The organism is Streptomyces sp. SID13726 (assembly GCF_010548375.1).
Taxonomy (GTDB): domain Bacteria; phylum Actinomycetota; class Actinomycetes; order Streptomycetales; family Streptomycetaceae; genus Streptomyces.
In genome coordinates this window covers 111,169-536,566 of sequence record NZ_JAAGLY010000007.1, presented here as the reverse complement: position 1 = coordinate 536,566, position 425,398 = coordinate 111,169, and the positions used below count along the sequence as shown (strand labels likewise).

The window sequence follows — 425,398 nt, the reverse complement described above, 5'->3', positions numbered from 1 at the left end:
CTGCTCGGTGGACGGCGCGGCAGCGGCCGGCTCGGGGGCGGGCTCGGCGACCGGCTCGGCCGCGGGGGCCGGGGCGGCGGCGGGAGCGCCGGTGCCGTCGTCGATCACGGCCAGCTCGGCGCCGACCTCGACGGTCTCGTCCTCGGCGACCTTGATGGAGGCCAGGATGCCGGCGGCGGGGGAGGGGATCTCGGTGTCGACCTTGTCGGTCGACACCTCGAGCAGCGGCTCGTCGGCCTCTACGCGCTCACCCTCGGCCTTCAGCCAGCGGGTGACAGTGCCCTCGGTGACGCTCTCGCCGAGCGCCGGAAGGGTTACGGAAACCGCCATGGTTTCGGTTGCTCCTTACGAATTGCGGAAGTCTGTGTCGTCGCTGTGAGCGGAGTCGCTTCGTCGACCGAGGGTCAGTCGTGCGAGTGGAGCGGCTTGCCGGCCAGCGCCAGGTGCGCCTCGCCGAGCGCCTCGCTCTGCGTCGGGTGAGCGTGGATGAGCTGCGCGACCTCGGCGGGCAGCGCCTCCCAGTTGTAGATCAGCTGGGCTTCGCCGACCTGCTCGCCCATGCGGTCACCGACCATGTGGACGCCGACCACGGCACCGTCCTTGACCTGGACGAGCTTGATCTCGCCCGAGGTGTTCAGGATCTTGCTCTTGCCGTTGCCCGCGAGGTTGTACTTCAGAGCGACGACCTTGTCCGCGCCGTAGATCTCCTTGGCCTTGGCCTCGGTGATGCCCACGGAGGCGACCTCGGGGTGGCAGTAGGTCACCCGCGGGACGCCGTCGTAGTCGATCGGAACGGTCTTCAGACCGGCCAGACGCTCCGCCACCAGGATGCCCTCGGCGAAGCCGACGTGCGCGAGCTGGAGCGTGGGGACCAGGTCGCCGACGGCGGAGATGGTCGGGACGTTGGTGCGCATGTACTCGTCGACCAGGACGTAGCCGCGGTCCATCGCGACGCCCTGCTCCTCGTAGCCGAGACCGGCGGAGACGGGCCCGCGGCCGACGGCCACCAGCAGCAGCTCGGCCTCGAACTCCTTGCCGTCGGCGAGGGTGACCTTGACACCGTCCTGGGTGTACTCGGCCTTCGAGAAGAAGGTGCCCAGGTTGAACTTGATGCCGCGCTTGCGGAACGCGCGCTCAAGAAGCTTGGAGGAGTTCTCGTCCTCGAGGGGGGCGAGGTGCTTGAGGCCCTCGATGATGGTGATGTCGGTCCCGAAGGACTTCCAGGCGGAGGCGAACTCGACGCCGATGACACCGCCGCCGAGGACGATCGCGGACTTCGGGACCCGGTCCAGGACGAGGGCGTGGTCCGAGGAGATGATCCGGTTGCCGTCGATCTCCAGGCCGGGCAGCGACTTCGGCACGGAGCCGGTCGCCAGCAGGATGTGGCGGCCCTGGATGCGCTGGCCGTTCACGTCGACGGAGGTGGGGGAGGAGAGCCGCCCCTCACCCTCGATGTACGTCACCTTGCGCGAGGCGACAAGACCCTGGAGGCCCTTGTACAGGCCGGCGATCACGCCGTCCTTGTACTTGTGGACCCCGGCGACGTCGATGCCCTCGAAGGTGGTCTTCACACCGAACTGCTCGCTCTCGCGGGCCTGGTCGGCGATCTCGCCCGCGTGCAGCAGGGCCTTGGTGGGGATGCACCCTCGGTGCAGGCAGGTACCGCCGACCTTGTCCTTCTCGATCAGGGCGACGTCAAGCCCCAGCTGCGCCCCGCGCAGGGCCGCGGCGTAACCGCCACTACCACCGCCGAGGATCACTAGGTCGAAAACGGTGCTGGCGTCGTTCGCCACGTCACGTCCTCCATGCATGTGCGCCGTACGCCGGTCGTCAGTGACCGCGCGGCGGCTGGTGTCCGGCCGCTCTTTCTTCGGCCCTGTGGTGGGGGCCCTGTCCTGCCGAGCCCATCTTCGCACTTGTCGGAGGTGAACGAGACGCCGGGCCGGGGTGTGAGACACCACACGCTCACATGAGAAAGGGGGGTGGGGTGAGACACGCAAGGGGCGCGGGGAACTGCACGACAAGCCACAACGGGCCCGCAGCCGCCCACGCCCCTCGGGCATCGAGCTCCTAGGCGAACATCAGCCCAGGTCACCCGAGGCCGCAAGCTCCGCCAGCCGCACCAGCGTACGCACCGCGGACCCCGTCCCGCCCTTGGGCGTGTACCCGAACGGCCCCCCGTCGTTGAACGCCGGTCCCGCGATGTCGAGGTGCGCCCAGGTGATCCCCTCGCCCACGAACTCCCGCAGGAAGAGCCCGGCGACCAGCCCGCCGCCCATCCGCTCACCCATGTTCGCGATGTCGGCGGTGGGGGAGTCCATCCCCTTGCGCAGGTGCTCGGGCAGCGGCATCGGCCAGGCAGGCTCCCCGACCTCCTCCGCGGCCTCGTACACCGCCGTGCGGAACGCGTCGTCGTTGGCCATGATCCCGAAGGTCCGGCTGCCGAGCGCCAGCATCATCGCGCCCGTCAGCGTCGCCACGTCCACGATCGCGTCCGGCTTCTCCGCCGACGCGGCCCACAGCGCGTCCGCCAGCACGAGACGGCCCTCGGCGTCGGTGTTGAGCACCTCCACCGTCTTGCCGCTGTACATGCGCAGCACGTCACCGGGGCGCGTGGCCGAACCGGAGGGCATGTTCTCGGCCAGCGCCAGCCAGCCGGTCACGTTGACCTCGAGACCCAGCCGCGCCGCCGCGACCACGGCCGCGAACACCGCCGCCGCCCCGCTCATGTCGCACTTCATCGTCTCGTTGTGGCCCGCGGGCTTCAGCGAGATACCGCCCGAGTCGTAGGTGATCCCCTTGCCGACCAGCGCGAGGTGCTTCTTCGCCTTGGACGAGGTGTACGACAGCTTCACCAGCCGCGGCCCCGACGCCGACCCCGCGCCGACGCCGAGGATGCCGCCGTAGCCGCCCTTCTCCAGGGCCTTCACGTCGAGCACCTGCACCTTGAGGCCGTGCTCCTTGCCCGCGGTCTGCACGATCGCGGCGAAGGCCTCGGGGTCGAGGTCGTTCGGCGGCATGTTGATGAGGTCGCGCGCGCGGTTGAGCTCCTCGGAAACCGCGGTGGCCCGGGCGAGTGCGGCCTTCTGCGCGGCGTCGCGGGGCTTCCCGCCGAGCAGCGCGCCCTCGGCGAGCGGCGCCTTGCCGTTCTTGGCCTTGGCGGAGCCTCCCGAGGGCGCGCTGTCCTTGTAGGTGTCGAAGGAGTACGCCCCGAGCAGCACGCCCTCGGCGACCGCGCCCACGTCGGCGGCGTCGCCCAGCGGCAGCGCGAACGCGGCCTTCTTCGTACCGGCCAGGGCACGGGCGGCGGCACCGGCGGCCTTGCGCAGCGCCTCCGGGGCGAAGGAGGAGTCCTTGTCGGGCTCGGCGCCCAGGCCCACCGCCACCACGAGCGGGGACTTGAAGCCGGCGGGCGCGGGCAGCTTCGTCACCTCGGCCTCGGCGCCGGATGCACCGAGGGTTTCCAGGACGCCGGCGAGCCGGCCGTCGTAGGCCTTGTCCACGGCCTCGGCGCCCGGTGCGACGACCGGGCCTTTCGCGCCCTTGGCCACACCGATCACGATCGCGTCGGCCCGCAGGCCGGGCGCCGCGGCGGTGCTGAGAGTGAGAGCAGTCACGGTGGTGAAATCTCGCTTCCGATGTGAAGTTCGCTGAGGTCGAGCGGGTGGGTCGACCGGGCCCGACGGCCGACCCTAGTTCCTGTCCGGAAAGGGATCCCGATCGGGGCCTTCACCCCTGTCGGCGACCACCCGGGACGAGCCTACGCTCGGGGCGGCCACCGATGACGCCTCGGTGCGCCGTGCGGCACCGGGGTCGGGAGATCATCCTTGGGACACGTCGCCGCACGCCCTGGAGCCCACCCCTTGAAACGCCCTCTCCTCCTCGTCACCCTGCTGCTCCTCGCGACGGGCTGCTCGACCGGCGCCGACACCGCCTCCGACTCCCGGTCCGGCGCGGCCCGTTGGCAGCCCCGCCCCGGCGTCGCCTGGCAGTGGCAGCTGACCGGCCGTGTCGACACGTCCGTCGACGTGCCGGTCTACGACATCGACGGCTTCGACCAGTCCAAGAAGGTGGTCTCCGCCCTGCACGCCGAGGGCCGCAAGGTCATCTGCTACCTCTCCACCGGCGCGTGGGAGGACTGGCGGCCCGACGCGAAGAAGTTCCCCGAGTCGGTGATCGGACGCGGCAACGGCTGGGACGGCGAGCGCTGGCTCGACATCCGCGCCACGGACGTGCTGGAGCCGCTGATGGCCGACCGTCTCGACATGTGCCGCGAGAAGGGCTTCGACGCGGTGGAGCCGGACAACATGGACGGCTACAAGAACCGCACGGGCTTCGAGCTGACGGCCGCGGACCAGCTCCGCTACAACCGGCTGATCGCGAGGCTGACCCACGAGCGGGGCATGTCGGTCGGCCTGAAGAACGACCTCGACCAGATCCCCGAGCTGGTCGGCGACTTCGACTTCGCGGTCAACGAGCAGTGCGCGCAGTACGACGAGTGCGCGGACATGGAGCCGTTCATCAAGGCGGACAAGGCCGTGTTCCACGTCGAGTACGAACTGCCGACCAGCCGATTCTGCGCGGACTCCCGTCCCCTGAAGCTGAGTTCGATGCTGAAGAAGTACGAACTGGGAGTCTGGCGCGAGGCCTGCTAGAGGCTCATCGAGAGGACCACCAGGGCCGTCGTCGCCGCCGTCTCCGCGAGCCCCCCGAACACGTCCCCGGTCACTCCGCCGAAGCGGCGCGTGCAGTGCCGCAGCAGAAGTTCGGCCGTTCCGACGGCGGCGGCGACCGCCAGAACCGTGCGGACGACGTCGTACGACCCGACGAGCGCCGCCGCTCCGGCCGCGCCCAGCGTCACGGCGGCGGCCACCAGCACCGCGCCCCGAACCGGGACGACCCCCGCCACCGCCGCGCCGAGTCCCTCCGGGCGGGCGGCCGGGACCCCGGTGCGGGCCGCGAGGGTCAGGGCGAGGCGCGCGGTCGTCGCCGAGACCACCGCCGCCAGCGCGCCCAGGGTCCACGAGTCGCCGTACACCTGTGACAGGGCGGCCACCTGGGCGAGCAGGACGAGGACGAGGGTGAGCACGCCGAACGGGCCGATGTCCGACTGCTTCATGATCCGCAGGGCGTCCTCGGCGGGCTTGCCGCTGCCCAGGCCGTCGGCGGTGTCGGCGAGGCCGTCCAGGTGCAGGCCCCGGGTGAGGACCGCGGGGACGGCCACCGTGGCGACCGCGGCGAGGAGTTCCGAGGTGCCCAGGAACAGCAGCAGGAGTCCCACGGCGGCCGAGAAGCCGCCCAGCACCAGGCCGACCAGGGGAGCGCACAGCATGCCGCCGCGGGCCGCCTCGCGGTCCCAGCGGGTCACCTTCACGGGGAGCACGCTGAGCGTGCCGAAGGCGAAGCGGAGGCCGTCGAGCGGGGGCGGGGTCATGGACACGTCCGCAGGGTAGCCCGGACGCCGTCACCGTCGGGCGGCCCGCCCCCGGGCCCGGGACACTGGGGGCATGGGCCACTGGCTGCAACGCAACATCGTCGAACCGGGCAAGCTGCCGCTGCTCCTCGCCCTGACCTCGTTCGTGCTCACCTTCCTGATCACGCGGGTTATCACCCGGCTCATCCGGGCGGGCAAGGGGCCCTTCGGGAACGTCAGTTCCGGCGGGGTGCACATCCACCACGTGGTGCCCGGGGTCGTGCTCACCGTCGTGGGCGGCTTCGGCGCGGTCGGGACCGGGCGGGAGGGGTTCGGCGCGGCGGTGTGCGCGGTGGTGTTCGGGATCGGCGTGGGGCTGGTGCTGGACGAGTTCGCGCTGATCCTGCACCTCGACGACGTCTACTGGACCGAGGAGGGCCGCAAGAGCGTCGAGGTCGTCGTCCTCACCGTGGCCCTGGTGGGTCTCGTGCTCGCGGGGTTCGCGCCGTTCGGCGTCAACGACCTGAGCCAGGAGGAGCGCAACGACCGCGGCGGCCTCATCACCACCGTGGTCGTCAACTTCCTCTTCGCGCTGGTCGTGCTGAGCAAGGGCAAGGCCCGGATGGCGATCTTCAGCGTGATCGTCCCCCTCGTCGGCCTCATCGGCATCGTCCGCCTGGCCCGCCCCGGCTCGCCCTGGGCCCGGCGCTTCTACCGCCGCCGCCCCCGCGCCCGGGCCCGCGCCTTCCTGCGCACCTACCGCCGCGACAGACGCTGGTCGGGCCCCCGCCGCAAATTCCAGGACCTCATCGCAGGCAAGCCCGACCCGACACCGTCACCGGCCCGCCGCTGACGCCCTGTGCCAGGGCCTACCGGGCGGCGGCCTCGCCGGTACCGCGGCGATGTCGCGGGGGTGGGCCCGACTCGATGCCCTCGCCGGCTCGCCGCTGACGCCGGGTGTCAGGGCCTGGCGGGCGGTAGCCCTGACCCTTTCTCGGCGCGGTGTTTGGAGCGTCGTCGGCGTAGTGCGGGTGGCGGGTGCACCGCGCAGGGCCGGTGCCGTGGCGATGTCGCGGGGTGGGCCCGACTCGGCGCCGTCGCCGGCTCGCCGCTGACGCCGGGTGTCACGGTCTGCCGGGCGGCAGTCCCGCCGGTGCCGTAGCGATGTCGCGGGGGTAGGCCCGACTCGATGCCCTCGATGCCCTCGATGCCCTCGATGCCCTCGCCGGCCCGCCGCTGACGCCCGGTGTCACGGCCTGGCGGGCGGTAGCCCTGACCCTCTCTCCGCGCGGTGCTTGGAGCGTCGTCGGCGTAGTGCCGAGGCGCCGCACAGGGCCAGTACCGCGGCGATCGCCGCCAGGTGCTCCTTGCCGGCGAGGTTTCCCTTGAGGAGCACCTCGACGATCATCGCCGCTGTCACGACGGCGGAGGTGATCCGGGCGCCGTAGCGCCAGCCGAGGAAGACGGCGAGGCCCACGACGGCCGCCGACGGGCCGGTGTCGACGACATGGGCGTCCGAGGCGGGCAGGCCGAGCGGGCTGTCGGGGCCCAGCCAGATGCCCACGCGCGCGTACAGCGTGCCGGCGAGGGTGGCCGCGTACGCCACGACCAGGGTGCGCCACCGGCCCAGACACAGCTCGGCGATCCCGAACACGAACAGGATCTGCACCAGCGCGCCCCACACCGGCAGGTCCAGGGCCGGCACGAACAGCGAGAGCGGGGTGCGCAGCAGGTCGAGCCAGAGCGGGTCCGCGGCCCGTACCCCGCCGACGTCCTGGACGAAGTCGTAGCCCCACGACTGGTTGTGCACGAAGTGCAGGGCCGCCGTCAGACACACCGCGCCGACGGTCATGGGGATCGCCCGCCAGCGCTCGCGCAGCAGCGGCTCGCGCACGGTGGCGTACAGCAGCCCCCACTCCGCGCGGGCCCAGCGGGCGAGCGTCTTCATCCCACGGCCCTCATCCCACAGCCTTCATCCCACGGCCCTCATCCGGCGTTCCTCATCTGTGCGTACTCAGGTGCTCCCGGCGCCGCAGCCACCTCGGCAGGCCCGGCACCTCCAGGAACCCCTCCGCGCGGGCCGAGGCGAGCCCGATGCGGGGCAGGTCCGCGCTCTTCTCGAAGAGCAGGAACCGCGGCTCCCAGATGGGCCGGTACTTGGCGTTGGCCCGGTACAGCGACTCGATCTGCCACCAGCGGGAGAAGAAGCTGAGCAGCGACCGCCACAGGCGCAGCACCGGTCCGGCGCCAAGACGTGCGCCACGTTCGAAGACCGATCTGAACATCGCGAAGTTGAGTGAGACCTGGGTGATCTGAATCTCCTGGGCCCGGTTCAGCAGCTCGATGACCATGAACTCCATGAGTCCGTTGTCGGAGTCGCGGTCCCGGCGCATCAGGTCGAGGGACAGCCCGTGCGGCCCCCACGGCACGAAGGACAGCACCGCCTTCAGCTCACCGTCGGCATCGCTGCACTCCAGCGCCACGCACCGGCCGTCCTCCGGGTCCCCGAGCCGCCCCAGCGCCATGCTGAACCCGCGCTCGGTCGCCCCGTCGCGCCAGTCGTCGGCCCGCCGTACGAGCGCGTCCATCTCCTCGGCGGGGATGTCCTCGTGGCGCCGGATCCGCACGGTGTACCCGGCCCGCTTGACCCGGTTGTAGGCCTGCCGGACGGTCCGCATGGCCCGTCCCTCCAGGGTGAACTCGGCGACCTCGACGATCGCCTCGTCACCCAGCTCCAGCGCGTCCAGGCCGTGCCGCGCGTACACCGTGCCCGCGTCCTCGCCGGCGCCCATCACCGCGGGCAGCCACCCGTGCGCCCGCGCCTCCGCGAGCCACGGCTCGATCGCCCCCGGCCACGCCTCCGGGTCGCCGATCGGATCGCCGGAGGCCAGCGACACCCCGCCGACGACCCGGTAGGTCACGGCCGCCTTCCTGGTCGGCGACCACACCACGCTCTTCTCCCGGCGCAGCGCGAAGTACCCGAGCGAGTCCCGCTCGCCGTGCTTGTCCAGCAGCTCCCGCAGGCGCCGCTCGTCGTCCTCGGTGAGCGGGTCGACGGCACGCCGGGAGCGGAACGCGGCGTAGAAGACGGCCAGGACCAGGATCGTGCTGAGCACGTTGATGACGACGTTGACCCAGTTCGGCGTCGAGATCCCGTCGAAGCGGGAGTCGTCGGCGGCCACGGAGACCAGCCGCAGCGTGCCGTACCACCACCGCTGCCCGAAGCTCGACGCCCTCGACGCCTGGTTGGTGACGGTCACCAGGAGCGCGGCGAGCAGGGAGCACACGAGCAGTCCGCCGACGGCCACGGCGGCGGCGAGCCGCGGGTTCGACCGGTCGCCCTTGGCGTAGAACTCGCGCCGCCCGACCAGCAGCGAGGCGACGAACGCGGCGGTGAGGCCCAGCGAGATCCAGTTCTGCGCGTACCGCCGGATCTCCGGGAACGCCATCGCCAGGACGAACAGCGCGAGGAAGGCCCCCGACACCACCAGGTTCAGGATCCACGCGGCCCGTTTGCGGCGCCGCATGGTGATGGCGAGGAAGACCGTGAACACCCCGGAGGCGAAGCCCGCCGTCAGCAGATACGGCGTGAAGTAGTCCTCCTGGTTGTGCCGCCGCACGTCCTGCCCCAGCGACACCCACGCGGCACTGAGGAAGTTGACGAACGCGACGACCCGCAAGTACCAGACCGCGAACCCGGCGGCCCGCCGCGAGGCGGAGGTGGACGGCCGACGGGCACCGACATTCAGGGCATCTTCCATACGGGCGATCATGCCCTTGTTCGCCGCCGTCACGGCATTCAGCCACGGCGGCGCCTCCCGGCGGTGCCCGACCGGACGAACCCGGCTACTCCTCCTTCTCGGGCTCCCCGTCCTCAAGCTTCTCGGAAGGAGCCTCGGGCTCCTCGGAAGGAGCCTCCGGCTTCTCGGGCAGTTCGGCGGCCAGCGCCGCCGCGGCCTGCACGAGCGGCAGCGCCAGCAGCCCGCCCGCGGCCTCGCCGACCGTCACCCCGTGGTCGAGCAGCGGCTCCAGGGCCATCCGGTCCAGCGCCTTCGCCTGCCCCGGCTCCCCGCTGTTCTGCCCGGCCAGCCACCAGTCCGGCGCCCGGAACGCGATCCGCTGCCCCACCAGCGCACAGGCGGCGACCACGACCCCGTCCAGCACCACGGGCAGCTTGCGCACCGCGCTCTGCAACAGGAACCCGGTGATGGCCGCGAGATCGGCCCCGCCGACCGTCGCCAGCAGCTGCAACTGGTCCCCGAGCACCGGCCGCGCCCGCCGCAGGGCGTCCCGGATCGCCGCGCACTTGCGCATCCACGCCAGGTCGTCGATCCCGGTCCCGCCCCGCCCGGTCACCACGGACGCGTCGGTCCCGCACAGCGCGGCGACCAGCACGCCCGCCGCGGTGGTCCCGCCCACGCTCACATCGCCGAGCACCACGAGGTCCGTACCGGAGTCGGCCTCCTCGTCGGCCACCGCGACCCCGGCCCGGAAGGCGGCCTCCGCCTCCTCCAGGGTGAGCGCGTCCTCGACGTCGATACGACCGCTGCCGCGCCGCACCCGGTGCCGTACGACGTCCTCCGGCAGCCCGTCCGGATCGCAGTCCAGCGCCATGTCGACGACCCGCACCGGCACACCCAGCCTGCGCGCGAGGATCGACACCGGACGGCCGCCCTCCAGGACCTCGCGCACCAGCTCCGAGGCGGTGCCCGCGGGCCGCCCCGAGACACCCTGACCGGCGATCCCGTGGTCACCGGCGAAGAGGATCACCCGCGGCCGTTCCACCGGACGTACCGGCACGGCTGACTGCGCGGCGGCCAGCCACTCACCCAGGTCGTCGAGGCGGCCCAGCGCCCCGGGCGGCACGATCTGACGCTCCCGGTGCGCCTCGGCGTCCCGGCGCACCCCGCCGTCGGGGCGCTCGATCAGATCGGTGAAGTCGTCGAGATTAAGCGAGCTCATTCGCCGAACAGTACCGGCCCTGATCGAACACGGGGGCGCCACAGGGCCATGACGTCATTGCACCCAAGATCGCGATCCCATACGTTCCGTTTTGTAGGCAATTGCCGTGCGCCCCCGGGAGAGCCCATGCCCGCACCGACCGCCCCTTCCGTACGGCGTCTTCGCTCCACCGCCCGAGCGATGCTGCCGCTGCTCCCCGAGCCGGAGAGCTGGCTGGACGTGGCGACGGGCGACGCGGACTTCCCGGAGGCGGCGCGCACGCTCTTCCCCTACACGGCCTTCGACGGCGTCGACCCCACCCCCCGCGTGCTGCACGCCCAGGCGGTCGAACGCCTGGAGGAAGGCCACGTCGGCTGTCTGACGGACCCGCAGATCACGTCCCGCCTGCGCGGCCGCTACGACGTGGTCAGCATCCTGAACCGCCCCGCCGACCCCGGGGAACTCCGAGCCGCCCTCACCGTCCTGCGCCCCGGTGGCCACCTCCTCGTGGAGTCCCCGGACGACCCCCGCCCCGCACTGGAGTCCCAGGGCTGCGCGATCGTCGCCACGACCCGCAGATCCGCCCATGTCCCGGACCGCCTGACGACCCGGCTGACCCGCACCCTGCCCGCCCTGTGCGGCGCCGCGAGGACGCTGGACCACACCATGGCCCTCCTCGTCGCCGGCACCCGCTTCGCACGGACGTACCGGGTGATCGCCCGTAAAGCCCCGTCAGTCCCGTCAGCCCCGTAGCACCAGCGCCTGCCCCGCCACCACCAGCACCACCTGCTCGCACTCGCCCGCGAACGCCGCGTTCAGCCGCCCGAGTTCGTCCCGGTACCGGCGCCCGGACGCGGTGGCCGGCACGATCCCCGAGCCCACCTCGTTGGACACGGCGACCACGGTCCGCCGCGCACCCCGTACCGCCTCCGTCAACTCCCGCACCCGCGACCGCAGTTCACGCTCGCCCCCGTCGGCCCACTCCGCGTCGTCCCACGCCCCCACGGCGTCCATCGCGTCCGTCAGCCACAGCGACAGACAGTCGATCAGCAGCGGCGCCCCGTCGTCCTTCAGCAGCGGCACCAGGTCGCACGTCTCGGCCGTACGCCACGACCCCGGCCGCCGCTCCCGGTGCGCGGAGACCCGCGAGGCCCACTCCGTGTCCCCGTTCCGCGACCCGCCGGTGGCGACGTACAGCACCTCGGGGAACGCCTCAAGGCGCCGCTCGGCCTCCACCGACTTCCCGGACCGCGCCCCGCCCAGCACCAGCGTCCGCCGCGGCACGTCCGGTACGTCCTCGTAGGCCCCGACGGCGAGACTCGTCCCGTCGGCCACGGCCCGCGCCCCCGCCGCGGCCAGCCTCCGCCGCAGCTCGGCACCCGGAGGCACGTCGTGATCGAGGTGCACGGCGACGACGTCGGTCGTCGGCCCGACCGCGCCCACGGCCCGCAGCCGGGCCAGCGCGTCCGGCCGCCGTACGACATCGGCGAGCACCATGTCGTACGACTCGACGGCCCCCTCCTCCAGCCCGGCGGGCGCGCCCCCGGGCGGCAGATACAGCACCCGCTGCCCGTCGGGCCCGGTCACGGCGTACCCGGTCCCCGGCGCGTCCATCGCCACCGCCCGCACCCGGTGTCCCGTCAGCAGCGCCAACTCCCGCCCGTCCGGCACCCGCCCCGGCTGCGGCAGCCCGGCCGGCACCTCGACGGGGGGCCCGTCATGGGGATGCGACAGCAGAACCTGCCTTACACCTGCGAGTGAATGCCCCGCCCGGGCGGCGGCGAAGACGGCACCGGGGGTGAGGTCGAGCAGCAGGGTGTCGTCGACGAGGACGGAGGTGGCGGCCCGGGAGTCCGCACCGAGCGCGACGGCACAGGCGGCGCACGGGCAGAGGGGCCGGGGGAGGCCGGCCGGGGCGCCGGTGCCGAGCAGTGTCAGTTCCACAGAACAATTCTCACCGGTCGCTGTTGATCATGCGCGCGCAGGAACGGCTTTTCGGGGGCGCGGAGGGCCGTGCGACGAGCCCCCACCGGCCCGCACCCGGCGACGCACCGCTTAGGGTGCTCTTCGTAACGGCTCAAACACGGGAGGCTCACATGGCGACATGGACCTGGCGATTCGAGAAGTCCGACGGTGCGGAGACCGAGCCCGCGGTCGAGCCGGAGGAGTTCACGACCCAGGGAGACGCCGAGTCCTGGCTCGGTGAGTACTGGAAGCCCCTTCTCGCCGGCGGCGCGGAGCAGGTGCGCCTGTTCGAGGACGCCACCGAGATCTACGGCCCGATGAGCCTGAAGGCGGCAGAGGAAGCGTGACAGGGCTGGGCGAGGGCCACCAAGGAGCCCTCGCCCACCACCCCTACTGCTCGCCCAGCGTCACGTCCACGGACTTCGAGGTACCGCCCCGCGTGAACGTCACGGACGTCTTCTGCCCCGGCCGGTCCGCCGCCAGCGCCTCGGAGAGCGAGGTGATGGTCGTGATCCCGGTGCCGCCCAGCCTGGTGATGACGTCCCCGGCCTCGATGCCGGCCTTGTCCGCCGCCCCACCGCTCTTGACCTCGACGACCGCGACCCCGGCGGCCTGGAAGCTGTCGTCGACGACCGTCCGGGCGGTGATGCCGAGCGCGGCCCGGCCCGAGTCGGTGACCTTGCCGTCCTCGATGATCTGATCGGCGACCGTCTTCACCATCGACGCGGGGATCGCGAACCCGATGCCGGGCGCCGCGCTGTCCCCGAAGTTGGGGTCGGTCGCGGCGAGCGTCGGGATGCCGATGACCTGGCCGTCGAGGTCGACGAGGGCACCGCCGCTGTTGCCCGGGTTGATGGCCGCGGACGTCTGCACCATGTTGGCGATGGTCGCCCCGGTCCCGCCCCCGCTGCGGCCCTCGCTGACGGTCCGTCCGGTCGCCGACACGATGCCCTGCGTCACGCTGGACGACAGCCCGAGCGGCGAGCCCATCGCGAGGACGATCTGCCCGACCTCGACCTTGGCGGAGTCCCCGAAGGCCGCCGCCTTCAGCCCGTCCGGCACCTTGTCCAGCTTGATGACGGCGAGATCCTGCTCCGGGTAGGAGTAGACGAGCGTCGCGGTCAGCTCGTTCTCGCTGTTCGCGGTCGTCACCTTGAAGGCCTTCCCGTCCCCGACGACATGCGCGTTGGTGACGATGTGCCCCTTGTCGTCGTACACCACCCCGGACCCCAGGTCACCGCCGGCCTGGATCTGCACGACCGACGGCAGGACGTCCCTGATCACCTTCTGGTAGTCGCTCTGGAGGTCGCTGTCGGCGGCGGGCGCGGCGGCCTGCGTGGTCGAGCCCTCCTCCCGCCCGGAGGAACCGGAACCTGAGCCGGAACACCCGGAGAGCAGGACGACGGAACACGCGAGCGCCGCCACCGGCAGCCGCAGAGCACGGGTACGAGAAGCAGTCATGCCCCGAGTCTCACTTCGGGGCGGACGCCCGGGCGTGCGCTGTTCGCCCGAACGGGCTCAGCCCCGCACCCCGCACAGATGCAGCAGCGCCGCGACCCCCCGGTACGGATCGGTCCGCCCCGCCCGCTCCTCGCAGGCCAGCAGCGTCTCCACGTCCGCCGGGATCTCGGCCCCGTCCACCGCCGTGTCCGTGAACACCCGCACGCCGTACCAGGCCTGGAGCGGGGCCCCGATGCCGGCCAGCGTCGCGGTCAGCGTGTCCAGCCGGTCGGCGCGCACGTCGAGCCCCAGCCGGTTGCGGTACGTGGTGGCGTCGAAGGCGGGCAGGGCCATGTCCCAGTCGCCGCCCAGGCCCGGCCGCATCGCCAGCGCGTCGCCATTGCGCACCAGCAGCGACAGCAGTCCGCCCGGCGCGAGCATCCGGGCCAGCCCCGCCAGCAGCGGGTCGGGCTCCTGCACGTACATGAGCACCCCGTGGCACAGCACCACGTCGAAGCTGCCCGGCAGGAAGTGCACCCCGGTGTCCCGGCCGTCGCCCTGCACCAGCCGCACCCGCTCCCGGATGCCCTCCGGCTCGGCGGCGAGCGCCTCCCGGGCCGCGGAGATCATCCTGGGGTCCTGCTCGACACCGGTCACCTGGTGCCCGGCCCGGGCCAGCCGCAGCGCCTGCGTGCCCTGGCCCATCCCCACGTCGAGCACCCGCAGCCGCTGTCCGACCGGGTACCGCCCGACTATCTGCTCGTCGAGCTGCCGGGCCACCAGCTCCTGTCGTACGACGTTCCGCAGCCCGCCCAGCCGTCCCAGCCAGGCATCTGCCGCACCCCCGGAGAAAGACGTCGTACTCAGGGCCGCTCTCCGCGCTTGACCTGCGGCTTCGGCAGCCGGAGGCGACGCATCTGGAGGGAGCGCATGAGGGCGTAGGCGACCGCGCCCTTGCGGACCTGGTCCGGGAAGCGCTCGGCGAGCAGCTTGCGCAGCCGGAAACCGGTGAGGACCGCGTCGAGCACGATGAGCACGATCACGACGAGCCACAGCAGCAGCGCGATGCTCTGCATCGAGGCCACCTGCACCACGCTCAGCACGAGGATGACCACGGCCATCGGCAGGAAGAACTCCGCCACGTTGAACCGCGAGTCGATGTAGTCGCGGGCGAACTTGCGGACCGGGCCCTTGTCGCGCGCGGGGAGGTACCGCTCGTCGCCGCCGGCCAGCGCCTGGCGCTGGCGGTCCAGCGCGCTGCGGCGCTCGTCGCGCTGGCGCTTGGCGGCCTCCTTGCGCGTCGTCGGCGTGTTGGCGACGCTGCGGCGCTGGGACTGGGCCTCACTGCGCTTGGGAGTGGGCCTGCCCTTGGGGGCCTGCGGGTCACGGGGCTGCTTGGAGTCGGTCAGCGACGCCTTGTCGGCGCCGGTGGCCTTCTCTTCCTTGGTGGCACGGCTACGGAACACAAAACCCAAGGGTAAGGGGTGTCCGGGGTTGGACCCCAGTCCGGTGGGGAACGATCCGGCAACGCCAGTCGTCATGCAGGGGGACAGACACGGGACAGAGGGGACGTCCGGTGACGGGTCGCTCACCCTGAAGGTCACCTACTCCTTACGCCGGAGCAAGGGATTGGTCAGTCGTCCTTGGGGATGAGCGCATCCGTCCCCGAACAGTGCGTCAATGGATGCAGGGCCCGTACTGTGGGTTCTGTCGCAGAGCTGGAGCTGGAAGTCCGTCAGAAGGGGGCGCGCGAAGCCCATGAGCGGTGTCATGAAGCGTATGGGGATGATCTTCCGCGCGAAGGCGAACAAGGCCCTTGACCGGGCCGAGGACCCGCGCGAAACCCTCGATTACTCGTACCAGAAGCAGCTGGAACTGCTCCAGAAGGTGCGCCGGGGCGTGGCCGACGTGGCCACCTCCCGCAAGCGCCTGGAACTCCAGCTCAACCAGCTGCAGTCGCAGTCCTCGAAGCTGGAGGACCAGGGCCGCAAGGCGCTCGCCCTCGGCCGTGAGGACCTGGCCCGCGAAGCCCTCTCCCGCCGGGCCGCGCTCCAGCAGCAGGTGACGGACCTCGAGACACAGCACTCCACGCTCCAGGGCGAGGAGGAGAAGCTCACCCTTGCGGCCCAGCGCCTCCAGGCCAAGGTGGACGCCTTCCGCACCAAGAAGGAGACCATCAAGGCCACCTACACCGCGGCCCAGGCACAGACCCGGATCGGCGAGGCCTTCTCCGGCATCTCCGAGGAGATGGGCGACGTGGGCCTGGCGATTCAGCGCGCCGAGGACAAGACGGCCCAGCTCCAGGCCCGCGCGGGCGCCATCGACGAACTCCTCGCCTCGGGCGCCCTCGACGACCAGTCCGGCATGCACAAGGACGACATCCAGGCCGAGCTGGACCGGCTCTCCGGTGGTACGGATGTAGAGCTGGAGCTTCAGCGCATGAAGGCGGAGCTGGCGGGAGGTTCCTCGGCGTCGCAGCAGGCGATCGAGGGCGGCACCGGCCAGGGCCAGTCCCAGCAGCAGCCGCAGGACACCCCACGCTTCGACAAGCAGTAGGGCCCACGCCGAGGAGGGCGACATGATCGTACGGATCATGGGGGAGGGTCAGGTGAGGCTGGCCGACGGCCACCTCGCCGACCTGAACAAACTGGACGACGACCTGCTGTCCGAGATTCAGAACGGCGACGGCCCGGGCTTCCGCCGCACCCTCCAAGCCCTCCTCGCCCGCGTCAGGGAACTCGGCGAGCCCCTTCCCGACGACTCCCTGGAGCCGTCGGAACTGATCCTCCCCTCGGAGGACGCGACCCTGGAAGAGGTCCGGGACCTGCTGAGCGACGACGGCCTGATCCCGGGGTGAGGTCGGCCACCGCCGAGCACGGCTGCTGTCGGGTGACGTCGGCCGCCGCGAGGTACGGCTGCTGTCGGGTGACGTCGGCCGTCGCGATGTACGGCTGCCGGCGGCCGGCCCCTGCCGCCTCGGCGTACGGCGATCAGCCGGTGACCGCGACCGCCCCGAAGTACGGCTACCAGCAGTTCCGGCCCGGACATTCGACCCTTACTGTTCCCACGTGAGCCGTACCACCGACCGCGCCCGGCACCACCTCAAGGCGCACCCCCTGGCCCTGGACGCCGTCCTCGCGGCGGGCGTCCTCGCCTGCATGGTGGCCGGCTCCTTCGTACAACCCCATGAGAACAACGCCGTCAGCTGGAGCATCCGCACCCCGGCCCTCCTCAGCCTCGTCCTCATGGCCCTCGGCGCCGCCGCGCTCGTCTTCCGCCGCCGCGCCCCCCTCACGGTCCTGGCCCTCACCGGCACCGTCTCCCTGATCGAGTCCGTCACCGGCGACCCCCGCGCCCCCGTCGCCATGTCCGCGGTGATCGCCCTGTTCACCGTCGCCTCCACCACCGACCGCCCCACCACCTGGCGCGTCGGCCTGCTCACCATGACCGTGCTCACCGGAGCCGCCATGCTCGCCGGCCCGCTGCCCTGGTACGCCCAGGAGAATCTCGGCATCTTCGCCTGGACCGGCATCGGCGCCACCGCCGGGGACGCCGTCCGCAGCCGCCGCGCCTTCGTCCAGGCCATCAGGGAGCGCGCCGAGAAGGCCGAGCGCACCCGTGAGGAAGAGGCCCGGAGAAGGGTCGCCGAGGAGCGCCTGCGGATCGCCCGCGACCTGCACGACGTCGTCGCCCATCACATCGCCCTGGTCAACGTCCAGGCCGGAGTCGCCGCGCACGTCATGGACAAGCGCCCCGACCAGGCCAAGGAGGCCCTCGCCCACGTCCGCGAGGCCAGCCGCTCCGCCCTCAACGAACTCCGCGCCACCGTCGGCCTGTTGAGGCAGTCCGGCGACCCCGAGGCCCCCACCGAACCGGCCCCCGGCCTGGCTCGCCTCGACGAACTCGTCGGCACCTTCCGCAGCGCGGGCCAGCACGTCGAGGTCGCCCGCGCCGACCACGGCACCACCCTCCCCGCCGCCGTCGACCTGGCCGCCTACCGGGTCATCCAGGAAGCCCTCACCAACGTCCAGAAGCACGCCGGTACGGAGGCGAAGGCCGAGGTCAGCGTCGTACGCGTCGGACCCAACGTGGAGATCACCGTCCTCGACAACGGCACCGGGGAGGACGACGACCCCGACAGCGGCGGCGGCCACGGACTCCTCGGCATGCGCGAGCGCGTCACCGCCCTGCGCGGCACCCTCACCACCGGTCCCCGCTACGGAGGCGGTTTCCGCGTCCATGCGATCCTGCCGGTGAAGACCCGCACCGCCGCAAGGGACGAACCGGGGGACCCCGTATGACGATCCGTGTCCTGCTCGCCGACGACCAGGCGCTCCTGCGCAGCGCCTTTCGCGTGCTCGTCGACTCGGAGCCGGACATGGAGGTGGTCGGCGAGGCGTCCGACGGCGCCGAGGCCGTCCGGCTGACCCGCGAGGAGCGTGCCGACGTCGTCCTCATGGACATCCGGATGCCCGGCACGGACGGTCTCGCGGCCACCCGCATGATCAGCGAGGACGCCTCCCTCGCCCATGTCCGCGTGGTCATCCTGACGACCTTCGAGGTCGACGACTACGTCGTGCAGTCCCTGCGGGCCGGCGCCTCCGGCTTCCTCGGCAAGGGCAGCGAACCCGAGGAGCTGCTGAGCGCCATCCGGGTCGCGGCCGGCGGTGAGGCCCTGCTGTCCCCGGCCGCCACCAAGGGCCTGATCGCCCGCTTCCTCGCCCAGGGCGACGCCGACGACGAGCACGACCCCGTCCGCTCCGAGCGCCTCGCCGCCCTCACCCACCGTGAGCGCGAGGTCCTCGTCCAGGTCGCCGGCGGCCACTCCAACGACGAGATCGCCGAGCGCCTGGAGGTCAGCCCGCTCACCGTGAAGACCCACGTCAACCGGGCCATGGCCAAGCTGGGCGCACGGGACCGGGCACAGCTCGTGGTGATCGCGTACGAGTCGGGGCTGGTACGTCCGAGGGTGGAGTGAGCTCAACCCTCTCGTACTGCGCCCGGAGTAGGCGCCGTATAAGGAAATGGTCCTGGGGGCTACGGATCACCTCACCCGCATGCCACAGGGTTTAAGGGCCCACTTCTGCCGCTCCAGAAGAGAGAACCCTGACCCATGTCCTGGCTGTCCCGATTCAGCCTCGCCCAACGGGCCCTCATAGGCCTGATGTCCATCATCGCGATCGTGTTCGGCGCGATCGCGATCCCGCAGCTGAAGCAGCAGCTCCTGCCCACCATCGAACTGCCGATGGTGTCGGTGATCGCGCCCTACCAGGGTGCCGCGCCCGATGTCGTGGAGAAGCAGGTCGTCGAGCCCATCGAGAACAACCTCGAGGCCGTCGACGGCATCTCCGGCGTCACCTCCACGGCCAGTGAGGGCAACGCCGTCATCATGGCGTCCTTCGACTACGGCAACGACACCAAACAGCTCGTCGCCGACGTCCAACTCGCCGTGAACCGGGCCCGGTTGCCGCAGGACGTGGACCCGCAGGTCGTGGCCGGCTCCACGGACGACATGCCGACGGTCGTCCTCGCCGTCACCTCGGACAAGGACCAGCAGGCCCTCGCGGACCAGCTGGACCGGACCGTCGTACCGGATCTGAAGAACATCGACGGCGTCGGCCAGGTGACCGTCAGCGGTGTCCGCGACCTCCAGGTCTCCGTCACCCCGGACGAGAAGAAGCTCGCGGCGGCCGGTCTGACGACCCAGTCGCTCGCCCTGGCCCTCCAGGCGGGCGGCGCGACCACCCCGGCGGGCTCCTTCGACGAGGGCGGCGCCAACCGGACCGTCCAGGTGGGCGGCGGCTTCACGTCGTTGGAGCAGATCCAGAACCTCATGCTCAAGGGCTCGGACAAGCCGGTCCGGCTCGCCGACGTGGCCACCGTGAAGCAGCAGCAGGCCCCGGCCGACTCCCTCACCCGCACCGACGGCAGGCCCAGCCTCTCCGTCGCGGTCACCATGGACCACGACGGCAGCGCGGTCGCCATCTCGGACGCGGTCGAGGGCAAGCTGTCCGAGCTGCGCAAGGACTTGGGCTCCGGCGCCACGATCACGGTCGTCAGCGACCAGGGCCCGGCGGTCTCGAAGGCCATCTCCGGCCTGACCACCGAGGGCGCGCTCGGCCTGCTCTTCGCGGTCCTGGTGATCCTGGTCTTCCTGGCGTCGGTGCGCTCGACGCTGGTGACGGCGGTCTCGATCCCGCTGTCCGTGGTCCTCGCCCTGATCGTCCTGTGGACCCGCGATCTGTCCCTCAACATGCTGACGCTGGGCGCGCTGACCATCGCCATCGGCCGGGTCGTCGACGACTCCATCGTCGTACTGGAGAACATCAAGCGGCACCTCGGCTACGGCGAGGAGCGCCAGTCGGCGATCATCAACGCCGTCCGTGAAGTGGCCGGGGCGGTCACCTCCTCGACCCTCACCACGGTCGCCGTGTTCCTGCCGATCGGCCTGGTCGGCGGCATGGTGGGCGCGCTCTTCGGAGCCTTCAGCCTCACGGTCACGGCGGCCCTGCTGGCCTCGCTGCTGGTGTCGCTGACGGTCGTCCCGGTGCTGTCGTACTGGTTCCTGCGCGCCCCGAAGGGCACTCCCGAGGACGCCGACGAGGCCCGCCGGATCGCGGAGGAGAAGGAGTCGAGGAGCAGGCTCCAGCGCTTCTACGTCCCCGTCCTGCGCTTCGCGACCAGGCGCCGGCTGACCAGCGTGCTGCTGGCCGCCGTGATCCTGATCGGCACCTTCGGCATGGCCCCGCTGCTGAAGACGAACTTCTTCGACCAGGGCGAGCAGGAAGTCCTCACCGTCAAGCAGGAGTTGAAGCCCGGCACCAGCCTGGCGGCGACCGACGTACAGGCGAAGAAGGTCGAGCAACTGCTCGCCGGGACGAAGGGCGTCAAGGACTACCAGGTCACCATCGGCTCCTCCGGCTTCATGGCGGCCTTCGGCGGCGGCACGGACACCAACCAGGCGTCCTACCAGGTCATGCTTGACGACTCGGTGAAGTACGACGAGGTCCAGGACTCCATCGAGGCGGGCCTGAAGAAGCTCGACGGCATCGGCACCACGACCGTCGCCGCCGGTGACGGCTTCGGCAGCCAGGACCTCAGCGTGGTCGTGAAGGCGGCCGACGCGGGCGTCCTGCGCGAGGCGTCCGAGCAGGTCCGAAAGACGGTGGCAGAGCTGGACGACGTCACGGACGTCACCAGCGACCTGGCGCAGAGCGTGCCGCGCATCTCGGTGAAGGCCAACGACAAGGCCGCGGCCGCGGGCTTCGACGACCAGACGCTGGGCGCCGCGGTGACCCAGGCGGTCAAGGGCACGACGGCCGGCAAGGCGATCCTGGACGACACCGAGCGGGACGTCGTCATCACGTCGGCGAAGCCGGCGGCGACCCTGGACGAGCTGAGGAACCTGCGGCTCGGCCCGGTGAAGCTGGGGGACATCGCCACCGTGCAGCTGGTGGACGGCCCGGTGTCGATGACGAGGATCGACGGCCAGCGGGCCGCCACGATCACCGCCAAGCCGACCGGCGACAACACGGGCGCGGTCAGCGCGGACCTCACGTCCAAGCTGGACGCCCTGAAGCTCCCGGAGGGCGCCACGGCCTCGATCGGCGGGGTCACCTCGGACCAGGACTCGGCGTTCAAGAACCTGGGCCTGGCCATGCTGGCGGCGATCGCGATCGTCTTCATGCTGCTGGTCGCGACCTTCCGGTCACTGGCTCAGCCACTGATCCTGCTGGTCTCGATCCCCTTCGCGGCGACGGGCGCGATCGGCCTGCTGATCGCCACCGGCACCCCGATGGGCGTCCCCGCGATGATCGGCATGCTGATGCTCATCGGCATCGTGGTGACCAACGCGATCGTGCTGATCGACCTGATCAACCAGTACCGCAAGCAGGGCTACGGCGTCGTCGAGGCCGTGATCGAGGGCGGCCGGCACCGCCTCCGCCCGATCCTGATGACGGCCCTGGCGACGATCTTCGCCCTCCTCCCGATGGCGCTGGGCGTCACCGGCGAGGGCGGATTCATCGCCCAGCCGCTCGCGGTGGTCGTGATCGGCGGTCTGATCACCTCGACCCTGCTGACGCTGCTGCTGGTCCCGACGCTGTACACGACGCTCGAACTCCGCAAGGAGCGCCGGGCGAAGAAGAAGGCGGCGAAGCGGGGCCGGATGCCCGCGCAGCCGGTACCGGCCACCGAGGAGGAGCCGGAACCGGCGGGCGTCTGACACCCTCACGGACACCCGCGTCGCACGGCGGCCGGTTCCCGGATCGAACAACGGTCCGGGAACCGGCCGTTTTGGCTTGTCTTTACGTATCCTGTGGGATCGAACTGCTTCACGGGGGAGAGGGATTCGGGCGGTGTCACTGAACAAGGACGACCCGAGGTCGGTCGGCGGGTACAAGCTGGTGGACCGGCTCGGCTCCGGAGGGATGGGGGTCGTCTACCGGGGGCGGGCCCGCTCGGGGCGCGAGGTCGCCGTCAAGGTCGTCCACGCCCAGTACGCGGCGGACGCCGTCTTCCGCACCCGGTTCCGGCAGGAGATCGAGGCCGTCCGCAAGGTGAGCGGCGCCTTCACCGCGCCGGTCGTGGACGCCGACCCGGAGGCGTCCCGGCCCTGGATGGCCACCCAGTACGTGCCCGGACGCTCCCTCGCCGAGCGGCTGAGCGAGCGGGGCCCGGTGCGCGGCGCCGAACTGCGCCAACTGGTCCTGGGACTGGTGGAGGCGCTGCGGGACATCCACCGCGCCGGGGTCGTGCACCGCGACCTCAAGCCGGCCAACGTCCTGACCGCCGAGGACGGGCCGCGCGTCATCGACTTCGGCATCTCCCGCGCGGCGGAGGACCACCCGACGCTCACCGAGACCGGCCAGATGATCGGCACCCCGCCCTTCATGTCCCCGGAACAGCTCACCGACCCCCGCAAGGTCGGCCCGGCGTCGGACGTCTTCTCCCTGGCCGCGCTGGTGGTGTACGCCGCCACCGGCCGGGGCCCCTTCGACGCGGAGAGCCCCTACCTGACGGCCTACCACGTGGTCCACGACGAGCCGGTCCTGGACGGCGTGCCCGACCTGCTCCGTGCCGTCCTGGAGCGCTGCCTCGTCAAGGAGGCCGCGGCCCGCCCCGGACTCGACGAACTCTCCCGGGAGTTCGCGCGGGCCCTGCCGGAGACCTCCGGCGCCCAGGAGACGATGCCCCTGCACCACGCCGAACTGCCGTCCCCTCCTCCCACGAAGTCCGCCGCGGACCCAGCGGCAGCCACAGCCCCCGACCGCACCCGCCCCCGCACCCGCCCCCTCCTCGCGGTCACCGGCACGATCGTCACCCTGGCCCTCGCCCTGACCGCCTACCTCCTCCTCGGCCCCGGCCAGGCGGACAGCGCCGACCGCAAGCCCTCCTCCCCGACGACCGGGCGGTGGACGGCGCTGCCGAGCGGGTGGAAGCCGTGGGGGACGACGGTGTACGCCACCGCCGCGAGCGGACTGAAGGACGGGCTCACCCTTCGGGCGGGCGGGCCGGACGCGGGCCCCGAGTGCCAGATGTACGAGGGGTCCGTCTACTGCACGGGCGACGGGGTCATGCCGGTGAGCCTCGACGGGGTCACCGGGCGGATCGACTGGCGTGCCGACGGGGTGCCGTCCCTCCCGCGCAAGAGCTCCTACACCTTCGCGCTGCTCGGGGTCGTGGACGACACGATGCTGGTCAGGCAGCAGTACCAGCCCGAGGGCGGGAACCTCACGACATCGGTGATCGCCCTCGACACGGAGACCGGGAAGCGGCGCTGGCATCGCACGGTGGACGCCGATGCCGGCTACCCGTACCTCTCCGGCGACCTCGTGATGCTCCCGAACAGCATTCGCTCCACGCTGACCGCACGTTCGGCCCGCACCGGCGCCGAGCGCTGGACGGCGCCGCTTCCCTCGGGGCTGCACTGCGCGCCCGCGGACTCCGGCGCGGACCTCCACCTGAGGTGCGTCCCGGACGCGGCGCCGAGCAGGACCATGCTGCTCGTGAGTTTCGACCGCTCCGACGGCTCGGCACGGCGCCTGACCCTGCCCGACCACGGCACCCTCGTCGGCCGGTACGACGGCCGACTGCTGTACCTCGACCCAGCCGAGGACGAGGCGGGCAAGGTGACCGCGGGCGAGGACGGCCCCTACTCCCGGATCCGGCTCGTGGACCCGGACACCGGTGCCGCCACCACGACGGCGCTGGCCAAGGAGTACGAGGGCGCCGTGACGGCCGGAGACGGGACGCTGTGGTTCGTCGGCACCTCCGGTCAGGTGACCGCCGTGTCGGTACGGACGGGCAAGCGGCTGTGGCAGACCTCGACGAGCCTGGAGAACCCGAGCAGGGCCACCTACGACCCGCGCGCCCACGTGGTCTACCTGGCCAGCGCCGGCGGCCGGGTCGCCGCCCTGGACGCGAAGAAGGGCACCTCGCTGTGGGAGACCTCGCAGCGTGCCCGGTGGGTCGACGGCTTCGAGCGGGCGCTGCCCAGGGTGCTGCTCCACAAGGGCGCCCTGGTCGTCACCACCCCGGCCGGAGATGTCTTCACCCTCGACCCCGCCCACCCCGACCGGAAGTCCGTGTCGGGGTGAGCGGATGGCACGCGGGGCCTACGGCAGGGCCAGCATCCGTTCCAGGGCCAGCTTCGCGAAGGTCTCCGTCTCCTTGTCGACCTCGATCCGGTTGACGAGCTTGCCCTCGGCCAGGGACTCCAGGGTCCAGACCAGATGGGGCAGGTCGATGCGGTTCATGGTCGAGCAGAAACAGACCGTCTTGTCGAGGAAGACGATCTCCTTGCCCTCGGGGGCGAAACGGTTCGCGAGCCGTCGTACGAGATTGAGCTCGGTGCCGATCGCCCACTTCGAGCCGGCCGGGGCCGCCTCCAGGGCCTTGATGATGTACTCGGTCGAGCCGACGTGGTCCGCGGCGGCGACGACCTCGTGCTTGCACTCGGGGTGCACCAGGACGTTCACCCCGGGGATGCGGGCGCGGACGTCCTCGACCGACTCCAGCGAGAAGCGGCCGTGCACCGAGCAGTGGCCGCGCCACAGGATCATCTTGGCGTCCCGCAGCTGCTCGGCGGTCAGACCGCCGTTCGGCTTGTGCGGGTTGTAGACGACACAGTCCTCCAGGGACATGCCGAGATCCCGGACCGCGGTGTTGCGGCCGAGGTGCTGGTCTGGGAGGAAGAGGACCTTCTCGCCGTGTTCGAAAGCCCAGTTCAGGGCCCGCTCGGCGTTCGACGAGGTGCAGATCAGGCCGCCGTGCTTGCCCGTGAACGCCTTGATGTCCGCCGAGGAGTTCATGTACGACACCGGCACGACCTGCTCGGCTATGCCGGCGTCGGTGAGCACGTCCCAGCACTCGGCGACCTGCTCGGCGGTCGCCATGTCGGCCATCGAGCAGCCGGCGGCGAGGTCGGGGAGGACCACCTTCTGGTCGTCGGAGGTGAGGATGTCCGCCGACTCGGCCATGAAGTGCACACCGCAGAACACGATGTACTCGGCCTCCGGGCGCGCGGCCGCGTCCCGGGCCAGCTTGAAGGAGTCGCCCGTGACGTCGGCGAACTGGATGACCTCGTCACGCTGGTAGTGGTGGCCGAGGACGAACACCTTCTCGCCGAGCTTCTCCTTGGCCGCGCGGGCGCGCTCGACCAGGTCGGGGTCGGAGGGCGAGGGCAGGTCGCCGGGGCACTCGACGCCCCGCTCGCTCTTCGGGTCGGCCTCACGGCCGAGCAGCAACAGGGCGAGCGGAGTCGGCTGTACGTCGAGCTCCGTGGTCTGGGCGGTGGTCACGACACGCACCCTTTCTACTTTTCGTCGAACTGACGTTATCTATCATAACCCGGTTCACGTCACTTTGACGATGGTCATTGCGTCGATGTGACGTGAATCCCGAAGCGGCATTTTCGGACGGTGACCGCATGTGCGAGCATGAAGAAGGCGCCGGAAATCCGGTGCCCGGCCCGGAATGAATCCGCGGCCTTGCCGGTTGGACCAGTCGGCAAGCAGTCTCCGTACAACCCGGGAGAGATGTAGATGTCCGTATCGGACGAGACCGGCACCGTCACCGACGGCATCATCCTGTCCGACGCCGCCGCGTCGAAGGTCAAGGCCCTGCTCGACCAGGAAGGCCGTGACGACCTGGCCCTGCGCGTCGCCGTTCAGCCCGGTGGCTGCTCCGGCCTGCGTTACCAGCTCTTCTTCGACGAGCGCTCGCTGGACGGCGACGTCGTCAAGGACTTCGGTGGCGTCAAGGTCGTCACCGACCGCATGAGCGCCCCTTACCTGGGCGGCGCGTCCATCGACTTCGTCGACACCATCGAGAAGCAGGGCTTCACGATCGACAACCCCAACGCGACCGGCTCCTGCGCCTGCGGCGACTCCTTCAGCTGAGCCCGCGGCGCCACCGGCGCGACAGAAGGCGGCGGCCCCCTCCGACAGGGCCGCCGCCTTCGCGCGTCTCCGGGACTACCGGGCCCCGGAGGTCTCCGGCAGCCGTGCCCCCGCCTTCTTCAGCGGGATCTCCTTGCCGTCCGAGCCCACGACCTTGCGGCCGTCCAGCGGGCCGTCCAGCGGCACGGTCTGCTGCATCTCCTTGGCGATCATGATGCAGACCTTGTCGCGCCAAGGCGTCTCGGTCACCTTGACCGTCACCTCACCCGAACTCTCGCTCGCCGACGCCGCGTAGTCCCCGCACACCCCGCCCGTGAAGCTCACGGTCAGCTCGTCGCCGTCGACCGAGTAGCCGTCCACCTTGACGTCCCGCGTCTTGGGCGCGGAGGTCGGCTCGTCGGAGGGCGACGTGGGACCCGCGGTCGGCACCTCGGTGGGCGCGGCGGTCGCCGAGGAGGCCAGATACTTCGGGTCGATCGCCGGATACGTCATCGTGAACGGGTCCTGCCCACCGCTCGCGCGCACCTCGAACAGCCACGACGGCACGAGCGCCTGCCGCCCGTCCACCAGATGCGACGCCAGCCCGAACACCGCCTTCTCGACCGTGAGCGTGCTCGCCGCGGGGCTCGCCGTCGACTCCCCGCAGGGCGCCTCCAGCCGGTCCTTCAGCGGTACGGGGGTGGCGCAGCCGCCGATCCCCATGCGGTGGTCGGTCCCGGGAGCCTTGTTCAGCAGGCCGAGCGTCTTCTCGGCGCTCAGCACCGGGTACGTGTCGCTCTTCACCGGCGTCTTCAACTGACCGGTGCCGCCGACCACTTCACCCTGGCCGTTCACGGTGATGCCGGTCATCCAGCCGTAGGTGGGCAGACCGCCCACGACCGGATCGGCGTTCACCACCCGGTCGGCGCCCATGACCTGGCTCGCGTCGAGTTTCGCGTCGTCCTGGCCCAACGCCTTCAGCACCGGAGCGGCGGCCTTCTCCGCGACCGCCTCGCTGACCGGGTCGCCGGTGGTGTCGGTGGAGGCGCCGGACTTGTCGGCGCACACGGTCTCGCTCCGGCAGTTGTCGATGACGGGGGAGTAGCGCTGGAAGGTCCACGCCCCCGGCGCCTGCCGGTTCACCTGAAGCCTCGGCCCCGAACCGTCCTGGCCCCCGATCAGCCAGACCTGCCCCTGCACGACCGGCTTCCCGGTGACCCCGAGCGCCCCGGCGAGCCGCGCCACCTCGGCCTCGGTGACCGGCCCCTGAGCCCGGTACACGGCCGCCGACCCGGGCCCCGCCGGAAGATCACCGGCCACGCGATAGGTCATGCCGTACGGATTCGGCTCCCCGGGCGCGATCCCGTTGTTCGTCCCGCCGCTCTCGGTGTACCCGTCGAGCGCGAGCAACGGCGGGGTGTCGTCCCCGGACGCCCCGGCCGTCGTGTCCCCGTCGGACCCACCGGAAGCGGTGGTGGCGAAGTACGCCCCGCCACCCCCGACCAGCAGCACGGCCGCGGCTACGGCGGCGACGGCGAGGGGAGAGCGGTGCCGGACGGGACGGGAAGCACCGGAGTCCGGGTCGCGGGGGACCTCGGAGTCGGGGTCGGGGTCGGGGGGAGCGTCCGAGGAGAGCTGGTCCGGGTCGGCGGCGGTGCCGGCGTCCGCGGTCGACGCGTCGACCGACTGCTCGACCGGCTCTTCGCGAGGCTTCTCGACCGACTGCTCGACCGGTTCTTCGGAGTCCGCCGAACCCTCCGGCTCGGTGACAGCGGCCTCGTCGGAGGAGCCCACGGAGTCGTCCGCGCCGGTCACTTCCCCGGCAGGCGCCTCCGCCCCCTCGGAAGCACCGGAAGTGCGGGGAGCACCGGAAGTACCGGAAGCCTCCCCGGCAAGCCCCTCCTCCGTGCCGTCGGCCCCCGAAGGGCGAGTACCGGCGTGCTCCTCCTTCGAGGTGCCGCCCGCTCCCCCCGCCCCAGGAACTTCCGCAGCGCTCCCGTCCCCGCCGCCGGAGGCCTCGTCGTTGTCGGGTCGCTCGGTGTTCACCGCATCGCTCCTTCTGCCGCGCAACTGTCCCTCGACCCTGACCCGGCCCTGTCAAAAAGGTCGGCAAAAGGGTCGTATCCCGCATCCCCTTTCCGGGGGACGGCGATGGGACGCAGCGGGGGAGCGCGCGGTTCCCTCGAACGCGCCGACGTACGCGCCCTGACTCAGTCGCCGTACTCCGACATGGCCTCCAGCAGCCGGGCGGACCCCTCCGGAACCGTCACACCGTGGATGAGCGAGGGCGAGACCGGAAGGGCGGCGATCCGGTCGGGAACCGCCCAGTGCGGAGCCATCCGGGCACAGTCGCCGCGCAGCGAGGCGAGGTCGCCGTCCAGGTCGGCCGGGGCGGGGGCGTACAGCTCAACGTTCGTCATGACGGAACCGTATGCACGCCGGAGCCCGCGAAGAAAGATCTACTATCGGGTAGTTTTACCTGCTTCCGCGCTCCGCCGACCACCCCGGAGCACCTCGCAGTCCTCTATACGGACCCGATAGCGTTAACCGTCAATACACCCTTCCTCTGGAGAGCCTCGCCGTGCGCATCGCAGTCACCGGCTCCATCGCCACCGACCACCTCATGACGTTCCCCGGCCGCTTCGCCGACCAGCTCGTCGCGGACCAGCTGCACACGGTCTCGCTCTCCTTCCTGGTCGACAACCTCGACGTCCGCCGGGGCGGCGTCGGCGCCAACATCGCCTTCGGCATGGGCCAGCTCGGCACGAACCCGATCCTCGTCGGCGCCGCGGGCTTCGACTTCGACGAGTACCGCGCCTGGCTGGACCGGCACGGCGTCGACACCGCGTCCGTCCGGATCTCCGAGACCCTGCACACGGCCCGCTTCGTGTGCACCACCGACGCCGACCACAACCAGATCGGCTCCTTCTACACGGGCGCGATGAGCGAGGCCCGCCAGATCGAGCTCAAGACGGTCGCCGACCGCGTGGACGGCCTGGACCTCGTCCTCATCGGCGCCGACGACCCCGAGGCGATGCTCCGCCACACCGAGGAGTGCCGGTCCCGCGGCATCCCGTTCGCCGCGGACTTCTCCCAGCAGATCGCCCGTATGAACGGCGACGAGATCCGCATCCTCCTCGAAGGCGCGACGTACCTCTTCTCCAACGAGTACGAGAAGGGGCTCATCGAGTCCAAGACCGGCTGGTCCGACGCGGAGATCCTGGACCGGGTGGGCCACCGTGTCACCACGCTCGGCGCGCAGGGCGTGCGGATCGAGCGGGCCGGCGAGGAGCCGATCGTCGTCGGCTGCGCGGAGGAGGAGCGCAAGGCGGACCCGACGGGGGTCGGCGACGCGTTCCGCGCGGGGTTCCTGTCGGGACTCTCCTGGGGTGTCTCGCTGGAGCGGGCGGCTCAGGTCGGCTGCATGCTGGCGACTCTCGTCATCGAGACGGTGGGGACGCAGGAGTACCGGCTGCGGAAGGGGAACTTCATGGAGCGGTTCACCAAGGCGTACGGGGATTCGGCGGCGGAGGAAGTTCAGGGGCATCTGGGCTGAGTTTCGTCTGCGGGTGCGTGGGGGCTGGTCGCGCAGTTCCCCGCGCCCCTGAAGGGCTTCAACTGGTCCGGCGTACCAAATAGGCCGTCCCCTGCTCAGCTGGTTCCGCCCCCACGTACTCCTGCTCCCGCATCTCGCACCACGCCGGGATGTCCAGCCGTGCCGCCTCGTCGTCGGACAGGACCCGGACCGTCCCGCCGATCGGCACGTCTCCGATCACCTTCGCCAGTTCGATGACCGGGATCGGGCAGCGCTTGCCGAGGGCGTCGACGACGAGGGAGTCGTCGTGCACGACGGCGGAAGGCGTCGGCGCGCCCAACTGCTCCCGCACCGCCGCCACCGCCCCCGGCAGCACCTCCAGGAAACGGTCGACGTCCCCGGAGGCCGCCCCGAACGGCAACGACACCCGCACATTCCCCTCACTCAGCACCCCCATCGCCTTCAGCACATGGCTCGGCGTCAGGGTGCTGCTCGTGCAGGACGATCCGGAGGAAACGGAGAAACCCGCCCGGTCCAGCTCGTGCAGCAGGGTCTCTCCGTCGACATAGAGACAGGAGAAGGTGACGATCCCCGGCAGCCGTCGCTCGGGATCGCCGACCACGTCCACGTCGGGGACCAGCCGCGGCACGCGCGCGCGGATCCGTGCCGTCAGCTCCCGCAGTCGTACGGCCTCTTGCGCCGCCTCGGCCCGCACGGCCCGCAGCGAGGCCGCCGCCGCGACGATCGCCGGCAGGTTCTCGAACCCGGGCGCCCGCCCCGACTCCCGCTCGTCGGCGGGCCCTTGCGCCGAGAACCGGACACCCTTCCGCACGGCGAGCAGACCGACCCCCGACGGCCCACCCCACTTGTGCGCACTGGCCGCCAATAGGGACCACTCACCCTCGACCGGCCCCCACCCGAGCGACTGCGCCGCGTCCACCAGCAACGGCACCCCGGCCTCCCGGCACCCGGCGGCCACCTCGGCCACCGGCTGCACGGTCCCCACCTCGTGGTTGGCCGACTGGAGACACGCCAGCGCGGTGTCGGGCCGCAGAGCATCGACGTACGCCTGCGGGCTCACCGCTCCCGTACGACCCACCGGAACCTCGGTCACCTCGAACAACTCCGCCGAATGGAGCACCGAGGAGTGTTCGACAGCTGACACGATCAGGTGACGCCCGACGCGCCGCCGCCCGGCGAGGGCCCCCGCCATCCCGCTGTGCACGGCCCGCGTCCCGGACGAGGTGAACACCAACTCGTCCGGACGACACCCCACGGCCTCGGCAGCCACCTCACGCGCCGCATCGAGCAGCATCCGAGCCCGCCGCCCTTCCCGATAGAGCCGGGACGGATCAGCCCACCCCTCGTCAAGGGCGGCCAACAGCGCCTGACGGGCAACGGGATGGAGCGGAGCACTGGAGGCAGCGTCAAAGTAAGACACACGCCAACGCTAACTCCCCAGGGGCGCGGGGAACTGCGCGACCAGCCACAACAGACCCGCACCCGCCAATCCAGCGAACCCCCAACTCGGTAGGCCCCCCTCCTCGCGACCCCCGGATGGGCGTCGGCTAGGGTTTGGTCCGCATAAACATCCAAACCCCTGCCCGACGCAGGGCGGCGACCGACCACCGAAGAAGGCAGGCCGCAGCCAATACGCGCGGGCGAGACTCTCGGGAAGGCGCTACGTGAGTCCCAACGGCTCCGACCGCTCGCCGCGGCGCCCGATGCGGCGGAAGCTGCTGCAGGCAATGACCGCGGGCCTGGTCCTGGCGACCGCCACCGGTTGCACATACAAGGACTTCCCCCGCCTTGGTATGCCCACCCCCACCACCGAAGAGGCTCCGAGGATCCTCTCCCTGTGGCAGGGTTCCTGGGCAGCCGCGCTGGCCACCGGCGTGCTGGTGTGGGGCCTGATCATGTGGAGCACCATCTTCCACCGGCGCAGCCGCACCAAGGTCGAGGTTCCTCCGCAGACCCGGTACAACATGCCCATCGAGGCGCTGTACACGGTGGTTCCGCTCGTCATCGTCTCGGTCCTCTTCTACTTCACGGCCCGCGACGAGTCGAAGCTGCTCAGCCTCAAGAAGCAGCCCGACGTCACCGTCAACGTGGTGGGTTACCAGTGGAGCTGGGCCTTCAACTACGTGGAACCCGTCGCGGGCTCCACGGGTGACGCGAAGACCGACAAGAACCTGGCGGCGATTCCGAACCGGTTCAAGGAGGACTTCCCGGCGAACGCCGGCGGTGTCTACGACTTCGGGACCCCGGCCACGAAGAACCCGCAGACCGGCAACCCCGGCCCGACCCTCTGGCTCCCCAAGGGCAAGACGGTCCGCTTCGTCCTCACCTCGCGTGACGTCATCCACTCCTTCTGGGTGGTGCCGTTCCTGATGAAGATGGACGTCATCCCGGGCCACACCAACTCCTTCGAGGTGACCCCCAACAAGGAGGGCACCTTCCTGGGCAAGTGCGCCGAGCTCTGCGGCGTCGATCACTCCCGGATGCTGTTCAACGTGAAGGTCGTCTCCCCGGAGCGCTACGAGCAGCACCTCAAGGACCTCGCGAAGAAGGGGCAGACCGGTTACGTTCCCGCGGGCATCGAGCAGACCGCCCACGAGAAGAACCGGGAGACGACAAACCTGTGAGCATCCTCAACGAACCCCAGGGTGCCGCGGCAGCGGAGTCCCACTACGCGGACGAGTTGCCCGTCAAGCGCAAGCAGCCCGGCAACACCGTGATCAAGTGGCTCACCACCACTGACCACAAGACCATCGGCACGCTCTATCTGGTCACGTCGTTCGCGTTCTTCTGCATCGGTGGCGTGATGGCGCTCTTCATGCGCGCCGAGCTCGCCCGCCCGGGTCTGCAGATCATGTCGAACGAGCAGTTCAACCAGGCGTTCACGATGCACGGCACGATCATGCTGCTGATGTTCGCGACGCCGCTGTTCGCCGGTTTCACGAACTGGATCATGCCGCTGCAGATCGGCGCGCCCGACGTGGCGTTCCCGCGGCTGAACATGTTCGCCTACTGGCTCTACCTGTTCGGCTCGACCATCGCGGTCGGCGGCTTCCTCACCCCGCAGGGCGCGGCCGACTTCGGCTGGTTCGCCTACTCCCCGCTGTCGGACGCGGTCCGCTCGCCGGGCATCGGCGCCGACCTGTGGATCATGGGCCTGGCCTTCTCCGGCTTCGGCACCATCCTCGGTGCGGTCAACTTCATCACCACGATCATCTGCATGCGCGCGCCCGGCATGACGATGTTCCGCATGCCGATCTTCGTGTGGAACGTGCTGCTGACGGCCGTCCTCGTCCTGCTGGCCTTCCCCGTCCTCGCGGCCGCGCTCTTCGCGCTGGAGGCGGATCGGAAGTTCGGGGCACATGTCTTCGACGCGGCCAACGGCGGAGCGTTGCTGTGGCAACACCTCTTCTGGTTCTTCGGCCACCCAGAGGTGTACATCATCGCCCTGCCGTTCTTCGGCATCATCTCCGAGGTCATCCCGGTCTTCTCCCGCAAGCCGATGTTCGGCTACATGGGCCTGGTCGCCGCGACGATCTCCATCGCCGGCCTCTCCGTGACCGTGTGGGCCCACCACATGTACGTCACCGGCGGTGTGCTGCTGCCGTTCTTCTCCTTCATGACGTTCCTCATCGCCGTACCGACCGGCGTGAAGTTCTTCAACTGGATCGGAACGATGTGGAAGGGGTCCTTGAGTTTCGAGACCCCGATGCTCTGGGCCACCGGCTTCCTGATCACCTTCACCTTCGGTGGTCTGACCGGTGTCATCCTGGCCTCGCCCCCGATGGACTTCCACGTCTCGGACTCGTACTTCGTGGTGGCGCACTTCCACTACGTCGTCTTCGGCACCGTCGTCTTCGCGATGTTCTCCGGCTTCCACTTCTGGTGGCCGAAGATGACCGGCAAGATGCTCGACGAGCGCCTCGGCAAGATCACCTTCTGGACGCTGTTCATCGGCTTCCACGGCACCTTCCTGGTCCAGCACTGGCTGGGTGCCGAGGGCATGCCCCGTCGTTACGCCGACTACCTGGCGGCCGACGGCTTCACCGCCCTGAACACGATCTCGACGATCAGCTCCTTCGTGCTCGGCCTGTCGATCCTGCCGTTCCTCTACAACGTGTGGAAGACGGCCAAGTACGGCAAGAAGGTCGAGGTCGACGACCCGTGGGGCTACGGCCGCTCGCTCGAGTGGGCGACCTCCTGCCCGCCGCCGCGCCACAACTTCCTCACCCTGCCGCGGATCCGCAGCGAATCCCCGGCCTTCGACCTGCACCACCCCGAGATCGCCGCCCTCGACCAGCTCGAGAACGCCGGTCACGGTGAGAAGGCCCTCTCCGGCAGCAAGGAGGCCGGCAAGTGAAGATCCAAGGACGGATGTTCATCTGGCTGAGCGTCTTCATCCTCGCCATCGCGATCGTCTATGGCGTGTGGTCGAAGGAGCCGGCCGGTACCACGGCGCTCTTCCTGGCCTTCGGTCTGTCCATCATGATCGGCTTCTACCTGGGCTTCACGGCCAAGCGGGTGGACGCCGGCGCGCAGGACAACAAGGAGGCCGACGTCGCGGACGACGCCGGCGAGGTCGGGTTCTTCAGCCCGCACAGCTGGCAGCCGCTCGCCCTCGGCTTCGGTGGCGCGCTGGCCTTCCTGTCGGTCGCGATCGGCTGGTGGCTGCTGTACTTCTCGGTGCCGGTCATCATGATCGGCCTGTGGGGCTGGGTCTTCGAGTACTACCACGGTGAGAACCGCACCCAGTAGCACGCGCTGAGCTCAAAGGAGCCCGGACACTCCGTCAGGAGGGTCCGGGCTCCTGCTTCTGCCGCAACACTGATCACTCGTACGAGTCACCCGGCGTGCCGGAGTTGACCGCGCTTCCTAGCGTGAAGTCATGAACCACGTACCGCGTACCCGCACCGTCGTCAGCTGCGCCCTGCTGGTGATCGCCCTCGGCGTGAGCGCCACCGCCTGCGGGTCCGACGGGAACCCGCTGTCGGCCACTCCGTTCGACGCGGCCGACCAGATCGCCTTCAACACCCCCACGGGCGACGGGAAGAAGGCCGACCCGGACAAGCCCCTTGAGGTCACCGCCGAGGACGACGACGGCCGCATCACGGACGTCACGGCCACGGACGCCATGGGCCGCCATGTGGCGGGCGAACTCTCCACCGACGGCACCCGCTGGCGCAGCACCTCTCCGCTGGCCGCAAACGCCCACTACACGGTCCGCGTGAGCACCGAGGACGAGGACGGGGCGCCCGGCCGCAAGGTCGTCGACTTCGACACCAGCAGGCCGCTCGGCAAGAAGCGGCTGAACGTCACCTTCGGCCCCAAGACCGGCACGTACGGCGTCGGCCAGCCCGTCACCGCCGAACTGGACCGGCCCGTCAAGGACAAGGCCCAGCGGGCGATCGTCGAGCGCGCCCTCCGCGTCGACTCCACACCGGCCGTCCCGGGCGCCTGGCACTGGGTGGACGACAAGGAACTGCACTACCGCCCCAAGGAGTACTGGCCCGCCCACGCCACGATCCAGGTCCGCAGCGACCTGGAGGGCGTCAAGATCGGCGACCGGCTCTGGGGCGGCAAGGCCAAGCCCGTGAAACTGACCACCGGCGACCGCATCATCGCCGTGACGGACGCCTCGTCGCACTCGATGACCGTCTACAAGAACGGCGAGGTCATCAACGAACTACCGGTCACCACGGGCAAGCCCGGCTTCGAGACCCGCAACGGCGTCAAGGTCGTACTGGGCAAGGAGTACTTCGTACGTATGCGCGGCACCAGCATCGGGATCGCCGAGGGCTCCTCGGAGTCGTACGACCTCCCGGTCTACTACGCCACCCGCGTCACCTGGAGCGGCGAGTACGTCCACGCCGCCCCCTGGTCCACCGGCTCCCAGGGCTACGAGAACGTCAGCCACGGCTGCACCGGCATGAGTACGTCCAACGCCGAGTGGTTCTTCGACACCGTCCACGAGGGTGATGTGGTCAAGGTCATCAACTCGTACGGCGACACCATGGAGCCCTTCGGCAACGGCTTCGGTGACTGGAACCTCAACTGGAAGAAATGGCGCGACGGCAGCGCCCTGGTGGCAGGCACCCCGGACGTCCCGAGCGCGGACCAGACGGCAAGGCTGCGACCCACCGCAGTGTGACTCCGTGGGCCCGCGGTCGCCCGAAGACGGAAGTCCCCGTGCTCCTAGGCGCTCAGGGCCTTCCGATCCCGCAGCAAGGAGGCCAGCGCCGAGGCGAACTCCACCGGGTCCACCGGATGGGTCACCGCGGCCTCGGCCCGGCTCCACGTCGCCAGCCACGCGTCCTGCGGCCGCCCGATCAGCAGCAGCACCGGCGGGCAGTTGAACACCTCGTCCTTGATCTGCCGGCACATCCCCATGCCCCCCATGGGCACGGCCTCGCCGTCGAGGACGCAGACATCGATCCCGCCCCGGTCCAGCTCCTTCAGCACCGCCGCAGGCGTGGCGCACTCCAGAAACTCGACCAACGGGACATCGGGAGCCGGCCGCCGGCCGGCGGCGAGCCGCACCTGCTCGCGGGTGTTGGAATCGTCGCTGTAGACCAGCACCGTGGCGGTCGGCTGCATTGTTCCTCCGTGACGTCAGCGTCGTAAGGACAGGCCCGTTGGCCCGGATGCTACTCCCTTGAACACCACGTCAACACCGGTATGGAGCAGGGAGACACTCCGAACGGCACCCCCCGGAGTGAGGGCGGGATAAGCGACCGACATAATGTCGGTCGTGGCGACAGCAACGACAGACACAACCGGGCACGCGCACCCGTCGGTCAACCGACCGAACCTCACCAGCGTCGGAACCATCATCTGGCTGAGTTCCGAGCTGATGTTCTTCGCGGCCCTCTTCGCGATGTACTTCACCCTGCGATCGGTGACGGGTCCCGACCACTGGAAGGAAATGGCGTCCAGCCTGAACTTCCCGTTCTCGGCGACGAACACCACGATCCTGGTGCTCTCCTCCCTCACCTGCCAGCTCGGCGTCTTCGCCGCCGAGCGCGGTGACGTGAAGAAGCTCCGGGGCTGGTTCATCATCACCTTCATCATGGGCGCGATCTTCATCGGCGGTCAGATCTACGAGTACACCGAGCTGGTGAAGAAGGACGGGCTCTCGCTCTCCTCCGACCCGTACGGTTCGGTGTTCTACCTGACCACCGGCTTCCACGGCATGCACGTGACGGGCGGCCTCATCGCGTTCCTGTTCGTTCTCGGGCGTACCTACGCGGCCAAGAGGTTCACCCACGAGCAGGCGACCGCGGCGATCGTCGTGTCCTATTACTGGCACTTCGTCGACGTCGTCTGGATCGGCCTCTTCGCCACGATCTACATGATCAAGTAGCCGGGCCCGCTCCCGACATCGCAAGCATCGACGCAGAAGATCCTGACACCGGGGTAATCCGTGAAAAAGCTCTCCGCACGACGACGCCACCCGCTGGCGGCGCTCGTCGTCCTACTCCTCGCGCTGGCATGCACCGGGGGGCTGTACGCCGTGTTCGCGCCCGCGAGCAAGGCGCAGGCAGATGAAACCGCCCAGTCCCTCGCCATCGACGAGGGCAAGAAGCTCTTCGCCGTAGGCTGCGCCAGTTGCCACGGCACCGGCGGTCAGGGGTCCTCCGACGGACCGAGCCTCGTGGGCGTGGGCGCCGCGGCCGTCGACTTCCAGGTCGGCACCGGCCGTATGCCCGCCCAGCAGCCTGGCGCGCAGATCCCGCGCAAGAAGGTCGTCTACACGCAGGCCGAGATCGACCAGCTGGCCGCGTACATCTCCTCGCTGGGCGCCGGACCGACGGTCCCGACCGAGGCGCAGTACGGCCCCGACGGCGCCGACATCGCCAAGGGCGGCGAGCTGTTCCGCACCAACTGCGCGCAGTGCCACAACTTCACCGGCAAGGGTGGCGCGCTGACGCACGGCAAGTTCGCGCCGACCCTCGAAGGTGTCGACCCGAAGCACATCTACGAGGCCATGCAGACCGGCCCGCAGAACATGCCGTCGTTCCCCGACACCACGCTGTCGGAGCAGAACAAGAAGGACATCATCGCGTACCTGAACGCGGTCAACGGTGACGACACCGAGAGCCCGGGCGGCCTTGAGCTGGGCGGTCTCGGCCCGGTCTCCGAGGGCCTGTTCGCCTGGATCTTCGGCCTCGGCGCGCTGATCGCGGTCGCCGTCTGGGTCGCCGCTCGGACCGCAAAGGCCAAGAAGTCATGAGTAGCCAAGACATTCCAGAAGAGAACCTGCCCGCAGAGCAGGACGCGCACGGCGCGGTAGGCGTCGCGGACGACAAGAACCCGTTCGCCGACCCCGGTCTGCCGCCCCACGAGCACCGGGTGCAGGACATCGACGAGCGGGCCGCCAGGCGGTCCGAGCGCACGGTGGCCATGCTGTTCACGGTCTCGATGCTGGCCACGGTCGGGTTCATCACCTCGTACGTGGCGATCCCGCACGACAAGGCGATCTTCGTCTTCCCGATCGGACACATCAACGCGCTGAACTTCGCGCTGGGCCTGACCCTCGGTCTCGCCCTCTTCGCGATCGGCGCGGGCGCGGTCCACTGGGCCCGCACGCTGATGTCCGACGAGGAGATCGCCGACGAGCGGCACCCGATCGAGGCGTCCCCCGAGGTCCGCGCGAAGGTCCACGCGGACTTCAAGCAGGGTGCCAAGGAGTCGGCGCTCGGCCGCCGCAAGCTGCTCCGCAACACCATGTTCGGCGCGCTGGCCCTGTTCCCGCTCTCCGGTGTCATGCTGCTGCGCGACCTCGGTCCGCTGCCCGGCACCAAGCTCCGCCACACCCTGTGGTCCAAGGGCAAGCTGCTCGTCAACATGAACACCAACGAGCCGCTGCGCCCCTCCGACGTCGCGGTCGGTTCGCTGACCTTCGCCAAGCCCGAGGGCCTGGAGGAGCACGACGAGGAGTTCCAGACCGAGATCGCCAAGGCCGCCCTGATGATCGTCCGCATCCAGCCGGACAACATCAAGGACAAGCGCGAGCTCGAGTGGTCGCACGAGGGAATCGTCGCGTACTCGAAGATCTGCACCCACGTGGGCTGCCCGATCTCCCTGTACGAACAGCAGACGCACCACGTGCTCTGCCCCTGCCACCAGTCCACCTTCGACCTCTCCGACGGTGCCCGGGTGATCTTCGGCCCCGCCGGCCACGCCCTGCCGCAGCTGCGGATCGGCGTGAACGACGAGGGCTACCTCGAAGCGCTCGGCGACTTCGAGGAGCCCGTCGGTCCTGCATTCTGGGAGCGCGGATGAGCAACAACGAGAGCGCCGCGAACAACAGCGAGCGGCGCGACAAGGCCCCCGCCGGCGAGCGCGTCGCCGACTGGGCCGACGGCCGGCTGGGGATCTACTCCCTCGCCAAGTCCAACATGCGCAAGATCTTCCCCGACCACTGGTCGTTCATGCTGGGCGAAGTGTGCATGTACAGCTTCATCATCATCATCCTGACGGGTGTGTATCTGACGCTGTTCTTCCACCCGTCGATGAACGAGGTGGAGTACCACGGCAGCTACGTCCCGCTTCAGGGTCAGCTGATGTCCGAGGCGTTCAACTCGACCATGCACATCTCCTTCGATGTGCGCGGTGGTCTGCTGATCCGGCAGATCCACCACTGGGCGGCGCTGATCTTCCTCGCCGGCATGTTCGTGCACATGATGCGGGTGTTCTTCACGGGCGCGTTCCGCAAGCCGCGTGAGGTCAACTGGCTGTTCGGCTTCCTGCTGTTCGTCCTCGGCATGTTCACCGGCTTCACCGGTTACTCGCTCCCGGACGACCTGCTCTCCGGCACCGGTGTCCGCTTCATGGAGGGCGCGATCCTGTCCGTGCCGATCGTCGGCACGTACCTGTCGTTCTTCCTGTTCGGCGGAGAGTTCCCGGGCGGCGACTTCGTGGCCCGCTTCTACTCGATCCACGTCCTGCTGCTGCCGGGCATCATGCTCGGCCTGATGGTGGCGCACCTGATCCTGGTCTTCTACCACAAGCACACGCAGTTCGCGGGCCCCGGAAAGACGAACAACAACGTCGTCGGCATGCCGCTGCTGCCGGTCTACATGGCCAAGGCCGGAGGCTTCTTCTTCCTGGTCTTCGGTGTCATCGCGGCCATCGCGGCGATCGCCTCCATCAACCCGATCTGGTCGATGGGCCCCTACCGTCCCGACCAGGTGTCCACGGGCGCCCAGCCGGACTGGTACATGGGCTTCTCCGAGGGCCTGATCCGTGTCATGCCGGGCTGGGAGATCAACTTCTGGGGTCACACGCTCGTCCTGGGTGTGTTCATCCCGCTGGTGATCTTCCCGCTGGTCCTGGTCGCGATCGCGGTCTACCCGTTCATCGAGTCCTGGGTCACCGGCGACAAGAGCGAGCACCACATCCTGGACCGGCCGCGCAACGCCCCGACGCGTACGGCGTTCGGTGTCGCGTGGATCACCTGGTACATGGTGCTGCTGATCGGTGGTGGAAACGACCTCTGGGCCACCCACTTCCACCTGTCGATCAACGCCATCACCTGGTTCGTCCGGGTCGCGTTCTTCGTCGCCCCGGTCCTCGCGTTCATCGCCACCAAGCGGATCTGCCTCGGCCTCCAGCGCCGCGACAAGGACAAGGTGCTGCACGGACGCGAGTCCGGCATCATCAAGCGCCTGCCGCACGGTGAGTTCATCGAGGTGCACGAGCCGCTCAGCCAGGAGCAGCTGCACACGCTCACGGCGCACGAGCAGTACGCCCCGGCCGCGATCGGCGCCACGGTCGACGAGAACGGCGTCGAGCGCAAGGTGAAGGGCTCCGAGAAGCTGCGCGCCAAGCTGAGCGAGGCGTACTACGGCGAGGAGTCCCAGATCGCCAAGCCGACCGTCGAGGAGTACAAGGAGATCACGAGCGGCCACGGCCACCACTGATCGCTGCCTTGTCGCTGCGCTCGCCACGCGCGGTAGTAAGGGCCCGTCCGCTTTGCCGGACGGGCCCTTTGCCGTGCGTGGGGTTCGGGTCTGGGTGCGGGTTCGGTGGGGGCGGGCGTCTTCGCGCAGTTCCCCGCGCCCCTGAGACAGCTGCGGCCCCGTCCGAACACCGGACGGGGCCCTTTGCCGTGCCCTGGGCTGGATAGGGTGGGAGCACACCCTTCTACGAGAGTTTCGCTCTCGTACGACACTCTGGAGCGGCCCCATGAGCGCTGTGACCCCCGCTGGAGGCGACATCGCGGCGGGCCGTTCCTGGCCCGAGGTGCTGAACGCGCTGTTGTACGGGCGTGACCAGAGTGCGGACGCGACGGCCTGGGCGATGGACCAGATCATGCGCGGTGAGGCGACGGACGCGCAGATCGCCGGGTTCGTGGTGGCGCTGCGGGCCAAGGGCGAGACGGTCGAGGAGATCACCGGTGTGGTGCGGGCGATGTACGAGCACGCCAACACCATCGAGGTGTCCGGCCGCACGGTCGACATCGTCGGCACCGGCGGCGACGGCGCCAAGACGGTCAACATCTCCACGATGTCGGCGCTCGTCGTGGCCGGCACCGGCGCGAAGGTCGTCAAGCACGGCAACCGCGCCGCCTCCTCGGCGTCCGGCTCCTCGGACGTCCTGGAGAGACTCGGCGTCAACCTCGACCTGACCCCGCAGCGGGTGGCCGAGGTCGCGGAGGAGGCCGGCATCACCTTCTGCTTCGCGGTGAAGTTCCACCCGGCACTGCGCCATGTGGCCGCCGCCCGCGGCCAGTTGGGCATCCGCACGGTCTTCAACGCGCTCGGCCCGCTGACCAACCCGGCCCGTGTGAAGGCCCAGGCCGTCGGTGTCGCGGACCCGCGTATCGCCCCGATGATCGCGGGCGTGCTCGCCGAGCGCGGCAACTCCTCCCTGGTCTTCCGGGGCGACGACGGCCTGGACGAGCTGACGACCACGGCCACCTCCCATGTCTGGGTCGTCCGCGACGGCAAGGTCTCCGAGGAGTCCTTCGACCCCAGGGACGTCGGCCTCGACCTGGTCCCCGTGGAGGCACTGCGCGGCGCGGACCCGTCGTACAACGCCGAGGTCGCCCACCGTCTCCTGGACGGCGAGACGGGCCCGGTCCGTGACGCCGTACTCCTGAACTCGGCGGCGGCGCTGGTGGCCCTGGACCCCGCCACCGGGTCGCTGGCCGAGCAGTTGCGGGCCGGGATGGCGAAGGCCGCGGAGTCGATCGACTCCGGGGCGGCGAAGCGGACGCTGGAGCGCTGGGTGGCCGCCAGCAACGCGTAGCGCGAGACGAGGCGCGGTCCCGTAATCCGGACACGGGTTGCGGGACCGCGATCACTTCACGTACGTTCCTGTACCAGGTCATGAGTGACAGTCATGAGGCCCCGGCCGACTGTCCGGCAACCCTCCGTCCGTGGCGGGGTGCCCCGGGTGAAGACCAGGCCGTAGGCAGCGAGGTCTGCGGCAAGCGCGGATCCCTCACGAACCAGGGATCCTGGTCGTTCGAGGAGTCTTCCGTGAGCAAGCGAATGCGATAGGGCGCCGAGCCCCGCCTCCGCACACCCCTCTCACCTTTCTCTCTTCATGCCTCACGGGAGCCCCCATGTCTGTCTCCACCGCTGCCTCCGTCCAGACCATTTGTGCCCAGCTGCCCGTTCTGGGCCGAGATGTCACCGTTCCGCTCGTCACCGGCGGCGAGGTCACCTACGCGGCGCTCGACTACGCGGCCAGCGCCCCGGCCCTCCAGCGCGTCTGGGACGACGTGGCGGCCTACGCGCCCTACTACGGCAGCGTCCACCGCGGGGCCGGCTACCTCTCCCAGCTGTCCACCGACCTCTTCGAGAACGCCCGGAAGACGGTCACCGAGTTCCTGGACTGCCGCGCCGACGACCAGCTGGTCTTCACCCGGTCCACGACCGACTCGCTCAACCTCCTCGCCGCCGCCCTCCCCGCCGACTGCCAGGTCTTCGTCTTCGAGACCGAGCACCACGCGAGCCTGCTGCCCTGGAAGGACGCCCGGGTCAGCTACCTCGACGCCCCGCGCACCCCGGGACAGGCCGTCGAGACCCTGGAGAAGGCCCTCGCCGCCCGGGACCCGCAGGGCCCGGCCCTGGTCTGCGTCACCGGCGCCTCCAACGTCACCGGCGAGCTGTGGCCGGTGCGCGAGCTGGCGGCGGCGGCCCACGCGCACGGTGCCCGGATCGTCCTGGACGCGGCCCAGCTGGCCCCGCACCACCCGGTCTCCGTGCGGGACCTCGACGTCGACTGGATCGCCTTCTCCGGTCACAAGCTCTACGCCCCCTTCGGCTCCGGAGTCCTGGCCGGCCGCGCCGACTGGCTCCAGGCGGCCGACCCCTACCTCGCGGGCGGTGGCGCCAGCCGCAAGGTCACCCGCCGCGAGGACGGGGGAGTGGACGTGGAGTGGCACGACAGCGCCGCCCGCCACGAGGCCGGTTCCCCCAACGTCATCGGCGCCTACTCCATCGCCTCCGCCTGCAAGGCCCTCACCGAGGCCGGCTTCGACACCCTGGTCGCCCGCGAGCAGTACCTGATCGAAAAGGTGAAGGCGGGCCTGGCCGAGGTCCCCGAGGTCCGCGTGCTCTCCCTCTTCGGCGACGACGCCCCCCGCGTCGGCGTGATCTCCTTCGTCGTCGAGGGCTGGAACAGCTCCCACTTCGCCGCCGCCCTCTCCGCCGAGTACGGCATCGGCGTCCGCGACGGCCTCTTCTGCGCCCACCCCCTCGTCCGCACCCTGCTGGGCAGCGACCCGCAGAGCCAGGGCGAGTGCGGCGCCCCCGAGGCCGCGCCCGGCGAGAAGTCCCTGAACGCGATCCGGGTGAGCTTCGGCGCCGGCACGCCGGACGAGCACGTGGAGCGGTTTGTGCGTGCCGTGAAGGAACTGGTCAGGGACGGCGCGAAGTGGACGTACCGCACGGAGGACGGCCGCTGCGTCCCGGCCGTCTGACGTACTGACGTCCAGCGCGCGTATACGCTCCCCCTCAGCACAGCCGTACGGAGGCAGGGGGAGCACGGGGTGCAGGAGCTGCGCGAGACGGACCCGCGGACCATCGGGCCGTACGGGGTCCTGGGCAGGCTCGGGTCGGGCGGGATGGGTGAGGTGTACCTCGCCGAGGCGCGGGGCGGGCTGCGGCTGGCCGTGAAGGTCGTACGCGCCGAGCACGCCGAGGACCGCACCTTCCGGGCCCGGTTCCGGCACGAGGTGCGGGCCGCGCAGACCGTCGGCGGGGCGGGGACGTACACCGCCCGGGTCGTGGACGCGGACACCGAGGCCGCGCGGCCCTGGATGGCCACCGAGTTCGTCGAGGGGCCCAACCTGCGGGACGCGGTGCTCGACCGGGGACCGCTGCCCGCGGACGCCGTACGACTGCTCGCGGCCGCGCTCGCCGAGGCGCTGGCCGCGATCCACGCCAAGGGGCTGGTCCACCGCGACCTCAAGCCCTCCAACATCCTGCTCGCGCCGGACGGACCCCGGGTCATCGACTTCGGGATCGTCCGGGCGCTCGAAGGCACGGCCCTGACCCGGACCGGCGTGGTCGTCGGGTCGGTCGGCTATCTCTCGCCCGAGCAGATCCGCAACGGCGCCCAGGTGGTGCCCGCCAGTGACGTCTTCTCGCTGGGCGCGGTCCTCGCGTACGCGTCCGGCGGCAAGGAGCCCTTCGGCGAGGGGCAGGATTCGGTCGTTCTGCTGCGGATCCTGACCGGGGACGTCGACCTCACCGCCGTACCGGAGGAACGACTGCCGCTGGTGGAGGCGTGTCTGCGGGACGACCCCGGCGCCCGGCCGACGCCCGCCGAGCTGGTCGCGGCCGTGGGGCACACCACGGGTTCGCTCCGTGAGGGGCTGCGGGCGGGGTGGTTCTCCGGCGGGACGCCGACCGTGGCCGTCGGCGGCGGTGCGCGCTGGGTGCCGGAACACGGGTCGGAGGAACGGCTCAGCGGGGTGGAGTACGTGGCGCCGATGACCGTCACGGACGTGCCCGCGGCCACCGTCACCGCCCCGGCTCCGCAGCCCTCGCGGCGACGGATCCTGGCGGCCTGGGTCGGCGGGGCGGGCGCGGTGGCCGGCGGCGGCCTGGCCTGGTGGCTGCTGCGGGACTCCTCGGGCGCGTCCTCCGCCGGTTCGGGTGCCGTGCAGGGCGGCCCGGCCGCGAGCGGGACGTCCGCGGCGGCCGAGGTGGGCTGGAAGTACGAGGTGGAGGGGCTCGGCGGGCGGCGCGGGCCCTGTGCCGCCGTCTCGCCCGACGGCACCCGCGTGTACGTCGGCGGCACGGACGGCTCGCTGCACGCCCTGGACCTGAACGGGCGGCTCCGGTGGCAGGCCCCGCTGGGCGCCGCCGTCATGTCCCCGCTCGCCACCGCCGACGGCGTGTACTGCCTGCTGGAGGACGACCGGGAGGGCGCCGCCGAGCTGTGCGCGCTCGGCCCGGGCGGCAAGGTCCGCTGGACGAAGGCGTTCGCGGCGAACAGTCAGTTCCTGGTGACCGCGGGCGAGCTGATCCTGGTGTCCTACGCGGACTCCTCGGGCACCGGCGGGGTGCGGGCCTACGCCCCCGACGGCAGCGTGCGCTGGTCCACGCCGACCGGGGCGGCACCGACCTCGGAGCCCATGGTGGCGGACGGGGTCGTGTACGCCGGCACCTTCGGGGACCGGGTGCAGGCCCTGGACGCCAGGACCGGCAAGCGGCTGTGGGCGGCACCGGCCGGTGCCGACGCCGGGCGGCCCGCGCTGGTCGGCGGCACGCTGATGGTCGGCTCGGGCGGCGAGCGGATGCTGCACGGCATCAGCCGCGCGGGCAAGCGGCTGTGGGACTCGGACAACAACAAGGTGTACGGCGGCCGTTACTTCACCTGTGTGCCGTTCGCCGGCATGGGCGTCACCGCGTCCGACTTCGAACTGGTCGCCCTGGCCCCCGCCGACGGATCGACCGTGTGGTCCTTCCAGTTCACCGACGACGGCAGCCAGTACAGCGACCCGACGGTCTCCGGCGACACCGTCCTCGTCCGCCGGGGCTCGACGCTCTACGGGGTCGACCGCAAGGGCGAGCAGAGCTGGCAGAAGCGGGTCGAGGGCGGCGCGTCCGTCGGCACCCAGAGCCCGGTCGTCAGGGGCGGCCGCGTGTACGTGGCGACCGCCGACGGCATCACCGTGCTGGCGCTGGACTCCTAGCCGGCGGGAGCGGTCAGCTGTCGAGGCCGATCGCGAACGCGGCCTCCAGGTCGTGCTGGGAGTATGTGCGGAACGCCACGTGGGTGTCCGTGCCCTCCACGCCCGGGATCTTGCTGATGCTGCCGGGGATGACCTCGGCGAGGTCCTCGTGCTGCTTGACCCGGACCATGGCGATCAGGTCGTACGTGCCCGTGACGGAGAAGACCTCGCTCACGGACTCCAGCGCGGCGATCCGCTCCGCGATCTCGGGGATCCGGTCCACGCTGGTCTTGATGAGGACGATCGCGGTGATCACGGCTGGTTCTCTCCCTCGGGGGCCGGAGCTGGGGCGGCCCTCACTCTAGTCGTACGGCCGAAACGCACCCAGGCGAAGACCAGGCCCAGGCCGAAGCCCACCAGGTGGGCCAGGTAGGCCACCCCCGGGCCCTCGCCGGCCTGTCCCGCGGCCAGCCATTGCAGGGCCGCCCAGAAGGGCAGGACCACCCAGGCCGGGAAGCGCAGCGGGAGGAAGAAGAGGAACGGCAGGAGACTGGTGACCCGGGCCCCGGGGAACAGGTACAGGAACGCTCCGAGGACCGCGGAGATCGCCCCCGAGGCGCCGACCAGGGACTGCTCGGAGCCGGCGTTGGCGGCCGCGTAGCCCAGCAGGGCGAGGTAGCCGCAGCAGAGGTAGAAGAGGAGGAACTGCACCCGGCCCATCCGTTCCTCGGTCATCACCCCGAAGACATAGAGGAAGAGCATGTTGCCCAGCAGGTGCACCCAGCTGCCGTGGATGAACAGCGCGGTCGCCGGGGTGAGGGCGGCACCGGGGGAGCCCTCGAACAGCTCGGCGGGAACCACGCCCCAGCGGTGGAAGTAGGCCTGCTGGGCAGCCGACAGCGCGTCACCGTGGCCGTACACCGGATTGAGCCCCGAGGCGGGCCCGACCACGAAGACCAGGCCGCACACGGCGATCAGCCCATAGGTGACCGGTGCCGCCCCCCAGACCGGCCCGCGCACGCCACCGACCGTCACCTTCCAGTTGCGGATCATGAACACAGAGCATGACGTAACGGGATGCAAGGTAGTAGACCGCCTCGCCGCCGTGGACGCCCGAGCGGTGAGTACCCGCCAGGCCGTAGGGTTACGAGCCACACGCATCGGGACGCCGGTGCGTCACTGACAATGGCTAGTAGGAAAGAGCACAGTCACGATGACGGTTCCCCTGCCGACCGCCTCGACGCGGTGGCGCTGCACCCTCTGCGGCAACCTCACGCGCTTCGACGTGACCCGTTCGTCGAAGGTCGTCGAGTACGTCCACCTCGACCTGGCCGGAGAGCCCAAGGTCGAGGAGCGCGAGGTGGTCAGTGAGACCATCGAGTCGGTGCGGTGCCGCTGGTGCAACGCCGTGGACCAGGTGGAACTAGTGGACAGGCCGGGCGCCGGCTCCTGACAGGGCCGGCCCCGCACAGTGAGTGGGGTGTGACGGATGGTGGAGACACAAGGCGGGGGGCCGGGCGACGGCGCCGCCGAGGTGCTCGACCGTCCGCTGCCCGACGGCGTGCGGCGCCGGGTCGTGCACATCGTCTCGGAGGGCTTCGGCGGGCTGACCGTCGGCGAACTCCCCGCCCAGCTGCGGCAGTACGCGCGCTTCGCCCCCAACCGGCGGGCCAAGTTCGCGGGCAACGCGATGGCCGCCGCGCTGGAGACCGACCCGCTGTTCCGGCAGCGGATCGGGGAGAAGTTCAGAGAGGTCCAGCCGGAGCTGGCCGGCGCCCTCGACTCCGGTGCACCGCCCCCGGCCGCGGACCCGCTCGATGTGGCGGCCGCGGCCTATGTGCTACGGCCCACCGGCTGGGTCAAGCTGGTCACCGCGGCCGGCGAGGAGGCCCAGCGCGCGGACGCCGAGCGGGCCGACGAGGAGAGCCGCGCCGAGCTGGAGCGGCTGCGCGAGGAGCTCGCCGCCGCCCGTGACCAGACGCGCACCGAGACCGAGCGGTTGCGCACCGAGCTGGAATCGGCCAAGAAGGAAGCCGAATCGCTTCACCGCAAGCTGCGCGCGGCACACAGTGACGTCAAGCGCGGCGAGGCGGCCCTGCGCAAGATCCAGGGCGAGATGGACACCGTACGCACCGAGGGGCAGGCCCAGGTGTCCGCCGCCGAGAGCGAGAGCCGGCGTCTGAAGGCGCGTCTCGGGGAGGCGGAGGCCGCGCTGGAGGCCACGCGCCGGGCGGCCCGTGAGGGACGCAGCGTGGAGGACATGCGGGTGCGGCTGCTGCTCGACACCGTGCTGGACGCGGCCCAGGGGCTGCGCCGGGAGCTGGCGTTGCCGCCTGTCTCCGTACGGCCCGCCGAGACCGTCGACGCGGTCGAACCGGGCCGCATGACCCCGAAGGACATCGCGGCGCGCGCCCTGTCCGAGAACGACCCGGCGATCCTGGACCAGCTGCTGGCCCTGCCTCAGGCGCACTTGGTGGTCGACGGCTACAACGTCACCAAGACCGGCTATCCCCAGATGCCGCTGGAGAAGCAGCGCCTGCGGCTGCTCGGCCAGCTCTCCCAGCTCGCCGCGCAGACCGGCGCCGAGGTCACCTGTGTCTTCGACGGGGCCGAGCTCGCCGCGCCGGTGCTGCTCGCGCCGCCGCGTGGCGTCAGGGTCCTGTTCTCCAAACCGGGCGTCACCGCCGACGAGTTGATCCGGCGGCTGGTGCGCGCGGAGCCTCCGGGCCGGCCCGTCATCGTCGCCTCGACCGACCGCGAGGTCGCCGACGGCATCGCCAAGGCGGGGGCCAGGCCGGTCGCTTCCGCGGTGCTTCTGAAGCGCCTGTCCTAAACATCAAAGCCCAGGTTTATTGTCCCAATTGGGCGTATCGTCACGCAACGTAGTGTCAAGTGAGCATCACTGCATGTGAGTTGTGTGTAAAGAATGCATGGCGTGACGAGATTTTGCTCCTGAGGATTTGAACTGATCACGGGAAGGTCACTAGGGTCTTGGCTCGAACCTCCGAGCGGGTGATCACTCAAAAGAAGGAGTTCACCTCCGTGGCGTCCCACCGTCGACCCAAGCAGCCGAGCCGCACGCGCGTGACCGTGCTCACCACCGCAGCTGCTGCCGCCGTAGCCCTCAGCGCCAACGCCGCCAACGCGGCGCCGAGCGAGAAGCCCAGCAAGGACGAGGTCAAGGCGAAGGTCGACGCGCTCTACGAGCAGGCCGAGCAGGCCACCGAGAAGCTCAACGGCGCCAAGGAGAAGCAGGAGAAGCTCCAGAAGGAGATCTCCACCATCCAGGACGACGTGGCCCGCGGCCAGGACGACCTGAACGAACTCCGGGACTCCATGGGCCTCGCGGCCGCCGCGCAGTACCGCACCGGCTCCATAGACTCCTCGCTCCAGCTCTTCCTGTCGTCGAACCCCGACGACTACCTGGACAAGGCCTCCACCGCGGACCAGCTCAGCTCCCAGCAGGTCGAGGCGCTGAAGAAGATCCAGGAGAAGCAGCGCGAGCTGGCCCAGGACCGCGCCGAGGCCTCCGAGAAGCTCAAGGACCTCTCGAGCACCCGCACCGAACTGGCCAAGCAGAAGAAGGCCGTTCAGGGCAAGCTCGCCGAGGCGCAGAAGCTCCTCAACACGCTGACCGCCGCCGAGAAGGCCTCCCTCGCCGCCGCCGACGCCCGCGCCAGCCGCTCCGCCAGTGAGCGCGTGGACCTCGGTGACTCCCCGGCGTCCTCCGCCCGGGCCCAGGCCGCCTTCAACGCCGCCCAGACCCAGCTCGGCAAGCCGTATGTCTACGGCGCCACCGGCACCGCCTCCTACGACTGCTCGGGCCTGACCTCCTGGGCCTACGCGCAGGCCGGCATCACCATCCCGCGCACCTCGCAGGCCCAGGCCAACGCCGGTACCCGGATCTACAGCATGAGCGACCTCAAGGTCGGCGACCTGGTCATCTTCTACGGCGACCTCCACCACGTCGCCCTGTACGCGGGCAACGGCCAGGTCATCCACGCGCCCCGCACCGGCACCGTCGTGCGCTACGAGTCGATCAACAACATGCCGTTCCAGTTCGGCGTGCGGATCTGAGTCACCGCGCCACACCGCCCGAACGGGCGAATCACGACAACTTCAACTGACTCCACGCCCCGCCCATGACCTGCGTCATAGGCGGGGCGTCACGTTGTGTGTCCGCGGGGGTCGTTGGATACGCCCCTGTCCCGGGGCTACTGTCGGCCGCGTTTCCCCCTCGCCGGGGAAGTCTCTGTCCGCCAGCGGAAGGAGCGCGGCTTCCCGTGGGGTCCCATCGCCGCCTTGTCCAGACGTCCGGGTTCAACCGGGGCGCCGGTGCCGCCCTGTGCGTGCTGTCCGCGGCCGCCGCCGCGCTCGGCGCCGTACCGGCGAGCGCCGCCCCGTCCGACGACACCAGGGCCGAGGTGGACCGTCTCTACGAGCAGGCCGAGCAGGCCACCGAGGCCTACAACAAGGCCGACGAGAGCGCCGACGCGCTGCGCGAGGAGGTCGGCAGCGCACAGGACGACATCGCCCGGCAGCAGGAGCGCATCAACTCCATGCGGGAGACGCTCGGTTCGCTGGCCGGCGCCCAGTACCGGTCCGGCGGCCTCGACCCGTCGCTCGCACTGCTGTTCTCCGACGACCCGGACGACTACCTCGACAAGGCCGCCGTCCTCGACCGGATCAACGCCCAGCAGGCGGATGAGCTCAAGGACCTCCAGGAGGCCATGCGCGAACTCGCCCAGGAGCGCTCCGAGGCGGCCCGCAAGCTCGGCGAGCTGGAGCGGAGCCGCAAGGCCGTCGCCTCCCACAAGCGGACCGTCGAGCACAAGCTCGCCAAGGCGCGCGAACTGCTCAACGCCCTGCCGGACGACGAACGCGCCGCCTACGACCGGGCCTCCCGCTCGGGCCGCGCCGAGATGCCCGACCTCAGCGGCGCGGTGGCGCCCTCGGGCCGGGCCGCCGCCGCGGTGGCCGCGGCCCGGTCCGCGATCGGCAAGCCGTACGTGTGGGGCGCCAACGGTCCCAACGGCTTCGACTGCTCGGGCCTGATGCAGTGGTCGTACGCGCAGGCCGGGGTCTCCCTGCCGCGCACCTCGCAGGCCCAGCGCTACGCCGGCCGCCAGGTCCCGCTCTCCCAGGCCCAGCCGGGCGACCTGGTCACCTACCGGGGCGACGCCAGCCACGTCGGCATGTACGTCGGCAACGGCCAGGTCGTCCACGCCCCCTACCCCGGGGCGCCGGTGCGCTACGACCCGGTGGGCATGATGCCGGGGGCGACGGTCACGCGGCCCTGACCGGGGGCCCGTGACCCCGTACGATCTGAAGACATGGCTGGTCGTGGGCGGGCGTCGAAGCACGGTGTCGTGGTGCTGTGCCTGCTGCTCGCCGCGCTGGTGGGCTGCGGCGGGAGACCGACGGCGGCCGACACCGCGAAGGCCGACGTCCAGCGGGTCCTGGACCGGCGGGCCGCCGCGGTCCTCGACCGGGACAGGGCGGCGGTAGCCGAGACCGGTACGGCGCGCTGGTGGGACGACCTCGACGCCGTCCCGCTCGCCTCCTGGTCCTACCGGGTCACCGGCGTGCACCGGGACGGCGCCACGGCCACCGCCGACGCCGAACTCCGCTACCAGGTCCAGGGCTACGACCAGGCCCCCGTCACCGTCGCCCGCACCCTGGACCTGTCCCTGGACGCGTCCGGCCAGTGGTACGTCGTCGCCGAGAAGCCCGCGGAGAAGGCCCCGCAGCAGCTGTGGGACCAGGGTGACGTGACCGTGGTGCGCGGGGCGCACAGTCTCGTCCTGGGGGTCGGGCAGTCCGGCGAGCGGCTGCACTCCTTCGCGGACCTGGCCGACCGCGCGGTTCCGGCGGTCTCGGACGCCTGGGGCACCGAGTGGTCCCGGCACGTCGTCGTGCTGGTGCCGAAGTCGCTGGACGGCATGGCGGGCCTGCTCGGTTCGCCCGCCTCCTCGTACCGGGGGATCGCTGCCGTCACCACCGGCGAGACCGGCGCCCCGGCGCAGGCGCCCGCGGACCGGATCATCGTCAACCCCGACGCGTACGGCCTTCTCGGCGCCCTGGGCAAGCAGGTCGTGCTCACCCACGAGACCACCCATGTCGCCACCCGCACCGACACCACCGCCGCGACCCCGCTGTGGCTGTCCGAGGGCTACGCGGACTGGGTCGGCTACCGAGGCACCGCCCGCACCCCCGCCGAGGCCGCCCCCGAACTCTCCGAGGCCGTCGCGGCAGGCGACCTGCCGGAACACCTCCCGACCGACAAACAGTTCGGCTTCGCCGGCAGCGCCACCGATCTCGCGCTGGCCTACGAGGGCGGCTGGATGGCCTGCCGCATGATCGCGGACCACTGGAGCGAGACGAAGCTCGACGCCTTCTACCGCTCGGTCGGCGCCCACAAGACCCGCCCCGGCGCGGTCGAGGAGGCCCTGCGAAAGGTACTCGACACCGACCTGAAGACCTTCACGGCGGAGTGGCGGGGGTATCTGCGGGATCAGCTGGGCTGAGCCGGCAGGTCGACGGCCCCGGCCCGGATTCAGGAAGAGGCCGGAGCCTCCTGGGTCGGGGCAGGGGTCTGATCCGGTACCGGGGGCGCGGGGGTCGGTTCAGGGGTCGTTTCGCGCCAGAGTTCGCGCATGCCGATTGCCGTGGCCAGGACCAGCAGGGTGTTGCGGATGACCAGGAGGGTGATGCCGAGGGGGGTGCTGCCGACGACCTCGGCGAACCAGATCGGGAACTCCAGGACCGTCACGAAGCTCGCCACCAGGACGAGGACGGCCGGGAGGCCCATGCGGCTGGCCCGGAAGCAGAGGGCGGCGGCGGCCAGGCCGATCAGCCACACCATGTACTGCGGGCTGATCACCCGGCTCGTGGTGGTGAACATGAGTACGGCGACCAGGGCCGCGTCGGCCGTCGTGTGGGCCTGGAAGCGGGTGGCCGTCAGGCGCCACAGCAGCAGGAGTCCGAAGGCCATACCGGTCAGCGCGAGCGCGGCCGTGCTGACGATGTTCACCCAGGGGCCCATGAACTCGACCGAGCCGTAGTTGAGCAGCACCGTGCCGTCCCAGCCGTAGTGCCGGGCGATGTGGAAGACCAGTGAGCCCAGTGACTCCACCTCGGTGCCCCGGTCCCGCTGGAAGGTCAGGAAGGCGAACGCCCCGGGCATCGCGAGGGAGAACGTCCCGGCCACCACCACGACCGTCACCGCCGCCGAGACCCAGACGCTCCGCCTGCGGATCCCGACCAGGATCAGCGCCGGCCACACCTTCAGCATGGCCCCGAAGCCCACCAGGGCCCCCGCCACCTTGGGGTGCCGGGCCGCCGCGAGCACCGCCGCGACCGCCACCGCGGTCACCATCACGTCGTAGCGCGAGTAGACGGTCGGGCCGAGCAGAGGTACGCCCACCACCCAGACCCAGGCCCCGCGCAGCCGGCGCCCGTCACGCAGCCCCGCGTACAGCAGCAGGAGGATGACGACCAGGTCCGCGGCGAAGGCCATCACGAAGAAGGCCTGCGTGTACTCCAGGAAGGGCAGCAGCGCGGGGGAGAGGATCGCGAGGGCCGCAGCGGGCGGATACTGCCAGGTCACATCGTCTTGGGGGAACGTTCCGGTGCGCAGGACGTCGTACCAGCCCTGGTAGATGACCGACACGTCACTGGTGACGTCCGGGCCGGGGAAGACGTACACCTTGAAGACCCACAGCAGGAGCAACAGCCTGGTCACGCCCCAGGTCAGCAGCAGCCCGGTCAGGGACCGCCGCACGGCCTTCGTATCCACGTGATCCCCTGTCGTTCTCTTGCGGACCTTGAGGGGAACATGATGTCCCGCTCCCCTGTGAGGGTGCCACAAACACCGTCACGGGCGGCTGTGAGGTGGGACTTCGGTAGTGTCGGCGCCGATGCACAAGACCCTGATCGTGACGAACGACTTCCCGCCCCGCCCCGGTGGCATCCAGGCGTTCCTGCACAACATGGCGCTGCGGCTCGACCCCGAGCGGCTGGTCGTCTATGCGTCCACCTGGAAGCGCGGGCGGGAGGGCGCGGAGGCCACCGCCGCCTTCGACGCCGAGCAGCCCTTCACCGTCGTACGCGATGCCACGACCATGCTGCTGCCGACGCCCGGGGCGACCCGGAGGGCCGTCGGGCTGCTGCGGGAGCACGGCTGTACGTCGGTGTGGTTCGGGGCGGCCGCGCCGCTCGGGCTGATGGCACCGGCGCTCAGGCGGGCGGGCGCCGAGCGGCTGGTGGCCACCACCCACGGGCACGAGGCCGGGTGGGCCCAACTGCCTGCCGCTCGCCAGCTGTTGGGGCGGATCGGGGAGGCCACGGACACCCTCACCTACCTCGGCGAGTACACGCGCTCGCGGATCGCCTCCGCGCTGAGCCCCGCGGCCGCCGGGCGGATGGTGCAACTGCCGCCCGGGGTCGACGAGAAGACCTTCCACCCCGGGTCCGGCGGTGACGCCGTGCGGGCGCGGCTGGGGCTGACGGACCGGCCGGTGGTCGTCTGTGTGTCGCGTCTCGTGCCGCGCAAGGGACAGGACACGCTCATCCTCGCCATGCCGCGCATCCTGGCCGCCGAGCCGGACACGGTGCTGCTGATCGTCGGCGGCGGGCCCTACGAGAAGGAGCTGCGCGGGCTCGCCCGGGAGACCGGGGTCGCCGCCTCCGTGCGCTTCACCGGGGCCGTTCCCTGGGCCGAACTGCCCGCGCACTACGGCGCCGGGGACGTCTTCGCGATGCCGTGCCGGACCCGGCGGGGCGGACTCGACGTCGAGGGGCTCGGGATCGTCTATCTGGAGGCCTCGGCGACCGGGCTCCCGGTGGTCGCGGGTGACTCCGGGGGCGCCCCCGACGCCGTGCTCGACGGCGAGACCGGCTGGGTCGTGCGGGGCGGCTCCCCGGAGGAGGCGGCCGACCGGATCGTCGTCCTCCTCGGCGACGCGGAACTGCGGAGGCGCATGGGGGAGCGGGGACGGGAGTGGGTCGAGGAGAAGTGGCGGTGGGATTTGTTGGCAGAAAAGTTGAAGACGTTGCTATAGCCGGAGGCGCATAATCCGCCGATGCTGCGCGCATGACAGCAAAACTGATGCAGCATCAGCTGACGAGACGTCAGATCCTTGGTATGGCCGCCCTCCAGACGGCGGCCACTCTCGGCTTCACCCGTGTCGGGCTCCAGTCGGCCCAGGCGGACGAGCCCGCGGCGGTCGAGTCCGCACCCGCCATCGTCGTCGGCTCCGGCTACGGCGCCTCCGTCGCCGCCCTGCGCCTCGGCCAGGCCGGCATCCGCACCCTCGTCCTGGAGATGGGCCGGCTCTGGAACACCACCGGCCCCGACGGCAAGGTCTTCTGCAACACCGCCAACCCCGACCAGCGTTCCATGTGGTTCCGCACCCGCACCGAGGCGCCGCTGGCCAGCTTCCTGTGGCTGGACGTCGTCAACAAGGACATCAGCCCCTACCCCGGCGTCCTGGACCGGGTGCACTTCGACAACATGTCCGTCTTCGTGGGCCGCGGCGTCGGCGGCGGCTCCCTGGTCAACGGCTCGATGGCGGTCACCCCGCTCCAGTCCTGGTTCGCCGAGCAGTTCCCGAGCGTCGACACCACGGAGATGTACTCCACGTACTTCCCGCGCGCCCGCGCCATGCTCGGCGTCAACACCGTCGACTCCAGCTGGTTCGAGTCGACCGAGTGGTACCGGTTCACCCGGATCTCCCGGAAGCACGCCACCAACACCGGTCTGAAGACCACGTTCGTGCCCAGCGTCTACGACTTCGGCTACATGCAGCGCGAGGCCGCCGGCACCGCCACCAAGTCCGCCCTCGGACAGGAGGTCATCTACGGCAACAACTACGGCAAGAAGAGCCTCGACAAGACCTACCTCGCCTCCGCGCTCGGCACCGGCAACGTCACCATCCACACCATGGAGAAGGTCACCGGCATCAGCCGGGCGAGCGACGGCAGTTGGGTGCTGAGCGCCGAACGCATCGACTACACCGGCGCGGTCGTCGAGACCAAGCAGTACGGCTGCACCTATCTGTTCCTCGGCGGCGGCAGCCTCGGCACCAGTGAACTCCTGCTGCGGTCACGGCAGTCGGGCACGCTCCCGGCGCTGGACGCGAGCGTCGGGGCCGGCTGGGGGCCCAACGGCAACGTGATGCTCGGGCGGGCCAACCACCTCTGGGACACCGTGGGAGCCAACCAGTCGACCATGCCGGTCATGGGCATCGACGACTGGGCCAACACCGACAACCCCGTCTTCGCCGAGATAGCGCCTCTGCCCACCGGCCTCGAACACTGGGTGAGCCTCTATCTGGCGATCACCAAGAACCCGCAGCGCGCCAAGTTCTCGTACGGCAGCGGGGGGTTGGGGCTCGACTGGAGCGGCGCGCAGAGCTCGGTCTCCTCCGGCATGGCCAAGAAGCTCTTCGACCGGATCAACTCCGCCAACTCGACCATCTACCGCTACGACCTCTTCGGCTCCCCGAGCCGGGTCTTCGCCGACGACTTCACCTACCACCCGCTGGGCGGCTGCGTGCTGGGCAAGGCCACCGACAACTACGGCCGGGTGAAGGGCTATTCGAAGCTCTACGTCACCGACGGCTCGCTGATCCCCGGCAACATCGGGGTGAACCCGTTCGTCACCATCACGGCGCTCGCCGAACGCACGATGGCGCGGGTCCTCGTGGAGGACACCGCGCCATGACGCCCCGTCAGCAGGCGTACTACTTCGCGTAGATCGCCTCGATCTCGGCCGCGTAGTCCTTCGCCACCACGTTGCGCTTGAGCTTCAGGGACGGCGTGAGGTGGCCCGACTCCTCCGTGAACTGGGAGGACAGAATGCGGAACTTCCGCACCGATTCCGCTTTCGACACCGCGGCGTTGCCGTCGTCGACCGCGGCCTGGATCGCCGCGTTCAGGTCCGCGTCCCCGGCCAGCGACGCCGCGGTGGCACCCGCCGGCTTGCCGTGTTCCTCGGCCCAACGGCCCAGGAACTCCTCGTCGATGGTGATCAGCGCGCCCACGAACGGCCGCCCGTCACCCACCACCATGCACTCACCGACCAGCGCGTGCGCGCGGATACGGTCCTCGATCACGGCCGGGGCGACGTTCTTGCCGCCCGCGGTGACGATGATCTCCTTCTTGCGGCCGGTGATCCTGAGGTAGCCGTCCTCGTCGAGGGTGCCGATGTCACCGGTGTGGAACCAGCCGTCGGTGAGCGCCTCGGCGGTCGCGGCCTCGTTGTTCCAGTACCCCTTGAACAGGTGCTCGCCGTGCAGCAGCACCTCGCCGTCGTCCGCGATCCGGATCACCGAGCCCGGCAGCGGCTGCCCGACGGTGCCGATCTTCGTGCGGTCCCAGGGGTTGAACGCCGTCGCGGCACAGGACTCGGTCAGGCCGTAGCCCTCCAGGACCGTGAAGCCGATGCCGCGGAAGAAGTGACCCAGGCGCTCGCCGAGCGGGGCGCCGCCGGAGATGGCGTACTCGCCCTTGCCGCCGAGGACCGCGCGCAGCTTGCTGTAGACGAGCTTGTCGAAGGTCTTGTACTTGATCTTCAGACCGAGGGACGGGCCCGACGGGGTGTCCAGGGCCTTGCTGTACGCGATCGCCGTGTCGGCGGCCTTGTCGAAGATCTTGCCCTTGCCGTCCGCCTGCGCCTTGGCGCGCGCCGAGTTGTAGACCTTCTCGAAGACCCGCGGGACGCCCAGGATCAGCGTCGGCCGGAAGGAGGCCAGCTCGTCGGTGAGGTGCTTGATGTCCGGGACCATGCCCAGCTTGATCGGCGCCATCATCGGCGCGATCTGCACCAGCCGGCCGAAGACGTGAGCGAGCGGCAGGAACAGCAGCACCGAGCACTCGCCCGTGCGGAACAGCGGACGCAGCCGCTCCACGATGTTGCCGCACTCGGCGAAGAAGCTGCGGTGGGTGAGCACACAGCCCTTGGGCCGGCCGGTGGTGCCGCTGGTGTACACGATGGTCGCCGGGTCGTCGGCCTTCGCCAGCGAGCTGCGCTCCTCGACGGCCGCGTCGCTGATGTCCTTGCCCGCGCGGCCCAGCTCCTCGACCCCGCCGCCCTCGATCTGCCACACGTGCTTCAGGGCGGGCAGCTGCTCGCGCACCGACTCGACGGCCGCGGTGTGTCCGTCCAGCTCCACGACACAGGCGGTCGCGCCCGAGTCGGACAGGATCCACTGGACCTGCTCCGGCGAGCTGGTCTCGTACACCGGCACGGTGACCGCGCCCGCGCTCCAGATCGCGAAGTCGAGCAGCGTCCACTCGTAGCGGGTGCGCGACATCAGGCCGACCCGGTCGCCCGGCTGGACACCGGAGGCGATGAGCCCCTTGGCGGCGGCGTGCACCTCGGCCAGGAAGGTCGTGGCCGTCACGTCCTGCCACTGACCGCCCACCTTGCGGGCGATGACGGCGACGTCGGGATGCTGCGCGGCGTTTCTCCGGACGATGTCGGTGAGATTGCCGTCCGCGGGGACCTCGTACAAAGCCGGAAGGCTGAACTCGCGCAAGACTGCTGCTCCTAATAAGGCGCCGGCGCCACGACGTTGTGTGATGCGACGGTGCGGTCCAAGGCTCGGGCAGGTACTCAGAGATTCAGTGGTTGAAATCCTGAGCACGACTGGACTGCCCGGACGTTACCCGCCGGTATGGCTTCTTCGACAGGGGGTCCCTGCGAGATGTTCGCTGCGTCACACGGATTGGGGTTCTTCAGCGCACAGTAGTCCACCTGCTTACTGACTGGCCAGTAACCGCAGGTCCGGTCGCCACTGTTCACGTATGCCGCACAGGCCTACCCTTGATCGTCATGGCACCCACACCGGCCGGAAACCGGAAGACACGCGTTCATGTGGTCAGTGACGTACACGGCAACGCCCGTGACCTGGCCAGAGCCGGCGAAGGCGCCGACGCCCTGATCTGCCTCGGTGACCTGGTGCTCTTCCTCGACTACGCCGACCACTCGCGCGGCATCTTCCCCGACCTGTTCGGGGTGGAGAACGCCGACCTGATCGTGGAACTGCGCACCGCCCGCCGCTTCGAGGAGGCGCGCGAGCTCGGCGCCCGGCTGTGGAGCGGGGTCGGCGCCGACCGGGCCTCGGTGATCGAGAAAGCGGTGCGCAAGCAGTACGCCGAGATGTTCGCGGCGTTCCCGACACCGACGTACGCGACCTACGGCAATGTCGACATGCCGCCGTTGTGGCCGGAATACGCCGGACCCGGTACGACCGTGCTCGACGGCGAGCGGGTGGAGATCGGCGGGTGGACGTTCGGCTTCGTCGGCGGTGGCCTGAGGACCCCCATGCGGACGCCGTACGAGATCAGCGACGAGGAGTACGCGGCGAAGATCGAGGCCGTCGGCGAGGTGGACGTGCTGTGCACGCACATCCCGCCGGAGGTGCCGGAGCTGGTCTACGACACCGTGGCGCGGCGGTTCGAGCGGGGGAGCCGGGCGCTGCTGGCGGCGATCCGGCGCACCCGGCCCCGGTACTCGCTGTTCGGGCACGTCCATCAGCCGCTGGCCCGGCGGATGCGGATCGGGGCGACCGAGTGCGTGAACGTGGGGCACTTCGCGGGGAGCGGGAAGCCGTGGGCGCTGGAATGGTGAGTCCCCGCGCGCGGTAGCCTTCACGCTGCACAGACGTGCGTACCCCCCTTCCTCAGCGGACCGTATCTGGAGGAGCCACGGCGATGGCGGAACACACCAGTTCGAGCATCACGATCGAAGCTGCGCCGGCCGACGTCATGGCCGTGATCGCCGACTTCGCCCGCTACCCGGACTGGACGGGTGAGGTGAAGCAGGCGGAGGTGCTGGCGACGGACGCGCAGGGGCGCGCCGAGCAGGTCCGTCTCGTCATGGACGCGGGCGCGATCAAGGACGACCAGGTTCTCGGCTACACGTGGACCGGGTCCAACGAGGTCTCCTGGACGCTGGTCAAGTCCCAGATGCTGCGGCAGCTCGACGGCTCGTACGTGCTGAAGCCGGCGGGCGCGGGGTCGACCGAGGTCACCTACCTGCTGACGGTCGACGTCAAGATCCCGATGCTGGGGATGATCAAGCGCAAGGCGGAGAAGGTCATCATCGACCGGGCGCTGGCGGGACTGAAGAAGCGGGTGGAGTCGGGGCAGTAGGGGTCGCATTTCGGGTGCGGGTGCGCTGTGGCTGGTCGCGCAGTTCCCCGCGCCCCTGGGTGGGTACAGCTGGGCATGCTCTGACTGCACTGGCCGTCCGTTACGGTTCACCCCTATGCGCACCATCCTGATCACCGGTCCCGGCGGCAGTGGACGTACCACCGTCGCCGCCGCCACCGCGGTCACCGCCGCCCGAGCAGGGACCCGCACCCTCGTCCTCAGCGCCGACCGCACCGACACCCTCGGTACCGTCCTCGGCGTGGCGACAGGCGCGACCCCCGCCCAGGTCTCCAGCGCCGACCGCACCGACACCCTCGGTACCGTCCTCGGCGTGGCGACAGGCGCGACCCCCGCCCAGGTCTCCGAGAACCTCACCGCCTGGCGCCCCGACGCCACCGCCGGATTCCGCGACGACCTCACCGGGTTCCAGGAACGCGCCTCCAACGTCCTTGACCTGCTCGGCGCCTCCCGGCTCGACCCCGAGGAGGTCACCCCCCTCCCCGGCGCCGAGGAACTCACCTTGCTCCGGGCCCTGCGCGACGCGGCGCTGTCCGAACGGCATGAGCTGCTCGTCGTCGATCTGCCGCCCGTCCCGCAGGCCCTCGCCCTCCTCTCCCTCCCGGAGGAACTGCGCCGCTACCTGCGCCGGCTCCTCCCGACGGAGCGCCAGGCCGCCGCCGGTCTGCGTCCCGTGCTCGGACGGCTGGCCGGTGTCCCCATGCCCTCGGAGTGGCTGTACGAGACGGCCGCCCGCTGGGACACCGAGCTCGGCGCGGTCGAGGCCGTGCTCGCCGACCGGGGGACCGTCGTACGGCTGGTCGCGGAACCCGGCCCCGCCGGTGCCGACGCCGTACGGTCCGCGAGCCTCGCCCTCGCCCTGCGGGGCCTGCGCCCGGACACCCTCGTCGCCAACCGCGTCGTACCGGAGGACTGGCCCGCCGGCCTCGTCGCCCAGCAGCGCAAGGCCCTGGAGGAGTGGCAGGAGCCGTACGACGTCCGGACCGTCCCGCACCTCGGCCACGACCCGCGCGGCACCGACGACCTCACCGCCCTCGCCGTCCCGGGGGCCGGCGCCGAGGTCTCCGCCGTCGCGTGGCCCGTCGCCGACCAGCTCGCCGACGACGGCGTCCTGGTGTGGCACCTCCCGCTGCCCGGCGCGATACGCGAGGAACTCGACCTGGTCCGGCGCGGCGACGAACTCGTCGTCACCGCCGGGCAGTTCCGCCGGATCGTCCCGCTGCCCTCCGCCCTGCGCCGCTGCACCGTCGCCGGTGCCGCCCTGCGCGAGGGCGAGCTGCGGATCCGGTTCGCGCCGGACCCCGATCTGTGGCCGCGCACCCCGTGAACCGGCTGCGCCCGTTCGGGTAACGTCGTAGAGACGAACCGTAGTCAGGAGTCCGTCATGAGCGAAGAGCTCCCCCCGTCCGACGCCGGTGACCGCGAGGCGCGCGACGCCGCGGACTCGCCGGACGAGGTACGGGCGACCGACGCCGACGCGTGGGCGACGGCCACGGCTGAGGACCTCGCGGCCGAGAAGGCCCGCCGCCGCGCCCAGTACGGCCCGCCCCCGGGCTCGGCCGCCGAGGAACTGCGCAAACTCGTCGACAACGTCGCGGAGAAGCTGTCCGGTCTCCAGTCCCCGCTCCTCGGGGGCGTCGCGGGTCCGGCCGCGCAACAGGTGGTCAAGCAGGTCGTCCAGCAGGCCAAGGCCGCGGTCGAGCCGGTCATCGAGCGCAACCCCGACGTCTTCGACCACCTCGCCGCCGCGGGCGGTGAACTCCTCGCCGCGTACCGCTCCGCGGTCCAGGCGCAGGAGCAGCGCTGGAGCCGCCGCGACGAGACCCTGCGCGACAAGGGCGAGGACCCCGGTCCCGGCGAGCGCATCGACTTGGACTGAAACCCCCTGACGGCAGGGCCTCGGGTACGGTTGGCCGTAGCGGGGCTCGACCGAAACTGAGGGATTCATGGGACTCACCATCGGCGTCGACATCGGCGGCACGAAGATCGCGGCCGGCGTGGTCGATGAGGAAGGCAACATCCTCTCGACCCACAAGGTGCCGACTCCGGGCACGGCCGAGGGAATCGTGGACGCCATCGCCTCGGCGGTGGAGGGCGCGCGCGCCGGGCACGAGATCGTCGGCGTGGGCATCGGTGCCGCCGGATACGTCAACCGCCAGCGCTCGGAGGTCTACTTCGCCCCCAACATCCACTGGCGCAACGAGCCGTTGAAGGAGAAGGTCGAGACCCGCGTCGGCCTTCCGGTCGTCGTGGAGAACGACGCCAACGCGGCCGCCTGGGGCGAGTACAAGTTCGGAGCGGGCAAGGGCCACCGCAACGTCATCTGCATCACGCTCGGCACCGGCCTCGGCGGCGGCATCATCATCGGCGACAAGCTGCGCCGCGGCCACTTCGGCGTCGCGGCGGAGTTCGGCCACATCCGCATGGTCCCGGACGGACTCCTGTGCGGCTGCGGCTCGCAGGGCTGCTGGGAGCAGTACGCGTCGGGGCGGGCGCTGGTGAGGTACGCCAAGCAGCGCGCCAACGCGACCCCGGAGAACGCCGAGATCCTCCTGGGCCTCGGCGACGGCTCCCCGGACGGCATCGAGGGCAAGCACATCTCCATGGCCGCCCGCCAGGGCGACCCGGTCGCCGTCGACTCCTACCGTGAACTCGCCCGCTGGGCCGGCGCGGGCCTCGCCGACCTCGCCTCCCTCTTCGACCCCTCCGCCTTCATCGTCGGCGGCGGCCTCTCCGACGAGGGCGAACTGGTCCTGGACCCGATCCGCAAGTCCTACAAGCGCTGGCTGGTCGGCGGCAACTGGCGCCCGGTCGCGGAGGTCATCGCGGCCCAACTGGGCAACGAGGCGGGGCTTGTCGGAGCGGCCGACCTGGCGAGAGAACCAGACCCGATCATGTAACGGTGATCGTATTTTTCAGGGGCGCGGGGAACTGCGCGACCAGCCACGACGAACCGGCAGTCGCCCACGATCCTCGCGCCCTGCCCCTTGGGCGTAGATTGATCCACATGGTTCCGGTCAAAGTCCTGAGCTACAACATCCGCTCCATGCGAGACGACACAGACGCCCTGGCCCGAGTCATCAAGGCCTGCTCCCCTGACCTGGTCCTCGTCCAGGAAGCCCCCCGCTTCTTCCGCTGGCGCAAGAAACTCGCAAGGCTGGCCTCGGCCTCGAACCTGGTCATCCTCACCGGCGGCGGCACAGCGGCAGGACCGGCCATCCTCTGCAACCTGCGGGCCACGGTGGAACGTACGGAGGACGTCCTCCTCCCTCTCACCCCGGGCCAGCACCGAAGGGGCTTCGCCACGGCCGTCGTCGATATCGCCGGCGCCCGCCTCGGCGTACTGAGCTGTCACCTCTCCCTGCAGAAGGACGAGCGCTACGACCAGGCAGGCGCGCTCCTCGACCGCCTCGCCGGCATGGGCGTGGAGCACGCCGTCGCGGGCGGCGACCTGAACGACCGTCCCACCGGCCGCACCTTCACCCGCCTGGCGACGAACCTCCAGGACTGCTGGGCGACCAGGCCCACCGGCGGCGAGCACACCTGGACCCACTCCGAGCCCCACCAGCGGATCGACGCGATCTTCGCCACGAAGGGCATCGAGGTGCTCGGCTGCGGGGTCCCGCTCGACCTCCCCGGCATCACGGAGACAGACCTGAGGGCGGCCACCGACCACCTTCCGGTCCTGGCCACCCTCGAAATCCCCGCCAGTTAGACGACCGCGCCCCGCCCGGGGTCCTCGTCGTCCTCGTCGTCCGCCCGCATCCGGGTCACCAGGGTGACGAAGCCGCCCAGGAACCCGCCGATCCCGACCGTGGTCAGCCACCACGTCATCTCCCAGCCGAGCAGCACCGCGACCAGCAGCAGGAGCGGGCCGCCCAGCACGCCCAGCCAGGCGAACTTCGCGGTGGTGTCGGCGGCGGGCAGCGGCGGCGGCTCCGGCGGCACGAAGTGCCCCTCGTCGTCCTCCTCGAAGTCGTCCTCGGACGGCTCCGCGGTGCTGTAGTCACGCGGCCCGACGCCGGGCGCGAAGGAGACCGAACCGCCCAGCGGCTTGGCCGGCTTGTCCTCCTTCTCGGTCTTCCGGTCGGTGTCCGTGGCCGTCGGTTCGTCGTTGGTCTCGGCCTCCAGCAGCGCGAGGTCCTCGACCGACTTGAACGGCTTGGTGCCCGGCGGATCCTTCGGCTCCTCGCCGTACCCCGCGACGATGGCCGCCCACGCGGCCTCCTCGTCGAACGGCACGCCCTGCTCCTCCGGCTCGTGGCCCTCGCGGTCTTCGCGGTCGGAGTCGTGCTCAGCCACGGGCGGCCGTCCCTTCACTGCCGATGCCGGTGGTGTGCCGGCCGATGAACGCGAGGCTCTCGTCGAAAATCCGCTCCGCGTCATGGTCCAACGTCGCCACGTGGTAGCTCTGTTCCAGCACGATCTCAGTTACGTCCGTCGAGGACACCCGGCTCAGCACGCGCGCGGAGTCGGCCGCCGGGACCACATGGTCCTGGGCGCTGCGCAGCACGAGGAGCGGCTGGGTGACCTGCGGCAGCTCGCCGTCGACCTGCCGGAAGAAGGTGCGCAGGGAGTGCGCCGCGTGCAGCGGCACCTTGTCGTACCCCAGCTCGACACTGCCCTCCTTCTTGATGTCGCTGGCGATCCCGGGGGCCGTACGGACGAAGTGACGGGCCACCGGAAGGGCGTACGGCGCGAGGCCGTGCATGCGGTTGGCCGGGTTGACGACCACGACGCCGTTGATCGCGTCCCCGTGCTTGGCGGCCAGGCGGAGGGCGAGGGTGCCGCCCATGGAGAGGCCGGCGACGAAGACGGAGGTGCAGCGCTCGCTGAGGGCGCGCAGCTCGCGGTCCACCTCGGCGTACCAGTCCTGCCAGCCGGTGAGTGCCATGTCCTGCCAGCGGGTGCCGTGGCCGGGCAGCAGCGGCAGCGAGACCGTCAGGCCGTGCTCGGCGAGGTGCTGAGCCCAGGGACGCAGCGACTGGGGGGAACCGGTGAAGCCGTGGCAGAGAAGGACACCGGCCTCCCCGCCCTCATGGCGGAACGGCTCGGCTCCGGGGAGGACCGGCACCTAGGTCTCCTGTTCATGAAAGAAGCGTGAGCAAGTCCAGGTGGGTTCACCGTACGCGACCGCACTGACACCGACCAGGGCCGTCGGGCTGTTTGACAGCGCTCCGGGTTAAGGTCTGATCGACAGACACAGGAGGCACTCGGTTGTTGTACGGCACGATGAAGGTCGCCATCGGAGGGCCGCTGAAGGTCGCCTTCAGACCCTGGGTGGAAGGCCTCGAGAACATTCCCGCCGAGGGCCCCGCCATCCTGGCGAGCAACCACCTCTCCTTCTCCGACTCCTTCTTCCTGCCCGCGGTCCTCGACCGCAAGGTCACCTTCATCGCGAAGGCCGAGTACTTCACCACGCCCGGTGTGAAGGGCCGCCTCACGGCCGCCTTCTTCAAGGGCGTCGGCCAGCTCCCGGTGGACCGCTCCGGCGCGCGCGGCGCGGGCGAGGCCGCGGTCAAGAGCGGCCTCGACGTCCTGGAGCGCGGCGAGCTGTTCGGGATCTACCCCGAGGGCACCCGCTCGCCCGACGGCCGCCTCTACCGCGGCAAGCCGGGCGGCCTCGCGCGCGTGGCGCTCGCCAGCGGCGCCCCGGTCATCCCGGTCGCCATGATCGACACCGAGAAGATCCAGCCGCCCGGCAAGGTCATGCCCAAGCTGATGCGCCCGGGCATCCGCATCGGCGAGCCCCTGGACTTCAGCCGCTACCAGGGCATGGAGCACGACCGCTTCGTGCTGCGCGCGGTGACCGACGAGGTCATGTACGAGATCATGAAGCTCTCCGGCCAGGAGTACGTCGACATCTACGCGACGGCGGCCAAGCGGCAGATCTCCGAGGCCGCCAAGGCCGAGAAGGCGGCCAAGGCCGCTGTCGCGAAGGCCGACAAGGACAAGCCCCAGCAGCCGGCGTCCTAGGATCCTGGGACACGGCAGTCGAGCCGGGGGTGGGGGAGATGGCCAAGCAGGAACGCGTCATGCGCATGTCGGTCGAGCAGCCGCTGTGGCGTGCCCTGACCGGGTACCGGGTGCTCACCATGCTGTACGCGGTGGGGCTCTTCGCCACCGAGTACGACCAGTTCGACCGGCCCGGCATCGCCATCGGCTACTACGTCGTCCTGTGCGTGTGGACGCTCGCCACGCTGCCCCGCGTCCAGAACGCGGCGGCCTGCACCAAGCGCTTCCTCGCCGTGGACCTCACCATCGCGCTCACCGGGATCGTCCTGACCCCGCTGGTCGTCAGCCAGCACCACATCGACACCGGTGGGCCGACCCTGCCGTCGATATGGACCGCCGGTTCCGTCCTGGCGTTCGCCATCAAGGGCGGCTGGCGCTGGGCCGCGCTCGCCTCCACGCCGGTCGCCGCCGCCAACCTGTTCGAGCGCGGCCACCCGGCCCGGGACACTGTCCACAACGTGATCCTCGTCTGGGTCGCCTCCATCGCCATCGGCTACGTCGTCGAGGTCGCCCGCGCCTCCGAGCGCACCCTGGCCCGCGCCCTGGAGATCGAGGCGGCGACCCGGGAGCGGGAGCGGCTGGCCCGGGACATCCACGACAGCGTCCTCCAGGTGCTCGCCATGGTGCAGCGCCGGGGCGCGGTCATGGGCGGCGAGGCGGCCGAGCTGGGCCGCATGGCCGGCGAGCAGGAGGTGGCGCTGCGCACCCTGGTCTCCGGCGGCCTGACGTCCGTGTCCCGGGTGTCGGCGGACGCGGCCCAGGGGGCGGTCGTACACGTCGTGGCGGACGAGTCGGACGACGACGGCCCGCTCGACCTGCGCGCCCTGCTCGCCCCCTACGCCTCCGCGAAGGTCTCCCTGGTCGAGCCCGGCGCCCCCGTCCCGCTGCCCCCGCCGGCCGCGCGCGAGCTGGCCGCAGCTGTCGGTGCGGCCCTGGACAACGTGAACCGGCACGCCGGTGAGCACGCGCGTGCGTGGATCCTCGTCGAGGACGAACCCGACGAGGTGATCGTGACCGTACGGGACGACGGACCCGGCATCCCCGAGGGGCGGCTCGCGCAGGCCGAGGGCGAGGGGCGGCTCGGGGTGGCCCTGTCGATCCGGGGCCGGCTGCGCGACCTCGGCGGCAGCGCCGAGCTGATCTCGCCTCCCGGTCAGGGCACGGAGGTCGAGCTGAAGGTACCGAAGGTCTCCCGGGGGAAGGCAGGACAGCGATGAGTGACCAGGGCGCGATCAAGGTGATGGTGGTCGACGACCACCCCATGTGGCGCGACGCGGTCGCCCGCGACCTCGCCGAGTCCGGCTTCGACGTGGTCGCCACGGCGGGCGACGGCGACCAGGCCGTACGCCGGGCCAAGGCCGCCGGACCCGACGTGCTGGTCCTCGACCTGAACCTGCCGGTGAAGCCCGGCGTCCAGGTCTGCAAGGAACTCGTCGGCCACAACCCGGCCCTGCGCGTCCTGGTCCTCTCCGCGAGCGGTGAGCACGCCGACGTCCTGGAGGCCGTGAAGTCCGGCGCGACCGGCTATCTGCTGAAGTCGGCGTCCACCGAGGAGCTCCTGGACGCGGTCCGCCGTACGGCCGTCGGCGACCCCGTCTTCACCCCCGGCCTCGCCGGACTCGTCCTCGGCGAGTACCGCCGCCTGGCCACCGACCCGGCGCCCACCACCGACCCCGACCAGCCCAAGGCCCCGCAGCTCACCGAGCGCGAGACCGAGGTGCTGCGGCTGGTCGCCAAGGGCCTGAGCTACAAGCAGATCGCCGAACGCCTGGTCATCTCGCACCGCACGGTCCAGAACCACGTCCAGAACACCCTCGGAAAGCTTCAACTCCACAACAGGGTCGAGCTCGTCCGGTACGCCATCGAACGGGGCCTCGACGACGAGTGAGGCGCGCGTCACACTGACCCTTCGTCAGGCACCTGCGGCGAAGGGAACTGTCCATGCGCGTCGGAGTACTGACCGGAGGCGGCGACTGCCCCGGCCTCAACGCCGTCATCCGGGCCGTCGTCCGCAAGGGCGTTCAGGAGTACGGCTATGACTTCACCGGCTTCCGGGACGGCTGGCGGGGTCCACTGGAGGACGCCGCCGTCCCCCTCGACATCCCGGCCGTGCGCGGCATCCTGCCCCGCGGCGGCACCATCCTCGGCTCCTCCCGCACCAACCCGCTCAAGCAGGAGGACGGCATCCGGCGCATCAAGGAGAACCTCGCCGCGCGGGAGGTCGAGGCGCTCATCGCGATCGGCGGCGAGGACACCCTGGGCGTGGCCGCCGAGCTGTCCGACCGGCACGGCGTGCCCTGTGTCGGCGTACCGAAGACCATCGACAACGACCTCTCCGCCACCGACTACACCTTCGGCTTCGACACCGCGGTCGGCATCGCCACCGAGGCCATCGACCGCCTCCACACCACCGCTGAGTCCCATATGCGGGTCCTGGTCTGCGAGGTGATGGGCCGTCACGCCGGCTGGATCGCCCTGCACTCCGGCCTCGCGGGCGGCGCCAACGTCATCCTCATCCCCGAGCAGCGCTTCGACGTCGACCAGGTGTGCGCCTGGATCACCTCCCGCTTCAAGGCGTCGTACGCCCCGATCGTGGTCGTCGCCGAGGGCGCCATGCCGAAGGACGGCGACGTGGTCCTCAAGGACGAGTCGCTCGACTCCTTCGGCCATGTGCGCCTGTCCGGCGTCGGCGAGTGGCTGGCCAAGCAGATCGAGAAGCGCACCGGCAAGGAGGCCCGCACGACCGTGCTCGGCCACATCCAGCGCGGCGGCACCCCCAGCGCCTTCGACCGCTGGCTCGCCACCCGCTTCGGCCTGCACGCCATCGACGCCGTCCGCGACGGAGACTTCGGCAAGATGGTCGCGCTGCGCGGCACGGACATCGTGCGGGTCCCCATCGCGGAGGCGACGGCGAAGCTCAAGACGGTGGATCCCGAGCTGTACGAGGAGGTGGGGGTGTTCTTCGGCTGACGCGGACGGGCGCCTACACGGTCGTGTTCCGCAGCTGACCGATCAGCTCCCGTACGACCGTGGCGCCGTCCAGCGTCAGGACCGACTCGGGGTGGAACTGCACGCCGGCGAACCCGGGCCCGCGTACGGCATGCACCTCGCCGTTGCCGGCCCGGCTCAACTCGACCCCGTGTGCGGCGAGTTCGGTGAGCTCCTCGTCGTCGCAGCGTGCCACGAAGCTGTTGTAGAAGCCGACCGTCTCCGGCCGCCCGAACAGATCGATCGTCACCTGCGCGCCCTGGTAGGGCACTTCCTTCCGTACGATCTCCAGGCCCAGCTCGGCCGCGATCAGCTCGTGTCCCAGACAGACCCCCAGCACTCCGTGCCGGTGCCCGCGGAGCACCTCGGCGGTCAGCTCCCGCAGGAACCGCATCTTGGGATCGTCCAGGTCGGACGGGTCACCGGGCCCGGGACCGAGCACGACCGGCCCCTCGTGCGCGAGCACCGCCTCCCGCAGCCCGGGCTCGTCGTAGCGCCGCACGCTCACCTCCAGGCCGCTCGACCGCAGCACGTGGGCGAGCATCGAGGTGAAGGTGTCCTCCCCGTCGACCACGAAGGCGTGCCCTTCGAGGTCGTACGACAGCTCCTGCATCCGCAGCCAGAACGGCGCCAGGTGGGTGCGGCGACCGTCCAGCGCGGCACGCACGCGTGGATCGTCGGCGAGACTCACGCGCGCGTGCTCCTCCGTACGGGGCCGGGACGGTCGTACGCCGAGAGCCGCCAGCACCCCCGCCGCCTTCGCGTGGGTCTCCGCGACCTCGCTCACCGGGTCCGAGCCGCGCACGAGGGTCGCGCCGACGGGCACCTTGAGGCGGCCGTCCGCGTCGATGTCCGCGGTGCGGATGAGGATGGGGGAGTCCAGGGTCTGCGCGCCGCCGGAGTCCCTGCCGAGCAGGGCGAGCGCACCGGCGTAGTAGCCGCGCCCGCCGACCTCGTGCCGTTCGATGACCCGGCAGGCGTTCTGCACGGGCGAACCGGTGACAGTCGCCGCGAACATGGTCTCCTTGAGCACCTCCCTGACATCCAGCGAGGACTTCCCGCGCAGCTCGTACTCGGTGTGCGCGAGGTGGGCCATCTCCTTGAGCCGGGGTCCGATCACCACCCCGCCCATGTCGCCGACCGTGCACATCATCTTGAGCTCCTCGTCGACGACCATCGACAGCTCCTCGATCTCCTTGCCGTCGGCGAGGAAGTCGAGCAGGTGCTCCGGGGTGGGGCCCTCGGCCGGATAGCGGTACGTCCCGCTGATCGGGTTCATGACGACGGTCCCGCCGGACATCCGGACGTGCACCTCGGGGCTCGCGCCGACCAGGGTGCGCTCCCCGGTGTGGACGACGAAGGTCCAGTACGCGCCGCGCTCGCCCTCCAGGAGCCGCCGGAACAGGGCGAGGGCGTCCGCGCGGGAGAACCCCGGGATCCCGCCCTCGTACGTCCGCCGGATCACGAAGTTCGCGCCCTCGCCGCTCCCGATCTCCTCGTGCAGGACACGCCCGACGATCTCCGCGTATTCGTCGTCGGCCACGTCGAAGGCGCCGTTCTCGACCCGGACGTCGTGGGCGGGCAGCTGCCGTAGCGCCGTGGCGAGCGGGACGGTGTACGACTCCTCGGGGGTCAGCACCGCCAACGGCGTCCCGTCGTCCCGTACGTCGAAGCCGCGTTCGCGGATCTGGCGGTAGGGCACGAGCGCCAGGCCCTCGTCGGGGAGGTCGGCGAGGCGGTCGTAGGCCGTGACGGGGCCCAGGAACACCTCGACGGTGTTCTCGTCGTGGCCGGGGGTGCGGCGGCGGAGCAGGGCGAACGGGCGGTCGTCGTCGGGCAGTCGGGTCAGGTCCATGGTTCCTCGTCCGTCTTCTGTCGATGCGGTGAGGAACGACCCCGGAAACGCCGAAGGCCGCCCCTCGGGCGGCCTTCGCGAAGTCTTGCGTACGCGCAGTCAGTGGGCCGCCGGATGAGCGGTCCACCACCAGTTCTGGGTCGAATGCGCGAACATGGGCGGCACATTACCCCATGTCCGGGGAGTGTTTCCGGTGTCTCACTTGATGGGCATGGCGCTGGAGCCATGACACGACCCCGTAATGTTGACGTCGTGACCGTGAACGCTAAGACCAGCGCGAGCGCTGGCAACACCTGGCGAGACCTGCCCGCGGCGCAGCAGCCCGAGTACCCCGACACCGAGGCTCTGCGCGCAGTCGTTGCGGACCTCGAGTCGTATCCGCCGCTCGTCTTCGCGGGCGAGTGCGACCAGCTGCGCGCCCGGATGGCGGCCGTCGCCAAGGGAGAGGCGTTCCTCCTCCAGGGCGGCGACTGCGCCGAGGCCTTCGACGCGGTGTCGGCCGACCACATTCGCAACAAGCTCAAGACGCTGCTCCAGATGGGCGCCGTGCTGACGTACGCCGCCTCCGTGCCGGTCGTGAAGGTCGGCCGGATCGCCGGCCAGTACTCCAAGCCGCGTTCCAAGGGCACCGAGACCCGCGACGGCGTGACCCTGCCGACGTACCGCGGCGACTCGGTCAACGGCTTCGCCTTCGACGAGAAGTCCCGCGTCCCGGACCCCGAGCGCCTGAAGCGGATGTACAACGCGTCCGCCTCCACGCTCAACCTGGTCCGCGCCTTCACCACCGGCGGCTACGCCGACCTGCGCCAGGTGCACGCCTGGAACCAGGACTTCGTGAAGTCGTCCCCGTCGGGCCAGCGCTACGAGCAGCTCGCGCGGGAGATCGACAGCGCGTTGAACTTCATGCGGGCCTGCGGCACCGACCCGGAGGAGTTCAAGACCGTCGAGTTCTACTCCTCGCACGAGGCGCTGCTGCTCGACTACGAATCGGCGCTGACCAGGGTCGACTCCCGCACCGGGCAGCTGTACGACGTCTCCGGGCACATGGTGTGGATCGGTGAGCGCACCCGCCAGCTGGACGGCGCGCACATCGAGTTCGCCTCGAAGATCCGCAACCCGGTCGGGATCAAGCTCGGCCCGACGACCACGGCCGAGGACGCGCTCCAGTACATCGAGCGCCTCGACCCCGACCGCGAGCCCGGCCGGCTGACCTTCATCGTCCGTATGGGCGCCGACAAGGTCCGCGACAAACTGCCCGAGCTGGTCGAGAAGGTCACCGCCTCCGGCGCGACCGTGGCCTGGGTGACCGACCCGATGCACGGCAACACCTTCGAGGCGGCCTCGGGCCACAAGACCCGCCGCTTCGACGACGTGCTCGACGAGGTCAAGGGCTTCTTCGAGGTCCACAAGGGCCTGGGCACCCACCCGGGCGGCATCCACGTCGAGCTCACCGGTGACGACGTCACCGAGTGCGTGGGCGGCGGCGACGAGATCTTCGTCGACGATCTGCACCAGCGCTACGAGACGGCCTGCGACCCGCGGCTCAACCGCAGCCAGTCCCTCGACCTGGCGTTCCTCGTGGCGGAGATGTACCGGGACCAGTGAGTCCTTGAGACGGCTGTGGGGCGTGGATCACATCAGATCCACGCCCCACTCCACTTTTGCGGCCACTCGACGCCGGGTAAGGTTAGGTTAGCCTTATCGATCCCGGCGGGAGGTGAATCCGCGTGTACGTGTGCAGCTGCTTCGGTGTGACCGAGACGCAGGTCAAGCAACACGCGGAGAACGGCGCCTGCACGCCGCGCCAGATAGCCTCCGCCTGCAAGGCGGGCACCGACTGCGGTTCCTGCGTGCGGCGCATCCAGGCTCTCCTGGGCCGGGGCGCCTGTCCGCGCCCCGCACTCGCCGAGATCACCGAACTCGCCGAGCTGGACGAGGCCGCCTAGCTCTCCGGCTGCTCGATCAGCTGCGCGATGTAGAGCGCCTCACCGAGCTTCTCCAGCAGCTCCAGCTGCGTGTCGAGGTAGTCGATGTGGTGTTCCTCGTCCTCGAGGATCGACTCGAAGATGTTCGCCGACGTGATGTCGCCCTTGGTGCGCATGACCTCGATACCGCGCTTGAGGCGGTCGATCGCCTCGACCTCGACCTGCCGGTCGGCCTCGAACATCTCCTTGACGGTCTGGCCCACGCGCACGTGGAACAGCCGCTGGTAGTTCGGCAGTCCCTCCAGGAAGAGGATGCGGTCGGTGAGCACCTCGGCGTGCTTCATCTCGTCGAACGACTCGTGCCGCGTGTACTTGGCGAGCTTCGTCCAGCCGAAGTTCTCCTGCATCTTCGCGTGCAGGAAGTACTGGTTGATCGCGGTGAGCTCGCCCGTGAGCTGCTCGTTGAGGAATTCGATGACCTCGGGGTCGCCCTGCATCGCAGAGGCTCCTTCCAGGCGGGGGGAACTGGCGGGTTGCGCCGCATCCTTGCATCGGTGAAGAAGATCGTCCAGTAAGTCTTCACTTAGTAAGTAAGGGCATGCTTAGTCCAGTTTGAGGTGAATTAGGTAGGGGTTGGTCAGGTGCATCCCCCTGGGTCTGTCAGGATGGAAGGCATGGATCAGCCGGTGGAGCGCGAGAGCGGAGAAGGGGCGCACGCCGAGCTTCCGCCGGGACAGCGACTGCAGCGCGGCTGGCCGGTCACGCACTACGGACCCGTCCCCAAGTTCCGGCCCGAGCGCTGGGAGTTCCGGGTCTTCGGTGCCACCGCCGACGGCGAGAAGCGCTGCTGGAACCACGAGGAGTTCGCGGCGCTGCCGTACGCCACCGTCGTGGGTGACCTGCACTGCGTGACGAAGTTCAGCATGCTCGGCGCCGAGTGGGGCGGCGTTCCCGCCCGCGCGATCCTGGAGATCGCCCCGCCCGCGCCCGCGGTCACCCATGTGATGGTCTGGGCCGAGTACGGCTTCAGCTCCAACCTCCGCCTCGCGGACTTCGCCTCCGACCGCGCGATCTTCGCGACCCACAAGGACGGCGAGCTGCTGACCGCGGAGCACGGCTTTCCGCTGCGCCTGGTCGTCCCCCATCTGTACGCCTGGAAGGGGCCCAAATGGGTCCGAGGCGTGGAGTACATGACCGCGGACCGCCGGGGCTTCTGGGAGGAGCGCGGCTATCACAACGTCGGCGACCCCTGGCAGGAGCAGCGGTACTCCTACCAGGAGGAGCCGGGGGACGGCCCGGAGCTGTAGGCCGTTCAGTGCGCGTGGTGCTGGTGGACCACGGCGTGCCCCTTGCCCCGGCCGATCATCCACTTGTTCACCGGCACTGTGACGACGAACGCGATGACCAGCGAGATCGCCAGTGACGCCCAGAACAGCAGGTCGGCGAGTTCCGCGTCCATCGCGTCCGGCCACAGCGCGATCACGCCGTTGTCGATCAGCTCCATGACCGCGATCGACAGCGTGTCCGCGGCCAGCGCCACCCGCAGCGCGGCCCGGAAGCCCAGGCCGGCCTTCAGGACCCCGCGCAGGGTGAGGGAGTAGCCGAAGAAGAAGGCCAGGGCGATCGCGAGGACGGTCGTGGGTGCGTTCCCCCAGCCGAGCGCGGTGCCCACGACCATGCCGAGCACCTCGCCGATGGCGCAGCCGGTGAGGCAGTGGAGGGTGGCCTGGATCGCGGTGGTCCACGCGTTTGTCCGGTGCTGCATGAGTGCCCCCAAAGTCAGGTGACGGTGCCTGCGCCTATCGGAACCATATACCCCCCGGGGGTATTCCTTCGAGAGCTATGCGTCCCGGAGTTTCTTCAGCCGCTCCACGTCCGCCGCGTGCCCCTCCTTGCCGCCGGGCGTCTCGATGACCAGCGGGACGCCCTCGGTCGCGGGGTGGGTCATCAGTGCGCGGAAGGGATCCTCGCCGATGTGGCCCGAGCCGATGTTCTCGTGACGGTCCTTGTGGGCGCCGACCACGTCCTTCGAGTCGTTGGCGTGGATCAGCTTCAGCCGGCCCTCGCCGACCGTGTCCACCAGCAGGTCCAGCGTCTGGTGCATTCCGCTCGGGCCGGTCAGGTCGTGACCGGCCGCGAAGATGTGGCAGGTGTCCAGGCAGACACCCAGCTTCGGATGGGCGTCCAGCGCCTCGAAGTACGGCCCGAAGTCCCAGGTCCGCGAGCAGAGCGAGGCGCCCTGGCCCGCGGTCGACTCCAGCAGCAGATACGGGTCGTCGTCGTGGGTCAGCTCGTCGAGCAGCGGCAGCAGATACTCGCGCACCTGCTTCAGCGCCACGGAACGGTCCCGGCCGCCGGTGGCGCTCCCGGTGTGCACGACGACACCCAGGGCGCCGATCTCCCGCCCGCGGCGCAGGGAGTGCCGCAGCGACTCCACGGACTTCTCGACCGTGGCCTCGGTGTGCGAGCCGAAGTTGATCAGGTAGGGGGCGTGGACGTACGCCGGGATCCGCTCCTCAGCACAGGCTTCACGGAACGCCTCGTCCTGCCGGGGGTTGCCGACGGGGGTGGCCCAGCCTCGGGGGTTGGCGACGAAGACCTGGACGGTCTCGGCGTTCAGGTCACGGGCGTAGGAGAGTCCCACGGAGTGCAGACCGCCGGCGACGGGGACGTGGCCGCCGATGGGATTGCGCAGAGTTGTCACGGGTCAAGCCTGCCATTGCCTGCGGCGCTGGGGCGGGGGGCCTCGGGGGGTGGGGGGAGGTGGTGGTCGGGCGGGTGCGGGTGGTGTTGTGGCTGGTCGCGCAGTTCCCCGCGCCCCTCAAAGACAGGTGGGCGCACCCCACCGACCACCGAACCCGGCGCCCCCGTGAGGCGCTTGTCAGCGGATCGTGATCGTGATCGTCGAACCCTTCGGCGCGGTGTCGCCGCCCTCCACGGACTGCTTCTTCACCGTGTCGCCGAACAGGCCCAGCAGGCCCCGGTCCTCGTCGACCTGGAAGCCCGCGCCCTCCAGCGCGGTCTTCGCGTCGTCGACGCTGTCTCCCGTGACGTCCGGGACCTCGATCATCTCGGGGCCCTTGGAGATCGTCAGCGTGACGGTGTCGCCCTCGGCGGCCTGGCTGTCGGCGGCCGGGCTCTGCTTGGCGACCTGGCCCGCGTCGTACTCCGAGTTGACCCGGACCGTGGCGATCTTCACCTTCAGGCCGGCCTCCGTGAGGTCTGCCTTCGCGTCGGACAGGTCCTCGCCCGTGACGTCCGGGACGTCGACCGGGGCGCCCTTGCTGACGGTGAGCGCGATCGCCGAGCCCGCGCGGAGCGTGGTGCCGTCCCCGGGGTCGGTGCTGATGACGAACCCCTTCGGGACGCTGTCGCTGAACTCCCGGGTGACCATGCCCGGCTCCAGCCCCTCCGTCTTGAGCCGGTCCCTCGCCCTGCCCAGCGCCCACCCGTCCACGTCGGGCACCCGCACGGTCTGCGGGCCCCTGGAGACGGTGATCGCCACGGAGTCGTTGTTCCGTATGCGGGTGCCCACCTCCGGGTCCGTGCTGATGACGGTGCCGCGCTTGACGGTGTCGCTGTAGGCGTAGCTGACCTTGCCGGTGTCCAGGCCCGCTTCGTCCAGCCGGTCGCGGGCCTGGGTCTCGCTCTTGGCCAGCAGGGCCGGGACCCGGGTGAACTGGCCGGAGTTGATGTACCAGACGCCCGCGCCCAGGCCGAGGACCAGCACGATCGCGGCGACGGCTATCGCGAGAGGGCCGCGCCGGGGACCACCGGAGCGGCGGCTGCGCGGCGGCAGCGGCGGCGGGCTCTCCAGGCGGCTGGTGCGGTGGTACGCGGGCTCGGGCTCGTCCTCGTTGACCGGAAGCGGGCGCGGCACGGTGAGCGAGCGCGGGATCACGCTCGTGCGGTTGTCGGCGCCCGCGTACTCCGCGGAGAGCGCCTGCGGCGGCACCATGTCCAGCTGGTCGGCGGTCAGCCTGCCGTGTGCCTCACGGGTCTGCGCGAGCAGCGCCACGGCGTCGTACGGGCGCAGGTCCGGGGTGCGGGCGGTGGCCGACGCGACCAGTTCGTCCAGTTCGTACGGCAGTCCCGGGACCACCGCCGAGGGCGGGGGCACGTCCTCGTGGAGGTGCTTGTAGAGGACTATCGCGGGGGACTCGCCCTCGTGCGGCTGGCTGCCGGTCAGCATCTCGTACAGGACGACACCGCACGCGTACACGTCCACGCGCGCGTCGGCGGTGCCGGGCTGGTCGATCTGTTCCGGGGAGAGGTAGGAGACGGTGCCGAGGACCGCCCCGGTGGTGCTGGTCACGGTGTTCACGGACCGCACGAGCCCGAAGTCGGCGACCTTGACCCTGCCGTCGTCCCCTATCAGGACGTTCTCCGGCTTCATGTCCCGGTGCACGAACCCGGCGCGGTGCGCGGCGCCGAGCGCGGCCAGGACCGGCTCCAGGATGTCCAGGGCGGCGCGCGGCTGCAGGGCCCCGCGCTCGCGCAGTACGTCGCGCAGGGTGCAGCCGGCGACGTACTCCATGGCGAGATAGACGTACGACCCGTCGGTGCCCTGGTCGAAGACCTGCACAACGTTGGGGTGCGCGAGCCGGGCGACGGACTTGGCCTCCCGGATGAACCGCTCGACGAAGGTCCCGTCCGCCGCGAGCGCGGGGTGCATCACCTTGAGCGCGAGCACGCGGTCCAGACGGGTGTCCAGGGCCCGGTAGACCGTGGCCATCCCGCCGACCGCGATCCGCGCGTCCACGCGATAGCGGCCGTCGAGCACCTGCCCGACCAGCGGGTCCTGAAGGGTCGTATCCACGCAGGCGAGTGTACGAGCCGACGCTGACAGTCCATCCGGTTCGGCGGACATAGGGGCGGTACTGGAGCCGACCTGTGACGGAGGTCGCACCTGCTCGTGTTCCTGATCGAACGTGCGTTCAGAACGCCGGACGCTCCGGATCCAGCACCGCCCTGCCCTCCACCGGAGACGACGCCTGGGCGAAATGCCGCCGCGGAATCCGCCCCGCCCGGTGGGCCAGCCGCCCCGCCTCCACCCCGTGCCGCATCGCGTGCGCCATCAGCTCCGGCTCCTGGGCCCGGGTCACCGCCGAGGCGAGCATCACACCCGCGCACCCCAGCTCCATCGCCAGGGCCGCGTCGGACGCCGTGCCGGCCCCCGCGTCCAGGATCACCGGCACGCGCGCGTGCTCGACGATCAGCTGGAAGTTGTGCGGGTTGCGGATGCCGAGCCCGGAGCCGATCGGGGAGCCGAGCGGCATGATCGCCGCACAGCCCGCGTCCTCCAGCTTGCGGGCCAGTACCGGGTCGTCGTTGGTGTACGGCAGCACCGTGAAGCCGTCGTCCACCAGCGTCTCCACCGCGTCCAGCAGCTCGATCGGGTCCGGCAGCAGGGTGCGCTCGTCGGCGATGACCTCCAGCTTGACCAGGTCGGTGCCGAGCGCCTCGCGCGCGAGACGGGCCGTCAGGACGGCTTCCCCGGCGGTGAAGCACCCGGCCGTGTTCGGCAGGATCCGGATGCCGAGCTTCGTGAGGACGGACAGGACCGAACCGTGCACCGAGGGGTCCACGCGCCGCATCGCGACCGTCGTCAGCTCGGTGCCGGAGGCGACCAGCGCGCGCTCCAGGACGTCCAGGCTGGGCGCCCCGCCCGTGCCCATGATCAGCCGGGACGAGAAGGCCGTACCGCCGAGGACGAAGGGATCGTCGGCCATGGTCAGCCTCCCTGGACCGCGGTGAGGACTTCCACGCGGTCTCCCTCGGAGAGGGCCGTGGCGGACCACTGCGCGCGCGGGACGACGGTTTCGTTGAGCGCGGCGGCGACGCCCGAGGGCGCCGGGGTCAGGGCTCGTACGACGAGGTCGAGGGCCGTGCCGGGGGCGAACTCCCGCGGCTCCCCGTTGACGGAGATGTTCATACCGGCTGCTCCACGCGGTTCAGGAAACGCCTCGGGGTGAACGGGCGGGCCACCTCCGGCAGTTCACCGGTCGTCAGGGCGTGCGCCAGCGCGTCCCCGGTGACCGGCGTCAGCAGCACGCCGTTGCGGTAGTGCCCGGTGGCCAGCAGGAGGCCGGGCAGGTCGGTCGGGCCGAGCAGGGGGGCGTTGTCGGGGGAGCCCGGGCGCAGTCCCGCGCGGGTCTCCGTCAGCGGCAGCTCGGTGATGCCGGGGACCAGTTCGTGCGCGTCCCGCAGCAGCTCGTAGACCCCGCCCGCGGTGACCGTCGTGTCCCAGCCCAGTTCCTCGCTGGTCGCGCCGATCACCAGCTCGCCGTTCTCGCGCGGCACCAGGTAGACGTGGCTGCCGCGCACCACGGCCCGCACGGTACGGCTCAGGAAGGGCGCGTACCGCGGCGGCACGGTCAGCCGCAGCACCTGGCCCTTCACCGGCCGCACAGGAGGCAGTACGTCCTCCGGGACCCCCTTCAGGCGGCCGCTGAGGCTTCCGCCGGCGAGCACGACCTGGTCGGCGCCCAGGTCGTCGCCGTCCGCGGTGGTGACCCCGGCGGCACGGTCCCGTACGACCCGCAGACCCTCGGCCCACGTGTGGTGGAAGACCACGCCCGCCCGCTCGCACGCGGCCAGCAACGCGCGCGTGAGGCGGCGCGGATCGACCTGGTGGTCGCCGTCCACCCGCAGCCCGCCCCGCACCCCGGGCGCGAGCATCGGCTCCAGACGCCGGCACTCCCGCCCGGACAGCCACTCCGAGTCCAGGCCCGACTGCCGCTGGAGGGCGTGCAGTTCGCGCAGGTGGGCGCGGTCGTCGGCGTCCAGGGCGACGGCGAGCGTGCCGCAGCGGCGGTAGCCGAGGTCGAGGCCGGTCAGGTCGGTGAGCTCGGCCGCGAAGCCGGGATAACGGCCGGCCGAGGCCAGGTTCAGGCCGAGCAGGGTCTGCTCGCCGTAGTGCAGTTCCGTGACGGCGGCCAGCATCCCGGCGGCCACCTGGGCGGCCCCGCCGCCCGGTTCGGGGTCCACGACGGCCGTGGCCAGACCGCGCTGCGCGGCCCGCCAGGCCGTGACCAGGCCGATGATGCCGCCCCCGACCACGAGGACGTCTGACGTACGTGAGGACATGGGCGTCCAGCCCCTCCCTTCGCCGGCATGACCCGGATCAGGTTCGTACGGTCGGAGGCCGCCAGCCTCCCTCTCAGCCCGGTGCGTCCGGGCTCCCGCGAGTGCTCTACGTTGGCCACCCTAGCCCGACGCCGGATGTCTCAGTAAGGGAGCCTCTCTCCGTGGCACGCTCGCTCGACGGTCTCGTCCTCGCCCCTGTCGCCGATCAGGCCCCAGGTCAGGTCGGTACGCGGACCCGGTTCACGTACCACGAGAATGACGGGGAGATCTGGGCCGAGTACGAGGGCGGCGACGTCGTACGCGGGCATCTCGTGGGTACCCGTGCGGGGGACCGGCTCGACTTCCGGTACGTGCAGCTCAAGCACGACGGGACCACCTCCTCGGGGCACTGCGTCTCGACGGTCGTGGAGCTGCCCGACGGCCGGGTGCGGCTGGACGAGAGCTGGGAGTGGGAGTCGCAGCAGGGCAGCGGGACGAGCGTTGTGGAGCAGGTCACGGAGCACGAGTCCTGACTGACTGATTGTCAGTTGACTATGGTGATCAGGTGAGCGAGCAGACGACGATGTCGCAGCGACGGGTGGTCGTGGTCGGCGCGGGCATGGCCGGCGTACAGACCGCGGTCGCCCTGCGGGAACAGGGCTTCCGGGGCACCGTGACGGTGATCGGCGCGGAGCCCCATCAGCCCTACGACCGCCCACCGCTGTCCAAGGCGGTCCTGCTCGGCACCGCCGAGGGCTCGGCCTTCGACGTGGACTTCGAAGCCCTCGGCCTCGAACTGCTGCTCGGCCGCGAGGCGCTGGGCGTGCGCCCCGACGCACACGAACTGGACACCGAGGCCGGGCCCGTCCCGTACGACGTCCTCGTCCTCGCCACCGGAGCCGAACCGGTCCGGCTGCCCGGGACCGAGGGCGTGCCCGGCGTGCATCTGCTGCGCACCCTGGACGACGCCGAGCGGCTGCGCCCCGTGCTCGCCCGGCAGCACGACATCGTGGTCGTCGGAGCGGGCTGGATCGGCGCCGAGTTCGCCACCGCCGCGCGCGAGGCGGGCTGCGCGGTGACGGTCGTGGAAGCCGCCGAACGGCCGCTCGCGGGCGCGCTGCCCGCCGAGGTGGCCGCGCCGATGACGTCCTGGTACGCCGACGCGGGGGCGTCTCTGCGCACGCACACGCGTGTGGCGCGCGTCGAACCCGGCGCGGTCGTCCTGGACGACGGCTCCCGGGTGGCCGCGGGCGCGGTCGTCGTCGGCATCGGCGCCCGGCCCGCCACCGCCTGGCTCGCCGGTTCGGGCATCGAACTCGGCGCGCACGGCGAGGTCGTCGCCGACGAGCGGCTGCGCACCTCCGTGCCGGACGTCTACGCGGTCGGCGACTGCGCGTCCTTCCCCTCGACGCGCTACGGCGAGCGCCTGCTGGTCCACCACTGGGACAACGCCCTCCAGGGGCCGCGCACGGTCGCCGCGAACATCCTGGGCGAGGCCCCCTCGGTCTACGACCCAGTCCCGTACTTCTGGTCCGAGCAGTTCGGCCGCTTCGTGCAGTACGTCGGCCACCACGCGTCCGCCGACACGACCCTGTGGCGCGGCGAGCCGTCCGGCCCCGCCTGGACGGTCTGCTGGCTCCGCGAGGACCGCCTGATCGCCCTCCTCGCGGTGGGCCGTCCCCGCGACCTGGCCCAGGGGCGCAGGCTCATCGAGGCGGGCGCCGTGATGGACCGGGAGCTGCTGGCGGACCCGGCGAGGCCGCTGAAGGCGGCGGTCGTGTAGGGAGCGGCACTGTTGCGGCCGGGTTCGGTTGTGTCCGGGTTTCGCTGTGTCCGGGTTCGCCGTCTCCGGGCTTCGCTGTATCCGGGTTCGGCCGAGTCCCGGGTGGCTGGTTTTTCCTTGCGGCGCCTGGGCGGTCGGCCCAGGCGACGGCACCCGGCACCCCATCTCTGTCGCCCGCCGGAGGCGTCCCGGCTTCCGACTGTCAGTGCGGGATGGCACGCTTAATCCCGTGACCGAGATTGACGCAAAGACCGATGCTCTCGTGCCTGCCTGGCTCACCCTCCCCGACATCGCGGAGCTGCTCGACGTCGAGGTGACGCGGGTGCGGCAGCTGGTCAAGGAGGGCCAGCTGATCGCCGTACGCCGTGGTGAGAACCGCGCGCTGCACGTCCCCGCCGCCTTCATCGACGAGGCCGAGCAGAAGGTCGTCAAGGGCCTGACCGGCACCTTGACGCTCCTCAGGGACGACGGCTTCTCCGACGAAGAGATGCTGGAGTGGCTCTTCACCCCCGACGAGAGCCTGCCCGGCACCCCCGCGCAGGCCCTGAGCGAGAATCGCGGCACGGAGGTGAAGCGCCGGGCCCAGGCGCTCGCCGTCTGATCCGAACAGCACCGGCGTACGGGCCGTGACCGCAGGGGCCACGACCCCGGCCCCGCACGGCCCGTACGCCACCGAACCCGGGGGAGACACACGCATGCCCGACACCGCCCGCACCCAGCTCGCCGACGCCCGCGTCTACCTCTGCACCGACGCACGGCGGCGCCAGGGCGACCTCGCCGAGTTCCTGGACGCGGTCCTGGCCGGTGGCGTCGACATCGTGCAGCTGCGGGACAAGGGCATGGAGGCGGCCGAGGAGCTGGAGCACCTGAAGGTCCTCGCCGACGCCTGCGCCCGGCACGGCAAGCTGCTCGCGGTCAACGACCGGGCCGACGTCGCCCACGCGGCCGGTGCCGACGTGCTCCACCTCGGCCAGGGCGACCTGCCCGTCCCCGCCGCCCGCGCGATCCTCGGCGACGGCGTCCTCATGGGCCGCTCCACCCACGCCGAGTCGGAGGCCGACGCGGCCGCCGTCCAGGACGGCGTGGACTACTTCTGCACCGGCCCCTGCTGGCCGACCCCCACCAAGCCCGGCCGCCACGCCCCCGGTCTCGACCTGGTCCGGTACACCGCCGCGCTCGGCACCGACCGGCCCTGGTTCGCCATCGGCGGCATCGACCTCGGCAACCTCGACGAGGTCCTGGAGGCCGGCGCCCGCCGGGTCGTGGTCGTGCGGGCGATCACCGAGGCGGACGACCCCGGCGCCGCGGCGGCGGAGTTCGCGAAGCGGCTCCGGCACACCGCGTAACCGGTTCAGGTGTCCGAGGGGTGGACAACAAGTCGACAATCCGGGCAAATTTCCCCGATCCGGTTGGGTGGCCGCCGCCCCCTGACTAACCTGCGGGTATGGCCCTCGGAACCGCATCCACCAGGACTGACCGCGCACGCACGGTGCGTGACATGCTCGCCTCGGGCAAGACGACGTACTCCTTCGAGTTCTCGGCGCCCAAGACTCCCAAGGGCGAGCGGAACCTGTGGAGCGCGTTGAGGAGGGTCGAGGCGGTCGCCCCGGACTTCGTCTCCGTGACATACGGCGCGGGCGGCTCCACCCGCGCGGGCACCGTCAAGGAGACCGAGCAGATCGTCGCGGACACCACTCTGACCCCGGTCGCCCACCTCACCGCGGTCAACCACTCCATCGCCGAACTGCGCAACATCATCGGCCAGTACGCCGACGCCGGTATCCGCAACATGCTGGCCGTGCGCGGCGACCCGCCCGGCGACCCCATGGGCGACTGGCTGGCCCACCCGCAGGGCCTGACCTACGCCGCCGAACTGGTCCGTCTCATCAAGGAGTCGGGCGACTTCTGCGTCGGCGTCGCGGCCTTCCCGGAGATGCACCCGCGCTCCGCCGACTGGGACGCGGACGTCACGCACTTCGTCGACAAGTGCCGCGCGGGCGCCGACTACGCCATCACGCAGATGTTCTTCCAGCCGGAGTCCTATCTGCGCCTGCGTGACCGAGTCGACGCCGCGGGCTGCGCGACCCCCGTCATCCCTGAGATCATGCCCGTGACCAGCGTGCGGATGCTGGAGCGCCTGCCGCAGCTCAGCAACGCGGTCATCCCCTCCGCCCTGAAAGAGCGGATCCTCACAGCCAAGGACGATCCGGCCGCTGTACGCTCGATCGGAATCGAGTTCGCCACGGAGTTCTGCGCGCGGCTGCTGGCCGAGGGAGTGCCAGGACTGCACTTCATCACGCTCAACAACTCCACGGCGACCCTGGAAATCTACGAAAACCTGGGTCTGCACCACCCACCGCAGGCCTAGACCGGCCGCACGGACATACGACACACTGCGTAGCGGTCACTGGGAGAGGGGCGTACATGGGCTGGACGGTCCTCTACATCGCGTTCGGAATCGTCGCGCTGTGGCTGCTGGGCGAAGTGCTGTTGCAGTACAAGGCGCGACTGCGCTGGCGCGTGCTCGCCTTCGCCGGCTTCCTCGGCGTGGTCGGCGGTGTGCTGATCTCGCAGGTGGTCGTCATCGGTCTGGGCGCCATCGCCTTCGCGGTCGGCCAGACCTACGTCACCCTGTCGTTCCGCCGCGGCTTCGAGCAGGGCTGGGCGGTCAACCCGCCCGCCGCCCTCGAAGGCCTGACCGGCGGCAAGAAGAGCCGCCGGGAGCGCGGCCGCGAGGAGCCCTCCCTGGAGGTCTCCGACCTGGAGCAGCCCGAGGCGGCCTACGCCGACGACGGCATGTACGACCAGGGCCGCCAGGACACCTCGGGCTACGGCCACGACGACTTCGACCGCGACGACGTCTTCACCCCGGCCCGCTCCGCCGCCCCCACGGCGGCCGAGAGCACCGCGGTCTACGAACCCCAGCCCCTGCCCGACGACACCGGCTCCTACGGCATATACAACGACGCCGCCTACGCCGGCGACCAGTCCTACCCGGGCCAGGGCCAGACCCAGGACCAGTACGCGACGGCCTCCGCCGACCAGACGTACGGCTACGACGGCTACACCGGCTACGACCAGCAGCAGTACGGCTACGACCCGGCCGGACAGCAGCAGTACGCCGCCTACTCCGACCCGTACATCGGCACCCAGACCTATGGCGCCGGGTCGTACGACACGTCCTACGGCGGTCAGCAGCAGTTCGTCCAGCAGGGCTACGACCAGTACGGCGGGACGTACGGCGGCGAGACCCCGGCCGGCGGGGTGTGGGTGCCGCAGCAGCGCACCGACGAGTACGGCGCCGAACTCCCGCCCGAGCAGCAGGGCTACTACCAGGACAACGGCCAGGGCGGCCAGGGGAACGGCCAGGGCCAGCAGGGGCACGGCTTCGACGAGCAGCAGTACCGCTTCTGATCCCGCGCGGGCGGAGCCGGGCGACCGGTCCGGGGACCGCTGGTCACGTCACTGCGAACCGCGGAACTCCGGCCCCTCCACGATCAGTCCGGCCACCAGCGCGCCCGACATCCCGGCGTGCGGAAGCCCGCCACCGGGGTGCGACCAGCCCCCGACCGTGAACAGGCCCGGTACGGCGGTGTCGTTGGCCGGGTGCAGCAGAGCGCCGTCACCGGCGGCGAGAGCCGGGGCGGGTACCGCGCCGCCTTCCGCGCCGGTCGCCTCGGTGATGTCGGCGGGAGTGCGGACCTCGCGCCACAGGATCCGGTCACGCAGGCCCGGCAGCGCGCGCTCGGCCACGGTGATCATGTCCTCGGCGCGGTCCTGCGCGGAGTGCGCCGGTACCGCCGCGGTGAGGGTGATCGCCTCATGCCCGGCGTCCGGAACCAGCGCCGGGTCGTCGGGCCGCAGCACGGTGACCGTCAGGCCCGTGGCCGCACCCGGGTCCGCCCCGAACAGACGCTCCAGCTCGGTCGCGCGGTCCCGCGCGTGCACCACCGTCCGGTGTGCCGCCCCCTCCGGGCGGGCCCCGCGCAGCGCCAGCAGGACCGTCAGCCGGCTCGCCGCCGTCCGCCCGGCCGGTACGGCGCCCTCGGCACGGACCGTCGGACGCTGAACGGCTCGGTCCAGCACCGCGGGTGCGACACCGGCGACCACGAAGTCGGCCTCCGCCACCGCCCCGTCGGACAGCTCCACCCCGGCCGCCCGGCCGTCCTTCTCCAGCACCCCGGTGACCTCGGCGCCGAAGTGGAACTCGACCCTGCGAGCCACGCACCGGTCGTACACCGCGCGCGCCAACTCCCGGATGCCGCCGCGCACATACCAGGTGCCGAAGGCGTGCTCCATGTACGGCAGGACGGACGCGCTCGCCGGGGTGACACGGGGGTCGAGGCCGTACGCGAGGGCGTGGCTCTCCAGCAGTGCCGTGAGCCGGTCGTCGCGCAGCTCCCAGGCGCCGACCTCGGCCAGGGTGCCGGCCCGGCGGGTGCGCAGGAGCTTCTTGTGGGGGACCGACGGGTAGGGCTCGCGCTCGGCCAGCACCGACCAGTCGGGCCACAGCGGCTCCTCCAGGAGCGGTCTGCGGGTACGGTCCCAGGCCTCGCGGGCCCGGACCAGGAAGTCGCCCCAGCGGGCGCCCGCGCCCTGTCCGAGGGCTTCGTCGAGCGCGGTGACCACTCCCGCGCGCGAGGCGTTCGGCAGGGACACCTCGCTGTCGTCCGCGAAGACGTGTCGCGACGACGGGTCGACCTGGACCAGCTCGACGACCGACTCCAGCGGCTCCTTGCCGGTCTTCAGGAACAGATCGCGGTAGACCGCGGGGAGCGTGAGCAGTCCCGGCCCGGTGTCGAACCCGAACCCGTCCCGCTCGAACCGGCGCACCGCACCGCCGTACGTCTCCGTACGCTCGTACACCGCCACCCGGTGCCCCGCGACGGCGAGCCGAGCGGCGGCCGCCATGGCCCCCATGCCGGCGCCGATCACCACGACTTGTCCCATGTCGGCGACTTTATCGGGCGGCACTGACAACGCGGGTAGGGGTGTGTGACCGGGCGCGGGTCCGTCGGGGCTGGTCGCGCGCACGCGGCGGAACCGCCTGTCGATACGGCCCCGCGCCTCTCAGCACGGCCCCGCGCCTCTCAGCCGGGTGGGCGGGCCGCCAGTCTTCTCTCCTCCCGGCGCTGCGCCCTTCGGCGCCGGAACCTCCTGATCCGGGAGATCAGGAAGTACAGCACCACCAGGCCCGCCACCAGCAGGACGCCCGCGACGACCGCCGCCGCCGTGGGGTGGAACATCGCGAACGTGACGATGCCGCCGACGCCGAGATCCTCGGCCAGGCTCAGGACGATGTTGCTGAAGGGCTCGGGGGAGGCGTTGACCGCCATGCGGGTGCCGGCCTTGACCGTGTGGCTGGCCAGGGCCGTCGAACCGCCCACCAGGCCCGCGACCACGTCGTTGAGCGAGCCGCTCTGGCCGGCCAGCAGGGCGCCGACCCAGGCGCCGGCCACCGGACGGACCACCGTGTGGACCGAGTCCCACGCCGAGTCGACGTACGGGATCTTGTCCGCCACCGCCTCGCACAGGAACAGCAGGCCCGCCACGACGAGGACCTCGGGGCGCTGGAGGGTCTCGGGGACGTCGTCGCTCAGCCCCGTCGCGCCGAACACGCCGAGCAGCAGCACCACCGCGTACGCGTTGACGCCGCTGGCCCAGCCGCTGGTGAACACCAAGGGGAGTACGGACACGGACGCGATCGTAACCAGTCGGCGACAGGGCGTCCTGGGGGTGAGTGCGTACGACTGAGTATCCGTACCTAGAGCGTGAGATGAGTACGCGCGCGGATGGGTTCCGACCTGCGTGAACGAGAGAGTGGAGCCACGGCGAAGGGGAAAGGCTCCGGAACCGGCGACACGGGGCGCCGGAACGGAGCATCCCCGGACCCGCTCCTTCCGTCGGCCGAGGCCGGCGGGAGCGAGGCACGGGGGAACCCGGAAAGCGGGGGAACGACCGAACGGGGGCCCAACGGGGGGCACGGGGGAAACGGGGGAAATCGGGGGAGCAAGGAAGGCGCCGGTTCGAGGTGGCCCGCGGGGGACGCGGCCACAGCGGACCGGCGCTTTCGCGTGCCGGCGTGATCGAACCGGCTTCCCGGCGATCAGCCCCGGTGGCCGCTGACCCGCCCCTGCAACAGCCGCGAGAGCGCCGCGTGTACGTCGTCCAGGGAGCGCTCGGGCTGGAAGGACTGCCAGTCCAGGGCGGCCACCAGGACCATGCCGACCAGGGCGGAGGCGGTCAGCGGGACGTCGATCTCGTCGCTGAACTCGCCGTTCTCCACGCCCTCGCGCAGCACCCCCTCCACGACCGCCACGGCCTCCTGACGGACCACCATGAGCGTGGACTGCCAGGCCCGGTTGGTGCGCCACAGCTCGGCCACGTACAGCTGGGTGAAGGCCGGGTAGCGGTCGATGAAGACCAGGCCCGCGCGGATCATCGCGTCCAGGGCGTCCACCTTGCCGCCACCCGCGCGTGCCGTCGCCTCGGACGCCTCGCGGAGAGAGGCGGTGAGCAGGCCCACGCCGTGCCGCAGCAGCTCCTCGAAGAGGACGGACTTGCTCGCGAAGTTGTAGTAGACCGTGCCCTTCGCGACCCCGGCCCGCTCGGCGATCTCGTCGACCGTGGTGGCGGAGAAGCCCTGCTCGGCGATGAGCGTGACGGCCGCCTCGTAGAGCTTCTGCCGGGTGGCCTCACGGCGTGTGCTGACGCCCGCCGCGGCGCTGCTGCTTTCCATGGCCCTGATTGTCACAGGAACCGGCGCCTCGGCGGTCCCGTTGCCGATCACAGGGTCAGCTCCGGGTGCAGCCGGTCCAGCGTCCACACCTGCCTGCGGCGCGCGGACAGGGCGGTCAGCGCGAGGGCGCCCGCGGTGAAGGCGACGAGCACCACGCACGCGTGCCACACCGGAGTGAGTCCGCCGCCCGTGATGAGCCTCCTGAGGGCCTCGACGACGTAGCTCATCGGCAGGAAGGGGTGGAGCGCGTTGAAGAAGCCCGGACTGGTCTGGACGGGGTACGTGCCGCCCGCGGACGTCAGCTGGAGCATCAGCAGGGCGAGGACGAGGATCCGGCCCGCCGCTCCGAAGCGAGCGTTCAGCCACTGGACGATCGCCGCGAAGCACGCCGTCACCAGGAACAGGAAGCCCACCGTCCCGGCCGCGTGGGCCATCCGCAGGCCGACGGCCCAGTGCAGCACCGACATCAGGGCCACCGTCTGGAGCACCCCGATCGCCACCACCGGCAGCCAGCCCGCGAGCGCGATCCGCCAGGCCGGGGCCCCTGCGGCGAGCGCGCGCCGGTTCATCGGGGTGATCAGCATGTACGCCACCATCGCGCCCACCCACAGGGACAGCGGGATGAAGTACGGGGCGAACCCGGTGCCGTAGTTCGGCGCCTTGTGCAGGTCCTTGGAGACCAGCTGGACCGGGTCGGCCATCACGTCGGTGCGCTGATCGCGGTCCTTCTTGTCGTAGTCGGGGATCTGCGAGGCGCCGTCGTGCAGCCCGTCGGAGAGCTTGCCTGAGCCGTCGGCAAGCTTGTACATGCCGCCGCTCAGATCGTCGGCCCCGCTCTTGAGCCTGCCGACGCCCTGGTCGAGCTCCTGCGCGCCGGTGCGTGCCGTGCCGAGGCCCGAGTGGAGCGTTCTGGCGCCGGCGGCGACCTTGCCCGCGCCGTCGTTCAGCCGGTTGATCTTCGCCACGGCGTCGTCGAGGTCCTCGGAGAGCCGGGGTGCCCGGTCGGCGAGTGCCTCGGCCTGCCGCTGGAGGGTGGCGAGTTGGCCGTCGAGCTTCTTCAGGTCGCCGTTCTGGTCGGCGACGAGCGCGTCGACGTCGTCGGCGACCTTCGCCACGTCGTCGGCCGCCTGCCGGGCCTTCTTCAGGTCGGCGCAGGCGGCGTCGGGCAGGACCGGGTCCGTGCAGCGCGCCTTGTGGACGGCGTCCAGGGCGTCGGCCGCGGTGTGCGCGCCCCGGGCGGCCGCCGGCGCGGTCCTCACCAGGGTGCCGAGGTTGTGCCGGACGGCCCCGGCCGAGTCGGCGACCAGCCGGGCCGTGTCGCCGATGGTCCGTTCGTTGTCCTTCAGGAAGGGGCCCACCTTGTCCGCGACCCCGTTCACCTCGGCGGCGAGGGCTCGGGTGCCGGCGGCGACCTGTCCCGCGCCGTCCGCCAGATCGCCCGAACCCGAGTCGAGCCTCGCCAGCCCGTCGCTGAGCGACCCGCTGCCCGCCTGGGCGTCCTTCAGGCCCGCGGCGAGATCCTGGGACCCCTTCTCCGCCTTGCCTATGCCGCCTTCGAGATCGTCGGCCCCGTCGGCGGCCTTCACCGTGGCGCCGTGGATGTCGGAGAAGGAGATGAAGATCCGGTCCAGGAAGGACCGCGAGGCCTTGGTGGACGCGGCCTGGCGGACCTCGGCGAAGACGGTCCGGGAGATCTGCCCGACGATGTAGTTGTTGGCGTCGTTCGTACGGACCTGGAGGGCGCCGGTCTCGGGGGAGTCGCCCGCGCTGGAGGCGATCCGGCTGCTGAAGTCGGCCGGCATGGTCAACGACAGGTAGTACGTGCCGTCCTCCACGCCCGCGCGTGCCTGCGCCCCGCTCACCTGGTGCCAGTCGAAGACCCGGCTGTCCCGCAGCCCCTCGGTGATCTCGGCGCCCGCGGTGAGCTTCCTGCCGTCGGCGGTGGCGCCCTTGTCGTCGTTCACGAGGGCGACCGGGATGCGGTCCAGGCGGCCGTACGGGTCCCAGAAGGACCACAGGTACAGGGCGCCGTAGAGCAACGGCAGCACCAGCAGCGCCACCAGGGCGGCACGCGGCAGCTTCCCCCTGCCGAAGCGACGCAGCTCAAGCGCGGCGAGTCTCGGCGAGCGCATCGGGGGTCTCCTTCCGGGGTTCGGGGCGTTCGGGGCGTTCGGGGGCGGGCTGGGTGGACACGGTCCGCTCGGAGGGCGCGGTCTGCTCGGCAGCGGGTCGCGCGGGCACTGTCTGCTCGGCGTCCGGTCGCGCGGCATCCGGCCGCGTGGACGCGGTCTGCTCGGCACCCGACCGCGTAGCCACCCGCACCACGCCCTCCGGAGCCTCGCTGCACACCGCCACCACCGTCGTGCCGGCCTCGGCGAGAGACCTGAGCAGTGCCCAGGCCTCGGCCCGCTCGGCGTCGGACAGCTTCAGGTCCAGGTCGTCCACGCCGAGCAGCCGCGGGCGGCCGATCAGCGCCAGGGCGATCGACAGCCGCAGGGCCTCCGGCCGTTCCAGATCCCGTACGGCGGTCCTGGCGCCCTTGGGCAGCGCCTCAAGGTCGAGACCGGCGGCGGTCAGGGCGGTGTCGACCCGGAGCCGCTCCTCGGCCGTACGCTCCGCGCGCGGCCGCAGCAGTGCGCGCACCGAGTCGCCGAACCGGCGCTGGAGGAGCGCCCGTTCGCGCAGGTGTTCCGCCACCGTGAGTGCCGGGTCGAGGTCGGTGACCCCGGCGACGTTCGCGGGCGCGCTGAACCGGCGTACCGCCGCGAGTTGCTTCGGCAGCAGGGCTCCGCCCAGGGTCGCCGTCCCCTCGGTGGCCTTCATCCGTCCGGTGAGCGCGAGCAGCAGGCTCGTGCGGCCGGACCCCGAAGGCCCCTCCACGGCGATCAACGCACCGGGCTCCGCGGCGAGGTCGATCCCGCGGAAAGCCCAGCCGCGGGGTCCCTTCAGCCCGAACCCCTCGGCCGTGACAGCGACTCCGTCCACGGCCACCCCCTGATCCTCTTGAAGCGGAAACTTTTTGAACTGACTGGTCAGTGCAAAAAGTAACCCGAACCTGCGATCGAAGCAAAAGCGCAGGTCAGAACGGATTGTCAGTGGCATACCTCACGATGGGCACATACGGCACTCCGTAGCGGGATGTGCCGTCAACCAGACGACAGGAGGTTCGTCATGGCCAGCTACCACGCAGCCGCCGCCCGTCGGCGCCGCGCCACCGGCCCTGCCCCCTCACTGACCGGCCCGGCGAGCGACGTGCACCCCGTGCTGCGCCGGACGACCGCCCCACCCGCCGCCCTCGACCTGCTCGCCCAGGCCCGCGCGGGCCTCGACGAGGCATCGGCGCTCGAGACACCGAACGAGCGCTATGCGACGGCCCACCTGGCCGCCCTGCGCACCGCGGCCGCCGTGCTCGCCGCGCGGGGACGCCCGGAGCCGACGTCCCGACGCCGCGCCAAGATACGGAGCGCCTGGGAAGTGCTCCCCGAGATCGCGCCCGAGCTCGCCGAGTGGAGCGCGCTGTTCGCCTCCGGGGCCCGGCGCCGGGCCCGGGCCGAGGCCGGCATCCAGGGCGCGGCCGGCCGCCGGGACGCCGACGACCTCATACGCGACGTGGCGATGTTCCTGCGCCTCGTCGAGCGGATGCTGGTCCTCCAGCCGGTCCTGCCGCAGCCGCGCCAGGACGCGGACGAGCCCGAGGCAAGCGGCCACGGCACGGACCGCGAGCGCGACTTCCCGGACGCCGGGTGACAGGGGGACGGCATGACGGGGTGAGCGGTGCGCTGCACGACGGGGGTCACCGGGTCCGCCGTACGAGATGTGCGGCGGGCGTGCCACCGGAGTGACCAGGCCGGGTACCGGAGGCAATAGGGTGGAAGGCGCCTGAAGCCTTCCTACCCGCGCCGAGGAGCCAACTGCCGTGTCGGACCCGCTGCGACCCCGCGCCTCCCTCCGTACCGCCGTGGTCTGGGACGTTCTCCAGGACGCCCTCGACCGCCGGGTCAAGGCCACGGGACGCCAGGCGCTGGACGTCCTCGACACCGGGGGCGGCAGCGGCAACTTCGCGGTGCCCGTCGCCCGCCTCGGCCACCAGGTCACCGTCGTCGACCCCAGCCCCAACGCGCTGTTCGCGCTGGAGCGCCGGGCCGCCGAGGCCGGGGTCGCCGACCGGGTCAGGGGGGTCCAGGGCGACGCCCACGGCCTCTTCGACGTGGCCGAGCGCGGTGCCTACGACGTCGTGCTGTGCCACGGCGTCCTGGAGTACGTGGACGACCCGGCCGAGGGCGTGCGCAACGTGGTGGCCGCCCTGCGCCCCGAGGGCGTCCTCAGCCTGCTCGCCGCGGGACTGGGCGGCGCCGTGCTCGCGCGGGCCCTGGCCGGCCACTTCAAGGAGGCCCGGCAGGCCCTCGACGACCCGAACGGCCGCTGGGGCGACGGTGACCCCGTCCCGCGCCGCTTCACCGCCGAACAGCTCACCGCGCTCGTCGAGGGCGCGGGCCTCACCGTCGGCGCCGTGCACGGCGTCCGCGTCTTCGCCGACCTCGTCCCCGGAGTGCTCGTGGACACCGAGCCCGGTGCCGTGGACGCCCTGCTGAAGCTGGAGGAGGCGGCGGCCGAGCTCCCCGCCTTCCACTCCGTGGCCACGCAGCTCCATGTGCTCGGTGAGACCCGAGAGGCCGCCGGGGCCTGAGCGGGCTCCTGCGCCGTAGTGCTGATCAGGTACTTGATGGCACATGGAGTACGCCACAGGCCCCCCGATCGGGCGCTCAGCGCCGTATGATCGAGGGAGACCGCCCGGCATGACGGGACGGCCGCTGGGGAATGACAAGATTCAGCGACCGGAGCGCTCATGGCGGATTCCGGTTGGCCAATTGGCGCAGAGGGGCGGGTTTCACGGGGGCGATTCCCTGCCTATCCTGAAGGGACCCCCCGAGTCGCCCCGGCGACTGCACGATGAGGAGGACGACGTGCCGCTCTCGGAGCACGAGCAGCGAATGCTCGAGCAGATGGAGCGAGCGCTGTACGCCGAAGATCCCAAGTTCGCGACAGCGCTTGAGGGAAGCGGGCTGCGTACGTACACCCGGCGACGGGTCTACCAGGCGGTCGCCGGCTTCCTCGTGGGTATCGCGCTCCTCATGGCCGGTATGGTCGCCAAGCAGGTGTGGCTCAGCGTGGTGGGCTTCCTGGTGATGCTGGGCTGTGCGGTACTCGCCGTGACCGGCTGGCGCAAGGCCCCCAAGCCGGGCGAGCAGCCCGCAGCGGGCGCCCCGCACGCCCGTCGCCAGGGACGCCAGAAGCGCTCGATGATGGACCGGATCGAGCAGCGCTGGCAGAAGCGCCGAGACGAACAGCAGGGCGGCCAGTAGCCGAATCGGCCACTCCCGCGGAGCTCTCGCTCGCACAGAACTCCTGAGGGGGTGACCCACCCGGCCGGGTGGGTCACCCCCTCACGTATGCCCTTGAAACGTATGCCCTGGAACCGAAACGCCCGCCCGCGAAACGCCTGCCCTCGGGCTGAGCTGCGGACTTGAGCCGCGGACCGAGCCGCCGCGGGGTGCCCCGCGGCGGTTTTCAGCCTTCCTGACCGGACGGCTTGCGCAGCGTCGGACGGGCCGCCGCCACCCGGGTGGCGACCCCGTTCCACCACTCCGACAGCGCCCACACCACCCGTGCGGTCGAACGGGGCGCGACCAGTGCACGCGCCCGTGTGCCGCGGCTGACCGACTCGCGCAGCCCGCCGATCACCCGGTAGACGTCCTGGGCGAGGCCCGCCGTCGGCCGGGGCCGCGGGGCGTAGAGCACCTGCTCCACGGCGTCCGCCACCCGGTGAACCGAGGCCGCGGCCGTCGGGTCGAGATGGCCGAGCCGCACGATCCGCGCCGCCGCCTTCCGCGGCGTCTGCGAGTCGTCCGGCGGGATCCCGAAGTCCCACGCCGTGTCCGTCAGCTCCTGCCAGGCCGCCAGGGCGTGCGCGGCGGCGTCCGCCTCGGTGCGGCCGTGTCCGCCCAGCCGCACCGACCGGGTGCGCAGCCGCACCAGCATCGGTGACAGCGGGATCAGGAGCACGGCCAGCCCGACGACCACCCAGAACAGCAGCTTCAGATACCACCAGGGCCCCTGTACGGCCCACCACGGGCCGTTCCCGCCCCCGCCCGCCGCGGCCGCCGGGGAGGCGCTGTCGCAGGCCTCCAGCTTCCGCAGCTGGGCCGAGCAGCTCTCGCTCGCCGAGGGCGAGGCCGACGGCTCCGTGGACGTCCCGGCGGACGGCCGCGCCACACCGGGGTCCACGCTGCCGGAGGACTCCGGGACGGTGTACGACGGCACCGTGCCCCGGGTCGGGGTGGGCTCGAAGCGGGTCCAGCCCACGCCCTCGAAGTACAGCTCGGGCCAGGCGTGGGCGTCCTTGAGCCCCACCGACACCGTGCCGTCCGCCTGCGGGGTGCCGGGCGCGAAGCCCACCGCGACCCGGGCCGGAATGCCCAGGGAGCGGGCCATCGCCGCCATGGCGAAGGAGAAGTGGACGCAGAAGCCCTGCTTGTCCCGCAGGAAGTTGGCGATCGCGTTCGGCCCGTCGCCGACCTGCACCTGGGTGTCGTACTCGAAGCCGCCGTTCACCGCGAAGTAGTCCTGGAGCGCGACCGCCTGCTCATAGGCGTTCTTCGAGCCCGCGGTGACCTCGCGCGCGGTCTTGGCCACCACCGAGGGCAGCGAGTCCGGCAGGTCGGTGTACTCGCGCTCGATGGTCGGGGGCGCCGACGGCGCCGAGGCGAGCTGCTCGGCCGTCGGTTCCACGTCCAGGCTCTTGACCTGGTAGGTCAGCCCGCGGGTGTTCTGGCCGTGGTCCCCGACGAGGGCCATGCCCTGGGGTTCGTAACGCCAGTTGCCCGCGACCTTGACACCACTGGGCGGATACGGCATCGGCAGGTAGTTCTGCTGGTACCAGTTCGCCGCCGAGATGGTGGTGTCGACCTCCGTGCGCTTGACGCCGGTACCGAGGCCGACCGGGGTGGGGAAGTCGTCCGGCACGGCCGTGATGGAGCGCTTGGAGGGCTTCCAGGTGCGGCCGTCGAAGTCGTCCAGGGAGACGATCCGCAGGTACAGGTTGGAGATGTCGTTGCTCTCGGTCCGAACGGAGAGGACCTGGCGGTCCTCGTCGACGTTCAGGTTGTCGCGCAGGGACAGCAGCGGGTTCACCGCCGAGATGGTGCCGCCGCTGCCGTTGCCCGCGCCCACTCCGGTGCCGGCCGCGTCCAGGAGGCCGCCGGTCATCGAGGGCAGGCCGAGCGGCACCACCAGGGCGATGCCCAGCGCGACCACGCCGATCCGCCGCCCGGTCCGCACCGGCGCCACCGGGCCGGACTCACCGCCCGGGGCGCGGGCCGCCCCGCCGAAGACGCGGCCCCACTGCGAGAGCCGGTCGCGCCCCTCGGCCAGGAGGAGCAGCAGATAGCCGGCGGCCGCGATCAGGAACCACAGCCAGTCGGCCCCGCCGTCGGACAGGCCCGCGGCGACGGAGTACAGCGCGAGCAGCGGCAGACCGGCCGGGGCCGCGCTGCGGAAGGTCACCGCCAGGGTGTCCACCGCGAGCCCGATGACCAGGACACCGCCCAGGACCATCAGCCGGATGCCGTCGGACTCCAGGGGCGCCGGGATCGCGTACCGCGCGATGTCGTCGCCGCCCTGTTGCAGCAGGTCCCCGAAGTGCATGAACGCGCTCGGGCCCGGGATCAGCCCGAAGAGGGCCTGGTCGCGGGCGAAGAGCAGGGTCAGGACGACCAGGGTGACGATCGCCTGGGCCGCCACGGTCAGCGGACGGGCCAGGGGTATCCGCCGGGTCCCCGCCCCCACCAGCGTCTGCACGCCGAGCAGGAAGGCGGCCTGCACGATCCAGGTGACCGGCTCGACCAGCGGCAGCAGGGAGCACGCGGCCATCAGGGTGGCCGCCCACGCGCACAGGGCCAGCCGGGCCCGCCCGCTCATCACGACGCCTCCCCGGCGCCGGCCGCGCCGACGCCCGTGCGCTCACGGTCCGCGAGCCGCCACAGCTCTTCCAGCGAGGTGCCGCGCGGCACGCCCAGTGCCGTCCAGCCGGCCTCGCGCAGCATCCGCAGCCGCTCCTCGTGCTCGTCCGCGGGGCCGGGCACATCGGTCGGTTCCCGCACCCAGCCCTCGCTGTCCAGCACGAAGGCGAGCGCGCCCCCGCTGCGCTGGCGCATCTTGGCGACCACTGTGGCCTGCTCCTCGTCGAGGTCGCCGAAGAAGGCCACCAGCAGTCCTTCGTTCCCGCTGCGCAGTACGTCGTACGCGCGCGACAGGCCGGTGCCGTCGGAGTGGTCGATCACCGCGAGGGTGTCCATCATCAGCCCGGCCGCGTCCGCGGTCTCCTGGCTGGCACCGGCGAAGCCGTCGGCGCCCTCGCCGGGCACGGAGTTTCCGGTGTCCGTCAACAGCCGTACGGAAAAGCCCCGTTCGAGCATGTGCACCAGGACGGAGGCGGCTCCCGAGACGGCCCACTCGAAGGCCGAGTCGGGGCCCGCGCCCGCGTAGGCGAGGCCCCGGGTGTCGAGCAGCACCGTGCAGCGGGCGCGCTGCGGCTGCTCCTCGCGGCGGACCATCAGCTCGCCGTAGCGCGCGGTGGAGCGCCAGTGCACCCGGCGCAGGTCGTCGCCGTAGCGGTAGCCGCGCGGGATCACGTCGTCCTCGCCGGCCAGGGCCAGCGAGCGCTGGCGTCCGTCGCCGTACCCCTTCGCCTCGCCGCTCAGCCGCACCGGCGGCAGCGCCTCCACGCGCGGGATCACGGTCAGGGTGTCGTACGACGAGAAGGACCGGGTCAGCTCGCACATCCCGAACGGGTCGGTCAGGCGCAGCTGGAGCGGGCCCAGCGGGTAGCGGCCGCGCAGGTCGGAGCGGACCCGGTAGGACACCTCGCGGCGGCCGCCCGGCTCGACCCGGTCGAGGACGAAGCGGGGGCGCGGGCCGAGGACGTAGGGCACCCGGTCCTGGAGCATCAGCAGGCCGGTGGGGAGCCGGGAGACGTTGTCCATCCGCAGATGGACGCGGGCCTCGCTGCCCGCGGGCACGCGCGCGGGGGAGAGCCGCCGGCTGCCCGCGACCCGGTAGCGGGTGCGGTAGAGCACGGTGGCGCACACCAGGGGCAGTACGGCAAGCAGCAGGCCGACCCGGAGCAGGTCGCTCTGGCCGAGGACGTAGGCGCAGATCGCCGCGGCGATGCCGGCGGCGAAGAAGGAGCGGCCCCGGGTGGTCAGGCCCGCCAGCGCGGTGCGGATCCCGCCCTTGTCGCCCCGGTCGGCCTCGGGGCCGCCGGCCGAGGGCACCCCGGTGGACATCACAGGCTCCGCGGCGGCTGCTGCGGATACGCGGGCGCGGTGCGGCCGATCCCGAGACCGCCCTGCTGGGGCGCGGCCGGGACCGGGGTGCGCTGGAGGATCTCCTGCACGACCTGCTCCGAGGTGCGCCGGTTCAGCTGGGCCTGGGCGGTGGGCAGCAGACGGTGGGCGAGGACGGCCACGGCGAGCGCCTGGACGTCGTCCGGCAGCGCGTACTCCCGGCCGCTCAGAGCGGCGGAGGCCTTGGCGGCGCGCAGCAGGTGCAGCGTCGCGCGCGGGGAGGCGCCGAGTCTGAGGTCGGGGTGGCTGCGCGTGGCGGAGACCAGGTCGACCGCGTACCGGCGGACCGGCTCGGCGACATGGACGCCGCGGACGGCCTCGATGAGCTTCACGATGTCGTGCGCGTGGGCCACCGGCTGGAGGTCCTCCAGCGGGCTCACCCCGCCGTGGACGTCGAGCATCTGGAGCTCGGCCTCCACGCTGGGGTAGCCGACCGAGACCCGGGCCATGAAGCGGTCGCGCTGGGCCTCGGGCAGCGGGTAGGTGCCCTCCATCTCGACCGGGTTCTGGGTGGCGACCACCATGAAGGGGCTGGGCAGCTCGTAGGTCTGGCCGTCGATGGTGACCTGGCGCTCCTCCATCGACTCCAGGAGCGCCGACTGGGTCTTCGGCGAGGCGCGGTTGATCTCGTCGCCGATCACGATCTGGGCGAAGATCGCGCCCGGTTTGAACTCGAAGTCCCGGCGCTGCTGGTCCCAGATCGACACGCCTGTGATGTCCGAGGGCAGCAGGTCGGGCGTGAACTGGATACGGCGCACCGAACAGTCGATGGACCGCGCCAGCGTCTTGGCCAGCATGGTCTTGCCGACGCCGGGGACATCCTCGATCAGAAGATGTCCCTCGGCGAGCAGCACGGTCAGCGAAAGCCGTACGACCTCGGGCTTCCCCTCGATCACGCCCTCCACCGAACTGCGAACCCGCTCCACGACGGCGGTCAGATCAGTGAGGCTCGCTCGATCGTCATAGGTGGTCACCCGGCCCTCCTCGGCCCGTACTTTCCGGGCCGACGCTCTGTGATGCGTAACCGGCCCACCCCGAATCACGGACACCACGCGTGAAAAGTTCCGCGCGACGCCACACCCGCATTCTTGCTGCCGTTACCGATTCGTGTCACTCGACTGTGGACAACTGGCTGCACTATGTCGGGTCTTACGGCGGTTTGGGCACCCCGAGGGCCGAAATCAACAGCGAAACGACAGCTACGGCGGCCGGTCGCACGCGATCCCCGGCGGTCCTACGCGGGGTCGATCTCGCGCAGCAGGCCCGTCTTCACGTCGAACACGAAGCCGCGGACGTCGTCGGTGTGCAGCATGAAGGGCGAGGTGCGCACCCGCTGCATGGACTGCCGTACGTCCTGGTCGACGTCCCGGAAGGCCTCCACGGCCCACGCGGGACGCTGGCCGACCTCCATCTCCAGCTCGGTGCGGAAGTCCTCGGTGATCGCCTCCAGGCCGCAGCCGGTGTGGTGGATGAGGACCACGCTGCGGGTGCCGAGCTTGCGCTGGCTGATGGTGAGCGAGCGGATCACGTCGTCGGTGACCACCCCGCCGGCGTTGCGGATGGTGTGGCAGTCGCCGAGCTCCAGGCCGAGCGCGGCGTGCAGGTCGAGACGGGCGTCCATGCAGGCCACGACGGCCACGTGCAGAACGGGGCGGGCGTCCATCCCGGGGTCGGCGAACGCGGAGGCGTACCGCTCGTTCGCGTCGACGAGGCGGTCGGTCACGGTGCCGCCGCGTATGGCGCCTTCGGATGCGGTGGTGGCGGATGCGGAAGTCGTCATACCCACGACGGTACTGGTCACCGCCGTTCCGGTCTTGTGGTGAGAAGGGAAAAAGAGCGTCATCACGTGCACTTTGTGAGCTAAGCCACATGAGTGGGGAGGGTGCGCCCGGTCGGGTGATTTCCCCCGGTCCGCGGCTTCGTCCCCGGGCCGGACCGCGACGCGCAGGCCGGTTGATTGACCGCGAGACGGCGTGGACTAAAGTGACGCGAAGCGGGAGGCGAGGCCTCCCTGCTGGACTTTCCCCCGGAGACCCCGGCGACTTTCCGGAGCTCTCCCCACGTGCGCGGCGCGTACGTACGGCTCGGCCTCCTCCCGCTCCCGGTCGGCTGACGCTTCCGGCGCCGGCAGGTCACCCTTTCATCAGCGGGCCGGGGACCCGGCGGTGCGTCCGGGCCCCGCCGGACCTGAGAGGGCCCCTTGAGCCAGAGTCGACACGTCCCGGTGATGCTCCAGCGGTGCCTGGACCTGTTGGCCCCCGCCCTCCAGGAACCGGGAGCGGTCGTCGTCGACTGCACGCTCGGCCTCGGCGGCCACAGCGAGGCCCTGCTCCAGCGCTTCCCGGAGGCCCGGCTCGTCGCCCTCGACCGCGACAAGGAGGCGCTGCGCCTGTCCGGCGAGCGGCTCGCGCCCTTCGGCGAGCGCGCCACCCTGGTCCACGCGGTCTACGACGAACTCCCGGACGTGCTCGACCGGCTGGGCATCGCGCGCGTGCAGGGCGTCCTCTTCGACCTCGGGGTCTCCTCCATGCAGCTCGACGAGGCCGACCGCGGCTTCGCCTACGCCCAGGACGCCCCGCTCGACATGCGCATGGACCAGACGACCGGCGTCAGCGCCGCCGAGGTCCTCAACACCTACCCGGCGGGCGAACTCGTCAGGATCCTGCGGGCGTACGGCGAGGAGAAGCAGGCCAAGCGGATCGTGTCCGCCGTCGTGCGCGAGCGCGACAAGGAGCCGTTCACCAACAGCGCGCGGCTCGTCGAGCTGATCCGTGACGCCCTGCCGCAGGCCGCCAAGCGCACCGGAGGCAACCCCGCCAAGCGCACCTTCCAGGCGCTGCGCATCGAGGTCAACGGCGAACTCTCCGTCCTGGAGCGGGCGATCCCGGCCGCGGTGGCGGCGCTCGCCGTGCACGGCCGGATCGCCGTGCTGTCGTACCACTCGCTGGAGGACCGGCTGGTCAAGCAGGTGTTCGCGGCCGGCGCCGCCAACACCGCCCCGCCCGGGCTGCCCGTCGTCCCCGAGCAGTACCAGCCCCGGCTCAAGCTGCTCACGCGCGGTGCCGAACTTCCCACCGAGGAAGAGATCGCCGAGAACCGGCGGGCGGCACCGGCGCGCTGCCGGGGCGCCGAGCGAATCAGGGAGTCCATCGAATGAGGCACGTAAGTGAGTTGGGGAACCGGACTCACTGGAGGGTGTGTGAGTAGGAAACCCGAACTGAAGGGGAGGGCGGCCCGTCTCGCGCGCCTCTTCCCCGGCCCGACGGGCTCCGGACAGGCGGCCCGTACCCCGTTCGTGCTCCTCGTGGTCCTGCTGCTGGGCGGCGGCCTCATCGGGCTGCTGGTGCTGAACTCCGCGCTCAGCGAAGGGTCGTTCAAGCTCGACGACCTCCAGCGGGACACGAAGAGCCTCACCGACGAGGAACAGGCGCTCCAGCGGGACATCGACGCCTACTCCGCGCCCGACGCCCTGGTGCGCCGCGCCCACGAACTCGGCATGGTGCCCGGCGGCGACCCGGCCTTCCTCGATCCCGACGGCACCGTCAAGGGCGTCCCGTCGCCCGCCTCGGGAGCCGAACCGGCCTCCGTGCGGATGCCTCTCGTCCTCGCCCCCGAGGCGATCGGCAACCAGGCCGCGCCCACGCCGACGGACAGCCCGAGCCCGGCGCCGGAGGAGAGCACCGTGCCCGCCCCCTCCGAAGTCCCGCCCTCCGCGAATCCGACCCCGACCCCCGGCAGGTGACGGAAGTGTCCGACGACTTCGGCAGGCAGCCGCCCCGCCGCCGCGTGCCCGGACCCGCGCGCCCCGAGCGCTCCGCCCGCCCCGTGGGCCGGCCGCGCCCGGGCCCCGGCGCCCGCCCGGCCCGGCGCCCCGCGGCGCCCCGGGCCGCGGCCCCCAAGACGATCCGGCTGGGCAGTCCCCGCCCCCGGCTGCGCCTGGTCGGCCTCGCGCTGACCCTGGTGCTGGCCGCCTTCGTCGTACGACTGCTCCAGGTGCAGGCCGTCGACGCGAGCACGTACGCGGCCAAGGCCGAGCAGAACCGGTACGTCGGCTACACGCTGGCCGCCGAGCGCGGCGGGATCACCGACCGGGACGGCGTGGCCCTCGCGACCAGCGAGGACGCGTACGACATCACGGCCGACCCGACGCTGTTCACCCGCAAGCAGCTGAAGGTCGACGACGGTCCCGAGCAGGCGGCCGCCCTGCTCGCCCCGATCCTGGGCCAGGACCAGGAGACGATCGTCAAGAAGCTGCGGCCGGCGGACAAGAAGCTGCGCTACGTCCTGCTCGCCAACCGGCAGACCCCGCAGGTCTGGAAGCAGATCAAGGACCTGAGGTCCGCGCTCGCGGCCAAGTCGGAGACCGACCCGGGCACGGCCAACGTCCTCGCGGGCGTGCTCTCGGTGCCGACGACCAAACGCGTGTACCCCAACGGCGACCTCGCCGCCGGGATACTGGGCTGGGTCAACGCCGACGGCAAGGGCGGCGGCGGGGTCGAGCAGCAGCTGAACAGCCTGCTGGCCGGCAAGGACGGCAAGATCCGCTACGCCCAGTCCGGCGGCCGCCAGGTGCCCACCGTGGGCTCCACCGAGACGCCCGCGGTGCCCGGCAGCGACGTCGAGCTCACCATCGACCGGGACATCCAGTGGGCCGCCCAGCAGGCCATCACCGACCAGGTGAAGGAGTCCAAGGCGGACCGCGGGTACGTGATAGTGCAGGACACCCGGACCGGACAGGTCCTGGCCATGGCCAACGCGCCCGGCTTCGACCCCAACGACCTGTCGAAGGCGAGTTCGGTGAACATGGGCAACGCGGCCCTCCAGGACGCCTACGAGCCCGGTTCCACCGCCAAGATCATGTCGATGGCCGCCGTACTGCAACAGGGCGTGGCCACCCCGCAGACGCACGTGATCGTGCCCAACCGGCTGCACCGCGGCGACCGGCTCTTCAAGGACGACATCGACCACCCGACCTGGTACCTCACGCTCAACGGCGTGCTCGCCAAGTCCAGCAACATCGGCACCATCCTGGCGACCGGCCAGCTCGGCAGGACCCAGGCGCAGGCCAACCAGGTCCTCTACTCCTATCTGCGCAAGTTCGGCCTCGGCAGCTACAGCGGCCTCGACTTCCCCGGCGAGACCCCGGGCATCCTCGCCAAGCCCGCCGACTGGTCGACCTCGCAGCAGTACACGATTCCTTTCGGCCAGGGCGTCTCCCTCAACGCGATGCAGGCCGCGTCCGTCTACTCGACGATCGCCAACGGCGGTGTCCGGATCGAACCCACGCTCGTGCGCGGCACGAAGGGACCCGACGGACGCTTCACCCCGGCCGCGAAGCCCAAGGAGACAAGGGTCGTCAGCGCCAAGACGGCCAGGACCCTCGCCCAGATGCTGGAGTCCGTCGTGGACGACCAGGAGGGCACCGGCACCAAGGCGCGCATCCCCGGCTACCGGGTCGCGGGCAAGACGGGTACGGCCAACCGCGTGGATCCGGCCACCGGCAAGTACAAGGGCTACACCTCGTCGTTCGCCGGATTCGCGCCCGCGGACAAGCCCCGGATCACCGTCTACTGCGCCATCCAGAACGCCACGAAGGGCAGTTACTTCGGCGGCCAGATCTGCGGGCCCGTCTACAAGCAGGTCATGGAGTTCGCCCTGAAGACCCTCCAGGTCCCGCCCACGGGGGCGAAGGCCGCGAAGCTGCCCGTCACCTACTCGCCCTGATCAGCGGCGCCTCACCACCTCGTCCGCACCTCGGAAAGGCCACCAGGAACCACCTCGTGACGACGATCACCTCCGACGCCGGGAACCAGGGCGCGCCCCGCCCCTCACTTCGCTCCGAAGCGGGTGCGCCCGGTACGCTCACCGCCGTGCCACACGCTGATCAGTCCCAAACCACCCAGAAGGGCGCACCCGTGACCTTTCCGGGACCGCCCCGGCCGGTCCGGGTCTCCGCAACACCCCTCGCGGAGCTCGCCGATCAGCTGGGTGCCGCCAGGCCGGAATCCGCCGCCGAGGTCACGGGCATCACCCATGACTCGCGCGCGGTACGCCCCGGCGACCTGTACGCCGCCCTCCCCGGTGCCCGGCTGCACGGCGCCGACTTCGTCACCCAGGCCGTCGGCCTCGGCGCGGTCGCGGTGCTGACCGACCCGACGGGCGCAGAGCGGGCCGCCGCGACCGGACTTCCGGTCCTGGTCGTCGACGACCCGCGCGCGGGGATGGGCGAACTGGCGGCCACGATCTACGGCCACCCGGGCCGGGACCTGCTCCAGATCGGCATCACCGGTACCAGCGGCAAGACCACCACGGCGTACCTCGTCGAGGGCGGTCTGCGCACCACCCGCAGTACCGGGCTCATCGGCACCGTCGAGATGCGCGTCGGCGACGAGCGCATCAAGTCGGAGCGCACCACCCCCGAAGCCACCGACCTCCAGGCCCTGTTCGCGGTCATGCGCGAGCGCGGTGTCGAGGCGGTCGCCATGGAGGTCTCCAGCCACGCGCTGGTCCTCGGCCGGGTCGACGGCTGTGTCTTCGACATCGGCGTCTTCACCAACCTGAGCCCGGAGCACATGGAGTTCCACTCCGACATGGAGGACTACTTCCAGGCGAAGGCCCAGTTGTTCACGCCGAAACGCAGCCGTCTCGGCGTCGTCAACCTCGATGACGAGTACGGCCGCAGGCTCGCCAAGGAAGCCACGGTCCCGGTCGTCACCTTCTCCGCCGAGGGCCACCCCGACGCCGACTGGCGTGCCGCGGACGTCCAGGTCGGCCCGATGGACTCGACGTTCACCGTGATCGGCCCCGAGGACGAGCGGATCACCGCCAGGTCGCCGCTGGCGGGCCCGTTCAACGTGGCGAACACCCTCGCCGCGATCGTCGCCCTGGCCGCCGCGGGCCTCGACCCGCAGACCGCCGCCGACGGCGTCGCCGCGGTGCCGGGCGTGCCGGGCCGGCTGGAGCGCGTGGACGCCGGACAGCCCTACCTGGCGGTCGTGGACTACGCCCACAAGACGGACGCCGTCGAATCGGTCCTGCGCGCCCTGCGCAAGGTCACCGAGGGCAAGGTGCACATCGTGCTGGGCTGCGGCGGCGACCGCGACCGGACCAAGCGCGGGCCGATGGGCGCCGCCGACGTCCTCCTCGCCGACACCGCCGTACTGACCTCCGACAACCCCCGCTCCGAGGACCCCCTCGCGATTCTCGCAACCATGCTCGAGGGCGCGGCGTCCGTGCCAGTACACGAGCGCGGCGAGGTCCAGGTCTTCGAGGACCGGGCCGCCGCGATCGCCGCAGCCGTCGCCCGAGCACGGCCCGGAGACACCGTGCTGGTCGCGGGCAAGGGCCATGAGCAGGGCCAGGACATCGCCGGGGTGGTCCGTCCCTTCGACGACCGCCAGGTGCTTCGAGAAGCCATCCAGAAGACCCAGGGATGAACTTGTGATCGCCCTCTCTCTCGCCGAGATCGCCTCAGTCGTCGGCGGGCAGACGCACGACATACCGGATCCGTCGGCGCAGGTGCACGGGCCCGTCGTCATCGACTCCCGGCAGGTGGCGGACGGCAGTCTGTTCGCCGCCTTCGTGGGAGAGCGCGTCGACGGCCACGACTACGCGGAACAGGCCGTCGGAGCGGGCGCGGTGGCCGTACTGGCCCAGCGCCCCGTCGGCGTGCCCTCGATCGTCGTCGAGGACGTCCAGACGGCTCTCGGCGCCCTCGCGCGTCATGTCGTACGACGCCTCGGCGCGACCCTCGTCGCCCTCACCGGCTCGGCCGGCAAGACCAGCACCAAGGACCTGATCGCGCAGGTGCTGCGCAGCAAGGCGCCGACGGTGTTCACACCGGGCTCGCTCAACAACGAGATCGGGCTGCCGCTCACCGCGCTCACCGCCACCGAGGAGACCCGCTTCCTCGTCCTGGAGATGGGCGCCCGCGGCATCGGGCACATCGCCTACCTCACGGATCTGACGCCCCCGAAGATCGGCCTCGTCCTCAACGTCGGCACCGCCCACATCGGCGAGTTCGGCGGCCGGGAGCAGATCGCGCAGGCCAAGGGCGAGCTCGTGGAGGCCCTCCCCGAGGACGGCACCGCGATCCTCAACGCCGACGATCCCCTCGTACGGGCCATGGCGTCCCGTACGAAGGCGAAGGTGATCCTTTTCGGAGAGTCCGGCGAAGCGGACGTACGCGCCGAGAACGTACGACTCACGGACACCGGACAGCCCGCCTTCAGGCTTCGCACACCCTCCGGTGCAAGCGAAGTGACCATGCGCCTGTACGGTGAGCACCACGTGTCGAACGCGCTCGCCGCGGCCGCCGTCGCCCATGAGCTGGGCATGTCCGCAACCGAGATCGCCACCGCGCTCTCCGAGGCGGGCTCCCTCTCCCGCTGGCGTATGGAGGTCACCGAGCGCCCGGACGGCGTGACCATCGTCAACGACGCCTACAACGCGAACCCCGAGTCCATGCGAGCGGCCTTGCGCGCGCTCGCGGCGATGGGCACGGGGCGGCGGACCTGGGCGGTGCTCGGCAAGATGGCCGAGCTCGGGGACGAGGCGCTCGCCGAGCACGACGCGGTCGGACGGCTCGCTGTCCGGCTCAATGTCGGCAAGCTCGTCGCGGTCGGGGGCAGGGAAGCGTCCTGGCTGCAACTGGGCGCATACAACGAGGGTTCGTGGGGTGAGGAGTCGGTGCACGTGTCCGACGCACAGGCGGCTGTCGACCTGCTGCGCAGCGAGTTGCGTCCGGGAGACGTCGTACTCGTGAAGGCGTCCCGGTCGGTCGGGCTGGAAAGCGTCGCCGAGGCGCTGCTCGGTGCCGAGGGTGAGGTTGCCGTCCGATGATGAAGCAGATCCTGTTCTCAGGAGTCATCGGCCTCTTCCTGACCCTGGTCGGCACCCCGCTGCTGATCAAGCTGCTCGCGCGCAAGGGTTACGGCCAGTACATCCGGGACGACGGCCCGCGCACGCACGGCAGCAAGCGCGGTACGCCGACGATGGGCGGTATCGCCTTCATCCTGGCGACGGTCGCCGCGTACTTCCTGTCGAAGATCATCACCGGCTACCCCCCGACCTACTCGGGTCTGCTGGTGCTCGGCCTGATGTGCGGCATGGGCCTGGTCGGCTTCCTCGACGACTACATCAAGATCGTCAAGCGGCGTTCGCTGGGCCTCCGGGCCAAGGCGAAGATGGCCGGCCAGCTGATCGTCGGCATCAGCTTCGCGGTGCTCGCGCTGATGTTCCCCGACGCCCACAACAACACCCCGGCTTCGACGCGGCTGTCGTTCATCACCGACTTCGGCTGGAAGATCGGCCCGATCCTCTTCGTGGTCTGGGCGCTGTTCATGATCCTCGCGATGTCGAACGGCGTGAACCTGACGGACGGTCTGGACGGCCTGGCCACCGGTGCCTCGGTGCTGGTCTTCGGCGCGTACACGTTCATCGGCGTCTGGCAGTTCCAGGAGTCCTGCGCCAACGCGCAGACCCTGACCAACCCGCACGCCTGTTACGAGGTGCGCGATCCGCTGGACCTCGCGGTCATCGCCTCCGCGCTGATGGGCGCCTGTCTCGGCTTCCTGTGGTGGAACACCTCGCCGGCCAAGATCTTCATGGGCGACACCGGTTCGCTCGCGCTCGGCGGTGTCCTCACCGGCCTCGCCATCTGCTCCCGCACCGAGCTGCTGGTCGCCATCATGGGCGGTCTGTTCGTCCTCATCACGATGTCGGTCGTCATCCAGGTCGGCTCCTTCCGGCTCACCGGGAAGCGCGTGTTCCGCATGGCACCGCTCCAGCACCACTTCGAACTCAAGGGCTGGTCCGAGGTCTTGGTCGTGGTCCGTTTCTGGATCATCCAGGGCATCTGTGTGATCGTCGGCCTGGGCCTCTTCTACGCGGGATGGGCAGCGGAAAAGTGACCTCCTCGGAGCCTCTCGACTGGCAGGGCAAGCACGTCACCGTCGCCGGACTCGGCGTCTCCGGCCTCCCGGCGGCCAAGGTGCTGCACGCGCGCGGGGCCGTCGTCACGGTCGTCAACGACGGCGACGACCCACGCGCGCGTGAGCAGGCCGCCGAGTTGGAGGCGCTGGGCGTCACCGTCCGCCTCGGTGACGGCGCCACCCTGCCCGAGGGCACCGAACTCGTCGTCACCGCCCCCGGCTGGAAGCCGGACAAGCCGCTGTTCGAGGCGGCCCGCGCGGCCGGCGTGGAGATCTGGGGCGACGTCGAACTCGCCTGGCGGCTCAGGGGACCCGACGCGGCCCCCTGGCTCGCGATCACCGGCACCAACGGCAAGACGACCACCACCCAGATGCTGGCGTCGATCCTGAAAGCCGCGGGCCTGCGCACCGCCGCCGTCGGCAACATCGGCACCTCCGTGCTGGACGCGGTGCTCGGCGAAGAGCGGTACGACGTGCTGGCCGTGGAGTTGTCGAGCTATCAGCTCCACTGGGCGCCCTCCGTGCGCGCCCACTCCGCCGCCGTCCTGAACCTCGCGCCGGACCACCTCGACTGGCACGGCTCCATGGATGCGTACGCGCGCGACAAGGGCCGTGTCTACGAGGGCAATCGGGTCGCCTGTGTCTACAACACCGCCGACAAGGCCACCGAGGACCTGGTGCGCGAGGCGGACGTCGAGGAGGGGTGCCGGGCCGTCGGTTTCACCCTCGGCGCTCCGGGGCCGTCCCAACTCGGCGTCGTGGAGGGCATCCTGGTCGACCGGGCCTTCGTGGAGGACCGGCACAAGAACGCCCAGGAGCTCGCCGAGATCTCCGACGTCAACCCGCCGGTCCCGCACAACATCGCCAACGCCCTTGCCGCGGCGGCCCTCGCACGCGCTTTCGGGGTGCCCGCGAGGGCCGTACGGGACGGTCTTCGCGACTTCACCCCGGACGCCCACCGCATCGCCCACGTGGCCGACGTGGACTCGGTCGCGTACGTCGACGACTCCAAGGCCACCAACACCCACGCGGCGGAAGCCTCGTTGGCGGCGTACGAGTCGATCGTGTGGATCGCGGGCGGGCTCGCCAAGGGCGCGACCTTCGACGAGCTGGTCGCCAAGTCGGCAAAGCGACTTCGCGGTGCCGTGCTCATCGGTCAGGACCGCGCCCTGATCCGCGAAGCCCTGGCGCGACACGCCCCGGAAGTACCCGTGGTCGACCTCGACCGGACCGACACTGGGGCGATGCTCGCGGCTGTCCAGGAGGCCTCCCGCCTCGCCGTCGCAGGTGACACGGTGCTGCTGGCCCCGGCCTGCGCCTCGATGGACATGTTCGCCAACTACAACAAGCGCGGTGACGCGTTCGCGGAGGCGGTTCGCGAACTCGGCTCCTGACCGACGTAGCGGAGGCGTTGATGCCCAGTAGCCGTACCGGCGGGCCGCCCGTACAGCGGGCGCCCCGGCGACCCGCCGTCTCCCGGCCCTCCCGCGAGAACCCCGTACAGCGGCTGTACGGCAACGCCAAGCGCGCCTGGGACCGGCCGCTGACCGCCTATTACCTGATCCTCGGCGGCAGCCTGCTGATCACCGTGCTCGGTCTGGTGATGGTCTACTCGGCCTCCCAGATCACCGCGCTCCAGATGTCGCTGCCGGGTTCCTTCTTCTTCCGCAAACAGTTCCTGGCCGCCTCCATCGGCGCCGGACTGCTGCTGCTGGCCTCCCGGATGCCGGTCAAGCTGCACCGGGCGCTCGCCTACCCGATCCTGGCGGGCGCGGTCTTCCTGATGGCCCTGGTGCAGGTGCCGGGGATAGGGATGTCGGTCAACGGCAACCAGAACTGGATCTCGCTCGGCGGCTCCTTCCAGATCCAGCCCAGCGAGTTCGGCAAGCTGGCGCTCGTGCTGTGGGCGGCCGACCTGCTGGCCCGCAAGCAGGACAAGAAGCTGCTGACCCAGTGGAAGCACATGCTGGTGCCGCTCGTGCCGGTCGCCTTCCTGTTGCTCGGGCTGATCATGCTCGGCGGCGACATGGGTACGGCGATCATCCTGACGGCGATCCTGTTCGGCCTGCTGTGGCTCGCGGGGGCGCCGACCCGGCTGTTCGTCGGGGTGCTGTCGGTCGCCGCGTTCATCGGTGTGATCCTCATCAAGACCAGCCCCAACCGCATGGCCAGGCTGGCCTGCATCGGTGCCACCGAGCCCAAGTCCGGGGCCGCCGACTGCTGGCAGGCCGTACACGGCATCTACGCCCTCGCGTCCGGCGGAATCTTCGGTTCCGGGCTCGGTGCGAGTGTGGAGAAATGGGGCCAACTCCCGGAAGCCCACACGGACTTCATCTTCGCCGTCACCGGTGAGGAACTGGGCCTCGCGGGGACGCTGTCGGTGCTCGCCCTCTTCGCGGCTCTAGGCTATGCGGGTATCCGCGTGGCCGGACGCACGGAGGACCCCTTCGTGAGGTATGCCGCGGGAGGTGTGACCACCTGGATCACCGCTCAGGCGGTGATCAACATCGGTGCGGTGCTCGGCCTGCTGCCGATCGCCGGTGTCCCGCTCCCGCTGTTCTCCTACGGAGGGTCCGCCCTGCTGCCGACCATGTTCGCCATCGGGCTGCTGATCGCGTTCGCGCGTGACGACCCCGCTGCGCGGGCGGCGCTTTCGATGCGGCAACCCCGCTTCGGCAGAAGGCGGGCGGGAGGCGCCGCGTCGGGACGGGGGCCTCGGAGATGGAACACGATGCGACGGCGTGCCTCGGTGGCGCGCTCGTCCGGAGAGCGGTGAATTTCGGTGCATGTCGTACTCGCCGGTGGGGGGACCGCCGGCCACATCGAGCCCGCGCTCGCCCTCGCGGACGCCCTGCGCAGGCAGGACCCGAGCGTGGGCATCACGGCCCTCGGCACGGAGCGGGGCCTGGAGACCAAGCTCGTCCCGCAGCGGGGCTACGAGCTGGCGCTCATCCCGGCCGTCCCGCTGCCGCGTAAGCCCACCCCCGAGCTGATCACGGTGCCGGGCCGGCTGCGCGGCACGATCAAGGCCACCGAGCAGGTCCTGGAGCGCACCAAGGCCGACGCGGTGGTCGGCTTCGGCGGCTATGTGGCGCTGCCCGGCTATCTCGCCGCCAAGCGGCTCGGTGTGCCGATCGTGATCCACGAGGCCAACGCCCGCCCCGGCCTGGCCAACAAGATCGGCTCCCGGTACGCCGCCCAGGTCGCCGTCGCCACGCCGGACAGCAAGCTGCGCAACTCCCGCTACATCGGCATCCCGCTGCGCCACACCATCGCCACCCTGGACCGGGCCGCCGCCCGTCCCGAGGCCCGGCACATGTTCGGCCTCGACCCCAACCTGCCGACCCTGCTGGTCTCCGGCGGCTCGCAGGGCGCCCGGCGCCTCAACGAGGTCGTTCAGCAGGTCGCGCCCTGGCTCCAGCAGGCCGGGATCCAGATCCTGCACGCGGTCGGTCCGAAGAACGAACTGCCGCAGGTGCAGCAGATGCCGGGGATGCCCCCCTACATCCCGGTAAGTTACCTGGACCGGATGGACCTCGCGTACGCCGCGGCCGACATGATGCTCTGCCGCGCGGGCGCGATGACCGTCGCCGAACTCTCCGCCGTCGGACTGCCGGCCGCCTACGTCCCGCTGCCCATCGGCAACGGCGAACAGCGGCTGAACGCCCAGCCGGTGGTCAAGGCCGGCGGCGGACTGCTGGTCGACGACGCGGAACTGACGCCGGACTGGGTCCGGGGCAACGTCCTGCCCGTGCTCGCCGATCCGCACCGGCTGTACGAGATGTCCCGCGCCGCCGCCGAGTTCGGCCGCCGGGACGCCGACGAGCTGCTCGTCGGCATGGTGTACGAGGCGATCGCCTCGCAGCGCCGTTAGGACCCGTGTACGAAGGGCAGGGAGCGTGGCCGGACCGACCACCGCCGAGCGCGGTGAACGCCAGCAGGAGTCGTCCGGCCCGCCTCCCGTCCGGCGGTGGAGACCGAGGGCCCTTCGACTTCGTACGATCATCATCCTGGCCGTGGTGCTCGTCCTCCTCGGGGCGGGCTCCGTCTGGCTGTTGTACGGATCCCAGTGGCTGCGCGTCGAACGCGTATCGGTCTCGGGGACCCGCGTCCTGACTCGGGATCAGGTTCTCGAAGCCGCCGACGTGCCGGTCGGATCGCCGCTGATTTCCGTCGACACCGATGCGATCGAGGCCCGACTGCGCCGGAAATTGCCCCGAATTGACGTGGTTGACGTCGTCCGTTCCTGGCCTCATGGAATCGGGCTGAAAGTGACCGAGCGGACTCCGGTTCTGCTTGTTCAAAAGGGCCGAAACTTTGTCGAAGTGGACGATGAAGGTGTCCGATTCGCCACGGTTTCCAAGGCCCCGAAAGGCGTCCCCGCACTGCAATTGACGCTCTCTCAGCCGGGTTCCCGGGCCGCGAGCCTGCGCCGCTTCGGCGAGGACCGGCTCGTGCGCGAAGCGGTCCGCGTCGCGGGTGACATTCCGGCCGCCGTCGCGCGCGTGACACGTTCCGTCAAGGTGCGTTCGTACGACGACATCTCGCTGGAGTTGAGCGACGGCCGGACCGTCGAGTGGGGGAGCAGCGAGAAGGGCGCCACCAAGGCCCGTACGCTCACCGCTCTCATGAAAGCCGCCCCCGATGCGCGGCACTTCGACGTCGGCGTTCCCACCGCCCCTGCGTCATCGGGGAGTTGACGCACATCAGCGCAGGCCAGCACCCTGGTTGGGCACTGCTACGGCTGATCACATAGGGTGAAAAGAAAAACGGGAGGTTCGGCGTGTTCGTTGAACGTGCGCCACTTGTCGACTTAGTGTCCTGTTCAGAAGACTCCAGGGAACAGACACACTGGTAACCCTAAACTTCAGCGTTAGGGTTCGGGTCGGCGCTACGGACCGTCCCATTCGGCATCAGTCGTCGGATCGCACTCACCCGCGAAGCGACGACACGTAACTCGAGGCGAGAGGCCTTCGACGTGGCAGCACCGCAGAACTACCTCGCAGTCATCAAAGTCATCGGTGTCGGCGGCGGTGGTGTCAATGCCATCAACCGGATGATCGAGGTCGGTCTCAAGGGCGTCGAGTTCATCGCCATCAACACCGACGCGCAGGCGCTGTTGATGAGCGACGCCGACGTCAAGCTCGACGTCGGCCGCGAACTGACCCGCGGACTCGGCGCCGGCGCCAACCCGGCCGTCGGCCGCAAGGCCGCCGAGGACCACCGCGAGGAGATCGAGGAGGTCCTCAAGGGGGCCGACATGGTCTTCGTGACGGCCGGCGAGGGCGGCGGCACCGGCACCGGCGGCGCACCCGTCGTGGCCAACATCGCCCGCTCGCTGGGCGCCCTCACCATCGGCGTGGTCACCCGCCCGTTCACCTTCGAGGGCCGGCGCCGCGCCAACCAGGCCGAGGACGGCATCGCGGAGCTCCGCGAAGAGGTCGACACCCTCATCGTCATCCCCAACGACCGGCTGCTGTCCATCTCGGACCGCCAGGTCTCGGTGCTCGACGCCTTCAAGTCGGCCGACCAGGTTCTGCTCTCCGGTGTCCAGGGCATCACCGACCTCATCACCACGCCCGGCCTGATCAACCTCGACTTCGCCGACGTCAAGTCGGTCATGTCCGAGGCCGGTTCGGCGCTCATGGGCATCGGCTCGGCCCGCGGCGACGACCGCGCGGTGGCCGCGGCCGAGATGGCGATCTCCTCGCCGCTCCTGGAGGCGTCCATCGACGGCGCCCGGGGCGTGCTGCTCTCCATCTCCGGCGGCTCCGACCTCGGCCTGTTCGAGATCAACGAAGCGGCCCAGCTGGTCAGCGAGGCCGCCCACCCCGAGGCCAACATCATCTTCGGCGCGGTCATCGACGACGCCCTCGGCGACGAGGTCCGCGTCACCGTGATCGCCGCCGGCTTCGACGGGGGCCAGCCGCCGACCCGCCGGGAGACGGTCATGGGTTCGTCCACGGCCTCGTCGGCCCGCCGCGAAGAGCCCACGCCGGTACGGCAGACCGAGAGCCGCCCGTCCTTCGGCTCGCTCGGCAGCGTCACGCCGAAGGAGGACCTGGAGCCCGCGCCCGAGCCGGCCGCCGACCTCCCGGTCGCCCCGCCGGTCCCGCCGTCGCGGACCTACTCCGACAGCGCGGCCGAGGAACTGGACGTGCCGGACTTCCTGAAGTGATAGGACGGCGCGAGAGCGTGAGCGGCGCGCACTTCGCCTTCACCGACCGGTGGGGCGGGGTGAGCGCCGCTCCGTATGAGGAGCTCAACCTCGGCGGCGCGGTCGGCGACGACCCCGAGGCCGTGCGGACCAACCGGGAGTCGGCGGCCAAGTCGCTCGGCCTCGCGGCCGACCGCGTGGTGTGGATGAACCAGGTGCACGGAGCCGACGTCGTGGTCGTCTCCGAGCCCTGGGGCGAGCGACCGGTCCCGGAGGTCGACGCGATCGTCACCGCCGAGCGCGGACTGGCCCTCGCCGTCCTCACCGCCGACTGCGTGCCCGTACTCCTCGCCGACCCGGTCGCCGGGATCGTCGCGGCGGCACACGCGGGCCGTCCCGGCCTGGTCGCCGGAGTCGTCCCCGCCGCGCTCCGCGCCATGACGGAACTGGGCGCCGACCCCGCCCGGACCGTCGCCCGCACCGGACCCGCCGTCTGCGGCCGGTGCTACGAAGTGCCCGAGGAGATGCGCGCCGACGTCGCCGCCGTCGAATCCGCGGCGCACGCCGAGACGAGCTGGGGCACACCCGCGGTCGACGTGGCCGCCGGAGTGCACGCGCAGCTCGACCGGCTCGGGGTGCGCGACCGGGAGCAGTCGCCGGTGTGCACGCTGGAGTCGGACGACCACTTCTCGTATCGCCGCGATCGCGCCACGGGGCGACTCGCGGGATATGTCTGGCTGGACTGATGGGGCATGACGGACCGTAAGGACGAACTCGCCGGAAACCTGGCGAAGGTGGAGGAGCGCATCGCCGCCGCGTGCATCGCGGCCGGGCGCAAGCGCGAGGAGGTGACCCTCGTCGTGGTCACCAAGACCTACCCCGCGAGCGATGTGCGGATCCTCTCGGAGCTCGGCGTGCGTCATGTCGCCGAGAACAAGGACCAGGACGCGGCGCCCAAGGCCGCCGAATGCTCGGATCTGCCCCTCAGTTGGCACTTTGTCGGCCAGTTGCAGACCAACAAGGTGCGATCCGTGGTCGGTTACGCGGATCTCGTGCAGTCCGTCGATCGTTCCAAGCTGGTGACGGCCCTCTCGAAGGAGGCCGTGAAGGTCGGGCGCGAGGTGGGATGCCTCATCCAGGTCGCGCTCGACGCCGGTTCGGGCGAGCGGGGGGAGCGGGGGGGCGTGGCGCCCGGCGGGATCGGGGAGTTGGCGGATCTCGTGGCCGGGGCTCCGGGGCTGCGGCTCGACGGACTGATGACCGTCGCTCCGCTCACCGGGGAATACGCGGGACGCGAACAGGTGGCGTTCGAGCGGTTGATGGATTTGTCGACCGACCTGCGCCGAGTCCATCCGGCTGCGAACATGGTCTCGGCAGGGATGAGTGCGGATCTCGAACAGGCCGTGGCAGCAGGGGCGACACATGTGCGCGTCGGCACTGCGGTACTCGGAGTCCGCCCCAGGCTCGGGTAACGTCGCCAGGAAGTCGGACCACAGCAGAAAATATGGTCATTACCGCTGGAAGGCGGGCATAACGACCTCGTGGATCGCGGGCACTTGGCAGTCGTCAGCCGATCCACCACAGAGCGGAGGACTCAGAGAATGGCCGGCGCGATGCGCAAGATGGCGGTCTACCTCGGCCTCGTGGAGGACGATGGGTACGACGGCCGCGGTTTTGACCCCGACGACGACTTCGAGCCCGAACTCGACCCGGAGCCCGAGCGGGACCGTCGACGGCATGAGCCGTCGCACCAGTCGCATCAGGTGATTCAGCCTGAAAGGGATGAATCGGTAAGAGTCGTGCAGCCTTCGGTGCCGCGTGACCCGGTGCCCCGATCCGCCTCGCCGGTCGCGGAATCGGTGCGTCCCGCGCGCATCGCGCCCGTGGCATCCATCACACAAGAGCGCGCAAGCCTGGAGAAGAACGCACCGGTGATCATGCCCAAGGTCGTGTCGGAACGAGAGCCTTACCGGATCACCACACTTCACCCCCGGACCTACAACGAGGCCCGTACCATCGGGGAACACTTCCGTGAGGGCACTCCGGTGATCATGAATCTGACTGAGATGGATGACACAGACGCCAAGCGACTTGTCGACTTTGCGGCCGGTTTGGTGTTTGGTCTTCACGGCAGCATCGAGCGGGTGACGCAGAAGGTGTTCCTGTTGTCGCCTGCTAACGTCGATGTCACGGCGGAGGACAAGGCCCGCATCGCAGAGGGCGGGTTCTTCAACCAGAGCTGAGACAGACAACCGCTGAAAGCACGGAACAGGGGAGAGGGAAAGACAAGCCATGGGCGTGTTCGCGCAGGTGATCTACATCGCGCTGATGGTGTTCCTCATCGTGCTCATCTTCCGGCTGGTCATGGACTACGTCTTCCAGTTCGCCCGCTCGTGGCAACCCGGCAAGGCGATGGTGGTCGTTCTCGAGGCCACCTACACTGTCACCGATCCACCGTTGAAGCTTCTGCGGCGGTTCATCCCGCCGTTGCGTCTCGGGGGCGTGGCGCTCGACCTGTCCTTCTTCGTCCTGATGATCATCGTCTACATCTTGATCTCTATCGTGGGCAATCTCGCGAGGTGACAGTGGACGATACGGTCTTGCCGACTGCCGATGACTACGTTGAGGTGAAGAGATGCCGTTGACCCCCGAGGACGTGCGGAACAAGCAGTTCACGACCGTCCGCCTCCGAGAAGGCTATGACGAGGACGAGGTCGATGCCTTCCTCGACGAGGTCGAAGCCGAACTGACGCGCCTGCTCCGCGAGAACGAGGACCTGCGCGCCAAGTTGGCCGCGGCCACGCGCGCCGCCGCGCAGAACCAGCAGAACATGCGCAAGCCCCCGGAACAGGACCAGCAGCAGGGCATGCCCGGACCCGGTCAGGGGATGCCGCAGCAGGGCATGCGTGGGCCCGGTCCCGGCGCCCCCGTGCCGGCCGGGATATCCGGTCCGCCGCAGCAGCAGATGGGTGGCCCCATGGGTGGCCCGCCCCAGCTGCCGAGCGGTGCGCCGCAGCTGCCCGCCGGTCCCGGCGGCCAGGGCGGTCCGCAGGGTCCCGGTCCGATGGGCCAAGGCCCCATGGGGCAGGGCCCGATGGGTCAGGGTCCGATGGGCCAGGGCGGTATGGGCCAGGGTCCGATGGGTCAGGGCACCATGGGCGGTCAGCCGCCGATGCAGCAGCAGATGGGTGGCCCGATGGGCGGCCCCATGGGCGGTCCGATGGGCGGCCCCGGTCAGGGCCCCGGTGGCGACAGCGCCGCCCGCGTCCTCTCGCTGGCCCAGCAGACCGCCGACCAGGCGATCGCCGAGGCCCGTTCCGAGGCCAACAAGATCGTGGGCGAGGCGCGTTCGCGTGCCGAGGGTCTTGAGCGTGACGCCCGGGCCAAGGCCGACGCCCTGGAGCGGGACGCGCAGGAGAAGCACCGCGTCGCGATGGGCTCCCTGGAGTCCGCCCGCGCCACGCTGGAGCGCAAGGTCGAGGACCTGCGCGGCTTCGAGCGCGAGTACCGCACGCGTCTGAAGTCGTACCTCGAGTCGCAGCTGCGTCAGCTGGAGACCCAGGCCGACGACTCGCTGGCTCCGCCGCGTGCCCCTGCGGCCGCGTCGCTGCCGCCGTCCCCGGCGCCCTCGATGGCTCCGGCCGGTGCGAGCGCCCCGTCGTACGGTGGCAACCCGGGTATGGGCAGCGGTCCTTCGCCGGCCGCTCCGTCCTACGGCGGCCAGCAGCAGATGTCGCCCGCGATGACCCAGCCGATGGCGCCGGTGCGGCCGCAGGGTCCCGGCCCGATGGGCCAGGCTCCCTCGCCGATGCGCGGGTTCCTCATCGACGAGGACGACAACTGACGGCCTCTAGTACGCCTTAGGCGTCGGCAGCGTTCAGGGAGGGGCCCCGGATCTCGATCCGGGGCCCCTCCCTTTTACGCGTGTTGATCACCACACCGGTCATGGCGAAGGCCCGGTCTCCCACAGCGGGAGACCGGGCCTTCGTGCCCCGTGGGCTTACGCCTTGCGCAGACGGAACGTCAGGGACAGGCCCTCGTCGGTGAACGGCTCGCCGTAGGAGCCGTCCGCCTCGCCCTGCGCGAAGTCGGTCGCCAGGACCTCGTCGGAGATCAGCCCCGCGTGCTCGGCGAGAGCCGCGACCACCGCCGGGTCGGTCGACGTCCAGCGCAGCGCGATCCGGTCGGCCACGTCGAGGCCGCTGTTCTTGCGGGCCTCCTGGATCAGGCGGATCGCGTCACGGGCGAGGCCCGCCTGGCGCAGTTCCTCGGTGATCTCCAGGTCGAGGGCGACCGTGGCACCCGAGTCGGACGCCACCGACCAGCCCTCGCGCGGGGTCTCCGTGATGATGACCTCGTCGGGGGCGAGCGTGACCGTCTCGCCGTCGACCTCGACCGACGCCGTGCCCTCGCGCAGGGCGAGGGAGAGCGCCGCCGCGTCGGCGTTGGCGACGGCCTTGGCCACGTCCTGGACGCGCTTGCCGAACCGCTTGCCCAGCGCGCGGAAGTTGGCCTTCGCGGTGGTGTCGACCAGGCTGCCGCCGACCTCGGAGAGGGACGCCAGCGAGCTGACGTTCAGCTCCTCCGTGATCTGCGCGTGCAGTTCACGGTCGAGGGCGTCGAAGCCGGTCGCCGCGATGAGCGCCCGGGACAGCGGCTGACGGGTCTTCACACCCGACTCCGCGCGCGTGGCACGGCCCAGCTCGACGAGCCGGCGCACCAGGACCATCTGCCTGGACAACTCCGGGTCGATGGCGGAGAGGTCCGCCTCCGGCCAGGTCGTCAGGTGCACCGACTCCGGGGCGTCAGGGGTGACCGGCACCACCAGGTCCTGCCAGACCCGCTCGGTGATGAACGGGGTCAGCGGGGCCATCAGCTTGGTGACCGTCTCGACGACCTCGTGCAGGGTGCGCAGCGCCGCCTTGTCGCCCTGCCAGAAACGGCGCCGGGACCGTCGTACGTACCAGTTGGACAGGTCGTCGACGAACGCCGACAGGAGCTTGCCGGCGCGCTGGGTGTCGTAGGCCTCCAGGGACTGGGTCACCTGGTCGGTCAGCGCGTGGAGTTCGGACAGCAGCCAGCGGTCCAGGACCGGGCGGTCGGCGGGGGCCGGGTCGGCCGCGGAGGGTGCCCAGTTCGACGTGCGGGCGTACAGGGCCTGGAAGGCGACCGTGTTCCAGTACGTCAGGAGCGTCTTGCGGACGACCTCCTGGATGGTGCCGTGGCCCACCCGGCGGGCCGCCCACGGGGAGCCGCCGGCCGCCATGAACCAGCGCACCGCGTCCGCGCCGTGCCGGTCCATCAGCGGGATCGGCTCCAGGGTGTTGCCCAGGTGCTTGGACATCTTGCGGCCGTCCTCGGCGAGGATGTGGCCGAGGCAGACGACGTTCTCGTACGACGACTTGTCGAAGACCAGGGTGCCGACGGCCATCAGCGTGTAGAACCAGCCGCGCGTCTGGTCGATGGCCTCGGAGATGAACTGCGCCGGGTAGCGGGACTCGAAGAGTTCCTTGTTCTTGTACGGGTAGCCCCACTGCGCGAACGGCATCGAACCCGAGTCGTACCAGGCGTCGATGACCTCAGGCACGCGCGTGGCCGTCTTTCCGCAGCCGCCCTGCGGGCAGGCGAAGGTGACCTCGTCGATGTACGGGCGGTGCGGGTCGAGGCCGGACTGGTCGGTGCCGGTCAGCTCGGTGAGCTCCGCGCGGGAGCCGACGACCGTGAGGTGGTCGTCCTCGCAGCGCCAGATCGGCAGCGGGGTGCCCCAGTAGCGGTTGCGGGACAGCGCCCAGTCGATGTTGTTCTGGAGCCAGTCGCCGAAGCGGCCGTGCTTGACCGTCTCCGGGAACCAGTTGGTGTTCTCGTTCTCCTGGAGGAGGCGGTCCTTGACGGCCGTGGTGCGGATGTACCAGGAGGGCTGCGCGTAGTAGAGGAGCGCGGTGTGGCAGCGCCAGCAGTGCGGGTAGCTGTGCTCGTACGGGATGTGCTTGAAGAGGAGGCCGCGCTGCTGGAGGTCCTCGGTGAGCTTTTCGTCCGCCTTCTTGAAGAAGACGCCGCCCACCAGAGGGACGTCCTCCTCGAAGGTGCCGTCCGGGCGGACCGGGTTCACGACCGGCAGGCCGTAGGCGCGGCAGACCTTGAGGTCGTCCTCACCGAAGGCGGGGGACTGGTGGACCAGGCCCGTACCGTCCTCGGTCGTGACGTATTCCGCGTTCACGACGTAATGCGCCGGTTCCGGGAACTCAACCAGCTCGAACGGACGTTGATAGGTCCAGCGCTCCATTTCGGCGCCGGTGAAGGACTGTCCGGTGGTCTCCCAGCCCTCGCCGAGCGCCTTGGTGACGAGCGGTTCGGCGACGACGAGCTTCTCCGCGCCGTCCGTCACCGCGACATAGGTGACGTCGGGGTGCGCGGCGACCGCCGTGTTGGACACCAGGGTCCAGGGGGTCGTCGTCCACACCAGGAGCGCGGCCTCGCCGGCGAGCGGACCGGAGGTGAGCGGGAAACGGACGTACACGGACGGGTCGACGACCGTCTCGTAGCCCTGCGCCAGCTCGTGGTCCGAGAGGCCGGTGCCGCAGCGGGGGCACCAGGGGGCGACGCGGTGGTCCTGGACCAGCAGGCCCTTGTCGAAGATCGTCTTCAGCGACCACCAGACCGACTCGATGTACTCGGGGTCCATCGTGCGGTACGGGTCCTGGAGGTCGGTCCAGTAGCCCATGCGGGTCGTGAGGGCCTCGAAGGCGTCGGTGTGGCGGGTCACGGACTCGCGGCACTTGTCGTTGAACTCGGCGATGCCGTACTTCTCGATGTCCTGCTTGCCGGAGAAGCCGAGCTCCTTCTCCACCGCGAGCTCCACCGGGAGGCCGTGGCAGTCCCAGCCGGCCTTGCGGGCCACGTGGTAGCCGCGCATGGTGCGGAAGCGGGGGAAGACGTCCTTGAAGACGCGGGCCTCGATGTGGTGGGCGCCGGGCATGCCGTTGGCGGTGGGCGGGCCCTCGTAGAACACCCACTCGGGGCGGCCCTCGGACTGCTCCAGGGTCTTGGCGAAGATCTTCTGCTCGCGCCAGAAGTCGAGCACGGCGTGCTCCAGCGCGGGCAGGTCGACCTGGGCGGGCACCTGGCGGTACGTCGGCGTTGTCATCAGCGGGCTTCCTCCGGCGGACTTGCTGCCTTCCGTCCGGAGGGACGAGAGCTGTCCTGTGTACGCCGGTTTCGGCGCGCTCCCGCGGTACCACCCTCCTTGGCCCGCCGGCACCTGGTGTGCGCCGGTGAACCCCCTCATTGGGGTCGCGATGCCGGGTCTACGGGCTCTTGCGGGCCTTCTTCCGGCGGCTCCGGGGTGATCTTCACGTCGCGCTCGCCCCCGGGCTTCCACCGTCCCCGGGTCGCTCTGGGCTGCGTACGCCGCTACTCGTCCCCATCCACGCTTCTCGCTCCGCCCAGTGTACGGCGCCCCGGGGACAGTGGCCGACCGGATTTCCGGGGCCCGGCGCGGAGGCCGCCGCGGGGTCCGGCGTGACCCGAATGGCGCGGCGTGGATGTTCGGATCGTGGGACGGGCCGTCCGGCGGATTACCCGGCGGGGAGCTGGGCACAACGCTTGCATGCCTCACGCCCGGCACGCGCGGGGCAGGCGAATCGGGCGGCGTGCCCCGTTGCCGCGGGACTCAAGTCGATTTATCGTCCCAGCACGATTCGCGAGCAAGATCACAATATGTGAAGGGGCCGCGGCATGGTGGCGAAGAAGACCGCCGTACAGCAGTCGGCGTCGAGCCGGTCCACGCATGCCCGTGCCTTCGGCGGCGAGGCCAAGGACCCGGGCGTCAAGAGCACGCGCGCGGGTGCCGGGAAGGCCGTGGCGAAGAAGACGGCGGCGTCCCGGAAGCCGAGCGGTGCCAAGAAGTCCACCGCCGCCACGGCGGCTCCCGGTCGGAAGGGGGCCGAGGGGGAAGTGGCCGGGGGGCCGAGACCGGGACCGGCGGCCGGGGCATCGGTCGGTGGGGAGGCGGGCGACGGCAAGGGGGTCAAGGGGGCGGGCAGGGGCTCGGGGGGCTCGGGTACGAAGAGGGCTTCGGCTGCGAAGAAGGCTCCGGTGGCGAAGAGGACCTCGGTGGCGAAGAAGACTTCGGCTGCGGGGCGGGCGTCGGCTGGGGAGAAGGCCTCGGTCGGGGAGAAGTCTTCGGCTGTGGGGAAGGCTGCGGTCGCGGGGAAGTCGTCGGCTGGGGAGAAGGCTGCGGTCGAGGGGAAGTCCTCGGCTGTGAAGAAGACTTCGGCTGCGGGGCGGGCGTCGGCTGGGGAGAAGGCCTCGGTTGAGGGGAAGTCCTCGGCTGCGGGCAAGGCGCCGGTCGGTAAGAAGGCGTCCGGTGTGAAGAAGAAGGCGGTCGCCAAGAAGGCCGTCGTGAAGGGTGCGGACGAGGGGACGGCGGCGGCGAAGGCCGCTGGGAGGAAGAAGGCCGCGAAGGACACCGCGGTCACGGAGACGGTCGCCGAGGAGGCCGGGGTCCCGCAGGGGGACGTCGGGCAGGCCACCTCCGGCAGGGGCACCCCCGCGAAGCGGGCGGCCAGGAAGAGCACGGCCAAGAAGGCGGGCGCGGCCGAGGCCGCGAAAAAGACGGGAGCCACGACGGTGGTTGCGAAGAAGACCCCTGGCACGGCCACAGCGGCGAAGACCGCCCTACCCAACGCGCGCGTCGCCGCGGTGGAGCCCGGCGAACTCGCGGTGCGCCCCGGTGAGGACCCGTGGACGCCCGAGGAGGTCGCCGAGGCGCGCGCGGAGCTGACGGCCGAGGTCCTGCGGCTGCGCACCGAGATCTCCACATCGGAGGAGTCCCTGGTCGGGCTCATGCGGGACTCCGGGGACGGCGCGGGCGACGACCAGGCCGACACCGGCACGAAGAACATCACGCGCGAGAGCGAGATGGCCCTCGCGGCCAACGCGCGCGAGATGCTCACCCAGAGCGAGCGCGCCCTCGGACGCCTCGACGCCGGCACCTACGGACTCTGCGAGAACTGCGGCAATCCCATCGGCAAGGCGCGGATGCAGGCCTTCCCGCGCGCGACCCTGTGCGTGGAGTGCAAGCAGAAGCAGGAACGCAGGTACTGACGGGTATCCGGGTGCCGAGGGGCGTGCCGTACTCTCGTCCTCAGTCAGGTACCTAGGTTGAGGGACTCACGTGACAGAGGCGGAGCGCATCATCGGTACGCCGGATTCCCCAGAGGCGGCGGGGGCCGAGCCGGAGCAGGACCGGGCGTCGGGGGCCAGGGGCAAGCGGCGCATCGCCGTGCTGTTCGCGGTCGCGGCCTTCGCGTACGCCCTCGACCTGGTCAGCAAGATGATCGTGGTCGCGAAGCTGGAGCACCACGAGCCGATCGAGATCATCGGTGACTGGCTGAAGTTCGAGGCGATCCGCAATGCGGGCGCGGCCTTCGGCTTCGGCGAGGCCTTCACCGTGATCTTCACGGTGATCGCGGCCGCCGTGATCGTCGTCATCGCCCGGCTCGCCCGCAAGCTCTACAGCCTGCCCTGGGCGATCGCCCTCGGCCTGCTGCTCGGTGGCGCGCTCGGCAACCTCACCGACCGGATCTTCCGCTCGCCCGGCGTCTTCGAGGGCGCGGTCGTCGACTTCATCGCGCCCAAGCACTTCGCGGTCTTCAACCTCGCCGACTCGGCGATCGTGTGCGGCGGCATCCTGATCGTGCTGCTGTCCTTCAAGGGGCTCGACCCGGACGGGACCGTCCACAAGGACTGAGCCCCGGTTTTCCACAGGCTCGGTCGGGGGCTTCGGGCGGGTCCGGCATACTCGACGGGTGAGCACGATTCCCGAGATCCGAACCCTGCCCGTACCCGACGGCCTGGAGGGCGAGCGCGTCGACGCCGCCATCTCCCGGATGTTCGGTTTCTCCCGCACCAAGGCGGCCGAACTCGCCGCCTCGGGGAAGGTCACGGTCGACGGGTCGGTGGTCGGGAAGTCCGAGCGGGTGCACGGCGGGGCCTGGCTGGAGGTCGAGATGCCGCAGGCGCCGGCGCCCGTGCAGATCGTCGCCGAGCCGGTCGAGGGCATGGAGATCGTCCATGACGACGACGACGTGGTCGTGATCGTCAAGCCGGTCGGCGTGGCCGCGCACCCCTCGCCGGGCTGGACCGGCACCACCGTGATCGGCGGGCTCGCCGCCGCCGGGTACCGGATCTCGACCTCGGGTGCCGCCGAGCGCCAGGGCATCGTGCACCGGCTCGACGTGGGCACCTCGGGGCTGATGGTCGTGGCCAAGTCGGAGCGGGCGTACACCTCGCTCAAGCGCCAGTTCAAGGAGCGCACGGTCGACAAGCGCTACCACACGCTCGTCCAGGGCCACCCGGACCCGACCAGCGGCACCATCGACGCGCCCATCGGCCGGCACCCTCAGCACGACTACAAGTGGGCGGTCACCGCCGAGGGCAAGCCCTCCGTGACGCACTACGACCTCATCGAGGCGTTCCGCGCGGCCTCCCTGCTCGACGTGAAGCTGGAGACCGGGCGCACCCACCAGATCCGCGTCCACATGGCGGCCCACCGGCACCCCTGCGTCGGCGACCTCACCTACGGCGCCGACCCGACCCTCGCCAAGCGACTGCGCCTGACCCGGCAGTGGCTGCACGCCGTGCGGCTCGGCTTCGAGCACCCCGGGGACGGGGAGTGGGTGGAGTTCGCCAGCGACTACCCCGAGGACCTTCAGCAGGCCCTGGACCTGGTGCGCGAGGAGACCTACGGGTGAGCACGCACGCGTACGCGGTGCGGGTCGCCGAGGACCCCGCCGACCGGGAGGCGTGCTTCTCGGTGCGCAAGGAGGTCTTCGTCGGCGAGCAGGGCGTGCCCGAGGACATCGAGTACGACGCTTTCGACGCCGTGGCGGTGCATGTGCTGGCCGTGCGGGAGGACGGGGTGCCGCTCGGGACCGGGCGGCTGCTGCACGGCGAGGCGGCGGCCGGGAAGACCGGCGGTGACCCGTCGGTGGGGTCGCTGGGGCGGCTTGCGGTGACGCAGGCCGCGCGTGGGCTCGGGGTGGGCGCCGCGCTGGTGCGGGCCATCGAGGACGCGGCACGCGCGCGTGGGCTGGCGGCCGTGGACCTGCACGCGCAGACGCACGCGCTGGGGTTCTACGAGCGGCTGGGGTACGTGGCGTACGGGCCGGAGTTCCCGGACGCGGGGATCGCGCACCGGGCGATGCGGCGGGTTCTCTGACCCTCGCCGGGAGGGCGGGGTCTCCGACGGTCGCCAGGAGTGGGAGCGGCGGTCGGGAAGGTCCGTCGGTCGAGCGGGCAGACTGAAGGGACCGTTGCTTCGTCGATGCGCCCGGAGTTCTGACCGTGGACCAGTTGGCCCTGTTGTTCGTTCTGCTGCTGGGGGCTCTGATCAGCGTCCCGGTGGGGGACCGGTTCGGGTTGCCGGCGCCGGTGCTGATGACGCTGCTCGGGATAGTGCTCGCGGTGCTGGACTTCGTACCGAATGTCGACATCCCGCCCGAGCTGATCCTGCCGATCCTGTTGCCGCCGCTGCTCTACGCGGCCGTACGGCGCACGTCCTGGCGGCAGTTCGCGGCCAACAAGCGGCCCATCTTCCTGCTCGCCGTCGCCCTCGTGTTCGTGACGACCCTGTGCGTGGCCGTCGTCGCCCACGCCATCGTGCCGGGGCTGCCGATCGCCGCCGCCGTCGCGCTCGGCGCGCTGGTCGCGCCGCCTGACCCGGTCGCCGCGACCGCCGTGGCGGGGCAACTCGGGCTGCCCCGGCGGCTGGTGTCCATCCTGGAGGGCGAGGGGCTCTTCAACGACGTGACGGCGATCGTGCTCTACCACGTGGCCGTCGCCGCGGCGGTGAGCGGTTCGTTCACGCCGGGGGAGGCCGTCTTCGAGCTGGTGCTCTCCGCGGTGGTCGCCGTCGCCGTGGGGCTCGCGCTGGGCTGGGGCGCCAACAGGCTGATGGACCTGCTCGGCGACGCCACCCTCCAGATCGGCCTCACGGTCCTCGTGCCGTACGCCTCCTACGTGCTCGCCGAGGAGCTGCACGGCTCCGGTGTGCTGGCCGTGCTGACCACCGCCCTGTTCCTCGCCGAGTACTCGACCGACGCCGACGACGTGATGACCCGGCTCGCCGGGCACACCTTCTGGGACATCGTCGACACCCTCGTCACCGGGGTGGCCTTCGGGCTGATCGGGCTCGAACTGCACAACGCGATCAGGACCGCGTCCGGGCGCTGGGGCGAGATGCTCGGCTGGGCCGCGACGATCGTCGCCGTGGTCGTCGTCGTACGGCTGTTGTGGCTGCTGCCGGCCACCTGGCTCACCAAACGGATGCACGCCAAGCGGGACTACGACGAGGAGATCCCGATGGGATGGCGGGAGACCGTCGTCATGTGGTGGTCCGGGATGCGGGGCGTGGCGTCCGTGGCGCTGGCGCTGGCCATTCCGCTGGAGGTCGACTCCGGGGCCGGCTTCCCCGACCGGGATGAGATCGTGTTCATCGCGTTCGGGGTGATCATGGCCACGCTGGTGCTCCAGGGGCTGACCCTGCCGTGGCTGGTGAAACGGCTGGGGGTGCGGGCCGACAGCGAGCGGGAGAAGGAGTTCGAGAAGACGCTGGCGGTACGGGCGGCGAAGGCGGCCAAGCGGCGGCTCAAGGAGATCGAGAGCGTCGAGGAACTGCCCGAGGAACTGTCCGAGCAGATGCTGCGGCGGGCGTTCGAGATCGGGGTGCGGATCTCGCCCGAGATGGGCGACGAGGAGCGGCGCGAGGCCCGGCGGCGGCTCAAGCGGATGCGGCGGATCCAGTCGGAGATGCTGAGCGCGGCGCGGCACGAGGTGCTGGCGGCGCGGAGTGAGCCGGGGGCCGATCCGGAGGTCGTGGACCGGGTGTTGCGGCATCTCGACGTCCGTAGCCTGCGGTGACGTGGCTGCGACGATCGGGTAAATCCGGGTGGGCTGCCCGGAGATCTGTTTGTAGGGTCCGGACATGGCTCGCAACGTGGTGATCAGCGGTGGCGGTACGGGAATCGGGCTCGCGGCGGCGCGGGCGTTCGCGGCGGAAGGGGACCGGGTGCTGCTGCTCGGGCGACGCGCCGAGGTGCTGTCCGAGGCGGGGGTGCCGGGGGCGTTGGCCTACGCCGCCGATCTCGGTGACGTCGAACAGGTGCGGGGGGTGGTCGGGTTCGTGGGGCGGGAGCTCGGGACCGTGGATGTGCTGATCCACAGTGCCGGGGGGACCGGGCAGCTCGAACCGGCCGTGGAGGGCGGTGACGCGCTCGATGCCGTCGCGCACAACTGGACGGTGAACTTCCGGCTCAATCTGCTGACGGCCGCGTTGCTCACCGAGGGTTTGAAGGAGCGGCTTGCCTCGCCGGGTGGGCGGGTGCTGTTCGTCAGTTCCATCGCCGCGTATCGGGGGTCAGGGAACGGGGCGTACGGGGCGGCGAAGGCGGGGTTGCATCCGTACGCGCACGATCTGGCGCGGGAGTTGGGGCCGCGTGGGATCACGGCGAATGTGGTGGCGCCGGGGTATGTCGAGGACACGGAGTTCTTCGGGGCGGCTATCGATCCTGCTCGGCGGGAGCGGTTGATCGGTGACACGTCGACGGGGCGGGCGGGGGTGCCGGGGGATGTCGCCGCGACGCTTCACTGGCTGGCGTCGGCGGGGGCTGCGCATGTGACTTCTCAGGTTGTGCAGGTCAATGGTGGGGCTGAGAGGGGGCGGTGACCTCCGGTGGTGGGGCGGGTACGGGGCATTGGCCGTGGGTGGTGGGGCGGGTGCGGGGCGGTGGGGGCTTGTCGCGCCCGCGCGGCGGTAGCCGCAAATCGATACAGCCCCGCGCCCCCAAAAAACGAAGCGGGCGCCCCGCGTCTTCAAGGAATCCGATGCTCCCCGTGCCGCAAAAATGCCGACGTGCCCCACGCACCGCGCCCCAAGACAGATGCCCCCCGTCAGCCCCGCCCCGTCCTCGGGGGCTCGTGGGCCCGGCGTGGAGACTCGCCGTCCCTCAGGTTGCCGTTTGCCTGCCGGAGTTCTGTGGGGAGTGCCGCGTCCGCCGTGTTCACTCGGGGCAGGGCGTGTGGGTGGTGTTCGGTGAGCCAGCGGATCATCTGTTCGCGGACCGTGACGCGGACCGTCCAGATGTCGTCGGCGTCCTTGGCGGTCACCAGGGCGCGGACCTGGATGGTGTTGGGGGTGCTGTCGGTGACGGCAAGGCCGTAGTCGCGGCCGTCCCAGGCCGGGCACTCGCGCAGGATGTCCCGCAGTCGCTCGCGCATCGGCTCCAGCGGGGCGGAGTGGTCGAGGTGCCAGTAGACGATGCCGGTCATCTGTGGGGTGCCGCGGGACCAGTTCTCGAACGGTTTCGAGGTGAAGTACGACACCGGCATGGTGATCCGGCGCTCGTCCCAGGTGCGGACCGTCAGAAAGGTCAGGGTGATCTCCTCGACGGTGCCCCACTCGCCGTCCACGACCACGGTGTCGCCGATGCGGACCATGTCGCCGAAGGCGATCTGGAGCCCGGCGAACATGTTGCTGAGGGTCGACTGGGCGGCGACACCGGCGACGATGCCGAGGATTCCGGCCGAGGCCAGCAGCGAGGCGCCGGCCGCGCGCATCGCGGGGAAGGTCAGCAGCATCGCGGCCACCGCCACCACGCCGACGACCGCCGAGACCACCCGCATGATCAGCGTGACCTGGGTGCGGACCCGGCGGACCCGGGCGGCGTCGTGGTGGGCGCGGGCGTAGCGGGTGTAGGTGCTCTCCACCACGGCGGCGGCGATCCGGATCACCAGCCAGGCGGTCGCCCCGACGAGGATCAGGGTCAGTGCCTGGCCGATGCCGACCTTGTGGTCCTCCAGGAGCTTCGCCTGGTCGTAGGAGCCTCGGAGCATGGCCGCGCAGAGCACGAGCTGGTAGGGGATGCGGCCACGCCGGAGCAGCCCCCACAGCGGGGTCTCGCGGTGGCGTTGGTCTGCCTTGCGCAGCAGCAGGTCGGTCGCCCAGCCGATCAACAGCGTGAGGACGACCGAACCGCCGATGACGATCAAGGGGCGCAGTACGTTCTCCATGCCCCCGACCGTACTGGCACGATGGCCCTCATGAACATCATGCTCTTTCACTCGACCTACGGACCGAGGCCCGCGGTCCGCGAGGCCGCCGACCGGTTGCGGGAGGCCGGGCACGAGGTGTGGACGCCCGACCTCTTCGAGGGGCACACCTTCGAGACGGTCGAGGAGGGCATGGCCTTCAACGAGTCCGTCGGCAAGGACGAACTGCTCAAGCGGGCCGTCCTGGCCGCCGCGCCCTACTCCGAGCGCGGGCTCGTCTACGCCGGACTCTCGCTCGGCGCCTCCGTCGCGCAGACCCTCGCCCTCGGCGACGAGAAGGCCCGCGGCCTGCTGCTCCTGCACGGCACCTCGGACATCGCGCCGAACGCGACGGCGGACGGCCTGCCGGTCCAGCTGCACGTGGCCGAGCCGGACCCCTTCGAGACCGACGACTGGCTGAGCGCCTGGTATCTCCAGATGGGCCGCACCGGCGCCGACGTCGAGGTCTACCGCTACGCGGGAGCCGGTCACCTCTACACCGACCCCGGACTGCCGGACTACGACGAGGAGGCCGCCGAGGCCACCTGGCGGGTGGCCCTCGGCTTCCTCGGCACGCTCTAGACGGGGCTGTACGTCCGCTCCACCTTCTGCGTGCCGGAGCGGGTGCGGTACGAACGCTCCCAGGACGAGGTCGCGTCGGCCTTCGTCTTGTCGGACAGGACGTAGTAGTCCATCTGCGCCCGGTCGGCGGTGATGTCCAGGACGCCGTAGCCGTGGCGGTCCGTGTCGACCCAGTGGACGTGCCGGTTGGCGAGCTGGATGACCGGCGCGGCGAGCGCGGTGACCGTGCCCTCGGGGACCTTGATGAGGTCGTCGAGGTTGTCCGAGGTGACCGAGGTGACGACGAACTCCGTGGCGGCGGAGGCCGACAGCGGGTAGGTCCCGGCGTCCACCGGCACGTCGTTGGCCCACGCCATGTGGATGTCCCCGGTCAGGAACACGGTGTTGCGGATCGCGTTGGAGCGCAGGTGGGCCAGCAGTTCGCGGCGGTCGTCCGTGTAGCCGTCCCACTGGTCGGTGTTGAGGGCCAGGCCCTCCTTCGGCAGCCCGAGCAGCTCGGCGAGCGGCTTGAACAGGTCGGCGGAGAGCGAGCCGATCGCGAACGGCGAGATCATCACGGAGTTGCCGACCAGCCGCCAGGTGGTGTCACTCGACTTCAGACCGGCCTTCAGCCAGTCCAGCTGGGCGCGGCCCGTGATGGTGCGGTCCGGGTCGTCGACCGTGCCGTTGCCCACGGCCACCTGCTGCGAGCGGAAGGACCGCAGGTCGAGCAGGGAGAGGTCGGCGAGCTTGCCGAAGCGCAGCCGCCGGTAGGTGGTGCCCGCGAGGGCCGGACGCACCGGCATCCACTCGAAGTAGGCCTGCTTGGCGGCCGCCTGACGGGCCGTCCAGGCGCCCTCGGTGCCCTCGGTGTGGTTCTCGGCACCGCCCGACCAGGCGTCGTTGGCGAACTCGTGGTCGTCCCAGATCGCGACCACGGGGGCGACCGCGTGCAGCGCCTGGAGGTCCGGGTCCGTCTTGTACTTGCCGTGCCGGACCCGGTAGTCGGCCAGGCTCAGGATCTCGTGGGTCGGTGCGTGCTGCCGTACGACGGTGTCGCGGGTGCCGTACTCGCCGGTGCCGTACTCGTAGATGTAGTCGCCCAGGTGCAGCCAGGCGTCCAGGTCGCCGCGGGCCGCGAGATGGCGGTACGACGAGAAGTAGCCGGCCTCCCAGTTGGCGCAGGAGACCACGCCGAAGCGGAGGTTGGTGACGGCCGCGTCGGTCGCCGGCGCGGTGCGGGTGCGCGCCGACGGGGAGTCGGTGCCGCCGGCCGAGAAGCGGAACCAGTAGTCGGTCGCGGGCGCGAGGCCGCGGACGTCCGCCTTGACCGTGTGGTCGGAGGCGGCGGTCGCGGTGACGGAGCCCTTGGCGACGATGTTCGTGAAGGCCTTGTCCCGGGCGACGGTCCAGCCGACCTCGGTGTCCGGGCCGAGCCCGGAACCGGGTACGGCCGCGGCGGTCGGGGTCACCCGGGTCCACAGCAGGACGCCGTCCGGGAGCGGGTCACCGGAGGCGACACCGTGCAGGAAGGCGGGGGCGTCGGCCGCGCGGGCCGGGAGGGCGGCGGCGAGCGGGGCGGCCAGGACGGCGGTGGCGGCCGCCGCCTTGACCACCGTACGGCGACGCGGGTTGAGGGCGTCGAGAGGCTCGGACGATCTGTATCGACTGGTCACGGGCCATCAGGTTACTGATCGGTACGGACGAGAGCGGGCGAACTCGCAAAAGTTCGCCCGCTCTTTGCCGGGAGGTCGCGATCAGCCCTTGAGGGCCGCGTCCAGCGCCGTGGTGAAGTCGGCGACCGTCATCGGCGCGCTCTTGCCGTCGGAGCCGGTCAGCGTCTTGCCGTCCATCTTCAGGGTGGGGGTGCCGCTGACGCCGTCCTTGTTGAACTTGTCGGACATGTCCAGGGCCCACTTGTCGTAGGTGCCGTTCTTCACGGCGTCCTGGAAGGTCTTGTTGTCCTTCAGTGCGGGGACGGTCTGCGCGATCTTGATGAGGTAGGAGTCGTCCTTGAACTTGTCGGGGCCGGTCTCCTCGGGGTGCCACTTCGTGGAGTACATCGCGGTCTTGTACTCCAGGAACGCCTCGGGGCTGACGTTCAGCGCCGCGCCCAGGGCGCTCAGGCCGTTCTTGGAGCCCTCGCCGCCGAGGTTGCCGTCGAGGAAGGAGGCGCCGACGAACTGGATCTTGAACTTGCCCTCGTCGAAGTCCTTCTTCACGGTCGAGCCGACGGTCTGCTCGAACTGGGCGCAGACCGGGCAGCGCGGGTCCTCGTACATGACCAGCGTCTTCTTGGCGGTGCTCTTGCCCATGACGACCGTGGTGCCGTTGGTGCCCGAGGTGTTGGCCGGCTTGACGAGCTTGTCGCTCTTGGCCTCTTCCCAGTAGCTGGGCTTGTTGCCCTGGACGACCGCGTAGCTGATGCCGCCGGCTATCGCCAGGACGCCGACTATGGAGCAGACGACGATGATCTGCCGCTTCACCTTGTCGCGCTTGGCCTGGCGCTCGCGCTCCTGCCGCAGCCGCTCACGGGCGGCGGTCTTCGCGGCCTGGCTGTTCCGCTTGCTCATTTCGTTGTTCTCCATCAGGGGACGCGCACAGCTGGTGTGCGGGGGATACGTAGGTCGGGACTGGTGGTGCTCGGATGCTGTCCGGTTCAGAGGGCAGCGACCGAGCACGGCGGTCCACGCCGTCCCAGGGAGTGCACGAGGATCTCGTCGAGTACGACGGCCGTACGGCGGCCCGGGCGCACCGGGCGGCCCGGCTCCGGCGCCGACCGCACGGTCAGCGAGGCCGCCGCGAGGAGCAGCGGCCGGAACGTCGTGGCGGCCACGGCCCGCAGCAGCTGGGCCAGCGCCCGCTCGCCGCGGCGCAGCCAGGCGGCCGCCAGCAGACCCACACCGATGTGCGCGCCCAGCAGCAGCCAGGCGGTGGCCGGGTCGGCGTGGGCCAGCAGACCGCCGAGCCGCTCCGGGTCGGTGCCGGTCATCCGGGCCAGCGGCGAGCCGACACTGGTGCCGTCGCCGCAGAACACGTCCCAGCCGACCGAGCGCAGCGGGCCCGTGACCGGGCCGCCCGCGGCGCCGTAGCAGACGTGCTGGCCGGTGGTGAAGACGGTGTCGGCGGCCAGCTCCAGCGGGATCAGCACGGCGGCGATCCGGCCGAAGCCGCGCTCCCGGCCGGCCAGCGCGAACGCGAGCGCGAACACGGCGGCGGCGACGGCCGCCACCGTGTTCAGCGGCAGGGGAGCCCGGGACAGCAGGACGTGCGACGCGGTGCTGAGCGTCACGACGAGTGCCGTGAACAGCGCCGCGCGGAGCGCTCGTAGCTGGGTCCCGGATATGTCCATAGCGTGGAGAGTGTGTCACGCGGGCCTGTAAGGGACCCCTAAAGGGTCACTGTGAACGGCCCGTCGTTATCGACTGGTCACAGACCGGGGATCCGGCCGTTGCGGAACAGGTCCACGAAGGTCTGGTGGTCGGCACGCGCGCGTGCGCCGTAGCTGTGCGCGAAGTCGACCAGGAGGCCCGCGAAGCCGTCCTCGTCGGCCGCGATGGCCGCGTCGATGGCCCGCTCGGTCGAGAAGGGCACCAGGGACTCGCCGGACTGGTCGTCCGCCGCCCCGTGCATGGTGGCCGTGGCCCGGCCGAGGTCGGCGACGACCGCCGCGATCTCTTCCGGGTCGTCGATGTCGCTCCAGTCCAGATCCACGGCGTACGGCGAGATCTCGGCGACCAGCTGGCCCGCCCCGCCCAGCTCGGTCCAGCCCAGCCACGGGTCGGCGTGCTGCTGGAGGGCGCGCTGGGAGATCACCGTGCGGTGACCCTCGTGCTGGAAGTAGTCCCGGATCGCCGGGTCGGTGATGTGCCGGGAGACGGCCGGGGTCTGGGCCTGCTTGATGTAGATCACGACGTCGTTCTCCAGGGCGTCGCTGTGGCCCTCCAGGAGGATGTTGTACGACGGCAGCCCCGCCGAGCCGATGCCGATGCCCCGGCGGCCGACCACGTCCTTGACGCGGTAGGAGTCCGGACGGGCCAGGGAGGTCTCCGGCAGCGTCTCCAGATAGCCGTCGAAGGCCGCGAGCACCTTGTAGCGGGTCGCCGCGTCCAGCTCGATCGAACCGCCGCCGCCCGCGAACCGGCGCTCGAAGTCACGGATCTCCGTCATCGACTCCAGGAGCCCGAAGCGGGTCAGGGAGCGCGCGTCGCGCAGCGCGTCCAGGAGCGGGCCCTCGGCGGTGTCCAGCGTGAACGGCGGCACCTCGTCGCTCTTGGCGCCGGTCGCCAGGGCGTGGATGCGCTCGCGGTACGCGCCCGCGTACACCCGCACCAGCTCGCTGATCTGGTCGTCGCCGAGCGCCTTCGCGTACCCGATCAGCGCGATGGAGGCGGCGAAGCGCTTGAGGTCCCAGGTGAAGGGGCCGACGTAGGCCTCGTCGAAGTCGTTGACGTTGAAGATCAGCCGGCCGTTGGAGTCCATGTACGTGCCGAAGTTCTCCGCGTGCAGGTCGCCGTGGATCCACACGCGCGAGGTGCGCTCGTCCAGGTACGGGCCACCTCGCTTCTCGGCGTCCAGGTCGTGGTAGAAGAGCGCGGCCGTACCCCGGTAGAACGCGAACGCCGAGGCCGCCATCTTGCGGAACTTCACCCGGAACGCTGCCGGGTCGGCGGCCAGGAGCTCGCCGAAGGCGGTGTCGAAGACAGCGAGGATCTCCTCGCCGCGGTGCTCGTCGTTGAGCTGCGGAACCGACATCGCGGGGTGCCTCCTGGTGCATGTGTACGACAGCGTTTCTGTCGTCTCTCCAACGGGCGGGCCCGGATGAAAGTGCCCGCGACCCTCGTTGTGAAGGTACGCGGGGCGACCCTCTGAGTGTCAGTGCCGAGGCATAGACTTCCGAGCTGTCCCCCGAACTGTCCGCCCGCCTGTCGCCGAGTGTTTTCCATGGAGGCCACGCCGTGTCAAAGCCGCCGTTCACGCACCTGCACGTCCACACCCAGTACTCCCTGCTGGACGGTGCCGCGCGGCTCAAGGACATGTTCAACGCGTGCAACGAGATGGGCATGACCCATATCGCCATGTCCGACCACGGCAACCTCCACGGGGCGTACGACTTCTTCCATACGGCGAAGAAGGCCGGGGTCACCCCGATCATCGGGATCGAGGCGTACGTCGCCCCCGAGTCCCGGCGCAACAAGCGCAAGATCCAGTGGGGCCAGCCGCACCAGAAGCGGGACGACGTCTCCGGTTCCGGTGGTTACACCCACAAGACGATGTGGGCCGTGAACTCGACCGGCCTGCACAACCTCTTCAAGCTCTCCTCGGACGCCTACGCCGAGGGCTGGCTCCAGAAGTGGCCCCGGATGGACAAGGAGACGATCTCCCAGTGGTCCGAGGGGATCGTCGCCTCCACCGGCTGCCCCTCCGGCGAGCTCCAGACCCGGCTCCGGCTCGGCCAGTACGACGAGGCCCTGAAGGCCGCCTCCGAGTACCAGGACATCTTCGGCAAGGACCGCTACTTCCTGGAGCTGATGGACCACGGCATCGAGATCGAGCACCGGGTCCGCGACGGCCTCCTGGAGATCGGCAAGAAGCTCGGCATCCCGCCGCTGGTCACCAACGACTCGCACTACACGTACGCGCACGAGGCGACCGCCCACGACGCCCTGCTGTGCATCCAGACCGGCAAGAACCTCTCCGACCCGGACCGCTTCAAGTTCGACGGCACCGGCTACTACCTGAAGTCCACGGACGAGATGTACGCCGTCGACTCCTCGGACGCCTGGCAGGAGGGCTGCGCCAACACCCTCCTGGTCGCCGAGATGGTCGACACCACCGGCATGTTCGTCGAGAAGAACCTCATGCCGAAGTTCGACATCCCCGAGGGCTACACCGAGGTCTCCTGGTTCCGCGAGGAGACCATGCGCGGCATGCACCGCCGCTTCCCCGGTGGCATCCCGGACGACCGCATGAAGCAGGTCGAGTACGAGATGGACACCATCATCTCGATGGGCTTCCCGGGCTACTTCCTCGTCGTCGCCGACTTCATCATGTGGGCCAAGAAGCAGGGCATCGCGGTCGGTCCGGGCCGAGGCTCCGCGGCCGGTTCGATCGTCGCGTACGCCATGGGCATCACCGACCTCGACCCGATCCCGCACGGCCTGATCTTCGAGCGGTTCCTCAACCCCGAGCGCATCTCGATGCCCGATGTCGACATCGACTTCGACGAGCGCCGGCGCGTCGAGGTGATCCGGTACGTGACGGAGAAGTACGGCTCCGACAAGGTCGCCATGATCGGCACCTACGGCAAGATCAAGGCCAAGAACGCGATCAAGGACTCCGCGCGCGTGCTGGGCTACCCGTACGCGATGGGCGACCGCCTCACCAAGGCGATGCCCGCCGACGTCCTCGGCAAGGGCATCGACCTCGACGGCATCACCAACCCCTCGCACCCGCGCTACGGCGAGGCGGGCGAGATCCGCGGGATGTACGAGAACGAACCGGACGTCAAGAAGGTCATCGACACCGCCAAGGGCGTCGAGGGCCTGGTCCGGCAGATGGGTGTGCACGCGGCCGGCGTGATCATGTCCAGCGAGCCCATCGTCGACCACGCCCCGATCTGGGTGCGGCACACCGACGGCGTCACCATCACGCAGTGGGACTACCCGCAGTGCGAGTCGCTCGGCCTGCTGAAGATGGACTTCCTCGGCCTGCGCAACCTGACGATCATGGACGACGCCGTCAAGATGGTGAAGTCCAACAAGGGCGTCGACCTCGACCTGCTGGCCCTGCCGCTCGACGACCCGAAGACCTTCGAACTCCTCCAGCGCGGTGAGACCCTGGGCGTCTTCCAGTTCGACGGCGGCCCCATGCGTTCGCTGCTGCGCCTGATGAAGCCCGACAACTTCGAAGACATCTCCGCCGTCTCGGCGCTCTACCGTCCGGGCCCGATGGGCATGGACTCGCACACCAACTACGCGTTGCGCAAGAACAAGCTCCAGGAGATCACCCCGATCCACAAGGAGCTGGAGGAGCCGCTCGAAGAGGTCCTCGCGGTCACCTACGGCCTGATCGTCTACCAGGAGCAGGTGCAGAAGGCCGCCCAGATCATCGCCGGCTACTCGCTCGGCGAGGCCGACATCCTGCGCCGGGTGATGGGCAAGAAGAAGCCCGACGAACTCGCCAAGAACTTCGTCCTCTTCCAGGCCGGCGCGCAGAACAAGGGCTTCAGCGACGAGGCGATCCAGGCCCTGTGGGACGTGCTGGTCCCGTTCGCCGGCTACGCGTTCAACAAGGCGCACTCCGCCGCGTACGGCCTGGTCTCGTACTGGACCGCCTACCTCAAGGCGAACTACCCCGCCGAGTACATGGCCGGTCTGCTCACCTCGGTCAAGGACGACAAGGACAAGTCGGCCGTCTACCTCAACGAGTGCCGGCGCATGGGCATCAAGGTGCTCCCGCCGAACGTCAACGAGTCGGTGCACAACTTCGCCGCGCAGGGCGACGACGTGATCCTCTTCGGCCTGGAGGCGGTCCGCAACGTCGGCACCAACGTGGTGGAGTCGATCATCAGGAGCCGCAAGGCCAAGGGGAAGTACGGCTCGTTCCCCGACTACCTCGACAAGGTCGAGGCGGTCGCCTGCAACAAGCGGACCACGGAATCGCTGATCAAGGCCGGTGCCTTCGACACCCTCGGGCACACCCGCAAGGGCCTCACCGCCCAGTACGAGCCGATGATCGACAACGTGGTGCAGGTCAAGCGCAAGGAGGCCGAGGGGCAGTTCGACCTCTTCGGCGGGATGGGCGAGGAGGAGAGCGACGAACCCGGCTTCGGACTCGACGTGCAGTTCACCGAGGACGAGTGGGACAAGACCTATCTGCTCGCCCAGGAGCGGGAGATGCTCGGTCTCTACGTCTCCGACCACCCGCTCTTCGGTCTGGAGCACGTGCTCTCCGACAAGGCCGACGCGGGCATCGCCCAGCTGACCGGCGGTGAGCACTCGGACGGCGCGGTCGTCACCATCGGCGGCATCATCTCGGGCCTCCAGCGCAAGATGACCAAGCAGGGCAACGCCTGGGCGATCGCCACCGTCGAGGACCTCGCCGGTTCCATCGAGTGCATGTTCTTCCCGGCGACCTACCAGCTGGTCTCGACCCAACTCGTCGAGGACGCCGTGGTGTTCGTCAAGGGCCGCCTCGACAAGCGCGAGGACGTGCCGCGGCTGGTCGCGATGGAGCTCCAGGTCCCCGACCTGTCCAACGCGGGCACCAACGCGCCGGTGATCCTCACCATCCCGGCCACCCGGGTCACCCCGCCGATGATCAGCCGCCTCGGCGAGATCCTCACCCACCACAAGGGCGAGAGCGAGGTCCGCATCAAGCTCCAGGGCCCGACGAAGACGACGATCCTGCGGCTTGACCGGCACCGGGTGAAGCCTGACCCGGCGCTCTTCGGCGACCTCAAGGTGCTGCTCGGACCGTCCTGCCTGGCGGGCTGAGCGAACAGACGGACGGAAGGGGCGCACCCGTGACCGGGTGCGCCCCTTCCGTGTACCCGGGTCTCAACAACCCTTCACACACATGTCAGTTGTGGCCGAAGCGCTTCTGCCGCCCTTTGCGGGCCATGTCACCGGGGGTCACCTGGGTGGCACGCTGTTCGGCCTGCTGCTCCATGGAGGACTGCTCGGCCTGCTGCCGCCCGCGCTCGGACTGCGGCTGCTTGCGGTCACGGTTCTTGTTCTTGGCCATGGTGATCTGCCTCCTGAGGGGGATCTAGGGGCCAGGGCCGGGACCAGATTCACATAGGCTGACAAGAGGCGCATTTCGGATAATTACCGTGTGTGACAGGGAATGTCGCCGGCCGATGCCCGGAAACGCCACGCCGAAGATCGAGTTCGGGCCGTTAACCCTCGCGTGGTCGGGCAGACTCGAAGGAAGCCCGAAGCAAACCTCCCGGAAAGAGGGTGGATCGCGTGGACCGCTGCATCGTCCTGGTGGACGCCGGGTATCTGCTGGGGGCCGCCGCCAGTCTCCTCGCCGGAGAGCCCTCACGTTCCCGCATCACCGTCGACCACGCCGCCCTCGTGCAGGGGCTGCGCGACCGTGCCGAGTCCGACACGGAACGACCCCTGCTGCGCATCTACTGGTTCGACGGCGCCCCCGACCGCGTCCCGCAGCCCGAGCACCGCAGGCTGCGCGTGATGCCCCGGGTCACCGTGCGGCTCGGCGCCCTGACCCGCAGCGACGGGCGCTGGGCCCAGAAGGGCGTGGACGCCGCCATGCACGCCGAGCTGACCGAGCTGGCCCGCAACCGCGCCTGCTCCGACGTCGTCCTGGTCACCGGCGACGGCGATCTGCTGCCGGGCATGATGGCGGCCAAGGAGCACGGGGTCGCCGTACACCTGTGGGCCGTGCAGGCCGCCGACGGGGACTACAACCAGTCCGAGGACCTGGTCGCCGAGGCGGACGAGCGGCGGGTGCTGGACCGTACGTGGATCACCAAGGCCGTACGCGCGAAGGAGCTCGGCGGGACCTGCGCGCCGCCGCCCGCGCCCCGGCCCGAGATCGCCGCGATCCTCTCGGCGCCGCTGCCCGAGTCCACGCTCGCGCCCGCTCCCGAGCGGACCGCCGAGGACGCCGAGCACGCCCCGGCGGACGCCTCGGAGAACGGCACGCAGGAGCGGGTGCCGGCGCCCAAGGGGGTGCCGACGCCCAAGGACCTCGCCGCCCTGCGGGCCCCCGGCGCGCAGCCCGCCCAGCATCCCGCGAGCGCGACCCTCAGGTGGTCCTCCGACAAGGGCTGGGTCGACCGGCCCGGAGGCGCCGCCGAGCCGCCCGAGGTCGCCTCCATGCCGACGCTCGCGCAGCTCACCACCGCCGAGCAGCGGTGGGCCGACCGGGAGGAGGACATCACCACGGTCGGCGGGGACCCCTTCGAGGTGGGGCAGGTCTTCGCGCGGCGGTGGATGGAGCGGCTGGGCGAACAGGCGCATCTGCAGAAGCTGTCCGGGATGTACCCGCGGGTCCCGCACCGGATCGACGGCGAGCTGCTCAGGTACGCGGCCCGGTTCGGGCTGCTCGCGCACAAGGACGACCAGATCGACGAGCACGACCGGTACGCGATCAGGGCCGGGTTCTGGCGCGAGATCGACGTACGGACGGCGGCGGAACACGCGCCCGCCGGTGAGTGAGTTCTGTCGCGTATTTCGGTATGAGAGCCGCCCCGGGAACGGCGTGGCGCTCCGGACCCCGTAGTCTCGTCCCTTGTGAGTACGCGCGCGGCACAGGGACTTCGGCACGGTGGTGAGGTCGTGTGCGCGGTGCGTGGGCTGACCAAGACCTATCCGGCCGTGCGCGGGCGCCGCGGGACCCCGGGGACGCCCGAGGTGCGGGCCACCGACGACGTACGCCTCGACATCCGCCGGGGTGAGATCTTCGGGCTGCTCGGGCCGAACGGCGCCGGCAAGACCACTCTCGTACGACAGCTCACCGGGCTCATGCGGCCCGACCGGGGCAGCGTCGAGATCCTCGGGCACGACATCGTGCGCCATCCGGACCGGGCCTCGCGGATCCTCGCCTACCTCGGCCAGGAGTCCACCGCCCTCGACGAGCTGACCGTCTCGCTCGCCGCCGAGACCACCGGGCGGCTGCGCGGCCTGGAGGCCGGACAGGCGCGGGCCGAGCGGGACGCCGTACTCGACGAACTGGGGCTCACGCCGATCGCCGGGCGGCCGATCAAGAAGCTGTCCGGCGGGCAGCGGCGGCTCGCGTGCTTCGCGGCGGCGCTCGTGGGGGAGCGGCCGCTGCTCGTGCTGGACGAGCCGACCACCGCGATGGACCCCGTGGCGCGGCGCGCGGTGTGGTCCGCCGTGGACCGGCGGCGGGCCGAGCATGGCGCGACCGTGCTGCTCGTCACCCACAACGTCATCGAGGCGGAGACCGTGCTGGACCGGGTCGCCGTCCTCGACCAGGGCCGGGTCATCGCCTGCGACACGCCCTCCGGGCTCAAGGAGCAGGTCGCCGGGGAGGTCCGCGTGGATCTCGTATGGCGCGAGGCGGCCCCGCTGCACGTGCCCGAGGTGGCCGCGCTCCGGGACCGGGCCGTGGCCTCCGGGCGCCGCTGGACGCTGCGGCTCGCCCCCGACGAGGCCCGCGCGGTCGTCGCCACCGTCACCGGCGGGGCCGCGTTCGCCGCCCTCGACGACTTCACGCTCGCCACGCCCAGCCTGGAGGACGTGTACCTCGCGCTGGGCGGGGCCGCGCAGCAGGGGCTGGTGAAGGCTTGAGCACTTTGAGTACGCGGACTGCCGTATCCGTACGTCACAGGGCGACCGCCGGAGCGAAGAGGAGCAGAGCCACGTGAGTGTCGTACCCGCCGAGGTGCTGCCGGGCAGTGCTCTGGCCGTCGAGGAGACGGGCCGGGACACGGCGGCCGAACTCGGTCCGCGCGCGCGGCTGTGGCCGTCGCTGGCGGCCGTGTACCGGGCGCAGCTGTCCCGGGCGAGGGTCGCGCGCATCCCGCTGCTGTTCGTGGCGACCTTCCAGTCCGTCGGGATCATGATCCTGATGCGCGGGGTCGTGGACGGCGGCGGTGAGGCGCAGTCGGTGGTCGCCGGGGCGTCCGTGCTGGTCGTGGCCTTCGTCGCGCTCAATCTGCTCGCGCAGTACTTCGGCCAGCTGCGGGCGAGCGGCGGGCTCGACCACTACGCCACGCTGCCGGTGCCGCCGGCCGCCGTGGTGCTGGGCGCCGCGGGGGCGTACGCCTCCTTCACGGTGCCCGGGACCGTGGTGACCGCCGTCTTCGGGTGTGTGCTGTTCGGGCTGCCGCTGGCGCATCTGTGGGTGCTGGTCGCGGTGATCCCGCTCGCGGGTGCCGCCCTCGCGGGGCTCGGCGCGGCCCTCGGGCTGCTCGCGCCCCGGCCCGAGCTGGCCACCCTGCTCGGGCAGCTCGGGATGTCCGCCGCGCTGCTGCTCGGGGTGCTGCCCGCCGACCGGATGCCGGAAGCGGTGCGGTTCGCGCGGGACCTGCTGCCTTCGACCTACGGTGTCGAGGCGTTCGCGCGTACCTTCGGACCGCATCCCGACTGGGCGTTCGTGCTCGGGGACCTCGCCGTGTGCGGGTGCGTGGGCGTCGTCTCGCTGGCCGTCGCCACCTGGGCCTACCGTCGGGCGGCCGTCCGGTGACGCGCCGCACAGGCGGGCCTGGCACGATGTCAGGGTGACCGCACCGTTGACGCCTCCGCCTCCGCCGCACGAACCGACTCCGCGGGATTCGTCCCCGCAGGATCCTTGGCAGGCGCCTCCTGCCGGGTACGCGGCGCCTGCTCCTGTCGCCGTCGCCGGGTACGGGCACGAGGGGCCCGGGATGCGGGTCGAGCTGCTGGAGGCCGTGGTGGTCACGGTGGTTCTCGCGGTGCTCGGGGCGCTGCTCGGAGTGTTGTGGTCGTGGCTGGCTCCTCATGTGCCGCTCGTCGGGGACGTGGACGGGCAGGGGAGCTGGGTCGTCTATCTCAAGGACACCGAGGGGGAGCAGGCGGTGGGGGTGGACGGGACGTTCACTCTGCTGGCGCTGGCGTTCGGTTTTGTGACCGCGCTCGTGGTGTTCGTCTGGCGGCGGCGGGGTGGGGTGCCGTTGGTGGTGGGGCTGGCTGTCGGGGGGCTGCTCGGGTCGTTGCTCGCCTGGCGGGTGGGGATGTGGTTGGGGCCGTCGTCGGATGTGCTGGCCCATGCGAAGTCCGTGGGCAAGGGGGTCACGTTCTCCGCGCCGCTGAAGTTGGGGGCGAAGGGGGCGTTGCTTGCCTGGTCGTTGGCCGGGCTGGTGGTTCATCTGGGGCTCACGGCGTTGTTCGGGCCGCGGGATCCTGAGCCGGTCTACGGGGTGGGTGTGGGGCAGGACGGGTTCGGGGCGCCTGTGCAGTAGGGGCGTTTCTTCGCCCCCGCCGCCCCTACCCGTCCCATCCCCAGGGGCTGCCGCCCCTTCGACCCCGCTCCTGGGGGCTGCGCCCCCAGACCCCGCTTCGGCCCTGAAGGGGCCTTGTCCTCAAACGCCGGACGGGCTGGAGTGCCTGGGCCGGTGTGCCAGGGGTGGAGCCCCCTCGGGTGGGCGGGGGCTCGGGATGGAAATCGGTCGCGGCCTCGGGCGCCGGATGGGCTGGAAGTGCCGGGGCCGGTGTTCCAGGGGTTGGAGCGTCCGTCAGTCGTCCTCAAGCACACCGGTAGAGCTCCCCCGTCCCTCGACGAGGGAGCCGGTGTTGCTGGTGGGGTTGTCAGGCCGGGCGCCTGCCGTGGTTGGAGCGGCCCTTCTTGGTGCGCCATTTGCGTTTTCTGGTTTTCTTCGACATGCCTTCTCTCATTAACCGAGGAAGGGGATGCCGTCGAGGGGTCAGGCGCGGGCGATCGGGGCCAGGGTCGCGTTCGTGAGGGTGGTCAGGGACGTCGGGGAGAGTTCCACCTCCAGACCACGGCGGCCGGCCGAGACGCAGATCGTCTCGTGGCCGGCGGCGGAGGCGTCCAGGACCGTGGGGAGCTTCTTGCGCTGGCCCAGGGGGGAGATGCCGCCTCGGACGTAGCCGGTGGTGCGTTCGGCGAGGGTCGGGTCGGCCATGGTGGCTCGCTTGGCGGAGAGGGCGGTCGCCAGGGCCTTCAGGTCCAGGGAGCCCGCCACCGGGACCACCGCCACCGCCAGGGCGCCGTCCACCTCCGCCACCAGGGTCTTGAAGACGCGGTCCGGGGAGACTCCCATCGCCTCGGCCGCCTCCTCGCCGTAGGACGGGTGGGACGGGTCGTGGTCGTAGGCGTGGACCGTGTACGACACTCCCGCGGCCGTCAGGGCCACCGTGGCCGGTGTTCCGCCGGACTGCTGCCTGGACTTCTTGGCCATGGCTCCTTGTTTTCTTTGCGTCTTCGCTGCGCGCTCATGCCGCCGCCCCGCCCGGAACAGTGCCCGGGCGGGGCGGCGATGTCCAGTCACGCCAAGCTCAGCAGTCGGCCTTCGGCGTCTCGAACGTCCCCTGGCCGTCGACCTTGAGCAGTCCGACGTACGGCCTGCACGGGTAGGAGATGTTCCAGGTGCTGTTGGCCCGCTCGTGGGCGCTGATGGTCTTCTTCGCGCCGTATGTCGTACCGGCGCTGCTGCGGAAGCCGAGGTGCGCCGTGATGGTGCCGCCGCCGTCCTTGTTGTAGAAGACCTCGATGCGGCTCGGCGAGGTGTTGAGCGAGATGCAGAGCGTGCCGTTGCTCAGCTTCGTGCATTCGACGCGGTTCCCGTCGGCGTGGGCCGGGGCCATCATCAGCGCGGAGCTGACGGCCACACCGGCGGTCACCGTGAGGATGTTGCGCAGCCTGATCAAGTTGAATCCCCTCGTACTTGATGGTCATGGCCATGGTCAATTGGCCGTTGGCGATCATAGGCACGCTGATCTTCGATTGCCAGCTCTTTAATCGGACTGGCGTTCAGTTCAGGCTCGTCGGACCGCGCGTCAGCTCCGCCGCCGGCAACGACGGAAGGCTGCGGATGATCGCCGTCTCCGCGCGCAGCAGTTTCAGCTCGTCGCGGAGCCGGGACGCGGTGTCGGGGGCCTGGAGCAGGCGCTGCTTCGCCGGGACGTCCAGCATCATCGCCGCCGCCACCAGGTAGGAGACGACCGACGGCTCGTCGGGGAGGTCGGTGCCGGAGGAGAGGGAGCGTTCCCGCGCCCCCGCCAGGCGCTTCTGGTACTGCCGGAAGGCCCTCAGCACCCCTTCCGCGAGCGCCCCGGACTCGTCGCCCGGCTCTTCCGGCAGCTCCTCCAGTTCGGCCGTCAGGAACGGGCCCGAGGCGTCGACCGACAGCAGCCGCACCCGGGTCGTGCCCGTCGCCAGGACCTCGAAGGTGCCGTCGGCACGCTCCCGTACCGTCGCCGCGTCGGCGACACAGCCGACCGCGTGGAACGCCTTGAGCGGTTCCTCGCCGAACCCGGCCGCCGGGCCGCGCTCGGGCGAGGCCGTCCGGTCCGGCATCCCGGGGGCGCTGGGCGCCACCTCGTGGCCGTCGCGGATTGCCACGACGGCGAAGCGGCGCGGTTCCTCCTCGGGGGTCTTCAGCAGCTCGCGCATCATGGCGCGATAGCGCTCCTCGAAGACGTTGAGAGGAAGCACGAGCCCCGGGAACAGCACCGAGTTCAGGGGGAAGAGCGGGAGTCGCACGGTGGTCACGGCGCCAAAGCCTAATGGCCCCCGGAGCGGACACGTCCCGCGTGCTCGCTCCGCGGATGGATCAGCGCACGCCGCCGGACCTCCTCGCGGACCTCCAGGAACCGGCCGAGCGGGTCGTCGGACTCCCGGCTCCACGGGAACGAGGTCGCGTACGGGCCGATCAGGCGCAGCTCTTCCAGGGCGTCCGTCCAGCGGTCGAGGCGTACCAGGACGTACACCAGCTTGTTGCGGATCTCGGCGGGCCAGGCGTCGGCCGCCGGGAAGCCGGCCGAGAGCTCGATCGCCCGGTCGGCCGCCGCGTCCAGCCGCGCGCGGGGCACCACGGGCCCGCCGCCGTCGGTGAGACAGGCGAGGGCCGCCCGCGCGGGCAGCGCCTGGACGAGGGAGCCGGGCGGGGCGTCCTGCGCGGCCCGTTCGGCGAAGTCGAGGCACTCGCGGTGCGAGCCGCGCCAGGACTCGGTGAGATAGCGCAGGGCGGCCACATGGCAGCCGTAGTGCAGCGGGGCGCGCCGGACGGCCGCCTCCCACAGCTCACCGAAGTAGACGTGCCCGGCCCGCGAGCCGCGTGCGTGGTCCAGCGCCAGGCGCCATGGCACCGGGTCGCGGTCGTCACCGCGCGCGGCGGCCGTGATCAGCGGGCTCACCTCGCGCAGCAGCTCCGCGCGGGCCGGTGAGCCCCAGGCGCGGTCCACCGCGAGCTGGGCGCCCAGCAGCAGCTGGTCCGGGTCGTACGGGGCCTCGGCGCGCCAGCTGTCGTACCACTCGGGGCGCGAGCGGGCGAAGGCGGACAGCCGCCGCACGTACCGGTCGCGCAGCTCCCAGGCGGCGTTCTCGCGGCTCGCGGCGAGCAGCTCGGCCGCCCGCCCGTACCCGCCCTGCCCGGCCGCGACCAGCGCGGGTCCGAGCCGGTCGTCGGGCGCGTCGAGAAGCACCTCGTCGTCGGCGGGCAGTCCGCCGGTGAGGTACACGGGCATCCGTGACGCGCGGATGAAGGGGGGCAGCAGAGCCATGGTGTCGACCATTGAAAGACCGCTGGTCAATGCTGCGCCAGTGCGAACGTGCAACTTGTAGAAAGTTGTACGCCCGTCGGTCAAGGGAAGTTAAAAAGGTGACCGTTGATCAACTTCTGTCACGGAGGCCCCGCTAGTTGCGCCGCAGCAGCCTCGTGGCGCCCGCTGCCACCGTCGTGGCCAGGATCCAGCCCGCCAGGATCATCGCGGCCGCCAGCCACTGCCAGCCGCCGCGCAGCTGCCAGAAGCCGACCTGGCCCAGGTCGATGACCGGAAGCAGCAAGTCCAGGGCGAACAGGGCCGGGTTCCACGTCGGATGCTCGGTGCCCTTGACCGGTGGATGGCTCGCGTGTGCGAACGCCAGCGAGCCCGCCGCCCACAGCACCGCCATCCATACGGCGGCCCGGCCCGGCCGGTACCCGTAGGCGACCGTCCAGTCCTGCACGTACCCCCACAGCTTGGCGGCCAGGGGCAGACTCTCGCGGTGCCGGCGCTGCTTGGCGAGCAGCACCTCGCGCGCGTCCTCGTCCTCACCGCCGGCCCGCAGCACCGCGGCGAGCCGTTCGTACGGCTCCGGGTTGTACTCGGCGGTCGCCGCCGCCACCCACTCCAGCCGCTCGGCCAGCGGGAAGGGCCCATGCGGAACGAGGCTCTCGTAGGCGAAGCCGCCCATGTGCAGATTGCCGGGGTCCGGCCAGGCGCTCGCCCGGTCCACGAGGTTGCCGACCCGCGCCCCCGAAAGGACGACCTTGCCGCGCTGCGGCTTCTCGCCCAGGAAGCGCAGTTCCGGCGCCTGGACGCGGCGCAGCGACAGCTCCTGCTCGTCGGTGAAGGTGAACCGGGCCCGCTCCAGGTCGAGGGCGTCCCCGAACCTGCCGTCGTCCAGCCGGATCCCGCCCTGGCACTCGAAACGCTGGATACGCGTCCCGCGCGCGGGGGTCGCCCCGCTCAGCATGGAGGCGCCGACGCCCGCCGGAGTCAGGTACAGCGTGCGCTCGACGGTCAGCTGCGGGGCGTTCAGCGCGAGGCGGCCGTACGGGTTGGCCAGCCGGGCGCCGCGCAGGCTCAGCGAGACGCCGACGGTGGCGCTGCGCAGGCTCAGCTCGCCGTGCGACTCCAGGAGCTCGGCCTGGAGGTCCTGGCCGACGGTCATGCCGTCCGCGGCGATCGAACGGCCGCTGCGGTCGCGGTACACGATCGCCTGGTTCATCAGCAGATCCGTGCCGATGTGCGCGTCGGTCAGCCGTACGCCGTTGTGGAACCGGCACCGGGGGAGGTGCAGATCGCCCTCGGTGTGCACCCGGGCCGCCTCCAGCCTCGGCACCGAGCAGTTCACGAACCGCGCGGTGGTGAAGCGGGCCTCCGGCAGCAGGATCTCCCGCTCGAAACGGCAGCCCTTCATCTCCAGATACGGCACCACGGTGCCGCCCGCGAGATCCAGCGAGCCGCTGATCTGCACACCGGTGAGCTTCAGGGACGAGACCCGGCCCGCGAGCGCGGGCGGACCGTCCAGGAGCAGCCAGCACACGATCCGCGCGCGTACCGTCCGCTCCGGTCCCCACGGATGTCCGCCGTGCGGATCGTCCACGACGGTGTCGCCGCTGCTCAGGTCGTACACGGTGCCGTTGCGGAAGGCCTGCCACATGCCGGCCTCGGCGGCGGTCAGATCGTCCGGCAGGTCTCCGTCCCGGATACCGGCCCCCTCGGTCACGGTTCTTCCAGCTCCTTGCGGCTCGTCGGATTCGTACAACCGGTCATGCCCGCTCAGTAACCCCTCGAACGCCAGACGTGAAGGGGATCTTCCGGGTTGCGTATCAGCCACTGGAATGCGCGAACGGGCCCTGAGGTGGGTCTGAGAGAATTGGGAACGTGATCTCCCGAATCGATCTGCGCGGCGACGCCCTTCCTGAGGGACCCGCCCTGCGCGACCTGCTGCCCCGAGCCGACTTCGACGTTCAGGCCGCCCTGGAGAAGGTGCGTCCGATCTGCGAGGCCGTGCATCATCGGGGCGACGCGGCGCTGATCGACTTCGCCGAGAAGTTCGACGGGGTGCGGCTGGACCGGGTGCGGGTGCCCGTGGAGGCTCTCTCGCGCGCGCTGGACGAACTCGACCCCGCTGTGCGCGCGGCCCTGGAGGAGTCCATCCGCCGCGCCCGTCTCGTCCACCGCGAGCAGCGCCGCGGCACCCACACGACCCAGGTCGTGCCGGGCGGCAGCGTGACCGAGAAGTGGGTGCCCGTCGACCGGGTCGGGCTGTACGCGCCCGGCGGCCGGTCCGTCTACCCGTCCTCCGTGATCATGAACGTGGTGCCCGCGCAGGAGGCCGGCGTCGAGTCGATCGCGCTCGCCTCCCCGGCGCAGGCCGAGTTCGACGGCTTCCCGCACCCGACGATCCTCGCCGCGTGCGCGCTGCTCGGCGTCGACGAGGTGTACGCCGCCGGTGGCGCGACCGCCGTCGCGATGTTCGCCCACGGCACCGAGTCCTGCCCGCCCGCCAACATGGTCACCGGGCCCGGCAACATCTGGGTCGCCGCCGCCAAGCGCTACTTCACCGGCAAGATCGGCATCGACGCCGAGGCCGGCCCGACCGAGATCGCGGTCCTCGCGGACTCCACCGCCGACCCGGTGCACGTGGCGTCGGACCTGATCAGCCAGGCCGAGCACGACCCGCTGGCCGCCGCCGTCCTGGTCACCGACTCCGTCGAGCTGGCGGACGCGGTCGAGAAGGAGCTGGAGCCGCAGGTCGCGGCCACCAAGCACATCGAGGACCGGATCGTGCCCGCGCTGAGGGGCCGCCAGTCCGCGATCGTCCTCGTCGACGGCATCGACGAGGGGCTCAGGGTCGTCGACGCGTACGGCGCCGAGCACCTGGAGATCCAGACGGCCGACGCCGCCGCGGTGGCCGACCGGGTGCGCAACGCCGGCGCGATCTTCATCGGGCCCTGGGCGCCGGTCTCCCTCGGTGACTACGCGGCCGGGTCCAACCACGTGCTCCCGACCGGCGGTTGCGCCTGCCACTCCTCGGGCCTGTCCGTCCAGTCCTTCCTGCGCGGCATCCACATCGTCGACTACACGAAGGACGCGCTCGCCGACGTGGCGCATCACGTGGTGACGCTGGCGGAGGCGGAGGACCTGCCCGCGCACGGCGCGGCGATCAAGGCTCGGTTCGACTGGAAGGTACCCGGAAGCAAGTGACCGGCATCGACGATCTCCCTGTACGGGACGAGCTGCGCGGCAAGTCCCCCTACGGCGCGCCCCAGTTGGACGTCCCCGTACGGCTGAACACCAACGAGAACCCCTATCGGCTGCCCGAGCCGCTGGTCGAGCGCATCGCCGAGCGCGTCCGCGAGGCCGCCCGCGACCTCAACCGCTACCCGGACCGGGACGCGGTCGAGCTGCGCACCCAGCTCGCCAAGTACCTGACGGACACCTCCGGGCACGAGGTGGGCCTGGCCAACGTCTGGGCCGCCAACGGCTCCAACGAGGTCATCCAGCAGCTGCTCCAGACCTTCGGCGGACCGGGTCGTACGGCGATCGGCTTCGAGCCGTCGTACTCGATGCACGGCCTGATCGCGCGCGGGACGGGCACGGGCTGGATCTCGGGTCCCCGGAACGACGACTTCACGATCGACGTCGAGACGGCCGTGCAGGCGATCGCCTCGCAGCGGCCGGACGTCGTGTTCGTCACGACCCCGAACAACCCCACGGGCAACGCCGTCCCGCCCGAGACGGTCCTCGCGCTGTACGAGGCCGCGCAGGCGGCGAAGCCGTCCATGGTCGTGGTCGACGAGGCGTACATCGAGTTCAGCCACGGCGACTCGCTGCTGCCGCTCATCGAGGGGCGGCCGAACCTCGTCGTCTCGCGGACGATGTCGAAGGCGTTCGGGGCGGCGGGGCTGCGCCTCGGCTATCTCGCCGCGCACCCGGCGGTCGTGGACGCCGTGCAGCTCGTACGGCTGCCCTACCACCTGTCGGCCGTCACCCAGGCGACCGCGCTCGCCGCCCTGGAGCACACCGGCACGCTGCTCAAGTACGTCGAGCAGCTGAAGGCCGAGCGGGACCGGCTGGTGAGCGAGTTGCGGGCGATCGGCTTCGAGGTCGTGGAGTCGGACGCGAACTTCGTGCAGTTCGGGCGCTTCGAGGGCCCCGGCGGTTCGCACGCGGCCTGGCAGAAGATCCTCGACCAGGGCGTCCTGGTCCGGGACAACGGCATTCCGGGGTGGCTGCGGGTGTCCGCCGGAACCCCGGAGGAGAACGACGCGTTCCTCGACGCGGTACGTGAACTGAAGAAGGAGCAGAGCGCATGAGCCGCGTGGGACGCGTGGAACGAGTCACCAAGGAGACCTCGGTGCTCGTCGAGATCGATCTCGACGGCAGCGGAAAGGTCGACGTGTCGACAAGGGTCGGCTTCTACGACCACATGCTCGACCAGCTCGGCCGGCACGGTCTGTTCGACCTCACCGTGAAGACCGAGGGCGACCTGCACATCGACTCGCACCACACCATCGAGGACACCGCCCTCGCGCTCGGCGCCGCCTTCAAGCAGGCGCTCGGCGACAAGGTGGGGATCTACCGCTTCGGCAACTGCACGGTCCCGCTGGACGAGTCCCTCGCCCAGGTGACGGTGGACCTGAGCGGCCGCCCGTACCTCGTGCACACCGAGCCCGAGAAGATGGCGCCGATGATCGGCGAGTACGACACCACGATGACCCGGCACATCCTGGAGTCCTTCGTCGCCCAGGCGCAGATCGCCCTGCACGTGCACGTGCCGTACGGGCGCAACGCGCACCACATCGTGGAGTGCCAGTTCAAGGCGCTGGCCCGGGCCCTGCGCTACGCCTCCGAGCGCGACCCGCGCGCGGCCGGCATCCTCCCCTCCACGAAGGGCGCGCTGTGAACGGCCTCTCCACGATCCTGATCGTCGTCGGCCTCTTCCTGGCAGGCGGCATCTACTCCTTCGTCAAGCAGGGGATGCCGAAGCAGCTCATCGTGCTGCTCTCCGTTGGCGCCGCGATGTGCCTGGTCGCCGGTGTCATGAGGCTGGAGGTGTGGAGTTGAGCACCGCGTCCTCGAAGAAGGTCGTCGTCTTCGACTACGGCTTCGGCAACGTACGGTCCGCCGAGCGTGCCCTCGCGCGCGCGGGCGCCGAGGTCGAGATCACGCGTGACTACGACACGGCCATGAACGCCGACGGCCTGCTGGTGCCCGGCGTCGGCGCCTTCGCCGCCTGCATGCGGGGCCTCAAGGAGGCGCGCGGCGACTGGATCATCGACCGCCGGCTGTCCGGCGGGCGCCCGGTCATGGGCATCTGCGTCGGCATGCAGATCCTCTTCGCGCGCGGCATCGAGCACGGCGTGGAGAGCGAGGGCCTCGACGAGTGGCCCGGCTCGGTCGAGCCGCTGAAGGCCGACATCGTGCCCCACATGGGCTGGAACACCGTCGACGCGGCGGCCGGCTCCCAGCTGTTCGCGGGGCTCGACGCGGACGCCCGCTTCTACTTCGTGCACTCCTACGCCGTCCACGACTGGTCGCTGGAGACGCTCAACCCGTCGATGCAGGCGCCGCTCGTGACCTGGTCGACGCACGGCAAGCCCTTCGTGGCCGCCGTGGAGAACGGCGCCCTGTGGGCCACGCAGTTCCACCCCGAGAAGTCCGGCGACGCCGGTGCGCAGCTGCTGAACAACTGGATCGGAACCCTCTGATGCCCTCGAAGCTTGAACTGCTCCCCGCCGTGGACGTCCGCGACGGCCAGGCCGTCCGCCTCGTGCACGGCGAGTCCGGGACCGAGACGTCGTACGGCTCCCCGCTGGAGGCCGCCCTGTCCTGGCAGCGGTCGGGCGCCGAGTGGCTGCACCTGGTCGACCTGGACGCGGCCTTCGGCACCGGCGACAACCGGGAGCTGGTCCGCCAGGTCACCGAGGCCATGGACATCAAGGTCGAGCTGTCCGGCGGCATCCGCGACGACGCCTCCCTCGCGGCCGCCCTCGCCACCGGCTGCACCCGGGTGAACCTCGGCACCGCCGCCCTGGAGAGCCCGGAGTGGGTCGCCAAGGTCATCGCCGAGCACGGCGACAAGATCGCGGTCGGTCTCGACGTACGCGGTACGACCCTCAAGGGCCGCGGCTGGACCAGCGAGGGCGGCGACCTCTACGAGGCGCTGGAGCGGCTCGACAAGGAGGGCTGCGCGCGGTACGTCGTCACCGACATCGCGAAGGACGGCACGCTCCAGGGCCCGAACCTGGAGCTGCTGCGCAATGTGTGCGCGGCGACCGACCGCCCTGTGGTGGCCTCCGGCGGGGTGTCCTCGCTGGACGACCTGCGGGCCATCGCCGAGCTGGTGCCCCTCGGTGTCGAGGGCTCCATCGTCGGGAAGGCCCTGTACGCGAAGGCGTTCACCCTGGAAGAGGCCCTGGAGGCGGTGGCTCAGTGAGCGATCTGCGACGCGTCACGACCGGTGCGCCCTGGGAGGAGACCTTCGGGTACTCCCGCGCGGTGCAGCTGCCCAACGGCCTGGTGCTGGTCTCCGGCTGCACCTCGGTGGTGGACGGCGAGATCGTCGCGGGCGATCCGTACGAGCAGACGGTCAACTCCTTCAACGTCGCGTTCGCCGCGCTGGAGGAGCTGGGCCTCGGCCGGGACGACGTCGTACGGACGCGCCTGTACATCACCCACGCGCGGGACGTCGACGAGGTCGGACGCGCTCACAAGGAGCTGTTCGACGCCGTCCGGCCCGCCGCATCCCTGATCATCGTCTCCGGCTTCGTGGACCCCAGCCTGGTGGTCGAGGTCGAGGTGGAGGCGTTCCGAGGAGACACCGCAGCATGACCCTCGCCGTACGAGTCATCCCCTGCCTGGACGTGGACAACGGCCGGGTCGTCAAGGGCGTCAACTTCCAGAACCTGCGCGACGCGGGCGACCCCGTCGAGATGGCCAAGGTGTACGACGCCGAGGGCGCCGACGAGCTGACGTTCCTGGACATCACCGCGTCCTCGGGCAACCGCGAGACCACCTACGACGTGGTGCGCCGCACTGCCGAGCAGGTGTTCATCCCGCTCACGGTCGGCGGCGGTGTCCGTACGGCCGAGGACGTGGACAGGCTGCTGCGGGCGGGCGCGGACAAGGTGGGCGTGAACACCGCAGCCATCGCGCGTCCCGAGCTGATCAAGGAGATCGCCGAGCGGTTCGGCCGGCAGGTGCTGGTGCTGTCGGTGGACGCGCGGCGCACCGAGTCGGGGTCCTTCGAGGTCACCACCCACGGCGGCCGCAAGGGCACCGGCATCGACGCCGTCGAGTGGGCGCACCGGGCCGCCGAGCTGGGCGCGGGGGAGATCCTGCTCAACTCGATGGACGCGGACGGCACCAAGGACGGCTACGACCTGGAGATGATCGAGGCCGTCCGCAAGCACGTGACGGTCCCGCTGATCGCCTCCGGCGGCGCGGGCAGGCTCGACCACTTCCCGCCGGCCATCGGTGCCGGGGCGGACGCGGTCCTCGCGGCCTCCGTCTTCCACTTCGGTGACCTGCGGATCGGTGAGGTCAAGGAGACGCTGCGGGGGGCCGGGCACCCGGTGCGGTGAGCGGACCCGCTGAGCCCCGGTCACCCGGTGACCGGGGCTCTTTCACGGGCTGAGGGTCAGATTCCCAGTTCCTTCGCCTCGTGGAGCTTGGCGATGGCCTCCTTGTCGCCGTCCAGCTCCACCTTGGCCGCGCTCTGCCGGCCGTACAGGAACAGCAGCAGCTCCGACGGCTCACCGGTCACCGTCACGACCGGAGCGCCCCGGTGCGCGACCGCGGTCTGGCCGTCCGGGCGGCGCAGCACCAGACCGGTCGGGGCGCCGCGGCCCATCAGCCGGGCGGTGCGCTCCAGACGGGACCACAGGGTGTCCTGGAAGACCGAGTCCAGCTCGCGCGGCGTCCAGTCGGGGCGGGCCCGGCGGACGTCCTCGGTGTGGACGTAGAACTCGACCGTGTTCGACAGCTCCTCGACCTGCTTGAGCTGGAACGGCGAGAAGCGCGGCGGGCCGGTGCGGATGAGCTGGATCAGTTCTTCGTAGGGCTTCTCCGAGAACTCGGCCATCACCCGGTCCAGACGGGACGCGAGCTGCTTGATCAGCAGGCCGCCCGCCGCGTCGGGACGGCGCTCGCGCACCACCACGTGCGCCGCGAGATCGCGGGTGAGCCAGCCCTCGCAGAGGGTGGGGGCCTCCGGACCCTCGGCCTCCAACAGATCGGCGAGGAGAAGTCGTTCACGCTTGGCGAAAGTCGACATGCAGTCAGCCTACGACCGCGCGTCGGGTCCGCCCAGTGGACACCGCGCCGACCCTGTCAGTGGCGCGCGGCACAATGGCAACCATGACCAGCACGCCCCCCGCCAGCAGCCTCGACCCCGAGATCGCCGCGCGCCTCAAGCGCAGCGCCGACGGGCTCGTCCCCGCCATCGCCCAGCAGTACGACACCGGTGAGGTGCTCATGCTCGGCTGGATGGACGACGAGGCACTGCACCGCACGCTCACCACCGGCCGCTGCACCTACTGGTCGCGCAGCCGCCGGGAGTACTGGGTCAAGGGCGACACCTCCGGCCACTTCCAGTGGGTCAGGTCCGTCGCGCTCGACTGCGACGCCGACACCGTGCTGGTCAAGGTCGACCAGGTCGGCGCCGCCTGCCACACCGGAGCCCGCACCTGCTTCGACGCCGACGTCCTGCTCGACCGGGCCTCGAGCGCCGATTCAGACGTACCCGTCTCGGATCAGTAAGGTCAGCCGCCATGGACCTCGAGACCTTCCGCAAGCTGGCCACCGACCGCCGTGTCATCCCCGTCACGCGCAAGCTCCTGGCCGACGGCGACACCCCGGTCGCCCTCTACCGCAAGCTCGCCGCCGAGCGCCCCGGCACCTTCCTGCTGGAGTCCGCGGAGAACGGCCGCTCGTGGTCCCGTTACTCCTTCGTCGGCGTCCGTTCCGCGGCCACCCTCACCGCGCGCGACGGCCAGGCCCACTGGCTCGGCACCGCCCCCGTCGGCGTCCCGGTCGACGGCGACCCGCTGCGTGCCCTGCGCGCCACCATCGAGACCCTGCACACCCCGCACCAGGAGGGCCTGCCGCCCTTCACCGGCGGCATGGTCGGCTATCTCGGCTACGACATCGTCCGCCGCCTGGAGAAGATCGGCCCCGGCGAGCGCGACGACCTGAAGCTCCCCGAGCTGACCATGCTCCTGACCAGCGACCTCGCCGTCATGGACCACTGGGAGGGCTCGGTCCTGCTGATCGCCAACGCGATCAACCACAACGACCTGGACACCGGCGTCGACGAGGCCTACACCGACGCGGTGGCCCGCCTCGACGCCATGGAGGCCGACCTGTCGAGGGCGGTCGCCCAGCCCCCGGCGATCCTCCCGCCGTCCGAGCTGCCCGAGTACACCGCCCTGTGGGGCGGCCCCGACTTCCAGGCGGCCGTCGAGGACGTCAAGGAGCGCATCCGGGCCGGCGAGGCCTTCCAGGTCGTCCCCTCCCAGCGCTTCGAAACCCCCTGCACGGCAAGCGCGTTGGACGTCTACCGGGTCCTCAGGGCCACCAACCCCTCGCCGTACATGTACCTGTTCCGCTTCGACGGCTTCGACGTCGTGGGCTCGTCCCCCGAGGCCCTGGTCAAGGTCGAGGACGGACGGGCCATGGTCCACCCCATCGCCGGCACCCGCTGGCGCGGGGCGACCCCGCAGGAGGACCAGGCCCTCGCCGACGAACTGCTCGCCGACCCCAAGGAGCGCGCCGAGCACCTCATGCTCGTCGACCTGGGCCGCAACGACCTGGGCCGCGTCTGCGAGCCCGGCTCGGTCGAGGTCGTCGACTTCATGTCCGTCGAGCGGTACTCCCACGTGATGCACATCGTCTCCACGGTCACCGGCAGGGTCGCCCAGGGCCGCACCGCCTTCGACGTCCTGACGGCCTGCTTCCCGGCCGGCACCCTCTCCGGCGCGCCGAAGCCCCGCGCCATGCAGATCATCGACGAACTCGAGCCGTCCCGGCGGGGGTTGTACGGCGGCTGCGTCGGCTACCTCGACTTCGCGGGCGACTCCGACACCGCGATCGCCATCCGCACGGCCCTGCTCAGGGACGGCACGGCCTACGTCCAGGCGGGCGCCGGAGTCGTCGCCGACTCCGACCCGGTCGCCGAGGACACCGAGTGCCGGAACAAGGCCGCGGCGGTGCTCCGGGCGGTCCACACGGCGAACCGGCTCGGAAAGTAGGGCGCTTCTCACGGAACCCCGGGTGACCGTTCGCCCGGGGTTCGGGTGATAGTGGGGTACGTGACTGCTGTTCCTCACCCCCGTTCCGAAGCCGCAGGACCCGCCAGGGCCGGCCGCCTCAGTCTTGCCACAGCCCTGCTCTCCGGGGCGCTCGGCGCGGCCGTGGCGCTGCTCGCGACCCGCCAGCAATGGTCCGAGGGCACCGCGACCGTGGCCGGCGGCGCGTTTCCGCTGACCGCCAAGGGCAGTGACGTGACCGGTGTCCCGGCCGCGCTGGCCATAGTGGGCCTCGCCGCGCTGGTCGCCGTCTTCGCCGTACGCAGGGCGGGACGTCACCTGGTGGCCGCCGTGCTCGCGCTCTCCGGGGCGGGGATCGTGGTGGCCGCGCTGATCGGGGCCGGGGACTCCTCCGCGCTCGACGAACAGGCGGCGAAGGCGTCCGGCGACACCTCGGCGACGGTCTCCGCGCTCTCGCACACCGCGTGGCCCTATGTCGCCGTGGTGGGCGGTGCGTTGATTCTTGTGGCCGGGTTGCTCGCTCTTCGGTACGGGCGGTTGTGGCCCGCGATGTCGGGGCGGTACGAGCGGGACGGGGCGCCTCGGGTTCGTCGCAAGCCTGTTGTCGTGGACCCGGATCGGCCCGAGGACATCTGGAAGGCTCTCGACCGTGGGGAAGATCCGACGGGGGCCTAGCGGTCGAGTTCCGGCCGCGGGGCGGTGGGGGCTTGTCGCGCCCGAGCGGCGGTAGCCGCACATCGATACGGCCCCGCGCCCCTGAAGGGCGCGTCCAGGTGACCCCCGAATACATTGCGACCCCGCGTACGGAACAATGGGCGCGGACATCACGTACTTCAGCACCTAGGAGCAAGCAATGGCGGGCAGCAGCCACGGTCACACCCCGGCCGCCTGGACCGGTGTCACTATCGCCTTCATCGGGTTCTGTGTCGCGGGCGCCTTCATGGTGATGGCGCAGCCGGCGGGCTTCTGGGCCGGTATGGCGATCGTGGTCGTCGGCGGTGTCGTCGGCTGGATCATGAGCGCGATGGGGATGGGCATGCCCAAGGACGCCCACAAGCCGCTCGTCACCTCGCAGCCCGAGCGGGCGGAAGCCAAGAGCTGACACGCGGACGAACCTCGTGGAGGGGCGGCCCGGTGAAATCGCCGGAGCCGCCCCTCACGCGTTCGACGGAAGGGCGGGGGAGAATGCCAGACGTGAACGCCGACAGTGAGCGAGCGACGTCCCGGACCGGCCCGCTGGGACGCCTGGCCGTCCCGGGCGGGATCCTCGCGGTCGTCGCCGGGGCCTTCGCGTACGTGGGGACCGTGGACCCCAACCAGCCGGGCCACTACCCCGTCTGCCCGCTCTACCTGCTCACCGGCCTCTACTGCCCCGGCTGCGGCGGTCTGCGCAGTGCGCACGCGTTCATCCACGGCGACTTCCTGGGCGCCCTCCAGGACAACGCGATGGCCGTTGTGGGCTATCTGGGCTTCGCCGTGCTGTGGACCGTCTGGGTGGTCCGTGCGGCGCGGGGACGGCCGCTGAACCTGGGTCTCGGACCGGTGCACCTGTGGACGGCGGGGACATTGCTGCTGGTCTTCACGGTTGTCCGGAACCTGCCGTTCGGTGGCTGGCTTCATCCTTGATCAACTGGTGAACGTCCAGGTAGTGGGACCGGCGTCAACCGGATGCGAGGGCTACGCCCTCCTGCGGATACCATCGCAGTGACCACCTGTTTTCACCGGTCGCTGGAACTGTCAACCGTCTGGAAGGGGGCCGCTCGCGTGAGTGTGCTCGACGAGATCATCGACGGAGTCCGTGCCGACCTCGCGGAGCGGCAGGCGCGCGTCAGCCTCGACGAGCTCAAGGAGCGCGCGGCGAAGGCTCCCGCGGCCAAGGACGGCGTGGCCGCCCTCCGCGGCGACGGCGTCAAGGTCATCTGCGAGGTCAAGCGCTCCAGCCCCTCCAAGGGCGCGCTGGCCGCCATCGCCGACCCGGCGGGCCTGGCCGCGGACTACGAGGCGGGCGGCGCGGCCGTCATCTCCGTCCTCACCGAACAGCGCCGCTTCGGCGGCTCGCTGGCCGACCTGGAGGCCGTCCGCGCGCGCGTGGACATCCCGGTCCTGCGCAAGGACTTCATCGTCACGTCGTACCAGCTCTGGGAGGCCCGGGCCTACGGCGCCGACCTCGCGCTGCTCATCGTCGCGGCCCTGGAGCAGCCCGCCCTGGAGTCCCTGATCGAGCGTGCCGAGTCCATCGGGCTCACCCCGATCGTCGAGGTCCACGACGAGGACGAGGTCGAGCGCGCGGTGGACGCCGGCGCGAAGATCATCGGCGTCAACGCGCGTAACCTCAAGACCCTTGAGGTCGACCGCGGCACCTTCGAGCGCGTCGCCCCCGAGATCCCGGCCGGCCTGGTCAAGGTCGCCGAGTCCGGCGTCCGCGGCCCCCACGACCTCATCGCCTACGCCAACGCCGGCGCCGACGCGGTCCTGGTCGGCGAGTCCCTGGTCACGGGCAAGGACCCGAAGACGGCGGTCGCCGACCTGGTGGCGGCGGGCGAGCATCCCGCTCTCCGGCACGGCCGCGGCTGATCTCCCGCTAGGCTTGCCCCGATGAACCTCACGACGACAACCACGGACAGGTACGCCCGCCTCGCGCGCGGCTGCCGCCCCCGTGGTTGCCGCGCGCCCGCACGCAGGGTGCATGGCCGTCGGGTTCGGTATGTCATCGGAGACGAACCCGGACAGGTGAACGGGCAGCGATGGCGGGTTTTCAGGGGCGCGGGGAACTGCGCGACCAGCCACGGACGACCTGAGGCCGTCTGACCCCCTGTGCCCCCACGGCGATCAGTGTTCTTTCCACGCACTCACCGTGAGGTTTCCGCATGCCCAGCCAGTTCTTCATCCCCGACCCCGAGGGTCAAGTCCCAAGCCCCGAAGGCTACTTCGGCGACTACGGCGGCAAGTTCATCCCGGAGGCCCTCGTGGCCGCCGTAGACGAGGTCGCCGTCGAGTACGACAAGGCCAAGCACGACCCCGAGTTCGCCCGCGAACTCGACGACCTGCTGGTCCACTACACCGGCCGCCCCAGCTCCCTCACCGAGGTGCCGAGGTTCGCCGAACACGCCGGTGGCGCGAGGATCTTCCTGAAGCGGGAGGACCTCAACCACACCGGCTCCCACAAGATCAACAACGTTCTCGGCCAGGCCCTGCTCACCAAGCGCATGGGCAAGACCCGGGTGATCGCCGAGACCGGCGCCGGTCAGCACGGTGTCGCGACCGCCACCGCCTGCGCGCTGTTCGGCCTCGACTGCACGATCTACATGGGCGAGATCGACACCCAGCGCCAGGCCCTCAACGTGGCCCGGATGCGCATGCTCGGCGCCGAGGTCATCGCCGTGAAGTCCGGCAGCCGCACGCTGAAGGACGCGATCAACGAGGCGTTCCGCGACTGGGTCGCCAACGTCGACCGCACGCACTACCTCTTCGGCACGGTCGCCGGCCCGCACCCCTTCCCGGCCATGGTCCGCGACTTCCACCGCGTGATCGGCGTCGAGGCCCGCCGCCAGCTCCTGGAGCGGGCCGGCCGGCTCCCCGACGCGGCCGTCGCCTGCGTCGGCGGCGGCTCCAACGCCATCGGCCTCTTCCACGCCTTCATCCCCGACACGGACGTACGCCTCATCGGCTGCGAGCCCGCCGGGCACGGTGTGGAGACCGGCGAGCACGCGGCGACCCTGACCGCGGGCGAGCCCGGCATCCTGCACGGCTCCCGCTCCTACGTCCTCCAGGACGAGGAGGGCCAGATCACCGAGCCGTACTCCATCTCGGCCGGTCTGGACTACCCGGGCATCGGCCCCGAGCACTCCTACCTCAAGGACTCCGGCCGCGGCGAGTACCGCGCGGTCACCGACGACGCGGCCATGCAGGCCCTGCGCCTGCTGTCCCGCACCGAGGGCATCATCCCGGCCATCGAGAGCGCCCACGCGCTGGCCGGTGCGCTGGAGGTCGGCAAGGAGCTGGGCAAGGACGGGCTGATCGTCGTCAACCTGTCCGGGCGCGGCGACAAGGACATGGACACGGCCGCCCGCTACTTCGGGCTCTACGACACCGACGCGGCCGTCGCGGCGGACGAGGCCGGTACCGGCGCGGAGATCGAGGGGGACGCCAAGTGAGCGGGAACATCCAGCTGTTGAGCGACACCCTGGCCGCCGCCAAGGCGGAGGGCCGGTCCGCGCTCATCGCCTACCTCCCGGCCGGGTTCCCGACCGTGGACGGCGGCATCGAGGCGATCAAGGCCGCCTTCGACGGCGGTGCGGACGTCGTCGAGGTGGGTCTGCCGCACAGCGACCCCGTCCTCGACGGTCCCGTCATCCAGACCGCCGACGACATCGCCCTGCGCGGCGGCGTCAAGATCGCCGACGTCATGCGGACGGTGAAGGAGACCCACGCGGCCACCGGGAAGCCGGTGCTCGTGATGACCTACTGGAACCCCATCGACCGCTACGGCGTCGAGCGGTTCACCGCGGAGCTCGCGGAGGCGGGGGGCGCCGGGTGCATCCTGCCCGACCTGCCCGTGCAGGAGTCGGCGCTGTGGAGGGAGCACGCTCAGAAGCACGGTCTCGCCACCGTCTTCGTCGTGGCGCCCAGCAGCAAGGACGGGCGGCTCGCCGAGATCACCGCGGCGGGCAGCGGGTTCGTGTACGCCGCCTCGCTGATGGGCGTCACGGGCACGCGCGAGTCGGTCGGGGCGCAGGCCCAGGACCTCGTCGAGCGGACCCGGGCCGCCGGTGCCGGTACGGACCTGCCCGTCTGTGTCGGGCTCGGCGTCTCCAACGCCGGGCAGGCCGCCGAGGTGGCCGGCTTCGCCGACGGGGTGATCGTCGGCTCGGCCTTCGTCAAGCGGATGCTGGACGCGCCGGACGACAAGGCCGGCGTCGAGGCCGTCCGCGAACTCGCGGGCGAGCTGGCGAAGGGTGTGCGCCGACAGGCGTAGTTCCCCGGGCGCCTGTCATGGCACAACGGAGAATTCGGTCACTCGAACGGGTGGACCTGAGGCCGGGGAGGCGCGGTGCGCCTCCCCGGTTCGTTCTGCGGGTGTGAGCGAGAAGAACCGTGAGGGAAAGCGCACCGCCCGCGAGCGGCTGGCGGAGGAGCGCGAGAAGCAGAAGTCCGCTGAGAAGCGGCGCCGAGTGCTGATCGTGGGCGCGAGTGTCGTCTGCGTGCTGGGGCTCGCGGCGGTGATCGGCGTCGTCGTGGCGAACTCCGGCAAGGGCGACAAGGACAGCGAGGCCTCGGGCCCGGTCGTGGCGCCCTCGGGGGCCAACGGCCAGGACAGCCTCGCCATCCCGGTCGGCAAGGAGAGCGCCAAGTCCACGCTCGTCGTCTGGGAGGACTTCCGCTGCCCGGCCTGCAAGGCCTTCGAGGCGGCGTACCGGCCGACGATCCACGAGCTCACCGAGTCCGGCAAGCTCAAGGTCGAGTACCACCTGGCCACGATCATCGACGGCAACATGCGCGGCACCGGCTCCCGCAACGCGGCCAACGCCGCGGCCTGCGCCCAGGACGCCGGGAAGTTCACGGGGTACCACGACGTGCTCTACGAGAACCAGCCCGACGAAACCGACGACGCCTACGCCGAGACCAGCAAGCTCCTCGAACTGGCGAAGAAGGTCGACGGACTCGACACGGCCACCTTCCGCACCTGTGTCGAGAAGGGCACCCACAACACCTGGGTCGACAAGTCCGCGGCGGCCTTCCGTAACGGCGGGTTCTCGGGCACCCCGACCGTCCTGCTCGACGGCGCGAACATCTACCAGGACCAGACGATGACCCCGGCGAAGCTGAAGCAGCAGGTGGAGGCCGCCAACAAGGGGTGACAGCCGGTAAGGCGGCGGGCCGGCATTCACACCCGCCTGTTATGGACCCGTTGCCGGGCCGCCTGCCGTGGGCCCGGCCCGGCAGGGTAGCGTCGACCCTGCCATGGAAATTGCCTACATTCCCAGTCCGTCGCGCGGGGTGATCCACCTCGGTCCCATCCCGCTGCGTGGCTACGCGTTCTGCATCATCATCGGCGTCTTCGTAGCCGTCTGGCTCGGCAACAAGCGCTGGATCGCCCGTGGCGGGCGGGCCGGCACGGTGGCCGACATCGCGGTCTGGGCCGTGCCGTTCGGTCTGCTCGGCGGTCGCCTCTACCACGTGATCACGGACTACGAGCTGTACTTCAGCGAGGGCCGTGACTGGGTGGACGCCTTCAAGGTCTGGGAGGGCGGCCTCGGCATCTGGGGCGCGATCGCGCTCGGCGCGGTCGGCGCGTGGATCGGCTGCCGCCGCCGGGGCATCCCGCTGCCCGCCTACGCCGACGCCATCGCACCCGGTATCGCCCTCGCGCAGGCGATCGGCCGCTGGGGCAACTGGTTCAACCAGGAGCTGTACGGGCGCGAGACGGATCTCCCGTGGGCCCTGCACATCACGTCCTCCACGGACGGGCGGGTGCCGGGGTACTACCACCCGACGTTCCTGTACGAGTCGCTGTGGTGCGTCGGTGTCGCGTTCCTGGTCATCTGGGCCGACCGGCGCTTCAAGCTGGGCCACGGCCGGGCGTTCGCGCTGTACGTCGCGTCGTACTGCGTAGGCCGCTTCTGGATCGAGTACCTCCGCGTCGACGACGCCCACCACATCCTCGGCCTGCGGCTCAACAACTGGACCGCGCTGCTCGTGTTCCTGCTCGCCGTCGTCTACATGGTGGTGTCGGCGAAGAAGCGGCCCGGGCGGGAAGAGGTCGTGGAGCCGGGGGCCGACGGTGACGGTGAGGACGGTGAGGACGGCGGAAAGGCCGACTCCCAGTCCGACGCCGACGCTGACTCCGACACCGGCGCTGACACCGACTCGGACTCCGACGCGGTGAAGGCCGAGGCCAAGGACGAGACCAAGGACGAGGCCGAGTCCGCGAAGAAGACCTGACGGCCGGCTGTACGTGGACGAAGGGCGCCCCGGGATCTCCGGGGCGCCCTTCGTCGTGTCAGCTCAGCGAGGGGTGCCGGCCAGGGAGAGGGTTCTGCGGGCTGCCGCCACGACGGCCGCGTCGATGAAGGTGCCGTTCTCCAGTGCCTGGGCGCCTTCGTTCGTCGTGGCTGCCTTGATGACGGTCTCCGCCTGTTCGATCTCCTCCTCCGTGGGGCGGTACGCGCTCTCGATCACCGGGAGTTGGCGGGGGTGGATGGCGGCTCGGCCCAGGAAGCCCAGGGCGCGGCCGTGGGCGCAGCCGGCCTTCAGGCCGTCCAGGTCGCGGGTGTCCGGGTGGACCGACTGCGGTGGGGGAGGCAGGGCCGCGGCCCGGGCGGCGGCGACGACCCGGGCGCGGGACCAGTCCAGGCCGGTGTCGTGTCGTACGCCCAGGTCGGCTCGTAGGTCCGCCTCGCCGAGGGCGATGCCTCGCAGGGCGGGGTGGGCGGTGGCGATCTCGTAGGCGCGCTCGATGCCGAGGGCCGTTTCCAGGAGGGCGTACAGGGGCGGGGCGCCGCCTTCCGCCGGGGCCGCCGTCTCCGCGACGCGGGTGATCTGGGCGGGCGAGATGACCTTGGGCAGACGCAGGCCGGAGACTCCGGGCAGGGGGGCCATCGCGGTCAGGTCGGCTTGGGCGAGGGGGCCGTCGAGGGCGTTCACCCTGACGTGGACCGGGACCGGCTGGGGCTCGGTGAGGCGCTCGGCGGTGGCCTCGCGGGCGTAGGCCTTCCGGTCGGGGGCCACCGCGTCCTCCAGGTCGATCACCACGACGTCGGCGCCGGACACGAGCGCCTTGTCCACCACGTGCGGGCGGTCGCCGGGGGCGTAGAGCCAGGTGAGGGGGTGTGGGCTCACGGGGCGTCCTTCGTGCGTGGGGCGGTCAACTTGGTTTTGGTCAGGTCCGGTTCGGTGAGGGGGGCGCCGGGGGCGTAGAGCCAGGTGAGGGGGTGGGGGCTCACAGGGCGCCCTCCGTGCGCAGGGCCGTCAGGTCGGCTTCCGTCAGGCCCAGTTCGGTCAGGATCTCGTTCGTGTCGGCGCCGTGCGGGCGGCCTGCCCAGCGGATCGCGCCGGGGGTGGCGGAGAGGCGGAAGAGGACGTTCTGCATGCGCAGGGGGCCGAGTTCGGGGTCGTCGACCGTGGTGACGGTGTCGAGGGCCCGGTACTGCGGGTCGGTCATCACCTCGCGGATGTCCTGGATGGGGGCGACCGCGGCCTCCGCCTTCTCGAAGGCCGCGAGGACCTCGTCGCGGGGGCGTTCGGCGATCCAGGAGCCGACCGCCGCGTCGAGGACGTCCGCGTGTTCCGCTCGCTGCGCGCCCGACGCGAACCACGGTTCGTCGATCAGCTCCGGGCGGCCGACCAGGCGCATCACGCGTTCCGCGATCGACTGGGCCGAGGTGGAGACGGCGACCCAACTGCCGTCCGCCGTGCGGTAGGTGTTGCGCGGGGCGTTGTTGGCGGAGCGGTTGCCGGTGCGCTCCTGGACGTGGCCGAGCTGGTCGTACCAGGTCGGCTGGGGGCCGAGGACCGTCAGGATCGGTTCGATGATCGCCATGTCGACGACCTGGCCCTCGCCGGTGCGGTCGCGGGCCGCGAGCGCGGTCATGACGGCGTACGCCGTGGCCAGGCCCGCGATGGAGTCGGCGAGGCCGAAGGGCGGCAGGACCGGGGGCGCGTCCGGTTCGCCGGTGATCGCCGCGAAGCCACTCATCGCCTCGGCGAGGGTGCCGAAGCCGGGACGGCGGGAGGAGGGACCGAACTGGCCGAAGCCGGTGACCCGGGCGAGGACCAGACCGGGGTTGACGGCTTGCAGCTCCGGCCAGCCCAGGTCCCACTTCTCCAGGGTGCCGGGACGGAAGTTCTCGATGACGACGTCCGCGGTCTCGGCGAGGCGGAGGAAGGTGGTACGGCCGCCCGGCTTGGAGAGGTCGAGGGTGATCGTGTGCTTGTTGCGGCCCAGCAGCTTCCACCACAGGCCGATGCCGTCCTTCGAGGGGCCGTGGCCGCGGGAGGGGTCGGGCCGGGTCGGGTGCTCGATCTTGACGACCTCCGCGCCGAAGTCGCCGAGCATGGTGGCGGCGAGGGGGCCGGCGAAGAGGGTGGCCACGTCGAGCACGCGCAGGCCGTCGAGGGGTGTCCGGGTCATGACGTGTACCCCGCCTCGATCTCGGAGCGGTACGGCATCGAGGCCGACGCGCCCGCCCGCTGGACGGACAGGGCCGCCGCCGCGGCGGCCCAGGACATCGCCTCCCGGATCGGGCGTTCCTCCCCGAGGGCGACCGCGAGCGCGCCCACGTAGGTGTCGCCCGCGCCCGTGGAGTCCACCGCGGTGACCCGGGGCGCGGGGACGGCGAGCGGCTCGGCGTCCCGGGTCAGGTAGAGGCTGCCCGCCGCGCCCAGGGTGATCACCACACGGGGGACGCGGTCGAGGAGGGCGGCGCCCGCGGCGAACGGGTCGGCGAGGCCGGTCAGGGTGGCCGCCTCGTGCTCGTTGGGGACCAACAGGTCGGTGGCGGCGAGGAGTTCGGGCGGCAGCGGCTGGGCCGGCGCGGGCGTCAGGACCGTACGGACGCCGTGGGCGCGGGCGGCCTCGGCGCCTGCCAGGACCGCCTTCAGGGGGATCTCCAGCTGGAGGAGGAGGGCGTCGGCGGAGGCGATCAGGCCCTCGTCGCCGGGGGCGAGGTGGTCGACGGTGCCGTTGGCGCCGGGGATCACGACGATCGAGTTGCCGCCCTCGTCGTCCACGACGATGTGCGCGGTGCCGGAGGGGCCCTCGACCGTGCGGAGGTGGTCGGTGGTCACGCCGGAGTGTTCCAGGGTGGAGCGCAGCCGGGTGCCGAAGGAGTCGTTGCCGACCGCGCCGATCATCGAGACGGTGGCGCCGGCGCGGGCCGCGGCGATCGCCTGGTTGGCGCCCTTGCCGCCGGGGACCGTACGGAACTCCCGGCCGGTGACGGTCTCTCCGCGGAGCGGTGCCTTCTCGACGTAGGCGACCAGGTCCATGTTCGTGCTGCCGAGTACGGCGATGTGGGTCATGGGCTGGGGGTCTCCATGAGGTCTTTCGTGAGGTGGGCCAGGGTGTCGAAGCCGGTGCCGTCGAAGTCGGCGACGGAGGTGGCCAGGCGGTTCTTGAGCGGGGCGGTCCAGTGGACGGGGAGGTTGTCGGGGCTGCCGACGAGGAGACCGGCGATGCTTCCCGCCGTGGCGCCGTTGGAGTCGGTGTCCCAACCGCCGCTCACCGCCTTGGTGATGGAGGCGGTGAAGTCGCCGTCCGCGTGCGTGAGGGCGGCGGCGATCAGGGCGGTGTTGGGGATCGCGTGGACCCAGTGGTGGGTCTCGGCGTGGGTGGCGTGGAGTTCGTCCACGACGGTGTCGAAGTCGGTGTGCCGCTCGGCCAGTCGGACGGCGTGGGTGATCGCCTTGTGCAGGCGGGAGTTCGGGGGGATCACGGTGAGGCCGGTGCGGAGGCAGGTGTGGATGTCGGGAGTCGTCGTCGCCTCCGCGATCACGGCCGCCGTGAACATCGCCGCGTAGACGCCGTTCGCCGTGTGGGTGAGGGTGGCGTCGCGGTGGGCCTGTTCGGCCGCGGCGGCCGGGGCGCCGGGGTTGGTCCAGCCGTGGACGTCGGCGCGGATCAGGGCGCCGATCCATTCGCGGAAGGGGTTGCGGTGGCGGGCCGTTCGCGGGGGTTCCAGGCCCTGGAGGAGGTTGCGGTAGGCGATGCGTTCCGCTGTGAACGTGCGGCCTGCCGGGAGTTCGTCGAGCCAGAGCTTGGCCACGTCGGTGGTGGTGAAGTGTCTGCCGTGGCGTCGCAGCAACAGGACGTTCAGGAGGGGGTAGTTGAGGTCGTCGTCCTCCGGCATGCCGTCGATGTTCTCGGCCAGGGAGGTGGGTGCCGAGCGGCGGTTCCAGGGGTGGGCGGTGAGGAGGTCCGGGGGGACGCCTCTTGCTGTGAAGTAGGTGTTCAGGGGCCAGTTGCCGGTGGACTGGGCGAGTTGGCGGATGGCGTCGAGGGGCAGCTTCTCCACTGGTTTGCCCAGGAGGCAGCCTGCCGCTCTGCCCAGCCAGGCTGCTTCCAGGGCGGCACGGGTGGGGGCTGCCCCGGTGGGGCCGCGGTCCGCGGCTTGTGTCAGAGCGGGACAGAGTGCCTTGATCTTCGCGAGGTCGGTGGGCTCTTGGTCGGCCGATTTGCTTGGCAGGTCAGCGAGTTCGTCCAGCAGGTCTTCTGCCAGCTGCCTCAGATAGCGGGACGCCGGGTCCGGTGAGGCGCCCGCTCTCGTCGGGGCCTCCTGTCCTCCCGCCGCCCTCCATCTCGCCGCGATCGCCGAGGGCTCCCGGCCGTCCTGGGTCGCCTGGTGGAGTTCGTGGCCGAGCAGGTCCTCCGGTTGGACCCAGGTCAGTCGGAGCATCCTGGGCCTCCGAGGGCGGTGAAGGCCGACTCGTGGGCTCTGCGGCGGCGTACGTCCCGTTCGAAGATCTCCCGCGCCACGGCGGTCAGGGCCGTCGCCGGTTCCCAGAGGTCCAGACGGCTCGCCTCCGCGACCTGCTTCGACCAGTCCTCCGGGACCGGGGAGCCCAGGGCGCCCGCCATCGCGCCGGCCATGGTGGCGATCGAGTCGCAGTCCCTGCCGTAGTTCACCGCGCCGAGGACGGCGTGCCGGTAGTCGCCCCCGGCCACCAGCAACATGCCCAGGGCGATGGGGAGTTCCTCGATCGTGTGCATGCGGGAGGGGCGGCGGGCGGCGAGGGAGGGGGCGCGGTAGTCGGGGCCGACGGTGTCGTAGGGAGCGACGGCGTCCCGCAGCGGTCGTAGGGCCGATTCGAAGTCCGTGTGGTGACCGGCCACTTCGCAGACCCGCTCGATCGCCGTCCGCGTGCCGTCCTTCGCCAGCCGCAGACAGGCCGTCACGACCGAGTCCGGGGTCGCGTCCGGTTCGCACGCCGCCGCCACCGCCGCCGCCAAGACGGCCGCCGCCTCCCTGCCGTACGACGACTGGTGGGCGGCCGCGATGTCCAGGGCCTCGGTGTAGGCGGCCCTCGGATCGGCCGCGTTCACCAGGCCCACCGGGGCCATGTACATCGCCGCGCCGCAGTTGACGATGTTGCCCACGCCCGCCTCCCTCGGGTCGACATGGCCGTAGTGGAGGCGGGCGACCAGCCACTTCTCCGCGAGGAAGACGCGGTGCAGGGGGAGGGCCTCCGCCTCCAGTTCCGGGATCCAGCGTGGGTTCGTCATGAGGTCGGGGACCAGGTGGTCGGCGATCGCGTAGGCGTCGAGGTGGTCGCGGACCTCGGCGTAGACCCTGATCAGCGCGTGGGTCATCAAGGTGTCGTCGGTGACGTGGCCGTCGCCCTTGTGGTACGGCGCGATGGGGCGGGCGGTGCGCCAGGCGTCGCCGTTCCAGGGGCCGACGACGCCGTGAACGCGGCCGGCGTGGCGTTCGAGGATCTGGTCGGGGGAGTAGCCCTCGACGGGGCCGCCGAGGGCGTCGCCCACCGCCGCGCCGACGAGGGCTCCTGTGATGCGTTCCGAGAGGCTGCTTTCTTCATTTTTGGGCGTCATGCCCCGAATCATCCTCCTGGGAGGGGCGGTTGTGCGGCTTCCAGGAGTCCGGCGAGTTCCACGAGGTCCGTGCCGGTGAGACGGGGGAGGGCGCAGCCGGAGAGGGTGCGGCAGGTGTCTCGCCAGGTGGCGGGGATCGCGCCGGCGCCGCCGAGCGCGCCGGTCAACGCGCCCACCAGGGCCGGGGCCGAGTCGGCGACCCGGGAGAGACAGGCCGCCGCGGGGACCGCCTCGGCGATCCGGCCCTGCGCGGCGGTGGCGAGGGCCAGGGCCACGGGGACGGTTTCGGCGGCCGCGATGCCGTAGCTGTAGACGTGGTCGACGATCTCGTGTTCCAGGGCGGGGATCAGGGCGAAGGCGCTGTCCGCGGTGCGGGCGAGGTGCAGGGCGTGGTGGGCGTTGCGGCCGATCTCCGTCTCCTGGGGGAGTTCGGTGAGGGCGGCTGCCACACAGGCCGCCACGGGGGCGCCGGTCAGGGCGAGGGAGAGGGCCGCCGCCATCGCTCGCGCGCCGTGCACTCCGTCACCGTCCTGGGTGTAGCGGGCGTCGAACTCGGCGAGATCCGCGGCGAGTCGGGGGTCGCCGGGGTGGGCGACGGCGAGGACGCAGGCTCTGACGCAGGCCGCGTCGTCGAAGTAGTGGGGGTTGTCGTGGCCGGTGGCGGGCGGGCGCAGGCCGGTGGCGAGGTTGCCGAGTCCCGCGCGTACGGAGATGCGGGCGCGGAGGGGGATCTTCGCGGACTCGGTCTCCGGGGCGCGGTCCGTCGCCGCGGCCACTTCGGCGGCGAGGGCGTTCCAGGTGAGGTCGATGGCGGCTCTCGTACGGCGTTCTCGGGTGAGGTCGCCGAGGGCGGTGTCGTCGCCGGCCTTGAGGAGGGCCTCCGCGGTGAAGGCGGCCCATTCGGCGTCGTCGGAGGGGCCGAGGCGGAGGGGCTCGGGGGGCTGGTTGAGGGCGATGGGGACGGGGAGGGTGGTGGTGGCGTTCTGTTCGGCGAAGGTGTCCAGTTCGCGGGTGAGGCGGCGGGTCCAGTCGGGCATGCGGGCGGCTCTGTGGCGGGCGGAGGGCCAGCCGGCGGCGTCGCCTGCGGCGAGGCCCAGCAGGAGGCCTACGGTTCTGCTCGACTCGGCTGCGTCCTCGCCGTCGGCGGACGCGAGCGCGTGCGGCTCCGTCGCGAACCCCGTTGAATCGTCCCAAGGGACCGGCGGAGTCATGACGCGACCTCCGTGTCGGCACCCGCCACCAGCAACTCCGCCACGTCCAGCACATGGTGACCCGCCATCGACGGCAGGCAACTGCCCTTGACCGGGCCGATCGCCGAGGCCCAGGCCGTCGGGATCGCCGACGCCCCCCTCGTCGCGCCCGCGAGCGCGCCCGCCACCGCCGCTGTCGTGTCGGCGTCGCGGCCCATGTTGACCGCCGTGAGGACCGCCTCGCGGAAGTCGCCGTCCGCCGCCGCGTACGCCCCGAAGGCGAGGGCCACCGCCTCCGGGGCCAGGTCGGTCCAGGGGTAGCCGCCGATGACGACGGAGGAGCGGACCGCGCGTTCGCCGCGGTGGGCCACCGCCACCGCCCGTCTCAGGGACCTCGCCGTCCAGCTGTCGTCCGGGATCACCGCGAGCGCGGAGGCGACGACCGCGATGGTCGGGGCGCCCGCCATCGCCGCCGCGACTCCCGCCGCGACCGCCTGGCCGCCGTAGATGCCCTCGCCGTCATGGCTCACCGAGCCGTCGATCGCGACCAGGCGGGCCGCCTCGGCGGGGCGGCCCGCGGCGAAGACGCCGAAGGGGGCCGCGCGCATGGCCAGGCCGTCGCTCCAGGCGTGGCGGTGCTGGGCGGAGATGGGGGCCGCGAGGCCGCGGCGGAGGTTCTCCAGGGTGCCGCGCTCGCTGAAGCCGGCTCCCCGGAAGGGGCCCTCGTCGCGGTCCGCGATCCACTCGTGCCAGGCCGCCTCCACATGGGAGGGGGTGAGGGCCGAGCCGTGCCGGGCCAGGAGCAGGCCCGAGAAGATCGCGTACTCGGTGTCGTCCGTGCCGGCCGGTTCGTCGACGACGTAGCCCTCGATACGGCCCCAACGGGCGCGGATCTCCGACGGCTTCAGGTTCTCGGCCGGTGCGCCGAGGGCGTCCCCCACCGCCAGGCCCAGCAGGGCGCCGCGGGCCCGCTCACGGAGTGCGGTGGCGTCCTGGGGCGCCGGGACCGAGGGGATGCAGGCGATGGATGCCATACGCGGGCCTTTCCACTGGGACACCTTTGCGGATGTGTCCCACCATCGGCGGTTGACCTGAGCCTCCCAGCCCTCAACGTCACCCGGTCGACATCTGAGCGCACCTCTGATCGTCTGCGCATTCGAAGGTAAAGCCGCAGGTTAGCCCAGCCTTTCCTTGCTGGCGGGCGGGAATGACCCGACGTACTGTAGGCGTTGTTAAGAATTAGAACGTGTCCAAAGTTAGCTTTGGCTCAGCTTTCCTGGGGGACCGGAATGGCCGTCATCGACATCCAGGCGCCGCTGCACGAGGCGCACCGCGACAACCACACCCACCGCGATGTGAACGGCGGCTGGCTGCGCCCCGCCGTCTTCGGGGCCATGGACGGACTGGTCTCCAACCTCGCCCTGATGACCGGTGTCGCCGGCGGGGCGGCCGGGCGGAGTGTCGTCGTGGTCACCGGGCTCGTGGGGCTCGCCGCCGGCGCCTTCTCCATGGCCGCCGGTGAGTACACCTCCGTCGCCTCGCAGCGGGAGCTCGTCGAGGCCGAGCTGGACGTCGAGCGGCGCGAGCTGCGCAAGCATCCGCAGGACGAGGAGGCGGAGCTCGCCGCCCTGTACGAGGGGCGCGGGGTCGAGCCGGAGCTGGCGCGCGAGGTCGCCCGGCAGCTGTCCCGCGATCCCGAGCAGGCCCTTGAGATCCACGCACGCGAGGAGCTGGGGATCGATCCCGGCGACCTGCCCTCGCCGCTCGTCGCCGCCGTGTCGAGCTTCGGCTCCTTCGCGCTCGGCGCCTTCCTCCCCGTACTCCCGTATCTGCTCGGCGCCGGAGTGCTGTGGCCCGCCGTGCTGCTGGCGCTGCTCGGCCTGTTCGCCTGCGGTGCCGTCGTGGCCAGGGTGACCGCGCGGACCTGGTGGTACAGCGGGCTGCGGCAGCTCGCCCTGGGAGGCACGGCGGCCGGTGTGACGTACGCCCTGGGCAGCTTGTTCGGAACGGCCGTAGGATAGGGAGTCCGCTACTTATGCGTTGGGCCGCATAAGTAGCCGTTACTCGCTGGTTTCGAATGGTTAACCACTGGGCATGAGCCGTAAGCGCTGCGGGCAATGACGCTTGCGGCGCATTCGCGGGGTGGGCGACGACGCCCTCGCCGACCCCGGACCGATGGACACCGATCTGACCGATCAGTCCGGTTCGGACCACATACTTCAAGCCAGGTGTGCGACACCCCCCTCGCACCTCATGGCGTCCGCATGTTGGAACGGAATATCCAGTTTCCGAGAACCGCTCCATCATGTAACCTGCACGAAATTTTGCACTCACGCAGAGGGCCAACGTCGTCCCTCGGCAATCTGCATATGCCAGTTGACGACGACGGGAGAGCCGATGCGTACGCCGCGCCAGCCGTCCCAGCACTCCGTGGATGGCCAGAAGTGGTCCTTCATGGATGCTCGCCCTGCTGCGCAGGGTATGTACGACCCCCGCAACGAGAAGGACGCCTGTGGCGTCGGTTTCGTGGCCACCCTCACCGGCGAGGCGAGCCATGCGCTGGTCGAGCAGGCGCTCACGGTTCTGCGCAACCTGGAGCACCGCGGTGCCACCGGCTCCGAGCCCGACTCGGGTGACGGCGCGGGCATCCTGTCCCAGGTTCCGGACGCCTTCTTCCGGGAGACGGTCGGCTTCGAGCTGCCCGCGGCCGGTGCCTACGCCGTCGGTATCGCCTTCCTGCCCGAGGAGGGCACCGAGGACGCCGTCTCGAAGATCGAGACGATCGCCGGCGAAGAGGGCCTGACGGTTCTGGGGTGGCGTGAGGTTCCCGTCGCTCCCGAGCTGCTCGGCGCCACCGCCCGTTCCACGATGCCCGCCTTCCGCCAGGTCTTCGTGACCGACGGCGCATCGGAGGGCATCGACCTCGACCGCAAGGCCTTCGTGCTGCGCAAGCGCGCCGAGCGCGAGGTCGACACCTACTTCCCGTCGCTGTCCGCGCGGACGATCGTCTACAAGGGCATGCTGACCACCGGCCAGCTGGAGCCCTTCTTCCCGGACCTGTCCGACCGCCGCTTCGCCTCCGCGATCGCGCTCGTGCACTCCCGGTTCTCCACGAACACCTTCCCGTCGTGGCCGCTCGCCCACCCGTACCGGTTCGTCGCGCACAACGGTGAGATCAACACCGTCAAGGGCAACCGCAACTGGATGCGCGCCCGTGAGTCCCAGCTGGTCTCGGATCTGTTCGGGAGCGACGACAAGGCCATCGAGCGGATCTTCCCGATCTGTACGCCGGACGCCTCCGACTCGGCGTCCTTCGACGAGGTCCTCGAACTCCTGCACCTGGGCGGCCGTTCGCTGCCGCACTCCGTGCTGATGATGATCCCGGAGGCGTGGGAGAACCACGACTCCATGGACCCGGCCCGGCGCGCCTTCTACCAGTTCCACTCCACGATGATGGAGCCCTGGGACGGCCCGGCCTGTGTCACCTTCACCGACGGCCGGCAGGTCGGCGCGGTCCTCGACCGCAACGGCCTTCGCCCGGGCCGCTACTGGGTCACCGACGACGGCCTCGTCGTCCTCGGCTCCGAGGTCGGCGTCCTCGACATCGACCCCGCCAAGGTGGTCCGCAAGGGCCGTCTCCAGCCGGGCCGGATGTTCCTCGTCGACACCGTCGAGCACCGCATCATCGAGGACGACGAGATCAAGGCCGGCCTCGCCGCCGAGCAGCCGTACGCCGAGTGGCTGGAGGCCGGGGAGATCGAGCTCTCCGACCTGCCCGAGCGCGAGCACATCGTGCACACCCACGCCTCGGTCACCCGCCGCCAGCAGACCTTCGGCTACACCGAGGAAGAGCTGCGCGTCATCCTCGCGCCGATGGCCAAGGCCGGTGCCGAGCCGATCGGCTCGATGGGCACCGACTCGCCGATCGCCGCGCTCTCCTCGCGCCCGCGGCTGCTCTTCGACTACTTCACCCAGTTGTTCGCTCAGGTCACCAACCCGCCGCTGGACGCGATCCGGGAAGAGCTGGTCACCTCGCTGCGCAGCTCCCTCGGCCCCGCGAGCAACCTGCTGGAGCCGACCGCCGCCTCGTGCCGCTCGGTCACCCTGCCGTTCCCGGTGATCGACAACGACGAGCTGGCCAAGCTCATCCACATCAACGCCGACGGCGACATGCCCGGCTTCAAGGCCGCGACCCTCTCCGGCCTGTACCGGGTCTCCGGCGGCGGCGACTCCCTCGCCGCCCGCATCGAGGAGATCTGCGCCGAGGCCGACGCCGCGATCGACAACGGCGCCCGCCTGATCGTGCTGTCGGACCGCCACTCCGACGCCGAGCACGCGCCGATCCCCTCGCTGCTGCTCACCGCGGCCGTCCACCACCACCTCATCCGCACCAAGCAGCGCACCCAGGTGGGTCTGCTGGTCGAGGCCGGTGACGTCCGCGAGGTCCACCACGTCGCCCTGCTGATCGGCTTCGGCGCCGCGGCCGTGAACCCGTACCTCGCGATGGAGTCCGTCGAGGACCTGGTCCGCGCCGGCACCTTCCTCTCCGACATAGAGGCCGAGCAGGCCATCCGGAACCTGATCTACGCCCTGGGCAAGGGTGTCCTCAAGGTCATGTCGAAGATGGGCATCTCCACCGTCGCCTCCTACCGCGGCGCGCAGGTCTTCGAGGCCGTCGGTCTCGACACGGCCTTCGTCGAGAAGTACTTCAGCGGTACGGCCACCAAGATCGGCGGAGTCGGCATCGACGTCGTCGCCAAGGAGGTCGCCGCCCGGCACGCCAAGGCGTACCCCGCCTCCGGCATCGCTCCCGCGCACCGCGCGCTGGAGATAGGCGGCGAGTACCAGTGGCGCCGCGAGGGCGAGCCGCACCTGTTCGACCCGGAGACGGTCTTCCGCCTCCAGCACTCGACGCGCGCGAACAGCTACGACATCTTCAAGAAGTACACGGACCGCGTGAACGAGCAGTCCGAGCGGCTGATGACGCTCCGCGGACTCTTCGGCTTCAAGAGCGACCGGGAAGCGATCTCCGTCGACGAGGTCGAGCCGGTCTCCGAGATCGTCAAGCGCTTCTCCACCGGCGCCATGTCCTACGGCTCCATCTCGCGCGAGGCGCACGAGACCCTCGCCATCGCCATGAACCAGCTGGGCGGCAAGTCCAACACCGGTGAGGGCGGCGAGGACGCGGACCGGCTGTACGACCCGGCGCGGCGTTCGTCGATCAAGCAGGTCGCCTCCGGCCGCTTCGGCGTGACCTCCGAGTACCTGGTCAACGCGGACGACATCCAGATCAAGATGGCCCAGGGCGCCAAGCCCGGCGAGGGCGGCCAGCTGCCCGGCCACAAGGTCTACCCGTGGGTCGCCAAGACCCGGCACTCCACCCCGGGTGTCGGTCTGATCTCCCCGCCGCCGCACCACGACATCTACTCGATCGAGGACCTGGCCCAGCTGATCCACGACCTGAAGAACGCGAACCCGCAGGCGCGGATTCACGTGAAGCTGGTCTCCGAGGTCGGCGTCGGCACGGTCGCGGCCGGTGTGTCCAAGGCCCACGCGGACGTCGTGCTGATCTCGGGTCACGACGGTGGCACCGGTGCCTCGCCGCTGACCTCGCTCAAGCACGCCGGTGGGCCTTGGGAGTTGGGCCTCGCCGAGACCCAGCAGACCCTGCTGCTCAACGGCCTGCGCGACCGGATCGTCGTCCAGACCGACGGCCAGCTCAAGACCGGCCGGGACGTCGTCATCGCCGCGCTGCTCGGCGCCGAGGAGTTCGGTTTCGCGACCGCGCCGCTCGTCGTCTCCGGCTGCGTCATGATGCGCGTCTGCCACCTGGACACCTGCCCGGTCGGCATCGCCACCCAGAACCCGGTGCTGCGCGACCGGTTCTCCGGCAAGGCCGAGTACGTCGTGAACTTCTTCAAGTTCATCGCCGAGGAGGTCCGCGAGATCCTCGCCGAGCTGGGCTTCCGCTCCATCGAGGAGGCCGTCGGTCACGCCGAGTCCCTCGACGTGACCCGCGCGGTCGACCACTGGAAGGCCCAGGGCCTGGACCTGGAGCCGCTGTTCCACGTGCCCGAGCTGCCCGAGGGTGCGGTGCGCCACCAGCTGATCGCGCAGGACCACGGCCTGGAGAAGGCGCTCGACAACGAGCTCATCAAGCTCGCCGCCGACCGCCTGGCCGCCGACTCGGCGACCGACGCCCAGCCGGTCCGCGCCCAGGTCAAGGTGCGCAACATCAACCGCACGGTCGGCACCATGCTCGGCCACGAGGTGACCAAGAAGTTCGGCGGCGCGGGCCTGCCCGACGACACCGTCGACATCACCTTCACCGGCTCCGCCGGCCAGTCCTTCGGTGCCTTCCTGCCGCGCGGTGTCACGCTGCGCCTGGAGGGCGACGCCAACGACTACGTCGGCAAGGGCCTCTCCGGCGGCCGTGTGATCGTCCGTCCCGACCGGGGCGCCGACCACCTCGCCGAGTACTCGACGATCGCGGGCAACACCATCGCCTACGGCGCGACCGGCGGCGAGCTGTTCCTGCGCGGTCGTACCGGTGAGCGCTTCTGCGTCCGCAACTCCGGTGCGCTGGTGGTCTCGGAGGGCGTGGGTGACCACGGCTGCGAGTACATGACCGGCGGTCACGCCGTGGTCCTCGGCGAGACGGGCCGCAACTTCGCGGCCGGCATGTCCGGCGGTGTCGCCTACGTCATCGACCTCGACAAGGACAACGTCAACGTCGGCAACGTGGGGGCCGTGGAGGCACTCGACGACACCGACAAGCAGTGGCTGCACGACGTGGTGCGCCGCCACCAGGAGGAGACCGGGTCCACGGTCGCCGAGAAGCTCCTGGCTGAGTGGGATACCGCGGTGGACCGCTTCAGCAAGATCATCCCCAGCACGTACAAGGCAGTGCTCGCCGCCAAGGACGCCGCCGAGCAGGCGGGACTCTCCGAGTCCGAGATCACCGAGAAGATGATGGAGGCGGCGATCAATGGCTGACCCGAAGGGCTTCCTGAACCACGGCCGTGAGGTCGCCAAGTCCCGCCCCGTCGACGTACGTCTGAAGGACTGGAACGAGGTCTACGTCCCGGGCTCGCTGCTTCCGATCATCTCGAAGCAGGCGTCCCGCTGCATGGACTGCGGCATCCCGTTCTGCCACAACGGCTGTCCGCTCGGGAACCTCATCCCCGAGTGGAACGACTACGCCTATCGCGAGGACTGGGCCGCCGCGTCGGAGCGGCTGCACGCGACCAACAACTTCCCCGAGTTCACCGGGCGGTTGTGTCCGGCTCCGTGTGAGTCGGCGTGTGTGCTCGGCATCAACCAGCCGGCCGTGACCATCAAGAACGTCGAGGTCTCGATCATCGACAAGGCGTGGGACAGCGGCGACGTCGCTCCCCAGGCCCCGGAGCGCCTGTCCGGCAAGACCGTCGCGGTCATCGGCTCGGGTCCGGCCGGACTCGCCGCCGCGCAGCAGCTCACCCGGGCCGGTCACACCGTCGCCGTCTACGAGCGCGCGGACCGCGTCGGAGGTCTCCTCCGGTACGGCATCCCGGAGTTCAAGATGGAGAAGCGGCACATCAACCGCCGTATCGAGCAGATGCGCGCGGAGGGCACCCGCTTCCGTACCGGCATCGAGATCGGCCGCGACCTCAAGGCGACCGACCTCAAGAAGCGGTACGACGCGATCGTCATCGCCGCCGGCGCGACCACCGCGCGCGACCTGCCCGTCCCGGGCCGTGAGCTCAAGGGCGTCTACCAGGCGATGGAGTACCTGCCCCTGGCCAACAAGGTGCAGGAGGGCGACTACGTGACGTCCCCTGTCTCCGCCGAGGGCAAGCACGTCGTGGTCATCGGCGGTGGCGACACCGGCGCCGACTGCGTGGGCACCGCGCACCGTCAAGGGGCCGCGTCCGTCACGCAGTTGGAGATCATGCCGCAGCCCGGCGAGGACCGTGCCCCGCACCAGCCGTGGCCGACCTTCCCCATGCTGTACAAGGTCACCTCCGCGCACGAGGAGGGCGGCGAGCGGGTCTACTCCGTCTCGACGACCCACTTCGAGGGCGACGAGGACGGCAACGTCCAGTGGCTGCACCTCACCGAGGTCGAGTTCATCGAGGGCAAGCTGACCCCGAAGCCGGGCACGGAGCGCAAGATCCCCGCCCAGCTGGTCACCCTCGCCATGGGCTTCACCGGCACCGACCGCGAGAACGGCCTGGTCGAGCAGTTCGGCCTGGAGCTCGACGAGCGCGGCAACGTCGCCCGCGACGCCGACTTCCAGACCAACGTGCCCGGCGTCTTCGTCGCCGGTGACGCGGGCCGCGGCCAGTCGCTCATCGTGTGGGCCATCGCCGAGGGCCGCTCGGCCGCCCGCGGCACCGACCGCTTCCTGACCGGGGCGAGCGAACTGCCCGCGCCGATCCGGCCGACGGACCGCTCCCTGATGGTGTGATCACACCCGCATAGACGTCCCGTACAAAGGCGTACGGGCGGGTCATCTGGGGGGAAACCCCCAGACCCCCCGAGACGGCGCCCGCCCTCCACCAGTCCCCGACCGGACCGGAAGGCGGGCGCCGTCGCATGCGCTCCTACGGCACCTTGTACGTCTCCCCGTACACCTGCCACACCAGCGGCGTCCTGAGGTCCAGGTTCCCGTCGTACAGGAAGCGGCGCTGCGCGGTGTCGACGCGCGAGGTGTCGATGTCCGCCTTCCGGGTCTTCATGGCCGCCCGGCGGATGTCCAGGAAGGCGTCCAGGTAGGCCTTCTCCGAGCCGCCCTCGGCCGGGCTGTCGGCCTCCTGGAGGGCGTGTTCGCGCAGGCCGTAGAAGCTGGTGGCGTTGGTGCCCGGGCCGTGGAAGACCATGGCGTCGTAGTAGACGAACTGTCCCAGGGCGCCGAGGCCGTCGAGCTTGGCGAGGCGGACCGCCGGGTCGAAGTAGACCCGGTCGCGCTCCTGGTCCTGGGCCTTCTGGAAGGCGGGCAGCGCGGCCTCCGCCTTCCAGGCCGCGGTGAAGCCCGGGTCCAGGCCCCGGTGGGAGTCGGTGCCGTCGACCGCGCGCAGGGCGGGGAGGTAGCGGGCGAGACCGTTGCCGGGGTGGGCCTCGGTGTAGCGCTCGACGAGGGTGAGCAGGTCGTGGGTGCCGGTGCAGAAGCCGATGATGCCGGCCGTGTAGCCCTGGCCGTCGCCGATGTCCTCGACATAGCCGTAGGCGCTGCGCCAGTCCAGGGTGGAGTTCTCCGCGCTCGCCACGAGCTGCTGGGCCAGCTCCTTCTTGGCGGGGGCGGCCAGGCCCGCCGGGCGGTCCGCGACGACCTCGTCGTCCTCCGCGCTCTCGGCCCGGACCTTGGCGTCCCGCGCGCCCTTGGCGTCCTCGGCCGACTGCGAACGGTACGCGGCGGACAGGTCGGGGCCCGCCCGGCCCGCGTCGGACTCGTGGGGCGCGAGGACGTAGACCGACGCCGTGACGATCACGGGGACGGCGGCGAAGAGCAGCACTCCGGCGCGTTTCACTGGGCTCCCGTCAGTTCGGCGACCTTGGCCCAAGTAGACACCAGGAGCAGCGCCAGCAGCACGGCACAGGCACCCGCCTGGACGAGGGTCCGCCGCCCGCCCCGGGGCGCGTAGGCGTAGGCGAGGGTGACGACGGCACCGGCGAGCAGGCCGCCGAGGTGGCCCTGCCAGGAGGTCAGGCCCGCGGAGATCAGCAGCCACAGCAGCAGACCCGCCATGAACCGGTTGACCTGGGCCATGTCGGCGCCGAGCCGCCGGGCCAGCACGTAGTAGGCGGCACCGAGCCCGAAGATCGCCCCGGACGCGCCGAGCGTGGCCTCGGTGGGCGCGATCAGCAGCACCAGGACCGAACCGCCGAGCGCGGAGAGCAGATACAGCGCGAGGTACCGGACCCGGCCGAGCTGCGACTCGACCATCCGGCCGATGTTCCACAGCGACACCATGTTCATCACTATGTGCAGAATCCCGAACGTGCCCTCGGTAGGCGGCAGATGCAGGAACGCGCCGGTCAGCAGCCGGTACCACTCGCCCGCCACGACGCCCTCGGCGTGGAAGTCGGCCGGGTAGGAGGCCTGCCACACATAGTGCCCGCCGTCCGGGCCCACCAGCCCGACGCCCAGCATCTCGAACCGGTCCACCAGGGCGGGGCGCACCAACTCACCTGTGTAGGCGAGGACGTTGAGCCCGATGAGGACGTACGTCACCAGGGGCACGGCCGTGATCCGGCCGCCGAACGCGGTCCTGGCCCGCCGCACCGACCGCGACCCCTCCCGCACGCACTCCGGGCACTGGTGGCCGACAGCCGCCTCCCGCATGCAGTCCGGGCAGATGTACCGCTCGCAGCGGGTGCAGCTGACGTGGGACTCCACCTTGGTGTGGCGATAGCAGGTGGTGACGGCATACTCGGGTTCCACGGCCGGCTCCTCGGAGTGACGGGGTTGACGATCGAGCCGGTGGGGACGGCAGCGAACAAAATATCGAATGCCGGTGACGCGAGAGAGTGGAGGGGGCATGGCCGCGATCAGTCTCAGGAAGGTCGAGGAGACGGCGCCCGCGCTGGTCGACCTGTACAAGAGCGCCGGGGTGTCGCTGACGAAACACGGGCTGGACGGCCAGCGGGCCGCGGTCTACCTCGTGATCGACTACTCGGGCTCCATGAGGCCGTACTACCAGGACGGCAGCGTCCAGGCCCTCGCCGACCGGGTGCTCGGCCTGTCCGCGCACCTCGACGACGACGGCCGGGTGCCCGTGGTGTTCTTCTCCACCGACGTCGACGCCGAGACGGACATCGAACTCGCCGACCACCGGGGCCGGATCGACCGGATCGTGGCCGGTCTCGGGCACATGGGGAAGACCAGCTACCACCTGGCCATGGACGCCGTCATCGACCACTACCTCGACAGCGGCACCACGGCCCCCGCCCTCGTCGTCTTCCAGACCGACGGCGGCCCGATCAGCAGACCCGCCGCCGAACGCTATGTGTGCAAGGCCGCGAAGCTGCCCCTGTTCTGGCAGTTCATCGGCTTCGGCGACCCGGACAGCAAGCAGTTCGACTTCCTGCGCAAGCTGGACGAACTCGCCGTCCCGGACAAGCGGGTGGTGGACAACGCCGGTTTCTTCCACGCGGGCGAGGATCCCCGGACGGTCTCCGACGCCGAGTTGTACGACCGTCTCGTCGGCGAGTTCCCGAAATGGCTGGTGGCCGCGCGGGCCGAGGGGATCGTGCGGCCCTAGGCGTTGGCTTGGGCGCGGGGCCGTGCCACGCTGTGGGTGCTCCGACGGGTCCGACGGGGAGGCGGCGATCCATGGACGGCGCGCGATCGGTGAACCGACGGGCTCGCGGGGGCGGGTCCGGCAACGGCGAGTCCGGCAAGGGCGAGAAACTGGCCGACTGGGCCGACGGACGGCTCGGCCTGTACGCGCTCGCCAAGGCCAACATGCGCAAGGTCTTTCCGGACCACTGGTCGTTCATGCTGGGCGAGATCTGCCTCTACAGCTTCCTCATCCTGATCCTCACCGGCGTCTACCTCACCCTGTTCTTCGAGCCCAGCGGGGTCGAGGTCGTCTACCACGGGTCGTACGAGCCCCTCAACGGCGTGATCATGACCAGGGCGTACGAGTCCACGCTCGACATCAGCTTCGACGTGCGCGGCGGTCTGCTGATCCGGCAGATCCACCACTGGGCGGCCCTCGTCTTCGTCACCGGCATGCTCGTGCACATGATGCGGGTGTTCTTCACCGGCGCCTTCCGCAAGCCGCGCGAGCTCAACTGGGTGTTCGGCTGGACCCTGTTGTTCCTCGGCATCATCACCGGGCTGACCGGCTACAGCCTCCCGGACGACCTGCTCTCCGGCACCGGCATCCGGTTCGCCGACGGGGCGATCCTGTCGATCCCGATCGTCGGGACCTATCTGTCGTTCTTCCTGTTCGGCGGGGAGTTCCCGGGCCACGACATCATCCCGAGGCTCTTCCCGATCCATGTCCTGGTGCTGCCCGGGATCATGCTCGGCCTGGTGGTCGCCCATCTGATCCTGGTCTTCTACCACAAGCACACCCAGTACCCGGGGCCCGGCCGGGACAACAAGTCCGTGGTCGGCATGCCCTTCCTGCCGGTCTACATGGCGAAGGCGGGCGGCTTCTTCTTCCTGACCTTCGGTGTGCTGGCGCTCATGGGCGGACTCGCGCAGATCAACCCCGTGTGGGCGTTCGGCCCCTACAGCTCGCACGTCGTGACCACCGGCGCCCAGCCCGACTGGTACCTCGGCTTCTCCGAGGGGCTGATCCGGGTGATGCCGGGATGGGAGATCAACTTCTGGGGCCACACCCTGGAACCCGGCGTCTTCATCCCCTTCTCGCTCTTCCCGCTGATCCTGCTCGCCCTCGGCGTCTACCCCTTCGTCGAGGCGTGGATCACCGGTGACAAACGCGAGCACCACATCCTGGACCGGCCGCGCAACGTGCCCGTCCGCACGGGTCTCGGCGTCGCCTGGCTCAGCCTGTACGGCGTCCTCCTGATCGGCGGCGGCAACGACATCGTGGCCACGCATCTGCATCTGTCCATCAACGCGATCACCTGGTTCGTGCGGGTGTCGGTCTTCGTGGTACCGGTGCTGGCCTTCGTCGTGACGAAGCGGATCTGCATGGGGTTGCAGCGCCGGGACCGGGACAAGGTGCTGCACGGACGGGAGACCGGCACCATCAGGCGGCTCCCGCACGGGGAGTTCGTCGAGGTCCACGAACCGCTAGCGCAGGCGCAGTTGCACACCCTCACCCAGCACGAGCAGGACCCGCCGTACGAGATCGGGCCGCTCGTCGACGGCAATGGGGTGCGGCGGCCGGTCAGGCTCTCCCAGCGGATGCGGGCGGGGCTCGCGCGGGCGATGTTCGGGCCCGAGACCCGGATTCCGAAGCCGACGGTGGAGGAGTACCGGGAGGTCACGAGCGGCGACCACCACCACTGAGCACTGTCGTGCGGCACTCGTCGGGGGTGCCCCACGCGGTGCGCAGGGCGCGGGCCTTGGTGAGCCAGAGGGACAGGTCGTACTCGGCCGTGTAGCCGATCGCGCCGTGGAGTTGGAGGGCGGTGCGGGCGGTTCTGTACGCCGCCTCGCACGCTGTGAGCTTGGCGGCGGCGACGTCTTCCTCGGTCATCGTCAGGGCGGCGCCCAGGAGTAGGGGGCGGGCGAACTCCAACGCGATCTTCGCGTCGGCGAGTTGGTGTTTGACCGCCTGGAAGGAGCCTATGGGGGTGCCGAACTGGGTGCGCTGCTTTACGTGGGTGACGGTCTTGTCGAGGAGGGCGAGGCCTACGCCGAGTGCTTGGGCTGCGGTGGTGAGGCGGGCGGTCAGCAGGGCGGGGGCCAAAGGTGGGTTGGTGGCGAGGAGTTCACCGCCGTGGGGGGTGGGGGAGAGGCGGCGGGCCGGGTCCAGAGACGGGCGTGGGGGGTGGTCGGGTGGGGGAGCGAGGCGGAGTGCGCGGCTTGCCGGGTGGGTTGAGACGGTCAGCCGTAGGTCTGCCGTGTCTGCGTCCAGTGCGTACGGCCCTGTGGTCAAGGTCGCCGTCGACTCGCCCGAGGCCAGCGCGGGCAGCCAGCGCTTGGCGGGGCCGGTGTCATCCAGTGATGCGAGCAGTGTCGCCGCAGTCACCGTCTCCACCAACGGGCCCGGTACCGCGTGTCGGCCCAACTCCACGAAGGCCAGGGCGAGTTCGAGAGGGCGTGGGCCCAGTCCCTCGTAGGTCTCCGGTACCGCCAGTGCGAACACCCCCGCTTCGGCGATACGGCCCCACAGCGCCCGTCCGCTGTCGTGGTCGCCGTGGCTCCAGTCCCGTACGACGGACGGGGTGTCGGCGGCTGTGAGCATGGCGTTCAGGGAAGCGGCGAAGTCGCGCTGGCCGGTGTCGAGGAGGAAGCGCATCAGCGGCGGCCCTTCGGGAGGCCCAGCAGGCGTTCGGCGATGATGTCCCGTTGTATCTCGTTGGTGCCGGCGTAGATGGGGCCGGCGAGGGCGAAGACATAGCGCTCGGACCAGTCGGGGTCCTCCTCCTCGCCCAGGAGGTCCAACGCCGTCTCCGTGAGCGCGATGTCGTACTCGGACCAGAAGACCTTGTTGAGGCTGGACTCGGGTCCGATCGATTCCCCGTTCAGGAAGCGGGCGGCGGACGCGTAGGTGAAGAGCTGGTAGGCGCGGGCGCCGATCACCGCGTCGGCGACCCGCGCGCGGGGCTCCGGGGGGCTGCCCTGGGTGTGCCAGAGAGCGAGGAGGCGGTCCGCGGACGCCAGGAAGCGGCCCGGTGAGCGCAGCATCAGCCCGCGTTCGTTGCCCGCCGCCGACATCGCGATCCGCCAGCCCTCGCCGGGCGCGCCGATGACGTCCTCGTCCGGGACGAACACCTCGTCCAGGAAGAGCTCCGCGAACGCCGGTTTACCGTCGAGGCGGCGGATCGGGCGGACCGTGACCCCGGGGGCGCGCAGGTCGAACATCAGGTAGGTGAGGCCCTGGTGGGGCTTCGGGGTGTCCGGGTCGGTGCGGAACAGGCCGAAGGCGCGGTCCGCGAAGGCCGCCCGGGAGGACCAGGTCTTCTGGCCGCTCAGCAGCCAACCGCCCGGTGTGCGGACCCCCTTGGACCTCAACGACGCCAGGTCCGAGCCCGCCTCCGGCTCCGACCAGGCCTGCGCCCAGACCGTCTCCCCGGTCGCCATCGACGGCAGCACGCGCGCGCGTTGCTCCTCCGTGCCGTGGTCGAAGAGGGTCGGCGCGAGGAGGCTCACGCCGTTCTGGCCGACCCGCCCGGGCGCCCCGGCCGCGTAGTACTCCTCCTCGAAGGTCAGCCAGCCGATCAGCCCGGAGTCCCGGCCGCCGTACCGCGCGGGCCAGTTGACCACCGACCAGCGCTCCGCGGCGAGTTCCGCCTCCCACGCGCGGTGTGCCGTGAAGCCCTCCTCGGTCTCCAGGGAGGGCAGCGGAGAGGCGGGCACATGCGCGCGCAGCCAGGCGCGGGCCTCGGCGCGGAAGGCCTCCTCTTCCTGCGTGAACGCCAGATCCATGGCCACCCGTCCTTCCCTAACAAGTGTTTGGTAGGTTAGCGTGGCGCCATGACAGGCGTCGAGAGTCCGGTGTACGAACCGGGGCACGGGCTGCTGAAGGGACGCACCGCCGTCATCACCGCCGCGGCCGGCGCGGGCATCGGCGGGGCGACCGCGCGCCGCTTCCTGGAGGAGGGCGCGCGCGTCCTCATCAGCGACGCGCACGCGCGCCGGCTCAAGGAGTACGGCGCCGAGCTGGCCGGTGAGTTCGGGGCCGAGCGGGTCGCCGTCCTGCCCTGTGACGTGACGGACGAGACGCAGGTGCGGGCCTTGTTCGACACGGCCGTACGCGAGCACGGACGGCTGGACGTCGTCGTCAACAACGCCGGTCTCGGCGGGACCTCGACGCTCGTCGACATGACCGACGAGCAGTGGACCCGGGTCCTGGACGTGACCCTCAACGGCACCTTCCGGTGCACCCGGGCGGCCCTGCGGCTCATGAAGGACTCCCGCTCCGGTGTCATCGTCAACAACGCCTCCGTCGTCGGCTGGCGTGCCCAGGCCGGACAGGCCCACTACGCCGCCGCGAAGGCCGGGGTGATGGCGCTGACCCGGTGCGCGGCGCTGGAGGCGGCCGAGTACGGCGTCCGGGTCAACGCCGTCTCGCCGAGCCTCGCCATGCACCCGCACCTGGTGAAGGTGACCTCGGCCGACCTGCTGGAGGAACTGACCGCGCGCGAGGCCTTCGGGCGGTACGCCGAACCCTGGGAGGTGGCCAACGTCATCGTGTTCCTGGCGTCCGGCTACTCCTCGTACATGACCGGCGAGGTCGTCGCCGTCAGCAGCCAGCACGCCTAGGACGACAATGACTCCGTGCCGACCAAGAAGAAGCCCGAGGTGAGCGCCGCCGCGCCGGCCCGCCGCCGTGAACTCCTGGACACCGCAGCCGAGGTCTTCGCCGAACAGGGCTACAACGCCACGACCGTACGCAAGATCGCCGACCACGCGGGCATGCTCGCGGGCAGCCTCTACTACCACTTCGACTCCAAGGAATCGATGCTGGAGGAGATCCTGCGGACCTTCCTCGACGAGCTCTGGGACGGCTACGACACCGTCCTGGGCGCCGAGGCGGGACCCCGGGAGACGCTGGAGGCTCTGGTCACCGAGTCGTTCCGGGAGATCGACCGGCACCGCGCCGCCGTCGCGATCTACCAGAAGGAGAGCAAGCAGCTGGTGGCGCAGGAGCGGTTCGCGTTCCTCGCCGAGTCGCAGCGCAGGTTCGAGAAGGCCTGGCTGTCCACGCTGGAGCGCGGGGTCGCGGCCGAGGTGTTCCGCGCCGACCTCGACGTCCGGCTGACCTACCGGTTCGTGCGCGACACCGTGTGGGTCGCCGCGTCCTGGTACCGGCCCGGCGGACAGCACAGCCCGGAGGAGATCGCCCGGCAGTACCTGTCGATGGTGCTGGACGGGATCGCCGTACGCGAATAGCCCTTACAGGTGAGGGAGTTGCCATGGCCGAGGCCTACATCGTCGAAGCGGTCCGTACGCCCGTCGGGCGGCGCGGGGGAGGACTGAGCGAGGTCCACCCGGCCGACCTGGGCGCGCATGTGCTGCGCGCTCTGGTGGAGCGGGCCGGGGTCGATCCCGGCGCCGTCGAGGACGTGGTCTTCGGATGCCTGGACGCGGTCGGGCCGCAGGCCGGGGACATCGCCCGGACCGCGTGGCTCGCGGCCGGGCTGCCCGAGGAGGTGCCCGGGGTGACCGTGGACCGGCAGTGCGGGTCCTCGCAGCAGGCCGTGCACTTCGCCGCGCAGGGCGTGCTCTCCGGGACCCAGGATCTGGTGGTCGCCGGGGGAGTGCAGAACATGTCGATGATCCCGATCGCCTTCGCGACCCGGCAGGCCGCCGAGCCGCTCGGGCTGACCCAGGGGCCGTTCGCGGGCAGCGAGGGGTGGCAGGCGCGGTACGGGGACCGGGCGGTGAACCAGTTCGCCGGCGCCGAGATGATCGCCGGGAAGTGGGGGATCAGCAGGCAGGACCAGGAGGAGTTCGCGCTGCGGTCCCATCGGCGGGCACTGCGGGCCATCGACGAGGGGCGCTTCGAGCGGGAGACGGTGGCCTACCGCGAGGTCGCGGTCGACGAGGGGCCGCGCCGGGACACCTCCCTGGAGAAGATGGCCGGGCTGAAGCCGGTGATCGAGGGCGGCACCATCACCGCCGCCGTGTCCTCGCAGGTCTCCGACGGCGCCGCCGCCATGCTGCTCGCCTCCGAGCGGGCGGTCCGCGAACACGGCCTCACTCCACGCGCACGCGTGCACCACCTCTCGGTGCGCGGCGAGGACCCCATCCGCATGCTCACGGCACCCATCCCGGCCACCGCGCACGCCCTGAAGAAGACCGGGCTCACCATCGACGACATCGACCTCGTCGAGATCAACGAGGCCTTCGCGCCCGTGGTGCTGGCCTGGCTGAAGGAGACCGGCGCGGACCCCGAGAAGGTCAACGCCAACGGCGGTGCCATCGCCCTCGGACATCCGCTGGGGGCGACGGGCGTGAAGCTCATGACGACTCTGCTGCATGAACTGGAGCGCACGGGCGGGCGGTTCGGGTTGCAGACGATGTGCGAGGGCGGGGGACAGGCGAACGTGACGATCATCGAACGGCTCTGACGCCTCTGACGCCTCTGACGGTTCCGACGGCTCCGATGCCTCTGACGGCCGAACGGATGGACGCGGGGCCGCGCCGAGCGGCCCCGCCCCGGTCACGGCGGGGAAATGCCGCCGGACGCTCAACTCTCTTTCAGAGCAAGGTAGTTCATGACGTCCGTGGCCTGTGCCATGATCCCCTCCACCAGCCTCGCGCACGACGGCAGGTCGTCGATCACCCCGGCGACCTGTCCGGAGGCCATCACGCCGAGATCCGTACGGCCGTCCACCATCGCCGACTTGAGCAGCATGGGCGTGTTGGCGGCGAGGAGGACCTGGCTCCACGACAGATCCTTGCCGTGGCGCATCGCGAGGCCGTCGTGGGCCAGCTGCCGCCAGCTCAGGCCCGACAGCTTGCGGAAACCGGCCGCTCTCCTCAGGGCGTGCCAAAGGGCCTTCGGGCGCCCGGAGTTCTCCAGCGCGGTCACCAGGTCGGTGCGGAGCATGCGGTGGGGCAGGCCGTCCACCGCCCGGGTCACCGTCACGTCCTTCACCGTCGCCGCCAGATAGCGGGCCTTCACCGCGTCCGGCACGGTCGAGTCCGAGGTGAGCAGGAAGCGGGTGCCCATGGCCACGCCCGCCGCCCCGTACGCCAGCGCGGCGACCAGCCCCCGCCCGTCGAAGAAGCCGCCCGCCGCCACGACGGGGATGTCCACCGCGTCCACCACCTGCGGCAGCAGCACCGTCGTCGCCACGTCCCCGGTGTGCCCGCCGCCCTCCCCGCCCTGCACGATCACCGCGTCCGCACCCCAGGCGGCTACCTTCTCGGCATGCCGCCGGGCCCCCACGGACGGAACCACGACGACCCCGGCCTCCTTCAGCTCGGCGATCAGCTCGGCGGACGGCGCGAGGGCGAACGAGGCCACCCGCACCCCCTCCTCGACGATCACCCGCACCCGGTCCCCGGCGTCCGCCGCGTCCGCCCGCAGATTCACCCCGAAGGGCGCGTCGGTGCGGGACCTCACCTCCCGCACCGCGTCCCGGAGTTGGTCCAGCGTCATCGTCGCGGAGGCCAGGATGCCGAGCGCGCCCGCGTTCGCCGTGGCGGAGACCAGCCGGGGCCCCGCGACCCACCCCATCCCCGTCTGCACGATCGGATACCGGACCCCGGCCAGCCGGGTGAGCGCGGTCTCCATCAGCCGCCGACCTCCCGGGACCTGGCGTTCCCCGGATCGAGCACCTCGCGGATCAACTCCAGCTCCCGAGCGGTGGGTTCCCGCGTGCACGGCACCTCGTCCGGGACCACCAGCTCGAACCCGGTGGCCTCCGCGACCTGCTCGACGGTGACCCCGGGATGCAGCGAAGCCAGCCGCATCGACCGGTCCGGCGTCGCGAAGTCGAAGACCCCGAGGTCGGAGACGACCCGAGGGATACGGTGATACCGGGCGCTGCCCGCGTGGTCGTACCCCACCCCGCACACCATGTCGACCTTCTCCACGAACACCCGGCGCGAATGCCTCGGCACCCAGTAACTCGTCGGGTTGTTCAGGGTGTTGACCGGCGCTCCCCGCACCCCGAGCAACTGCCGCTTCGGCCGCGCCCAGTCGCCGATGCAGGAGATGTTCTGGTTGCCGTACCGGTCGATCTGGCTCGCGCCCATCATCACGTGCCGTCGCCCGCCGCTGACCAGGGCGAGGTGCTGCCGGTAGGGGAGCCAGCCCTCGACGGTGCCGTCGTCGCGGACGAGCATCGCCTCGCCGTCGGTCAGCAGGAGGTCGGGGGAGAAGGAGCGCCGGGCAAGACGGGCGCCGATGGAGGGGATCAGGCCCATCGGGCTGGCGACGATCTCACCGGCGTCGCGCCAGGCCTCGGCGCAGGCGATCACGCAGTACTCGCTCCGCGTCACGCTCATGGTGTCCTCCCCTGGAGATACCGCTCGGCGAACTCCGGCCAGGGTGTGGTCGCGTACTCCTTCTGCACGGCCTCGTCCCGGCCGTAGTCCGGGGCGCAGGACGTGAAGTGCGCGCCGTTCGGGGCCTCGACGACCCCGGTCACCGTGTGCCGCTTGACCAGCAGCGACTGGGGAGCCGCCGCCTTGGTCAACTCGGCGGTGTCGACGACCTGTTCGCACGAGACGTAGGCCGTGTCCGCCGCCTCGCAGAAGAGGTCGTCGAAGTAGGGGTCGGGGCCCAGGTACTGGCCGTTGCCCAGCCGGTCGGCGCGGTTGACGTGGACCAGGGCTGCGTCGAGCCGCAGCGCCGGCGCGGCGACGAAGGTCTCCCCGTCGTCGTACGGCGAAGTCACCGTCCGCAGGCCGGGGTTGACCCGCATCACGTCCGAGCCGATCCCGGCCCGCACGGGCAGGAACGGCAGCCGGTTCGCCGCCGCGCGCAGGCCCCACATGAACATGGCCTCGTCGATCTCCATGAGGTCGAAGTCGCCGCGCTCGCGGGCCGCCCGGTAGTGCGGTTCGAGGGGGATGGAGTCGAGGGTGACGAAGGCGGCGACCAGTTTCCGGATGCGCCCGGCGGCGGCGAGCATGCCGACGTCCGGGCCGCCGTACGAGACGATCGTCAGGTCGGTGACGTCGGACCGCAGCAGGGCCCGGACCAGGGCCATCGGCTTGCGGCGGGAGCCCCAGCCGCCGATGCCCAGGGTCATGCCGCTGGCCAGCCGGGACACCGCCTCGTCGGCGGTCATCGTCTTGTCGCTCATGCGCCCTCCCTGCCGAACCTGTCACGGACCCGGTCGGCGACCCCGCTGACGCTCGCCTCGAAGGTGAAGCCCTGCTCGAAGCGGTATCCGCGGCGGACGTCGACGGGGTCGATGCCGTTGATGGCGGACTTGGCCAGACGCAGCAGCTCGCCGTCCTTGGCGGCGATCTCGCGGGCCAACTCCAGTGCCGTGTCGAGCAGTTCGGCGCGCGGTACCACCCGCCACACCGATCCGTGCGTGTGCAGCTCGGCCGCGGTCACCGTGCGCGAGGTGTAGTACAGGGCGCGCATCAGATGCTGGGGGACCAGCCGGGACAGATGGGTGGCCGCGCCGAGCGCCCCGCGGTCCAGCTCGGGCAGCCCGAAGGTGGCGTCCTCGCTCGCCACGATCACGTCCGCGTTGCCCACCAGCCCGATCCCGCCGCCCAGACAGAACCCTTGCACGGCCGCGACGACGGGCACCTCGCACTCGTACACCGCCGCGAAGGCGTCGAAACAGCCGCGGTTGACGCCGACCAGCGCCCCCGGCCCACGCGCCTGCAACTCCTTGATGTCCACACCGGCGTTGAACCCGCGCCCCTCGGCGGCCAGCACCACGCACCGCACCGAAGGGTCGCGGCCCGCACCCCGCACGGCGTCGGCCAGCGCGAACCAGCCGTCCACCGGCAGGGCGTTCACCGGCGGGAAGTCGACCGTGACGACCGCGATCCCATCCTTTTCCGACCCGTTTTCCGGGGCCGAGGTGGAGACACCCATGGAAGCATCAGCTACCTTTCCACCAAACGTTTGTTAGGTGAGAAGGGTAGCGGCGAATGGAGCCGAACGGGAGGGTCGTGGTCGTCACCGGCGGGACGCGCGGAGTGGGCGCCGGGATCGCCCGCTCCTTCGCGGCGGCCGGCGCGGAGGTCGTCGTATGCGCGCGAAGGCCGCCCGAAGTACCGCTGCCGAAGACGGAGTTCGCGCGGCTGGACGTCCGGGACGCGGACGCCGTACGGCACTTCTTCGCCGAACTGCCGCGTCTGGACGTACTGGTCAACAACGCGGGAGGCGCGCCGTACCGCTTGCTGGCGGAGGCGGTGCCCGAACGCCACCTCCGCGTACTGGAGTTGAACCTCCTCGCCCCCCTGACGGTCTCCCTGGCCGCGTACGAGCACCTGAAACGCACCCGCGGCTCGGTCGTCATGATCGGAAGCGTCAGCGGCGGCCGTCCCTCGCCCGGCGCGGCCGCGTACGGGGCCGCAAAGGCGGGCCTGGAGAACCTCGCCCGCTCGATGGCCGTGGAGTGGGCGCCGGAGGTGCGCGTGAACACCCTGGTCGTCGGCATGGTCGACACCGAGCGGTCCCACCTCTACTACGGCGACGAGGAGGGCGTGGCCGCCGTCTCCCGCACGGTCCCGCTCGGCCGTCTCGCCGATCCGTCCGACGTGGGCGCGGCGGCCGTGTTCCTCGCCTCGGACGCGGCCGCCTACATCAGCGGGGCCTCACTGCTGGTGCACGGCGGCGGGGAGCGACCGGCGTTCCTGGACGCCACCAACGCCTCAACTGTCAGCAAGGAGACGTGAGATGACCGGAATCTGCGACGGCCGGGTCGTCGTCGTCACCGGCGCGGGTCGGGGCCTCGGCCGCGCCCACGCCCTCGCCTTCGCCGCCGAGGGCGCCCGGGTCGTCGTCAACGACCTCGGCGTCGGCCTCGACGGCACCCCCGATCCCGACAGCCCGGCCGCGCTCGTGGCCGAGGAGATCCGCGCGGCGGGCGGCGAGGCGGTGGCCCACGGCGCCGACATCGCGACCGGCGAAGGCGCCGCGTCCCTGATCACGACCGCCCTGGAGACGTACGGCCGCCTCGACACCCTCGTCAACAACGCCGGGTTCCTGCGCGACCGGATGCTCGTCAACCTCGACGAGGACGACTGGGACGCGGTGATGGCCGTACACCTGAAGGGCCACTTCCTGCCCCTGCGGTACGCGGCCGCACACTGGCGCGCGGAGACCAAGTCAGGCCGCACACCGACCGCCCGGATCATCAACACCTCCAGCGGAGCAGGGCTGTTGGGCTCGGTGGGCCAGGGCAACTACAGCGCCGCGAAGGCGGGAATCGTGGGGCTCACCCTGGTGGCGGCAGCGGAACTGGCCCGCTACGGAGTGGGGGTCAACGCCATCGCCCCCGCGGCCCGCACCAGGATGACGGAACACACCTTCGCCGACACGATGACGGCCCCCACCGCGGGCTTCGACGCGATGTCCCCGTCGAACGTGTCCCCGCTGGTCGTCTGGTTGGGCTCGGAGGCAAGCGAAGGGGTAACAGGCAGAGTCTTCGAGGTGGAGGCCGGCCGCATCACGGTGATGGAGGGCTGGAGGCCGGGCCCGAGCGCGGACAAGGGCGCGAGGTGGACCCCGACGGAAGCGGGAGAGACGGCACTCAAGCTGTTGGGGGAGGCTGAGACACCCGAGCCGGTATACGGGGCGTAACCGGATCTCCCCAGGGGCGCGGGGCTGTATCGATTTGCGGCTCCGCCGCGCGGGCGCGACAAGCCACGACGAACCAGCACCCGGCAGACAACCCTAGGTGTCACACTCCAGAACCGTCCGACACAGCGCGCACCGAGCCCGCACCCGCCCCCGCACCGGCACCCGAATCCGCTGCTGACACGTAGGACAGGGAAACGAGACCCGCAACGCCCCACCCCCATCCGACGCGAACGAATACCGCGTCCCCGCCATACGCTGCCGCCGATCCCGCGCGTAGCGCCTCCGCCCCGCCCACCCCGCCGCCGTCAGCGGAGGCTGCTGCTCGTCCTCCCGAGCCCGCGCCATCCCCTTCACATACGCCGTGTAAGCCTGCGGACTGGTGAACCACACGGACGGATCCTCCCCGAACACCAACGCCCGCTTGGCCAGCACGTACCCGAACTCCTCCGGCGTCAGATACCCCAGCTTCTGAGACGACGCCGAGTCCTCCCGGTACGCGTCGAGCAGCAGCCACCCGGCACCGAGATACGTCGTGGCCGTGTCCGTGAGGATCTCGTTCTCCCGCACCCCCGGGAACGACAGCCCCAGCCGGTGCAGATACACATGCATGACCTCATGGGCCAGCGCGGCCCCGATGTCCCGCCGATGCGTACGGAAGCGGTCGTTCAGTTCGACGAAGTACTCGGGGCCTGCGGTGAGTTCGACGTTCGCCGCGTGGGTCATCTCGCGGAAGCTCACCACGAGCCGGGCGTCCGGCAGCCGGTAGTGCCGCACCAGCTCCCGGGCCACCCGCTGGGCGCCGAGATAGAGGTCGTCGGTGTCGCAGAACGCCACGTCGACCGGGGCCACGCTCGTCGCGAACGTCTGGACGGTGTCGTAGGAGAGCCGTTTCCAGAGCGCGGTGATCGAGGCCCGCACCTGCTCCAGGTGCGGGTAGCCGTGCTCGACCGGTCCGTCGTTCGCCACGCCGGTACCCCCAGGACGCCCAGAACCCGCTTCCACTCTACGAGGTCGTGAGCGGATTCTCCCGGGCCGGAGCCGGAGCCGGAGCCGGGGCCGGGGCGCGGAGTCGGAGCCCGGGTCCGGCGGCCGGTGCCTCCTCCAGTTCGAGCACCCACACGTCGTTGGCGCCCTCCCGCAGCACCGGGCCGGGCACGTACAGCGTCCGCTGCGGGCCCATGGACCAGTACCGGCCGAGGTTGAAGCCGTTGACCCAGACGAACCCCCTGGTCCAGCCCGGCAGATCGAGGACCGCGTCCCCGGCGCCCCGCACGCTCACCTCACCCCGGTACAGCCCCGGCGAGCCGTCCGCCGGGACCTCCCCGAAGCCGATGCCCGCCACCGAGTCCACCGAGTCCAGCGCGTCCAGCCGCAGCCCCCGCGCCCGCACCCCGTGCAGGAACTGCCGCTCGTGCAGCAGCCCCCCGGTGATCCCCTTGGCCTCCCCGCTCCGGGGCCCGTAGTTGACCCGCCCCAGCGACTCCACCCACAGCTCCACGCGCGCGGGCCCCGCCACGAGCTCCTTGAGCTGCACCTCACCCTCCGTGAGCACCCCGGCCCGCTCCCCGTCGACGTACACCACCGCGAGGTCCCTGAGGCCGCGGGCGATGAGCGGATACGGCTGCCGGGGCCCCGGCACGGTCACCTCGTACCGCACCAGCCCCCGGTCGACGTCCAGCTCCTCGAAGGTCGGCGGGACGGGACCCTCGGCGGGCGGCCCGCCGCGCTCCTCCAGTACGGCGGTCAGGGACGCCCACCCGGTCAGGGGCACGTCGGTGTCGGCGCCCAACACCCCGGGCGGGGGCGGCAGTTCGGCCACCGGGCCGTACTCGGCCAGCACCTCGCGGAAGCGCCAGAACTTCTCCGTCGGCCTGCCGTACTCGTCGATCGGCGCGTCGTAGTCGTACGACGTCACGTCCGGCTCCAGCGGGCCGTCGTGCAGCGCGCCCCCGCCCGCGTTGGCACCCGACCAGCCCGCGAAGTTCGTGCCGCCGTGCGCCATGTACAGGTTCACGGAGGCGCCGCACTCCAGGATCTCCCGCAGCGCCCCGGCCGCGTCCCCGGCGTCCCGTACGACGTGCTCGCCGCCCCAGTGGTCGAACCAGCCGCACCAGAACTCCATGCACATCAGCGGGCCGTCCCGGCGGTACCGGCGCAGGGTCTCGAAGGCAGTACGGGCGTCCGAGCCGAAGTTCACCGTGGCGAGGACACCGGGGATCGAACCGCCGGTGAGCATGTGGTCCTCGGGGCCGTCCGAGGTGAACAGCGGGACCGTGACGCCCGCCGCGCGCAGCAGCTCGGCCAGCCGCAGCAGATACCCGGCGTCCGAACCGTAGCTGCCGTACTCGTTCTCCGCCTGGACCATCAGCACCGGGCCGCCCCGGTCGATCTGCCGGGCCACCACCTGGGGCAGCAGCCGCCGGAACCAGCGCTCCACCTGCCCCAGGTACACCTCGTCGCCGGTCCGGGCGTGCCCTTCCAGCCAGTGCGGCAGGCCGCCGTTCTCCCACTCCGCGCAGATGTACGGGCCCGGACGGACGATCGCCCACAGCCCCGCGTCCCGGGCCGCGTCCAGGAACCGGCCGAGCGCCTCCACGTCCCGGAACTCGCCCGGGTGCGGCTCGTGGAGGTTCCACGGCACGTACGTCTCCACGCAGTTGAGGCCCATCGCCCGCAGCATCGCCAGCCGGTGCCGCCACTGGTCCTCGTGCACCCGGAAGTAGTGCAGGGCACCGGACAGCAGCCGCACCGGCCGTCCGTCCAGCAGGAAATCGGTTTCACCCACCGTGAACTCGCTCATAGGCTCCACCCTCACGACTGGCGGCGGTCAGGTCCATGGACAAAGATCGGCGCTGCTTGGACCTAAGCGCACCCGAGGAGCCGCGATGTACCACACCTGGATGCGGTTCCTCACACCCAGCCCCGTCCACCAGCGCCTCGGCCTGGTCTGCCTCGGGGTCGGACTCCAGTACGGCGCCCTGCCCACCGTCGGCCCCCGCACGCTCGACAGCCATGTCGCCGTCGTCATCAGCACCGGCACCGGGTGGTACGAGAGCCCCGACGGCCGGCGTACGACGGTCACCGCGCCCGCGCTGCTGTGGCTCACCCCGGGCGTCCCGCACCACTACGCGCCCGATGCCGGGGCCGGCTGGGACGAGGGGTTCGTCGGCTTCACCGGGCCCGCGACCGCCACGTACACCGAACTCGGCTACATCGAGCCGGACCGCCCCGTCGTGCCGCTCTCCGACGCCACCGGGCCTCGCGCGGTGATCGCCCGTATCGCCCGGGCCGCCCGCCGCGACAACCCGCTCCTGGAGGTCGAGACCGGCGCCGCGGTCCACGAACTCCTGGTCGCCCTGCGCCGGGCCCGCGCCGACCTCGCGCCCGACGGCGACCCCGTCCTCAAGGCCCTCGCCCGCGACGCCTTCAAACCGATGTCCGTCGCCGACCACGCCACCCGGCACGGCATGACCCTCGCCGAACTGCGCACCGCCGTCCGCCGCGGCGCCGGATGCAGCCCCAAGGACTACCTCCTCGGCATCCGCCTGGGCCGCGCCAAGGAACTCCTCGCCGCCACCGAACTCCCCGTCGCCTCCGTCGCCCGCCGCGTCGGCTACGACGACCCCGCCTACTTCTCCCGCCTCTTCACCCGCCGCGTCGGCATGGCCCCGGTCCGCTTCCGCGCCCAGGAGAGCCGGACCGTGCCCGGAGGCTGGAGCAACCAGGTGCCCGACCCGGACGACCCGCCGAGGATCTGACCCCCCGCGCCCCCGGCCGGGACCATCCACCGATCTTCCTCTTGCCTCCGGCCCCGTAGGGTTGTCGACCATGACCACCAGCAACACCGGAACCGGTGACGTCGACCCCGCCGTTCGTGAGGAGCTCGCCCGGCTGCGGGACAGCATCGACAACATCGACGCGGCCGTCGTCCACATGCTCGCCGAGCGCTTCAAGGCCACCCAGCAGGTCGGCCACCTCAAGGCCCGCCACCAGCTGCCGCCCGCCGGCGCGGCCCGCGAGGCCCGCCAGATCGAGCGGCTGCGGACTCTCGCCGAGAACGCCAGACTCGACCCGGCGTTCGCTGAGAAGTTCCTGAACTTCATCATCGCCGAGGTGATCAGGCACCACGAGCGCATCGCCGAGGACACCGTGAACGGCGCCGCCCCACTGGCCGATTGACCTCGGCGGCTCCCCGGGGGAGGTGACACGGCGGCCCGCGCACGGCATGCTGCGCTGTGCACTCCTTGTCAGCCGACGAGTACTCCGTGTCAGCGCACGGTCGTAGGCTGGTTGTCCGCGAGGGAGGGACGTCGGGCCATGCCTTCGGATGCCAAGATCCTCATCGTCGACGACCACGAGGACACGCTCTACGCCCTGGAGAGCGCCCTGTCCCCGCTGGGCTACCGGCTCGGCCGCGCCACCAGCGGTGACGAGGCCCTCAAGCAGGTGCTGCGGGGCCAGGTCGGCCTCCTGCTCCTCGACGTGCGGATGCCCGGCGTCAGCGGCCTCGACGTGGTCCGCTACATGCGGCGCCTGGAGCAGACCCAGCACATCCCCGTCGTCCTGCTCACCGGCTTCGGCCCGGACCACGAACTGACCTCCGCCGCCTTCGGACTCGGCGTCGCCGACCTCGTGATGAAGCCCATCGACCCCTGGGCCCTGCGCACCAAGGTCCGCTACCTCTTCGACGCCCACCGCCGCCACCTCGCCCTCGAACAGGAGGTGCGGGAGTTACGGGCCCTCGTCAAGCCCGGAGAACCCGCTCAGCGCCCCGCCCGGCCCCACCCGGACGCCCGGGTCCCGGTGCAGCGCGGACAAGGAGCGCACACCGAGGAGCTCGAACAGGACCGGACATAAGGCGTGTACCGATCCGCCTCTGTGAGTTGCCCCTGCCATCAGGCAGCATGTCCTGCATGTCCGTACTGACGCGCGACGAAGCGCAGACCCGTGCCAAGCTCCTCGACGTTCACCGCTACACCATCGCGCTCGACCTCACCACCGGCGACGAGACCTTCGCGTCCCGCACCGTCGTCCGGTTCACCGCGCGCACGGACGCGGACACCTTCGTCGAGCTCAAGCCGGCCGAACTGCGGGAGGCCACCCTCGACGGCCGCCCCCTCGACCCGGAGACGCTTGAGGAGAACCGGCTCCCCCTCAAGGGCCTGACCGCCGGCGAGCACGAACTGCGCATCGACGCCGTCATGCGGTACTCCCGCACCGGCGAGGGCATGCACCGCTTCACCGACCCCACCGACGGCGAGACCTACCTCTACACCCAGCTGTTCATGGAAGACGTCCAGCGCGTCTTCGCCGCCTTCGACCAGCCCGACCTCAAGGCCGTCTTCGACCTCTCGGTCAAGGCCCCCGAGGGCTGGACCGTCCTCGCCAACGGCATCACCACGGACCTCGGCGACGGCCAGTGGCAGGCCGCCACCACCCCCCTGATCTCCACCTACCTCGTCGCCGTCGCCGCAGGACCCTGGCACTCCGTGCGCACCGAACACCGCGGCCTGCCCTTCGGCATCCACTGCCGCCGCTCGCTCGCGCCCTACCTGGACCCGGACGCCGACGAGATCTTCGAGATCACCAGGCAGTGCTACGACCGCTACCACGAGAAGTTCGAGGAGCCGTACCCCTTCGACTCCTACGACCAGGCGTTCGTCCCCGAGTTCAACGCCGGCGCCATGGAGAACCCCGGACTCGTCACCTTCCGCGACGACTTCGTCTACCGCTCCGCCGTCACCGACACCGAGCGCCAGACCCGCGCCATGGTCATCGCCCACGAGATGGCCCACATGTGGTTCGGCGACCTCGTCACCCTGCGCTGGTGGGACGACATCTGGCTGAACGAGTCCTTCGCCGAGTACATGGGCTACCAGACCCTCACCGAGGCGACCCGCTTCACCGACACCTGGACCGACTTCGCGGTCGTCCGCAAGGCCTGGGGCTACGACGCCGACCAGCGGCCCTCCACCCATCCGGTCGCCCCCGAGGCCGTCGAGGACACCGCCTCCGCCCTCCTCAACTTCGACGGCATCTCCTACGCCAAGGGCGCCTCCGCGCTCCGCCAGCTGGTGACCTGGCTCGGCGAGAAGGACTTCCTCGCCGGCATCAACACCCACTTCGCCCGGCACAGGTTCGACAACGCCAGCCTCGCCGACTTCATCGACTCCCTCGCCTCCGCCACCGACCGCGACGTCCACGCCTGGGCCGACGCCTGGCTGCGCACCACCGGAGTCGACACCCTCAGGCCCGAGGTGACCCGCGGTGACGAGGGCACCTACACCCTCCGGGTCGAGCACACCGGCAGCCGCCCGCACCGCATCGCCGTCGGCCTCTACGACCAGGACGTCTCCGACGAGGGCCGCCACCTGGTCCTGCGCGGCCGCCTCGACGTCGACGTCCCCCAGACCGCCCCGATCCCCGTCGGCAAGCGCCCCGCCCTGCTCCTGCTCAACGACGGCGACCTCACCTACACCAAGGTCCGCTTCGACACCGAGTCCTTCAGGACGGTCACCGACAACCTCTCCGGGCTGCCCTCCCCACTGACCCGCGCGGTCGTCTGGAACGCCCTCAGGGACGCCGTCCGCGACGGAGGCAGCGCCCATCGGGGGGCGACCCCCGAACCCCCGCTGTCGCCCACCGCCTACCTCGACGCGGCCCGCGCCCACCTCCCGCACGAGACCGACCTCGCCGTCGTCCAGGGCGTCCTCGCCTTCGCCGCGGGCTACGTCGCCGACCGCTACGTCACCCCCGACCAGCTCGCCGCCGCCCTCGCCACCCTCTCCTCCCTGTGCCGCGACCTCATCCGCCGCACCGAGGACGGCGACAACCCCGGCCTGCGCCTGATCGCCGTACGCCACTGCATCTCCGTCGCCTCCCAGCCCGACACCATCGCCGCCTGGCTCGCCGACGGCACCGTCCCCGGCGGCCCCGAACTCGACCCCGAACTGCGCTGGCGCGTCCTCGCCCGGCTGGCCGTCCTCGGCGCCACCGACGAGGCCGCCATCGCCGCCGAACTGGAGCGCGACCCCTCGGCCAGCGGTCAGGAAGGCGCCGCCCGCTGCCGCGCCGCCCTGCCCACCGAGGAGGCCAAGGCGCGGGCCTGGGAAGCCATGTTCACCCGCGACGACCTCTCCAACTACCTGTTCACCGCCACCGCCCAGGGCTTCTGGCAGCCCGAACAGGCCGATCTCGTACGGCAGTACGTGCCCCGCTACTACCAGGACGCCGTCGCCCTCGCCGCCCGCCGGGGCCCCGCCATCGCCGAAGCCGCGGGCCGCTGGGCGTTCCCCGACCACGCCATCGACGAGGAGAACCTGGCACTCGGCGAGGCCTGCCTCCGCGACGCCGACCCCATCCCCGCCCTGCGCCGCAAACTGGCCGACCAACTGGACGACCTGGGACGGGCGTTGCGGGTGAGGCAGGCGTAGAGCGGGTTTTCCCCGTACGGGAGTACCCCCTTTCGGGTCAGGATCGTTGAACTCTCCGGGCGCGCCGAGGAAACCGCGTCCAAGCTGGAAGTCCCCAGCGCCCCCGGAGGTCGACGATGCACACGCCGCCCCTGGCCTCGGGCCCCGAAGGCCCCTCCTCGCTGCGCCCGTTGCTCGACACGGTGCTGGAGGCGCTGGGGGAGGGGGCGCGCCTGAGGGGCGGGCCGCTTCCGGCCGGGGGCCCCGGGACGGTTTCCGCACGGATGCGGGCCGCGGTGAGGGAGGTGTTTCCGGAGGAGGGCGATCCGGAGGCCCTACGGCACCTGGTGCGCGCCTTGGCGGAAGGCGCGGCCGACCCGGCGGACCCTTTCTGCGCGGCCCACCTGCACTGCCCGCCTCTTGCAGTGGCCGCAGCGGCAGACCTGGCCGCCTCGGTTCTCAACCCGTCCCTGGATTCATGGGATCAGGCGCCGGCGGCCTCGGAGCTTGAGTCACTGGTGACCCGGCACCTTGCGGAAGAGGTGTACGGCGAGCCATTCGGGGGCGCGGGGAACTGCGCGACCGGCCCCCACCGGCCCGACGCCTTGATCACGACCGGTGGCACGGAATCCAACCAACTCGCCCTCCTCCTGGCCAGAGAGACACAGGGCCCCGGCGTCCGCCTGGTCTGCGGCGAGAACGCCCACCACTCCCTCCCGAGATCCGCCTGGCTCCTGGGCATGCCGGCACCGATCATCGTCCCCACCCCCAACGGCACCCTCGACCCCGCGGCCCTCGACAAGGCCCTGCACGGACCGTCGGTCATCGCCGCCACCGCGGGCACCACGGACGCCGGCCTCATCGACCCCCTCCCCGAGATCGCCCGCCTCTGCGCTGCCCGAAAGACCCGGCTGCACATCGACGCGGCCTACGGCGGCGGCCTCCTCCTCGGCTCCCGGCACCGAGCGAAGCTCACCGGCATCGAAGCCGCCGCCACCGTAACCCTCGACCTGCACAAACTCGGCTGGCAACCCGTCGCCGCAGGACTCCTCGCCGTCCGCGACGGAACCGACCTCACCGCCCTCCACCACCGTGCCGACTACCTCAACGCCGACGACGACACCGACGCGGGCCTCCCCGACCTCCTCGGCCGCTCCCTGCGCACCACCCGCCGCCCCGACGTCCTCAAGCTCGCCGTCACGCTGAAGACCCTGGGCCGCAAGGGACTCGGCGCCCTCGTGGACCAAGTCTGCGAGCAGGCAAGGGAGTTCGCCCACCTGGTCCACGAACACCCCGGCTTCGAACTCCACGCCCCGCCCACCATCAGCACGGTCCTGTTCCGCCCCGCGGACGCCACGGACGACGCCGTCGCCGCCGTACGAAGGCAACTCCTCGAAGACGGCCGCGCCGTACTCGGCCGAGCCCGCGCGGCGAACCGGCTCTGGCTCAAGGTCACCCTCCTCAACCCCACCACCCGGCCGGCCGACCTCGCCGGACTCCTGAACCTCGTGGAAGGAACCACCCCCCGATGACCCCCCACCCCCACCCCCCACACCACGAGCCCGACGCACCCCGCGACCTCGTCGGCATCGGCATCGGCCCCTTCAACCTCTCCCTCGCCGCCCTCGCCCAGCCCCTCACCGCACTCGACGCCGTCTTCTACGAACAGCGCCCCACCTTCGACTGGCACCCCGGGCTGCTCATCGACGGCGCCACCATCCAAGTCCCGTTCCTCGCCGACCTGGTGACCCTCGCCGACCCCGCCAGCGACTGGTCCTTCCTCAACTACCTCAAGGCCCGCGAGCGGCTCTTCCCGTTCTACTTCGCCGAGCGCTTCCACATCCAGCGCGCCGAGTACGACGCCTACTGCCGCTGGGTCGCCGAGGGCCTTCCCGGACTGCACTTCCGCCACCAGGTCGACGCCGTCCGCTTCAACCCCGAACGCGACGTCTTCGAGGTCGACTTCACCCAGCTCGACACCGACGGCGAGGCCGAGGCGCTGGGCCGTACGTACACCAAGAACATCGTCCTCGGCATCGGCACCGAGCCCTATGTGCCGGAACCGCTGAAGCCCCTCGTCGAGGCACCCGGCGTGCCCGTCATCCACGCCGCCGACTACCTCGACCACCGCAAGACCCTGCTCGCCGCCGAACACGTCACCGTCGTCGGCTCGGGACAGTCCGGCGCCGAGATCTTCCTCGACCTGCTCCGCGCCCGCCCCGCGGGCCGCGAGAACCTGCACTGGCTCGGCCGTACCGAGGCGTTCGCGCCGATGGAGTACTCCAAGCTCGGCCTCGAACACTTCACCCCCGACTACACCCGCTACTTCCACGCCCTGTCCGAGAGCGTCCGCGACCGCCTCGGCACCACCCAGTGGCAGCTCCACCGGGGCATCGGCGCCGCCACCATCGCCGACATCCACGACGAGCTCTACCGCCGTACCCTGCACGGCGGTTGGCCCGACGCCGTCCTCACCCCCGGCGTCCGCGTCCGCACCGCCGGCCGGATCGCGACCACGAAGATCGAACTCCATCTGGAACACGTCCAGCAGAGCACCCGCTCCCGCCTCACCACCGACGCCGTCGTCCTCGCCACCGGCTACCGCGAACGCCCCCTCGACCGCATCCTCGCCGGACTCGACCCCTACCTGCGCCGCGACAGCCGCGAACGCCCGCGCGTGGACGAGCAGTTCAGACTCGTCCTCGACCCGTCCGTCACCGGCGCCGACTGCCATGTCTACGTCCAGAACGCCGAACGCCACACCCACGGCGTCGGCACCCCCGACCTCGGCCTCGCCGCCTGGCGCAGCGCGACCATCCTCAACACCGTCACCGGCAAGGAGAACTACCCGCTGCCCGCCCGCACCGCCTTCACCTCCTTCGGCCTCGAACAGCGGCCCGTGATCCCCTCCGCCCGCACGGCCCCCGCACTGACCCCGCTGGTCGAGGGACGGTAAGAAAACCGGCGGCGGCGGAGGAACCTGGGCGTCGATCCCGCCGGCTCCGGCATGACGACCACCTGGACCGCCGCCCACCCAGGGCCTGTCCGGCGGATCATGTCGGCGTCGCGGGCCCTGGCACGGCCTTGAAGGCGCGGGGCCCCCAGCGGCGTTGTCGTCACGCGCCGACTCCCCCACGCTCGAACAACCTCGCGCGGGAGGGGCCCCCATCGCGTCGCCCGCCGAGGCAGCGGCCGATCGGCATGGCTCCCCCGCCTTGCAGCCGCACGCACCAGACCCCGCTCGGGCGACACCGGCGCGAAAGCCATCGCCGGCGCCGTGGACGTCACACTGCTGGACCTCCAAGAGCCCTTCAGAACACCGGCGTTCCGTCGCGCGTGAGCTTCCAGTCCACCGACGCGAAGTCCTTCGGGTCCAGCACGCCCTTCGCGGTCACCCACTCCGCGATCCGCGTCCGGATCTCCGTCGACTCCGACCACAGCTCGGTGGCGGAGGCCACGTGCGGGAACGCGCCGCCGCCGTTCGCCCGGTAGTTGTTCACCGCGAACACGAACTTCTGCGCGTCGTCCAGCGCGGCACCGTCGTAGGCCAGGTTCTTGATCCGGGAACCGGCCGCCTGCGCGATGTCGATGTCGTACGACAGCCCCGACACGTAGTCGTAGTTGTAGTCCGGCCGGTTGCCCGCGTTCGTCAGCTTCTCCACGTCGACCGCGGCACCGGCCGCCGTCTGCACGAAGTACTCCGCCGAGTACTCCAGGTACGCCTTGATCTGCGCACCCGTCATCAGCTTCGCGACCAGCGTGTTGTCGTACACGTACAGGCTGGAGAGGTCCCGGATCGTCACGTCGCCGGCCGGGATCTCCGAGGTCCGCGAGAACGGTGACGCCTGCGCGATGACCGGCAGCGAGGCGTACTCCGTGGCCGCCAGGGCCGCCTTGACCACGTCCTCCTGGACCTTCGTGATCAGGTCGATGATCGGGGCGTCCTTGTAGCGCGCGTCGACCGTCGTCAGCGTGTCCGTGGCCGTGCCGACGACCTGGTTCACGTACTTCACGACGACGTCGTGGTCGGCCTTCAGCAGCTTGGTGATCTTCGGGTCGTCGGCGACCGAGTTCGAGTTGAGCACCTTCGACGACACCGACTCGACCGACCAGCGGCCCTTCTCGAAGGTCAGCTCGATGTCGAACAGCGACAGCCGCTCCGCGTACGCCAACGGCTCCGACAGCACGACCGTCTTCCCGGTCTTCGTGTTGGTGACCTTCAGCTCCGGGATCTCCACGTGCGCGTGCCCGACCAGGATCGCGTCGATCCCCGGCACCTGCTGCGCCACCAGCGCGGCGGAGTTCTCGACGTACGGCAGCTGGTCACCGTAGGAGGACGTGCCGGACGACCCCGAGTGCGCCGACACGACCACCACGTCCGCGCCCATCGACCGCAGCTTCGGCACCCACTTCGCGGCCTGCTCCTCAAGGCCCGGGAACGTCAACTTCCCCTGTACATAAGCCTTGTCCCAGATCGCGATACCCGGGTTGGTCAGGCCCAGCACCGCGACCTTCACCGGCGGCGCGCCCTTCACGTGGAACTTCTTGATGAAGTACGGCGGGAAGGCGGGCTTCAGCGTCTTCGCGTCCAGCGCGTTCGCGCCGAGCAGCGGGAAGTCGCACTGCTCCTCGAACTTCCGCAGCGTCTCGATGCCGTAGTTGAACTCGTGGTTGCCGAGCGCCACCGCGTCGTAGCCGATCGCGTTCATCGCCGCCGCCATCGGGTGCACCGGACCGCCCTTCGCGGTGATCGGGTCGACCTTGGCGTAGTAGTACGTCAGCGGCGTCCCCTGGATCGTGTCGCCCGCGTCCAGCAGCAGCGTGTTGCAGCGGCCCTTCGCCTTGCGGACCTGGTTCACCAGCGTCGAGATCCGCGACAGCCCCTGCGCGTTGCCCGCGGTGTCCTTGTACTCCGCGTCCTTGAAGTAGTCCCAGTTGAAGACGTGACCGTGCAGGTCGGTGGTGCCCATCACCGTCAGGGAGTACCGCTTCACGGGCTTCTTCCTCTCGGCGGCCTGCGCGGCAGGAGCCCCCACGGCACCGGCGAGCGCGACCCCCGCTCCGGTCACGGCGGACTTCTCCAGGAACTTCCTGCGGTTCAAGGGCATGTCTTGATCTCCTCGGGGAACGGTCAACAACGCGCGTAGATTCTGACCCGGTCATGCCCAACGGCAACAGGCCCCGCAGGTTTCGATCTGGTGACCCGACCTGCTCCCCGACAGGTCCGTAACCGGCCAAGAACTGACACAGTGGGTCCTTATGGCCACCGACTCCGTTCCCTACGGCACCCCCGACGCGCCCCGTATCGCCGTCCGCGGCGAAGTCCACCTCGAAGTCGACCCCGAGATCGCCCGCCTCGGCATCACCGTCGCCTCCCGCGGCAAGGACCGCCGCACCGCCCTCGACGACCTCACCCGCCGCAACGCCACCGTCCTCGACCTGCTCAAGTCCTACGGCGACGCCGTCGAGCGCCTGGAGACCGGCTCCTTCTCCGTCACCCCGGAACTCAAGGAACACGGCCGCGGCGAACGCGTCCACGCCTACCACGGCCACGTCCACATCACCGCGGAGCTGACCGACTTCACGGCACTGGGGGAACTGACGACCAGGCTGGCCGACCAGGAGCTGACGAGGGTCGACGGTCCCTGGTGGGCCCTGCGCCGCGACTCACCGGCCTACCGGGAAGCCCGGCAGCAGGCGGTACGGGAAGCGGTCCAGCGCGCGAAGGAGTACGCCGAGGCGCTGGGCACCTCGCTGGCGGCCCTCGTCGAACTCGCCGACATCGGCGCCGAGGACCCGGAACCACGCTTCGTCGGCAAAGCCAGCCGCGCACGCTCCATGGCCTACGAGGCCCAAGCGGCCGACACCGGGGCCGCCCCCCTCGACCTCGAACCCCAGCGCCAGCACGTCCACGCCCAGGTCAACGCACGCTTCACGATGGCACCGCCGACGCTCTGAACGACCGCCGGAGTCCGCACCCGAAACGCTCATCGGAGCGGGGGTGTGCACACTTCAACCCTTGTCAACAGCCCTTCACTCAAAGGTTGTTGAGTCGTCATACCCACCCAATTCCCTACCCATCGGTAAGGTCTAGGGTCGAAACATGCGCCGAGCGAAAATCGTCTGCACCCTGGGCCCCGCCACCGACTCGTACGACCAGATCAAAGCCCTGGTCGACGCCGGAATGGACGTGGCCCGCTTCAACCTCAGCCACGGCAGCTACGCCGAGCACGAGGAGCGCTACCACCGCGTCCGCAAGGCCTCCGAAGAGTCCGGCCGCAGCGTCGGCCTCCTCGCCGACCTTCAAGGCCCGAAGATCCGCCTCGGCCACTTCGGCGAGGGACCCGTACTCCTTGAACGCGGCGACACCTTCACCATCACCGTGGAAGAGGGCGCGGAGGGCGACCAGCGGTCCTGCGGAACGACGTACCGCGGTCTCGCGGCGGACGTCTCCGTCGGCGAACGCATCCTCGTCGACGACGGCAAGGTCTGCCTTGAGGTCACGTCCGTGGCGGGCCCCCGCGTCCACACCACCGTGATCGAGGGCGGCATGGTCTCGGACCACAAGGGCCTGAACCTCCCCGGCGTGGCCGTGTCCGTCCCGGCGCTCTCGGAGAAGGACGAGGACGACCTCCGCTGGGCCCTGCGCATGGGCTTCGACGTGATCGCCCTGTCCTTCGTGCGGTCCGGCCGGGACATCGAGGACGTCCACCGGATCATGGACTCGGCCGGACACCGGCTCCCCGTCATCGCCAAGGTCGAGAAGCCGCAGGCGGTCGACGCGATCGAGGACATCGTCGCCGCCTTCGACGGCATCATGGTCGCCCGCGGTGACCTCGGCGTGGAGATGCCGCTGGAGCAGGTGCCGATCGTCCAGAAGCGGGCGGTCAAGCTGGCGAAGCGCAACGCCAAGCCGGTGATCGTCGCCACCCAGATGCTGGACTCGATGATCGAGAACTCCCGCCCCACCCGCGCGGAGGCGTCGGACGTCGCCAACGCGGTCATCGACGGCACGGACGCGGTGATGCTGTCGGGCGAGACGAGCGTAGGAAAGTATGCCGTCGAAACGGTCCGCACGATGGCGAAGATCGTGGAGGCGGCCGAGGAGGACATCCTGGCCAAGGGCCTCCCGCCGCTGACGGAACGCAACAAGCCGCGGACACAGGGCGGCGCGGTGGCCCGAGCGGCCGCGGAGATGGGCGACTTCCTCGGCGCGAAACTCCTGGTCGCCTTCACCCAGTCCGGCGACACGGCCCGCCGCCTCTCCCGCTACCGCTCCCCGATCCCCCTCCTGGCCTTCACCCCGGAACCCTCGACCCGGTCCCAGCTGAACCTGACCTGGGGCGTCGAGGCGTTCATCGGCCCGCCCGTCGAATCCACCGACGCGATGGTCGACCAGGTGGACGAACTGCTCCTGCGACACGGCCGCTGCGAGAAGGGCGACGTGGTGGTCATCACGGCCGGCTCGCCGCCCGGGGTGTCCGGGTCGACGAACATGGTCCGCGTGCATCACGTCGGGGAGGACGACAGTCCCAAGTAGGGGCCGGGGTCAGTGCTGACGAACTCCCAGGGGTGAGCGTCGACGATGGCCCGCTGTCAGGGAAGTAGCTGGTCACCATCTTGTAGCCCACACCCTGGAGGGCGTGGACGCCGATACCCGGGCGCACCTTGATGATGGCTTCTCGGCACTCCTGGATCAGGCCCGGCCAGACGTCGGCGCACGCGATGCGAAGGTAGTAGCCGACTCCGCGCGGGTGTGCGCTGATGCAGCCATCGCCCAGGTAGAGGCCCAGCAGGTAGGCGTAGGCCTGGTTGTCGGCAGGCGGTCCAGGGTCCGGGGACGCCATGCGCGGTAACGGGTCCAGGCGTTGCTGCCAGGATCGGATTGCAGCACGCGAGTGACCGTAAGGACACGCAGCAAAAGGCGGATGTTCACGGGAACGTGGACATCCGCTTCTGATGGTGACCTTCGAATTGAAGGAAAAGTGCCCCGGGTCGGACTCGAACCGACACTGTACGGGTTTTGAATCCGTTGCCTGCTGCCAATTGGGCTACCGGGGCCCGCAGAATCAAAGGTTCCTTGTGACCCTGCGCGCACCCACCTTACCGCAGCTAGGTACGCTCTTGTCAGCAGTACCCCTGCCCCTGAACGAGGAGCCCCCGTGACCGCCCCCGAGTCGCCCCAGCCCGTAGACGCGCCCGACGACGACAAGTCGCACGTGCCTCCGCTGACGACCCGTGTCGTCATTGCCGAGGACGAGGCGTTGATTCGGCTCGACCTCAAAGAGATGCTGGAGGAAGAGGGCTACAGCGTCGTAGGCGAGGCCGGGGACGGTGAGCAGGCCGTCGAGCTGGCCCGTGAGCACAAGCCGGACCTCGTCATCCTCGATGTGAAGATGCCCAAGCTCGATGGGATCTCAGCCGCCGAGAAGATCGCGGAGGAGCGGATCGCCCCCGTTCTCATGCTCACCGCCTTCTCGCAGCGCGACCTCGTCGAGCGGGCCCGTGACGCCGGTGCGATGGCCTATCTCGTGAAGCCGTTCAGCAAGAGCGACGTCGTGCCGGCGATCGAGATGGCCGTCTCCCGGTTCACCGAGCTGAAGGAGCTGGAGAACGAGGTCGCCGACCTCACGCAGCGGCTTGAGACCCGCAAGCTCGTCGACCGGGCGAAGTCGATCCTTCAGACCTCGTACGGGCTGACCGAGCCCGCCGCCTTCCGCTGGATCCAGAAGACCTCGATGGACCGCCGTATGTCGATGCAGCAGGTCGCCGAGGCCGTCATCCAGGACGCCGACGAGAAGAAGGCCGGCAAGGGCTGACCCCCGGCGGACAAAGACGAGGCCCGCGCTCCCGGAAGGGGGCGCGGGCCTCGTCGTACGGCCGAAGGGCCTCAGTCCTCGCCGAGGTACGCCTTGCGGACGGACTCGTCGTGGAGCAGGTCCTGGCCGGTGCCGGAGAGGACGATGTTGCCGACCTCCATCACGTGTCCCTGGTCGGCGAGGGACAGTGCGGCCTGGGCGTTCTGTTCGACGAGGAGGATCGTCGTGCCCTGGGACTTCAGTTCGACGATGGTCGACATGATCTTCTGCATCATGATCGGGGACAGGCCCATGGAGGGCTCGTCCAGCATGAGCAGTTTCGGCTGGGACATCAGCGCGCGGCCCATCGCGAGCATCTGCTGCTCGCCGCCGGAGAGGGTGCCTGCCGCCTGGTTGCGGCGTTCTCCCAGGATCGGGAAGAGCTCGTAGGCGCGCTCTATGTCCTTCTCGATGCCCTCCTTGTCCTTCCTCAGGAACGCTCCGAGCTGGAGGTTCTCGAAGATGGTCAGGCGCGGGAAGATGTGCCGGCCTTCGGGGGAGTGGGCGAGGCCGAAGGAGACGATCTTGTGGGCGGGGATGCCGTTGAGGGGCTTGCCGTCGAACAGGATCTTTCCGGACGTCGGCTTCAGCAGGCCGGACAGGGTCCGCAGCGTCGTCGTCTTGCCGGCGCCGTTGGTGCCGATGAGGGTGACGACCTGGCCGGCCTCGACGCTGAAGGAGATGCCTTTGACGGCTTCGATCTTGCCGTAGGAGACCCGGAGGTCCTCGACTTCGAGGAGTGCGGTCACTGGGTGTCTCCCTTGGTGCCGGTGGTGCTCTGCGCGTCGGCGACGGCTTCCGCGGCCTCGACCTCTGCTGCTTCGGCCGCGCCGGGGTCGCCCTCGAAGGGTTCGCCGAGGTAGGCGGCGATGACGCGTTCGTCGGCCTGGACGACCTCGGAGGTGCCTTCGACGAGTTTCTCGCCCTGGACGAGGACGGCGACGCGGTCGGAGAGGTTGAAGACGAAGCGCATGTCGTGCTCGATGAGCAGGACGGCGACGCCCTGGTCGCGGATGGCGAAGACCAGTTCCTCGGTGGCGCGGGTCTCCTGGGGGTTCATGCCGGCCGTGGGCTCGTCGAGGAGGAGCAGGCCGGGCTCGGAGGCCAGGGCGCGGGCGATCTCGAGCTTGCGCTGCTCGCCGTAGGGGAGGTTGCGGGCGAGGTGGTCGCGCTTGGCCTCCAGGCCGATGAACTCCAGGAGTTCCATGGCGCGTTCCTCGCTGGCCTTCTCCGCCTTCTTGAAGCCGGGACCGCGCAGCAGCGCCGACCAGAGGCCTTCCTTGGTCCGCGTGTGGCGGCCGACGAGGACGTTCTCGAGGACCGTCATGTTGGCGAACAGGCGGATGTTCTGGAAGGTACGGGCGATGCCGGCCTGGGTGACCAGGTGGGGCTTGGGCGGCAGGACGGTGCCCTTGTAGGAGACCGTGCCTTCCGTGGGGACGTACAGGCCGGTCAGGCAGTTGAAGAACGTTGTCTTGCCTGCGCCGTTGGGGCCGATGAGGCCGACGATCTCACCGGCGTTGACGGTGAAGTCGACCGAGCGGACGGCGGTGAGGCCGCCGAAGCGCATGGTGACGTTGCGGGCTTCGAGAACAGGTGTCGTCATGGCGCTTACGCCCCCGCCTTGGTCACGGTGGCCGGTTGATCGGTCAGGGTGGTCGTATCGGGTACGTCGAGTTGGCCGGTCTCGTGGAACTCGAGCTGGCGGCGGCGGTTGGCGATGATGCCCTCGGGGCGGAAGCGCATCAGCAGGATGAGGGCGATGCCGAAGGCCAGCAGCGACTTGTCCTGGAGGAAGACCAGCTTCTCCGGGAGCAGGTACAGCAGGGCTGCGCCGAGGATCGGGCCCGCGACCGTGCCCATGCCGCCGAGGACCACCGCGGCCAGGAGGAAGGCCGAGTTGGGGGGCGTCGAGCCCGCGAACTGGTACGGCGTCGGGACGACGCTGTAGGTGACGTGGGCGCTGACGGTGCCGGCGAGGCCGGCGAGGGCGGCGCCGAGGGCGAAGGCGATGAGCTTGACGCGGAAGCCGTTGATGCCCATGGCGGTGGCGGCGGTCTCGTCCTCGCGGATGGCGATCCACGAGCGGCCGATACGGGAGTCGGCGGCCCGGGTGTAGACCAGGACCACGATGGCCATGATCAGCACCATGAGCAGGTAGTAGTTGGCGAAGCGGCCGAGGGTGAAGCCGCCGACGTCGTGGGCTTCGCCGAGGTTGAACCCGAAGAGCTTGAGGTCCGGGATGGACGGGATGCCGTTGGGTCCGTTGGTGATGTCGGGGCCGGACTCGCCGTCCATGTTGTTGACGGCGATACGGAAGATCTCTCCGAAGCCGAGGGTCACGATGGCGAGGTAGTCGCCGCGCAGTCGCAGGGTGGGGGCGCCGATGAGGACGCCGAAGATCAGCGAGGCGGCGGCGCCGGTGAGGGCGGCGAGCCAGAAGGGGAAGTGGACGCCGGAGATGGTGGAGAACTCGGAGCCGGAGACGAGGGCGGCGGTGTAGGCGCCGACGCCGAGGAAGGCGACGTATCCGAGGTCGAGGAGGCCGGCGAGGCCGACGACGATGTTGAGGCCCAGGGCGACGGTGCCGAAGATCAGGATGTTGACGCCGATGTTGGCGTAGTGGTCGTCGGTCTGGGTGAAGGGGAACGCGATCGCGGCGGCGAAGCCCATGGCGAGCGTGAAGCTGCGGTTGCGGGCGACGATGCCGGAGAAGCGGTCGATGAGGCCCGCGGTGTGCAGGGCCCAGACGGCGAAGACGACGACGATGAGGTAGCCGACGAAGAGCTCGCCGTACTCGGTGTCGATGCCGTAGGTGAAGACGGCCAGGCCGATGATCGTGACGACGGTGACGACCGCGCGCTCCAGCCAGGGGCTGAGGGGCTGCGGGGCGGGGATGCCGTCGGGCTTGGCGAGGTACGCCTTGAGGTTCTCCTTGGTGTCCGCGGTGTGCGGCTCGGGGAGGGCGAAGGCGCCGATGACGGGCAGGAGGGAGGCGATGGCCGCGACCCAGCCGCCCGGTTCGAGGTTGGCGAGTCCGCCGAGTTCGGCGGCGATCGAGATGACCGTGTACCAGGTGGCGCCGAAGCCGCCGAGGGCGGTGAGGACGAGCGGCGCGTTGTTGCGGGCGGGTACGAGCCAGCCCAGGCCCCGGACGCCGTACGACGCGAGGGCGAACACCGCGGTGAGGACGCCGGCGATGAGGGTCAGCCACTGGAGGCCGCCGGGGTAGCCGGAGATGGTGAGGTCGCCGGGGAACTCGCTGGTCCAGGTCCAGGCGAGGAAGGCGGAGGCGGCGGTGGCGATGCCTCCGGCGAGGAGGAGCGCGCGGGCTGCCGCCAGGGGCAGCGGGATCAGGCCGCGGGTGGTGGTGTCGGTCATCTGGATCACGCCCTGTCCGCGACGCGTTCGCCGAGCAGGCCCTGTGGCCTGACGAGGAGGACGATGATGAGGAGGGCGAAGGCCCAGACGTTGGCCCAGCTCTGGCCGCCGAGCTTGTCCATGCCGGGGATGCCGTCGATGTAGGCGGAGGCGAGGGTCTCGGCGATGCCGAGGACGATGCCGCCGAGCATGGCGCCGTAGATGTTGCCGATGCCGCCGAGGACGGCCGCGGTGAAGGCCTTGAGGCCCATCAGGAAGCCCATGCGGTAGTCGATGTTGCCGTACTTGAGGCCGTAGGCGACGGCCGCGACCGCGGCGAAGAAACCGCCGATGGCGAAGGCGATCACGATGATGCGGTTGGTGTCGATGCCCATGAGCTGCGCGGTGTCCGGGTCCTGGGCGGTGGCCTGCATGGCGCGGCCGGTGCGGGACTTGCGGACGAAGAAGGCGAGGGCGGACATGCACACGACGGCGGCCGCGATCAGGAAGATGTCGGCGTCCTTGATGGTGACGGAGCCGATCTCGTGGGTGGCGTCGAGGCCGGGGAAGGCGACGGCGCGGTCGGCGCCCGGGTAGAAGTTGCGGACGACTTCCTGGAGGGCCAGGGAGAGACCGATCGCGGTGATGAGCGGTGCGAGCCGTGGTGCTCCGCGCAGGGGCCGGTAGGCGAACCGTTCCGCTCCGACGGCGATGAGGATGGCGACGATGCCGCCGCCCACCAGCATCAGGGGGACGGCGACGGCCATCGAGACGCCGTCGGGAAGGATGTAGAAGTAGACCGTGAAGGCGCCGAAGGCCCCGGTCATGAAGATCTCGCCGTGCGCGAAGTTGATGAGCTGGACGATGCCGTACACCATCGTGTAGCCGATGGCGATCAGCCCGTACATCGAGCCCAGAAGCAGCCCGTTGGCCAGCTGCTGCGGCAGGGTGTTCACCGCGTGGCCTCCATTGTCGCTGGTGGTCGTGTGCACAGATCGCGTGCAGGGATGGGATGTGGCAAGGGCCGCGCGGTCGGGGTCCCCTTCCGCGCGGCCCGTGGTGAGGTGATGCCTGTTGCTTCGGGGCCTGGACTAGCTGGCGGTGCCGGTCTTGACGGCCTTCCACGCACCCTTTTCGACCTGGTAGACCGTGAGCTGCTTGTTGGTGGTGTCGCCGTACTGGTCGAAGGCGACCTTGCCGGAGATGCCCTCGAAGTCGGACTTCTGGACACCGTCGACGACCGAGGAGCGCAGGGCGTTGATGTCGGTCGGGACCTTGCCGTTGTTGGCGTCGACGGCGGCCTTCACTGCCTTGATGATGGCGGTGGTGGCGTCGTAGGAGTACGCGCCGTAGGCGCCGTAGTCACCCTTGTAGCCCTTGGACTTGTAGGTCTCGATGAAGGTCTTGGCGGCGGGCAGGGTGTCGGCGGGCACGCCGATCGCGGTGGCGAGGTCGCCCTCGGTCTCGGTGCCGCCGGCCTCGATGTAGGTGGAGGCGAACATGCCGTCGCCGCCGAACAGCGGGATCTTGACTCCGCCGTCCTTCATCTGCTTGGTGATCAGCGCGGACTCGTCGTACTGGCCGCCGTAGTAGAGCAGGTCGGCGCCGGAGTTCTTGATCTTGGTGACGAGGGAGCCGTAGTCCTTGTCGCCGGTGTTGACGTGGTCGGTGCCGGCCACGGTGCCGCCGAGCTTCTTGAACTGCTCGTTGAAGATCTTGGCGAGGCCGGCGCCGTAGGTCTGCTTGTCGTCGACGACGAAGGCCTTCTTCTTCTTGAGGCCGTTGTACGCGTAGTCGGCGGCGAAGCTGCCCTGGAGCTCGTCGGTGGTGGCGGTGCGGAAGTACGTCTTGAACGGCCGCTTCTTGTCCGTCTGCCAGTTCTTGCCCTGGGTCAGCTCGGGGGCGGTGTTCGAGGGCGAGATCTGCACCATGTTGGCCGAGGCGAAGACCTGCTGCATCGTCTGGGCGACGCCGGAGTTCAGCGGGCCGACGGCGCCGACGGCGGTCTTGTCACCGGTGATCGCGGTGGCGTTGGACTGGCCGGTGGCCGGCTGCGCCTTGTCGTCGTAGGCCTTCAGCTTGAAGGTGACGCCGGGGACGAGCTTGGCCTTGTTGGCGTCGTCCACGGCGATCTGGGCGCCGTACTGGATGCCGAGACCGGTGGTGGAGTTCTCGCCGGACAGCGGGGCGTCCACGCCGATGGTCAGGGTGGTGCCACCCCCGTTGTCGCTGCTGTCGCCGCCACTGTCGTCTCGGGAGCCGCAGGCGGTGAGCGTCAGAGCCCCCGTCGCGAGGACGGAGGTCAGTATCACCATGGAACGTCGCACAATCAGTCCTTTCCGCAGGCACAGGCGCCCTCGTGGGTGTGGCTTGTGCCGCGCTGGTACCGAACTCCCGATGGAGCGGTGACTGGCCGTGACTCTAAGCCCGGTTTGCGGGCAGGGGCATCGCTGTGAGCGGGCTTGTGACTTTCTTGTTATGACGTCGTGGACGGCGGGCTTCCGAGAAGAGCACTCTCAGCCGTTCTGGGTTCCTTCTCGGTCCGCATTTTGAGAACCTGCACTTCCGCTTGGCCGTGGGGGCGGTGAGGGGGCCGCGGGGACACAGGCGCCGCGCAGGAGCTCGGAAAGGTCGTGGGAGTACGCGGCGCCGAAGATGAAACTGTGGTGCTGTATTGCGCGCGTGTTACGGAGCGTTACGTCAAGAAATGGCAGGTCTGCATTCAGGGGCAGATCCGCGCAGTCGGAAACCGATATCTCGACGGTGACCCGCCGTGTCGTCCCGGCGTGCACGGTGAAGGCGTCGGGCAGGGCGTGGGCGGTGAGGCCGGTGAAGGCGGCGCCGGTGACCTTCAGGGTGACGGGAGGCCCGCTGTGGACGTCGACGGCGAAGCGGAAACGGCCGCTGGTGGCGGGCGCGCCGGGGGGTGTGGGGATGCCGGCGGGCCCGAGGTAGCGCCAGGCGGTGACGTTGGCGGGCCAGGGGACGGGGGTGACGGCCGGCTCGGGACGGGGGTCCTCGGTCAGGGCGCGGGGGACGAGGACCGCGGCCGCGAGCAAGCCGATCGCCGTGCTCACCAGGGTGGCGGTGCGGGCGCGCGGTGACATCCTGTCCCACCGCGCGCTCCAACGATCCGCCAGCCGGGGCCCGTCGGCGCCGATGACGTCGTAACTCTCCCTGGAATCCGTCGAGTCGACGGGCTCGACGGGACCGATTCCGGTCATGAGGCCGACCTCATGGGGCAACGGTAGAGGCAGTCGGGGGTCGGTGCCCAGCGTGGTCAGCCGGCCGTCCGCAGGTGTTCGCCGTCGCCCGCGCGGACGTCCCGCAGCAGACAGGTCAGACGGGCGCTGCACACCCGCCGGCCCTGCTCGTCGCTGATGACGACCTCGTACGTCGCGGTGGAGCGCCCCTGGTGCACCGGGGTGGCCACGCCGGTGACCAGGCCGGAGCGGACGCCGCGGTGGTGGGTGCAGTTCAGGTCCACGCCGACCGCGATCTTCGTGCTGCCGGCGTGCAGCATCGCGCCCACGGAGCCGAGGGTCTCGGCGAGCACGGCGGAGGCGCCGCCGTGCAGCAGTCCGTACGGCTGGGTGTTGCCCTCGACGGGCATGGTGCCCACGACCCGGTCCGCGGAGGCCTCGACGATCTCCACGCCCATCCGGCTGCCGAGGTGCCCGGCGGAGAACAGCGCGGGGAGGTCGACGCCGAGTGCGGCGTACTCGTCGATGACCTCCTGCGGGAACGTGACGTGCTGCTGTTCACCCATGGGACCGGGCTCCGTTCGTCGTGTTCGGTACGGCGTCCTACCGCTGAGCAAACGCTCAGTCGGTCGCCGATTGTTCCAGACGTACGACGACGGACTTGCTGGCCGGGGTGTTGCTCGTGTCGGCGGTGGCGTCCAGCGGGACCAGCACATTGGTCTCGGGGTAGTAGGCGGCCGCGCAGCCCCGGGCGGTCGGGTAGCGCACCACCCGGAAGCCGGGCGCCCGCCGCTCCACGCCGTCCTTCCACTCGCTGACGAGGTCGACGTACGACCCGTCGGCGAGCTGGAGCCGGTCCGCGTCCTCGGGGTTGACCAGGACCACCCGGCGGCCGTTCTTGATGCCCCGGTAGCGGTCGTCGAGGCCGTAGATCGTGGTGTTGTACTGGTCGTGCGAGCGCAGGGTCTGGAGCAGCAGCCGGCCCTCGGGCAGTTCGGGGTACTCGACGGGCGCGGCCGTGAAGTTGGCCTTGCCGGTGGCGGTGGGGAAGCGGCGCTCGTCGCGCGGGGCGTGCGGCAGGGTGAAGCCGCCGGGCTTCGCCACGCGCGCGTTGAAGTCCTCGAAGCCGGGGATCACGCGGGCGATGCGGTCGCGGATGGTGGCGTAGTCCTTCTCGAACTCCTCCCAGGGCGTGTTGCTGCTCTCCCCGAGGACCCGGCGGGCCAGCCGGGCCACGATGGCGGGCTCGGACAGCAGCTGTCCGCTCGCGGGCTGCAGGCGGCCCCGGGAGGCGTGCACCATGCCCATGGAGTCCTCGACGGTCACGAACTGCTCGCCACCGCCCTGGAGATCGCGCTCGGTACGGCCCAGGGTGGGCATGATCAGGGCACGCGCGCCCGTGACCGCGTGCGAGCGGTTCAGCTTGGTCGACACGTGCACGGTCAGCCGGGCCCGGCGCATGGCGGCCTCGGTGACGTCGGTGTCGGGGGAGGCGGAGACGAAGTTGCCGCCCATGGCGAAGAAGACCTTGGCCTCGCCGTCGCGCAGGGCCCGGATCGCGCGGACCACGTCGAAGCCGTGCTCGCGCGGCGGGGCGAACCCGAACTCCTTCTCCAGGGCGTCCAGGAAGGCGGGCGCGGGGCGCTCGAAGATGCCCATGGTGCGGTCGCCCTGGACGTTGGAGTGACCCCGGACCGGGCAGACACCGGCGCCGGGGCGGCCGATGTTGCCGCGCAGGAGAAGGAAGTTCACGACCTCGCGGATGGTCGGCACGGAGTGCTTGTGCTGGGTCAGGCCCATGGCCCAGCAGACGATGGTCCGCTCCGAGGCGAGGACCATGCGCAGGGTCTCCTCGATCTCCTCCCGGGACAGGCCGGTCGCGGCGAGCGTCTCGTCCCAGTCGGCGGCGCGGGCGGCCTCGGCGAACTCCTCGTAGCCGTGGGTGTGTTCGGCGACGAAGGCCTCGTCGACCGCGCCCTCCGTCTCCAAAATCAGCTTGTTGAGGAGACGGAAGAGGGCCTGGTCGCCGCCGATGCGGATCTGGAGGAACAGGTCGGTGAGGGCCGCACCCTTGAGCATGCCCTGCGGGGTCTGCGGGTTCTTGAACCGCTCCAGGCCCGCCTCGGGCAGCGGGTTGACGCTGATGATCTTCGCGCCGTTCGCCTTGGCCTTCTCCAGGGCGGACAGCATGCGCGGGTGGTTGGTGCCGGGGTTCTGTCCGGCGACGACGATCAGGTCGGCCTTGTACAGGTCCTCCAGCAGGACGCTGCCCTTGCCGATGCCGATGGTCTCGCTGAGCGCCGAACCGGACGACTCGTGGCACATGTTGGAGCAGTCCGGCAGGTTGTTGGTGCCGAGTTCGCGCGCGAAGAGCTGGTAGAGGAAGGCGGCCTCGTTGCTGGTGCGGCCCGAGGTGTAGAAGACGGACTCGTCGGGGGAGCCGAGGGCGGCGATCTCCTCGGCGACGATGTCGAAGGCCCGCTCCCAGGACACCGGCTCGTAGTGCGTGCCCCCCTCGGCCACGTACATGGGGTGGGTGAGTCGCCCCTGCTGGCCCAGCCAGTAGCCGCTGCGGGTCGCGAGGTCGGCGACGGAGTGGGCGGCGAAGAACTCCGGGGTGACCCGGCGCAGGGTGGCTTCCTCGGCGACCGCCTTCGCGCCGTTCTCACAGAACTCCGCCGCGTGCCGGTGGTCCGGCTCCGGCCAGGCGCAGCCCGGGCAGTCGAAGCCGTCCTTCTGGTTCACCCGCAGCAGTGTCAGCGCGGTGCGCTTCACGCCCATCTGCTGCTGGGCGATGCGCAGGGTGTGGCCGATGGCCGGGAGACCGGCCGCCGCGTGCTTCGGCTCGGCGACCTGCGGCGCGTCCTGAACCGGATCGCCCTTGGGCGGCTTCGTTGCCATCGCGCTCTCTCCTTCGCCTGCGCACACCGGTACGCAATCGATCCTCGCACGGCGGACCGACAACGACCTCGGCCGGTCCGGCACGACGGCGTCACACTGCTTGCAGTGGGCACCCACCGTCGTCGTTCTCCTTCCGCCCTCTTTCCGCCGCGAAGGTGATCAACCACGATGTGGTGGTCCGACGGTGGCGGACCGACGGGAGCGTCCGACTGTCAGTGGCACGTGGCAGGATCGGGGGCGTGGCAGAGACAGCATCGAAGAAGACCGACAGCAGCCCCGGCGAAAGCCGCCCGCGCCTGATGCTCATGGACGGGCACTCGCTGGCCTACCGCGCGTTCTTCGCGCTGCCCGCGGAGAACTTCACCACCGCGACCGGCCAGCCGACGAACGCGATCTACGGCTTCGCGTCGATGCTGGCCAACACCCTGCGCGACGAGGCGCCCACCCACTTCGCGGTGGCCTTCGACGTGTCCCGCAAGACCTGGCGCTCCGAGGAGTTCACGGAGTACAAGGCCAACCGCTCCAAGACCCCGGACGAGTTCAAGGGCCAGGTCGAGCTCATCGGCGAGGTCCTCGACGCGATGCACGTCTCGCGGTTCGCGGTCGACGGCTTCGAGGCCGACGACGTCATCGCCACGCTCGCCACCCAGGCCGAGGCCGAGGGCTTCGACGTCCTGATCGTCACCGGTGACCGCGACTCCTTCCAGCTGGTCACCGAGCACACCACCGTGCTCTACCCGACGAAGGGCGTCTCCGAGCTGACCCGGTTCACCCCGGAGAAGGTCTTCGAGAAGTACGGGTTGACGCCCGCCCAGTACCCCGACTTCGCGGCCCTGCGCGGCGACCCGTCCGACAACCTCCCCGGCATCCCCGGCGTCGGCGAGAAGACCGCGGCGAAGTGGATCAACCAGTTCGGTTCCTTCGCGGAGCTGGTCGAGCGCGTCGAGGAGGTCAAGGGCAAGGCCGGGCAGAACCTCCGCGACCACCTGGAGGCGGTCAAGCTCAACCGCCGCCTGACCGAGATGGTGCGGACCGTGGAGCTGCCGAAGGTCGTCACCGACCTGGAGCGCGCCCCGTACGACCGCAAGACCCTCGCGATGATCCTCGACACCCTGGAGATCAGGAACCCCTCCCTGCGGGAGCGGCTGCTGGCCGTCGACCCGGGCGCCGAAGAGGCCGAGGAGAGCCCGGTCGTCGCCGACGGCGTGGCGGTGGACGGCTCGGTGCTCGGCACCGGCGAGCTGGCCCCGTGGCTCACCGAGCACGCCGGGCAGCCCCTCGGCCTCGCCACCGTCGACACCTGGGCCCTGGGCACCGGCTCGGTCGCCGAGGTCGCGCTCGCCGCGTCCGGCGGGTCCGCCGCCTGGTTCGACCCGTCCCAGCTCGACGAGGCCGACGAGAGCGCGTGGACGGCCTGGCTCGCCGACGAGGCCCGCCCCAAGGTCCTGCACAACGCCAAGGGCGCCATGCGGGTCTTCGCCGAGCACGGCTGGAGCGTCGCCGGCTGCGCCATGGACACCGCGCTCGCCGCGTACCTGGTCAAGCCGGGGCGCCGGTCCTTCGACCTGGACGCGCTGTCACTGGAGTACCTGGGCCGGGAACTGGCCCCCGCCGCGGCGGCCGACGGACAGCTCGCCTTCGGCACGGACGACGGCGCCGAGGCCGAGGCGCTGATGATCCAGGCCCGCGCCATCCTCGACCTGGGGTCGGCCTTCGAAGGGCGCCTGGAGGAGGTCGGCGCGGCCGATCTGCTGCGGGACATGGAGCTGCCCACCTCCGCGCTGCTCGCCCGTATGGAGCGGCACGGCATCGCGGCCGACCGGGCCCACCTCGAAGCCATGGAGCAGATGTTCGCCGGTGCGGTCCAGCAGGCCGTGAAGGAGGCGCACGCCGCCGCCGGGCACGAGTTCAACCTCGGCTCGCCCAAGCAGCTCCAGGAGGTCCTCTTCGGGGAGCTGGGGCTGCCCAAGACGAAGAAGACCAAGACCGGGTACACGACGGACGCCGACGCCCTGGCCTGGCTCGCCACCCAGACGGACAACGAGCTGCCGGTGATCATGCTCCGCCACCGTGAGCAGGCCAAGCTGCGGGTGACCGTGGAAGGGCTGATCAAGACCGTCGCGGCGGACGGGCGGATCCACACCACGTTCAACCAGACCGTCGCGGCCACGGGACGACTGTCGTCGACCGACCCGAACCTCCAGAACATCCCGGTCCGTACGGACGAGGGGCGGGCGATCCGGCGTGGGTTCGTGGTGGGTGACGGCTTCGAGTCGTTGATGACCGCGGACTACAGCCAGATCGAGCTGCGGGTGATGGCCCATCTGTCCGAGGACGCCGGGCTGATCGAGGCGTTCACCTCCGGGGAGGACCTGCACACCACGGCCGCCTCGCAGGTGTTCGCCGTCGAGCCCGGTGCGGTCGACGCGGAGATGCGGCGCAAGATCAAGGCGATGTCGTACGGGCTGGCGTACGGGTTGTCCGCGTTCGGGCTCTCGCAGCAGTTGAACATCGACGCGGGTGAGGCACGGGCGCTGATGGACGCGTACTTCGAGCGGTTCGGGGGTGTGCGGGACTATCTGCGGCGGGCGGTCGACGAGGCGCGGGCCACGGGGTACACCGCGACGCTCTTCGGGCGCCGGCGGTACCTGCCCGACCTCAACAGCGACAACCGGCAGCGGCGTGAGGCGGCTGAGCGGATGGCTCTGAACGCGCCGATTCAGGGGACGGCGGCGGACATCGTGAAGATCGCGATGCTGAAGGTGGACGGGGCGTTGGGGGAGGCGGGGCTCACTTCTCGGATGCTGCTTCAGGTGCATGACGAGGTTGTGCTGGAGATCGCGCCTGGGGAGCGGGGGGTGGCGGAGGAGATCGTGCGGCGGGAGATGTCGGATGCGGTGCGGTTGAGGGTGCCGTTGGGGGTTTCGGTGGGGGATGGGGGGGACTGGGAGTCTGCTGCGCATTAGGTCTGCGGTGGGTTGTTGGTTGCCGGTCGTGTCTGTGTGTGCGTCTGCGGGTTCGGTGGGGGCGGGCGTTTTGCGCAGTTCCCCGCGCCCCTGAGGCCTGCGGCGGCCCGCTCGGCCCCGGTGGGGGCGTGTGTAGCGCGTTCGGTTCGGTGGTGGGGTCGGGGCCGGGGTGGGGGGTATCCGTCCTCGGTCCGGCGGCTCGGTCCTTTGAGTAGTTCTCGGTTATGGACGCCGGCCGCTGCGGGCGGACACCCCCCACCCCGTCCCCTTCGCGCCGTCGGCGGCTGACGGCCCGTGGTGGCGCAGGTGGGGCGCCGCGGTCGAGGGGGGTCGGGTATCGGCGCAGGGTAGGTGTAGCTCGTCAGGGGCGCGGGGAACTGCGCGACAAGCCACGAAGCACCCGCACCCGCCAGATCACACCGCGAGGCACCCCCATAGGCGCCCGGCTCAAGCTCAGCGCAGCTGCCCGCGGGGAACTGCGCGACCAGCCACGACGGACCCGCACCCGCCAGACAACCGAACCCGGCACCCCCATAGGCGCCCGGCTCAAGCCCAACCCGGCACCATCACCCACGTGGCTCTCGCAGACACGCCCCCCACCGCACCCCCGGCCAGGATGCGGTCATGGGTATACGCATGCTCCACCGCCGGACGGCCCCCATGCGGAACGTTCCGGCTCACGCGGTCGGTGCGAGTACCGCTCGGGTCCCGGTCGACCTGGCGGCGCGACTGCGTCAGGTCGGGACCGTGCTGAGGAAGGAAGCGGACGGGGCCGAGTCGTCCCGGCGGCTGTGGGCGGAGTTGGTGCTCGGTTATGTGGCGCTCGGGCTCACGCTGCTGCCCCGGTCCCGGCCGCTGACGAGCATGACGGTGTTCGTCGCGTCGGTCAGTGAGGGACCGGGGTGTGTTCCGGGATGTCCGGCGTCGTCGGAGCCGGACGGAGGAGTCTGACGCCCAGGGCGTAGAGGAGTACGCCGAGGGCCAGGCCCGCGCCCGCTCCGAAGCAGAGGGTGGGGATCAGTTCCCAGGGCTTCGCGGTGGCGCCCCAGTAGGCCCACCAGCGTGAGATCCGCTGCGCTGCCGCCACCGTCGCGCACGTGGCGATCACGGCCAGGGCCCACCAGCGGTCCCGGGTAGAGAGGGCGGGGACTCCGGGGGGAGGGGTGGTGGGCAGCGGTGCTCGGCGCAGGGCGTGGACGCAGAACGTGGTGATGGCGATCGCCGCCAGGGCCGAGCCGCCGTACTGGAGGTACCAGTAGAGGGGGAAGCCGGCCAGGTCGTCGCCCAGGGCGGGGAAGAGGCGCATGCCCCATCGGTCGTGGTGGGTGAAGGCGTCCCAGACGACGTGGGTCAGGGCGCCCAGCACCGCGGAGGCGTACCAGCGGAGCACGAGGGCGGTGCGCACGCGTGCGCGTGGTGAACCGCAGCGCAGCAGTGTCGCCGGGCGGCCCTGGCGTGCTCGGGGGAGCAGCGCCACCAGGGGTTCGCGGAGGAGTAGCCACAGGGCGACCAGGGCCCAGGCGACCAGTACGTCGATCGTGAAGACGCCCGGGACGGAGTGGGTGACCTTGCCGAACTCCATCGCCTCGGAAACGACACTTGCCGCGTAATAGGTCATGTCGGGTGAGAAGGATCCGGCCACGAGGACGGCCGGAACCAGGTGGGCGCGGGCCGTTCCGTCGGTGCGGAGTGTGGGGAGCACCGCTGCCGCGTGGCTCAGGGTGAACGGCAACAGGGCTCCTCAGGGCGGGGGTTGGCCGGGTGGCGGTCCGGGTGATCGCTTTTCTTCAGTATGGGCGACCGGGGCCTGTGCCGATCGAACATGGCCAACCGGTGAATAACGGGCACGAACCGGTGTCCGAGGAAAGGAAGTTGTCGTAGGGTCACACGGGTCACCGCGCTGGGGTGCCCGGTCGCACGTGCGCATCAGGAATTGCCACGCGTCACAGGGGCAACCTCCAGGACGGCTCGACTGTCTCAACTGGACGAGAGCGACAGACGGAGACGGGCGCGCGGGCGTCCACAGGAGGGGTTCACTTTATGGCGGCGCAATTCGGCAGGAGGCTGTGCAAGGGGGCCGCGACCACCGCCGTGGCCGCACTCGCGGTCGCGGCACTGTCCGCCTCCCAGGCCCCCGGGGTCACGGCCGACGACAGCGGCAGACCCACCGCCGCCGGTGCCGAAGCCACTCCTGATCCGGCCGACGGGAAGGGCGCGACCGGTAACTCGCCGTACTACACGGACCTGCCGCCGCTGAACACCCCGGTCCCCGCGCCGACCGACGGCAGCACTCCCTCCGTCTCCCCGGTCGAGTCCGAGGCGGGCATACCCGCGACCGTCCTCGACGCCTACAAGAAGGCCGCGACCGAGCTCCAGGCGTCCAAGCCGGGCTGCAACCTGCCCTGGCAGCTGCTCGCCGCCATCGGCCAGGTCGAGTCGGGGCAGGCCAGGGGCGGCCAGGTCACCGCGGACGGCACCACGACCAAGGCGATCCTCGGCCCCGACCTCGACGGCAACGGCTTCGCGCTCATCAGGGACACCGACAACGGCGCGTACGACGGCAACAGCACGTACGACCAGGCCGTCGGCCCGATGCAGTTCATCCCGTCCACCTGGGCGTGGGCCGGCCGTGACGGCAACGGCGACGGGGTCAAGGACCCCAACAACGTCTACGACGCCTCCCTCGCCGCCGGCCACTACCTGTGCCGCAACGGCTGGGACCTGTCGACCACCGGGGACCTGCGCAGCGCGATCCTCAGCTACAACAACTCGCAGGACTACCTGAACACGGTTCTGTCGTGGCTGGAGTACTACCGCAAGGGCACCCACGAGATCCCCGACGGCACCGGCTCCGTCCCGGGCAGCCGCAGCGACGGCGGCACCGGCTCGCACTCCTCGTCCCCGTCGCCCACCCCGCCGAAGACGTCCGAGCCGAGTACCCCGGGCAGCAGTTCCCCGAAGCCCACCCCGCCCACCTCGCCCGCGCCCAGCACCCCGCCGCCGTCGACGCCCGTCACGCCGACCCAGTCGGTGGACCACCTGGAGGACTCGGGCACCGCGAAGCTCACCGCCATGGCGGGTGACGCGTTCACCGCGAAGATCAGCACCAAGGCCGAGAACGCCGCGGGCAAGGGCGTCGCCAAGGTCCGGATCCGCTTCACGATCGTCGGCGACACCGACGCCACCTTCGCGGGCGGCGAGAAGGTCGCCACCGCCCTCACGGGCACCTCGGGCGTGGCCACCGCGCCGGCGCTCCAGGCGGGCGAGACCACCGGCGACTTCACGGTCCGTGCGACCCTCATCGGCCGTACGGTCACCGGACCCGACTACAAGGCCACCGTCACCCAGCGCGTCGCCGACGCCCTCGTGCGCACCGGCGACACCGCGCTGACCTGCACGCCGGGCGGCGAGTTCGCCGACCAGGTCGAGGTGAAGGCCACCGACGACGGTGCCGTCGCCGACAAGGTCGCGGTCACCGCGACGCTGATCAAGTCGGTGATCGATCCGACCGAGAACGACAAGGGCCCGTACTTCAAGGACGCCGACAACAAGGTCGTGCGCACCCTGACGAACCTGGAGACGGACGAGAACGGCCTGCTGAAGCTGCCGAAGCTCTACGCCGACGACACCGAGGGCACCTATCTGCTCCACCTCACCACCGCGGGCGGAGCGTCCCTCAACGTCGAGCTGACCGTGGCGCCCCCGCAGACCTCCGCGAGCCCCTCGCCCAGCCCTTCGGAGAGCGCCGCCTCGTAGGCACCCCGGGCACCTCGCAGGGCGTCCTTTCCGCTACGGCGGACAGGGCGCCCTCCGTCTGTGTGCGACGTGTTCTCATCTCGGCCGCCCGTTGCTACGGTGCCGGACCTGACGATGTATCAGTTCCCGCCCGCGGGGAGGCAGACATGCGTGCCCTGATCGCCGCCGCGACCGGTCTCGCCGTCGCGCTCGCCCTGGTCCTCACGATCACCGCGATGGGGCAGCCGACCGGCAGGACGTCCCCGAAACCGCTGCTGACGACCGTGCCCTCACACCCGTAGCCGTCCGCCCGGGAGGCCGAGATGCGCCGCAAGACCAGCCTGGTCCTGCTCGCCCTCGCCGTGTTCTTCGCGGCGCTGTCCCCGCTGCTGCGCTGGTACGCCTTCCCGCGCCTGGCCAAGATCCCCGCGAACCAGTACCAGGACATGGTCCTGGAGGCGAAGGACGCCACCCTCCTCGACTACGGCACGATGACCGCGAAGCAGGTCCCGAAGGTCACCATCGTGCAGACCCTCAAGGGCAACGTGGAGGCATCCGAGAAGATCGAGAAGACGGCCGGGAGGGACGTCGTCGTCTGGGACGGCCTGTCGTACGTCCAGGGCCCCGACGGCAAGATGGTCTCCGAGATCCCCGAGCGCTACATCTTCGACGCCCACAGCCAGGCCCCGGTCCACGCCCCCGGCGAGATGGTCGACGGCGACCCCGTCAAACGCACCGGCATCGAGTTCAAGTGGCCCTTCCTGACCGAGAAACGGGACTACGAGTACTTCGACGCGCAGACCCGCACCACCAACCCCATCCACTACAAGGGCACCCAGACCTTCCGCGGGGTGAAGGTCTACTACTTCGAGCAGACCATCCCGTGGACCAAGGTGCCCTTCCCCAAGACCATGCCCGTGCAGGGCATCACGCCCGAGTCCGTCGCCAAGACCGGCACCACCCGCTGGTACACCACGGTCCGCAAGTTCTGGGTCGAACCCCTCACCGGCGCCCCCGTCTACGGTGAGGAGATCCACAAGGAGGAGCTGCGCGGCGGCTCCCTCCTGGGCGGCCGTGAGAAGGTCACCGCGTTCGCCGGGCACGTGAAGATGCGCGAGGACTACATCGAGCACACGGTCGACCTGGTCAAGTCCAACCGCCTGCTCGTCCTGCTGATGACGTCGTACCTCCCCTGGGGCTTCCTCACCCTGGGCGTCCTCCTGCTGGCCCTCGCCCTGTGGCTGGAGGCCCGGAGCCGCCGCCCGGTCCCGGTGAAGGCGGACGCCCCCGAGCCCGTCAGCGCCTGAGCCGCGCGTTCGTGAACCGCGTAGCCTCGGCGCCCGCCGGGTCCTCCGGCCACGGATGCTTCGGATACCGGCCGCGCAACTCCGCCCGTACGCCCTTGTAGCCGTCCTTCCAGAAGGAGGCGAGGTCGGCCGTGACGGCGGCGGGCCGACCGGCGGGGGACAGCAGATGGACCAGGAGCGGCACGCCGGCGATCTCCGGTGAGGTCTGGAGCCCGAACATCTCCTGCAACTTCACCGCGAGGACCGGCTGTTCGGGGTTGCCGTAGTCGATCCGGATTCTGGACCCACTCGGTACGGCCATCCGCTCGGGCGCCAGCTCGTCCAGCCGCGCGGCCTCGCCGGAGGCCCACGGCAGGAGCCGCCGGAGCGCCGCTCCGGCGTCGATGCGCGCGAGGTCCGCCCTGCGCCGGGCCCGGCTCAGCTCCGGCTCCAGCCACTCGTCCACGCGCGCGTGGAGCGCGTCCTCGGAGACCTCCGGCCACGGGTCGCCGAGGTGGTGGCGCAGGAACGCGAGCCGCTGCCGCAGTACGTCGGCGTCGGGCGTCCAGCGCAGCAGCCGCAGCCCTTCCTGCCGGAGCCCTTCCACAACCGCCTCGCGTACGAGGACGGGGTCGGCGTCCTTCAGCGGCCGTGCCGTGAGTTCGATCGCGCCCAGCCGCTCCACCCGCCGTGCCACCACGTCCCCGTCGGCCCAGTGGACCTCCTGCGCCTCGGAGTGGAAAGCGGTTGCGGCCGACCTTGCCGTGTCCTCGTCGATCGCGGCGGCGAGCTGCACACGCGCGTGGCCCTTTCCCACGGGACGGTCCGCCACGGCGACGGCGATCCAGGGGGCGCCGCGCAGCGGGGAGCCGTCGGAGAGCTCCGCGCGGGTCCCGGAGGCCATGAGGTAGGAGCCGCCGTCGGCTCTGGCCACCCGTTCGGGGAACGCGAGAGCCGCCACGAGCCCGGCGACGGCGTCCTCGCCGGAGGAGGGCGGCCGAGGGGCACCCGGGGCGGGCGGCTGCGTGGACTCCGGCGCGAGGGCCCGCAGCCGGCGCACCTCCGACCGCCACCGCGCCGCGTAGGCGTCGCTCCCGCGCCGGGCGGTCCGCAACGCGCCCACGAGATCCTCCCCGTACCCCCGCGGCGCCTCCTCGCTCAGCAGCGCGACGACCTCGGCGGCCCGCTCGCCCCCGACCGACGCGGCCGCGTCCAGCAACGCCCGCCCGACCCGCGGATGCAGCCCCAGCCGCGCCAGCCGGACACCCCGCCCGGTCGCCCGCCCGGCCGGGTCCACCGCGTCCACCGCCGCGAGAGCGGCCCGCGCCGCCGCCATCGCCCCGCCCGGCGGCGGATCAAGCAGCGCGAGCCCGGACGCCTCCGGATCGCCCCAGCAGGCCGCCTGGAGCGCGAACGCCGTCAGGTCGGCCACCTTGATCTCCGGCGCCGGGAAACGCGGCAGACGGGCGTCCTCGGCCTCCGCCCAGCACCGGTACACCGCACCCGGCGCCTCACGTCCGGCCCGGCCCGCCCGCTGCCGCCCGGCCGCCTGCGAGGCCCGTACCGTCGCCAGCGCGCTCAACCCGCGCGCGTGGTCGACACGCGGCTCCCGCGCGAGCCCCGAGTCGACGACCACCCGCACGCCCGGCACGGTCAACGACGACTCGGCCACGGAGGTCGCCAGGACCACCCGGCGCCGCTCCCCGCCCGCCAGCACCGCGTCCTGCACGGCCGCCGGGGCCCGGCCGTGGACCTGGAGCACCTCCACGTCCCCGAGGCTCCCCAACTGCCCCGCCACGCGCGCGATCTCGCCCACACCGGGCAGGAAGCACAGCACGTCCCCGTCCCGCTCGGACAGGGCCCGCCGTACGACCGACGCCACATGCGTGAGCAGCGCCGGATCCACCCGCATGCCGTGCGGCGGCCGTACGGGGCGAGTCGGGGGCGCCCACACGACCTCCACGGGATGCGAGACGCCCTCCGCCTCGACCACGGGGGCGTCGCCCAGCAGCCGGGCCCATCCCTGCGCGTCGGTCGTCGCGGACGCGGCCACCAGACGCAGCTCAGGGCGCAGGGTCTGCCGTACGTCCCACAGGAAGGCCGCCGTGGTGTCCGCGTCCAGATGACGCTCGTGGCACTCGTCGAGCACCACCACGTCGACGCCCGCCAACTCCTGGTCGCGCTGAAGCCGTTGGAGCAGCACACCCGTCGTGACGACCTCCACGCGCGTGTGCCGCCCGACCACCCGCTCGCCGCGCACGGTGTAGCCGACGCTCTCGCCGGCCTTCTCGCCCAGCAGCCACGCCATCCGCCGGGCGGCCGCGCGGGCGGCGATCCGGCGGGGCTCGGCGACGACGACCTTCCGCGCGGGCGCGCCCTCGTCCAGGAGACCCGCCAGCACCAGCGGGACGAGGGTCGTCTTGCCGGTGCCCGGCGGCGCCACGAGGACCGCCGTGCCGTGTCCCTCCAGGGCGTCGCCCAGCGCGGGCAGGGCACTGTGCACGGGAAGGGCGGCGAGGGCGTCGTAGCGGATCACGACCCCAGTGTCGTACGGCCGCCCGAACGCGCGCTTACGTCAGTCCCGTTCGCACACGAAGATCGCCGAGCCCGGGATGAGGTTGCCGCGCAGGGGGGACCAGCCGCCCCACTCCGAGGTGTTCCAGGCCGGCCACTCCGGTTCGACCAGGTCGACGAGGCGGAAGCCGCCGGCGACCACGTCGCGGACCCGGTCGCCGATCGTGCGGTGGTGCTCTACGTAGACCGCGTCGCCGTTCTCGTCCTGCTCGACGTACGGGGTGCGGTCGAAGTACGAGGAGGAGACGGACAGGCCCTCGGGGCCGGGCTCGTCCGGGAAGGCCCAGCGGATCGGGTGCGTGACCGAGAAGACGAACCGGCCGCCCGGGCGCAGGACTCGGCGCACCTCCTTGAGGACCAGCACCGGATCGGCGACGAACGGCAGGGCGCCGTACGCCGAGCACGCCAGGTCGAAGGAACCGTCCGCGAAGGGGAGCGCGCCCGCGTCGGCGCACACCAGGGGGAAGGACGTACCGATGCGCAGGGCGTGCTGGAGCTGGCGGTGGGAGATGTCGAGGGCGACCGGGCGGGCGCCCTGCGCCTGCAGCCAGCGCGCGCACTGGGCCGCGCCTGCGCCGATCTCCAGGACGTCCCTGCCCTTGAGGTCCTCGGGCGGGCCCAGCAGTTCGGCCTCCACCTCGTCGAGACCCTCGGGGCCCCACACGAAGCGGTCGTCGCCGAGGAACGTGCCGTGCTCGACCTGGTACTCGTCCGCGTTGCGGTCCCACCAGCCGCGGTTGGCGCGGGCGCTCTCGGTGACGTCGGCGTCGCGCCGGGTGGCCTCCGACCCGGCGTCCGGGTCGGCCGCCTGCTGGTGTGATGCGGGCTCTTGGATGATCGGCTCCCTCGTCGTACTCTTCCGTCCAACCCGTCCACGGCGGCCGTCATAAATGGGGCGCTGTCACGCGCGCGTGGCCTCGTGAGACAGGTTTTGTGCCGGGTATGCGGCGATCCGCCCCGGGTGTGCGCCTTCGCGCATTGACCCTGTCCGGCTGCCCCCGTATGCTACAAGTTGCGCTGCGGGCCTGCGCACCTCAGACGTAGCAGGCTGCGCTCGCATCTGTCGTATGTCCCCTCGGTTTTCGAGGCGCCACCGGATTCATCCAATGTGGCGCTTCCTTGGCTGTCCGGCTTCTTCAGAGCGACACGGGCTCCCGGCGTAGCAGTACCTACGACTTCAATGTCCGTACCGGAGCCCTTTCCCACATGACGAGCAGCACCGAGACCACCGCCACCACCCCGCAGGTTGCGGTCAACGACATCGGTAACGAGGAAGCTTTCCTCGCCGCTATCGACGAGACGATCAAGTACTTCAACGATGGCGACATCGTCGACGGCGTCATCGTCAAGGTTGACCGGGACGAGGTTCTCCTCGACATCGGTTACAAGACCGAAGGTGTCATCCCGAGCCGCGAGCTCTCGATCAAGCACGACGTCGACCCCAACGAGGTCGTCGCCGTCGGTGACGAGATCGAAGCCCTTGTTCTCCAGAAGGAGGACAAGGAAGGCCGCCTGATCCTCTCGAAGAAGCGCGCCCAGTACGAGCGCGCCTGGGGCACCATCGAGAAGATCAAGGAAGAGGACGGCATCGTCACCGGTACCGTCATCGAGGTCGTCAAGGGTGGTCTCATCCTCGACATCGGCCTCCGTGGCTTCCTCCCGGCCTCCCTGGTCGAGATGCGCCGCGTCCGCGACCTCCAGCCCTACGTGGGCAAGGAGCTCGAGGCGAAGATCATCGAGCTGGACAAGAACCGCAACAACGTGGTCCTGTCCCGCCGTGCCTGGCTGGAGCAGACCCAGTCCGAGGTCCGCCAGACGTTCCTCACGACCCTCCAGAAGGGTCAGGTCCGTTCCGGCGTCGTCTCCTCGATCGTCAACTTCGGTGCCTTCGTGGACCTGGGTGGCGTCGACGGTCTGGTCCACGTCTCCGAGCTCTCCTGGAAGCACATCGACCACCCCTCCGAGGTTGTCGAGGTCGGCCAGGAAGTCACCGTCGAGGTCCTCGACGTCGACATGGACCGCGAGCGTGTCTCCCTGTCGCTGAAGGCGACGCAGGAAGACCCGTGGCAGCAGTTCGCCCGGACCCACCAGATCGGCCAGGTCGTGCCCGGCAAGGTCACGAAGCTGGTTCCGTTCGGTGCGTTCGTCCGCGTGGACGAGGGCATCGAGGGTCTGGTCCACATCTCCGAGCTGGCCGAGCGCCACGTGGAGATCCCGGAGCAGGTCGTCCAGGTCAACGACGAGATCTTCGTCAAGGTCATCGACATCGACCTCGAGCGCCGCCGCATCAGCCTCTCGCTGAAGCAGGCCAACGAGTCCTTCGGTGCCGACCCGGCCTCGGTCGAGTTCGACCCGACCCTGTACGGCATGGCCGCGTCGTACGACGACCAGGGCAACTACATCTACCCCGAGGGCTTCGACCCCGAGACCAACGACTGGCTCGAGGGCTTCGAGTCGCAGCGTGAGGTCTGGGAGAACCAGTACGCCGAGGCGCAGACGCGCTTCGAGCAGCACCAGGCCCAGGTCATCAAGTCCCGTGAGGCCGACGCGGCTGCCGCCGCCGAGGGCGGGGACGCCGCGGGCGCGGCTCCGGCCGCGGGTGGCGGTGGCGGTTCGTACTCCTCCGAGGGTGCGGACACCTCCGGCGCGCTGGCTTCGGACGAGGCGCTCGCCGCGCTGCGTGAGAAGCTGGCCGGTGGGCAGAGCTGAATGCTGGCTCGCTGAGGCTTAGCCGGTAACTGAAGGGCCGTACCTTTCGAGGTGCGGTCCTTCAGTGCTGTGCGGGCTTGTGTTTTGGCTGACCGCCGGTGGGGGCTTGTCGCGCAGTTCCCCGCGCCCCTACCGGGCGCGTTCTGCATACCCCCGACATGAAAAGGCCGTAAGAGATGGGCTGATCAGGGGCCCGGGTGGGAATGCCGCTGTTTCAAGGCGTGTTGAAGCGTATGAACACGAGGAGGAGCGGTCACTGTGCTTGATCCGCAGGGTTTGTACGCATGGGAGCCTAAGGGCCTCGCCGTTGTCGACATGGCGCTCGCGCAGGAGTCGGCCGGTCTTGTCATGCTCTACCACTTCGACGGATACATCGACGCGGGCGAGACCGGCGACCAGATCGTCGACCGGCTGCTCGACTCGCTGCCCCACCAGGTCGTGGCCCGCTTCGACCACGACCGGCTCGTGGACTACCGGGCCCGCCGCCCGCTGTTGACATTCAAGCGCGACCGGTGGACCGAGTACGAGGAGCCCACGCTGGAGGTGCGGCTCGTGCAGGACGCCACCGGGGCGCCCTTCCTGCTGCTGTCGGGGCCGGAGCCGGACGTGGAGTGGGAGCGCTTCGCCGCGGCGGTCCAGCAGATCGTGGAGCGGCTCGGGGTGCGGCTGTCCGTGAACTTCCACGGCATCCCCATGGGCGTCCCGCACACCCGCCCCGTCGGGCTCACCCCGCACGGCAACCGGCACGACCTCGTGCCAGGACACCGCAGCCCCTTCGACGAGGCGCAGGTGCCCGGCAGCGCCGAGGCCCTGGTCGAGTACCGGCTCATGGAGGCCGGTCACGACGTCCTGGGCGTCGCGGCGCACGTCCCGCACTACATCGCGCGCTCGCCGTACCCGGACGCGGCCCTGACCGTCCTGGAGGCCATCACGGCCGCCACCGGCATGGTCCTGCCCGGTATCGCGCACGCCCTGCGCACCGACGCGCACCGCACCCAGACCGAGATCGACCGCCAGGTCCAGGAGGGCGACGAGGATCTCGTGGCCCTTGTCCAGGGCCTTGAGCACCAGTACGACGCGGCGGCCGGGTCGGAGACCAGGGGCAACATGCTCGCGGAGCCGGTGGACATCCCGTCGGCGGACGAGATCGGCCTGGAGTTCGAGCGTTTCCTCGCGGAGCGCGAAGGCGACAACTGAGCCCGGTGAGGTGGCCCGGTGGGGTGCGCCGGCACCGGCGCGCCCTAAGCTTCGGCCCATGCTGAAGGTGGGCCTGACCGGCGGTATCGGCGCCGGCAAGAGTGAGGTGTCCAAGCTCCTCGTGGAGCAGGGCGCTGTCCTGATCGACGCGGACCGTATCGCGCGCGAGGTCGTCGCACCGGGGACGCCCGGCCTCGCCGCGGTCGTGGAAGCCTTCGGCGAGGACGTGCTCGCCGAGGACGGCGGCCTCGACCGGCCCAAGCTGGGCTCGATCGTCTTCGCCGACCCGGACCGGCTCGCCGTACTCAACTCGATCGTGCATCCGCTGGTGGGCGCCCGGTCCCGCGAGCTGGAGTCCGCCGCCGCCCCGGACGCCGTCGTCGTGCACGACGTCCCGCTCCTCGCGGAGAACTCCCTCGCCCCGCTGTACGACCTCGTGATCGTCGTCGACGCGAGCCCCGAGACCCAGCTCGACCGTCTCGTCCGGCTGCGCGGCATGACCGAGCAGGACGCACGCGCGCGTATGGCCGCGCAGGCGGCGCGCGAGAAGCGGCTGGAGATCGCGGACGTCGTGATCGACAACGACGTACCCCTGGACGAGCTGCGGCAGCGCGTGGCGGATGTGTGGGCCGATCTGGAGCGGCGGACCCGCGGGTCACAGGCGTCCCAGGAATAGCGTGCGCCTGTCCGGGCGTTGAACCCTTCCAGTGAGGGAAGGACTTTGCCGTGCCCGAGACCAGCGGTTCGACCGGACGTACTCCGGAGACGCATGTCATCGATTTCCGCGCCGCCGAGCAACTGCTCGCCGCGCGGGACCCGCGCGGCGCGGTGAAACTGCTCGACCAGGTCATCGCAGCCCACCCGGAGAACACCGCGGCCCGGCTGCTGCGCGCGCGTGCCTTCTTCGCCGCCGCGCAACTGCGGCCCGCCGAGCTGGAGTTTACCGTCGTCCTGGAGCGTGAGCCGGACAACGCCTTCGCTCACTTCGCGCTCGCCCGCACCTACGAGCGGCAGGGGCGGCCCGACCAGGCCAGACGCCACTTCCGGCTGGCGGCGGCGCTGGATCCGAAGCCGGAGTTCGTGAAGGCCGCGCGGTTCGACTCCTGAGCCGTGTCGCGGCCCGGCGGGGGCTCTGTCGGCGTCGTGACGCCCTCAGGGCTTCGCCGGTGGCCGGCCGGGGCCGTTCTCCGGCGGGCGGTACGGCGGGATGCCGGGGCCCGGCTGGTAGTGCGGGCCCTGGCGGATGTGCCGGAGGACCACCGTCAGGTCGGCGGTGACCACCAGCCACAGCACCCCGCAGGCGAGGGCCCACCAGGGCCGTCCCGCCAGCGCGAACGCGGCCGTGCCGAAGATCGCCCAGACCACGCCCCACACACTCAGCCAGAACCGCGCCCGCAGCGCACTGCGCGCGGTCGACGGCTCACTGCCCGTACGCATCGGGATCACTCCTCCTGCTTGCAACGTACTCTTCGGAACGACGGGCACCAAAGGGTCGAACAGGAGGGCACCGCGTGCTTCCGGACGCCGACGAGCTGGCCGAGGTGCTGGTGGAACTGGCCGTACCGCACGAGGACGTCAACGAACTCGTGCGCATCGGCCGGCGGGTCATGGACGACCCGGAGCTGCGGCGGTTCCTGGAGCACTCCGTCGCGGAACTGGTCCGGGACATCGGGGAACTCGGCGACCCGGTCGACCTGCCCGAGCTGGACTGGCCGGCCGGCGCCCTCCAACGCTGCTTCCCCGTCTACGTGTTCGTCGCGGCGCTGCCCTGGACGCGCGCCTTCCACCGGGAGCGCGGCATCCCGGCCGACGTCTCCCGGCGCACCCTCGCCGACCTCGGGCGGAACATGGCCGTGCACCGCAGACGGTACGGCAGGGCGGGCGTGCAGTCCCCGCGGTGGCTGACCCATCACTTCCGGGGCGAGCTGTACCAGCTGGGGCGGCTCCAGTTCGAGCGCACGCTGTACGGACCCTGGCACCGGCGCAGCCTCGTGGCGGCCGGACTCGACCTCACCCCCGGCACGCCCTGTCTGAGCCTCCACATCCCCGACTTCCTCGGCCCGCTGTCCCCGGCCGCCTGCGACCGCTCGCTCGCCCTGGCCGAGGCGTTCTTCGCCCGGCACTTCACGGAAGAGCACCGGGCCGCGCTGTGCCATTCCTGGCTGCTCGACCCGCAGTTGAAGCGCTATCTGCCCGGGGGCTCCCACATCGTCCGCTTCCAGGAGCGGTTCCGGTTGGCCCCCGAGGACGCGGAGCCCGCGGACAGCGAGCCGGTGCAGTTCGTGTTCGGCGACCCGGAGCTGCCGGTGGCGGGGCTGCCCCGGCGGACGGTCCTGGAGCGGGCCGTCGGGGATCATCTGCGGGACGGCGGGCATTGGTACATCGGGCACGGGTGGTTTCCGCTGTAGCTCGGACGGGTGAATGTGTGCGACAGGGGAACGGCCGTGCGGGTGCGGGCCGTTGGACCGGCATGGAACTGAGGATGCGAGCGGGACACCAGGGGACGGGGCCGGGGGCGATCACTCCGGACGGGTGCGCGGTCGAGCTGTACTCGCGGCTGCCGGTGGGGGCGGAGCCGGATGTCGTCGCCGGTGCGGTGCCGGCGGGGGCGCGCATCCTGGAGCTGGGGTGCGGGGTGGGGCGCATGACCCATCCGCTGCTGGAGCGGGGGTTCGCGGTCACCGCGGTGGACGAGTCCGCGGAGATGCTCGAGCGCGTCCGGGGCGCGCGCACGATCCGCGGGCCCATCGAGGAACTCGATCTCGGTGAGACCTTCGACGTGGTGCTGCTCGCGTCGTTCCTCGTGCACAACGCGGACCCGGAGGTGCGGCGCGGGATGCTGCGCGCCTGTGCCCGGCATGTGGCGGTGGGCGGTTGCGTGCTGATCCAGCGCGAGGGTGAGGACTACCACGCCGACGTGCCGCGCGAGCGGGTCGACCCCAGTGGGTTCACCGTGCGGATCGTGTCCTCGGAACCGGTGGCGGAGGGCGTGAACTCGGTGCATGTCGAGTACGACTTCCCGGACGCGACCTGGACTCAGACCTTCCGGGCCAGGCTGTTGACGACCGGGCAGTTCGAGGAGGCGCTGGGGGAGGCGGGGTTGAGAGTGGACCGGTATCTGACGGAGGACCGGATATGGGTGCGGGCGGTGGCCGTCTGAGGAAATCGGCCGTGGCGCGGCGATGAGTTCGGGACCGGGTGCGGGTCTACCTCTTCGACAGCAACACGGACCGCTTCCCACAGGAGACCCTCATGTCCGAGACCACCGTCCCCGCCGCCCGCACCGCCGCTTCCCCGGTCATCGCCGAGTCCAGCACGGCGCGCGGACGCCGGGCCCGGATCGCCCTGCGCGCCCTTCAGGTCGTCCTCGCGCTCTTCTACGTGGTCGCGAGCGCGCTTCCCAAGCTGATCGCGCACCCCTCGGCCGTGGAGGGCTTCGACAGGATGGGCTGGGGGAGCACGGGGATGTACATCATCGGCGTGCTCGAACTCGCCGGTGGGGTCGCCCTGTTGATCCCGGTGCTCCAGTCGGTGGCGGCCGTGGCGCTGAGCGGGCTGATGGTCGGCGCGTTCGTCGTCCAGCTCACCTACTTCGACGGGGAGAACGCGGCGACTCCGCTCATCCTGATCATCCCGCTCGCCCTGATCGCCTGGGCCCGACGGGGGCACAACTCGGATCTGCTGCGGGTGGTGCGACGACGGTCATGAGCGGGACGGCCGCGCGGCGGCTGCGGTGAGGCCGGTGCTCTGCCCTTCGGGGAGGGGGCCGGTTTCACCGTGGTGGCTGACGGGTGTTCTGTTCGGGAGTGGTTGTCCGGATTGTCCGGGTGGTGGGAGTGGTTCGAGTGGTCCGCTTCGGCTGAGGGGCTTGCTCGGGTGCCCGCGCTTTTTGCCTTGTCGGGAGTCGGGTCCGCCGGGTCACTCCGATCCGGCAGACCCGCTCAAACCCCCGACGGACCCCCGGTCCCGGTCGGCCCGCTCGGTCCGCTGAAGCGGCCGTTGCGGTTGGCCTCCTTGAGGCCGCGCAGGCGCTCCAGTTCGCGGCGGTCCCGCTTGGTGGGACGGCCGGCGCCGCGGTCTCGGATGCCGGCGGGGGCGACGGCCTCGCGGGGCGGCGGAGGGGGAGAGTTGTCGACGTAGCACTGGGCGGCCACGGGCGCGCCGACCCGCTTGCGGATGAGGCGCTTGACGATCACGACCCGTTCCCGGCCCTCCTGCCGGACACGGACCTCGTCGCCGACGCGCAGGGAGTGGGCGGGCTTCACCCGGTCACCGTTCACCTGCACATGCCCGCCCCGGCAGGCCGTGGCTCCCGCGGAGCGGGTCTTGACCAGCCGCACGGACCAGATCCAGCTGTCGGTCCGCACGGACTGCCCGTCCTGCGGCACGGCCGCCTCCGCGGCGGCTACGGCAGCGGCGACCTGCGGGTCCTCCGGGTTTTCCGGGGTGCCGGGGGCGTCGGGGGCGGCCGCGAGGCGGTCCGGGTCGGGGGCCTCGGTCCCGGGACCGTCGGCCGTCCTGCCGACCCGGTCCACCCCACCCGTCTTGTTGTCACCCGCACGCTCCACAGCCATGCGACCGACCTTAGTACCCGAGGCCCCGCACCCTGGACGGCTTTTCCAGCGGAGCCCGCGCCTGCCCGTCTTCGAGCCCGCTCGCGTGAGGCCCCGGCCTCATGCGCCCCACCCCGCCACGAGCCCGTACCGTGGATCCATGAACCCCCTCGCCGATCTGGACCACCGGATCTCCGGCTGCCGGGCCTGTCCCCGGCTGGTGGAGTGGCGGGAGGAGGTGGCGCGGACCAAGCGGGCCGCGTTCGCCGACTGGTCGTACTGGGGGCGGCCGGTGCCGGGGTTCGGGCCGTCGGACGCGGGGATGCTGATCGTCGGGCTGGCGCCGGCCGCGCACGGCGGGAACCGTACGGGGCGGATGTTCACCGGTGACCGTTCCGGGGATGTGCTGTACCAGGCGCTGTACGACGTGGGGCTCGCCTCGCAGCCGACCGCCGAGAGCATGGACGACGGGCTGGAGCTGTACGGCGTGCGGATCACCTCGCCGGTGCACTGCGCGCCGCCCGCCAACAAGCCGACGCCGGGGGAGCGGGACACGTGTCGGCCCTGGTTGGTCCGGGAACTGGAGCTGCTGCGGCCGACGTTGCGGTCCGTCGTCGTGCTGGGTGCCTTCGGCTGGCAGGCGGCGCTGCCCGCGTTCGCGGAGGCCGGCTGGAGCGTGCCCCGCCCGCGGCCGGTCTTCGGGCACGGGGCGCGGGTGTCGCTGGGCGGGCTGGAGCTCTTCGGCTGCTTCCACGTCAGCCAGCGCAACACCTTCACCGGCAAGCTCACGCCCGCGATGATCCGGGAGGTGCTGGCCACGGCGGCGGAGGCTGCGGGGCTGCGCCGGGACGGCCGTACGGGATGAGGGGGTACGGCGGAAGAGGGCGCGCCGGGGTCCGGGTGCATGCCGTGGGCGCGGCGCGCCCCTGCTGAACTCGGCGTCGGGGACCGGCAAGTGCGCGCGCCGCAGCGCCCTTCAGAACCCCAGGGTTCAAAGCATCTCGGCGGTGTCGCCGAACAACTGACGTACCGTCGACTCGTAGTTGGTCCGCACGTGTGCCAGGGCGTGTGCGCGGGCCCGGTCCGGGTCGCCGGAGGCGATGGCCTCGTACAAGTCGCGGTGTTCGACGAGGAGTTGGGGCCACTCCTCGTTCCTGCGGGTCATCCAGCGCAGCCGGCCGGCGACCGGTTCCAGGGCCTCGACCAGCAGGCTGTTGCGGGCCATGGACACGATGCTGTCGTGCAGACGGCTGTTGACGTCCGTGATCGTCTCCGCGTCACCCGCCTCGGTGGCGGTCGCCGCGAGGTCCAGGAGCCGTTCGACCTCGGCCAGGTCCTGCGGGGTGGCACGGGCCGCGGCCAGGCCGGCGGCGTACACCTCCAGGGCCTCGCGCAGTTCGAAGAGTTCCTTGACGTCGTTCGGGGTCAGGCGCCGTACGACTGTCCGGCGGGGCGTCTCGAAGTGGACGAAGCCCTCGGCGACCAGTGCGCGGATCGCCTCGCGGACCGGTACCCGGGAGACCCCGAAGCGGTCGGCCAGCTCCCGCTCGACCAGCCGGTCGCCCGGGCGCAGCCCGCCCGCGATGATCTCCTGCCGCAGGGTGGCCAGGACGCGTTCGCGGACGGCGCCGAGGGGCTCGATGTTCGTCGTGGAGCTCATGGAGCCATCTTCGCCGACTCCGGTGGTGTTTTACGAAGCGTTGGGACGCCCGATCTCCCGGGATCGCGTCTGTGCAGGTCAGGTGCTTGGAGAGAGATCGCGGGGCAGCTCGGCCGTGATGCGGAGCCCGCCGGAGGGGCGCGGGGCGAGGGTGAGGGTGCCGTCGTGGGCGTGGGTGATGGTCTTGACGATGGCCAGGCCGAGACCCACGCCCGCGTGGTCGGTGTGCAGGCGTTCGGTGCCGCGCTGGAACGGTTCGGTGAGGGTCGAGATGAGCCGTGGGGTGAGTTTTTCTCCGGTGTTCTCGACGGTGATTCTCACGGTTTTCCGGTGGAGGCTCGTATGGACCCACACGGTGCCTTTTCCGGGCAGGTTGTGGACGATCGCGTTGTGCACGAGATTCATGGTCAGTTGCAGCAGAAGAGGTTGCGATCCGACGGTGGGAGTGATTTCTCCTGAGGTCTCGATGGTGATTTCGTGCTTTTCCGCGAGGGGGAGCAGGGTTTCCGTCGCCTCTTCCGCCATGAGGGACAGATCGACGTGTTCCCGGCTGAACGACCGCTGTTCGGCACGGCTTACCAGGAGCAGCGCCTCGGTGAGGTCGATCGCCCGGGTGTTCACGGTGTGGAGGCGTTCGATGAGTTCGCCGGTGTCGCGATTCGGATCGGTGCGGGCCACTTCGAGAAGTGATTTAGAGATCGCCAGCGGGGTGCGCAGTTCGTGCGAGGCGTTGGCCGCGAATCTGCGTTGTTCGGCGACATGCGCTTCGAGCCGGTCGAGCATTGTGTCGAAGGCGTCGGCGAGTTCGCGGAACTCGTCCTTGTGGCCCGGCAGCCGGATCCGGTGGCTGAGCGAACCGTTGGCGGCGGTGCGGGTGGCGTCCGTGATGCGGGTCAGGGGCGCGAGCATCCGGCCGGCGAGGAACCACCCGCCCGCGAGACCGAACACCAGCAGGAACGCCAGCGCGCCGGCCGCGGTCGGCGCGAAGGCGCGTGCGACGGCGAGCCGGTAGTTGGGCACCAGGATGAGCCCGACATGGGTCACCCGGTTCAGGAACAACCACCCGGCGGCGAGCAGCATGACACCGGCCACCATGACGAACCCGGCGTAGCTGAGGGTGAGTTTGAGGCGGACGCTCAACCCGGGCGGCCTATCCACGGTCTGCTCCGTCGGGCCCGGCCTCCGGCTGGGTGTCGATGCGGTAGCCGACGCCGGGCACGGTGGCGATGATCCACGGTTCGCCGAGCCGCTTGCGCAGTGCCGAGACGGTGATGCGCACGGCGTTGGTGAACGGGTCGGCGTTCTCGTCCCACGCGCGTTCCAGCAGGGCCTCGGCGCTGACGACCCCGCCCTCGGCGGCGGCGAGGACCTCCAGCACGGCGAACTGCTTCCTGGTCAGCGCGACGTAGCGGCCGTCCCGGTAGACCTCTCGGCGGAACGGGTCGACGCGCAGCCCGGCGATCTCCCGCACCGGCGGCCTGCTGTGGGCGCGTCGGCGGTCGAGGGCGCGGAGCCTGAGCGCGAGTTCCTGGAGTTCGAACGGTTTCGTGAGGTAGTCGTCGGCACCGAGTTCGAAGCCGGAGGCCTTGTCGTCGATGCGGTCGGCCGCGGTGAGCATGAGGATCGGCATACCGGTGCCGGAGGCGACGATGCGTTTGGCGATCTCGTCGCCGGACGGTCCGGGGATGTCCCGGTCGAGGACCGCGATGTCGTACGCGTTGACACTCAGCATTTCCAGCGCGGTGTCGCCGTCCCCCGCGAGGTCCGCCGCGATCGCCTCCAGGCGCAGGCCGTCGCGGATGGCCTCGGCCAGAAAGGGCTCGTCCTCGACAATCAGCACACGCATGGTCTGGATGCTACGAGTCGGCGCATATCGTCGGCGTATCGAAATCCGCATACGTGTCGGCAACACGGGGTTGCCTTGACTGGCGGCATGACTCGAACCTCACGATCGGTGCTGTTACTCGTCGTCGGGCTGCTGGCCGTCGTAGGCGTGATGACCGTGGTCCTTGTCCGGCAGGGGGCCGGGGAGTCGTCGGCCCCGGCGTCATCGTCGTCCTCCGGCTCGGGATCGGACGCCGCGCGTCTGAACACGTTCCGTGTCGAGCGACCTGGCGCGCCCGTGCAGGCCGGTGGCGCAGGTGAGGCCGGTCAGGCCGGCGGGGCCCGTGAGGCCGATGGAGCCGTGCCCGACGGTGTGACGGTGTTCGACGGCGATGTCCCGGCCGTGGCCAAGCTCGATCCGGAGCTGCTCCAAGCCCTGCGCCGGGCGGCGACGGAGGCCGCGCACGACGGCGTCGGGTTCGGCGTCAACAGCGGCTGGCGTTCCCCGGCGTACCAGAACCGGCTCCTTCGCGAGGCGGTCGCCGAGTACGGGTCCGAGGAGGAGGCCGCGCGCTGGGTGGCCACCGCGCGGACGTCCCCGCACGTGTCGGGGGACGCGGTCGACATCGGGCCCTCCGACGCGACGGCCTGGCTGTCCGAGCACGGCGCCGCGTACGGGCTCTGCCAGATCTACCGCAACGAACCCTGGCACTACGAACTGCGTCCCGCGGCGACCGGGCACGGCTGTCCGCCGATGTACGCCGATCCCACGCAGGACCCGAGGATGCAGCAGTGACCGACAGTGAGCGAGGACGGACCATGACAGGCGTGGACACGGTGGAGCACGGCACTGTGGACCAGGACACCGGCGGACAGGTACGGGACGAGGGCATCCTGCGCCGCGCGATCCGCCTGGGCTCCCGGCCGGCACCCTGGAGACGCGGCCTCGTGCTCGCCGGGCTCGCGGTGCTGCTCGGGCTGCTCATGGGGCTGCACGCGGAGATCCCGAACGTCGGTGGCCTCGGCAGCCTGGTGGAGACGGCGCTGCCGTGGTTCGGTCTCCTCGTCCCGGTGCTGCTGGCCGGTGCGCTGTGGCGCCGTTCCGCCTCCGCGGTGGTCGCGCTGCGGGTGCCGGTGCTGGTGTGGCTGAACCTCTTCGGCGGGCTGCTCGGCGACAAGTCCCACGCGGGCGGCGAGCTGACCCTGGTGAGCCACAACGTCGGTGCCGACAACCCCGACCCGGCCGGCACCGCGCGTGACCTGGTCGCCGATGGTGCGGACGTGCTGGCCCTGGAGGAGCTGACCCCGCAGGCGCGGGGCACGTACGAGAAGGGGCTGGCGAAGGCGTACCCGTACCACTCGGTGCAGGGCACGGTCGGGCTGTGGAGCAAGCTGCCGCTGTCGGACGTCCGGCCGGTCGACACCGAGATGGACTACGGGCCCCTGGCGGCGACCAAGCCGGAGGACACCAAGCTGGGCTACAACCGGGCGCTGCGGGCCACGGTGGCGACGGATCGGGGGCCGCTCGCGGTGTACGTGGCCCATCTGGGCTCGGTGCGCGTGCTGCCCAGGACCGGGTTCTGGACCGACAGCCGGGACCGCAACGCGAACGCGCTGGCCGAGGCCGTCGCCGCCGAGCCGAACAAGCGGCTCGTGCTGCTCGGCGACCTGAACGGCACGATGGACGACCGCGCCTTGGCCGGCCTCACCTCGCGCCTCCACTCCGCCCAGGAGGAGGCCGGCGACGGCTTCGGCTTCAGCTGGCCGGCGAAGTTCCCGGTGGCACGGATCGACCAGATCCTGGTCCGAGGGGTGACACCGGAGAGTTCGTGGGTACTGCCGGCCACGGGCAGCGACCATCTACCGGTGGCGGCGGGGATCAGCTGGTCGTGAGGGGGGAGTTCTGAAGCAAGAGCACCTGCTCAGGGCCGTACGGCGTAGCTCAGGTCGTTCGCCACGAGTGACTCCGGGACGAGCCGCAGCCAGGTCGTGCCGCGCTCGCCCGGATCGTCGTGCAGGTAGTGGGTGAAACGCTCGTCCCACAGCTCCTCGTCCGGGCCGAGATAGCGCGCGAGCTTGCGTCGACCGCGCGGTACGTCGAACGGCACGAGTTCCGCGCGGCCCCGGGCGATGACCTGACATGCGGATCGGCCCGCACCTGCTCGAAGAGCCTGGCCCACGGCCCCGTCAAGATCCAGAAGGCCCCCTCTTCCCACAGGAACCAGACAGGGCGCACTGTGGGTCCGGTGGTGGCCAGCCGCGCGGTGAGCGGTTCGGCGAGGAAGGCGTCGGCGTCGACATTCGAACGCGGCGGACCGAGGTCACCCAGGACGAACCCATCGGCCTCAACTCCGCATAACCGCAGGCAAGTTGGACGGATACGGCAGCCACGGCCCCCGACCGACCGCGAACCCCGTCCTCCCAGGTCAAGCCCCCCTCAGCTGCTATAACCCCAGGTCAGAGGAGTGCGGCAAGTTTACGAAGCCTTAACGAACGCGACATCGGTCAGAACTCTTGACGGGAGGACCATGTCGGCAGTTTGGTATACCAAAACCGGATGCCAGGCGGCCGCCTTCCTCCTGTCCCCCGTCCTTGGAGGCCCTGTGTCCCTCGCCGACCGTGCCGAAGCCACCGGCACACCAGCGTTCGTCCCCGATCCCCGGCTCACCAACGAAGACCTGGCCCCCGCCGGCAAGCGGAACTGGAAGGTCTTCGACCTCTTCGCCATGTGGATGTCCGACGTCCACAACCTGGGCAACTACACCTTCGCGGCCGGTCTGCTGGTCCTCGGCATGAACGTCTGGCAGGTCTTCACCTCCCTGCTCGTCGGCTTCGTCCTGATCTACATCGGCATGAACTGGATGGGGAAGATCGGCCAGCGCCACGGCGTACCGTTCCCCGTGATCAGCCGCATCAGCTTCGGCGTGTGGGGCGCCAACATCCCGGCCCTCATCCGGGCCGTGATCGCCATCATGTGGTACGGCATCCAGACCTACCTCGCCTCCGTCGCGGTCAACGTGATGCTGCTGGCCGCCTGGCCGGGCCTGGAGTCCTGGACGCACAGCTCCTTCCTCGGCCTCGACGCGCTCGGCTGGGTCTCCTTCCTCTCCCTCTGGCTCATCCAGGCGCTGATCATCAGCCAGGGCATGGAGTCGGTCCGCAAGTTCCAGGACTTCTGCGGCCCGGCGATCTGGCTGGTCATGATCGCACTGGCGCTCTGGGTGCTGGCCAAGGCCGGCTGGAGCATCTCGCTCACCACCACCCCGCACCCGGTCTCGGTCGGCGAGCAGTGGCGGCAGTGGTTCGGCGCGATCGGCCTGATCCTCGCCACCTACGGCACCCTGATGCTCAACTTCTGCGACTTCAGCCGCTTCGCGCCGGACTACAAGACCGTCCGCCGCGGCAACTTCTGGGGCCTGCCGATCAACTCCACGGCCTTCGTGGTCGTCTCCGTGATCGTCACCGCGGGCTCCCTTGAGGTCTGGGGCCAGGCCATCACCGACCCGGCCGAACTGGTCGCCAAGGTCGGCAACACCTGGGTCATGGTGCTGGGCGCGCTCACCTTCGCCATCGCCACCATGGGCGTCAACATCGTCGCCAACTTCGTCTCACCGGCGTACGACCTCGCCAACGTCTGGCCGCAGAAGATCACCTTCAAGATCGGCGGCATGATCAGCACGGTGGCGGCCCTGGTCGTGACCCCGTGGAACCTCTTCTCCAACCCCACGGTCGTCAACTACTTCCTCGGCGGCCTCGGCGCCTTCCTCGGCCCGCTGTTTGGCGTGATCATGCTCGACTACTACTGGGTCAAGAAGGGCCGCGTGAACGTCGACGAGCTCTTCAAGGCCGAGCCCGGCTCGCGCTACTACTACCGCAAGGGCGTCAACCCCAAGGCCCTGTGGGCGTTCCTCCCGGCGGCGGGCGTCGCGGGCGTCCTCGCCCTGGTCAAGACGTTCAGCGACGTGGCCCCGTACTCCTGGTTCATCGGTACGGCCCTCGCGGCCGGCCTGTACATGCTGCTGAACCGGAACGACCGGGCGGCCGACACCGCCGGTGCCACCGAGAAGCCTCTGGAGGTCTGAGAAACGTGCGGATCGTCGTCACCAACTGCAACACCACGCAGGAGATGACCGAGGAGATCGTACGAGGTGCCCGGGCCGCCGCAGGCCCGGGCACCACCGTCCTCGGGCTCACACCCAGCTGGGGCCCCGAGTCCGCGGAGGGCTGGCTGGACAGCTACCTCTCCGCGGCGGCGGTCATCGACCTGCTGCGCACGTACGAGGGTCCTTCCTACGACGCGGTCGTCATGGCCGGTTTCGGTGAGCACGGACGGGAGGGCGTCCGGGAGCTGGTGGACGTACCGGTCGTCGACATCACCGAGGCCGCCGCCCATCTGGCCTGTCTGCTCGGCCGGCGCTACGGCGTCGTCACCACGCTGGAGCGGTCCTGCGGGCAGATCGAGGACAGCCTGGAGCTGGCCGGGGTGGGCCGCAACTGCGTCGCCGTGACCGGCACCGGGCTCGGTGTCCTCGACCTCGGCGACGAGGAGCGCACCGAGACCGCCTTCCTCGCCGCAGCCGAACGGGTCAGGGAAGCCGGCGCCGAGGTCCTGGTGCTGGGCTGCGCCGGGATGACCGGGCTCCAGCGGACGGTGGGGGAGAAGCTGGGCCTCCCCGTCGTCGACGGAGTGGGCGCGGCGGTGAAGCTCGCCGAGTCCCTGGTGGAACTGGGCCTCAACACCAGCCGGGTGGGCACCTATGCCAAGCCGGTGCCGAAGCGACGGGTGTGGGGACCGCCGGCCGGGGACTGACCGGACCGGGCGGCACGCCTCATGGGAGCCACCTCATGGGAGCCCCCTCACGGGAGCCAGACGTAGCGCACGTCAGGCTCCCGTTCCTCGTTGCCGCTGCCGTCGGTGCGCTCTGCCTCGACGAAGCCGTGACGCTCGTAGAAGCGCTGGGCCGGACCGTTGACCTGGAAGGTCCACAGGCTCAGCCCGCCCGGACTGCGCTCCTTGGCGAGCGCGACGAACCGGTCCCCGAGACCGCGCCCCCGCCAGTCGGGGTCGAGATACAGCTGCGAGAGCAGATCGTCGGCGAGGACCATCAGCCCGACGATCGCGCCGGTCTCCCGGACCTCGGCGACCCAGGTCTCCCGCAGGGGTACGACGATGTCCCGGAGGTAGGCGCGCACCTCGTCGTCGGACCGGGGCCGCACGACCGTCGGCAACGCGGCGGCGAAGGACCGCAGATACAGGTCGGCCGCGGCGAGCGCGTCGGCGGCGGTGGCCCGGCGGACGACTGTCGCATTCACCGCGACACCTGCTGAGGGGCGGCGACCGTGCTCATCGCGACACCTGCTGAGGGGCGGCGACCGTGCTCATCGCGACACCTGCTGACGGGCGGCGACCGCGCTCATCGCGACGCCTCCGCGGGGACGACCGCCGTTGCCGTGATCTCCACCAGCTGTCCTCTGTACCCGAGGCAGGCGACCCCGATCAGCGTCGACGAGTGCGGACCGTCGCTCAGCCCGGACGCCTCCACGACCTCCCACACGGTGGACAGCACCGCGGGATCACTGCTCACCACGTGCACATCGGTGGCCAGGACGTGCTCCAGGTCGCTGCCGACGGCGCGCAGTTGCTCGCGCAGGTTCGCGATCACCTGCTCGGCCTGGCGCGCGGGGTCCCCCTCGCCGACGAGATTCCCCTCGGCGTCCAGCGGCACGGACCCGGCGAGGAACGCGAGCTTCGTGCCCGCCTCGACGACGGAGGCATGGGAGTAGGTGGGCGGCGGGAAGAGCGCCGGGACGGTGACGCGCTGGATCACGTGGGCTCCTGGGGCGGACGGCGGACAGCTTTTCGATCATCCGGGGTGAGGGACGGGACCGCATCCGAATTTCCCGACGGCCCTTCGCGCACGGCGAGATGGAGCACCAGGGTGGGGCGGGCGTACAGCCGGACGGCGTCGATCCGGTCCGGTGTCCGCCGGTACTCCGCGCTCTCCCGCAGACATAGCCGCCCGCCCGCGCGCCCGGCGAAGAGGACCGGCACCAGCCGACCCCCGGCACCGGCGACCAGCAACGCCAACTCCCCCTCCCCGCTCTCCTCGACCTCGTACCGGGGCAGATACGACAGCCGGGCGAACCCCGGCGACTCCCTCCAGGACGTGACCCACAGCCCGCGCCGGAGGTGGTGGCGGACGGTCTCCCGCCAGGTCCCCTGGGTGCCGAGCCGGAAGCCGTGCAGGCCCTCGGCGCGGCAGGCGTCGTACACCAGGTCCAGCACGGCCGAGGCGAGTCCGCGTCGGCGGGCGACGGGGTGGACGTAGAGCGAGGTCACGTGCAGTGCGCCCACGCCGTACGGCAGCCAGGTGCCGACGGCGACGGTTCCGAGGGGCTCGCCGTCCCGTCCGCCCTCCGGTGAGCGGATCCAGTACCGGACCCGGGAGTCGTCTTGCCGGTGCGCTCCCAGCCGCAGTGCCGGGCCCAGCCGCAGCCGCCACCGCTTCTCGCCTGCTCCGGTGAGCGAGTCCGGGTCGACGCACTCGCCGAAGGCGGCCTCGGCGAGCGAGGCCAGTTCCCAGAGCCCGAACCGTCTGCGCTCGCCGAGGCCCACGCGGCGCAACTCGGGGCGGGCGGCGAGGCGTTGGTGCACGCGGGCGACCTGATCGTCCTTCATGCGCCCGGAGCCTAGGGACGGAAACCCCAGGTCGACGCCGTTTGCCCGGGCCCCGTCCGGCCATGTCATCCCGGCGACGGACCTCACTCCTGCTCACCCGACCGGCGTTCGCACTCCTGTGCAAGGTCCGGGTACGTCCGGGCGATGGCCGCGTAGATCCGGCGGCGCAGCAGCAGCTCGGCGGCGGCGCGTCCGGTGCGGCCGGACAACTCGTCGAGGAGGTCGTCGTAGCGGGCCAGGCGGTGACGGAGGTACTCGACCTTCCAGTGGTCGAGCGCGCAGTGGTCGAGGTCGCCCAGGCCGAGCGACGGCCCCGGCGACTCGCCCCGACGCTCCCGATGCTCGACGGCCAGCCCCGTCAGCCGCTCCGGCGCCAGCACCGGCACGTCGATCGGCTCGGCCGCGATCCGTGCGAGCACCTCCCGCCGCCTGCGCAGCGCCGCCTCCTTCACCGCGGCGGACCGCCGGGCGGCCACCGCCGACGCGGCCCTGAACTCCTCGCTCCGCTCGGCCGCCTCGACCCGCTCGACGCTGTAGAGACGGGTCTGCGGGGCCGTACGGAAATAGGGGTTGTCCCGCCGGAGGTCGGGCTCACCGAGCAGCCGGCGGATCATCCCGGGAGTCCAGCCCCGGATGCGCAGCCCGGCCGCGGACAGATGGGTGCGTGGTGTGTTCTCGTGCGTCGTCATCAATGGTTCCCGCGTCGTCATTACGCTGAGTGACGACTTCATTGATAACGCGCGGCACTGACAACGGCCGAGGACTCGGCCCCGCCCGGCCACGAGCCTTCGTACGCTGGGGCCATGTCCACCTCCCTCGACTTCCTCGACACGGTCGCCGACCGCCTGGCCGGCCTCCCCTCGGTCCGGGCGGTGGCCCTCGGCGGCTCCCGCGCCCAGGGCACCGCACGCCCCGACAGCGACTGGGACCTCGCGATCTACTACCGGGGCACCTTCGACCCCGCCGGCCTTCGCGCGATCGGCTGGGACGGCGAGGTCTCCGAGGTCGGCGCGTGGGGCGGCGGTGTCTTCAACGGCGGTGCGTGGCTCACGGTCGACGGGCGTCGGCTCGACATCCACTACCGCGATCTCGACGTGGTGGAACGGGAGTTGGCGGAGGCGGAGGAGGGGCGGTTCCGGGTGGAGCCGCTGATGTTCCATCTCGCCGGGATCCCCACGTACCTGATCGTCGCCGAACTCGCGATCAACCAGGTCCTGAGGGGCGACCTGCCCCGCCCGGCGGCCTACCCGCACCGGCTCCGCACCGCCGCCGCCACCCGCTGGCGCGACACCGCCCACCTCACCCTCGCCTACGCCGAGGCCAACCACGCCCAGGCCGGCCGCCTCACCCAGACCGCAGGCGCCGTCGCCACGGCCGCCGTCCAGATGGGGCACTCGGTGCTGGCGGCGCGGGGGGAGTGGGTGACGAACGAGAAGCGGTTGCTGGAGCGGGCCGGGCTGCGCGAAGTCGACGGGATCGTCGCGTCGTTGACCCCGGAACCCGAGTCCGCCGTCCGCGCGGTCACGCGAGCACGAGAGCTCTTCGACGAGTTGCGTTCATAAAGAACGTGGCATTTGCAGGCATCGTCACATGCGAGTAACACAAGCGGCCCTGAGCGTCCAGGAACGCGATCTACCGTGGACAGCACAGTCCACCGCCCGGCCGCCGTCGCCCGTAGGCACACCCCCGCCTCCCTCCGACGACAGGAACCCCGTGTCACTCGCCCTGCCGCCCTGGCTCGCCCACGCCCTCCGCGCTCAGCGGGGGCCGATCCCGTGGAGCGCGGTCGTGCGAGGGGCGTTGTCCGCCGGGCCCCTGCTGCTCGCCGCCGTGCTCGTCGGCCGGACCTCGCTCGGGGTCGTGGCCGCCGTCGCCGCGATGCTCGCCGGGATCAACGACCGCCCGGGGAGCCGGCGGGTCTCCGTCACGCGGATCGGGGTGCCGGCGCTCGCGGGGGCGGCCGGGATGCTCCTCGGGACCCTCGCGGGGGAGCGGCTGGGGGCCGTCGTGCTGACCTTGCTGCTCACCCTCGTCGGACTGGTCGCCGGAGGCGTGAGCGCGGTCGGGCCCGTCGCGTCCGGGGCCGGTACACAGCTGCTCGTCGCCTCCGCGATCGGGGCCGGGATGCCCCTGCCGGAGGAGGGGTGGGTGCGCGCCCTCGGCTATCTCGGCGGGGCCTGCTGGCTGCTCGGGCTGCGGCTCGTGCTGCCCACGCCGGGCGCCATCGCCGGGGACTTCCGGTTCGACGGGGAGCGGGAGGCCGTCGCCGGGGTGTACGACGCCGTCGCCGCGCTGCTGGACGCCGTCGGCACCGAGCACGCCACCGACCGGCGCGTCGCGCTCACCGCCGCGCTCGACCACGCGCAGGACGCACTCACCGGGCCCCGGCTGCGGCGGTACGCCAGCTCCGGCGCCGAACGGCGGCTGCACGCGCGGTACGCCGCCGCGCTGCCCCTCGCCGAGGCCGCCACCGCGCTCGCCTGGGCGGGAGAAGCCGTACCCGGACGGGCCTCGGTGGGACCCCGGCGGCTCGCCGTCGCCGTACGGGAGAACGCGCCCACCGGGCCGCTGCCCGCGCCGCACCGGTCGGCCCCCGCGCTGCGGGCGCTCGACGACGCGCTGCTGCGGGCCGCCGAGGCCTTCGACCGGGGGCGGGGCGGCGATCTGCACACACGGCCGCTCACCCTCCGGGACCTGCTGCGGTCCGTGTTCGGGGCCGGCGGGCGGGAGTACGGGCTGCGGGTCGCCCTCTGCTTCGGGGCCAGCGCCGCCGTCGCCCAGGCCCTGCACCACTCCCACTGGTACGGACAGCACGAGCACTGGTACTGGCTGCCCGCCACCGCCGTCTTCCTCGTCAAGCCCGACCTCGGGCCGCTGGTGTCCCGGGTACTGTGCCGGGCGGCGGGGACCGTGCTGGGGGCGCTGGTCTTCGCCGGGTTCGCGCTGGTGCTGCCGCGGCCCGAGGGGCTCGTCGCGCTCGTCGCCGTCTGCGGGGCACTGATCCCCGTAGCCACCCGGCACTTCGCCGCGCAGACCGCCGTGGTCACCGTGCTGGTCCTGGCGCTCGTCATGGTCGGCGGCGAGTCCCAGGCCTCCGCCAGCCGGATCACCGAGACCCTGCTCGCCTGCGCCATCGTGCTCATCGTGGGGCACCTGCCGATGCCGGGGCAGCGGGGCGGGGGAGTACGGGCCCGGGTGACCGCGGCGGGCGGGGCGGCGGAGACCTACCTCGCGCATGTGCTGCGGGAGACCGGGCGGGACGGGGTGCCGGGGGCCGGGACCGTCGTACGGCCGACTCGGCGCGCCTTGAGCGACCCCGGCGCCCCGCGTGACGCCGGTCCCGAAGACGCCCGTGCCGTGCGCTGGACCCTCCGCCGGGAGGCGTACCGCGCGCTCTCCGAAGCGCGTGCCGCCATCGGGCTCGCCGCCGCCGAACTGCCCGCGCTCGCCCGGCACTCGGAGGGTGCCGACGAGGTCGTCGCGGTGCTCGAACGGCTCGTCGACACGACCACCGCGTGTGCCGTGCACTTCGACGACTCGGGCCGGCTCACCCGCGGGCACGTCGAGCGGCTCGCCGAACTCCTCGGTGAACTCGACCGAGTGGGCGAGGGACGTGCGCGGGTGGCCGTACGGCTGCCCGAACTGCCCCTCGCCGGTTAGGGGTTACGCGCGCACCCACACCGGGGCGTGGTCCGAGCCCGCCGCGTCCCGTCGCGTCGCCGGGTCCGCGCCCACCGAGGGCAGCCGCAGCGGGCCCCCGCCCGGCAGGCCCGTGCCCGCCTCCGACACCCGGTGCACCAGGCGGTGGCTGCACAGGATGTGGTCGATCAGCTCGCGGCGGCCGGAGTTGACGCGGGAGAAGCGCCGTTCGGCGGGGATCAGCGGGGCCGTGTCCCACAGCCGGGACGCGTCGCCCTTGTCGGGCATCTTGTAGCCGGAGGTGCCGATCTCGGAGCCGGGCGGGCCGAGCAGGATCTGGGTGGTCGCGGCCTGCACCTCGTCGTTCAGGTCGCCCAGCACCAGCACGTCCCGCTCGCGGCCGTCGCCGTCCAGCAGTTCGTCGGCCAAGGCCCGCAGAGCCGTCGCCTCCGCCGTCCTGCGGTACAGCGCGTACGCCCCGAAGCGCGCCCGTTCGCCCTCGTCACGCGGCTGGAAGCGGCCGCCCGGGTACGACAGCAGCTTCGACTTGAGGTGGGCCACCGCCACCCGCAGCGGACCGCGCTCGGTCGCCGCCTCCACCGCCAGGAAGCCCCGGCCCGACGCCCCGGCCGTGGCGTCCTGGTCGTCCGCCTGGACCGGGCGCAGCTTCGGCGGGAACGCGGTGGTGTCGGCCAGCACCTCGAACGGCGTACGGGCGATCACGCCCACCCGTATCCCCCTGCTGTCCGGGTGCCGCGAGGTCGCGATGATCCAGCCGCTGCCCAGCAGGTCGACCAGGTCCCGCAGCGCCTCGGGCTCACCGACCTCCTGCAAGGCCAGCAGCGTCGGGTCCAGCTCGGTGATCGTGGCGGCGAGGGCGGCGAGCTTCGCCTCGTAGGCGGCCTTGTCCCTGGGGCCGAACGGGCCACCGGGACGGTAGAGGTTCTCCAGGTTCCAGGTGCCGAGGAGCATGCCGGGCTCCCTTCAGAAGCCGGTCTTCGCGATGCCGGGCGTGTGGTCCCGGCCGGGTTCCGCTGTGGGGCCAGGGTGCCCGGCCGGGCCGGGGCGCGACAGAGCCTTGACGGGATGCGCGGTTCGGCTCACCCGCGGCGCCCATGACGCCGTACGTTGGCGTGATGACCGACTCTCCCGCCGAACTCGTCATCACCGGGTGCACCGTCCTCGTGCACGACGACCAGGAGTGGATCGGGTTCCAGGAGGACGCGGCGGTCGTGGTACGGGACGGGGTCGTGGCGGCGGTGACCGGTGCCGCGGCCGTGCGGGACCTGCCCGCCGTGGAGCGGATCGACGCGCGCGGCCAGGTCGCCATGCCGGGGCTCGTCAACTGCCATACCCACGCGCCCATGGTGGCGCTGCGCGGGATCGCCGAGGACCTGCCGACCGAGGAGTGGTTCAACGACGTCGTCTGGCCGATCGAGTCCAACCTCACCGCGCGGGACGTGGAGTTGGGGGCGCGGCTGGCCTGCGCGGAGATGATCCGGGGCGGTGTCACCTGCTTCGCGGACCACTACTTCTCGATGGACGCGGTGGCCGCGGTGGTCGAGGAGTGCGGGATGCGGGCGCATCTCGGGGAGGCGTACTTCTCCTCGCAGGGTCCTCAAGGGCGGGAGAGATCACTGGAGTTCGCGCTGCGGCACCGGGGCGGTGCCGGTGGCCGCATCACCACGGCCCTCGCTCCGCACGCCCCCTACACGGTCGACGATTCCGACCTCGCCGCGACCGCCTTGCTCGCGCACGAGCACGGGCTGCCCGTCCATCTCCACGCCTCCGAGAACCGCGACCAGGCCGAGACGAGCCTCGCCCGGCACGGCGTCACGCCCGTCGAGGTGCTGCGGCGCACCGGGATCCTCGACACGGACGTACTGATCGCGCACGGCACCGGCATCCTCGACCGTGACCTGCCACTTCTCTCAAGTGCCGCCGGGCCTACGGCCGTTGCCACCGCCCCGCGCGGCTACCTCAAGTTCGCCTGGCCCACGACCACGCCCGTCCGCGCGCTGCGCGACCTCGGCATCCCGGTGGGCCTCGCCACGGACGGCGCGGCCTCCAACAACTCCCTGGACGTCTGGGAGTCCATGGCGCTGACGGCCCTGATCCAGAAGTCCACCACCGGCGACCCCCGCTGGCTGACGTCCCGTCAGACCCTGCACCACGCAACCCTCCAGAGCGCCCGGGCGGTCGGCCTCGCCGACTCGATCGGCACCCTCGCCCCGGGCCACCGGGCCGACATCATCCTCGTCGACCTCACCGGCCCCCACACCCAGCCCGTCCACGACCTGGCCGCCACCCTGGTCCACAGCGCCCGCGCCGCGGACGTCCGCACGACGATCGTCGACGGCCGTGTCCTGATGCGGGACCGGGAGCTGCTGACCCTCGATGTGGGCTCTGTCGTACGGGAGTTGGGGGAGCGGATGCCGGGGCTGGTGGACCGGGGGCACGGTGGGCGGATTCAGGAGTACGACACATAGGCTGATCCACATGGACCCCGCCGAAGGACTCCTCGACCACCCCTACGACGTGTACCGCCGGCTGCGCGACACCGCGCCCGTGCACCGGATCGTCGGGCCCGACGGGACGCCCGCGTGGATCGTCACGCGGTACGAGGACGTGCGGGCGGCGCTGGCCGATCCTCGGCTGTCGCTGGACAAGGCGCATGCGGGGGCCGGGACTTACCAGGGGTTCTCGCTGCCGGCCGCGCTGGACGCCAATCTGCTGAACATGGATCCGCCGGACCACACCCGGATCCGGCGGCTGGTCGGGCGGGCGTTCACACCGCGCCGGGTGGAGTTGTTGCGGGGGCCGATCCGGCGTACCGCCGACCGGTTGCTGGACGCGCTGGGGGAGCACGGGACGGTCGATCTCGTCGCCGCGTACGCCGCGCCGCTGCCCATCACCGTGATCTGCGATCTGCTCGGTGTCCCGGACGAGCACCGGCTGGACTTCCGGGTGTGGACCGACACCCTCGTCGCGCCGGACCCGGCGGCGGGGCCCGAGGCGGCGAGGAACGCGGTCGTGGCGATGCTCGGTTACTTCACGCGGCTACTCGCCGACAAGCGCCGGGAGCCCGCCGACGACCTGCTCTCCGACCTGATCGCCGTGCGCGACGAGGGCGACCGGCTCAGCGAGGACGAGCTGATGTCGCTGGCCTTCCTCATCCTCTTCGCCGGGTACGAGAACACCGCCCAGCTGATCGGGAACGCGGTGCTGGCGCTCTTCCGGCACCCCGAACAACTCGCCGCCCTCCGCAAGGACCCGTCCCAACTCCCGTCCGCAGTCGAGGAGTTCCTGCGCTACGACGGCCCCGCCCTGCTCGCCATCCGGCGCTTCCCCGTCGAGGACGTCACGATTGCCGGGGTCACCGTCCCCGCGGGCGAGACGGTCTGGGTCTCCCCGTCCGCCGCCGACCGCGACCCCGCCCGCTTCCCCGACCCCGACCGCCTCGACCTCACCCGCGACACCTCCGGACACCTCGCCCTCGGCCACGGCATCCACTACTGCCTCGGCGCCCCCCTGGCCCGAGCCGAGACCGAGATCGCCCTGGCCGCCCTGCTGGAACGCTTCCCGGCCCTTGCTCTGGCCGAGCCCGCTCCGCGGTGGCGTAATTCGTTGCGCGCGCGGGGGTTGGTGTCGCTGCGGGTGTCCTACTGAGCTGTTGGCCCCGCCTCCAACGATGTGGGTGTCCGCGTCGTCCTGTCCGTCGTCCTCCCTGCCGGCACCCCCCCCCCCCCCCCCCCCGCACCCCGCAGAAAAACATGCCGTCCAATTTCCCCCGCCGGCGATGAGTTCCGCCCCACCCGACGGTCACCACCCCGAACGGACCGTTGTACAGGAGGGACCCCATGTCGCTTCCGGAGATCGTCTCGCGGGACGAATGGCGCGCGGCGCGTGAGAAGTTGCTGGTCAAGGAGAAGGTCGTCACGCGTGCGCGGGATGTGCTGAACGCCGAGCGGCGCAGGTTGCCGATGGTGGAGGTGACGGAGGAGTACGTCTTCGAGGGCGGGGACGGCAAGGCCACGTTGCTCGAACTCTTCGAGGGACGCGGCCAACTCGTCGTCTACCACTTCATGTTCGCGCCCGAGTGGGACGCGGGCTGCCGCAGCTGCTCCGCCTTCCTGGACCAGGTCGGCCACCTGGCCCATCTGAAGGCACGCGGCACCACCTTCGCGGCCGTCTCCAGAGCGCCGTACACGAAGATCCTGCCGTTCAAGGCACGGATGGGCTGGAGCGTGCCCTGGTACTCGTCGTACGGCGGCGATTTCAACCGTGACTTCGAGGCCACCCTGGAACACGAGGGGGAGCCGGTCGAGCGGCCCGGCGTCAGCTGCTTCCTGAGGGACCACGACCGGGTCTTCCACACCTACTCGACCTATGAACGCGGCCTCGACGGGCTCGGCTCGACCACCGGGTTCCTCGATCTCACCGCGCTGGGACGGCAGGAGGAGTGGGAGGAACCCAGGGGGCGCGCGTCCGCTCTGGGGGCGCCCGCGGGCAGCGCACGCATCCGGTACCACGACGAGTACGAGGACTGACACGGAGGGTGAGGGAGATCGCCGTACGGTGACAGGACCCTCACACTCCGGGGTGAACCCGTGTCAACTACGTCTCAGTACGGCAACTCAGCGAGGCGATCGGCCTCCTGAAGGCGTTAACTCCTACAAGTGCTCCTACGGGTGAGTACAACGCTTTCTGGAGGTGCAGGGTGGTGAACGGGCGAACAGTGCTCGAACGCTTTCCCGCAGGCGGGCCGCGGGGATCGTGGCCGGCGGAGGAGTTCGCGCACGCGAGGCGTCTCGAGGGACTGCCGGCCGAGGTCGTCATGGACCTCGCGTCGGACACGTTCCTGGTGATCGTCCGCGGCGGAGCGGCGGCCGACGTCACCGCGTGAGGTCAGCCCGCCTCCTTGGCGGGCACCTTCGCCGTGAACTGCTCGGCCTGGAGCGAGTACAGCTCCGCGTAGACACCACCGGAGGCCAGGAGCTCGTCGGGCGTGCCAGACTCCACGAGCCGGCCCTGCTCCAGCACATGCACCAGATCGGCATGGCGTACGGACGCCAGCCGATGGGTGATCAGGACGACCGTCTGGCCGGTGCCGGCCAGCGCCCGGATCTTCTCGAAGACCTCCAGCTCGGCCCGCGCGTCCAGGGCCGCCGTCGGCTCGTCCACGATCAGGATGCGCCCACGCCGGTAGGCGGCCCGGGCGATCCCCAGCCGCTGCCACTGCCCGCCCGACAGCTCGTGCCCGCCGCTGAAGTTGCGGGCCAGCAGCGTGTCCAGGCCGCGCGGCAGATCGGCCAGCGCCTCCGCCGCCCCGGCCTCCGTCACCGCACCGGCCACCCGGTCCTCGGTGAGCGGCACCGAGGAGCGGCCCACGGCCACGTTGACGCGCGCGGTGAACGGCCAGCGCTTGAAGTCCTGCGCGACCATCGCGACCCGCTCGGCGAGCAGCTGCCGGTCCGCGTGCGCCGCGTCCACGTCGTCCCACAGGATCCGGCCCCGGTCGGGGGCGTACAGCCCCGCCAGCAGCTTCACCAGGGTGGTCTTGCCCGAACCGTTCTCGCCGACCAGCGCGACGATCTTGCCCAGCGGCAGGGTGAGCGTCACGTCGTCGAGTGCCGGGCGGGTCGCGTCACCCGGGTAGGTGAAGGAGACGCCCTCGAAACGGATCTCACGCGGATCGTCCGGCAGCGCGGCCCCGCCGACCGGGATCGCCCGCTCGGCCGCCTCCGCGTAGAGCTTCTGGAGGTCGCCGACGAACAGGGCCTCCTCGTGCAGCGAGTTCACCTCGATGACCAGCGTGTCCAGGCTCTGCGAGCCGGTGCGGATCGCGATCACCGCCGTACCCGCCACCGACAGCGCCATCGCGCCCGCCAGCAGCAGCGCGCCCAGCGTCGCGTACGTCGCCGTCGTCGCGAGGCCCGTCCAGGCCGCCGCGATCAGCCCGGTCCTGGCCGCCAGCCTCGCCAGCCGGGCCTGCTCCGCCTCGGCCGTCTCCGCCATCGACCGGAAATGCCGCAGCAGGAACGGGCCCACCCCGTGCACCCGGATCTCCGGCGCCGCCTCGGGCTCGATCAGCAGGGCGCCGAGCAGGCGGCTCGCCCGCACGTGCTGGACCCAGGCGTGGTACCACTCGTACCGCCGCCGCGCGATGGTCAGCGCGCTCCACGCGCTCGGGATCGTCATCGTGACCAGCAGCGGCAGCAGCGCCGGATGCAGCACGGTCAGCACGCCCGCCGCCGCGACCATCGAGATCACCGCGTTCACCACCCGCGTCGCGACCGAGATCATCCGGCGCGCCGAGCCGGCCCCGTACTGCGCGGTGTCCAGCAGCTTGTGGAAGGCGTGGTCCTCGATCGCGGCCAGCTCCACGGCGGCCGCCCGCTCCAGATACCGCTCGGTCGCCACCCGCTCCACCTTGGGCTCCAGGCGCCCCGTGGCATACGTCGTCGTGGCCCGCAGCAGCGCCCCGACCAGCATCACGGCGGCCATCGTCACCAGCGCGGGTACGGCGCCCCGCAGCCGGTCGGCCAGCGCGCCCCCGCCGATCAGCCGCCCCAGCACACTGTTCACGGCGAGCAGACTCACCGCCTGTGTCAGGCCCCGCCCCACCTCGGCGGCCAGCACGGTCCTGGCCGCCCGCCGGTCTGCCTGCCAGGCCAGCCGGAAACTCGCCGACAACAGCGACGGCAGCCGGACCACCATGGCCCGGAACCCCAACTCCAGAAACGCGTCGGCATGGGAGTTCCACCCCATGTCGTACCGCAGGGGCCCACCGAAGAGCAGCTGCTCGGACTCGGAGGCCCCGGGTTTCTCCGCGTCTCGCCGTTTGCCCACTGCGGACCTCCCCCGATCGCCGGACGGGGGCAACTATGGCGGGGCGGGCCTCATGGAGGGAGGGCGCAGAAGGGAGCGGGGAGAACACGCGGGCGTACGACGCGGCCTTTCGGGGGCGCGGAGCCGTGTCGATTCAGGGGCACGGAACCGTGTCGATCAGCGGCTTCGTCGCGGGGCGCGGCCACGCACTCCGGCCGTCGCGGGGCGCGGCCATGCACCCCGGCCGTCGCGGGGCACGGCCACGCACCCAGACCACGGCCTATCCCGCCGAACTGACCGGCCGTGACCAGTTCGGCGTCGTCCCCGTCAACCGGCACACCGCCAGATACAGCGGTATCGGCGGTGTGTAGGGCAGCGTCCCCTCGGGCCGGTGAAGAAGGGACGGCACCACCGGGGCGTCCGGAACAACCGCCCCGGTGGCGTACTGGGCGGGCGCCGGCCACTCCAGCGCGTAGTCGGAGTCACCCGGCACGAGCCACCACCAGTGCGTGTCATCGGCGTACACGCACCCCACCCGTGGCACCCGGGGCACCAGCTGCTGCCCCAGCAGCACCGGCACCCCCACCGCGTCGCAGCCCAGCGGTGCCGTCATCCCCTCCGGCACGGCCAGCTTCCGCGACGTCCCCGGCGTCTGGAAACCGCGCCCGAGCCGGACCAGCGTGTCCATGGTCAGCACCCGGCCGCCGGACCCGGCCCTCACGCCCATCCGCCCCCCGTCCCGTGGCCGCGGGCCTCCCCCTCGGGCGCCGCTCTGTGATGCTCCTCCGGCTCGTCCCCCTGACCCGGACCACCGGCGGGACCGGGCTTCGGCCGGGCCCCCCAGCCCAGGTCGTTGCGCGGGCCGGTGTCCTCACGGGGTGCGTCCGCCTTGCGCGGCAGCTCCGCCCAGACGAGCAGACCGGGGCCGTGCTCATGGGCGCCCCACGCGTGACAGAGGGAGTCGACGAGGAGCAATCCCCTCCCGTGCTCCTCTTCGTCGCGCTGCGAGGCCGGGTGGGGCTCACCCGCCGCGCAGCCCTCGTCACGTACGGCTATCCGGACCAGGTCGTCATCGTCGTGCAGCTCGCAGACCACACGACTGCTGGCGGTGTGCACGATGGCGTTGGTGACCAGCTCGGAGACCACCAGGGCGGCCGAGTCGCAGGTGTCCTCGCAGACTGACCAGAAGGTCAGCCGCGCCCTCGTCAGGCGTCTGGCCTGCGCGGGAGAACCCGGGTGCGCGGCCAGCTCGAAACGGAACCGGCGCCGGGCAGCGGCCCTGTCGGGGCCCACTCCCTCGGCGGCACCGAGACCCTGGGGGTGGTCAGCGGCAGCGTCTGTTCCTAAGGGCGGGGACGGAATCACGCTTGCCACTATCGCCCCGTCGTGAACACTTGGCAAGTGTCACTCTGAAAAATGCAGAGTGCGGTGTGACGTGGTGATGGGCCGTGGCACACTGCTCGCAACAGCATCTTGAGCGGCGCCAGTTGGGATCACTGGAGATCCGTGCGGATCGGCATTCGTGCCGATGTTTGTATCCGTACAGATCTTCGAATAGGTCTTCGAATGGCGCCGCTGGGCTGTCAGCATGCAGGTGGCTGTGACATCCGTAAGCGACTTCGTGGAGGTGGAGCGTGAGTGAACCGCGGTCCGCGCCGACGGTCGGCCAGGTCGTCCTCGGCCGGCGCCTGCTGGACCTGCGGGAACGCGCCGGGCTCAAGCGTGAGGAAGCCGCCCGCATCCTCCGCGTCGCGCCCGCCACGGTCCGCCGCATGGAGATGGCCGAGGTCGGCCTCAAGATCCCGTACCTCCAGCTCCTGCTGAAGGCCTACGGCGTCTCCGACCAGGAGGCCGAGGACTTCGTGCAGCTCGCCGAGGACGCCAACCGGCCCGGCTGGTGGCAGCGCTTCCACGACGTGCTGCCCGGCTGGTTCTCGATGCACGTCAGTCTGGAGGGCGCCGCCGCGCTCATCCGCGAGTACGAACCGCACTTCGTGCCCGGTCTGCTCCAGACCGAGGACTACGCGCGTGGCGTGCTGCGCTCCGGCGCCATCGGCCAGACCAGCCCCGAGGACATCGAGCGCCATGTGGCCCTGCGCATGGAACGTCAAGGACTGCTCACCCGTCAGGACGCGCCCCGGCTGTGGGTCGTCATGGACGAGACCGTGCTGCGCCGCCCCGTCGGCGGCCCGGAGGTGATGCGTGCCCAGATCGACAAACTGCTCGAGGCAACGAAGCTGCCCAACGTGACGCTCCAGGTCGCCCCGTTCGCCAACGGGCCGCACCCCGGCACGTACGGGCCCTTCGTGCTCTTCCGATTTGCCGTGCCCGAACTTCCGGACATGGTCTACAGCGAGTACCTGACCGGCGCGATCTATCTGGACGCGCGCGTCGAGGTGGCGACCCACCTCGAGGTCATGGACCGCATGGCGGCGCAGGCCGCTACAGCACATCGCACGAAGGAGATCCTCCGGGACCTCCGCAAGGAGTTGTGAATGAACCGCATCAAGCCGCGCATACCCGTCTACAACGGCATGCCCGCCAGGGAGTTGGGGAGCGAAGGCTGGCACAAGCCGTGGAGCGGCGGCAACGGCGGCAACTGCCTGGAGGCGATGAAGCTCGCCGACGGCAGGATCGCCGTCCGCCAGTCCACCGACCCGGACGGACCGGCGCTGATCTACACGACTGACGAGATGACCGCGTTCATCGAGGGCGCGAAGGCGGGGGTGGCCGACTTCCTGCTCTCCTGACCTCGTTGCTCAATTGATGGGTAAGCACTGATGGTTGAGATCGACACCACCGAGCCCCGGGAGGTGGGGCGCAAGCCCTGAGTCGTCTGGGAGGGGTCAGAACCAGGACGCCATGCGACGCGGAGCATCCACCAGCCTGCTGACGGCCACCACCGGCAGCGGTGGCTGCTCCGCCTTGCCGCTGCTGAGGTCCAGGCCGTAGTAGATCTGCTCGATGGACGGCGGGCCGACCGCGAGATTGCGCCGGACCGCCGACGCCGACGACTGCTCCCCGGTCTCCACGAGATACGCCGCCGCCATGGTGCCGGTACGGCCGACCCCCGCACCGCAGTGCACGAACACCGGCCCGGCCGACCGTGCCACCACGTCGAGGAACCGCCGCACCTGCGCGGGCTTCGGCGTCTGCCCGTCCCGGATCGGCAGCCGTACGACCTTCAGGCCGGCCTTCTCCGGCTCGGCGAGCTGTGCCGCGCTCAGGTCCTCCGCGCGCAGGTCGACGACCGTGGTGATCCCCAGGCCGGCCAGCGCCCGGTACCCGGCGGGCGAGGGGGCGGCACCGCGCCACAGCCGCCCCTGGGTGTCGACGGGCTGGAAGTTGTGCACCCCCCGCACCGCGCGCGTCCCGGACGGGGCCGGGGTCTCCTGGCGCGCCCAGTACGACAGGGCCAGGATGCCCAGCGCTCCGGTGGCCCACAGGGTGAGGTAGCCGAGAACGACGTACAGCAGGAGCCGCAGACAGCGCCGGGACAGCGGCCGCTCACGGAGAGCGGGCGGGGGCAGGGTTGCGGTGAGAACAGCCATGGGCGACCCGGGGGACTAGGGGACGGGGTGCGCCTTGGCATGGTAACCCGATGGTTGTTTGAGAATCTTGTCCGTGTACGTGTGCTTATGCTCACCGTAAACGCAGGTCAGCGACAGTCGATGGGTCCGGTGAGTCCGGTGAGTCCGGTGAGTCCGGTGGGTCCTGCGGGTCCGGTGAGCCCGGTGGGTCCCTTCCGTCTCAGTCGTCGTCCCGGTCCGCGTCCCCGATGCCGACGACCATGAGGTGGGCCCGCTCCAGGGTCGCGTCCTCCAGGCAGCCCCGCAGCCGCATCCGGTCGTGCGAGGTGAGGGCGGGCCGTACGACCCCCGCGTACAGCCCGTCGCCCAGGTCCCCCAGGGTCGCGTGCCGCAGCGGCACGGACGTGGAGTCCCGGCAGCGCTCCCAGACCTGCTGGGCGGCGAGCGACCGCCGCTGAGCCGTCGTGTCGGGGCCGCGCATGTCGACCTGGACGACGACCGACGTCGCCGCGCTGTCGTTCGCGTCCTCGTCCCGGGTCTGCGTGAGATCGGCGAGACCCGCGACGAGCCCGCCGAGCAGGGCCACACCCACGACCCCCACGGCGGCGACGCGGACGGTACGGCTCCGGGAACGCCCGGCGCCGAGCGGCGGAAGGTCTTCCAGGTCCTCCGAGCCGCCGCCGCCACCGCCGCCGCCGTCACCGTCGTCGGGCGCGGCGGGTGCCGTGAGCACCGCGAGGCGCCCGGCGAGCCGCCGCTCGGCGGGCCTGGCCGTCGCCGACGCGACCCGCTGCACCACCCACGCGATCCCCGACAGCAGCACACCGGTGACCATGAGCACCGGCACGAAGACATACGTCCGCTCGGCCGGATCGTCCAGCCAGCCGAACCGGGTGCCGGTCCTGTCCGGTCCGGAGTCGCCACGCAGCCGGGCCAGCGCGTCCTCCTGCCGTGCGGCCAGCTCCCGCTGCCGCCGGTCCGAGTCGCGCAGCCGGTCCTCGATCCGGGTGAGCCGCCCCAGCATCACGATCCCGAGCAGCATCACCTCGACGACCAGCAGCAGCACCCCGCACAGCATCGCCCGCTGCCACTGCCACCGGTACAGATAGACGACGAGGTAGGTGGCCGCCCCGGCGGCGGCGAGGCTTCCGAAGAGGTAGGCGACCTTTCTCATGGCACGTCTCCGGCCACCCGCACCGGCGCGCAACCGGCCCGCCCCGACGCCTCCTCGACCCGTACGTCCCCGGTCGTGCCGTCGACGGTGAGGCGGGACCCCGGCGGGAAACGCCGTACCGCGTCCGTGGCGCCCACCACCGCGGGCAGCCCGAACTCCCTTGCCAGCACGGCGAGATGGGACAGCGGGCTGCCGGTCTGCGCGACCAGGGCGGTCAGGCCCGGCAGCAGCGGGGCGAGCGCGGGATCCAGCGTGCGCACCACGAGCACCGCGTCCGACGGCCGGGCCCCGGTCCCGTCCCACACCGTCCCGACGGCCCGCCCGCCGGACACACCCCGACCGCCCTCCCCGTCCTCGCGCTCGGCGACGACCGTCCCCTCCGCGAGCCGGAACGCGTCCGGCAACGGCGGCGACTCGGCCGCGGGCAACCGTTCCGCGAAGTCACCGGGCAGCGGATCGCCGTAGAGGACGTCCGCGAGCTCCTTCCACCGCAGCAGCGCCAGCCGCCCGGCCTCGACACCGATCCGCCGCGCCGCCTCGCGCACCAGCCTGACCTGGAGTTCCTGTATCCACCTGACGCGGAGCCGGAGGGCTTCGCGGGGCGGCAGGGCGGGCGAGCGGGGGGCGGTGCGATGTTCGGTGGGTTGCTCGGCCGGTCGTTCGGCCAGGGACACCGCCGTCTCCGTCTCGGGGGCACCCCGGAGCTGGTCGCGCCCGGCCGGCCGTTCCCGTACGGCGTTCCCGGCCCCCGGCGCCCCCTGTCCGACCTGCCCCGGCCGCTGATCTCGTACGACATTCCCGGCGCCCGGCAACCGCCCGGGACCCCGCACGCTCGGCGCGGTGAGTGCCAGTACCACCGGGGTCGTCGCGATCACCCGCTCGTCGGGGACGCCCCGGGCGCGGGCCTCGGACAGGGCCTTCAGGGCCGAGCCCGCGGCGGTGCGGTGGTCCGGCGGTGCCGGGAGGAGGGCACCCGCCAGGGCCTCCTGGGCGTGCAGGGAGACCAGGACCGCGCGGGTCCAGCGGAGTTCCGCGGCGAGGTCGGGGTCGGCGAGGGTGGAGGGGGCCGGTATCCGTGCGAGCCGGGCGTCGACGTCCGCCACGAGGTCCAGGGCCAGGCCGGGCAGGGCGGCACCGAGGCGGCCCACCCGCCACGCCGAACCGAGCCGACGCGCCCCGGGTGCCGGATTGAGCAGCGCGAGCCAATGGTGCCGTGGAGCGACGGCACCGAGCAGCCGTAGATCCGCCGCGGCCCGTCCGCCGACCGTCGTGACCACGGGCACCGTGCGCAGCAGCCGCCGGGGTGCGCTGCCGCCGATGTCCAGCGCGGCGGCGAGTCCGCGGGCCATGGGCGCCACCCACAGGTCCTCCTCCAGCGGCGCCAGTTGCTCCGGCAGCGTCTCGGCGACCGGGCCGGGACCCAGCAGCCTGGCCCCGCGCGCCGGACGCACCGCCATCGCCGTGATCGGGCGGCTCTGGAACAGCCACAGCCGCCCGTCCGCGCCGAAGCCGAACTCGATGTCCTGCGGTGAGCCGAACACCCGCCGGGCCCGCCGCGCGAGCCGGGCCAGCCGGAACAGCTCGGACCGGGTGAGCAACGGCTCCGCATGGCCCGTCCCCTCGGTCCGCAGCAGCCGTCCCCGCCGGCTCAGCCAGTGGTCCGTGCCCGCCTGCTCACCGCTGACCAGGCTGTCCGGCCCGCCGCGCACCGCGCTCACCAGCATCCGGTCGGCGCGTCCCCCGACCGGGTCGGCACCGAACATCACCCCGCCTACCCGGGCCTTGAGCATCGGCTGCACCAGCACCGCCATGGGCGCGGTGGACCCGTCGGGCCGTTCCGCCGAGTCGAGGACGGTCCGCACCGCCGTACGAAAGGCCGGCCAGCCGCGCACGTCCAGCACGGAGGCGAACTGGCCGGCGAGCGACGACTCCTCCGTGTCCTCCTGGGGCGAGGAGGACCGTACGACGAGGGGGCGGGTGCCATCGTGGGAGAGTTCGCGCCAGGCGCGGTGCAGGGTGTCCTGGTCGGGGGCGGTACTGGTGCGTTGTGGGGTCGTACCGTCCGCGCTGGGGATCACGAAGCCGGGCAGTACCGGGAGTCCTGCGCGGGCCGCGCGGGCGAGGTTGGCGGCCTTCGAGCCCGCTGTCATGGGGGCCGCGGCCGCCGGGCGCTCCAGCGGGACGGCGGCCCGGGAGATCCGGCCGTACGCCTCGGCGCGGTCGGAGCGGGCCGCGCCCCGGCGGCCTTCCCCGTCGCGGGCACCCTCTCCGTGACGTTCGTCGAGCGTCGTCATGAACACCCTCCAGGACCGACCGCCAACAGGGGGGACGCGCGGGGGTGGCCCTGCGCCTGACGGCGGAACGAAGGACGGGGGTGGGCCGCTGCCGACCCGAACGGGCACGACGGCAGCTCGCCTCCTTTCCCGATGATCCCACCGCTGTTCTGATCCATATAGCCCATAAGTCATTTTTCGGGCGCTCGGTGGGAGAAATCGGGAGCCGGCAGGAGAGCGCGGCCGGGGACTGGTCCTCGGGGAGCAGGTGCGGGCTCGTCCTTGGGCAGGAGGGGCCGGGCGGCGGCTCGTCCGAAGGCAGGAGGGGCGGGGCGGCGGCTCGTCCGAAGGCAGGAGGTGGGTGAGTGGGGGTGGGGGGTCGGGTTCTCTTCGGCGGCCTAGGTCTCGCCCGGCGGCAACGCCCCGCACAGCGCCTCCAGTGCGGCGCCGTACGCGTGCTCGGGAGGTGTCGCGTACCCGACGACCAGACCGTCGTGGGCCGGCATGGCTGTGGCCGACGCGTCCGGGTGGCGGAACTCCGCGAGCCCGTCGAGGGCCACGCCCCGCCAGACCGCGGCCTTCACGGCGGACCGCTCGGTGCCTGGCGGCAGCCGCAGCACCGCGTGCAGACCCGCCGCGACACCGCCGACCTCGATGTGCGGCGCGTGCTCGGCCAGCGCGGCGACGAGCCGGTCCCGGCGGCCGCGGTACCGCTGCCGCATCCGCCGTACGTGACGGTCGTAGGCCCCGGAGACGATGAGGTCGGCGAGGGCCAGCTGGTCGAGGACGCTCGCCCAGGCCTCCCGCTCGCCCTTGGCCGCGAGCACGCCGTCGACGTACCGCTCCGGCAGCACCATCCAGCCCAGCCGCACCGCGGGCGACAGGCTCTTGCTGACCGAGCCGACGAGGATCACCCGCTCGGGGTCGAGGCTCTGGAGCGCGCCGACGGGCTTGCGGTCGTAGCGGAACTCGCCGTCGTAGTCGTCCTCCAGCACCACCGCGCCCCGCGCGCGTGCCCAGCCGACCACCGCGGACCGCCGTTCGGCGTGCAGCGGGCCGCCGGTGGGGAACTGGTGCGCGGGGGTGAGCAGCACGGCCCGCTCGCGCGCCAACAGGTCGACCCGCGCGCCGTGCTCGTCGAGGGGGAGCGGTACGGTCCTGACGCCCTCGGCGCCGAGCAGTTCGCGGTGGAAGGGCAGTCCGTACGCCTCCACGGCCAGCGGACCGCGCAGGACACCGCCTCCGAACAGCAGCCGCAGGGCGTGCGCGAACCCGGAGCACACCACGATCCGCCCCGGCTCCGTCCGCACGCCCCGCACACGTGCCAGGTACTCGGCGAGCGCCTCCCTCAGCTCGGGCCGGCCGGCGGGGTCGCCGGGTCCGAAGGCCTCGTTGGGGGCGTGCTGGAGGGCCCGGCGGTAGGAGGCGAGCCAGGCGGTCCGGGGGAAGGCGGAGGCGTCGGGGGTGCCCTGTCGGAGGTCGTGGCGGTGGGGGCGGGGACGGGAGCGGGGGTGGGGTTGGGGGTGGGGGCGGTGTGCCGGGGGGGTTGTGGGTGGGTTCGGGTCGCCTGTCGAGAGGGTGTGTCCGGTTGAGCGGGTGTGTCCGGGGGAGCGGGTGCGTCCGGTGGTTCCGGGTGGCTCGGTGCGTTCGGCGACCCGGGTTCCCGAGCCCTGGCGGGCGGTGAGCCAGCCCTCCGCGACCAGCTCGGCGTACGCGTCGGCCACCGTGTTGCGGGCGACGCCGAGGTCGGCGGCGAGCGAGCGGTAGGGCGGCAGCCGGGTGCCGGGGGCGAGCCGGCCACCTCGCACCGCGTCCCGCAGCGCCCGGATCAGCACGGCCCGTCTGCTGCCCGGCCCGGAGAGGTCCAGGTGCAGGTCGGCGCCGATCCGCTCCGCGTAATTGACCCATGATTCCGCCATGGAAATGCACCCTACAGCCGGTCTTTCCGAACCGTAGATTCATCACATGACGACGAACACGAACGTGACGGATACGGCTCGACTGAACTTCGCGAAGGCCGCTCCGAAGGTCTTCCGCGCCCTCATCGGCTTCGACGCGGCGGCTCGCGAGGGACTGGACCCCGGTCTCGTCGAACTGATCCAGATCCGCGCCTCCCACCTCAACCGCTGCGCCTACTGCCTCCACATGCACACCAACGACGCCCGCAAGGCCGGCGAGTCCGAGGATCGGCTGCACATGGTCCCGGTGTGGCGCGAGGCCCGCCATTTCTTCACCGAGCGGGAACAGGCGGCCCTGGCCCTCACGGAGGCGGTCACCCTGATGTCCTCCGCCGGCGTCCCCGACGAGGTCTACGCGGAGGCCGCGGCCCAGTTCGACGAAGGGGAACTGGCCCATGTGCTGTCCCTGATCCTCACGATCAACACGTGGAACAGGGTGGCGCTGTCGACGGGGAAGGTGGCGGGGACGGACGAGCGGGGCTGACGGTCGCGCGTTCGTTCCGTGGGGGTCTCGGCGGTGCGTGCCCTGGGCTTCCCGGCGCTGCGTTCTCCGGGCTTCTCGGCGGTGTGTTCCCCGGGCTTCCCTGTGGTGTGTTCCTCGGGCTTCCCGGCCCTGGCGTTCTCCGGGATTCCCGGCCGTGCGTTCCTCGGGCCTCCCGGCCGTGCGACCTACACCGTCATGGGTCGGTCGTACGGCCCTATCGGCGCCGGCAGTTGCGAGCTGCCCGTCAGATAGCGGTCGACCGCCGCGGCCACCGCCCGCCCCTCCGCGATGGCCCACACGATCAACGACTGGCCCCGGGCCGCGTCCCCCGCGGCGAACACCCCCGGCACATTCGTGCCGAACCCCAGGTCCCGCGCGACCGTCCCCCGGGGCTCCATGGTCAGCCCCAACTGCTCCACCAGCCCGTCGCCCCGATCCGGGCCCGTGAATCCGAGCGCGAGCAGCACGAGGTCGGCCGGAAGCGTCCGTTCCGTCCCCGCGACCGCCCGCCGTCCCGCGTCCACCTCGACGAGACGGAGCGCCCGCACCCGCCCGTCGGCGTCCCCCTCGAACCGGAGCGTGGACGCGGCGAACAGCCGCGCGTCGGCGTCGGCGGCGGGCGCCGACTCCAGGTCCCGGGCCTCCTCGTGCGCGGCGGAGAGCCGGTAGATCTTCGGATACGTCGGCCACGGCTCGACGTCCTCGTCCCGCTCGTCCCCGGGCCGCGCGTAGATGTCCAACTGCGTCACGGACGCGGCCCCTTCCCGTACCGCCGTCCCCAGACAGTCGGCCCCCGTGTCACCCCCGCCCACGATGACGACATGCTTCCCTGCGGCCGACATCGGCGACACCGCGAGGTCCCCCTCGCACACCCGGTTCGCCAGTGGCAGATACTCCATGGCCTGCTGGACCCCGGCCAACTCCCGCCCCGGCACGTCCAGTTCACGCCACGCCGTGGCCCCGGTCGCGATCACCACCGCGTCGTAGCGCGTCCGCAGCTCGGCAGCCCCGACATCCCGCCCGACCGCCGTGCCGGTACGGAACTTCGTTCCCTCGGCCCGCATCTGCTCGATCCGCCGCTCCAGATGACGCTTCTCCATCTTGAACTCCGGGATGCCGTACCGCATCAGCCCGCCCGGCCGGTCGTCCCGCTCGTACACCGCGACCGTGTGCCCCGCCCGGGTCAACTGCTGTGCCGCGGCCAGTCCGGTCGGCCCCGACCCGATCACCGCGACCGTCCGCCCGGACAGCCGGTCCGGCGGCTGCGGCGGCGCGAACCCCAACTCCCAGGCCCGGTCCGCGACGGCCACCTCGACGTTCTTGATGGTGACCGCCGGCTGGTTGATGGCGAGCACGCACCCCGCCTCGCAGGGCGCCGGGCACAACCGCCCCGTGAACTCGGGGAAGTTGTTCGTCGCGTGCAGCCGGTCGGCCGCCTGCCGCCAGTCCTCCCGGGAGACCAGGTCGTTCCACTCGGGGATGAGGTTCCCCAGCGGACAGGCGTCGTGACAGAACGGGACGCCGCAGTCCATGCAACGGTCCGCCTGCCTGCTGACGATGGGCAGCAGCGCCCCCGGGACGTACACCTCGTCCCAGTCCCGGACCCGCTCCCGCACCGGCCTGCGCGGCCAGTCCTGGCGGGCGGTGGTCATGAATCCCTTGGGATCGGCCATGGCCGTCTTCCTCGCTCGCGCTGGTGACACCGACGCGGGCGACACTGCCGTGCGTCATCGGGCGGCACTCCTGCGGAACTCCTTTCGGCCACGATACGACTCGTGGGCCACTTGCGCAGAGTGCCGGTGAACCCCTTCGGCAGCGCTTTCTCCCGGCCTCGGCGAGGGGCGCGGGGCACGGGGCGAGGGGCGAGGGGCCCGCGGTGAGGGGCGCGCGGCGCCGTGGCTCAGGTGAGGGCGAGGACGTACGCCACCGCCGCCGCGCCCGAGGCGACCATGCGGACGTGGTTCCATATCGTCCACTCGCGCACGAACGTCGGCCAGTACGCCGTCGCCTCCGCGGTGCCCGGCTCCAGCTTGAGCAGTGCGTCGTTGCGGGGCACGTTCGCCACCATCGTCAGCCCGAACGAGCCGAACAGGTACAGCGCGCTGCCCAGCAGCAGCTCCACCGTCCCCTCGTCCGGCCACAGCACGAACGTCACCACCGCGATCATCGCGGACAGCACGGCCGAACCGGCGAAGACCGTCATGAACGCCGGTCGCACCGCCGTCACGTTGATCGCGTTCATCGCGGCGACGCCCTGCGCCGGCGGCAGCGCGGCGAGTCCCTTCATCACGAAGGTCGAGAACGCGCAGAACACCCCGGCCACCAGCCCGGTCCCGAGCACTCCCAGCACCACCAGCACGAAGTAAGGCCCGTCGATCATCACCACACCAGCTCCCACATCCGGCCGAGCCCCCGGCCCGGCGCCACCCGTCCCCACCAGTGAATCCCGCCCCCACCCCGCCAGCCATGCCCATCCCGCGCAAGCCCATACGCGAACGTCCACACCGACCCGATCCCACCCAGCCGCCGACCGTGCCCGCTGCGGCGGGCGACCCGCGAGACCCAGCCCCCGTTCTCAACGACGGGCAGGCGCTCACTTCGCCTCCCTCCCCGCCCACCCCCTCAGCCCGCCACCTCCTCCACGCCCACACCGCGCCACCCCCTCAGCACCGCCTCCACCCCTCCCGCGATCCGCCGCCGCGCCTCATGCCGTGCCACCCCGCTCATCAGCAACGCGTCGTACGGCGTGTCCACATGCCGTACGGAGGCCACCACCGCCGACACCACCGCCCCCTCCGACAACGCCCGCCCCGCCGCACTCCGCCCCACCCGCCCACTGCCCCGCAGGGACGCATGCGAGGCGATCCCCCGGGCCCGGTCCACCGGGCACCCCGGGAACAGCCGCCGTATCTCCGCGGCGAACGCCTCCGCGAACCGCACGTCCTCCACCGCCCGCCGCCCCACGTCCCGCACCCGGCGCCGCCGCCGTGCCTCCGCGTCGGCCAGGCACCGTTCCTCGGCCCGCGCCAGCCCCGCCTCCTCGACGAGCACCCCCTGCCGTTCGTAACGCCCCTTGCGCCGGTTGAACCGCACCACGACCGCCGACAGCACGCTCTCCTCCCGCGACCGCCGCGTCAGCGCGGTGTCACCGCGCGGCAGGAACACCAGGTGCCCCAGGTCGGCGCAGTCGAGACACCGCGGCGCCCCGCCCTCCATCACGAGCATCGGCAACGGCCCGCCCCGGCACTCCGCACAGTGCCGTCTCCGCAACGGCTGGACGACGAGAGGTCCACCACGGGTCGGGGGAGTAGCGAGTCCTGCCATGAGGAGTTCATTCCCCAGGCACACCCCCCACCGACACCGGCGGAGGCCCATGAGCGCGACCCGAACAGCACGCCGGCTGACGCATCATGGCCGTGTGCGACTCGAAGCGATCACCTGGGACCGACTCGGCGATCAACTGGCCGACCGCCTGCTCGACCTGAAGCCGGCGGACGGCAGCCCCTGGCCGCGCGTGGCCCTCGACGGCGCCCCCGCGGCCCACCCGGGAGAACTCGCCGAACGGGTCGGCGGGGCCCTGCGCGTACGCGGCCGCCCCTCGCTCGTCGTCGGCACCCAGGGCTTCCTGCGCCCCGCCTCGCTCCGCCTGGAGTACGGCCACCACGACCTGGAGGCCTACTACGACGGCTGGTTCGACACCGCCGCCCTCTGGCGCGAGGTCTTCGGCCCCCTCGAACCCGGCGGCGACGGCCGCGTCCTGCCCGACCTGTGGGACCCGGTCACCGACCGCGCCACCCGCAGCCCCTACGTCCAACTCCCGCCCGGTGGCGTCCTGTTGCTCCACGGCCCCCTCCTGCTGCGCCACTGGTTCCCCTTCGACCTGACCGTCCACGTCCTCCTCTCCGACGGCGCCCTCCGCCGCCGTACCCCCGACACCGACCACTGGACCCTGCCCGCCTACGCGCGCTACGCCGACGAGACCGACCCGGCCGGCACCGCCGACGTCCTGGTCCGGGCCGACGACCCCCGACACCCGGCGTGGAGCGGCTGACCCCGCTGTCCGAACGGTCACGGACCGGACCGCCGGCACCGGTGGCCGTTACCGCCGGGTTCCGGGTGCGCGCCCCCGCGGGCGCGGCGAGAATGTAGGGCGCCGGGACTTGCGGTGCCCTCCGCGCCGCGCCGGCCGTCCGGCACCGGGAGGTACTCGATGACCACCGCCGGAGACATCATGCACCGGGGCGCCCAGTGGATCCCCGCGCACGAGACCCTCGACCGCGCCGCCCAGCTGATGCGTGAACTCGGCGTCGGAGCCCTGCCCATCAGCGACTCGAACGAACGGCTCTGCGGCATCCTCACCGACCGCGACATCGTCGTCGGCTGTGTGGCCATGGGCCACGACCCGGCCAAGGTCACCGCCGGCGAGATGGCCCAGGGCACGCCCCGCTGGATCGACTCCGGAGCCGATGTCGACGACGTCCTGCACGAGATGCAGGAACACCAGATCCGCAGGCTCCCCGTCATCGAGAACAAGCGCCTGGTGGGCATGATCAGCGAGGCCGACCTGGCCCGGCACCTGACGGACGAACAGATCGCCGGATGGGCCGAGAGCGTCTACGCGCGCGCCTCCACCACCCGCTGATCCGCCGGCCCGAGAGCCCCGGTCACAGCCAGCCGTTGCGCCGGAAGCCGCGGTACAGGGTCAGACAGGCCACGGCTATCACGCTCATGACGAGGGGATAGCCGAACGTCCAGTGCAGCTCCGGCATGTGGTCGAAGTTCATGCCGTAGACCCCGCAGACCATCGTCGGCACGGCGATGACCGCGGCCCAGGCGGTGATCTTCCGCATGTCCTCGTTCTGCGCGACCGTCACCTGCGCGAGGTGCGCCTGAAGAATGGAGTTGAGCAGTTCGTCGAAGGCGGCGATCTGCTCCTTGGCGCGCAGTAGATGGTCGGAGACATCGCGGAAGTACGCCTGTATCTCCGGGGCGATGACCTGGACCGGCCGTGTGGAGAGATCCTCCAGCGGACGGCTGAGCGGGACCACCGCCCGCTTCAGCTCCAGGAGTTCACGCTTGAGCTGGTAGATGCGGCCCGGGTCGACCCGGGCGCCGTTCTCCGCGAACACCGCCGTCTCGACCAGGTCGATGTCCGACTGCATGGAGTCGGTGACGCTCAGGTAGTCGTCGACCACATGGTCCGCGATCGCGTGCAGCACCGCGGCCGGTCCCTTGGCGAGCTGGCGCGGGTCGGACTCCAGCTCCTCGCGCAACGGGCCGAGCGAGCCGTGCCGTCCGTGCCGCACCGTGATCACGAAGTCCTCGCCGACGAACACCATGATCTCGCCGGTGTTGACCACCTCGCTCGTCGCCGTCAGCTCTTCGTGCTCCACGTAGCAGACCGTCTTGAACACCGCGAACAGCGTCTCGCCGTAGCGCTCCACCTTCGGGCGCTGATGGGCCTCGACCGCGTCCTCGACAGCCAGTGGATGCAGGTCGAAGAGGTCCGCGATGCCCTCGAACTCATGGTCCGACGGCTCGTGCAGTCCGAGCCAGACGAAACCGTCCCGGCTCTTGCGCATCCGCTCCACGGTGTCGACCAGATCGCCGCCCACCGGGACCCGGGCGCCCTCCTTGTAGGTCACGCAGTTGACCACCGAGGTGCCCAGCGGGGAGCGGGCGTGGTGGCTCAGGTCGACGCGCGGGAGCCGCCTCGCCAGCCGTGCCACCCTGCGCAGGCCGCCGACCCTGCCGAGGCTCGTGACCTTGCGCAGATTCCCTGCCATGGACATCGGGATCTCCTTGCGTGGACCTCCGTGCGACGCGTTCACCGCGCCCTGGCGAGCCAGTTTGCCAGGTCGACGTAAGGGCCGGGTGAGCCTGTGGACAGAGGGGATTCCGCTTGGTTCCCGCCTGTGGAAAACCTCTCCCGCCGGCCCCGGCCGCCGGTCGCGGTGAAGTGCGGACGTCGGTCATCTCGTCGTGGCGACCGCGTCGTCCGGTCAAGACAAGCCCGGCAACTGGGATCATCTCGGCATGACACGAACCGACGGGTATCTCCTCGACAACCGGCGGTCGGAGGCGGCGGAGCGCTTCGACGCCTTCGCCACCCTCTTCGACCCCACGACCTTCCGGCACCTCGAAGGATTCGGCATCGGACCCGGCTGGCGCTGCTGGGAGGTCGGCGCGGGCGGCACGTCCGTGGTGTCCTGGCTGGCCAAGAAGGTCGGCCCGACCGGAAAGGTCGTCGCGACCGACATCGACACCACCCGGCTCGCCGCGGCCGCCCGCCCGCCGGTCGCCGTACGCGTCCACGACGTGAGCGCCGAGGAGCCGCCGGGGGAGGGCTTCGACCTGGTGCACGCCCGGCTCGTGCTCGTCCATGTGCCGGACCGGGAGCGGGCGTTGCGTTCGATGATCGACGCCCTGCGCCCCGGCGGACGGCTGCTGATCGAGGACGCCGACCCCGCGCTCCAGCCCCTGACCTGCCCCGACGAGCACGGCCCCGAGCAACAGCTGGCGAACCGGCTGCGCCAGGGCTTCCGCCGGCTCCTCGCCGACCGCGGTGCCGACCTCTCTTACGGCCGCACCCTCCCGCGTCTGCTCCGCGAGGCCGGGCTGCGCCAGGTGACGGCCGACGCGTACTTCCCGCTCGCCTCGCCCGCCTGCGCCGCCCTGGAGTCCGCGACCGTCCGCCAGATCCGCGACCAGCTCGTCACGGCGGGCCTCGCCACGGACGAGGACATCGACCAGCACCTCGCCAACGTCGCCACCGGCACGATGGACCTGGCCACGGCCCCGATGATCTCGGCGTGGGGACGCAAGGCGTAGACGGCGGCGCAAGAGACGCGCAAGAGACATAGAGACAGAGAGAGGGGGCGGGAGTCGGCGAGGCCGGAGCCGTGACGTCGTCGGGCGGCAGGCTCCGGTGCCGGCCCGGCGCGGTGAACCACCGGTCGGCACCACCGCGACCACCGCGACCACCACGGACCACCGACCGGCCGTCAGTCCCGCACCGGCGGCCTCCCGCCCACCCGCTCCACCGCCAGCGCACCCGCCGCGCACCCCTCGGCCGCCGCCTCCTCGGGTTCGGCGCCCGTCAGCAGCGCCGCGAGGAACGCGCCCGTGAACGCGTCGCCCGCCCCGGTGGTGTCCCGGGGCGTCGCCGCCACCGCGGGCACCTGGGCGTACACACTGCCGGACCGGGCGAGCAGCGCGCCCTCCGAGCCCTGCTTGGCGACCACCAGCGGAACATGGCGGCTCAACTTGGCCGCCGCGTCCGCCGGATCGGGCAGCCCGGTGAGCAGATACGCCTCGTCCCGGCTGGGCAGCAGGACGTCCACCTCCTCGACCAGCGCGAGGAAGCGGTCCACCCCCAGCTCCCGGAGGAAACCCGCCGACGCCGGATCCAGACTCACCGGCACCCCACGCGCGCGTGCCGACTCCAAGGCCACCGCCACCAGCGCCCGACTCGACTCGGAGAACAGCAGATAGCCCGACAGATGCAGCCGTACGACGCCGTCGAGCAGCGCGTCCGACCAGTCGTCCGGCGTCAGCCGCAGCGACGCCCCGCTGTCGGTGAGCAGGGTCCGCTCGGCGGCGGCGCCGGTGTCGACGAGGCAGATCACCGTCCCGGTCGGGGCCTCGGGATCGACGACGAGCCTAGGCCGCACCCCGCACGCGGCCAGCTCCCGCTCGTGCCAGGCGGCCGTCTCCGCGCCCACCCGCCCGAGCAGCCGCACCTCCGCACCGCCCCCGCGGGCCGCCCAGCAGGCCACGTTGGCGCCCGCGCCGCCCGGCACCGTACGGATCGCCGCGGCCGTGTCCGTCCCGCCGGCCAGCGGCCCCCGGTGCCGGGCGACGACGTCCGTGATGACGTCCCCGACGACCAGCAGAGCGCCACCCGCCCGGGACCCCGGCCGGTCCGTCGTCACGCCCCGGCCCAGGCCGCCGCGATCCGCCCTGCCAGACGCACGTTGCCGCGCACCGCCGCGAGGTTGGCGCTCAGCGAGGCACCGTCGGTGTGCCGCACCAGATGGTCCAGCAGGAACGGGGTCACCCCCTGCCCGGTGACCCCCGCCTCCGCGCACGCGCGCAGCGCTTCCGCGAGCACACGCGTGTGCAGTTCGGGATCCAGCTGCTGCGCCTCCGGCACGGGATTCGCGACGATCAGCGAGGACCCGGGCCCGTCGAGCGCGTCCTGGGCCCGCATCACGTCCGCGACCTCGTCCGGCGTGTTCAGCGTCCACTCCACGGGGTGGCCCGAGTCGGACAGGTAGAAGCCCGGGAAGCGGTCCGTGCCGTAGCCGGTCACCGCCACCCCCAGCGTCTCCAGCCGCTGGAGCGTCGCGGGCACGTCCAGGATCGACTTCACGCCCGCGCACACCACGGTGATCCGGGTACGCGCCAGCAGGCCGAGGTCGGCCGACTCGTCCTGCGTGACCGTCCACTCCCGGTGCACCCCGCCGAGGCCGCCGGTGGCGAAAACGCGTACCCCGGCCAGCGCCGCCAGCTGTGCCGTCGCCGACACCGTGGTCGCCCCGCTCGCCCCGGTGGCCACCGCGAGCGGCAGATCGCGGTGGCCCAGCTTGCGGATCCCGTCCTCATTCGCGACCCGCTCCAACTGTTCCTTGTCCAGGCCGACATGGGGCCGCCCGTCGAGTACGGCGATGGTCGCCGGTACGGCGCCCTCCTGCCGTACGACGTCCTCCAGCTCCAGCGCGACCTGGAGATTGCGCGGGCGCGGCAGCCCGTGCGCGATGATCGTGGACTCCAGGGCCACCACGGGCCGACGCGCGTCGATCGCCTCGCGCACCTCTTGGGACACCACCAGCACCACGGGCCTGCCTCCTGTCGTCGGTCTTCCCTCATCTCTGGCGGGCGGCACGGCCGGTCAAACCCTTGCGGACGGTGGCGGAGGACACCAGCCTGGGGTGCATGACGGACAACTCGACACGTCTCGACCATGTCGTCCTCTGGGTGAGCGACCCGGTGGCGTCGGCCGACTTCTACGAGAAGACGCTCGGCATGGAACCCCTGAGGATCACCGACTTCGCCGCGGGGGCGGTGCCCTTCCCCTCCGTACGGCTCAACGACGAAACCATCTTCGACCTGATGCCGCTCACCATGGCGGAACGCATGAAGATGCTGCCGGGCGCCGCCGAGAGCGCGGGACACCCCGTCAATCATGTCTGCCTGGCCCTGCCCGCCGACGATTTCGAGACACTCCGCGCCCGCGTCGAGGAACGCTCGGTGCCCGCCTCGGACATCTCCCACGACTCCTTCGGCGCCCGCGGCCTCGCCCGGCGGAGCTTCTACTTCCGCGACCCCGACGGGAACGTCTTCGAGGCGCGCCACTACGACTGACACACGCCCTCACGACCGACGCGAGCGGGGGCCACGCGCACACGCGCGTGGCCCCCGCAGCGCCGGAAGGCGTGTCAGACCGGCCGTACGCCGGTCAGCGCCCCGTGCGGGTCGAGCACGTACTTGCGGCTGGCGCCCTGGTCGAACTCGGCGTAGCCGCGCGGTGCGTCCTCCAGGCCGATGACCGTCGCGTTGACCGCCTTGGCGATGTGCACACGGCCGTGCAGGATCGCCATCATCAGGCTCCGGTTGTACTGCATCACCGGGCACTGACCGGTCGTGAAGCGGTGGCTCTTGGCCCAGCCGAGCCCGAGCCGCACCTTCAGCGTCCCGCTCTTGGCGTCCTCGTCGACCCCACCGGGGTCATCGGTGACGTACAGGCCGGGGATACCCAGCGCACCGCCCGCGCGTGTGACGCCCATGAGGGAGTTGAGGACGGTCGCGGGTGCCTCCGGGGCCTCCCTGCCGTGCGCCCGGGCCTCGAAGCCCACCGCGTCGACCGCCGCGTCCACCTCGGGCTCCCCGAGGATCTGCGCGATCTGCTCCTCCACGCTGCCCTGCGACACGTCGACGGTCTCGCAGCCGAAACTCCGCGCCTGGGCGAGACGCTCGGCGTTGAGGTCCCCGACGATGACCACCGCAGCGCCCAGCAGCTGCGCCGACGCGGCTGCCGCCAGCCCCACCGGGCCCGCCCCGGCGACGTACACCGTCGAGCCGACGCCCGCGCCCGAGCTCACCACGCCGTGGAAGCCGGTCGGGAAGATGTCCGACAGCATGGTCAGGTCGAGCAGCTTCTCGCGGGCCTCGTCCCGGTCCGGGAATCTCAGCAGGTTGAAGTCCGCGTACGGGATCATGGCGAACTCGGCCTGCCCGCCGACCCAGCCGCCCATGTCGACATAGCCGTAGGCCGCGCCCGGACGGGACGCGTTGACGTTCAGGCAGATGCCGGTCTTGCGCTCCTTGCAGTTGCGGCACCGCCCGCAGGCGATGTTGAACGGTACGGAGACGATGTCGCCGACCTCGACGAACTCGACGTCCGGACCTCGTTCCACGACCTCCCCGGTGATCTCGTGGCCCAGGACCAGCCCCTCGGGCGCGGTCGTCCGCCCGCGCACCATGTGCTGGTCGCTGCCGCAGATGTTGGTGGCGAGGACCTTGAGGATCACCCCGTGCCGGCACTTCCTGCCGACCGCCTCGGGAGACACCCCCGGCCCGTCCTGGAGCTCAAGCGTCGGGTGGTCGACGGTCCTGACCTCCACCGCGCCTGGCTTGAGATACGCGACTGCCCTGTTCCCGCTCATGTCTGATCGCCGTCCCTTCGGCTCCGAGCCCTCGGATGCCAGTGGCTGTGCGCATGGCGGAGTCTGCTACCGCGTCGGCCTTCCGGCCAGCCGTCGCGCAGAACAGCTCAGAACAGGGGCTCGGGCAGGACGCCCTCCAGGGCGAGCAGCTTCCGCTTGGTCTCCAGGCCGCCGCCGAACCCGCCGATGCCGCCGTCGCTCTCGACGACCCGGTGGCACGGCACGACGACCGGCAGCGGATTGGACCCCATCGCCACCCCCACGGCCTGGGCGGCGCCGGGCTGGCCGACCCGCCCGGCCAGCTCGCCGTAGCCCACGACCTGGCCGTACGGCACGCCGGACGCCAGCTCGCGCAGCACCTGCCGGTTGAACCCCGAGATCAGCGACCAGTCCAGGGGCAGCTCGAAGTCCTTCCGGTCGCCCGCGAAGTACGCCTCGACCTGGTGTATCGCTTCGGCCAGCAGCGGGGAGCCGGGCGCCTCGACGGGCTCGGAGCCCAGCCGGGACCCGAGCCGCTCCAGCGCCCTGTCACGCACCGCGTCGGTGGCGTGGAAGACGACGTTGACCAGACCCTCGTGGGTCGCGGCCAGCAGCAGCGGGCCGATGCCGGTGCCGACGACGGCCCACACGACCTGCTGCTCGTACTGCCCATGACTGCTCATGCGACCCACCGTACGGGCCGCCACTGACAACGGCCCCGGGCTCACAGCCCCCGCAGCGCGGCCGCCACCACGTCGGGCTTGTTGGTGATGACGCCGTCCACGCCGTACCCGGCGACCAGGCGGGCGGTGTCCGCGGTGTCGACGGTCCAGGTGAAGACCTCCAGCGGCTTGTCGTGCGGGCCGGTGAAGGCCTGGACCGCCGAGACGTACCCGTGCGAGATCGTGCCGTACGACGGGTTGATCTGGTCGACGAAGAGCGCGTACGCGGGCAGGTCCGCGACCGACGGCGTCCCGAGGAAGCCGGTCCGCACACCGGGCCTCAGCTCGTGGACGGTCCGCAGGCTGGCCGCGCTGAAGCTCTGCACGACCAGCCGGTCCTCGTGCGGCCGGTCGAGCCACCCCTCGTTGGCGAGGACCTTCATGGTCTGGTTCTCGATGCCCGGGTACAGCTCCGGGTTCTTGAGTTCGAGGAGCAGCTTCCGGTCGTGAAGATCGACGCGCCGAACGTACTGTTCGAGCGTCGGCACGCGCGTGCCCGCGAAGGCGCGGCCGAACCAGCTGCCCGCGTCCAGACGCGCGATCTCGGCGGCGGTGAAGTCCTTCACCTTCCAGGGCGAGCGGCGCGGGAAGACCCGCTCGACGTCGGTGGTGCGCCGCAGGCTGTCGTCGTGGAGGACGACGAGCTCACCGTCCTTGGTGCGCTGGACGTCGTTCTCGACCCAGGGGGCGCCGAGCTCGGCGGCCTTGTCGACGGCGGCGAGGGTGTTCTCGGGGGCCTGGGCGGAGGCGCCCCGGTGGGCGATGACCGCGGGCGGCGTGCCCTCCTCGACGGCCCGGACGTAGGAGGCGGGAAGCAGAAGGGCGGTACCCAGGATCGCGGTGGTCAGGGCGGTCGCTGCGCGCGCGTGCATACGTACTCCTCGCGTCGAGCAATCACGTACAGCACCACTGTGACAGCAGGGGGTCGACCGCACCGGGGTACAGAATGGCCACATCCTGAGCGGTCCTGTCCCAAGTCCGCTCACTGGTGCCGCACAACTGGGGCAAGGCCGTGTTTCTTTGCCGGAAAATCGTTCGACCATTCCGGTGGGAGTCATACTCTCTGCCTCAACCCTGACCGCTCGGGCGGTGCTGGGAAGGGGCACATTTCAGAGTTTCCGGGACGCAAGAGGGCGGAAGGGCAGCCGCGGATGCAAGGCACGGTCGACGGATTCAGCTACGGACTCGTCACACCGCTGGTGGCTTACTTCATGGCCTGCCTCGGCGGCGCCCTCGGCCTGCGCTGCACCACCAGATCCATGCTGGTCAGCCGGTCATGGCGGCCCGGCTGGCTGGCTCTCGGCTCGGCCGCGATCGGCTCCGGCATCTGGACCATGCACTTCATCGCCATGATGGGGTTCAAGGTCGTGCAGGCGCCGATCCACTACGACCGGGGCATCACCTTCGCGAGCCTCGGCGTCGCGATCGTCATGGTCGGCATCGGGGTCTTCATCGTCGGCTACCGGGGCGCGCGCGGAACGGCCCTGATGACCGGTGGCGCCATCACCGGTCTGGGCATCGCCTCCATGCACTACCTCGGCATGGCCGGCATGCGGCTGAACGGGAAGCTGGAGTACAACACGGTCACGGTCGCCGTCTCCGTGGTCATAGCCGTCGTCGCCGCCACCGCCGCCCTCTGGGCCGCCGGACAGGTGCGGGGCTTCCTGTGGAGCGTGGGCGCGAGCCTCATCATGGGGCTCGCCGTCACCGGCATGCACTACACCGGCATGGCCGCCCTCAGCGTCCACGTGCACAGCACCGCCGCCCCCGTCTCCGGCGACTCGCCCGCCTCCCTGCTCGCGCCGATGATGATCGGCCCGCTCGCCTTCCTGCTGCTCGCCGGGGTCGTCGTGATGTTCGATCCGCTGATGGTCATGGGCAAGCCCGTGTGGTCACCCGCCGAGAACAAGCCCGGCGTGCCCGCGCGTGAACTCGTCCCCCACCCGGCCGCCCGCCGCCCCTCGCTCAGGACCCGGCGCAGCGTCACCCACAGCGACTCCCGCACCCCGCAGAACCGCTGACCCACCCGCCCCGCCGCCGCCCGGAACCCCTGATCGGGCCGCGTTGTCAGTGGGGGGTCGTACGGTGGACTCCATGCGGCCCGTTTCCCAGATCGAACGTACGGTGGCGCCCTTCGAGGTCGTCAGCCCCTACCAGCCCAGCGGCGACCAGCCGGCGGCCATCGCCGAGCTGGCCAAGCGCATCGAGGCAGGTGAGAAGGACGTCGTCCTGCTCGGCGCGACCGGCACCGGAAAGTCCGCCACCACCGCGTGGATGATCGAGAAGCTCCAGCGCCCCACACTCGTGATGGCCCCGAACAAGACGCTGGCCGCCCAGCTGGCGAACGAATTCCGCGAGCTGCTGCCGAACAACGCCGTCGAATACTTCGTCTCGTACTACGACTACTACCAGCCCGAGGCGTACGTCCCGCAGTCGGACACCTACATCGAGAAGGACTCCTCGATCAACGAGGAGGTGGAGCGCCTGCGCCACTCGGCCACGAACTCTCTGCTCACCCGGCGGGACGTCGTCGTGGTCGCCTCCGTCTCCTGCATCTACGGCCTCGGTACACCCCAGGAGTACGTGGACCGCATGGTCCCGCTCCGGGTCGGCGACGAACTCGACCGCGACCAGCTGCTGCGCCGCTTCGTCGACATCCAGTACACGCGCAACGACCTGGCCTTCACCCGGGGCACCTTCCGGGTGCGCGGCGACACCATCGAGATCTTCCCGGTCTACGAGGAACTCGCCGTCCGCATCGAGATGTTCGGCGACGAGATCGAGGCCCTGTCCACGCTGCACCCGCTCACCGGCGAGATCATCAGCGACGACGAGCACCTCTACGTCTTCCCGGCCTCCCACTACGTCGCGGGCCCCGAGCGCATGGAGCGGGCCGTCAACGACATCGAGAAGGAGCTGACGGAGCGCCTCGCCGAGCTGGAGAAGCAGGGCAAGCTCCTGGAGGCCCAGCGCCTGCGCATGCGCACCACCTACGACCTGGAGATGCTCCGCCAGATCGGCTCCTGCTCCGGCGTGGAGAACTACTCGATGCACTTCGACGGCCGCCTGCCCGGCTCCCCGCCGAACACTCTCCTGGACTACTTCCCGGACGACTTCCTGCTGGTCATCGACGAGTCGCACGTCACCGTGCCCCAGATCGGCGCGATGTACGAGGGCGACGCCTCCCGCAAGCGCACCCTCGTCGACCACGGCTTCCGCCTCCCCTCGGCGCTGGACAACCGCCCCCTGAAGTGGGAGGAGTTCACGGAGCGCATCGGCCAGACCGTCTACCTCTCCGCCACCCCCGGCAAGTACGAGCTCTCGCGCGGGGACGGCGTCGTCGAGCAGATCATCCGTCCCACCGGCCTGATCGACCCCGAGGTCGTCGTCAAGCCCACCGAGGGCCAGATCGACGACCTGGTGCACGAGATCCGCACACGCACCGAGAAGGACGAGCGCGTCCTGGTCACCACGCTCACCAAGAAGATGGCCGAGGACCTCACCGACTACTTCCTGGAACTCGGCATCCAGGTCCGCTATCTGCACAGCGACGTCGACACCCTGCGCCGCGTCGAGCTGCTGCGCGAGCTGCGCTCCGGCGAGTTCGACGTCCTGGTCGGCATCAACCTCCTCAGGGAGGGCCTCGACCTGCCCGAGGTGTCCCTGGTGGCCATCCTCGACGCCGACAAGGAAGGGTTCCTGCGCTCCGGGACCTCCCTGATCCAGACCATCGGCCGCGCCGCGCGCAATGTCTCCGGCCAGGTCCACATGTACGCCGACAAGATCACCCCGGCGATGGAGAAGGCCATCGACGAGACCAACCGCCGCCGGGAGAAGCAGGTCGCGTACAACACGGAGCGGGGCATCGACCCCCAGCCGCTCCGCAAGAAGATCAACGACATCGTCGCGCAGATCGCCCGCGAGGACGTCGACACCGAGCAGCTGCTCGGCTCCGGCTACCGCAAGGGCAAGGACGGCAAGGGCGCCAAGGCCCCTGTGCCCTCCCTCGGCAAGGCGGCGGGTACCAAGGCCGCCAAGGGCAAGGCCAAGGAGACCGTCCCGACCGACCGTCCGGCAGCCGAACTCACCGAGCAGATCGAGGAGATGACGGCACGCATGCGTGCCGCCGCGGCCGACCTCCAGTTCGAGATCGCGGCCCGGCTGCGCGACGAGGTCTCGGAGATGAAGAAGGAACTCCGCCAGATGAAGGAGGCGGGCCTGGCCTGACCTCCGTCGCGGTGTGTTGCAAGACCGACACAAAGTCCGGTCCGGGGTGCGTCACTGTCAGTGGCCCTGCGTAGGGTTCTGGACAACCGCGGGTGCCGCGGCAACAGGGGACAGCAGCGAGAGGGGTTCGGCGCGTGACCGTCAACATGACCAAGGGTCAGGCCATCAGCCTGCAGAAGAACGACGGCGGCAGCCTGACCGCGGTGCGCATGGGTCTCGGCTGGCAGGCGGCTCCCCGGCGCGGCCTGTTCGGCTCGCGCACGCGGGAGGTCGACCTGGATGCCTCCGCCGTGCTGTTCGCGGACAAGCAGCCCGTGGACGTCGTCTTCTTCCGCCACCTGGTGAGCGACGACGGCTCGGTCAAGCACACCGGTGACAACCTCGTCGGCGGCGTCGGCCAGGGCGGGGACGACGAGGCGATCCTCGTCGACCTGGCCCGCGTCCCGGTCCACATCGACCAGATCGTCTTCACCGTGAACTCCTTCACGGGCCAGACCTTCCAAGAGGTGCAGAACGCCTTCTGCCGCCTGGTCGACGAGACCAACGGCCAGGAGCTGGCCCGCTACACCCTGGCCGGCGGCGGCTCCTACACCGCCCAGATCATGGCGAAGGTGCACCGCACGGGCCCGGGCTGGACGATGACGGCACTGGGCACCCCGGCCAACGGCCGTACCTTCCAGGACCTGATGCCGGCGATCCTGCCGCACCTGTAGGCGGCCCGCCGGGCGGCACCCGACATCACGACACAGGGGGAGAAGGCGATGACGGCCGAGCTGGTGCGGGGGCAGAACCACCCGCTCTCCCAGGCCCGTCTCGAGATCCGGATCGCGGCCGGCACACCGATCGTGGCCGGAGTGACCCTCGGCGACGAGCACGGCAAGGTGCACGGCGTCGAGTGGGTCGCCCACCCGGGCGCACCCACGCTTCCGGGTCTCGAGGTCCCCCGGCAGGCGGCCGCCGACCACCGGCTCGCGGTCGATCTCGGTGCCCTGCCCGAGGCCGTCCACCGGGCCGCCGTGCTGCTCGCCCTGCCCGGCGCCGGCGGCCCCGTGCGCTTCGGTGCCGTCGCCGCCCCCTTCGTCGCGGTGACCGGCCTGGACGGCACCGAGCTCGCCAGCTACACCATCACGGGCCTGGACGCCGAGTCCGCGGTCGTCGCCCTGGAGCTGTACCGCAGACAGGGCGCCTGGAAGGTACGCGCCGTCGGTCAGGGCTACGCGGGCGGCCTCACCGAACTCCTCACCGACCAGGGCCTGCCCCAGGCCCACCAGCTCGCCACCGGCATCCACGAGGCGGTGGCCCAGGGCCTGGCCCGCTCGGTGCCGATGCCCCCGCCCTTCCCGGCGGACGGCGACCGCTCCCGGCAGACGGCCACCCCGGCACCGGGCCCGGACCAGGGCCAGGCCGCGACCCAGGGCGCCTCCGGCGTCGTACCGCCGCAGCCGCTGTCGCCGTACGGCACACAGCCCCCTGGGACACCGCAGTCCCCGTATGGCACGCAGCCCCCGGGCACACCGCCCCAGCCGATGCCTCCGAACAGCGGCGCGGGCTCCGGCACACCGCAGCCCGGCTCCCTCTACGGCACCCAGGGCACCCCGGCGGCGGGCGCACCGCAGCCCGGACAGCCCCAGGGTCCGGGGGACTCCGCCGCCCAGTCACCGGCACCCGCCGGCGGTGGCCCGATCGACTACAGCCACCCGCGTCGGCAGAACTCCGCCGCACCACCGCCTCCGGCCACCGCACCGCCCGGGCAGCCGGGCCAGCCCGCGCGGCCCGTCGCCGGGGACGCGACCGGCTGGTCGATGGACGAGCGGCTCTACAACCAGGTGTGGGGCATGTTCGAGGACCTGGCCCGCACCACGGCCGCCTACCGCAGCGCCGTCGACTTCGCGGACTCGCGGATGGCGAAGGAGCTGGACCAGGCGCTCGCCGACCCGCGCAGCCGGATCGGCGGACAGGGCGACGCGGCGCGGGAGGCGGCCCGTGCCAAGCACGCGCGGCTCGTCGAGCAGGCGCGGGCGGCCTACGACCGGGATCTCGGCCAGCTCGCGGCCGAGTCCGAGGTGGTCGAGCCCGCGCTGCCACCGGCCTACGCCCGCTGGGACAACCTCGTCTGGCACGGCTACCGGGTGCCGTTCGAGACGCCGATGGCCGTCCGTATGGGCGATCTGCATCTGCCCGAGTGCGCCGAGCTGCGGATCCCGATGCTGATCAGGCTGCCCCTGGAGCGCGGTCTGTGGATCGACAGCGGTGCCGCGGAATCGGCCGACGGCTCCTTCCTCGACGCCCACGAGCTGCGCCGCCTCGCCATGGACACGGCCGTGTCGGTCGCGGCCCGGCTTCTCGCCGTCCACCCCGCGGGCGACTTCACCGTGCACGTCATCGACCCGGCCGGAGCGGGGGCACCGGCGCTGGCTCCGCTGGGGCGCAGCGGTGTGCTAGCGGCCCCGCCCGCCGCCGGTGCCGCGGGGGTGGCGGAGGTCCTGGCCCGGCTCACCCAGCGCGTCGACCTGGTGCAGATGGCGGTGCGCGGCGGCGCGGCCGACTCCCTTCCGCCGGGCCTCGACACCACCGAACAGCTGTTGATCGTCAACGACTTCCCGCACGGCTTCGACGACCGGGCGGTGACCCAGCTGCGCTACCTCGCGGACGAGGGGCCCGCGGTCGGCGTGCACCTGATGATGGTCGCGGACCGTGAGGAGGCCTCCGGCTACGGCCCGCTCCTCGACCCGCTCTGGCGCTCGCTCCTGAGGCTGACACCGGTGCCCGACGACCACCTCGCCGACCCCTGGGTCGGGCATGCCTGGACCTATGAGCCGGCCCTCGTCCCGCCCGGCAGCCAGGTGCTCGAACAGGTCCTCGGCCAGGTCGCGACGGCTCGTACCAAGTACACGTAAAGAGCCCGTGACCTGCTTATTTGACCTTTATTTTGCCAAACCCTTTACCTTTACTTGGTGATTGGGGTACGGTTGTCAGCACGGAGGGGAGTACTCCCTGTCGACCGCGGCGTACCCGTCAATACGGATCAGGCCTGATCCCGGGGCGCCGGCCCACCGTGGGTGGAAGAGACCTCCGGCAGCGCGACGACGCTGGTTACTTGCCGTTACGTACTGTCGGAGGCACAGTGGAAGTTTCAACGACCCTTTGGGTTCTGACGATCGTGGGCCTCGCGGCCCTCATCGCGGTCGATTTCTTCATCGGTCGCAAGCCGCACGACGTGTCCATCAAGGAAGCCGGGATCTGGACGGTCGTCTGGATCGCCCTGGCCGGTCTCTTCGGCCTCGGCCTGCTGATTTTCGGCGGCGGACAGGCCGGTGGCGAGTTCTTCGCGGGCTTCATCACCGAGAAGTCGCTGAGCGTGGACAACCTCTTCGTCTTCGTCCTGATCATGGCGAAGTTCTCGGTGCCCTCGCAGTACCAGCAGCGGGTGCTCCTCGTGGGTGTCCTCATAGCCCTGGTGCTGCGCGCGATCTTCATCGCCGCCGGTGCCGCGATCCTCGCGAGCTTCGCCTGGGTGTTCTACATCTTCGGCGCCTTCCTCATCTGGACCGCCTGGAAGCTCATCCAGGAGGCCCGGGCCGACGACGAGGACGAGGAGTTCGAGGAGAACCGCCTGCTCAAGGCCGCCGAGCGCAGGTTCGGTGTCGCCGACCGCTACCACGGCACCAAGCTGTGGATCGAGGAGAACGGCAAGCGGGTCATGACCCCGATGCTGGTCGTGATGCTCGCGATCGGCACCACCGACGTGCTCTTCGCGCTCGACTCGATCCCGGCGATCTTCGGCCTGACCCAGGACCCGTACATCGTCTTCACCGCCAACGCCTTCGCCCTGATGGGCCTGCGGCAGCTGTACTTCCTCATCGGCGGCCTGCTGAAGAAGCTGGTCCACCTCAGCTACGGCCTGTCGATCATCCTGGGCTTCATCGGCGTCAAGCTGGTGCTGCACGCCCTGCACGAGTCCGGGGTCCACGTCCCCGAGATCAGCATTCCGGTCTCGCTCGGCGTGATCTGCGCGGTGCTGGTCGTCACCACCCTCACCAGCCTCCGCGCCTCCAAGAAGCAGGCGGAGGCCGAGGCGGCGCAGGCGCAGGGCGATGGCGCCGCGAAGGACAGCATCGAGGCCTGACCACGGCCGACGTAGAAGGAACCACCACCGGGAGCGGTGTGCGGCGAATTGCCGGGCACCGCTCCCGGTGCTTGTTTGGTTCCAGAGCGCGTCTCCCGGCCCGGGAGCGCCGTGGCCGGCTGGAGACACCATGAAGTTCGTGCAGATCGTCGGTTTCGAGACCGAGCGCCTGGAAGAGATGCGGCAGGTGCTGGAGGAAGCGGGACAGCGCAACGAGGGCCGGACGGGCGGCCCGACCTACCGCATGCTCCTGAAGGACCGTGACCACCCCAACCGCTATGCGGCGCTGCTCGAGTTCGAGTCGTACGACGAGGCCATGCGTAACAGCGACGACCCCGAGACGAGCAGGATGGCGGAGCAGTTGGGCTCGCTGTGCATCGGCGAGCGCGTCTACACCAACTACGACGTCCTGGAGTCGGGCGAACTCAAGTAGACCCCGGTGGTGCGGAGCCGGTTCGCCTCTGCGACGATCGCTGCATGATCGGTCGGTTGGGCTCGCTCACCACGAGCTGGACGTTCGTCGTGCCGGTGCTCGCGGTCGTCCTGCTGGTGTTCACCTGGGGGCGCGATCTGCCCGGTGTGGTCGTGGCGCTGGTGACCGTGGTCCTCGCCGGGGCCGTACTGGCCGCCGTGCACCACGCCGAGGTCGTCGCCCACCGGGTCGGTGAACCCTTCGGGTCGCTCGTCCTGGCCGTTGCCGTGACGATCATCGAGGTCGCCCTGATCGTCACCCTGATGGCGGACGGCGGCGACAAGAGCTCGACCCTGGCCAGGGACACGGTCTTCGCGGCCGTGATGATCACCTGCAACGGCATCGTCGGCATCAGCCTCCTCGTGGCCTCGCTGCGCCACGGCACCGCGGTCTTCAACCCCGAGGGCACCGGCGCCGCCCTCGCCACGGTCGCGACCCTGGCCACGCTGAGCCTGGTGCTGCCGACGTTCACGACGAGCAAGCCGGGCCCGGAGTTCTCCACCACCCAACTGACCTTCGCCGCGCTCTCCTCACTGATCCTGTACGGCCTGTTCGTGGCGACGCAGACCGTGCGGCACCGCGACTACTTCCTGCCGATCACCCGCCAGGGCGAGGTGATCACCGTCGACGACCACGCCGACGCGCCCACCGCCCGCACCGCGCTGATCAGCCTGAGCCTGCTGGGCCTGGCCCTGATCGGGGTGGTCGGCCTCGCGAAGGGCGTCTCGCCGACCATCGAGTCCGGAGTGGCCAAGGCAGGTCTTCCGCACGCCGTCGTCGGTGTGATCATCGCCCTGCTGGTGCTGCTCCCCGAGACCATCGCCGCCCTGCGCTCCGCCCGCCGTGACCGCGTCCAGACCAGCCTCAACCTCGCCCTCGGCTCGGCCATGGCCAGCATCGGCCTCACCATCCCCGCGGTCGCCCTGGCCTCCGTCTGGCTCTCGGGGCCGCTCGTCCTGGGCCTCGGCGCCACGCACATGGTCCTGCTGGCGCTGACCGTGGTGGTGAGCTCCCTGACGGTGGTGCCGGGCCGGGCGACTCCGCTCCAGGGCGGCGTACACCTGGTGCTGTTCGCGGCCTATCTGGAGCTGGCGATCAATCCGTAGCCGGTCGTCGGCCAGTAGCCGATGGCCGGTCAGTAGCCGATGGCTGGCCAGTAGTCGATGGCCGATCAGTAGTCGGCCATCGACCTGTGACCGGTCGTCGAACCGTGACCGGTCGTCGACCCGCAGCCGGCCGTCAACCCGCCGCGGGTCCGTCCAGCGCCGGCTCGGCCACCGTCGCGGGCACCGGCCGTGTCTCCGGCAGCAGCGCGAAGCACCCCAGGCTGAGCAGCGCCACCCCGGTCAGATAAGCGCCCACCCCCCAGGGCACCCGCCCGCCGTGCTCCACCAGGGCCGTCGCCACGATCGGCGTGAGCGCCCCGCCGATCACCCCGCCGAGGTTGTAGCCGACCGCGGCACCCGTGCAGCGCACCCGCGGCTCGTACAGCTCGGGCAGATACGCGGCGATCACCGCGAACATCGTGATGAACGCGATCATCGCGCCCAGGAACCCGACGAACATCAGCAACGGCTCCGCGGTCGCGAGCAGCGCGACCATCGGGAACATCCACAGGGCCGCCGCCGTGCAGCCGGTCAGGCAGAGCGGGCGCCGCCCGTACCGGTCGCCCAGCAGCGCCGCCACCGGTGTGAGCGAGCCCTTGACCAGCACCGCGGCCATGATGCAGGTCAGCATGACGGTACGGCTCACCCCGAGCCGCTCCGTCCCGTAGGCGAGGGACCAGGTCGTCACGGCGTAGAAGATCGCGTACCCGACCGCGAGCGCCCCGGCCGTCAGCAGGACGAGCCGCCAGTGGTCGCGCGCCACCTCGGCGAGCGGCACGCGCGCGGGCTCGTCGATCTCCAGGAACCGCGGGCTCTCCGTGAGCGAGGAACGCAGCCACAGCCCCACCAGCGCCAGCACCCCGGCCGCCCAGAACGGCACCCGCCAGCCCCACGCGGCGAACTGCGCCTCGGACAGCGCGGCCGACAGCGCCAGCACCACACCGTTGGCGAGCAGAAAGCCGAGCGCGGGTCCCACCTGCGGGAAGCTCGTCCACAGCCCGCGCCGGTCGGCGGGCGCGTGCTCCGCGGTCAGCAGCACGGCCCCGCCCCACTCCCCGCCGAGCCCCAGCCCCTGGAGAAAGCGCAGCACCAGAAGGAGCACGGGCGCGACGGCGCCGATCGTGTCGTACGTCGGCACACAGCCGACCGCGACCGTGGCGGCGCCGGTCAGCAGCAGCGAGGCGACCAGCACCGGCCGTCGCCCGCGCCGGTCCCCGAGGTGCCCGAACAGCACCGATCCGAGCGGGCGCGCGACGAAACCCACGCCGAACGTGCCGAAGGCGGCCAGCGTCCCCGCCACCGGCGAGAACGTCGGGAAGAACAGCGGCCCGAGGATCAGTGCCGCGGCCGTCCCGTAGACGAAGAAGTCGTAGAACTCGATGGCCGTGCCGGCGAGCGAGGCGGCCGCGAGCCGCGGCATGGAGGGCGCCCTTACGGTGCGTACGTCGTGCATGCCGCGTCAACTACCCACAGTGACCGGGAGTTACGGGGGCGTGCGGGCGCGGTCGAGCGGTGTCAGTACGTGACCGTGATGCGCCGGGCCGGGCCGTCGACGCGGATCGTGCCGCCGTACGGAAGGACGAGCTGTGGATCGGTGTGGCCGAAGTCCACATCAAAGACGATCGGGGTGTGGGGCGCATATACCGCCATCGCCCGCTGCACGGCCTCGCGCTGACCGGCGGCGTAACGATCCGCCTCCTCGGGGCTGTTGGGCCGCTCGAAGGACCAGGACTTCGGGCGGCCCATCAGCAGCGCGCCGAAGCGTCGCAGGAGGCCGCGCTCGCCCATGTTCCGCAGGGTGCGGAAGACCTCGGCGGCGCTCGGCATCTCCTCCGAGGTCTCCAGGAGCAGCACCCCGCCGTCGTACTCGCCGAGGTCCCGGGCGATCTCGCGGTCGGCCATCAGCAGCCAGCCGAGGATCTCCAGACAGCCGCCCCAACTGCGGCCCTCCACCACCCGGTCGGCGTTCACCCAGGTCCAGCCGGAGCCGGGCCGGGTCTCGGGCTCCGCGTCGAAGGTCGCGGGGTCCGCCCAGTCGCGGTTGACGTCGTTCCAGCGCTCGGCGGGCGTGAGTTCGTACGCCCCGGAGGTGAACAGCGCCGCGCGCAGGGAGTCGGCGGTCAGCGGGTCCATGGCCACCGGGCGGCCGAGCGCGGTCATCACGGTCGCGCCGTGGTAGCCGACGATCCCGGTGTTGTGGAGGAACGCCAGCAGGTTGGTGTTGTCGCTCATCCCGAAGAACGGCTTCGGGTTGGCCCGGATCAACTCCCGGTCCAGGAAGGGCAGCACGGTGATCTGGTCGTCGCCGCCGATCGAGGCCATGACCGCCTTGACGCTCGGGTCGGCGAAGGCCGCGTGGATGTCGTCGGCGCGCTGCCGGGGCGTCGAACCCATCCTGCGGGTCGACGGATACTCGACCGGCTCCAGGCCGTACTCCTCGCGCAGCCGCTCGAGCCCGAGCTCGAAGGGGCGCGGGAAGAGGCCCGGCAGACCGGCGCCGGGGGAGATGACGGCCATACGGTCGCCGGGCACGGGCTTGGGCGGGTACGCGATCGTCGTCATGCCCGGAGGGTACGGGCCGCACCGCGCGCGGCGCACCGTGATAAACCGGGTCTGAGCAGCCCGCCTTCACCGGACCGGAGGAACCGTGCCCCGCACCCTGGCCAACGCCCCGATCATGATCCTCAACGGCCCCAACCTGAACCTGCTCGGGCAGCGTCAGCCGGAGATCTACGGCAAGGAGACGCTGGCCGACGTCGAGGCGCTGTGCGTCGGGGCGGCGGCCGCGCACGGCGGCACGGTGGACTTCCGGCAGTCCAACCACGAGGGACAGCTCGTCGACTGGATCCACGAGGCGCGGCTCGGGCACTGCGGCATCGTGATCAACCCCGGCGCCTACTCGCACACGTCCGTCGCGATCCTGGACGCGCTCAACACCTGCGACGGGCTGCCGGTGGTGGAGGTCCACATCTCCAACATCCACCAGCGCGAGTCCTTCCGGCACCACTCCTACGTCTCGCTGCGCGCGGACGGGGTCATCGCGGGGTGCGGGGTGCAGGGGTACGTGTTCGGCGTGGAGCGGGTCGCGGCGCTGGCGGGGCCCGCGCGGGCCGACGCGTAAGGACCGATGTCCTGGAGGTGCGCCCCTTACATCGGGAGTTCGACGGACCCTCGGGCGCCTGCCGGACGTCGGGGCTCTGCCTGGGCCGCCGGCCGAGGGCGGGGATCGAAAGGCCGGCGGCCCTTACCGCGCAGGAGCCGTCATCCTGTGCGGGGCTGCTCCCAGTTGACTGCGCAACCAGATGAGCCGGGAGCGCGTGCGGGACACCGGCGTGTGTGAAGACTTCACACGGGGCGCGTGCGATGTGGTGCGCGCGGGGCGTGCGCGCTGTGCGCGCCGTTCAACACGCGCGCCGACTCGGCTTGCGCGCCCCGCGATTGCGCCCGCGCTCACCGGCCTCTCGCGCTCACCGGCCTCTCGCGCTCACCGGCCCCTCGCCCTCACCGGCCTCTAGCTCTCACCAGCCCCGCGCGCGCCACTCCGGCAGATGCGGCCGCTCCGCGCCCAGCGTCGTGTCGTTGCCGTGGCCCGGGTACACCCAGGTCTCGTCCGGCAGGGCGTCGAAGATCTTCGTCTCGACGTCGTGGATCAGGCTGGCGAACGCCTCCGGGTCCTTGCGGGTGTTGCCCACGCCGCCCGGGAACAGGCAGTCGCCGGTGAACACATGGGGATGCCCGTGCGGGTCGTCGTAGACCAGGGCGATCGACCCCGGTGTGTGCCCGACCAGGTGACGCGCGGTCAGTTCCACCCGGCCCACCCGGATGACGTCGCCGTCCGCGACCGGGACGTCGGTGGGGACGGGGATGCCGTCCACGTCGTCCCGTCCCGCGTACGTACGCGCGTGCGTGGCCGCGACGACCTGGGCGAGGGCCTGCCAGTGGTCGCCGTGCTGGTGGGTGGTGACGACGGACGCAATGCCGTCGTCGCCGATCATGCCGAGCAGGGTGTCCGCGTCGTTGGCGGCGTCGATCAGCAGTTGCTCGTCGGTGGCCCGGCAGCGCAGCAGATAGGCGTTGTTGTCCATCGGGCCGACCGCGATCTTCGTGATCATCAGGTCCTTGAGCTCATGCACGTCGGCGGCCCCGCCGACCGTCACCTGTCCGCTGTACGTCATGACGGTCAGCCTATAGCGGGCGGCCGGGCCGGGAACTACAGCGGAGGGAGCGCGGGCAGCGGGCCGCCCGCCACGGTCAGACCGGAGCCCTCCCGGCGCCCGGCGAGCCAGCCGAGCAGCTCCGGAGCGGTGCCCGTGACCGTGACCTCCGGGGTGTCCGCCGCCCGGCCGGTGCGCCACGCGCGCGTGCCGTCCGAGACGGCCGTGGCCGGTACGTCGGGGTGGCCGGCGAACCGGTCGGTGAGGAAGTCGGTCTCCCGCTCGACGAACTCGTCCGACAGGTCCTCCAGTTCGTAACCGGACCCGAGGTCGACGTGGTGCAGCTCGACCTCGATCCAGCGCCGGAACGGCACCCGGTCCGCCGTGTCCGTGACGCCGTTGCGCAGCTCGACGGTGCGCGACCAGTCGGCCGGGGCGTCCGCCGCGGCCAGCAGCCGGGCCGTGCTCTCCCGCAGGTCGGCGAGGTGGACGTCGAGGGGGCGCGCGGCGTCGCGCTCGATGTCGGCGTCGCGCACCGCCGCGGACGGGTACATGAGCTGTCCGCGCAGAACGTTCACGAGGGCGTCCGCGTTGCGGGCGAGATGCGCGAGGACATGTCCATGGCTCCAGCCGGGCAGCCGTGACGACTCGGTCACCCACGCGTTGTCCCTCTTGGCGGCTGCGACGAGCAGCCGCTCGGTCGCAGCACGTACAGACTCCAGGTCACGAGCGTGATCAGTCATGGTGCTGACCCTAGCTCCGCCACACCTTTGGGTGAAGGTGGTGAAGCAGTGCCGCAAATCGAATGCGCGTGCTATATGGTCGGGAGCGGCGTCGGGCATGCTGGAAGGCCGGGGATTGTTGTCCCCGTCCGGGAATCCGACCGGCGTTGTCAGTGGCTCCCCCTAGTCTGAGAAAGCACGGGGGCCTCGCCCCTGTCACTCCTCTCAAGCCAAGAAAGGTGCGGACCGGCGTGGCCGACCGTCTCATCGTCCGTGGCGCGCGCGAGCACAACCTGAAGAACGTCTCGCTCGACCTGCCTCGCGACTCGCTCATCGTCTTCACGGGCCTGTCCGGGTCGGGCAAGTCCTCCCTGGCCTTCGACACCATCTTCGCCGAGGGCCAGCGGCGCTACGTGGAGTCGCTCTCCTCGTACGCCCGCCAGTTCCTCGGCCAGATGGACAAGCCCGACGTCGACTTCATCGAGGGCCTCTCGCCCGCGGTCTCCATCGACCAGAAGTCGACCTCGCGCAACCCGCGCTCCACGGTCGGCACCATCACCGAGGTCTACGACTACCTGCGCCTGCTCTTCGCGCGCATCGGCAAGCCGCACTGCCCCGAATGCGGTCGCCCGATCGCACGGCAGTCGCCGCAGGCCATCGTCGACCGGGTCCTGGAGCTGCCCGAGGGGAGCCGCTTCCAGGTGCTCTCGCCACTGGTGCGGGAGCGCAAGGGAGAGTTCGTCGATCTCTTCGCCGATCTCCAGACCAAGGGTTACAGCCGCGCGCGTGTGGACGGCGAGACCGTCCAGCTCTCCAACCCGCCCACGCTGAAGAAGCAGGAGAAGCACACCATCGAGGTGGTCATCGACCGCCTCACGGTGAAGGACTCCGCCAAGCGCCGTCTCACCGACTCCGTGGAGACCGCCCTCGGACTCTCCGGCGGCATGGTCGTGCTCGACTTCGTCGACCTCCCCGAGGACGACCCCGAGCGCGAGCGCATGTTCTCCGAGCATCTGTACTGCACGTACGACGACCTGTCCTTCGAGGAGCTGGAGCCCCGCTCCTTCTCCTTCAACTCGCCCTTCGGCGCCTGCCCCGAGTGCACCGGCATCGGCACGCGCATGGAGGTCGACCCGGAGCTGATCGTCCCGGACGAGGACAAGTCCCTCGACGAGGGTGCCATCCACCCCTGGTCGCACGGCCACACCAAGGACTACTTCGGCCGGCTGATCGGCGCCCTCGCGGACGCGCTGGGGTTCCGCACGGACATCCCCTTCGCCGGGCTGCCCCAGCGTGCCAAGAAGGCCCTGCTGTACGGCCACAAGACGCAGATCGAGGTGCGCTACCGCAACCGGTACGGCCGCGAGCGGGTCTACACCACCCCCTTCGAAGGCGCCGTGCCGTTCGTCAAGCGCCGGCACAGCGAGTCCGAGAGCGACGCCAGCCGTGAGCGCTTCGAGGGCTATATGCGCGAAGTGCCCTGTCCCACCTGCCAGGGCACCCGCCTCAAGCCGCTCGTCCTCGCGGTCACCGTCATGGGGAAGTCGATCGCCGAGGTCTCCGGGATGTCCATCAGCGACTGCGCGGACTTCCTGGGCGAGCTGAAGCTCAACGCCCGCGACAAGAAGATCGCCGAGCGGGTGCTGAAGGAGGTCAACGAACGGCTGAAGTTCCTGGTCGACGTCGGCCTGGACTACCTCTCGCTGAACCGCGCGTCCGGCACCCTCTCCGGCGGCGAGGCCCAGCGCATCCGGCTGGCCACCCAGATCGGCTCCGGACTCGTCGGCGTCCTGTACGTCCTCGACGAGCCCTCCATCGGCCTGCACCAGCGCGACAACCACCGGCTGATCGAGACCCTGGTCCGGCTGCGGGACATGGGCAACACGCTCATCGTCGTCGAGCACGACGAGGACACCATCAAGGTCGCCGACTGGGTCGTCGACATCGGCCCCGGCGCGGGCGAGCACGGCGGCAAGGTCGTCCACAGCGGCTCCCTCAAGGAACTGCTCGTCAACGACGAGTCGCAGACCGGGCAGTACCTCTCGGGCCGGAAGGCCATCCCGCTGCCCGACATCCGCCGCCCGCTCGACCCGTCCCGGCAGCTCACGGTGCACGGCGCCCGCGAGAACAACCTCCAGGACATCGACGTGTCCTTCCCGCTGGGTGTGTTCACCGCGGTCACCGGTGTCTCCGGATCCGGCAAGTCGACCCTGGTCAACGACATCCTGTACACCCACCTGGCGCGCGAGCTCAACGGCGCGAGGAGCGTCCCCGGGCGGCACACGCGTGTGGACGGCGACGACCTCGTCGACAAGGTCGTTCACGTCGACCAGTCGCCCATCGGCCGCACCCCGCGCTCCAACCCGGCGACGTACACCGGCGTCTTCGACCACGTCCGCAAGCTGTTCGCCGAGACCACCGAGGCGAAGGTCCGCGGCTACATGCCGGGCCGCTTCTCCTTCAACGTCAAGGGCGGCCGCTGCGAGAACTGCGCGGGCGACGGCACCATCAAGATCGAGATGAACTTCCTCCCGGACGTCTACGTCCCGTGCGAGGTCTGCCACGGCGCCCGCTACAACCGGGAGACCCTGGAGGTCCACTACAAGGGCAAGTCCATCGCCGAGGTCCTGAACATGCCGATCGAGGAGGCCACCGACTTCTTCGAGGCCGTCCCCGCGATCGCCCGCCACCTCAACACCCTCAAGGACGTCGGTCTCGGCTACGTCCGCCTCGGCCAGGCCGCGACCACCCTCTCCGGTGGCGAGGCCCAGCGGGTGAAGCTCGCCAGCGAACTCCAGAAGCGGTCCACCGGCCGTACGGTCTACGTCCTGGACGAGCCCACCACCGGTCTGCACTTCGAGGACATCAGCAAGCTGCTGAAGGTCCTGTCCGGTCTGGTCGACAAGGGCAACACGGTCATCGTCATCGAGCACAACCTCGACGTGATCAAGACGGCCGACTGGATCGTCGACATGGGCCCCGAGGGCGGCGCGGGCGGCGGCCTGGTCGTCGCCGAGGGCACCCCGGAGGAGGTCGCCGGAGTCCCCGCCAGCCACACCGGCAAGTTCCTCCGCGAGATCCTCGGCGCGGACCGCATCAGCGACGGCACCTCGGTGAAGGCACCGCGCAAGGCGGCCGTGAAGAAGACCGCGGCGCCGACGGCCGCCAAGAAGACGGCTGCCAAGAAGACGGCTGCCAAGAAGACGGCGGCGAAGAAGACGGCGGCGAAGAAGACCGTCGCCGCCACCTCGGCCGCGGCCAAGAAGACGGTCGCCACGTCCACGACGGCCAAGAAGACGGCTCGGGCCCGCAAGGCCTGAGCCGACGCCGACCGGCACATCCACTCACCCACTCACCCCCACCCCCACCCCCACCCGACGGCGGTCCTTCACGGGCCGCCGTCAGGCATTCCCGGCAACGGCAGGCGCCAGGAACCGCCGGCGGCAGACACAGTCCACGTCCACGTCCACGGCCGTACGACCACCGAACTCCTCGCCCCGTGTAGCTGATCGTCTTGTGGGAAGGACGACGCTGCGTCATCGTTTCGGGACGGTCCGGGCGTTGGCCCGGATGAAGGGGTATCGAGGGGGGCTCGACCATGGAATCGCGTGTTCCGGCGTCCAGAGGTGAACCGGCCGAACTGCGCGCCGCGCAACCGGCCGACGTCACCTGGGAGCGCTTACAGGACCAGCTCGGCTGGTTCGACCGCAAGAGCGGCTCCGCCCAACGCTCTTTCAAGCGGCTGAAGATGGCCACGCTGATCCTCGCCGCCGGCCTCCCCGTGGCCATCGCCGCCTCCGCCCCCGACTGGATCGCCGCCGCGATGGGTGCCCTGGTCGCGGTCATCGAGGGAGCGCAGCAGCTGTTCAAGTTCCAGGAGAACTGGATCAGTTACCGGGCCGTGTGCGAGAGCCTGCGCCGCGAGCAGTACCTGTACCTGGCGCGCGCCGGGCACTACGCCGACGTGGAGGACGCCGACGTCCTGCTCGCCGAACAGGTCGAGAAGATCACCAGCCAGGAGAACGCCCTCTGGGCAGAGCGGGAGATGCCGTGATCGTGGTCTTCACCGGCCGGCGTCCCTCCGGCACGGGCGGACTGTTCCCCGACGCCGCGGTGCCCTGGGTGGAGGAACGGCTCAAGCTGCTCTTCGCCGGACTGCGCCCGAGGCTCGCCGTGGGTTCCGCGGCGGCGGGCAGCGACCTGCTGGCCGTCGCAGCCGCCCTGCGGGCCGGGGCGGAGGTCGATCTCCTGGTCACCGAGGACACCGACGCCTTCGTGGCGGCCTCCGTCGCGGACAAGGGCAAGGGCTGGGTCGACGCCTTCGAGGACCTCTCGCGCGAGCCCAGGGTGAGCATCCACCCGGTCGCGGGAGCGGGCGCGGACGACGACGGCTTCCGCGCGGTGAACCGGGCCCTCCTCGACCACGCCCGCGAACAGCTGCGGTCGGCCGACGGCCCCGCGGACGAACCGGAGGAACTCGTGCTCGTCGCGGTCTCCGGCGGCCGCCGCGAGGGCGAGGACCACACGGAGTCGCTGGCCGCATCGGCCGAGCGGCTGAACCATCTGGTGCTGCGCCTCGATCCCGCGGCGAGCATGGAGGAGTCACCCACCGCCTTCGTCGCCATGCCCTACGGCACCAAGGCCGACGCCACCCGCGAGATGAAGCAGTTCGAGTCCGACCAGACCTGGCACCGGGTCCTCGTACCTGCCCTCCTGGACAGCGGGTACCGGCCGATCCGCACCGACCTCGAATCGGGCCTGGAGACCATCGACACGCGCATGCTCCACAGCATCAACACCGCCGACCTGTTCGTCGCCGACCTCGCCACCCTCAACCCCAACGTCCTGTGGGAACTGGGCGTTCGGCACGCCTGGCGGCCCTCGGCCACGCTCATCATGGCTCCGCACTGGGTCGCGCCCCCCTTCGACCTGGGCCGCAACCCGATCAGGTACTACAAGCGCGAGATGCACGAGGTCGGCGACCGGGACGCCGTAGAGGCGATCCGGATGCTGCGGCCGACGCTGAGGGAGACGAAGCGCGGGGCGGACAGCCCGGTGTGGGCGGTCTTCCCCCAACTGGAGCCGGTACGGCTGCCCGCCGACTACGACCGGGAGCTGATCGCCCGGCTCCAGCGCCGCAGGGAGGAGATCTCCCTCGCGGCGGCCATGCGGGACGTCGAGCGGCTCCTGGCCCTCGCGAGCGAGGTGCGGGAGGAAGGGCTGCCGGACAGCAGCGACCGCATGTTCCTGGAGCAGATCGGGCTCGCCCTCGTCAGGCTGAACCATCGCGAGGAGGGCCGGAGCGTGCTCGCCCCGCTGGTCGACGCCGACACCGGGCTGTCCCGGGTCCGGCTCCAGCAGCAGTACGCCTTCACCCTCATCCACCGGCCGGGAACGCCCCGGGAGCGGCTGTCGTATCTGCGGGAGGCGGAGAACCGGCTCAGGCTGCTCGACGACCGCCACCCCGACTCCTCCGAGACCTGGGGGCTGCGGGGCAGCGCGGCCAAGCGTGCCCTCGAACTCGCCCTGGAGATCGGGGAGATGAACTCCGCCGATCTGGACCGCGCCATCGACGCCTACCGCAGGGGGACCGCGGCCGACCCGGGTGACTACTACCCCGGCATCAACGCCATCGCGCTGCTCAGGCTGCGCGGGCAGCGGTTCGGCGGCGGCCAGGGCGATGTCTCGGAGGCCGAGTCCCTGCTGCCCGTGGTCCGGTTCGCCGTGGAGCGCCGGCAGATCGGCGTGCGCGACACCTGGGAGCACGCCACCCTGGCCGAACTGGCCCTCCACCGGCACCTGCTGGACGGCGAGGTCACCGAGCCGCCGGACGAGGCGAAGCGCCACTACGCCATCGCGGCCGGCCATGCCGAGGGGTCCGAGATCTACTCCATGCGCGCTCAGCTCAAGCTGTTCAAGGCCGCCGGGGACCCGCCGGCCGTGATCGAACCGCTGCTGGCCGTCGTGGGCGGCGAGCCCGAGGAGGAACGCGCGTGACCGGACCGCTCAGGAGAGCTCCCAGGCGTACGGCGGCTGCGCGCCCGCCCGTGAGCAGGTGACCGCCGCCGCGCGGGCCGCGAAGCGGAGGAGGGTCGTCCAGCCGTCGGGGCCGAGGGAGGCGAGGGCTTCCGGGGACAGGGCGTCGCGGGTGGCGAGGCCGTGCAGGAGGGCGGCGTTCACGGTGTCGCCCGCGCCGATGGTGTCCACGACCTCGACCTTCTCGCCGGGGACCGGGTGCACGGACCCGTCCGCGGTGAACGCGGTCAGGCCGTCGGCGCCGTGGGTGATCACGACGGCCGCCGGACCGGCCGCCAGCCACTCGCGCGGGGTGCCGCCCAGCCAGTGGGCGTCCTCCTCGGAGAGCTTGAGCAGGGAGACCGACGGCAGCCAGCTCTTGAAGCGGGCCCGGTAGGCGTCCGGGTCCGGGATCAGTCCGGCCCGGATGTTCGGGTCGAGCGCGGTGAACACGCCCTGCGCGGACGCGGTCCGCAGCAGCTCCTCGTAGGCGCTCGCCCCGGGCTCCAGGACGAGTGAGCAGGTGCCGAAGGACACCGCCCGGGTACCGGTGGGGAGTTCGGCGGGTGCGGTGAAGAGGCGGTCGGCGGTGCCGTCGACGTAGAAGGAGTAGGAGGCCGAGCCGTGCGCGTCGATCGTGGCGACCGCGAGCGTCGTGGGCTCCGTACCGCGCTGTACGGCGGACACGTCCACGCCCGCCTCCCGCAACCCGTCGAGCAGGGCCTCCCCGAAGGCGTCGAGCGAGGTGCGGGAGCAGAAGGCCGTGGGGGAGCCGAGCCGGCCCAGGGCCACGGCCGTGTTGTAGGGCCCGCCGCCGAGCGCCGGCTTGAGCTCCGCGAGGGCACCCCTGCCCTGCGGTACCAGATCGATCAGGGCCTCACCGGCGACGACGATCACGAGACGCTTCCTTTCCCGAATCCCGAATCAGAACAACCGCACGACGTGCGATGGACGAAGGCACAGGGCAGCCGTACGGTCCGCCCGGGAGCGTCCGGCGTGTCGAGGCGTTCCAGCAGCACCCGGACCGCCTCCGCGCCCATCTCCCTGCTGGGCTGGGCGATCGCGGTGAGCCGGGGGGAGAACAGGTCAGCCCAGGCGAAGTCGTCGAAGCAGCACAGCGCGATGCCGTCCGGCACGGCCAGCCCGTGCTCGCGCAGGGCGCGCAACGCCCCGATGGTCATCGCGTTGTTGGCGGTGACCAGGGCGGTCGGCGGGGCGGCCAGGGAGAGCAGCGCGGCGGTGGCCCGCTCGGCCGCGGCCGACTCGGAGTCACCATGGGCGACGAGGTCGTCGTCGTACGGGAGACGCGAGGCGGTCAGTCCCCGCCGGTACCCGGCGATCCGCTCGGCGGTGGTGCTGAGCCCGGGCAGGCCCGCCACCAGCCCGATCCGCCGGTGGCCCAGCTCCGCGAGATGGCGGACCAGATGGGACATGGGGCCGGTGCTCTCGGCGCAGACCTGATCGAAGAGGTACGGGCGGCCGTCCGCCACCCCGCCCGCCGCCTCGCCGGCCACCCCGCCCGTTGCGTCGCTCATCATCCCGTCGATCACCCGGTCGAGAAACACCACCGGCACCCGATGCCGCCCGACGTACGCCAGCAGCTCGCGCGGATCCGCGGAAGGCGCGACGATCATGCCGTCCACCCGTCGCTCGTGCAGCAGCTGGACGACCTTGCGCTCGTGCCCGGGATCGTCGTGCGGATCGGCGATGAGCAGGCTGTAGCCCTGCTCCAGCGCGCTCGCCTCCACGCCCTGGAGGATCTCCGTGAAGTACGGATTGCTGATCGCCGACACCGCGAGCCCGATGGACCGGGTGCGGGAGGTCACGAGGGAGCGGGCCAGGGTGTTGGGGGTGTAGCCGAGTTCGTCGACGGCGTCCAGCACGGCCTGCCGGGTGTGCGGCAGCACCGGCCGGGTGCCGTTGAGGACGTGCGAGACGGTCGCCACGGACACCCCCGCGCTGCGTGCCACGTCGGCCATGGTCGGCATCGAGTCCCCCTCCCGGAACGGCGGCCCACGGCCCGGAAGGTATCCCATCCGGCGGCGGACGTAAACGCTTGCGCAAGCGTTTACGCGCAGTCACAGGCACAGTCGGCACTCCGCTCACGGCACGGTGGACACCCCACTCACCGCGCGGTAGGCACCCCGCTCACCGCACAGTCGGCATCTCGCCCACCGTGCGCCCCGTCACTCCCAGTCCCACCCGATCCCCACCATCCCCGACCGCACCCGCGGCTCGACGAGGTGCACCGAGTGATGGCGGCCGGTGAGGGGCAGGTCCTGGCGGCCGCTGCGGGGCGCCGCGGGGGAGTGCTGGGCGAAGCGGTGGCAGCGGACCGGAAGGGCGGTCTCGTCGAAGCGGACTTGGAGCGCGTACTGCCCGCCGGGCGCGCCGAAGCCGCGCACGTACTCGCGGGACACCCCGCCGGTGCCGTCCTCGACGCCGTACCGGAAGAGGAAGGTGTCGCCCGTCCGCAGCCGGGTGTCGAAGAGCAGCTCGGCCACGAGCACCCCGGTGTCGTGGTGCCAACGGACGCGTCCCGTACGGCAGTTCTCCAGGGCCTGCACGGTCATGCGCTCCGGCACGCAGCCCGGGTCCCCGTGGTGGACGGCCACGAAGCGGTCCACGCCCTCCCGGTGGGCGCGCACGATGTGGTGCGACTCGCGGCTGCGCAGCTCGCGGCGCGTCCCGATCCCTATCCGCTCGTGGTGGCCGAGGGTGTGCAGCCCGCCGTCGAGCGGCGAGTCCAGTTCGGCCAGCAGCTCTTCGAGGACCCCCGAGGCCGCCAGGAGGGAACGGTAGGAGCGGGCGGCCGGGCGCTCGGCGGCCGACCGGTCGTCGTTCTCGGCGAGCAGCCGGATCAGCGACTCCTCCGGCAGCTGGAGGATCTCCTCAAGGGCCCGTACGGCCCGCAGCGACTCGGGGCGCTGCGGCCGGCGGGCACCCTGCTGCCAGTAACTCAGGCTGGTGACGCCGACTTTGACGCCGTAGCGCGAAAGATGGTGCTGGACGCGTTGCAGCGGCAGCCCCCGTGCTGCGATCGCGGCGCGCAGGGCGACGTGGAAGGGGCCGCCGCGCAGGGCCGTGTCCAGTTCCGCGGTGGCGCCGGTCGCGACGTCCGCGTGCTGTGTGGCGTGCGGCATGCAGGGGCCTTTCTGTGCAGGTCCGGGCGGCTGGTCAGGCCGTTCGTGAGAGCGCGTCGGGGCCGTCCGCGGTCGTGCCGGGGGAGGCTTCACATCCGTACGCCCTGGTTCCCGGCCCCGAGTTCCCCCGCATTGAAGCGTGTTGACCAAGTCCCGACAACACCTGACGTCGAACGGCGGCGCACTCCCGGCCGGTCCGCGGCCCGCCCGCTCACGGGGCCGGGGCCGCCCCGTCGGTGCCCAGCAGCTCCCTGATCGCCTGTGCCGACAGCGCCGACTTGGGCAGGAACCCGCGCGCCGGACTGCCGGCGACCAGCTCCTCGAAGTCCTCCAGCGCGTGCGTGGAGATGAGGATGATGACGGAGGTGACGCTCCGGGCCAGCTCCACGGCGACGTCGAAGCCGTTCTCGCCGTCGAGGTCGAGATCGACCAGGACGACGTCCGGGGCCAGTTCCGCGGCCCGGACGAGAGCCTCCGTACCTGACATGGCGACGCCGACGACAGGTATACCGTCGCGTTCCAGCAGGCTGCGTGCGGCCTCCAGGAACCGGATGCTGTCATCGACGAGAAGACAGCGCATGGACATGCGGACAGCGTCCCAACCGACCGGTGATTGCGCTTTCCAGCTACCCGGAAAGAGTCGGGCCCGGTTGCTTCCCGGCAGCAGGAATGTGCTCAAGTCCTGTGCCGAATCCGTCAGTTGTCGTTCACCCTGCGCAGCGGGAGGTCACTGGGGGTAGCATGTGGCTGCCCTGGGGAGGCCGTCGTCCGGTCGAGTGGGGGTGCGTGATGAAGGCGCTCGGGAACATCGGGAAGGGGCGCGTGCGGCGCGCCCTGATCGCAGGCGTGGCGGGAGCGGCACTGCTGCTCGCGGGCTGCGGGGGCGGGGGCGGCGACGACGCCGAGCCGTCGCGGAGCGACACCACCTGCGACGGCAGGATCGACGGCACCGCGCACATCACCGTGTGGTTCCACTCCGAGCAGCGCAGCGAGATCGGCACACTGCGCGGTCAGGTCGCGGAGTTCAACAAGGCGCAGAAGCAGGTCCGCGTCGAACTGGTCTCCCTGCCGGGCCGCAAGCCCTACCGCGAACTCGTGGACTCCGCCGCGGCCTCCGGCGACCTGCCCGACCTCCTCGACTTCGACGGCCCGAACCTCTACAGCTACGCCTGGTCGGGCAAGCTCCGGCCGATCGAGTCCTGTGTGCCCGCGAGCGTCCGGTCCGACCTGCTGCCCTCGATCCGCCGCCAGGGCACCTACGCGGGGCGGCTGTGGGGCGTCGGCACCTTCGACTCCGGACTCGGGCTCTTCGTCCGCAAGTCCGTGCTGAAGAAGGCCGGCATCCGCATCCCCGCCGGGATCAAGGACGCCTGGACCGCCGACGAGTTCACCGGCATCCTGCGCACACTCCGGGCCCAGGGCCACCGGACCCCGCTCGACCTCTACCTGGAGTCCACGAAACCCGGTGACGAGTGGCCCACGTACGGCTTCGCGCCCGCCGTCTGGTCGGCCGGCGGCGACCTCATCGACCCCGTGCACTACCGCACGGCCGACGGCTATCTCAACGGCCCGCGGGCCGTCAAGGCGCTCACGACCCTCCAGAACTGGATGAAGGAAGGGCTGGTCGACGCGGGCAAGGACGACAAGGCGTTCGTCGAGGGGCGCAGCGTGATCTCCTGGCTGGGGCACTGGATGTACGGCGACTACACGAAGGCGTTCCCTGGAGACGTCGCGATCGTGCCGCTGCCCGACTTCGGCACGGGCACCGCCACCGGCATGGGCTCCTGGCAGTGGGGCGTCCCGGCCAGCGGCGCGGACGGGGACGCCGTCTGGCGGTTCCTCGCCTTCCTGCTGACACCGGCACAGGTCGACCGGATGAGCGTGGCCAACGGCGCCATCCCGTCCACGAACAGAGCGGTCGCGCTCTCGAAGCAGTACGGCCCGAACGGCGCCGAGCACCTGTACATCGACCAGCTGCGCGGCGGAGTGGCCCGGCCCCGGCCCCAGACGCCCGCCTATCCGGCCGTCACCGAGGCCTTCTCCGAGGCGTTCCGGCAGATCATGTTCGAGCGGACACCGGTGCAGACCGCCCTCGACCGCGCGGTTCAGGCCATCGACAAGGACCTGGCGGCACACGACGGCTATCCGGAGAGCGGACCGTGAATTCCGTGACCCGGCACGCGTGGACGGCCACGGGGTCGCGCGGGCATGCTGAGGAAACCGCGGAAGCCGGGGCACGACAGACGCGCGTCGGCGCCGCCTGGGAAAGGGCGTGGCACATGGCCGGATCCACTGGCCCGATACGCGGAACCGGCGTCTGCTGAAGGCCGGTCATGCATCGCTCACCACCGCGCCGGCATCCCGGGGTCCCGCTGCTCGCCCGGCTGCGTGTCGGCCACAAGCTGATGCTGCTGGTCCTGCTGCCGGTGACCGGACTTCTGGCCTTCACCGCGTTCAGCGCCGTCGCGCAGTGGCAGGAGGCGCGGACGCTGCGCGACTTCCACACCGCGATCGGGGTGTCCTTCGCGACGACGGACCTCTCCGACGCCGTCGCACGGGAACGGATCGCCGCCGTCCAGGCCCGGCTGCGCCCCGGAGCGGACACCCTGGCGCAGCGCGCGGCGGCCGAGCGGGCCTCCGACCGCGCACGGGAACGAGCCGTGGCGCGGGCCGCCTCCTACTCCGGCTCCGATGTCGCGGGCGACCTCGACGCCGTCGGCCGTCAACTGCACGCCCTGCGGGTGCAGACCGGCACCGGATCGCTCTCCGCGCCCGCGGTGGCGGAGCAGTACGGCAGGACCGAGGACTTCCTGCTCGACGGCGTCACCGCCCTCGAATCCGGCCGCCCCACCCGGGAGTCGGGGCGCGCGGCGGACGCCCACATCGCGCTGCTGCGCGCCATCGACGCGGCCGAACGGGAACAGGCCGAGGTCGCCGTCCTGCTCGACGGACCCGCAGGCCGGCCCACGGGCGCCGGACGCTGGCCCGCGCTGGAGACCGCCCAGCTGGACGCCTTCCGCGAGAACACCTCGCCCGAGCTGCGGACCCGGTTGTACGCGATCCAGTTCCAGGGCCCCGGCCAGGCGGTCCGCAAGGTCCGGGACACGCTCGCCACCGCACGGCCCGAGGACGCCCACTTGCCCTCGTACGCGCGCTGGCTGGCCGACTCCGAGGCGCGCATCGACTCCCTGCGCGGCATCCAGGACCGCGCGGCCCACGAACTGCGGGCCACGGCCGACCGCGACCGCGGCTCAGCGGAGGCCCGCGCGATCAGGGACCTCATCATCTCCCTGGCCGTCCTGACCCTCGTCACCTTCCTCGCCCTGGCCCTGCGCCGCTCCATCACCCGCCCCCTCGGCCAGGTCTCCGCGGGCGCCCGGGCGCTGTCGTACGGCGATCTCTCGTACGACATCCGGTACGCGGGCCGCGACGAACTGGGCGACGTCGCCGACACCTTCCGCGAGCTGCGGGTGACCACCGAGCGGCTGGCCGCCGAGATCCGCGCCATGAACACGGCGATCGACGACAACCGCCTCGAACACCGCGCGGAGGAGGGCGCCTTCGAGGGCACCTGGAGTCAGCTGCTCGGCGGCATGAACGGCACCATGGCGTCGTTCGCGGCGGCGCACGGGCGGCGCGAGAAGGCCGAGCAGGAACTGGCGAGCATCTTCAACCTCTCCCTGGACCTGCTCTGCATCAGCGGGCTCGACGGCTACTTCAAGCGGGTCAACCCCGCCTTCGAGCGCACCCTGGGCCACCCGCGCGAGACGATCCTGGCGACGCCGTTCCTCGACTTCGTGCACGAGGAGGACCGGGACACCACCCGCGAGGCCCTCGCACAGCTCGCGAGCGGGGTCGAGGTCGCCGAGTTCGAGAACCGCTATCTGCGCGCCGACGGCACCGAGCGCTGGCTCCAGTGGAGCGCCCGGCCGGTTCCCGAGGAGGGCCTCATCTACGCCGCCGCGCGCGACGTCACCGAGAGCCGCCGGACCGCGCGGGAGCAGGCGGCGCTGCGCCGGGTCGCCACCCTGGTGGCCCACGGGGCGCCGCCCGCCGAGGTGTTCACGAGGGTGGCCGAGGAGGTGGGGGAGCTGCTGGACACCACCGCGGCCGTGCTGCGGCAGGAGCCCGACGGCAGCCAGCGGGTCCTCGGGACCGTGGGCGGCATCCCGGAGGAACTCGAGGAGTCCACCCGCGAGGCACGCAGGAAGGCGGGGCGCGAGGCGATCGAAGAGATCGTCCGGACCCGGCGCGCCGCCCACGTCGGACACGCCGTCGGCGCCCCCATCGTCGTCGACGACCGGCTGTGGGGCTTCATCCTCGCCGCCTTCCCGCTGGACACGCTGCCCGTCGGCACCGAGTCACGGCTGGCCGACTTCACCGAACTCGTCGCCACCGCCATCGCCAACGCCGACAGCCGCGACCAGCTGACCGCCTCACGCGCGCGCGTGGTGGCCGCCTCGGACGCCTCCCGGCGGCGCATCGAACGGGATCTGCACGACGGTGTGCAGCAACGCCTCGTCGCCCTCCAGCTGGACCTGCGGCTCGCCGAGACCCTGGTCACGGACCCGTCCTCGGAACTCGCCGGACAACTGGCACACGTCGGCAAGGGCCTCGACGACGCCTTCCAGGACCTGCTCCAGGTGGCCCGCGGCATCCACCCGGCCATCCTGTCCAAGGGCGGCCTGGGCCCCGCCCTGCGCTCCCTGGCCCGCCGCTCCGCGATCCCCGTCGAACTCGACCTGCGGCTGCCCGCGGCCCGGCTGCCCGAGCAACTGGAGGTGGCCGTCTACTACGTGACCTCCGAGTGCCTCACCAATGCGGCGAAACACGCGCACGCGCGCGTGGTGACCGTGGCGGCCGAGGTCCGGGACGAGGTCCTGGAGTTGACCATCCGCGACGACGGGACCGGGGGCGCCGAACCGGGCCGCGGCTCCGGCCTGATCGGTCTCATCGACCGGGTCGAGGCGATCGGCGGCAAGCTGGTTGTCAGCAGCCCGCCCGGCGAGGGCACGACCATGGACGTGCGGCTGCCCCTTGGCGGGCCCTCGCCGGACTTGTGACCGCCCGGGCGCACGCCGGGGAGTCGTCCAGGTGGGGGAGTCCTGAACTGGTGACGTCGCGTACGCTCCGGGCGGTCCCTGTCGGACGGAGAGGCTTCCGTCCGGTCTCAGGGGCGGTCTATCCCGCCGTTCCGTGCGGTCTGCAGGCGCTTGGCGCGCACGATGTCGGGGTCCCTCGGATCCAGCGCGTCGGCCGTGCCGTACGCCTCGTCCGGGTACCGACGGGCCCGGACCGGACGCCGCTGCTTCTCGATCCGAGTCCGTCGCATCTCCCGCACCCTTCGGCCGAGCGACCCGCCGTCCCTCGCCCGGGACGACCGGTCGGACTGCATCTGCACTGGTTCGAGAATCGCCTGGATACGTCCTGATGTCGTCACGGCAAGCCTCCAATCCCGCTTCCGGCTAGCCGTAACCCCGCCGGTGGGGCAGGCTGTTGGGGCACCGGGGAGGCCGGGCGAGGGGGACCGGGAGCATGGACGAGGCAGCACAGCAGCCGGCGCGGGGACGGGTCGTCCTCGCCGACGACGACATCCTGCTGAGGGAGGGCCTGGCCAGCCTGTGCGAGCGGGTCGGCTACCAGGTCGCGGGCCAGGCCGGGGACGCGGTCCGGCTCCTGGAACTGGTCGACGAGGAGCGCCCCGAACTGGCGATCGTCGACATCAGGATGCCGCCGGACCACTCGACCGAGGGCCTCAAGGCGGCCCGCGCCATCCGGGAGCGCCACCCCGACACCGGCATCCTCGTCCTGTCGGCGTTCGTCGAGGTCGACGACGCCCTGGAGCTGCTGGCGAGCGGCCGCAAGGTCGGCTACCTCCTCAAGAGCCGGGTCACCGTCGTCGACGAGTTCATCGAGGCCCTGGAGCGCATCCACCGCGGCGGCTCGGTCGTCGACCCCTCCCTGGTGCACGAGCTGTTCTCCGCGCAGCGCCGCGACGACCCCCTCGCCCACCTCAGCGCCCGCGAGCGCGAGGTCCTGGCCCTGATGGCGGAGGGCCGCTCCAACGCCGGCATCGGCCGCCGCCTGTGGGTCACCGAGGGCACGGTCGAGAAGCACGTCCGCAGCATCCTCGGCAAACTCAGCCTCACGGAGGACACCGACGACCACCGCCGGGTCCTGGCGGTCCTCACCTTCCTGGAGTCCCACTAGGGCCGGTCGTTCGGATCAGTCCGGCGTCGCGGGGTCTGGCAGGCGCTCCCTCACAGCCTCAAGGACGTGTGGGGACCCCCAGCGGCGTTGTCGTCGGTCGCCGATTTCTCCACGCTCGAACGACCTCGCGCGGGAGGGGCGGCCACCATCGCGTCGGCCGCGGCTGATCGACATGGCTCCTCCGCCGTGCAGCCGCACGCACCAGACCCCGCTCGGGTCCGCCAGGACGCACCGCTCCTCACAGCCGGCCCGATCCAGGCGACAGACCCTGGGCGTGCCCTGTGGATCACCCCTGGAGATGGCCGGGGTTGTCCACAGGCCGACCGGAGTGTCAGCGCTCGCCAGTAGGGTGTGAGACATGGCCGACCCCTCCAGCTACCGCCCCAAACCAGGAGAGATCCCGGACTCTCCCGGGGTGTACAGGTTCCGTGACGAGCACCGTCGGGTGATCTACGTCGGGAAGGCGAAGAGCCTGCGCCAGCGCCTGGCGAACTACTTCCAGGACCTGGCGAGCCTGCACCCCCGCACCCGCACGATGGTGACCACGGCCGCGTCCGTGGAGTGGACCGTGGTGTCCACCGAGGTCGAGGCCCTCCAGCTGGAGTACTCCTGGATCAAGGAGTACGACCCCCGGTTCAACGTCAAGTACCGCGACGACAAGAGCTACCCGTACCTCGCGGTGACGATGAACGAGGAGTTCCCGCGCGTGCAGGTGATGCGCGGCCAGAAACGCAAGGGCGTCAGGTACTTCGGGCCGTACGGACACGCGTGGGCGATCCGCGACACCGTCGACCTCCTGCTGCGCGTCTTCCCCGTCCGCACCTGCTCCGCCGGCGTCTTCAAGAACGCCACGCGCACCGGCCGCCCCTGCCTCCTCGGCTACATCGGCAAGTGCTCCGCGCCCTGCGTCGACCGCGTCTCCGCCGACGAACACCGCGACCTGGCCGAGGACTTCTGCGACTTCATGACCGGCCGCACCGGCACCTACATCCGCCGTCTGGAGCAGCAGATGGCGGACGCGGCCGAGGAGATGGAGTACGAGCGGGCGGCCCGCCTGCGCGACGACATCGGGGCGTTGAAGAAGGCCATGGAGAAGAGCGCGGTCGTGCTCGCCGACGCCACCGACGCCGACCTGATCGCGGTCGCCGAGGACGAGCTGGAGGCCGCCGTCCAGATCTTCCACGTCCGCGGCGGACGCGTCCGCGGCCAGCGTGGCTGGGTCACCGACAAGGTCGAGGAGATCACCACCGGCGCCCTCGTCGAACACGCCCTCCAGCAGCTCTACGGTGAGGAGAAGGGCGACTCGGTCCCCAAGGAGGTCCTCGTCCCGGCCCTGCCCGACCCGGTCGAGCCCGTCCAGGAATGGCTCGCCGAGCGCCGCGGCTCCGGCGTCTCGCTGCGCATCCCGCAGCGCGGCGACAAGAAGGCCCTCATGGAGACCGTGCAGCGCAACGCCCTTCAGGCGCTCGCCCTCCACAAGACCAAGCGCGCCTCCGATCTCACCACGCGCTCGCGTGCCCTGGAGGAGATCGCCGAGGCCCTCGACCTGGACAGCGCCCCGCTCCGCATCGAGTGCTACGACATCTCCCACCTCCAGGGCGACGACGTGGTCGCCTCCATGGTCGTGTTCGAGGACGGACTCCAGCGCAAGAGCGAGTACCGCCGCTTCCAGATCAAGGGATTCGCCGGTCAGGACGACGTCCGGTCCATGCACGAGGTGATCTCCCGCCGCTTCCGGCGCTATCTCGCCGAGAAGGAGAAGACGGGGGAGTGGGTCGAGGACCTGCCCGGCGAGGACACGGTCGACAGCGGCCTCAAGGACGACGACGGCCGCCCCAAGAAGTTCGCCTACCCGCCCCAGCTCGTCGTCGTCGACGGCGGACAGCCCCAGGTCGCCGCCGCCAAGAAGGCCCTCGACGAACTCGGCATCGACGACATCGCCGTCTGCGGCCTCGCCAAGCGCCTGGAGGAGGTCTGGCTGCCCGATGACGACGACCCGGTCGTGCTCCCCCGCACCAGCGAAGGCCTGTACCTTCTCCAGCGGGTCCGTGACGAGGCCCACCGCTTCGCGATCACCTACCAGCGCACCAAGCGGGCCCAGCGCTTCCGGTCGAGCCCCCTCGACGACGTCCCCGGCCTCGGGGACACGCGCAAGCAGGCCCTGCTGAAACATTTCGGGTCCTTGAAGAAACTACGATCCGCCACCATCGACCAGATCTGCGAGGTCCCCGGCATAGGCCGCAAGACGGCCGAGACGATCGCCGTGGCCCTCGCCCAGGCGGCCCCGGCCGCGCCCGCCGTGAACACGGCGACTGGAGAGATCATGGATGAGGAGGAACCCGGCACCACGGGTTCCGGTGGGGAGCCCGTGACGGCGGGCGCCCCGGACGAACGACGGGGGCAGGAGACATGAGCGTGAACGAGCACGAAGAACAACAGGACCAGGGCGGAGACGACGCACAGGTGAGTACGGGCACGACCCTCGACGCGGCCGGAGTCCCGGACGCGGCCATCCCCGAGCTGGTGATCATCTCCGGGATGTCCGGCGCCGGCCGCTCGACCGCCGCCAAGTGTCTGGAGGACCTCGGCTGGTTCGTCGTCGACAACCTCCCGCCCGCGCTGATCCCCACCATGGTGGAGCTCGGCGCCCGCTCGCAGGGCAACGTCGCCCGGATCGCGGTCGTCGTCGACGTCCGCGGCCGGCGCTTCTTCGACAACCTCCGCGATTCCCTCGCCGACCTGGAGTCCAAGCACGTCACCCGGCGGGTCGTCTTCCTGGAGTCCTCCGACGACGCCCTGGTGCGCCGCTTCGAGTCCGTGCGCCGCCCGCACCCCCTCCAGGGCGACGGCCGCATCGTCGACGGCATCGACGCCGAGCGCGAGCTGCTGCGCGAGCTGCGCGGCGACGCCGACCTGGTCATCGACACCTCCAGCCTCAACGTCCACGAGCTGCGCGCCAAGATGGACGCCCAGTTCGCCGGCGAGGAGGAGCCCGAACTCCGCGCCACCGTGATGTCGTTCGGCTTCAAGTACGGCCTCCCGGTCGACGCCGACCTGGTCGCGGACATGCGGTTCCTGCCCAACCCGCACTGGGTCCCGGAGTTGCGGCCCTTCACCGGGCTCAACGAGGAGGTGTCGGCGTACGTCTTCAACCAGCCCGGCGCCAAGGAGTTCCTCGACCGCTACGCCGAGCTGCTGCGCCTGATCGCGGCCGGCTACCGCCGCGAGGGCAAGCGGTACGTGACCATCGCCATCGGCTGCACCGGCGGCAAGCACCGCTCGGTCGCCACGTCCGAGAAGCTCGCCGCGCGCCTCGCCGCCGAGGGTGTGGAGACGGTGGTCGTACACCGGGACATGGGACGGGAATGACCGCACGTTCTCCGCGGCTGAGCAGGCTGCGCAGGGCCGTCCCCGAGGGGCGCGCGGCCCGGCCCGTCGAGGCCCGCGGTGCCAGGCCCCGCCGGCGCGGCGCCCAGCCCAAGGTGGTCGCGCTCGGCGGCGGCATGGGCCTGTCCGCCTCGCTCGCCGCCCTGCGCCGGATCACCGGCGACCTGACCGCCGTGGTCACCGTGGCCGACGACGGCGGCTCCAGCGGGCGCCTGCGCGACGAACTGGGCGTGCTGCCGCCCGGCGACCTGCGCAAGGCGCTGGCCGCGCTGTGCGGCGACGACGACTGGGGCCAGACCTGGGCCCGGGTCATCCAGCACCGCTTCCAGTCCAAGGGCGACCTGCACGAACACGCGGTCGGCAATCTGCTGATCGTCGCCCTGTGGGAGCAGCTCGGCGACCACGTCCAGGCCCTCGACCTGGTCGGCAGGCTCCTGGGCGCGCACGGCCGGGTGCTGCCCATGTCCGCCGTACCCCTGGAGCTCCAGGCCCTGGTCAAGGGGCACGACCCGGAGCGCCCCGAGGACGTCGACACCGTACGGGGACAGGCGACCGTGGCCCTGACCCCGGGCGAGGTGCAGTCGGTGCACGTCGTGCCGCACGACCCGCCGGCGGTGCCGGAGGCGGTGGCGGCCGTACGGGACGCGGACTGGGTGGTCCTCGGACCCGGCTCCTGGTTCTCCTCGGTCATCCCGCACCTGCTCGTGCCCGAACTGCTGGACGCGCTCACCCAGACGAAGGCGCGCCGGGTACTCTCCCTGAACCTCGCGCCGCAGCCGGGAGAAACCGATGGCTTCTCCCCGCAGCGTCATTTGGAGGTTTTGGGACGACACGCCCCTAAACTCGCCCTGGACGTGGTGCTGGCCGACCAGGCCGCCGTGCCCGACCGCGACTCCCTCACCGATGCCGCCAAGCGGTTCGGCGCCGCGGTCGAGCTGGCCCCGGTGGCCAGGCCCGACGGGACCCCGAGGCACGACCCGGAGCTGTTGGCCGCCGCGTACGACCGTATTTTTCGGATGCATGGAAGGATCGGCCCATGGCGATGACGGCAGCGGTGAAGGACGAGATCTCCCGGCTCCCCGTCACCCGGACCTGCTGCAGAAAGGCGGAGGTCTCCGCCATCCTGCGGTTCGCCGGCGGCCTTCACCTGGTGAGCGGGCGCATCGTGATCGAGGCGGAGCTGGACACCGCGATGGCGGCCCGCCGCCTCAAGCGGGACATCCTGGAGATCTTCGGCCACAGCTCCGAACTGATCGTGATGGCACCGGGCGGACTGCGCCGCGGTTCGCGTTACGTCGTCCGGGTCGTCGCCGGCGGTGACCAGCTGGCCCGGCAGACCGGCCTGGTGGACGGCCGGGGCCGCCCGATCCGGGGACTGCCCCCGCAGGTCGTCTCCGGTGCCACCTGTGACGCGGAGGCAGCCTGGCGCGGGGCCTTCCTGGCGCACGGTTCGCTCACCGAGCCCGGCCGCTCCTCCTCCCTTGAGGTGACGTGCCCGGGTCCGGAGGCCGCGCTCGCGCTGGTCGGCGCCGCCCGCCGGCTCTCGATCGCCGCCAAGGCGCGCGAGGTCCGCGGGGTCGACCGCGTGGTCGTGCGGGACGGTGACGCGATCGGCGCGCTGCTCACCCGCCTCGGCGCCCATGAGTCGGTGCTCGCCTGGGAGGAGCGCCGGATGCGCCGCGAGGTACGGGCCACGGCGAACCGGCTCGCCAACTTCGACGACGCCAACCTCCGCCGCTCCGCGCGCGCGGCCGTCGCCGCCGGGGCCCGGGTCCAGCGGGCCCTGGAGATCCTCGCCGACGACGTGCCCGAGCATCTCGCCGCCGCCGGGCGGCTGCGGATGGACCACAAGCAGGCCTCCCTGGAGGAGCTGGGCGCGCTCGCCGATCCGCCGCTGACCAAGGACGCCGTCGCAGGCCGTATCCGCCGGCTGCTCGCGATGGCCGACAAGCGCGCCTCCGACCTGGGCATCCCGGGCACGGAGTCCAGCATCACCGAGGAGATGGCCGACAACCTCGTCGGCTGACCCGACCTCACCACGCCGGTGCCGACGCCCACTTGGGCGTCGGCACCGGCGTTCGCGTCTCCAGGCACCGGCGTTCGTGTCCGAGGGCATTCGCGTTTGCGTGTCCATGATGCGCCCTTGACTCGATCATGAACTGTCATGAGCCTGGCATACGTTCGCCGCTGTGGCGAACCACCGCAAGGGGGGCTCATGAGACGAAGAGCGAGACCGATCCTCGCTGCCTGCGCACTCCTGCTCGGCGGCGCGGGCATCGCGCCCGCGGCCCAGGCCGCCGAGAGCGCAGCTTCTCCTGATCCGAACGAGGTCAAGGTCTTCCGGGCCGAGGTCACCAGCGCACAGGTACCCCTGTTGCTGGCGGCCGGTCAGGACGGCCACGAACTGAGCGAGCAGGTGCCCGCGAAGGGCACCGCGACCGTCGAGGTCTACCTGACCGACCAGGAGGCGCAGAAGCTGGAGGCGAAGGGCGTCGAGCTCACCGAGCACACGCTCTCCGCCAAGGCCGAGGCCAGGGTCGACGAGGCCGCCGAGGGAGTGTTCCGGCCGTACAGCGGAAGCGGCGGGCTCCAGGCAGAGCTGCTCGCGACCGCGCGGGCCAACCCGGGCCTGACCAAGGTCGTCTCCATCGGCAAGACCGTGAACGGCAAGGACATCCTCGCGCTCAAACTGACCAAGAACGCGAAGAAGTCCAAGGACGGCGCCAAACCCTCCGTCCTCTACATGTCCAACCAGCACGCGCGCGAGTGGATCACCCCGGAGATGACCCGGCGGCTGCTCCACCACTACATCGACAACTACAAGAGCGACAAGCGCGTCAAGAAGATCGTCGACTCCACGGAGCTGTGGTTCGTCCTGTCGGCCAACCCCGACGGCTACGACTACACCTTCCAGAGTGCCGACAACCGTCTGTGGCGCAAGAACCTCCACGACAACAACGCCGACGGCACCATCGGCATCGGCGACGGCGTCGACCTCAACCGCAACTTCTCCTACAAGTGGGGCTACGACGACGAGGGTTCGTCGCCCACCCCCACCAGCGAGACCTACCGCGGCGCGGCCCCGGGCTCCGAGCCCGAGACCAAGGCCCTGGACGCCTTCGAGAAGCGGATCGGCTTCACGTACGGCATCAACTACCACTCCGCCGCCGAACTCCTCCTCTACGGCGTCGGCTGGCAGGTGGCCACGGACACGCCCGACGACGTCCTCTACAAGTCGCTCGCCGGCACCCCGGACAACTCCGCGATCCCCGGCTACCGTCCGCAGGTCTCCTCGGAGCTGTACACCACCAACGGTGAGGCGGACGGCCACGCGTCGAACGTCAACGGCCTGGCGATGTTCACCCCCGAGATGTCGACCTGCCAGACCGCCTCGGACCTCGACCCGAACGACCAGTGGAACGCGGCCGACTGCCAGTCGGTCTTCAACTTCCCGGACGACGAGAAGCTGATCCAGCAGGAGTTCGAGAAGAACCTCCCCTTCGCGCTCTCGGTCGCCGAGTCCGCGGCCCAGCCCGACCAGCCGAAGTCCTCGCTCGGCCTGAAGGCCGCCGACTTCACCCCGAAGCCCTTCACCACGTCCTACGCGCGCGGCGCGGACCAGGAGGTCTCCGTCGTCGTACGCAAGTCCGTGCGCGACAAGGAGCTCAAGTACCGCGTCAACGGCGGCCGCACGCACGACCGGGACCTCAGGGCCTGGAAGGGCGGCGAGACCTACGGCGGTGAGGACAACCTCTACTTCGACGAGTACCGGGCCAAGGTCGAGGACGCCGACCCGGGCGACAAGGTCGAGGTCTGGTTCACCGGCAAGGCGAAGAGCGGAAAGCCCACCTCCAGCGCGCACTTCACGTACACGGTCGCCGAACGCCCGCGCGCGGACGTGCTCGTGGTCGCCGAGGAGGGTGCCACCGCCACCCAGGCGCAGACCTACGTCGACGCGCTCAAGGCCAACGGCCGCAACGCGATCGTCTGGAACGTCGGCACCCAGGGCGCGCCCGACGCGCTCGGCGTGCTCGACCACTTCAGGACCGTCGTGCACTACACGGGCGCGACCGTCCCGGGCAACGCCACCCAGCTCCAGCTGCGCGCCTTCCTCAACGAAGGCGGCAAGCTGATCGAGGCGGGCGAACGGGCCGGCGGCAACGTCGACCTGGGCGGCGGCACCCTGTCGAACGACTTCAGCCAGTACTACCTGGGCGCCTACACCCGTACGACCCTCCCCGGGGCCACCGCCTTCCAGGGCACCGGCAGGCTCGCCGGAGCCGCCGGACCGCTCGGCGCCGCCCCCGGCAACCCGCTGGACGCGGCCGGCTCCTTCAGCGTCACCTCGGACGTCCTGCCCGTGGCGACCTACCCGCAGTTCGCGAGCGCGGGAGCGGGCACGTACCCCGGCACGGTCAACCCGTACGGGCCCTACGAGGGCTCCTCCATGGCGGCCGTCACGCACAGCGACTACGCCTGGAACCGCCTGGCCCGCACCATCGACCTCACCTCGGTGACCGCGGCCCAGAGCCCGACGTTCCGCACCCGGCTGCTGTGGGACACCGAGGAGGGCTACGACCACGCCGTCCTGGAGGCGCACACCGCGGGGGCCGACGACTGGACCACCCTCCCGGAGAAGAACGGCGCCACGAGCAGCGCGGTGCCCGCGGAGTGCGGGGCCGGGTTCTTCATCGCGGCCCACCCGGCGCTCAAGCGGTACCTCACGCTCGGCACCGACGGCTGCACCGCCTCCGGCACCAGCGGCCAGTGGAACAGCCTCACCGGGGCGTCGGCCGGCTGGCAGGAGGTCTCCTACGACCTCTCCATGTACGCCGGCAAGAAGGTCGAGATCTCCCTCAGCTACATCACCGACCCCGGCTCCGGCGGCCGTGGCGTCCTCGCGGACAACGCGTCCGTGGTCATCGGCGGCCAGGCCGTCGAGACGGAGGGCTTCGAGACCTCGCTCGGTGTGTGGAGCGTGCCCGGACCGCCCGCGGGCAGCCCCGCGGTCGTGAAGGACTGGGGGCGCAGCGGAGAGCTGTTCAGGACGTACGGCGCGGTCACCACGGACGACACCGTGCTGCTGGGCTTCGGCCTGGAGCACGTCACCGCGGCGGCCGACCGCAAGGCCCTGGTCGGCAAGGCGCTCGCCGCCCTGCGCGGGTGAATCAGGGGTGACCCGGCGCAGTCGTTCCGGGTGACCACACCTTTCGATCCGAGGCGGTCCGTACCCCTACTGGCGGGTACGGACCGCCTGCCCGTGTATGCGGCATCTCGATGTCACCCCGAAAGCCTCAGGGAGGTAGGGTCGGGGTTGGTCGGGGACATCCCATACAGCTCGCCGGTCTCGAAACCGGCGTACCAACGAGGAGATCGGTTCGTGACGATCCGCGTAGGCATCAACGGCTTTGGCCGCATCGGTCGTAACTACTTCCGCGCGCTGCTGGAGCAGGGTGCTGACATCGAGATCGTGGCTGTCAACGACCTGGGTGACACCGCGACCACCGCGCACCTGCTGAAGTACGACACCATCCTGGGCCGCCTCAAGGCCGAGGTGTCGCACACCGCCGACACGATCACCGTCGACGGTCACACCATCAAGGTGCTGTCCGAGCGCAACCCGGCCGACATCCCGTGGGGCGAGCTGGGCGTCGACATCGTCGTCGAGTCGACCGGCATCTTCACGAAGAAGGCCGACGCCGAGAAGCACATCGCCGGCGGCGCCAAGAAGGTCCTCATCTCGGCTCCGGCCAAGGACGAGGACATCACCATCGTGATGGGCGTCAACGAGAACAAGTACGACGCGGCCAACCACCACGTCATCTCCAACGCCTCCTGCACCACCAACTGTGTGGCGCCGATGGCCAAGGTCCTCGACGAGAACTTCGGCATCGTCAAGGGCCTGATGACGACGGTCCACGCGTACACGAACGACCAGCGCATCCTGGACTTCCCGCACTCCGACCTGCGCCGCGCCCGCGCCGCCGCGGAGAACATCATCCCGACCACCACGGGTGCCGCCAAGGCCACCGCGCTGGTCCTCCCGCAGCTCAAGGGCAAGCTCGACGGCATCGCGATGCGCGTGCCGGTCCCCACCGGTTCCGCCACCGACCTGGTCGTGGAGCTGGAGCGCGAGGTCACCAAGGACGAGGTCAACGCCGCGTTCAAGAAGGCCTCCGAGGGCGAGCTCCAGGGCTACCTGTCCTACACGGAGGACCCGATCGTCTCCTCCGACATCGTCAGCGACCCGTCGTCCTGCACCTTCGACTCCTCCCTGACCATGGTCCAGGAGGGCAAGTCGGTGAAGATCCTCGGCTGGTACGACAACGAGTGGGGCTACTCCAACCGCCTCGTCGACCTCACGGTCTTCGTCGGCAACCAGCTCTGATCGACTGATCAGGCACCTAGGTGTGTGAGCAGGGCTCGGGCAGCGCGAGGACGCGTTGCCCGAGCCCTGACTCGCGTGATCAGCTCTCGTACGGTCCAGAGCCTTTCTCAGGAGCCCCTCTATGAAGACGATCGACGAACTTCTCGCCGAAGGCGTCGCAGGCAAGCGGGTCTTCGTCCGCGCCGACCTCAACGTGCCGCTGGACGGCACCACCATCACCGACGACGGCCGCATCCGCGCCGTCCTGCCGACCGTGAAGGCCCTCGCCGAGGCGGGCGCCCGCGTGGTCGTCGCCTCCCACCTGGGCCGCCCCAAGGGCGCCCCGGACCCGGCCTTCTCGCTCGCCCCGGCCGCCACGCGCCTCGGTGAACTCCTGGGCGCCTCCGTGGCGTTCGCGACCGACACGGTGGGTGACTCGGCCTCCGCCACGGTCGCGGGCCTCGCCGACGGCCAGGTCGCGGTCGTCGAGAACCTCCGCTTCAACGCGGGCGAGACCGCCAAGGACGACGCCGAGCGCGGTGCCTTCGCGGACCAGCTCGCCGCCCTCGCCGACGTGTACGTCGGTGACGGCTTCGGCGCGGTCCACCGCAAGCACGCCTCGGTGTTCGACCTCCCGGCCCGGCTGCCGCACTACGCCGGCTACCTCATCGCCACCGAGGTCGGCGTCCTGAAGAAGCTCACCGACGACGTCAAGCGGCCCTACGTGGTCGTGCTCGGCGGCGCCAAGGTCTCCGACAAGCTCGCCGTCATCGACGAGCTGCTCGGCAAGGCCGACCGCATCCTGATCGGCGGCGGCATGGCCTTCACCTTCCTCAAGGCCAAGGGCCACGAGGTCGGCGCCTCCCTCCTCCAGGAGGACCAGATCCCGGCCGTCCTGGAGTACATCGAGCGCGCCGAGAAGACCGGCGTCGAGCTGGTCCTGCCGGTCGACGCCGTGGTCGCCCCGGCCTTCCCGGACCTGAAGACCAAGGCCCCGGCCGACTCGACCACCGTCGCCGCGGACGCCATCCCGGCCGACCGGATGGGCCTGGACATCGGCCCCGCCTCCGGCAAGCTGTACGCCTCGAAGATCACCGACGCCGCCACCGTCTTCTGGAACGGCCCGATGGGCGTCTTCGAACACCCCGAATTCGCCGAGGGCACCAAGGCGGTCGCCCAGGCTCTCCTCGACTCCTCGGCCTTCACGGTCGTCGGCGGTGGCGACTCCGCCGCGGCCGTCCGGATCCTGGGCTTCGACGAGAACGCGTTCGGACACATCTCGACCGGTGGCGGCGCCTCCCTCGAATACCTCGAGGGCAAGACGCTCCCCGGCCTCGCCGCACTGGAGGACTGACCCCGCATGACCACTCGCACGCCGATCATGGCGGGTAACTGGAAGATGAACCTCAACCACCTCGAGGCCATCGCGCACGTCCAGAAGCTCGCCTTCGCCCTCGCGGACAAGGACTACGAGGCCGTCGAGGTCGCCGTCCTGCCGCCCTTCACCGACCTGCGCTCCGTGCAGACCCTGGTGGACGGCGACAAGCTCAAGATCAAGTACGGCGCCCAGGACCTCTCGGCGCACGACTCCGGCGCCTACACCGGCGAGATCTCCGGTGCCATGCTGGCCAAGCTGAAGTGCACGTACGTGGCCGTCGGCCACTCCGAGCGCCGCCAGTACCACGCCGAGACCGACGACATCGTCAACGCCAAGGTCAAGGCCGCCTACAAGCACGGCCTCACCCCGATCCTGTGCGTCGGCGAGGAGCTGGAGGTCCGCGAGGCGGGCAACCACGTCTCCCACACCCTCACCCAGGTCGAGGGCGGTCTCAAGGACGTGCCGGCCGAGCAGGCCGAGTCCGTCGTGATCGCCTACGAGCCCGTGTGGGCCATCGGCACCGGCAAGGTCTGCGGCGCCGAGGACGCGCAGGAGGTCTGCGCGGCCATCCGCGGCAAGCTCGCCGAGCTGTACACCCAGGAGCTGGCCGACCAGGTCCGCATCCAGTACGGCGGCTCCGTCAAGGCCGGCAACGTCGCCGAGATCATGGCGCAGGCCGACATCGACGGCGCCCTGGTCGGCGGTGCGTCACTGGACGCCGACGAGTTCGTCAAGATCGTGCGCTTCCGGGACCAGTAAGTAGGCCCTGGCGGCGATCCGTCGTACCCTTGCGGGGGCATGGCCCTGACGGCCGTGCCCCCGTCGTCCATCCGAATCCGAGAGAGTTGGTCCAGCCGTGGTTTTGGGGTTCTCGATCGCCCTGATCGTCTTCAGCGGCCTGCTGATGCTGCTGGTGCTGATGCACAAGGGGAAGGGCGGCGGCCTCTCCGACATGTTCGGTGGCGGCATGCAGTCCTCCGTCGGCGGCTCCTCGGTCGCCGAGCGCAACCTCGACCGCATCACCGTGGTGATCGGTCTGCTGTGGTTCGTGTGCATTGTCGTACTCGGTCTCCTCATGAAGACGAACAGCTGAGCGGCCACGCCACACACAGCACGTACATTCCGCACGTAAGGCCCCATGTTCGGTACGCGCACCTGAGCGCGGCCTATCATGGGGCTTGCGTCTAGGTGTGGGGGCTGTAACTCCAACCACTGGACGCGCGTTGGGCCTTACGTAGACTGAGGCGCTCGCAACGAAGCGACAACGCCGACTCGCTTCGCGGCACCATCACGCAGGGAGTTACGACCGTGGCAAGTGGCAACGCGATCCGAGGTAGCCGGGTCGGGGCGGGGCCGATGGGCGAGGCCGAGCGGGGCGAGTCCGCGCCCCGGCTGCGCATCTCCTTCTGGTGCTCCAACGGGCACGAGACGCAGCCCAGCTTCGCCAGCGACGCGCAGGTGCCCGAAACCTGGGACTGCCCGCGCTGCGGCTTTCCCGCCGGACAGGACCGGGACAACCCGCCGGACCCGCCGCGCACCGAGCCGTACAAGACGCACCTCGCGTACGTACGGGAGCGGCGCAGCGACGCGGACGGCGAGGCGATCCTCGCCGAGGCGCTCGCCAAACTGCGGGGCGAGATCTAGAGGACGAGAACCGGCCGGGTACCGAGGGGTGCCTGGCCGGAGCTGTTTCACGGCCGTCGACCCGGCCTCGCGGGCGGACGACCCGGCCTCGCGGGCAGACGACCCGGCCGATTGTCAGTGGTGACCTCTACGGTTTGTGCATGGTCGCGTGACCGGCGGACCGTGAGGGGGAGCTGTGACGGTGGTCGAGGGGGCGGGCGTGCGCGCGCCCGAGTGGCGCGGGGGATTCGGGCGGCTGTGGACCGCGGCCGTGTTCTCCAGCTTCGGTGACGCCCTGCGCGGGTCCGCGCTGCCCCTGCTCGCCGCGACCCTGACGGACCGGCCCCTGCTCATCGCCGCGGTCACCGCCTGCGGTTATCTGCCCTGGATCGTCTTCGGCCTGCTCGGCGGTGCGGTCGCGGACCGGGTGGACCAGCGGCGCGCCATGTGGACGGTGGACGCACTACGAGGCGTGCTGGTCGCCTGTTTCGCGGTGGCCGTCGCGCTCGGACACGCCTCGATCGGCCTGCTGATCGCGCTCGCCTTCACCCTGACCACCCTCCAGACCCTCTTCGACAACGCCTCGACCGCGCTGCTGCCCGCCCTGGTCGACCGGGAGGAACTGACCGGAGCCAACGCCCGGCTGATGACCGGCCAGCGCGTCGCGGGCGGTCTGCTGGGCGCCCCCGTCGTACCGCTGCTGCTGGTGGCCGGTGCCGCCGTGCCCTTCGCGGCGGACGCGGCGACCTTCCTGGTGGCGGCCGCCCTGGTCGCCTCGCTGCGCTCCACGCTGCCGGACCGGAAGCCGCGGCCCCCGGGCAGTACCCTGCGCAGGGAGATCGCCGAGGGGCTGCGCACCCTGGCCGCGGACCGGGCCCTGCGCGGGCTGTGCGCGGCGACGGCCCTGTGCAACGTCGGCGTCGGCGCCCTCATCGCGGGCATGGTGCTCCTCGTGACCGGCTGGCTGGACGCCGGCACCGCGGGCTACGCGGCGGCGATGACCGCCTACACGGTCGGCGGTCTCACCGGGGGAGTGGCGAGCGGCCGGTTCGTCGCCCGGCTGGGGCGGGTGCGCGCGGTGCTGCTCGCGGGCACGGCACAGATCGGCGCCCTGCTGGTCATGGGGTCGGCGCGCTCCCTGGGCGCCCTCGCGGGAGCCATGGCCGTCTTCGGGTTCATGGGGATGGTGTGGAACGTCCAGACCACGACCCTGATGCAGGAGCGCGCCCCGGCCGGACAACTGGGCCGGGTCAGCGCCGCCTTCCGCACCCTGGCGGTCGCCGGAGCACCCCTGGGCGCCCTGCTCGGCGGAGCCGTCGCTACCGCCTGGGGCCTGAACACACCGGCCCTGCTTGCCGCACTCTTCTTCGTGCTGTCCGTGCTCTCGCTGATACCTGCGCTCCCCGCGGACGTACCTGTGGTTGCGCCGGACGACGACCCCACCGAGGTTCACGCCCCGCGCTGATCACATAGGTTGGAACAGCTGGGACAGGCACGAAAGAAGGCTGAAGTCGGACATGAACGCAGACGGCCGTACCAGGCTCAACCGCACGCCCGAGTGGACCGCGCTGACCGAGCACCGCGAGGAGCTCGGCGAGGTGCGGCTGAGGGAGCTGTTCGCCGCCGACCCCGGGCGCGGTACCGGGTACACACTGCGGGTCGGTGACCTGTACGTCGACTACTCCAAGCACCTCGTCACCGACGAGACCCTGCGCCTGCTGCGCGAACTCGCCGCGGCGACCGACGTGTTCGGGCTGCGGGACGCCATGTTCCGCGGCGAACGGATCAACACCACCGAGGACCGGGCCGTGCTGCACACCGCGCTGCGTGCCCCGCGCGAGGCCGTGGTCGAGGTCGACGGCGAGAACGTCGTGCCGGGTGTGCACACCGTGCTCGACAAGATGGGCGACTTCGCGAACCGGGTCCGCTCCGGCGTATGGACCGGCCACACCGGCAGGCGCATCAAGAACGTCGTCAACATCGGCATCGGCGGCTCCGACCTGGGCCCGGCGATGGCGTACGAGGTGCTGCGCGCCTTCACCGACCGCGACCTGACCGTCCGCTTCGTGTCGAACGTCGACGGCGCCGACCTGCACGAGGCCACCCGCGACCTGGACGCGGCGGAGACGCTGTTCGTCATCGCGTCCAAGACCTTCACCACCATCGAGACGATCACCAACGCCACCTCGGCCCGCGACTGGCTGCTCACCGAGCTGAAGGCCGGTCAGGAAGCCGTCGCCCAGCACTTCGTGGCCCTGTCGACGAACGCCGGGAAGGTGTCGGAGTTCGGCATCGACACGGCCAACATGTTCGAGTTCTGGGACTGGGTCGGCGGCCGGTACTCCTTCGACTCGGCGATCGGCCTGTCCCTGATGATCGCCATCGGCCCGGACCGCTTCCACGAGATGCTCGACGGCTTCCACCTGGTCGACGAGCACTTCCGCACCGCCCCGGCCGAGTCCAACGTGCCGCTGCTGCTGGGCCTGTTGGGCATCTGGTACGGCAACTTCCATGACGCGCAGTCGCACGCCGTGCTGCCGTACAGCCACTACCTGTCCCGGTTCACCGCCTACCTCCAGCAGCTCGACATGGAGTCCAACGGCAAGTACGTCGGCCGGGACGGACAGCCCGTGGAGTGGCAGACCGGGCCGGTGGTGTGGGGCACTCCGGGCACCAATGGGCAGCACGCCTACTACCAACTCATCCACCAGGGCACGAAGTTGATCCCGGCGGACTTCATCGGCTTCGCCGAGCCGGTGGCCGAGCTGAGCGAGGGGCTGAAGGCGCAGCACGACCTGCTGATGGCCAACTTCTTCGCGCAGACCCAGGCGTTGGCCTTCGGCAAGACGCCGGACGAGGTGCGTGCGGAGGGGGTGGCCGAGGAGCTGGTCCCGCACAAGACGTTCCAGGGCAACCACCCGACGACGACGATCCTGGCCCGTGAGCTGACCCCGTCGGTGCTCGGCCAGCTCATCGCCCTCTACGAACACAAGGTGTTCGTCCAGGGCGCGGTCTGGAACATCGACTCCTTCGACCAGTGGGGCGTCGAGCTGGGCAAGGTCCTCGCCAAGCGGGTGGAGCCGGCGCTCACGGAGGGTGCGGAGGTGCCGGGGCTGGACGCCTCCACGAAGGCGCTGGTGGCGACGTACCGGGAGCTGCGCGGGCGGCAGTAGAGGGCGGCAACGGCAGGAGCCCGTACGGCACGTGACCGTACGGGCTCCTGAACCGGGTGGGTCCGCGGACGTCAGGGCGACGCCGGCGGGTACAGCGAGCGCGGCAGCTGGGAGGCCGCCGCCGAGTCCAGCAGCCACAGGGTGCGGGCCCGGCCGCGGGCCCCGGCCGCCGGTGCCTGGATCTCGCCCGCGCCGGACAGGGCGATGGCCGCGGCCTGCGCCTTGTCCTCGCCGGCCGCGAGCAGCCAGACCTCGCGGGCCGCGCGGATCGCGGGCAGGGTCAGGGTCACCCGGGTCGGCGGGGGCTTCGGGGCGCCGTGGACGCCGACGACCGTGCGCTCGGTCTCCCGGACCGCGGGAAGCTCCGGGAACAGGGACGCCACATGGGTGTCCGGGCCGACGCCCAGCATCAGGACGTCGAAGGTCGGGACGGTGCCGTGGTTCTCGGGACCGGCCGCGCGGGCCAGTTCCTCGGCGTAGGCGGCCGCCGCGGCCTCGACGTCGTCGCCGTGGGGGCCGTCCGACGCGGGCATGGCGTGCACGCGCTTCGGGTCAAGGGGCACGGCGTCCAGCAGGGCCTCGCGGGCCTGTGTGACATTGCGCTCCGGGTCGCCCTCGGGCAGGAAGCGCTCGTCGCCCCACCACAGGTCGAGCCGGCCCCAGTCGACGGCGTCCCGGGCGGGCGCCGCGGCGAGGGCGGCCAGCAGGCCGTTGCCGTTGCGGCCGCCCGTGAGGACCACCGACGCCGAGCCCCGGGAGGCCTGCGCGTCCACGATCTTCGTGATCAGGCGGGCCGCGGCGGCCTGGGCCATCAGCTCCTTGTCGCGGTGCACGACCAGCTGGGGAGTGTTCACTTCGCCGCCTTCCCGGTCCCGGACAGGCCGGAGGGGACCGGCTTCAGCGCCGGCGGCTGCGCCTTTTCCGGTGCGGGAGCTTTCGCAGGAGCTTCGCCGACGGCCGGTTCTCCTTTGGCCGACGGTCCCTCCGGAGCCGCGTCGGGATCCGAAGCGGCTTGGGAGTCCGAGGGCGCCTCGGAGCCCGAAGGCGCCCCGGCCTCGACAGCCGGTTCCTCCTCGGACAGCCGCCCGTTGGACTCGTTCAGCCGGTGCACGCCGAACCGCAGGGCCGACGCGTACGTGTCGTCCGGGTCCAGCCTGCGCAGCTCCTCCGCGATCAACTCGGCCGTCTCCCGGCGCTTGAGCGCCACCGCGCGGTCGGGCTGGCCCTCGATGGCCAGGGTCGCCAGCGAGCCGTCGGCCCGGTCCAGGGTGATCGGACCGTTGTTGGTGTCCATGCGCACCGCGGTCAGACCGGGCCCGGAGGACAGCGAACGCCGTACCGGCACGTCGAGACGGTCCGCGAGCCACATGGCGAGCAGCTCGCAGCTCGGGTTGAACTCCTCGCCCTCCACCTCGACGGCCTTGACCTCGACGTCGACCTGGTCGAGAGCCGCCGCCAGCATCGAGCGCCACGGCGTGATCCGGGTCCAGGAGAGGTCGGTGTCGCCCGGCGTGTAGGTCCCGGCGCGTGCGGTCAGCTCGCGCACCGGCTGCTCCGAGGAGTAGGTGTCGGTGACCCGGCGCTGGGCGAGTGCGCCCAGCGGGTCCCCGGCCGGGTCGAGCGGCGCGTCCACCGGCCACCACACGACGACCGGGGCGTCGGGCAGCAGCAGCGGCAGGACGACCGACTGGGCGTGGTCGGCCACCTCGCCGTACAGCCGGAGCACCACCGTCTCGCCGGTGCCCGCGTCCGCGCCCACCCGGACCTCGGCGTCGAGGCGGGACTGGGTGCGGTCGCGAGGGCTGCGCGACACCCGCTTGATGACCACGAGCGTGCGCGAGGGGTGCTCGCGGGACGCGTCGTTGGCGGCCTTCAGGGCGTCGTAGGCGTTCTCCTCGTCCGTCACGATGACGAGCGTGAGCACCATGCCGACGGCGGGTGTGCCGATGGCCCGGCGGCTCTTGACGAGCGCCTTGTTGATCTTGCTGGCGGTGGTGTCCGTGAGGTCTGTCTTCATGGCCGGCGCCAGCTCCGTCCCTCTCGTGCGAGCATTTCGTCCGCCTCGACCGGGCCCCAGGTGCCGGAGGGGTACTGCGCGGGCTTGCCGTGCCGGTCCCAGTACTCCTCGATCGGGTCGAGGATCTTCCAGGACAGCTCGACCTCTTCTGTGCGGGGGAAGAGGTTCGAGTCGCCGAGCAGGACGTCGAGGATGAGGCGCTCGTACGCCTCGGGCGAGGACTCCGTGAACGACTCGCCGTAGGCGAAGTCCATGGACACGTCCCGGATCTCCATCGAGGTGCCCGGCACCTTGGAGCCGAAGCGGACGGTGACGCCCTCGTCGGGCTGGACGCGGATGACGATCGCGTTGGAGCCGAGCTCCTCGGTGGCCGTCGTGTCGAAGGGGGAGTGCGGGGCCCGCTGGAAGACCACCGCGATCTCGGTGACCCGGCGGCCGAGGCGCTTGCCGGTGCGCAGGTAGAACGGCACGCCCGCCCAGCGGCGGTTGTCGATCTCCACCTTGATGGCCGCGTAGGTGTCGGTCTTGGACTGCGGGTCGATGCCCTCCTCCTGGAGGTAGCCGACCGCCTTCTCGCCGCCCTGCCAGCCCGCCGCGTACTGACCGCGCACGGTGTCGCGGCCCAGGTCCTTCGGCAGCTTCACCGCGCCGAGCACCTTGGTCTTCTCGGCGGCCAGCGCGTCCGCGTCGAAGGAGGCGGGCTCCTCCATGGCGGTCAGCGCCATCAGCTGGAGCAGGTGGTTCTGGATGACGTCACGGGCGGCGCCGATGCCGTCGTAGTACCCGGCCCGGCCGCCGATGCCGATGTCCTCGGCCATGGTGATCTGCACGTGGTCCACGAAGGACCGGTTCCAGATCGGCTCGAACATCGTGTTGGCGAAGCGCAGCGCCAGGATGTTCTGGACGGTCTCCTTGCCCAGGTAGTGGTCGATGCGGAAGACCTGGTCCGGGGCGAAGACCTCCTCGACGGTCGTGTTGAGCTCCTCGGCCGACTTGAGGTCGTGGCCGAAGGGCTTCTCGATGACCGCGCGCCGCCAGGAGCCGCTCGACTGGTCGGCCAGCCGGTGCTTCTTCAGCTGCTGGATGACCACCGGGAAGGCGGACGGAGGCACGGACAGGTAGAAGGCGAAGTTGCCGCCGGTGCCCTGTGCCTTGTCGAGTTCGTCGATGGTGTCGCGCAGCCGCTCGAACGAGTCGTCGTCGTCGAAGGTGCCCTGGACGAAGCGCATCCCCTGGATGAGCTGCTGCCAGACCTCCTCGCGGAACGGCGTACGGGCGTGCTCCTTGACGGCGTCGTGGACGACTTCGGCGAAGTCCTCGTTCTCCCAGTCCCGCCGGGCGAAGCCGACCAGCGAGAAGCCCGGCGGCAGCAGCCCCCGGTTCGCGAGGTCGTACACGGCGGGCATGAGCTTCTTTCGTGACAAATCGCCCGTGACGCCGAAGATGACCAGGCCCGACGGCCCCGCGATACGCGGGAGCCGTCGGTCGGCGGGGTCACGCAGCGGGTTGCTGCTCGACAAGGTTTAGCCCTCCGAGGGTGCGAGGCGCTGAAGCTCCGCCTCGGTCGACTTGAGCAGGTCGTTCCAGGACGCCTCGAACTTCTCGACGCCCTCGTCCTCCAGCAGCTGCACGACCTCGTCGTACGAGATCCCGAGCTTCTCGACGGCGTCGAGCTCGGCGCGGGCCTGCTCGTAGGTGCCGGCGACCGCGTTGCCGCGGATCTGGCCGTGGTCCTCGGTGGCGAACAGGGTCGCCTCCGGCATGGTGTTCACCGTGTTCGGCGCCACCAGCTCGTCGACGTACAGCGTGTCCTTGTACGCCTTGTCCTTGACGCCGGTCGAGGCCCACAGCGGACGCTGCTTGTTGGCGCCGGCGTTCTCCAGCTTGCTCCAGCGCTCGCCCGAGAAGACCTCCTCGTACGCCTGGTAGGCGAGGCGGGCGTTGGCGACCCCGGCCTTGCCGCGGGCGGCCTTGGCCTCGTCGGTGCCCAGCGCGTCGATGCGCTTGTCGATCTCGGTGTCCACGCGGGACACGAAGAAGGACGCCACGGAGTGGATCTTCGACAGGTCGAGACCCTTCTCCTTGGCCTTCTCCAGGCCGGTGAGGTAGGCGTCCATGACGTCCCGGTAGCGCTCCAGCGAGAAGATCAGCGTGACGTTGACGCTGATCCCGAGGCCGATGGTCTCGGCGATCGCCGGCAGGCCCGCGCGGGTGGCCGGGATCTTGATCAGGGTGTTGGGACGGTCGACGAGCCAGGCGAGCTGCTTGGCCTCAGCGACGGTCGCCTTCTCGTTGTGCGCCAGGCGCGGGTCGACCTCGATCGACACCCGGCCGTCCTGGCCGTTGGTGGCGTCGAAGACCGGGCGCAGGATGTCGGCGGCGTCGCGGACGTCCGCCGTGGTGATCATGCGGATGGCCTCTTCGACCGTGACCTTGCGGGCGGCGAGGTCGGACAGCTGCTGGTCGTAGCCGTCACCCTCGGAGATCGCCTTCTGGAAGATCGACGGGTTGGTGGTGACGCCCACGACGTGCTGCTGATCCATCAGCTCGGCGAGGTTGCCGGACGTGATCCGCTTGCGCGACAGGTCGTCCAGCCAGATCGCGACGCCTTCCTCGGAGAGGCGCTTGAGTGCGTCTGTCATGGAAAATGCATCTCCTACGTGTCGTATGTCAGCGTCAGCGCTGGGCTGCGGCGATCGATTCCCGCGCCTTGGCGGCCACGTTCTCGGCAGTGAAGCCGAACTCGCGGAAGAGGACCTTGCCGTCCGCCGAAGCACCGAAGTGCTCCAGGGAAACGATGCGACCGGCGTCCCCGACGTACTTGTGCCAGGTGAGACCGATACCCGCCTCGACCGCGACACGGGCCTTCACGGCCGGCGGCAGGACGCTGTCCCGGTACCCCTGCTCCTGCTCCTCGAACCACTCCACGGACGGCATGGACACGACCCGCGTCGGCACACCGTCGGCCTCCAGCTGCTCGCGCGCCTCGACGGCGACGTGCACCTCGGAGCCGGTGGCGATCAGGATCACCTCGGGCGAACCGCCCGACGCCTCGAACAGGACGTAACCGCCCTTGACCGCGTCCTCGTTGGGCTCGTACGTCGGCACACCCTGGCGGGTCAGCGCGAGGCCGTGCGGAGCGCCCTTGCCGAACTCCTTGGTGTACCGCCCCAGGATCTCGCGCCAGGCGATCGCGGTCTCGTTGGCGTCGGCGGGCCGGACCACGTTCAGGCCGGGGATCGCGCGCAGCGCGGCGATGTGCTCGACCGGCTGGTGCGTCGGGCCGTCCTCGCCGAGGCCGATGGAGTCGTGCGTCCACACATATGTCACCGGCAGGTGCATCAACGCCGAGAGCCGGACGGCGTTGCGCATGTAGTCGGAGAAGACGAGGAACGTACCGCCGTAGATGCGGGTGTTGCCGTGCAGCGCGATGCCGTTCATCTCCGCGGCCATGGAGTGCTCGCGGATGCCGAAGTGGATCGTGCGGCCGTACGGGTCCGCCTCCGGCAGCGGGTTGTCCGCCGGGAGGAACGAACTGTTCTTGTCGATCGTCGTGTTGTTCGAGCCCGCGAGGTCGGCGGAGCCGCCCCACAGCTCGGGGATCACGGCGCCGAGGGCCTGGAGCACCTTGCCGGAGGCGGCACGCGTGGCGACCCCCTTGCCGGGCTCGAAGACGGGGATGGCGGACTCCCAGTCCTTGGGCAGCTCACCCGCGGCGATGCGGTCGAACTGCACGGCGCGCTCGGCGTTGTTGCCCCGCCACTCCTGGAAGGACTTCTCCCACTCGGCCTTCGCCTGCCGGCCGCGCTCCAGGGCCTGCCGGGTGTGCTCGATGACCTGGTCGGAGACCTCGAAGCTGAGCGCCGGGTCGAAGCCCAGCACCCGCTTGGTGGCCGCGACCTCGTCGTCGCCCAGCGCCGAGCCGTGCGCGGCCTCGGTGTTCTGGGCGTTCGGGGCCGGCCAGGCGATGATCGAGCGCATCGCGATGAAGGACGGGCGGTCCGTCACCAGCTTCGCGGCCTCGATGGCGTCGTAGAGGGCGTGCGGGTCGAGGTCGCCGTCCGGCTTCGGGGCGACCCGCTGGACGTGCCAGCCGTACGCCTCGTAGCGCTTGACGGTGTCCTCGGAGACCGCCGTCTCGGTGTCGCCCTCGATCGAGATGTGGTTGTCGTCCCACAGCAGGATCAGGTTGCCGAGCCGCTGGTGGCCGGCGAGCGAGGACGCCTCGGCGGAGATGCCCTCCTGGAGGCAGCCGTCACCGGCGATGGCGAAGACGAAGTGGTCGAACGGGGACTCGCCCTGCGCGGCCTCCGGGTCGAACAGACCGCGCTCGTAGCGGGCGGCCATCGCCATGCCGACGGCGTTGGCGACACCCTGGCCCAGCGGACCGGTCGTCGTCTCGACGCCCTTGGTGTGGCCGTACTCCGGGTGGCCCGGGGTCTTCGAGCCCCAGGTCCGGAACGCCTTCAGGTCGTCCAGCTCCAGGCCGAAACCGGCCAGGTAGAGCTGGGTGTAGAGGGTCAGGGACGAGTGGCCGGCGGACAGCACGAAGCGGTCGCGCCCGACCCACTCCGGGTCGGCGGGGTCGTGCCGCATCACCTTCTGGAAGAGGGTGTACGCGGCGGGTGCCAGACTCATGGCCGTACCGGGATGGCCGTTTCCGACCTTCTGTACGGCATCGGCGGCCAGGACGCGGGCGGTGTCGACGGCCCGCTGGTCCAACTCGGTCCACTCGAGGTCTGTGGTGGTCGGCTTGGTGCTCACCCTGGGTCAGGGCTCCTCTCCACATGTCACGCATGTCGAATGCCGGTGCACGGGACGCCCGGCCGTTGTCGAGCCTACCCCCGCAAGTACGTGCGTTTTTTCGAGTCATTCCAGACTGCCGGGCCCGGCGGGGATCCGCCTCCCGGCTGGCCAGGATCACGTTCGGCAACTGAATACGGAGCCGCTCGTCCGAGTGCTCAAAGGAGTGACGCTGAGCTCTTCCGGGGGCGTCCTCGGACACGACCCGACCCCCGCGAATGTCGGGGTATGGGCAACGTCTACAGTGGCGTGGTACGCGCGGGCCTTTACCGGGACTTCACACGGCTGAGGCTTGCTGGGATGTCTCTGTAGGGGTGTGCGTGACGGCCGTCGAATCCCGTCCAGCCGGTGTGCTGGGGGAGAGCAAGAGCTCGAGTCACCGGCCGTTCGGGGCCCGGGCCAAGGCGTTCGTGGCGCTGACCAAGCCGCGGATCATCGAGCTGCTGCTCATCACCACCGTTCCGGTGATGTTCCTGGCGCAGCAGGGTGTGCCGGACCTGAAGCTGGTCCTGCTGACCTGTGTCGGCGGCTATCTCTCGGCCGGCGGCGCCAACGCGCTCAACATGTACATCGACCGCGACATCGACGCGCTCATGGACCGCACCTCGCAGCGTCCGCTGGTCACCGGCATGGTGTCGCCGCGCGAGTGCCTCGCCTTCGGCATCACGCTGGCGGTCGTGTCGACGCTGCTGTTCGGCCTGACCGTCAACTGGCTGTCCGCCTGGCTGTCGCTCGGAGCGCTCCTCTTCTACGTCGTCGTCTACACGATGATCCTCAAGCGCCGTACCTCGCAGAACATCGTGTGGGGCGGCATCGCCGGCTGCCTCCCGGTGCTGATCGGCTGGTCCTCGGTGACCAACTCCATGTCGTGGGCGCCGGTCATCCTGTTCCTCGTCATGTTCTTCTGGACGCCGCCGCACTACTGGCCGCTGTCCATGAAGGTCCGTGAGGACTACGCGCGCGTGGGCGTGCCGATGCTGCCGGTCGTCGCCTCCAACAAGGTGGTCGCCAAGCAGATCGTCATCTACAGCTGGGTGATGGTCGCGGTCTCGCTCCTCCTCACCCCCCTCGGCTACACGGGCTGGTTCTACACCGCGGTCGCGCTGCTGGCCGGCGGCTTCTGGCTGTGGGAGGCGCATGGCCTCCAGAACCGCGCCAAGGCCGAGGTGACGGGCGTGAAGCTCAAGGAGATGCGGCTGTTCCACTGGTCGATCACCTATGTGTCGATCCTCTTCCTCGCGGTCGCGGTGGACCCTTTCCTGAGGTAAGGGTCACGTCGCAGCCGTGCCTACTGATCGGTAGCATCCTGGTCATGGCAGACACGCAGCAGGTTGACGCGAAGGCCGAGCGCAAGGTCGCCCGGCTCGCCAAGCAGATCAGCGCCTTCTCCAAGGAGCACGGCGGCGCCGAGGGCCAGCTGGCCTACATCGGCGAGCGCGGCACCCGGATCGTCCTCGTCGGCGAGGACGGCGGCTGGGGCGACCTGGTGGCCCCCTCGTACGAGATCGCCGAGAAGGCCGTCGAGAAGTCCGGCATCACCGTGCACGAAGAGTTCGACGGCGAGTTCGCGGCCAAGGTGACGACGGGCCCGTACGAGTGGAGCCGGATGGCGGGCATCCAGGTCGGCGGTCCCTCGAACGGCTGAGATCCGTCGGCCTTTCACATGGGGTGTGCGCCACCAACACCTGACACCCGGTTCACCCGTTAGGACGTGTGAGTAGCCACACGGTCCAGACACGGGGAGCCCGGATGATCGAAACGCCGTCCCTCGTGGACCAGTACTGCCACGGCGTACTGCGCACGGAGCTGGGTCTCGGCACCTTCGAGGCCCAGCTGGCCCGCACCGAGGGCCCGCCCGCCCCGGGGACCACGCTGTTCGACACCCAGACCGGTTTCGCCGTACGACGATGGTGCCCGCCCTTACTCGGCCTGGAACCGCACTGTCCGCCCGCCCGCTATCTGGCCCGGCGCCGGGAACTGGGCGTGCTGGAATCCGGCCGCCGGCTGCTGCGCGGCAGCGGAATCACGACATACCTGGTCGACACGGGACTGCCCGGCGACCTCACGGGCCCCACCGAACTCGCCTCCGCCGCGTCCGCCGAGGCCCGCGAGATCATCCGCCTGGAACTCCTCGCCGAACAGGTCGCCGACACCTCCGGGACCGTCGAGTCCTTCCTCGCCAACCTCGCCGAGTCGGTGCACGGAGCCGCCGCGAGCGCGGTCGCCTTCACCTCGGTGGCGGGCGTACGGCACGGCCTCGCGCTCGCACCCGAGCCGCCGGGCCCGGGCGAGGTGCGGGGCGCCGCGGGCCGGTGGCTGGCGGGCCGCCGGGTGGGCGGCGAGCTGTCCGACCCCGTGCTGCTACGACACCTGCTGTGGATCGCGGTCGCCTCGGGGCTGCCCCTCCAACTGCACGCCGGGCTCGGCGAACCGGGCCTGCGCATCGACCGCACCGACCCCGTCCTGCTCACCGACTTCGTCCGGGCCACCGCGGGTCTCGGCACCGACCTGGTGCTGCTGCACAGCTACCCCTACCACCGGCACGCCGCCCATCTCGCGGGCGTCTTCCCGCATGTCTACGCCGACTCCGGGGCCGCCCTCGTCCGTACCGGCGCCCGCGCGGCGACGATCCTCGCGGAGATCCTGGAGCTCGCCCCCTTCGGGAAGATCGTCTTCTCCAGCGGGGCGCAGCGGCTGCCCGAACTGCACGTGGTGGGTGCCCGGCTGTTCCGGGAGGCGCTGACGCGGGTGCTGGGCGGCTGGGTCGCCGAGGGGGCGTGGTCGCTGGCGGACGCGCAGCGGGTGGCCGGGCTGATCGCGGCGGGCAACGCCCGGAGGGTGTACGGGCTGGACTGAGCCGTACAGGGTGGGCGGAAGCAGACCGAGGGCCTACTGGACCGCTTCCTCACCGGGCGGGTGCCGCACGGGAGCCGTCGGTGGAGGTCGTGGAGGACATCCGGGGGCGCCGTTACGGCGATCCCGCGCCCGTCGTCGCCTGGTGCCCGAGGTGCGGGCCGCCGCTGACCCGGAACTACCTGGGCCCGGCGATCGACGGGCTCGTGGCGGCGTACGACTGAGCCGGTACCTCGGGCAGTTCGCCCTCGGGGCGCTCGCGCAGGGCCAGCAGGACGCGGATCACCGCGATCCACACCAGGGCCGAGCCGAGCATGTGCAGGCCGACCAGGAACTCGGGGAGGTCGGTGAAGTACTGGACGTAGCCGATGACGCCCTGGGACAGCAGGACCAGGAAGAGGTCGCGGGTGCGGTGCAGGGGGCCCTTGGGGGCGTCGACCGCCTTGAGGATGAACCACAGGGCGAAGGTCAGCGACACCACGATCCAGGCCAGGACCGCGTGCGCCTTGGCCACCGTCTCCCAGTCCAGCGGCATCCGCTCGACCTCGCTGGAGTCACCGGCGTGCGGTCCGGCGCCGGTCACGACGGTGCCGACCAGGATCAGCAGGGCGGCGGCCGCGACCATGGCCCAGACCAGCTGCTGCACCGGCTTGCCGACCAGCGGGCGGGGGGCCTCGTCGCCCTCGCGGGTGCGCTGCCACATCACCGTGGCGACCGTGATCAGGGCGGTCGTGGCGACGAAGTGGGCGGCGACGGTGTAGGGGTTGAGGCCCACGAGCACGACGATGCCGCCGAGGATCGCGTTGCTCATCACGATCCAGAACTGCGCCCAGCCCAGCCGGGTGAGGCTGCGGCGGCGGGGCTTCTCGCTGCGGGCCGCGATGATGGCCCAGCCGACGGCGGCACACAGCACGTACGTCAGCATCCGGTTGCCGAACTCGATGGCACCGTGCACGCCCATCGCGCTGGTCGCGGTCAGCGAGTCGTCCGTGCACTTGGGCCAGGTCGGGCACCCGAGCCCGGAGCCGGTCAGCCGCACCGCCCCGCCGGTGACGACGATGACCACCGACATCACGAGCGCGGCGAGCGCCGCCCGCTGAACCGTCCGGGGGGTCGGGGTCCAGCGTGCGGCGATGAAGGCGAGCGGGTTGCGGACGGCCGCTATGGCGTCGGCGCGGGTCACGTTTGGCACGCCGTCCATCGTAGGGGGCCGCTTGTGCACGCGTTCACGAGGGGGGCCCTGCTCCCGCGGGACGCACGAGGGGGCCACTCCTCGCGGACGGCACGAGGGCGCCTACTCCCAGCGGAAGAAGCGTCCCGCCACGGCCAGGCCCAGCACGGCCCACACCGCCAGGATCCCCAGATCGCCCCACGGCACCCCGGCGCCGTGCTGGAGGACGTCCCGCAGGCCGTCCGAGAGCGCCGAGATCGGGAGCAGGCCGAGGACGTCCTGGGCGCCCTGGGGGAACTTGTCCAGGGGGACGACGACTCCGCCGCCGACCAGGAGGAGCAGGAAGACCAGGTTGGCCGCGGCCAGGGTGGCTTCGGCCTTCAGGGTGCCGGCCATGAGGAGGCCGAGGCCCGAGAAGGCCGCCGTGCCGAGGACCAGGAGCAGCAGGACGGACAGGGGGTTGCCGTGCGGCGACCAGCCCAGGGCGAGGGCGATCACCGTCAGCAGGCTCACCTGGAGGATCTCCGTCACCAGCACCGACGCCGTCTTCGCCGTCATCAGGGCCCAGCGGGGGAGCGGGGAGGAGGCCAGCCGCTTCAGGACGCCGTAGCGGCGCTCGAAGCCGGTCGCGATGGCCTGGCCGGTGAAGGCCGTCGACATGACCGCGAGGGCGAGGATGCCCGGCGTGAGGAAGTCCACCGACCTGCCCGCGCCGGTGTCCACGATGTCGACCGAGCTGAACAGGACCAGCAGGAGGGTGGGGATCACCACCGTCAGCAGGAGCTGCTCGCCGTTGCGCAGGAGCATCTTCGTCTCCAGGGCGGCCTGGGTCGCGATCATGCGTCCCAGGGGTGCCGCGCCCGGCTTCGGGGTGTAGGTACCGGTGGCCGTCACGCGCGCAGCTCCTTGCCCGTCAGTTCCAGGAAGACGTCTTCCAGGGTGTGCCGTTCCACCGAGATCTTCTCCGGCATGACGCCGTGCTGGGCGCACCAGGACGTCACCGTGGCCAGCAGCTGGGGGTCGACCTTGCCGCCGACCCGGTAGGAGCCGGGGGTCAGCTCCGCCGCCGTGCAGTCCGCCGGGAGCGCCTTCAGGAGCGAGCCGACGTCCAGGCCGGGGCGGCCGGAGAAGCGCAGGGTGTTCTCGGCGCCGCCGCGGCACAGCTCCTCGGGGGTGCCGTGGGCGATGACCCGGCCGCCGTCGATGATGGACACGTCGTCCGCGAGCTGCTCGGCCTCGTCCATGTAGTGCGTGGTGAGGATCACCGAGACGCCGTCGGAGCGCAGGTCCCGGACCAGGTCCCAGGTGGCGCGGCGGGCCTGCGGGTCGAGACCGGCGGTCGGCTCGTCGAGGAACACCAGTTCCGGACGGCCCACGACCGCCATGGCCAGGGCCAGGCGCTGCTGCTGGCCGCCGGAGAGACGGCGGTACGTCGTCCTGCCGCAGCTCCCGAGGCCCAGCCGCTCGATCAGCGCGTCGACGTCGAGCGGATGCGCGTGGAGCTTCGCCACGTGCCGCAGCATCTCGTCGGCCCGGGCGCCCGAGTAGACGCCACCGGACTGGAGCATCACACCGATCCTGGGGTGCAGCTCGCGCGCCTGCCGCACCGGGTCGAGGCCCAGCACCCGTACCGTGCCGGAGTCCGGCCTGCGGTAGCCCTCGCAGGTCTCCACCGTCGTCGTCTTGCCCGCGCCGTTGGGTCCGAGCACGGCGGTCACGCCCGCCCGGGCCACCAGGTCGAGGCCGTCCACGGCCGTCTTCGTGCCGTACCGCTTCACCAGGGCGTGGACCTGGACCACGGGCTCGCTTCGCATGGGCCCGAGTCTAGGTTCGCGGCCCGCGCGGCAGACGGCCGGGTGCAGGATCTCCACCAGCGGACGGATTTCCGAGCGCCTCGCGCACGGCCGCGGGGATCTCGTCCTCCCGCGACCGGTGCAGCCTGAGCCACCGCTCGGCGTAGGCCACCGCGTCCGCCACCGGGAACAGCCGCACGTCGGCCGCGCCCACCTTCCCCCGTACGACGGGACGGTCCCGCTCGAAGTCGTAGCCCAGCTCGTCGAAGCGGTCCGAGGTGATCGACACCTCCGTGACCACCTCCCAGCCGGTGAGACCGGGGCGCCCGACCCGGACCAGCGGGGTCGGGACGCGGTACTCGGCGAGGTGGAAGCTCGTGCAGGTGTGCCAGCCCGCGCCGAGCAGCAGCACGCGCGCGTGGAGTGCCTCCAGGCGGGCGAGGGGGCTGCGCTCGCCGAGCCGGCAGTCGGTGGCGTGGCCGTCGACCACCTCGGCGGCCCGGGCGCCGACCGCGGCGAACGAGGTCTGCGGGTGCGCGCTGCGCAGGGCGCCGGGCCAGGTGCGGACGGTCTCCGGGAGCACGCCGACCCCGCGCGAGGGCGTGACGAGGGGGTCGTAGGCGGGCATGGCCGTCCGGATCGGCGCCCACCACTCCTCGGGCACCGGAGGGTCGCTCCACAGCTCCGGGTCCGAGAGGTCGCCGGTCTGGGTGGGGACCACGAGGGTGCCGTCCGGGGCGAGGGCGTCGAGCAGTCCCTGGACCACCGCGACGGGTCCTCCGCAGACCCAGCCGAGGGAGCTGAGGGAGGAGTGCACGAGGAGGGTCTCGCCGCTGCGGACACCCAGCTCGCGCAGCTGCTCGGCGATGCTGCCGCGAGTGACAAGAGGGCCGGTGGGAGGGGGTTTCGGCATGGTTCGGCAGTGTCCCCGACCAGCGGCCCGCGCGCCACCGGTTTGATCGATCAAAGATCGTTCCCGCAGGTCAGGTTAGGTGTACCTAAGTGATGCAGGGCACCGCCCGGCGGGCCGGACGCGGCTTGCCCGGTCCTGAGGAATTACGCAACAATGGCGTTGTGAAAAACGTCGGCGAGGCTCGGGAGACCCCCACGGGGGCCCCTCAGGAGGAGCTCGCGACCGGTGAGCGGTCCACCCGCAACCGCGTCGCGCGATCCATCCTGGACCACGGCCCGTCGACCGTCGCCGAGCTGGCCGGGCGACTGGGGCTGACCCAGGCGGCCGTACGGCGTCATCTGGACGCGCTGGTGGCCGACGACGTGGTCGAGGCCCGGGAGCAGCGGGTGTACGGCGCGCGCACGCGCGGCCGTCCCGCCAAGGTCTTCGCGCTCACCGACTGCGGCCGGGACGCCTTCGACCAGTCCTACGACAAGCTCGCCGCGGACGCCCTGCGCTGGATCCAGGAGCGGTTCGGCGGGGACGAGGCGGTCGTCGCCTTCGCGCGCGCCAGGATCGCCGAGCAGGCCGCCGAGTACCGCAAGGCCGTCGAGGCCGCCGCCCCCGAGGACCGCACCGAAGCCCTGGCCAAGGCCCTGAGCGCGGACGGGTACGCTGCTACGGCGCGCAGCGCGCCCCTTCCGCAGCGGGGTGAGCAGCTCTGCCAGCACCACTGTCCGGTGGCCCATGTCGCGGAGAAGTTCCCGCAGCTGTGCGACGCCGAGACGGAGATCTTCTCGCAGCTGCTCGGCACGCACGTCCAGCGGCTCGCGACCATCGCCCACGGCGACGGCGTCTGCACCACGTTCATCCCCAAGATTTCCCACGTTTCACATAACGCATCTGCAAGCACCGCCGGGAGGAACCCCGCATGACACTCCCCATCGAGGAGACCGCCCACCCCGAGCTCGAGGGTCTGGGCAACTACGAATACGGCTGGGCCGACTCCGACGTGGCTGGTGCCTCTGCCAAGCGCGGCATCAATGAGGACGTCGTCCGGGACATCTCCGCGAAGAAGTCCGAGCCGGAGTGGATGACCAAGCTCCGCCTCAAGGGCCTGCGCCTGTTCGACAAGAAGCCCATGCCGAACTGGGGCTCCGACCTCTCCGGCATCGACTTCGACAACATCAAGTACTTCGTGCGCTCCACGGAGAAGCAGGCGGAGTCCTGGGAGGACCTGCCCGAGGACATCAAGAACACGTACGACAAGCTCGGCATCCCCGAGGCGGAGAAGCAGCGCCTCGTCGCGGGCGTCGCGGCCCAGTACGAGTCCGAGGTCGTCTACCACCAGATCCGTGAGGACCTGGAGGAGCAGGGCGTCATCTTCCTCGACACCGACACCGCCCTGAAGGAGCACCCGGAGCTCTTCAAGGAGTACTTCGGCACGGTCATCCCGGTCGGCGACAACAAGTTCGCGTCGCTGAACACCGCGGTGTGGTCCGGCGGCTCCTTCATCTACGTGCCGAAGGGCGTGCACGTGGAGATCCCGCTCCAGGCCTACTTCCGGATCAACACCGAGAACATGGGCCAGTTCGAGCGGACGCTGATCATCGTCGACGAGGACGCCTACGTCCACTACGTCGAGGGGTGTACGGCCCCGATCTACAAGTCGGACTCCCTGCACTCCGCGGTCGTCGAGATCATCGTGAAGAAGGGCGCCCGCTGCCGCTACACGACCATCCAGAACTGGTCGAACAACGTCTACAACCTGGTCACCAAGCGCGCCGTGGCGTACGAGGGCGCGACCATGGAGTGGATCGACGGCAACATCGGCTCCAAGGTCACCATGAAGTACCCGGCCGTCTACCTGATGGGCGAGCACGCCAAGGGCGAGACCCTCTCCATCGCCTTCGCGGGCGAGGGCCAGCACCAGGACGCCGGCTCCAAGATGGTCCACATGGCGCCGAACACGTCGTCCAACATCGTGTCGAAGTCCGTCGCGCGCGGTGGCGGCCGTACGTCCTACCGCGGTCTCGTCGAGATCGGCGAGGGCGCCCACGGCTCCAAGTCCAACGTGCTGTGCGACGCGCTGCTCGTCGACACCATCTCCCGCTCCGACACGTACCCCTACGTCGACGTCCGCGAGGACGACGTGTCCATGGGCCACGAGGCAACCGTCTCCAAGGTCTCCGAGGACCAGCTCTTCTACCTGATGAGCCGTGGTCTCTCCGAGTTCGAGGCGATGGCGATGATCGTGCGCGGCTTCGTCGAGCCCATCGCGAAGGAGCTGCCCATGGAGTACGCCCTTGAGCTCAACCGGCTGATCGAGCTCCAGATGGAAGGCGCGGTCGGCTAAGCGACCGCCGTCTCCGTCACGTCACTTACGCAGGAAGAGAGCAGACCGACAGCCATGGCTGAGGCTCAGAACATCCCGGTGGGGTCCACCACCGCCGGCTCGATCGCGGTGGCCGCCGAGTCGACCGTCGCCACGCGCATGAGCGCGCCCCCCTCCTTCGACGTGCGGGACTTCCCCGTCCCGCACGGACGCGAGGAGGAGTGGCGGTTCACCCCGCTGGAGCGCCTGCGCGGGCTGCACGACGGCACCGCGGTCGCCACCGGCGACGGTGTGAAGGTCGACGTGCAGGCCCCCGAGGGCGTCACCGTCGAGGCCGTCGGCCGTGACGACGCCCGGATCGGCAAGGCCGGTACCCCCGTGGACCGGGTCGCCGCCCAGGCGTACTCCTCGTTCGAGAAGGCCGGCGTGATCACCGTCCCCAAGGAGACGGTCCTCACCGAGCCGATCCGGATCGCCGTGCACGGCGAGGGCGGCACCGCCTTCGCCCACCAGGTCATCGAGCTGGGCGCCTTCGCCGAGGCCGTCGTCGTCATCGACCACACCGGTGACGCGGTCCTCGCGGTCAACGTCGACTATGTCCTCGGCGACGGCGCCAAGCTGACCGTCGTCTCCGTCCAGGACTGGGACGACAAGGCCGTGCACATGGCCCAGCACAACGCGCTGATCGGCCGGGACGCGTCCTTCAAGTCGGTCGTCGTCACCTTCGGCGGCGATGTCGTACGGCTGCACCCGCGCGTGTCCTACGCCGGCACCGGCGGCGAGGCCGAGCTGTTCGGGCTCTACTTCACCGACAAGGGCCAGCACCAGGAGCACCGCCTCCTGGTCGACCACAACACCCCGCACTGCAAGTCCAACGTCGTCTACAAGGGCGCGCTCCAGGGCGACGACGCACACGCGGTGTGGATCGGTGACGTGCTCATCGAGGCCAAGGCCGAGGGCACCGACACCTACGAGATGAACCGCAACCTCGTCCTCACCGACGGCGCCCGGGTCGACTCCGTGCCGAACCTGGAGATCGAGACCGGCGAGATCGTCGGCGCCGGCCACGCGAGTGCGACCGGCCGCTTCGACGACGAGCAGCTCTTCTACCTGATGGCCCGCGGCATCCCGGCCGACGAGGCCCGCCGCCTGGTGGTCCGCGGCTTCTTCGCGGAGCTGGTCCAGCAGATCGGCGTCGCCGACATCGAAGAGCGCCTTCTCGTGAAGATCGACGAGGAGCTGGAGGCCACCGTCTGATGGCCTACGTACGCGCCTGCGGGCTGAGCGAGCTGGACGAGGACACCCCGAAGCGGGTGGAACTCGACGGCACGCCGGTCTCGGTCGTGAAGACCGAGGGCGAGGTGTTCGCGATCAACGACATCTGCTCGCACGCCAACGTCTCGCTCTCCGAGGGCGAGGTGGAGGACTGCCAGATCGAGTGCTGGCTGCACGGCTCCGCCTTCGACCTCCGCACCGGCAAGCCGTCCGGCCTTCCCGCGACGCGCCCCGTCCCCGTATACCCCGTAAAGATCGAAGGGGACGACGTGCTCGTCTCCCTCACCCAGGAGTCCTGAGGCACCCATGGCAACGCTTGAAATCCGAGACCTGCACGTCACCGTCGAGGCCGACAACGCCACGAAGGAGATCCTCAAGGGCGTCGACCTCACCGTGAAGCAGGGCGAGACGCACGCCATCATGGGCCCCAACGGCTCCGGCAAGTCGACCCTCGCCTACTCCCTCGCGGGTCACCCCAAGTACACGATCACCGGCGGCACCGTGCTGCTCGACGGTGAGGACGTCCTGGAGATGGAGGTCGACGAGCGCGCGCGAGCCGGTCTCTTCCTGGCGATGCAGTACCCGGTCGAGGTCCCGGGTGTCTCCGTGTCGAACTTCCTGCGCACCTCCGCCACCGCCATCCGCGGCGAGGCCCCCAAGCTGCGCACCTGGGTGAAGGAGGTCAAGGAGGCCATGGAGCGCCTCAACATGGACCCCTCCTTCGCCGAGCGCAACGTCAACGAGGGCTTCTCCGGCGGTGAGAAGAAGCGCCACGAGATCCTCCAGCTCGAACTGCTCAAGCCGAAGATCGCGATCCTCGACGAGACGGACTCCGGTCTGGACGTCGACGCCCTTCGCATCGTGTCCGAGGGCGTCAACCGCGTCCGTGACACCGGCGAGGTCGGCACCCTGCTGATCACGCACTACACGCGCATCCTGCGCTACATCAAGCCCGACCACGTGCACGTGTTCGCCAACGGCAAGATCGTCGAGTCGGGTGGCCCCGAGCTCGCCGACAAGCTGGAGGCCGAGGGCTACGAGGCTTACACGAAGGGTGGCGCATCCGAGTGACACAGCTGCCGGGCCTCCTCACTGAGTCCAATCTTCTTGGCGAGGCGATCCGCAAGGACTTCCCGATCCTGGACCGCCTGGTCCACGACGACCGGAAGCTCGTCTACCTGGACAACGCGGCGACCTCGCAGAAGCCGCGCCAGGTGCTGGACGCCCTGAGCGAGTACTACGAGCGCTACAACGCCAACGTCCACCGCGGTGTGCATGTGCTCGCCGAGGAGGCGACGGCGCTGTACGAGGGCGCGCGTGACAAGGTCGCGTCGTTCATCAACGCGCCCTCGCGCGACGAGGTGATCTTCACCAAGAACGCCTCCGAGTCGCTCAACCTCGTCGCGAACATGCTGGGCTGGGCCGACGAGCCCTACCGCGTGGACAACGAGACCGAGATCGTCATCACGGAGATGGAGCACCACTCCAACATCGTGCCGTGGCAGCTGCTCTCGCAGCGCACGGGCGCGAAGCTGAAGTGGTTCGGCCTGACCGACGACGGCCGGCTCGACCTGTCCAACATCGAGGAGGTCATCACCGAGAAGACGAAGATCGTCTCCTTCGTGCTGGTGTCCAACATCCTCGGTACGGTCAACCCGGTCGAGGCGATAGTGCGCCGGGCGCAGGAGGTCGGTGCCCTGGTCTGCATCGACGCCTCGCAGGCCGCGCCGCACATGCCGCTGGACGTACAGGCCCTCCAGGCCGACTTCGTGGCCTTCACCGGTCACAAGATGTGCGGCCCGACGGGGATCGGCGTGCTGTGGGGCCGGCAGGAACTCCTGGAGGACCTGCCCCCGTTCCTCGGCGGCGGCGAGATGATCGAGACCGTGTCGATGCACTCGTCGACGTACGCGCCGGCACCGCACAAGTTCGAGGCGGGCACCCCGCCGATCGCGCAGGCCGTGGGCCTGGGCGCGGCGATCGACTACCTCGACGCGATCGGCATGGACAAGATCCTCGCCCATGAGCACGCGCTGACCGAGTACGCGGTGAAGCGCCTCGCGGACGTCCCCGACCTCAGGATCATCGGCCCGACCACGGCCGAGGACCGGGGCGCGGCGATCTCCTTCACGCTCGGCGACATCCACCCGCACGACGTGGGCCAGGTCCTCGACGAGCAGGGCATCGCGGTCCGGGTCGGCCACCACTGCGCGCGGCCGGTCTGCCTGCGGTACGGAATTCCCGCGACCACGCGAGCGTCGTTCTATCTGTACTCCACGCCGGCCGAGATCGACGCACTGGTCGACGGCCTGGAGCACGTACGGAACTTCTTCGGCTGAAGGGCGTGCTGAATCCGTGAAGCTGGACTCGATGTACCAGGAAGTCATCCTGGACCACTACAAGCACCCGCACGGACGTGGTCTGCGGGACGGTGACGCCGAGGTGCACCATGTGAACCCCACGTGCGGCGACGAGATCACCCTCCGTGTGAAGTACGACGGCACGCGGATCGAGGACGTCTCGTACGAGGGCCAGGGCTGCTCGATCAGCCAGGCCAGCGCGTCCGTCCTGAACGACCTGCTGGTCGGCAAGGACCTGTCCGAGGCGCAGAAGATCCAGGAGACCTTCCTGGAGCTGATGCAGTCCAAGGGGAAGCTCGAGCCCGACGACGCGATGGAGGAGGTGCTGGAGGACGCGGTCGCGTTCGCCGGTGTCTCCAAGTACCCGGCCCGGGTCAAGTGCGCCCTGCTGAGCTGGATGGCCTGGAAGGACGCCACTTCCCAGGCCCTCGAAAGGAAGACGGCATGAGCGAGACCGTTGAGATGAAGCCGGCCTCGGAGGAAGAGGTCCGCGAGGCGCTGTACGACGTCGTCGACCCCGAGTTGGGCATCGACGTCGTCAACCTCGGCCTGATCTACGGCATCCACATCGACGACGCGAACATCGCGACCCTCGACATGACCCTGACCTCGGCGGCCTGTCCGCTGACGGACGTCATCGAGGACCAGGCCAAGTCCGCCACGGACGGCCTCGTCAGCGAACTCCGCATCAACTGGGTGTGGATGCCGCCGTGGGGCCCGGACAAGATCACGGACGACGGGCGGGAGCAGCTTCGGGCGCTGGGGTTCAACGTCTGAGGTTCTCCGGCTGGGCTTCCCCGGCTACGACAAAGCGGCGGCACCTTCGGGTGCCGCCGCTTCCGTGTGCTCACGTGCTGCTCAGGCCAGCCCGTCCACCAGCCGGAACGACGAGTCCTGGAGGTACAGGGAGCTGTACTCGAAGCGTTCCAGGCGGACCACGAAGTTCTTGTGGCGGAGGAAGTAGCCGGGGTAGTTGACCGACTCCAGCATCTTCGCGCCGGAGTAGTACGAGGAGTCACGGGGGCAGAAGGTGGCGTCCTGCTTGAAGAGGGACGAACCGTCGTTGCGGTCGGCCCTCAGCACGAAGTTGCGGTGACGCAGGTACTTGCCGTCGTGGGTGGTGAAGGAGTAACAGGAGCTGTTGGCGAGGCCCTTGACCTGCTTGAAGGTGGAGTCCTCGCGGGATTCCGAGCCGCGGACCGGGTCCAGGGCCACATAGCCGTCGTTCACGTGCCAGTAGCGGTCGGGGTAGTTGACCGAACGGACGGAGCGGTAGGTCGCGGAGGGTTTCGGCTTCGGCTTCGGCGAAGTGCCCTTGGTCGGGGTCGATCTGGGCGGTTTCGGACTGGCCGTGACCCTGGCGGTCGGGGTGGAGCCCTGCTGTCGGGGCGCCCCGGCGGTGGGAGAGACCGGCGACAGACCGCTCTCGCCCTCCGGGGGGAGGGTCGTCGCGGGTTGTGAGGAGAAGGAGATCAGGCCGGAGCCTTCGTCCTTGGCGGTTTTTGATGGTGCGTCAACTTCGTTGTCCGTAGCGGCTATCGCCGCCACACAGGCGATGATCGTGGCCACCGCCAGCACTCCGGCGAGATAGAGCCGTCTCGTGCCGGGTGTGCGGGAGGTGTCCAACTTCCAGCCGTTCTCCCAGGGTCTGTCCTGGGGCGGCCGGGACTTGTCTTCGGGCATGCGCTGTTCCTCCGGCGCGGCGCGATGCGTGGCGCTGCTGTGGTGGCGCGGTATGTGAATGGTGAAACACTAGTGGTTCCGGAGGGAACAGTAGTGGTTACCGGGGGTTGTGAGCAGCCCTTTGAACCGGCCGGTTTCCACATTCCATGCTCAGCGGGCTCCTGGCTGGCCCCCATTTGGCGACGGCGGCGTGGTCCTGCGGCCAGCTCTGCACCCGCTTGTCGCATACGGCCGGAATCACCTCGGCGCCGGAGAATCGGCTCCATGAACTGGGCCTGGACGTCGGTACCGTAGCGCGGCGCACCGAGGGCCTGGTCGTCGGCCCGAGCCCCGACTGCGGGAGTGGTGCGCCTACTTGGGCGAGGAGTGCGCGCCCGAAATGACCGAGCCGCGCCGGCAGGCCGGGGTGGCCGTCCCCGCCCGCAAGACCTGGCACCGGCGGATCCGCGGCGCCCTCGACGCCTGGTGCGCGGGGAGTCGGCGGCAGTGGCTGACGCTCGATCGGATACCGGGCCGGTGGCCGCGGAACGGTCCTTCGGTGCGTCCGAGTTCAGGGCGTGAGGCGGTCCGGCGCAGGGGCGGCGCCTTCGGGTCCGGCGTTGTGTACGCTCGTACACATGGGATACCTGCTGCTCGCCGGAGCCATCGCCGCCGAGGTCGGGGCGACCACGGCCATGAAGTACACCGAGGGCTTCAGCCGGCTCGGACCCTCGGTGCTGACCGTGCTCGGGTACGTCCTGTCCTTCGCGCTGCTCGCGCAGACCCTGAAGACGGTGTCGGTCGGTACGGCGTACGCGATCTGGGCCGGGGTGGGCACCGCGACCATCGCCGGGATCGGGATGCTCTTCCTCGGGGAGGGGATGACGCTCACCAAGGCCGCCGGGATCGCGCTGATCATCGTCGGGGTCGTGGTGCTGAACCTGGGCGGGGCGCACTGATGGCCCGGCGGCACGACCCCGAGCGCCGGCAGCGGATCATCGACGCGGCGATCCGGGTCGTGGGGGAGAAGGGGCTCGCGGGGCTGAGCCACCGCAGTGCCGCCGCCGAGGCCGACGTACCGCTCGGCTCGACGACGTACCACTTCAAGAGCCTCGACGAACTGATGGTCGCGGCCCTGCGGCAGGCGAACGAGGGGTTCGCCAAGGTGGTCGCCGCGCACGGCGCCCTGGACGACCCCGGGGGCGACCTCGCGGCCGACCTCGCCCGGGTCCTCGGCGAGTGGCTGGGCGGCGACCGCACCGGCGTGGAGCTGGAGTACGAGCTCTACCTCGCCGCCCTGCGCCGCCCCGCCCTCCGTCCCGTCGTCGCCGAATGGGCCGACGACCTCGCCGCCCGCCTCGCCCACCGCACGGACCCGGTCACGGCACGGGCGCTGGTCGCGCTGACGGACGGCATCTGCCTCCAGGTGCTGCTGACGGGGGTGGCGTACGACGAGGGGTACGCGCGGGAGATGCTGGCGCGGGTGATCAAGTGACCGGGTGAGGGTGGGGCGTGGGTCTGTCCTCGCGGATGGCCGCGCCGTGTTCCTGTGGTCGGGCGATGGCGGCGGGCGTTTGTCTGTCCGTGCGGCTGGGCCCTGTGACTTCCTCTGATGGGGCGACGGTGGCGGGTGGCTGTCCGCGTGTGCGGTTGGCCTCCGCAGTTTCCCCCTGGTCGGACGACAGTGCCGGGCGCTTGCCTGTCTGTGCGGCTGGGGCCTGCCACTTGTTCTGGTCGGGCGATGGTGGGGGCGTCTGCCTGTTCGTGCGGGTGGCCTCCGCCGTGTTCCTCTGGTGGGCGGCGGTGCCGGGTGTCTGCCTGTTCGTGCGGGTGGCCTCCGCCGTGTTCCCCTGGTCGGGCGACAGCGCCGGGTGTCTGCCCGTTCGTGCGGCTGGGCCCTGCCGCCTTCTCTGATCAGACGGCGGCGAGGGGCGTCGGCCCCTCCCCGTGGATGGACGCCGCCCCCCTTCTCGCCGTACCGCCCGCCCCCTGAGACACCCCCCTCGCGGGTTCGCCTCCCCGGCCTTCCGACGGTTAGGTTGCCCTTATGACCGACACGACTGCTTCGCGTCCCACCGGCGCCATCGCCGCAGGCCTCGCCACCGTCGCCGCCGACGGCACTGTTCTCGACACCTGGTTCCCCGCCCCCGAGCTCTCCGCCGAACCCGGGCCCGCCGGGAGTGAGCGGCTGTCCGCCGAGCGGGCCGTGGAGCTGCTCGGGGAAGGCGCCGCGAAGGCGATCGGGCCGGACGCCCGCCGGGGCGTCGAGGTGATCGCGGTCCGTACGGTCATCGCGTCCCTCGACGAGAAGCCGATCGACGCGCACGACGTCTATCTCCGCCTCCACCTCCTCTCGCACCGCCTGGTCAAGCCCCACGGCCTCAGCCTGGAGGGCCAGTTCGGCTTCCTCGCCAACGTCGCGTGGACCTCGCTCGGCCCGGTCGCCGTCGACGACGTCGAGAAGGTGCGCCTCAACGCCCGCGCCGAGGGCCTGCACCTCGCCGTGACGAGCATCGACAAGTTCCCGCGCATGACGGACTACGTGGCCCCCAAGGGCGTCCGGATCGCCGACGCCGACCGGGTCCGCCTGGGCGCGCACCTCGCCGAGGGCACCACAGTCATGCACGAGGGCTTCGTGAACTTCAACGCGGGCACCCTCGGCACCTCCATGGTCGAGGGCCGTATCTCCGCCGGTGTCGTGGTCGGCGACGGCTCGGACATCGGCGGTGGCGCCTCCACCATGGGCACCCTCTCCGGCGGCGGCAACGTCATCATCACCATCGGCGAGCGCTGCCTGATCGGCGCCGAGGCCGGCGTGGGCATCGCGCTCGGCGACGAGTGCGTCGTGGAGGCCGGTCTGTACATCACCGCCGGCACCCGGGTCACCATGCCCGACGGCCAGATCGTCAAGGCCCGCGAACTCTCCGGCGCCTCCCACATCCTCTTCCGCCGCAACTCCGTCACCGGCACGGTCGAGGCCCGCCCGAACAACGCGGTCTGGGGCGGTCTCAACGAGGTGCTGCACAGCCACAACTGAGTCCCCGAAGATCACTTACGGGTTGCTCAGCGTGACCTCAGCGTCGTTTCGGCAGATGAACGGGTGGACGCAGAGTCCGATCAGACGCCGAAACGACGAACGAGGGGTCGAGCGATGAGGAATGCACGGACGAGGGCCGTGGCGGGTGGGCTGACCGCGCTGGCCGTGACGTGTCTGCTGCCCGCCGCGAGCGCGCACGCCGACGAGACCAACACCGCCTCGCACAACGGCCCCCGGGTCGGCCTGGTCAACATCGGCCAGGTGGACGATCCGATGGAGGACGTACTGGAGCACCTGCTGCTGATCGGCGACGGGTACTCCTGGAACTGAACCGCGTCACGAGAAGTCGCCGCAGCGGACCGCGATCCGCCGCGGCGACTTTTTTCCGTACCGGTGGCATAGCGGCCGCCCGCTCCACGCGTCACAAGGGGCGGAGGGACGGCACACAGGTGCCGCCGGGGAAGAGAAGGTGACGATGAATGCCGAAGGGCTGGAGAGTTTCCGGGACTTCGTTGACAGCAGGTCGGCCGCCCTGCTGAGAACCGCCGTGCTGCTCTGCGGGGGAGACCGGCACGCGGGCGAGGATCTGCTGCAGAACGCGTTGGTCAAGGCCGCAGGACGATGGCAGCGGATCGACGAGCCCGAGGCCTATGTACGGCGCATCCTCTACCGCCAACAGGTCAGCCGCTGGCGGCTGAAGTGGCCCAGGCGGGAGGTCAGCGTCGCCGAGCCGCCCGAACCGCCCGGCACCGGTGACCCCGGCCCCGACCCGGCCGCCGCCACCGAACTGCGCCTCGTGATGCGCCAGGCCCTGTCCCGGCTCACCGCCCGCCAGCGGACCGTGCTGGTGCTGCGCTACTTCGAGGATCTGCCCGAGGCCGACGTGGCCCGGCTGCTCGGCTGCTCCGTCGGCACCGTACGGTCCACCACCCACCGCTCGCTGGCCCGGCTGCGTGACCTCGCGCCCGAACTGACCGCCCTCGGGCCTGCCGAGGCCGAGCGGTTCGACTCCCGTGACCACTCGCCCGTGGAGGTGCGGCCGTGAACGTCGACCAACTGCTGCGGGACACCCTGCGCGAGCAGGCCGCCGAACAGCCCCCGGCGGCAGCGGGGTTCACCGATCGGGTGCTCGCCGTCCGGCGCCGCCGCCGTACCCGGAGGATCGCGACCGCCGCCGTGGCCGCCGTGGTCGCCGTCGCCGTCGGGGTGGGGGTGCCGCTGCTGGACTCCGGCAAGCAGGACGTCCGTCCCTCGGGCGGCGGCGGTGACGTGGTGCGGGACAAGGAGCGGCAGGCGCACCCCGACCAGTCGCCGCCGCGCGACGAGATCTCCGCCGGAGGCACGACCCTGGCCGGGTACTTCATCCCGGAGACGGTCGTGAAGACCCCGACCAGCGCCGTCTACGAGCGCACCTACCACCTGCTGAACCCGCGGACCGGCAAGTACGCCGAGGCCGCGGACTGGTCCTGGGTCGCCGTCGCCCCCGGCGTGAAGACCGCCGCCGTCCTCGAACGGGACCTGCCCGTCTCACGGATCGGCCTGCTCGACCTGACCACCGGCAAGGTCCGGCGGTGGATCCAGGTCGACCACGAGGTCGCCGGGCTCACCTTCTCCCGCGACGGCCGCAAGCTGGTCGCGACGACGTACAGCGACAACCCAGATCTGCGGGAGAAGCCGACGGGCTCCACCGAGTGGGGCCAGCCCATGAAGTTCAGCCGCACCGGCTTCTTCGTCCTGGACGTGGCCTCCGGGGCCGGCGCCTGGACCGAGGTCAAGGCCGGGGGCGGCCCCGGCGACCTCGCGGGCGGCACCTTCATGAACACCCGCCAGGACTTCGCCCTGACCGACGACGGCCGGTACGTCTGGGAGGGCAGCCCCATGGAGCCCGGCTACGTGTTCTACGACCTCACAGGCAAGAAGGTCCCCGTGCCGGACGGCGAGAAGTACCTCTCGTGGTTCGTCGCCGCCGGCAAGTCCCCGGACGGCAAGCTCGTCGCCGGTGAGTTCGCGGGCAAGAAGTGGAAGACGTCCTCGTGGCTCGTCGACGCCGGGACCGGTGACAAGACCGAGGTGCGCGGCCAGCAGTTGCTCGCCTGGGTGGGCAACAGCCGGCTCATCGCCTGGGACATCGGCGAGAACGACAAGAACGAGTTCCATCAGCGGCTCGTGCTGGTCACCGTCGGCAGCGACAAGGAGGTCCCGCTCAGCGGCTTCCGCGAGGGCAAGGACGGGGACGCCGGGCGCTGGGAACCGCTGTTCGCCCAGCCCTGATCAGGCGGCCACGAGCCGTTCGTACGCCGCCAGCAGCCCGTCGGTCGCCTCCCGGCCGGCGGGCCGCAGCGGGGCGCGGACCGGGCCCGTGGGCAGACCGAGCGCGTCGAGAAGGGCCTTGGCGGTGACCGTGCCGGGCAGTCCCGACGCCATCATCAACTCGATGAGCTCGGTGGCGCGTTGCTGGAGGCGGGCGGCCGCAGGGGAGTCGCCCGCCTCGAACGCGTCCAGTACGGCCCGGAGTTGACCCGGGACCACGTTGGCCACGGTACTGACGTACCCGGTCCCGCCCACCGCGTACAGGGCGAGGATGTGCTCGTCGCAGCCCGCGTAGTACGCCAACTCCGTGCGGTGCAGGATCTTCTGGACGCCGAGGAAGTCGTAGGAGCAGTCCTTGACGGCGACGATCCGGGGGTGCTCGGCGAGTCGCAGCATGGTCTCCGGTTCGACGCGGGTGCCGGTGCGGCCCGGGATGTCGTAGAGCATGACCGGCAGTCCGGAGGCGTCCGCGACCTCCCGGAAGTGCGCCTCCACCGCGTCCTGCGGGGGCCTGCTGTAGTACGGGGTCACCACCAACACACCGTCCGCGCCCGCCTTTTCGGCCGCCAGAGCCAGTTCGACGGTGTGCCGGGTGTCGGAGGTGCCCACCCCCGCGACGACCGACGCCCGCTCGCCGACCGCCTCGCGCACCGCCGTCACCAGTGCCGCCTTCTCCGCGTCCGTGGTGGTCGGCGACTCGCCCGTCGTGCCGGACAGGACGAGCCCGTCGCAGCCGTGGGCCACCAGCCGCTCGGCGAGCCGCTGCGCGCCGTCGAGATCGAGCGCGCCCGCCTCGGTGAAGGGGGTGATCATGGCGCAGAGGGCGCGGCCGAAGGGGGTCGTGGTCGTCATGGGGGTAGTCTCGACACCTCGATGGTGAAGCTCCACTTAATTCTGCTACGGGGTATCGCTAAGCAAGGCTTCAGGGTGGTGTCGTAGGCCCTATGTCCATTACGGCCCCCATGGGTCACCATGGCCAGAGGTCATGGACCAGGTTGATGGACCCCTGTGCGTGGGAGGCGTCATGAAGCTCGGCAAGGCACTGGCCACCGGAGTCGCCGAGGAGTGGCCGCAGATCGAGGACGCGGAGCTCGAACTCCCGGAGGAGACCCCGGAGTTGCAGGTCCCCGAAGAGGTTCCGGCGGCGCGATGAGGCTGCGGCTTCCGGAGGAACGCCCGACGGAGCCGCCGACCGGATACAAGATCGCCCACCCGGTGCTGTCCCAGGACGGCACCCGGGCCGGGTTCACCGGTGTGTCGCTCGGCGGCGCGCTGCCGTACGGAGTCCTGGCCGACGCCTCCTGCGTCTACGGCCTGCGGCACCGGGCGCCGAACCGCCGCTGCGACTGCGGCTTCCACTGCGTGCACGACCGGCAGGCCGCCGAGGCACTGCTGTGCACCGCCGAGCACCGCACGGCCGTCCTCCTCGACGTCCTGGTCCTCGGCCGTTACCTCCGCTTCGAACTCGGCTTCCGCTACGCCCGTCAGCGGGTGCGTACGGCCACCGTCGGACCCTGCGCCTGCGGCGCGGTCGCGGCGGCGCTCGCCGACGCCGGCTGGGGCAGGCCCGGCTGGCGGGCGCTGGCCCCGTCGTGCTCGGGCTGCCTGCGCGGGCGTACGTCCGTCTCGCTCGCCGGGTTCGCGCGGCTGGGCGGGGAGGGGCTGCGGGTGGTGGCGGGGACGGGGGCGGGGCGTGCGGGTGGACTTCTGGACGGACCTCTTGCGGGGCCGCCCGTGGGTCCGCTCTCGGGGGCTTCCGTCGCCGGGTCCTTCGCTGAGCCCCAGGGCGGATCCCATGGTGGTTCCCATGGTGGGCCTCGTGATGTGCCCGAGGGGCTCGGGGTGCCCGAACTCGCCGCCGAGGCGGCGCTGTTGCAGGCCCGGCTCGACTGGTTCCAGAGCCAGCTGGCCCGGCTCGGGGGCGGTGGGCCGGAGGGGTCCTCGCAGGGGTAGCGGGGACCGGGCCGGGTACCCGGGTGTTCCGACCGAGAGGAGGCGGAGCACCGTGACCGGAACCACGGCCCCCAGGCCGGCGCACGACGAACAGCACTCGGTGGGCGAACTCGTCGGACAGGCCACCGAACAGGTCTCCCTGCTGGTACGGCAGGAAGTCGCCCTCGCGAAGGAGGAGTTGGCCGCGAAGGGGCGGCGCGCCGGACGCGGTGGCGGACTGCTCGGTGCCGCGGGCGCCTTCGCCTACGCCGGACTGCTCGCCCTCGCCGGAACGGGCACCGCGGCCCTCTCCCTGGTACTGCCGGTCTGGGCCTCGGCGCTGATCGTGACGGCCGTGCTGTTCGTGATCGCGGCCGTGCTCGCCGCGACCGGCCGCGCCCAGCTGCGCCACGCCGCACCCCCCACGCCCGAGGAGGCCCTCGCCGGTGTGAAGGCGGACGTCGAGGAGATCAAGGAAAGGGCGCACCGATGACGGACAGGACGAGCGGCGACCACGCCCCCGCGGGGGCCGAGGGCCCCGAGGAGCTGCGACGGCAGATCGAGCGGACCCGCAGTGAACTCGGCGACACGGTAGAGGAGTTGGCAGGAAAGATGGACGTGAAGGGCCGCGCGCGAGCCCGTGCGGCGGATCTCAGGGACAAGGCCGGCGCGATGACCGTACAGCTGCGCAGCACCGCCGCGCAGGCCGGTCACACCGTCCACGACAGGGCCACCCAGGCGGGCCACAAGGTGCACGACACGGCGACCCGCACCGGACACCGGGTCCACGACCGCACACTGCGCGCCGGCCACCTCACCCAGGACAAGGCGGCCGAGACGGGACACGCCCTGGAGCGAAGGGCGGAACGCAGCGTGCCACTGCCGGCCCGGCCACTGGTCATGGCGGCGGTACGGCATCGGCGGCCGGTGCTGATCGTCGGTGCGGCGGTGGCTGCGGTGGTCGTGGTTTCTTGGCGGTATCCGAGGAAGTGAGCGGGGGAGCGGATCAGCCGAAGGCGCTGACGGAGAGGTCGGCCGACGGGACCCGCAGGTGCGGACGACTGCCGCGATTGATCATCACGTAGCAGCCGTACAGGCCCTTGGCGAGTTCCCCGCCGTTCATCGCTCGTAGCTCCGGGCCGCCGTCCTGGCCGCCGTCCGGGACGAAGCGGGTGCCGGTGTAGACGTCCAGGACGCGTTCGCCGTCGACGTCCTGACGGAACAGGAGCCTGCCGTCCGCCTCGACGGAGACCAGCAGGGTGGCTTCGCGGAAGGCGTCCAGGAATCCCTCGGCGGTGCCGTGGCGCGTCCAGACCCCCTGCAGCGTGCGCTCCACCTCGTTCTCGGGAGCGTGCCAGCGCAGGGCGGTGAGGCTGGGTTCGTAGCCGGGGTTCACATAGAACTCCTCGCCGATCTCACCGTTCTCGTCGATCCGCCAGCAGCCCAGCTTCGCGTGCTCCGGGACCTCGCCGTGGGGGGCGTGGGCGGGGTCGATGGCGTACAGCAGCATGCCGGGCTGGCGCCGTGCGGAGCGTCGCATGCCCTCGGTCACCTCGGGGCGGCCGATCCTGGGCCCGTGGAGGGCGATCTCGGGATACACGTGCGCCTTCAGATCACGCGGCCGCAGATCCCATTTGCCGTCGCCGACGATCTCCTCCTGGAGGGCTGCCAGGCTGGGGGCCTCCCGCCAGGGGCCGGTCAGCGCCCGCCCGGGGAACGGGAAGCCACCCTTCTGCGTCATCTCGGTCAGCGCCTGGCCGGGAGTCAGGCCGCGTTGCTTCGCGGATCGCCGCAGGTCTCTCCAGTAGCCGCTGCTGTTGCTGGCCTCGTGGCCCAGTTCCTCGCGCACGACGAAGCCGACGGCCCCCTCCGGGTCCGAGGCGAACAGGGCCCCGAGAACCCCCTCCATGTTGACCACGACCACGTACCGGACAGGCCCCTTCGGCTTCAGCAGATAGTCGTCCGGGCCGCCGACCAGCCGGCCTCGCAGGTCGTCCGCCAGCCGGGAGAAGGGCCTCTCGTCGGAGTGCTCGCTCATCGATGGATCTTTCCGTAGATCTGCCACTTGCCACCAGCGTCCTTGAACGCCTGAGTGATCGTGAACTCGTTGCCGCGGCCGAGCAGCAGTTCCCGCTCCGCGTCGCCGTAGCGGCTCACCTTCTCCATCCACAGACCCGGGGTCCCCTCGGGCACCCGGAGATGGAGAACGGCCTCCTTGTTGCCGAACACGGCGTCGCCCAGCGAGGTGGACATGTATGCCTCGTCCCTGACCACCTTTCCGACCATGTCCGAGGGGGCGCTGATGTCCAACTCCTTCAAATAGTGTTCCAGGCCTGTACCCCGACGCACGACGACGTCCTCGGGAACCGGGTTGCCGGCGAGCGCCTTGTCGAGATGCTCGACCTGCCGGCGTACCTCCGGCGTGTCGTAGTAGCCGTTGTCCACGTCCCGCAGATACCCGTTGACCCGCTGGTACTCGTTGCCGGTGTATCTCTGCAGCGCTTCCCGCTGGTCGACCGGCAGATTGTCCGCGTAGTCGTTCCAGTGCTCGGCGCCGTACCGGGTCGCGCCCACGTTGCTGCGGAACGTGACCGCGCCTTCGGAAATCTCGGCCGTCGCCGACCGGTGTCTGTCGGCGTCCGGGAGTGTGTCCCAGTCGGGGGCGGTGTCTCGGGCAGTGGTCTCCGGGGCCGGTGACGCCTCCGCGGGTGCGTCGACTCCCCATTTGCCACGGGCGGTGTCTTCGGCGACATGGTCGGTGGGCTTGAAGGACATCCAGCTGTCCGGTGGGGGGCCACCCTTCGACGCGGCCTTGGCGGTCGCCTCACCCCCGCCCTCGGCCGCCGATCCCACGACCTCACGGGTACTCCGCTCCGCCGCCGTCTCCACGCTCTCCTTCGCTACGGCGGTCATGGTGCGGCGGGTCGTGCCCAGGCCGGTTGCCGCGCCACCCGTGACCACGTCGCTCGCGAGGTCGAAGACGAGCGTGCCCAGCGCCTCGGACGGGTCGCTGGACCAGCCGGAGCCGGCCAGTGACTTGGCGGTGCGCACCGGATGGTTGGCGGCGGTGAGCAGGCCCATGCCGGTGATGGTGACGTTCCGCAGGTACTGCGCGGGGTGGGTGAGGTTGTACGGGTTCGTCGGGTCGACCGTCCGCACCATGCGGATCAGCCCCGTACCGCCCTTCACGAAGCCGCCGACGAAGTGCTCCAGCTCCATGTTGCCGGCCGCGAAGCCGTCCGACACGCCCGCCTCGAACCTGGCCCAGGTACCGGGCCCGGCCGGCGCCGCGCCGTAAGCGGCGGTCACCTTGGCGGTGGCCGCCTCGGCGGCGGAGTCCCGCTCCCGGCGGGCATGCCTCAGGATCTCCTGGGCCCCCTCGCGACCGGCCGTGCCCGGGTCCGCGAAGTCTCCCGGGTCGGTGGGGGGCGCGGTGTCCGGGCCCGACGGGGAGCCGAAGGACAGCGCGGTCCGGTAGTCCCACACCCGCTGGTCGTACTCCTGCCGGGCCGCCGAACTCTTCGCCTCCGCCGTCCGCCACTGCTCGATCGCCTCGGCCGCCCGCTCGCGCGCCCATGAGACCGTGTCCCGGTACGACGCCAGCGCATCCGCAGCGGCCGTACAGGCGTCGGCGGCGCTCAGCCACCGCTTGGGGTGGGTGGTGAAGGACTCCTGGAACGACTCCGCCGCGGTGCCGGTCCAGTGGTTCGGGTCGAGCTTCCGCAGCGCCTGCCCGGTGTTTTCGAAGGCGGTGGCGAAGCCCCGCAGGTGCCGGACCGTGTCGTCGAGGTCCCCGGGCGAACCGTGGATCAGTTCACCCGGCTCATCACTCTCGCCCAGCTCCCGTTCGGACACCACGGCGCCGGTGAACCCGGTGACGTACTCGGCGCCGTCACGGACCTTCTCCCCGACGGACTTCAGCCCGACGGCGTCCAGCGTGCCGCCCACCACGTTCGCGGTCGCGTTGACGCCGTCGGCGATCCCCTGGTTGACGCCGTCGACCAGGTCCTGGAGATCGCCCATCAGGTGCCGTCTCCGCCCGCGGGCTCGTCGTCGCCCGCGCCGAGCGACTCCCGCACCACCTCGCCGCCGAGCTGTAGTTGGGCGCCGTACTGGCCGCTGGAGGTCAGGTCCTCCTGGGTGGACTGCCAGGTCTGCCCGATCCGCTCCGTCGCCTCGGCCGCCGACTGCTGGGAGAGGTCCGGTGTCCAGCCGTCCTTCACCGTGGACCCGATCCGGCTCCACGACATCTGCTCGGCGTCCTCGCCGGAGGCGGCCGGGTCGCCGTAGCCGGCCATCACGGAGTCCTTGACCACGCCGATCGCGTACTCCTCGGCCTCGTGGTAATAGCCGGCCGACAGGTCGAGTTTCTCCGCGAGTTCGTCGCCCTCGTGGACCAACGTCCGCACGCCCCACTCCCAGCGCTCCGCGAAGGTGCCGAAGGCGTCGGCCAACCCCGGGTGGCCCATCTGGAGCGGGGTCAGGCGCAGGCCGCCGAAGCCTCGCCCGACAGCGCCCGCGCCGACCGCGCCGACGTCCTGGAGTTCCTCGATCGCTCCGGTGATGCCCTTGGCCGCCTGCTTGAGGGCCTCGGGGTCCGCTCCGAAACCGCCGCTCACGCGTCCTCCGTGCCAAGGCCCCGGCTCACGAGATCCACCGCCACCGGCTCCGGCACGATCCCGGACAGCGGAGGCAGCAGGAGCGGCCGTACGCCTCCCACATCCACCGCCACTCCGGTGGGAGTCCGGGTCACGGCGACGGCGGCCGGTACGGCGATGTCGAGCAGCCGGGAGCCGAGCACCGTCCGGTAGCGGACGCGGCCGCTCTCCCAACCGGGCTCCGCGCCCTCCGTGACACGGGCGCGTGCGAAGCGTTCCAGTGCCCCGGTCGAAGTGAACGTGTACAGCCAGCGGACGTCGTCCGCTTCGCCGGAGCACATTTCGTCATCCGCGGTGAACGGCACATACAGCGCCGCCGCCCGGAAGGCGGTCAACAGCCGCTCTCCGTCGCCGTGACCGTCGTACAGGTCGCGGATCTCGGCGTCCAGACCCAGCCGTTCGACGCTACCCGCACCAGCTGCTGGGCCGCTCGCCGTATGCACGTTCAAGTGTTCGCTCCGTGACCGACATCGTGATGTGCGGAAGCACATCACAGTGGTTGTTCGTCGGTCCAACCGGCCTGACGGGCATGGCCGAAGTCACAGACGGCGAGGGAGCGTTGTCGAGGCCAGGCGTCACTTCCCCCGTGACGCTCGCAGTTTCGCCGGCCACTTCCTGGTGTCGCGGGGTTCCACGTACGGCTCCTCCGTCGGTTCGTGGTCGCCGGAGGTGATCGCTCGTTCGCGGGCCAGTTCGGCGTCGAACTCCAGGCCGAGGAGGATGGCGAGGTTGGTGAGCCAGAGCCAGACGAGGAAGACGATGGCGCCGGCGAGGGTGCCGTATGTCTTGTTGTAGGAGCCGAAGTTGGCGGCGTAGAGGGCGAAGGCGGCGGAGGCGGCGAGCCAGATGAGGGTGGCGAGGACGCTGCCGGGGGAGATCCAACGGAAGCCGCCGGCGCGGACGTTGGGGGCGGCCCAGTAGAGCAGGGCGATCATCAGGACGACCAGCAGGAGCAGCACCGGCCACTTGGCGATGCCCCAGACCGCGATCGCCACGTCGCCGACGCCGATCGTCCGGCCCGCCCGTTCGGCCAGCGGCCCCGTGAACACCACGATCAGCGCGCTCGCGGCCAGCATGAGCATCAGCGTCACGGTCAACGCCAGCCGCAGCGGCGTCAGCTTCCACACCGGGCGGCCCTCGGGGAGGTCGTACACCGCGTTGGACGTACGGATGAACGCGGCGACATAGCCGGACGCGGACCACAGCGCGGCGAGCAGTCCGACGACGGCCAGGACGCTGCCCGTGCCGCCGCTGTCGCCGAGTTGGACCACCGCGTCCCGCAGGATGTCGCGGGCCGGGCCCGGGGCGAGGTCGCCGATGTTGTCCAGGATCTTGTCGGTGGCGCGCTGTCCCACCACGCCCAGCAGGGAGACCATCACCAGCAGGGCGGGGAACAGCGACAGGACGCCGTAGTACGTCAACGCCGCCGCCCGGTCGGCGAGTTCGTCGTCCAGCAACTCCTTGGCCGTACGGCGCAGCACCGCCTTCCAGGACCGCGCGGGCAGCTCGGTGGGGCTGTTCGGCTCGTCTGCCGGCTGTTCGGCCTGCTCGTCCATGCGGAGGCGGGTCTCCCGAAACCGCCTTCCGAATCCCCTTCCGAACCGCCTTCCGCGCCGCCCACTTGACCTGAATCTTGGTTGAGGTTGAAGGCTGGCTCATGCACCCACCACGCGGTGCATCAACCGAACAGCTCCCCTAGGAGGCCGTCCCATGACCCGCCGTACCGACGCACACCCCGACCTCACCCGCCCCGAGATCGGCGCCTCCCTCTTCAGCACCTGGCGGGTGGGCAACCCGCTGCGGCAGCGGCAGACCGTGGAGGCCATCGCCGGTGCCTGGGAGCGCCGGCCGTGGCCCGCCGACGGTCTGCTCGGCTACCACGTCTACACCTCCCACGACACCTCCGGCCTCCTGCACTACTCGCAGTGGACCGACGAGCAGGCGTACGAGGCCTTCGCGCGGACCCGGCGACAGGAGCGGGTCGACGAGATCGACACCGCCGTACCGCACATCGAGCGGCTGGGGCTCGGCCGCTACCGGCACTACCGCAGCGTCCGCCGGGACGGTGACCAACGGGTCGCGGGGTGCGTCGTGATCGTCGACATCGAGTTCGAGGGACCCGACCCCGACCGGCAGCGCGCCTGGGTCGACGCCGTCCTCGAAGCGCTGGCCGACGAGCCGAACCCGCACCCCGGCGGCATCGGCGCCCACTTCCACCTCAGTCCCGACGGCACCCGCGTCCTCAACTACGCCGAGTGGGAGAGCGCCCACGCCCATCTGGAGGCCCTCGCCGCACCGGGCGACGGCATCGGCTCCGCCTCGGCCCAGTGGGAGCGCGTACAGACCTGGCCGGGGCTGAAGAGCAGCACGGTCAGCCGGTACGACCACGCCCTGGGACTCGTCCCCGAGTGATCGACCGAGCGAGTGATCGCCCGAGAGCGAGTGATCGCCTGAGCCCGCCGGGGCCTACACATCGCACAGCCACCCCCTCGCCCCCGACCGACAACTCGAACCGTCTGGACAAAAAAAGTTTTCGGTGAGACGGTGGACCCATGCTGGACGTCACCGTGATCGAGGACCCCGAGGCCGCAGCCGTCTCCCTGGACCCCATAAGGGCGAGGCTGCTGGCCGAACTGGCGGCCGGCCCCGCGTCGGCCGCCATGCTGGCAGGCAAGGTCGGGCTGCCCAGGCAGAAGGTGAACTACCACCTGAAGGCACTGGAGCGGCACGGCCTGGTCGAGCTGGCGGGGGAGCGCCGCAAAGGCAACGTCACCGAGCGGCTGATGCGGGCGACCGCGGCGTCGTACGTCATCTCGCCGCTGGCCCTCGCCGCCGTGCAGCCGGACCCGGACCGCTTCCGCGACCAGCTCTCCGCGCGCTGGCTGCTCGCGCTCGGCGCCCGACTGGTGCGGGACGTAGGCCAGTTGATCACCGGCGCGACGAAGGCCAGGCAGAGGCTGGCCACCTACGCGCTGGACGGCGAGGTGCGCTTCGCCTCGGCCGCCGAACGGGCCGCGTTCATCCAGGAGTTGACGGCGGGGGTCACCGCGCTGATCCGCAAGTACGACGCCCCGGACACCGAGGGCGGCCGGGACCACCGGATCGTCGTGGCCGTCCACCCCACGCCGAAAGAGCCCCAACCCCCGACGGAACAGACCGAGTTGGAGTAGATCATGTCCAAAGAGTTCGAGATCGCCCGCGAGTTCGAGGTCGACGCCACGCCCAAGCAGGTGTGGGCGGCCGTCACCACCGGGACCGACGGCTATCTGTGGCCGATGGAGCCACCCGAGCCCCGGGCCGGCGGCGCGGGCCCCTTCGGATCGCTCGTCACCGCCTGGGACCCGCCGCACCGCTACACCAACCGTGTCGCGAACGTCGAGGGCATCGCCGAGCAGAGCCTCAACCAGCTCGACTACACCATCGAACCCCGCGACGAGGGCCGCCGGGCCTGGGTGCGCTACGTGCACAGCGGGATCTTCGTCGACGACTGGGACAACCAGTACGACGGCGCCGCCCGGCACACCGACTTCTATCTGCACACCCTGCGCGAATACCTGGCCCACTTCGCGCCGCGGCCGGCCGCCTTCGCCACCTTCGACGGACCCGAGGCGTCCAAGGCGCCGGACGCCCTCACCGCCGTAGGACAGGCACTCGGGGTCGGTGAGGACGTGGCCGCGGGCACCCGGCTGACGGTCCACGGGCCCGACACCTTCGACGCCGTGGTCGACTTCCGCAACCCGTACTTCATCGGACTGCGCACCGACCGGGGACTGACCCGGATCTTCGGGCGCAACCACTGGGGCCACCCGGTCGGCATCTCGCTGCACGACTTCGCCGCCGACTCCGACATCAAGGAGTGCGAGACGGAATGGCAGAACTGGCTGAACGGCGTGTTCAGCCAGTCCTGATCCCGCTGCCGCGAAGGGCTACGGCTGGAAGCGCAGCACCTGCGGGTCGTGGTCGCTGATCTGGTCGTTGAACTCCGAGTTGATGTGCACGCTGTCGTACTCGAAGTCGCAAGCGCGCCGGATCGACGGGCTGACCAGGATCTGGTCCAGGACCTGCTGGTTGCCCTGGTAGTCGTAGGTGTAACGCTCGCTCTTGGGCAGCGACTTGATCGCCGACCACAGCTCGCCGTGACCCTCCAGGATCTTCGCGGTGTCGGAGAACTCGAAATCGTTGATGTCGCCGAGGGCGATGACGTCCGCGTTCTTCTGGGTGTCGAGGATCGACTTCACGAAGGCGTTGACCAGGGTCGCCTGCTGGTGGCGCTGGGTCTCCGAGCTGCGCGGCACCGGCTGGGTCGCCGAGGTCAGACCGTAGTCGCCGCCCTTGGAGTTGAAGTGGTTGGCGATCACGAAGACCGTGTGGCCACGGAAGACGAACTCGCCGGCCAGCGGCTTGCGGCTGTTGGCCCAGGCGGTGTTCGTCGGGTCGATCCGGCCCGGGGAGGCCGTCAGGGCGGCCTTGCCGTGGGTCTTCGTCACGCCGACGGCCGTAGTGGCGTCGCCGCCCGCGCGGTCCGTGAAGGAGACCCGCTCCGGGTTGAAGAGGAACACCTGGCGGATGTTGCCGCCCGGCTCGCCGCCGTCGGTGTCGTTGGTCGGGTCGATCGAGCGCCAGTCGTACTTCGGGCCGCCCGCCGCCACGATCGCGTCGATCAGCTTGGTCACCGTCACGTCGGCGGCGGTCGTGCCGTCGTCCTTCGCGCCGTTGTTGTCCTGGATCTCCTCCAGGGACACGATGTCGGGCGACTTCAGGTTGTTCACGATCGCGGAGGCGTGCTCCTCGAAGGTGGCGTCGGACGGGTCGAGGTTCTCGACGTTGTACGTCGCGACCGCGAGCTCGCCACGGGACTGCTTCTTCGTCGTCTCGCGCTTGAGGCCGCCGCTCTTGAGCGTGCCGATCTCGTTGGCGACGAGGGTGTAGCCGCCGAACTGGTTGAAGTCCATCGGCCCCGCGGTGGTGCCGGCCAGGCTGTCACCGACGTTCGCGACCGGGAAGTCGGCGGTGGCGCCCAGCGACTGGACCTGGAGCCGGCCGGTGTTCTGCGCGTCGTACGAGCCGTACAGCGTGCCGCCGCGGCGGGTCGGGTTCTCGTGCGGCTTCACCGTGACCCACAGCTCGGTGTACGGGTCGGTCGCGGTGACCACACGTACGTTCCTGACCTGGACGTTCATGCCCTCAAGGGACTCGTAGTAGTCCAGGGCGTACTTCTTCGGCTGGAGCGTCAGGCCGTTGAGCGAGTTGCCCGCGGCGCTGTCACCGGCCGGGGTGTACCGGCTCGGCACCGACTTCGCGTCGATCACGACCGGGGCCGGGACCGCGTTGCCGCTGGAGACGACGGTGACCGTCGGCTTGGTGATCTCGGTCAGCGACTGGTTTCCGGTCGAGGTGCCGCCCGGGACGTACTCCGAGACCGTGCCGGTGACCGTGACGGAGTCACCGACGGCGACCTTCGGGGCGGAGCTGGTGAAGACGAACACGCCCTCACTGGTGGCCGGGTTCGCGTCGGGGTTCGGATCCTGGATCCAGAAACCTCTGGAGGAACCGTACGTGCGCACACCGGTGACGATTCCGGCCACGTCGGTGACCTTCTGACCGGCGTACGGCGATATCCGGGTCGTGCCCTGGATGTCATGGATGCTCACGCCGACCGCGTGCGCGGGCGAGACGAGGACGACGGCGGACGCCGCGGACACGGCGGCGACGGTGAGCGCGGCGAGACGCGCGGACTTCTTGCTGGGCAACGGGATCCCTCCGGGGACGTACACATGGGCGCCGGGACGAGGGTGGAGCGTGGAACGGCGGGAGCCGCGACCTGTGGGGCGGTGGCGACGCGCGTAGAAAATACAGTGAACAGATGTCCGCCGGATTTTCTACGCGCGTCAATCTCCTGCGTGGCCAGTCCACTTGTCAAGGTTTCAGCCATGTACGGGAGGGGGCGGGGAGATGAACCGGGCGGCATGGGTGGATATCCGTCTAGGCTGAGCGACTGAGTCGTACGGCGTCCGGATGGCCGTATGGCCCGCCGTCGTACTTCGCGGTACTTCGCCGTACTTCGCTGTACTTCGGTCGTACTTCGGTCGTACGGCCCTCAGAGGCGTCCTAGGAGAATCAGCCGATGTCAGACAGCTCCCCCCTGCCGCCGGTGCGGCTGCACCCCGAAGCGGAGCTGGCGCGGGACGCCCTGTCCACGCCGCTGCTCGCCCGGGCCGTCCGGCTCGCCCGCTGGGCCGGCGAGGACACCAGGGTCGACGCCGGGGGCGGACTCGTGGAGGAGCGGCTGCCCGCGGCGGCCGAACTGCTCGGACTGACCGGCGACGACGCCGCCGCCTACGCCAGCGAGGCCTGGCGGGTCGCCGTCGACACCGGCCTCGTGGACATCGTCGACGAGGAGGAGGGCACCGTCGCCCCGGGCGCGGACCTCGCCCTGCTCACCGGCTCGCCCCAGGACGTGCTCGGGGTCTGGCTGACCGCGCTGGAGACGGTGCTGGCCGACGCGAGCGTCCCGGATCTGGACGACCTGGTGGACGCCATGGACGACGGCGGCGAGGTCGACCTCACCTCCCTGGACTGGGACCCGGAGGCCGAGCAGGAGTTCCTGGACGGCGTGCTCGGCAACCTCTACCTCCTCACCGTCAGCGAGGACGGACCGGGGGACGCGCCGGTGCCGCTGCCCGCACTCGCCGCGTCGATGATCGTGCCGAGCGACATGGGCGAGCCGACCAACGACGTCCTGGAGCAGGTGTCCGACGCGATGATGCGGCTGGACGACCAGTTCCGGATCCTGGAGCCGGTCGGTCTGGTCGAGTACCAGCCCGTGGACGAGGCGCTCATGGCCGACACCGACGAGGAGCCCGCCGCGGTCGTCGACGACACCGACGTCTCCCGGTACGGCATGGTGCGGCTGACCCCGCTCGGCCTCTACGGACTGCGCGCGCGGCTGCTGGAGGCGGGCATCGCCGCCCCGGCCGTCGGCGACCTCGCCGACAAGGGCGCCGACACGCTGCTGGACGGGACCTCCGTCTTCCCGCCGTCCGCCGCCCAGGCCGAGACCGAGCAGTGGCTGGCCCGGCGCGAACCCCTCGCCGCCGCGCGGGAGTTGCTGGGCGCGGCCCGGGGCGCCGACACCGGGGCGCCGCTGCGCCGGCTGCGCTGCCAGCAGGCCCTCTCCCTGGTCGGCCCGGTCGCCGAACCGGCGCTGCGGGACGTCCTCGACGACGCCGAACTGGGCGGACTGGCCCGGGTCTGGCTCACCGAGCGGGGCTTCGGGGACGTGCCCCCGCCCTCCGAGGACATGGTCTTCTGGCTGACCGTCGACACGATCGCCGCGCAGCTGGCCGCGGAAGGGAACTCCGAGGAACTCCGGGCGCTCGTGGCGGGGTTGGCCCAGCAGCACAGCGGGTTCTTCGCGGCCGCGTGGAAGGTCGACCATCCGGCCACTGCGGACGTGCTGGAGGCGATGGGACGGCTGCATCCGGACAAGCGGGTCGCCAAGGAGGCGCGGAAGGCGGCGTTCAAGGCGCGGTCGCAGCAAGGGGGTTGAGGGCGCGGTCCTCGTGGTGCCGGTGGTGCGGGTGGCTTGTGGGGTCGGTGGTCCGGGTGGTTCCGGTAGCTCGGGGGGCTGGTGGTCCCGGTGGTGCGGGTGGTTTGTGCGGCTGGTGGTGCCGGTGGCTCGGGGGGCTGGTGGTCCCGGTGGTCCCGGTAGCTCGTGGGGAGCCGGTGGCCCCGGTCGCCCCGGTGGCTCGCGGGGGTCCGGCGGTTGTACTCGCGGGGCCCGGCAGTTCTAAAGGACTACCCATCGCCGTGTGTTGATTCATTAAAGCTGCTCCACCGAATCTGCCCGGTGTTCAACCAGAGTTCAGACATGGGCGGGACGGTTGCGCCGACCCGAGGTCCGCCACCCTCCACGGCTCACCGACCGTCTCAGGAGACACCATGTCGCTCACCCGCAGGGACTTCGCCAGACAATCCGCGATCACCGGTGCCGGTGTCGCGCTGGCGGGCAGTGTCGGCGCCCTCGCCACCGCACCGGGCGCGCTCGCGGCCACCGACGTCGAGAGCGAGGGCGTGGCGGCCGCAGGTCACCACGGCGGTGTCGGCTACGGACCGCTGATTCCCGACCCCGACGGCATCCTCGCGCTGCCCGCCGGGTTCAAGTACAAGGTCATCACGTACAGCGGCAGGACCAAGCTGGAGTCGGGCGAGTTCACCCCCTCCAACCACGACGGCACGTCCACCTTCGACGGCCCGCGCGGCACCACCCTCCTCGTCAACAACCACGAGCTGGCCGGGCCCCGCGCCAACTGGCCGCACCCGGTGCCGCTCACCGAGGGCCTCGTCTACGACCCGGCCGCGGCCGGCGGCTGCACGGTCGTCGAGGTGCGCCCCGGAGGCAAGGTCGCCGAGTGGGTCGGCGTCGCCGGTACCGCCACCAACTGCGCGGGCGGCAACACCCCTTGGGGTACCTGGCTCACCTGCGAGGAGACCGAGGACAAGGCCGGCACCAACGGCTTCACCAAGGACCACGGCTACGTCTTCGAGGTCGACCCCTCCGACCGCCGCGCCAACAGGAACCCCAAGCCCATCAAGGCGCTGGGCCGTTACGCCCACGAGGCCGTCGTCGTCGACCCCAAGCGCGGTCACCTCTACCTCACCGAGGACGCGGCGGGCCCCAACGGCCTGCTGTACCGCTGGACCCCGCCGCACGGTTTCTGCCACGGCCACGGCAAGCTGCGCACCCTCGCCGACGACGCGGGCACCCTCCAGGCGTTCAAGTGCTTCGACTCCGGCGGCAAGTTCGTCGACGACCTGTCCCGCGCCACCAAGATCGGCACGGTGTACGGCGTCGACTGGGTGGACGTCCCCGACCGTGACGCGAAGACGACCTCCGTCCGCAAGCAGTTCACCGAAGGCCAGGTCACCCGCGCCCGCAAGCTCGAAGGCATGTGGTGGGGCGACGGCGGCACCTACATCGTCTCCTCGTACGCCCGCACCGAGAGCCCCGTCCAGCACGACGGAGCGGTCTGGTTCTACGACCCCAAGCGCCGCACCCTCACGCTGAAGGTCCTCATCGGCGTGAACCCCGACCCGTCCGTCGACGGCGCCTTCGACGGCCCCGACAACATCACCGTCTCCCCGTACGGCGGCCTCGTCATCGCCGAGGACGGCGAGGGCATCCAGCACCTGTTCGGCGCCACCGAGAGCGGCCGCACCTACCCGATCGCCCGCAACGAACTCAACGCCGGCACCGAAGAGGACCCGGAATACAGCGAGTTCACCGGCGTGACGTTCTCCCCCGACGGAAAGACGTTGTACGCCAACATCCAGACGCCGGGGATCATGCTGGCGATCACGGGGCCGTGGAAGCGGCAGAAGCGCGGCTAGTTAATTCGGTCGCCCCCTCTGAGTCGCGCCTCCTACAGTGAGATCACGACAACGCACCTCCCGGTGCGAAGGCCGCGGTTACTTCTCTTCCAAAGAATCCGACACCGCAGTCGACTTGATCTCGGGAGGCGCAGCTCAGGGTGGGTGCCCGGTGCGCAGGCAGCGGATACTTCGGGAACTGGTGGGGGGAAATCCCTCTTGCGGGTTCGAATCCCGTCATCGACTCAGGGTCGGTGTGGCGGAACGGAAGACGCGCCAGTTATAAGCACCGCAGCCGACTTCGATCTCGGGCATCCACCTCCGCCGCGCTTCCCTCCGGAACTCCATTGAATTCGGGGGGAATTCACCATGGCTCGATTCAACAGCCGTGCCGCCAAGGCACAGCCCACCTCGCGTGTCACCTCGACGGGCCGGGTGCTGCGTACCTTCGAGGGCGGCCGAGGCCGTGAGCGGGACGCGCGCTCCGAACTCTTTCTGCTCGCGGTGGCCAACTTCGTGTCCCAGCAGACCTTCTACGAGTCCGGCGCCGACCGCGACGACCGGTTCGCCCGTCTCGTGGCCGAACTCGCCGTCACCGACTCCACCTGGACCGCCGCACTGCTCGGCTGGCTGCGCGGCGAGGGCAACCTCCGTACCGCCTCGATCGTGGGCGCCGCCGAGTACGTGAAGGCACGCCTCGACGCGGGCGTCACCGACGGCCCCTCGAACCGCCAGGTCGTGGCCTCCGTGCTCCAGCGGCCCGACGAGCCCGGCGAGTTCCTCGGATACTGGACCTCGCGGTACGGCCGTAACGTCCCGAAGCCCGTCAAGCGCGGGATCGCCGACGCCGTACGGCGGCTCTACAGCGGCAAGTCGCTGCTGAAGTACGACACCGCGTCCAAGGGCTACCGCTTCGGCGACATCCTCAACCTCGTGCACGCGGCGCCGGACCCGGACAAGCCGTGGCAGGGCGAGCTGTTCCGGTACGCCCTCGACCGGCGGCACAACCCGGACACGGCCGTACCGCCTGCGTCGAACGGCGTGCTGACCGCGCATCGCGAGCTGATGGCGCTGCCGGTCGGGCAGCGGCGTGCCGTGGTCACGTCCGAGGGCGGGGCCGAGCGGCTGGCCGAGGCCGGGATGACGTGGGAGGCGCTGGCGGGCTGGCTCCAGGGGCCGATGGACAAGGCGGCCTGGGAGGCGGTCATCCCGTCGATGGGTGCGATGGCGCTGGTCAGGAATCTGCGCAACTTCGACGAGGCCGGGGTCTCGGACGAGGTCGCGGAGCAGGTGGCGGCCCGGATCAGCGACCCGGCGGAGGTCGTACGGTCGCGGCAGTTCCCCTTCCGGTACCTCGCCGCGTACCAGCACGCGCCCTCGCTGCGCTGGTCCCACCCGCTGGAGCGGGCGCTCGGCCACTCGCTGGCCAACGTGCCCGCGCTGCCCGGCCGGACCCTGGTGCTAGTGGACCGCTCGGGCTCGATGTGGGCGCGGCTTTCCGACCGCTCGCAGCTCAACCGGGCGGACGCGGCGGCGATCTTCGGTACGGCGCTCGCCCTGCGGGCGGCGGACGCGGACCTCGTCGAGTTCGGCACCACGAACCGGCGACTGGCCATCGGGAAGGGCGAGTCGGTGCTGAAGATCCTCGGCCGCTTCGGCGACCTGGGCGGCACCGACACCACCTCGGCGATCCGCGCGCACTACCGGGGACAGGACCGGGTGCTGATCGTCACCGACGAGCAGTACACCCACAACCGGCACGGCGACCCGACCGAGCAGATACCGGCCGGCGTACCGGTCTACACCTGGAACCTCGCCGGCTACCGGGCGGGCCACGGCCCCTCCGGCACCGGCAACCGGCACACCTTCGGCGGCCTCTCGGACGCGGCCTTCCGGATGGTTCCGCTGCTGGAGGCGGCCCAGGACGCCGACTGGCCCTGGGCCGTCTGAGTCCTGGGCGTGGCCCGCACTTCACGGGGGTGCGGGCCACACCCATGCCCGCGCCCTTGTGTGTCGAGGCAATTGACATCTAACATTTCAGTTCATGGAGGCCATACGACCGCTCGGCCGCACCCTGCTCAGGGACCGCGCCTACGCATCCATCAGGGACGCCATCGTGGCCGGTGAGATCGCGCCTGGGGCCGTGGTGCGGGACGCCGAGCTCGCCGAGCGGCTGGGGCTGTCGCGGGCGCCGGTGCGGGAGGCCTTCTCGCGGCTGGTCGACGAGGGGCTGCTGGAGAGCAAGCCGCAGAGCTACACCCGGGTGACCCAGGTGGTCGCCGCCGAGGTGCGGGACGCGGCCGCCGTGGTCGGGGCCATGCACGAACTCGTGACCCAGGTTGCCGTACCGCGCCTGTTCGCCGCCGACCTGGAGACCATGCGCGCCGCCAACGAACGGTTCGCGGCCGCCGTCGCCGCCGGTGACGTGGACCAGGCCCTGCACGCCGACGACGAGTTGCACGACGTCCTCGTCCGGGTCAGCGGCAACCGCGCGGCGGCCGCCACCGCCGCCCGCTACACCCCGCTCATCCGCCGCCTGGAGCGCCGGCGCTTCGGCGAGGGCGGCAACTGCCGCTCGGCGGGCCTGCACGACCGGCTCATCGGGGCCTGCGCGGCCGGTGACGTGGACGAGGCGGTCCGGGTCACGGCGGAGATCTGGCGCGAGCTGGCCCAGCTCGCCGACAACGACTGATCCCCGGGAGGATCCATGGCAGCGAAGTCCCTTTCTTCCTACGACCGTTACCCCCTCCTCTTCGGACCGTCCCCCGTCCACCCCCTGGACCGCCTCACCGCCCACCTCGGCGGCGCCGCCCTGTGGGCCAAGCGCGAGGACTGCAACTCCGGGATCGCGTACGGCGGCAACAAGACCCGCAAGCTGGAGTACCTGGTCGCCGACGCGCTCGCCCAGGGCTGCGACACCCTCGTCTCCATCGGCGGCGTGCAGTCCAACCACACCCGCCAGGTGGCCGCCGTCGCCGCACGGGCCGGGCTCAAGTGCGTGCTGGTGCAGGAGAGTTGGGTGGACTGGCCGGACGCCGTCTACGACAAGGTCGGCAACATCCTGATCAGCCGGCTCGCCGGGGCGGACGTACGGCTGGTGAAGGCCGGGTTCGGGATCGGGTTCAAGGAGAGCTGGGAGCAGGCGCTCCGGGACGTCGAGGAGTCGGGCGGGAAGCCGTACGCCATCCCCGCCGGCGCCTCCGACCATCCGCTCGGCGGGCTCGGCTTCGCCGGGTGGGCGTACGAAGTCGCCGAGCAGGAGCGGGAGTCGGGCGTCTTCTTCGACACGGTCGTGGTCTGCTCGGTGACCGGCTCCACCCAGGCCGGCATGGTCGCGGGCTTCCGCGCCCTGGAGGAGGCCGGCGGCCGCCCCCGTCGCGTCCTCGGCATCGACGCCTCGGCCAAGCCCGTCGCCACCCGGGAGCAGATCGCGCGGATCGCCCACAACACCGGTCAACTCATCGGCGTACAGAAGGAGTTGACCCTGGAGGACGTGGAGCTGGACGAGCGCTACCACGCGGGCATCTACGGCATCCCCGACGACACCACCCTCGCCGCGATGCGCCTCGCCGCCCGCACCGAGGGCATGGTCACGGACCCGGTCTACGAGGGCAAGTCCATGGCCGGGATGATCGACCTGGTCGAACGCGGGGAGATCGGCGCGGACTCCACGGTCCTGTACGCCCACCTCGGCGGACAGCCGGCGCTGAACGGGTACAGCGCGCTGTTCCAGGAGGGGTGAGCGAAGGGGTGCGGAGCTTCACCGTCCAGCACGACGGCGTCGCGATCCCGGTGACGCGGGGAGGCCGCGGGCGTCCGCTGGGCCTGCGCCCCGGGCCCTGTTCCTGGCCTCGTTCGCCTCGCTGAGCAGCCCCGAATCGCGGGCCTACTACGCCAGGAAGCGCGCGGAGAAGAAGCGCCACAACGTCGCGCTCATCTGCCTCACCCGCCGCCGTGTCGACGTCCTGCACGCCATGCTCAAGCACTGTGCCGCGCGATGTGGGCGGACCAGGCGGCGGAGGCCGTACGGGACCGGGGCACCGCGTGCCAGGTGCTGCTCAGCGGGGAGGACATCCTCGCCCTGAACCTCGAACTCGACGCGCTGCGTTCCCGCGTTCTCAACCGGTACCGCGGGATCGACGCCCCCATCCACATGATCATGTCGACCTCGTCGGCGGGCGACGGCGACGCAGGGCCCGCGCCGCGGAGATCGCCCGGATCATCGGGAGCCGGTGAGGCCGGGCCGCCGGGCCGGGTCTCCGAAGGGATATCGGGGAGCGTGTTCACGTGATGGCTGGATACAGTGCACAGCATGCGGGCCGACGAACAGCAGCGGGAACCGGTGATCCACGCGTCGGAGGCTCCTCGCCGCCGGGCCACGATCCACGACGTCGCCAAGCTCGCGGGGGTGTCCCGGCAGACGGTCTCGCGGGCCGTCAACGACAAGGGGGAGATCGACCCGGAGACCAAGGCGCGGGTCCTCGAAGCGGCGCGGATGCTGGACTACCGGCCGAGCAGGTTCGCGCGGGGGATGGTGCGCAAGGGAACGGTGACCGCGGGGCTGGTCATCCCGGATCTGCGCAATCCGTTCTTCCCCGAGGTGGCCGCCGGGGTGCTGGAGGCCGCCGAGCAGCGCGGCTGGCAGGTGGTGGTGTGCGACACCCGCACCGACGACGCCCGTGAGCGGGAGGCGCTGGACGTGCTGTCCCACCAGGCGGACGCGGTCGTGGGCTACTTCAAGAACGACGACGACGTCCTCGCCCGGCACCTCGGGGGCGTACCGCTGGTCCTGCTGGAGCGCGGACCGCAGCAGACCCGGTTCGCGGCCGTCGGCATCGACGCCGCCGCGGGGATCGAGCAGGGCATGGCCCATCTGGTCCGGGCGGGCCACCGGCGGATCGGCATGCTGGACGGCGACCGGCTCACCCCCGGACCGCGCCGGGCGGCCTTCCTCGCCGAGGTCAGGCGGCACGCACTGCCGGTCGACGAGAGCTGGATCGAGCTGTCCGCGGGCCACGGGGTGGCGGGCGGCGAGGCCGCCATGGAGCGGCTGCTGGACGCCCGGCCCGAGATGACCGCGGTGTTCGGCTTCAACGACCTCATCGCGGTCGGCGCCATGCGGGCCGCCCGGCGCCGGGGCCGGCGGGTGCCCGAGGACCTGGCCGTCATGGGCTTCGACGGGCTCGCGCTGGGCGAGCTGGTGGAGCCCGCCCTCACCACCCTGCACCTCGACAAGCACCGGCTGGGACGGCTGGCCGTCGAGCAGGTCGCGCGGCTGCGGGCCGGTGAGGAGCCGCTGACCGGCGCGGACGCGTGGCTCGCGCCCGAACTGGTCGTACGCGACTCGGCCTGACCGCCCGCGCGGTGGCGCTCGGGCGACCGGCTTTCTGAGGGCACGTCAGTAGATAGCGCTTGCAGGTCTCTTGACTCTTGTTTTCGGCCACCTCAATACTCATCGGCAACGTTCACGTGAACGTTCACGGGAGTCCCGACATCGTTGTCCTCCCCTGTCCCGGAAAGCGAGTGCACGCCCATGCCACACCGAAGGATGTCCCGGAGGCGCCTGCTCGGCGCCTCTCTCGGCGGGGCGGGCGCCGCACTGCTGGGCCTGTCGGGGTGCGGGAGCGACAGCGGCTCCATCTCCGCGGGCACAGACCACCTGACGATCTGGTACTGGAACGGCTCACTGAGCGACAAGCTCCTCGCCACCTCCGCACGCGGAGTACCGGGCGTGAGCGGGCTGAAGGTCAAGGGCGCCCCGATCGCGGGCGACTACCGGGGCAAGCTGCGCACCGTCATGGCGGCCCGCGCCTACGTACCGGACCTGGCCTGCGTCAACACCCCGATCGGGGACTACTTCCCGGACGAGAACGAGTTCCTGGACCTGCGGGACCTCGGAGCCGAGGCGGTCGAGGGCGAGTACCTCCCCTGGAAGTGGAAGAGCTGTTTCAGCCCGACAGGCCGGATGATCGGCTTCCCGCTGGACGCCGGCCCCACCGCGCTCTACTACCGCAGGGACCTCTTCGAGCAGGCCGGTCTGCCCACCGAGCCGGAGGAGGTCGCCGAGGCCGCCCCGACCTGGGAGAAGTACCTCCAGCTCGGCAAGACCCTCAAGGCGAAGGCACCGGACCACCCGTATCTGGTCTCGCAGATCGCCTACGTCTTCCGGATGGCCCTGTACCAGAGCCCCAAGCAGTTCGTGGACGCCGACAACCGCTTCATCGGCGACCAGGAGCATGTGAAGCGCGCCTGGGACCTCGCCGTCGAGACCTACCGGCAGGGGCTGAGCGCCCGGACCCTGGACAGCACGCCCGACTTCAACTCGGCCCTCGGCGGCGGCCGTATCGCCACCATCAACAACGCGGTCTGGTACATCGGCGGCCTCAAGGACACCGCGCCCAAGACCGCGGGGAAGTGGCGGCTCACCACGATGCCGGGCGGCCCGGCGAACTACGGCGGCTCCTACGTCGGCATCACCCGCTACTGCCGGGACCCGGAAGGGGCGTTCGCCTTCCTGAAGTGGATGCTCGGGCCCGCGAACCAGCTGAAGAGCTACCAGGAGATGTCCCTGTTCCCCACCACCCCGGCCACCTACTCCCAGCCGGCGATGCGCAAGCCCGACCCGTTCTTCGGCGGCCAGATCCCCGTGGACGTCTTCGGCCCGGCGGCCGAGAAGGCCCCGGTCCTCTTCATGAGCGCCTACGAGAACACCGCGAACACCCCGGTCTACCAGGAGCTGACGAACGTGGAGACGCTCGGCAAGAACCCCGACAGGGCCTGGCGGGACGCCATGAACGCGGCCGAGCGGGCGCTCTCGCAGCGGGGGGTGAGCTGACATGGCGACCCTGGCCCAGGCCCCGGCGCCCGACAGCGCCCAGGAGACACCTCCGGCGCAGGCACCGCGGAGCCGGTGGCGGCGGCACCTTCCGCCGTACCTCGCGATCTCGCCGTACTACATCCTCTTCGCCGTCTTCGGCGCCTTCCCGGTGTTCTTCTCGTTCTATCTGTCCTTCCAGGACTGGGACGGCATCGGGGACATGAAGTTCGTCGGGCTCCGGCAGTACTACTGGCTGCTGCACGACTCGGTGTTCTGGCACTCGATCCTCAACACCTTCGAGATCTGGTTCATGTCGACGGTGCCGATGCTGTTCCTGGCACTGGTGCTGGCGTTCCTGCTGCACTCGCAGGTGCGGTACTCGGCCGCCTGGCGGGTGGCCTACTTCATCCCGAACGTCACCTCGATGGTCGCCATGACCATCGTGTTCGGGTCGGTCTTCGCCCAGGCGGGACTCGCCAACTCCCTGTTCAAAGCAGTCGGGTTGGACGGTGTCGACTGGCTGACCTCGTCGCTGGGGATCAAGTCGGCGATCTCCCTCATGGTCATCTGGCGTTGGGTCGGCTACAACGCCCTGATCTTCCTCGCCGGACTCCAGGCCATCCCCAACGAACTCTTCGAGGCCGCCCGGGTCGACGGGGCGAACAGCCGCCAACTCCTGTTCCGGGTGGTCGTTCCGCAGCTGCGGCCGGTGATCCTGTTCGCCGTCATCACCTCCACCATCGGCGGCCTCCAGATCTTCACCGAGTCGCAGGTGCTCTTCTACTCGGACGACCCGGGCACCACGGGCGGGCCCGGCCAGGAAGGCATGACGATCGTGCTCTATCTGTGGCAGAAGTCCTTCAACGACCTCCAGTTCGGCTACGGCGCCGCGATGGGCTGGATCCTGTTCGCCCTGATCGCCGTCTTCGCCATCATCAACTGGCGGCTGGTGTCCGGGGGCGACCGCGACGAGCGCCGCGGCATCCCGCTGCTGCGCAAGGGAGGCCGGAACAATGGCCGTTGAGCAGACGACTTCGCAGCAGACGACTTCGCAGTCGACGAGTTCACAGCACTCGACGTCCAACGCGGGCCTCGCGATCGGCGCGGGCAGCAGGCGCACCCGCGTCCTGGTGCGGATCGCCCTGCTGCTGGGCGCGTTGGTCTCCCTCTTCCCCTTCTACTGGCTGGTGGTGATGGCCTCCGTCACCACCCAGGACATCCTGGCCTACCCGCCGAAGCTGGTGCCGGGCTCCCAACTCCTGCACAACATGGGGGAGGTGATCGACCGCATCGATTTCTTCACCTCCCTGTTCAACACGGTCGTGGTGGCCACCGTCGGCACCCTGCTCGTGCTGTTCTTCGACTCCCTGGCCGCCTTCGCCTTCGCCAAGTACGAGTTCCCGGGCAAGAAGATCCTCTTCGGCGTCCTGATGGCGACGTACATGATCCCCTCGCAACTGGCGCTGGTGCCGCAGTTCGTGACTATGGCCGAGTTCGGCTGGGCCGGTTCGCTGAAGGCGCTGATCATCCCCGGGGCGGCCAACGCCTTCGGCATCTTCTGGATGCGCCAGTACGCCCAGAACTCGCTGCCGGACGAACTCCTCGACGCCGGCCGCATCGACGGCGCGGGCTTCTTCCGGCTCTACGCCCAGGTCGCGCTGCCGCTGTTCCGGCCCGCGCTCGCCTTCCTCGGCATCTTCACCTTCATCAGCCTCTGGAACGACTACATCTGGCCGCTGGTCGTCATGGTCAACCCCGACAAGGTGACTCTCCAGGTGGCGCTCGCCAACCTCAACATCGCCTACAACACCGACTACGCGGTGGTGATGGCCGGTGCGCTGATGAGTGTCATCCCGCTGATCGTCGTCTTCCTGATCGGCGCCCGGCACTTCCTGCGGGACCTGGCGGCGGGGGCGACCAAGATGTGAACCCGCCCTCCGGCCAAGGGAGTTCACTCCTCCACGAAGTAGCTGTCGTGCCGGACCCGGAACCGGGTCAGCTCCTCCCCGCCGCGCCGCGTCATCTCGACGACCCGCTCGAAGTACTCCTCGCGCGGGGCGCCCGGCGAGAAGAGCATCAGCATCGACAGCGGATCGTCGGCCGTGTTCCTGAAGGCGTGCAGCCCGCCGACCGGCACATACAGGAAGTCGCCCTCGCCGGCCTTCACCCACGAGTCGCCGTCGTAGAAGTCGAGTTGGCCGGAGAGGACGTAGAAGGACTCGGACATGGCCCGGTGGAAGTGGGTCCGGGCGCCGCCCGCCCGCGCCTCCATGTCCACCTTGTACAGGCCGAATTCACCGCCGGTGGAGTCATGGGTGGCGAGGTAGTGGGTGGTGGTGGAGCCGGTGAGGTCCGGGGGCGTGCCGGCCGGGCGGTGGACCGCGTTCACCTCGCCCTTCTCGGCGAGGTAGCGGGGTGCCGGGTAGGCGAGGTCTTCCGGGTACGACATCGGTGCGCTCCTTCTGGAAGGGATCACCGGAATCGTGACGCGCCGGGCGGGCGGGTGGCATCGGGCCTGGGGACGGTCCTGGTCGGGGCCGGGGCGGAGGACTCGGGACGTAGGCCGGTGACCGCTGGGCGGGACGCCGGGGTGGGGGGTTTGGGGTGCTGGTTTCTGGTCAGCGTGCCGCTGGGCGGGACGCCGGGGCGGGGGGTTCGGGTGCTGGCCCCTCGTCACCGTCCTGCTAAGCGGGTTGCCGGGCAGGGCGTTTCGGGCGCTGGCCCCTGATCACCGTCCCGCACACCAGCAGCGCGGCCACGGCGATGAGGGCGCCCACCCCGAACGCGCGGGCCGAGCCCTCGACCAGGATCTCCGACGGTGACCCGGTGGCCTGCCGGGCCGCCGTGCCGTAGACCGTGACCAGGACGGACAGTCCGAGGGTGCCGCCCAGCCACTGGAGGGTCTGGAGCAGCCCGGAGGCGGCACCGGCCTCGCGCGGCTGGACGCGGGCGAGGATCGTCGCGTTGAGCGGCATCAGGCTGAGGCCGATCCCGACGCCGAGCAGGAGCAGCGGACCGAGCAGCCCGGAGGCGTAGCCGGCGTCGGCGTCGAGCCGCCAGAGCCAGCCGGCCGCGCCCGCGACCAGGACCGTGCCGGAGAGCAACACCGGCTTGGTGCCCAGGCGTTGCAGCAGCCGCGGCACGATGCGCACGGTGGTGAACATGGCCAGGGTCATCGGCAGGAAGGCGAGCCCCGCGCGGAACGGGCTGTAGTCCAGGACCCGTTGGCTGATCAGCGTGAGGAAGTAGAACGCGCCGAACATCCCGGCGGGCAGCAGCAGGACCCCCGCGTAGGCTCCGGCCCGGTCACGGTCGGCGAACAGCCGTAGCGGCAGGACGGGTTGGGCGGCCCGGGACTCGATCAGCAGGAACCCGACGAGCAGCGCGGCGGCCGTACTGAAGCCGAACAGGGTCCGGGTGTCGCTCCAGCCCGCCTCCGACACCCGGATGAACGCGTACACCAGCGAGGCCGTCCCGGCGGTCCCGGTGAGCGCGCCCGCCAGGTCGAACCGGCCCGCGTGGCGCGGGGTTTCGGCGGCGAGGCGGGGGAGGACGGTGGCCACCGCGAGGCCGATCGGGACGTTGATGAGCAGGGCCCAGCGCCAGGACGCCCAGTCGGTGAGCAGGCCGCCGAGGACCAGTCCGACGTAGGCGCCGATGCCGGCCATGGAGGTGTAGACGCTCAACGCGTGGTGGCGGCGAGGGCCTTCGGGAGGAGTTGAGGACCCAGGACAGGCCGGTCGGGGTGAAGCCGAGGTCCTGCTGGATGTCCGGGAGCGCTACGTTGACGACCGTGGAGTCGACGCCGACCATCAGGTAGGCGGTGACGATGACGAGGAGCGTGGTGGCGGGGCTGGTGGAGCCGTCCGGTGGGGCGGAGGGTGAGGCGGTGGTCGTGGGCGGGGTGGACATGGACGGGGTGGACATGGAGTTCTCCCGTTCTCGCGTCCCCGGCGGTGAGCGGTGTGCGGGTGTCCTGGGCAGCGCGGACTGACCGCGAGGGCTGCCCGAGCAGTAAGCGGGGGCTGTCTCCGTTTAGTCTTCGATAACATACGGAGAGAGTCTCCGGTTCGCAAGGAGTATCTGGATGACGCAGGTCAGGCCCATGCGCGCGGACGCTCGGCGCAACTACGAGCGGTTGCTGAAGGTGGCGGCGGAGGCCTTCGCCGAGCATGGGGAGGGCGCGTCCCTGGACGACATCGCCAAGCGGGCGGGGGTGGGGTCCGGGACGCTCTACCGCCACTTCCCCACCCGGCAGGCGCTGCTGGAGGCGGCCTACGTGGACCGCGTCGAGGGGTTCGCCCGGCGCGCCGACGAACTCGCGCGGGAGCTGCCGCCGGGGGAGGCGCTCGCGGAGTGGCTGTACGAGCTGTGCGTCGGGACGATCCAGGTGCGCGGCATGAAGGCGCTGCTGGGCTCCGCCGTCACGGACGGAGGGAACACCGTGCTCACGGCGTGCGGGACGCATGTGCGGGGGGCGGCGGAGCGGTTGGTGTCCGCCGCGCAGGGGGAAGGCGTGCTGCGGGGGGATGTCGAGCCGGTGGAGCTGCTTCGGCTGGCCCACGGGGTGGCGGGGGCGGCGGAGTTGGCCGACGGGGGCGGGGCGTCGATCCGGCGGTATCTGACGTTGCTCACGGAGGGGTTGCGGGCGTAAGCGTTTCGGGTGCGGGTGGGTGGGGGCCGGCCGCGCCCCGCGGCGGAGCTGCTGATGTCAGAGCCCTGCGCCCCCAAGAAGCCGGGTGCAGCCGGGCGAGCAGTGACTGCACCCACTCAGGGGCGCGGGGAACTGCGCGACCAGCCCCGACGCGCCCGCAGCCGAACAACCACCCCCCGTTTCCCCTACAGCGCCTGCGCCGCCGGCTTCACCATCCCCCTCACCGTGCGGGACTTCACGAAGTCGCCGATCGCGGTCATCTCCCACTCGCCGGAGAACTGCTTGATCAGTTTCGCCATCATCACGCCGGTCTGGGCCTCCGCGTTCGTGAGGTCGAAGCGGACCAGTTCCTCGCCGCTCGCGGCGTCGATGAGACGGCAGTACGCCTTGGCGACCTCGGTGAACTTCTGGCCGGAGAAGGAGTTCACCGTGAAGACGAGACCGGTGACCTCCTGCGGGAGCCGGCCGAGGTCGACGACGATCACCTCGTCGTCACCGCCGCCCTCGCCCGTGAGGTTGTCGCCGGAGTGCTTGATCGCGCCGCCGACGATGGACAGCTTGCCGAAGTAGCAGCTGTCGATGTGGTTGCGCTGCGGGCCGTAGGCGATGACGGACGCGTCGAGGTCGATGTCCTTGCCCCGGTACGCCGGCTCCCAGCCCAGCCCCATCTTGACCTGGGAGAGCAGCGGGCGCCCGCCCTTGACCAGGGACACGGTCTGGTTCTTCTGGAGGCTGACCCGCCCCTTGTCGAGGTTGATCTTCCCCGCGCCCGGGGCGGGGGCGGCCGGAGCCGGGGGCGCGGCGGGCGCGGGCGGCGCGGCGAGCCGCGGGTCCATGGCCGGGGGCGGCGGAGCCATCGGGGTCTGCGCGGGCGGCGCCACCGGCGGCGCCACCGGCGCGGCGGCGGGCGCCGGAGCCGGCTCCTCCACCGTCACACCGAAGTCCGTCGCGATCCCCGCGAGCCCGTTGGAGTATCCCTGACCCACCGCCCGGGCCTTCCAGGCGCCGTTGCGCAGATAGATCTCCACGACCACCAGTGCCGTCTCGGCACCCAGCTGCGGCGGCGTGAACGTGGCCAGCACGCTGTTGTCGTCCGCGTTGCGGACCGTGGCCGTGGGCTCGATGCCCTGGAAGGTCTGGCCGGCCGCGTCCGGGCTGGCGGTGACGACGATCTTCTCGATGCCGGGCGGCACGGCCGCCGTGTCGACGATGATCGCGTCGGGGGCCGCACCACCGCCCGAGCGGTACGTCACCCCCGGCCCGGACGGCTGGTTGTAGAAGATGAAGTCGTCGTCGGAGCGCACCTTGCCGTCGCCGGTGAGCAGCAGGCCCGATACGTCGAGCCGCACGGGCGCGGCGACGTCCACCGCCACGCGCGCGGCGGAAAGGGGGATGTTCGAGCCGGGGGTCATAGCTGTCATGCCCCGTGAACGAACGACACCACTTTGCCGTTCCCTTACCCGGGCCCGAACGGGTGTGCCGTCCGCCGGACCGTCGTCACATGGCCTGGAGCGTTGCGGCCAGCTGCGCCGCCGCGGCTCCGGCGGCGGCCGCACCGCCCACCGACGCGGTGATCCGGTCCAGCAGGTCGAGGGCCCGGCGGGGCCGCATCGTGGGGGAGGTCAGCTCCTGGTCCAGTTCCGCTGCCGCCTCGGACCGGGCCGCTCCCGCCGCTCCCTCCTCTTCCGCCGTGTCGGACCGCGGAAGCTCCGCAAGCACCGCCTGGAGGAGCAGCCGGAGCTGTTCGGCGGACGGGCCGTGGTTGTCGACGGTGCCGTTCGGTCCCACGTGGTGACCGGTTCCGGTCAGCGTGCCTATGTCGTAGGTGACGGTGGGGATGGGCCGGTCAGCCGGTGGACGCGGGTGGCTGTTCGGCTCCGGGGCCCGTGGGCCGGTTGTGCTGGGGTCGTCCTGACTGGTCATTGCTCACCTTTCCCTGCGGACCGATGTGGTGTCCCGTCCCCTCGACGTGGCCGATCTCGTAGGTGGTCTTGTTGATGATCTGGTCACGGCGGGTGCGGAACTCGGACGTGTCGATCCGGCGCTCGGTGAGGAACGCGTCCAGGCAGTCGATCACGCTCCGCTGCATCCGCTGGAGACAGTCCCGGGTGTCCAGCGCTTCGAAGTAGTCCGTGAGATACGAGCGCGCGGCGTACTCCCGCAGGCTGGTCTCGGCGCCGAAGTCGTAGATCCGCTCACCGAGGGCCGCGCTGCGCTGGATCTCCTCGGTCTGCCACTTGTCCGCCTCCGTGTCCCCGCCGGTCACGGTCCGGTCCGGCTCCGGCTTCCGCGCGTCCTCTTCACGGGTGTCCGCGTCGGAGCCGGAGGGCTGCGGCGGCCGGTCCCAGGAGCTGCGGGTGAGGTAGCGCGTGAGGAGTTCCCAGGCGATCTCGCGACAGGCGGGGGCCGTGGTGCGGCCGGGGAGCGGATCGAGATGGTTGTCGAAGTGCTCCCCGAACGGGTGGTCCAGCCGCAGCCGCAGGGTGTCCAGACCGGGCAGGACGAACGTGGCGATGTCGAGGGAGAGCATGTCGCCCTGCCGGGTGACGCGGACGTACATCGACACCACCAGGCGGCCCCCGTTGAACAGCCGCTCCAGACAGACGTACGTGCGTGCCGTCCCGCTCGGCCGGTCGACCCCCGCCGTCAGCCACTCGCGGGACACCTCGGTCGGCGGGGGCTTCTCGCGGTCCTCCCAGGGGCTGTCCGTCGTCCGGGCGATGACGTCGCCCCGTATGAACAGCCGCTGCCGGACCGTCGCCGCCGCCTCGTCCAGACCCCGGGACGGCAGCTCCTTCACCAGGCGGTCATGGACCTGGTGCGCCTCGAAGGGCAGCGGCTCGACGTCCTCCGAGGCGCCCCGGCTGATGTCGACCGGCTGCATCACCACGTGCTCCACGGGGATGCCGCTGCCGATGAACGGGGTGGCGGAACGCGCGGAGAAGACGATCAGATCGGCCCGCTGGATCCGCTCGACGCGGGCCTCCTCCGCCGCGTCCCGCTCCGGCACGCTCGCGCGTGGCGCCACGTCCGTCCGGCGCAGTCGTTCCGCCGTCCCGACGGTGTCCCGCACGAGAGCGTGGACGACGCGGTACCCGTGGGCCAGCGCGGCGGCGGCGACCGTCACGGCCACGGCGCACGACCAGAGCCACGCCGGCGAGAGCCACAGCGCAGCCGCGACCCCCCACACCAGCACTGCCGCTGAGGACCACAGCCAGCCCCGCACCGCGTCCAGGGAATGTGCCGCGCTCCGCCGGCGGTCGCGGGCGAGACAGGCGTGCCGCCATACGGCGACCATGTCCACCCCGGACGACGGGCACCCGGCCTTCAGCCCGCTCGGCAGGGCGTCGGCGCAGACCCGGTCGCAGAACTCCCGGTTCAGATGGACGGCCAGGCACAACTGCCGGGTGGTCGCGTCCCCGGCCACCTCCGGCAGGCGGGGGTGCTTCCCCGAGACCCCCGCCGACGTGGCCTCCTCACCGGAGGCCTCCTTCTGGAACGCCACACCCGCTCCCTTCGGTCGCGAGTACGTTCGTCATATGAGCGCAGTCGAACTTCCCTTCGTTGGACGAGCTCAAGCCCCTCGACCGGAACTGCCCGGTATTCACTGGTTCGGACCGTCAAGTGTCCTTGTGGACACGGGGAGTTGACAGGTCGTCGCCCTATTGGGGGACGACCACGATCTTCCGTCCCACCCCCGCCGCGAACTGCTCCAGCGCCTCCGGATACCGCTCCAGCGGCAACCGGTCGCTGATGAAGACCTCCGGGTCCAGGACACCCGTCGCGAACAGCTCCGCCGCCCGCTCGAAGCTGTGCAGGACCGCCATGGAGCCGGTGATGGTGATCTCCTGGTTGTAGATGCGGTACGGGTCGATCGTGACCCGGGTCGCGTAGTCGGCCACGCCGAACTGGAGGAAGGTGCCCGCCTTGGCCACCCGGTCCAGGCCGTCCTGGATCGCCGCCGCGTTGCCCGTCGCGTCGATGACCAGGTCCCAGCCCTGTGGCCGGTCCAGCTCGTCCGGGTTCGCGGCGGACGCCGAGACGCCGAGCGTACGCGCCGTCTCCAGGCGGGTTGGGTTCACGTCCACCATGTCCACGCTCGCCGCGCCGGTCCGCTTGGCCAGCTCCAGCATCATCAGGCCCATCGTGCCGGAGCCGTAGATCAGGACATGGGCGCCGAGGCGGGACTGGAGGACGTCGTAACCCCGGACCGCGCAGGAGAGCGGTTCGACCAGTGCCGCGTCCTGGGTACGGACGTGTTCGGGCAGCCGTACGCAATTGGCCACCGGCGCGACCGCGAACTGCGCCGCGCCACCCGCCGTGGTCACGCCGATCGCGGCCCAGCGTTCGCAGAGGTTGTTGTGGCCCGTACGGCAGTACCGGCACTCGTGGCAGTACAGCGAGGGGTCCACGGCCACCCGGTCGCCGACCGCCAGTTCCGTGACCTGGGTGCCGACGCCGACCACCTCGCCCGCGAACTCGTGGCCCGGCACGATCGGCAGCTCGGGGGCGAACTCGCCCTGGAGGATGTGGAGATCGGTGCCGCACAGACCGCACGCGGCGACCTCGACGACGACCTCGCGCGGGCCCGGCGTCGGGTCCGGGACCTCGGCTACGACGGCACGGCCCACGGACTCGATGACGGCGGCCTTCATTTCACGGCTCCAAGAGACAGGCCCTGGACCAGTTTGTCCTGGGCGGCGAATCCCGCGGCGAGCACCGGCAGGGAGATGACGAGCGACGCGGCGCACACCTTCGCCAGGAACAGGCCCTGGCTGGTGATGAAGCCGGTCAGGAAGACGGGGGCGGTCTCCGCCACCACGCCTGTCAGGACTCGGGCGAACAGCAGCTCGTTCCAGCTGAAGATGAAGCAGATCAACGCCGTCGCCGCGATGCCGGGCAGGGCGATCGGGGCCACCACGCGCGCGAGGATCGTCGGGAGGCGGGCGCCGTCCACGCGCGCGGCCTCGATCACCGCCACCGGGACCTCGGCGAGGAAGGACTGCATCATCCAGACCGCGATCGGCAGGTTCATCGACGTGTAGAGGATGACCAGCAGCCAGATGTTGTCGAGCATGTCGGTGTTCTTCGCGAACAGGTAGATCGGCAGCAGGCCCGCCACCACCGGCAGCATCTTCGTCGACAGGAAGAAGAACAGGACGTCCGTCCACTTCCGGACCCGGCGGATCGAGAGCGCGTAGGCCGCGGGGAGCGCCAGGAGCAGGACGAAGAGGGTGGACGCGAGGGACGCGACCGTCGAGTTGATCAGGGCCGGCCAGGGGCTCGCGCCGCCGCCGGTGCCGAAGAACTCGCGGTAGCCGTCCAGGGTGAGGGCGGCGCCGAAGGAGGGCGGGTTGGTGGCCGCGTCGGCCTCCGAGTGGAAGGACGTCAGGGCCATCCACGCGATCGGGAGGAAGAACAGGATCCCCAGCAGCCAGGCCACCAGGCCCAGGCCGAGTCCCTTGCGCTGTCCCTTGCGTTCTGTGGCGATCGTGCTGCTGCTCATGCCCGGCCCGCCTCCTCACGGAACAGGGACGACACCACGCGCAGGGCGAAGGTCGCGATGATGATCGAGCCGATGACCACCAGGACGCCGGCCGCCGAGGCGAGACCGTTCTCGTGGGCCTGGTAGAAGCTCTGGTAGACGGTGTACGGGAGGTTCGCGGTGCCCAGGCCGCCGGACGTGATCGTGAAGACCGCGTCGAAGTTCTGGACGATGTAGATCGAGCCCAGCAGGGCGCCCAGCTCCAGGTAGCGGCGCAGATGCGGGAGCGTCAGATAGCGGAAGATCTGCCAGTCGCTCGCGCCGTCCACCCGCGCGGCCTCCATCTGCTGCTGGTCTCGGCTCTGGAGGCCGGCCAGCAGGATCAGCATCATGAACGGGGTCCACTGCCAGACCAGCGAGGCCTCGACCGCGAGCAGCGGGGTGTTGGAGATCCAGTCCGGCTGTGGGCCGCCCACATAGTGCAACAGCCCATTGAACAGACCGTATTCAGGGTTGTAGAGCACATGCTTCCAGAGCAGTGCGGCCGCCACCGGGACCACCAGGAACGGGGCGATCAGCAGGGTGCGGACCACTCCGCGGCCCTTGAACCTGCGGTCGAGCAGCAGGGCCAGGAGCAGTCCGAGGACCAGGCTGACCAGGACCACCGTCACCGTCAGCAGGACCGTCGTCCACACCGAGTGGCGCAGGTCGGCGTCGGTGAGGACCTCCTTGTAGTTGTCGACGCCGGTGAAGTGGCGGGCCTTCGGATAGAGGGAGTTCCAGTCGAAGAACGAGATCACCACCGTTGCCACGAACGGGAGTTGGGTGACCACGATCATGAAGATCAGGGCGGGCAGCAGCGGGGCGCGGGTGGCCCAGGCGCGCAGTCGGTTCGAGGGCCGGAGCGCGGTGCGTACCGGAGTGGTGGCCAAGGGGGCCGTCGTTGTCGCGGTCATCGTCCCTCGTACTCCTCGGAGATCTTCTCGGCGAGCTGCTGGGACTTCTTCAGGGCCGACTCGACGGACTGGCGTCCGGCGATGGCCGCGCTGATCTCCTGGGAGACCCTGGTGCCGAGGTCGGTGAACTCGGGGATGCCGACGAACTGGATGCCGGGCGCGGGGCGCGGCTGCACTCCCGGGTCGTTGGGCCGGGCCTGCTCGATGGCCTCCTTGGTCATCTCCTGGAAGGAAGCGGCCGAGGCGCGGTACGCCGGGTTCGTGTACGTCGAAGCGCGCTTGCCCGCCGGGACGTTGGACCAGCCGATCTGGTCGCCGACGAGCTGCTCGTACTGCTTGCTGGACGCCCAGGAGACGAACTTCCAGGCGTTGCCGGGGTTGCGGGAGGCGTGCTGGATGCCCCAGGCCCAGGTGTAGAGCCAGCCGGAGGACCTGGTCTCCTCCACGGGGGCGGGCGCGTAGCCGAGCTTGCCCTTGACCGGGGAGTCGGCCGCCTCCAGCAGGCCCGCCGCGCTGGTGGCGTCGTACCACATGGCGACCTTGCCCTGGGTCATGTTGTTCAGGCACTCGGCGAAGCCGGACTGGGCGGCGCCGGACTCACCGTGCTCGCGGACGAGGTCGACATAGAACTTCGTCGCCTTCTCGAAGGCGGGGGAGTCCAGTTGGGCCTTCCAGCTCTTGTCGAACCAGGTGCCGCCGAAGGTGTTCACGACCGTGGTGAGCGGGGCCATGATCTCGCCCCAGCCGGGCAGCCCGCGCAGACAGATGCCCTTCATGCCGGACTCGGCGCCGTCCGCCTTCGCGGCCAGGTCGGCGACCTGGGTCCAGGTGGGGTGGGCCGGCATGGTCAGGCCCTTCCTCGCGAAGACGTCCTTGCGGTACATCAGGAAGGACGACTCGCCGTAGAAGGGCTGGCCGTAGAGCTTGCCGTCGTCGCCGGTCAGGGACTGGCGCATCGGCTTCAGGATGTCCTGCTCGTCGTACGACGGGTCCTTGGCGACGTACGAGTTCATCTCGTGCAGCCAGCCGTTGCGGGCGTAGATCGGGATCTCGTAGTTCGACAGGGTCGCCACGTCGTACTGGCCCGCCTGGTTGGCGAAGTCCTGGCTGATCTTGTCGCGGACGTCGTTCTCGGGCAGCACGGTGAAGTTGACCTTGATGCCGGTCTCTTCGGTGAAGTGCGGGGCGAGCTTCTGGAGTTCGGTCATCTGGGAGTTGTTGACCATCAGGACGTTGATGGAGTTTCCGCCGGAACCGGTCCCGCCCGCCCCGACCCAACAGCCGGAGAGCAACGGGGCGAGCAGCGTCCCTGCGGCGGCCATGGCGAGCGTGGCTCGCGGTGGCCGTCGTCGGCTCTGGGTGCGCATGGATCGCTCCTGGACATAGGGGGATAGGGCATAGGGGATATATGGGGCACTGCTTGGTGTGAGCGGCCCCATAGGGGGTGAGTTTGAAATTCAGACCCTGATGACCTGCGGGCCCAGCAGGGAGTACCGGTGGGCCTCCGCCGACGGCAGCAGCGTGCTCGTCACGATCGCCTCCAGTGCGCCGATCTCCGCGAACCGGCAGAAGCTGACCGCGCCGAACTTGGTGTGCACGCCCGCGAACACCGTGCGGCGCGCGGCCCGGATCGCCTGCGCCTTGACCTCGCTCACCGCCGGATCGGGGGTGGTGAGGCCGTGCTCGCGGGAGATGCCGTTGGCGCCGATGAAGGCGAGGTCGAGGACGAAGCCGGCCAGCATCTTGGTCGTCCAGTGGTCGACGGTCGCCAGGGTGCCGGGGCGGACCCGGCCGCCGAGCAGCAGGACGGAGGTGTGCTCGGCCTCCGCGAGGGCGCCCGCGACGGGCAGGGACGCGGTGACCACGGTCAGCGGTCGGTCCCTGGGCAGGGCCTCGGCGATGAGCTGCGGGGTGAAGCCCTCGTCGACGAAGACCGTCTCGGCGTCCCCGAGCAGCTCGGCCGCGGCGGCGGCGACCCTGCGCTTCTCGGGCACATGGCTGGTGGCGCGGAACGCGAGGGTCGTCTCGAATCCGGCGCTCTCCACGGGGTAGGCCCCGCCGTGGGTGCGGCGGACCAGGCCGTGGTCCTCCAGGGCGCGGAGATCCCTTCGGACGGTCTCCTTGGCGACGCCGAGCTGGGTGGCGAGGGTGTTGACGTCCACGGCGCCTGTGGTGCGGGCGGTGCGGACGATTTCGCGCTGGCGTTCCTCCGCGGTACTGGTCATTCGGTCACCCGCTTTCCTGGCGTGCTGCCCGTTCGGGCCGTATGCAGGAAGTTGTACAGCGGGTGCGGGGTGATGACCAGGTCTGTTGCGGGGGCGATCCTGTCCGTGTGTGCCCGTTCGGGCGGGCCGGGCCTACGGGGGTGGGGCGTGCGGTCGTTCGGCGGCTGCGGGTCCGATGTGGCTGGTCGCGCAGTTCCCCGTGCCCCTGGAGGTGGCGCTCCGCGCCCACCCCCCAAGACCACGCTCTTGCCCGAACGCGCCCGCGGGTGGGCCCGTTCCGTGCCCGTCCGCCCCCAGGGCAAGGTTTCAGTACGGCCAGATCGGGGGGTCCGTCACGAACTGGCCGCCGAGGTAGGCGTGGGCCTCGTTGCCGTTCTGGAGTTCGCCCTGGTCGGCGATGAGTTTTTCGGCGTAGGGCTCGGAGTCGTCCTGGGGGGCGTAGCCGAGGGCCCTCGCGGAGGTCAGGTCCCACCACAGGCGGGTGTTGGCGGAGGAGCCGTACACCACGGTGTGGCCGACTTCCTCGGCGGTCAGGGCGGCGTGGAAGAGGCGGGCGCCGTCGGCCGGGCTCATCCACAGGGAGAGCATGCGGACGCTGGTCGGCTCGGGGAAGCAGGAGCCGATGCGGACCGAGACGGTCTCCAGGCCGTGCTTGTCCCAGTAGAACTGCGCGAGGTCCTCGCCGAAGGACTTGGACAGGCCGTAGAAGGTGTCCGGGCGGCGCGGGGTGTCGACGGGGATCAGGGGGTCCTCGCCCTGAGGGCGGGGGGTGTAGCCGACGGCGTGGTTGGAGGAGGCGAAGACGATCCGTCCGACGCCCTCCGCGCGCGCGGCCTCGTACAGGTGGTAGGTGCCCTCGATGTTCGCCTTGAGGATCTTCTCGAAGGAGGCTTCCAGGGAGATGCCCGCGAGGTGGATGATCGCGTCGACGCCTCGTACGGCCTCGCGCACCGCGTCCTTGTCGGCGAGGTCGGCGACGATCGCGTCCGGCTCGCCCTCCACGGGGCGCAGGTCGAGCAGGCGCAGCTCGTAGCCGTACGCGGGCAGGAGGTCCCGCATCAGGGTGCCGAGCCCGCCGGCGGCGCCGGTGAGCAGGACGGTACGGGGAGCGGGCATCCTCGGGTCTCCTTGGGGCGACGGCCGTATGAGTGCACGGTATTCACATTCATGGACAAGCTAAGGATCATCGCCCGACTCCGTCAAGGGTGGCGCGTCCTATGTTCATAAATATAAACTCCGATCAGAATCCCGCACGCCCGTGCTCGTGCCACTCGTTCTAGGGAGAGCCTGTGACGTCTGCCGACCTCGCCCATCGACTCGGCATCCCCAGCGGGCCGCTGTTCTTCCCCGTCACCGCCTACGGCCCGGACGGGTCCGTCGACCTCGCCGTGTATCGCGCGCACATACGCCGAGGCGTGGACGCGGGCGCCGCCGCCGTGTTCGCGTGCTGCGGCACCGGGGAGTTCCACGCGCTCACGCCCGAGGAGTTCCAGGACTGCGTCCGGGCGGCCGTCGAGGAGACGGCGGGCCGGGTGCCGGTGGTCGCGGGCGCCGGGTACGGCACCGCCCTCGCCGTACGGTACGCACGGCTCGCCGAGGAGGCCGGGGCCGACGGACTGCTCGCCATGCCGCCCTACCTCGTCGTAGCCGGGCAGGAGGGGCTGCTGCGGCACTACCGCGAGGTGGCCGCCGCGACCGCGCTCCCGGTGATCGTCTACCAGCGCGACAACGCCGTGTTCACTCCGGAGAGCGTCGTCGGGCTGGCCCGCACCGAGGGGATCGTCGGCCTCAAGGACGGCCTCGGGGACCTCGACCTGATGCAGCGGATCGTCAGCGCCGTCCGCACCGAGGTCCCCGGCGACTTCCTCTACTTCAACGGCCTGCCCACCGCCGAGCAGACCCAGGTCGCCTACCAGGCCATCGGCGTCCCGCTCTACTCGTCGGCCGTCTTCTGCTTCGTGCCCGAGATCGCCCTCGCCTTCCACCGCGCGCTCGTCGACGGCGACCGGGCCCTGACCGACCGGCTGCTCGACGGGTTCTACCGGCCCTTCGTGGAACTGCGCGCGCGTGGGCGCGGATACGCCGTGTCCCTGGTGAAGGCGGGCGTGCGGATGCGCGGGCTCGACGTGGGAGAGGTCCGCTCGCCGCTGCACGAGCCGGACGAGGATCATGTGAAGCAGCTCGCGGAGATCATCGAGCGCGGGTACGCGCTGCTGGAGGAGGACAAGTGAAGGCGTCGACGTTCGTCTACCCCTGGGACGTCAACGGGGACCCACAGGCCGCGGACCGCATCGCCGCGCTCGGCGTACGGCAGGCGACCCTCGCCGCCGCCTACCACTCCACGCGCGCGCTGACCCCCCGCCACCCGCGCCACCGCATCGTCACCGCCGAGCACGCGTCCGTGCTCTACCCGACGGACGCACGCTGGGAAGGGCGCGAGCTGCGGCCCTACGCGGCGGGTGACTGGGCCCCCGGAGACGCCTTCGGCGAGGCCGCCGACGCGCTGACGGGAGCCGGTCTCGACGTGCACACCTGGGTCGTCCTCGCGCACAACTCCCGCCTCGGCGCCGAGCACCCGGACACCTCCGTCGTCAACGCCTACGGCGACCGCTACCCGTGGGCCCCCTGCATCGCACAGCCCGCCACGCGCGCGTACCTCGTCGACCTCGCCGTCGAGGCGGCCGTCCGCCCGGGCGCGGCCGGCACCGAACTGGAGTCCCTCGGCTGGTACGGCCTCCAGCACCTGCACGCCCACGACAAGACCGGCGGGGTCCCGCTCGGCGACGCCGGGATGTACCTCATGGCGCTCTGCTTCTGCGGGACCTGCCGGGAGGGCTACGGCGAACAGGGCGTCGATCCCGACGAGCTGGCGGCCGCCGTGCGTACCGCCCTGGAGCCGCTGTGGCAGGGGGCGCCGGAGGACGGCGACTGGACCGGGGTCGAGAAGCTGCTCGGTGCCTCGCTCGCGGCGGCCACGCGCGCGTGGCGGGACGAGATCGCCCGCACGCTCCAGGAGACGGCCGTCCGCGCGGTCCGTGCGGCCGCCCCCGAGGGCTTCCAGATCCTGCTGCACGCCGACCCCGTGACCCACCACGTGGGCGCCAACCCGGGCGTCGACCCCGAGCACATCCTGTCCGTCGCGGACGGGGTGGTCGTGCCCTGCGCGGGCGGACCGGGCCTGCTCACGCCCTTCGCGCGGACCCGCAAGGACGCGGTGATCGCCGCCAACTTCCCCGTGATCTCCCAGATGGGCGGCAGCCCGGGCACGCTCGCGGCGGACGTGGCGGCGGCGCGGGAGCTCGGCGCGACCGAAGTGCGGCTGTATCACGCCGGGTTGGCGTCGGACGGCGACCTGGAGGCGATCCGCTCGGCGCTGGCCGGCCTCTGACACAGCGGTACGGCCGTGGCGAGCCACACCACGCCCAGGACGATCAACAGCGGCCGCTGGTCGACCAGTTCGACCAGCGCCGCGCCCGCCGCGAGACCGAGCACGTTCGGGGCGTAGAGCAGCGTGTTGGCGGTGGCGACGGTACGGCCCAGCAGCGCGTCCGGGGTCTCGCGCTGCACGGCGGTCAGCGCGGCGATCAGCACACAGGGGAGCCCGGCGCCGATCGCCGCGCCGCACACCAGGGCCAGCGGATCGGAGGGGACCGCCCGCAGTCCTGCGGCCACGGCGGTCAGCGCGATGCCGTACGCGGCGAACCGCCGCTCACCGAGCCGCCGCAGCGCGGGCCCGGACAGCAGCCCCACCGCCACCGACCCGGCGCCCTGGACGGCGTACAGCGCACCGGCGTACGCGGGGGAGTGGCCGAGGTCGTCGATCACGGCGTAGAGCAGCGAGCCGTTCAGCCCGGCGAAGAGCATGGTGGTGCCGCCGAACAGGATCAGGGGGCGGAGTGTGGGGTGGGCCCATATGTGGCGGGCGCCTACGGTGAAGGTGGGGCGGCGAGCTGGTTTCTGGAGGCGACGGGTGGCCGGGCCGTCCTCGGAGGTCCGAGGCGCGCTCCCCGCGGCCGTCGGCGGTGAGGTGAGCGGCTCCGGCCGGGCCTCGTGGACGCGCAGCCCCGCGTACAGCCCCGCCGCCACCACGAACGTGAGCGCGTCCAGGAGCGCCACGGCCGGGCCGCCGTAGAGCGTGTAGAGGCCCGCGCCCGCCAAGGGGGCCACCAGCTTCATGCCCTCGTTGACCGCCATGCGCAGCCCGTTGAAGTCGCCGAGCAGGGACGCCGGCACGACCCCGGTGACCAGCGCCGCCTCCGCCGCGTCCTCGACCACGCCGACGGCGCCGTAGAGCAGGAGGACCGCGAGGAGCACCGGGACACGTTCGGTGAGGAGGATCGGCAGGACGGCGGCGAGCAGCAGGTTGCCGCCGATCAGCAGCGGCTTGCGGCGGACGCGGTCCGCCAGGGTGCCGAGCAGCGGGCCCGCGAGGGTCGGCGCCCACATCGCGAGCATGCACAGGGCGGCCAGGCCGTCCGAACCGGTGAGGTCCTTGACCCAGACGCCGGACACCAGCCACAGGGCCGAGGTGCCGAAGCCGGAGACCAGCACGGCGGTGAGACAGAGTCTCGCGTCGCGGTCGTGGAGCACCGCCCATGTCTTCGTCATGCCTGGACATCGTGGGTCTAAGGCTCCGGCGGCGGCATCGGGCAGCTGCCTTAGAACGCGAGCGATTCAGAACGTGAGCGATGAGTTCTCGGAGCGGGGCCGGTCAACCCTTCACGACACCGGGAACCGTGTCCCGGCAACCATGAGGAGCGACGAATGACCGCACCGACCCTCGACCTCGGACCGCAGGCCCGTGTCATCGCCCGGCTCGCCGAAGGGGTGACCGACGAGCGGCTGGCCGGTGCCACACCGTGTCCGGAGCTCGCCGTGCACCACCTGCTCGGTCATCTGCTCCACCTCGCCGCCGCCTTCCGTGACGCCGGCCGCAAGGACCTCGGCGCCACGACCGACACACCCCCGACCGACGCGGTCCCGGACATCGGCCCCGGCTGGCGCGAGGAACTCCCCAAAGTCCTCGACGAACTCGCCGAGGCCTGGCGCGACCCGGCCGCCTGGACCGGGATGACCCGCGCGGGCGGAGTGGACCTGCCCGGGGAGATCGCCGCCGCCGTCGCCGTGGACGAACTGGTCGTCCACGGCTGGGACCTGGCCCGCGCCACCGGCCAGCCGTACGAACCGGACCCGGCCGCGCTCCAGGCCTCGCACGACTTCCTCCAGGCATCCGCCGACGATCCGAGCCGCGACGCCATCTTCGGCCCGATCGTGCGGGTACCGGCGGACGCGTCGCTGCTGGACCGGGCGTTGGGGCTCAGCGGCCGGGACCCGCGGTGGACGCCGTAGCCGCCGCCGGGTGAACGCCGGGGAGACCGACCGGTACGGCCGGCGGCGGTGCGTATCCGGCGTACGCACAACGGGAGTTGGGCCCCGACACTCCGGGCTCATCGCCACCGGTACGCGCCTGCCCCGCCGTCCCCGAACCCCGTGGACGCGGTACGAGACCGCCGTGGACGCACGGAAACCGGCGGCGGGCGGGCGGCCCGGACCGTACGCTCCCCACCATGCCGCCCCTGAGTCTCACCGTCCTCGGTACCGCCTCCCCGCACCCGGTCCCGGGCCGTCCGTGCTCCGGGTACCTGCTGCGCGGCGGGGGCGCCGAGGTGTGGGTGGACGCCGGGCCCGGCACCTTCGCGGAGTTGCAGCGGCACACCAACCCCGCCCGGCTGACGGCGATCTGGCTCTCGCATCTGCACGCCGACCACAGCGCCGATCTGCTGGCCGCCCTCTACGCCTTCGCGTGGGGCGGACTCACCCCGCCCGCCCCCATCCCGGTCTACGCCCCACCCGGCGCCGCCCATCGGCTCGCCGGGTTCTTCGGGCGGGCCGACGTGCGTTTCCTCAGCGGTGTCCTCGACTTCCAGCCCCTGTACGACGGCCACGAGGTCCGGCACTGGAACCTCCGGCTCGTCTCCCGGGCCGTCGTCCACGACGTCGAGAGCTACGGACTGCGCGCCGAGTGCGCCGGGCGGGTTTTCGCGTACTCGGGGGACAGCGGGCCGTGTGCCGCCCTCGTCGAACTCGCCGCCGAATCCGACGTGTTCCTGTGCGAGGCGGACATCGACCGTCATCACGAAGGCGAACAGGTGCACCTGACACCGGAGGACGCGGGTGACATCGCCCGCAAGGCCGGGGTGCGCGAGCTGATCGTCACCCATGTCGGACCCACGCTCACCAGGGACGTGGCGACCGCCCGCGCGGCCGTCGCCTTCGCCGGGCGGACGAGTACGGCGTTCGAGGGTGCCGCCCGGCTCGTCTGACCCTCGTCTTCACCGCAACTTCAACTTCCTTTGCTGGAAGCATTGACGAAACAACACCGTCCTCCTACCTTCAACGCGTCGTACTTCGTACGTCATATATGAGACGCGATACGCGAGATCAGATACGCAAGACCCGATACGAGATCCGTTACGCGAGATCCGAGAGGCGCGCATGACCTCTGTGCCCACGCCGATCCCCTCCCGCACGCAGTACGTGCTGGAGGAGATCAAACGCCGCATCCTCACCGGGCGTCTGACGCCTGGTCAGGCCCTGGTGGAGACCGAACTCGCCGCACAGTTCGGGGTGTCCAAGACCCCGGTGCGCGAGGCGCTCAAGACCCTGGCCGGGACCGGGCTCGTCGTGATGAACCAGTACAAGGGCGTCACGGTGCGCATGGTGGACGCGGACATGGCGCGCGAGGTCTACGACGTCCGGCTGCTCCTCGAACCCGAGGCGCTGAAGCGGGCCGTGCGGCGCGGAGCCTCGCTGGACGCCGCGCGCGACGCCCTCACCCGGGCCGACGAAGCCGACGACACCGCCGAACGCTCCCTCGCCAACCGGGAGTTCCACCGCGCCCTGTACCTGCCCTGCGGCAACCCGCTGCTCGGCCGGATGCTCGACGAGGTCCGCGACCAGGCCGCCCTCGTCTCCGCCGTCGCCTGGGCGGCCTCGCCCTCCTGGGAACGGGAGGCCGGTGAGCACCGGGAGATCCTGCGGCTCGCCCTGGACGGTGACGCGGACGGCGCGGCCCGTGCCCTGCACGCCCACATCGCGTCCTTCGTCGAGCGGGCGTTCCCCGGAGCGACGGACCAGGAAGGCCAGGAATGAGCAGCGAGACGTTCGAGACCCAACGGGCGGCCCTGGCCGACGTGGTGGCGATCCCGGTGACTCCGTTCGCCGAGGACGGCACCGTCGACCAGGACGCCCACCGGGCCCTGCTGCGTCGGCTGCTCGACGGAGGGATCACCACCCTCACCCCCAACGGGAACACCGGCGAGTTCTACGCCCTCAGCCCCGAAGAGCGGCGCCTGGTGACGGAGTTGACCGTCGACGAGGCGGGGGACCGGGCCGACATCCTGGTCGGCGTCGGACACGACGTGCCCACCGCGGTGGCCTCCGCCCGGCACGCCCGTGAGCTGGGCGCCGGGATGGTCATGGTCCACCAGCCCGTCCACCCGTACGTCTCCCAGGCCGGCTGGGTCGACTACCACCGCGCCATCGCCTCGGCCGTCCCGGAGCTGGGGGTCGTGCCGTACATCCGCAACGCCCAGCTCGGCGGCGACCGTCTCGCCGAACTCGCCGACGCCTGCCCGAACGTGATCGGCGTGAAGTACGCCGTCCCGGACGCGGCCAAGTTCGCCGCCTTCGCGCGGGACGCGGGTCTCGAACGCTTCGTGTGGGTGGCCGGGCTCGCCGAGCCCTACGCCCCCTCGTACTTCTCGGGGGGCGCCACCGGCTTCACCTCGGGGCTCGTGAACGTCGCCCCGGCCGTCTCGCTGAACATGATCGAAGCGCTTCGATCCGGTGACTACCCGGCCGCGATGAAGGTCTGGGAGCAGATCCGCCGCTTCGAGGAACTCCGTGCGGCGAACGGCTCCGCCGACAACGTCACCGTCGTCAAGGAGGCCCTCGCCTCCCTCGGCCTGTGCCGGCGCGAAGTGCGCCCGCCCAGCCGCGAGTTGCCCGAGTCCGAGCGCGCCGAGGTCGGCGCGATAGCCGCCGGGTGGTCGATATGACCGACAGGAAACGCCCCGAAGAGCTGAGAAGCCATCAGTGGTACGGCACCGAGGGCCAGTTGCGCACCTGGTCGCACAACGCCCGGATGCGCCAGCTCGGTTACGAGGCCGAGGAGTACCGGGGCCGCCCGGTGATCGCGGTCCTCAACACCTGGTCCGACATCAACCCGTGCCACGTCCATCTGCGCGAGCGCGCCGAGGCGGTCAAGCGGGGAGTCTGGCAGGCGGGCGGCTTCCCACTCGAATTCCCGGTCTCCACCCTCTCGGAGACCTACCAGAAGCCGACCCCGATGCTCTACCGCAACCTCCTCGCGATGGAGACCGAGGAACTGCTGCGGTCGTACCCGATCGACGCGGCCGTGCTGCTCGGCGGCTGCGACAAGTCGACGCCCGCGCTGCTCATGGGCGCGACCTCGGCCGACGTGGCGTCGATCTTCGTGCCCGCGGGTCCGATGCTCCCGGGACACTGGCGCGGCGAGACCCTCGGGTCCGGCACCGACATGTGGAAGTACTGGGACGAGCATCGCGCGGGCAACCTCACCGACTGCGAACTGCGGGAACTCCAGGGCGGTTTGGCGCGCTCGCCGGGCCACTGCATGACCATGGGGACCGCGTCCACGATGACCGCGGCGGCGGAAGTGCTTGGCATGAGCCTGCCAGGGGCATCCTCGATCCCGGCCGTCGACTCCGCGCACGAGCGGATGGCCGCCGCCTCCGGACGCCGTGCCGTGGAACTCGCCTGGAACGGGCCCAGGCCGTCCGAGATCCTCACCCGCGAGGCCTTCGACGACGCCGTCACCACGGTGCTCGGCCTCGGCGGCTCCACCAACGCGGTCATCCACCTGATCGCGATGGCCGGCCGGGCGGGCGTCGCGCTCACCCTGGACGACTTCGACCGCATCGCTCGCACGGTCCCGGTGCTGGCCGACGTACGGCCCGGCGGACAGACGTACCTCATGGAGGATTTCTACTTCGCCGGCGGCCTGCCCGCCTTCCTCTCCCGGATCACCGACCTGCTCCACCTGGACCGGCCGACGGTCAACGGCACCCTGGGCAAGCAGATCGAGGGCGCGGAAGTGCACAACGACGACGTCATCCGCACCCGCGAGAACCCGGTCGCGAGCGAGGGCGGGGTCGCCGTACTGCGCGGCAACCTCTGCCCGGACGGCGCGGTCATCAAGCACATCTCGGCCGACCAGCACCTGCTCAAGCACACCGGCACCGCGGTCGTCTTCGACGACTACAAGTCCATGCAACGCACCATAAACAACCCGGAGTTGAACATCACCGCGGACAGCGTCCTGGTGCTGCGCGACTCCGGCCCCAAGGGCGGCCCCGGCATGCCCGAGTACGGCATGCTCCCCATCCCCGACCACCTCCTCAAGCAGGGGGTACGGGACATGGTCCGCATCTCCGACGCCCGCATGAGCGGCACGAGTTACGGCGCGTGCGTACTCCATGTGGCCCCGGAGTCGTACGTCGGCGGCCCGCTGGCCCTGGTGCGTTCGGGCGACTCGATCACCCTCGACGTCGAAGCCCGCCTCCTCCAACTCAATGTGAATGACGAGGAGTTGGAGAACCGCAGGAGGGACTGGACGCCCCCGCCGACGCGCTACGAACGAGGCTACGGCGCCCTCTACAACGACCAGATCACCCAGGCGAACACCGGCTGCGACTTCGAGTTCCTGGCAGGACAAGGCAAGAGCCCAGATCCCTACGCAGGCTGACCGGGCCCACTCAGGGGCGCGGGGAACTGCGCGACCAGCCACAACCCACCCGCACCCGCCGCACAACAGCAAGAGGCACCCCGTACCGCGAACAGGGGCCGACCTCCGCATATCGAGAAAGCGCTTCCCGTACGACCGTACCCAGAACGGAGCCCCTGTCATGGCCCAAGCCGCAGCCGTGGCGAAGCCGCCCGCGCCACCCCGGCGACGCCGTGCCTCCGCCACGCCCCGCAGGCTCCCGTACCTGCTGATCGCGCCGGCGGCCCTGCTGATGCTGGGCTTCATCGCCTACCCGGTCCTCAGCGTCTTCTACTACAGCCTCCAGAACTACAACCCCACCAAGCCATGGCGGAACGGCTACGCGGGCTTCGACAACTTCGTCCAGATCTTCACCAAGGACCCGCAGTTCTGGGACACGCTGACCTTCAGCGCCAAGTGGGTCATCGTGGAGGTCGGACTCCAGCTGCTGTTCGGCCTCGCGCTCGCGCTGATCGTCAACCAGACCTTCGTGGGCCGGGCGGTGGGCCGCGCGCTCGTCTTCTCCCCGTGGGCCGTCTCCGGTGTGCTGACCTCCGCGATCTGGGTTCTGCTCTACAACTCCCAGACGGGCGTCACCCGTTACCTCGCCGACATGGGCATCGGCTCCTACGGCACCAGCTGGCTGTCGGACACCTCGACCGTGTTCTCGGCGGCGGTCGTCGCCGACCTGTGGCGAGGGGTCCCCTTCTTCGCGATCCTCATCCTCGCCGACCTCCAGTCCGTCTCGAAGGACCTGTACGAGGCCGCCGAGGTCGACGGGGCCAGCAAGGTCAAGCAGTTCTGGCACATCACGCTGCCGCACCTCAAGGACGCGATCATCCTGTCCACGCTGCTGCGGGCGGTGTGGGAGTTCAACAACGTAGACCTGCTCTACACGTTGACCGGCGGCGGCCCGGCGGGTGAGACCACGACTCTGCCCCTCTACATCGCCAACACCAGCGTCGACGCCCACAACTTCGGCTACGCGTCCGCCCTGACCACGGTCGCGTTCGTGATCCTGCTCTTCTGCTCGATGGTCTACCTGCGGCTCAGCAAGTTCGGAAGGGAGGCCAAGTGATCACCAAGGAGGCCACGGAGGTCGTGTCCGCGCCTGTGCGGGAGACCCCTGAACCGACCCGTCCGGTGAAGCACCGCCGATCCTGGGACGAGGTCCCGCGCTGGCACATCTATCTGCCGCTGTCGATCTACCTCGTCTTCACCCTGATCCCCTTCTACTGGATCCTCCTCTTCGCCCTGCGCCCGGCCGGCTCGACCTCGCTCGTGCCCTGGCCGATCACCTTCGACCACTTCGAGAAGGTGTGGACGGAGCGGTCGTTCGGCACGTACTTCGAGAACAGTGTGTACGTCGGTCTCGCGACGCTGGTGATGACGACCCTGGTCGCCCTGGCCGGCGGCTACGCGCTCGCGCGGTTCGACTTCAAGGTCAAGAACGCGTTCATGCTGGCGCTGCTGTGCTCCCAGTTCGTGCCCGGCGCCCTGCTGTTGGTGCCGCTGTTCGAGATCTTCGCCGAGCTGAAGATGATCAACTCGCTGGGCAGCGTCATCATCGCCGAGACGGTGTTCCAGCTGCCGCTGTCGATGATCCTGATCAGCAACTTCATCAAGAACGTGCCGTACTCCCTGGAGGAGGCGGCCTGGGTGGACGGCTGCAACCGGCTGACGGCGTTCAGGATCGTCGTACTCCCGTTGTTGCGGCCGGGGTTGATCGCCGTCGGCTCCTTCGCCTTCGTGCACTCCTGGAACCACTTCCTGTTCGCCCTGATGTTCCTCAACAACCAGGACAAGCAGACGATCCCGGTCGGCCTCAACACCCTGATGAGCGCGGACAGCGTCGACCTCGGCGCGCTGGCCGCCGGCGGCATCATCGCGGCGGTACCCGTGGTGATCGTGTTCGCCTTCATCCAGAAGTGGCTGATCACGGGGTTCAGCGCGGGGGCGGTGAAGGGATGAGACTCCGTCGGACGGTGCTGGGAGGTGTGGCGCTGAGCTTGGCGGACGTCGCCGTCCGCGCCGAGGGGCGCGCCGTGGGCCGTGCGCTCCTGGGGAGGAACGACGTCAGGACGTCGGGGATGCCGAGGCGGGTGGCCGTCGATGGTGTCGAGACGGCGAGCGCGGTGGTCATCGACAGGGCCGGCATCGAGACGGCCGCGAGGGAGCTGGTGGGTGTAGAGGAACGGGTCGTCTCGGGTTCTGGCACGGGGGTGTGGTTCAGCTCCGCTCCGGGGCCGGGTGTGAGGGAGCGGTCCGTTTCTGCTTCCGGCGCGCAGGTGGGGGAGCGGTGTGTCTTGGCTTCGGGTGTGGGTGGGTGGAAGCGGTCTGTCTCGGCTCCCGGTGCGGGTCGGTGGAAGCGGTCTGTCTCGGCTCCGGGCGCGGGTGCGTGGAAGCAGCCGCCCGTCTCCGCGTCCGACGCGGCGGGGGAGCGGCCCGCTCCCGGCACGGATGTGCGGAGACGCCCCGCCCCCGCCCCTGACGCGGACGCCCGGAAGTACTCCACCCCGGCCTTCGCCCCAGGCCCCGGGTATCAGCCGACCGCTACCCCGGCCTTCGCCCCAGGCTCCGGGTATCAGCCGACCGCTACCCCGGCCTTCGCCCCAGGCCCCCGGCGTCACCCCGCCCCTACCCCCATCCCCAACACGGAGGCCCGGACATGAGACTCCGTCACATCGCCCTGGCCACCACCCTGTTGGGCCTCCTCTGCCTCCCCGCCCACGCCGACACCCGGGACATCGGCCGAGACACCCTCCCCCTGAACGACGGCTGGGCCTCCGCAGGGTCAGGCACCACCGGAGGTTCCGGCGCCGACTCGGCGCACGTCTTCACCGTCACCGACCGGGCCGGACTCGTCCGCGCCCTCGACAACGGCAGTGACACTCCGAAGATCATCCGGATCGCCGGGACGATCGACGCGAACACCACCGACGACGGCGAGCACCTGGACTGCGACGACTACGCCACCGACGGCTACAGCCTGAGGAAGTACCTCGCCGCCTACGACCCCCGCACCTGGGGCTCCGCCAAGCTCAGCGGTGAGCAGGAGGCCGCCCGCCAGGCCTCGGCCAGGAAGCAGGCCGAGCGGGTCGAGCTGCTCGTCGGGTCGAACACGACGATCGTCGGGCTCAAGGGAGCCGTACTGAAAGGCGCGAGCCTCCAGGTCAGGAACGCCGGCAACGTCATCGTCCGCAACCTAGACAGCCGTGACGCCTACGACTGCTTCCCCGTCTGGCAGCCCAACACCGGCGGCCTCGGCGACTGGAAGACGGCGTACGACAACATCTGGCTGACCGGCGCCACCCATGTCTGGGTCGACCACGTGACCCTCAGCGACAAGGGCCACCCGGACTCCGAGGAGCCCACCCTCTTCGCCCGCAACTACCTCCGCCACGACGGACTGCTGGACATCACCAACGGCTCCGACCTGGTCACCGTCTCCTGGAGCCGGTTCGCCGACCACGACAAGGCGATGCTCATCGGCAGCGGTGACTCGGCCACCGGCGACCGCGGAAAACTCCGGGTCACCCTGCATCACAACGAGTTCGAGTCCGTCGTACAGCGCGCGCCGCGCGTCCGCTTCGGACAGGTGCACGTCTACAACAACCGGTACCTCGTGGAAGGCGACGACTACCGCTACTCGCTCGGCGTCTCCACCGAGTCAGGGATCTACGCGGAGAACAACGCCTTCCACACCCCCGGCCACATCGAGGTCGCCGACCTGGTCAAGAGCTGGAACGGCTCCGCGCTGCACCAGAGCGGCACCCTCTTCAACGGCTATCCGGTGGACCTTCTCGCCATCCACAACGCCTACAACTCCGGCAGCGAGCGTGATCTCACGGCGGACGTCGGCTGGACGCCTACCCTGCACACAAAGATCGACAGCGCCGCAGCGGCCGACCGACAGGTGGCGCGCGGCGCGGGCGCAGGGAGGATGCCATGAACAGCGAAGACACCACGGGCACCGTGGACATCGTCCTGGCGGGCGCGCGCGGCCACGGCCGCTGGCACCTGGAGAACATCCGCAGGTTGCAGGACAAGGGGATCGTACGACTGGCGGGGATCTGCGAGCTGACCCCGCTGAGCGGCGACGAGATCCCCGAAGGGCTGGGCACGCCCGAGCAGTCCGCCGACTTCGGCGCGCTCCTCGACTCCACCGGCGCCCGGATCGCGGTGATCTGCACCCCGATCCCGACCCACACGGACCTGGCGCTCGAAGCGGCCCGCCGCAAGGTGCACATCCTGCTGGAGAAGCCCCCGGCGCCGTCGTACGCCGAGTTCCGCCGCATGGCCGACGGGGTCGCCGCGGCCGGGGTCGCCTGCCAGATCGGCTTCCAGTCGCTGGGCTCGCACGCCGTGCCCGCGATCCGGGAGCTGGTCGAGGAGGGCGCGATCGGCGAGCTGATCGGGATCGGCGGGGCCGGCGCTTGGGCGCGCCCCGAGTCGTACTACCGGCGTGCGCCCTGGGCGGGCAAGCGGCGGATGAACGGCGTCGACGTCATCGACGGCGCCCTCACCAACCCCCTCGCGCACGCCGTCGCCACCGCCCTCGCCCTGGGCGACGCGAGCCGCGCCGAGGACGTCACCCGCATCGAGACCGAACTGCTGCGCGCCAACGACATCGAGTCCGACGACACCTCCTGCGTCCGTGTCACCACCGCGACCGGCCTCACGGTCACCGTCGCCGCGACCCTGTGCGCCGAGGACCCCGACGAGCCGTACGTCGTCGTGCACGGCAGCCGGGGCCGGATCACCTACTGGTACAAGCAGGACCGCGTGCTGCTCCAGCGGGCCGGACACGGCCCCGAGGAGTCCGAGTACGGCCGCACGGACCTGCTGGAGAACCTGGTCGACCACCTCACCGACGGCGCCGGGCTCCTGGTCGTCCCCGAGGTGACCGGCGCCTTCATGAAGGTCGTCGAGGCGATTCGACTGGCCCCCGACCCCACCCCGCTGCCGGCCACCGCCTGGCATCTGATCCCCGACGAGGAGCGCCGGGTCGTGCCCGGCGTCGACGGACTCGTCGCGGCCGCCGCCGACAGCCTCGCCCTCTACTCCGAACTGGGCGCCGACTGGACCCAACCGAACGAGGTGAGCACATGACGACCCCCGATTGCCCGGTCCTGCGTGTCGCGGGCCGCCCGGTCGGCCGCTACGTCACCCGGCCCGAGCTGCCCGCCCGGCTCTCCCCACGCCCCTATCTGCACCCCGTCACCACCCTGGCCGGCGCGGCCGTCACCGAACTCAGCCCCGCCGACCACATCCACCACCTCGGCGTCGGTGTCGCCGTTCCCGACGTCGAGGGGCACAACTTCTGGGGCGGGCGCACCTACGTCCGCGACCAGGGCCCGACCGAGCTCGACAACCACGGCGCCCAGCGCCACAACTCCTTCCAGCTCCGCGACCCGGACGGCTTCGTGGAGGAGCTGCGCTGGGTCGCCTCCGGAACCGAGCTGCTGCGCGAGCGCCGTACCGTCGCGGCCACCGAACTGACCGGCTCAGCCTGGGCGTTGGACTTCACCTTCTCGCTCACCAACGTCACCCAGGACCCCCTCTCGATCGGCAGCCCGGCCACCAACGGCCGCCCCGGCGCGGCCTACGGCGGCTTCTTCTGGCGGGCCCGCAAGGAGCGGGAGGCACCGCACGTCTTCACCGTCGACCGCGAGGGCGAGGAGTCCGTCCACGGCACCCGAGCCGACTGGGTCGCCCTCGCGGGCAGCACCTGGACGCTCGTCTTCGCCGGGGCCACCGAACAGACCCGCAGGGACCCCTGGTTCGTGCGCGCCGACGAGTACCCGGGCGTGGGCTCCTCGCTCGCCCACGACGCGCGGCTCCCGGTCCCGCCCGGCGAGACCGTCGTACGGCGGATCGTCACCGTCGTCGCCGACGGACGCCTGCCCAAGCTCGAAGTGGCGGCCCTGGTACGGAAGGCGGTCAGCCAGTGACGGACCCGCGCCCGCCCGCCATCCCGGCCACGACGTACACCAACCCGATCCTGAACGCCGACTGGTCCGACCCCGACGTCGTCCGCGTCGGCGACGACTTCTACCTCACCGCCTCCAGTTTCGGCCGGGTCCCGGGCCTTCCCCTGCTGCACTCCCGGGACCTGGTCAACTGGACCCTGATCGGCCACGCCCTCGAACGCCTGGAACCGGCGGGGGAGTTCACCAAGCCCCGGCACGACTGCGGAGTCTGGGCACCCTCCCTCCGCCACCACGACGAACGGTTCTGGATCTTCTGGGGCGACCCCGACCAGGGCATCTTCCAGATCAACGCCCCCGAGATCAGGGGCCCTTGGACCCGCCCGCACCTCCTCAAGTCGGGCAAGGGCCTGATCGACGCCTGCCCCCTGTGGGACGAGGACACCGGCGAGGCCTACCTCGTGCACGCCTGGGCCAAGTCCCGCTCCGGCGTCAAGAACCGCCTCACCGGCCACCGGATGGACCCCGACGGCCGTGAACTCCTCGACGAGGGCAAGCTGATCGTCGACGGCGACCGGATACCCGGCTGGTTCACCCTCGAAGGCCCCAAGCTCTACCAGCACGACGGCTGGTTCTGGATCCTGGCCCCCGCGGGCGGAGTCGAGACCGGCTGGCAGGGTGCCTTACGCTCCCGCGAGTTCTTCGGGCCCTACGAGGAGAAGGTCGTCCTGGAGCAGCAGGACACCGACGTCAACGGCCCCCACCAGGGCGGCTGGGTGCGCACCCCGTCCGGCCAGGACTGGTTCCTGCACTTCCAGCAGAAGGGCGCCTACGGCAGGGTCGTCCACCTCCAGCCGATGCGCTGGGGCGAGGACGGCTGGCCGGTGCTCGGCGACGACGGCGCCCCCGTCGCCGTACACGAGAAGCCCGACCTGCCGCCGCAGCCGGCCGCCGCGCCCGCCACCGACGACGACTTCCCCGGCGGACGCTTCGGCCGCCAGTGGCAGTGGACCGCCAACCCGCAGCACGGCTGGGCCACCCACCACTCGGGCGACGGCCTGCGACTCACCTGCGTCCGCTCGGCCGACGCCCACGACCTGCGCAGACTCCCGAACGTCCTCACCCAGCGGCTGCCCGGCACACCGGCGGCCGTCGAGGTGGAACTGCGACTGCACAGCGAGGAACCGGGCGCCCGCGCCGGACTCGCCGTCCTCGGCGACGCGTTCGGCTGGATCGGACTCCAGCGCGACGCCGACGGCACGGTCCACCTCGTGCACCGGTTCGCCGAGGGCGTCGCCGACCACGAGCGGGACGCCGACCACGCGCGACCGGCTCCCACCGGAAGGGCGCGGCTGCGGATCGAGATCGGCGCGGGGGCCCGATGCCGGTTCCTCTACGACGTCGGCGAGGGCCTGCGTCCCTCCGGACCCGTCTTCGCCGCCACCCCCTGGCGGTGGGTCGGCGCCCTGCTCGGCCTGTTCGCGCTCGCGCCCGTCGGCGGCGGACACGCCGGGGCGGCAACCTTCTCGCACTTCAGGATCGACCACCTGTAACGCACCGAACCCGTAAGCCTGTTGGGAGCCGCAATGACGCAGCACCTTCATAGCAAGCGCTTGCAGAGACCGGGGTACGGCAGAGTCGTGGCCGCCGTGCTCGCCCTTGTGGCCGCGTTGGGTCTCGGGGCGGCCGGGGAGGCGCGGGCCTACGCTCCGCAGGTCTCGGGAGCGTCGGCCTACGCTCCACTGGTCTCCGGGGCGTCGGCCTCGGCCCCGCAGGTCTCGGGGGCGTCGGCCGCCGTGGGCCGCTTCGACGACCGGGCGCACGGCTTCGCCGCCCTCGCCGGAGGCACCACCGGAGGCGCCGGCGGCAAGGTCGTCACCGTCACCGACCAGGCCTCGCTGGCGAAGTACGCGGCGGCCGAGGAGCCGTACGTCATCCGGGTCTCGGGCACGATCGCCGTGGAGCCGTTCGGCTCGGACATCGTGGTCGGCTCGAACAAGACGGTCATCGGCGTCGGCGACACCGGCGAGATCGTCCACGGCGAGCTGCACCTCGACCCCGGCACGCACAACGTGATCATCCGCAACCTGACGATCCGCGACTCGTACGTCGAGGGCGACTGGGACGGCAAGACCACCGACTTCGACGCCATCCAGATGGACACCGTCGACCACGTCTGGATCGACCACAACACCTTCGAGCACATGGGCGACGGACTGCTCGACATCCGCAAGGACAGTCAGTACGTCACCGTCTCCTACAACCGGTTCCGCAACCACAACAAGGCGTTCGGGATCGGCTGGACCACCAACGTCCTCACCCAGATCACCATCGACCACAACTGGTTCACGGGCACCAAGCAGCGCAACCCGTCCGCCGACAACTGCGCCTACGCCCACCTCTACAACAACTACCTCTCGGCACAGGTGACCGACGGGGACCCGGTGTGGACGTACGGCAACTGGTCGCGCGGCAGGACCAGGATGGTCATCGAGAACAGCTACTACGACGGGGTCCAGCACCCCTACCAGGCCGACGCCACCGCCGAGTTGGTGCAGCGCGGCTCGATCCTCAAGCACACGTCCGGGCGAACGGACGCATGGGGTACGGCATTTGATCCGCGCTCCTTCTACGACTACCGGCTCGACCCGGCCGCCGCCGTGCCCGCGCTGGTGTCCCGGTTCTCCGGGCCGCAGAAGCGCATCGGCGTGACCCTGCACGTCCCCGCCGGGTACTCGACCGTGCAGGCCGCCGTGGACGCGGTGCCGGACGGCAACACCGTGCCGGTGACGATCGCCGTCGCGCCCGGCACCTACCGTGCCAAGGTCTTCGTCCCGGCGGCCAAGCCGCACCTCGTGCTCCAGGGCACCGGACGCGACCGGTCCGACACCGTCATCGTCTTCGACACGCCTGCCGAGTACGGCGGTTCGACGGGCAGTGCGACGGTCCGGATCGCCGCGCACGACGTCACCGCCCGGCACCTCACCTTCAGCAACGACTTCGACGAGGCCGCCGTCGAGCTGAAAGGCGAGCAGGCCCTCGCGATGAAGACCACCGGTGACCGGATCGTCTTCGAGGACACCGCCTTCCTGGGCAACCAGGACACCCTGATGACCGACAGCCCCAAGCTGGACGCGATCAGCCGGGTGTACGTCCGCGACTCGTACATCGAGGGTGACGTCGACTTCGTCTACGGACGGGCGACCACGGTCATCGAGCGGTCCGTGATCCGGGCGCTGAGCCGGGGCTCCGACTCCAACAACGGCTACATCACGGCCGCTTCGACCTGGACGGGCAACCCGTACGGCTTCCTGATCACCCGGTCGAGGATCGTGAGCGACGCGCCCGCCGGGACCTTCCATCTGGGGCGGCCCTGGCATCCGGGTGGTGAACCCGCCGCCGTGGCCCAGGTGTTGATCCGGGACACCGAGCTGCCGGCCGCGGTGAAGTCCGCGCCGTGGACCGACATGAGCGGCTTCTCGTGGAAGGACGCCCGGTTCGCCGAGTACCGCACCTTCGGGCCGGGCTCCGCCGTGACCGCGGACCGCCCGCAGCTGAGCGCCGCCGACGCGAGGTCGTACACCGTCGCCAACTACCTCAAGGGCACGGACGGTTGGGCGCCGAACGCCCGCCACTGACTCCCCCCACAACTTCATATCTCCGCTGGAATCAGAAGAAGAAGAGAGCCGACCAATGAAGATCAGCATCCGCAGAAGCAGGCGCGCTGCCATAGCCGTCGCCCTCGGGTCCGTCCTGGCGCTGACCGCCACCGCCTGCGGTGACGACGGCAGTGGGGCCGGTGGCGACAAGGGCGACGAGGGCAGCGGCAAGGGGAAGATCGTCTTCTGGGACAACAACGGCGGTGTGCGCACCGACGTCTGGAAGGAGATCATCGCCGACTTCCAGAAGGCCAACCCCGACATCAAGGTCGAGTACGTCGGCATCGCCTCCACCGAGTACCAGTCCAAGGTCGACACCGCCATCCAGGGCGGCGGCCTGCCGGACGTCGGCGGGGTCGGCGCGGCCATGCTCGCCGGGTTCTCCGCGCAGAAGGCACTGGAGCCGCTGGACGACCGGCTCGCCAAGTCCTCCCTGAGCGGCAAGCTCAACGAGAACATGGTCGACTCGCTGAAGGCGGCCGGGGGCGGCGACGGGACGCTGTACTCGATCCCGACCTCCGCCAACAACGGCGTGCTGTACTACCGGACCGACCTGTTCAAGGCGGCCGGTCTCGACGAGCCGACGACCTGGGACAAGTTCTACGAGGCCGCGGCGAAGCTGACCGACTCGAAGAAGAACGAGTTCGGTTACACCATCCGCGGTGGCGCCGGGTCCATCGCCCAGGCCCTGGACGCGGCGTACGGGCAGAGCGGGATCACCTCCTTCTGGAACGGCGACAAGACCACCCTCAACGACCCGAAGAACGTGGCGGCGCTGGAGAAGTACGCGGCGCTGTACAAGAAGGACACTCCGGCGGCCGACCTCAACAACGACTTCACCAAGATGGTCGCGCAGTGGGACTCCGGCACGATCGGAATGCTGAACCACAACCTGGGGTCGTACCAGGACCATGTGAAGGCGCTCGGGGCCGACAAGTTCCGGGGAATTCCGCAGCCGGTTGGCTCCGCCGGTAAGAGGGTCCAGGTGTCCAACCCTGTTGACGGGCTCGGGGTGTTCAAGAGTTCCAAGAACAAGGACGCGGCTTGGAAGTTCATCGAGTTCGCGACCTCACACGCGGAGAACTCGAAGTTCAACAAGTCTGCGGGTCAGGTGCCGTCGAACAATGACGCTGCCAAGGACTCGTGGATCGCTGAGGCGGAGCCCACGAAGCTTGCCGCTGCCGCGTTGACCGACGGGTCGACCAGCATTGTTCAGCTGCCGTACTACCTGCCCGACTGGAACACGATCTCGAAGGCCGATAACGAGCCGAACTTCCAGAAGGTGCTGCTCGGGGACATGAGTGCGAAGGACTTCCTGGACACCATGGCCGACCAGCTGAACAAGGCTCAGGCCGAATGGAAGGAACAGAACGGCTAAGAGGGTGGGTGGTCTCGCTGTGCGGCCGGCTGCGGGTTTCGTCGTGGCTGGTCGCGCAGTTCCCCGCGCCCCCAAAAGCAGAAAGGTGCACCGGAGATGTCAGTTACCCGGAGACAAGTTACCGTGGCGGCCCTTGCCGCCCTGCCCGTCGCCCTTGGCGCGACCGGTATCGCTCAGGCCGCCCCTCGAAGAACACGCACGCTCTACATCGCCGGTGATTCCACCGCCGCGCAGAAATACTCCGACGCCGCTCCCGAGACCGGGTGGGGCATGGCAGTTCCCTTCTTTCTGCACAAGGATCTGGCCGTCGCCAATCACGCGGTGAACGGGCGGAGTTCGAAGTCCTTCGTCGACGAAGGACGGCTGGACGCGATTCTCGGGCTGATCAAGCCCGGTGACCTCCTGCTCGTCCAGTTCGCGCACAACGACGAGAAGGCCGAGGATCCCACTCGGTACACCGAGCCCTGGTCGACGTATCAGGACTATCTGCGGCTGTACATCGACGGCGCCCGTGCGAAGGGGGCCCGGCCGGTGCTCGCCACGTCCGTCGAGCGGCGGAGGTTCGACGCAAGCGGGAACGCCGTGCCGACGCACGGGGAGTACCCGGCCGCGATGCGGGCGCTCGCCCGGGAAGAGGGTGTCGCGCTGCTCGACATCCAGGCGCTGTCGCTCGCGCTGTGGCAGAAGCTCGGGGTCGAGGAGACCAAGCGGTACTTCAACTGGACCGCGACCGAGCAGGACAACACGCACTTCAATCCGCCGGGTGCGATCGCCGTCGCCCGGCTCGTCGCCGGTGAGCTGGTGCACCGGCGGGTGCTCGGGCCCCGGGACGTGCGCCGGCTCGACGCCGAGATCCCGGAGTCCTGGATCACCTGGCCGTCGCCGGCCGCCGCCTGAACCTCCCCGCTTCAAGAAGAGAGTCGCACAATGAAGACACAGAAGTGGCATGGGCATGTCATGACAAAGGCGCTGGCCGTGGCCGGCTGTGCCGCGCTCGTGCTGACGGTCACCGGCACCACCGCACAGGCCAGGGGCCATGACGTCACCCGCGAAAGCCTCGCCGCCGGTGACGGCTGGGGTTCCTACGGCACCGGCACCACCGGAGGCGCGGCGGCCGACGCCGCCCACGTCTACACCGTCACCGACTGGACCGGGTTCAAGGCCGCCCTCGCCGCCGGGGGCAGCGCACCGAAGATCATCAAGGTGAAGGGCACCATCGACGCCGTGTCGGAAGGGTGCGACTCGCTCGCCGCGCCCGGGTACGACTTCGACGCCTACCTGGCCAAGTACTCGCCCGAGGCGTGGGGGCTGGACACCGACCTGAGCGCCGAGCCCGACGACAGCCCCGAGGGACTGCGCCGCGCCTCCGCCGCCCACCAGGACCAGACGATCAAGGCGAACGTCCCCGCCAACACCACGATCATCGGGGTCGGCCGCGATGCCGGGTTCAAGGGGGCCAGTCTCCAGATCAAGGCCGTGGACAACGTCATCGTCCGCAACCTGACCTTCGAGAGCCCCCTCGACTGCTTCCCGCAGTGGGACCCGACGGACGGTTCCACCGGAAACTGGAACTCCGAGTACGACACCGCCGTGGTGTACGGCTCCACCCATGTCTGGCTGGACCACAACACCTTCACCGACGGCAGCCACCCCGACAGCGCGGCGCCGACCTACTTCGGCATGCTCTACCAGCAGCACGACGGCGAGCTGGACGTCGTCCGGGGCGCGAACTACGTCACCGCCTCCTGGAACGTCTTCACCGACCACGACAAGACGATCCTGGTCGGCAACAGCGACAGCGAGTCCACGGCGGTGGGGGACCGGGGCAAGCTCAAGGTCACCTTCCACCACAACGAGTTCTCGAACCTCGTCGAGCGCGCGCCCCGCGTCCGCTTCGGCCAGGTCGACTCCTACAACAACCACTTCGTGGCGAGCGACGACTTCGCCTACAGCTTCGGCATCGGCAAGGAGTCCCAACTCGTCGCCGAGCACAACGCGTTCACGCTCCCGGCCGGCGTCACCGCGGGCAAGGTGCTCAAGCGGTGGAACGTCTCCCCGCTGACCGCAGCCGACAACTACGTCAACGGCAAGCTCACCGACCTGATCGCCGTCCACAACGCGGAGATCCCCGCCGAGACCCTGGAGTCCGGCGCGGGCTGGACACCCACCCTGCGCACGAAGGTCGACCCGGCGAAGAAGGTCCCGGGGATCGTGGACCGCGGCGCGGGCGCCGGCCGGATCTGCTGAACCCCGTCCGACCCCCAGACCGGCCGGGGCGGAATCCAGCGGCCGTCCCGGCCACCCACCTCACCCCCCACGCGAGGCACCCCACCACAGAGCCGCGTTCCCAAGGAGCATCCGCATGCCCTCGCACCAAGCCCAACTCCCCCTGTCCAGAAGGGGGTTCCTGCTCGCGAGCACCGGAGCGGCAGCCGCGCTCGCCCTCACCACGAGCCCCGCGACGGCCGCCCCGGCCGGTGGCAGGCGCCCGTTCGGCCGCTTCGGGTCGCCGTCCGCCCGCCGCACCCCGCAGACCCTCTACGTCGACCCCGAGGGCCGCGGCGACCACACCACCGTCAAGGGCGCCGTCACCGCCGCCACCGGCACCGGCTGGACCCTGGTCCTCGCCCCCGGCACCTACCGGGAGACCGTCGCCGTCGACGCCACCCGCACCGAGGCCACCTGGATCGGCGCCACGGAGGAACCCCGGGACGTCGTGATCGTCCACGACAACGCGGCCGGTACCCCCAAGCCCGGCGGCGGCACCTACGGCACCACCGGCTCGGCCACCACCACCGTGCAGGCCGCCGGCTTCACCGCCCGCTGGATCACCTTCGCCAACGACTGGCTGCGCGCCGACCACCCCGACATCACCGGCACCCAGGCCGTCGCCATCAAGGTCCAGGGCGACCGCTCCGCCTTCCACCACTGCCGCTTCCTCGGCCACCAGGACACCCTCTACGCCGACTCGATGGCCCTGACCTCCTTCGCCCGCCAGTACTTCGCGCACTGCTACGCCGAGGGGGACGTCGACTTCGTCTTCGGCCGGGCCACCGCGGTCTACGAGGACTGCCACTTCCGCACCCTGGACCGGACCGACCTCGCGGCGCCGCCCTACGGCTTCGTGTTCGCGCCCTCGACGGCGGGCGCCAACCCGCGCGGCTACCTCGTCACCAGGAGCCGCGTCAGCAGCGAAGCCCCCGACGCCGCCTACAAGTTGGCCCGCCCTTGGGTGCCCAGCTCCGACACCACGGCCAGGCCCAGCCTCCTCGTCCGCGACACCCGGCTCGGCCCCGGCATCGACGCCGTCGCCCCCTACACCAACATGTCGGACGCCTTCCCCTGGCAGAGCCAGCGCTTCGCCGAGTACCGCAACAGCGGCCCCGGCGCCCGGATCACCGTCCCGGAGAACCGGCCCCAACTCACCCGTGAGCAGGCCGAGTCGGCGACCAAGGAGACCTACCTCGGCGACTGGCGGCCCTGGAAGGAGAGCTGCTGATGCGCAGGCGCACGCTTCTCGCGGCCGGTCTCGGAATCGCCGCGGCCGGAGCGGCCCCGGCCCACGCCACCGGAGGCCACCGTGTCCTCCACGTCCGCCCCGGCGACTCCGTCCAGGCCGCCGTGGACGCGGTCACCGGCCCCGGCTGGACGATAGTCGTGCACCCGGGGACGTATCGCGAGGTCGTCAACGTCCCCGCCACCGCAGCAGAGTTGACCCTGCGTGGTGCCGTCCGTGACCCTCGCGCGGCCGTCATCGTGTACGACAACGCCAACGGCACCCAGAAACCCGACGGTTCGGGCACCTACGGCACCGCCGGCTCCGCCACCTTCACCCCCGCCGCCCCCGGCGGCAGCGTCCGCGACCTCACCCTCGCCAACGACTGGCTGCGCGCCGACCACCCCGACATCACCGGCACCCAGGCGGTCGCGGCCTGCACCTACGGCGACCGGACCCGCTTCGAGAACGTCCGCCTCCTGGCCCACCAGGACACCCTCTTCGTCGAGACGACCGCCCTCGACTCCTTCGACCGGCAGTACTTCCGCCACTGCTACATCGAGGGAGACGTCGACTTCGTCTTCGGCCGGGCCACCGCCGTCTTCGAGGAGTGCCACTTCCACACGCTCCAGCGGGACGTCACCTTCACGCCCAAGGGCATGGTCTTCGCGCCCTCCACCGCCCGCGCCAACCCGTACGGCATCCTCGCGGTCCGCTCCCGGATCACCTCCGGCGCCGAGGACGGGGCGTACAAGCTGGCCCGGCCCTGGGTGCCGTCGTACGAGACGACCGCCTGGCCGTCCCTCGTCGTGCGGAACAGCCGGATCGGCCCCGGCATCGACCCGGTCGCGCCCTACACCGACATGCGGGTGCAGTACCCCTGGCAGACCATGCGCTTCCGCGAGTACGGCAACTCCGGTCCCGGCGCGGTGATTTCGGTCCCCGAGAACCGCCCCCAGCTGACCTCCGCCGAAGCCGCCGTGCACACCCGGCGGACGTACCTCGGGGACTGGAGGCCCTATGAGTGTCCATGATCCTTTGGGGCGCCGGGCGTTCGTGGTGGGCACCGGAGCGGCGATGCTGGCCGGTGCCGCGGTGAGCCCCGCCGAGGCCGGGGTCGTGGACGGTCCGCTGCCCGACTTCCACCCGGCACTGAAGCGTGAGCTGAACTTCCCGCTCGCCTGGGGGAGTTCGCCGATCCGCGACTTCGGGACCTGGCGGCGGACAGCCCGCACCACCGTCGAGGACCACCTCCTCGTCGACCGCGAGGACAGGACGCCGTACGCCCCCGAGTTTACCGATCGGGCCCAAGGCGACGGCTGCACAAGGGAGTTGGTCACCCTCTCCCTCACCCGTCACGAACGCGTCCGCGCCGCCCTGCTCACCCCGCACGGCCCAGGACCGTTCCCCGCCGTGCTGCTGCTCCACGACCACGGGGCGAAGTTCGACATCGGCAAGGAGAAGCTGGTCAGGCCCTGGTACGACGACACCCGGCTCGCCTCCGCGCAGGGCTGGGCCGACAAGTACTTCAGCGGCCGGTTCGTCGGCGACGAACTCGCCCGGCGCGGCTATGTCGTGCTGTGCGCGGACGCGCTCGGCTGGGGCGACCGCGGGCCGGTCACCTATGACCAACAGCAGGCCCTGGCAAGCAACTTCTACAATCTGGGCTCCTCGCTCGCCGGGCTCATGGCCCGCGAGGACGCCCGTGCCGCGGAGTTCCTGGCCGGGCTGAGAAGGGTGGACGCCAGGAGGATCGCCGCCGTCGGGTTCTCCATGGGCGCCTACCGGGCCTGGCAGACGGCCGCGCTCACCGACCACATCGCGGCCACCGCGTCCGTCTGCTGGATGACCGGGCTCAAGGAAATGATGGTGCCCGGCAACAACACCCTGCGCGGGCAGTCCAGTTACTACATGCTCCACCCGGGTCTTCCCCGGTTCCTCGACTTCCCCGACGTGGCGAGCATCGCCGCACCCAGGCCGATGCTCTTCCTCAACGGCGGCCTCGACCCGCTGTTCCCCGCCGACGGCGTCCGCGTGGCGTACGACAAGCTGCGCGCCGTCTGGCACTCCCGCCACGCCGAGGAGCGGTTGCACCTCAGGACCTGGCCCGACCTCGGCCATGTCTTCGTCGACCGCATGCAGGACGAGGTCTTCCGCTGGCTCGACACCGTCCTTTGATCTCCCCTCCCCGAAAAGCACGACGAAAGGACCCGCACTCCATGTCTCGTCGTACCGCCCTCATCGCCACGGCCGCCCTCGCCCCCGGCTCCGGGCTCGCCGTCCTCCCCACCCAGGCCCAGGCCGCGACCGTGGTCGTCAGCAACTCGACCGACCTGTCCAACGCCATCAAGAACGCCACCGCGGGCACCGTCATCCAGGTCCGCGGCGGCACCTACTACCCGACGGCCACCCTCCAGTCCACGGCCAACGGCACCTCCTCGTCGCCGATCACGCTCACCGCGTACGGCTCGGAGACCGTGAAGATAGACGGGTCCTCGCTGCCCGACGGGGACTGGATCTTCAAGCTGACCGCCGACTACTGGAACGTCTCCAACATGACCTTCCAGAACTCCCCGGACAGCGCGGTCGTCTGCCAGTCCTGCACCGGGACGAACTGGAACAACATCAAGACCATCAACGGCGGCGACTCCGGCTTCACGCTCACCGGCGACGGGACGGTCAACAACACCGTCAAGAACATCGACAGTTACGGCAACTACGACGCCGCGGGCCACGGCGAGAACGCCGACGGGGTCGCCGTGAAGTTCGGCTCCGGCACCGGCAACCTGATCACCGGGGCCCGCCTGTACAACAACTCGGATGACGGGATCGACTTCTGGTCGTTCTCCTCGCCCGTCACCGTCGAGCACACCTGGTCCATGGGCAACGGCGTCAACCGCTGGTCCGACTCGGCGTTCGCGGGCGACGGCAACGGCTACAAGCTGGGCGGCGACGGCGAGGTCGTCGCGCATGTCATCAACAACTCCGCCGCCTGGGGCAACGCGGGCAACGGCTTCACCGAGAACTCCAACACCGGCGCGATCGTCATCAACCGCACCACCGCCTACGCCAACAGCAAGTGGGGCTACTACTTCGCCACCAGCTCCGCCAAGCTCGGCAAGAACCTCGCGGTGAGCAACGGCGGCGGCTCGGTCAGCAAGGGCTCGAAGGTCACCTCGTCCGGCAACAACTGGGACAGCGGCATCAGCACCCCCGCCTTCAGGACGACGGACGCCTCGACGACGTACAACGCACGCAGCTCCAGCGGCACCCTGCCCGCGACCACGTTCCTGACGACGGGCAGCACCACCATCGGCGCGACCATGAACTGACCAGGCCACCCGCACGACGGGGCGCTTGACCCGTTTTTTACCGAGCGGGTCTCGCGCTCGCCGGGGTGACGCGCGTAGAACGTCTGTCATGCATAAGCCATTGCGTATCGCAGCCGTCACCGCGGCGTGTGCCGTCGCCGCCGGAGCCCTCTACGGCGCCGGAGCGGCCACGGCCGGCCAGTCCACGGCGAACTCCACGCACGAGCCCTACAACATCGGGCTCCTGGTCAAGGACATCGACACCTACTACGGCACCGCGCTCGACGCGAACGGTGTCTACCAGGCGTCTCCCACCAGCCCGTACGCCAAGGACCTGGCCTCCCTCGACAAGGCCGCGAGGAAGTACATCGACCAGGCCGCCCGCAAGGCGCACCACAAGCGCGAGAAGCCCGCGGTCGTCTTCGACATCGACGACACGCTGCTGCTCAGCCTCGACTACGAGAAGCGGTACAACTACACGTACAACTCCGCCACTTGGGCCGCCTACGTCAACAAGGCGGACCGTCCGGCGGTCTTCGGCAGCCCCGAGCTGGTCCGGTACGCCGAGAAGAAGGGCGTCGAGGTCTTCTACAACTCCGGTCTGAGCGAGGCCCAGCGCACCGCCGCGGTGGAGAACCTGAAGAAGATCGGCGCCGACGTGAACCTCGACGCCGGCCACATGTTCCTCAAGGACACCGCCAACCCGCCCTCGTACCTGAGCGGTTGTGCGACCGCGGGCACCTGGACCTGCACGACCGTGCAGTACAAGTCCGGTACCCGCAAGCACATCGAGAAGGACCTCGGGTACGAGATCATCGCCAACTTCGGCGACCAGTACTCCGACCTCGACGGCGGCTACGCCGACAAGACGTACAAGCTGCCGAACCCGACGTACTTCGTCAGCTGAGGCTCACTTCCGTACCGGCCTGATCCCCTCCAGGGTCGGCACCACCGGCAGAATCGAACCGTCCGCCGCGAACTCCATGCGGTCGACGGTGGTCTCCCGGTGCATGCCGTCCCCGCCCGGCCTCCCCGGCCCGTTCAGGGCGAACCGGTGATAGACGATGTACCAGTCGTCGGTGCCGGGGGTGTTCACCACGGAGTGGTGACCGGTGGCGAGGATGCCGTACTCGGGACGCTTGGACAGGATCGTCCCCCTCTTGGTCCACGGACCGAGCGGGGACGGTCCCGTCGCGTAGGCGACGTGGTAGTTCTCGCTGCGGGTGTCGTCCTCGGACCACATGAAGTAGTACGTGCCGTCGCGCTTGATCACGAAGGACCCCTCCCGGAAGTTGTCCGGGGTGATGTCCTCGACCTTCGCCGGGTCGTACGAGGTCATGTCGGCGTTCAGCGGCACCACGTACCCGTGCCCGTTGCCCCAGTACAGGTACGACGTCCCGTCGTCGTCCGTGAAGACGGCTGGGTCGATCATCTGCCCCTTCAGCGCACCGCCCTTGGCCACCAGCGGCTTGCCGAGCGCGTCCTTGAAGGGCCCGGCGGGGGAGTCCGCCACCGCCACCCCGATCTGCTGCTCCGCGCAGAAGTACAAGTAGTACTTCCCGTCCCGCTCGGCGATCGCCGGCGCCCACGCGTACTTGTCGGCCCACGACACGTCCGGACCTAGGTCGAGGATGACCCCGTGGTCCTTCCAGTGGACCAGGTCCTTCGACGAGTACGCCTTGAAGCGGGTGCCGCCCCAGCCCTGGAAGCCGTCGGTGGTCGGGTAGATCCAGTACTCGCCGTTCAGATAGTGCACGTCAGGGTCGGCGTTGAGGCCGGGCAGGACGGGACTGCCGGTCGGCACGGCTTCGACGGTCCATCTGCGAGTCGTTCCGTCGGCCGCCGTCACGGTGTACGTCTGCGGCTTGCGGAAGTCCCGCCGGGTGCCGGAAGCGGGGCTCACCCGGGCCCCCTCGCCGACCGCCAACTCCGGTGCGAGACGCGCGAGATCGGTGCCGGGCCGCATCGGCAGCACGACCTTCGACGCGGCCTCCGTGACGATCGCGTACCCCTTCTGACCGGAAGCCGTCGCGTCCACGACGGACGTCCCGGAGACCGGGTACGCGGCCAGCAGCCGGTCGTACTCCTTCCGCGTCACCGGAAGTACCGTGCCGTGCCGGGGACTTGCGGGCAGCTGGTAGTTGGCCGACGGCGTCCACTGGCCCGAGTCGAGGTCGGTCGTCTCGAAGGGGACGTAACCCCGGCCGCCGTACTCGTCGACGAACAGGTACCACTTCTTCTCGGTGTTCGACTTGAACACCGTCGGTCCCTCACCGCGCTCCATCGCCCCGCTGCCGATGCAGTCCGCCACGAAGTCGTACTGCGTCGAGGTCAGCGACGTGGACTTCTCCCCGGTGATGAACTTCGAGCAGGGGCTGGAGGAGCCGGGGTCCCGCTCGTCCTTGGTGTAGCGGTAGTAGGTGTCCTTGTACTTGACGACCGTCGAGTCGATCACCGAGTAGCCCGGGTCGTCCCAGACCTTCGGCGCGCTGAAGGTGCGGAAGTCCTTCGTGGTCGCGTACAGCATCTTGTTGTACGTCGATCCCGTGTGCTCCGGGTCGTCGTCGGCGTACAGCTTCGACGCCCAGAAGACGACGTACTCACCGAGGCTGTCGTCCCAATAGGCCTCCGGCGCCCAGGTGTTGCCCGCGCTGTCCGGGGCCACCTTCACCAGCCGCTGGTCGGTCCAGTGCACCAGGTCGGTGGACTCCCAGATCATGATCGACTTGCTGCCGTGCCGCTGGACGTCGTCCCAACTGCCGCTGCTGTTCCGGTACATGCGCAGATCGGTGGCGATCAGATAGAACTTGTCGCCCTTGGGGGAGCGGATCACGAACGGGTCGCGCAGGCCCTTCTCGCCGATCGTCGACGTCAGCACCGGCCTGCCCTGGTTCAGCTCGCGCCAGTGCAGGGGGTCGTCGCCCCGGCTGAGGGCGTAGCGGATCTGCTCGCCGTCGGCGGTGCCCTCGCCGGTGAAGTAGGCGAAGAGATAGCCGGCGTACTTGGAGTGGTTCACGGGTGGTGCTCCTGAGTGGGCGGAACCGGGCGGTGCGGTGAGCATGGCCAGGAGGAGTGAGAGACAGGCGACGAGGAGGATACGAGGGCGCATGTCGCTCCTGCGAGTGTGGGGGTGTGGGGGATTCTGTTGGGGGCTGTGCGCGCCTTCGGAGTGTTACGAGCGGGAAACAGCACGTCAATCGGTGAGTGCGCGACGAACAGCAGCGAAAGTTTCGGTCGTTCTCGCCGGGGCGCGGCAACCCGGTCCGGCCGCGGTGGCGACTGGAGGGCGTCCCCGCCCCCAAGGAAAGGAACGCCCCGTGCGTCACAGCACCGGACGCCACCGCCGGACCCGCACCCTCTCCGTCGCCGCGGCGGTCGCCGTCGCCGCGGGTGCGGGCGGCGTCTACCTCGGCCTCTCGGACGGCGGCGCCGAGGCCGCCTCGTCGACGGTCGTGGTCTCCGACACCGCGCACCTCGAATCGGCCGTGAGGAACGCGACGGCCGGTACGACCATCCAGGTCCGCGCGGGCACGTACACCCCCACCGCCACCCTCAAGTCCACGGCGAACGGCACCCGTTCGGCCCGGATCACCTTGCGGGCGCACGGCAACGAGAAGGTCAGGATCGACGGGTCCGGGCTGCCCGGCGGGTCCTGGCTGGCCGGGATCGACGGCGACTACTGGACGGTCCAGGACCTCACCTTCCAGAACTCCCCGGCCCAGGGGTTCGTCGCCACCTCTTCCGTCGGCGGGATCTTCAAGAACCTCGTCACCGTGGACAACGGGGACTCCGGCTTCACCCTGCGCGGGGACGGCACCAGCGGCAACCTCGTGCAGAACCTGGACAGCCACGGCAACTACGACCCCGCGGGGCACGGCCGGAACGCTGACGGGATCGCCGTCAAGTTCGGCTCCGGGACCGGCAACCGGATCACCGGCGCACGCCTGTACGACAACTCGGATGACGGGATCGACCTCTGGCAGTTCTCCTCACCGGTCACCGTCGAGCACAGCTGGGCCTTCGGCAACGGCAGGAACCGGTGGGGCGACTCCGCCTTCGAGGGCAACGGCAACGGGTTCGAGCTGGGTGGCGGGGGCGTCGCGGTGGCGCATCTCGTCAACGACAACGCGGCCTGGGACAACACCCTGAACGGGTTCACCGAGAACTCCAACACCGGGGCGATCGTGCTGAACCGCAACACCGCGTACGCCAACGCCGAGGCCGGGTTCTGCTTCGCCACGGGCAGGGCGCGGCTGGCCCGGAACCTGGCGGTGGGCAACAAGGGCGGCCTGTCCAAGCTCGGTTCGTCCACGGTGTCCGCGGCGAACGCCTGGGACAGCGGTGTCGCCGCGCCCGCTTTCAGGTCGGTGGACGCGACGACGGCGTACGGCGCTCGCAGGTCCGACGGCTCGCTGCCCGCGACGACCTTCCTGACCACCGGCTCGACCACCATCGGCACGACGATGAACTGAGCGCGGAGCGACGAAACGCCCCGCCTGTCGTCACAGGCAGGGCGTTCCTCGTGCCGGCCCGAGGGGGGCTCCAGCCGGCAACTGCCGACCGAGGGGGGCTCAGGTCGGCAGGTCCAGGGTGCGAGGTGTCCGTCTGCCACGCACTGGAAGGGACGTAGAAATCGAAGGTGCGGTTGTTTCCGTCTGTAAGTCGCCGCCGAAGCCGGACAGGTTGCCGCGCCGGCGGAGTTTTTTTTACGAGCCGCCGTCGTCGGTGCTCCCGTCCTGCGCCGCGAAGCCGCCCTTCACGGCGAGTTGCCCGGACTTGGCGGTCGCGGTCGCCGAGTAGCCGTCGTCCTTGGCGTCCCGGCCGCCGCGCTGGTGGTTGTACTGCCCGGCGAAGACCCACTCGCCCTTCGGGACCGTACGGCCCTGTTTGAGCACCCATGTGTAGACCAGGAAACCGTCCTTCTCGCCGACCGTCAGGGTGAAGTCGTCCTCCGGCAGCGAGCGCCAGGCACCGGCGTTGGTGACACCTCCGGTCTGCGCGACCTTCAACTCGACCGTCAGCGCGGTCAGTTGCTCGGAGGTCTTGAAGGTCAGATCGCTCTGCGCCCAGAAGTCGTTGCTGTGCGGGTCCACCGAGCCGTCCGACCAGAGCGGGCCGTCCTCGGCGCCGGAGGCCTTGGCCTCGGTGGAGGCGCTCGGCGTGCGCGTGGGGGTGCTGCTCGGCCGTTCCGCCTTGTGCGTGGGGGTGTCGCGCGGTGTCGGGTCCGCCGGCGGGGCGGGCGGGCGGCTGGTCGCGTCGGGCGACGGAGTGGGCGTGGCCGTGGAGGCGACCGACTTCTGCACCGGCGTCTCGTCCTTCACCGCGGACGCCACCGCGTAGCCGCCGAACCCCAGCACACAGGCGACCGCGGCCGTGGCGCTCACCACCCGCACCCAGCCGTACACCGGCGGCCTGGTCGCCCGGTGGTCGGAGCGGCCCGGCTCCGACATGCCGCGCTCGACCCGGGCCAGGATCCGCTCCCGGTTCGGCTCGTGCCCCTCGGCCGCCTCCCGCAGCCGGGCGCGCAGTTCGCCGTGCACGTCCCGCCGCATGGTCATCCGTTCCTTCCTCCGGCGTCACCGGTGCGCACCATCGCGGCGTGCACCTTCAGCGGAGTGTTCTGGGTGCCGAGCAGTCGCTGCAACTCGGCCATGCCCTTCGAGGTCTGGCTCTTGACCGTACCGACCGAGACACCCAGGGCCAGCGCGGTGTCCTTCTCCGAGAGGTCGAACGCGTGTCGCAGCACGACACATGCCCGCTTGCGGAACGGCAGCCTGCGCAGAGCCTCTTGGACGTCGACCACGCCCGCCACATCAGGGTTCTCGACCTTCTCCTCGCGCTGGGACCAGAACAGGGCGATACGGCGGCGCTCGCGCACGGCGCTGCGGATGCGGGTGCGGGCCAGGTTGGCGACCACTCCACGGGCGTACGCCGCCGGGTGGTCCGCCGCGCGCACCCGGTCCCAGCGGTGCCACAGCGCCAGCAGCGCGTCCGCGGCCAGATCGTCGGCGGCGTCTGCCTCGCCGGTCAACAGATGGGCGAGACGGGAGAGTTCGGCGTAGTGGCGCTCGAAGAAGGCGTGGAACTCCACGGAGGCGGCGTCGTCGACGACTGTGCCCACGGACTACCTCTCCTCACGGATGTGTGTCATGTGTATGACATGTGATCGTTCCGGGCGGACCTGGCGAGATGCGGAAGCGTAGCAGTGGATCGTGTGCGGGTCGTCGTACGGGTCTTCGAACGGTGTCTGACCGGTCGGGTCCGATTCCGTAACACGGGGAAAACCTGAAGCGGGTTCAACGGGGGAACAATCCAGCCAGCATCCGCCCATCCGTCAGTCAGTCAACAGGGAGCAGCGACCATGTCCGTCGACCAGTACTTCAGGATCTCCGAGCGGGGGTCCACCTTCGCCCGGGAGATACGCGGCGGCTTCGCCACGTTCTTCACGATGGCCTACATCCTTGTTCTGAACCCGATCATCCTCGGCAGCGCGAAGGACAAGTTCGGACACCAGCTGGACGCCGTGCAGTTGACCACCGCGACCGCGCTGGTGGCCGCCGTGATGACGATCATCATGGGCGTCGGCGGCAACCTCCCGCTCGCGCTCGCCGCCGGGCTCGGACTGAACGCCGTCGTCGCCTTCCAGATCGCCCCGCTGATGAGCTGGGACGACGCGATGGGCCTGGTCGTCCTGGAGGGCCTGCTCATCTGCGTGCTGGTGGTGACCGGGCTGCGCGAGGCCGTCATGCACGCCATCCCGCAACCGCTCAAGCAGGCGATCAGCGTCGGCATCGGGCTGTTCATCGCGTTCATCGGCTTCGTGGACGCGGGCTTCGTCAGCCGCATCCCGGACGCGGCCAACACCACCGTGCCCGTGCAGCTGGGCGGTACCGGCGCCCTCACCGGCTGGCCGATCCTGGTGTTCTGCCTCGGCGTGCTGCTGACGATCGGCCTGCTCGCCCGCAAGGTCAAGGGCGCGATCCTGATCAGCATCGTGACCATGACCGTCCTCGCGATGGTCATCAACTCCCTCGCCGACATCAAGACCTGGGGACTGACGACCCCGGCCTGGCCCGACAAGGTCGTCGACACCCCGGACTTCGGACTGATCGGTCACTTCAGCCTGTTCGGCTCCTTCAGCGCGCCCGGGGTGGGAGTCGTCACCGTCGTCCTGCTGGTCTTCACGCTGATCCTGTCCGACTTCTTCGACACGATGGGCACGGTCGTCGGCATCAGCGCGGAGGCGGGGCTGCTGGACGAGGAGGGGAAGGTCCCGAACCTCGGCCGGGTGCTGCTCATCGACGGCGCGGCGGCGGTCGCGGGCGGCGCGGCGTCGGCCTCCTCCGCCACGGCGTACATCGAGTCGGCGGCCGGTGTGGGGGAGGGGTCCCGCACCGGGTTCTCCAACCTGGTCACCGGCGGGCTGTTCGGCCTCGCGCTGTTCCTGACCCCGCTCCTGACGATCGTGCCGCTCCAGGCCGCCGCACCCGCGCTGGTCGTCGTGGGCTTCCTGATGATGACGCAGGTCAAGCACATCGACTGGGACCGGTACGACATCGCGATCCCGGCCTTCCTGACCATCGCCGTGATGCCCTTCACCTACTCGATCACCAACGGGATCGGCGCGGGCTTCGTCGCGTACGTCGTGATCAAGGTGGTGCTCGGGAGGGCGAAGGAGATCCACTGGCTGCTGTGGGCGACCTCGGCGCTGTTCCTGGTGTACTTCGCCATCGACCCCATCGAGCAGGTCCTCGGCGTCAAGTAGCCACCGGGAAGCCTCAGTTCTTGAGGGCCGCCTCCATCATGGCCTTGGCCACGGGGGCGGCCAGCCCGTTGCCGCTCACCTCCGAGCGGGCCGCGTTCGACTGCTCCACGACCACCGCCACGGCCACCTCCTTGCCGTCGGCCTTCCCGTACGACGTGAACCAGGCGTACGGCGTCTTGCTGTTGTTCTCGCCGTGCTGGGCGGTGCCCGTCTTGCCGCCCACCGTGACGCCGTCGATCCGGGCGTTGGTGCCGGTGCCGTCCGTGATGACCGACTGCATCGCCGACTGGAGCTGCTCGGCGGTGTCGGAGCTGACGATCTGCTGGGTCGTCGCCTCGTCGTCGTAGTTCTTCAGGACGTCGCCGCCGTTGTCGGTGATCGTCGACACCATGTGCGGCGAGACCAGCTTGCCGCCGTTGGCTATGGCCGCGGACACCATGGCCATCTGGAGCGGGGTCGCCGTGACGTCGTACTGGCCGATGCCGGTCAGGGCCGTCGAGGACTTGTTCATGTCGGAGGGGTAGACGCTGGTGTACGCCCGCACCGGCACGTCCTGCGCCGAGTCGTTGAAGCCGAACTTCTCGGCCATCGCCCGCACCTTGTCCTGGCCGAGGTCGACGGCCATCTTCGCGAACACGGTGTTGCAGGAGTACTCCAGCGCGACCCGGATCGAGGCGTTCTCGCAGGGCGCCGAGGTGTTCTCGTTGCCCAGCGGGGTCACCGTGCCCGGCAGGGTGTACGGAGCCGGGCTGTCGGTCTTCTCGTCCACCGAGGAGTACAGGCCGTCCTCCAGCGCGGCGGCGGCCACCACCAGCTTGAACGTCGAGCCCGGCGGCAGCGGCTGGCGCAGCGCACGGTTGGTCAGCGGCTTGTCGGAGTCGGCGTTGAGCTGCTTCCAGGCCTTGCCCGCGGTGTTGGCGTCCGTCAGCGAGGACGGGTCGTACGACGGTGTCGACACGACCGCGAGGATCTTGCCGGTCGTCGGGTCGATCGCGACGGCGGCGCCCTTCGTGTCGCCGAGCGCGTCGTACGCCGCCTTCTGCACGGACGGGTCGATCGTCGTGATCACATCACCGGGCTCGGCCCGCTGGTTGGTGACGGTGTCCATGACGGTCTTCAGCCGGCTGTCCGTGCCGTTGAGGAGGTCGGCGTAGATGCCCTCCAGCTGCGTCGGGGCGTAGGCCTGCGAGGCATAGCCCGTCACCGCCGCGTACAGCTTGCCGTTCGTGTACGTCCGCTTGTATTCAAGGTCGCTGTCCGTCGTCCGCTCGGATCCCGTGACCGCCTTTCCGGCCACGATGATGTTCCCGAGGGGCGAGGAGTACGTCTCGATCGCGTTCCGTCGGTTGTCGTTGTCGTCCGCGAGTGCCTGGCCCTCGTAGAACTGCACCCAGGTCGCTCGGATCAGCAGAGCGAACACCAGGAGCAGCGCGAAGACCGATGCGCGCCTGATCGTCTTGTTCATCCCACTCAGAGGACGATCAGGCGGGCGTGAATCGTTCCTGAACGTCCGCTTTTCTCATCGGACGTTCATCTGAGACCTCTCGCCCGCCTTCCGCTACGACGGTGTCAGGCGTCCAGCGTCAGCACGAACTCGTCGATCTCCGCACCGCGCGCGTTGGCGTACCCGGAGGCCCGGGCGGTCACCCTGAACCCGCACTTCTGGAGGACCCGCAGCGAACCGGCGTTGTCGGCGGCGGCCCGGGCGTACAGCGGTCGCTCGGGCACCTGGGTCACGAGCTCGCGCAGGGCCGCCGTGGCGACACCGCGCCCCCAGTAGGCGCGGTCGACCCAGTACGTCACCTCGCGCTCGCCCGGCTCGCCGTACACCGCCGCGCTGCCCACCACGTCCCCGTCGGCGAGGATCGTGCGGTTCTCGGCGTCGGAGGCCCGGACGCGGGCCCAGTGCGCGTCGAAGGCGTCCCGGTCGGCGGGATCCTTCGGGGTGAAGGCCGCCATGGCCAGGGAGTCGGGATCGTTCATCTGCCGGAAGAAGACCGGCAGATCGCTGTCATGGACTTCGCGGAGGACGATCTGCATGCCTCAGAGCCTACGGGTGGCCAGTGTCAGCCGGTCCCTGGCGTCGAACAGGGCGTCCTTCACCAGCTGTTCGTGGGCCGGGGTCAGCCGCGCCACCGGTACCGAGCAGCTGATCGCGTCCCGCGCGGGGGTGCGGTAGGGGATCGCCACGCCGAAGCAGCGCAGGCCCAGGGTGTTCTCCTCGCGGTCCACGGAGAAGCCCTGCTCGCGGATCTGGTGCAGCTCCTCGATGAGCTTCTCGCGGTCGGTGATGGTGTGCTCGGTCAGCGCGGGCAGGGTCTCCGGCAGCATCTTGCGGACCTGCTCGTCGGAGTACGTGCTCAGCAGCGCCTTGCCGAGGGACGTGGAGTGCGCCGGGAGCCGGCGCCCGACTCTCGTGAACGGGCGCAGATAGTGCTGGGACTGGCGGGTCGCGAGGTAGACGACGTTCGTGCCGTCCAGCCGCGCCAGGTGGATCGTCTCGGTGGTGTCGTCGGAGAGCCGGTCCAGGGTCGGCCGGGCCGCCGCGACCACCTCGTCGCCGTCGATGTACGAGGTGCCGACGAGCAGCG

The 425,398-nt window shown here is 70.9% G+C and carries 382 protein-coding genes, 1 tRNA gene, 4 pseudogenes and 2 riboswitches (1 of these 389 cut by a window edge); of the genes and pseudogenes, 233 read left to right on the top strand and 154 right to left on the bottom strand.

Annotated elements, in window-relative coordinates:
- From G3I78_RS22145 to G3I78_RS22135, 3 genes are all read right to left on the bottom strand, one after another.
- The coding region (locus G3I78_RS22145; protein ID WP_343243814.1) for a biotin/lipoyl-containing protein at positions 1 to 330 on the bottom strand (330 nt) is incomplete at its 3' end.
- A 74-nt stretch (positions 331 to 404) separates the two neighbouring features.
- The gene (lpdA, locus tag G3I78_RS22140; RefSeq protein ID WP_164427205.1) at positions 405 to 1,793 is read right to left on the bottom strand and encodes a dihydrolipoyl dehydrogenase; all 1,389 of its coding nucleotides are present in this window, start codon (positions 1,791 to 1,793) and stop codon (positions 405 to 407) included.
- Between the two features lie 288 nt (positions 1,794 to 2,081).
- Positions 2,082 to 3,617 (bottom strand): leucyl aminopeptidase, encoded by a 1,536-nt coding sequence (locus G3I78_RS22135; RefSeq protein ID WP_164427204.1) that lies wholly within the window; start codon positions 3,615 to 3,617, stop codon positions 2,082 to 2,084.
- Between the two features lie 246 nt (positions 3,618 to 3,863).
- Between G3I78_RS22135 and G3I78_RS22130 the strand changes: the two genes are divergently transcribed.
- Positions 3,864 to 4,655 (top strand): endo alpha-1,4 polygalactosaminidase, encoded by a 792-nt coding sequence (locus G3I78_RS22130; protein WP_164427203.1) that lies wholly within the window; start codon positions 3,864 to 3,866, stop codon positions 4,653 to 4,655.
- Here the strand turns inward: G3I78_RS22130 and G3I78_RS22125 are convergent.
- Positions 4,652 to 5,434, bottom strand: a complete 783-nt coding sequence (locus G3I78_RS22125) for an adenosylcobinamide-GDP ribazoletransferase (RefSeq protein WP_164427269.1) — start codon at positions 5,432 to 5,434, stop codon at positions 4,652 to 4,654. The two genes, G3I78_RS22130 and G3I78_RS22125, sit on opposite strands and share 4 nt — an antisense overlap.
- Before the next feature lie 73 nt (positions 5,435 to 5,507).
- Between G3I78_RS22125 and G3I78_RS22120 the strand changes: the two genes are divergently transcribed.
- Positions 5,508 to 6,266: a hypothetical protein gene (locus G3I78_RS22120; protein ID WP_164427202.1), complete on the top strand. Its 759-nt coding sequence runs from the start codon at positions 5,508 to 5,510 to the stop codon at positions 6,264 to 6,266.
- 396 nt (positions 6,267 to 6,662) lie between these two features.
- Here G3I78_RS22120 and G3I78_RS22115 read toward each other — a convergent pair whose 3' ends face one another.
- The 3 genes from G3I78_RS22115 to cobT all read right to left on the bottom strand — a co-directional run bounded on the left by G3I78_RS22115 (position 6,663) and on the right by cobT (position 10,375).
- Positions 6,663 to 7,361: a hypothetical protein gene (locus G3I78_RS22115; protein ID WP_164427200.1), complete on the bottom strand. Its 699-nt coding sequence runs from the start codon at positions 7,359 to 7,361 to the stop codon at positions 6,663 to 6,665.
- A gap of 52 nt (positions 7,362 to 7,413) precedes the next feature.
- Positions 7,414 to 9,174: a phosphatidylglycerol lysyltransferase domain-containing protein gene (locus G3I78_RS22110; protein ID WP_164427198.1), complete on the bottom strand. Its 1,761-nt coding sequence runs from the start codon at positions 9,172 to 9,174 to the stop codon at positions 7,414 to 7,416.
- Between the two features lie 85 nt (positions 9,175 to 9,259).
- Positions 9,260 to 10,375: a nicotinate-nucleotide--dimethylbenzimidazole phosphoribosyltransferase gene (gene cobT, locus G3I78_RS22105; RefSeq protein ID WP_164427196.1), complete on the bottom strand. Its 1,116-nt coding sequence runs from the start codon at positions 10,373 to 10,375 to the stop codon at positions 9,260 to 9,262.
- On the opposite strand from cobT, the gene G3I78_RS22100 reads away from it, so the two are divergent.
- The gene (locus G3I78_RS22100) at positions 10,283 to 11,107 is read left to right on the top strand and encodes a methyltransferase domain-containing protein (RefSeq protein WP_164427267.1); all 825 of its coding nucleotides are present in this window, start codon (positions 10,283 to 10,285) and stop codon (positions 11,105 to 11,107) included. The genes cobT and G3I78_RS22100 overlap by 93 nt on opposite strands.
- On the opposite strand, the gene G3I78_RS22095 is transcribed toward G3I78_RS22100, so the two are convergent.
- A complete protein-coding gene (locus G3I78_RS22095) occupies positions 11,096 to 12,298 on the bottom strand; it encodes a bifunctional adenosylcobinamide kinase/adenosylcobinamide-phosphate guanylyltransferase (RefSeq protein WP_164427193.1) in 1,203 nt (400 codons plus the stop codon). The genes G3I78_RS22100 and G3I78_RS22095 overlap by 12 nt on opposite strands.
- A 152-nt stretch (positions 12,299 to 12,450) precedes the next feature.
- On the opposite strand from G3I78_RS22095, the gene G3I78_RS22090 reads away from it, so the two are divergent.
- The gene (locus G3I78_RS22090; protein ID WP_020137368.1) at positions 12,451 to 12,666 is read left to right on the top strand and encodes a hypothetical protein; all 216 of its coding nucleotides are present in this window, start codon (positions 12,451 to 12,453) and stop codon (positions 12,664 to 12,666) included.
- Positions 12,667 to 12,709: 43 nt separating this feature from the next.
- On the opposite strand, the gene G3I78_RS22085 is transcribed toward G3I78_RS22090, so the two are convergent.
- The 3 genes from G3I78_RS22085 to G3I78_RS22075 form a co-directional block, all read right to left on the bottom strand.
- Positions 12,710 to 13,780, bottom strand: coding sequence for a trypsin-like peptidase domain-containing protein (locus G3I78_RS22085; protein WP_164427191.1), 1,071 nt, complete (start codon positions 13,778 to 13,780; stop codon positions 12,710 to 12,712).
- A 57-nt stretch (positions 13,781 to 13,837) separates the two neighbouring features.
- Positions 13,838 to 14,539 carry a methyltransferase domain-containing protein gene (locus G3I78_RS22080; protein ID WP_164427189.1) on the bottom strand — a complete coding sequence of 234 codons (702 nt, stop codon included), beginning with the start codon at positions 14,537 to 14,539 and terminating at the stop codon, positions 13,838 to 13,840.
- 83 nt (positions 14,540 to 14,622) lie between these two features.
- Positions 14,623 to 15,300, bottom strand: a complete 678-nt coding sequence (locus tag G3I78_RS22075) for a DUF3043 domain-containing protein (RefSeq protein ID WP_203615252.1) — start codon at positions 15,298 to 15,300, stop codon at positions 14,623 to 14,625.
- Positions 15,301 to 15,529: 229 nt separating this feature from the next.
- On the opposite strand from G3I78_RS22075, the gene G3I78_RS22070 reads away from it, so the two are divergent.
- The 6 genes from G3I78_RS22070 (at position 15,530) to G3I78_RS22045 (ending at position 24,357) form a co-directional block, all read left to right on the top strand.
- Positions 15,530 to 16,315, top strand: coding sequence for a PspA/IM30 family protein (locus tag G3I78_RS22070; protein ID WP_164427185.1), 786 nt, complete (start codon positions 15,530 to 15,532; stop codon positions 16,313 to 16,315).
- A gap of 22 nt (positions 16,316 to 16,337) precedes the next feature.
- Positions 16,338 to 16,616, top strand: a complete 279-nt coding sequence (locus G3I78_RS22065; protein ID WP_164427183.1) for a hypothetical protein — start codon at positions 16,338 to 16,340, stop codon at positions 16,614 to 16,616.
- 211 nt (positions 16,617 to 16,827) lie between these two features.
- The gene (locus G3I78_RS22060; protein ID WP_164427181.1) at positions 16,828 to 18,060 is read left to right on the top strand and encodes a sensor histidine kinase; all 1,233 of its coding nucleotides are present in this window, start codon (positions 16,828 to 16,830) and stop codon (positions 18,058 to 18,060) included.
- Positions 18,057 to 18,737, top strand: a complete 681-nt coding sequence (locus G3I78_RS22055; RefSeq protein ID WP_164427179.1) for a response regulator transcription factor — start codon at positions 18,057 to 18,059, stop codon at positions 18,735 to 18,737. The genes G3I78_RS22060 and G3I78_RS22055 overlap by 4 nt, the downstream gene beginning before the upstream one ends.
- Positions 18,738 to 18,872: 135 nt before the next feature.
- Entirely contained in the window at positions 18,873 to 21,983 is a 3,111-nt protein-coding gene (locus G3I78_RS22050) for an efflux RND transporter permease subunit (protein ID WP_164427177.1), read from the top strand.
- Between the two features lie 133 nt (positions 21,984 to 22,116).
- A complete protein-coding gene (locus G3I78_RS22045) occupies positions 22,117 to 24,357 on the top strand; it encodes a serine/threonine-protein kinase (RefSeq protein ID WP_164427175.1) in 2,241 nt (746 codons plus the stop codon).
- An 18-nt stretch (positions 24,358 to 24,375) separates the two neighbouring features.
- On the opposite strand, the gene nadA is transcribed toward G3I78_RS22045, so the two are convergent.
- Positions 24,376 to 25,560 carry a quinolinate synthase NadA gene (gene nadA, locus G3I78_RS22040; protein ID WP_164427173.1) on the bottom strand — a complete coding sequence of 395 codons (1,185 nt, stop codon included), beginning with the start codon at positions 25,558 to 25,560 and terminating at the stop codon, positions 24,376 to 24,378.
- 243 nt (positions 25,561 to 25,803) lie between these two features.
- On the opposite strand from nadA, the gene G3I78_RS22035 reads away from it, so the two are divergent.
- The gene (locus G3I78_RS22035) at positions 25,804 to 26,160 is read left to right on the top strand and encodes an iron-sulfur cluster assembly accessory protein (protein ID WP_164427171.1); all 357 of its coding nucleotides are present in this window, start codon (positions 25,804 to 25,806) and stop codon (positions 26,158 to 26,160) included.
- A 75-nt stretch (positions 26,161 to 26,235) separates the two neighbouring features.
- Here G3I78_RS22035 and G3I78_RS22030 read toward each other — a convergent pair whose 3' ends face one another.
- Complete coding sequence (locus G3I78_RS22030) at positions 26,236 to 28,185, bottom strand: hypothetical protein (protein ID WP_164427169.1); 1,950 nt, start codon at positions 28,183 to 28,185, stop codon at positions 26,236 to 26,238.
- Between the two features lie 164 nt (positions 28,186 to 28,349).
- Positions 28,350 to 28,559, bottom strand: coding sequence for a hypothetical protein (locus G3I78_RS22025; RefSeq protein WP_164427167.1), 210 nt, complete (start codon positions 28,557 to 28,559; stop codon positions 28,350 to 28,352).
- Between the two features lie 161 nt (positions 28,560 to 28,720).
- Between G3I78_RS22025 and G3I78_RS22020 the strand changes: the two genes are divergently transcribed.
- Positions 28,721 to 29,695: a carbohydrate kinase family protein gene (locus G3I78_RS22020; protein WP_164427165.1), complete on the top strand. Its 975-nt coding sequence runs from the start codon at positions 28,721 to 28,723 to the stop codon at positions 29,693 to 29,695.
- Between the two features lie 58 nt (positions 29,696 to 29,753).
- Here G3I78_RS22020 and G3I78_RS22015 read toward each other — a convergent pair whose 3' ends face one another.
- Positions 29,754 to 31,115 (bottom strand): cysteine desulfurase/sulfurtransferase TusA family protein, encoded by a 1,362-nt coding sequence (locus G3I78_RS22015; protein WP_164427163.1) that lies wholly within the window; start codon positions 31,113 to 31,115, stop codon positions 29,754 to 29,756.
- 244 nt (positions 31,116 to 31,359) lie between these two features.
- On the opposite strand from G3I78_RS22015, the gene coxB reads away from it, so the two are divergent.
- The 4 genes from coxB to G3I78_RS21995 all read left to right on the top strand — a co-directional run bounded on the left by coxB (position 31,360) and on the right by G3I78_RS21995 (position 35,840).
- Positions 31,360 to 32,319, top strand: a complete 960-nt coding sequence (coxB, locus tag G3I78_RS22010; protein WP_164427162.1) for a cytochrome c oxidase subunit II — start codon at positions 31,360 to 31,362, stop codon at positions 32,317 to 32,319.
- Complete coding sequence (ctaD, locus tag G3I78_RS22005; RefSeq protein WP_164427160.1) at positions 32,316 to 34,052, top strand: cytochrome c oxidase subunit I; 1,737 nt, start codon at positions 32,316 to 32,318, stop codon at positions 34,050 to 34,052. The genes coxB and ctaD overlap by 4 nt, the downstream gene beginning before the upstream one ends.
- Complete coding sequence (locus G3I78_RS22000) at positions 34,049 to 34,447, top strand: cytochrome c oxidase subunit 4 (protein ID WP_164427158.1); 399 nt, start codon at positions 34,049 to 34,051, stop codon at positions 34,445 to 34,447. Before ctaD ends, G3I78_RS22000 begins: the two co-directional genes overlap by 4 nt.
- Before the next feature lie 130 nt (positions 34,448 to 34,577).
- Positions 34,578 to 35,840 (top strand): Ig-like domain-containing protein, encoded by a 1,263-nt coding sequence (locus G3I78_RS21995; RefSeq protein WP_164427156.1) that lies wholly within the window; start codon positions 34,578 to 34,580, stop codon positions 35,838 to 35,840.
- Positions 35,841 to 35,884: 44 nt separating this feature from the next.
- Here G3I78_RS21995 and G3I78_RS21990 read toward each other — a convergent pair whose 3' ends face one another.
- On the bottom strand, positions 35,885 to 36,286 hold the full coding sequence (locus G3I78_RS21990) for a response regulator transcription factor (protein WP_164427154.1): 402 nt from the start codon (positions 36,284 to 36,286) through the stop codon (positions 35,885 to 35,887).
- Positions 36,287 to 36,431: 145 nt separating this feature from the next.
- Here G3I78_RS21990 and G3I78_RS21985 point away from each other — a divergent pair, with 145 nt between their 5' ends.
- The 7 genes from G3I78_RS21985 (at position 36,432) to G3I78_RS21955 (ending at position 45,848) form a co-directional block, all read left to right on the top strand.
- The gene (locus G3I78_RS21985) at positions 36,432 to 37,052 is read left to right on the top strand and encodes a heme-copper oxidase subunit III (protein ID WP_031058204.1); all 621 of its coding nucleotides are present in this window, start codon (positions 36,432 to 36,434) and stop codon (positions 37,050 to 37,052) included.
- A 60-nt stretch (positions 37,053 to 37,112) separates the two neighbouring features.
- Positions 37,113 to 37,922 (top strand): c-type cytochrome, encoded by an 810-nt coding sequence (locus G3I78_RS21980; protein WP_164427151.1) that lies wholly within the window; start codon positions 37,113 to 37,115, stop codon positions 37,920 to 37,922.
- Complete coding sequence (locus G3I78_RS21975; RefSeq protein ID WP_164427149.1) at positions 37,919 to 38,974, top strand: Rieske 2Fe-2S domain-containing protein; 1,056 nt, start codon at positions 37,919 to 37,921, stop codon at positions 38,972 to 38,974. Before G3I78_RS21980 ends, G3I78_RS21975 begins: the two co-directional genes overlap by 4 nt.
- Positions 38,971 to 40,614, top strand: coding sequence for a cytochrome bc complex cytochrome b subunit (locus tag G3I78_RS21970; RefSeq protein ID WP_164427147.1), 1,644 nt, complete (start codon positions 38,971 to 38,973; stop codon positions 40,612 to 40,614). The genes G3I78_RS21975 and G3I78_RS21970 overlap by 4 nt, the downstream gene beginning before the upstream one ends.
- Before the next feature lie 265 nt (positions 40,615 to 40,879).
- Positions 40,880 to 41,944 (top strand): anthranilate phosphoribosyltransferase, encoded by a 1,065-nt coding sequence (gene trpD, locus G3I78_RS21965; protein WP_164427145.1) that lies wholly within the window; start codon positions 40,880 to 40,882, stop codon positions 41,942 to 41,944.
- A 76-nt stretch (positions 41,945 to 42,020) separates the two neighbouring features.
- A riboswitch (SAM riboswitch) is annotated at positions 42,021 to 42,137 on the top strand.
- 126 nt (positions 42,138 to 42,263) lie between these two features.
- A complete protein-coding gene (locus G3I78_RS21960; protein ID WP_164427143.1) occupies positions 42,264 to 43,625 on the top strand; it encodes an aminotransferase class V-fold PLP-dependent enzyme in 1,362 nt (453 codons plus the stop codon).
- A 69-nt stretch (positions 43,626 to 43,694) separates the two neighbouring features.
- Complete coding sequence (locus G3I78_RS21955) at positions 43,695 to 45,848, top strand: serine/threonine-protein kinase (protein WP_164427141.1); 2,154 nt, start codon at positions 43,695 to 43,697, stop codon at positions 45,846 to 45,848.
- Positions 45,849 to 45,861: 13 nt separating this feature from the next.
- Here G3I78_RS21955 and G3I78_RS21950 read toward each other — a convergent pair whose 3' ends face one another.
- Together G3I78_RS21950 and G3I78_RS21945 are read right to left on the bottom strand one after the other, a co-directional pair.
- A complete protein-coding gene (locus G3I78_RS21950) occupies positions 45,862 to 46,143 on the bottom strand; it encodes an Lrp/AsnC ligand binding domain-containing protein (RefSeq protein WP_020115829.1) in 282 nt (93 codons plus the stop codon).
- A complete protein-coding gene (locus G3I78_RS21945; RefSeq protein ID WP_164427139.1) occupies positions 46,140 to 46,880 on the bottom strand; it encodes a rhomboid family intramembrane serine protease in 741 nt (246 codons plus the stop codon). The genes G3I78_RS21950 and G3I78_RS21945 overlap by 4 nt, the downstream gene beginning before the upstream one ends.
- Positions 46,881 to 47,040: 160 nt before the next feature.
- On the opposite strand from G3I78_RS21945, the gene G3I78_RS21940 reads away from it, so the two are divergent.
- From G3I78_RS21940 to G3I78_RS21920, 5 genes are all read left to right on the top strand, one after another.
- Positions 47,041 to 47,280, top strand: a complete 240-nt coding sequence (locus G3I78_RS21940) for a hypothetical protein (protein ID WP_037719539.1) — start codon at positions 47,041 to 47,043, stop codon at positions 47,278 to 47,280.
- A gap of 36 nt (positions 47,281 to 47,316) precedes the next feature.
- The gene (locus G3I78_RS21935) at positions 47,317 to 48,660 is read left to right on the top strand and encodes an NYN domain-containing protein (protein WP_164427137.1); all 1,344 of its coding nucleotides are present in this window, start codon (positions 47,317 to 47,319) and stop codon (positions 48,658 to 48,660) included.
- A gap of 209 nt (positions 48,661 to 48,869) precedes the next feature.
- Positions 48,870 to 49,904, top strand: coding sequence for a C40 family peptidase (locus G3I78_RS21930; RefSeq protein ID WP_164427135.1), 1,035 nt, complete (start codon positions 48,870 to 48,872; stop codon positions 49,902 to 49,904).
- 206 nt (positions 49,905 to 50,110) lie between these two features.
- Entirely contained in the window at positions 50,111 to 51,127 is a 1,017-nt protein-coding gene (locus G3I78_RS21925) for an NlpC/P60 family protein (protein ID WP_164427133.1), read from the top strand.
- A 33-nt stretch (positions 51,128 to 51,160) separates the two neighbouring features.
- Entirely contained in the window at positions 51,161 to 52,354 is a 1,194-nt protein-coding gene (locus tag G3I78_RS21920; protein ID WP_164427131.1) for a hypothetical protein, read from the top strand.
- Between the two features lie 29 nt (positions 52,355 to 52,383).
- On the opposite strand, the gene G3I78_RS21915 is transcribed toward G3I78_RS21920, so the two are convergent.
- Positions 52,384 to 53,625: a glycosyltransferase family 87 protein gene (locus G3I78_RS21915; RefSeq protein ID WP_164427128.1), complete on the bottom strand. Its 1,242-nt coding sequence runs from the start codon at positions 53,623 to 53,625 to the stop codon at positions 52,384 to 52,386.
- 121 nt (positions 53,626 to 53,746) lie between these two features.
- On the opposite strand from G3I78_RS21915, the gene G3I78_RS21910 reads away from it, so the two are divergent.
- Together G3I78_RS21910 and G3I78_RS21905 are read left to right on the top strand one after the other, a co-directional pair.
- Entirely contained in the window at positions 53,747 to 54,889 is a 1,143-nt protein-coding gene (locus G3I78_RS21910; RefSeq protein WP_164427126.1) for a glycosyltransferase family 4 protein, read from the top strand.
- An 83-nt stretch (positions 54,890 to 54,972) separates the two neighbouring features.
- Complete coding sequence (locus tag G3I78_RS21905) at positions 54,973 to 56,553, top strand: GMC oxidoreductase (protein ID WP_164427265.1); 1,581 nt, start codon at positions 54,973 to 54,975, stop codon at positions 56,551 to 56,553.
- A gap of 19 nt (positions 56,554 to 56,572) precedes the next feature.
- Here the strand turns inward: G3I78_RS21905 and G3I78_RS21900 are convergent, their stop codons facing one another.
- Positions 56,573 to 58,369, bottom strand: a complete 1,797-nt coding sequence (locus G3I78_RS21900) for an AMP-dependent synthetase/ligase (RefSeq protein WP_164427124.1) — start codon at positions 58,367 to 58,369, stop codon at positions 56,573 to 56,575.
- 338 nt (positions 58,370 to 58,707) lie between these two features.
- Between G3I78_RS21900 and G3I78_RS21895 the strand changes: the two genes are divergently transcribed.
- From G3I78_RS21895 to G3I78_RS21870, 6 genes are all read left to right on the top strand, one after another.
- A complete protein-coding gene (locus tag G3I78_RS21895; RefSeq protein ID WP_164427263.1) occupies positions 58,708 to 59,463 on the top strand; it encodes a metallophosphoesterase in 756 nt (251 codons plus the stop codon).
- Positions 59,464 to 59,546: 83 nt separating this feature from the next.
- Positions 59,547 to 59,987, top strand: a complete 441-nt coding sequence (locus G3I78_RS21890) for an SRPBCC family protein (RefSeq protein WP_164427122.1) — start codon at positions 59,547 to 59,549, stop codon at positions 59,985 to 59,987.
- A gap of 115 nt (positions 59,988 to 60,102) precedes the next feature.
- On the top strand, positions 60,103 to 61,332 hold the full coding sequence (locus tag G3I78_RS21885; RefSeq protein ID WP_164427120.1) for an ArsA family ATPase: 1,230 nt from the start codon (positions 60,103 to 60,105) through the stop codon (positions 61,330 to 61,332).
- A gap of 57 nt (positions 61,333 to 61,389) precedes the next feature.
- Positions 61,390 to 61,884, top strand: a complete 495-nt coding sequence (locus tag G3I78_RS21880) for a DUF5304 family protein (RefSeq protein ID WP_164427118.1) — start codon at positions 61,390 to 61,392, stop codon at positions 61,882 to 61,884.
- Between the two features lie 67 nt (positions 61,885 to 61,951).
- Positions 61,952 to 62,905: an ROK family glucokinase gene (locus G3I78_RS21875; protein ID WP_164427116.1), complete on the top strand. Its 954-nt coding sequence runs from the start codon at positions 61,952 to 61,954 to the stop codon at positions 62,903 to 62,905.
- A gap of 107 nt (positions 62,906 to 63,012) precedes the next feature.
- Positions 63,013 to 63,720, top strand: coding sequence for an endonuclease/exonuclease/phosphatase family protein (locus G3I78_RS21870; protein ID WP_164427114.1), 708 nt, complete (start codon positions 63,013 to 63,015; stop codon positions 63,718 to 63,720).
- On the opposite strand, the gene G3I78_RS21865 is transcribed toward G3I78_RS21870, so the two are convergent.
- Both G3I78_RS21865 and G3I78_RS21860 read right to left on the bottom strand, forming a co-directional pair.
- A complete protein-coding gene (locus G3I78_RS21865) occupies positions 63,717 to 64,307 on the bottom strand; it encodes a hypothetical protein (RefSeq protein ID WP_164427112.1) in 591 nt (196 codons plus the stop codon). The genes G3I78_RS21870 and G3I78_RS21865 overlap by 4 nt on opposite strands.
- Positions 64,300 to 65,079, bottom strand: a complete 780-nt coding sequence (locus G3I78_RS21860; RefSeq protein ID WP_164427110.1) for an alpha/beta fold hydrolase — start codon at positions 65,077 to 65,079, stop codon at positions 64,300 to 64,302. Before G3I78_RS21860 ends, G3I78_RS21865 begins: the two co-directional genes overlap by 8 nt.
- A gap of 146 nt (positions 65,080 to 65,225) precedes the next feature.
- Between G3I78_RS21860 and G3I78_RS21855 the strand changes: the two genes are divergently transcribed.
- Genes G3I78_RS21855 through G3I78_RS21840 form a run of 4 tightly spaced genes read left to right on the top strand, consistent with a single transcriptional unit; the run spans position 65,226 to position 68,990 of the window.
- Positions 65,226 to 65,981, top strand: coding sequence for a lysophospholipid acyltransferase family protein (locus tag G3I78_RS21855; RefSeq protein WP_164427262.1), 756 nt, complete (start codon positions 65,226 to 65,228; stop codon positions 65,979 to 65,981).
- Positions 65,982 to 66,019: 38 nt separating this feature from the next.
- Entirely contained in the window at positions 66,020 to 67,237 is a 1,218-nt protein-coding gene (locus G3I78_RS21850; protein WP_164427108.1) for a DUF5931 domain-containing protein, read from the top strand.
- Complete coding sequence (locus tag G3I78_RS21845; RefSeq protein WP_164427106.1) at positions 67,234 to 67,908, top strand: response regulator transcription factor; 675 nt, start codon at positions 67,234 to 67,236, stop codon at positions 67,906 to 67,908. Before G3I78_RS21850 ends, G3I78_RS21845 begins: the two co-directional genes overlap by 4 nt.
- Positions 67,909 to 67,961: 53 nt before the next feature.
- Positions 67,962 to 68,990 (top strand): 6-phosphofructokinase, encoded by a 1,029-nt coding sequence (locus G3I78_RS21840; protein ID WP_164427104.1) that lies wholly within the window; start codon positions 67,962 to 67,964, stop codon positions 68,988 to 68,990.
- A gap of 13 nt (positions 68,991 to 69,003) precedes the next feature.
- On the opposite strand, the gene G3I78_RS21835 is transcribed toward G3I78_RS21840, so the two are convergent.
- Positions 69,004 to 70,863, bottom strand: coding sequence for an anthranilate synthase family protein (locus tag G3I78_RS21835; RefSeq protein ID WP_164427102.1), 1,860 nt, complete (start codon positions 70,861 to 70,863; stop codon positions 69,004 to 69,006).
- Between the two features lie 252 nt (positions 70,864 to 71,115).
- On the opposite strand from G3I78_RS21835, the gene G3I78_RS21825 reads away from it, so the two are divergent.
- Positions 71,116 to 72,468 (top strand): 3-deoxy-7-phosphoheptulonate synthase class II, encoded by a 1,353-nt coding sequence (locus G3I78_RS21825; RefSeq protein WP_164427100.1) that lies wholly within the window; start codon positions 71,116 to 71,118, stop codon positions 72,466 to 72,468.
- A gap of 122 nt (positions 72,469 to 72,590) precedes the next feature.
- Positions 72,591 to 72,809, top strand: coding sequence for a (2Fe-2S)-binding protein (locus tag G3I78_RS21820; RefSeq protein WP_164427098.1), 219 nt, complete (start codon positions 72,591 to 72,593; stop codon positions 72,807 to 72,809).
- Here G3I78_RS21820 and bfr read toward each other — a convergent pair.
- Positions 72,806 to 73,285 (bottom strand): bacterioferritin, encoded by a 480-nt coding sequence (gene bfr / locus G3I78_RS21815; RefSeq protein ID WP_164427096.1) that lies wholly within the window; start codon positions 73,283 to 73,285, stop codon positions 72,806 to 72,808. The two genes, G3I78_RS21820 and bfr, sit on opposite strands and share 4 nt — an antisense overlap.
- A 177-nt stretch (positions 73,286 to 73,462) precedes the next feature.
- On the opposite strand from bfr, the gene G3I78_RS21810 reads away from it, so the two are divergent.
- A complete protein-coding gene (locus tag G3I78_RS21810; protein WP_164427094.1) occupies positions 73,463 to 74,095 on the top strand; it encodes a sulfite oxidase-like oxidoreductase in 633 nt (210 codons plus the stop codon).
- Between the two features lie 5 nt (positions 74,096 to 74,100).
- On the opposite strand, the gene G3I78_RS21805 is transcribed toward G3I78_RS21810, so the two are convergent.
- The 6 genes from G3I78_RS21805 to thiO form a co-directional block, all read right to left on the bottom strand.
- Complete coding sequence (locus G3I78_RS21805; RefSeq protein WP_164427092.1) at positions 74,101 to 74,553, bottom strand: DUF4396 domain-containing protein; 453 nt, start codon at positions 74,551 to 74,553, stop codon at positions 74,101 to 74,103.
- 75 nt (positions 74,554 to 74,628) lie between these two features.
- Positions 74,629 to 75,492, bottom strand: a complete 864-nt coding sequence (locus G3I78_RS21800) for a deoxyribonuclease IV (protein WP_164427090.1) — start codon at positions 75,490 to 75,492, stop codon at positions 74,629 to 74,631.
- Positions 75,493 to 75,669: 177 nt separating this feature from the next.
- Positions 75,670 to 77,607 carry a Stk1 family PASTA domain-containing Ser/Thr kinase gene (gene pknB / locus G3I78_RS21795; RefSeq protein ID WP_164427088.1) on the bottom strand — a complete coding sequence of 646 codons (1,938 nt, stop codon included), beginning with the start codon at positions 77,605 to 77,607 and terminating at the stop codon, positions 75,670 to 75,672.
- 118 nt (positions 77,608 to 77,725) lie between these two features.
- Positions 77,726 to 78,520: a thiazole synthase gene (locus G3I78_RS21790; RefSeq protein ID WP_164427086.1), complete on the bottom strand. Its 795-nt coding sequence runs from the start codon at positions 78,518 to 78,520 to the stop codon at positions 77,726 to 77,728.
- Positions 78,521 to 78,522: 2 nt separating this feature from the next.
- A complete protein-coding gene (gene thiS, locus G3I78_RS21785; protein ID WP_164427084.1) occupies positions 78,523 to 78,723 on the bottom strand; it encodes a sulfur carrier protein ThiS in 201 nt (66 codons plus the stop codon).
- A complete protein-coding gene (gene thiO, locus G3I78_RS21780; protein WP_164427082.1) occupies positions 78,720 to 79,877 on the bottom strand; it encodes a glycine oxidase ThiO in 1,158 nt (385 codons plus the stop codon). Before thiO ends, thiS begins: the two co-directional genes overlap by 4 nt.
- A riboswitch (TPP riboswitch) is annotated at positions 79,875 to 79,986 on the bottom strand. Its footprint overlaps the gene before it by 3 nt.
- Positions 79,987 to 80,038: 52 nt before the next feature.
- Between thiO and G3I78_RS21775 the strand changes: the two genes are divergently transcribed.
- The 6 genes from G3I78_RS21775 (at position 80,039) to G3I78_RS21750 (ending at position 85,053) form a co-directional block, all read left to right on the top strand.
- Entirely contained in the window at positions 80,039 to 80,389 is a 351-nt protein-coding gene (locus G3I78_RS21775) for a hypothetical protein (RefSeq protein ID WP_164427080.1), read from the top strand.
- A gap of 50 nt (positions 80,390 to 80,439) precedes the next feature.
- Entirely contained in the window at positions 80,440 to 81,639 is a 1,200-nt protein-coding gene (locus G3I78_RS21770) for an FAD-dependent oxidoreductase (protein ID WP_203615334.1), read from the top strand.
- 229 nt (positions 81,640 to 81,868) lie between these two features.
- The gene (locus tag G3I78_RS21765; protein ID WP_164427078.1) at positions 81,869 to 82,240 is read left to right on the top strand and encodes an Rv2175c family DNA-binding protein; all 372 of its coding nucleotides are present in this window, start codon (positions 81,869 to 81,871) and stop codon (positions 82,238 to 82,240) included.
- A 94-nt stretch (positions 82,241 to 82,334) separates the two neighbouring features.
- Positions 82,335 to 82,985 carry a thiamine phosphate synthase gene (thiE, locus tag G3I78_RS21760; RefSeq protein WP_164427076.1) on the top strand — a complete coding sequence of 217 codons (651 nt, stop codon included), beginning with the start codon at positions 82,335 to 82,337 and terminating at the stop codon, positions 82,983 to 82,985.
- A 98-nt stretch (positions 82,986 to 83,083) separates the two neighbouring features.
- Positions 83,084 to 84,007, top strand: a complete 924-nt coding sequence (gene metF, locus G3I78_RS21755; RefSeq protein WP_164427074.1) for a methylenetetrahydrofolate reductase [NAD(P)H] — start codon at positions 83,084 to 83,086, stop codon at positions 84,005 to 84,007.
- 56 nt (positions 84,008 to 84,063) lie between these two features.
- Positions 84,064 to 85,053, top strand: a complete 990-nt coding sequence (locus tag G3I78_RS21750; protein ID WP_164427072.1) for a hypothetical protein — start codon at positions 84,064 to 84,066, stop codon at positions 85,051 to 85,053.
- Between the two features lie 48 nt (positions 85,054 to 85,101).
- Here G3I78_RS21750 and G3I78_RS21745 read toward each other — a convergent pair whose 3' ends face one another.
- The 5 genes from G3I78_RS21745 to G3I78_RS21725 form a co-directional block, all read right to left on the bottom strand.
- Positions 85,102 to 86,589, bottom strand: coding sequence for an NAD(P)/FAD-dependent oxidoreductase (locus G3I78_RS21745; protein WP_164427070.1), 1,488 nt, complete (start codon positions 86,587 to 86,589; stop codon positions 85,102 to 85,104).
- A gap of 140 nt (positions 86,590 to 86,729) precedes the next feature.
- A complete protein-coding gene (locus tag G3I78_RS21740) occupies positions 86,730 to 87,335 on the bottom strand; it encodes a DUF4126 domain-containing protein (protein ID WP_164427068.1) in 606 nt (201 codons plus the stop codon).
- Between the two features lie 410 nt (positions 87,336 to 87,745).
- A complete protein-coding gene (locus G3I78_RS21735) occupies positions 87,746 to 88,378 on the bottom strand; it encodes a TetR/AcrR family transcriptional regulator (protein WP_164427066.1) in 633 nt (210 codons plus the stop codon).
- 47 nt (positions 88,379 to 88,425) lie between these two features.
- Positions 88,426 to 90,510 (bottom strand): YhgE/Pip domain-containing protein, encoded by a 2,085-nt coding sequence (locus G3I78_RS21730; RefSeq protein ID WP_164427064.1) that lies wholly within the window; start codon positions 90,508 to 90,510, stop codon positions 88,426 to 88,428.
- Positions 90,482 to 91,363 (bottom strand): ATP-binding cassette domain-containing protein, encoded by an 882-nt coding sequence (locus tag G3I78_RS21725; RefSeq protein WP_343243813.1) that lies wholly within the window; start codon positions 91,361 to 91,363, stop codon positions 90,482 to 90,484. The genes G3I78_RS21730 and G3I78_RS21725 overlap by 29 nt, the downstream gene beginning before the upstream one ends.
- Before the next feature lie 186 nt (positions 91,364 to 91,549).
- Here G3I78_RS21725 and G3I78_RS21720 point away from each other — a divergent pair, with 186 nt between their 5' ends.
- The 3 genes from G3I78_RS21720 (at position 91,550) to G3I78_RS21710 (ending at position 93,741) form a co-directional block, all read left to right on the top strand.
- Positions 91,550 to 92,125 (top strand): SAV_6107 family HEPN domain-containing protein, encoded by a 576-nt coding sequence (locus G3I78_RS21720; RefSeq protein WP_164427060.1) that lies wholly within the window; start codon positions 91,550 to 91,552, stop codon positions 92,123 to 92,125.
- A gap of 169 nt (positions 92,126 to 92,294) precedes the next feature.
- Complete coding sequence (locus G3I78_RS21715) at positions 92,295 to 93,065, top strand: methyltransferase (protein WP_164427058.1); 771 nt, start codon at positions 92,295 to 92,297, stop codon at positions 93,063 to 93,065.
- 277 nt (positions 93,066 to 93,342) lie between these two features.
- Complete coding sequence (locus tag G3I78_RS21710; RefSeq protein WP_164427056.1) at positions 93,343 to 93,741, top strand: DUF3040 domain-containing protein; 399 nt, start codon at positions 93,343 to 93,345, stop codon at positions 93,739 to 93,741.
- A gap of 205 nt (positions 93,742 to 93,946) precedes the next feature.
- On the opposite strand, the gene G3I78_RS21705 is transcribed toward G3I78_RS21710, so the two are convergent.
- The 4 genes from G3I78_RS21705 to G3I78_RS21690 form a co-directional block, all read right to left on the bottom strand.
- Positions 93,947 to 96,355 carry a DUF3488 and transglutaminase-like domain-containing protein gene (locus G3I78_RS21705; protein ID WP_164427054.1) on the bottom strand — a complete coding sequence of 803 codons (2,409 nt, stop codon included), beginning with the start codon at positions 96,353 to 96,355 and terminating at the stop codon, positions 93,947 to 93,949.
- The gene (locus G3I78_RS21700; RefSeq protein ID WP_164427052.1) at positions 96,355 to 97,722 is read right to left on the bottom strand and encodes a DUF58 domain-containing protein; all 1,368 of its coding nucleotides are present in this window, start codon (positions 97,720 to 97,722) and stop codon (positions 96,355 to 96,357) included. The genes G3I78_RS21705 and G3I78_RS21700 overlap by 1 nt, the downstream gene beginning before the upstream one ends.
- On the bottom strand, positions 97,722 to 98,756 hold the full coding sequence (locus G3I78_RS21695) for a MoxR family ATPase (protein ID WP_164427051.1): 1,035 nt from the start codon (positions 98,754 to 98,756) through the stop codon (positions 97,722 to 97,724). The genes G3I78_RS21700 and G3I78_RS21695 overlap by 1 nt, the downstream gene beginning before the upstream one ends.
- A 260-nt stretch (positions 98,757 to 99,016) precedes the next feature.
- The gene (locus G3I78_RS21690) at positions 99,017 to 99,562 is read right to left on the bottom strand and encodes a carbonic anhydrase (protein WP_239157945.1); all 546 of its coding nucleotides are present in this window, start codon (positions 99,560 to 99,562) and stop codon (positions 99,017 to 99,019) included.
- 420 nt (positions 99,563 to 99,982) lie between these two features.
- On the opposite strand from G3I78_RS21690, the gene rsmH reads away from it, so the two are divergent.
- The 16 genes from rsmH to G3I78_RS21610 all read left to right on the top strand — a co-directional run bounded on the left by rsmH (position 99,983) and on the right by G3I78_RS21610 (position 117,715).
- Entirely contained in the window at positions 99,983 to 100,939 is a 957-nt protein-coding gene (gene rsmH, locus G3I78_RS21685) for a 16S rRNA (cytosine(1402)-N(4))-methyltransferase RsmH (RefSeq protein WP_164427047.1), read from the top strand.
- 42 nt (positions 100,940 to 100,981) lie between these two features.
- Positions 100,982 to 101,524 (top strand): hypothetical protein, encoded by a 543-nt coding sequence (locus G3I78_RS21680; RefSeq protein ID WP_164427045.1) that lies wholly within the window; start codon positions 100,982 to 100,984, stop codon positions 101,522 to 101,524.
- Positions 101,525 to 101,529: 5 nt separating this feature from the next.
- Positions 101,530 to 103,506, top strand: coding sequence for a penicillin-binding protein 2 (locus G3I78_RS21675; protein ID WP_164427043.1), 1,977 nt, complete (start codon positions 101,530 to 101,532; stop codon positions 103,504 to 103,506).
- A gap of 191 nt (positions 103,507 to 103,697) precedes the next feature.
- Complete coding sequence (locus G3I78_RS21670) at positions 103,698 to 105,218, top strand: UDP-N-acetylmuramoyl-L-alanyl-D-glutamate--2,6-diaminopimelate ligase (RefSeq protein ID WP_164427041.1); 1,521 nt, start codon at positions 103,698 to 103,700, stop codon at positions 105,216 to 105,218.
- A 4-nt stretch (positions 105,219 to 105,222) separates the two neighbouring features.
- The gene (gene murF / locus G3I78_RS21665) at positions 105,223 to 106,623 is read left to right on the top strand and encodes a UDP-N-acetylmuramoyl-tripeptide--D-alanyl-D-alanine ligase (protein WP_164427039.1); all 1,401 of its coding nucleotides are present in this window, start codon (positions 105,223 to 105,225) and stop codon (positions 106,621 to 106,623) included.
- Entirely contained in the window at positions 106,620 to 107,693 is a 1,074-nt protein-coding gene (mraY, locus tag G3I78_RS21660; RefSeq protein WP_164427037.1) for a phospho-N-acetylmuramoyl-pentapeptide-transferase, read from the top strand. Before murF ends, mraY begins: the two co-directional genes overlap by 4 nt.
- The gene (murD, locus tag G3I78_RS21655) at positions 107,675 to 109,108 is read left to right on the top strand and encodes a UDP-N-acetylmuramoyl-L-alanine--D-glutamate ligase (protein ID WP_203615245.1); all 1,434 of its coding nucleotides are present in this window, start codon (positions 107,675 to 107,677) and stop codon (positions 109,106 to 109,108) included. Before mraY ends, murD begins: the two co-directional genes overlap by 19 nt.
- A 20-nt stretch (positions 109,109 to 109,128) precedes the next feature.
- Positions 109,129 to 110,490, top strand: a complete 1,362-nt coding sequence (gene ftsW, locus G3I78_RS21650; RefSeq protein ID WP_164427035.1) for a putative lipid II flippase FtsW — start codon at positions 109,129 to 109,131, stop codon at positions 110,488 to 110,490.
- Between the two features lie 6 nt (positions 110,491 to 110,496).
- Positions 110,497 to 111,588 (top strand): undecaprenyldiphospho-muramoylpentapeptide beta-N-acetylglucosaminyltransferase, encoded by a 1,092-nt coding sequence (gene murG / locus G3I78_RS21645; RefSeq protein WP_164427033.1) that lies wholly within the window; start codon positions 110,497 to 110,499, stop codon positions 111,586 to 111,588.
- 25 nt (positions 111,589 to 111,613) lie between these two features.
- A complete protein-coding gene (gene ftsQ, locus G3I78_RS21640) occupies positions 111,614 to 112,414 on the top strand; it encodes a cell division protein FtsQ (RefSeq protein WP_164427031.1) in 801 nt (266 codons plus the stop codon).
- Positions 112,415 to 112,692: 278 nt separating this feature from the next.
- Positions 112,693 to 113,892, top strand: a complete 1,200-nt coding sequence (gene ftsZ / locus G3I78_RS21635; RefSeq protein ID WP_164427029.1) for a cell division protein FtsZ — start codon at positions 112,693 to 112,695, stop codon at positions 113,890 to 113,892.
- Positions 113,889 to 114,617, top strand: a complete 729-nt coding sequence (gene pgeF, locus G3I78_RS21630; RefSeq protein ID WP_164427027.1) for a peptidoglycan editing factor PgeF — start codon at positions 113,889 to 113,891, stop codon at positions 114,615 to 114,617. Before ftsZ ends, pgeF begins: the two co-directional genes overlap by 4 nt.
- 6 nt (positions 114,618 to 114,623) lie before the next feature.
- Positions 114,624 to 115,343, top strand: coding sequence for a YggS family pyridoxal phosphate-dependent enzyme (locus G3I78_RS21625; protein WP_164427025.1), 720 nt, complete (start codon positions 114,624 to 114,626; stop codon positions 115,341 to 115,343).
- A gap of 129 nt (positions 115,344 to 115,472) precedes the next feature.
- Positions 115,473 to 116,114 carry a cell division protein SepF gene (gene sepF, locus G3I78_RS21620; protein WP_164427023.1) on the top strand — a complete coding sequence of 214 codons (642 nt, stop codon included), beginning with the start codon at positions 115,473 to 115,475 and terminating at the stop codon, positions 116,112 to 116,114.
- Positions 116,115 to 116,163: 49 nt separating this feature from the next.
- The gene (locus tag G3I78_RS21615; RefSeq protein WP_037937545.1) at positions 116,164 to 116,454 is read left to right on the top strand and encodes a YggT family protein; all 291 of its coding nucleotides are present in this window, start codon (positions 116,164 to 116,166) and stop codon (positions 116,452 to 116,454) included.
- A 52-nt stretch (positions 116,455 to 116,506) separates the two neighbouring features.
- Positions 116,507 to 117,715 (top strand): DivIVA domain-containing protein, encoded by a 1,209-nt coding sequence (locus tag G3I78_RS21610; protein WP_164427020.1) that lies wholly within the window; start codon positions 116,507 to 116,509, stop codon positions 117,713 to 117,715.
- A gap of 156 nt (positions 117,716 to 117,871) precedes the next feature.
- Here G3I78_RS21610 and ileS read toward each other — a convergent pair whose 3' ends face one another.
- Positions 117,872 to 121,015 (bottom strand): isoleucine--tRNA ligase, encoded by a 3,144-nt coding sequence (gene ileS, locus G3I78_RS21605; protein WP_164427018.1) that lies wholly within the window; start codon positions 121,013 to 121,015, stop codon positions 117,872 to 117,874.
- A 590-nt stretch (positions 121,016 to 121,605) separates the two neighbouring features.
- On the opposite strand from ileS, the gene G3I78_RS21595 reads away from it, so the two are divergent.
- The 6 genes from G3I78_RS21595 (at position 121,606) to G3I78_RS21570 (ending at position 127,597) form a co-directional block, all read left to right on the top strand.
- Positions 121,606 to 122,976 carry a TraR/DksA C4-type zinc finger protein gene (locus G3I78_RS21595; RefSeq protein ID WP_203615244.1) on the top strand — a complete coding sequence of 457 codons (1,371 nt, stop codon included), beginning with the start codon at positions 121,606 to 121,608 and terminating at the stop codon, positions 122,974 to 122,976.
- A 70-nt stretch (positions 122,977 to 123,046) separates the two neighbouring features.
- Positions 123,047 to 123,622 (top strand): signal peptidase II, encoded by a 576-nt coding sequence (gene lspA, locus G3I78_RS21590; protein WP_164427016.1) that lies wholly within the window; start codon positions 123,047 to 123,049, stop codon positions 123,620 to 123,622.
- 58 nt (positions 123,623 to 123,680) lie between these two features.
- Positions 123,681 to 124,625, top strand: coding sequence for an RluA family pseudouridine synthase (locus G3I78_RS21585; protein ID WP_020137467.1), 945 nt, complete (start codon positions 123,681 to 123,683; stop codon positions 124,623 to 124,625).
- A complete protein-coding gene (locus G3I78_RS21580; RefSeq protein WP_164427014.1) occupies positions 124,622 to 125,092 on the top strand; it encodes a GNAT family N-acetyltransferase in 471 nt (156 codons plus the stop codon). The genes G3I78_RS21585 and G3I78_RS21580 overlap by 4 nt, the downstream gene beginning before the upstream one ends.
- Positions 125,093 to 125,217: 125 nt before the next feature.
- Positions 125,218 to 126,792 (top strand): Na+/H+ antiporter, encoded by a 1,575-nt coding sequence (locus G3I78_RS21575; RefSeq protein WP_164427012.1) that lies wholly within the window; start codon positions 125,218 to 125,220, stop codon positions 126,790 to 126,792.
- A gap of 64 nt (positions 126,793 to 126,856) precedes the next feature.
- Complete coding sequence (locus tag G3I78_RS21570; RefSeq protein WP_164427010.1) at positions 126,857 to 127,597, top strand: SDR family oxidoreductase; 741 nt, start codon at positions 126,857 to 126,859, stop codon at positions 127,595 to 127,597.
- A 224-nt stretch (positions 127,598 to 127,821) separates the two neighbouring features.
- Here G3I78_RS21570 and G3I78_RS21565 read toward each other — a convergent pair whose 3' ends face one another.
- A complete protein-coding gene (locus G3I78_RS21565; RefSeq protein WP_164427009.1) occupies positions 127,822 to 128,940 on the bottom strand; it encodes a mechanosensitive ion channel domain-containing protein in 1,119 nt (372 codons plus the stop codon).
- Between the two features lie 30 nt (positions 128,941 to 128,970).
- Between G3I78_RS21565 and G3I78_RS21560 the strand changes: the two genes are divergently transcribed.
- The gene (locus G3I78_RS21560; protein ID WP_164427006.1) at positions 128,971 to 129,540 is read left to right on the top strand and encodes a dienelactone hydrolase family protein; all 570 of its coding nucleotides are present in this window, start codon (positions 128,971 to 128,973) and stop codon (positions 129,538 to 129,540) included.
- On the opposite strand, the gene G3I78_RS21555 is transcribed toward G3I78_RS21560, so the two are convergent.
- The 4 genes from G3I78_RS21555 to G3I78_RS21540 all read right to left on the bottom strand — a co-directional run bounded on the left by G3I78_RS21555 (position 129,537) and on the right by G3I78_RS21540 (position 134,274).
- Positions 129,537 to 131,195 (bottom strand): alkaline phosphatase D family protein, encoded by a 1,659-nt coding sequence (locus G3I78_RS21555; protein WP_164427004.1) that lies wholly within the window; start codon positions 131,193 to 131,195, stop codon positions 129,537 to 129,539. The two genes, G3I78_RS21560 and G3I78_RS21555, sit on opposite strands and share 4 nt — an antisense overlap.
- 81 nt (positions 131,196 to 131,276) lie before the next feature.
- Complete coding sequence (locus G3I78_RS21550; RefSeq protein WP_164427002.1) at positions 131,277 to 132,092, bottom strand: thioredoxin domain-containing protein; 816 nt, start codon at positions 132,090 to 132,092, stop codon at positions 131,277 to 131,279.
- 86 nt (positions 132,093 to 132,178) lie between these two features.
- Positions 132,179 to 132,871, bottom strand: a complete 693-nt coding sequence (locus tag G3I78_RS21545) for a hypothetical protein (protein ID WP_164427000.1) — start codon at positions 132,869 to 132,871, stop codon at positions 132,179 to 132,181.
- A 77-nt stretch (positions 132,872 to 132,948) separates the two neighbouring features.
- Entirely contained in the window at positions 132,949 to 134,274 is a 1,326-nt protein-coding gene (locus G3I78_RS21540) for a DUF2252 domain-containing protein (RefSeq protein WP_164426998.1), read from the bottom strand.
- A 203-nt stretch (positions 134,275 to 134,477) separates the two neighbouring features.
- On the opposite strand from G3I78_RS21540, the gene dnaE reads away from it, so the two are divergent.
- Positions 134,478 to 138,017, top strand: coding sequence for a DNA polymerase III subunit alpha (gene dnaE, locus G3I78_RS21535; protein ID WP_164426996.1), 3,540 nt, complete (start codon positions 134,478 to 134,480; stop codon positions 138,015 to 138,017).
- An 85-nt stretch (positions 138,018 to 138,102) separates the two neighbouring features.
- On the opposite strand, the gene G3I78_RS51240 is transcribed toward dnaE, so the two are convergent.
- On the bottom strand, positions 138,103 to 138,267 hold the full coding sequence (locus tag G3I78_RS51240; protein WP_203615243.1) for a hypothetical protein: 165 nt from the start codon (positions 138,265 to 138,267) through the stop codon (positions 138,103 to 138,105).
- A gap of 224 nt (positions 138,268 to 138,491) precedes the next feature.
- Here G3I78_RS51240 and G3I78_RS21530 point away from each other — a divergent pair, with 224 nt between their 5' ends.
- From G3I78_RS21530 to G3I78_RS21515, 4 genes are all read left to right on the top strand, one after another.
- Positions 138,492 to 139,709, top strand: coding sequence for an NYN domain-containing protein (locus G3I78_RS21530; protein ID WP_164426993.1), 1,218 nt, complete (start codon positions 138,492 to 138,494; stop codon positions 139,707 to 139,709).
- A 120-nt stretch (positions 139,710 to 139,829) separates the two neighbouring features.
- Positions 139,830 to 140,804, top strand: coding sequence for an ABC transporter ATP-binding protein (locus G3I78_RS21525; RefSeq protein WP_164426991.1), 975 nt, complete (start codon positions 139,830 to 139,832; stop codon positions 140,802 to 140,804).
- Positions 140,805 to 140,877: 73 nt separating this feature from the next.
- A complete protein-coding gene (locus G3I78_RS21520; RefSeq protein ID WP_164426989.1) occupies positions 140,878 to 141,702 on the top strand; it encodes an ABC transporter permease in 825 nt (274 codons plus the stop codon).
- A gap of 34 nt (positions 141,703 to 141,736) precedes the next feature.
- Complete coding sequence (locus tag G3I78_RS21515) at positions 141,737 to 142,438, top strand: DUF2567 domain-containing protein (RefSeq protein WP_164426987.1); 702 nt, start codon at positions 141,737 to 141,739, stop codon at positions 142,436 to 142,438.
- 462 nt (positions 142,439 to 142,900) lie between these two features.
- Here the strand turns inward: G3I78_RS21515 and ybaK are convergent, their stop codons facing one another.
- From ybaK to G3I78_RS21490, 5 genes are all read right to left on the bottom strand, one after another.
- On the bottom strand, positions 142,901 to 143,398 hold the full coding sequence (gene ybaK / locus G3I78_RS21510) for a Cys-tRNA(Pro) deacylase (protein ID WP_164426985.1): 498 nt from the start codon (positions 143,396 to 143,398) through the stop codon (positions 142,901 to 142,903).
- 97 nt (positions 143,399 to 143,495) lie between these two features.
- Positions 143,496 to 143,867 carry a hypothetical protein gene (locus G3I78_RS21505; protein ID WP_239157944.1) on the bottom strand — a complete coding sequence of 124 codons (372 nt, stop codon included), beginning with the start codon at positions 143,865 to 143,867 and terminating at the stop codon, positions 143,496 to 143,498.
- Positions 143,868 to 143,970: 103 nt separating this feature from the next.
- Entirely contained in the window at positions 143,971 to 144,711 is a 741-nt protein-coding gene (locus G3I78_RS21500) for an LON peptidase substrate-binding domain-containing protein (protein WP_164426983.1), read from the bottom strand.
- Between the two features lie 11 nt (positions 144,712 to 144,722).
- Positions 144,723 to 145,733 carry a hypothetical protein gene (locus tag G3I78_RS21495; RefSeq protein ID WP_164426981.1) on the bottom strand — a complete coding sequence of 337 codons (1,011 nt, stop codon included), beginning with the start codon at positions 145,731 to 145,733 and terminating at the stop codon, positions 144,723 to 144,725.
- Positions 145,734 to 145,854: 121 nt separating this feature from the next.
- Positions 145,855 to 147,432: an oxidoreductase gene (locus G3I78_RS21490; RefSeq protein ID WP_164426978.1), complete on the bottom strand. Its 1,578-nt coding sequence runs from the start codon at positions 147,430 to 147,432 to the stop codon at positions 145,855 to 145,857.
- 158 nt (positions 147,433 to 147,590) lie between these two features.
- Here G3I78_RS21490 and hisD point away from each other — a divergent pair, with 158 nt between their 5' ends.
- Genes hisD through hisF form a run of 8 tightly spaced genes read left to right on the top strand, consistent with a single transcriptional unit; the run spans position 147,591 to position 153,298 of the window.
- Positions 147,591 to 148,916, top strand: a complete 1,326-nt coding sequence (gene hisD / locus G3I78_RS21485; RefSeq protein WP_164426976.1) for a histidinol dehydrogenase — start codon at positions 147,591 to 147,593, stop codon at positions 148,914 to 148,916.
- On the top strand, positions 148,913 to 150,028 hold the full coding sequence (locus tag G3I78_RS21480) for a histidinol-phosphate transaminase (protein WP_164426974.1): 1,116 nt from the start codon (positions 148,913 to 148,915) through the stop codon (positions 150,026 to 150,028). The genes hisD and G3I78_RS21480 overlap by 4 nt, the downstream gene beginning before the upstream one ends.
- Positions 150,025 to 150,618 (top strand): imidazoleglycerol-phosphate dehydratase HisB, encoded by a 594-nt coding sequence (gene hisB / locus G3I78_RS21475; protein WP_164426971.1) that lies wholly within the window; start codon positions 150,025 to 150,027, stop codon positions 150,616 to 150,618. Before G3I78_RS21480 ends, hisB begins: the two co-directional genes overlap by 4 nt.
- On the top strand, positions 150,615 to 150,779 hold the full coding sequence (locus G3I78_RS51235) for a hypothetical protein (RefSeq protein ID WP_203615350.1): 165 nt from the start codon (positions 150,615 to 150,617) through the stop codon (positions 150,777 to 150,779). The genes hisB and G3I78_RS51235 overlap by 4 nt, the downstream gene beginning before the upstream one ends.
- Positions 150,770 to 151,423, top strand: a complete 654-nt coding sequence (gene hisH / locus G3I78_RS21470) for an imidazole glycerol phosphate synthase subunit HisH (RefSeq protein ID WP_164426969.1) — start codon at positions 150,770 to 150,772, stop codon at positions 151,421 to 151,423. The genes G3I78_RS51235 and hisH overlap by 10 nt, the downstream gene beginning before the upstream one ends.
- Positions 151,423 to 152,151, top strand: a complete 729-nt coding sequence (gene priA / locus G3I78_RS21465) for a bifunctional 1-(5-phosphoribosyl)-5-((5-phosphoribosylamino)methylideneamino)imidazole-4-carboxamide isomerase/phosphoribosylanthranilate isomerase PriA (protein ID WP_030318915.1) — start codon at positions 151,423 to 151,425, stop codon at positions 152,149 to 152,151. Before hisH ends, priA begins: the two co-directional genes overlap by 1 nt.
- Entirely contained in the window at positions 152,148 to 152,546 is a 399-nt protein-coding gene (locus G3I78_RS21460; RefSeq protein ID WP_164426967.1) for a RidA family protein, read from the top strand. Before priA ends, G3I78_RS21460 begins: the two co-directional genes overlap by 4 nt.
- Entirely contained in the window at positions 152,543 to 153,298 is a 756-nt protein-coding gene (hisF, locus tag G3I78_RS21455; RefSeq protein WP_164426965.1) for an imidazole glycerol phosphate synthase subunit HisF, read from the top strand. Before G3I78_RS21460 ends, hisF begins: the two co-directional genes overlap by 4 nt.
- Positions 153,299 to 153,354: 56 nt before the next feature.
- Here the strand turns inward: hisF and G3I78_RS21450 are convergent, their stop codons facing one another.
- On the bottom strand, positions 153,355 to 153,990 hold the full coding sequence (locus G3I78_RS21450) for a TIGR03085 family metal-binding protein (RefSeq protein ID WP_164426963.1): 636 nt from the start codon (positions 153,988 to 153,990) through the stop codon (positions 153,355 to 153,357).
- A gap of 83 nt (positions 153,991 to 154,073) precedes the next feature.
- Between G3I78_RS21450 and hisI the strand changes: the two genes are divergently transcribed.
- The 10 genes from hisI (at position 154,074) to lgt (ending at position 162,925) form a co-directional block, all read left to right on the top strand.
- A complete protein-coding gene (gene hisI, locus G3I78_RS21445) occupies positions 154,074 to 154,475 on the top strand; it encodes a phosphoribosyl-AMP cyclohydrolase (protein WP_164426961.1) in 402 nt (133 codons plus the stop codon).
- 11 nt (positions 154,476 to 154,486) lie between these two features.
- The gene (locus tag G3I78_RS21440; protein WP_164426959.1) at positions 154,487 to 155,965 is read left to right on the top strand and encodes an anthranilate synthase component I; all 1,479 of its coding nucleotides are present in this window, start codon (positions 154,487 to 154,489) and stop codon (positions 155,963 to 155,965) included.
- 51 nt (positions 155,966 to 156,016) lie between these two features.
- Positions 156,017 to 156,658, top strand: a complete 642-nt coding sequence (locus G3I78_RS21435) for a TIGR02234 family membrane protein (protein ID WP_164426957.1) — start codon at positions 156,017 to 156,019, stop codon at positions 156,656 to 156,658.
- Positions 156,659 to 156,836: 178 nt separating this feature from the next.
- Entirely contained in the window at positions 156,837 to 157,085 is a 249-nt protein-coding gene (locus G3I78_RS21430) for an HGxxPAAW family protein (protein WP_164426955.1), read from the top strand.
- A gap of 83 nt (positions 157,086 to 157,168) precedes the next feature.
- Positions 157,169 to 157,609 (top strand): DUF2752 domain-containing protein, encoded by a 441-nt coding sequence (locus G3I78_RS21425; RefSeq protein ID WP_164426953.1) that lies wholly within the window; start codon positions 157,169 to 157,171, stop codon positions 157,607 to 157,609.
- Positions 157,610 to 157,747: 138 nt separating this feature from the next.
- Positions 157,748 to 158,557 carry an indole-3-glycerol phosphate synthase TrpC gene (trpC, locus tag G3I78_RS21420; protein ID WP_164426951.1) on the top strand — a complete coding sequence of 270 codons (810 nt, stop codon included), beginning with the start codon at positions 157,748 to 157,750 and terminating at the stop codon, positions 158,555 to 158,557.
- A gap of 293 nt (positions 158,558 to 158,850) precedes the next feature.
- A complete protein-coding gene (gene trpB, locus G3I78_RS21410; protein ID WP_164426947.1) occupies positions 158,851 to 160,137 on the top strand; it encodes a tryptophan synthase subunit beta in 1,287 nt (428 codons plus the stop codon).
- Positions 160,134 to 160,958, top strand: coding sequence for a tryptophan synthase subunit alpha (trpA, locus tag G3I78_RS21405; RefSeq protein ID WP_164426945.1), 825 nt, complete (start codon positions 160,134 to 160,136; stop codon positions 160,956 to 160,958). The genes trpB and trpA overlap by 4 nt, the downstream gene beginning before the upstream one ends.
- Before the next feature lie 103 nt (positions 160,959 to 161,061).
- Positions 161,062 to 161,841 (top strand): thioredoxin domain-containing protein, encoded by a 780-nt coding sequence (locus G3I78_RS21400; protein WP_164426943.1) that lies wholly within the window; start codon positions 161,062 to 161,064, stop codon positions 161,839 to 161,841.
- A 103-nt stretch (positions 161,842 to 161,944) separates the two neighbouring features.
- Positions 161,945 to 162,925 carry a prolipoprotein diacylglyceryl transferase gene (gene lgt, locus G3I78_RS21395; RefSeq protein ID WP_164426941.1) on the top strand — a complete coding sequence of 327 codons (981 nt, stop codon included), beginning with the start codon at positions 161,945 to 161,947 and terminating at the stop codon, positions 162,923 to 162,925.
- Positions 162,926 to 162,988: 63 nt separating this feature from the next.
- On the opposite strand, the gene G3I78_RS21390 is transcribed toward lgt, so the two are convergent.
- The 7 genes from G3I78_RS21390 to G3I78_RS21360 all read right to left on the bottom strand — a co-directional run bounded on the left by G3I78_RS21390 (position 162,989) and on the right by G3I78_RS21360 (position 170,754).
- A complete protein-coding gene (locus G3I78_RS21390) occupies positions 162,989 to 163,822 on the bottom strand; it encodes a CoA ester lyase (RefSeq protein WP_164426939.1) in 834 nt (277 codons plus the stop codon).
- Positions 163,823 to 163,922: 100 nt separating this feature from the next.
- Positions 163,923 to 165,113, bottom strand: a complete 1,191-nt coding sequence (locus G3I78_RS21385) for a CoA transferase (protein WP_164426937.1) — start codon at positions 165,111 to 165,113, stop codon at positions 163,923 to 163,925.
- Positions 165,110 to 166,003, bottom strand: coding sequence for a ribokinase (gene rbsK / locus G3I78_RS21380; RefSeq protein ID WP_164426935.1), 894 nt, complete (start codon positions 166,001 to 166,003; stop codon positions 165,110 to 165,112). Before rbsK ends, G3I78_RS21385 begins: the two co-directional genes overlap by 4 nt.
- The gene (locus G3I78_RS21375; RefSeq protein WP_164426933.1) at positions 166,000 to 167,376 is read right to left on the bottom strand and encodes an ADP-ribosylglycohydrolase family protein; all 1,377 of its coding nucleotides are present in this window, start codon (positions 167,374 to 167,376) and stop codon (positions 166,000 to 166,002) included. Before G3I78_RS21375 ends, rbsK begins: the two co-directional genes overlap by 4 nt.
- Entirely contained in the window at positions 167,364 to 168,530 is a 1,167-nt protein-coding gene (locus G3I78_RS21370) for an ADP-ribosylglycohydrolase family protein (RefSeq protein ID WP_164426931.1), read from the bottom strand. The genes G3I78_RS21375 and G3I78_RS21370 overlap by 13 nt, the downstream gene beginning before the upstream one ends.
- 8 nt (positions 168,531 to 168,538) lie before the next feature.
- Positions 168,539 to 169,741, bottom strand: coding sequence for an ADP-ribosylglycohydrolase family protein (locus G3I78_RS21365; protein ID WP_239157943.1), 1,203 nt, complete (start codon positions 169,739 to 169,741; stop codon positions 168,539 to 168,541).
- Positions 169,738 to 170,754, bottom strand: a complete 1,017-nt coding sequence (locus G3I78_RS21360) for an ADP-ribosylglycohydrolase family protein (protein ID WP_164426929.1) — start codon at positions 170,752 to 170,754, stop codon at positions 169,738 to 169,740. The genes G3I78_RS21365 and G3I78_RS21360 overlap by 4 nt, the downstream gene beginning before the upstream one ends.
- 255 nt (positions 170,755 to 171,009) lie before the next feature.
- Here G3I78_RS21360 and G3I78_RS21355 point away from each other — a divergent pair, with 255 nt between their 5' ends.
- The 3 genes from G3I78_RS21355 (at position 171,010) to G3I78_RS21345 (ending at position 178,169) form a co-directional block, all read left to right on the top strand.
- Positions 171,010 to 171,741 (top strand): VIT1/CCC1 transporter family protein, encoded by a 732-nt coding sequence (locus tag G3I78_RS21355; protein ID WP_164426927.1) that lies wholly within the window; start codon positions 171,010 to 171,012, stop codon positions 171,739 to 171,741.
- Between the two features lie 376 nt (positions 171,742 to 172,117).
- Positions 172,118 to 176,716, top strand: a complete 4,599-nt coding sequence (gene gltB / locus G3I78_RS21350) for a glutamate synthase large subunit (RefSeq protein WP_164426925.1) — start codon at positions 172,118 to 172,120, stop codon at positions 176,714 to 176,716.
- Positions 176,709 to 178,169, top strand: a complete 1,461-nt coding sequence (locus G3I78_RS21345) for a glutamate synthase subunit beta (RefSeq protein ID WP_164426924.1) — start codon at positions 176,709 to 176,711, stop codon at positions 178,167 to 178,169. The genes gltB and G3I78_RS21345 overlap by 8 nt, the downstream gene beginning before the upstream one ends.
- 136 nt (positions 178,170 to 178,305) lie before the next feature.
- Here the strand turns inward: G3I78_RS21345 and G3I78_RS21340 are convergent, their stop codons facing one another.
- Together G3I78_RS21340 and G3I78_RS21335 are read right to left on the bottom strand one after the other, a co-directional pair.
- Positions 178,306 to 179,229: a chitosanase gene (locus G3I78_RS21340; RefSeq protein ID WP_343243812.1), complete on the bottom strand. Its 924-nt coding sequence runs from the start codon at positions 179,227 to 179,229 to the stop codon at positions 178,306 to 178,308.
- Positions 179,226 to 180,143: a rhomboid family intramembrane serine protease gene (locus G3I78_RS21335; protein WP_164426922.1), complete on the bottom strand. Its 918-nt coding sequence runs from the start codon at positions 180,141 to 180,143 to the stop codon at positions 179,226 to 179,228. Before G3I78_RS21335 ends, G3I78_RS21340 begins: the two co-directional genes overlap by 4 nt.
- 97 nt (positions 180,144 to 180,240) lie before the next feature.
- On the opposite strand from G3I78_RS21335, the gene G3I78_RS21330 reads away from it, so the two are divergent.
- Positions 180,241 to 180,963: a VWA domain-containing protein gene (locus G3I78_RS21330; RefSeq protein WP_164426919.1), complete on the top strand. Its 723-nt coding sequence runs from the start codon at positions 180,241 to 180,243 to the stop codon at positions 180,961 to 180,963.
- Positions 180,964 to 181,034: 71 nt separating this feature from the next.
- Entirely contained in the window at positions 181,035 to 182,690 is a 1,656-nt protein-coding gene (locus G3I78_RS21325) for a ubiquinol-cytochrome c reductase cytochrome b subunit (protein WP_239157941.1), read from the top strand.
- On the opposite strand, the gene G3I78_RS21320 is transcribed toward G3I78_RS21325, so the two are convergent.
- Both G3I78_RS21320 and G3I78_RS21315 read right to left on the bottom strand, forming a co-directional pair.
- Positions 182,665 to 183,645, bottom strand: coding sequence for an acyl-CoA dehydrogenase family protein (locus G3I78_RS21320; RefSeq protein WP_164426917.1), 981 nt, complete (start codon positions 183,643 to 183,645; stop codon positions 182,665 to 182,667). The genes G3I78_RS21325 and G3I78_RS21320 overlap by 26 nt on opposite strands.
- Entirely contained in the window at positions 183,645 to 184,775 is a 1,131-nt protein-coding gene (locus tag G3I78_RS21315; RefSeq protein ID WP_164426916.1) for an acyl-CoA dehydrogenase family protein, read from the bottom strand. Before G3I78_RS21315 ends, G3I78_RS21320 begins: the two co-directional genes overlap by 1 nt.
- A gap of 48 nt (positions 184,776 to 184,823) precedes the next feature.
- Here G3I78_RS21315 and G3I78_RS21310 point away from each other — a divergent pair, with 48 nt between their 5' ends.
- Genes G3I78_RS21310 through G3I78_RS21300 form a run of 3 tightly spaced genes read left to right on the top strand, consistent with a single transcriptional unit; the run spans position 184,824 to position 187,423 of the window.
- Entirely contained in the window at positions 184,824 to 185,612 is a 789-nt protein-coding gene (locus G3I78_RS21310; protein WP_164426914.1) for an SDR family oxidoreductase, read from the top strand.
- A gap of 15 nt (positions 185,613 to 185,627) precedes the next feature.
- On the top strand, positions 185,628 to 186,242 hold the full coding sequence (locus G3I78_RS21305) for a TetR/AcrR family transcriptional regulator (RefSeq protein ID WP_164426912.1): 615 nt from the start codon (positions 185,628 to 185,630) through the stop codon (positions 186,240 to 186,242).
- Between the two features lie 23 nt (positions 186,243 to 186,265).
- Positions 186,266 to 187,423: an acetyl-CoA C-acetyltransferase gene (locus G3I78_RS21300; protein ID WP_164426910.1), complete on the top strand. Its 1,158-nt coding sequence runs from the start codon at positions 186,266 to 186,268 to the stop codon at positions 187,421 to 187,423.
- A 119-nt stretch (positions 187,424 to 187,542) separates the two neighbouring features.
- On the opposite strand, the gene G3I78_RS21295 is transcribed toward G3I78_RS21300, so the two are convergent.
- The 4 genes from G3I78_RS21295 to G3I78_RS21280 are packed head-to-tail and all read right to left on the bottom strand — an operon-like array spanning position 187,543 to position 190,869.
- Positions 187,543 to 188,595 (bottom strand): nitronate monooxygenase, encoded by a 1,053-nt coding sequence (locus G3I78_RS21295; RefSeq protein ID WP_164426908.1) that lies wholly within the window; start codon positions 188,593 to 188,595, stop codon positions 187,543 to 187,545.
- Positions 188,595 to 189,311, bottom strand: coding sequence for a CoA-transferase (locus G3I78_RS21290; protein ID WP_164426906.1), 717 nt, complete (start codon positions 189,309 to 189,311; stop codon positions 188,595 to 188,597). The genes G3I78_RS21295 and G3I78_RS21290 overlap by 1 nt, the downstream gene beginning before the upstream one ends.
- Positions 189,308 to 190,114, bottom strand: coding sequence for a CoA transferase subunit A (locus tag G3I78_RS21285; RefSeq protein WP_164426904.1), 807 nt, complete (start codon positions 190,112 to 190,114; stop codon positions 189,308 to 189,310). The genes G3I78_RS21290 and G3I78_RS21285 overlap by 4 nt, the downstream gene beginning before the upstream one ends.
- Entirely contained in the window at positions 190,111 to 190,869 is a 759-nt protein-coding gene (locus G3I78_RS21280) for an enoyl-CoA hydratase family protein (protein ID WP_164426902.1), read from the bottom strand. Before G3I78_RS21280 ends, G3I78_RS21285 begins: the two co-directional genes overlap by 4 nt.
- Before the next feature lie 56 nt (positions 190,870 to 190,925).
- Here G3I78_RS21280 and G3I78_RS21275 point away from each other — a divergent pair, with 56 nt between their 5' ends.
- Together G3I78_RS21275 and G3I78_RS21270 are read left to right on the top strand one after the other, a co-directional pair.
- Positions 190,926 to 191,675 (top strand): SDR family oxidoreductase, encoded by a 750-nt coding sequence (locus G3I78_RS21275; protein WP_164426900.1) that lies wholly within the window; start codon positions 190,926 to 190,928, stop codon positions 191,673 to 191,675.
- A 1-nt stretch (position 191,676) separates the two neighbouring features.
- Positions 191,677 to 192,582, top strand: a complete 906-nt coding sequence (locus G3I78_RS21270) for an SDR family oxidoreductase (RefSeq protein ID WP_164426898.1) — start codon at positions 191,677 to 191,679, stop codon at positions 192,580 to 192,582.
- A gap of 93 nt (positions 192,583 to 192,675) precedes the next feature.
- On the opposite strand, the gene G3I78_RS21265 is transcribed toward G3I78_RS21270, so the two are convergent.
- Together G3I78_RS21265 and G3I78_RS21260 are read right to left on the bottom strand one after the other, a co-directional pair.
- Positions 192,676 to 193,548, bottom strand: coding sequence for a hypothetical protein (locus tag G3I78_RS21265; protein WP_164426896.1), 873 nt, complete (start codon positions 193,546 to 193,548; stop codon positions 192,676 to 192,678).
- Positions 193,549 to 193,585: 37 nt separating this feature from the next.
- Positions 193,586 to 195,382 (bottom strand): beta-galactosidase family protein, encoded by a 1,797-nt coding sequence (locus tag G3I78_RS21260; RefSeq protein WP_164426894.1) that lies wholly within the window; start codon positions 195,380 to 195,382, stop codon positions 193,586 to 193,588.
- A gap of 85 nt (positions 195,383 to 195,467) precedes the next feature.
- On the opposite strand from G3I78_RS21260, the gene G3I78_RS21255 reads away from it, so the two are divergent.
- From G3I78_RS21255 to G3I78_RS21230, 6 genes are all read left to right on the top strand, one after another.
- Positions 195,468 to 196,340, top strand: coding sequence for an AraC family transcriptional regulator (locus G3I78_RS21255; protein WP_164426892.1), 873 nt, complete (start codon positions 195,468 to 195,470; stop codon positions 196,338 to 196,340).
- 70 nt (positions 196,341 to 196,410) lie between these two features.
- A complete protein-coding gene (locus G3I78_RS21250) occupies positions 196,411 to 196,761 on the top strand; it encodes a chorismate mutase (RefSeq protein ID WP_164426890.1) in 351 nt (116 codons plus the stop codon).
- A 138-nt stretch (positions 196,762 to 196,899) separates the two neighbouring features.
- Complete coding sequence (locus G3I78_RS21245; protein ID WP_164426888.1) at positions 196,900 to 197,439, top strand: response regulator; 540 nt, start codon at positions 196,900 to 196,902, stop codon at positions 197,437 to 197,439.
- A 56-nt stretch (positions 197,440 to 197,495) separates the two neighbouring features.
- On the top strand, positions 197,496 to 200,015 hold the full coding sequence (gene pepN, locus G3I78_RS21240) for an aminopeptidase N (protein ID WP_164426886.1): 2,520 nt from the start codon (positions 197,496 to 197,498) through the stop codon (positions 200,013 to 200,015).
- A 116-nt stretch (positions 200,016 to 200,131) separates the two neighbouring features.
- Positions 200,132 to 201,526, top strand: a complete 1,395-nt coding sequence (locus G3I78_RS21235; RefSeq protein ID WP_164426884.1) for an aminotransferase class V-fold PLP-dependent enzyme — start codon at positions 200,132 to 200,134, stop codon at positions 201,524 to 201,526.
- Positions 201,523 to 202,950: a SidA/IucD/PvdA family monooxygenase gene (locus tag G3I78_RS21230; RefSeq protein ID WP_164426882.1), complete on the top strand. Its 1,428-nt coding sequence runs from the start codon at positions 201,523 to 201,525 to the stop codon at positions 202,948 to 202,950. Before G3I78_RS21235 ends, G3I78_RS21230 begins: the two co-directional genes overlap by 4 nt.
- A gap of 355 nt (positions 202,951 to 203,305) precedes the next feature.
- Here G3I78_RS21230 and G3I78_RS21225 read toward each other — a convergent pair whose 3' ends face one another.
- Positions 203,306 to 205,102, bottom strand: coding sequence for a 5'-nucleotidase C-terminal domain-containing protein (locus G3I78_RS21225; RefSeq protein ID WP_164426875.1), 1,797 nt, complete (start codon positions 205,100 to 205,102; stop codon positions 203,306 to 203,308).
- Positions 205,103 to 205,253: 151 nt separating this feature from the next.
- On the opposite strand from G3I78_RS21225, the gene G3I78_RS21220 reads away from it, so the two are divergent.
- Together G3I78_RS21220 and pyk are read left to right on the top strand one after the other, a co-directional pair.
- On the top strand, positions 205,254 to 205,952 hold the full coding sequence (locus G3I78_RS21220) for an SIMPL domain-containing protein (protein WP_164426873.1): 699 nt from the start codon (positions 205,254 to 205,256) through the stop codon (positions 205,950 to 205,952).
- 145 nt (positions 205,953 to 206,097) lie between these two features.
- On the top strand, positions 206,098 to 207,534 hold the full coding sequence (pyk, locus tag G3I78_RS21215) for a pyruvate kinase (protein ID WP_164426871.1): 1,437 nt from the start codon (positions 206,098 to 206,100) through the stop codon (positions 207,532 to 207,534).
- Between the two features lie 64 nt (positions 207,535 to 207,598).
- Here pyk and G3I78_RS52070 read toward each other — a convergent pair.
- Together G3I78_RS52070 and G3I78_RS21210 are read right to left on the bottom strand one after the other, a co-directional pair.
- Positions 207,599 to 207,898, bottom strand: a pseudogene (locus G3I78_RS52070) (transcriptional regulator); the annotation flags it as partial.
- 82 nt (positions 207,899 to 207,980) lie between these two features.
- Positions 207,981 to 208,055: transfer RNA gene (locus G3I78_RS21210), tRNA-Leu, on the bottom strand.
- 101 nt (positions 208,056 to 208,156) lie between these two features.
- Here G3I78_RS21210 and G3I78_RS21205 point away from each other — a divergent pair.
- Complete coding sequence (locus G3I78_RS21205) at positions 208,157 to 208,813, top strand: response regulator (RefSeq protein ID WP_164426869.1); 657 nt, start codon at positions 208,157 to 208,159, stop codon at positions 208,811 to 208,813.
- A 71-nt stretch (positions 208,814 to 208,884) separates the two neighbouring features.
- On the opposite strand, the gene G3I78_RS21200 is transcribed toward G3I78_RS21205, so the two are convergent.
- The 8 genes from G3I78_RS21200 to G3I78_RS21165 all read right to left on the bottom strand — a co-directional run bounded on the left by G3I78_RS21200 (position 208,885) and on the right by G3I78_RS21165 (position 218,316).
- Positions 208,885 to 209,601, bottom strand: a complete 717-nt coding sequence (locus G3I78_RS21200; protein WP_164426867.1) for an ABC transporter ATP-binding protein — start codon at positions 209,599 to 209,601, stop codon at positions 208,885 to 208,887.
- On the bottom strand, positions 209,598 to 210,458 hold the full coding sequence (locus G3I78_RS21195; RefSeq protein WP_164426865.1) for an ABC transporter ATP-binding protein: 861 nt from the start codon (positions 210,456 to 210,458) through the stop codon (positions 209,598 to 209,600). The genes G3I78_RS21200 and G3I78_RS21195 overlap by 4 nt, the downstream gene beginning before the upstream one ends.
- Before the next feature lie 5 nt (positions 210,459 to 210,463).
- The gene (locus G3I78_RS21190; protein ID WP_164426863.1) at positions 210,464 to 212,233 is read right to left on the bottom strand and encodes a branched-chain amino acid ABC transporter permease; all 1,770 of its coding nucleotides are present in this window, start codon (positions 212,231 to 212,233) and stop codon (positions 210,464 to 210,466) included.
- Positions 212,234 to 212,238: 5 nt separating this feature from the next.
- Positions 212,239 to 213,168, bottom strand: coding sequence for a branched-chain amino acid ABC transporter permease (locus G3I78_RS21185; protein ID WP_164426861.1), 930 nt, complete (start codon positions 213,166 to 213,168; stop codon positions 212,239 to 212,241).
- A gap of 135 nt (positions 213,169 to 213,303) precedes the next feature.
- Positions 213,304 to 214,527, bottom strand: a complete 1,224-nt coding sequence (locus tag G3I78_RS21180) for a branched-chain amino acid ABC transporter substrate-binding protein (RefSeq protein ID WP_164426859.1) — start codon at positions 214,525 to 214,527, stop codon at positions 213,304 to 213,306.
- Positions 214,528 to 214,728: 201 nt separating this feature from the next.
- Positions 214,729 to 215,436, bottom strand: coding sequence for a hypothetical protein (locus G3I78_RS21175; RefSeq protein WP_164426857.1), 708 nt, complete (start codon positions 215,434 to 215,436; stop codon positions 214,729 to 214,731).
- A 56-nt stretch (positions 215,437 to 215,492) separates the two neighbouring features.
- A complete protein-coding gene (locus tag G3I78_RS21170) occupies positions 215,493 to 215,981 on the bottom strand; it encodes a hotdog fold thioesterase (protein WP_164426856.1) in 489 nt (162 codons plus the stop codon).
- 55 nt (positions 215,982 to 216,036) lie between these two features.
- A complete protein-coding gene (locus tag G3I78_RS21165) occupies positions 216,037 to 218,316 on the bottom strand; it encodes an FdhF/YdeP family oxidoreductase (protein ID WP_164426854.1) in 2,280 nt (759 codons plus the stop codon).
- A 239-nt stretch (positions 218,317 to 218,555) separates the two neighbouring features.
- On the opposite strand from G3I78_RS21165, the gene polA reads away from it, so the two are divergent.
- A complete protein-coding gene (gene polA / locus G3I78_RS21160; protein ID WP_164426852.1) occupies positions 218,556 to 221,282 on the top strand; it encodes a DNA polymerase I in 2,727 nt (908 codons plus the stop codon).
- Positions 221,283 to 222,168: 886 nt separating this feature from the next.
- Here polA and G3I78_RS21155 read toward each other — a convergent pair.
- Positions 222,169 to 223,014 (bottom strand): DUF4184 family protein, encoded by an 846-nt coding sequence (locus tag G3I78_RS21155; RefSeq protein ID WP_164426850.1) that lies wholly within the window; start codon positions 223,012 to 223,014, stop codon positions 222,169 to 222,171.
- Between the two features lie 308 nt (positions 223,015 to 223,322).
- Here G3I78_RS21155 and G3I78_RS21150 point away from each other — a divergent pair, with 308 nt between their 5' ends.
- The 3 genes from G3I78_RS21150 (at position 223,323) to G3I78_RS21140 (ending at position 226,324) form a co-directional block, all read left to right on the top strand.
- On the top strand, positions 223,323 to 225,038 hold the full coding sequence (locus tag G3I78_RS21150; RefSeq protein WP_164426848.1) for a lytic transglycosylase domain-containing protein: 1,716 nt from the start codon (positions 223,323 to 223,325) through the stop codon (positions 225,036 to 225,038).
- A 146-nt stretch (positions 225,039 to 225,184) separates the two neighbouring features.
- On the top strand, positions 225,185 to 225,319 hold the full coding sequence (locus G3I78_RS21145; protein ID WP_164426846.1) for an SPW_0924 family protein: 135 nt from the start codon (positions 225,185 to 225,187) through the stop codon (positions 225,317 to 225,319).
- A 21-nt stretch (positions 225,320 to 225,340) separates the two neighbouring features.
- On the top strand, positions 225,341 to 226,324 hold the full coding sequence (locus tag G3I78_RS21140) for a DUF3068 domain-containing protein (RefSeq protein WP_164426845.1): 984 nt from the start codon (positions 225,341 to 225,343) through the stop codon (positions 226,322 to 226,324).
- On the opposite strand, the gene hrpB is transcribed toward G3I78_RS21140, so the two are convergent.
- Together hrpB and G3I78_RS21130 are read right to left on the bottom strand one after the other, a co-directional pair.
- The gene (gene hrpB / locus G3I78_RS21135; protein ID WP_164426843.1) at positions 226,314 to 228,839 is read right to left on the bottom strand and encodes an ATP-dependent helicase HrpB; all 2,526 of its coding nucleotides are present in this window, start codon (positions 228,837 to 228,839) and stop codon (positions 226,314 to 226,316) included. The two genes, G3I78_RS21140 and hrpB, sit on opposite strands and share 11 nt — an antisense overlap.
- A 39-nt stretch (positions 228,840 to 228,878) precedes the next feature.
- Complete coding sequence (locus G3I78_RS21130) at positions 228,879 to 229,769, bottom strand: class I SAM-dependent methyltransferase (RefSeq protein ID WP_343243815.1); 891 nt, start codon at positions 229,767 to 229,769, stop codon at positions 228,879 to 228,881.
- Between the two features lie 314 nt (positions 229,770 to 230,083).
- Here G3I78_RS21130 and rpsA point away from each other — a divergent pair, with 314 nt between their 5' ends.
- From rpsA to G3I78_RS21110, 4 genes are all read left to right on the top strand, one after another.
- A complete protein-coding gene (rpsA, locus tag G3I78_RS21125) occupies positions 230,084 to 231,586 on the top strand; it encodes a 30S ribosomal protein S1 (protein ID WP_164426841.1) in 1,503 nt (500 codons plus the stop codon).
- A gap of 258 nt (positions 231,587 to 231,844) precedes the next feature.
- Complete coding sequence (locus G3I78_RS21120) at positions 231,845 to 232,783, top strand: PAC2 family protein (RefSeq protein ID WP_164426839.1); 939 nt, start codon at positions 231,845 to 231,847, stop codon at positions 232,781 to 232,783.
- A 58-nt stretch (positions 232,784 to 232,841) separates the two neighbouring features.
- Positions 232,842 to 233,459 (top strand): dephospho-CoA kinase, encoded by a 618-nt coding sequence (gene coaE / locus G3I78_RS21115; protein ID WP_164426837.1) that lies wholly within the window; start codon positions 232,842 to 232,844, stop codon positions 233,457 to 233,459.
- Positions 233,460 to 233,509: 50 nt separating this feature from the next.
- Complete coding sequence (locus G3I78_RS21110) at positions 233,510 to 233,890, top strand: tetratricopeptide repeat protein (protein ID WP_164426835.1); 381 nt, start codon at positions 233,510 to 233,512, stop codon at positions 233,888 to 233,890.
- A 45-nt stretch (positions 233,891 to 233,935) separates the two neighbouring features.
- Here G3I78_RS21110 and G3I78_RS21105 read toward each other — a convergent pair whose 3' ends face one another.
- Positions 233,936 to 234,220, bottom strand: coding sequence for a DUF6343 family protein (locus tag G3I78_RS21105; RefSeq protein WP_164426833.1), 285 nt, complete (start codon positions 234,218 to 234,220; stop codon positions 233,936 to 233,938).
- Between the two features lie 74 nt (positions 234,221 to 234,294).
- Between G3I78_RS21105 and G3I78_RS21100 the strand changes: the two genes are divergently transcribed.
- From G3I78_RS21100 to G3I78_RS21090, 3 genes are all read left to right on the top strand, one after another.
- Complete coding sequence (locus tag G3I78_RS21100; RefSeq protein ID WP_164426831.1) at positions 234,295 to 235,191, top strand: acyltransferase domain-containing protein; 897 nt, start codon at positions 234,295 to 234,297, stop codon at positions 235,189 to 235,191.
- Between the two features lie 62 nt (positions 235,192 to 235,253).
- On the top strand, positions 235,254 to 235,943 hold the full coding sequence (locus tag G3I78_RS21095; protein WP_164426829.1) for a class I SAM-dependent methyltransferase: 690 nt from the start codon (positions 235,254 to 235,256) through the stop codon (positions 235,941 to 235,943).
- 92 nt (positions 235,944 to 236,035) lie between these two features.
- A complete protein-coding gene (locus G3I78_RS21090; protein WP_203615238.1) occupies positions 236,036 to 236,491 on the top strand; it encodes a DoxX family protein in 456 nt (151 codons plus the stop codon).
- Positions 236,492 to 236,724: 233 nt separating this feature from the next.
- On the opposite strand, the gene G3I78_RS21085 is transcribed toward G3I78_RS21090, so the two are convergent.
- Positions 236,725 to 237,357 (bottom strand): RNA-binding S4 domain-containing protein, encoded by a 633-nt coding sequence (locus G3I78_RS21085; protein ID WP_164426825.1) that lies wholly within the window; start codon positions 237,355 to 237,357, stop codon positions 236,725 to 236,727.
- A 139-nt stretch (positions 237,358 to 237,496) separates the two neighbouring features.
- Between G3I78_RS21085 and G3I78_RS21080 the strand changes: the two genes are divergently transcribed.
- Positions 237,497 to 238,201 carry a uracil-DNA glycosylase gene (locus G3I78_RS21080; RefSeq protein WP_164426823.1) on the top strand — a complete coding sequence of 235 codons (705 nt, stop codon included), beginning with the start codon at positions 237,497 to 237,499 and terminating at the stop codon, positions 238,199 to 238,201.
- A gap of 126 nt (positions 238,202 to 238,327) precedes the next feature.
- Here G3I78_RS21080 and G3I78_RS21075 read toward each other — a convergent pair whose 3' ends face one another.
- From G3I78_RS21075 to G3I78_RS21065, 3 genes are all read right to left on the bottom strand, one after another.
- A complete protein-coding gene (locus tag G3I78_RS21075) occupies positions 238,328 to 238,996 on the bottom strand; it encodes a GntR family transcriptional regulator (RefSeq protein WP_164426821.1) in 669 nt (222 codons plus the stop codon).
- A 78-nt stretch (positions 238,997 to 239,074) separates the two neighbouring features.
- Entirely contained in the window at positions 239,075 to 240,154 is a 1,080-nt protein-coding gene (locus tag G3I78_RS21070) for a HAMP domain-containing sensor histidine kinase (protein ID WP_164426819.1), read from the bottom strand.
- Positions 240,147 to 240,842 (bottom strand): response regulator transcription factor, encoded by a 696-nt coding sequence (locus tag G3I78_RS21065; protein WP_164426817.1) that lies wholly within the window; start codon positions 240,840 to 240,842, stop codon positions 240,147 to 240,149. The genes G3I78_RS21070 and G3I78_RS21065 overlap by 8 nt, the downstream gene beginning before the upstream one ends.
- Before the next feature lie 87 nt (positions 240,843 to 240,929).
- Here G3I78_RS21065 and G3I78_RS21060 point away from each other — a divergent pair, with 87 nt between their 5' ends.
- Both G3I78_RS21060 and G3I78_RS21055 read left to right on the top strand, forming a co-directional pair.
- Entirely contained in the window at positions 240,930 to 241,616 is a 687-nt protein-coding gene (locus tag G3I78_RS21060) for a M15 family metallopeptidase (RefSeq protein ID WP_203615237.1), read from the top strand.
- Between the two features lie 23 nt (positions 241,617 to 241,639).
- Positions 241,640 to 242,713 carry an endonuclease/exonuclease/phosphatase family protein gene (locus tag G3I78_RS21055; RefSeq protein WP_164426815.1) on the top strand — a complete coding sequence of 358 codons (1,074 nt, stop codon included), beginning with the start codon at positions 241,640 to 241,642 and terminating at the stop codon, positions 242,711 to 242,713.
- 29 nt (positions 242,714 to 242,742) lie between these two features.
- On the opposite strand, the pseudogene G3I78_RS21050 reads toward G3I78_RS21055, so the two are convergent.
- Positions 242,743 to 243,149: pseudogene (locus G3I78_RS21050) on the bottom strand (pyridoxamine 5'-phosphate oxidase family protein).
- A 274-nt stretch (positions 243,150 to 243,423) separates the two neighbouring features.
- Here G3I78_RS21050 and G3I78_RS21045 point away from each other — a divergent pair.
- Entirely contained in the window at positions 243,424 to 244,902 is a 1,479-nt protein-coding gene (locus G3I78_RS21045; protein WP_164426813.1) for an NCS1 family nucleobase:cation symporter-1, read from the top strand.
- A gap of 5 nt (positions 244,903 to 244,907) precedes the next feature.
- Positions 244,908 to 245,630 carry an aspartate/glutamate racemase family protein gene (locus tag G3I78_RS21040; RefSeq protein WP_164426811.1) on the top strand — a complete coding sequence of 241 codons (723 nt, stop codon included), beginning with the start codon at positions 244,908 to 244,910 and terminating at the stop codon, positions 245,628 to 245,630.
- 47 nt (positions 245,631 to 245,677) lie between these two features.
- Here G3I78_RS21040 and G3I78_RS21035 read toward each other — a convergent pair whose 3' ends face one another.
- From G3I78_RS21035 to G3I78_RS21020, 4 genes are all read right to left on the bottom strand, one after another.
- Positions 245,678 to 246,133, bottom strand: coding sequence for a GNAT family N-acetyltransferase (locus G3I78_RS21035; protein WP_164426809.1), 456 nt, complete (start codon positions 246,131 to 246,133; stop codon positions 245,678 to 245,680).
- 101 nt (positions 246,134 to 246,234) lie between these two features.
- Positions 246,235 to 246,648, bottom strand: coding sequence for a RidA family protein (locus G3I78_RS21030; RefSeq protein WP_164426807.1), 414 nt, complete (start codon positions 246,646 to 246,648; stop codon positions 246,235 to 246,237).
- Positions 246,645 to 247,499, bottom strand: a complete 855-nt coding sequence (locus G3I78_RS21025) for a GNAT family N-acetyltransferase (protein WP_164426805.1) — start codon at positions 247,497 to 247,499, stop codon at positions 246,645 to 246,647. Before G3I78_RS21025 ends, G3I78_RS21030 begins: the two co-directional genes overlap by 4 nt.
- 83 nt (positions 247,500 to 247,582) lie before the next feature.
- Positions 247,583 to 248,188 carry a hypothetical protein gene (locus tag G3I78_RS21020; protein ID WP_239157940.1) on the bottom strand — a complete coding sequence of 202 codons (606 nt, stop codon included), beginning with the start codon at positions 248,186 to 248,188 and terminating at the stop codon, positions 247,583 to 247,585.
- A 114-nt stretch (positions 248,189 to 248,302) separates the two neighbouring features.
- Here G3I78_RS21020 and G3I78_RS21015 point away from each other — a divergent pair, with 114 nt between their 5' ends.
- Together G3I78_RS21015 and G3I78_RS21010 are read left to right on the top strand one after the other, a co-directional pair.
- Positions 248,303 to 249,061 carry a nucleotidyltransferase domain-containing protein gene (locus tag G3I78_RS21015; protein WP_164426803.1) on the top strand — a complete coding sequence of 253 codons (759 nt, stop codon included), beginning with the start codon at positions 248,303 to 248,305 and terminating at the stop codon, positions 249,059 to 249,061.
- A gap of 151 nt (positions 249,062 to 249,212) precedes the next feature.
- Positions 249,213 to 251,159: an FUSC family protein gene (locus G3I78_RS21010; RefSeq protein WP_343243811.1), complete on the top strand. Its 1,947-nt coding sequence runs from the start codon at positions 249,213 to 249,215 to the stop codon at positions 251,157 to 251,159.
- Positions 251,160 to 251,162: 3 nt separating this feature from the next.
- Here the strand turns inward: G3I78_RS21010 and G3I78_RS21005 are convergent, their stop codons facing one another.
- The gene (locus G3I78_RS21005; protein WP_164426799.1) at positions 251,163 to 252,110 is read right to left on the bottom strand and encodes an endonuclease/exonuclease/phosphatase family protein; all 948 of its coding nucleotides are present in this window, start codon (positions 252,108 to 252,110) and stop codon (positions 251,163 to 251,165) included.
- Positions 252,111 to 252,274: 164 nt separating this feature from the next.
- On the opposite strand from G3I78_RS21005, the gene G3I78_RS21000 reads away from it, so the two are divergent.
- The 4 genes from G3I78_RS21000 (at position 252,275) to G3I78_RS20985 (ending at position 256,044) form a co-directional block, all read left to right on the top strand.
- Entirely contained in the window at positions 252,275 to 253,627 is a 1,353-nt protein-coding gene (locus tag G3I78_RS21000; RefSeq protein ID WP_164426797.1) for an amidohydrolase, read from the top strand.
- 10 nt (positions 253,628 to 253,637) lie between these two features.
- Positions 253,638 to 254,807 carry a cytochrome P450 gene (locus G3I78_RS20995; RefSeq protein ID WP_164426795.1) on the top strand — a complete coding sequence of 390 codons (1,170 nt, stop codon included), beginning with the start codon at positions 253,638 to 253,640 and terminating at the stop codon, positions 254,805 to 254,807.
- 191 nt (positions 254,808 to 254,998) lie between these two features.
- Positions 254,999 to 255,688, top strand: a complete 690-nt coding sequence (locus G3I78_RS20990; protein WP_164426793.1) for a DUF899 domain-containing protein — start codon at positions 254,999 to 255,001, stop codon at positions 255,686 to 255,688.
- Positions 255,689 to 255,861: 173 nt separating this feature from the next.
- Positions 255,862 to 256,044: a hypothetical protein gene (locus tag G3I78_RS20985; protein ID WP_164426791.1), complete on the top strand. Its 183-nt coding sequence runs from the start codon at positions 255,862 to 255,864 to the stop codon at positions 256,042 to 256,044.
- A 2-nt stretch (positions 256,045 to 256,046) separates the two neighbouring features.
- Here G3I78_RS20985 and G3I78_RS20980 read toward each other — a convergent pair whose 3' ends face one another.
- The 3 genes from G3I78_RS20980 to G3I78_RS20970 form a co-directional block, all read right to left on the bottom strand.
- Complete coding sequence (locus tag G3I78_RS20980) at positions 256,047 to 257,990, bottom strand: ABC transporter ATP-binding protein (protein WP_164426789.1); 1,944 nt, start codon at positions 257,988 to 257,990, stop codon at positions 256,047 to 256,049.
- A 259-nt stretch (positions 257,991 to 258,249) separates the two neighbouring features.
- A complete protein-coding gene (locus G3I78_RS20975) occupies positions 258,250 to 258,696 on the bottom strand; it encodes a hypothetical protein (RefSeq protein WP_164426787.1) in 447 nt (148 codons plus the stop codon).
- Positions 258,687 to 259,343, bottom strand: a complete 657-nt coding sequence (locus G3I78_RS20970; RefSeq protein ID WP_343243810.1) for an ATP-binding protein — start codon at positions 259,341 to 259,343, stop codon at positions 258,687 to 258,689. The genes G3I78_RS20975 and G3I78_RS20970 overlap by 10 nt, the downstream gene beginning before the upstream one ends.
- A 260-nt stretch (positions 259,344 to 259,603) precedes the next feature.
- On the opposite strand from G3I78_RS20970, the gene G3I78_RS20965 reads away from it, so the two are divergent.
- Complete coding sequence (locus G3I78_RS20965; protein ID WP_059206135.1) at positions 259,604 to 260,464, top strand: helix-turn-helix transcriptional regulator; 861 nt, start codon at positions 259,604 to 259,606, stop codon at positions 260,462 to 260,464.
- Positions 260,465 to 260,719, top strand: coding sequence for a DUF397 domain-containing protein (locus G3I78_RS20960; protein ID WP_123760041.1), 255 nt, complete (start codon positions 260,465 to 260,467; stop codon positions 260,717 to 260,719).
- A 96-nt stretch (positions 260,720 to 260,815) separates the two neighbouring features.
- On the opposite strand, the gene G3I78_RS20955 is transcribed toward G3I78_RS20960, so the two are convergent.
- The 4 genes from G3I78_RS20955 to G3I78_RS20940 form a co-directional block, all read right to left on the bottom strand.
- On the bottom strand, positions 260,816 to 261,520 hold the full coding sequence (locus G3I78_RS20955) for a tyrosine-protein phosphatase (protein WP_164426784.1): 705 nt from the start codon (positions 261,518 to 261,520) through the stop codon (positions 260,816 to 260,818).
- 199 nt (positions 261,521 to 261,719) lie between these two features.
- Complete coding sequence (locus G3I78_RS20950; protein WP_164426782.1) at positions 261,720 to 262,673, bottom strand: hypothetical protein; 954 nt, start codon at positions 262,671 to 262,673, stop codon at positions 261,720 to 261,722.
- On the bottom strand, positions 262,670 to 264,967 hold the full coding sequence (locus G3I78_RS20945; RefSeq protein WP_164426780.1) for a PEP/pyruvate-binding domain-containing protein: 2,298 nt from the start codon (positions 264,965 to 264,967) through the stop codon (positions 262,670 to 262,672). Before G3I78_RS20945 ends, G3I78_RS20950 begins: the two co-directional genes overlap by 4 nt.
- Positions 264,968 to 265,344: 377 nt before the next feature.
- A complete protein-coding gene (locus G3I78_RS20940) occupies positions 265,345 to 266,865 on the bottom strand; it encodes a PLP-dependent aminotransferase family protein (protein ID WP_164426778.1) in 1,521 nt (506 codons plus the stop codon).
- Between the two features lie 46 nt (positions 266,866 to 266,911).
- On the opposite strand from G3I78_RS20940, the gene G3I78_RS20935 reads away from it, so the two are divergent.
- The gene (locus G3I78_RS20935) at positions 266,912 to 267,388 is read left to right on the top strand and encodes a carboxymuconolactone decarboxylase family protein (RefSeq protein WP_164426776.1); all 477 of its coding nucleotides are present in this window, start codon (positions 266,912 to 266,914) and stop codon (positions 267,386 to 267,388) included.
- Positions 267,389 to 267,573: 185 nt separating this feature from the next.
- Here G3I78_RS20935 and G3I78_RS20930 read toward each other — a convergent pair whose 3' ends face one another.
- From G3I78_RS20930 to G3I78_RS20920, 3 genes are all read right to left on the bottom strand, one after another.
- Complete coding sequence (locus G3I78_RS20930; protein WP_164426774.1) at positions 267,574 to 269,061, bottom strand: glutamate synthase subunit beta; 1,488 nt, start codon at positions 269,059 to 269,061, stop codon at positions 267,574 to 267,576.
- A gap of 227 nt (positions 269,062 to 269,288) precedes the next feature.
- The gene (locus G3I78_RS20925; RefSeq protein WP_164426772.1) at positions 269,289 to 269,768 is read right to left on the bottom strand and encodes an anthrone oxygenase family protein; all 480 of its coding nucleotides are present in this window, start codon (positions 269,766 to 269,768) and stop codon (positions 269,289 to 269,291) included.
- Between the two features lie 242 nt (positions 269,769 to 270,010).
- The gene (locus G3I78_RS20920) at positions 270,011 to 270,712 is read right to left on the bottom strand and encodes a DUF2293 domain-containing protein (RefSeq protein WP_164426770.1); all 702 of its coding nucleotides are present in this window, start codon (positions 270,710 to 270,712) and stop codon (positions 270,011 to 270,013) included.
- A 94-nt stretch (positions 270,713 to 270,806) separates the two neighbouring features.
- On the opposite strand from G3I78_RS20920, the gene G3I78_RS20915 reads away from it, so the two are divergent.
- On the top strand, positions 270,807 to 271,439 hold the full coding sequence (locus tag G3I78_RS20915; protein WP_164426768.1) for a uridine kinase: 633 nt from the start codon (positions 270,807 to 270,809) through the stop codon (positions 271,437 to 271,439).
- A 159-nt stretch (positions 271,440 to 271,598) separates the two neighbouring features.
- Positions 271,599 to 272,030, top strand: coding sequence for a CBS domain-containing protein (locus G3I78_RS20910; protein ID WP_164426766.1), 432 nt, complete (start codon positions 271,599 to 271,601; stop codon positions 272,028 to 272,030).
- A gap of 22 nt (positions 272,031 to 272,052) precedes the next feature.
- On the opposite strand, the gene G3I78_RS20905 is transcribed toward G3I78_RS20910, so the two are convergent.
- The gene (locus tag G3I78_RS20905; RefSeq protein ID WP_164426764.1) at positions 272,053 to 273,180 is read right to left on the bottom strand and encodes a magnesium and cobalt transport protein CorA; all 1,128 of its coding nucleotides are present in this window, start codon (positions 273,178 to 273,180) and stop codon (positions 272,053 to 272,055) included.
- Positions 273,181 to 273,424: 244 nt separating this feature from the next.
- Between G3I78_RS20905 and G3I78_RS20900 the strand changes: the two genes are divergently transcribed.
- Positions 273,425 to 274,219 (top strand): methyltransferase domain-containing protein, encoded by a 795-nt coding sequence (locus tag G3I78_RS20900; protein WP_164426762.1) that lies wholly within the window; start codon positions 273,425 to 273,427, stop codon positions 274,217 to 274,219.
- A gap of 173 nt (positions 274,220 to 274,392) precedes the next feature.
- Here the strand turns inward: G3I78_RS20900 and G3I78_RS20895 are convergent, their stop codons facing one another.
- Together G3I78_RS20895 and G3I78_RS20890 are read right to left on the bottom strand one after the other, a co-directional pair.
- Positions 274,393 to 275,322: a sugar kinase gene (locus tag G3I78_RS20895; RefSeq protein WP_164426760.1), complete on the bottom strand. Its 930-nt coding sequence runs from the start codon at positions 275,320 to 275,322 to the stop codon at positions 274,393 to 274,395.
- Positions 275,319 to 276,227 carry a pseudouridine-5'-phosphate glycosidase gene (locus G3I78_RS20890; protein WP_343243809.1) on the bottom strand — a complete coding sequence of 303 codons (909 nt, stop codon included), beginning with the start codon at positions 276,225 to 276,227 and terminating at the stop codon, positions 275,319 to 275,321. The genes G3I78_RS20895 and G3I78_RS20890 overlap by 4 nt, the downstream gene beginning before the upstream one ends.
- A gap of 98 nt (positions 276,228 to 276,325) precedes the next feature.
- On the opposite strand from G3I78_RS20890, the gene G3I78_RS20885 reads away from it, so the two are divergent.
- Positions 276,326 to 276,754, top strand: a complete 429-nt coding sequence (locus G3I78_RS20885; protein ID WP_164426758.1) for a VOC family protein — start codon at positions 276,326 to 276,328, stop codon at positions 276,752 to 276,754.
- A gap of 74 nt (positions 276,755 to 276,828) precedes the next feature.
- Here G3I78_RS20885 and fdhA read toward each other — a convergent pair whose 3' ends face one another.
- The 3 genes from fdhA to G3I78_RS20870 all read right to left on the bottom strand — a co-directional run bounded on the left by fdhA (position 276,829) and on the right by G3I78_RS20870 (position 279,628).
- The gene (gene fdhA, locus G3I78_RS20880) at positions 276,829 to 278,055 is read right to left on the bottom strand and encodes a formaldehyde dehydrogenase, glutathione-independent (RefSeq protein WP_164426756.1); all 1,227 of its coding nucleotides are present in this window, start codon (positions 278,053 to 278,055) and stop codon (positions 276,829 to 276,831) included.
- Between the two features lie 107 nt (positions 278,056 to 278,162).
- On the bottom strand, positions 278,163 to 278,717 hold the full coding sequence (locus G3I78_RS20875) for a methylated-DNA--[protein]-cysteine S-methyltransferase (protein WP_164426754.1): 555 nt from the start codon (positions 278,715 to 278,717) through the stop codon (positions 278,163 to 278,165).
- Positions 278,718 to 278,758: 41 nt separating this feature from the next.
- Positions 278,759 to 279,628 carry a glycerophosphodiester phosphodiesterase family protein gene (locus tag G3I78_RS20870; RefSeq protein WP_164426752.1) on the bottom strand — a complete coding sequence of 290 codons (870 nt, stop codon included), beginning with the start codon at positions 279,626 to 279,628 and terminating at the stop codon, positions 278,759 to 278,761.
- Between the two features lie 279 nt (positions 279,629 to 279,907).
- Here G3I78_RS20870 and G3I78_RS20865 point away from each other — a divergent pair, with 279 nt between their 5' ends.
- The 7 genes from G3I78_RS20865 to G3I78_RS20835 all read left to right on the top strand — a co-directional run bounded on the left by G3I78_RS20865 (position 279,908) and on the right by G3I78_RS20835 (position 288,687).
- Positions 279,908 to 280,777: an MHYT domain-containing protein gene (locus tag G3I78_RS20865; protein WP_164426751.1), complete on the top strand. Its 870-nt coding sequence runs from the start codon at positions 279,908 to 279,910 to the stop codon at positions 280,775 to 280,777.
- Positions 280,778 to 280,850: 73 nt separating this feature from the next.
- The gene (gene uvrB, locus G3I78_RS20860) at positions 280,851 to 282,983 is read left to right on the top strand and encodes an excinuclease ABC subunit UvrB (RefSeq protein WP_164426749.1); all 2,133 of its coding nucleotides are present in this window, start codon (positions 280,851 to 280,853) and stop codon (positions 282,981 to 282,983) included.
- 134 nt (positions 282,984 to 283,117) lie between these two features.
- Entirely contained in the window at positions 283,118 to 283,696 is a 579-nt protein-coding gene (locus tag G3I78_RS20855; protein ID WP_164426747.1) for a TerD family protein, read from the top strand.
- Positions 283,697 to 283,744: 48 nt separating this feature from the next.
- Positions 283,745 to 285,880, top strand: coding sequence for a TerD family protein (locus tag G3I78_RS20850; protein WP_164426745.1), 2,136 nt, complete (start codon positions 283,745 to 283,747; stop codon positions 285,878 to 285,880).
- 227 nt (positions 285,881 to 286,107) lie between these two features.
- Positions 286,108 to 287,109: a TerC/Alx family metal homeostasis membrane protein gene (locus G3I78_RS20845; RefSeq protein ID WP_164426743.1), complete on the top strand. Its 1,002-nt coding sequence runs from the start codon at positions 286,108 to 286,110 to the stop codon at positions 287,107 to 287,109.
- A 130-nt stretch (positions 287,110 to 287,239) separates the two neighbouring features.
- Positions 287,240 to 287,542 (top strand): hypothetical protein, encoded by a 303-nt coding sequence (locus G3I78_RS20840; protein ID WP_164426741.1) that lies wholly within the window; start codon positions 287,240 to 287,242, stop codon positions 287,540 to 287,542.
- Positions 287,543 to 287,586: 44 nt separating this feature from the next.
- Positions 287,587 to 288,687 carry an ionic transporter y4hA gene (locus G3I78_RS20835; RefSeq protein WP_164426739.1) on the top strand — a complete coding sequence of 367 codons (1,101 nt, stop codon included), beginning with the start codon at positions 287,587 to 287,589 and terminating at the stop codon, positions 288,685 to 288,687.
- A 133-nt stretch (positions 288,688 to 288,820) separates the two neighbouring features.
- Here G3I78_RS20835 and G3I78_RS20830 read toward each other — a convergent pair whose 3' ends face one another.
- Together G3I78_RS20830 and G3I78_RS20825 are read right to left on the bottom strand one after the other, a co-directional pair.
- Positions 288,821 to 290,107, bottom strand: a complete 1,287-nt coding sequence (locus tag G3I78_RS20830) for an MFS transporter (protein ID WP_164427237.1) — start codon at positions 290,105 to 290,107, stop codon at positions 288,821 to 288,823.
- Positions 290,108 to 290,202: 95 nt separating this feature from the next.
- Positions 290,203 to 291,249 carry a S66 peptidase family protein gene (locus G3I78_RS20825; protein ID WP_164426737.1) on the bottom strand — a complete coding sequence of 349 codons (1,047 nt, stop codon included), beginning with the start codon at positions 291,247 to 291,249 and terminating at the stop codon, positions 290,203 to 290,205.
- 85 nt (positions 291,250 to 291,334) lie between these two features.
- On the opposite strand from G3I78_RS20825, the gene aroQ reads away from it, so the two are divergent.
- A complete protein-coding gene (gene aroQ / locus G3I78_RS20820; RefSeq protein ID WP_164426735.1) occupies positions 291,335 to 291,808 on the top strand; it encodes a type II 3-dehydroquinate dehydratase in 474 nt (157 codons plus the stop codon).
- Between the two features lie 397 nt (positions 291,809 to 292,205).
- On the opposite strand, the gene G3I78_RS20815 is transcribed toward aroQ, so the two are convergent.
- Entirely contained in the window at positions 292,206 to 292,862 is a 657-nt protein-coding gene (locus G3I78_RS20815) for an MBL fold metallo-hydrolase (protein WP_164426733.1), read from the bottom strand.
- A gap of 35 nt (positions 292,863 to 292,897) precedes the next feature.
- On the bottom strand, positions 292,898 to 293,584 hold the full coding sequence (locus G3I78_RS20810) for a maleylpyruvate isomerase family mycothiol-dependent enzyme (RefSeq protein ID WP_164426731.1): 687 nt from the start codon (positions 293,582 to 293,584) through the stop codon (positions 292,898 to 292,900).
- Positions 293,585 to 293,814: 230 nt separating this feature from the next.
- On the opposite strand from G3I78_RS20810, the gene uvrA reads away from it, so the two are divergent.
- The 3 genes from uvrA to G3I78_RS53215 all read left to right on the top strand — a co-directional run bounded on the left by uvrA (position 293,815) and on the right by G3I78_RS53215 (position 299,560).
- Entirely contained in the window at positions 293,815 to 296,883 is a 3,069-nt protein-coding gene (gene uvrA, locus G3I78_RS20805) for an excinuclease ABC subunit UvrA (protein ID WP_164426729.1), read from the top strand.
- Between the two features lie 278 nt (positions 296,884 to 297,161).
- The gene (locus tag G3I78_RS20800) at positions 297,162 to 297,617 is read left to right on the top strand and encodes a DUF4231 domain-containing protein (RefSeq protein WP_164426727.1); all 456 of its coding nucleotides are present in this window, start codon (positions 297,162 to 297,164) and stop codon (positions 297,615 to 297,617) included.
- Positions 297,614 to 299,560 (top strand): TRAFs-binding domain-containing protein, encoded by a 1,947-nt coding sequence (locus G3I78_RS53215; RefSeq protein ID WP_164426725.1) that lies wholly within the window; start codon positions 297,614 to 297,616, stop codon positions 299,558 to 299,560. The genes G3I78_RS20800 and G3I78_RS53215 overlap by 4 nt, the downstream gene beginning before the upstream one ends.
- 9 nt (positions 299,561 to 299,569) lie before the next feature.
- On the opposite strand, the gene G3I78_RS20790 is transcribed toward G3I78_RS53215, so the two are convergent.
- From G3I78_RS20790 to G3I78_RS20775, 4 genes are all read right to left on the bottom strand, one after another.
- A complete protein-coding gene (locus tag G3I78_RS20790; RefSeq protein WP_164426723.1) occupies positions 299,570 to 300,475 on the bottom strand; it encodes a carbohydrate kinase in 906 nt (301 codons plus the stop codon).
- Positions 300,472 to 301,566: a LacI family DNA-binding transcriptional regulator gene (locus G3I78_RS20785; protein ID WP_164426722.1), complete on the bottom strand. Its 1,095-nt coding sequence runs from the start codon at positions 301,564 to 301,566 to the stop codon at positions 300,472 to 300,474. The genes G3I78_RS20790 and G3I78_RS20785 overlap by 4 nt, the downstream gene beginning before the upstream one ends.
- Before the next feature lie 198 nt (positions 301,567 to 301,764).
- Positions 301,765 to 302,721 carry a hypothetical protein gene (locus tag G3I78_RS20780; protein WP_164426720.1) on the bottom strand — a complete coding sequence of 319 codons (957 nt, stop codon included), beginning with the start codon at positions 302,719 to 302,721 and terminating at the stop codon, positions 301,765 to 301,767.
- Between the two features lie 211 nt (positions 302,722 to 302,932).
- Complete coding sequence (locus tag G3I78_RS20775; protein WP_164426718.1) at positions 302,933 to 303,307, bottom strand: response regulator; 375 nt, start codon at positions 303,305 to 303,307, stop codon at positions 302,933 to 302,935.
- A 203-nt stretch (positions 303,308 to 303,510) separates the two neighbouring features.
- Here G3I78_RS20775 and G3I78_RS20770 point away from each other — a divergent pair, with 203 nt between their 5' ends.
- Both G3I78_RS20770 and G3I78_RS20765 read left to right on the top strand, forming a co-directional pair.
- A complete protein-coding gene (locus tag G3I78_RS20770; RefSeq protein WP_239157939.1) occupies positions 303,511 to 304,884 on the top strand; it encodes a sugar ABC transporter substrate-binding protein in 1,374 nt (457 codons plus the stop codon).
- A 170-nt stretch (positions 304,885 to 305,054) separates the two neighbouring features.
- Positions 305,055 to 307,784: a nitrate- and nitrite sensing domain-containing protein gene (locus G3I78_RS20765; RefSeq protein WP_164426714.1), complete on the top strand. Its 2,730-nt coding sequence runs from the start codon at positions 305,055 to 305,057 to the stop codon at positions 307,782 to 307,784.
- Positions 307,785 to 307,891: 107 nt separating this feature from the next.
- Here the strand turns inward: G3I78_RS20765 and G3I78_RS51230 are convergent, their stop codons facing one another.
- Positions 307,892 to 308,053 carry a hypothetical protein gene (locus G3I78_RS51230; protein ID WP_203615233.1) on the bottom strand — a complete coding sequence of 54 codons (162 nt, stop codon included), beginning with the start codon at positions 308,051 to 308,053 and terminating at the stop codon, positions 307,892 to 307,894.
- A 203-nt stretch (positions 308,054 to 308,256) separates the two neighbouring features.
- On the opposite strand from G3I78_RS51230, the gene G3I78_RS20760 reads away from it, so the two are divergent.
- The 13 genes from G3I78_RS20760 (at position 308,257) to pgi (ending at position 324,859) form a co-directional block, all read left to right on the top strand.
- Complete coding sequence (locus G3I78_RS20760) at positions 308,257 to 308,931, top strand: response regulator transcription factor (RefSeq protein WP_164426712.1); 675 nt, start codon at positions 308,257 to 308,259, stop codon at positions 308,929 to 308,931.
- 358 nt (positions 308,932 to 309,289) lie between these two features.
- The gene (uvrC, locus tag G3I78_RS20755) at positions 309,290 to 311,344 is read left to right on the top strand and encodes an excinuclease ABC subunit UvrC (RefSeq protein WP_164426710.1); all 2,055 of its coding nucleotides are present in this window, start codon (positions 309,290 to 309,292) and stop codon (positions 311,342 to 311,344) included.
- Positions 311,341 to 312,300: an RNase adapter RapZ gene (gene rapZ, locus G3I78_RS20750; RefSeq protein WP_164426708.1), complete on the top strand. Its 960-nt coding sequence runs from the start codon at positions 311,341 to 311,343 to the stop codon at positions 312,298 to 312,300. The genes uvrC and rapZ overlap by 4 nt, the downstream gene beginning before the upstream one ends.
- A complete protein-coding gene (yvcK, locus tag G3I78_RS20745; protein WP_164426706.1) occupies positions 312,297 to 313,364 on the top strand; it encodes a uridine diphosphate-N-acetylglucosamine-binding protein YvcK in 1,068 nt (355 codons plus the stop codon). The genes rapZ and yvcK overlap by 4 nt, the downstream gene beginning before the upstream one ends.
- On the top strand, positions 313,355 to 314,344 hold the full coding sequence (whiA, locus tag G3I78_RS20740; RefSeq protein WP_020120074.1) for a DNA-binding protein WhiA: 990 nt from the start codon (positions 313,355 to 313,357) through the stop codon (positions 314,342 to 314,344). Before yvcK ends, whiA begins: the two co-directional genes overlap by 10 nt.
- Before the next feature lie 189 nt (positions 314,345 to 314,533).
- On the top strand, positions 314,534 to 317,485 hold the full coding sequence (locus G3I78_RS20735) for a M14 family metallopeptidase (RefSeq protein WP_164426704.1): 2,952 nt from the start codon (positions 314,534 to 314,536) through the stop codon (positions 317,483 to 317,485).
- 213 nt (positions 317,486 to 317,698) lie between these two features.
- Positions 317,699 to 318,706, top strand: a complete 1,008-nt coding sequence (gene gap, locus G3I78_RS20730) for a type I glyceraldehyde-3-phosphate dehydrogenase (protein ID WP_030318674.1) — start codon at positions 317,699 to 317,701, stop codon at positions 318,704 to 318,706.
- Between the two features lie 121 nt (positions 318,707 to 318,827).
- Entirely contained in the window at positions 318,828 to 320,039 is a 1,212-nt protein-coding gene (locus G3I78_RS20725; protein WP_164426702.1) for a phosphoglycerate kinase, read from the top strand.
- A 6-nt stretch (positions 320,040 to 320,045) separates the two neighbouring features.
- Positions 320,046 to 320,822, top strand: coding sequence for a triose-phosphate isomerase (gene tpiA, locus G3I78_RS20720; RefSeq protein ID WP_164426700.1), 777 nt, complete (start codon positions 320,046 to 320,048; stop codon positions 320,820 to 320,822).
- Between the two features lie 103 nt (positions 320,823 to 320,925).
- Complete coding sequence (gene secG, locus G3I78_RS20715) at positions 320,926 to 321,156, top strand: preprotein translocase subunit SecG (protein ID WP_123759995.1); 231 nt, start codon at positions 320,926 to 320,928, stop codon at positions 321,154 to 321,156.
- A gap of 215 nt (positions 321,157 to 321,371) precedes the next feature.
- A complete protein-coding gene (locus tag G3I78_RS20710; protein ID WP_003976875.1) occupies positions 321,372 to 321,707 on the top strand; it encodes an RNA polymerase-binding protein RbpA in 336 nt (111 codons plus the stop codon).
- Between the two features lie 175 nt (positions 321,708 to 321,882).
- Positions 321,883 to 323,151, top strand: coding sequence for an MFS transporter (locus G3I78_RS20705; protein WP_164426698.1), 1,269 nt, complete (start codon positions 321,883 to 321,885; stop codon positions 323,149 to 323,151).
- Between the two features lie 52 nt (positions 323,152 to 323,203).
- Positions 323,204 to 324,859 (top strand): glucose-6-phosphate isomerase, encoded by a 1,656-nt coding sequence (pgi, locus tag G3I78_RS20700; protein WP_164426696.1) that lies wholly within the window; start codon positions 323,204 to 323,206, stop codon positions 324,857 to 324,859.
- A 71-nt stretch (positions 324,860 to 324,930) separates the two neighbouring features.
- On the opposite strand, the gene pgl is transcribed toward pgi, so the two are convergent.
- The 5 genes from pgl to tkt are packed head-to-tail and all read right to left on the bottom strand — an operon-like array spanning position 324,931 to position 331,640.
- Positions 324,931 to 325,713: a 6-phosphogluconolactonase gene (gene pgl / locus G3I78_RS20695; RefSeq protein ID WP_164426694.1), complete on the bottom strand. Its 783-nt coding sequence runs from the start codon at positions 325,711 to 325,713 to the stop codon at positions 324,931 to 324,933.
- A complete protein-coding gene (gene opcA / locus G3I78_RS20690; protein ID WP_164426691.1) occupies positions 325,710 to 326,876 on the bottom strand; it encodes a glucose-6-phosphate dehydrogenase assembly protein OpcA in 1,167 nt (388 codons plus the stop codon). Before opcA ends, pgl begins: the two co-directional genes overlap by 4 nt.
- Entirely contained in the window at positions 326,873 to 328,396 is a 1,524-nt protein-coding gene (zwf, locus tag G3I78_RS20685; protein WP_164426689.1) for a glucose-6-phosphate dehydrogenase, read from the bottom strand. Before zwf ends, opcA begins: the two co-directional genes overlap by 4 nt.
- 3 nt (positions 328,397 to 328,399) lie before the next feature.
- Positions 328,400 to 329,518: a transaldolase gene (gene tal, locus G3I78_RS20680; RefSeq protein WP_164426687.1), complete on the bottom strand. Its 1,119-nt coding sequence runs from the start codon at positions 329,516 to 329,518 to the stop codon at positions 328,400 to 328,402.
- A 34-nt stretch (positions 329,519 to 329,552) separates the two neighbouring features.
- The gene (gene tkt / locus G3I78_RS20675) at positions 329,553 to 331,640 is read right to left on the bottom strand and encodes a transketolase (RefSeq protein ID WP_164426685.1); all 2,088 of its coding nucleotides are present in this window, start codon (positions 331,638 to 331,640) and stop codon (positions 329,553 to 329,555) included.
- Between the two features lie 353 nt (positions 331,641 to 331,993).
- Between tkt and G3I78_RS20670 the strand changes: the two genes are divergently transcribed.
- The 3 genes from G3I78_RS20670 to G3I78_RS20660 all read left to right on the top strand — a co-directional run bounded on the left by G3I78_RS20670 (position 331,994) and on the right by G3I78_RS20660 (position 334,535).
- A complete protein-coding gene (locus G3I78_RS20670) occupies positions 331,994 to 332,947 on the top strand; it encodes a heme o synthase (RefSeq protein ID WP_164426683.1) in 954 nt (317 codons plus the stop codon).
- A 44-nt stretch (positions 332,948 to 332,991) separates the two neighbouring features.
- On the top strand, positions 332,992 to 333,324 hold the full coding sequence (locus G3I78_RS20665) for a hypothetical protein (RefSeq protein WP_164426681.1): 333 nt from the start codon (positions 332,992 to 332,994) through the stop codon (positions 333,322 to 333,324).
- 104 nt (positions 333,325 to 333,428) lie between these two features.
- Positions 333,429 to 334,535: an amidohydrolase family protein gene (locus G3I78_RS20660; protein ID WP_164426679.1), complete on the top strand. Its 1,107-nt coding sequence runs from the start codon at positions 333,429 to 333,431 to the stop codon at positions 334,533 to 334,535.
- A 175-nt stretch (positions 334,536 to 334,710) separates the two neighbouring features.
- On the opposite strand, the gene G3I78_RS20655 is transcribed toward G3I78_RS20660, so the two are convergent.
- The 4 genes from G3I78_RS20655 to G3I78_RS20640 form a co-directional block, all read right to left on the bottom strand.
- Entirely contained in the window at positions 334,711 to 335,733 is a 1,023-nt protein-coding gene (locus G3I78_RS20655) for a COX15/CtaA family protein (protein ID WP_164426677.1), read from the bottom strand.
- Positions 335,734 to 335,826: 93 nt separating this feature from the next.
- Positions 335,827 to 336,597 (bottom strand): ABC transporter permease, encoded by a 771-nt coding sequence (locus G3I78_RS20650; RefSeq protein ID WP_164426675.1) that lies wholly within the window; start codon positions 336,595 to 336,597, stop codon positions 335,827 to 335,829.
- Positions 336,594 to 337,517 (bottom strand): ABC transporter ATP-binding protein, encoded by a 924-nt coding sequence (locus G3I78_RS20645; RefSeq protein ID WP_164426673.1) that lies wholly within the window; start codon positions 337,515 to 337,517, stop codon positions 336,594 to 336,596. Before G3I78_RS20645 ends, G3I78_RS20650 begins: the two co-directional genes overlap by 4 nt.
- A gap of 10 nt (positions 337,518 to 337,527) precedes the next feature.
- On the bottom strand, positions 337,528 to 338,409 hold the full coding sequence (locus G3I78_RS20640; protein ID WP_164426671.1) for an AAC(3) family N-acetyltransferase: 882 nt from the start codon (positions 338,407 to 338,409) through the stop codon (positions 337,528 to 337,530).
- A 161-nt stretch (positions 338,410 to 338,570) separates the two neighbouring features.
- Between G3I78_RS20640 and G3I78_RS20635 the strand changes: the two genes are divergently transcribed.
- Genes G3I78_RS20635 through G3I78_RS20600 form a run of 8 tightly spaced genes read left to right on the top strand, consistent with a single transcriptional unit; the run spans position 338,571 to position 345,135 of the window.
- A complete protein-coding gene (locus G3I78_RS20635; protein WP_164426670.1) occupies positions 338,571 to 339,323 on the top strand; it encodes a metalloregulator ArsR/SmtB family transcription factor in 753 nt (250 codons plus the stop codon).
- Positions 339,320 to 340,744, top strand: a complete 1,425-nt coding sequence (sufB, locus tag G3I78_RS20630; RefSeq protein WP_164426668.1) for a Fe-S cluster assembly protein SufB — start codon at positions 339,320 to 339,322, stop codon at positions 340,742 to 340,744. The genes G3I78_RS20635 and sufB overlap by 4 nt, the downstream gene beginning before the upstream one ends.
- Before the next feature lie 54 nt (positions 340,745 to 340,798).
- Complete coding sequence (gene sufD / locus G3I78_RS20625; protein ID WP_164426666.1) at positions 340,799 to 341,980, top strand: Fe-S cluster assembly protein SufD; 1,182 nt, start codon at positions 340,799 to 340,801, stop codon at positions 341,978 to 341,980.
- On the top strand, positions 341,980 to 342,297 hold the full coding sequence (locus G3I78_RS20620) for a bifunctional 3-phenylpropionate/cinnamic acid dioxygenase ferredoxin subunit (protein ID WP_164426664.1): 318 nt from the start codon (positions 341,980 to 341,982) through the stop codon (positions 342,295 to 342,297). Before sufD ends, G3I78_RS20620 begins: the two co-directional genes overlap by 1 nt.
- Positions 342,298 to 342,304: 7 nt before the next feature.
- The gene (gene sufC / locus G3I78_RS20615) at positions 342,305 to 343,069 is read left to right on the top strand and encodes a Fe-S cluster assembly ATPase SufC (RefSeq protein WP_164426662.1); all 765 of its coding nucleotides are present in this window, start codon (positions 342,305 to 342,307) and stop codon (positions 343,067 to 343,069) included.
- On the top strand, positions 343,066 to 344,337 hold the full coding sequence (locus G3I78_RS20610; RefSeq protein ID WP_164426660.1) for a cysteine desulfurase: 1,272 nt from the start codon (positions 343,066 to 343,068) through the stop codon (positions 344,335 to 344,337). Before sufC ends, G3I78_RS20610 begins: the two co-directional genes overlap by 4 nt.
- 16 nt (positions 344,338 to 344,353) lie before the next feature.
- The gene (gene sufU, locus G3I78_RS20605) at positions 344,354 to 344,806 is read left to right on the top strand and encodes a Fe-S cluster assembly sulfur transfer protein SufU (protein WP_164426658.1); all 453 of its coding nucleotides are present in this window, start codon (positions 344,354 to 344,356) and stop codon (positions 344,804 to 344,806) included.
- Entirely contained in the window at positions 344,803 to 345,135 is a 333-nt protein-coding gene (locus G3I78_RS20600; protein ID WP_028809645.1) for a metal-sulfur cluster assembly factor, read from the top strand. The genes sufU and G3I78_RS20600 overlap by 4 nt, the downstream gene beginning before the upstream one ends.
- 81 nt (positions 345,136 to 345,216) lie before the next feature.
- On the opposite strand, the gene G3I78_RS20595 is transcribed toward G3I78_RS20600, so the two are convergent.
- Positions 345,217 to 346,041 carry an AbfB domain-containing protein gene (locus tag G3I78_RS20595; RefSeq protein WP_164426656.1) on the bottom strand — a complete coding sequence of 275 codons (825 nt, stop codon included), beginning with the start codon at positions 346,039 to 346,041 and terminating at the stop codon, positions 345,217 to 345,219.
- A gap of 617 nt (positions 346,042 to 346,658) precedes the next feature.
- On the opposite strand from G3I78_RS20595, the gene G3I78_RS20590 reads away from it, so the two are divergent.
- The 6 genes from G3I78_RS20590 to G3I78_RS20565 all read left to right on the top strand — a co-directional run bounded on the left by G3I78_RS20590 (position 346,659) and on the right by G3I78_RS20565 (position 351,328).
- The gene (locus G3I78_RS20590; protein WP_164426654.1) at positions 346,659 to 346,979 is read left to right on the top strand and encodes a multidrug efflux SMR transporter; all 321 of its coding nucleotides are present in this window, start codon (positions 346,659 to 346,661) and stop codon (positions 346,977 to 346,979) included.
- Positions 346,979 to 347,515, top strand: a complete 537-nt coding sequence (locus G3I78_RS20585; protein WP_164426652.1) for a TetR family transcriptional regulator — start codon at positions 346,979 to 346,981, stop codon at positions 347,513 to 347,515. The genes G3I78_RS20590 and G3I78_RS20585 overlap by 1 nt, the downstream gene beginning before the upstream one ends.
- 552 nt (positions 347,516 to 348,067) lie before the next feature.
- The gene (gene dapD, locus G3I78_RS20580; RefSeq protein WP_164426650.1) at positions 348,068 to 349,057 is read left to right on the top strand and encodes a 2,3,4,5-tetrahydropyridine-2,6-dicarboxylate N-succinyltransferase; all 990 of its coding nucleotides are present in this window, start codon (positions 348,068 to 348,070) and stop codon (positions 349,055 to 349,057) included.
- Positions 349,058 to 349,171: 114 nt separating this feature from the next.
- On the top strand, positions 349,172 to 349,387 hold the full coding sequence (locus G3I78_RS20575; protein WP_164426648.1) for a hypothetical protein: 216 nt from the start codon (positions 349,172 to 349,174) through the stop codon (positions 349,385 to 349,387).
- A gap of 145 nt (positions 349,388 to 349,532) precedes the next feature.
- Positions 349,533 to 350,102, top strand: a complete 570-nt coding sequence (locus tag G3I78_RS20570) for a SigE family RNA polymerase sigma factor (protein ID WP_164426646.1) — start codon at positions 349,533 to 349,535, stop codon at positions 350,100 to 350,102.
- Positions 350,099 to 351,328: a WD40 repeat domain-containing protein gene (locus G3I78_RS20565; RefSeq protein ID WP_164426644.1), complete on the top strand. Its 1,230-nt coding sequence runs from the start codon at positions 350,099 to 350,101 to the stop codon at positions 351,326 to 351,328. Before G3I78_RS20570 ends, G3I78_RS20565 begins: the two co-directional genes overlap by 4 nt.
- Here G3I78_RS20565 and dapA read toward each other — a convergent pair whose 3' ends face one another.
- The gene (gene dapA, locus G3I78_RS20560) at positions 351,329 to 352,219 is read right to left on the bottom strand and encodes a 4-hydroxy-tetrahydrodipicolinate synthase (protein ID WP_164426642.1); all 891 of its coding nucleotides are present in this window, start codon (positions 352,217 to 352,219) and stop codon (positions 351,329 to 351,331) included. It abuts the gene before it with no gap.
- Between the two features lie 172 nt (positions 352,220 to 352,391).
- Between dapA and G3I78_RS52865 the strand changes: the two genes are divergently transcribed.
- The 4 genes from G3I78_RS52865 to G3I78_RS20545 are packed head-to-tail and all read left to right on the top strand — an operon-like array spanning position 352,392 to position 354,292.
- Positions 352,392 to 352,520, top strand: coding sequence for a hypothetical protein (locus G3I78_RS52865; protein ID WP_275424838.1), 129 nt, complete (start codon positions 352,392 to 352,394; stop codon positions 352,518 to 352,520).
- Positions 352,517 to 353,320, top strand: a complete 804-nt coding sequence (locus G3I78_RS20555; RefSeq protein ID WP_164426640.1) for a hypothetical protein — start codon at positions 352,517 to 352,519, stop codon at positions 353,318 to 353,320. Before G3I78_RS52865 ends, G3I78_RS20555 begins: the two co-directional genes overlap by 4 nt.
- A gap of 52 nt (positions 353,321 to 353,372) precedes the next feature.
- A complete protein-coding gene (locus G3I78_RS20550; protein WP_164426638.1) occupies positions 353,373 to 353,792 on the top strand; it encodes a phage holin family protein in 420 nt (139 codons plus the stop codon).
- On the top strand, positions 353,789 to 354,292 hold the full coding sequence (locus G3I78_RS20545; RefSeq protein ID WP_164426636.1) for a DUF3618 domain-containing protein: 504 nt from the start codon (positions 353,789 to 353,791) through the stop codon (positions 354,290 to 354,292). Before G3I78_RS20550 ends, G3I78_RS20545 begins: the two co-directional genes overlap by 4 nt.
- Before the next feature lie 13 nt (positions 354,293 to 354,305).
- Here the strand turns inward: G3I78_RS20545 and G3I78_RS20540 are convergent, their stop codons facing one another.
- The 5 genes from G3I78_RS20540 to G3I78_RS20520 all read right to left on the bottom strand — a co-directional run bounded on the left by G3I78_RS20540 (position 354,306) and on the right by G3I78_RS20520 (position 359,513).
- Positions 354,306 to 355,337 carry a type VII secretion system-associated protein gene (locus tag G3I78_RS20540; protein WP_164426633.1) on the bottom strand — a complete coding sequence of 344 codons (1,032 nt, stop codon included), beginning with the start codon at positions 355,335 to 355,337 and terminating at the stop codon, positions 354,306 to 354,308.
- Positions 355,334 to 357,322, bottom strand: coding sequence for a putative T7SS-secreted protein (locus G3I78_RS20535; RefSeq protein ID WP_164426631.1), 1,989 nt, complete (start codon positions 357,320 to 357,322; stop codon positions 355,334 to 355,336). The genes G3I78_RS20540 and G3I78_RS20535 overlap by 4 nt, the downstream gene beginning before the upstream one ends.
- Positions 357,322 to 357,918 carry a hypothetical protein gene (locus G3I78_RS20530; protein ID WP_164426629.1) on the bottom strand — a complete coding sequence of 199 codons (597 nt, stop codon included), beginning with the start codon at positions 357,916 to 357,918 and terminating at the stop codon, positions 357,322 to 357,324. Before G3I78_RS20530 ends, G3I78_RS20535 begins: the two co-directional genes overlap by 1 nt.
- Complete coding sequence (locus G3I78_RS52060; RefSeq protein ID WP_239157937.1) at positions 357,915 to 358,406, bottom strand: SseB family protein; 492 nt, start codon at positions 358,404 to 358,406, stop codon at positions 357,915 to 357,917. The genes G3I78_RS20530 and G3I78_RS52060 overlap by 4 nt, the downstream gene beginning before the upstream one ends.
- A 126-nt stretch (positions 358,407 to 358,532) precedes the next feature.
- Positions 358,533 to 359,513 carry a YihY/virulence factor BrkB family protein gene (locus G3I78_RS20520; protein WP_164426627.1) on the bottom strand — a complete coding sequence of 327 codons (981 nt, stop codon included), beginning with the start codon at positions 359,511 to 359,513 and terminating at the stop codon, positions 358,533 to 358,535.
- A 154-nt stretch (positions 359,514 to 359,667) separates the two neighbouring features.
- Here G3I78_RS20520 and G3I78_RS20515 point away from each other — a divergent pair, with 154 nt between their 5' ends.
- The 3 genes from G3I78_RS20515 to G3I78_RS20505 all read left to right on the top strand — a co-directional run bounded on the left by G3I78_RS20515 (position 359,668) and on the right by G3I78_RS20505 (position 361,865).
- Positions 359,668 to 360,369: an antibiotic biosynthesis monooxygenase gene (locus G3I78_RS20515; protein WP_164426625.1), complete on the top strand. Its 702-nt coding sequence runs from the start codon at positions 359,668 to 359,670 to the stop codon at positions 360,367 to 360,369.
- A gap of 140 nt (positions 360,370 to 360,509) precedes the next feature.
- On the top strand, positions 360,510 to 361,127 hold the full coding sequence (locus tag G3I78_RS20510) for a winged helix-turn-helix domain-containing protein (protein ID WP_164426623.1): 618 nt from the start codon (positions 360,510 to 360,512) through the stop codon (positions 361,125 to 361,127).
- 3 nt (positions 361,128 to 361,130) lie between these two features.
- Complete coding sequence (locus G3I78_RS20505; RefSeq protein ID WP_164426621.1) at positions 361,131 to 361,865, top strand: SRPBCC domain-containing protein; 735 nt, start codon at positions 361,131 to 361,133, stop codon at positions 361,863 to 361,865.
- Positions 361,866 to 361,883: 18 nt separating this feature from the next.
- Here G3I78_RS20505 and G3I78_RS20500 read toward each other — a convergent pair whose 3' ends face one another.
- Positions 361,884 to 363,707: an endonuclease/exonuclease/phosphatase family protein gene (locus G3I78_RS20500; protein ID WP_164426619.1), complete on the bottom strand. Its 1,824-nt coding sequence runs from the start codon at positions 363,705 to 363,707 to the stop codon at positions 361,884 to 361,886.
- 374 nt (positions 363,708 to 364,081) lie between these two features.
- On the opposite strand from G3I78_RS20500, the gene G3I78_RS20495 reads away from it, so the two are divergent.
- The 11 genes and pseudogenes from G3I78_RS20495 (at position 364,082) to G3I78_RS20445 (ending at position 376,071) form a co-directional block, all read left to right on the top strand.
- Positions 364,082 to 365,506: a hypothetical protein gene (locus tag G3I78_RS20495; protein WP_164426617.1), complete on the top strand. Its 1,425-nt coding sequence runs from the start codon at positions 364,082 to 364,084 to the stop codon at positions 365,504 to 365,506.
- Positions 365,507 to 365,898: 392 nt separating this feature from the next.
- On the top strand, positions 365,899 to 367,347 hold the full coding sequence (locus tag G3I78_RS20490; protein WP_164426615.1) for an alkaline phosphatase PhoX: 1,449 nt from the start codon (positions 365,899 to 365,901) through the stop codon (positions 367,345 to 367,347).
- A gap of 348 nt (positions 367,348 to 367,695) precedes the next feature.
- Positions 367,696 to 369,276, top strand: coding sequence for a TROVE domain-containing protein (locus G3I78_RS20485; protein ID WP_164426613.1), 1,581 nt, complete (start codon positions 367,696 to 367,698; stop codon positions 369,274 to 369,276).
- A gap of 94 nt (positions 369,277 to 369,370) precedes the next feature.
- Positions 369,371 to 370,018, top strand: a complete 648-nt coding sequence (locus G3I78_RS20480; RefSeq protein ID WP_164426611.1) for a GntR family transcriptional regulator — start codon at positions 369,371 to 369,373, stop codon at positions 370,016 to 370,018.
- Between the two features lie 15 nt (positions 370,019 to 370,033).
- Positions 370,034 to 371,068 carry a 1-aminocyclopropane-1-carboxylate deaminase gene (locus G3I78_RS20475; protein WP_164426609.1) on the top strand — a complete coding sequence of 345 codons (1,035 nt, stop codon included), beginning with the start codon at positions 370,034 to 370,036 and terminating at the stop codon, positions 371,066 to 371,068.
- A gap of 91 nt (positions 371,069 to 371,159) precedes the next feature.
- Positions 371,160 to 371,411: pseudogene (locus G3I78_RS52055) on the top strand (hypothetical protein); the annotation flags it as partial.
- Entirely contained in the window at positions 371,324 to 371,617 is a 294-nt protein-coding gene (locus tag G3I78_RS20465; RefSeq protein ID WP_164426607.1) for a hypothetical protein, read from the top strand. The pseudogene G3I78_RS52055 and the gene G3I78_RS20465, both read left to right, overlap by 88 nt.
- Positions 371,618 to 371,638: 21 nt before the next feature.
- The gene (locus G3I78_RS20460) at positions 371,639 to 372,679 is read left to right on the top strand and encodes a LacI family DNA-binding transcriptional regulator (protein WP_164426605.1); all 1,041 of its coding nucleotides are present in this window, start codon (positions 371,639 to 371,641) and stop codon (positions 372,677 to 372,679) included.
- Between the two features lie 195 nt (positions 372,680 to 372,874).
- On the top strand, positions 372,875 to 374,161 hold the full coding sequence (locus G3I78_RS20455) for an extracellular solute-binding protein (protein ID WP_164426603.1): 1,287 nt from the start codon (positions 372,875 to 372,877) through the stop codon (positions 374,159 to 374,161).
- 1 nt (position 374,162) lies between these two features.
- Entirely contained in the window at positions 374,163 to 375,167 is a 1,005-nt protein-coding gene (locus G3I78_RS20450) for a sugar ABC transporter permease (protein WP_164426601.1), read from the top strand.
- Positions 375,157 to 376,071 (top strand): carbohydrate ABC transporter permease, encoded by a 915-nt coding sequence (locus tag G3I78_RS20445; RefSeq protein WP_164426599.1) that lies wholly within the window; start codon positions 375,157 to 375,159, stop codon positions 376,069 to 376,071. The genes G3I78_RS20450 and G3I78_RS20445 overlap by 11 nt, the downstream gene beginning before the upstream one ends.
- 23 nt (positions 376,072 to 376,094) lie before the next feature.
- On the opposite strand, the gene G3I78_RS20440 is transcribed toward G3I78_RS20445, so the two are convergent.
- The gene (locus G3I78_RS20440) at positions 376,095 to 376,592 is read right to left on the bottom strand and encodes a cupin domain-containing protein (protein ID WP_164426597.1); all 498 of its coding nucleotides are present in this window, start codon (positions 376,590 to 376,592) and stop codon (positions 376,095 to 376,097) included.
- A gap of 235 nt (positions 376,593 to 376,827) precedes the next feature.
- Positions 376,828 to 377,974, bottom strand: a pseudogene (locus G3I78_RS20435) (MFS transporter).
- Between G3I78_RS20435 and G3I78_RS53210 the strand changes: the two are divergent.
- The gene (locus G3I78_RS53210; protein WP_343243816.1) at positions 377,967 to 378,137 is read left to right on the top strand and encodes a hypothetical protein; all 171 of its coding nucleotides are present in this window, start codon (positions 377,967 to 377,969) and stop codon (positions 378,135 to 378,137) included. The pseudogene G3I78_RS20435 and the gene G3I78_RS53210 sit on opposite strands and share 8 nt — an antisense overlap.
- Positions 378,138 to 378,230: 93 nt before the next feature.
- Positions 378,231 to 378,797: a TetR/AcrR family transcriptional regulator gene (locus G3I78_RS20430; RefSeq protein WP_164426595.1), complete on the top strand. Its 567-nt coding sequence runs from the start codon at positions 378,231 to 378,233 to the stop codon at positions 378,795 to 378,797.
- A 185-nt stretch (positions 378,798 to 378,982) separates the two neighbouring features.
- On the opposite strand, the gene G3I78_RS20425 is transcribed toward G3I78_RS20430, so the two are convergent.
- From G3I78_RS20425 to G3I78_RS20385, 9 genes are all read right to left on the bottom strand, one after another.
- Positions 378,983 to 380,209 carry a TerD family protein gene (locus G3I78_RS20425; RefSeq protein ID WP_203615280.1) on the bottom strand — a complete coding sequence of 409 codons (1,227 nt, stop codon included), beginning with the start codon at positions 380,207 to 380,209 and terminating at the stop codon, positions 378,983 to 378,985.
- 85 nt (positions 380,210 to 380,294) lie between these two features.
- Positions 380,295 to 380,585 (bottom strand): hypothetical protein, encoded by a 291-nt coding sequence (locus G3I78_RS20420; protein ID WP_164426591.1) that lies wholly within the window; start codon positions 380,583 to 380,585, stop codon positions 380,295 to 380,297.
- Between the two features lie 58 nt (positions 380,586 to 380,643).
- Positions 380,644 to 382,302: a hypothetical protein gene (locus G3I78_RS20415; protein WP_164426589.1), complete on the bottom strand. Its 1,659-nt coding sequence runs from the start codon at positions 382,300 to 382,302 to the stop codon at positions 380,644 to 380,646.
- Positions 382,303 to 382,459: 157 nt separating this feature from the next.
- Positions 382,460 to 383,452 carry a zinc-dependent alcohol dehydrogenase family protein gene (locus G3I78_RS20410; RefSeq protein ID WP_164426587.1) on the bottom strand — a complete coding sequence of 331 codons (993 nt, stop codon included), beginning with the start codon at positions 383,450 to 383,452 and terminating at the stop codon, positions 382,460 to 382,462.
- Positions 383,449 to 384,303, bottom strand: coding sequence for a carbohydrate ABC transporter permease (locus G3I78_RS20405; protein WP_164426585.1), 855 nt, complete (start codon positions 384,301 to 384,303; stop codon positions 383,449 to 383,451). The genes G3I78_RS20410 and G3I78_RS20405 overlap by 4 nt, the downstream gene beginning before the upstream one ends.
- Positions 384,300 to 385,238, bottom strand: a complete 939-nt coding sequence (locus tag G3I78_RS20400) for a sugar ABC transporter permease (protein WP_164426583.1) — start codon at positions 385,236 to 385,238, stop codon at positions 384,300 to 384,302. The genes G3I78_RS20405 and G3I78_RS20400 overlap by 4 nt, the downstream gene beginning before the upstream one ends.
- Positions 385,235 to 386,605 carry a sugar ABC transporter substrate-binding protein gene (locus tag G3I78_RS20395; protein WP_164426581.1) on the bottom strand — a complete coding sequence of 457 codons (1,371 nt, stop codon included), beginning with the start codon at positions 386,603 to 386,605 and terminating at the stop codon, positions 385,235 to 385,237. The genes G3I78_RS20400 and G3I78_RS20395 overlap by 4 nt, the downstream gene beginning before the upstream one ends.
- Before the next feature lie 90 nt (positions 386,606 to 386,695).
- Complete coding sequence (locus tag G3I78_RS20390) at positions 386,696 to 387,463, bottom strand: DeoR/GlpR family DNA-binding transcription regulator (protein ID WP_164426579.1); 768 nt, start codon at positions 387,461 to 387,463, stop codon at positions 386,696 to 386,698.
- Positions 387,464 to 387,769: 306 nt separating this feature from the next.
- Positions 387,770 to 388,579, bottom strand: a complete 810-nt coding sequence (locus tag G3I78_RS20385) for an NAD(P)-dependent oxidoreductase (RefSeq protein WP_164426577.1) — start codon at positions 388,577 to 388,579, stop codon at positions 387,770 to 387,772.
- Between the two features lie 173 nt (positions 388,580 to 388,752).
- On the opposite strand from G3I78_RS20385, the gene G3I78_RS20380 reads away from it, so the two are divergent.
- Complete coding sequence (locus G3I78_RS20380; protein ID WP_164426575.1) at positions 388,753 to 389,694, top strand: 5-dehydro-4-deoxyglucarate dehydratase; 942 nt, start codon at positions 388,753 to 388,755, stop codon at positions 389,692 to 389,694.
- Complete coding sequence (locus G3I78_RS20375) at positions 389,691 to 390,851, top strand: hypothetical protein (protein WP_164426573.1); 1,161 nt, start codon at positions 389,691 to 389,693, stop codon at positions 390,849 to 390,851. Before G3I78_RS20380 ends, G3I78_RS20375 begins: the two co-directional genes overlap by 4 nt.
- Here the strand turns inward: G3I78_RS20375 and G3I78_RS20370 are convergent.
- Positions 390,788 to 392,071 carry an MFS transporter gene (locus tag G3I78_RS20370; RefSeq protein ID WP_203615230.1) on the bottom strand — a complete coding sequence of 428 codons (1,284 nt, stop codon included), beginning with the start codon at positions 392,069 to 392,071 and terminating at the stop codon, positions 390,788 to 390,790. The genes G3I78_RS20375 and G3I78_RS20370 overlap by 64 nt on opposite strands.
- Before the next feature lie 156 nt (positions 392,072 to 392,227).
- Here G3I78_RS20370 and G3I78_RS20365 point away from each other — a divergent pair, with 156 nt between their 5' ends.
- The 20 genes from G3I78_RS20365 (at position 392,228) to G3I78_RS20270 (ending at position 415,949) form a co-directional block, all read left to right on the top strand.
- The gene (locus G3I78_RS20365; RefSeq protein ID WP_164426571.1) at positions 392,228 to 392,812 is read left to right on the top strand and encodes a TIGR03086 family metal-binding protein; all 585 of its coding nucleotides are present in this window, start codon (positions 392,228 to 392,230) and stop codon (positions 392,810 to 392,812) included.
- Positions 392,813 to 393,030: 218 nt separating this feature from the next.
- A complete protein-coding gene (locus G3I78_RS20360) occupies positions 393,031 to 393,786 on the top strand; it encodes an MBL fold metallo-hydrolase (RefSeq protein WP_164426569.1) in 756 nt (251 codons plus the stop codon).
- Between the two features lie 172 nt (positions 393,787 to 393,958).
- Positions 393,959 to 394,615 (top strand): GntR family transcriptional regulator, encoded by a 657-nt coding sequence (locus G3I78_RS20355; RefSeq protein WP_164426567.1) that lies wholly within the window; start codon positions 393,959 to 393,961, stop codon positions 394,613 to 394,615.
- Positions 394,612 to 395,523: a dihydrodipicolinate synthase family protein gene (locus G3I78_RS20350; protein WP_164426565.1), complete on the top strand. Its 912-nt coding sequence runs from the start codon at positions 394,612 to 394,614 to the stop codon at positions 395,521 to 395,523. The genes G3I78_RS20355 and G3I78_RS20350 overlap by 4 nt, the downstream gene beginning before the upstream one ends.
- The gene (gene araD, locus G3I78_RS20345; protein ID WP_164426563.1) at positions 395,520 to 397,250 is read left to right on the top strand and encodes an L-arabinonate dehydratase; all 1,731 of its coding nucleotides are present in this window, start codon (positions 395,520 to 395,522) and stop codon (positions 397,248 to 397,250) included. The genes G3I78_RS20350 and araD overlap by 4 nt, the downstream gene beginning before the upstream one ends.
- 160 nt (positions 397,251 to 397,410) lie before the next feature.
- The gene (locus G3I78_RS20340) at positions 397,411 to 398,346 is read left to right on the top strand and encodes a sugar ABC transporter permease (RefSeq protein ID WP_164426561.1); all 936 of its coding nucleotides are present in this window, start codon (positions 397,411 to 397,413) and stop codon (positions 398,344 to 398,346) included.
- Positions 398,343 to 399,239 carry a carbohydrate ABC transporter permease gene (locus G3I78_RS20335; RefSeq protein WP_164426559.1) on the top strand — a complete coding sequence of 299 codons (897 nt, stop codon included), beginning with the start codon at positions 398,343 to 398,345 and terminating at the stop codon, positions 399,237 to 399,239. The genes G3I78_RS20340 and G3I78_RS20335 overlap by 4 nt, the downstream gene beginning before the upstream one ends.
- A 697-nt stretch (positions 399,240 to 399,936) precedes the next feature.
- On the top strand, positions 399,937 to 401,220 hold the full coding sequence (locus G3I78_RS20330) for a pectate lyase (protein ID WP_164426557.1): 1,284 nt from the start codon (positions 399,937 to 399,939) through the stop codon (positions 401,218 to 401,220).
- The gene (locus tag G3I78_RS20325) at positions 401,217 to 402,380 is read left to right on the top strand and encodes a Gfo/Idh/MocA family oxidoreductase (protein ID WP_164426555.1); all 1,164 of its coding nucleotides are present in this window, start codon (positions 401,217 to 401,219) and stop codon (positions 402,378 to 402,380) included. Before G3I78_RS20330 ends, G3I78_RS20325 begins: the two co-directional genes overlap by 4 nt.
- Positions 402,377 to 403,222: a PmoA family protein gene (locus G3I78_RS20320; protein ID WP_164426553.1), complete on the top strand. Its 846-nt coding sequence runs from the start codon at positions 402,377 to 402,379 to the stop codon at positions 403,220 to 403,222. The genes G3I78_RS20325 and G3I78_RS20320 overlap by 4 nt, the downstream gene beginning before the upstream one ends.
- A 20-nt stretch (positions 403,223 to 403,242) precedes the next feature.
- Positions 403,243 to 404,751, top strand: a complete 1,509-nt coding sequence (locus G3I78_RS20315) for a glycoside hydrolase 43 family protein (RefSeq protein WP_164427229.1) — start codon at positions 403,243 to 403,245, stop codon at positions 404,749 to 404,751.
- A gap of 33 nt (positions 404,752 to 404,784) precedes the next feature.
- Positions 404,785 to 406,836 carry a pectinesterase family protein gene (locus G3I78_RS20310; protein ID WP_164426551.1) on the top strand — a complete coding sequence of 684 codons (2,052 nt, stop codon included), beginning with the start codon at positions 404,785 to 404,787 and terminating at the stop codon, positions 406,834 to 406,836.
- Positions 406,837 to 406,891: 55 nt separating this feature from the next.
- Positions 406,892 to 408,235 carry a sugar ABC transporter substrate-binding protein gene (locus G3I78_RS20305; protein WP_164426549.1) on the top strand — a complete coding sequence of 448 codons (1,344 nt, stop codon included), beginning with the start codon at positions 406,892 to 406,894 and terminating at the stop codon, positions 408,233 to 408,235.
- Positions 408,236 to 408,331: 96 nt separating this feature from the next.
- A complete protein-coding gene (locus G3I78_RS20300) occupies positions 408,332 to 409,132 on the top strand; it encodes a rhamnogalacturonan acetylesterase (protein WP_164426547.1) in 801 nt (266 codons plus the stop codon).
- Between the two features lie 30 nt (positions 409,133 to 409,162).
- Positions 409,163 to 410,482: a pectate lyase gene (locus G3I78_RS20295; RefSeq protein ID WP_164426545.1), complete on the top strand. Its 1,320-nt coding sequence runs from the start codon at positions 409,163 to 409,165 to the stop codon at positions 410,480 to 410,482.
- Between the two features lie 115 nt (positions 410,483 to 410,597).
- The gene (locus tag G3I78_RS20290) at positions 410,598 to 411,734 is read left to right on the top strand and encodes a pectinesterase family protein (protein WP_164426543.1); all 1,137 of its coding nucleotides are present in this window, start codon (positions 410,598 to 410,600) and stop codon (positions 411,732 to 411,734) included.
- Positions 411,734 to 412,765: a pectinesterase family protein gene (locus tag G3I78_RS20285; protein WP_164426541.1), complete on the top strand. Its 1,032-nt coding sequence runs from the start codon at positions 411,734 to 411,736 to the stop codon at positions 412,763 to 412,765. Before G3I78_RS20290 ends, G3I78_RS20285 begins: the two co-directional genes overlap by 1 nt.
- Positions 412,752 to 413,909 carry a dienelactone hydrolase family protein gene (locus tag G3I78_RS20280; RefSeq protein ID WP_164426539.1) on the top strand — a complete coding sequence of 386 codons (1,158 nt, stop codon included), beginning with the start codon at positions 412,752 to 412,754 and terminating at the stop codon, positions 413,907 to 413,909. Before G3I78_RS20285 ends, G3I78_RS20280 begins: the two co-directional genes overlap by 14 nt.
- A 41-nt stretch (positions 413,910 to 413,950) precedes the next feature.
- Positions 413,951 to 415,063 (top strand): chondroitinase-B domain-containing protein, encoded by a 1,113-nt coding sequence (locus tag G3I78_RS20275; protein WP_164426537.1) that lies wholly within the window; start codon positions 413,951 to 413,953, stop codon positions 415,061 to 415,063.
- 88 nt (positions 415,064 to 415,151) lie between these two features.
- Positions 415,152 to 415,949: an HAD family acid phosphatase gene (locus tag G3I78_RS20270; RefSeq protein ID WP_164426535.1), complete on the top strand. Its 798-nt coding sequence runs from the start codon at positions 415,152 to 415,154 to the stop codon at positions 415,947 to 415,949.
- Between the two features lie 3 nt (positions 415,950 to 415,952).
- On the opposite strand, the gene G3I78_RS20265 is transcribed toward G3I78_RS20270, so the two are convergent.
- Positions 415,953 to 418,151: a family 43 glycosylhydrolase gene (locus tag G3I78_RS20265; RefSeq protein ID WP_164426533.1), complete on the bottom strand. Its 2,199-nt coding sequence runs from the start codon at positions 418,149 to 418,151 to the stop codon at positions 415,953 to 415,955.
- Positions 418,152 to 418,359: 208 nt separating this feature from the next.
- On the opposite strand from G3I78_RS20265, the gene G3I78_RS20260 reads away from it, so the two are divergent.
- Positions 418,360 to 419,514, top strand: a complete 1,155-nt coding sequence (locus G3I78_RS20260; RefSeq protein ID WP_164426531.1) for a right-handed parallel beta-helix repeat-containing protein — start codon at positions 418,360 to 418,362, stop codon at positions 419,512 to 419,514.
- A gap of 234 nt (positions 419,515 to 419,748) precedes the next feature.
- On the opposite strand, the gene G3I78_RS20255 is transcribed toward G3I78_RS20260, so the two are convergent.
- Both G3I78_RS20255 and G3I78_RS20250 read right to left on the bottom strand, forming a co-directional pair.
- A complete protein-coding gene (locus G3I78_RS20255; RefSeq protein WP_164426529.1) occupies positions 419,749 to 420,600 on the bottom strand; it encodes a hypothetical protein in 852 nt (283 codons plus the stop codon).
- Entirely contained in the window at positions 420,597 to 421,163 is a 567-nt protein-coding gene (locus G3I78_RS20250; protein WP_164426527.1) for a SigE family RNA polymerase sigma factor, read from the bottom strand. The genes G3I78_RS20255 and G3I78_RS20250 overlap by 4 nt, the downstream gene beginning before the upstream one ends.
- Before the next feature lie 240 nt (positions 421,164 to 421,403).
- Between G3I78_RS20250 and G3I78_RS20245 the strand changes: the two genes are divergently transcribed.
- Entirely contained in the window at positions 421,404 to 422,807 is a 1,404-nt protein-coding gene (locus tag G3I78_RS20245; RefSeq protein WP_164426526.1) for an NCS2 family permease, read from the top strand.
- Between the two features lie 13 nt (positions 422,808 to 422,820).
- Here G3I78_RS20245 and G3I78_RS20240 read toward each other — a convergent pair whose 3' ends face one another.
- From G3I78_RS20240 to G3I78_RS20230, 3 genes are all read right to left on the bottom strand, one after another.
- The gene (locus tag G3I78_RS20240) at positions 422,821 to 424,272 is read right to left on the bottom strand and encodes a penicillin-binding transpeptidase domain-containing protein (RefSeq protein WP_164426524.1); all 1,452 of its coding nucleotides are present in this window, start codon (positions 424,270 to 424,272) and stop codon (positions 422,821 to 422,823) included.
- Between the two features lie 104 nt (positions 424,273 to 424,376).
- Entirely contained in the window at positions 424,377 to 424,847 is a 471-nt protein-coding gene (locus G3I78_RS20235) for a GNAT family N-acetyltransferase (protein ID WP_164426522.1), read from the bottom strand.
- A 3-nt stretch (positions 424,848 to 424,850) separates the two neighbouring features.
- A protein-coding gene (locus G3I78_RS20230) for an IclR family transcriptional regulator (protein WP_164426520.1) crosses the window boundary here: on the bottom strand, positions 424,851 to 425,398 show its 3' portion. Its footprint extends 226 nt past the window's final position; the window shows 548 of its 774 coding nt (coding positions 227-774); the start codon falls outside the window, past its right edge — the gene reads right to left on this strand; the stop codon is at positions 424,851 to 424,853.

Coding starts and splice junctions, on each gene's coding strand:
- G3I78_RS20245 (WP_164426526.1), top strand. CDS start 421,404: ATGTCCGTCGACCAGTACTTCAGGATCTCCGAGCGGGGGTCCACCTTC.
- G3I78_RS21750 (WP_164427072.1), top strand. CDS start 84,064: ATGGGCTGGACGGTCCTCTACATCGCGTTCGGAATCGTCGCGCTGTGG.
- G3I78_RS21090 (WP_203615238.1), top strand. CDS start 236,036: ATGTCCGAGACCACCGTCCCCGCCGCCCGCACCGCCGCTTCCCCGGTC.
- G3I78_RS21230 (WP_164426882.1), top strand. CDS start 201,523: ATGACCCCCCACCCCCACCCCCCACACCACGAGCCCGACGCACCCCGC.
- G3I78_RS20350 (WP_164426565.1), top strand. CDS start 394,612: ATGAGCAGCGAGACGTTCGAGACCCAACGGGCGGCCCTGGCCGACGTG.
- G3I78_RS21285 (WP_164426904.1), bottom strand. CDS start 190,114: ATGAGCGACAAGACGATGACCGCCGACGAGGCGGTGTCCCGGCTGGCC.
- G3I78_RS20925 (WP_164426772.1), bottom strand. CDS start 269,768: ATGATCGACGGGCCTTACTTCGTGCTGGTGGTGCTGGGAGTGCTCGGG.
- opcA (WP_164426691.1), bottom strand. CDS start 326,876: ATGAAGACAGACCTCACGGACACCACCGCCAGCAAGATCAACAAGGCG.
- G3I78_RS22055 (WP_164427179.1), top strand. CDS start 18,057: ATGACGATCCGTGTCCTGCTCGCCGACGACCAGGCGCTCCTGCGCAGC.
- G3I78_RS20410 (WP_164426587.1), bottom strand. CDS start 383,452: ATGAAGGCCGCCGTCATCGAGTCCGTGGGCCGTGCCGTCGTAGCCGAG.
- G3I78_RS21060 (WP_203615237.1), top strand. CDS start 240,930: ATGACTCGAACCTCACGATCGGTGCTGTTACTCGTCGTCGGGCTGCTG.
- G3I78_RS21850 (WP_164427108.1), top strand. CDS start 66,020: ATGGCCAAGCAGGAACGCGTCATGCGCATGTCGGTCGAGCAGCCGCTG.
- G3I78_RS21610 (WP_164427020.1), top strand. CDS start 116,507: ATGCCGTTGACCCCCGAGGACGTGCGGAACAAGCAGTTCACGACCGTC.
- G3I78_RS20545 (WP_164426636.1), top strand. CDS start 353,789: ATGACGGACAGGACGAGCGGCGACCACGCCCCCGCGGGGGCCGAGGGC.
- G3I78_RS20575 (WP_164426648.1), top strand. CDS start 349,172: ATGAGGAATGCACGGACGAGGGCCGTGGCGGGTGGGCTGACCGCGCTG.
- G3I78_RS20405 (WP_164426585.1), bottom strand. CDS start 384,303: ATGAGCAGCAGCACGATCGCCACAGAACGCAAGGGACAGCGCAAGGGA.
- G3I78_RS20870 (WP_164426752.1), bottom strand. CDS start 279,628: ATGCACGCGCGCGCAGCGACCGCCCTGACCACCGCGATCCTGGGTACC.
- G3I78_RS20600 (WP_028809645.1), top strand. CDS start 344,803: ATGAGCGAGACCGTTGAGATGAAGCCGGCCTCGGAGGAAGAGGTCCGC.
- dapA (WP_164426642.1), bottom strand. CDS start 352,219: ATGACGACCACGACCCCCTTCGGCCGCGCCCTCTGCGCCATGATCACC.
- G3I78_RS21345 (WP_164426924.1), top strand. CDS start 176,709: ATGGCTGACCCGAAGGGCTTCCTGAACCACGGCCGTGAGGTCGCCAAG.
- G3I78_RS21320 (WP_164426917.1), bottom strand. CDS start 183,645: ATGCGCTTCCTCCTCGACACCGGCCAGCGCGACTTCGCCGCTTCCCTG.
- G3I78_RS21690 (WP_239157945.1), bottom strand. CDS start 99,562: ATGACGACTTCCGCATCCGCCACCACCGCATCCGAAGGCGCCATACGC.
- G3I78_RS21260 (WP_164426894.1), bottom strand. CDS start 195,382: ATGAGCGAGTTCACGGTGGGTGAAACCGATTTCCTGCTGGACGGACGG.
- G3I78_RS21235 (WP_164426884.1), top strand. CDS start 200,132: ATGCACACGCCGCCCCTGGCCTCGGGCCCCGAAGGCCCCTCCTCGCTG.
- G3I78_RS20310 (WP_164426551.1), top strand. CDS start 404,785: ATGACGCAGCACCTTCATAGCAAGCGCTTGCAGAGACCGGGGTACGGC.
- murD (WP_203615245.1), top strand. CDS start 107,675: ATGGGCAGCGGAAAAGTGACCTCCTCGGAGCCTCTCGACTGGCAGGGC.
- rapZ (WP_164426708.1), top strand. CDS start 311,341: ATGAGCGTGAACGAGCACGAAGAACAACAGGACCAGGGCGGAGACGAC.
- G3I78_RS21550 (WP_164427002.1), bottom strand. CDS start 132,092: ATGAGCAAGCGGAACAGCCAGGCCGCGAAGACCGCCGCCCGTGAGCGG.
- trpB (WP_164426947.1), top strand. CDS start 158,851: ATGCCCAGCCAGTTCTTCATCCCCGACCCCGAGGGTCAAGTCCCAAGC.
- G3I78_RS20290 (WP_164426543.1), top strand. CDS start 410,598: ATGCCCTCGCACCAAGCCCAACTCCCCCTGTCCAGAAGGGGGTTCCTG.
- G3I78_RS20885 (WP_164426758.1), top strand. CDS start 276,326: ATGACGGACAACTCGACACGTCTCGACCATGTCGTCCTCTGGGTGAGC.
- G3I78_RS21195 (WP_164426865.1), bottom strand. CDS start 210,458: ATGACGACACCTGTTCTCGAAGCCCGCAACGTCACCATGCGCTTCGGC.
- G3I78_RS20235 (WP_164426522.1), bottom strand. CDS start 424,847: ATGCAGATCGTCCTCCGCGAAGTCCATGACAGCGATCTGCCGGTCTTC.
- G3I78_RS20535 (WP_164426631.1), bottom strand. CDS start 357,322: ATGGGCGATCTCCAGGACCTGGTCGACGGCGTCAACCAGGGGATCGCC.
- G3I78_RS20255 (WP_164426529.1), bottom strand. CDS start 420,600: ATGACCATGCGGCGGGACGTGCACGGCGAACTGCGCGCCCGGCTGCGG.
- G3I78_RS21055 (WP_164426815.1), top strand. CDS start 241,640: ATGACAGGCGTGGACACGGTGGAGCACGGCACTGTGGACCAGGACACC.
- G3I78_RS21450 (WP_164426963.1), bottom strand. CDS start 153,990: ATGTCGACTTTCGCCAAGCGTGAACGACTTCTCCTCGCCGATCTGTTG.
- G3I78_RS20365 (WP_164426571.1), top strand. CDS start 392,228: ATGACCGCACCGACCCTCGACCTCGGACCGCAGGCCCGTGTCATCGCC.
- G3I78_RS20905 (WP_164426764.1), bottom strand. CDS start 273,180: ATGTCCATGGCAGGGAATCTGCGCAAGGTCACGAGCCTCGGCAGGGTC.
- G3I78_RS20735 (WP_164426704.1), top strand. CDS start 314,534: ATGAGACGAAGAGCGAGACCGATCCTCGCTGCCTGCGCACTCCTGCTC.
- G3I78_RS20540 (WP_164426633.1), bottom strand. CDS start 355,337: ATGAGCGAGCACTCCGACGAGAGGCCCTTCTCCCGGCTGGCGGACGAC.
- G3I78_RS21355 (WP_164426927.1), top strand. CDS start 171,010: ATGGCCGTCATCGACATCCAGGCGCCGCTGCACGAGGCGCACCGCGAC.
- G3I78_RS20445 (WP_164426599.1), top strand. CDS start 375,157: ATGGCCGTTGAGCAGACGACTTCGCAGCAGACGACTTCGCAGTCGACG.
- G3I78_RS21700 (WP_164427052.1), bottom strand. CDS start 97,722: ATGTCCACCGGGGTGCCCTCGGCCGGCGGCCCCGAGGCCGACCGGGGC.
- G3I78_RS20425 (WP_203615280.1), bottom strand. CDS start 380,209: ATGACCCCCGGCTCGAACATCCCCCTTTCCGCCGCGCGCGTGGCGGTG.
- G3I78_RS20955 (WP_164426784.1), bottom strand. CDS start 261,520: ATGGCTGTTCTCACCGCAACCCTGCCCCCGCCCGCTCTCCGTGAGCGG.
- sufD (WP_164426666.1), top strand. CDS start 340,799: ATGGCTGAGGCTCAGAACATCCCGGTGGGGTCCACCACCGCCGGCTCG.
- G3I78_RS21565 (WP_164427009.1), bottom strand. CDS start 128,940: ATGGAGAACGTACTGCGCCCCTTGATCGTCATCGGCGGTTCGGTCGTC.
- dapD (WP_164426650.1), top strand. CDS start 348,068: ATGACCGACACGACTGCTTCGCGTCCCACCGGCGCCATCGCCGCAGGC.
- G3I78_RS20835 (WP_164426739.1), top strand. CDS start 287,587: ATGATCGGTCGGTTGGGCTCGCTCACCACGAGCTGGACGTTCGTCGTG.
- G3I78_RS21095 (WP_164426829.1), top strand. CDS start 235,254: ATGGAACTGAGGATGCGAGCGGGACACCAGGGGACGGGGCCGGGGGCG.
- G3I78_RS20270 (WP_164426535.1), top strand. CDS start 415,152: ATGCATAAGCCATTGCGTATCGCAGCCGTCACCGCGGCGTGTGCCGTC.
- G3I78_RS20355 (WP_164426567.1), top strand. CDS start 393,959: ATGACCTCTGTGCCCACGCCGATCCCCTCCCGCACGCAGTACGTGCTG.
- G3I78_RS20780 (WP_164426720.1), bottom strand. CDS start 302,721: ATGCCGCACGCCACACAGCACGCGGACGTCGCGACCGGCGCCACCGCG.
- G3I78_RS20620 (WP_164426664.1), top strand. CDS start 341,980: ATGGCCTACGTACGCGCCTGCGGGCTGAGCGAGCTGGACGAGGACACC.
- G3I78_RS20330 (WP_164426557.1), top strand. CDS start 399,937: ATGAGACTCCGTCACATCGCCCTGGCCACCACCCTGTTGGGCCTCCTC.
- G3I78_RS21065 (WP_164426817.1), bottom strand. CDS start 240,842: ATGCGTGTGCTGATTGTCGAGGACGAGCCCTTTCTGGCCGAGGCCATC.
- G3I78_RS21945 (WP_164427139.1), bottom strand. CDS start 46,880: ATGATCCGCAACTGGAAGGTGACGGTCGGTGGCGTGCGCGGGCCGGTC.
- G3I78_RS22070 (WP_164427185.1), top strand. CDS start 15,530: ATGAAGCGTATGGGGATGATCTTCCGCGCGAAGGCGAACAAGGCCCTT.
- G3I78_RS20865 (WP_164426751.1), top strand. CDS start 279,908: ATGCAAGGCACGGTCGACGGATTCAGCTACGGACTCGTCACACCGCTG.
- G3I78_RS22075 (WP_203615252.1), bottom strand. CDS start 15,300: ATGACGACTGGCGTTGCCGGATCGTTCCCCACCGGACTGGGGTCCAAC.
- G3I78_RS21300 (WP_164426910.1), top strand. CDS start 186,266: ATGGCCGAGGCCTACATCGTCGAAGCGGTCCGTACGCCCGTCGGGCGG.
- G3I78_RS20325 (WP_164426555.1), top strand. CDS start 401,217: ATGAACAGCGAAGACACCACGGGCACCGTGGACATCGTCCTGGCGGGC.
- G3I78_RS20900 (WP_164426762.1), top strand. CDS start 273,425: ATGACACGAACCGACGGGTATCTCCTCGACAACCGGCGGTCGGAGGCG.
- G3I78_RS20640 (WP_164426671.1), bottom strand. CDS start 338,409: ATGCCGAAACCCCCTCCCACCGGCCCTCTTGTCACTCGCGGCAGCATC.
- thiO (WP_164427082.1), bottom strand. CDS start 79,877: ATGTCCTCACGTACGTCAGACGTCCTCGTGGTCGGGGGCGGCATCATC.
- G3I78_RS21295 (WP_164426908.1), bottom strand. CDS start 188,595: ATGGAGACCGCGCTCACCCGGCTGGCCGGGGTCCGGTATCCGATCGTG.
- G3I78_RS21705 (WP_164427054.1), bottom strand. CDS start 96,355: ATGAGCGGGCGGGCCCGGCTGGCCCTGTGCGCGTGGGCGGCCACCCTG.
- G3I78_RS21495 (WP_164426981.1), bottom strand. CDS start 145,733: ATGGTCGACACCATGGCTCTGCTGCCCCCCTTCATCCGCGCGTCACGG.
- G3I78_RS20340 (WP_164426561.1), top strand. CDS start 397,411: ATGGCCCAAGCCGCAGCCGTGGCGAAGCCGCCCGCGCCACCCCGGCGA.
- G3I78_RS21250 (WP_164426890.1), top strand. CDS start 196,411: ATGACCACCAGCAACACCGGAACCGGTGACGTCGACCCCGCCGTTCGT.
- G3I78_RS21935 (WP_164427137.1), top strand. CDS start 47,317: ATGGTGGAGACACAAGGCGGGGGGCCGGGCGACGGCGCCGCCGAGGTG.
- G3I78_RS20465 (WP_164426607.1), top strand. CDS start 371,324: ATGTGGGCGGACCAGGCGGCGGAGGCCGTACGGGACCGGGGCACCGCG.
- G3I78_RS21105 (WP_164426833.1), bottom strand. CDS start 234,220: ATGCGTACGGGCAGTGAGCCGTCGACCGCGCGCAGTGCGCTGCGGGCG.
- G3I78_RS21020 (WP_239157940.1), bottom strand. CDS start 248,188: ATGACGACGCACGAGAACACACCACGCACCCATCTGTCCGCGGCCGGG.
- G3I78_RS20515 (WP_164426625.1), top strand. CDS start 359,668: ATGACCCGCCGTACCGACGCACACCCCGACCTCACCCGCCCCGAGATC.
- araD (WP_164426563.1), top strand. CDS start 395,520: ATGACCGACAGGAAACGCCCCGAAGAGCTGAGAAGCCATCAGTGGTAC.
- G3I78_RS20645 (WP_164426673.1), bottom strand. CDS start 337,517: ATGCGAAGCGAGCCCGTGGTCCAGGTCCACGCCCTGGTGAAGCGGTAC.
- G3I78_RS20830 (WP_164427237.1), bottom strand. CDS start 290,107: ATGCCGCGGCTCGCGGCCGCCTCGCTCGCCGGCACGGCCATCGAGTTC.
- G3I78_RS21885 (WP_164427120.1), top strand. CDS start 60,103: ATGCGCACCATCCTGATCACCGGTCCCGGCGGCAGTGGACGTACCACC.
- G3I78_RS20285 (WP_164426541.1), top strand. CDS start 411,734: ATGCGCAGGCGCACGCTTCTCGCGGCCGGTCTCGGAATCGCCGCGGCC.
- G3I78_RS20800 (WP_164426727.1), top strand. CDS start 297,162: ATGGAATCGCGTGTTCCGGCGTCCAGAGGTGAACCGGCCGAACTGCGC.
- G3I78_RS21025 (WP_164426805.1), bottom strand. CDS start 247,499: ATGAAGGACGATCAGGTCGCCCGCGTGCACCAACGCCTCGCCGCCCGC.
- G3I78_RS21365 (WP_239157943.1), bottom strand. CDS start 169,741: ATGACTCCGCCGGTCCCTTGGGACGATTCAACGGGGTTCGCGACGGAG.
- G3I78_RS20490 (WP_164426615.1), top strand. CDS start 365,899: ATGTCGCTCACCCGCAGGGACTTCGCCAGACAATCCGCGATCACCGGT.
- G3I78_RS21180 (WP_164426859.1), bottom strand. CDS start 214,527: ATGGTGATACTGACCTCCGTCCTCGCGACGGGGGCTCTGACGCTCACC.
- pepN (WP_164426886.1), top strand. CDS start 197,496: ATGTCCGTACTGACGCGCGACGAAGCGCAGACCCGTGCCAAGCTCCTC.
- G3I78_RS20920 (WP_164426770.1), bottom strand. CDS start 270,712: ATGGCAGGACTCGCTACTCCCCCGACCCGTGGTGGACCTCTCGTCGTC.
- G3I78_RS22085 (WP_164427191.1), bottom strand. CDS start 13,780: ATGACTGCTTCTCGTACCCGTGCTCTGCGGCTGCCGGTGGCGGCGCTC.
- G3I78_RS21315 (WP_164426916.1), bottom strand. CDS start 184,775: ATGGATCTGGCGTTCACGCAGGAAGAGGAGGCCTTCCGCGCCGAGGCC.
- G3I78_RS20505 (WP_164426621.1), top strand. CDS start 361,131: ATGTCCAAAGAGTTCGAGATCGCCCGCGAGTTCGAGGTCGACGCCACG.
- G3I78_RS21625 (WP_164427025.1), top strand. CDS start 114,624: ATGACGGACCGTAAGGACGAACTCGCCGGAAACCTGGCGAAGGTGGAG.
- G3I78_RS21845 (WP_164427106.1), top strand. CDS start 67,234: ATGAGTGACCAGGGCGCGATCAAGGTGATGGTGGTCGACGACCACCCC.
- G3I78_RS20765 (WP_164426714.1), top strand. CDS start 305,055: ATGCATCGCTCACCACCGCGCCGGCATCCCGGGGTCCCGCTGCTCGCC.
- G3I78_RS20455 (WP_164426603.1), top strand. CDS start 372,875: ATGTCCCGGAGGCGCCTGCTCGGCGCCTCTCTCGGCGGGGCGGGCGCC.
- G3I78_RS21995 (WP_164427156.1), top strand. CDS start 34,578: ATGAACCACGTACCGCGTACCCGCACCGTCGTCAGCTGCGCCCTGCTG.
- G3I78_RS20665 (WP_164426681.1), top strand. CDS start 332,992: ATGGCAGACACGCAGCAGGTTGACGCGAAGGCCGAGCGCAAGGTCGCC.
- sufC (WP_164426662.1), top strand. CDS start 342,305: ATGGCAACGCTTGAAATCCGAGACCTGCACGTCACCGTCGAGGCCGAC.
- G3I78_RS21220 (WP_164426873.1), top strand. CDS start 205,254: ATGGCCACCGACTCCGTTCCCTACGGCACCCCCGACGCGCCCCGTATC.
- G3I78_RS21835 (WP_164427102.1), bottom strand. CDS start 70,863: ATGGACCTGACCCGACTGCCCGACGACGACCGCCCGTTCGCCCTGCTC.
- G3I78_RS21540 (WP_164426998.1), bottom strand. CDS start 134,274: ATGTCGGTTCCGCAGCTCAACGACGAGCACCGCGGCGAGGAGATCCTC.
- G3I78_RS20815 (WP_164426733.1), bottom strand. CDS start 292,862: ATGACGTACAGCGGACAGGTGACGGTCGGCGGGGCCGCCGACGTGCAT.
- G3I78_RS21075 (WP_164426821.1), bottom strand. CDS start 238,996: ATGAGCTCCACGACGAACATCGAGCCCCTCGGCGCCGTCCGCGAACGC.
- G3I78_RS20760 (WP_164426712.1), top strand. CDS start 308,257: ATGGACGAGGCAGCACAGCAGCCGGCGCGGGGACGGGTCGTCCTCGCC.
- G3I78_RS21370 (WP_164426931.1), bottom strand. CDS start 168,530: ATGACGCCCAAAAATGAAGAAAGCAGCCTCTCGGAACGCATCACAGGA.
- G3I78_RS22050 (WP_164427177.1), top strand. CDS start 18,873: ATGTCCTGGCTGTCCCGATTCAGCCTCGCCCAACGGGCCCTCATAGGC.
- pgi (WP_164426696.1), top strand. CDS start 323,204: ATGAACGCAGACGGCCGTACCAGGCTCAACCGCACGCCCGAGTGGACC.
- G3I78_RS20950 (WP_164426782.1), bottom strand. CDS start 262,673: ATGAGAAAGGTCGCCTACCTCTTCGGAAGCCTCGCCGCCGCCGGGGCG.
- G3I78_RS20320 (WP_164426553.1), top strand. CDS start 402,377: ATGACGACCCCCGATTGCCCGGTCCTGCGTGTCGCGGGCCGCCCGGTC.
- G3I78_RS20300 (WP_164426547.1), top strand. CDS start 408,332: ATGTCAGTTACCCGGAGACAAGTTACCGTGGCGGCCCTTGCCGCCCTG.
- G3I78_RS20930 (WP_164426774.1), bottom strand. CDS start 269,061: ATGGCCGATCCCAAGGGATTCATGACCACCGCCCGCCAGGACTGGCCG.
- G3I78_RS21375 (WP_164426933.1), bottom strand. CDS start 167,376: ATGCTCCGACTGACCTGGGTCCAACCGGAGGACCTGCTCGGCCACGAA.
- G3I78_RS21745 (WP_164427070.1), bottom strand. CDS start 86,589: ATGGGACAAGTCGTGGTGATCGGCGCCGGCATGGGGGCCATGGCGGCC.
- G3I78_RS22125 (WP_164427269.1), bottom strand. CDS start 5,434: ATGACCCCGCCCCCGCTCGACGGCCTCCGCTTCGCCTTCGGCACGCTC.
- G3I78_RS20825 (WP_164426737.1), bottom strand. CDS start 291,249: ATGACGACGATCGCGTACCCGCCCAAGCCCGTGCCCGGCGACCGTATG.
- G3I78_RS21280 (WP_164426902.1), bottom strand. CDS start 190,869: ATGGGTGTCTCCACCTCGGCCCCGGAAAACGGGTCGGAAAAGGATGGG.
- G3I78_RS21165 (WP_164426854.1), bottom strand. CDS start 218,316: ATGGCAACGAAGCCGCCCAAGGGCGATCCGGTTCAGGACGCGCCGCAG.
- G3I78_RS20265 (WP_164426533.1), bottom strand. CDS start 418,151: ATGCGCCCTCGTATCCTCCTCGTCGCCTGTCTCTCACTCCTCCTGGCC.
- G3I78_RS20850 (WP_164426745.1), top strand. CDS start 283,745: ATGACGGCCGAGCTGGTGCGGGGGCAGAACCACCCGCTCTCCCAGGCC.
- G3I78_RS21870 (WP_164427114.1), top strand. CDS start 63,013: ATGGTTCCGGTCAAAGTCCTGAGCTACAACATCCGCTCCATGCGAGAC.
- G3I78_RS21150 (WP_164426848.1), top strand. CDS start 223,323: ATGGCGGCGCAATTCGGCAGGAGGCTGTGCAAGGGGGCCGCGACCACC.
- G3I78_RS21190 (WP_164426863.1), bottom strand. CDS start 212,233: ATGACCGACACCACCACCCGCGGCCTGATCCCGCTGCCCCTGGCGGCA.
- G3I78_RS21430 (WP_164426955.1), top strand. CDS start 156,837: ATGGCGGGCAGCAGCCACGGTCACACCCCGGCCGCCTGGACCGGTGTC.
- G3I78_RS20385 (WP_164426577.1), bottom strand. CDS start 388,579: ATGCCCGCTCCCCGTACCGTCCTGCTCACCGGCGCCGCCGGCGGGCTC.
- G3I78_RS20305 (WP_164426549.1), top strand. CDS start 406,892: ATGAAGATCAGCATCCGCAGAAGCAGGCGCGCTGCCATAGCCGTCGCC.
- G3I78_RS21145 (WP_164426846.1), top strand. CDS start 225,185: ATGCGTGCCCTGATCGCCGCCGCGACCGGTCTCGCCGTCGCGCTCGCC.
- cobT (WP_164427196.1), bottom strand. CDS start 10,375: ATGAGCTCGCTTAATCTCGACGACTTCACCGATCTGATCGAGCGCCCC.
- hisF (WP_164426965.1), top strand. CDS start 152,543: ATGACCCTCGCCGTACGAGTCATCCCCTGCCTGGACGTGGACAACGGC.
- G3I78_RS21840 (WP_164427104.1), top strand. CDS start 67,962: ATGCGCGTCGGAGTACTGACCGGAGGCGGCGACTGCCCCGGCCTCAAC.
- G3I78_RS21325 (WP_239157941.1), top strand. CDS start 181,035: ATGGACGGCGCGCGATCGGTGAACCGACGGGCTCGCGGGGGCGGGTCC.
- G3I78_RS20510 (WP_164426623.1), top strand. CDS start 360,510: ATGCTGGACGTCACCGTGATCGAGGACCCCGAGGCCGCAGCCGTCTCC.
- G3I78_RS20430 (WP_164426595.1), top strand. CDS start 378,231: ATGACGCAGGTCAGGCCCATGCGCGCGGACGCTCGGCGCAACTACGAG.
- G3I78_RS21360 (WP_164426929.1), bottom strand. CDS start 170,754: ATGGCATCCATCGCCTGCATCCCCTCGGTCCCGGCGCCCCAGGACGCC.
- hisI (WP_164426961.1), top strand. CDS start 154,074: ATGACCAGCACGCCCCCCGCCAGCAGCCTCGACCCCGAGATCGCCGCG.
- G3I78_RS20570 (WP_164426646.1), top strand. CDS start 349,533: ATGAATGCCGAAGGGCTGGAGAGTTTCCGGGACTTCGTTGACAGCAGG.
- G3I78_RS21960 (WP_164427143.1), top strand. CDS start 42,264: ATGTCTGTCTCCACCGCTGCCTCCGTCCAGACCATTTGTGCCCAGCTG.
- G3I78_RS21985 (WP_031058204.1), top strand. CDS start 36,432: ATGTCGGTCGTGGCGACAGCAACGACAGACACAACCGGGCACGCGCAC.
- sufB (WP_164426668.1), top strand. CDS start 339,320: ATGACACTCCCCATCGAGGAGACCGCCCACCCCGAGCTCGAGGGTCTG.
- G3I78_RS20475 (WP_164426609.1), top strand. CDS start 370,034: ATGGCAGCGAAGTCCCTTTCTTCCTACGACCGTTACCCCCTCCTCTTC.
- trpD (WP_164427145.1), top strand. CDS start 40,880: ATGAGCGCTGTGACCCCCGCTGGAGGCGACATCGCGGCGGGCCGTTCC.
- G3I78_RS21385 (WP_164426937.1), bottom strand. CDS start 165,113: ATGACCCGGACACCCCTCGACGGCCTGCGCGTGCTCGACGTGGCCACC.
- ileS (WP_164427018.1), bottom strand. CDS start 121,015: ATGACAACGCCGACGTACCGCCAGGTGCCCGCCCAGGTCGACCTGCCC.
- G3I78_RS20875 (WP_164426754.1), bottom strand. CDS start 278,717: ATGAGCAGTCATGGGCAGTACGAGCAGCAGGTCGTGTGGGCCGTCGTC.
- whiA (WP_020120074.1), top strand. CDS start 313,355: ATGGCGATGACGGCAGCGGTGAAGGACGAGATCTCCCGGCTCCCCGTC.
- G3I78_RS21310 (WP_164426914.1), top strand. CDS start 184,824: ATGACAGGCGTCGAGAGTCCGGTGTACGAACCGGGGCACGGGCTGCTG.
- G3I78_RS22110 (WP_164427198.1), bottom strand. CDS start 9,174: ATGGAAGATGCCCTGAATGTCGGTGCCCGTCGGCCGTCCACCTCCGCC.
- G3I78_RS20655 (WP_164426677.1), bottom strand. CDS start 335,733: ATGGACGGCGTGCCAAACGTGACCCGCGCCGACGCCATAGCGGCCGTC.
- G3I78_RS21875 (WP_164427116.1), top strand. CDS start 61,952: ATGGGACTCACCATCGGCGTCGACATCGGCGGCACGAAGATCGCGGCC.
- G3I78_RS20590 (WP_164426654.1), top strand. CDS start 346,659: ATGGGATACCTGCTGCTCGCCGGAGCCATCGCCGCCGAGGTCGGGGCG.
- coaE (WP_164426837.1), top strand. CDS start 232,842: ATGCTGAAGGTGGGCCTGACCGGCGGTATCGGCGCCGGCAAGAGTGAG.
- G3I78_RS20275 (WP_164426537.1), top strand. CDS start 413,951: ATGTCTCGTCGTACCGCCCTCATCGCCACGGCCGCCCTCGCCCCCGGC.
- G3I78_RS21920 (WP_164427131.1), top strand. CDS start 51,161: ATGGCTGGTCGTGGGCGGGCGTCGAAGCACGGTGTCGTGGTGCTGTGC.
- G3I78_RS21005 (WP_164426799.1), bottom strand. CDS start 252,110: ATGCTCCTCGGCACCTGGAACCTGGAGAACCTCTACCGTCCCGGTGGC.
- G3I78_RS21975 (WP_164427149.1), top strand. CDS start 37,919: ATGAGTAGCCAAGACATTCCAGAAGAGAACCTGCCCGCAGAGCAGGAC.
- G3I78_RS21890 (WP_164427122.1), top strand. CDS start 59,547: ATGGCGGAACACACCAGTTCGAGCATCACGATCGAAGCTGCGCCGGCC.
- G3I78_RS20440 (WP_164426597.1), bottom strand. CDS start 376,592: ATGTCGTACCCGGAAGACCTCGCCTACCCGGCACCCCGCTACCTCGCC.
- G3I78_RS20940 (WP_164426778.1), bottom strand. CDS start 266,865: ATGGCGGAATCATGGGTCAATTACGCGGAGCGGATCGGCGCCGACCTG.
- rpsA (WP_164426841.1), top strand. CDS start 230,084: ATGACGAGCAGCACCGAGACCACCGCCACCACCCCGCAGGTTGCGGTC.
- priA (WP_030318915.1), top strand. CDS start 151,423: ATGCCCTCGAAGCTTGAACTGCTCCCCGCCGTGGACGTCCGCGACGGC.
- rbsK (WP_164426935.1), bottom strand. CDS start 166,003: ATGACCCACATCGCCGTACTCGGCAGCACGAACATGGACCTGGTCGCC.
- G3I78_RS20945 (WP_164426780.1), bottom strand. CDS start 264,967: ATGACGACGCTCGACGAACGTCACGGAGAGGGTGCCCGCGACGGGGAA.
- G3I78_RS21615 (WP_037937545.1), top strand. CDS start 116,164: ATGGGCGTGTTCGCGCAGGTGATCTACATCGCGCTGATGGTGTTCCTC.
- G3I78_RS21175 (WP_164426857.1), bottom strand. CDS start 215,436: ATGACCGGAATCGGTCCCGTCGAGCCCGTCGACTCGACGGATTCCAGG.
- sepF (WP_164427023.1), top strand. CDS start 115,473: ATGGCCGGCGCGATGCGCAAGATGGCGGTCTACCTCGGCCTCGTGGAG.
- metF (WP_164427074.1), top strand. CDS start 83,084: ATGGCCCTCGGAACCGCATCCACCAGGACTGACCGCGCACGCACGGTG.
- G3I78_RS20910 (WP_164426766.1), top strand. CDS start 271,599: ATGACCACCGCCGGAGACATCATGCACCGGGGCGCCCAGTGGATCCCC.
- G3I78_RS20460 (WP_164426605.1), top strand. CDS start 371,639: ATGCGGGCCGACGAACAGCAGCGGGAACCGGTGATCCACGCGTCGGAG.
- G3I78_RS20480 (WP_164426611.1), top strand. CDS start 369,371: ATGGAGGCCATACGACCGCTCGGCCGCACCCTGCTCAGGGACCGCGCC.
- G3I78_RS21425 (WP_164426953.1), top strand. CDS start 157,169: ATGCCAGACGTGAACGCCGACAGTGAGCGAGCGACGTCCCGGACCGGC.
- G3I78_RS21015 (WP_164426803.1), top strand. CDS start 248,303: ATGTCCACCTCCCTCGACTTCCTCGACACGGTCGCCGACCGCCTGGCC.
- ybaK (WP_164426985.1), bottom strand. CDS start 143,398: ATGGCCAAGAAGTCCAGGCAGCAGTCCGGCGGAACACCGGCCACGGTG.
- G3I78_RS22090 (WP_020137368.1), top strand. CDS start 12,451: ATGGCGACATGGACCTGGCGATTCGAGAAGTCCGACGGTGCGGAGACC.
- G3I78_RS21905 (WP_164427265.1), top strand. CDS start 54,973: ATGGCCGCCCTCCAGACGGCGGCCACTCTCGGCTTCACCCGTGTCGGG.
- G3I78_RS21805 (WP_164427092.1), bottom strand. CDS start 74,553: ATGCAGCACCGGACAAACGCGTGGACCACCGCGATCCAGGCCACCCTC.
- G3I78_RS51240 (WP_203615243.1), bottom strand. CDS start 138,267: ATGGCCAAGAACAAGAACCGTGACCGCAAGCAGCCGCAGTCCGAGCGC.
- G3I78_RS20240 (WP_164426524.1), bottom strand. CDS start 424,272: ATGAACAAGACGATCAGGCGCGCATCGGTCTTCGCGCTGCTCCTGGTG.
- G3I78_RS21440 (WP_164426959.1), top strand. CDS start 154,487: ATGGACCTCGAGACCTTCCGCAAGCTGGCCACCGACCGCCGTGTCATC.
- G3I78_RS20395 (WP_164426581.1), bottom strand. CDS start 386,605: ATGCGCACCCAGAGCCGACGACGGCCACCGCGAGCCACGCTCGCCATG.
- G3I78_RS21330 (WP_164426919.1), top strand. CDS start 180,241: ATGGCCGCGATCAGTCTCAGGAAGGTCGAGGAGACGGCGCCCGCGCTG.
- G3I78_RS21910 (WP_164427126.1), top strand. CDS start 53,747: ATGCACAAGACCCTGATCGTGACGAACGACTTCCCGCCCCGCCCCGGT.
- G3I78_RS21595 (WP_203615244.1), top strand. CDS start 121,606: ATGGTGGCGAAGAAGACCGCCGTACAGCAGTCGGCGTCGAGCCGGTCC.
- ftsW (WP_164427035.1), top strand. CDS start 109,129: ATGCCCAGTAGCCGTACCGGCGGGCCGCCCGTACAGCGGGCGCCCCGG.
- G3I78_RS20935 (WP_164426776.1), top strand. CDS start 266,912: ATGACGACGAACACGAACGTGACGGATACGGCTCGACTGAACTTCGCG.
- G3I78_RS21810 (WP_164427094.1), top strand. CDS start 73,463: ATGGATCAGCCGGTGGAGCGCGAGAGCGGAGAAGGGGCGCACGCCGAG.
- G3I78_RS20785 (WP_164426722.1), bottom strand. CDS start 301,566: ATGCCGACCATGGCCGACGTGGCACGCAGCGCGGGGGTGTCCGTGGCG.
- G3I78_RS21560 (WP_164427006.1), top strand. CDS start 128,971: ATGAACATCATGCTCTTTCACTCGACCTACGGACCGAGGCCCGCGGTC.
- G3I78_RS20370 (WP_203615230.1), bottom strand. CDS start 392,071: ATGACGAAGACATGGGCGGTGCTCCACGACCGCGACGCGAGACTCTGT.
- G3I78_RS21170 (WP_164426856.1), bottom strand. CDS start 215,981: ATGGGTGAACAGCAGCACGTCACGTTCCCGCAGGAGGTCATCGACGAG.
- fdhA (WP_164426756.1), bottom strand. CDS start 278,055: ATGAGCGGGAACAGGGCAGTCGCGTATCTCAAGCCAGGCGCGGTGGAG.
- G3I78_RS20450 (WP_164426601.1), top strand. CDS start 374,163: ATGGCGACCCTGGCCCAGGCCCCGGCGCCCGACAGCGCCCAGGAGACA.
- G3I78_RS21255 (WP_164426892.1), top strand. CDS start 195,468: ATGTACCACACCTGGATGCGGTTCCTCACACCCAGCCCCGTCCACCAG.
- mraY (WP_164427037.1), top strand. CDS start 106,620: ATGATGAAGCAGATCCTGTTCTCAGGAGTCATCGGCCTCTTCCTGACC.
- G3I78_RS21290 (WP_164426906.1), bottom strand. CDS start 189,311: ATGAGCGTGACGCGGAGCGAGTACTGCGTGATCGCCTGCGCCGAGGCC.
- G3I78_RS20990 (WP_164426793.1), top strand. CDS start 254,999: ATGTCGCTTCCGGAGATCGTCTCGCGGGACGAATGGCGCGCGGCGCGT.
- tal (WP_164426687.1), bottom strand. CDS start 329,518: ATGACAGACGCACTCAAGCGCCTCTCCGAGGAAGGCGTCGCGATCTGG.
- G3I78_RS21085 (WP_164426825.1), bottom strand. CDS start 237,357: ATGGCTGTGGAGCGTGCGGGTGACAACAAGACGGGTGGGGTGGACCGG.
- G3I78_RS20775 (WP_164426718.1), bottom strand. CDS start 303,307: ATGTCCATGCGCTGTCTTCTCGTCGATGACAGCATCCGGTTCCTGGAG.
- pyk (WP_164426871.1), top strand. CDS start 206,098: ATGCGCCGAGCGAAAATCGTCTGCACCCTGGGCCCCGCCACCGACTCG.
- G3I78_RS21880 (WP_164427118.1), top strand. CDS start 61,390: ATGAGCGAAGAGCTCCCCCCGTCCGACGCCGGTGACCGCGAGGCGCGC.
- G3I78_RS21275 (WP_164426900.1), top strand. CDS start 190,926: ATGGAGCCGAACGGGAGGGTCGTGGTCGTCACCGGCGGGACGCGCGGA.
- G3I78_RS20295 (WP_164426545.1), top strand. CDS start 409,163: ATGAAGACACAGAAGTGGCATGGGCATGTCATGACAAAGGCGCTGGCC.
- G3I78_RS20995 (WP_164426795.1), top strand. CDS start 253,638: ATGGACCCCGCCGAAGGACTCCTCGACCACCCCTACGACGTGTACCGC.
- bfr (WP_164427096.1), bottom strand. CDS start 73,285: ATGCAGGGCGACCCCGAGGTCATCGAATTCCTCAACGAGCAGCTCACG.
- G3I78_RS21570 (WP_164427010.1), top strand. CDS start 126,857: ATGGCTCGCAACGTGGTGATCAGCGGTGGCGGTACGGGAATCGGGCTC.
- G3I78_RS22025 (WP_164427167.1), bottom strand. CDS start 28,559: ATGACGAACGTTGAGCTGTACGCCCCCGCCCCGGCCGACCTGGACGGC.
- thiE (WP_164427076.1), top strand. CDS start 82,335: ATGCCCGACACCGCCCGCACCCAGCTCGCCGACGCCCGCGTCTACCTC.
- G3I78_RS20960 (WP_123760041.1), top strand. CDS start 260,465: ATGAACCGCATCAAGCCGCGCATACCCGTCTACAACGGCATGCCCGCC.
- G3I78_RS20840 (WP_164426741.1), top strand. CDS start 287,240: ATGAAGTTCGTGCAGATCGTCGGTTTCGAGACCGAGCGCCTGGAAGAG.
- G3I78_RS21790 (WP_164427086.1), bottom strand. CDS start 78,520: ATGGCCGACGATCCCTTCGTCCTCGGCGGTACGGCCTTCTCGTCCCGG.
- G3I78_RS21225 (WP_164426875.1), bottom strand. CDS start 205,102: ATGCCCTTGAACCGCAGGAAGTTCCTGGAGAAGTCCGCCGTGACCGGA.
- G3I78_RS21720 (WP_164427060.1), top strand. CDS start 91,550: ATGGCCAGCTACCACGCAGCCGCCGCCCGTCGGCGCCGCGCCACCGGC.
- G3I78_RS21730 (WP_164427064.1), bottom strand. CDS start 90,510: ATGCGCTCGCCGAGACTCGCCGCGCTTGAGCTGCGTCGCTTCGGCAGG.
- G3I78_RS21770 (WP_203615334.1), top strand. CDS start 80,440: ATGTCGCAGCGACGGGTGGTCGTGGTCGGCGCGGGCATGGCCGGCGTA.
- G3I78_RS21970 (WP_164427147.1), top strand. CDS start 38,971: ATGAGCAACAACGAGAGCGCCGCGAACAACAGCGAGCGGCGCGACAAG.
- G3I78_RS20520 (WP_164426627.1), bottom strand. CDS start 359,513: ATGGACGAGCAGGCCGAACAGCCGGCAGACGAGCCGAACAGCCCCACC.
- G3I78_RS20360 (WP_164426569.1), top strand. CDS start 393,031: ATGCCGCCCCTGAGTCTCACCGTCCTCGGTACCGCCTCCCCGCACCCG.
- G3I78_RS20555 (WP_164426640.1), top strand. CDS start 352,517: ATGAGGCTGCGGCTTCCGGAGGAACGCCCGACGGAGCCGCCGACCGGA.
- G3I78_RS21080 (WP_164426823.1), top strand. CDS start 237,497: ATGAACCCCCTCGCCGATCTGGACCACCGGATCTCCGGCTGCCGGGCC.
- G3I78_RS22120 (WP_164427202.1), top strand. CDS start 5,508: ATGGGCCACTGGCTGCAACGCAACATCGTCGAACCGGGCAAGCTGCCG.
- G3I78_RS20810 (WP_164426731.1), bottom strand. CDS start 293,584: ATGACTGATCACGCTCGTGACCTGGAGTCTGTACGTGCTGCGACCGAG.
- G3I78_RS20400 (WP_164426583.1), bottom strand. CDS start 385,238: ATGACCGCGACAACGACGGCCCCCTTGGCCACCACTCCGGTACGCACC.
- G3I78_RS20495 (WP_164426617.1), top strand. CDS start 364,082: ATGTCAGACAGCTCCCCCCTGCCGCCGGTGCGGCTGCACCCCGAAGCG.
- G3I78_RS21940 (WP_037719539.1), top strand. CDS start 47,041: ATGACGGTTCCCCTGCCGACCGCCTCGACGCGGTGGCGCTGCACCCTC.
- G3I78_RS20485 (WP_164426613.1), top strand. CDS start 367,696: ATGGCTCGATTCAACAGCCGTGCCGCCAAGGCACAGCCCACCTCGCGT.
- G3I78_RS20660 (WP_164426679.1), top strand. CDS start 333,429: ATGATCGAAACGCCGTCCCTCGTGGACCAGTACTGCCACGGCGTACTG.
- G3I78_RS22035 (WP_164427171.1), top strand. CDS start 25,804: ATGTCCGTATCGGACGAGACCGGCACCGTCACCGACGGCATCATCCTG.
- yvcK (WP_164426706.1), top strand. CDS start 312,297: ATGACCGCACGTTCTCCGCGGCTGAGCAGGCTGCGCAGGGCCGTCCCC.
- hisB (WP_164426971.1), top strand. CDS start 150,025: ATGAGCCGCGTGGGACGCGTGGAACGAGTCACCAAGGAGACCTCGGTG.
- G3I78_RS21270 (WP_164426898.1), top strand. CDS start 191,677: ATGACCGGAATCTGCGACGGCCGGGTCGTCGTCGTCACCGGCGCGGGT.
- G3I78_RS21245 (WP_164426888.1), top strand. CDS start 196,900: ATGCCTTCGGATGCCAAGATCCTCATCGTCGACGACCACGAGGACACG.
- G3I78_RS20390 (WP_164426579.1), bottom strand. CDS start 387,463: ATGACCAGTACCGCGGAGGAACGCCAGCGCGAAATCGTCCGCACCGCC.
- G3I78_RS21990 (WP_164427154.1), bottom strand. CDS start 36,286: ATGCAGCCGACCGCCACGGTGCTGGTCTACAGCGACGATTCCAACACC.
- gltB (WP_164426925.1), top strand. CDS start 172,118: ATGCGTACGCCGCGCCAGCCGTCCCAGCACTCCGTGGATGGCCAGAAG.
- uvrB (WP_164426749.1), top strand. CDS start 280,851: ATGCGGCCCGTTTCCCAGATCGAACGTACGGTGGCGCCCTTCGAGGTC.
- G3I78_RS20585 (WP_164426652.1), top strand. CDS start 346,979: ATGGCCCGGCGGCACGACCCCGAGCGCCGGCAGCGGATCATCGACGCG.
- G3I78_RS20280 (WP_164426539.1), top strand. CDS start 412,752: ATGAGTGTCCATGATCCTTTGGGGCGCCGGGCGTTCGTGGTGGGCACC.
- thiS (WP_164427084.1), bottom strand. CDS start 78,723: ATGAACATCTCCGTCAACGGGGAGCCGCGGGAGTTCGCCCCCGGCACG.
- G3I78_RS22115 (WP_164427200.1), bottom strand. CDS start 7,361: ATGAAGACGCTCGCCCGCTGGGCCCGCGCGGAGTGGGGGCTGCTGTAC.
- uvrC (WP_164426710.1), top strand. CDS start 309,290: ATGGCCGACCCCTCCAGCTACCGCCCCAAACCAGGAGAGATCCCGGAC.
- G3I78_RS20975 (WP_164426787.1), bottom strand. CDS start 258,696: ATGGGCGTGAGGGCCGGGTCCGGCGGCCGGGTGCTGACCATGGACACG.
- G3I78_RS20770 (WP_239157939.1), top strand. CDS start 303,511: ATGAAGGCGCTCGGGAACATCGGGAAGGGGCGCGTGCGGCGCGCCCTG.
- G3I78_RS21545 (WP_164427000.1), bottom strand. CDS start 132,871: ATGGACATATCCGGGACCCAGCTACGAGCGCTCCGCGCGGCGCTGTTC.
- G3I78_RS51230 (WP_203615233.1), bottom strand. CDS start 308,053: ATGCGACGGACTCGGATCGAGAAGCAGCGGCGTCCGGTCCGGGCCCGT.
- G3I78_RS21000 (WP_164426797.1), top strand. CDS start 252,275: ATGACCGACTCTCCCGCCGAACTCGTCATCACCGGGTGCACCGTCCTC.
- G3I78_RS21735 (WP_164427066.1), bottom strand. CDS start 88,378: ATGGAAAGCAGCAGCGCCGCGGCGGGCGTCAGCACACGCCGTGAGGCC.
- G3I78_RS22065 (WP_164427183.1), top strand. CDS start 16,338: ATGATCGTACGGATCATGGGGGAGGGTCAGGTGAGGCTGGCCGACGGC.
- G3I78_RS20725 (WP_164426702.1), top strand. CDS start 318,828: ATGAAGACGATCGACGAACTTCTCGCCGAAGGCGTCGCAGGCAAGCGG.
- lgt (WP_164426941.1), top strand. CDS start 161,945: ATGGAAATTGCCTACATTCCCAGTCCGTCGCGCGGGGTGATCCACCTC.
- G3I78_RS20595 (WP_164426656.1), bottom strand. CDS start 346,041: ATGCCCGAAGACAAGTCCCGGCCGCCCCAGGACAGACCCTGGGAGAAC.
- tpiA (WP_164426700.1), top strand. CDS start 320,046: ATGACCACTCGCACGCCGATCATGGCGGGTAACTGGAAGATGAACCTC.
- G3I78_RS52865 (WP_275424838.1), top strand. CDS start 352,392: ATGAAGCTCGGCAAGGCACTGGCCACCGGAGTCGCCGAGGAGTGGCCG.
- G3I78_RS21140 (WP_164426845.1), top strand. CDS start 225,341: ATGCGCCGCAAGACCAGCCTGGTCCTGCTCGCCCTCGCCGTGTTCTTC.